Raw genomic sequence first — 461,373 nt, 5'->3', positions numbered from 1 at the left:
TTCTTCGATGCGGAGGGTGTGCAAGATGGTTTTTATGCTTGTCATGATGAGGTCGAGACGTGCGGCGTTATAAATCAAAGACACTAACTCTTCTCCACTTTCAGCAAATCGCGCGTAGAGGTCAGTGATTTCTTGCACAATGCTTTTATTCGCTTTAGAAAACAGCTTCTTTAATTTGACCCCATGTTTTTCGATTCTCATTTCCAGTTCCTCTTGGTAACGTTCCTCTCTGCTCATGCAGCGTCACCTTCTGAACTCTTTTCATCGTCAGGGGGCGTGTCATCATCTACCGGCTCCTTATCTTCCAATGCGTCCGGGTCAAGTATCTTCATTCTGCGTTCGGCCTCTTCGTCTTGTTCTTTCAGCAGTTTTTCACGAGATGCCCGCGGATCATCCACAAACGGTAGCAGCGCCAGCCTTTCCTCATGGGACAACTGACCAACCAGTTTCGTCACGATCTCCACCATTTCCACCACATTCACTGGCATGTTCTTACTGAATTTCACATCGACAGCTTGGTAATCCCACTGCTTTCTATATTTCTGATTCAGCATCCCAGTAAGGATACGAATTCGATTACGAAACCCTTTTCCGTACTGGCGCATCTTTATGCCCGCCTTAATGTCGGCATGGTAAAAGATGATCTTCAATGCAATTCCCGATGGAGCTGTCCCCACTTGGTCAGGTCGCAGGTGAGGTGTTCCAGTTTGGTCAAGAATCGTTTCGATCAGTCGGTTGATAGTGTTTTCTTCATGAGTGTCCTGTAGGTCCCACGTGACCGGAACGGCTTTTTTGCCTACAAGGATTTGAGAGGTTGACCACATCTTAGCGAGATACTGTTTTTTCTTCTCTACATCCGTGATAAGTTCTCCCTCTGTGTCATACAGGAGTAGATCATCCAGGTCCAAATCTTCAAAAATGACTTTCGGATTCTTGAAATATTCCTGCACATCTACCTTACCAGTGACAGCCTTGTTAATCGCGTCCATAAGCTGCTTCAGGTCTGAAAGATCGCCCATCCCCTCAACCATCCCATCATCGCGGTTTTGCTGATGTTTCCGACGCCGATTGACGTAGTGCGTCCAAGGGACAACGGGCTTCTGCTGAAACTTACCATCTTGGTCCTTTACGCGGACAGTGATGTTATGCGAGACGGGATTTTGTTCCCTGCTCATATCCAGAACAAAGTTAGTCCCTTCTTGTCGGAGGTAAGTAATCTCGTTTTCATCGTATACTTCAATCAGCAAAGTCTTGGTGTTTCTGCTAACATCCGTCATCGTATAGTACCGAATAACCGCAATCAGCTTAGCTTTAACCGTCGTGTCATACACAGCGATACACTCGTCTGCTTTGAACTCAGTAATGCAAATCTGTCCATCCTCATCAAAGTAGTAGTATTCGAATACCTCACCATCGATCGAACCGTCCTCGATAATATCGTAAGACAAGCTCTCTTCATCGTTATCCATCAGGACAGCCTGCAGCTTTTTAACGTACTCTTCCACGTCTGCTCCTGCCTCATTGGAAGAATAGCGAATAGGGTTACTGGCAATGTATGAGGTACCGAAGTCGATAATTTTCCGAGCAAAATTTAAGACGATTTTGTTATTCGGCTTGCCCTTTTCCTCTTGTTTGTGGAGAATGTCCTGGTCTCCATCGACATACCTTCGCATGAGCGAGTAATCTTTGGACTGATGCTTTTTTATCAGGTCTGATACCCAACGCCACGAATTGTTTGCTTTGTTCTCTCCGTAGAACTGCTCCAAGAGCATTGTTTGCATGATTTTTCACCCCCTTCACCCAGCCTTTTCGGCAATCTTCCAAGGAATGACCTTGAATCTACTGATAAGCAACTGATGGAACACCTTGCTGTTCCAAACCAGATACCGAAGACCATCCATAGAGTGATCATTTTCCTTCACTGGCACCTCAGCGCGGTCGCCTGTAACATCTTCCGGATATCTGTAGTTCGTCAATTCTTGGATGACCTCTTTCAAATGATCGGAAATGAAAATGTTTGGCCTACCGTTGTCACTCTTCACTTTGAACAGAGTAGAGACAGCCCGTATGCCTTCTTTCAAGTGCTTCTGAGCTGCTTTAGCTGGCAAACCATTAGTCAGATACGTCTTAATATTGCTGGCGTTCTCTGAGTCGCACCAAAACAACCTGATCTTCCATTTCTTCATGAGTTCCTTGTCTTGAGCCACCCAGCAATCTGAACTACCAGGGACAAGAATCTCCATCTGAGCCTTGTAGATGGCATCAACAATCCACAACTCGCCATTTGCAGTCATTGCCCCGACGAGAGTAACACCGGGGTTCGTAAAGCCCCAATCCTTGCCCGCCTCAATGTGAACAAAATGTCCGTCTTTGAACTTCTGCTCGCAAAGCTCGCGCGGTACGATATGTACTGATCGGTCAAACTCCTCGTAAACCTGCCCAAAAAACACATCGAACCGGGCGAAAATCTCCCGGTCCACATATCGTTTCGGCATGGTCTCGATCATGCGCTGAATATTCTTTTGTAATTCTGGCAGCGGATTATCCTTACTCGTCCAGTAAAAATTGCACCATTCAGGGTCATTACGATATTCGTCCAGTTGCCCGCCTGCTTGCGTGTGCTGCCCGTTCAATACAATGTCATGATAAAACCAGTTCATTCCCTCTGGCGTAGTCGTCCAAACGCTCCAGCCGCCTTTATCAGCGAGAGCATAAGAAAGATATCCGCTCCAAGTCTGCTCCTTCATCTTGGAAGCCTCATCAAGCCACACGCCGTCCAGTCCTTTACCGACTAGCGTCTTCGGGTTGTCGGCAGATTTAAACTGAATGAGAATGTACCCTTTCAGCCACACCCGATTCTTGGATAAATCCCAACTCTCGATCATTTCCTCTGGAATGACTGCTCCCAGCTCTTCCTGCTGAATCTCTGACATGGAATATGTCGGGGACACACACCAATATTCAAGCCTTGGTTTAGGCTTCTTCATCACTTTCAGATTGCGAGGGGGCTTGTATGGCAAGCCTTTGTCTGCCTCAATATCTGATAGGATTTTATCGAAAAACTTCCGCGCTCCCACGTTCGTTTTCCCACCGCGACGCCCGCAGTTCATGACCACGTTTCGGGCATCACATTCCATAACTTCAATTTGTTTTTCATGAGGTGTCCAATCCTCGAATGGATCGAGGTCAAGTTCCAGACTTGTCACGGGACCACCTCCGGACGGTGATCTGTTTCTCAGGACCGCCGCCATTGCTCAACAACTGAGCTTTGAGCTGTATTGCCTTCAATTTTTTGTCTTGGACCCTGGTCAGTGCTTCTTCAAGCGATAGAATATCTTCAATCGCTCGATACTCAGTCTCTTCGATTTCAGTAGTAACCAACTCATTACGAGACAGCACGACCGTCTTGGATTGCCCAGACTTTTCATCATGAACCTGTACAGGCTCTTTTATAGCGACTCTCTCTTGAAGGACCCGACGTTGCTTTTCGGTTAATCCTTCCTTCAAGTCACGAATGCGGAGCATCATTTCTCGCTCTCGCCATGTAAATAAACGAATTTCTTCATCGGCCTGTTGCACTGGATCAAGGTTGATCCTATCAAGCACCTCTGCTTGTTCTGGAGTCAAGGCGTCCATCCAAATCGACTGGAATTCGCCCGTCTTGACGGCGTTGGTATTACGCTGGGGTGCGCCGCCACCAGCACCGTGAAAGCGGCAAACGTCCCAGCCGGGTTTTGCCCAATTTTTGCATTGCTCGTCGCGCTGCTTACTCCTTGCCTTACATCTTTGTTTATCGGGATTCCTCGCCATATCTACATGACCACCACCTCACCACTTCATGGGGTTGTTTTTCAAATAAAAAAGACACTAATTATTTGGAGTCTTGTCTTTTTCGTTCTTCTATTCTCTCCTCTAGTTCTTGCTCAACCACTCTTAATGCACTTAACGTGATCTCTGACAAATATTTTGAATATGTTCTCCAGGTTCCTATTGTCATTATTCCAAAAATGAATACAGCTGCAATGATATAAGCTGCCTCATTAGCAAACTCCATTAAGTCTGCGTAAACAACCTGAGCAACGTCATATTTTTTACTATACAAATTATTTGAAAGTGCTCCAAAAAGTCCTCCTACGGTTGTAGAGATAGATGTACCAATCATGAGTGTAGTGAATGTGATAAATACAGAAACTAAAACGGCTCCATAAGGAAATGAGGTTGTAAATCGCTCCCGTTCAATTTGAATACATGTTCTCAACTTATTTAATTCATAGTCCGACAGATTTTTAGATTTGATAAAGTCTCTAGCATCATCAAAACGATCTGTCATTCCATACTCACGTGAGATTAAGATTCTTTTAAGGTCCCTGTAAAGTTGATGTATTTTTTCCTCAAATACAGAAGTGTTTGCGACAATCCTTGCAAAGATATAAAACAGAATTACTAGTATCACCAGAATCAAAAATTTCGACACTTCCATCCCTCCCTTTATATTTACGGATAAAGGAAGGAATAAATTTACATTAAAGTTCATCCTTCTGTAACTGAATATCTAGCTCTATAAGCTTCTTCAAATCATCAACCGTCTTAATCTCGATGTGGCCTGATTGGAAGTCCTTAACCCACTTTGCAATAGCTGCCTTTATGACTTTCCTGTATTGCTCCTTTGATTCGTTGATACTTTCGATGATGCCAATCTCGTATTGAAGAAGCAAGTCATCAGAAAAACAGGAACGTTTGTTTGTATTTTTCATTGTGATACCCTCGGCTTTCCTGTAAAATGGAAGTCGAGATAGCGAGTGATGATGACTACTGCGGCCGCAGGTATCGCTATCTCAGCCGGGGTGACTCGGTTGCTTAGGGGGACGTTGACGCGTCTCCCTTTTGCTATTTTAAGCGGCTTCTCCAAGTCTTCTTATGAGTACAGGTTCAAGGCCTGTTGCTTCGAAGAACCTCCTCTTGATGACATCACAGAATTTTGGATCAAGTTCCATGGTTCTACAGATACGCCCCATTTGTTCGCAAGTCATGAGTGTTGAGCCGCTTCCGCCGAAGAGATCTACAACGATGTCATCCTTTTGACTACTGTTACCGATCGGTATTGCCAACAATTCGAGTGGCTTTTGGGTTGGATGAACGTACTTGCTGACGTCACCACGTGAGACCTCCCAGACTGAATTTGGCTCTTGTTGCTCACCTAGTAGACCTGACCTCCACACAGTGGTCTGCTTGCGATCGCCATACCATGTCGGAGCTTGTCCTTTCAAATGCGCATAAAATACCGGTTCATGTTTGAACTTATACTGCGCAAATCCAAAGGTAGCTGCATTCTTTACCCAGATACATTGAGTACGGACCACTATGCCTGCTTCGTTCATTTTAGTTTCAAACTCACGTTGATAGCTGGACGGATGAAACACATATATTGCCGCTTTGTCATCCATTAGGTCCGAATAGTTTTGAAATGTGTACCCTAGAAACTCCTCAAATTGCTCCATTGGCATATCATCGTTCATGATGCTCGCCCTGCCATCTGCAGCAAGCTCTGAAGAATCACTCTTGAATGCAACGTTATAGGGCGGGTCAGTTACAACCAGGTCTGCCTTTACTCCATCCATGAGCTCTTGGACATCATGTCGACTGGTAGAATCTCCACACATGAGGAGATGCCTTCCTAGTCGCCATATATCTCCCTGCTTTGTCTCGGGCTCCTGGATCTCACCTAAAGTCTGTTGTACATCGAAATGATCATCAACGACTGGTTCCTCTACATGGATATCCAGGTATTCACTAAGTAGTTCCATGACTTCTTCATTGTCAAACCCAGATAGTGAGGTATCCAAATCACTTTCCTGTAGCTCAGCAAGTACATAGGCCAGTTTTTCCTCATCCCAGTCCCCGCTGATTTTGTTCAGCGCCAGATTGAGTGCTTTTTCCCGAGTATGATCCAGATCAACGACTGAGACCTCAACCTCTTTGGCCTGATGTTCGTTTATAAGAATTTTGAAACGCTGATGGCCACCAACGAGGTTTCCTGTTCGTTCATTCCAGACAAGAGGCTCAACATACCCAAATTCCTCGATGGACCGTTTCAGCTTTTCGTACTCAGGATCACCCGGCTTCAGGTCGATTCGTGGATTATATTCTGCAGCTCTGATCATAGAGACTGGAATTTTCCGTATGTCCATGCTATTCAGTCCTTTCCAAAGAGACACAGTATGAATAAAAAAGCCGCCTCAGCGAGCGACAACTTTCTGAGCCATCGTTTTGCCTTTGGCTAGCTTAATCTTCACGACTATATATTGAGCTGCGGCAAACTTGACGAAAAACTTTTAAAATCTCGTCCGACCGGCGCAGTACTTCCCCTAAGTAATAGATTTCTCCTGTCACTAAGTCAGCATACTGGCGAACTACATCTCACCCACCTCTATGAAAAAAGCACCGCGTGGGTGCTATAGTGAAACTTTTTGATTGTACACCTCAGGGATAGTCCAAAGTCCATAGGCAAAAAATGCATAAATGCAAATAAAAGAAATGAAACCCACCCCTAAGATGAACACCTTACCTTTTAATTTGATAAACCAAGCAATAACGCAAAAAATTAATATCGGGCCTATCACATACATAGCTAACACTTCGAATATTGTAGAAGCCCCAGCCTGCATTAAATTACGTATGTTTTCAAAAAAATCTTGTTCAGCCAAATATATTCCCTCCCTCTTTATAAAAAATTCAACAAAAAGAACTATTGCCCTACAACTTTCGACCGACATTTTCCGACAATTGGTAGGATTATACTCCTAAACGTTTAATTTCTAAGACATGGAGGGAGGTGATACGATGGCTAAATATGTGATTAACCATAATACAAAAGAGATTCACAGAACTGCTTACAAAACAAACAACTGTCAAATTCCTGAAATTACATCTACTCATCGGGAAGACACTGATAGTGACGGGCGTGTCGCTCAACTTATTCGTGACGGTTACAACGGTTGTTACTGGTGCTATCGCACACAACACACTGGCTAAAAAGTTTGAGAGGGGTGGCTGCCCCTCTCTTATTTTACAATGCCAATATCCTTTTCCAGGGGAACATCCATTATTTCATGCCACTTCTTAACTTCATCCGTGGTCAAGCATCCTGTCTTAAGTTGCATCTGCCATATCTTATTGTGAGTTCCATCAGCATAATAATACGGGAATGGAACATAGCCAAGTTCGCGAGCTAAAGCTATACTAGCCTCTCGAATGAGTGCGCTTGGAGGCGTTCCGTATCCTTTCCATCGCCCTGATTCATTTTCCCACTCCACAATTTCTCCGGCTTTGCCATGTCCGCAACAACAGCCAAGAGTAACCACGCCCCTATCATTCAGTTTTTGAATCTCATCTGCGATGCAAGCGTCCACTTTTACCACTCGATTTTGTTGCTCGTTAATTACATTTACCATTTTATAGACACCGTGCAAGCACATCCAAGATCACCTCATGCTAAACAGTATGGGCATGAATCATTGTCTTATCACCTTTATTAAAGAAAATCCTGCCATCTTCAAGGCGGTAAAGTAGGGTTTTGATTAGACAGGCAACGCCCACCAGCAGAGAGCGAGAGGCCGTAGCCGTATGCCTCGCATGGAATTTCCTGTCCGGTAAAACCCAGCAGAGTAATTCGCGATTTTCCAAAGCTCCGAGAGGGGTTCCCAAAACTTGAAAACCGCTGTAATGCATACAATGAAAAATAATTGCATGGTTCCCTGCTACGATCATCGCAAGACTAGCGCGTTCAGGCTCAAAATGTCCCCCTCTCGTAAGGTCACATTCGTCATCACCCATAGATTCGCTCAGGTACGCCTTTGATAAGGGATAGACGGTATCTCCCAAGAGCAAATGTCGCTTGCTCTTGACTCAAGATTACCGATTACCCAATTTCAAATCGTCCTGCCTTTTATCCCTGATTTTGTCTGCGTTTTGTCGGTATTTTGTTGGGACTTCTTTCATTCGCGTCTGTGACCAACTCTCAACAAAAAAACCACCTTAATGGTGGTTTCCGGCACTACTATCTTCAACTATCGAATCCAGTTAGCTCAAAGCACTGAAATGAGTTTTTTAACAAATACCTCTTCGATTTTCTTGATTTCTTTGTCAGCTTCATTATCGACAAGTCCATGAATTTCCTTAAGAATTGCATTTGGATCTTTCCTTTCTCGAATCATTATGTAACGGGTAATTAGCTCACTATCATCGCCCATGAGTTCATAGATTTCTTCATAGTTGAAAACAAAACTACTTTCTTTAATCACAATAAAGCCAAGATAGAGTCCAAGCAATTTTTCAAGAGGTACATTAAGAGCAACAAAGATCCTAGCAATCTCCGTCAAGGGCATACGTCTTATTTTTGATATATCTTTCGGACCATCGAATTCGTAGTTATCGTTTATTAGATCTGTTTTATCTTTTAAAGCCTCTTGAGACTGTCTTAAGGATAAAATATTTGCGCCCCCCTCAAAATCCGGGTCAAAGTACTGATGTAAATCATCCTGCCAATAACAAACTGGACAAATATCAACGGTTCCCGGGGGTTTAAAGTCAAATGTTTTATAACCGCAACAAGGACAAGTGTATTTCATGTATCCACCTCAAAAATTATCCTTATTTTCACTCGATTATCTTGCTCGTTAGCTAAACAAAAGCTGCCGTTAAAACCTTGGAGCCTTCTCAATTCATCTGTTTTTCTTTATTCTATTCAATTTTAGAAGGGAATGATATTTTCTCTTCAAAAACATCTTGATCATTTACGTTAAATAGAAAATTACGGATGATTTCCGGCTCTTTATAATCATCCAAAGTAACATATTGTTTTGCAATTTTTTTAGAATCCTTTAAATTCTCATTTGTTGGTTCTAGGAAACTACAATCAATATAAAAATCCCTAATCTCAAGTAGACACGAAAGTTCATAAGACTGGACTCCGTGTACTCCGTTCTCAAAATCCACTTCACATTTCATCGACATTCTTATGTAGCGTTCCGTTCTCTCACCAAACTCCATGTTAGAAATAAAGACTGGACTATAATAATAAGACAACAAAACTGATGCATCAGGCATTGGAACTTCGTAATCCTCGAAAGCTATGTCGGTAAACTCGTAAGCCTTATTCTCCAAATCCCTCCAGCTCCGAACACCTGGTAATTTAAGAAATGCAATATTGATCGTTGTATGTATTGGGTTCTCTATACATTCATTTCCTTCAAGTTCAAAGGGACTTAAATTCACATCGATTGAATGATAAAACTTCCCATCATATAAATATGAGGAATACTTACCGTCTAGTGCTACTAATTTTACAGGTTTCATGAATACCCCCAGCATTTTCACGATATTTTTTTGCAGTAATTAGTTGGATTTTACATCCAAAAGTTGGATTTTTCATCAGATATAAAACACTCATTCTGGCTAAAAAATGAAAGTTTAGCGCATAACTGCCTGTAGAGTAATATCGTTAGATAGCCGATGCACACTTGTTTAATAAAAAAAGCACTCAGATCATTCCGAGTGCCGTAGCAATTTGCATAATTGCCTCTTTCTTTTTTGTGTAGAATTGGTCTTTTGTCAGACCTAAGTCCAGATATACGTTGATGTCCTTCACCCTGGACGTGCTGAGATACTTCTCTTCGATGATTTGTCGCTCTACCTCATCGAGCGAATACTCGAGTGCTCTTTCGATCTGCTTCGCTTTCAACTCATTCTGTGTCTCTGAAAGCTGCAGCCGAGGGAATAATTGCTCGATGCCCTTCTCCTCTTGCTCCTTTTTGTTTTGAACAGCAACACGGAGGGCTTTATATGATTTCAATTCCTTCACAACAGCCTTCCTGACTTCTCTCTCATTTACTGGTTGCAGAAATGACAGTTGCTCTTGTACCTGTGCGCTCATCTTTCTATTTCCCCCTCGCGTCGAGCCCGTGATATAATTAGTTTAGGCGAACATATATACGGGCTCCCAATTGGGGGCTTATTTTTTTGTCTCTTTTTACTCCGGAAATATTATGTTAAAAGTCGTGTGGATCAGCCCACTCAAAGTCCTCTTCAGTCAGACTTTCATTTTCCGGGACACTGTTTAGAAAGTATTTAATTGCATCTTCTAAAGCTTCATTGGGAGTATTTCCAAACCCAACAATCCAATCTGGCGATTCGTCAGCACTTGATTTTAAAGCAACATTTACCTGACCCGTGAATCCGCCTCTGCTATTTTCTTTGATCTTTACCTTAAACTTGGGAAATGGAAGAAACACATGTGCCCAAACGTCATACTCTCCAACCACTTTATCAATCTGTGTTACTCTAAAATCACTCACACTCTTCCAATTCAACAATATCCCTCTTTTTTGTTAGATTTCTCAAATGTTTGGACTCGCATTCTTTCTACACTTTGATCTGCAATATTTTTCGATCATTGCTTTCGTCCGGATATCCGAGTGCAGCATTTACAAACCTACATCCATACGCTTCGTAATCATAGCGTTGATGAGTATGCCCAAAGCACCAAACTTTGCCGTTGAGTTTTGAAAAATAAGGACTTCCGTCAAAGTAATAGAATGAGTTGACCAGATCACGATCTGCATTGCTCCAATCACCACCAACATGTGTGATGATTACATCTGAGAACTCAATGATAGCATCAAGTTTCTTCTTCTCTTCGTCTGCAAATGTAAACGACTTGTCCAACAGACCCTTGATCAGTCTGGAGTCGTTCATTATATCCCACCATTTGGAATACAGGGCCTCTTCCGAGTATCCAAGTTCTTTTATCCCATAAGAGAAGTCGTACCACATTCCAACTCCACCATACGTAGTTCCATCGATCTCCACTTTGCCTCCATCAAGATAATGGACATTGGCATACGCATTGCAGATTTCTTTCATCTCGATAACACGATTAATAGATTTTCCTCGGTACTGTTTTTCTTGATTAGCACTAACCAGATAATAATCATGGTTTCCTGCAACTATCAGAATGTGTTCATATATCTGTTTCAACTCTTCAATCAGTATTTTATTTTGCCAATTGTAATGGCCCAGATCACCAGCAATGACAAGTGTTTTATGGTGAACATCAGGTAAGATTCCTTTAATAAAGTTCTTAATTTGAGGCACCATTTTGTGTAGAGGATTTTCAACTTTCACCCAAAAATCAAGATGTACGTCTGATATAAGATCAAATCTTGCGCTCAAGCCGCTCACCTGCTTTTTACTCGAAGTATTGTGTTAATACGATTCAACTATATGTAACAGTGCAAGCATGATTTTGGTAATAATCGTTATACTGTTCAAGGGTTTTCTCAAAAGTCGCAGTTACATCAGGGAGTAGTTCCTTTAATGAATCCCATCCTATGAAAGTAAGATTTATTGGCATTTCTACTAACCCAGTTATGGCATCCCAAAATGCAGACATATTCATACCATAAAAATCCGGAAAATTTAAAGAGCTCTTTAGCAATGAATGTAAATCCTCGTTACTTTTCACATTTGAAACATCTATCGTAATGTGGAATACCCTTTCATCTCTCACTTTTTCCCTCCCATTTCACTTCTCTAATTGTAGATAAAAGTATATTCATAATTTCTCTTTTGTTAAGTAACAATAGACTAACCATGTGTGGGACAGTCCTCGCAATCGAAGTTTTGATCGCACTGTTTCTTGCATATTATGCCAGTGGTTGGAACTTCCACAAAATCATTAACAAATTCAGCTATTCATTTCATCATCTGTAAAGCGAAATACCGACCGCTAAGTTGTACTACTCTTTGCTTCATTATTTTTCAAATACTCCTTTCAGACCGATAAGTGTTGCTATTTTGAAATCTGTCAATCTGGTACTTCCAGGGCGGATTTCAAGACTTATGAGCTTGAACATGAAATTGCCAAGTGCAAGATTTCGTTCGTGATATTGATATTGTATATACTCTTTTAAAGCGTCATAGATGCAACATATCAATATAGGAAACAATCGTTCCCACTCCGTATTTCCTTTCAAATCATCTTGAATCAATGCTTCATTCTTAAAGCCAATAAGACCTTGACATGGTTCGATTACGAAATCAACGATGGCAAAATGGTCTGGCCCTGCCTGTCTAATATATCTAGCTTGTTTTTTGACCGGTTCCATTACAGAAATAATAGCTACTTTGTCTTCTTCATAAGGTGGTTTAATCCAGATCATAACGAGCTCCTTTCTGTTTTATCATCTGAAATGATTGCTTCTATTAAATAACTCCTTAACCAGATATCTTATTTAAGCACATTCTGGAGATTTGTGATGAATTAGCTCTTGAATGTCGGCGTCGCAGGGCTTAATGGCGCTATACAACTAGTCGAACACTTCTACCAGTTCATCATGCACAATTCAACCCTCCTTTTAACAAATCGATTGTTTTGTTAAGACGTGTACTGCGAACAAAGTTCGTCTCATTCAGACACGCACTCTACATCACTCATTGAATCGACATCTTGAGCTTCATAACCACTACCCAGGAGTATTTCACGAATTTCATTCATCCTATTCTCTCCTCGTTTAACAAATCGTGAGTTGTGATAATTCGTTCATATTCCCTTGGATAATCTCTTGTTGTATAATTTTGTAAAACATTTTGATAACTAAGGGGTACACTATATGTTTCTACCGATTATCAGTATTTTGATGAGTATCTGGTTGTTTAGAGAAGCAAAACTACGCAATGAAAACAAGTTCTTATGGGCAATTCTCGGGCTTTTGTTCTCATTTTTAGCCATAGGAATTTTCCATTTAAAACACAGGAATCGAATTCAAGGAATCGTTGCTTTGATCTTTGGAGTGCTTATCTACTCGATTACCTTGAAAAATTACTTTTCTTAATTACCGTTGTGTTAAACACTATATCCGATATAATATTTTTGGAAGTAAATTACAACTAACGAGGTGATGCAATACAACCTGGAAGATAATACTTACGCCAAACCAAAATCTGTTAAAAAGTACTACTAATGACGAAATGGTGAAATAATATTGGAGGCCTTTCATGAATAAAATCCAACAAATAGCCTTAGTAATTGGTTTAATAATGTATCTTCTTACCCCGGTATTTTCCTATATGCAAAATGCTTCATCAATGACTGCCTATGAAAGATTCAAACCCCAAGAATCTCAATCTAACGCTCAAGAGTTTCTTACCCACATTCTAGAGACTATCCATGAAGGAAATTTAGGCGGTGATATCGCTTTTCATATAACAAAAGAAGAACTGCAATCAAAATTCGGGATAAGAGAGAATGACTTTGTTTCACCAAAATTGCATACCAGATATTTCGACCGAAACGGGTATAGATACATGTTTAATAAAATCAAAGGCGAGGAACGTCTGACTGTCATACAAACAAAATATGAATCATTAACTAAAGACCAGATTTTTAAAATTTTCGGTGAAGAAACATACGGGAATCATAAATATAGACATGAGATTTGGTATCAAGTTGGGGATTTTATGGTATTGTTCATGAATACTGACCCAGAAAATCAGATTGACTACAATAGCATCATGATTTCACCACGTACTTTCAAACAGTGATTGTACGTAATCAGCTTGAAGCATTTACATCATGAGGTACACGGCATTACATCGTTCAAACCTCTTTTCTTCACCCGATCCCTTGGATTGGGTTTTTATTTTCCCGTTCCACCTTATCTGCCTACACATCGTGTTAAGTGCCAAACTCGAAAATGTTCATTTGGGCCGTTTCCCGTTGGATTCGATGTTCAGCGATCCGGATGTAATCCGGGTTCAACTCTGTCCCAATAAATGCACGACCAAGATTTTTGGCAACTATAGCTGTGGTTCCGGATCCCATGAAAGGATCAAGCACTATGCATTTACCAATGCCAGTATTGTTTTGGCAATTGCAGGTAGGCTCCCAGCCTACTGTTTCAGCGCTGACAACAGGCCCACGCTTCAGGTTTTTATTTCCATGCAGATGTTCTTCTCGCCACTTCCCACTGGTGTTCAATTCATCTGGAGTACGGCCTGCTCTTCCTGATCCCCCATGAAACGTTGTTGCCTTTTCTACGATCCTTTTCCAAGGAGCACCGCAACATTCACAAGCACGCGAACTTGTCCCAGCGAGAATGCACGGTTCGATTAACTTCTGAGGGTATGTCGCAAAATGAGCTTCTGGTGTTTGCTCTGTGGCCACTATCCAAACACTCCGGCGATTTCTAAGCCCCGATTCATTAGGAACATTCCCTTTGCTCTCTCTTTCGACCAATTCAGAGTTATTAAAGCTGCGTCCCTGCGTATAGGCTCCTCCGCCGCGGAATGTCTTAGAATTGCCTTTCCGCCTTCTTGATTGTTCCGGTCCAAATGCACCAGCCGAACCTGCAGGAGCGATAAAGTTTGTACCAACAGCCGCCTCTTTGACAGCCTCCGAGTCATAGAAATATTTTTGGTTCTTTGTCAGGAGGAAGATATATTCATGCGCCTTGGTTGGGCGGTCGGACACGCTTTCTGGCATTGGGTTTGGCTTACTCCATATGATGTCTGATCGGAGATACCAGCCATCATCCTGGAGAGCCAGTGCTACACGCCAGGGAATACCAACAAGGTCCTTTGGCTTCAATCCGTCATAATCAAAGGCACTATAAGATAAGTTGCCACTGGTACGCGCGCTTGACTGCATCGGCTTCTTGCTGACTTTGCCGCTGCCATCGCCCCATCTCCCTTTGTTGCTCCCCGCGTAGCTGTCACCAAGATTTAGCCAGAGCGTTCCATCATCCCTCAACACCCGGTAAACTTCTCGAAAAACAGCTAACATATTGGATACAAATTCCTTAGGTGTACTTTCTAAACCTAGTTGCCCATCTACTCCGTAATCGCGCAGGCCCCAATATGGCGGAGAAGTCACGCAGCAATGGACACTCTTAGCAGGAAGAGTCTTTAGCATTTCCAAGCAGTTCCCCTGAATAATCCGATCTGTTTGCATCCTCGCTTGCTCCTTCCTTTGTTTATCTCCCTGAGCAATTTGTTAAATCACGATCTAGAATATTTGGAAAATTACTATTTTAATAGTTTCCTACATATGTTAAGGTGTATTGGATGGTAAAATTTCCCTTTTGATTGGAGGTGATTAACTATGTGGAAGAAACTCCTAAAAACAATCAGCTCAAAAGGTAACATTTTCCCTTGCGAAAAAACACCTGGCTGTATAACTTTGCCAAATTTGCCTTATTGCATCTGCACTTAGATGTAGCTAATCTCATAAAAGTTCCAAGAAGGCTGTCCCAAAGCTATGAAAGTGGCAAGGGATGGTCTTTTTTATCGCTTATCTTTATCAAAATTGAGCTTTTGTGCCCATCTTTTTTGTCCTTACTCCTCGTGGCATAATGATGACGAAGGAGTTGGTCACGTGGAAAAGTCGTTTTATTACTCGGTGTCTTGGTCCGAAGTTAGTTACTTGAAAGAAACATTGCAATCTATGGAGATACCGTTTGCTATCGAGCAGCCGTCGGATAAGCTGAAGCTTACTCCTGGAGACGTTGCTTTTGTTTTCCCTGATTTGCATGTTAGGGTTTATCGCCATATTCATGAGCTATTTGGCAGCCATGGGCGAGCTTACCCCAGATAATTCATTCGGTAAAACGCCCAGTCTGTCGTAACATTCAGCGGTCTAGCTACCTGTTGTCCTTGACCGTCTCATGCGGTCTAGCAATCCCATTAGTTCCGGATCATCACGTAATAAGCGCGGTGATTCCCGGGACTGGAACGCCCCTACCCTTTCTTGCTCCATTTGCCACTGAACAGATGCTGGGAGATTGTCCACTCTTAGCTTGTTATCTCGAATAGGAACAACCTTTTGCGATTGCTGTTGTTGGAACTCCTGATTAGCCTTCTCTGCTTGTTCAGCAGTCCGTACCCCTTGTACGAACATCTTCTCAAGGGTCCCTTTTGCATAATCCCAAGCCTTGCCTTTTTCTGCTGCATATCTCATTACCCAAGCCAACAAGTCCATCTGTAACCCATCATCCAAATAGCTATATAGTAACTGCATGATAGTTGGATTTGGGTCGAAGTTGAAATAATGCTTGTATTGATCAATTACGCTATTGAATACATGAAGGTTCCTACCACCGAGCACCACCACGCTTTTATGCTGTTCCATGGAATCAGTAGTAGTGGTATCAGGAATCAGAGAATCAGGAATCAGGTTAAGGGAATCAGGAATCAGAGAATCAGCAGGGCTTTTAGTAGGCTCGTCACTACCTAGGCACGAAATTTCCGAGGAAAGCCCTAGGCTGTTCTGAGGCTGTGCCTTACCTTGGTCGGTCACAGCCCTAGGCTTGTCCTTACCTACTTCGGGCTTCGGTATTTTGCTCGCTGCTTCTCTATGATGAGGATTTTGATGGTCCTTAAATTTTGGAATACTAATGAAACGCTCTCCATCCACTTCGTATCTGATGATAAAGCCAGCGTGATGTAATTCCTGCAAGCACTGGTCTACCTCGACATTCTCATAAGGGAAAAGCTCACCCTTTATTCGTTTTGGTCTATCCTCTAAAAACCCCTCACGATCAGCTAAGCACCACAAACCAATGAACAATAATCTTGTGTGGGGACTGAGATCAGACAGGTCCTCGTTTTTAAAAAATCCTGGCTTGATGTTCCTTGCTCTAGCCACTTCCTTCAACTCCTCCCGGCTATGATGCTCCTCCCTGATAGAAAGGAAGGAGAGTGTTTTGTTGGTATTCAATAAACGCTAAGCGACCCGCTCGCGTGTTATGAGCCTTCCAGTGGCACGTACCTGACTGAGTAACTGGACCGCATGCCAGTACAACGTTCCATGGTTCCCCAGTTCCTCCTTGGCTTCGGAAGATGATGTGGTGCCCTTCTAATGTCCATACTTGCTTACTACTTTTCTTGCAAAGCACGCAGCAGCCCTTATCCCGTTCCCACACCTCAGCGAGAACTTTGGAAGTAATCTTCCCGCGATCCTTTTGTTTCTTCACTCGACGCTTGAATGTGGGTTTAGGGACAGCTCGTAGCTCATTGAACATGCTCATTTTTATCACCATGCCTTTGTGCAAATACTCTGTACTGCTTTATCTTGATCGGTGTCCATTCCGGATAGTTCCGTCGCATATATGCTTTCGCAAACCGTTTTAGCGTCTCAGGATCGTTATACAACCGGTACAAGTCTGGGAGTAGAAACGATCGCTCTATCATTGCTCAGTTGCCTCTTTATCGGGTTCAGCTTGACCGTCTTCTACGACCTTGTAATCCACATCGAAAATGTTATCAGACTCAATTCCGTTATCTTTCCGAAGCTTCAAAACTGCTTCATCGGTCGATAGCTTCTCCTGTACCTCGATGCTGATCGGCATGTATTTCGCCATTTCCTTGATGCAGGTTTTCTTGCACATACTCTCAAAGTGGTCTTTCCATGGACCTACTAGCTTTCCGTCTTTTTTGGCTGCGGAATGCGTCATGGCATGCTTTTCGCATTGCTCAGCCGTCATCGTAACAAAATCGAAAGCTCCGTCTTTTAAGCGATATGCCGAGTAGTAACGAACTGGCTTTCCTTGTTCATTTGCTCCCCTAGACTTAATGGTCCCGATAGCTTGGGCCATCATAATGTCCATGAAATCATCCTTACTCGGAGTGAAGTTCTCTAGGTGGTGCAGCATATCAAAAGGAACATGGACTAGACGCTTGTCCTCACCTTTGATGTAAATGAACAAGTCGTTTTCGTAGACGGTCTCAGCATAAATCTTAGAAACATCACCAGTGCGCCGTATCAAATCAATCTGTCCTTTATATCCAATCTGAAACTGGCATTCCATTTGCTTAGTACGGTTGTTTTTGAACGGAACTAAATAGGCGTGTCCGATTAAATTAGGCTCCAGTCCCAACGTTGCGCAGTTCATAACAGCTCCCACGATTGATGCAGGTGTGCAATCAATAAGTGCTGGGGTCCTACTAATAGCTGTTAACGTGATTCGAGCTAAACGCTCAGGCGTCATGTGCTTGGGAACCAACGATTTAATAGCTTGAAAGTTGTCGGCAAGTTCTTTCTTGATCACTGCATTAAAGTTTTCAGCCTTAGTCATCGTTCGCTGTGCTAACTGCCCGGCTAAGGCTGATTGATTTACCGTCTTGGCTTCAGACATTACTCATCGCCTCCAATTACCCGAAATATACGGCCGCGCTTCCCTGTCTTCCAGGTAAACCGAAGATCCCCTTGAAAGTACGCTCTTTCGCTTGTTTGCATGTAGCCCTTAATCTGGTTCTTTGCTGCTTCCTCTCGCTGTTCAGCTTGGGTTTTAGCTACTCTTGCTAGATGCAACTCTTGGATAATCGGGTAAGCCTCCTCAGGTAGCTCAATCAAAGAATCCGAAACAGATTCAGGAAATGCATTCTTGAGATAGTCAGTATCTTGATGAGAGAAGACTGGCGGAATTTTTGCCACTACATGCTCTTCCCAGAATCCTTTTTCGATAGTAATCAGATTCTTAATCAGCTCTTCATCCCGTTCGATCACTCGCCATTGGAAATCCCAGCCCCCAATTAGCACCGCGATGTACCATCTATCTGCCCCAGTAACAGCCATGTAATGGTTGCATTGAAGAATATACTCCGTTGGAGCCTGCGTACCAGACCAGTCATCCTTGCAATATTCCGATGTGTTCTTGCATTCCAAGCCTGCATTCTGTCCAGGCAACCAGCGATCAATATTAGCTAGCATGAAGGGATGCTCCGGATGTTGAAATATCGCATTTTGCCGCCATACTTTGTACCCGGTATCCTCTGCAAACCAATCAGCAATAACAGGTTCCAGAATTCGCCCTGCCTTCATTTTTGGATTGTCCTCTACCGGTGGTAGCTCTCCCAGTTTCTCTAGATAAACTGCCATCGGTGATTTGTAGCGACTTAACCCACATATCGAGGCAGCATCGGAACCACCAATTCCAAGACGTCGATGTTCCAGCCAGTCTTCATGCTGCATATTTAGCGTATTCACCAAACGAATGGCTTGCATGCTCAGTCCCTCCCTCTTGTTTTTTAGAGGTAAACGCGTTACGCTAGAAATAACCAAGTTTTAGCCGTTAGACTCCGTTCCCGCGGGGTCTTTTTCATTGTGCAGCTCAACGTCTTCTAATGTGGTCCAGTATTCTTCCCCTCTGAAATCTCGTACCTTCACATCGACACCATGGAATTCTTCTTTTGCGTCAACTATGGTGACCTTGTGCTTCAGAGTCCCTGTTCTCCGGATCAAGTCCTCACGCTTCTTTACATTGACCGGCCTACTCCAAACCACGTCCATCCTCCTTTCCTATTTGGATACGAGGTGCCGCGTCCCAACCTCTACGCGGCCGTTGCAGCTCCCTTGACTGCGCCACGCTCTTTCTCCCTCGCTATGTAACCTGTCTCATCAGTGCCGGTAGGTTATTCCCGGCAGACTGAGGCAATGTTGCCCCAGTTTCGACTATTTGAGTAAGCGCCTTGCCTGCTCTCTTATTCCATCTACGAAATCCTCAAAGTCCATTGTTGCTTTCCCATCAACTAATAGCTCTAGCTCCTCGATAACATCCCGTACTGTCCATTCAATTCCACTGTTATCAATATCAAATGCCAAAGTTTCTATCGCACGCTGCCTGCTCGATTCCGTTTTCTCTACATATTCTTGAAAATCAAGCACTGGTGCGCTCATACTTAATCTCCTCCTCTAATGCTGCGATCTCCCGTACACGCCACTCTATCTCATGCGCCAAATCACGTTTATGAACATCTAGTTCCTCACGAAGACGTTTCATTTGAACGTATTGCACATCTATCGCTCGCCAATCATCATCAGCTTGTCGATATGCTTGTTCTGCGTTTTCAAGTTCACGCTGCAGTTCTGCTATTTGAGAAGTCACTGACTTTTTCAAAGGCTTGTCCTCCCCATCCAGGTATGGTACTCTTCGGTTAGTAATGTTTTTCTAAGCCGTCCGTTCGCCGCGGGCGGTTTTCTCTTTTTCTGCCATTCGCTCTAATTCAACCATCTCGCCTAAAGTAATCACCTTGCGTCCAACTGGATGATCTCCATCGCATACTAACTCGATTACACCTTGAGCAGTTGTTAGTTCCTTCATGCCTTCTCCTCCTCTAAATCTTCTTTAAATAGAAGCAACCGATCACGATAGTTTTCGTTTTGTTCGTCTGCTGTCGTGTATTGCTTTGCGACTTCTGGCATCAGAACCTCCGTCATAGCAGCGTCATACTGGTATGTTTTTTCGAGTACCTCGAGCATTCTCCGATTCCAGTCTTGATTTGTTTTCATTGAGCCCGCCCTCCCGCAAATAACATTTCTTGTCGCTCGCGGCGCATTAACTCGCGTGGATCAGTTATGACTATCTCCAGGTCTCTTGCTTCTAATAACCAGTTGTGTTGGTGAATGGCTGGATCAATACCGTAGCGTTCATCCATCAAGATATGTACGTCATCACACGCCTGGAATAGGTCTTCAATCTGCTTACCTGCTTCCTTCAAGAGACTTTCTTCATCTGTCGATAACGAATCCCATGGTCGCCTTTTACGCTCCCATTCAATCAATGCCTGTGCTTCATGGATTACATCCTGACACTGTTTGATCAGGTTATATAAAGTAGCTGTAAGATTAACCATCAAGCGCGGGTCAGTCGGCGGTGGTGCATCGCCAAAAAGATGTTTTATCATCCGAACTGATCGGTGATTGCCGCATTCCTTCACGAACGCTTCCGCATCCTCTCGGGATGGCGTCGCTCTACCATTAATCACATCCGATATCCAGCGTGCCGACCTTCCTAGCCTCTTCCCAAGTGATTCGTACGTCAGTTGTTCGCCTGTACGCTGATTTTGATAAGCATATTCACAGATGTCATGTATCCGAGAGCGAGAATATAGTGAAATCGTTGTACTGTTGTTCCCCATCTGTTCTCCTCTTTTCTATTTGGTTTTCGAATTACAATGAAACTGTGCTCATCTTTCAGACCCCCTCGTGGCTCACGATGGGGCTTTTTCTTATAAAAGCGAAACAAGAAGCGATTGGTAGGAATTTCCATAACCTCTGTTGAATCTATTGTCGGAAGAACGTGAACTTTGGCGAGTGGCGTTCTTCAGATGCCAGAAACGGAAGGTGGTGAAAACGTGAGTACTGCAGCTAACATACTTTGCAAAAATTGTGATAACCGATTTATTGTTTACTTTTCATCAATCAACTCAGGTGATAGACAATTCAAATGTCCACATTGTCTTGTTGAAATGGATGAGAAGATGTCTAAGGACGTAATACATGCATTAGCTACTGTTCATGATCTGAACTATCACTTCAAGAAGTATCACTCCGAACGACAAGAACATTTGTTCAGTGTTTCTATTGAGGAAACTTATGTTCCAGCGAATAAATTTCGGATATAAACTCCAATAAATCTCGTGCAATCGCTGGTGTAATCATGTTAGAACGCAGTTGTTCTAAAGTTGATTGAGTGATTTGATTGATTTTTTCCGCGCCGCAGAAGCTTTCCAAAAGTGCCCCTTTCTTTTTAAGTGCTTCTGCGGTTGCAATAATATTGGACAACTGTTGCATAGTTCTCACCTCACTTTCATCACACAACTGCATGCAGCGTCGAGTCTTGGCAGTGACCCCACCTGACCTTGTTATCACCCTTACCTGGTGAAATGGTGGAATGTATTATGGCGCGGCTCATATCTTCGCTCGCTCCCGCTCTTCGGCGCTCTATGCAGTTGTGTGAGTGTCGTCCAGCACTCCTTTAGGCTGTTTCCTCATTCGTGACCGGTTGATCCGGCTGAGTTACTTCCTTTGGTTCAGCTGGCTTTGACTTGAGCAAAACCTCCAATGCATGGACCATTCGTTTCATATCAGGTGCGAACTCACGATGGAATTCGATACCTTTAGGTGGTTTGATCATTGTGGGCCTCCTTTTAAGCTGTGTTCGTTTTTCGCACATCGTGGTTAAAAAAAAGAGTTTCCATATTGCTCTCAAGTACTAAAGAGATTTTATGTGCTACCTCTAATGAGGGAGTATGTTCGCCACGCTCGATATTAGCCAGAAAGGCACGGTTGATACCTACTGCATTTGCGACCTCCTGTTGAGTCATCTTTTTCTCCTTACGAGCCTTAATCAGCGTGGATCTGGCTTTGATATTTTTCATTGAATGCACCTCCTCACGTTCGTTATCCGCACCTATTACTCTTATAATACGTTCGTTTAACGCACTTGTCAACCTGTAAAGTTCGTAAAACGCACTGTTTTTTTAACGAACATTCTTTGGTATGATTTGTATGAAAGAGGTGACACGGAATGGGTTTCCCTGAAAGATTAAAAGAACTTAGAGAATCACGTGGGTTATCGCAAGAAACTTTAGCAGATACACTGGGAATACCTCGTTCCTCCATCACCCATTATGAAAAACCTGATCAGGGCGAGAAGGAAAGGCTTCCTAGAAGAGAACGCTTAGAAAAGATTGCTGACTATTTCGGTGTATCAGTCGACTACTTACTCGATCGTACAGACACACCCTCCCCTATAGCAAAAAACGACAAACCACTCTCCGAATATGAAAGCTTATTCTTTTATGAGCTGGACAAGCTAAGCGAGGAAGATAAAAAGAAGGCTTTAGAACATATAAGGTACTTGAGGTATCTGGCGGAGCAGGGCAATAAAGAATGACAACAAGACTCGCTAGCAATTTGCGGGTCTTTTGTGTCTAATCAATATTGGAGGGTACATTGAAGAAATTAAGGGGAAAGAAACGATATTACAGAAAGTTATTTGCACGTGCTGCAAATTATCCTCTAAAACTTACAGAAGACTCTTGGTTTGACATGTGGCATACGCACTTAGATTGGTTAGGTATTGGGGATCGAGGTATGAAGCCACGAAAACAGCACATTTTAGCGCTCTTTGAACTCCATACTAATTTATGTACTCAACTTCAATTATTTTCAAAGCCATATCAAATCTGGATAACTATTCATGAGAAAGATTCAGGACAAGATGCGGTCTACGTTCATTCTCCGAATGAAAATCGGAATGAATTCCCTTATAAATTTTCTCATGTAACTTGGAACTGCTCAGTTCCACAACTACTCGAAGGAATTTATAATGTAAACGAATTTGATATTGGATATTATGGATCAGCCGATAATGATGAAATGATTTATTTTCTTTGTTTGAAAAGCGATGGTACGTATTGCAAGAGAAGCAACATAAAAAGCTAGCTTTAGAGCATGTGAGGTATTTGAGGTATTTAGCGGACCAACAGAAATGACAACGAGACACGCAGAATATAAATTGCGTGTCTTTTTTGTTCGTTTTACATTATCCCTTATTAACAAAAAATACACACTCAATGGAGGGAACGTTTTGCGTTTGAAACTAAATTTACAAGATAATGCGTACGATTTTCTAAATTCATCTTTATTTTATTTTCAGTATGTTGAGAATGACATTCGCAAGTGGAAAATATGCTTTGTTAATCTTGTTCAGGCATTAGAATTAATGGTCAAAGAAAAGATTAGAAGAAGCAGCCACTACTTGATTTTTGAGAATATTGATAAGCCTAAGACAACGATTTCACTATCGCTTGCCTTAGATCGAATGGTTAACATACTAGAATTTCCGCTAGATAAGAAAGACATTGAAATAATAAAAAAAGCAATACGAATAAGAAATGCGATGATGCATTTTGAAGTTGATGAATCCGTATATGATCTAAAGTCGAAATACTCGATTTTGTTTGAGTTTATGACATCTTTTCACTATAAATTTTTTAATGAAGAACTACATAAGCATATTGACCCTGATTTTTGGGGTGTGGAAGCGCATTTAATTGAGTTTTTTAGAAACGAATTAGTTGTTTACAATAATGAAGAAGTTCATAAGAGCTTTCCAAAGGAGATACTAGAGGCACAATTCATAGAAGATTACTTAATTGGACATGAGGTTTATCCAAGAATTAGATTTGGAGATGAAAAGTATGGGGGTGCGAAATTTGACCATGATTTTACCAGATGTAATGATTGCTCTGTTCTAATTGGTCAATACCATGTTCCCGGCTGTGACATTGAACAATGTCCGAAGTGTTATGGTCAATCAATAAGCTGTATTTGTGATGATTCGTATCTTGATAATCTCGATGATACTGAATAATTGGTTTAATCTGCATTGGTAATGTTGAGGTTAATTACTTCTTTAACTTCGTTTCTAGATATTTAATCATAACTTAACTCTCAATGTTATCAGTTATCCAACGTTATAAATCTATTTAAACGGGTTCGATAGTTCATTGAGGAGTAACATCACCGAGTCATAAGACTAACCAAACTAAATTGGAGGAACAGGCGGTATAAGAAATGACAGCTAGACGAGCAGCTTTGTAGCCGTCTCGTTTTTATTAGAGATCAGGAGGCAATATTTGTGGGCAAATACGGAGAAACTGCACTGCTGGCAGTTAAACTGATTTAATCAAAGCAAGCTACTACTCCACAAGAAGCCTGGAGAAGGGGCAGCCAAGCTATTTGGCGGGAGTACACTACTTATTCAAAGCTTTATAATTGATTTAGCTTTTGGAGTTAAATATTAAGTGAGTAAAGCTAAACGTGATGATTAGCATTTACTCACTTAATATTTGTGCTTAAAGTTAGAGTTACTACACAGGAAAATAGTTAATTCGATGATTTTAATTCTAACAGTCGTAATCTGAGAGGTTTATTGAAATACCCTTTACATATATCATTTATTATATCAATTACAGAATCCAAACCATCTTGAACTAATTTCTGATATTGTTCTTTAGGTATGCTATCTTCTGAAGCCCTTGGGTGAACAATGGAATCACGCAGTTTTTTGAAGTCTTTAAAATTTGCCCAAGAATTAGTGTTAATTATATTCGTATTTTTTGCGTATTTTTTAATTAAATAACGAAGTTTTTCCTCAATTTTGTGATATTCACTTTTAGGGGTAATTTTAAATTCATCTTTTTCCAATCCGAATTTTCTATCGGTTAGAAAAGCTACTTCGAATTGTTGTGCTCCTCCCCCCTTCTCAATCGTATCACCAATATAGTTTACAAATGCTTCAATAGCACTAAAAATATAAAAGATCGAGGCACGATAATATTTCTTACTCTCTTGTTCGGATAGCGAATCTGCTTTTTGTAAGAATTCATTTGCATCAAACAAATACTCTTCAAACATTTCTTTGCCTCATCTCTAGCTTATATTTTTTTAACTGCCTTTTCTGCTTCGAAATTTTGTTTCTTTGCGTAATAAGTTTGTATAGCTGCATTGGCCAAATCTTTTGTTATTCCCCTTTTCTTAGCAGTTGTTGATTGTAGGATAAATACTTCTAACATTCTGCCGAACTCTTCTTGATTAATACGTGACCCTAATCCTCGATAAGTCTCTGGATCGACTCCTTTAAGACGAGCAGTCACCAAAGCTTTCGCGTTTAATGGATCCTTGGTATGAGAAGAAGCCTTAACCAGATCATAATGGTTTCTTAAATAATCATTATTACTTTGAAAGAGCCCTGCAGCATAGGCCCACGAAGCAACAACACTGGGATGGAGTGCTTTATTGGCAAATTCAGAGTGATTTTCATTGTTTCTTTCAGAAACGATTTTCTTTTGAGTTTTGTGTAATTTTGTAAACTCTTTCCCCATACCTTCGAGATCCTTATCTTTCCAATCAATTTGACTTCTTATTTTCTTGTATTCGGGATCGAGTCCTGACCCTGAAGTACAGACGACTGGTCTGTGGAAATCGTCTAGGTTTGCCACTTTACCTTTAAAGTAGTTAATTAACAACGTTCTAGCAATTCTTACTGTGGGAATGCCGTCCTGGCTTCTTTTGTCCGCAAAATTTTGTTTCTCATCAAGTAATCCAATTCTTTGGCACCAGTTCCTTAAATCTGATCCAAGTAGCTCTTCCTGCATTCGATCAAGTAAATCATTAGGGACTGTTATAGAGGTATTATTGACCATAGCGATATTTACTTTTTGTTCTAAACTCAAGTTGAAGTACACTCTAATACCATGTATTGAATTAACGTTTGATTTAACAGCTGAAGAAATAGCATTAATCCTATGTTGACCCCCAAAGACCTTTAAGGGCTTGGTCTTTCTATAAGTCCTATCATATTCCACGACAATATCTTCAAAGCTCCTCCCTTTAATTGCGTCCTCTTCCATTAATTGAAAAGCTTGCGTATCTGTATATAAATCCCTATTTAGTTTATAATCTTCACTATCCGATGGGTCTAAAACTGCTTGCAAATCGGAATAATTAACAATTGACAAGCCATCTATATGACAAACAATGTAAAATGCCTCACTTTTCTTGTCATACATTAATAAATTGGGGATATTATTTTGCGTTTCATAAGTCCTGAATTCTTGTAAAAATTCATTTGCACTTTTTGAAGCGTATCTAGCTTCATCTTTTCCGTAATCTGGAGTGACTAACAGAACATCATTGCTCCCTTTTTTTATCTTCATGTTGTTTTCACCTCTTCAACATATTTCTCCACATAGTTCCATTTTCCTACCATTATTATCCGACATAAAACGACAAAGCCTCCTGATCGGTGATCAAGAGGCTATTTACTGTCTTCTATTCAGAGTACGTTAAAATTCGTGACTATTGAGACTATATTCCCGCCTTCGTCAATTCCCCAATATGAAGCATAAAAACCATCCCCGTAACCAGAACGGAAAATCATAACATTTAGCCCCGTATCTTCACTAACGATGAGATTACACCATGTATCGTTGTTCTCGGTCAACAAATCATCTACAACGTCATCATAAAAGCTAATAAAATCTTCTCCACGTTCTCGCTGAATTTTGTTTTCTAGTTCATCCATTTTTTTGATCGCTTCAACGTCAGCAAAACAGCCTAGCCCTGTATCTACGGGATAGCCGTATATATGCCCTTCCTCTAGTTCTTCTATACGCTGCTCCTCTTTAGTTGCCATTTCCCAACGAACTGCCCGAGACTCAGAAAACTTCAGCTCAACAGCCGCTATACAATCTCCTTCGTCGTTCCACCAAGCAACAACTGGATACTCCCCAGGCGCTATTGATCGTTCGAATGGTACCGTATGGGAAATCATTGGATCGCAGGCAACAATTTTACCCGAATAAACTTTTAGCTTTTCCAGAATTTCTGGACGTAGTGCTCCACTGTATATTTCTTGCAGTAACTTTGACATAATACTCAAACCTTTCTATTCATGCCGTTAGTAATACCTAGTATCTTCTAACAAATCGCTGACTTGCCGGTACTTCTACATAGAATTGTCACTAGTAAGAAGGTAGGGTAAATGGTAGGATAATACAATAAGAACAAACGTTCCCAAGAGGTGATCTGATGAAATTGTCCTACTCTCCAACCTCACTTGAATCCTGGATAAGCCACTTTTACAGAAAACTTGGGATAAAAACACCTGACGAATTAGACGAGCAGCGTATTGCAAGATCACTAGGCATCCATCTCTTTTACAAAGAGATACCATCAATGGCATATGAATTCGGCCGCTTCAAAAGTATAACGATAGACAAACGACTCCCTTCGCTTGTGCAAAGAGAGCATTTTTATCATGAGCTATGCCATATCCTTCGTCATGCTGGCCGACAAATTATGATGCCAGCGGCATTCCGCGAGCTACAGGAATGGGATGCAAGAAATTTTACGAGGTATGCTGCTTTACCACTACATATGCTAACCAGTTATGATTTCCAGCAGGCAGATATACTGGATGTACTTTCTAATCAATTTAAGGTTACACCAGAATTATGTCAGGAGAGATTAAATAGGATTAAAATGAAGTTAACCGTAAATTTTTGAAATTACTTATCAAAACTTTTCATACTATAGCCTCTTACTTTAGAGGCTTTTTATTTTGCCTATATTTCACATGACATTTTTACTATTTACGACAAGAAACGACAGTATTTTTTTCCTATAACCACTATTATTTTATATAACGTATTCGTGACTCTTAATAGGGGGATCAGAAAATGAATCATAACGAAGAAGAAAATGAGTTTTTACTAGATGAAGAAGAAACGGTTGAAGAATCACACGAAGATACTAACCCGGACTCTATTATAGTCATCAGCAAAATGAAGGAATTAATTAAAGCTGTAGCTAGCCACGAGGAATTAGATATTCAATTTGGTGACGGAAGTATTGAGAAGCTTCAGGAAGCATTTAGGTTTATTTCTGTTAGCCTTACATATGAACTAATAGATATATTAAAGAAAAACAATCGTAAAAGATTAACTCCATTATCAGTAGATCAAGCCCTTACTAAACTATTGAAAAAAGCAGATGCATTAGTTGCAACCCTAAATGAATTAGAGGCACTAAGAGCAAAACTAGAAGCTCTAAATGATGATTCAACAATTTTAAAATCAATGGATTACGTTAACTTAATTGAAAAGGGGAAATAACGTGATAAAAGAACAGAAGCTTTTTTTTACTCGAAATGGGGAGTACTCTGCTTGGGAGATGCTTGCTCACTTAGATGATCAAGAACGATACGATCTACTGATTATGTGCCAGCGCAAAAGCTGGATTACTTCCTTTCCTTCAACAGTTGAAGCATACCCAATGTTTATTTATTCAACTATTGATGATCTTGAAGATGAAGATCAAGCTTATCTTTGTAATCATATCAAGAGTATTTTTAATACTAAAGAAGCTCCAAAAACTGATTTTAATGCTTTTATTTATCATTATCATGGTGTCTCTCTAGATTTACAGTCTGCAGAACTAAACTTAGAAAAATTAAAAACTGGACTTCATCATTATGGAATTAACGGTCTTTCTCTTAGCATTTTTCCACACACAAGAATAAATGGGTTAAATAATATAATTGATGTACGATTTACGAGTGATAAGGATTTTTATTACAAAAAAAACCAAATAACCCGTACTTTACATACAGAAATAAGAATATACTTGGACATGAATATTGCAATTATGACCAATTACTCAGACTATACCCACAAAGAAAATGAAAAAGCTGTTTTTGTGAATGAAGTCATTCAGCGTGTGTCTGATCATAGAGGATCTATAACTCCCCTACTTTTAAGCGATGAGTCCCTAAGAAACTTACTTACTATTAATAACAGAGTACCTACAAAATTAAAATTTGAAGTTGAGGGTCGAATGGTAGTTGGTGTTGATATTGTACAGCCTGGAAACATCAGCGAAATTATTCAACTTGATGAAGTTAAATACTTCTACGATAGATATTCACTATCCCACATTAAAGTAACCTTATCCGAAGAAGAGAATAAGCATTTGCTGATTGATGGAATCGAAGGTAAGTTAATGTCAAGAGCGAGTAATCTTGAAAGCTCAGATATTGACTCTTTTGTGAAAGATATTCATAACTTATTGAAATTTAATTATCTGTCAACCAATCACGATAAAGCCATTAGAAGGTTAGCATTGATAAATTTAGCTGGACCAATTACACAAAAAGAACATTATATAAATAGTTGCTATGCAGATGTTAAAATAAAAATATCTTCATTAGCAAATGATACACTTCATGTCTATGACAAAATTTTGTTAAATGCATTTTTTTATTGTATGAAGGAACCACAACTGTATTTAGAAAATGAACTAACAAATAGTCCACTTGATGAAAAACTTGTTAGCTATATGGCAAGGATATCTAATAAAAGTATTGAATCTATACATAAAACTTTTAATCAAATTATGTGTATTTATGAACAGAATAGAAATGATCTTGCAAGCTTAATGATCTCAATCGACCAAGCCATCACAAATCACAGAGGGGTGACCTAACTTGCTTATTGGTTCCGAGTACCTCCTCTTATCTGAGATAGCGTCAAGTTATGTCAGACACGGAGATAAAAAAATTCGTTTTAATATCGACCACTTTAAAAAGAAGTACACAGAATCAGACTTACTAAGAAACGTTATCAAACTAGAAGAACTTGATCTATTAACTATCAAAGATAGCTTTATTACTATTGATACAACAAAATGGTTAAATTATTTTGCACATGAAATAGAAAAACAAGTTAATATCCTCGGATTTAAGATTAATTGTTCATATGACGCCCAAAATGACCACTTTTCTTTTTATGAAAATGATGATCACAAAGTATTTTTTAAGGCTAACTTTAATCCATCTGCAGAGTTTGAAGACGATAAAGTAATTCATTTTTGTAACATACACACTTTTAGATTTCGGCTTTTTTGGCTTGACATATTAAATGATAGGTCATTGCTTGAAATGTTTTATTTATATATTAAGAATGAGATTAGCTATTTTACAGAAATATCGAGACCAAAATTTAAAGCATTTGAAGGTGTGGATGATGAACATATTAGCGAAATTTTCCACGTTAAAATCCCTAATTATTTCTCGGCAGGTGGGTTTATTGTTTCACGTTCATCTCCCCTCTTGGGTGACGCAATTAAAAAAGCTATCAAAGTAGATGAATACGATTACCTAGTGGCTGAAAAGGGTGATACCCAATTAGTGATTATTAAAGTTGGTAATCAACTCGAATTCTTATCATTTAAAGACTACGTTCTTTGCTTCGATGATCGTGTGAACAATGAAATTCAAAAACTACTAGACAAACTTAGAAGGAAGATCAGCCTTTATAGGGAACTTACCAAATTGAACAAAATTAAAGCAGTTAATAATACTCGGCAAATAATACAAAGCCTTGTTCTTCTATTAACTCCATTAAATGCGCTAATGTTATGGGGAACAGCAATTGGTGTGTCTTTAATAACTAATTTAAGCAAGAATCTTTTCATACTCTCTGGACTAGGGTTATTGTTATTAGCCTCTTTGTTGGGGACTATTTATTGGGTTGTTATACCAGCAATACGGTTATCTAAATTTGACTGGACTTTAAAATACTCTGATTAAGGAAAAAGTGTGGCTATACCAAAAAGCTATCAGTCACTCTTTTTCCTTCAACAGATAAGACTAATGCAGGACTCCTTAAATCTCATTTGAGGATTTTATTTTCGCCCCAAAACAGAACATACATTCCTATATATGAAGGGTGTTGTATTTATGCTACGACTAGCAGTATATGCACGTACAAGTTCTGATGATCAAGCTGAAAGAGGTACCATCGAGAATCAATTAGAGTTCGCTCGAAAGTACGCTGATCTCCATCAGTTAGAAATCGTTAAGTGGTACAAGGACGATGGCGTTACTGGAACAATCCCACTAGAAGCTCGTCCAGCCGGCCGTGAGCTGTTACAAGATGCTAAGAATGGAACGATTGATCTCCTTCTCATCTATCGCTTAGACCGGCTTGGACGATCAGCGAGGATTATCCTGAATTCCGTGCATGAGCTTGAAACTGACGGTGTAAAAATCCGTTCCATGACGGAACCCTTTGATACCGGTGACCCATCTGGACGCTTCCTCCTAACCATTCTGGCTGGAGTTGCTGACTTGGAACGGGAGACCATCCTGGAACGTCTGTGGTACGGCGCAAACCGCGCTGCACGGTCCGGTAAATGGCTTGGAGGTATTGTCCCGTATGGTTACCGCGTAGACAGTGATGGCTATCTGGAGATTTGTGAAGACCTACTCCCTAACTCCGATATGACAGAGGCAGGTGTTGTTCGACTGATCTTTCACATGTTAGCTAACCAAGGCCACTCATGCATAAAAGTCTCCGACTACTTAAATGCATTAGGTATCCCTACGTCATACGCAAAGGATGATCGAAAAATTACTCGTGGGAAACGTAAAGAGAATACGGCGGGTATCTGGCGCCCCTCAAGAATACGTGGAATCATTACGAACACCTCTTACAAGGGAGTGCATTTCTACGGAAAACGGAGCACACGAAAACGCGATGTAATTGAACGTGAAGTTCCAGCCATTGTTGATGTAGACACGTGGGAAAAAGCACAGAAAGTCCTTCGAAGTAATCAAATAGAAGCTATGCGTAACACCAAGAATCAGTATTTACTTCGAAGCCTACTAAAATGCCAGTGCTGCGGATTAACTTATGTTGGGATTCATTATCCTGGGAGTAAGCGTGCTTTGAAAGGATTCTATGTTTGTACGGGTAAACAAGCATATAAGGGCCCGATGCAAGGTAAGTGTACATCAAAGAATTTACCTCAGGATTGGATCGAGGACCTTGTGTGGAGAGATTGCTTGGCATTTATTAATCAGCCAGGGGAAGCCCTTCAGGAGATTGCTGCAGCTAGAGAAGTAAAGCAGAGTGAGAAGGTCGATTTGGAGTCCGAAATAGCACTTATTCAAAAGAGCATCGATGATAAAGATATTGAACGTCAAAGCATCCTGGACCTCTTCCGTAAAAGCATCATCACTTTTACCGATTTAGAGAAACAGATCCAAAAAATCAATCAGGAGAAAGAGCTCCTCGATCAACGCTTAAAAGAAATACGGACCTCGCTGCAAGTTGACCGCGATTATTCTACTAAGGTAATGAATGCTTTTCAATTACTCACATCACTGCGAGACAAACTAGATGACAATCCATCATTCGAAACAAGACGGGAGATTGTGAAAGCCTTGGTGCAACGGATTCAGGTACATTCTACCCCTAGTGAAGGTTCAAAACGCCCTCGTGCTTCAGTCACCGTTCAATATTGTTTTTCCAAGGATATTATCTACACGGACAAGGATTGCACGAACCAATTAACAGAAACCGAGCAGGAAAGGTAAAAACCTGCTTAGATCGTCCAATCGTAACAGCCCCTGATTCCAGCGGCTGGCGTAGTACCTCTAATACATGTCGAGAAAACTCGGGCATCTCATCAAGAAAGAGGATTCCGCCGTGAGACAAGCTACACTCTCCGGGACGCGGGATTTGCGCACCACCGCCAATCAGTGCAGTAGCGGTAATTGTATGGTGCGGAGCACGAAAAGGTCGCTCCTCGACGAGCCCACTCTCCCGCTTCAATTGACCAGCAATACTGTATATTTTCGTCACTTCGTAAGATTCATGAATGGTCATGTTCGGCATGATACCAGGCAGGCAAGTAGCTAAAAGGGTTTTCCCTGAACCTGGAGGCCCCACCAATATCACATTATGAAATCCAGCTGCTGCGATCTCCAAGCCACGTTTTACAAATTGCTGTCCGTAAACATTGGCAAAGTCGGGAGGCAGCTGGTTCGTATTCGTCTTGCCTGTTTCCGATTCGGAAAAAATCAAGTCTGAGTTCTTACTATGAAGTCCTTCTTTCCAGTAGTTCACGGCCTCTTCCAAATTACTCGCAGGCAATACGGTAATGTCGACGAGCTGTGCTTCCGCTGCATTTTGTTCGGGGAGAATCACGTGGGTAAATCCTACATTTTTAGCTTCTAGCAAAATGGGGAGTACACCCGTTACAGGGCGAAGAGAACCGTCTAATGCCAATTCTCCAAGAACGAGGATTCTCTCTGGTCTAGGGAGCATTTGCTTCGAGGCAAGTAAAATACCGAACGAAATAGCTAGATCGAAACCAGAACCTTCCTTGCGCTGGTCTGCTGGTGCTAGGTTAACGGTGATCCGCTGCATTGGGTAGTCGTATCCTGCGTTGCGCAGGGCAGCACGAACACGATCTCGCGCTTCTTTTACTGCTGAACCACCCAGTCCGACCAAATCGAATTGAGGCAAGCCATTTGCTATGTCTGTTTCGACAGTGACGACCATTCCATCTATGCCAAGCACCGTGCCTGAATAACTGCATGCGTACATGTTCTCTCCCCCTCTAGTTATAGGGTAGGAAAAGATAGAGGGGGTGGGCAAGTAAATTGGAGCTTTTGCCTAAACGTTTATACAAACTTGTCTAAAGTCATTAATTCTGGACTTCATAGAACAGTAGAACTTGAGCAGTTGAACATCGATTCAACTGTTACTTTTATGTTTTCGTTGCGAAAATGAATCTCTTCGCTTTTGTCATAACAATAATCCTTATATATTGGTCATTTTCTGTCTTGTATGCTTTTCCAAAGAAATCATTTTGGCAGTAACCCCACCTTGACCTTGTTATCACCCTTACCTGGTGAAATGGTGGAATGTCGTTAGGCGCAGATCCTAACTTCTCTCTCTCCCGCTCTTCGGCGCTCTATGCAGTTGTGTGAGTGTCGTCCAGTATTCCTTTAGGCTATTTCCCTTTACTGATTGATCTGTCTCAGTAGCTTCCTTTGGTTCTGCTGGCTTTGACTTAAATAGAACCTCCAATTCATGGACCATTCGTTTCATATCAGAAGCGAACTCACGATGGAATTCGATACCTTTAGGTGGTTTGATCATTGATGGCCTCCTTTCAGGCTGATATCTCTTTGTCACACATATGAGACACCTTATCCAAAAAAGATATCTTCAAATGTACGATTTTGAAAAGTTGCAGCACTTTGGCGATGAAATCGTTCCCCAGCGAAAAGCGTTTGTCAACATCAGGAAGCTTCGCCGTTAATAGTTGTCTTCTTGATACACCAATTATTCGGCGTTTTTTTGCTGGTATTAGAGAAAAAGTGGATACAGAAGCCAGTGGGAACTCGCGGATGTTTCAGGCGTGAGCCATTCGACAACTAATAGAATTGAAGGTGGTACCTATAAAACTAAACACGAGACCTTGAAAGTGCTTGCTGCTTTTCTAAATGGCGTTATATATGAGGAGCTTTTGGAGAAAGCCGGAATTTTGGAGGATACAGCTTCCCCTTCCTCCAAGAAAGACAAACCTCTTTCCGTATACGAAAGCTTATTCTTCTATGAATTAGAAAAGCTAAGCGAGGAAGATAAAAAGAAGGCTTTAGAGCACGTGAGATACTTGAGGTATCTTGCGGAGCAACAGAAATGACAACGAGACATCCTCACTTAGAAGATGTCTCGCTTTTTTGTTCATACTCTACTGTGAAAATTTCGTTAGTATAACGTAATGAATAGTCCTTAAGAAGTTCTTTTAAAGAATCTGCTTCTTTCGGAAGGCGTTCCTCTAATACTTCCCATCCAGTTATAGTTATTTTCATGGGTAGCTTTACCATACCGGTGATTGCGTCCCAAAATGCTTTCCAATTCATACCGTACATATCAGGGAAATCAAGTTGACGTTTCAAGATCATGTGAAGATCTGCTGGAGCCACTACACGAGAAACATCAAAAAGTATATGCTCCTTCCTCGGCTTAAACTCTGTAATTAGTGGTTGATTTGGAAGTAAACTCAGATCGAACAATTTGGAATATTTCTCGTGTTCAAGTAAAAACTCTTCTATTTCTTTCCTTGAAGTATCTACATCCCCATATCCATCCAGGGCACGCTCAAGGCTTTCCGTGATCGCATACAGATATCCATTCCATTCATGATCAGAATCAACGTAATTTGATAACCTATAGAGCATTTCACATGTCTCATAAAGAGTATAGTGTTTGTTTTTGTAACTGAGGTTAATCATTCCAACTATTGTTTTTAATGCTTTTTCCTCTTCTGTATTAGTGCAAAGCTCGATAAGTAAGCGAGGAATGTCCTCCTCTTTTTTTACCATTGAAAGCTCAAACCATATCAGGTATATCTGTTACCTCTAAAAGATCAATTACTTTATCTGCCCACACGTTTATATGATCTTTAGAAAAGAACCCTATAGATAATCCAATGTGGTATACTTTGGCTTCAAACCCAATTTCCATTTTCTTCACCACCAAGTTCCAGATAGTTAGTATCATAGTAACATGCTGGAAAAGTCAGGAGTAGTGTGCAAACGGACCTATAATGAATCTTTCCAACGCTTGATAACACCACTGCAGTCGACGGTGATCAGTGGATCTACTCTCCTAGCTTTGGAATCGAAGTTGAGATTTCTCATGACAGAGAGATTCCCCCTACTGTCAATTACAAATGCTTTGAGCATATACGGTAGCTAAGGATTCATGCCAGCAGGGGAATCAGAAATCACAACGAGATGAGCTAGACAATGCGTGTGTCTACTGTTACAAAGGAGGAGAATATCTTAACATGGACCTTTTTGATAAACGCGAGAATGTTGATTCAAAAGATGAACTCATTGAATTTATAAAGGCATTACGCCACGACCTTCAAGTGAACCCTGAGGAATGGGAAAACCTATCGCTGGCTGCCTTTCTGGAGGCAATGGAATCCTGGATGGAAGATACTATAGATATGGGGTATCTGTCAGATCAGCCTGAGTGGAAGTCACTCGCTGCCATCTTATACATGGGGAAGATTTATGAGTAGGTTTTGTAGCATGTGAGGTTTTTGGGATATCTTGCGGAGAAATAACAGCGAGACGAGCTACTTAATAGCCGTCTCATTTTTATTAGTAAGGAAAATCAGTAAAACTATTAAATTGCATTTTGAACACTCCCCCCGAAATTTCAATTAATTCAAATGTTCTTTTGTTTTGACTCTTCCCATCGTTTCCTGTAATTTATCAAATCATTATCAGCACATTCCTTTGAACAATAAACACCTTCAGATACCGCCACTGCACTAATTGTATACCATTTATCCATTTCTTCATCTGTATATTTGTTATTGCAGAAATCACAAATAAATGTCCAAGGTTTAGACCTGTTCTTGCTTTTCTTGAAGGTTCTCTCCTCTACAATAAATTTGGATATTGTATACTCGAAATGCAAATGTGTCAATTGTTCTTTTCGCTTACTTATAAGTTCAGCAATGTTATGACTCCCATAATGAGATAAAAAATTATTTAGTTTCTCTAAAACCTCATTATGTTCTTCTGGGCTTAGTATCTCACCTCGTCCATTCTCCAAATAAAAACCATCAGAACCTTCGTCGTATATTAATGTTAGATCATTATTGTTTTTAATCATGATAAAACCCTCATTTGATTAGAATTCCAACTTGTCAAAAATCTTAATAAAGATTTTAGCTATATTCCTTGCGTCATCAATTCCACGATGATGAGTCCCATCAAGAGGTATACTAAGCATCTTTAGTGCTCGTTCCATGCCTACTCCTCGTTCTACGCCAATCATCTTTCCATGCTGATGCTTGATACTAATATGATTTCGAATCCACCTTGTGGGTGTCTTATGTAGTTCGCAATCCATCTTGAATTGCTTCTTGTCATAAAAACCCCATGAGCATAGATAGTAGTCATTACCAATCCAGTTTTTAAAATTACTTATCGCTTTCCCAAAACTAGGAGCATTATCAACTTCTTCTTGTTTTATGGATGTAAGACTCTTACAGAAATCTGACAACATGGGATTTAATTTGGGTTTAATAAATGTCTGAAACTCTCCCACTACGTTTAAGTTCTCATCGAGCTTTACAGCTCCAATTTCAATGATTTCATTTTGTTTTGATCTGTCGTTTTCCCAACATGTCGCTTCTAAGTCTAGTATAATATAGTTCATTAGGCGCTCTCCTTTTCCCATTCAAATTAACATTTCATCCATTCCCAAATGTTGCTACCTGTCTTTTCTTCTTTCAATCTCCAACTATTCTTCTCATAATACTCATTCATTTTAGAAATAATCGGACATGTTACCTCAATTGGGTACTCCCCCAAGATCTGAAGCATTTTATCAATTAACCCCTGTCCTCGATGACTTGGGCGAATTGCAAACTGATATAGCGAAATAGTTTGATCAGACTTTCTAGGATAAAAGCGCAATGCTCCTACAATTTGGTTATCGTCTATTGCTACAATCACCTGCCTTCTTCGAACAGCCGCTAACGCTCCATCAGGACATAAAAATTCCCTATTAGAAATACCGTCATTATCCTCTTGAATGTTGTTCTGAAAGAAAAATACAATGTCATTCCCTAACCATGAATCTGCAATTGTTATCTTCATTGTTCAATCCTCATGAAATCCCCATTTTATTCCTTTTAGTTATAACTCTCGCACAACTCATCTTCTTCAACAGCCCTATTATGAATTACACACACCAAAACTTGTTCTCCATGTTTATCGTCACCACTCATAGAATTACTGCATCCAAAGCAGTCTAAAAATCGATGACTTTGAATTCTTTCTGTAGCTGTTTAACAATTTTATCTTTGCTCAATTTTATCTAACACCTTTGACAGTCCTTTAAAATACCAACTTCATTCAATTTGCTCCCATTCCCACTCTGAAATGGTATTAGCTATAGCTTCTTTACATTTCCTTTTAGCCCAAGTAAGTGATTTCGTCCATTTAGGTGGTCGTATGTAAGGCTCACTGTAGTTTCCTTTTGAATCAATGTCCTAAATCTGATAGGAGTACTGACCATCAAAGTACGTAAAAAAGGAAACTACAGGTATTTCTACTCTAGTATCAAATTTAACTTCCTGCTCTGCCCAAGTACGAAAAACTGTTCTTTTCCACTTCAAGCTTTCCCCCCATTTCCCTTAAAAACGATCTTTCACTCATTACTTTTGCATTAATCAATCGGAAATAGCTCTTTCAATTCATTTATGATCGTTTCAGTCTGTTCAGCTTTGACTCGATTTGTATCATATGCAGCACTATTGCCAATCTCTTTAGCAGCGTTACTAAGATAGGTGTAATTGTTTACATCGTTTTCAAGCTTTTCGATATATCTATGTAACTTTCCAACTCTAATCTGTTTTGTACCTCTTGTTTTCTTTGTGTTTTCCATCTTAAACTCCTTCGCTCACTGCTGTTTGAATCAAATCGCTGTTTTATTCTAATTTCAATAATATCTTTGAATTGTCTTCGATTTGATAACCAAGTTTTTCATAAATTGTTTTCAGTTCTTTTGAAGTAACATTTGCGTCTCTGGGAACGATTTCACCACGAATAAAAGATATAGATTTCTTATACCCTTGTGCAAGAATATCTTGTGTTATGGATGAAGCACTATCAACTAGAAGTTTATTCATGAGTCTTGCATGTCCACGTTTTTTATATTCTGATTTAATATCGTTTATATACAATCCGCCCTCAAGGATGTACTCAAAATTAAGAAAAGAAATCTGTTCTTCTTTGAAATTGTAACCCCTAACCCATCCAGAAATGCTTGAAAAATTACATTCTAACCTTATATAGTCCCTAAAATCGTCTGATGTTTCTACTGTTAGTCTCATTATTAATCACTCCTCACGAAATTACCTTTTCATTTGAACTCTTGGCGTAACATCCCGTACAATCCTAAAGCCGATTACCGCTGTCAGGATTAGAAAAAGCAATGCAGTTACTATACTACCTTCAATACCATACACTCCGCCATGTATCAAAGTTCCTTGGGAAGATTCTGTTATTAATACGAGCTGTTCACCTCGCCAAATTCCCAAAATTCCAGAAGTATAATTCCACGCAAAATGGAAACCCACTGGAAGCCAAAGTGCTCCAGATTTTTCTCTCATGAAGGCATACATGATTCCAGCAAAAAACAACGTAGTAAATGCAGTTAATGTGAATCCCGCTCTAAAGATATGTAAAGCAGCGAATAATCCAGAGCTGATTACTGAAGCTACTAATCCACTGAACAAATACCTTAGACGCCCATAAACGTATCCTCTAATAAATATCTCCTCAGACAAAGCTACTACAAGACATATAACGAACCAAATAAGAATTGCCTCTTTATCAAAAGCAACACCCACTAATTTATGTCCGCCAAACAAATAAACAATCGCATAAATGGTAATGAGTGTTAGAAAACCCGCAACCATCCCTTTTGAAAAATCAGAAGTCAACCTGTCCATAGTAAATCCTATTATCCAACGTTTTCTTTCAAACACAATGTAATCAACTAATGAAGCAATTGCCAAACCCACAGCCGTTGCGTAATCTTGACTTTGCAAGGTAAGTCCAACAATGAAGAATAAAAATATAAATAATACTAATCTCAATAGGATTTGTACTAGATTCTTTATCAACACTTCTCATCCGTTCTAATCAAATCACCGTTTTATTCACTTCTTTACTGCCCCTCTTAGTCACCTTTGAAGATAAACCAACTTTCAAACCTTTTCACCACATCATTGGCTAACTCAAGGTCAAACTCTAAAAATCTATTGAAGAGAGGCACTCTTGCAAATTCCATTAAGTTCGATTCAACCATTTCTAGCTTTGCAATAAACTCCACATAATCAAAATCAATACAGTACAGTTCATTCTTGTCTACATCTTCTTCATTAGAGTCATCCGACCAAACACGCACTATATTATCAGCGAATTCCATTCTTGGTGTTGGATTATGACCCATCCAAGGGCTTTTCCTGTTAATAACACTATCTAGCACATCTCTCCAAGCTTCTAGACCAGAACAACAACTCGGAGGAATTATCCTATCATTGCTTTCGAAATAGATTCCTCCTCCAATTACTACATCCGATTCATCAAATAATCGCTTTAACACTTCATGAGGTGTACCCTTAATGTCTATATTGTTGTATCCCAAAAGCATCGCAATAAACAAATCAACTTCATCACTAGTAGTTTGACCTGTTAACTTGACATATTCAGTATAAGTCACTTCTGTATTCAACCAATCAGGTATCTGATAATAAGGCTCTTTTATAACTGCAACAACTAAAGGGTAATGCATGCAACTCTCTCCCTAATTAAAATCTTCATTTTATCGTAATTCGCTTGGGTCGCTGATAAATTCAAGAAATTGAACTCCCATCCTACTCAATCTTGGTGCAACCATTCCACTGCCTGTCATCATAGTGTTTAACCCACTTGCTCCAGTTCCTGATAGCCCTTTATTGTATAGGTCATTAAAAATCTGCTTAGTAAATTCATCATTTGACCTTAATTCAGGGTATGCGAGATAAACTACATCACTGAGCCCACCCATAGAAAAATTAGAATTTAATCCCGCAGCTTCAAGGTATTGTTTAGGATCTTTTAATAAAACAAGAATCCGCAAGTGCCACTCATTAAATGTGTCGATAAAAGAAAGAAACATTTGTTGTAAATTCTCATCGACACTCGTAGACAGTGCAGAATTTGTTATAGCATTTAACAATGCCACTCTTTTATCATCTTGATGTGTTCTTAGAGACATCTGGGTTGCTTGTAGTGTTACCGAAAGAAAGTTTTCATTTGTAGACAATTGTTCAATATTGAACCTATCTACTTTAACTTCTAGTTCTTTAAGCCGCTCATCTATCATAATCAAAATGTTTTCTTTCCTTTTCTCAGAAGGCTGAGTCACGAGCAATGTAAATAGTTCAGAAAGTCCATTCCCAACAACGGGTACACTGCCCAAAGTTGCTTTTGCTAATCCGTGTGCATAATCGCCAATAGTGTTTTTCAGACCTTTCTTAACATCCACCAATAACCCCTCCAATGAAAACCATCTTGTATCGTTATTTCCTTTGCAATAATAAAAGCTCTAAGATATTTCATTCTAGCCCAACTATTTATGATCCACCTTCTTATAAATTCGAAATAATATTCTTATGACAATTATACCAAATATTTCTTGCGCCTTCGATTTAGCACTGGTAAATATTCCTTTTTTTGAATTCTACTCACTAGTGCAGTATTGTGACTATTTATCCGCTCAAATAAATACAAAAAGACACAAGCATTTGGTTGCTCATGTCCTTTCGCATTTACTTGACTTTGTTTCAGTTAACGATCACATTATGAAATCCAGCTGCTGCGATCTCCAAGCCACGTTTTACAAATTGCTGTCCGTAAACATTGGCAAAGTCGGGAGGCAGCTGGTTCGTATTCGTCTTGCCTGTTTCCGATTCGGAAAAAATCAAGTCTGAGTTCTTACTATGAAGTCCTTCTTTCTAGTAATTCACGGCCTCTTCCAAATTACTCGCAGGCAATACGGTAATGTCGACGAGCTGTGCTTCCGCTGCATTTTGTTCGGGGAGGATCACGTGGGTAAATCCTGCAATTTTAGCTTCTAGCAGAATGGGGAGTCCACCCGTTACAGGACGAAGAGAACCGTCTAATGCCAACTCTCCAAGAACGAGGATTTTCTCTGGTCTAGAGAGCATTTACTTCGAGGCGAGTAAAATACCAAACGCAATAGCTAGATCGAAACCTGAGCCTTCCTTGCGCTGGTCTGCCGGTGCCAGATTGACTGTGATCCGCTGCATTGGGTAGTCGTATCCTGCGTTACACAGGGCAGCACGAACACGATCTCTCGCTTCTTTTACAGCAGAACCACCCAGTCCGACCAAGTCGAATTGAGGTAAGCCTTTTACTATGTCTGTTTCTACAGTGACGACTATTCCATCTATGCCGAGCACCCTGCCTGAATAACTGCATGCGTACATGTTCTCTCCCCCTCTGGTTATAGGGTAGGAAAAGATAGAGGGGGTGGGCAAGTAAATTGATGCTTGTGGCTAATCGTTGATACCACTTTGTCAATACAGTTAGGAAAATAGTTCCAATTACCTACTGTTCATTCAATTTAAAACAACAAAACCTCTTGATCAATGATCAAGAGACATAGTAACCCATACATTTATGGAAAACTTTCACTCCAACAGGTATACTGCAAATAAACAGGTAAGGAGTTGGTTCGATTTGATTTTTACTGTTGATCATCATCAAATTTCCATCCACCACGAACATGCTGAACCTGTTCAGATCGACTGGGACGAAGTATACAGTGTCTCTTACTATAAGATCGATTGTATCGAGTACGAAATGGGTTACATCGTTTTTGACTTGGTATACGGTGAGTTCATTGAGATTAATGATAGTGATCAAGATTGGGAAAAAATCGTCAATGATCTCGAAAAATACTTACCCTCGCAAACAAGCGATTGGAGGCATTCATTACGTAGTTGGTCGATCGACGACGGTATTCTTTATCTTTATGAAAAAACGTAAGAACGAGGCGAACTGAACCTCCTCACTTTATCCAACGATTTAGAACTTGTATTATTGCTGAAACCATTTGAATATGATGGGGAAAACGATAATCGCTCGGCCATCTTTATCTTCACTGCTTTCTCTTCCATTCATTCAGTAGTTCAATGATTTGCTGGTTTTGATCCACTTGCTTTTTACCTCCTTACGATTAACGTTGATATAAAAAAAAGACCCGCGTTCCGAATGCGAGTCTTTTCTCATGCTGTGTTGTTTCTTCTTGAGCAATTCGAGCTACTTCTGATAGGCAGAGATATACTCTTTTTTCACGTGATCTGCTAACCAAACGAGCTCATTTCCATGGTAAAACTTCACACCATCTTGCCAAGCTTGCCTCGCATCGATTCGCAAAAGTACCGGATGGTCATCTCGTCTTTTCCCAACCTGCTGTGCTGTTTGGACGTCTTCAGACAGATGCACATACTGTCTTCCTTTTGGAACAAGCCCGCTAGTCAAAATAGAATCGAGGAATCTTTGCGGCGTGCCGTGAAAAAGAAACGCAGGTGGTTCTTTTTCTTCCTTTTGAATCTTTTGCGGCACTGAATGTCCATAGAGGGCGCGAATTTTGCCTTGATTGATCTCATGACGCTTTTTTTCTGATAACGTAATCATCGTATGTAAATCTTCTTCGGCAACCGCTCGCCACTTGCGCTGTTCATGAAGTGACAAAAGCAATTGCTTAATAGGTACCCATCCTTGTTCGTCTAACTCAAGCTCATATTCATGGGGGGCATGACGAAGCGCATAGGACAGTTCTTTACTCAATTTTTGATAATCCATACACTCATCTCCCATTACAACAGGTCATAGCCACTTCTTTTACGCAAAAAAGTAACCAAGACTCACGATTGCAGCAATAAATAGGTGAACGATGAAATTTCCTGTTAGTCGAACCCAGAGCAGTTGGCTTTTCATCGTCCAAAATCCATAAAGGAGAGCAACGATCAGGTAAGCCAGAACATAAATGAAAAACACAGGACTGCTCTCCTCTTTAGGACATTTCTTTTTTTATGTTAGCAATTAGCTTGTCAGCATTGTTTTCATCGTTATCAAACATAACCAGGTCTTGCAAAGCAATCCCTTCCACGGATTGAATTGCTGTGGACATAGAATCGGCCAGTTGCTGCATATCAGCTTTGTCTGCTACTTCAACATCTAGAACCAGTACAAGTTTTTTCTTCATGGTGATAATCCTCGCTTTACGATAAGTATGGATAATGCGATCGAGCCATATCATCCCCATTATACATAATAATCCGGTATACATCGACAACTGGTAATCACAGGTTTATTCCGGGATCTCTATATATGCGGAAACACTCGATTTTAATATCTCGATCAGCACCTCATCCATGTATATGTATTCATCAGGAATGCCCAAGCAAATGATCCTTTTATCCATCAGTTCCGAACTAAACTTTTCTCGTAACCGCCTTACATGTTTTTTCTCCATACAAAAAATGAGATCAGCCCAGCCGATAAGACCACTTGTTACTTTGATACGCGCCCCAGTTTCAGTACCTGCTGATCTTACTTCATAATCATTGATCCCGTGAAAAATCTTTTCTGCTGTCAAGCTCCTCCATTTATTTCTACTGCAAATGAACAGTAGCTTCATTCTTCCTCCTCATCTATATCTTCAAACTTCCATTCCTCTGGTACCGGATAATAAGCGTCATACTCTTTCTTGGCATCCTCGCTCATTTCCTCTAGCCATGGCCAATAATGCATGACATAGTCCTCACCAAATCCCATCCGCCAAAACAAACTATAAGGATGCTCTTCTGGAAACACAATCCATGGTGGCAAATAGAAATGCGGTTGATACCCCTCTAGGCTTTCACGTACTTCCATCCACAATCTTCCTAGTATGTTTCGTTCGTTACTCGTACGATCGATTAAGGCTGCATCCCCAGTAGAAAGCAGAATTTCACGAATGACAGGATACTGTTCTACTTTTGCTTGTAATACCTTGCGCATGATCTCTTTTTCAAGGATAGTTCCCGAAACTTTCTTGGCTTGCAGATAGTGTTCCGAAGTTGTCCATCGTTCCCCTTCCACCTCTATCGGATGACCAGAGAAATGGGAGAAGCAGCCGTAAGGTTTTTCTGGTTGATCGAAGTGAATTTCAAGAGGTTGCTGTATCTGTTTTCGGATATGATCCTGCATGAATATTTGTACCTCCCTATCTAGCGTAGCGTTTTCATAATGACTACCTGACATTCCACGCCTTCTGTAAATACTTCCGAAATATATCATCCAGCTTGTCTGTTGGGTCATCCAGCTCATTTGTATATTGGCTAGTCAGTGCAGTCAGACGCTCAATATGTTCCTCAATAAAATGGTGAAGCTCTTCTATTCTTGGCTCCCAGTTCAACTCATCCCCAGCTATTTTTCTTTGGAGCAGCTCAGAAATTTTACCTTTTAACCTAGAATCGGTTATCAGCTCTGAAACTAACTGATCAAATCCAATGGGGGGGTTCGTATGATACGTTTCGATCCAGATGCATGCGAGGATCGGGCGTAACACGTAAAAATACTTTTTGATTTTGACTTGCTCCCCTTGCAGATAGTCCCGAAAATTCCCCTTTGCCATACTGAGGTAATGATGCAAGGAAGCCTTTGGCCAAAATACTTCCCCTTGCAACCTTACCAGCTCATCTCGAAAGCCAAGTGTATCGAGATAGACAATGTCTGACACAAGCCATTCTTGTAGGGGCGGATTCGATTTTCGATATAGCTTGAGGGCTTTTCGAATATCCCAGCCATTTATATCTAAAAGGTCATTGATCGGTACTTCTACAACATCCCGTTTGTCGTCAATGGACAAATACCATTCTGGTTTCTTCACATAGACAAAACGTACATCATAATCGCTATCTTTGGACGGAAATCCCCATGCCCGGCTTCCTGATTCAACAGCGAACAATATTTTCAAGTCATGCTCTTGCTCGATTTCTTTTAACTTTTCCAAGATGATCTCTCTCAAGGTTAATTCCTCCTCCACAACAACTAACAGGGTTACCTTTCATTTTGAAAAAAACTCGCTGAACCAATTAAGATTCAGCGAGCTTTCTATCCTATCTTATTTTACGGTAACTTCAATTTCCACTGTAGAGCCTTTGTATTTTGCTGTAATCGTTGCCTTACCTTTCTTTTTCCCTTTTACAGTTCCATTGTCTGATACAGTGGCTACAGCAGACTTGGAGGACTTCCATGTAGCTTTGGTACCACTGATATCATCGCCATCATAGGTGAGTCTAATCTTTTCGGAGTCACCTTTTTTGAGCGAAATAGAGTCGTCATCTGCTTCCAACTTGCCTGAGCTTGAGCCGCCAACTTTTACCTCAATCTCCACTTTTTCGCCTTTATACGTAGCTGTAATCGTTGCCGTTCCTTTTCCTTTTGCAGTAATCGTACCACTGCTGCTGACAGTCGCTACAGAAGTTTTAGAGGATTTCCATGATGCTTTAGAACCACTGATGATGTCGCCATCATACTTCAATACAACGATTTCTCTGTCACCTTTATCCATGGTGAGGCTGGTATCATCAGCTTCCAGTGATGAGGAGGAACCATCAACAGTTACATCAATATCTACTGTTTCGCCTCTGTAACTAGCTGTAATCGTTGCCTTACCCTTACCTGTCGCTGTAATAGTACCGCTACTGCTGACAGTTGCTACGGAAGATTTAGAAGTTTTCCAGGAAGCTTGGGAATTACTGATCACAGCACCATCGTAAGTCAGAATAATGATTTCACGATTTCCTTTCTTCATGGAAAGTTTCGTGTCGTCCGCTACCAGCTTACCTGAGGTATTTGCATCAACTTTTACTTGGATCTCTACCTTGTCACCTTTGTATTGAGCTGTAATGTAAGCAGTTCCTTTACCTTTAGCTGTTACAACCCCGTCACTTACAGTTGCGACAGACGAATTGGATGTTTTCCAAGTTGCTTTGGAACCAGACAATCTTTCATCGTCATATCTTAACTGAATAGTCTCTTTTTGTCCGTCTTTCAAGGAAATACTAGTATAATCCGCTTCCAGTTTACCTGAAGCATCCGTATCGACGTAGACGTCAATTTCTACCTCGTCGCCCTTGTATTTAGCAGTAATCGTAGCTGTACCCTTGGCTCTAGCAGTAACGACCCCATCATCACTGACTCTAGCTACGGAAGTATCCGACGATTTCCAAGTTGCTTTGGAACCAGACAGTTTATCATCGTCATAAGTCAATTTAATTGTTTCTTTATCGCCTTTTTCCATCTTGAGTCGAGAGACGTCTGCTTCTAGTTTCCCATCTGAGTTGCTTTGGCCAACATTTACTTGAATTTCTACTTTTTGGCCTCTATATTCTGCAGTAATGATTGTGCTTCCAGAAGATACAGCCTTTATTTCACCATCATCTACAGTAGCAATGGATTTATCCTCAGAACGCCAATCTGCCTTTGATCCAGCTAGAGTTTTATCAGCATATTTCAAACTAATTGTCGATTTCTTACCTTTTTTAAGATTGATTTCAGAACGATTTGCTTCCAAAATCTCAGCTTTTGAAACGGTGACTCTGATTGTTACTTTATCTCCATTATATTTTGCTGTAACAAAAGTCGATCCTGCCTTCTTAGCTGTCACGACTCCATTGTAAACAGTAGCGATATCAGAAGTGCCTACTTCCCAGTTAACCAGTCCATTATCAATCGTGCTGCCATTATAAGTCAGGCGAATCGTTTCCGTTGAACCTACGGAGATATTCATTGAACTCGAGTTGGCTTTCAGGCCAGAAGTGCTTGCTACCACGCTATAGGCTTGTAAAGGTTGTGGTGTCGTGACTTGTGCAGAAGCAATACCTGTAACTGAAAACTGAACAGTACAAATAGTTGCAACCGCTAAGGAGACGTTTTTCATTAAGTTGCTTTTGATCTTTTTCATGTTTTTACCTCCAAATTATTTCCTATACTTGTATTGACGTATGAGATGGAAAAATGTCACACCAAATATGCTTTTTTTTTGAAAAATATTTGTTTTTATTTCAAACAATTGTTTGTAACCCAAATACAAAAGCAAAAAGTGACACTAGTTATGGGCTTGTCTGTACGAATAGATCCATTTCATCAAAAAAAATGCTTCCCAGCTTTTGAGCCGGAAAGCGGATATTGATGCTTGGAGGAGTTTCATCGCGTCGAGTACAGTACATAGTACGCTGGCTCTGCGACTGATGCTGTAGACGTATCCCCAATATATCCGTAGTCGAGAGCCCGTTTTTCCTAGAAAGCACTCTCATAATGCTCAATGACCGGCTTCATGAAGTCTCCACCTGGTGTTAATGTACCGGTGTAAATCGCGATGACATCAAACCGAAAGGCCGGGATTGGCTGTGAGTTTTTTTGCAGGTATTCGATGGCAAGCTTACGCAGCTTCTGTTTCTTCTTCCAAGTAATGGACTCGCCCGCTGTTCCAAAAAATTGGCTGCTCCTCGTTCTGACCTCAATGAAAACCAAGCAATTTCCGTCTAGCGCAATCAAATCCATTTCCCCACGTTTTGTTCGAACATTTCGATCGACAATACAAAAACCCTTGTTCACTAAATAGCTTTCAGCAAGCTGTTCTCCTTTTTGACCAAGAAGACGGCGGCGATCGCTCATTATTTGGTTCCTCCGCCTTTATCGATACGATAGACAAAAGCAAGGATTTCTGCCACAACTTGATACAACTCCGGAGGAATTTGTTGATCCAAATCCAGCTTGCCCAAAACCTCTACAAGTGATGGGTCCTCTTGTACCGGTATATCATGCTCCTTCGCTGTCTTCAGGATGTTGTCAGCTACGTACCCCTTGCCTTTTGCCACAACCTTTGGCGCTTCCATGGTACCCGCCTGGTATTTTAGCGCAACTGCCTGTTTGCGTTTTTGCTCTGAAGAGGATGGCGGCTTCATACGCGAAGGTCAACCCCTTTATAGTCAGCCAAGATGGGGCCTTTGGCTTGGATCGGACTTGTCGACTTCCCGCGCTCGGCCGGGACTGGCTGGACCCGCATAGCCGATAGATGGTAACCAACATCCTGTAATTGGTCAGCAAAACGATCCTTGGAGCCTTGAATCAGTGCTTCCACCCATGGCGTATCGTTAAAAATTTGCAGGTTAACGATTCGATTCACGATACTGACATCAATCATGGTTGTCCCCATACTTTGGAGTTCCAAATGAAAGAATAGACGGCAGTTCTCCGGATCAAGTTGTCCAGAGCCTTTCTTTTTTGACTCAATTTGGACGAAAGCCGTCTCATCCCCTTCAGCTTGGCGAATCGGAATTTGCATCACGATTTGAGACAAAGCTTGGTTAGAGGGCTGTACCATCATCAACTGTTGTCCGGTCACTTGTTGCAGCAGTTGATCAGCAGCTTCTCGCAAGGCGGTTGGTAGTGCCTGAGCTGGCGCTTGACTGATTTGCAACAAGAGGGATTTGACTGTATCCATCTGCTTTAATGAATGCGAATCGATTGCCCCCTGTGAAAATGCCTGGCCCATCAATTCTCTCTCGTGGGTTACGCCTAAATGACGAAACAATTCAGCAATCGGGTTAGCAGCTGTGGCTCCATTCACTGCACCAGATGCTTGAGACATCATCTGTGGAATGACCTTTTGCCCCGCATCTGTCACTACGGCCCTTTGCTCTGCCATCTGCTTGTTTTGGATCGGCTCCTGATTCATCTGTGCTGACTGAGGAATAGGCAACGGCTCAGTTCGAGCAATTTTTGACTCGACGCTTGGACCACTAGTCTGGTTAGGCAGCAACTGATTAGTCTTTCCGATCATCGCGTTTTGCTGCGATTCCACCTGCTTTGTTGCAGGGCTTGGTGCAGTTACTGCCTCAGTGGAAACAGATGACGAAACAGCTTGTGATGGCGATGGTATGTTACTGAAAGCCTTGGTTGATGGTTGGGGTGATGTCTGCACTTGCGCTGAAGGCTGACCGCTCTGCGCAGGCAGCGGCTGAGTCTGGCTTCCTCCAGACGCGTTCTGAGAAGCACCTTGATTGGGCTGATTCCCTTGTGGCATTTGTTTGACCGCCAGTCCCTCGTCTGTTGCATCGTTGCCCGCGATAAGTAAAGAGAGTCCTGCCAACTTTTCTTTTAACTGACTAACAAGCTGTTTGACATCTCCCGTTGCTGCATTAGCCTGTCCGGGGACTTGCTGTGATTGGCTTTGAGACATTTGACCTGTCGTCTGTGAAGGCTGGCCCTCTCCCTCTAAAAAGAGCGAGGCTTGCTGCAGCAGGTTTTGGATGAGCTGACCCATTGGCTTGTCCGATAAAAAAGCTTTGAGCCCTCCGATTGTATCAGGAGTCAGTGGCAAATTTCGTTTCATGGCAGTCATGAATGCCTCTATCGTGGCATTGTCTACGCCTAAGCGCCCAGCAACGGCTGAAAAAGCCTGTATCGTTTCCTTATTCACAGGAAGATTGGCACCAAGCAGAGCTTGCACGATCGCTTTGTTCTCTTTTGTATCGGCAATCCCTAGTGACCGCATTAGCCCTTCTAGAGATGCGTCTTTGCCAGCTCCTTCCCCGACGCTTTCCAAAACCTTCAACGTGACGACGCCTGTTGATGGTTGGACTTGCAGCCAAGCTTTCTGGCCCGGTTCCAGACTTGCTTCCATCTTAGCCTGAACCTGCATTCCCCCGACTTGTACGAGCGCCATATTGTCCGGGTAATGCTTGATTACCGTGCCTTTAAACACTTGTCCGGGAGTAAGCTCAACCGGCTTCGGAGCGGATATGGGTGCTTTTTGCACGAATGATTGAATAAGTTGCGACGGGGAAAACATGCAGATCCTCCTCCTCTAGGCAGTATGTTACTAGCTTCACTTTTTAGGCGTGTTCTTTTACACCAGTGAATGTCTTGCGATGGATCGGCGTAGGTCCAAATCGAGCGATTGCTGCCAGATGCTCAGGGGTGCCGTAGCCTGCGTGCTTGTCAAAGCCATAGGCTGGATATTGTTCGGCATACTGGGCCATCAATCGATCACGGGTAACCTTTGCTACGATCGATGCGGCTGCAATCGAGACACTCTTGGCATCCCCTCCGATAATCGGAACCTGCTCGCAATCCATTCCGGTTAGCTGCACGGCGTCAATCAGTAATGCATCTGGCACTTTACCTGCCTGTTGGATCGCCAGCTTCATCGCCTCTTTTGTAGCAGCCAATATATTGATCGCATCGATTCTTGCTGCATCGACAATTCCGATTCCCACAGCAAGTGCATCTCTTTGAATGATTTCGCAAAAAGCTTCCCGAGTGGATACAGGTATCTTCTTCGAGTCATTCAGTCCTGGCAAGTAAAAATCCTTGGGCAGGCATACGGCACACGCGACAACTGGACCAGCCAATGGTCCTCGTCCGACCTCATCTACCCCGAATATGTATTGATGCCCCTTATCAAACATGGCTTTCTCATAGACGGTCATGTCAGCCCACATCTGTGCGAGCTTTTCTTGACGTGCAATCGCTGCTTCCGCCTGCTTCGCCAGAGCCTGTACACCCGCTCTTTTATCTTCTTTCAGCAATTGTAAAAAATCTTTGGGTACCTCGTCCAACTTTTCCATCGTCACTCGTATTTCTTTTATCGACATATCCGCTAGATTCATTGACTCATTTCTCCTTACAGATCTCAAAGTACCCATTCAAAAAGACGACGTTTTGAACATCCTCTCATAGTAAAAAACCTGCCTACCGTATATGTCGATAGACAGGTTTTTGATGGCTGGAAAGCTTATTCGGGAAAAGAAACTGGCTTACCAATCGGTTCGTCCATTTCCCAGTCAATCGGGCGCTCGACAGAGATCGTTCCCAGCTTGCCGGAACGCAGCTCACGCAGGAAAATTTCCGCTGCCTTGTCGTAGTCGATATTTCCGCCAGAAACGAGACAACCGCGCTTCTTCCCGATTTCTTCGAGCATTTCTACTCGATCCTCAGGCAGTTCTTTTAGCTTGAAGCGTTCGATCAGGCGTTCCGGATAGTAGTGCATCATGTAGCTGATGACAAATAATGCTACCTCCGTAAAATCGATGAGCTCGTCTTTAATTGCCCCACTTGCCGCCAGTCGCAGACCTACCATCTGATCTTCAAATTTCGGCCAAAGAATACCAGGCGTATCGAGCAGCTCCAGTGTATCACCCATTTTTACCCATTGTTGCGCCTTGGTTACCGCCGGACGATCCCCTGTAGCCGCTACTGAGCGCTTGGACAAGCGGTTAATGAGGGAAGACTTGCCGACATTGGGGATTCCCAAGATCATGATGCGGATGGCACGACCTTGCATCCCCCGCTCACTGCGCTTTGCCAGCATGTCAGCAGCTAGCTCCTTACACATTTCTGGGAGCTTGCTGACACCTTTACCACTCAGGGCATCAATCGGCAATGTGCGAATGCCTTGTTTGCGAAAATAAGCAATCCACTCATCTGTTGCCCGTTCATCCGCCAAATCTGCTTTATTAAGTAATATCAAACGTGGTTTATCACTGACAATCTCGTCAATCATCGGATTACGGCTGGAAAGCGGCAGACGTGCATCGAGAAGCTCAATGACAACATCGATTAACTTCAGCTTTTCCGTTACTTGACGACGTGCTTTAGCCATATGGCCAGGAAACCATTGGATCGTCATGATGTCTCACCTACCTTGAAGCTTTGCATTATCTTGTCAAGCGAATTCCCGCAACCGGCCAAAAAGTAAATTCAGCTCTACCAACAACCGTACTGACGGCAACAGGACCGATCGCTCTGCTGTCATGACTGTTCAACCTGTTATCGCCCATCACAAAGATATGGTCTGCTGGTATTTGGACCGGGGGAAAATCGTGGGTAAAGAACGGCTCTCCCTGCTGCTTCGCTTGTTCTTTAAATTGTGCAAGATACGGTTCCTCTACCACTTTGCCATTGACCAGTAGCTGATCGCTTTTGACCTCTACTGTATCACCCTCAACAGCAATGACTCTCTTGATGTAATCTCGTTTCTTTTCAGCATGAAACACGATGATTTCACCAGGCTTCGGATCTTGCAAAAAGTAAATCGCCTTGTTTACAACTAATTTTTCACTGTTATGTAATGTACTTTCCATGGATTCGCCTTCTACAATAAACGGGGCGAACAAAAAGGTACGAATGAGAAACGCCAAGACTAAAGCGATCCCAAGTGCCTTTATCCATTCCCATAGTTCATTTTTCTTCTTATGACTGGAGGTAATTTCTTCGCTCATGACTTACGATCCTCCCATGAAAGCTCGTCCAACCTTAGCTGTAACATATGTCAAGATGAACTATTTTATTTCGAGATCGTTAAATGGAAAAAAGAGGCCTGGCAAGCAGGCCAGTCCTCTTTCTAAGCTTTACGCTTATCGACGAATTTCTTTAATACGAGCTGCTTTACCTACGCGATCGCGCAGATAGTACAGTTTCGCACGACGTACTTTACCATGACGCACGATTTCGATCTTGTCGATCTTAGGCGTGTGTACTGGGAATGTACGCTCAACACCTACGCCGTAAGAAATCTTACGAGCTGTAAATGTTTCGCTTACACCTGTACCGCGACGGCGAATGCATACGCCTTCGAACAGCTGGATACGCTCACGCTGACCCTCGATAACCTTAACGTGTACACGAACAGTGTCACCAGGTCGGAACGCAGGAATGTCCTGTTTCAATTGCGCTTTTTCCAGTTCACGGATAATTTGGTTCATTTGAATTTCCTCCTTCCGATAGACGTTCTTACTCGTCTAACCCATAGGTCCAGCCGCTTGGGCTGCGTTACGAGTAGCGGACCGCCTTAGTCAGCGGGCAAAATTGCCACAAGAAGTATATTAACACAGGGGGCACAAAACTACAAGACTCTTCTCCTATTTGTTCCCTACTTTTTTTCCTGCTCCAATTCAGCCAATAGCTTTTTCATTTCATTTGTCAGCGCAAGCTTTTCCAACAAATCTGGACGCCGTGCTTTTGTTCGACGCAGCGATTCTTTTAACCGCCAGCTTTCAATATTGGCGTGGTGGCCTGACAACAATACATCTGGCACTTTCCAGCCGCGAAACTCAGCTGGTCTTGTGTAATGAGGGTATTCGAGCAGTCCTGTTGAAAAGGAATCCTCAACAGCTGACGTCTGGTTTCCCAACGCCCCTGGTTGCAAACGAACGACACTGTCAATGACCACCATCGCCGCAAGCTCTCCCCCAGTCAGGACGTAGTCGCCAATCGAGATCTCATCCGTGACGAGATGCTCGCGAATTCGCTCGTCGTACCCTTCATAATGACCACAAATGAAGACAAGGTGCTCTTCTTGCGCCAACTCTTCTGCAAGCTTCTGATGATAAGGTACACCCTGTGGGCACATCAGAATCACTCGGGGTTTTTTCTCTCCTGCCAAGGCTTCTACGGCTCGGAATAACGGCTCAGGCTTTAAGACCATTCCTCCGCCACCGCCATAAGGGGTGTCGTCTACCGTACCGTGCTTGCTCTCAGAGAAATCGCGAAAATTGGTAACGTGAAAATCAACCAGTTCTTTTTCGCTTGCCTTTCCCAAAATGCTGCTGGATAAAACACCTGTAAACATTTCGGGAAAGAGCGTAAAAATATCGATCCGCATCTGAATTTCCTCCTACAGCAAGCCTTCCATCAGATGGCAGACCACACGTTTGTTCGCAATGTCCACTTCCTTGATGCAATCATCGATATACGGCAGCAAGATTTCTCCGCGTTTCCCCTTCACTACCCACACATCGTTTGCTCCTGGCTGCATAACATCCACGATTTTCCCCAGTTCTTCGCCCTCGTCAGTTACTACGACGCAGCCGACGAGCTGATGAATGTAGAACTCGTCCTCTTCTAATTCCATCAGCGCTTCCTCTGGAATTTTCAACTCTCCGCCCTTGTACTTTTCGATATCGTTAATATGCTCATAGCCTTGGAAGCTCACAATCTCAAAATTTTTATGCGAGCGACGAGAAACGATTTTCAATTTTAGCGGCTCACTGAGTGTCGGATGGAACAAGTACAGCTCATTTCCTTTGCGAAAACGCTGATCTGGAAAGTCAGTCGTAGGTGTTACACGTACCTCACCACGCAGGCCATGCGTATTAACCAGTTTGCCTACTCCGTAAAAACTATTTTGGCTCAACGTGTTCATTCCTCCTTTTTTTTGTTCCCATTTTTCGTTTGTAGCCGAATCTCATGTACCAGACCATCTTTTATCATGATTTCCGTTCCGGACATCATTTCATCCCAGACATCACCCTCTTGAATCGTGACAGGGCTTTGAACCGTCTGGTAATCGATCTCGCTTCCCTCTGGGAGATTTTCTACCTGCTGGAGGGTATATGTCAGGTGATCTATCTTTTCCTTGCGTCGGCGCTCTTCCTGCGCGATTTTTTCCTGCGCCAACGCATATGTATCCGTAGACTTTTTCTTCGCCTCGGTTAATAGCTTTTTCGATTGAAACTGCCACTGCTCCCACTCTTTACGCTGCAAACGAAGTCGTTGGCTATACTGATCAATGAGAGCAGCCCGTGATGCTTCCGTAATGATCAGTTTAACCTGTACCGTCCGAAATATAGTAAGCACCTTCGCCACTCCTTTCGGAAAAACCATCATGGTTTATACGCATCTTGGATACTAGAAAAAAGACTGGGAAAGCTCCCAGCCTTTTCTCATACAATTTCAACCGTGACACGCTTGTCCGTTTCCACGGATGCGGCGATCACGACCGTGCGCAGGGCTTTCGCGATTCGACCTTGCTTGCCAATAATCTTCCCCATATCATCAGGGTGTACCGACAATTCAAAGACGAGAGTTCGCTCTTTGTCCACTGCGTTAACACGAACCTCATTCGGATGATCGACGAGAGCTTTAGCGATCGTTTCGACCAGCGCTTTCATCATCAAACCTCCAGATGACCGACTTATTTGCCGTATTTGGTTTCGTGCACTTTAGCCATAACGCCTTCTTTGGAGAGAAGGTTACGAACGGTATCAGTTGGAGCTGCACCATTCAGGATCCATTGAACCGCTTTGTCGGTATCAATTTTCACCACTGCCGGTTGTGCAACCGGGTTATAGTAACCGATTTCTTCAATGAAACGGCCATCGCGAGGGGAACGGGAGTCAGCTACTACTACACGGTAGAAAGGAGCTTTCTTGGAACCCATACGCTTCAGACGGATTTTAACTGCCATGTTGTGTCACCTCCTGTATTAATCAACGCTAGAAGAGCATCTGCGTTGGTGCTACTATATCTGAACCATCGCGGCCAGCTGACAAGTCAGTGTCGCGAGAGATCATGCCTACTTACTTGAACGGTGGCTTGAAGTTAAAGGGGAAGTTCATCCCGCCCTGGTTGTTGCCTCCGCCTTTTCCCATGAAAGGTAATCCGAAGCCTTTTTTCTTCGACTTCTTGACCATCTTGTCAGCAGCGCCTGAGAATTGCTTCATCATCTTTTTCATTTCCTCGAACTGCTTGAGGAAGCGATTGACTTCTTGAATGCTCGTTCCACTTCCGCTTGCGATGCGCTTGCGACGGTTGGCATTCAATAAATCAGGATTAGCGCGCTCTTGTTTGGTCATGGATTTGGCGATCGCTTCAACGCGGGCAATCTGCTTCTCATCCACGTTCATTTTGCCCTTCATCTTGTTCATTCCTGGCAGCATGCCGAGAATGTCTTCAAAAGGACCCAGGTTGCGAAGCTGCTGCATGGAATCCAGGAACATGTCGAAGGTAAACTCACCTTGACGCATTTGGCGTTCCATATCGCGTGCTTTGTCTTCATCCACGGATGCCTGTGCTTTTTCAATCAGGCTGAGTACGTCCCCCATACCCAAAATACGGGAAGCCATACGATCCGGATGGAACGGTTCGAGCGCATCCAGCTTTTCACCCATCGCCGCGAATTTGATCGGCTTGCCAGTGACAGCTTTGACGGACAGTGCCGCACCGCCTCGGGTATCACCGTCGAGCTTCGTGAGAACCACACCAGTCAGTTCGAGCTGGCTGTTAAAGCTCTCTGCTACGTTGACGGCATCTTGACCTGTCATCGCGTCCACGACGAGCAAAATCTCATCGGGCTTGGTTACCTCGCGAATCTGCTTCAACTCGTCCATCAGCGCTTCGTCAATATGCAGGCGACCTGCGGTATCGATGAGGACTACGTCGAGATGATTCGTCTTCGCGTGTTCAATCGCTTGGCGAGCGATATCGACAGGACTGACTTGATCACCGAGAGTGAAGACGGGAACATTGAGCTGCTCCCCTAAAACCTGAAGCTGCTTAATCGCAGCAGGACGGTAAATGTCTCCCGCTACCAGAAGCGGCTTGCGGTTTTGCTTTTGCAAGTACTTGGCCAGCTTACCGGTTGTGGTCGTTTTACCTGCCCCTTGCAGACCTGCCATCATGATGACGGTCGGCGGGCGGTGCGCCATCGTGAGCTGAGCAACGTTGCCACCCATCAGGGCGACCAGTTCTTCATTCACGATCTTGATCACCATTTGACCAGGTGTCAGGCTTTTCATGACTTCCTGACCGACTGCGCGCTCCTTGACACGAGCAACGAAGTCTTTTACTACTTTAAAGTTAACGTCTGCTTCCAACAGGGCCAGACGAACTTCACGCATCGCTTCACTCACGATGGTTTCGTCTATTTTTCCTCTGCCGCGCAGTTTGTCAAACGCGTTTTGCAGCCGATTGGCTAAGCTCTCAAACGCCATGCGAGCCCTCCTAATCCATCTCTGACAGTTGGTGGAGCAAAGTGTTCAGCTCGTCTCTTGTCTCGCTCTCCGAAAGCTCATTTACAAGTTCATTCATGCGATTCAACACGTCCATGCGCTTTTCATGACGCTCAGCGAGGCGAAGCTTCTGATCGTATTCGAACAGTTGCTTCTCCGCCCGCTTAATATGATCATAAACAGCTTGGCGGCTGACCTCATGCATCTCGGCAATTTCTCCGAGCGATAAATCGTCCAGATAATACAGCTCAAGATATTCTTGCTGCTTGCCCTTGAGTAGCGGCGCGTAAAAGTCAAACAAGAGATTGACTTGATTGGTCTTTTCTAACATGAAACCAATCCTTTGCTATGAGGTACTCGTTTCAAACTGTAAAGACTTTTTCTTTACAGCACGTAGATTATAGTACCTAATTCCACACCTAGTGTCAAGGTTTTTTATTGACATCATTTTTTTATCTTCGAAACACTATGTTTTACGCGTTTTCCTGCTCTTCTGTTTCATCTTTTTGAATCAATCCAGCAAAAAGTGCATGAACAAATTGCTCGGGATCAAACTGCTGCAAGTCATCCATTCTTTCCCCCAAGCCAACGTATTTCACCGGAATGTTCAGCTCGTTGCGAATCGCAATGACGATACCACCCTTTGCTGTGCCATCCAGCTTGGTCAGGACTAAACCTGTTACACCAGCAGACTGTCCAAAGGTTTTCGCCTGCGAAAGCGCATTTTGCCCAGTCGTAGCGTCCAATACTAGCAAGACCTCATGTGGAGCTCCTGGCAATTCGCGTTGTAATACGCGGTGTACCTTCGCCAACTCTTCCATGAGATTGACTTTGTTTTGCAAGCGGCCTGCGGTATCGCACAACAGCACATCGACTTGGCGGGATTTCGCTGCCTGAATCGCATCGTAGATCACAGCAGCTGGATCAGAGCCTTGCTGCTGCTTGATTACGTCAACGCCTACACGCTCTCCCCAAACCTCCAGCTGTTCAATCGCTGCTGCACGGAACGTGTCACCTGCTGCCAGCAGCACTTTTTTATTTTGCTGCTTGAACATATGAGCCATTTTACCGATCGTGGTCGTTTTCCCTACTCCGTTTACCCCTACGAACAAAATGACATTCAGACGACCGTCCTCTACGTTCAGAGACGTATCCGCAGCAGCATCATTTTTCAAAAGGGCAACCAGTTTTTCTGAGAGAATGGGCTGCAGGTCGATCGCATTCTCGATTTTTTGCTTGCGCACTTCTGTCCGCAGGTCGTCAATGAGCTCCATTACGGTATTGACGCCCACATCGGACGTAATCAAAATTTCCTCTAATTCATCGAAAAAGTCATCGTCGATCTTTTTGTAGCGACGTACCAGATCCTCTACTTTTTCTACTAGCAGGTCTCTCGTTTTAGCCAAACCATCCGTAAACTTCTGGGTGACCTCTTCGGATTTTTGGACAATAGCATCACGAAGGCGCTTGAAAAAACTCATGTTCATCTTCCTTTGCGGGTAGTATCAATTGAATGGCAAATCCGTTTAAGAGGCTGATTCGATAAACTTGTCACTGTCCTCCAGCTTCACGGAGACGAGTTTGGACACGCCGCCCTCTTGCATCGTGATACCGTATAGCACGTCTGCGCTCTCCATTGTGCCTTTTCTGTGTGTGACGCAAATAAACTGCGTCTGGTTGCTAAAATGGTGCATGTACTCGGCGAAACGGTTAACGTTTGCCTCATCCAGCGCGGCTTCTACCTCATCCAATACACAGAATGGCACTGGCTTCACACGCAGGATGGCAAATAGCAAGGCCATCGCAGTCAAAGCACGTTCGCCTCCGGATAAGAGTGCGAGATTTTGCAGCTTCTTGCCAGGTGGCTGCGCCACGATATCGATACCCGTCTCAAGCAGATTATCTGGGTTAGAGAGTACAAGATCTGCGCGTCCTCCGCCAAACAGTTGGACAAACACGTCGCGGAACTGCTCTGAAATCGCATCAAATGTTTCTTTGAAGCGGCGCGACATCTCTGCGTTCATTTCTTGAATCACTTGATAGAGCATGTCTTTTGCTTCATTCAAATCAGCTTCCTGCGAGCTTAAGAACTGCTGACGCTCGGATAAGCGCTCATATTCCTCAATCGCGCCAAGATTCACAGTGCCAAGTGCCCCAATCTGCTTTTTGAGACGATTGACCACTTGTGTCTCTTCCTGAATCTCGCCACGTGCCGGATATTTTTGCTTTGCCAGGTCGTAGCTCATTTCGTATTCTTCGGAGAGTTTATTCAACAGATGGTCCAGCTCTACCTCGTTGCGGTTGACTTTTACTTCTTCCTGATGAAGCTTTTCCTCGAGCGATTTAACCTCGCGGCGGATTTCCTTCACCTGCTGTTCCACTTGCTCCTGCTTGTAAAAGAGAGTCGCCCTCTCACTTCGCCGCTCTTGAATCAAGCCAGCTACACGGTCTTTATCCTGACGCAATTCGCTAATGCGCTGATCCAGCTCAAGCCCGGATGATTCGTTCGTACGCTCCAGCTCATCAAGAGATGCCAAGTTCGCGTTTTGTTCTTCCCATTCGCGCTGCAATTGGCTTTTTTGCTCCAGCAAACGTTCTGTTTGCTCCAAGCGTGATTGATACTCTTGCTTGACCTGCGCATTCAGTACTTTGAGACTTGTTATTTTTTGATTCATTTCTTCTTTGGATTCGAGCTGCTCTTGACGTTTCGCCTCTGCTTCTGCGATCTGCGCACCGAGCTCTTTTTCCTCTTCCTCCATGGCAGCCAAGGAGGCTTGCAGCTGCTCTTGCTTTCGTTTGGCTTCTTCCATCTCGCGGCGATAGCCTTCTATATCTTGTTCAACAAGCTTTGCTCGCTCGCCCAAGGATCTGCCTTCCGATTCTTTTTGCTGCAAGAGTCCTTTTACTTCTTGTTCTTTCACTCTCAGACTTTCGCCTTCTGTACGCAGAGCTTCTTGCTCCTGCTGCATTTGCGCCAGTTCCTTCGTCAACTGCTCCATAAGGGTAGTATGCCCAGAAATTGCCTGGTCGATTTCTACTAGCTGCGCTTCCAGCTCTTCTGATTGACGGTTGCGTCCAAGCAGGTTCGTGCTGCTCTTTTTCAAGGCCCCCCCTGTCATAGAACCGCCAGCATTCACGATATCGCCTTCCAGCGTCACGACGCGATAGCGGTAGCCAAGCGTACGGGCCACACGGTTTGCTTGCTCCAGCTTTTCCGTAATAATGACGTTGCCCAATAAACTTTCGAGGATAGGTCTATACGCTTCATCAAAGGTCACGAGCTCACTCGCGATTCCGACGACTCCACTCTCCGCCTCCAGCTGGCGCTTATCGCTTGCCTGCAAGGTGCGAGGACGGATGACATCGAGCGGTAGAAATGTCGCCCTACCCGCATTGTGCTGCTTCAAGTGAGCAATGGCTGCACGACCAGATGCTTCGTCGTCCACGACGACGTTTTGCAGTGCGCCACCCAATGCTACTTCCATCGCCGTCTCGTATTGCTGTGGCACGACAACGAGCTCAGCCACCGCTCCATGAATTCCTTTAAAGCCACGCTCGCGTGCTTTCAAAATTTCTTTTACGCCTTGCTGAAACCCTGCGAACTCCGACTGCATTTCTTTTAACAGGTCAAAACGAGACTTCGCTGCTTCCCGCTTTTGTTCCCAGTGGCGCAGCTCTCGACGGGCTGTTTCAAGGCGGGCTTGTCCTTCGCGCATACCCTCAACCAGCTCTTTGTATCTGACACCAGTTTCTTGAATGGTAGAAACGATCTTCTCCAACTGATCTTGGAGCTGGCTCAACTGAGCTAGTCGCTGCTCTTCTTCTTCATCGAGCTGTTTTTTTCCAGACAATTGACGTTCGACTCTGGCCTCGCTTGTCTTGAGAAGCTGCTCTTGATGGCGATTTTCGTTGCGCAGATTCGCCATTTCGTTGAGCTTTTCGAAGTAATCGCTCTTCAAACGCTCGACATCATCTGTCAGTGATTGCACCATGGAAAAAAATTGACCTTCTGCTTCTTGTAGCGAAGCGTGGGCTTCGGTCATTCGGCGATCCGCTTCCTTGGCCCGCTCTTGTTCTTCAGCCAATTCTGCCTCAAGACCGTGCTGCTTCTCGGTAATCCGATGCATCTGCTCCATCGTCTGCTGACGATTGGCATTGAGATTGCGCATACGCTCCCGCAATACCTCACGTTGTCCTTCGACTTTCTCGGTCTCTTCACTGACTGTCAAAAGTACTTGTTGCAGTTCTTCGATGGATTGGTCGATTTGGGTGACATGAAAACGCGCTTGCTCCAAATCAGCTTCTTGCTTGGATGCTTCGGTCGTTTGTCCGATTAACAGATTCTTGAGTTCCTCTACGCGTCCTGTCGCTGCTTCCCACTTCGTATGAGCTGCTTCAATTTGCTGCACGTAAAGAGCTACTTCATGCTCAACCAACTGGCGATGAAGCTCCTTGTACGTCTTGGCTATTTCTGCCTGCTCCTGCAAAGGTCCGATCTGCTCCGTAATTTCACTGACGATATCGTGAATACGCACCAGATTTTGCTCGGTGTCATCGAGCTTTTTCTCAGCCTCGCGCTTACGTGTTTTGTATTTGACGATTCCGGCTGCTTCTTCAAATATTCCACGGCGATCCTCGGACTTGGTACTGAGGATTTCCTCAATTTTTCCTTGACCGATAATGGAATACGCTTCTTTACCCAGCCCGGTATCCATAAACAGCTCCATGATGTCTTTTAGACGGCAGGATCTGTTGTTTATGTAGTACTCACTGTCACCAGAACGATACACTCTGCGGGTAACGGATACCTCCGAATATTCCACATCGAGCGAACGGTCTGTATTGTCCAAGGTGAGTGTCACTTCTGCGAAATTCACTGGCTTGCGCTTGTCGCTACCCGCGAAAATAATGTCTTCCATTTTCGCTCCACGCAACGACTTCGCGCTCTGTTCCCCCAGCACCCAGCGGATCGAATCAGATACGTTACTTTTCCCACTTCCATTCGGTCCCACTACGGCTGTTACCCCTGGTACAAATTCCAATTCCGTGCGATCGGCAAAGGATTTGAATCCAGCCAGCTCCAGGCGTTTCAAATACATACGTACGGTCCTCCTTAAGAAACCATCCAAGACTGCCTGCCAAACTGACAGATTGAAAACATGCAAGGTTCGGATGGTACCCGAAAAGAAGCCCCTGCATCGAACAGGAGCTACCTACTACGAGCCTACATGGTCATCTGTAGGTAAGTGTATCATAGATAGCGGTCATCTCGCAGTATTTTCCCTATGTTTCCCACCCGAAAGAAAAAAGCTGCACCATCTTGTAGCAGATGATGCAGCCCTTCTCGCTGACGAGTGATTATTTATCCCCCAGCTTGACCAATGCTCGTGCAGCAGCTTGCTGTTCCGCTTCTTTTTTGGAGCGGCCAGAGCCGATGCCAAGCGAACGATTGTTCAAAAGCACCTCAGATACGAATTCTCGATTATGAGCTGGTCCTTTTTCTTCTACAATTCGGTAATGGATGTCTCCCAGATTGTCTTGTTGAACAAATTCCTGCAACTGGCTCTTGAAGTCGGTTACCTGGGCAAACTCTCCTTTGTCGATGCGCGGGTACACGTATTTTTCCATAAATGAAAAGACTGCGTCCAACCCCTGATCCAAGTAAAGCGCACCTACAAACGCCTCAAAAACGTCCGCTAGCAAGGCTGGTCGCTGACGTCCACCTGTCAGCTCTTCCCCTTTTCCCAGCAATACGAGATCGCCAAAATTCAACAGTTCAGCAAACTTGACGAGAGAAGGTTCACAGACAATGGCTGCACGCAGCTTCGTCATTTCCCCTTCGCTCATCTTCGGAAAAGTTTTATACAAAAACTGGGAGACAGTCAACTCCAACACAGCATCCCCCAAAAACTCTAGCCGCTCATTGTCTGATATTCGTTTGCCGCGTTGCTCGTTCACGTAGGAAGAATGGGTGAATGCCTGCCGCAAAACACTTTCATCGCGAAAGCGAAAGCCTATCATTTCTTGCAGCTGTGCAAAATTCATCACCCTCACCACCATTCCAGGAGACTGCCTACTTTTTCTATCAGTAGGGCTCATTTATGCTTCGTATCGCTTCAGGATTACCGTTGCGTTGTGACCGCCGAATCCAAATGTATTGGAAACAGCCACATTGACGGTCGCCTTGCGCGCATGGTTCGGAACATAGTCCAGATCACATTCTGGATCCGGGTTTTCCAAGTTGATTGTTGGAGGCAGTACTTGATCACGCAGCGCATATGCCGTCGCGATGGCCTCGACACCACCAGTAGCACCCAACAGATGGCCTGTCATCGATTTGGTCGAGCTGACAGCCAGTTTGTATGCGTGCTCGCCAAACACACTCTTGATCGCTTGTGTTTCTGCGATATCTCCTTGGTCAGTAGAAGTACCATGTGCATTAATATATTGAACTTCTGTTGGGTCAACGCCAGCGTCTTTCAGTGCGCTTGCCATGCAACGCGCTGCCCCTTCGCCACCAGGAGATGGAGAAGTAATATGATGAGCATCTGCACTCATCCCGTAGCCAATGACTTCCGCGATGATCGTTGCTCCACGTTTTTTCGCATGCTCAAGCTCTTCCAGGATCAGAACACCAGCACCTTCGCCCATTACGAAGCCATCGCGATCTTGGTCAAACGGACGGCTTGCTTTTTGCGGCTCATCGTTTCTGGTGGACATCGCTTTCGCTGAGCAAAAGCCTGCAAATGCCATTGGACGCACCGTTGCTTCTGCTCCACCTGCGATCATAACATCTGCGTGATCGAACTGGATCAGACGCAGTGCATCACCGATCGCATTGGTACCTGTCGCACAAGCAGTAATCGCGCTGGAAGTTGGTCCTTTTGCACCGTATTGAATGGATACTGCACCAGACGCCATGTTTGCAATCAGCATCGGAATGAAGAACGGACTCACGCGACGCGGTCCTTTTTCCAACAATACGGAATGCTGTTCTTCCCATGTAGTCAGACCACCGATTCCGGACCCGATGTATACACCCACTCGTTCCGCATTTTCTGGCGTGATCTCCAGTTTTGCATCTTCTACAGCCATTTTGGCAGCAGCTAATCCAAACTGAACGAATCGGTCTGTACGTCGGATATCTTTCTTGTCCATATACTGCTCAGGATCGAAGTTTTTCACTTCGCCTGCAATTTGTGTTGGATAATCAGAAGCGTCAAAGGCAGCCACACGGTCAATGCCTGATTTTCCTTCCAGCAAGCTGTTCCAGAAAGTCTGCGCGTCATTCCCTACTGGAGAAACGACACCAACGCCAGTAATCACCACTCTGCGTTTCATTGCAATCACCTCTATATGAAAGTCAGCAGTCAGCTTCTCACATTCACTGCATGCAAAACATGTATTTATTTGGATTATGTACAGGTGGCTATTGAAGGAGAAGTCCCGTATGGTACGGGACTTCCAACAGATCCAACTACTTGTGAGATTCTATGTATTTAACAACCTCACCAACAGAAGTGATCTTTTCAGCATCTTCGTCGGAAATCTCTAAATCAAACTCATCTTCGAGTTCCATTACGAGTTCAACCACATCCAGGGAGTCAGCGCCCAGGTCTTCTTTGAAAGAAGCTTCCAAAGTAATTTTGGACTCATCTACACCCAGACGATCGACGATGATTTTCTTTACACGCTCCAAAGTATCTGCCATCTTGCTTCACCCCCTCTCCCGTATTATAGTGGATGAGCTTTCAAAAAACCAGTTTTCGTAAAAACGCTCGATTGAGGTTTTCTAATTACATGTACATTCCGCCGTCTACATGCAGGGTCTGCCCTGTCATGTAGTTGGCCGCATCGGATGCCAGGAACAGCACCACAGCTGCGATATCATCAGTCTGTCCTAAGCGGGCAAGCGGAATTTGGCTTGTGAGTCCTGCTTTGACATCCTCAGGCAATACAGCAGTCATTTCTGTATCGATAAATCCTGGTGCAACAGCATTCACCGTGATGTTACGGCTAGCCAGCTCGCGAGCAGCCGTCTTCGTCAAGCCAATAACCCCAGCTTTTGCCGCCACGTAGTTTGCTTGTCCTGCGTTCCCCAAAACACCTACCACAGAGGTGATGTTGATGATTTTGCCTGAACGCTGCTTCATCATTGGGCGGGTCGCTGCCTTTACGCAGTTGAATACACCCTTTAAATTCGTTGCAATGACATCGTCCCACTCGTCTTCTTTCATGCGCATGATCAGGTTATCGCGAGTAATACCCGCATTGTTCACGAGAATATCGATCACACCAAAATGATCCAAAGCAGCTTTGAACATGTCGTTGACATCTTCTGTAGAAGAAACGTTCGCGCGAATCATGATGGCATCGCGGCCCATTTCTTTAATAAGCGCAACAGTCTCGCTCGCTGCCGCTTCACTACCTGCGTAATTGACAACCACATTAGCACCAGCTTCTGCTAGCTTCAATGCAATCGCACGCCCAATGCCACGGGAAGCCCCTGTGACCAGTGCTGTTTTTCCTGTTAGCATAGTACCCCTCCGTTCAATAGCTCAGTAAGCGAATCCATATCCTGTACAGAGATAATCGTCGTATCCGCTGGTGCGATTTTCTTGATCAATCCGGCCAAAACTTTTCCTGGACCGATCTCTACAAAGGTTGTCACGCCTGCTTCGACCATCCATTGTACAGAGTCCTCCCACAAAACTGGGGCGGAAACTTGTTGAACTAATTGATCTACAATAATAGTAGCCTCAGACACTGGTCTAGCCGTTACGTTTGCCACAACAGGCACAGTCGCTTCTTGTACCGTAACTCCAGCCAAAACTGCTTGCAGTTTATCTGCTGCGGGCTGCATCAAGCTCGAGTGGAACGGACCGCTTACATTCAACGGAAGGACACGCTTTGCGCCCGCTTCCTTCGCTTTTTCACCGGCCAGTTTCACACCTTCAGCAGAACCAGAGATGACAATTTGCCCCGGGCAGTTCATGTTCGCTAATTGAACAGGATGTCCAGATGCTGTTACTTCTTCGCAAACCGCATGCAGTGCCGCGCGATCCATGTTCAAGACAGCGGCCATTGCACCTTGTCCCGCTGGTACTGCCTCTTCCATGAACTGCCCACGAGCTCGCACTGTTTTAACTGCATCTGCAAAGGACAAGGCCCCAGCTGCAACCAGAGCAGAATACTCACCCAAGCTGTGACCCGCTACAAACGCCGGCTTATAGTCAGGCAACTTTTCGTTCAATGCTGCCATAACAGCGATGCTGGCTGTCAAAATAGCTGGCTGTGTGTTTGCTGTCAGCTTCAATTCCTCTTCTGGTCCTGCAAAACACAGTCCCGACAAGGAAAAGCCGAGCGCTTCATCAGCCTGCTCAAATATGTGACGGGCAGCTTCCGATTGTTCGGAGAGCGCTTGCCCCATTCCTACAAATTGCGAACCTTGCCCCGGAAAAACAAAGGCTACTTTTCCCATTCCTACTTGCTCCCTTCTGCCGGAGTCGTGCACCACTTCAAGAGCGTCGCTCCCCAAGTCAAGCCGCCACCAAACCCAACCAGAATCAGGTTATCGCCTTCTTTTACGCGACCAGCCTTTACTGCTTCATCCAACGCTACTGGAATGGAGGCAGAGGACATGTTTCCATAACGATCCAGGTTGATCGCAACTTTATCCTCAGACAGACCGAAACGCTGTACAGCAGAGTCGATGATGCGTTTGTTTGCCTGATGCGGCACCAACAGGTCGATCTCATCCTTCGATACGCCCGCTTTGGACAAGACAGCCTCTGTTGCAGAATTCATGACGCGAACGGCGAATTTGAAAACTTCTCCGCCTGCCATGTAGAGATAATGCAGTCCTTGTTCGACAGACTCAGTAGATGCAGGTGTTCTGGAACCGCCTGCTGGTATGCACAAGAGAGATCCGCCTGATCCATCTGCGCCGAGCTCAAAGGACTGGAAGCCGTAGCCCTCAGTAACTTCACCGATAACAGCTGCACCTGCGCCGTCTCCGAACAACACACATGTATTTCGATCTTTGTAATTCGTAATTTTGGACAAGGTCTCAACGCCTACGACCAACACTTTTTTATACAAACCGTTTTCGATGAACTGAGTCGCTGTCGTAATTCCATACAAAAAGCCTGTGCAAGCCGCGGAAAGATCCATAGCAGCCGCACGTGTAGCACCCAGCTTTTCTTGCAGCAAGCAAGCAGTAGACGGGAACGACATGTCAGGCGTTACGGTAGCGACAATGATCATATCCAACTGTTCCGCGCTGATGTTTGCTTTTTCGAGCGCTTCTTTGGCAGCCTCGTAAGCCAAGTCGGAGGAAGCTTGCTCCGGTGAGCTAATGCGGCGTTCTCTGATGCCAGTTCGGGAAACAATCCACTCATCAGAGGTTTCCACCATTTTCTCCAGATCAAAGTTCGTCAACACCCGCTCCGGGGTATAAGACCCTGTAGACAAAATTCCTACTGAACGCTTTGCACTCATCTGCCTCACTCGCTTTCTCCCAAAGTATTTTTCTGTAATGATTGCTGGATAACCTCGTTCACGTCCTGCTGAATAAATCGCGTAGCACTAACAATCGCGTTTTTCATCGCACGTTCATTTGAGGAACCGTGGGCCTTGATCACAGGGGATTTCAATCCCAGCAAGGGAGCACCACCGTATTCCGCATAATCCATTTTCTTTTTAAAGCGAACCAATCCAGGTTTCAGAATGGCCGCTCCTAGCTTATTAATCAGGCTGGAAGTAAACTCCTGCTTCAACTGCGAAAAGATTGTGGAGGCAGCACCCTCTACGGCCTTTAACAAAACATTTCCTACAAAGCCGTCGCATACGAGCACATCACAGGCTCCTTGCATAACATCGCGCGCTTCCACATTTCCTACAAAGTTCAAGTCAGCTTCTTGAAGGAGAGGAAAAACAGCTTTCGTTAATTCGTTCCCTTTTCCTTCTTCCGTCCCGACATTCAGCAAGCCTACTGTCGGCCGCTCGAAGCCCAACACTTTTTCAGCATACAAGCTCCCCATCACCGCGTATTGTACAAGCTGATGTGGCTTGGCATCCATATTGGCTCCGACGTCTAGCGTCAGTGTTACTCGGCCTTTTGTATTCGGGATATAGGCACAAAGCGCAGGGCGCTCGATTCCATCCATGCGACCAGCGTACAGCAAGCCTGCTGTCATTAAAGCGCCCGTATTCCCAGCCGAGATCATCGCGTCGACTTTTTTCTCGCGCGCCATCTCAACAGCTACGACCAGCGAAGAATTTTTCTTACGCCGAACAGCTCGAACCGGTTCATCATCTGGCAAAATCACTTCCGCTGCAGTAACGATCTCGATGTTTGCCGGAATATCCTGCGGCAAGTGGTTCCGAATAGCCTGTTCATCTCCCACCAATACAACTGTAATGGCTGGGTTTTCCTTGATGGCAGCAAGCGCCCCTAATACGGTACTCTTCGGTGCGTGATCGCCGCCCATCGCATCCACTGCAATTCGCAACCGTGACTCCTCCTTACTCCTCATCCATGCTGTTATGGTAGCTCGACATTTCAACTACACGGAAGGTTGCGGTAAAGACCAATTCACCTTGGACCTTTGTCTCTACGCGCACCTTGCATTCGTCGCCGTCTCGGCTTCTTACCACTGCTTTGGCCACCAGCTTTTCCCCTATTCGTACAGGACGCACAAAGCGGATTCTCGCCGTAGCTGTCAACGCTACGTCTGCGTTAATTACTGCTACTGCCAATGAGTTGGCCTGAGCAAATATATAATGCCCTCTGGCAATTTGTGTTTTCGAAAAAACGTGTTCTTCTTTGATTTCCAATACGGAAATGGCCTGTGAATCGAGCTGTAGATCAACAATTTCACCGATGATTTCATCGACACCCAATGATTTTACAGGATCAAGACTTTTCTCTGCGACTGTCTTGATACGTTCACGCAGCTCAGGTATTCCTAATTCCAGACGGTCTAAACGTATGGTTTGAATACTGACATGAAATAACTCAGCCAGATCTTCGTCCGTCGCAAATGGATTATCCGCCAGATACTGCACCAAGCGGGACTGGCGATCTTTTTTTGGCAAGCGGGCGATGCCGAACACCCCCATAAGCAGGATTCAATTGTACTATGTATGATTGCGATCTGTTTTTAATACCTGGTACCAAAACACAGTATAAGGGAGAAGATGTGGAATTACAAGTATCGTTCGCGAAATTAGGTAGCCGTCCCTAACGATAAATGAGCCGAATGATCTCCTCAATCCCCGGTTCTTTCATCTGAATATCCAGCGGCTCACCCCAGCCCGCTACTTCGGCAAGGATTCGCGGGGAAGAAATTTTTCCTTTGTCGAAGTAAATCGAAAGTACATTCTCTGCTAGCTCCATCCGCTCGATTCCCTCTAGGTCGTAAAGCTTTTCGGGCGGTTGTCGAAATTCGATTCGAATGAGGCTTGGTAGCCCTATCTGACGTCGCAAATCGACCAAGCTCGTATCCATCATCTTTTTGCCATGATTGATCACGATGATCCGGTTGCAGAGTTGCTCAATATCGTCCATATCATGCGTCGTCAATAGAATCGTCTTCTTCTGGGTCTGATTCACTTCTTTCAAAAACGCTCTGATGCGAGTCTTCGCGACCACATCCAACCCAATCGTAGGCTCGTCTAAAAACAGGACAGGCGGATCATGCAGCAGTGCCGCCGCTAAATCAGCTCTCATCCTCTGACCCAATGACAGCTTACGCACTGGCGTATCCAGGAATTCATGGAGATCCAGCAGTTCCTGATACGCCTCCATCGATCGCCGATATGCCTTGTCGCTAATTTTGTACATCGCTTGCAAAATTTCGAAGGAATCTCTGACTGGCAAATCCCACCACAGCTGTGTTCGCTGCCCGAACACCACACCGATTTGTGAGGCTACTTGAATTCGTTCCCGCTGCGGACTATATCCGCCAATTCGTATTTCCCCCTGACTGGGATGAAGAATTCCTGCGAGCATTTTGATTGTCGTCGATTTTCCTGCGCCATTCGGCCCGATATATCCAACGAACTCGCCTCTGTCAATGGAAAAAGAGATATCGTGGACGGCTTTGACCTCCCTTTGTTCACGAGAAAAGAGTGTTCGTAGAGAAGCAAAGCGCCCCTCTTTCGCTTTTGTCAGGAAAAATGATTTTTCGATGTGCTTTGCTTCAATCATGTTACCCCTCCTCAGCTCCCTGTACTATGGTAGTGTCGAATCCCGACATTCCACAGCATACGAGCGAAATAAAAAGCAATCGCTGCAGCTACCGGGGTGAGTATCGGGTAAAACCATTCGCCCCCTTTGCCCAACAGCGTCAACATTGGCAAATAATTCATATATGCGATCGGAATCGCTGAGAAAAACAGCCATTTGAGCCAGTTTGGATATAGCCCGATCGGATAATTGGAAGCATTGGCTGGCGCATAAATGGTAAAGGTCAGCATGTCTTTCATCTGATGCGTCCAAAAAGCGACCCCAGCCGTAGCAAGTCCAATGGAGAAATAGATGACTCCGCCAGACAAAATGGCAATCGGCGAGAATAACACCAACCCCATGATCGATTTCCCTTCCGCCGCAAGTCCCGACAATGAGACGACCAAAACAGACATCCCTTGCACCACTCCTCCCACTCTCGACAAATCAAGATTGCGTGTCAATAGCAGAAGCAAAGGCGAAACAGGTCGGATGAGCAATTGATCGAGCTCTCCTTGCACGATGTACTTCTCAAAGTCGTTGATTTCCGGGGCAAACAGTCGATACAAGGAGACAGATGCCGAGGAAATCCCGTAAAGCATCCCAACCTCGTATATATTCCACCCGACCACATCGTGAAATCGGTACAAAATCGCAGAGAGAATAATAAAATCAAGCACCATAATCATTCCGGTCGTGGCAGCGCTCGTGACAAAATTTATCTTGTATTGCATTTGCGAGCGAATGCTGGCCGCAATCAGTTTGCGATAGAGGGCAAACATATCGTTATCCTCCTTGAATTTCTAGCTTTCTTCTTGCCATGTTCGTCACCAATAAAGCAACTGCCGTTAAAACGAGCGCCCAACCAGCTTGTACGAGCATGCCATAAGGAGGAGCAAGCTCTAGCAAGGTCATGACTGGATAATAAATCATCGCGGAAAAGGGCAAATAAGGTGCTACCTCTCCAATCATCCCAGGCATCAAATCTATCGGAATCATTTGTCCACCTAACCCAAAGATCAATGACAAAAGGATTAGGTGTACCCAGCGTATTTCTGTCGTCCAGAAGGAGGAAATGCCCGCGAGATAAAAGAGCAACATACCTACGTAAGTTCCTAGCAGTAGCGAGAGGATAAACCAGAAGTAAGTGAACGGATCGGAGGGAAAAAAGAAGCCTACCGCTAATCCTAGCAGCAAGCCGATCGGAACACTTCGGTAGCAAGCGTTGTACAAAAGTCGTCCAAACTCCTGACTGAGCATGTACCAAAGATAATGAACAGGCTTGATCATATCCAGGCTGACAGCCCCGCTTCTTACCGCTATTTGGACGTTCAGACCCGGCGACATAAAGGTTGTCATCCAGAGAACACTCTGGCAAATCGCAATGTAATACCCCATCGTTTTGACATCATATGGGCCATATACTTGTTTTCCAGAAAGGACACCCGTCCAAATGGCAATAAAAACAAGCCCAAAAATCGAGCTTGCGACATTGTTGATGACATGCGATAAACGATACTGAAGATTTCGACGATAGCTCTTGCGAATAATCCGCCAATAGACCATAGAACCCTCCTCTTGGAAAAGTCAGGATTACTAGAATAGCAGGGGCTGTATACAAATGCAAGAAAAAAAGAAAGAGCCCTTCCCATTTGAAGGACTCTCTTTCGATAAATCCATTTGCTGTCACGCTGGTCACCCATTCACGCCAGCCAAATAGAACTTATCCTCTTTTTTATGGATCAATAGCTTCATGTGGAAGCTACAATCACCTCTACATCGTTAGCGTGCAAAGCTTCAACCATTTCCTTTTCAGGCAGCTTATCCGTCACGATAATATCGATCTGATCAAAACCGGCAACGCGATATAGCATGCTTTTTCCAAACTTGGTATGGTCAGTGAGGATGATCACTTGATCGGCGCGCTTGATCATTTCTTTGATCAGAAAGCCGTGATCTTCCTGCGTAGACATGAGCCCTTCCTTTGTAAGACCGCATGCACCAACCAGTACTTTGTCGACATGAAAATCAGCAAGGTTTTGAATCACGCGAGTACCGAGGACACATTGATCCTCTGCATGTACGTCTCCGCCCAAAAGCTTGACAAGAACGCCTTCTTTTCGGGACATACTGGAGGCAGTCGCTAATGAATTCGTGATGATGACATGATCGCGAGTCTGCAAGGATTCCACTGTGAGCTGAACGGTTGTGGAAGCATCGAGCAGCAAATAATCTCCATCTTTGATCAGACGGGCCGCTGCTGCTGCAATACTGCGCTTTCCTGTCAAATCAAGCTGCATTCGTTCCTGATGGGAGTAGTTCTTTTTGTTGAGGCTGGGCAATACTGCTCCTCCCCTAGTTCGCAGGATTTGACCCTGCTCCTCCAGCTTGACGATGTCACGCCTCGCTGTGTCACGGGAAACCCCAAACTGCTCAACTACCTCTTGCACACTGATTCGCTGGTGCTCCTGCAAATACGCAAGAATTGCAGCGAGCCTCTCCTCTTGAAACACGAAGCCTCAACCCCATCCTTATCCTGCCTTCATTATAAGTGATTTAAGTGATTTACGCAAGTGATAATAAGTGTTTGTAAGTAATAATAAGCAATAGAAAGAAACAAAAAAAGCAAGGCGATTTCTCACCTTGCTTTCTTAGCAGCGAATATTACTTCGCTACTTTCACGCCTTTGTAGTGACCGCAGCTTGGGCAAACACGATGCGCAAGCTTGTATTCGCTGCAATTATCGCATTTGATCATGCCTGGAATCTCTAATTTGAAGTGCGTACGACGCATTCTTTTACGGGTTTTGGAAGTTCTCCGTTGAGGTACTGCCATCTTCCTTACACCTCCTTCAAGTGACAAATGCTAAGAAGCTCTATTGGGTGGACAGTATAGGCAAAATGCTTATGCCATCCTTCAAAAATGAGACGCTGCCACGAATGGTCGGCGAATCATCTTGAATACAGTAAGAATACTTATTTGCTGTCTTTGAAAAAGTCAGCCAACCCAGCCAATCGCGGGTCAACACGCTCATTCTTGCAGCTGCATGCCTTTTCATTACGGTTCACACCGCAAGTCGGGCACAGACCTTTGCAATCCTCCTCGCAAAGCGGGAAGGTCGGCATTGCCAGTAAGAAATCCTCTTGCAGCAGCGAGTCCAGCTCGATTTCATCGCCTTCCAGAGGAAGGATATCGCTGTCCTCGTCATCTTGCAGGATCGGATCATCCGCAAGCGCAAATGTCTCAGAGAAATCTACTGTTGCCTGATCGACAAAAGGATTCAAACATCTCGCGCAGACAAAATTCACATCTGCCTTCATGCTTCCTTTTACGTAATAGAGATTGCCCAGCTGTACGGCTTCACCACTCGCATTCACAGGAGTAATCCCGCGAACCTCATGATGGCGCTTCTTCAGCTCATCTGCATCCAGAGTTACCTGGAATGGCAACGGCTCTCCTTTTCGGTGCTCTAACTCTGCCAACTTAATGTTCATAGCATTTCACCTCATGCACAACAAAGATGATTATAGACCCTGCCCAAAGCTTTGTCAACCATTTTTGCTTGACAGCTAGTTTGCTCAGGTAGATTTCGGTTTTTGTCCATTCAAGTACGTAATCGCTTCTTCTACCGTCTTGACTGGAACCACTTTCATTGAAGTTCCAATCCGCTTGGCAGTCGCTAACGCCTCCTCGTAATTGGAGTTCGTATCTGGCGTATCCTGCGGAGCAAAGAAGATCTCTGCACCCGCTTTGTCCGCTGCGATTACCTTTTGATTAATGCCACCGATCCTGCCTACTTTTCCGTCTAACGAAATCGTGCCTGTTCCTGCAATTTTATAGCCTTTTGTCAAATCCGTCTCCGTATTTAACTGGTCATAAATCTCCAGTGTCATCATTAATCCCGCAGAAGGACCACCAATCCCTTGAGAGGCAATGGTTACTTCTTTCGGTATGATGATTTCCTGTTTGTTGTCAGGGCGCACACCAATTCCAACTGACTTGGACTCAGGTAGTGGTTCCAAGGTTAACATCGTTTTGGCCTCTTGTCCATCTCTTGTGTACGTAATTTCGACTTGATCCCCTGCTTTTTTTGCAGAGAGGGCTGTCAGCAAATCTTTTGCCTCAGACGTGCGAACCCCGTCAACATACGTAATGACATCACCAATTCGCAATGCTTTATAGGCAGGGAACCCTTCTAGAGTCCCCATCACCCACACACCCTGCTTCTCAATTTTCACTTCAAAACCGGCAAGACGGAACGCGACTGCCTCCGCAATTTTTTGTGAATTGTCCATGATCGCTTGTTCTCTACGGATAAAATCTTCGCTGTTCTCGCCCTTGCTGACAACCAGCTCCTTGGGCATCAACTCAACATCCTGCGCCATTTTTGCATACCAATACCACGGCAAATTCGCTTCGCCCATTCTGACCGTCGTAAGCATGAAGGAGCCAGTCTCGTCTTTCTTGCCGCCTTCCACTTGAATCATCGGCCCCAACTCAATCGCTGAACCCGGACGACTCACGTAATAATTCGTCGGTACAAAAAAAGAAATACCCAACAAGACAAAAACCAAGGCAAGTATCCAGCTAAAGCCTCTGGTTCCTGTAGATCTGCGTCTATTGGCATAAAGCTGTTCCTCACTCATTCCTGCGCCTCCCAATCTGCAATAAGTTCCTGAATGCGTTCGATATGGTCAGTACCCGCACGTTCACCTAACTCGATAATTTCTTCGACACCCGTGTACGCGATACTGCTATAGTGTCCAACATCCGGCCTGATTACGATGTCTGCCGCAATGATTCGATGTCGCAGAATTTCCCTTTCCATCACATCAATCGTCTGGGCAATTACATCAAAAATACTTTTGACCTCCATCCGGGTATCGAATTGGGCGACATCTACCGCAATCACGATATCGGCACCCATTTCACGCAGCACCGTTACGGGCACACGATCAATAACTCCTCCGTCAACTAAAAGCCGCCCCCCTACCTTTTCAGGTACGAAGATGCCTGGAATGGATATGCTTGCCCTCACTGCTTGATCAATTGGACCTTCACGAAATACAACTCGTTCTCCTGATTCAATATCCGTCGCCACAATGGCAAGCGGCTTGTTCAGCTCTTCCAAGCGCTTTCCGTGCGTTAGCAGGCGAATCAATTGCTTGATCTTCTCCCCTGTAACAAAGCCCATGCTGGGTACTGTCAAATCGAGCCAATGCTTGCGTTTTAAATTAAGGGCAAGCTTTCCCATCATGTGCGGTTCAATTCCGTTGGCATAGACAGCCCCAATCAGACTGCCCATACTGGAGCCAGCCAGCATGTCAATCTGGATGCCATGTGCTTCTAACGCATTCAATACACCAATATGTGCAAAACCGCGAGCGCCCCCAGAACCTAGGGCTACACCCACGATAGGTTTACGCTTTGTCTGCATGGAAAAACCCCTCCCTGTAACCAGCCTATGTGGTAAATCGCTGTACCTTTCACACTTGGGAGATATTCGTCGACCAAGCTTACGCATAGTTCTCCCGCCAGCCACGTAGACATGTACTACTACTTTTCTTCGATTCAGGAGGAATCCATGTCACGCCACTCACCCGTACTTACTTTGTTGCTCGCCCTCTCGACAGTTTTCATTGTTATTTCGTTGATTGCTTACTCGCAGATTTCTTTTGAAGCTGCCGTACGCGGTCTGAAAATATGGTGGGAGGTAGTTTTCCCCTCTACGCTACCCTTTATTGTGCTGTCTGAGGTGTTGATGGGTCTGGGCGTCGTTCATTTCGTCGGTGTGTTACTGGAGCCATTAATGCGCCCACTGTTTAACGTTCCGGGCACTGGCGGGTTCGTACTGGCTATGGGCTTCTCATCCGGATATCCGGTAGCCGCAAAGCTGACAACTCGCCTGCGTCTGCAAGGTAATGTGACGAAGGCTGAGGGTGAACGTCTCGTCTCTTTTACAACGACGGGAGATCCCTTATTCGTCATGGGAGCAGTGGCAATCGGCTTTTTCCACAGTGAGCAAATGGGTATCATTTTAGCTCTGACTCATTATTTGTCAGCTGTACTCATGGGCGTGATTTATCGTTTTCATGCGCCTTTTGCCATTACGTCAGCCCCATTAGAGAAAAATTCACTACCGCTTCCTTTACGCGCCCTACAAGCGATGCATCGGGCACGTATCCGTGATGGGCGTCCGTTCGGAAAATTAATGGGAGAAGCGGTGCAATCCGCCCTGAATACCTTGCTCATGATCGGTGGCTTCATCATTGTTTTTTCGGTCTTAATTCAACTATTCTCCACGATTCATCTGACACAGATCATCAGTACGCTTCTCTCAATCATTCTCGGTCCCTTTGGTTTTCCACCAGCCTTTTCCCAAGCAATCGTGGCTGGTTTGTTCGAAGTAACCCTCGGCGCACAGGCTGCGAGCATTGTGCCTGATGAAGTTTCCTTGGTCTGGAAAGCAGCGATTGCCAGTGCTGTATTGTCCTGGGGCGGTTTGAGTGTTCACGCGCAGGTCGCGAGTATCTTGAGTGAAACGGATATTCGCGTCGCCCCTTACTTGATTGCCAGAGCGCTGCACGCTTTGCTAGCTGCGATTTTGACCTTTGTCTTTTGGGGACCTCTTGCCACAGTCAGTTCCTGGTTCATGGAGAAAGCCGTCCCTGTATTTGTACATGTGAAATCCGAGATTCCGGCGACGAGCTGGTGGGAGACCCTGCTACTATCAGGGGGAATCGCCATCGGCGTCGGTGCCATTCTGGTGTGTACCAGCCTGACTCTTTCGCGCATGAACCGCAGCAAGACGCGATAATCTACTCGGCCATTTTTCGCTTCAGTGCCTCTTCTACGACTGGCGGCACCAAATCGGCGACACTCGCCTTGTATTTCGCAACTTCTTTCACAATACTTGAGCTCAAGTACGAATATTGATTGTTCGTCATCATGAAAAACGTTTCAATATTTTCATCGAGCTTTTTATTAATCGAGGCGACTTGCATCTCATATTCAAAATCAGAAACAGCACGAAGGCCACGAATGATCACCTGTGCGCCCTTTTTGTTCATATAGTCAATTAACAAACCGTCAAAAGAGTCCACTTCTACATTTTTCATGTCAGCCGTTGCTTGACGAAGCAAATCGACGCGCTCTTCTACGCTGAACAATGAGTTTTTCTTCGAATTGATTAAGACGGCAACAATGACCTTATCAAAAACGTTGGCACCCCGCGCAATAATGTCGAGATGCCCATAAGTAACAGGGTCGAAGCTTCCTGAACATACGGCGATTGCCATAGCGGGTTATCCTCCCTTAGTGCTCTTTTGCACCTTGATTTGAAAGTTAGGCTTGTGGCTCCAAATCGTAATAATACACGGTAACGGCCGTATCCCCATACTTAGCCGCTCGGTCCTTCACACAATGACCAATCGCATCTGGAAAGGAGTCTGCGATATCATGCTCAGTCACGATCCACGCTCCGTCCGCCAACATTCCCAGCTCCTGCAACATCTCAATTTCTTCGACAATTTTCTGCTGGGCGTATGGCGGATCTAAAAAGACGAGATCAAATTTTTGATTGCGCGTACTCAGTGTGCGAATGGCGCGGTCCGCATCCATCCGATATAGTTCTGCATAATCGTCCAGCCTGCAAGTGCTGACGTTTTGTTTTACTACAGCAAATGCTTTTTGATCTCGCTCCACAAAAACAGCTCGATCTGCTCCCCTACTCAATGCCTCGATTCCGAGACCACCTGTTCCTGCGTATAGGTCCAATGCCCATCCGCCATCGAAATACGGACCAATCATATTAAAAATCGATTCTTTGACTTTATCGGTTGTCGGTCTCGTTCCTTTCCCCGGAACTGCTGCCAACCGTCTTCCTCTGTGTTCTCCAGCGATGACTCGCATACTCATTTCACCTGTCTGCTTTCCTATGTATGTTGTATGACGCGATTTTCTAAGACTGAGAATGATATCATACTATCACAACTGCATACACCCGTAAAATTAGCAACTGGAAAAATTTATGTACAAGAAAGGTATACAACCCCATTCGATTGGAAAAGATGTTGAATAGCGACGCAACGGTGTCGCTGACAACCGCGGAGAAGACTTACGTTTCCCCATAAGCTCTTCCTCCGGTTTCTCCTCTCCCATAATTGAAAGGCTGTTCACTTTGGCGCACGACGTGTCTGATAGGAGCATTTCGTGCCATCGCTCCCTTCATCGGGAGGAGTTGAACGGCTGCCCCTCGTCATTTGGCGATGGGGTATTTTTTTGTGTGCAGCGCATACTACATGTACCTGTAACACCCCCTACATGTAGATTGCCTGAAAGGAGTGAGTCGTTCATGGCAGAAAAACGACCGTCTGCACAAAAGTTGAAGGCGTCCAAAGCCCAATCCATTGCGGACCGTACTGGCAAAGATGTCGAGCTGGCGCGAGACATGCAATCGCGTGCAGATCAATCGGACATCGTCAAACATGGGCAGTAGCTATACAAGAAGTCAGCCGTATCAAATCGGCTGGCTTTTTACTTTTCCACCTTCAATTCCCTCGGCACTTCTTCTATGCGGTTACAGATACTATTCAAAAATAGCTGTGAAGGAGGTATCCGCATGCATACGGTGTGGAAGGGCTCGATCAGCTTCGGCCTTGTCAATATACCTGTCCGCATGTTTACTGCAACCGAAGAGCGCGATATTCGCTTTCGCCAACTGCATAAAGAGTGTAATACCCCGATCAAGTACACGAAAATGTGCCCGCACTGCCAGCGCGAGGTCGATACGAGCGAAATCGTCCGTGGCTTCGAATATGAAAAAGGACATTTTGTCATGATTGACGATGAGGATCTGGAAGCCATTACGCCAGAAACACGCAGAGCCATTGAAATACTCGACTTCGTAGACTTGTCGGAGATCGATCCCGTTTATTTTCATAAAAGCTATTTCCTTTCCCCACAAGACACTGGTGAAAAAGCATACGCCCTGCTGCGCTCCGCCATGGAACAGACAGGCAAGATCGGCGTTGCACAGGTGACGATGCGCAATCGGCAAAGCCTGGCCGTTATCCGACTGTATGAGCATTGCATCATGCTGGAGACGATCTTCTATCCGGATGAAGTACGTCCCGTCAGTCAAGTGCCTGCCTTGCCAGAAGCCACTGTTCCATTGGCCGAAAACGAACTAAAGATGGCAACTGAGCTCATTAGCAATATGACGATCCCTTTTGATCCGGCAAAATATACGGATGAATATCGATCTGACCTACAAAAACTGATTGAGAAAAAACTGGAGGGTCAGGAGATCGCTACTGCACCTACCGTTGCAAGAACCAATGTAATTGATCTCATGCAGGCCCTAAAAGAAAGCTTGGAGTCTACAGCTGGTCAAGCCGCAGTACCCATCAAAATCGAGCCTGAACTGACTCCGTCAAAGCCTGCGCGAAAACGCACCACTGCTGCCTCCTCGTCCGAAAAAGAGCAAGCATCGAAAAAGGAGACCGCAACCGGTCAAAAAAAGAAAACGACTACTTCTACAACCAAAACACTGCGCAAAAAGAAGGCAACCCCTGTTTAATCTGCACATAAAAAAACCTGCCCACTCTGGACAGGTTTTTTTGTATTCACATATAGACATCTAGCTTGGCGCCATCTTCCTGCATGGTTCAATATGGATATGAACAGCGTTAATGCGGTGAATCTTGCGCATCTGTTCTTCAATTTTCTCGGTGATGGTGTGGCTCTCCACCACATTCAGACCTGGATCTACATGGATGACAACATCAACCAGCACGCTGCTTCCGTGGTAGCGGGCTTTGATGTCACTGATATCCTTAACTCCCGAAATCGAGGAAATGGTAGCCCGCAGGTCCGCAAGCTCGCTCTCGTCAAAGCCATCTGTCAAACGGTGAGTTGCTTCCCTGAAAATGTCCCAAGCAGTTTTCAAGATGATGAGACCAACAACAAAAGCAGCTAAAGGATCGAGCCAGTGCAATTGAAATTGTGCGCCAGCTACCCCGATAAACGTCCCGATACTGACGAATGCGTCTGAACGGTTGTCAGCTGCCGCTGCATTTAGTGCTTGGCTGTTTGTTTTGATGGCGAGCTTTTTATTGTAGCGATAAACGCCAAGCATTATGACTGCAGTCGCAAGTGCTGTCCACCCTGCCAACAGGTCAGGAGCCGTATGATGTGGGTCCAACAAGGATGGTACGGCATTCGTAACGACTTGAACTCCGACAAATAGCATAATAAATGATGCGACAAGTGCTGAAATCGTCTCCGCCCGAAAATGACCATACGGGTGATCTTTATCAGGTGGTTTCCTTGCAATTCGCAGCCCGATCAAAACAGCAATCGATGCGACGACATCCGTTGAGTTGTTAAGACCGTCGGCCATTAAAGCTTCTGACGCAGTGACATACGCAACTCCTATTTTTAATACAGAGCAAAATATGTAGGCGAAAATACTCACCCACGCTCCACGTTCTCCTTGTTTTAGATCCGAATAGACATCCATACCTCATCACCTCAAAATACTTCTCCAGCCTGCTTCGACAACGCGGAAAATCAAAGCGCTGGAAGCAATTGCTTTTTTTCGAACTTCATCGTAACAGATAGGATTCATGTGGGTCTACAGAAACAGTTTTAGTCCGATTCATGAGAATAGGGGGGAGGAAAATGTGTTGCACACCCGCAATTTTTTCGCTGGAAAATTTCCCTTGAAATTAAATGGACTTCCCGTTATCCTATTCTTGCAATCCAAAATACAAAAAAGCACGGGAGCTTGGAAATCACCAGGCTGAGAGGATGGTACTGTGCCATCGACCGTTGAACCTGAACTGGGTAATGCCAGCGGAGGAATGTCATATACGACACGAAAAGATGCGTGTATCTTTTTAGGATACCCGTTTCTTCTCTACTCTCGCGTTGGCGTCGCATATTGTTTATGCGGCGCTTTTTCGCGGGCAGTTTCTTTCGCCTCCCTAAACGGTTCTCGCTTTCGTGCAACCAAATCAAGGAGGTTTTTTTTATGTCATTGGTGTCCTCTTTTCCAGGAAGTCGCAAAGTATACGAAACAGGTAGTCGTGCGGACATCCGCGTCCCGATGCGCGAGATTTCCCTTCATCCTACCGAAGGATTGTCTGGCTCCACACCCAATCCCCCTCTTCGCGTGTACGATACGAGTGGCGAGTACACCGCAACGGGTTACATTCCTGACATTCAAGTAGGACTGCCCTCCATCCGCCACGAGTGGATCGATGAGCGACATGATGCGGAAACGTATGTCGGTCGCGAACCACAACTAGTCGACGACGGCATCCGAAACGAAGAAAAGGCAGCCACCCTCCCCACTTTCCCTCGAGAGGGCTACAAACCAAAACGGGCAAAGTCAGGAAAAAATGTTACCCAGCTTCATTATGCCCGAAAAAATATCATCACACCGGAAATGGAATACGTTGCCATTCGCGAGGGAGTCTCCCCTGAATTTGTACGGGCAGAAATCGCCGCTGGACGTGCGATCCTCCCTTCTAACCTCAATCATCCTGAAAGCGAGCCGATGATCATTGGCCGTAACTTTCATGTCAAAATCAATGCCAACATCGGAACGTCAGCTGTCAGCTCTTCGATGGAAGAAGAAGTCGAAAAAATGATTTGGTCGGTCCGTTGGGGTGCCGACACCATCATGGACCTCTCGACGGGAAAACATATACACACCACGCGGGAGTGGATTATCCGCAATAGTCCTGTTCCAGTCGGTACTGTCCCGATATATCAAGCACTTGAAAAAGTAAATGGGAAAGCCGAGGATTTGACATGGGAGGTTTACCGAGACACCTTGATTGAGCAAGCAGAACAAGGCGTCGATTACTTCACGATTCATGCTGGTGTTCTATTGCGCTACATTCCTATGACAGCTAACCGTGTTACTGGTATCGTCTCTCGCGGTGGATCGATTTTAGCCGCATGGTGCCTGGCCCATCATGAGGAAAACTTTTTGTATACGCATTTTGCTGAAATTTGCGAAATTCTGAAGGCCTATGACATTTGTGTATCGCTCGGAGATGGACTACGTCCTGGCTCCATCGCGGATGCGAATGACGAGGCGCAGTTCGCGGAGCTTGAAACATTGGGAGAACTCACAAAAATTGCGTGGGAACACGACGTACAAGTCATGATTGAAGGTCCTGGTCACGTCCCCATGCATCTCATTCGCGAAAATATGGATAAACAGTTATCCATTTGCCATGAGGCTCCTTTTTACACGCTTGGGCCACTCACGACCGACATCGCTCCCGGCTATGATCACATTACTTCAGCGATTGGCGCCGCCATGATTGGATGGTTCGGAACAGCGATGCTCTGCTACGTAACACCCAAGGAGCACCTTGGCCTACCCAATAAAGAGGATGTACGCAATGGTTTAATCGCATACAAAATCGCAGCGCATGCCGCTGATCTCGCAAAAGGACATCCGCGGGCGAAACTGCGAGACGACGCCTTATCCAAAGCTCGCTTTGATTTTCGCTGGAACGATCAATTCAATTTGTCTCTGGACCCAGAGCGCGCCCGCGAATATCACGATGAAACGTTACCAGCAGAAGCCGCCAAATCCGCCCATTTTTGTTCCATGTGCGGACCTAAATTTTGCAGCATGAAAATATCGCACGACATTCGTCACATCGCCAATGAACAAGGCGCTACCCAAGATCCCGCCATTCTTTCCGGGATGCAGGAAAAATCGCGTGAGTTCCGCGAACAGGGAAGCCGCTTGTACCAGTCGTAATGAAGGGGGATGCCTATGGAGGAAGCCAGTCGTTTACGCGAAAAGATCATTCGACTAGAGGCTGAGCTAGAGCAATCTAAACAGCAATTGAGGCTGATTCAACAGGACTGCAGCCACGTCTATATCGAGACTCCACTTACGCGAACATGCTCCAAGTGCCTGCAAACCGAAAGCCTCTATTATTAATAGAAAAAGGTCGAAATCCCTTTGAAGGATCTCGACCTTTTTTCTTGCTTATTTCGTCATTCCAACTTGCAACGGAAGTCCTTCTTTATAATAGAGAGTGGGCGATAGCAGAATGAAGAAAATATGGATATGCAGAAAGCCTTGCTTCTTCAAAATGCCGTGTATGGCACTAGCAATCGCGTCATGTTGCTTTTGTTCACGGGGAAACATCATGATCTCTACAGACAAAGGACTGTTCGTCAATTGCTCTACAGAAAGCAGCTCCAATTTCACCTTTTCCTGAGCTACCTCAGCAATTTTAGAAAACTCTTCTATAAGAATCTGAGAAATGGGCTCTATGTCTTGCTTCGCAAAGCCTTTAAACCGAAGAAACGGCAAGTCAATTCCTTCTTTCGTAAATGAGTTCGCACAGTCATTATAAACAAGTCTCTAATTGTATATCAATGAAAAAAGGATTAAAGAAAGTGAACAACAAACATTCCCAACCCGAGTTAGACACAAAAAGGGCCATATCAGAGAACAGCTCCCTTCCCATGAGGTGTGGTGGACGTACCACGGAAGGAGGAAGCAGTTCAACCAGATACAGCCCAATCCGCTAACCCATCAGTTACTTAATACAAGTAGTATAGCTTGAATTCAATACTTAATCAATAAAAAAGTTTCGTAAAATTCTCACAAGAATGCATCCGCCATCACCACTCGTATAGATCATGCCCATCCGTGAAACTGTATTAGAAAACTGGGCAAGTCCCAACTAAACATAGAGGTGGCAGCCATGGAACTAACTCCGCTTTTTCCTTTTGAGCCTACCAGCACGGAAGCTATACCTATCGGACCACAATGGATAGGCCAAGTGAAATGGGATGGCGTTCGCATTCTTACCTACTACGATGGACACGAGGTCAAACTGTTCAACCGAAAATTAAATGAACGGACTTTCCATTATCCAGAAGTGACCGATATTCGCTCGTATTGTCGTGCCGATTCTGTGATTTTGGATGGCGAAATAATCGCTCTCGGCCCAGACGGAAAGCCTTCCTTTTACGAGGTCATGAGGAGAGACGGGCTCCGCCGTTTAGAGAAAGTCTCCCAGATACAAAAGCTTGTCCCTGTCACATACATGGTCTTCGATGTACTGTACTGGAATCATGAATGGGTAACTTCCTCCCCCCTATCAGAGCGACAACAAATACTGGGCAAAATCATCACTCCTACTCCTCATGTGCAGCTAGTTGAAAATTTTGCTGATGGGGACGCTCTTTACCGTGTCATTGAAGCGCAAGGCATGGAAGGAATCATTCTGAAGGATACGTCCAGCAGCTACTTGATCAATGGGAAAGATCAACGCTGGAGAAAGAAAAAGTACTACCGAGATCTCATTGCTGTCGTAGGCGGCGTTACGCTTCGGAATCATATTGTCAATTCGTTGCTTCTGGGCCTATTCGATCAACACGGTTCTCTTTGGTACATCGGTCATGCAGGTACTGGAAAATTGACGCAAACGGACTGGCGTGCTTTAACGGAGAGAATACAGCCCCTTGTCCAACAGAAGATGACTTTTGTTAACAAGCCACCACGCGCAGCCAATACCTTATGGATACAGCCGGAAATCACCGTCAAAATCAAATTTGCGGAGTGGAAGGAAGGGCATTCCTTGCGACAGCCAAGTATACAAGGCGTCGTGGATGTCCCGCCTCACCAGTGTGTTTTGGAGTAAGGAACCACTTGGCTTTCGATCTCATTGTCGAAACGATCCAGCCTGTTTTGCCCTCCCCAGCTTTTGCTTGCCATGATTAAGAGCCTGCATTTCCCCATAGCTCGTCAACAGGGCTATCAGTAAGAGGGCAATGTACACAATGGCTGTCGTGACCCCTCCTACCGCTGATTTATCCTTTAAAAAGTCCCCAATCAAAATCACGATCACACAGCCACTCAAACAGACTGTCGTGATCCACACCATCGACCGGTAAAATTGATAAAGCTTCGTTCCCTCGGGAATGAGGCTTTGCACTCTTCCTTTGTTCTTTCCCCTTACGTGAATGAGCAAAAAGATCGCCAACGGCAATTGAAAGACGAGCACGATCAACGGCAAGCTATAACTAATAAATTGATCGATATGCGCTACATTTGGAAACGCAAATATGGACGATACAACAATAAACCATCCACACGGAGCATTGAATGTATTGTAATGCCGCTGTCCCCCAAATGATCCCACCCCCACTAAAAATGCCAAGTAAGCGACAATGACTTTGATTGTGAAAGCGGGGAACCACACGCTAAAGAGGATCATTTCGACCCTGTCCAAGAAATCTGTGATGTGGATTTGCTGGACGAGAATATAGATGGGGAAATTCAGTCGACCAGCGATAGTGAAGCCCATCACCCCCAGCAAGACGAGCAACATAATCGTCGTTCCAAAGCCAACAATGATGACCCCGTGCTTCATCGCAGCATAAAATAGTCGCGGCTCTACAATGGCATGTAAGAATGCCCCCATGAGAAAAATATCACCATATACACCCACTGGTAAAAAGTTGCTGACCACGATCCTATTCAAGCTACTGGTCAAGATTGGTTCCAATCGCTCTACGTTGTATTCATTAACCAGCAGGAAATAGAGCGAAATGCACATGATGAAATAAAGGGGAAAATAAAACTCATTTACCCGTGCCGCCACCTCAAGACTCGTTTTGCCATAGTACATCATCAGTAAGACGAAGACGAGTAAGATGACCTCCAATGGCGTGGTTGGCAATAACAAGATATGTAAAAAATCAGCAGCCCCTTTAATATCGATCGCCAGGATGATCCAAATGTAAAACAAAATGAGTAGATTGATAGCTCCACCAATCCACTTCCCGCCAATGATAAACAAGATTTCAAAGATATTTTTCCCGGGGTATGCTTCAACCAGCCCACTCAAAACGTAGGAGATAAAAAGCGCATAAAAGATGGGTAAAATTTGAGAGAACCAAGCATCCATCCTTGCTACCTGAACGACAGACCGCAAGAAACTGATCATCATTCCTGTCATCAAGACACTGCCGACCAGCCAGGCAATTTGTCGATGATTGACAACTTGCTTGTGAATCATACTTGGGCCTCCTTATACGAACTGATCCACCCACCGCTTCACATGAGGAGATAGAAAGTTCATCAAATTACTCGTGGGTAACACTTGATAATACTGGAATTGCAAAGCAAACAGACAAAAAATGGTTAAAACGTAGAAAATAGCAATGACTCGCTGCTGTCTCCCGTCCATTCCTTTTCGCTTCATGATAAATTCTCCAAACGAAAGTAACAACATAGAGATAAAAAAGATCAAAAATATTCTATTCATAATCATCTTCACCCTGGGTAATATTTTTCGTTGTCTGCCCGAAATTGGCCATGTTCACTTTGGATCGGATTTCATATGTGATTTTCGGAAGCTCCTCATTCCACCTGTTCCGATATCGGTCTCGCCACTCTCGCGGATAATTCCTTGACAATGCGATTCCTAACCCGATGAAGTCTGATTGTTTCTGTTGGATCGTTTGCATCATATGTTTCACACCGCTATTGATTTGCTCGACGAGCTTCGCTTGCAGCATTCTAATATTTTTCTCTTCCTCGAGATCGAGGTTTGACTGATTCTCCACCACAACGGCAGAAGCGTAGAGGTCAATTTTGAAATGGATGTGGCCTTTCTTGATCACGGGCTTGATATTCGCCCTTCCTTTTGAAAGACTAATCGTAAGCCGTTCGTGCTTGTTAAGAGACACCACAACAGAAAACGGTGTAAAATCGCGTTGGAACAATCGCAAGCCGAGCAGTTCTTTGGGCTTCGCGATGGCTACGAGCTTGTCCTGTCGAAATAAGCCTACCCCCGTCGCCTCTATTTCTTTTGACTTTCCTTTCGGATGGGAATCCACTGCTGCCAGAACGGGTAAAATGGCATCAACCCCTGGTGTACCGAGCATTTGGGCAACATCCTTCAGCGATACTGTAATGCCCCCCATCTTGACCAACTCACGCATCGCTTCTCCTGAGAAACGTTCAAATTGCGGCTGTGCGGTTAGTAATTCGATTCCTTTGCCTTTTGTCATCACAATGTAAGCTGTCAGTCTGTTTTCCGGAAAGCGTGCCACAATATCCAGCACATCCGACATTCCGTCCTTCGCCAGTTCTTCGCCTATGACGATCATCCGGTGATGGGAGTAGTAAATTTCTCGAGACATTCTTGCTTGGATCAATCCATTCGCATCCCGAATTGTCCTGCCTACTGCGGAATCAACGTAATAACTCTTATCACCACTCGTCCCACCACCACCTCCGGACTGTGCGCCTAGGCTGCTGACCAGTGGGACCTGAATGGATAACCGATACCTTCCGTCTGGTTCCTTATCCATCGCCATTGCAATGACGATGGCCATATCATTTACTTCACGGCGATCCCAACATCCCGATACTAGGAACATACAGAGCGACACTACTACCAATATGCGGGTCACAGTCTTCACGATTGCCCCTCCTCGCTCTGATGACGATTGCCTGTAACCCCTGATTGCCCTCCTCTTTGCTGGATAGAATTCGCATAACCATCGTTCATACGCCTAGCATTTTGAACGCCCAAAAAGCTCGGGCGTTTTTCCATCATCGACCATGGTGCCCTCATCAATACGTCTTTGAGGTCGCCGATCGACAGTGGAGCTAGCGGCGATAAATACGGGACACCAAAAGAACGCAGGTTAGCCATATGACCGAGGATTAGCAACAAGGATACCAGCATCCCATAGATGCCGAGAATCGAAGCCGCAATCATGATCGGAAAGCGCAGCATTCGCAGTGAAATCGATGCATTAAAATGCGGGATGGTAAATGAAGCAATCCCTGTAAGCGATACGACGATAACCATGGGGGCAGAAACAATCCCTGCCTGCACAGCTGCCTGACCGACGACCAGCGCTCCTAAAATACTGACAGCTTGCCCGACTGTTTTCGGGAGACGAATCCCCGCTTCTCGCAAGGCTTCAAAAGAAATTTCCATGATAAAAGCCTCCACAATAGCAGGAAAAGGAATGGACTCGCGCGCAGCCGCAATACTTAAAAGGAGCGTGGTTGGCAGCATCTGTTGGTGATAAGTCGTAATGGCCACATATAAGGCAGGGGTAATGAGCGAAATGATGAGGAACACATAACGCAACAGTCGAACAAACGTAGCCATTTGAAATCGCTCGTAATAATCCTCACTCGCCTGCATCATCATCCAAAACGTAACAGGCGCTATCAAAACCATCGGTGTCCCATCCACAAATATCGCGACACGTCCCTCCAGCAATGCCGCAGCAACCGTGTCTGGGCGCTCTGAATACATAACCTGAGGGAAAGGCGAGTACGTGTTATCCTGGATCATCTCTTCGATATATCCACTTTCCAGCACCGCATCCATATTGATCTTGCTGATTCGACCAGTGACCTCCTGTACGATCTCTGGATCAGCAATCCCATCAAGAAAGGCAACCACCAGATTGGTGTTCGTCTCACGTCCAACTACCAAGGACTTCATTTTCAATCGGGGTGTTCGCAATTTGCGCCGCAGCATCGACGTGTTCGTGCGAATATTTTCGATAAAGCCTTCACGTGGCCCCCGTACGACAGCTTCTCCTTCTGGTTCGTTAACGGAGCGTTTTTCTGCTCCACGAATGCCAAGCGTGAGCGCTTCTGTGTTGCCCTCAACAAGAATGCCTGTATCACCTGAAAGCACAGCTTGTAGCAGCTTTTTATAATCGTCTACTCTTCCCATCTGGGAAACGGGCAAAAGTGACTCTTCTATCACTTTTATATCTTGATCGCCGTCTTCAAGCACCATTAACGATTTCAGCGCAGAATTGACCTCTTTGGTATCAATCAGCCCATCTACGAAGACAGCAATCGCACGGACACTGTTTTTTTGACGGAATTCTCGTATGACAAAATCGGAGCAATCAGAGAACATTTTTTTCAACAGATCTATGTTCTCTCCCAATTGAGGCGAAATCGGTATACCCTCCAACTCAATCAAGCTGCAGGCATTCATTGTCTCAATCAGTTCTTTCATTTTATCTTTCTTCTTGAATTTCATTTCATCACCAACCCAACCACTGGAAAGCTACCCGTATTATGGTTGATTGGCAGGAAATATATGCAAAGAGGAATTCCTTTTACATAGAGAAACTCGGATGGGAGATAGTAGGAACACCTATCCCTTTTAAAAAGAAGGTGAAAACATCATTGCGTCCTGCAACAAAAGAGTACGAGCTGACGATCGACACTCACACATTGTCCATTACAAATCCTGACAAGCCTCTATGGCCACTAGCCAAGGTAACCAAGCTAGATTACTTGCGCTATTTGCTGATTGTCTCAGCCCCACTCCTACGGTATAGCAAGGATCGGCTCTTAACCGTCATTCGCTACCCTCACGGAGTTGGCGACAAGCACTTCTATCAAAAAAACGCCCCTGACTATGCGCCTGACTGGATCCAAACGCACACGTGGGAAAATGTTCGTTACGTACTGTGCAATGACCGGGCGACACTCGTGTGGATGGCAAATCAAGCAGCATTGGAGTGGCACGTCTCCTTTCACCTCGCCACGGATGAGACTCCGACAGAGCTCGTATTTGACCTCGATCCTTCAACAGATGATTTTGCCGTTGTGATAGAGTCTGCCCTCTTGTTGAAACAGCTTCTCGATGAATTACAGCTGCCTTCCTGGGTCAAAACATCTGGTTCCAGCGGCTTGCAAGTATACGTTCCGATTGAACTCCGCTATACGTTTGAACAGACGCGCCAGGTCGGACATTTTATTGCATCCTATCTAGTCAGCAAGCATCCATCACTATTAACCATCGAGCGCTTGGTGAAGAATCGGGGAGATAAGCTGTACATTGACTATTTGCAACATTGGCGAGGAAAAACATTGCCAGCCCCTTATTCAACTCGTGCAAAAGAACAGGCAACCGTATCAACACCACTCCTGTGGGAGGAGGTTCCCCATTCTCATCCCACAGACTTCACCGTTTATACGGTACCCAAACGGCTGGAAACATTCGGAGATTTATTCTCATCCGTATCTACTCCGACGAAACGAGCCTCCCTTGATGCCATCCTCGGCTTTTTGCAGTCCCAGTAAGCCATTAGTTGGAATCCAGCAGCCCATTTGTGCTATACTTGGCACAGATGTTTTGAGGCAAGGAGGCACATTCATGATCGATCCGATCGCAATTGCAATCGGCCCCTTAAAGATTCACTGGTATGGCATTATTATGGGGCTGGCGTTTTTCTTGGGTACTTATCTCGCTCGCTACAATTCCAAACGTTCTGGCATTGATCCTGATCACGTCTTGAACATGGTGGTTCTGATCATTCCAGCAGCCATCGTTTGTGCAAGATTGTATTATGTTACGTTTGAATGGGAGCAGTACAAAGACAATCCACTGGACATCTTCGCAGTTTGGCAAGGCGGCTTGGCTATTCACGGTGGATTAATCGGTGGTGTTCTGGCAGGAAGCTGGTATATTCGAAAACATAATCTGCCGTTCCTACGTTTGGCTGACATTTTTATGCCAAGTGTTATCTTGGGTCAAGCCATCGGACGTTGGGGTAACTTTATCAACCAGGAAGCCCATGGTGGTCCCGTCTCTGCTGAGTTTATGGAAAAGTTCCCTGCATTCATCCGTGAGCAAATGTTTATCGGCGGACAATATTACCACCCTACGTTTTTGTATGAATCGATCTGGAACCTTTTCGTTTTCGCCGTTCTCATGTTCATGCTGTACCGATTCAAAAAATTCGATGGGCAGGTCTTGTTCAGCTACATGATCCTGTATTCACTCGGTCGCTTTTACATTGAGGGAATGCGTACAGACAGTCTGTTAATAGCAGATACTCTGCGTGTCGCTCAATTAGTCAGTCTGTGCTTAATTGCTGCCGGTGTCATCTTGATGCTCGTGTTTGCACGCAAAAGCAAGCAGACAGGACATTCCCAAAACTCGATTGAATAGTGTCAACATGCCATATCCATTACCACTCAGGTCAGTCCGACTGGGTGGTTTTTTCTTTACCTTGTCTGAATTGTCGCAATGCAGGCAATAACTAGGAGAAAGAATGAAAAAAGGAGGGGAATCAGATGGATGATGGCATTTTGGAAGAGTATCTCGATCGCTACGTACGTATACATTTTGCTCCTGATATGATCGGTCAAGGATTATCTTCATTTGCAGAAGGCAAATTGTATGATTACAGCCAAAATGGGATATTAATTGAAGAACGGGATGGCTCGCTGGACTATATCCCATTCTCTGCCGTACGCCTCGTGCAAATTAAACCCAAACCCGGTTTATGGGAGCGTTTAACTGGATCAAGTTAATGAAAAAGACACCTTCCCGCGTACTACACGGAAAGGTGTCTGTTGTATAAAGATGTAGCTCTACAGGAATACGTCAAATACGACGTAGCATGCAGCAGCCAAAAGTCCTGTAATCGGAAGGGTAATGACCCAAGTGACCAAGATTCGGCCAGCCAGGCCCCATTTTACTGCGTTCAGCTTTTGCGATGCCCCAACCCCCAAGATAGCGGATGTGATCACGTGCGTTGTGCTCACCGGCAGTTTCAAAGCTGTAAAGATTGTGATAATCAAGGCAGAAGACAAGTCTGCTGAGAAACCGGAAACTGGCTTGATTTTCATAATCTTACCACCCAAGGTCTTGATGATACGCCATCCACCAAAGGCTGTACCTAAAGCCATTGCAACAGCAGCTGATAGTTTTACCCACAGTGGAATGACGAATTCGCCCGGTGCTTGAATCAAGAATCCACCTGAAATCAGAGCAAGGGTGATTACGCCCATTGTTTTTTGCGCATCGTTGGCTCCATGGCTGAAGGCCTGCCAAGCTGCTGACACTACTTGCATCGAACGGAAACCTCGATTGGTTTTGTGGTACGCTGAGTTACGAACAAACCAAGAAACAAGCTTGATCACGACAAAACCAACAGCAAACGCAACAAGCGGGGATACGATCAACGCTTGGATAATGCTAATGAAGCCTGACCAGTTAATGGCACCACTTCCTGCGGCACCAAAAGCAGCACCTGCAACGCCTCCGATAATCGCATGCGAGGACGAGCTAGGAATTCCGAACCACCAGGTGATTAGGTTCCACAAAATCGCAGATGTCAACGCGGCCAAAACGACGACCAATCCATTTTCCAGCTTGAATGGATCGGTAATGCCTCCCCCGATTGTCTTCGCTACACCCGTATACGAGAGTGCCCCAAGCAAGTTACACACGGATGCAATAATAATCGCGGTTTTCGGACTTAATGCACGCGTCGAAACAGAAGTCGCAATCGCGTTCGCCGTATCATGAAAACCATTGATAAAGTCAAAAGCTAGCGCCATGATGACGACGAGTACGAGAATAATCACCTCTGGCGAAAGATCAGGCATTCTTTAACACGATCCCTTCTACCAGGTTGGAGACGTCCTCAGCGAAGTCAGCACAGTCTTCGAGTTTATCATAAATCTCTTTGAGTTTGATCGCTTCCATTGGGTTGGTATCAGGAGAATTCAACAAATCAGATACCATTTTACGGTAGTTGGAGTCAGATTCATGCTCTAAATCTTTGATTTCCCCAGCGATTTGTGTAACAACTTTATGATCCAGCTTGCGCAGTGTGCGAATCAGCTCGATCAGCTTAGCCGAGCATTTCACCAAAATATTGGCTTGTGCCAATACACGTGGATCTGGTTGAGTCACTTGGTACAGATACATACGATCAGCGACACCGTCAATGTAGTCGATCATCGAGTCCATCGTATGAGCGAGCTGGTGAATGTCTTCACGCTCAAGCGGAGTGATAAAAGTAGAGTTCAACTCGTTCATGATACGACGAACGATTTCGTCTCCTTCTTTCTCGACAGCCTTGATTGCCTTAACCTTTGTTTCTAGATCTTGATAGTTTCCTATCATTTCATAGAAAAGATGAGTTCCTTTGTGCACAGTGGCAATCTGCTGCTCGAACAGATCAAAGAAGATATACTTGTTTGATTTCAACATACGGGACTTCTTCACTCCTTTGAATAAATGACACCTAACAGATTATATCGAAAGTTATTGTTTCCGTAAATTTAAAATCAAGGTCAAATGTGTATATTTTTCTTTAAGGAATTATTAAGTTTTTGTAAATGCTCTTTACAATCAAAAAAACACCCGTGTCAAGAGAGCTGACGAGTGTTAGTTTTGCCAATATTTATCTTTTCATTCGAAGCGACCATCATGCAGTCTTTCCTTTTTTTCGCTTCATACATAAGCATATCTGCTTTTTTCGCTAACTCTTCCGCTGTTGAAGCATGGTGAGGATACGAGGCTACTCCGATACTGACCGTGACACCTGAAAGAGAGTGTCGGACTTGATTTTGAATTCGTTCTCCGATTGCGAGTCCTCTCATTGTGTCGGTATGCGTTAACAAAACGACGAATTCTTCCCCACCCCATCTTCCAACCGTATCTTGTTTTCGTACACTTGCCTGCAAAAGCCCTGCAAATTGGCAAAGGAGTCGGTCACCTTCCAAATGACCATATGAATCATTGAATATTTTGAAATTATCCAAATCGATAAACAATAGAGTAACAGATTGATGATTGCTTTTTGCCAACTCTACTTCTTCGACCAGCTTGTCCAGAAATCTACGATTGACGAGAACGCCTGTAAGTGAATCGTGATAAGCCATCTGCCGCAACTGATCTACATACTTCCCTATTTGATAGGCAGCAAGCGTCTGAATGACAGCCACAAGTAAAAGAAAGACAATCATACTCTCATCCGTCGGCAATCCGTATCCGATCAGCCAAACCGAGATGATCACACAGGACATTCCCAAGCTAATCCAGCGCGAGCCCAAAGTACACTACCCCCGATCTATCCGATGTAACCCTCTTTCGATTCGTACATTAGACCTATCTAACAAAATCTATAGTAGGTCTTTTTTCATATAATAAGGAATATTTTACCTATCTTTTTTTGTAAGTTCAAGCAAAACCGCGAAACTGCCGATGAATTGGAACCAATTGGAAGGGATAAGCTAATGGCTAATAAAAACAGACGGGAGTGAATGAATGTATGCCCCGTATTGAAGCAGTGGCTACAGCAGTACCTTCCCACGAGATTACACAAGAGGATTCCATGAAGCTGGCACGCCTATTTTTTCAAGATGCTTTTCCCGACATAGACCGTTTGTTACACGTCTTTGCACACAGTCACATTCAGAAGCGGCATTTTAGTATGCCAATGGATTGGTTTTTGGAGGACCGGCCGTTTGCAGAGAAAAATCAGCTGTATATCGAACATGCCGAAGCCTTGGCAGAGGAAGCAGCCCGAAAGTGTTTGACAAAAGCTGGTGTCGAGCCTTCTTCCATCGATTGTCTGATGTTTGTATCAAGCACTGGTATTGCTACTCCAAGCCTTGATTCCCGCTTGCTCCACCGTTTAGGACTCCGTCCACAAGCAACCCGTGTCCCGTTGTGGGGCCTGGGCTGTGCCGGTGGTGCAATGGGATTGTCGCGGGCATGTGAATACACCCAGGCTTTTCCCTCGCGGCGAGTATTGCTTGTGAGCGTAGAACTGTGCGGCTTGACCTTCATCCGACAAGATTTGTCCAAAAGCAATTTGGTCGCAACGTGCCTATTTGGAGATGGAGCTGCAGCCGTATTAATAGAAGGCGACCAAATCTTGTCTTCTTCTGACGCACCCAAGGTTCAATTTTGTGATGCACGAACAACAACATGGCCGGACACCGTAGATGTCATGGGATGGGAATTGACCGATCCGGGGTTAAAAGTCATTTTCTCTCGCGACATCCCTACTCTCATTCGTTCTTCGATGCGAGAAAACGTCGAGAGCTTTTTGTCACCGCATGGGATGTCTATCGATCATATGCGTCATTTCATTTTCCATCCAGGTGGAGCCAAGGTATTAACGGCTTACCAGCGATCTCTGGGCATTGGTACAGAAGCCACTCGTTTTTCTGAAGATGTCTTAACCAATTTTGGAAACATGTCTTCTCCTACGGTTCTGTTCGTCTTGGAAAAGAGCATGGAGAGGGCGTGGGAGCCGGGAGATCGCGGTTTGGTCGCTGCACTTGGACCTGGATTTAGCTCCGAGCTGTTACTTCTGGAGGCGAGATAGTCATGTTGCTCTTCTTTGGATTCGTTATGTGTGCAGTCGTGTTACAGCGACTGGTCGAGCTTCTCGTTGCCGTGAGGAATGCCCGCTTTATCCGGTCAAAAGGGGGTTACGAGGTTGGGGCGAGTCATTACAAATACATCGTCCTTCTTCATCTTCTCTTTTTTCTCTCGCTTATTTTCGAAGTGGTGAGCAAAAGCAGTGCCATGGTTCTCCCCTCTTGGTGGGCGGTTCCGTTCAGCCTGTTTTTAATCGCGCAAGGGCTTCGTTACTGGTGTATTCGTAGCCTAGGCAAGCGATGGAATACTCGCATCTTCATACTCCCGGGCGTGGCTCCGATCAAGCGAGGTCCGTATCGGTTCATTCGTCACCCCAACTACTTGGTCGTATCACTTGAGGTGCTCCTACTCCCCCTGACATTTTCCGCTGTGACTACTGCCCTGACGTTTTCTCTCTTGAATGCCTGGCTGCTCCTGCGTATACGGATTCCCCTGGAAGAAGCAAGCGTCTACGCTGGTCATCGTGAGTCATAAAAACGAAAAGTCTTTGGCACATGCATATGCCAAAGACTTTTTATCGTGCAAAAGGTTTATCACTTGTCATTCAGCGGGAAAAGAAAAGAAGCTGTTACTCTTTCCCGTGAGGTGGATCAAGTGAATCGTACAACCATAGTGGAGCCTCAGGAGACGAAGCGTATCATCGTCCGAGACTTTTTCGCTTTGATTGAAACGGTACCGAACAAGGATGACCAGGCTAGTATTCAAACCTTTCTTCGCTATTTGCAAAGTCTGCTAAGAATCAAGCAAGTCGTTCCTCCGGTTGTGGAAATCATGACGGTCATCAAACAAAACAAGCCACTTCTCTACCACGCGGCACGCAGAATTACCCTTCCTTCAAGCAATCTGCACATGCTATTTCAGCTAGAAATGGATATTATGCTTGCTCACGAAAGGCTCCGTCAGTACGACAAATGATTTGGGTAGGCTTTGCCTTACCCTTTCAAGTTTTCTGGATTCAGACATTCAAGCTCTGCAATGACAAAACGACCATCTTTGCGAATCAGAACGTCATCAAACCAGATTTCCCCTCCGCCCCAATCCGGACGTTGGATGGAAACCATGTCCCAGTGCACAGACGATTTGTTGCCATTGTATGCTTCGTCATAGCATTGACCAGGCGTGAAGTGGAAGCTTCCGTCTATTTTTTCGTCAAACAAGATATCTTTCATCGGGTTGCGAATGTAAGGATTCACACCGATAGCGAATTCCCCAACGAAGCGCGCTCCCTCGTCCGTATCTAAAATTTGATTCAAGCGATCGGTATCGTTCGCTGTTGCTTCGACAATTTTGCCGTCCTTGAAGGTCAGACGAACATTTTCGAAAGTGAAGCCGTGGTATGGTGTTGGCGCATTATGAGTGATAACGCCATTTACGGAGTCCTTCACAGGTGCTGTATACACTTCACCATCTGGAATATTGCGAAGGCCAGCGCATTTTACAGCAGGAATGTCCTTGATGGAGAAGATGAGATCCGTTTCAGGTCCTACCAAGCGTACCTTGTCTGTGCGATTCATCAAGTCAACCAGACTGTCCATTGCTTTGTCCATTTTCGCGTAATCCAGGTTACATACTTGGAAGTAAAAATCTTCAAAAGCTGCTGTAGACATGTTCGCAAGCTGTGCCATGGAAGGATTCGGATAACGAAGAACAACCCACTTCGTTTTAGGCACGCGTACGTTCATCACTGGCAGCTCATACAGGCGAGAATAGATGCTCAGCTTGTCACTTGGAACATCAGCCATCTCATTGATGTTATTCGCTGCACGAATCCCGATGTACCCTTGCATTTTCTCCATGAGTTCAACTTCATGTTGAGCCATGGTCTTCAACTGCTCTTCATTGCAATTCATTGCGATTTCTCGGCTTACGGCGGGATCAATCAATTGAACATAAGGACTGCCGCCTGCTTTGTAAATCTCACGCACGAGGGCTTGCACCAAATCCGGTGTGTCCCCTTTCGCGTTGATCAAAATGTTTTCCCCTGGCTGTACTCGTACAGAATAGTTAACCAGATTGTACGCTAATTGATCTAATCGTGAGTCTCTCATTCGTGGCACACCCTTTTTAAATTTTCTGATTCCTCTTGTATTTTTACCGATACAATCTACTAAGTCAATAAAAAATTTTTTATCAATGAAATAGAAAGCGGCCAGCCTCCTTGCATCCAGGCTGACCTTGCTCTTTTCCTGTGTTTTTACATCGTCTGTTCCTTGTCCTCAATGGTTCCCATCTTGTACATGTCACTGACCAACTCCTGCGTCGTAGCCAGACCAGCCGTATATTCGTCTGCCTCTTGATAATAGACGGCTCCTCCTGCATCCTCAGTGCTCAACTCTCTCGCCCTGGATCGAACCTGATCCTTATCATGACCTGCCATTTTCGTCCCTCCTTCCTTTTGGTTTCGATCGGCTATAGTTTGTACGGGAATCTCCAGATTTAGCCGAAAAAAAGACGCCTTGCCCAATTGAGGGACAAAGCGTCTTTTGTAAAGGAAATTATTTATTGTTATCGGATTCAGGTGCACTCATTGTCCAACCAGCAGCTGGAGCACTTACAGGAGTGATGCGATTAGTTGTAACAAATTGATCTGTTCCTGGCATCATTGTCCAGCCAGCTACAGTAGAGATTACTGGAACGTATTGGCCACTCACCAGTACGAACTCATCTTTACCTGGCATCATCATCCAGCCACCTTGTTGATTCAGCCCTTGAAGAGGGTTAACGGTTTGTGGAGCTACTGGTTTTGCTTCTGTTGTAGGTGCAGGTGTTGTTTCAGTTGCAGGTGTTGTTTCAGTTGCAGGTGTTGTTTCAGTTGCAGGCTTTTCTTCTGTAGTCGTTGTTGTTGCTTCTGTTGCAGTAGTCGTTTCAGTAGCTTTTACTGCCTCTTCTGCAAATGCAGCTTGTGTGAACAGAGCCGCTCCTAAGATACAAGAACTCATGATCAGTGTGCTTTTCTTTTTCATATGTGTACACTCCCATTCCCGCGGTACACACTTTTGTCTTGCAAGAATGTCCCCAGACCCGAACTTGATGGCCATGTCTATATGGACTGCTGCATTTTCCTGAGGAAATACGTAAACTGGTCTAACTCGTTATCATTCAGATTCTCCAGCAGCTTTCCTACGAGTGCTCTCCTGTCGCACAAAAGTCCTTCCAGAGTCGGAATCGCTTGTTGTGATAATGTGACCCACACTACACGTCGATCCTGTTCGTCTCGGACACGGTCGATAAAACCAGCCTTCACTAACCGATTGAGTGCAATGGTGGTGGCACTATTGGACAGTTTCAAAATGGTCGCCAGCTCAGAAACTGTGCTTCGTCCTTTTTGATGTAGCACACGCAGCAGGATAAACTGCTTCGGACTGATTGACTCTTCTTCTAGCCAATTGTTAATAAAGAAACGAGCAATTTCGACAAATACTCGATCCAGTTCCTCAAGTTTACTGGCACGGGACATATTGCTCACAACATCACCTATTTTCGGAAAATTAATAATATAAGTACTTTTACTATAAAACTATATAGCTTAAGTACTGGAAGATCAAGAGAACTCCCGAAATTATTTCTTTTCACGAAAGATATGTATGAGCCAGACAAAGTGTTTACCACTTAATATTTTTATTGTAAAACTTATTTCAAGAACATCTTAACTCAAACAGGAAAAACTGACAATAGGTAAGCTTGCAAAATAATGTTAAGACTTTTGCCTTCTTCACCCACGCAGCCAATTATTTCCTTGAATCATCTTTCGTATCCATTCGTAAAGCATGTATAATGGGAAGACAGCCTTATACACACGAGGCATTTGACTCAGGCATATTTGCCACAGAATCTACATACATAGGAGAATTTCAATGGAACAAACCAACCCTACCTCAAAATGGAAAGTGGAATTGCTCGATTGGTTAAAATCGTTTGTTTTGATTGGCGGATTGACTGCTTTTATCTACGTCTTTGTCATGGCTCCCTACGTTGTCCAAGGGCGTTCCATGGAAAGTACGCTGCATGACCGCGAGCGCGTCATCGTAAACAAAGCGATTTACTACCTCAAAGAACCGCAGCCTGGCGATATCGTCATCATTCATCCAGATGCAACTGGCGACAACTGGATCAAGCGCGTGGTCGCAGTAGCTGGCGACACCGTTGAAGCCAAAAATGATCAAGTGTATGTCAATGGCCAACCTCTCAGCGAAGAGTATCTGGTCGAAAACAAGCTCAAAACCTCTACAGCAGGTGTGACGTTAACCGAAGATTTTGATCCTGTGAAGATTCCTGAGGGCAGCGTGTTTGTCATGGGGGATAATCGCAACAACAGCATGGACAGCCGCGTCATTGGCCCTGTTCAACTGGATCATGTAGTAGGACGCGCAGAAGTCGTATACTGGCCGCTGTCCCAGGTCCGTCTCCCACGTTAGCATTTATCCAGGCTTCAAAAAGCCGCTCCTTATCGGGGCGGCTCTTTTCGTTTTCGATGGCGCTATTTGTGGGCAATTGCCGCTTCAGAAAAATAATCCTCCAAAGTAAGGCCACCTGCCATAATTTCTTTCGCCATTTCCTTCCCTACATAACGCAGATGCCAAGGCTCATACGCATATCCAGTCGTATCTTCCTTGCCCTTCAAATAACGAATGACGAACCCAAAGTCTGCACAGTTGGCTGCCAGCCATATTCCTTCAGGTGTCTCAGCAAAGGATTCTTCCAAGCGTGTACTTGCATCATATCCAGACACATCCATAGCTAAACCAGTCTGATGCTCGCTCTTTCCAGGTACGGCACTGTAGGCAGCAGCATGTTCAGCACCTTGCGTCCTTACATAAGTTTCGTACAGCGATTTTTGGGTCTTATACGAGCGGTAGCCAGAAACAGCATACAGTTCGATACCTTCTGTCTTTGCTTTGGCAAACAGCTCTTCTAATGCTTGAGCAGCTTCTGCTCTCAGCAATCGCTTCTCCACTTTTTCATCAAAAGGAAACGGCACATTCGGCTCCACCAAATCCGGTGGAATATAATCGGCAGGCAGTGCCCGCTGTTTATTTACGACAACCGAGAGCTCTGTTTCATTCGTAACGGTTGGCACTCCATCCACATCTTTTATCGTCTCTGCAAGAGATGCCCGTTGGGGACGTGCTGTCTCCTCGTTATTTGGCTCAACTGTCGTTGACTGCGTTCCCTCACCCGTGGACTGTCCATTCGACTCGCTGGATAACAATCCACTTAATGAGGGAGGTTCACATCCACTGAGTAGTGCTACTGATAGTGCTGCGACGATCGCAAGGCTGCTGGTGCGATTTTTGTTCATGATCGATCCTCCTGGTTCCTTACAGACACATACGTTCTGCTCTACCTTACCATGGAGTACTACGAAAGAAAAGGTAGATAGGTCACGCTTTTTCGAAAGGTCTATTCCTCGTTTAGTTTTTTGACAAGCGCTGGTAACCATTCATCCAACGACCAAAACGGGAAGCCCGCGGCCTTAGCCTTCCCGTTATCCATGTAAAAGGATGCTACAAATCCAAAGGGAGACGCATCAGAAGCATCTGTCGTTGGCTCGATTCGGGCAGGTTTTCCGACTGTTTGCCCAATCATCTCCATCAGCTCAGCAAGCGAAACAGTCCCATCCGAGCACGCATTCACTGGCCCTGTGATGGACGTTGTCGCCACCCATGCCAAAAATTGAGCTGCTTCCTGTGCATGTATGAAACACATCCGGGTAGTGGGATTCGTGATTCCAATCGGTTGCTCTTCTTGCACATGCTCAATATGAAACCATAGCCGACGTGTGTAATCGTCTTCCGCTAGCACAATTGGAAAACGAACAGCTACGACAGGGAAGGCCTTTTCCTGAAAAAAGACGGCTTCTGCTTGACGTTTCCCCTCTTGATAGGTTGTCTCGTCTCTCGTTTTCTGGTTGATTTCATACGTGTATGGATCAAATGCTTCTTCCTGTAATGGTTCCTCTGCATAATCATAGACGGACAAGGTAGAGGTCAAAACGTACGTACCCACTGTGCCCCGAAAAACTTTACACGCATCCATTGCATTTTGGGAGGAATAACAGATGTTATCATACACCACGTCCCATTGCTCTTCTCCTGCAACTGCTAGTGAATGGACGTTATCGCGATCAAGCGTCATTCTTTTGACAGAGGCAGGCAACTCCACTTGGGAAAGCCCCCTCGTTGCCACAGTAACGTCTGCCCCAGCTTCAACGAGAAGCTGGACTAATCGCTTTCCAAAAAATCGCGTTCCTCCGAGTACAAGTACTTTCTTCATTTTTGCTACATCCTTTCCTTGATCAGCCTACTTTTTGCTATTCAACTCGATGGACCGCTCTTCTTCCTTCCACATGACCGTATAGCCCAGCTTCTCGCCAACTTTTTTGACAGGCAAGTAAGGAATTCTCTGCACCATGACCACATCAGACTGGAAGGACGTCACTTTTTGTCCCAACCCTAACAGCAACTTTTTGGCGTGAACATACGCTACTCCATTTATCATCACTTTTTGCTCTGCTGTATATGGGTAGACATTGCCGTTTACTCGTAAATCAAAGGGGCCTTCTTTTTCTATTGGTGACTGGATTGGCTGAGCAGCCGTATACGCAATGGCATCGACCCCGAGTACAGTACCCTCGCGTGTGTTATCGGCTCCGCCGTACATTTTTCCTGTTTCAAAATCGTACACAATCGCTTGGACGTTGCCAATGTTCGACGGTTCCTCAGCAAAGACGTGACCTTTTGCCATCAATTGCAGGATGACATCTTGGTCAATTCCCGCTTCCCACGTCACATTCGGATAGCTGCTAGAAAAAATGCGTGGTGCACGGATCGCATCCTCAATTTCCATTCCATGATCGATCACATTGAGAATCGTCTGCGATACGGAGGCGATAATCGTGGAGCCACCAGGTGAGCCAATTGCTAAAAAAGGCTTCCCGTCTTTTAGCACCATAGTTGGTGTCATGCTCGAACGTGGACGCTTGCCGGGCTCGACCTGATTGACACCGCCAGGAATCGCGTCAAAATCTGTAAGCTCATTATTGAGCATGAAGCCATAACCAGGAACCATCACACCGCTGCCAAAAATATCTTCAATGGTGGTCGTATACGCAACGACATTCCCCCATTTGTCCATCACAGAGAAGTGTGTGGTCTGCTTGACCGGAGATTGATCTCTCAGTTTCATGGACACTTCTGGCTTTTTGCCAGGATCGTACTTCCAAGGATCTCCTGCCACTATATTGGCATTCCCGGTTTCTTCACGAATGAGCTGACGTCGTTCCTTGATATATTCGTCTGCAATCAGCCCCTTTTTCGGTACCGGATAAACGTCCTCGTCCGCCATATAAGCCGCCCGATCTGCGTAGGCGAGGTGGTTGGCTTCGATCAGATGATGCAAATAGGCCACCGACCCGATTCCGTCCTTTTTGTTATCGTAGCCTTCCATCAGCTTCAAAATCTGAATGAGTGTCAAGCCGCCAGAGCTGGGTGGTGCCATCGAAATCACTTCATATCCGCGATACATGCCCCGGACTGGTTCACGCTCTTTCACTTGATACGCCTGCAAATCATCGAGTGTCATGGTGCCACCTGTTCTTTGTACCTCCTCGACGAGGGCCTTGCCAATTTCCCCTTCATACAAGGCATCCGAGCCTTTGTCGCGGATGATCTTCAACGTTTTCGCCAATTGGGGCTGAACCAGCATCTCGCCTTCTTTGAGTGGAACTCCGTTTGGCGCAAACACCTGTGCAGCAGTACCGTGCTTTTTCAGCTTTTCCATGGAATTGGCAATAAATTGAGCGGACACCCAGTTGATGCGAACTCCTTTTTCCGCCAATTCAATCGACGGTTCTATCACTTTTCCCAAGTCCCATGTCCCATACGATTCCAGCGCCTGCTCTACACCCAGCAATGTCCCTGGGACACCTACGGCCTGACCGCTCGTATGTCTCTCCTCAAATGGGATCGGCGAACCATCTGCCCGCAAAAACATAGTGGGAGTCACCTTGGTAGGCGCCACTTCCCGACTATCTATCACCGTCACTTTGTTCTGATCCTTCACATAAATCATCATGAAACCACCGCCGCCGATACCGGACATATACGGTTCTGCCACATTCAGAGCAAATTGGATCCCAGCCGCAGCGTCAATCGCATTGCCGCCCTTTGCCAAGATATCTCTACCGACCTGCGCCGCTGCTGGATGAGAGACCGCGACAATTCCTTTTGTAGCTCCTTGCACACCTGCTGGCACACCTGGGACTTTTCCTACAGCAAAATGAGGAAACGAAAGCACGGAAACAATCGAGAGAGCAACCAACATCCCTTTTTTCATGCGATCCCTCCTATTCCATTTCATTACTTCTACCTATTATTATAATTTTCAGCATTTTTTAAGGTCAACCCACATTCACAGTTGCCTAGGCAAACTTTTCTCTACAGAAAAAAACACTCTTCTGCAGCAAGACTTGTCGTCTTCACAGAAGAGTGTTGCGATTTTTGCTTATGGCATGATGACCAAATTGCTCACCACGCGTCGTTCTTTGCCGCCAGAAGGCTTGTTCAGCAGCTTGCCATTGTAATAAAACGCACTGGAGCCGCCGCCGTCGAGGTTATACGCATCCACGACATGCCACTCTTGTAGCTTTCTTTGCGCTTCCTCCAGCGTAACACCATTACTCCAGCCATCTCGCCTTCCATCAATGACAATCAGCAGCAAATCGCCGTTGTCGAAATGGCCGATCAGTGTTCGCGGTTGACGCGCATTCGCCCATTCACGAGGGATAGGCAATCGCTTTCCGTCCTGCAAGAGACGCGGCAAAAAGCTCGCTCCCTGCAATATCCCTTGTTGCGTAATTTGCGCCTGCGTCTTGATGCTTGTTCCGACCAGATGACCTTTGTTGTTAAAGCCGACAAAGCTCAGCTTCGCATTATTGGAAAAGGTTCGAATCTTGCCGTCAACAACAGTAATACCTAACGGAGTCAGATTGCCCTGCTTGTCCGCCATAAAGCCGCCTGCATTGATCGCAAGAATGGCTCCTGTACGTTTACCAGCTTGACTCGTCGTTTCTCCCTTACTTTTCACGGAGTTGTTGGCCAGCACCATTTTCAACGCGTTCGGATCATTGAGGCGAACTTTGGCCATATAACCGCGGTATCCGCCTTCTTGCAGGGAATAGACTTTTACTGTCGAGTTTTTCCCGAAGTGTTGACCGATCGGCTTGCCAAGCATGTTGGACAAAATCGTGTCCAATACATCTGCAGATTTTTGCGTCTGGGATTTGCTCGCTTCAAGTGCGCTGCTGATGTTCTTGTTTTGTTGCTCGTATTCTTTCTGTTCCTTTTTCGAGCGATCCTGGATGTCTTCGATGACGACTTCTACATTCCGAAGCTGCACCTTGGTGTCGTTGAGCCGTTCCCCCAGCTCATCTGCTTGGCTCTTCGCTACGGCAGAAGGAAGCTTCAGGCCTTCTGTCTGGAGCTTGTCCACTGGATTATCCAGCCCAAAAGCGACCAAAAAACCGAGAGCAGGCGCCAACAGAAAGAGAAAGAAACGGTTGATCTTACCAAGCACGGGCTGCATCCTCCAATTTTTTCAGAGATGCTTTCAAATCAACCAGCTGTTTGTTGAGCTGGTCAACCCGATCCTGCAGAGCTTCTTTGGTCTTGTTCGTGCCACCAATGGTTTCACCCGTCAATGCCAGATCTTCTTCCAGATTTCCCAGACCCTTCTGGACATTTTGCATTTCTTCCTGCACCAGAGTCAATTGATCTCCCAATGCCTTCATCTGCTTTTGGTTATCTTCTTGAATTTGATCAATTCGTTGGTTCACAAATTGCTGTTGCTTGTCCAACGTATAAACAGCAAAGGCATATCCAGCGTAGGCGAGTCCTACCCAGACCAGAACGGCCAAAACGATCGGTAGTAAAGGACGCTTACCTTCTGTCTGGGAGGGAATCAATGCCTGAAAAAGGCTGCCTCTTCTGCGTCTTCCTTTTTGCTTCCCGTTTGCCGGGAGTGGCAGTGTGGGTGACGAAGTCGATGACGTTCCCATGTATTTGTCGTCCATCGGCTCCCTCCTCCTTTCTGTGACATAGAGTGAGGTTTCATTATAACATAGAAAGTTTTTGAATCAGCATTTTGCTGAATAATGGATAAATAAGTCGAGAAAAGAAAATACCGCCATTTATTTGGCGGTATCTCGCTTTATTTTCGGAGTTGAAATTCGCTTTGCAGCTGATTGTGCAGTCTTTGCAAAAACAGGATCGGGTCTTCCTTGGTGGTCTGTTCGTCAACAAGCTCTAATTTTTTGCGCATGATGCTGGCAATTTGATTCCCGAGTTCATATTTTTTCGCTTGAGATAAAGAGGATGATCTGCTGATGAAGGAGGAAAGCAGCTGCCAGTCCTCTCGGGTGATCGCCTGTTTTTGGCGCTCTTCAAGCACGAGTAGCGCATGATTCAAATCAAAGCCGTTTGGCTGTTTGTCTTTCTTTTTCTGAAAAAGAGTCGATCGCTGTCCAGACTCTACCACGACAATTGTGCCCGCTACCATATCGCCAATTCGCTTATCACGGGGGTGGAAAAAGCATACGAGCGCCCCGAGAAAATAACCAGTTGGCATTGCGTCAATGATGCGAAACAGATTCCGGATCGTCGAGGAAACAAACGTCGCAGGCTGTCCGTTTTCACGGATGACCCGGATTCCGACCAGCCTTTTGCCAACGGTCTGTCCGCCCCAGAGTGCTTCCTGTAACCAAAAGTAACCAAAATTCACTACGAAGATAACCAGCAGGACGATGGCCAACGCGTAGTTGCCAGAATCCAGGAAAAAATCATCTTCATTTCCAAATAAAACTATACCAAACAAAATAAATACAGTAAGATTAACCAGGAGCAAGATTCCTGTATCTATCAGCATCGCAGTGGCGCGGCTGCCTAGGCCTGCCGTCTGAAATCGCAGCATAACATGCTCGGGTGTCACGACAGAAGCTTCTCGATTTGACCCACTGACGTATGTCGGTTCATTCATGATGGTTTTCTTCCCCCCCTCGAAACTTTGAGGTTTTTTCTAGTTTTGAAACACGCGTTAATGTAAGGAGGCATTATACATGGATATTACCTCGTTTTGGCACAAGCATAAAGCCTCTTGGGCCGAACTGGAACAATTAGTGGAGCGTTTTACCCGACAACCTCGGCACATCAGTGCTACCGATATTGATCGTCTGACACAACTATATAAGAAAACATCTGCTCATTTGGCCTATGTGCGCTCCTACCATCCTGCAGACGAGATCACGCTCTACTTAAATCAACTCGTTTTACGTGCACATAATTTAGCTTACAAGCAGCGAATAGGCAGCTGGCAGCAGCTCAAGCATTTCTTTGGCAGCTACCTGATGGGTCTCGTACATAAGCGAATGAGCTTCATTGGTGTGGCAGCGCTTCTCTTCATCATTGGTGGTATTTCTGGCTTTGCTGCCGTTATGGTCGATCCACTCAACCTGTATTATGTATTGCCACAAGGGATGGCTGAGCAGATCGATCCATCCAGGTTAGGAGAAGGGCACGACTCTCTTGACAGTCCGGTCATCTCCACGATGATTATGACCAACAACATCAAAGTTGCGATGCTGGCCTTTGTCAGTGGAATTACATTTGGAATCGTCCCCATCTACCTTCTCTTGTTCAATGGCCTTCTGGTTGGCGCTTTGGCAGCCGTCTACTATCAGGCAGATAGCAGCTATGCGTTTTGGGCCTACATTTTGCCACACGGCGTGATCGAGCTGACTGCCATCTTCATTGCTGGCGGAGCAGGTCTTCACATGGGGTACCGCCTGCTTGTGCCCGGCCGCTACGCTCGAAAACATCAATTTTTGGAGGCGGCAAAAGAATCTGCGCATCTGCTATTGGCTACTATCCCACTCTTGTTCATTGCGGGAATCATCGAGGGCTACATCACTCCATCGAGCCTCTCACTCGAAGCCAAGTACATCGTAGCTGTCGGCACATTGCTTTTGCTAATTGCCTGGTACCTCCTCGGATACAGACCCGATTCTCACAAAGCTTCTCTTGATTTGATGTCCAAATAAGTATTGATAACCGTCAGCGTCAATTGATCGGCCGGAACGTCCAGTACCTGGATACCCGCGCCGATCATTTTTTGTTGAAACGCCCTGCGATCGAGCTGGAACCGCTGAGCTACCGCCTTCGTAAACGCCAAGCTGCTGTTGCTCGTGGCTATATGACTCCATTCATGCAGAAGCGGATCTGCCAAAGACAGCAGCAAGATCAAATGCGAACGGCGCATCCGCCACAAATAATTGCTCAACTGATCTTCGACAAGGTAATTTTCCATATCTGAAAAAAGTACCACCAAGCTCCTTCTCTTCTGCTGGCGATTCAAAAATTCAAGCGCCTTCGCCGGATCAGCCTCTACAAAATCACTCGTCAGGTTGTAGGTTGCCTCCAAAAGGGTGTGCAAGTGGCGCAGCCCTCTGCCTGGAGGTATGTACGTCTTGATCTCATGCGAATAGGCTAGTAACGCTACCTGATCTCCTTGACGCAATGCCACTGCCGCTAACGTGAGAGCAGACTCCAGCGATCGATCCAGTCTCGTCTGGTTATCCAGCTCGACACCCATCAACCTGCCGCAATCGATCAAAATGGTAATCACTTTGCCATGCTCTGGGCGATATTGGTTCGTCATCAGACGTCGGGAGCGTGCTGAAGCAGACCAGTTAATCATCCGAGGATCATCGTCAGGGACGTAATCGCGGATCGCATGGAATTCCGTACCCGCTTTCGCCCTGCGCATGATTTTTTTCCCGTCGACGATCAAGCTCTCCTGCAACGAAGCCAAATAGCCACGAACAGCTGAAAGGTCAGGGTATACCTTAATCGTTTGTTCACACGCAAAGCGGCTTTGGCGATACCACAAGCCGAGCTTGCCGTGCCACCGCATGTAAAGCCAGCGGAACACGTACTCTCCGCGTTCTTTTCCTCTTGTTTCAAAACTTAGGTTGGTTAAAGGTCGCTCCATCACACCTGTGATCGGTCCGGCTTCTTCAAATGACAGCGGAAGATCATCTACGATAGAGTACGCAACAGATTGCCCGCTTCTGTTCGCCAGTTCAAGCTCGATCGAAAACGATTGTCCGATATCCGTCTGCTCAGGCAAAATTCGCTGGATCGACAAGTCTCGGCGCTTGGGGATGGTAACCCAATCCAAGATGCTAGCGATCAGGAGTAAACCGTTGTACAAAAAGAATGTCGAATAGCCAATCTCCAGTAGAAATCCGACGATCGCGATGGGTGTGCCTAGCAAAACTGCCACAAGCAGTCGCTTGGATGGCAAGACAAAACGGTCTGCCAAAAAATCAGCGAGGAACTGGAATAGCCGCCAGCGTCTCTTCGATGATGTGGTCACTGGTACCCCCCTCCAATTCTACCTGCGGTGACAGAATGAGTCGGTGCCGCAATGCAGGGCGGGCCACCATCTTCACGTCATCAGGCGTCACAAACTTGCGATTGTCCAAAAGTGCCCAGGCTTTACTCGCCATCAACACGGCGATACCGGCACGAGAGCTGGCACCTAAGAGTAATCGTTTCGTTTCGCGTGTATTGCGAATCAGTGTCGTTATGTACTCCAGAATCGAATCATCCACAACCACTTCTTCTAATTGGCGTCGCTTCTCCAAAATCGCCTCCCATGTAAAGAGCGGCTCTTGATTACGCTCGTGGCTGCGCTTGTTGGGAATATGTTTGGCGAGGATTTGCTTTTCATTTTCATGAGAAGGATACGACATTGTTAGCTTGAACAAAAAGCGATCAAGTTGAGCCTCCGGCAACACATACGTCCCTTCGTACTCCACCGGGTTTTGCGTGGCGACGACGAAAAACGGATCTGGCAAAGGATAGGTGACACCATGAATCGTCACTTGCCCTTCCTCCATTGCTTCTAAAAGGGCGGCTTGGGTTTTCGGGGGAGTCCGGTTGATCTCGTCCGCCAGCAATAAGTTAGCGAAAACAGGACCTTTGATTGTCTCAAACTGGTTCTGCTGCATATTGAACACCACATGACCAATAATGTCCGATGGCATCATGTCAGGCGTGAACTGGACGCGCTTGCTCACGCCCCCCATCGATTCCGATAAGGTCCTTACCATTTTCGTCTTTCCGATACCGGGTACACCTTCTAGCAAAACGTGTCCGCCGGCAACCAAAGCTGTTAGCAGTAACCGAACATTTTGCCGCTGACCAACCAGCTCTTTTTCCATTTGTTGCAACAATTGCTCCACAGTAGTTGTCACTCCTTCTCCAGACGCTTCGTAATCTCATCCAACAAAAGACTGTCTGCAAGCAAGCTCTTCGGCGAGTATCGCCCTTCGTTTTTTGCCTGTTCCAGTCGTTCTAGCAGATGAGCGAATTTCTCTACCTCTTGATTTGTCCATCTTGTTTTGGCATATCGCATGATTTCCACACGATCAGCTCGTTGGTGCACTCCCCACCGATCGTACAACAGCTGTCGCATGTACGCTTCTCGATGGCGCAACGCATCCTGTGCCAGCCCTCTTCGCTCATACCAGCTAGACACGGCGAGCAACGTCTCATCACCACGGCGCACCGTCCATTCCCTAAGCGTATAGACCGGTCCGAAACGTTTTCCTCTCCACCACACATACAGCAAAAGCAGGATACCGAGTTGAATGCAGGCAGCTATGAGCCAGCCCGGGTAGATCGCCAGAAAACCTGGTTTTTCCTGCAAACCGTGATGGTATTCGTCTACCCAAAGGACGGACCATTCTCCTTGTACATACGGCCAGATCGCTTCAAAGTGGGACAGTCGATCAATTTTTTGATTGGTTAGCCATTCCGGTACGAGAAAAAACGTGACACTGCCATCTCCTACTTCTGTTCTTCCTCCGAGTATCCCCTGATCGTCGTAGAGCAGTGGCTCCATGTCCTCATCTTCTAAAAATCGAAATGAGGTCTCTGCTTTGCCCATGAACCTGCCCTGGACGAGAGGTCCCTGAATGTTTCGCTCCTGATTTTCTTTTTCCCGGATGTACTCCGTATAAAAGGGAAGATCTTCCCACTCTGGTCTCGACTGAAAGAGAATCAGGTCATTGCCTTCACTGACCCAATCCAGAATGTCTATCTGTTCCTCTGGCATCAGTTTTTCTGGTTCTACTACGAGCATGGCCTGCCCAGTTGCTGTTGGTAAAAAACGCATAGGCTGCCGCCATTCCTTTACCTGCTTGCCTTTTTCCTCCAGGAGTACGAGCACAGCCTTGAGTCCGCTCGGCTGTGCAGATGAAGCCAAGTACGGTGGGAGAGGCTCAGCTGTAGGCTTGACGATCAACCAGCCCACGATGACGAGCAACAAGGTAGCCACAACTATTCCGACACGATAGGTGCGCAAACTATCCATGCTGTCCCTCCTCGCGCCAGATGCCTTCCAGTTCGTTTACACGTTGCCAAAACGACCCTTCATCAACAAGTGCTTGCCCGTACCAAACAGCGTCGAATTCTCGTGCGAAGCTGCCGAACACATCGCGTAAGCTCGGTTGATTTGCCTCAATTTCTTCTGCGTATTCCCAATTCGTTTTCCATTTCTCCACACGAACCCATGACTTCATTTGCATATAAACCAACAACGCCAAAAACAACGAGCGTTCTCCTTCCCGCCATTCTCCTCGCGCTGCTTTTTCTTTCGCATCACGCAAATAGTCTGCATGAGAACGTATTTTTTCACCGTCCATAAACAGCGGTTGATGCTTCTTCTGCACCCAAATCATTCTGCGGAACAACCAGTAAATGATGCCGACCAGTCCCAGTACTGCCATAATGAGCACGAGTGTAGATACGGTATTAGCAGCACCAGTTGGAATATGAGTCCACTGAAAAAGATCGGCGAGCAACTCGATCACAAACTCCATCGCTCTTTGAATCCAGTTCTCGCCACTGCCTTGGGGCAAATTGAACTCGTCTCTGGCTAGAATCTTTTGTAAATGCTCCTTGTCATCTACCCAAGGACTCGTGCTAATCATGAGTAACTCCCGGCTCTTGTGCAGGGGTAGGAGTTGCTGGTTCTACTGGTGCAGATGTGGCAAGCTGACGGCTTACTAGCTCTTGTAAATCTGTCCCTTCTTTTCTCACGCGCAGATCAAAGTAAGCCAACGCGTAAACAATGGCCATCCAAGGGGTCAAGAGGCAGGTAAGTGCAACCAGAATAATTTGCGCGAGGATAGATGTACCTAAGACGCCAGTGAGTACTAATTGCATGCCGCTAGAGAACATCGAGTAGATCACACTGAGAACAACAAAAAGACCGAATAAACGCCAAAAGTTTCCTTTTGTCATATTCCAGCTCTGGCCGATTCCGACACCATCGCGTTCGAACAGAACGAGCGGCATATAAAAACCCCAACGAATTAAGAAATAGCCTGGTACGAGCATCATCCCAGCAATTAAGAATAAATAGCCAAATAAAACTAAAACGATCATAAGCACAATGCTGCCTTCATCTGACGGATCAAACATGGTTTCTAATGTCATTCCACCGGCGAACGCGATCATAACGAAAATCAATCCATATGCGATGACAAATGCTGTCGACACTGCAAACGCGATTATTCCATATAGGAAAGTACTACCCGCGAGCGGCCAAAATCGACGAAGTGCCCCCTTCAAGGCATCTTTTAAGCTCAAGGTCTCTCCCTCGAGAGCTGCCTTCGTCAGTAAAATCGAACCGGAAATCATTTGCGGATAGGCGATGATCAAAAGGATCGGTGCGACAAGGAATACGAATAGGAGCAACATGGGAAGGCTTTGTGTCATAAATTCTTCTTGTCCGGCAAATCTTGCGCCTAACGATTCCGCAAAGTCCATACCTTCTGTATCTTGTGCGAGCAAAGGCACTCTGGTCAGATCAACCAATAGCAGTTGCTGCAGGAGTAACAATGGACCGAACCAAATTAAAGCCAACAAAAAGAATGCTCCAAAATACTGGCGATACACAGAAAAGCTCTTGTCCAACAGCTTCCCCACTCCCATGGGGGCAATCGGCGTACGATTCATGAGAAACCTCCATCTTTCTTTTTGAGATTACCTGATAAGTATACACGATTTTCCTATTTTTTTAAAAAAATCATCTAATTTTGCTAATGTTTTCCTGCCTGATTTTGTCAAATCAGGTGTTAGTCCAATGCGGTCGCCACCCTGCTGAATATGATATTGCATGCATAGTAAGGAGGGTGTTGCCTTTGAAAGCATTGAGAAAGAAGAAACTAAAAGCAAAGCAAGCCCGCTGCTGCCCCTGCAAGAAGCGATCTACCAAACGCAAATCCAATAGTCTGCTCAGGCAACTACGCCGTTTTGCCCGTATCCACGTTCGCGCACCTCAAGTGAATGTGACCACCCCCATTCCACAAGTAGAAGCACCTGTTGTACAAGTAGACGCTCCTGTTGTACATGTAGAAGCGCCTGTTGTACAAGTAGAAGCGCCTGTTGTACAAGTAGAGGCACCTGTTGTACAAGTAGAAGCACCTGTTGTACAAGTAGAAGCACCTGTTGTACAAGTAGAAGCACCGAAGCCAATCGTCATCCCTGCACCATTAGTGAAGGTAGATGTCGAAACGGAAGAATCGGCTGATCAAGTATGTATTGAAGGGCTTCGTCAAGAACTCAGCAAATGCATGAGAAACGATCAACTTGTGGAGATCTTACTGACGACGGATTGGGGACCTGAGAGTCGTTCTTACCGAGTCGGCAAGCTTCTTAGAGTGGACGAAGGAATCATTGAATTACAGACCTTACCCTCCTCACGTACAAAGGGAGCCTCTATTCTTATTCCTATCACCCACATCGTCGCGATTATTCCAAATGCAGAACCTAATTGAACAAGCTGATATTCTAAGGAGCTTCAGGATTACCTGAAGATGCGGGGAGTCTGTGCGTAGTAGATTCCCCGCATCTTCCCCCATTTCGTACAATAGGCATGTGGGACGAGCCCTTTTGTTCAGACAAGCCTGTCCACTCTAGCAGGGCTTTGCACGACTCTTTCGTCCCGAAGGTATGAATAAACGCCCACTTCTCCGATCTCTCAGGGAAGTGGGCTGATAACATTCACTTTTTGGTTTTACCTACCCCTGTTGTTCCATACGTCCAACACATCTCTTGCGACTCGATCCCATGTAAATCTTTGTTCGGCAAGCTGGCGTCCGCTTCTCCCCATTTGACGTTGGAGATCGCGGCTGGACAATAGTTGTTTCAGTTGTACAGCAAACGCTTGAGGGTCCTCCGGCTGCTCGACCAACAGTCCATTGCCTCCGATGATCACCTCAGCATTTCCACCTCGCTTTGTTGTTACAAATGGCAGACCAGCAGCCATCGCTTCATAATGGACACGTGCCAGTGGTTCCTCCCATTGCGAAGGACAGACAAAAACGTCTCCCGCCCAGAACCAGTGGTGAATCTGATCTGCCGGAACAAATCCCGTAGTAATTACCGGAACAGGCGAACGATTCGCCAATGATCGTACATATGCTGCATAGTCACTGATTTTATTTTCACCGTACCAGGACCCTCCAACTAAGACGAGAGCGATGTTGGAATGGTAGGAGCGGAGTTCATTCATCGCACGAACCAGAATGTCGGCCCCTTTTTTCGGCGTCAATCGTCCTACAAACAAAATCACTTGTTTGTTGCCAAGATTGTGCGTCGACCGCAGTTCCTGACGAATCTTTTTCGCCGTATTGGATCCTTCCACCGGAACAAACGTTTCCAAGTTCACACCTGAATAAATCGTACGAAGCTTGTTTGTGGCTTCGGGATATAGCGAGGCAATGACCCGGCCGACATAATCGCTGATGGTGATGATGCGTTCTGTTTCAGCAACGGCTCTAGCAGCTTCTGCCTGCCCTATTTTTACCGGATCAAACATATCATTGTGCATACTTAAAATGATACGTGCGTTCGGGCATACTTCACGAATGATGGGAACCATCCGCGGTCGGTTAAAAACATGGATAACATCATAGTTGTTCGCACTCAGGAAAGCGGCTACTTCGCGTGCATAAATCTCGAACACCCCTTGACCATCTACCCGCACATAACGTGCATTGCGAACTTTTTCATCCTTCGGTAGTGTGGGATCCGACGTTCCCAGGATAGTCAGCTCGTGATGCCTCCCTAGAATATCTGCAATCCCTGCAATATAAGTCTGAATCGCTCCCCCTCGTATAGGAGGGACTGGCAATTTCTCTGTACAGACCATAATAACTTTCATCCGTATTCTCCTTTCCCGTTCCGACTTCTTACATTAGTTGCCTCTCGTCTTCTTTGATTTATGACGCTGTTTCTTCATCTGTTTGTTGATGAATTTACGGCTTGGTTTCGCCGCCTTGGCAACTTTCTTGCTCTTGTTGGAAGTGACGGTCCGGGACTGCTGTTTAGATGTCCACACAGTTCCTTTTTTGCTTTTCCCTGCTTGACTTGCGGGTTTTGCTTGTGGTGGTTTGGCTTTTACATTGATAGAGACCTTTACTCTTCTTTGAGGCTTGCTTGACTTATTGCTGCTTTTTGAGACAGCTGAGCTCATCCCCCGTTTTTTGTTTCGACGAACGAGGTTTCGTGCTTCGCTTGTAGCGAGTGGCGCTGATGGCGTAAAAGGAACATTTCCCGAAAATGAGATTCGAGTTCTGCGAGTAGTGCTTTGTTCTGCCTCTGCCCCTTCTTGCTGGCTTTCTTCCGGTATAACTGGCGTTTTGTCGCTTGCAGGCTGCTTGACTTTGGACTCTTTGTCTTTGGATACCTTCACCTTAGACTCTTTTACCTTAGACACCTTGCTCTTGGACTCTTCGTCTTTCAGCACCTCTACCAAAGACTCTGTCGGTGGAGTGGATACCGCAACAGGTATGAAGTCCTTGATACCTGACGCCAGCCTTTGCGGTTCAACTACTTCCGTTATTTGGTCATAGTTGCCCGGTTCGTATTTGCTGATATCTTTTGCAAGTTCTGCCAATGCCGCATCTTTCGTTTTATCCCCCGTCAACACTCGCTGCAAAATGCCTTCCGCTTCCGTCGACAGAAAGATTGCGGGATCATAAAACATCTCTTTGAGGTGCTTATAAAATTCGTTTGGCACTGCCATGTCATTCAAGAGCACTTCAAACGATTCGCGATCCAGTGGATTCGCCTTATGATAGGCTTCGATCATGCCGCGCATCCAGGTAACATCCCAGACGCCCATATCATCCATCGTACTGGTGATGAGCTTGCGCAAATCCCGAAATGGCAAATCGTACGACACGCCATCCAGGTCGATGACCCAAAGCCCTCCCGGACCATTTTGACCATTTGACCAGCCGTAATCTTGGTGCACCAATCCCCAGTGCGCCTCTCCCATTTTGATCATTTTCGGATAGGAAGAGGTTTTTAGTTTCTCTAAGGCTGCCCATGCTTGCTGTTCATAGTGATCAACGACGGCCAAAATGGATTTACTTGTTGGGGTTTCACTGTAGGCTTTTGCTACTTCCCGCATCCACCCGATTTTTTTGGCAATCTTTTGATAATGATTGGGCCAACGATATAAACGGGAAGAGTTTTTGGCTCCTGCGGGCGGAATATAGCCTTTCGAATGACGATGGAATTCACCAAGACCGTAGCAAAGTTCTTGCGCGCCTACCAAATCTACTTTTGTTGCCGGTTGCAAAGCAATCCAATCCGTAACAATCCAGAGTTTCCCGCCTTTTTCCACAAATAGACTGCCATTTCGGGCAGGAATCAATGCTGGTACCCTTGCCCCCTGTTTGACGACGTATTCTTGGAAAGCCACACTATAGAGACTGCGTTCAGGCGTACGGTGCAGTACCTTTAGACTGCGCGGACCTTTATCTGTTTCGATGCGCCAAATAGCCCCGCCTTTGTCTGGCTTGGAAGTAATGAGCGTACGACTCTTCACCGACATGTCGTACTCTTTGATCACTTGTTCTGCGATCGCATCTACTTCCGGTGGCACTGTCATATCCCAGTTAGCCGGCGTTTCCACATTCCCTTCTCGGGTATCCCATGGCTGAATCACATATTGTTCCATTCCATTCCCCCCACACTACTGTGGTGATGCCTTCGTCCTTCTCCATAAGCTATTCGCTATGTTCTTATCTCGAACCGGACAAATATCATTGGGAGTCTGCCAATTCGTTATTCGCACAGGGATAAAGTCTCGCAAAAAACAGCTTGACCCCTCGCATGGTAGCGACAGTCAAGCTGTTCATGTTAAATCATCAGCAATTCGCGTATTTCTTGCTCGGTTAAAGAAGAGATAGCCTCGTGCCCCGGTGTAATGATTTCCTCGATCAAGTTTTTCTTTTTTTGTTGCAGCTCGTACATCTTCTCTTCGACCGTCCCCTCTGCAACAAGCCTGATCACTTGAACGACGTTCTTTTGTCCGATACGATGGGCACGATCAGCTGCCTGTTGTTCCACAGCGGGATTCCACCACAGATCATACAAGATTACGGTGTCCGCACCCGTCACATTCAATCCTGTTCCCCCAGCTTTCAATGACATGAGAAACAGGTCCCGCTCTCCCTCGTTAAATCGGTTGCACAAATCTAGTCTCTCTGCCACTGGTGTCTGTCCGTCCAGATAGAAAAACGGGACACCGTGATACCCCAGCTCGCGTCCGATTATCCCTAGCATCTCCGTAAATTGAGAAAAGAGCAAAACGCGCTTCCCAGCGTTTTTGCATTCACCGATGATCTCGAATAGCTGTTCGAGCTTGGCTGACCCTCCATCATACTCTTTGACGAACAGCGCTGGATGACAACATATCTGACGCAGTCTCGTCAAGCCTGCGAGAATTTTGATCCGATTTTTTTGAAAGCCTTTATTGTACAGATGCTTCACTGTTTCCTGTTGGAGCTGCGCCAAATAGGCGACATACAGCTTTTTCTGTTCTGGCAACAGCCTTGCGCTTTGCAGTGTTTCAATTTTGGCTGGCAATTCCTTCAGTACCTCAGTCTTAAGCCTGCGTAGTAAAAATGGGCGCGTCCGCTTCGCAATCGTATCTCGCGGCAAGTCGAGGAATTCCTTTCTTGCCGGAAAAAGCTCAGGGAAAACAGCATCGTAGATGGACCACAGCTCCTCTATCCTGTTTTCCACAGGTGTTCCCGTAAGAGCAAAGCGATGCTTAGCTTTCAATCGTTTTACTGTCTGAGCTGTTTGGGTCACATAGTTTTTGAAGGTTTGCGCTTCATCCAAGATCAAGGTGTGGAAGGAATACTCCTCGAACTGGGCATGATCACGACGCAAGAGCGGATACGAAGTAATGAGCACATCGATTTCTGACAGCTCGTTTACGATTTGATTCCGCTCTTCCTTCGTTCCATCCACAATAACGCTACGGATATTTGGCGCAAACTTTTTAATTTCATTGTGCCAATTGTATAAAAGAGAGGCAGGAGCCACGATAATCGCCGGGAGCTTTTGTTCTCGGATTTCGGGTAGGACAGAGAGAAGAAAGGTAATACTTTGCAAGGTCTTCCCCAGTCCCATATCGTCTGCGAGAATTCCCCCAAAGCCGTAGTGTGCCAATGTTCTCATCCATTGATAGCCAAACTTCTGATAAACTCGAAGTGTCGCCTGCAAAGATTCGGGTACTGGAAAGTCCAGATTATCAGGGTTACGCATATTCTCCAAAAACTGGCGCAACGATTTGCCTAGCTGAACAGATTGTCCCTGCATGGGTATATCAAGCAAGCGCAGTCCCCGAAAAGCAGGCAGTTGAAAGCCACTCCCCATTTGCTCAGCATATTGCATGCCCATCTCGTCTAGGAAACGATTGATTTGCTCAAATTCCTTTGTTTCAAGTGGCAGAAGCGCTCCATTCGACAGCCGATGATATCTGCGCTTTTCTTCTACCGATTGGATAACACTTCGGATCTCGGACTCGGGTATCCCATCCATATCAAAGCGAAAATCCAGCCAATTTGTTCGCTCATCGACATCCACTTTTACTTTTGGTGGTAGGTGGAGAGGCTGAATCCTGATTTTTACGGAAGTTGTTGCGTATACCTTTAACAGTTTTTCCAGCTTAGGAACGAGGTGGTAAAGGAAGTCGTACTCAGCTTCCTCGTCATCTAGAAAATACCCGCCTTCCGTGCGGGTAAAGGCACTTTCCTCCATCAGCCCTAAAATCTGCCGCTCCTTCTCCCCATCACGCATCAAAATCAGCTCACTACCACGTTGCCCTCCTCCTTCATTCCCTTCCAGCGGATTGATGACGATATCGCCATATTGAAACTCAAGTCCCGCCAGCAGCCGGTCTCTTACCCTGTCCAAATACAGCTTGGCTTTTAACTGGAATTGCACGACTCGTTCCGAGACGGCCTTTGCAATTTGCACGTTCCCCAGTTTCATCAAGGCCGGGACAACCTGCACCATGAATGGCTCGATTTTTTCCGCGGGAATGTGAATTCGCTCACTGCTATGAGATTCTAACAGGTGCTTCAGCTCAGCCAAACTGTGGCATTGTTCCTTTGGTAGTCTGTGCCATATGCCATCTACGAGCAGCAATCCGTAAGCTTGCAAGACAGTAATTTGCTTGAATCCTTGGACTTCCAGCTGATATTGATCGGTTTTGGTCTGGTCGAATTCGAAGTGGAGTGGCGGCGGCTCATCTATACATGCAAACGTTGGATACATTTGGTCATGATGCTGAATGTGAACAGTCGGTGCGGTAAGTAGCAAAGCAAATAATCGCTCCCAGGTAAAGGGTGGAACAAGAAGAACCCGTTCCCCACCCACATGCTTCTGTTCCTGATAATGGTAGCTTGCTGTCTCTCGATATATTTTTTCCGTGCGGTAAATTTGCAGGAGTTCACGGAGAATGGCTTCATGCTCTGGCAAAAAGCGATGCAAATTCGGATCATAGGCAAATTGGCTAGAGAAACGATACACTTGCTGCTTATCCATCTGGTCTAAAAACGCGCGAATGTCCTTTACGATGTATAACCTCTTTGGCCCTAGCTTCAGCTCTATTCCGATCATGCTCTTGCGAAAGCCGTACGGTATGATTTTACATATGATTTCCAAGGCAAGCGTTGTTCGTGAATCCAGCAACACGCGATTATGGCTTGTCCGAATCGGCCGGTCCACGAACAAGCCGAACAGTCCCTCTGTTAGCTGGGAATCAGGCTGGGTTGTCCTGCCTGCTTGTCTCGTTGTAAAGGAAGTGGAATAACTGCCAGGATGCTCGTCTACTTGCAGATCACGCATGGTTAACAACGAAGCTGCGATATGTTGGCAGTAGTGATCATACGACGCTAAAGTAGGACAACTGCACACTGCTGCCATACCAGACTCGTCCAGTTCAATCGTGACCTGATAATTATTTTTTCCTGCGTTCACTGTGGTTTTGATCCAGGCAGGCTCCTGTTGAAAATGCTCCACAAGCACGTTCCCAGAACGGTAAAACGTCTTTCCTCTTTCATAGGAAAGGCGACCACACCATTCTTTTATCGTTTGATGACTCACTTGAAAGCTCATTTTCTGCTCCATCCTCATCATGAAATATGTTTAATATTACAGAATGCAACAGAAAAAAGATACGCATGTACGCGTATCTTTTTTCAACAAATACAAACGATTAGTCGTCGTCATCTTCGTCGTCATCTTCGTCGTCATCTTCTTCTTCGTCATCGGATTCCTCGTCTTCAGATTCCTCGTCTTCGGATTCCTCGTCTTCGGATTCTTCGTCTTCGGATTCTTCATCTTCGGATTCTTCGTCTTCGGATTCTTCGTCTTCGTCTTCATCTTCTTCATCATTACTGCCGAAGTACAATTTTTTCGTGGTACCATCTTCGTATTCGATTTTTACTTCCAATTCTTCTGCACCTTCACCGATGGCATCACGTAATTGCTCCAACCATTCTTCCATGTTAACCACACCTCCTGGCTATAGATGATTACTTGGTAGCATTTGCCAACAGTTTTCTGTCGACTTTGATACTATATGACGAGTTCCTTTTTCTTGTATGGACAGTTGTCTCCCTATCCAGAGAAGATTTTTACACAACTTGGAATACCACTTCACTTGCCCTTCTACCTAGCCGCTGTTGCAGATGTACGTTTACATATTTGGAAGTAGACTGGACAAACTTTTGATGGAATCGCCTTAAACACATCATGACTTCGCTACAGAAGGGAGAGCTCCTTATTGAAAAGACGATGGATCAAAAGCTTGTTGATCGGGATTAGCTTGTTGCTTACAAGTGCCTTGCCAGTTGACTCGATTATGGCCTCACCAGATCACCCGTACCATTTTGGATTTAAAAAGAGCAAGAATGGTCAGTTACCCTCTATTAACGAGGAAGGCTTTAAAGGCATTGTGGATCGTCACGGTGCGGTTTTTTTAGGGGATACCACGAAAAAAGAGCTTTACTTGACGTTTGATAACGGTTATGAAAACGGCTTTACACCAAAGATTTTAGATACACTTGTCGCGAAAAAAGTCCCTGCCATTTTCTTTGTGACAGGGCACTTTGTGAAGGAACAGCCCGAGTTGTTAAAGCGAATGGCGCAAGAGGGACATCTGATCGGCAACCATTCCTGGAGCCATCCCGATATGACAACCGTATCGAATCAGAAAATCAAAGACGAACTGACGAAAGTAAGCGATGCAGTCCAGCATGTGACCGGACAAGCTAACATGCGTTACTTGCGACCTCCTAGAGGAATTTTCAGCGATCGCACACTTGCTGTAACCAAAGATATGGGCTATACCAATGTTTTTTGGTCGGTCGCCTATAAAGATTGGGATACCAAAGTCCAGCGGGGGGCAAAATATGCCTATGATAGCGTGATGGCTCAATTGCATCCTGGCGCTGTCATTCTGCTCCATTCTGTCTCCAAAGACAATGCAGAGGCACTCGGGATGATGATCGATGAAGCACGCAAGCAAGGCTATGAATTCAAGAGCTTGGAGCAGCTTCCGAAAAAGTAGTGCAAGCCCTTCCTTTTGCAAGCAAAAACTCCCGCTGCTTCGCATGTGCAAAGCGCGGGAGTTTTTTGGTTTAGTCGCGATCCAGCAAGGATGCTCCAGCAATACCTGGATGAGTCATTTCAAATGGATCGAGAATCAGATCCAGCTCCTCTTCTGTCAGTACATTGTGTTGCAAGCACAGCTCACGTACAGACTTTCCTGTCAAAATGGCTTCGCGGGCAATGCGTGCAGCAGTCTCATATCCGAGATGAGGATTCACCGCAGTGATGACGCCTACGCTTTTTTCGACGTATTCTTTCATGCGCTCGCGGTTTGCTTCGATTCCTTCCAAGCAGTGACGCGTAAAGACATCGAATGCATTGTCCATAATGCTGATCGATTGCAGCAAGTTGAAGACAAGCACAGGCTCCATAACGTTCAATTCTAGCTGACCTGCCTCGGAAGCCAAACAAATCGTATGGTCATTTCCGATGACCTGAAACGCTACTTGGTTGATGAGTTCTGCCATGACAGGATTGACTTTTCCTGGCATAATCGAGGAGCCTGGCTGACGTGCTGGCAAGGAGATTTCTCCCAGTCCAGCTCGAGGTCCTGATGCCATCAAACGCAAGTCATTTGCGATTTTAGACATATTCATCATACAAACTTTCAGTGCTGCTGATACTTCTGTGTACGCATCTGTGTTTTGTGTCGCATCCACGAGATGCTCCGCACCTGTCAGCGGGAAGCCTGTGATATCGGCAAGATGCTTGACTACTGTTGTAATGTAACGAGGGTCAGCATTCAAACCCGTTCCTACCGCAGTCGCTCCCATATTCACTTCGTACAAATGCTGACGAGATTGCTTGATACGCTTGATGTCGCGCTCAAGCACTCGACGGTATGCTTCGAATTCTTGGCCCAAGCGAATCGGAACCGCATCCTGCAAATGCGTTCTGCCCATTTTAATGACATCATCGAATTCTTTTGCTTTTTGGCCAAATGCATCATGCATCTTATCCATCGTCACGAGCAGCTTTTCCAACAGAGTAAGTGTTGAAATATGAATCGCTGTCGGGAAAGCATCATTAGTAGACTGAGACATGTTGACATGTGTATTTGGGCTGAGGTGGAAATAATCTCCTTTTTTCTCACCTAGCATCTCAAGACCGCGGTTCGCGATCACTTCGTTGGCATTCATATTGATCGAAGTACCTGCTCCACCCTGGATCGGATCGACGATAAATTGATCATGCCATTTTCCTTGCATGATTTCTTCCGCCGCAGCGACAATTGCATTTCCTAGCCGCGGATTCAATCTGGAAACTTCCATATTTGCCATCGCAGCTGCTTTTTTTACCATTGCCATTGCATTGATGAGGGAAAAATGAAGACGATACCCGGTGATTGGGAAGTTTTCCGTTGCTCGCATCGTTTGCACGCCATAATAAGCATCTACTGGAATTTGCTTCTCGCCAAGAAAGTCTTTTTCCACTCGAAACGTCTGTTGTTCCATTCTTATCAGACCAGCCTTCTAGGAATAATGGTTGCTACTTCCTCTCCATTCTACCACAGTTTGATGCAGGAAGACTCATCCACCTGAAACACTATTATTTGTTTTTACGTCTTACTATTTGTAGGTACCATTTCATACCAGACAGAATCGAGGGATACCATGAAAAAACTGCTTTTGCTGCTGTTGACGATCGGCTTGCTGCAAGGATGCACGAGTGGCACAGATAGCCCTTCCACTCCAACAGAACAACAGAAGCCACCCGTTGCAGCCGAACCCGAGACACCTGCTTCTGAGCCACCCGCAACCACGCAACCACCTACAACGCCTGAGAAGCCACCAACGGAACAACCAACTCAACAAGAGGCTGTCTATGCCAATGACATTTTCCGCAATGTCACTGTGAAGAAAACCGCCCAAGACACGTTTGAAATCAAAGGACAGGCGAGCGTGTTCGAAGCAGTACTCAATTATGTCGTAGAAGATGGGCATAACGAGCTGACACAAGGTTCCGTGCAGGCTACGACCGCTGCTCCTGATTGGGGAGATTTTACCCATACACTGAAAGTGAAAAAAGCGGAGCCGAACAGCACACTGACACTGATCTTGTTTGAAACAAGCATGAAAGACGGTAGCCGAAGAATGGAACTCATCATTCCGCTCCCGGAATAAGGCCTGCAAAAAAATCAGACCCTCTCTATGAAAGAGAGGGCCTGATTGAAAGGGTCTATTATTAGATAGCAGTAGACAGTCAGTTGCCGTATGCCTTGCTGTTACTTTTACTCGCTTTTTTCTTCCTTGAAGCATTCCATGCAGAGCGCACCATTGTTCTCGATTTCATACTCGGTCAAGCGAACCTGGCAAGACTTGCATTGTTTTTCCGTGAGCACTAAGTTCAAGACTATAACTCCTCTCAATGATGTAACGTAGTCTATTTATATTATAACCAAAGATTTATATCAGACAAATAGCTATCTGTTAAAATTTCGTGAATTTTCAAATATAAAAAATAATAAACAAAGAGGAGATCATTATGACCTCACCCTATTTTTCACTTTTTCTGACAGGTGAGCCGTTTCGGCTGTTTTCTACTTCTCACGTTATCACCTTGATTCTAGTACTCTGTCTGGTCGTGTTCACCTATTTATTTCGGCAAAAGCTCCAAGTCCCGACAAATCGACTCGCCACACGTTACGTACTTGCGGGTGTCTTGCTCTTGTCAGAGGTTTGTTATCAGCTTTGGCATGTTTATACCGAGAGCTGGACGGCTGCTTACACATTGCCCTTGCAGCTGTGTAGCGTGACCCTCCTCCTTTCTGCCATGATGCTGATGACGAGAAGTTACGGGCTGTATGAGATTACGTTTTTTGCAGGAATTGGCGGAGCCATGCAGGCACTGCTTACCCCCGAGTTGTTTTATCCATTTCCGCATTTTCGCTTTGTGCATTTTTTTGTAGCCCACGCGGGAATCGTCCTTGCTTGCCTATACATGACGTGGATAGAAGGCTACCGTCCGACTGTCCGTTCGATTGGGAAAACGATGGGCTTTTTAAACCTGCTTTTGCTCGTCGCACTTTTCGTCAACCATTGGACCGGCGGAAATTACTTATTTGTCTCGCGCAAACCGGACAATCCCAGTCTGATCGACTTTTTGGGCCGGTATCCGTGGTACATCGTATCGTTGGAAGGAGTAGCTCTCGTGTTGTTTTTCTTGTTGTACCTGCCCTTTATCCGAAAGCAGCCGTTGGCGAAGGAAGTCAGGAGCGATTTGTCTGTCTGAATTACGCCTGCTGCTCGTTTACCCATTCGGTAACAAATTGCAAGAAGCGTTTGGCAGCCGGTGACTGCTTGGAAAAAGAGGTTGCTGCCACCCCGAGCGAACGGTAATGCTCCCCTTCAAGCGGGATCATCCGGATATTTGCAGGCAAGCGGAACAAAATCATTTCCGGAAGGATACTGATCCCGAGCCCATTTTGCACCATGGCAATAATCGCATGATCATCTCCTACTTCATATTTGATTCGCGGCTCGATCTGATACTGGGCCAGCAAGCGCTGTATATCATTGTCACAGCCCGTCTTCGGCATGATAAATGTCTCTTCGGCCAATCGGCTCACATGCACCCGCTCCTCTTTGTAGAGCGGGTGTTCCTCTGTCACCAATAAATACATCTGATCCTTTTTCAAAGGAATACATTCCAAATCCTCTGTTGTCGGCAAGGAGACGAAGCCGAAATCAATCTCTCCGGTTTGAATCCAGCTCTCAATTCCATCGTAATACCCTTCCATCAGCTTAATCTCGATCGCCGGATATTGATCTTGAAACCGTTTGAGAATACCGGGAAGCCATTGCGTGGATACACTCGTAAACGTTCCAATTCTCACCGTCCCGACCTCCAACCCATTGATGGCAAACACCTCTTGTTTCATCCGCTCATGACAGCGCAAGGTCTCGCGCATGTAGGGAAGCAGTCGCTCCCCATTACTCGTGAGGCTAATACCTGACCGTCCTCTGGTCAAAAGTGAAAACCCAAATTCCCGCTCCAGACTCGCAATCGCATGACTGATCGCTGATTGTGTCAGACCTAGTATTTCTCCAGCTTTGGTTAAGCTCCCCGACTCAATAACGGTGATCACTACCTCAAACTTGTTCAAGCTCACCCTTCTTCGTCCCCTTTACATGAATCCGATTCATGAAAATCATCACAAACATTCATTTTTCTTATTTAAACGATACTCGTATACTGTTTATGGCGCAACACTGATTAGGACCCGCTTTTTCCCGGGCAAGGAGGCTTATCCCAACATGAAACCGCAAGTGAAAGCCGATTTGGCTATGATTTTGGTCACCCTGTTTTGGGGAACCTCGTATGTGTTTATGCAAATGGGATTGAAGGATTTGGAGACTTTCAATCTGATCGGTGTCCGCTTTGGCATTGCTTTTATACTGGCAGCTGCCTTGTTCCATAAACGCTTGCGTAGCACGAATCTAAAAACATTGCTCCATGCATTCGTACTCGGTGCGCTCCTTTTCGGGGTTTTTGCCACCATCACGAACGGAGTGAAATCAACGACAGCTTCCCAGGCAGGCTTTCTCGTTAGCTTGACCGTTATCTTTGTTCCGCTCTTATCTATTCTTTTGAGAAACCGTCCCGAAAAAAGAGTCTTTGTCGGCGCTGGACTGGCCATGATCGGCATCGGCCTGCTCACACTAAGCGCTGAATTTCGCATCAGCCAAGGAGATCTGCTGTGCATCGCTGGTGCTCTCTTTTACGCTACACATATTACCGTAACAGGCCGATGGGCCAATCAATCGGATACGATCCAGTTGGGGATTTATCAGCTTGGTTTTACGGCACTGTTGGGCATTGTTTTTTCTTTTGCGTTGGAGACTCCCACATTGCCGCAGACGACAGAGGCTTGGATCGCCGTGCTCGCCCTTAGCGTATTGTGCAGTGCAATTGGCTTTGTCGTTCAAACGGTGGCCCAAAAATATACGACCCCCACGCACACGGGTGTTATTTTTTCCTTGGAGCCAGTCTTCGCTGCCCTGTTTGCCTTCTTGGTTACAGGCGAAACACTTTCTGTTCGCGGGTACATAGGTGCAGGTCTCGTTTTGATCAGTGTGCTGATTGCGGAAATCGATGTGAAGAGCTTGCTGCGCGGAAAGCAGCTGACAAAAAACCCGACTCACTCATCCTGAGCCGGGTTTTGCGTATGGGTTATGCAAGAGAGCAATCCGAAAGAAATCCAAACCTAATTTATTTGCTATGATTGAAAAAATGAGTGTATCCATGGCGAAGCTACTTAAGTATGGAGGGATGGATATGAACCAAAACAACGAATCAAACAAAATCGCAACGCAAGCAGGCGACTGCGAGATTGTGATCACCCGTGTATTTGATGCTCCACGCGATCTTGTGTTTGATGCTTGGACGAAAGAGGAGAACCTGTCGAAATGGTGGGGGCCTCGAGGTTTTACGACGACTTCTCAGAAGTTTGATTTAAAACCGGGCGGTACATGGCAGTTTGTCATGCACGGTCCTGATGGCGTTGATTTTCCCAACACCAACGTCTTTGTCGAGGTCGTTCAACTCGAGCGAATCGTCTTCAAACATACTGTGTTTCCGCATTTTTTTGCGACAGCCATCTTTGAGGATCTGGATGGCAAGACCAAACTGACTTATCGCACCGTTTTTGAAGAAACTGCCGCTGTATTCGATAAGGTGAAAACATATGCCGTCCCAGGTGCCGAACAGACCATGGATCGTCTTGAAGAGCATCTGTCAAGTATGTCTGCAAAGTAGATCGTTCCATAAAACAGCGGCAATCCAGGACTTTACTTTCTTGTCCAGGGCAGCCGCTGCTCTGATTTTCGGGTTATGTTTTCAAGACGTGTAGCAAACTGTTCCGCCAATGATGGTCATCATGACCTTTGTCGAAAACAGCTCGTCTGGATCGATGGCAAACAGGTCTTTGGAATAGACGGTCATATCCGCGTATTTTCCACGAGACAGCGTACCTTTGACATGATCTTCGTTCGTCACCTGTGCACTGCCCAATGTAAACAGATGAATCGCTTCCTCCATCGTCAGTTTTTCTTGCGGGAAGTACCCATCGTGTGTTTCCCCTGGTGCTTTGCGCGTGACCGCTGCGTGTATCCCCAACAGAGGATCGATTGGCTCTACCGGTGTATCCGAGCCCGCAGCGCAAATGATTCCGTAATCCATCATCGTTTTCCAGATGTACGAGTGTTGAATCCGCTCCTGCCCAACGCGATCCATCACCCAAGGGAAGTCTCCTGCAAGAAAACGCGGTTGGATATCTGCGATCCGATGCGGATGCTTCAAGCGGTCCAGCAGGTCCGGCCGCAAGATTTGTGTGTGTATGAGGCGGTCTCGATAGGCGACTGCCGGGAACTGATCCAAGCTGTCCAGCACCATTTCCAGTGCTTTGTCGCCAATGGTGTGTACGGCAATAGGCATCCCCAGTTCACGTGCTTGGCGAACCAGCTCTGTCAGCTCGTCTTGCTCATGCACAGGATAACCGCTGGTACTCGGATCATCAGCGTACGGAGCTGACAGGTAAGCCGTCCTGCGTCCTAATGCCCCATCTGCAAAAATTTTCACCGCACCGATTTGCACATGAGCGTTTCCATAACCTGCCGTCATGTTTAAGTCGCGCAGCTCATGCATATGCGGATAGAAGACCAGCAGGTTGCTGCGCAGCGCAAGCTCTTCGCCATTGATGAGCTCATCATAGAGCCGATACGTTTGCGCAAGTCCGCCCAATTCACGCAAATCCTCCGTATGTGCCCCTGTCAATCCATGCGCCATTGCATAGCGAATCGAGCTGCGCAGGCTTTGCTTCAACTGATCGTAGTCAGGTCTTGGAATATGCTTCGTAATCAGGTTGGAGGCAGTTTCTAATAGCATACCCGTTGGCTTTCCGCTCACAGGATCATGTACAATGACTCCCCCCGCAGGCACCTCCATGTCTCGATGATAGCCACATAGCTCCAATGCCTTGCTGTTGACCAGATTCGCATGTCCACATATTCGTGCCAGAAGAATCGGGCAATGCGGTGCAGCTTGATCAAGCTCTTCAATGGTAGGAATGCCGCCCCCATCCGCGAACAAATTCTCATCCCAGCCGTAGCCTTGTATCCACGTATTTTCAGATGTGGCTTGCGCTTTTTCTTTTAAGAGAAACAGCATCTCGTCCTTAGAGCGAGCTTTGCTCAAATCCAGCTGCAAAAAGGTGAGACCGAGCCATCCCAAGTGCAGGTGGCTGTCAATCAATCCCGGGGTAGCGGTACATCCTTGCAAATCAACGACCGTTGCATCACTGCCTCCGTATTGAAGAAGCATGTCCGCATCGCTGCCCAAGTCATGGACAATTCCATCCCGAACGACCAGTGCTTGTACGAACAAATGCTTGGAATCTCCTGTGTAAATGCGTCCATTTCTGAAAATGGTTGTCGCCATCTCGTGACCTCTTTTCTGTTCGCTTCTGTATTTTCGTATGCCTATCCTCTCTTAATTTGTTTGCTGCTAGTCGTTTTCCTCCCTGAAATGAAATAACGTTCGAAAAATTGCGATCTTCGCTTTTCATTTGGGAAAACATGGTGCTTACTCACTTTCCTGTTGAAAGCAGCAGCGGTAGGGCACGTTATGTTCATGTCCTATTTTTGCGCGGAGGGAACGTATGCACCAAAAAACAAAAAACCGCCTTCCATCCTTCCTTCAAATACAGGAGTCCACTGGTCTGAAAATGTCGCGCCACGAGCCTTCTCATCAAAAGCCATCAGGTCGGCTGGACAATCAAGCCAAGCTGCTGCTCCTGGTCAACGCTGTATTCATTGCCGCTGGCGCCCTTTCTGGCACGTTTGTAAACGTCTATTTGTGGAAGGTAAAAAGTCAGTTTGCACCGATCGCTTGGTTTACTTTTGCCGCCCACCTCGCGGGTGCTCTTACCTTCTGGCTTGCTGGCTGGTATGTTAAGCATTTGAACAAAATGAATATCCTGCGTGCCGGAATGGCGGTTTCTGCCCTTTTTTATTTGCTCGTTCTTCTGGCGGGTCCAAAAGCTGTCTCTTATGCCGTACCGCTTGGGCTCGTTCAAGGTATGGCGAGTGGCTTTTTCTGGCTTTCTTTTAATGTGGTGTACTTCGAAATCACGAATGCCGATAACCGCGACCTTTTCAACGGTTGGGCAGGGTTGCTTGCTTCCATTGGCGGCATGCTCGCTCCATGGATATCAGGGTTGCTCATTACGCGGCTCCCGGGAAATAGCGGCTACTCCCTTATTTTCGGGATCTCGCTTGCGCTATTTGTCGTCGGCGTGTTCATCAGCTTTTTTTTGAAAAAACGTCAATCGGAAGGGACGTATTCTTGGAGCTTTTCCTTCCGTTGCTTGCGAGAGGAGCCCGAGTGGCGCTGGGCGGCAGGCGCTTTAGCTGGTCAAGGACTGCGTGAAGGTGTATTCGGTTTTGTGATCGGTCTACTCGTCTACATTTCCACGAGAAGCGAGATGACTCTCGGCAACTACTGGTTGACTACATCTGCCGTCGGGCTTGTGAGCTACTTCTTGATCGCCAAATGGTTCGCTCCGCGCTATCGCAAGTGGGGAATGCTCACTGGTACTGTCATCATGTGGGGGATTCTGTTCGTATTTTTTTGGCAGGTGAGCTTTACGACACTGCTTATTTTCGGGATTGCCGTGTCCATCGCTTATCCGCTGTATTCTGTACCCATGCTCTCCACGATTTTTGATCTGATTGGCACGAACGAAGAGAGCGCACGCAATCGGGTCGAGTATGTCGTGCTCCGAGAGTTCGCTCTGGACGTTGGTCGGCTGGTGGGGATTCTGATCTTTCTGCTGGTAACCTCCTTGAGCGTCTCTTCTCTTACGCTGAACTGGTTGATTCTGTGCATCGGAATCGGCCCACTCATCGCATGGGCGTGCATGACCAAGCTATTCCGTCACGTCCCTGCGACTAAAAAAGCAGACAACGAAACGTAAGCGTGCGCCCATGACAAAACCCGCTTCGGCTGACTTGCCTAGCGGGTTTTGTCACCGATTTATGAAGACAGTCTCCAGCCGCCTGTCGTTTGCTGCAGCTTCCATAGCCGCGCATACAAACCGTTTTTCTTCACAAGCTCATCATGCTGTCCCTGTTCGATGACCGTGCCATTTTCCAACACGTAGATGTTGTCAGCATTACGGATGGTTTTCAGGCGATGAGCAATGGCAATAACCGTTCTTCCCTCGATAAGCGTATCGATCGCTTTCTGAATTTGCGCCTCATTTTCGGGGTCGAGTGAGGCTGTTGCTTCATCCAAGAGAATGATCGGCGCATTTTTCAGGATCGCTCGAGCAATGGAAATGCGCTGTTTCTCGCCGCCTGATAGCGTGCTCCCCCCTTCCCCTACGAGCGTATCGTAGCCATTGGGTAGCTGCATGATGAAATCATGGCAGCACGCTTGTTTGGCCGCCTCCTCGACCTCCGCTTGTGTCGCATCCCTTTTTCCGAAGCGAATGTTGTTTGCAATCGTGTCCTGGAATAAATACACGTCCTGGAACACCATTGACACGCGGGAGAGAAGTGCCTCCGGGTCCATGTCGACAAGTGGTTGATTGCCCAGCTGAACACTGCCTTGCGACGGGTCATAAAATCTGGCAATCAGCCGCATCACGGTGCTTTTTCCACTGCCGGATGGCCCGACCAACGCTGTAAACGAACCGACTGGCATATGCATGCTCACGTTGTTCAGGACGTTCTTTTCGATATAGCCAAAAGAGACGCCTGCAAGCTTCACGTCGTTTTCCGAAGGTGGTTGCTGCTTGCCTGTCATGATCGGCTCCGACAGCAACTGGACAATCCGCTCCCCCGCCTGTTCGTGGTAACGGAATTCTGCATAGTTGACGAGTGCAGCTGTCAACGGATCAAAGATACGTGTCCCAACCAGCAGGAACATGACAAACGTGATCAGATCTATGCTACCTGCTACGAGCAAATACACGCCGACCATGACCATGAGTGTGAGGCCCGCCCGAATAAAAGCGATGGCGGCGAGCACAATCGGTCCCAGTAAGCCTTCGATTCGTATGCTCTGCCGCATGAATTCGCGAAAGGATTGCTCCAGCCGTACAAAGCGCTCGCCAGTCAAATTGTACGCCTTGATGACGCGAATGCCGTTCAAATATTCCTGCAAGCGATTGGCGGCGTCAATTTTGGCACGCATATGCCTCGCTCCGAGCCTGCGTTGTAGTCCAGATGTCATCAGCACCAAGAGAATCGCTATGGGAAACGCAGCAAACAAGGCCAGTGCCATGCGCCAATCCGCGAAAGAAAGACCTACGATCGCCATGACAGGCATGATGATCGCCCCCAACATTTGCGGTACGAGATGGGAAATCCCGTGCTCCACCATCGTAAAATCTCCCATCATCATATTGGCCAAATCCCCTGGGTCTCTTTTGTTCAAGTAACCGAGTGACAGCTTGCGAAGGTGCTCTGCGAGCTTGGTTCGCCCTTCAGCAGCCGTGCTGTAGGCACCACGAAACTGTGTACGATACGCTGGAATTTCGCATAGAAACAAAAGGAGCAACGAGACTACCATCCATCCGCATACCCACCAGAGTCGCTCGATGTTCAATGGGGCACCCGGCTGGACAAACGGCTCAAAAATCAATCGGGCACCCTCCACGAGCAAGGCAAACGGCAATATTTGCGCAAGGTTGGCAAGTGTCGTGTACATAACGGGTTTGATCAGCGCCCTTGGTTTACCTGCTGTGATATTGTTCAGCATACTCATCTGCATCCACACTCCCCTTTCCTTCGCCCATTTGCCAGTCCTGCGCATCGGTGTAAGCCTTCCACATCCGGGCGTAGAGCCCATTCGCCTCTATCAATGATTGATGCCTGCCTTGTTCGATCAGTTTCCCTTTTTCCAGCACCAAAATTTGATCTGCATCCCGAATCGTTGACAGGCGATGCGCGATGACAATGACGGTTTTGCCCTTCATCAGCTCTGCCAGCGCCAGTTGCATCTCATACTCATTTTCAGGATCAGCAAAGGCAGTCGCCTCGTCGAGGACAAGAATCGGTGCGTTTTTCAGGATCGCCCGTGCGACCGCCACACGCTGCTCTTCTCCCCCAGACAAGTAGACTCCCCCTTCCCCGATCAGGGTGTCGTAGCCTTGCGGGAGCTTTTGAATAAAATCATGGCATTGGGCTGCCTTCGCCGCTGCATAGACCGCTTCTGGCGTTGCGTCTGGCAATCCAATCGCAATGTTGTTGTAAACCGTGTCGTAAAACAAAAACGTATCCTGAAAGACGAATGCTACGGTGTTCATCAAATCTATGCTCGACAGCTCCCGAACATCTACCTGGCCAATGCGAATCGCTCCCTCCGAAACATCCCAAAATCTCGGAATGAGATTCGCGACCGTAGATTTCCCTGCACCAGATGGTCCGACCAGAGCTGTCACCTGCCCGTGCTTCGCCAAAAAAGAGATGCGAGAAAGTGCCGCTCCTCCTGTTTTCCCCTCTGCTGCATAAGAAAAAGAGACGTTTTCAAATGCGACATCAAAGCTCTGCGGACGCTGGGAGCTAAGCGGTTCGGCAACGGGCTGCTCTGCCAAAATCCGATCCATGCGCTCCACCCCCTCGCCAATGTCACGCAGGGTAGAAGTCAAAAACAAGAGCTTAAACATCGGTGCAGATACACCTGGCGCCATTACGAGGAAAAAGAGCAGAACAGACGCAAACGCAACATTTTGCGGGTCTTTACTCAGCATGAACACCCCTACCGGGAGAATGAAGGCCGCAAATGAACTCAAAATCACCTTGAACACCAAGAATCCGTTTTGAAAATCATCCGTATGCTTGACGCAATAGTCCCGATAGGTGATCATATCCGCATAAAAGCGCCGGAAGGAATGAACCGTCTGCCCAAATACCTTGATCGCCGGCATTCCACGTACATACTGGACGGCAGATCCATTCATCCGTTCTAGCGAATCGTAGTACCTCTTGATATTTTCTTTTGTTTTCGTCCCGGAAAACGTAATGATCTGCACAATCAATCCCAGTATGATCGGCACGACGCAGGCCAGCGCCAGCCAGACGTTCAAGTAAAACATCACGCCAATCATGAGCACCGTTGTCACGACTACATGCACCAAATCCGGAAGCTGATGCGCGACAAACGTCTCGACCTTTTCCACATTTTGCTCCAATGTTTTTTTGACTGCACCGGTAGACGTCCCGTTGAGCCAGCCAAGCGGTAAACGGCCGATATGCGCAGCCAATTTGACTCGCATTCCGTACAAAATGCGAAACGCAGCGATATGAGACACCATCCCGCCTGCATACATCATGACCAGACTTCCCACGAGTCCCAAAAGCGCAATAACTCCCCACCGAATCATGTACGCCCCGTCCGCCATTGTGGGAGACGCTGCATGCGTTAACAGTTCGCGTAAAATAAAGTAGACCGATGCATAAGGCACCAGCATGCATATTGCGCTCAAGGAAGACAATATCGCCGAGACGACGAGCAAGCCGCGCTTCTCATCCGCAATCTCCAGCAAGCGACGCACGCCTTTTTTGGGCTGCATTCCCTCTTTGCTCTCCATTGTCGTCATTCCTGTTCTCCTCTCTCCTGCTTGCTTCTTTTGTCCTATCCCTTATCATAATGTGACCTTCTGCCCTCTACCGCCGATTGCCGGATAGATCTTACCCCTAGCCGGAGCATTCTTTTATTTGGGAACAACAACACGGTCATAACCGTTTTGTTTGACCGCAAGCGGTTGCATCCAGCTTTATGAAAAACGTCGAGATGTTTCGATCCCCCAATGAGAGGGGACGTTTTTCACACAAAAAAACCTTTCCCACTTGGAGGCTAGCTCCCACGGAAAGGTTGCGTTGGTTTTTTCGATTATGGTTGGACTACTTTTTCTTTCGCTTTCGTTACGATGTGGTGACCGAGCGGCAAGCCGCGCTGCTCCAGCTCATCAGCTGTCACAATATGGAGCGTCTCACTTTTACACGGCATGGGCATCAAGCCGCCCAATGGACTCATCACTCTTCCGATCGTGTCTGTCTCAATGAGCACGTACAGGCCTTTTTCCTCCAATTGTTGCATGAATTCTCCCCAACGCTTGGAAGTAATTTGATCGGCGTGCTTGGTGAATATGACACCCATTTCTTGTGCTAGCATGTTAAATCTCCTTTGTTCTATCCGTCAAATATATGCTTCAAAAGATAATCTAACAATACAGGGAAACCTCTCTTCTGGCAAAATCCGTGTAAGCCAAAAAAACACGAAAAACGGTTGTTTTTGACCGCTTTTCGTTTCAGGAATCTCGCATCTTCTTCGCACACACCGTTTCATCGCGGCACGCTGTTTTTTGCAGCTTGCTTTTGAAAAAGAGACCTATTTTTGTCTATTTACTGTGTTATTCTTGTGCACTCCCCATCATGTACCTATTTTCCTTTATTCAGAAATTCGTTGCCAGCTTCACATGCAGCAGTCGGGCAAAAGGAACCCAGTGGACCTCAGAGCCTGCCCGAAGCTTGAGGCGTCGCGCTACTTGGTCAATATGGATGGCCTGGGGGCATTTTTTGCATTCCAATTATTCTCATTGCATCACGAACATACATTCGGTATATAATAAGAATATACGTTCGCATCCATGACGTGTATGGACTTTGCAGTACATCTACGAATCACCAACTTTACAGGAGTGAAATGCCGTGCCTCAAGAGCGAACCATTATGTTAGTTGACGGACAATCATTCTATGCTTCGATTGAAAAAGCGGCCCGGCCAGACTTGAAAGATAAGCCAGTCGCTGTAGCTGATCCCTCTAGAAGATCTGGTATCATTCTGGCTGCTTGCCCCGTCGCCAAATCACGCGGTGTAACAACGGCCGAAAGAGTCGGCGAGGCGCTTGCGAAATGTTCCGATTTGGTCGTAATACGCCCCCGAATGCAAACATATATCACCGTATCCTTGCTTCTTACCGAGATCTTCGAGTCATTTACGGACCAAGTCGAACCTTATTCCATCGATGAACAGTTTCTTGATGTTACAGGTTCTATCAGTTATTTCGGGGCTCCGGAAGAGATTGCTCACCAGATTCAGACACACGTTCTGTTATCAACAGGAGTTTGGACGCGGTGCGGAATTGGACCAACGAAAGTGTTAGCGAAAATGGCTACTGATAATTTTGCTAAAAAAATGCCCGCAGGTATCTTTAAACTTGGTTTCGACAATTTAGAATCTGTATTATGGCCGTTACCGGTACATCAAATGTTTATGGTTGCCTCTCGAATGGCTCGTCATTTTACACGTATGGGTCTTTACACGATTGGCGACATTGCGCGTCTGGAACTGGGTGATTTTAAAAAGCGTATGCGAAAAGAGATGGGCAAGCAAAGTGATATACAGGCGGAATATTATTGGCAAACAGCACGTGGAATAGACCCTAGCCCTGTCGTGGCAAGTATTCGTAATAAATTAAAATCGGTTAGTCACGGCAAGGCGCTCAGAAGCAGCCTTTATCGGAAGATTGAAGATATCGAGGTCATACTGCTGGAATTGGTGGTGGAGGTCTGTCGTCGCAGCAGGAGACTGGGTTACATCGGGCGAGTTGTGTCCGTCGGAGCAACGGAAACAGATGGTCAACATTCGATATTGTCGTTTAATAGACAGGTAACACTTCCACAACCTACATCCCTTTCACATGAAGTCGCAGCAGCAGCTCTCGGAATTTTCCATAAACATTGGAGCGGTATGCCCGTTAACCACCTATCTGTTGCATTGACTGAGTTGACAGACGATAACGTCATTCAGCTTACTTTTTTCGACGACCGGATCAAAGCGTACAGCCTGGAGAGAGCGACTGATGAAATTAAGGATAGATACGGCAGCGCCGCTATTATGAGGGCATCATCATTATTACAGTCCGGAGTAGCCCGTGAGAGGGCAGAACAGATTGGAGGCCATTACAAATGAGCAAACTGGACGGTAATGAACGGTGGAAGTCCAAAATGCTGCTTACTGAGCATCAAGAACAATACGAAAATCGTCACGACACAAAGAACTCCCGTAAACGACCTACAGAAGATGAGTTCAAAATGATCCGAGACTGCATCTTGCTTCCTCACATGTTAAGCATGGTGCAAAAGAGCATCGAAGACATAGAGAACCATTCCAACCTTCTAAAGCAGCTTTATTTGACAGCAGGCCGAGCACTAATGAGCCAAATAAGTGCAGATTTGTACAGTCTGCGCCGCGAATTGTCGAAGCGTAATATTAAAATAATGAGTGATGAACAAGCAGATATGGTAATGTATCACCGTTTTATTTGTAGAGGATACGAGGATCGCTTTGGAATGGTCCGGGATGTTATGCGTTCGGAAATCAGTATTCGCCTGTCAATGTATATCAAAGAATTAGTTAGTCGAATGGGTGCAAACGACTATTAAACCTTGCATATCCGAATTTACCGTCATATAAGTTGGCGATTTTGTTGTTGTTCCCATTTTCATGGTTTTCTTCGTTTTTATCGGAGTGGATTGGGACATCAATGTAACGGCTTTACGTAGTGCTAGAGCGGTCTACCGGAAGCGGACGGTCTTGCCCATTCCCTTGATAAATTTAACAGAAAAAAGCCGACGACTCGGGCCGGCTTAAATGGTTCAAATTAGCTCTGGTCGGCAAACATTACCGTCTTTCGGATGACAGCAGACCTGCCCCCAGAAAGTAACAGGCTCACGCAATCTGAGCAGATGACCAGCCGACAGGTATTGCAGGATCGTCATCTTCTTTCAGGGACATGTGGACAAATACTTCTAAGGTATTGCAGCTGTTGCCAGGCAGCCGCATAGGCTTTGTTTAGCTGTGCTGCCTCCTCCGTCCTACCAGCCTTAATAGCCTCGAGCTGCTTGTTATATAATTCCTTCACTTGCCTGTCGACCTCCGCTACTTTGTCGCAGCCAGTACCGGGGGTCACCAGACCAGGACCCGGGGCTGAGGTCACTGGACCAGGACCGGGGGCTGAGGTCACCGGACCAGGACCGGGGGCTGAGGTCACTGGACCAGGATCGGGGGATGAGGTCACCGGACCGGGACCGGGGGATGAGGTCACTGGACCAGGACCGGGGGATGAGGTCACCGGACCGGGACCGGGCGTCGACGGCGATGCAAACGGCTCGCAGGCGCCCAACGGCAGGAACAGGAGGAGTAGGAACAAGACTAGGTGTTTACGCATCAGGGTTCCCTCCTTAATCGTGGTGTTGCCCTTAGAGTGCCCGAAAAGAGTCCTCAGTAGAGAAAGATTTCTTGGCATTAACGCTTGTCAGATGCTCGTGAGCACAGCAAGCGTAAAATAGCCCCACCTTGTCTTCAAGATGAGGCTAGGGTAATCTTGGTTAGGATTGAACTATGCGGACACGTCAGCGGGATCGACGGCGACGACAATCAGCTTGTTTCGCAGCTCTGGGTTGACCCCTTTCTCGATACTGGCATAAAAGCTCTGCATGTCGATCAAAAACACGATCCGTTATTTAAGCAAACAAACGTTCGCTTTTGTACCTGTCATATGCAAAAAAGTTGGTAATTATTTCTTCCCGGATATGCACACGCTGGTAGGTGTTCCGCAAACGAGAGCGAATGCAATATAGGGTTACTTTTTCACCACAGGAATCCAAATCTCGCTGCGAAAGGTCGGTGATGTTATCTCTTTATTTTCGTTCCACAAAATTTCTGGGCCCTGAGCCGCCTCATATCCAGAGGACACAAACCATTCAGCATAGATGCGACCCCAGATGTCTTGCAGCGTATCAGGGAATGGACCCACTGATTCGAATACGGCCCAGGTAAAAGCAGGAACTTCAAGCACTGCCAGATTGTCTGGACATTCCTTTGTAGTAGCCACCCCGATAAAGTGATCAACCTCACCATATTCCAGCCGACCTTCTGAAAAGTTCGTGGACGCACTGAGCAGTCCAAGTGGTTTGACATCGGATAGAGACTTCAGTTGCTGAATCGTCTCCATATCTAATGAAGCCCACATGGACGCAATCTCTGGATTGACTCCACGATAAATCAGCGGGACTCTTTTTTTCAGACCCACAATGCGAAATGCCTCTTTTTCTTCCATACGGTAGTTCATGGCACTGCCTCCTTTAATGGATAGATGAAAGGTCATTCGCGGATAAGCCTTCAAGGAATGGCCGATGTGTCTGGCTTCTGTCGGAGTGACGCCATGCACATTCTGAAAAGCTCTGGCAAAGGAATCAGCCGATCCGTATCCGTATTTGATCGCAATGTCAATGACCCGCTCGTTGCTGTCCGCAAGCTCAAAAGCTGCAAGCGTAATGCGCCGACGCCGGATGTACTCGGATAACGGAACTCCAGCGAGAAAAGAAAACATCCTTTTGAAGTGATACTCGGAGCAGCAAGCCACACGAGCGATTTCTTTGTAATCAATCTCGCTGGTCAAATTGTCTTCGATGTAGTCCAGAGCCTCATTCAGCTTTGCAAGCAAATCCATGGTAATGACCTCCCTTTCCCCCTCAGAATAGCAGAAGCAAAATCAGGCGATCCGACATTTCGTGCACGATTATGCCGGGTCGACCTTGTGAAAAACACCAATTGAAAGGAGCTCTATCACAATGACTACCACTTCCCCCCTGCTGCCCCAAATCGGAGCCATTTTTGTAGCCGTCAGCGACATCGAACGCGCACGCGACTGGTACTGCCGTCTCTTGGGCATTCCCGCAGACGGTGAGATTATGTTCGGACATATATACTGCATTCCCTTACAGAGCGGACTGACGCTCGTTCTGGACAGCAAAATCTTTCCGAAGCGCATCACAGATGATGCTCCCTTGTTTCATTTCAACACACAGGATATCGAAGCCTCTTATGCATTTCTCAAGGAGAACGGAGTAGAAGTCGTCGTTCCTATCCAGCATGGTCACTGGTTCAACTTCCGCGATCCCGACGGCAATCTGATCATGGTATGCAAATGTTAAGCTGAAAAGGAGATACACGCATGACCATCCACTTACGCCGCACTACACCAGCAGACATTTCATTCGTATGCGAAGTAGAAAATGCGCCAGAGAATACCCCGTTCATTATCCCGTGGAGCGAAGAGCGGCACCACCACGCACTTGGCAACCCGGACATCCTCCATATGATTGCCGAAAAAAAAGAAACAGGCCACCCCGTCGGCTACGTCATCATCGCCGGGCTGACCAATCCTCATCAAAGTATTGAGCTCATGCGTATTACAATCGCAGTGAAGGGCGAAGGCTACGGTCGCAACATCCTGCGTCAGATCAAGCATTGGGCATTCATCGAGCAAAAAGCCCATCGACTCTGGCTGGATGTAAAAGAAACGAACGACCGCGCCCGCACCCTTTACGTATCGGAAGGGTTTCACATAGAGGGCACCTTGCGCGATTGCCTAAAATCAGGCGATACTTACGAATCCTTGATCATTTTATCCATACTGGCATCGGAATATGACGCTAAGGGGCTAGTAGCTCCGGAGTCGTAACATACAGCCATTTGCCGTCGTTGCTAGCTCCCAAAATAGATACATTCGCTGGCAGTCCTTTCACCAGCACAGATTGTTGCTTACGATCAGCATCGAACAGGAAGAGCGACGACACGGACTCCGCTCCTTGTTCAGCTTTTTCCCAATCGATATAAACCAAATGGTGAGTGCCTGGAATCCATATCGCATCTGGTTTCATTTCCTTCAGTTTGACGTCGCCCTTAAACACCCCTGCATTCCAATACATTTGATAGGCGCCATCTGTCGACTGGATATAGCCAGACCAAGCTTCTTTTGGAACAGGTGGATTCCAGCTGATCACCTTGCCTGACTGCCAATCGTAGCGTTGACGAAGCTCCTCAAAGCTTTCTTCCTCTGTTATCATTTCAAACGTCGCGTAGCGTCCATCATCGATAAAACTGACGGGCTGGACTTGCCCATTCATCTCATCTGTTGGAATCCATCCTTTGATTACACCTGGGAGGCGCCGTTCTTTTGCAGTCGCCAGATCGTACACGACCAGATCGAGATCCTTTTTCTGTTCGGTCTTGCCTACTGCCATCAATACATGCTTGCGATCATGGCTAAAGCTGGCTCCATGTACGTATCCATCTACCTTGATACGAGTGGCAAACTCACTTTTCGGTACTTCTGTCCCTTTTGGTGGATGAGCGAAAAAGAAGCCGCGGCGATCTGCCATGAAGTCGCCTGCACCGCTATAGTTGTCAGTCAGCTCCACTGGATAAGCAGTCAGCTCTTTTGTCTGTATGTCATAAATCGAATACAGCATGGGGAAACGTGCATCGCACTCGCAATATTCTGTAAATCGCTCCAACAACACATACCGTTCCTCAGGGTCGATAAATTCCATGGGAGTCCTGACGGCAAAGTCCGTCATTTTTTCTTTCACCTTACCATGGACGGAGACTCGCCAAATCTGAGACGGAGCAAACACCACCGCCGAGAAATCATTCGTATCATCAAACGCGGTTCCCTTTACCGTCTTCGCTCCTGCTACATTTACAACATATTCTGTCCAGCTTCTGTCTTTGGCAAGCGTATCAGGAAGGGTAGCCAGCAATTGCAGTTGACGGTCGTGCACCCAGTGAAACGTAAAAATCGGCTCCACGTAGCCCAAGTCCTCTTTTTTGGTCTCTTCCTGAGCATTTTTGCGGATCGCTGCTTCGACTGTTCCACGGTTCACAGCTTCCTTAAAAAAGAGGGTGTATGCCTGTGGCGCAGGTCCTACGACCGTTCTTCGAGGAGAGCGGAGCTGTGGAGCCTCGTTCAACTGAATAACCACGTCTTCTTTCATCGATACGTAGTCATAAGGCAGTTCCTTTTGCTTCCATTCCTTTGTCGTTTGGCTGGTCGTATGGGAGGGGCCACTCTGAGCAATCCGACTGTCCGTGGAGGTTGCTTGCGCGAAGTCGGATCCTGTCATGATAAGCAATGCAAACACAATGGACATACTCATTCCCCGAATTTTTCGCAAAGACAAAAAACTCGCCTCGCTTCCTAGAAAAATTTACCTTACAGAGGATAGACGTCGATACCCTGCTTAAAGTTTCACTCCACAAAAGAAAAAGCCTCCTCACGCGCTTGAAGTGGGAAGGCTTCCTTTCCTAATCGAAGACGACACCGTCCAGCACGCCCTCATTCTTTAAATAGTCACGCAGCCAATGATACTTTTCGTCGCGCCAGAAAGAGTCCTCTGCTACCAGCTTGACAGTCTCCTGTCTAGCTACCTCCAGCGCTTTGTAATCACTTAATAAATCAGCGACTTTAAACTCCGGCAAGCCGCTCTGCTTTGTCCCGAAAAAATCACCCGGTCCGCGCAATTCTAAATCGCGCTGCGATAGCTCAAATCCATCCGTCGTCTCGCACATGACACGCATCCGCTCTTTTCCAATCTCGGATTTCGGATCGGCGATCAACACACAATACGACTGTTCAGAGCCACGTCCTACCCGCCCACGCAATTGGTGAAGCTGAGCAAGACCAAACCGCTCCGCATCATAAATGACCATATAGGTGGCATTCGGCACATTCACACCGACCTCTACGACCGTTGTACTGACCAGGACAGCATGCTCTGCCGCCAGAAAGGCTTGCATGACTGCATCCTTTTCCTTCGCTGGCAGTCGCCCATGCATCAGACCTACGCCGAATTCTGGGAAAATGTGTGTGAGCTGAGCATGTACATCAATCGCATTTTGCACATCGAGCTTTTCCGACTCCTCAATGAGCGGACAAATCACATACGCTTGTCGTCCTTTGCGCAGTTCATCCCGCATTTGCTCCAACACAGCCGGAAACTGATCGTGCTTTTTCCATGTCGTCTCAATCGGTTTGCGCCCCGCAGGCATTTGATCAATCGTCGAGACGTCCATGTCGCCAAATGCCGTAATTGCTAGTGTTCTCGGAATTGGTGTTGCAGTCATAAACAAGACATCAGGTGACAAGCCTTTATTCCGTAAAATTCGCCGTTGCTCCACGCCGAATCGGTGCTGCTCGTCCGTAATCACGAGACCTAGACGGGAGAAAAAGACATCCTCTTGAATGAGCGCATGGGTACCAACCACGACATCGATTAACCCCATTTGCAGAGAGCCGATGACTTCACGTCTACGTTTCGCCGTCAGCGAGCCAGACAAGAGCGCGACCTGAATGCCATAATCGGACAAAAGCTTCGTCAACGACTGCACATGCTGCTCGGCGAGAATCTCCGTCGGTACCATCAGCGCTCCCTGATAACCTGCTTTCACCGCAGCAATCAGCGCGATAGCAGCTACGACCGTTTTTCCCGAGCCTACGTCCCCTTGCAGCAGCCGATTCATCGCATGAGGTGCCCGCATGTCGTCCAATATTTCTTTTACCACTCTTTTCTGCGCATCCGTCAGCGGGAACGGTAGACCTTTGACAAATTCCCGTACCTCTTCCATCGGAATCGTCAAAGCAACGCCTTCCGTTTGCTGTCGATTAATCTTGCGCAGTGTTTGCATCTTTAGCTGGAATAAGAAAAGCTCCTCGAACATAATCCGTCGCCGCGCTTGACGACCATCTTCCGCATTTTCCGGAAAATGAATCGAATGAAAGGCATGCATCCGCGGCATCAGTCGGTAGCGCTCCACAATATCCGCAGGTAGGATCTCAGGAATCTCCTTGCCGTATTGACGCAACGCCAGTTGAATGGTTTTGCGCAGCAGTGTATGCGTCACATCGCCACCAAGTGGATAGACAGGGGCGAGCTCGCCTCGTTTTGTCGCACGTTCGGAGTCTACTTCTGTCATTTCGCTCACAGTGATTTGTAGCTTGTGCTTGTCCCATTTTCCTGTGACGAGTATTTCCTTGCCGGGCGACAGCCTGCTTTTGACAAACGTCTGATTGAACCAGACAGCCGTCACCACGACACGATCCATGACAACCTTGACCGAAAGTCGTGATTTTCTTTTTCCATAAAAACGAACAGAGGGTTCGCCGTACACCGTACCTGCCAGCGTGACCCTCTCTCCGTCTTTTACTTCTGTCAAATCGCGCACACGGTAATCTTCATAGCGAGACGGGAAATACTCCAGCAAATCACCAATGCTGTTGATTCCCAGTCCTGCAAATGCCTTCGCCCGCTCTTCCCCTACCCCGTGCAAAAGGGAGACGGGCGATTGATATCCACCAGCCATCTTACTTCTCCATCCGTACGCCGAACACTTTGGCTTCGATCATGCGGCCCGTTTGCGTGGCAGCAAGACCACCCTGTGCGGTTTCCTTCAGAGTAGTCGGCATGGCGCAACCGATTCGGTACATGGCATCGATGACTTCATCTGTCGGGATTACGCTCTTGATGCCTGCCATTGCCATATCTGCGGCTACCGTGGCAATCGCTGCTCCCATCGCATTTCGTTTGACACATGGTACTTCAACCAGTCCGGCTACGGGGTCACAGACCAGACCGAGCATATTTTTCAATGCGATCGCCACTGCTTGGGCAGATTCCTCAGGCGTACCGCCAGCCATTTCTACAATCGCCGCAGCAGCCATAGCCGTTGCAGAGCCCACCTCTGCCTGGCAACCACCTGCAGCACCCGAAATGAATGCATTATTGGCAATGCAATACCCGATAGCGCCTGCTGTGAACAAATAATTGACCATATCCTCACGGGTCGGCTGCAGCTTGTCAGATACGGCAAACAACGTCCCTGGTACAATGCCGCATGCTCCTGCTGTCGGTGTTGCGACAATCGTACCCATTGCAGCATTTACTTCGTTAACCGCCACAGACATCGAAACGGCATTCAAAAGTGTGGGTCCAGACAAAAACGTCTTGGTCTCCATATATGTTTGCAGCTTCTTCGCATCGCCGCCCGTCAACCCGCTATGCGAGCGAATATCTTCAGTAAGCCCGCGACGCACTGCTTTTTCCATCACATCGAGGTTGGCGTACATATCTTGCATAATGGCATCCCGACTGCGCTGGGAAACTTCCATTTCTGCTTCAATCATCACCTGGGAGATTTTCTTCCCCTGGGATTCGGCCAACTCAACTAGTTCAGCCACATTACGAAACATCTGGTTGTTCACTCCTCTAATCCTGCTCGTCCTTTTGCTTAGTTCAATGCGAGCAGGGATACGTCAAAGATATGGGGGATTTGACGGATTTCCTCTAGGACTTCCGGGGAGATCGTCGAATCCGTTTCGATTGCCATCAAAGCACGCGAACCGCGTGTGTGTCGAGACACTTCCATGAGCCCCACATTAATGTTGTGCTGGGTCAGCACCTTTGCCACAGCCGCAATCATCCCAAAGCGATCCTCATGCAAGACCAAGAGCGTCGGTGTATCGAAGCCCAACTGAAAGGAAAAGCCGTTCAATTCCAACACTTCGATCTTCCCGCCACCAATGGAAACACCAACGAGTTCAATCTGACGCTCATCATCAGACAGCTTGATCCGCGCCGTGTTCGGGTGCTCTGTCAAAACCTCAGAAGTGGACAACTCCACTTCCATGCCAGCTTTTTCTGCAATCACCAACGAATTTTTCAGACGCAAATCCGACGTGTCAAAGTCAAGAATTCCTGCAACGGTCGCCACATCAGAACCATGTCCTTGATACGTTTTTGCAAATGAGCCGTAAAACACAATTTCTGCTCGCAAAGGCATTCTGCCAAACAGCTTGCGAGCCACACGACCGATACGGGCTGCACCCGCCGTATGGGAGCTAGATGGCCCAACCATAATTGGACCGATAATATCAAATACGCTTTTGTACTTCAACCGGTTCTCCTCCTGAATCACAAGGGGTTCAACAAGATTCCCTCTCATTGTATCCTACAGCCTTTGAAAGCGCTACAGAGGAAACTGTACGTAAAGCAATCATAACCGATTTATGCTGACAACATGCGGTCAAATCAGGCTATATGAAAAAACTCCCTCTGAAAAGAAGGGGGCCATCAAGTATGGTCAAGCCGGTATCTTCTGGGGCCCACAGCCAGCATGTAAGCGTGCAAACTTCATGAATTTCATTTTATTTCTTTGGAAGTGAAATTAGGAATACCTTTACGGGATCTAGTTCTGGATCGAAATCTGCAAATCCATCATGATACGAAAAATGAAGAAACTCGTTAATGATTGGTTCAAGCTCATCAATGATTTCAATCTTTCCTCTAAAGGGGAGTCTTTCATGAATCTGAGATATAAGATTAAATCTCAGTTGCGAAGCCTGCCAATCGAACCAAACATATAACAGCATTCCATGATCACTATTTGATTTTAAAATTTGCTGCTTTCTATTCTCTATTACTTTATGGAAAAAGTTCATAAAATCAGAAACTGTGGATTGACTAGCTAACTGCTTACTTAAAGAAATAGACCACATATTAACAGAAATTTCTTTATTCAAATCATCTTTATGACCGCCAATAAATAGAGAGTCATACACAATATCCTCCAACTCGATAAGGAAATCATCCTTATTCACCAGAACCTCCCCCTTGTTTTTCACGTATAAAAAAGAAGCCCCCTACCTCAGGGAAGCTCCTCTCCATACCATATATGCCTTACTTATCTTTTACCATGACGATCCCAAGTAGACCTGGACCTGTATGCGTACCGATCACGGGACCAATCTGTTCCAACCAAGAGTCCGTTACCGAAAACTCTTGCTTGAGTCGCTCCAAGAGCTCAGCCGCTTGATCTGGAACACTGCTGTGCAGCACAGCGATTTTCACAGGCTCGCCTTTCGCGTACTCTTGCAAAGCTTCAAATACGCGATTCAGAGCTTTCTTCGTCCCTCGTACCTTGTCAAAAGCAGACACGTACCCAGCAGTATCCAGTGTCAAAATCGGCTTGATATTCAAGAGCGAACCGATGACAGCAGATGCTCTGCCAATCCGACCGCCTTTTTGCAGGAACTCCAGTGTATCCACAATAAAGTATACCTGCACCTCATCCAAATAACGATCAATCTGATCCAGAATTTGCTCTTTGTTGTTGCCTGCTTGTGCGGCTTTGGCAGCCTCCACGCAGATCATTCCATGAACAAACGAAGCTTTGCGAGAATCGATCACCGTAATGTCTATATTTTCATCCAACATCGACTTGGCGATCATCGCTGATTGATACGTACCCGATAAGGAACCCGATAAGAGTATGGCAATGATTTGCACGTCCTTGCCATAGTTCTCATAGATCGCTTTGTATGCTTCGGCAAATTCAAGCGGAGACGGCTGCGAGGTCGTCGGCATCACGCTCGATTGCTTCAGCTTATCGAAAAACTCCGAAGACGAGATAGTGACTGCGTCCACATACGTTTCCGCCCCAAACATGATTTTCAACGGGACGGCCACGATCCCCAATGACTGCCTCACAGACGCATCGATATCAGACGCGCTGTCGGTAAGAATCACAATTGGCATTCTCGATCGCTCCTCTCCCTATTCATTCGTGTTCAAAAGGTTGGCTTTTACTCGACAGAAAAAATGAATGGATACAACGGTTGACCGCCTGCCTGGATCTCTACTTCCACATCCGCGTACGCATCAGACAAAGCTTTTTCTAAAGCATGAGCCTGATCTTCTGTCGCATCTTCTCCTAAGAATATCGTAATGATTTCGGAGTCTTCATCCACCATTCCCAAGAGCAGCGTCGTTGCGCAAGCTAGCAAGTCGGGGCCTGCTGTGACGATTTCTTTCTCAGCCATGCCGATAAAATCGCCTTCTTTGATTTGTACCTCACCCATTTGCGTGTCGCGAACCGCGTGCGTCACCATACCTGTTTTCACCTGGGCAATTGCCTTGGTCATCGCTTGCACGTTCGTTTCCGATTCAACATCTGTACGGAAGCTGACCAGTGCTGCTAATCCCTGTGGAATGCTCTTCGTCGGTATGACAGATACAGGAACTTCAGCAAGCTCGGATGCCTGCTGTGCTGCCATGATGATATTGCTGTTGTTTGGCAGGATGATGATGTGCTGGGCATTCAGTCCTGCGATGGCCTTCATGAAGTCCTCTGTGCTCGGGTTCATCGTTTGACCGCCCTCTACTACCACATGCACACCCATGCTGCGCAAAATTGTAGCGATTCCCTCACCAGCAGCTACCGCGATCAATCCGTATGGAAGCAACTCTGTAGCAGGTTTAGCAACTGTTTCTGGCTTCGCCTGTCCTTTGTTCTCTTCCGCTTTTAGAATGTTCGCATGCTGCTCGCGCATGTTTTCTATCTTCAGTCGATGCAGGCTGCCGAATTGCTGAGCGTATTGCAATACGCTGCCCGGATGCTCTGCATGAATATGTACCTTGACGACTTCATCATCAGAGACGACCAGTAGTGAATCGCCCATCGTATCCAGATGGTTGCGGAACAGCGCTTCTGAGAACGACTTTTTGTTCGGCTCGGTGCTATGCGCGACATGAACCATAAACTCCGTACAGTACCCGTACGTGATGTCTTCTGTTTTCATGTGGATTTGTGCATTATGCTGATCAGAAATGAGCTTGTCCAGCTCTTCCTGACCGATTCTAAGTACCGAACGCTCACGATCGGCGGATAGCTCTTCCCCGCGCAATGCTCGCAAAAACCCTTCATAAATAAACAAGAGACCTTGTCCACCAGAGTCGACTACGCCCACTTCTTTTAGAACAGGTAGCATTTCCGGCGTACGCAACAGCGTAGCTTGCGCCTGCTCGTATGTTTTTTCCATGACAGAGATAATATCATCTGACGTGCGCGCTGCACGCACAGCCATCTCCGCCGCTTCACGGGCAACAGTCAAAATCGTGCCTTCTACTGGCTTCATCACTGCCTGATACGCAGAGTCAACACCAGCTTTCAAAGCATCGGCAAACTGACGGGCGTTAACCTCATCTTTTCCATTGACTGATTTGCTGAAGCCGCGGAATAACTGGGACAAAATCACGCCGGAGTTACCGCGCGCGCCCATTAACAGACCTTTTGCCAAAGCAGTTGCCGATTCAGTAATTCGGGGGGATTCTTTTCGAGTCAGCTCCTCCACACCGGAAGAGAAAGTCAAATTCATGTTTGTCCCCGTATCGCCATCCGGCACAGGAAAGACGTTTAATCCATCCACTACTCTGACGTTGTCGGATAAAAGGTTCGCCCCCAGGTAAACCATCCGGCTAAACAGCACGCCATCTAGACGCGTATGTACCAACTGATGTTCCTCCTTACATATCCCTGTCTGTACGAACTCCCTGCACAAAAATATTAACAGCAGTCACATCAATGCCTACTGTTTGCTCCAAGGTATATCGAACACGGCGTTGAACGTTGCCTGCCACCTCAGAAATTTTTACGCCATAGCTGACGATAATGTGCATGTCCAATACTACTTCGCCATTTGTGTTATGAACGACGACACCTTTGCTCAGGTTGTCTCTTCCTAACAGTTCAGCGATTCCATCTTTCAACGCTTTGCGAGAAGCCATGCCCACAAGTCCAAAAACTTCCATGGCCGCGCCGCCAGCGATCCGTGCGATCACGTCTTCTGTAACATCGATCTTTCCTAGCGATGTATTCATTTCCACTGTCATGCAAGGACTCCTCCTCTGTTAAACAGCTTGACCGTCATAGGTAAGCGTAACCATGCTTCCTTACAATTCTACACTAACACAAAAGAGAAATGAAGCGTTTTGTCGATCCTATCAACCCTACGAGAAAGACTAGGTAAATCATGTTGTCAAGTATTGCAATTGACAGCAATGTTGTGCTAATATAGTCGAGTATTTGTATTTCCCACAAAGGAAATCCCGTTTATATGTAACAAGGGAGGTGGATTGTAATGGCACGTCGTTGCTTTGTAACAGGTAAATCTGCTAAAGCTGGAAACGCTCGCTCCCACTCCATGCGCGCAACTCGCCGCACTTGGGGTGTCAACGTACAAAAAGTGCGCATTCTCGTAAATGGAAAACCGAAGCGCGTTTATGTAAGTACTCGAGCACTGAAATCCGGTCTCGTAACTCGCGTATAGTTGATCTCAGCTATGCGAAAAAAAGCACCCTCGAGGTGCTTTTTTGCATTTCTCCCGTTTCTCCACTCTTCTCCCTAAGGAGGCTCGGGGCCGAAAGTTCATTTTTTCTTGTTGAACGCCTCGATGATGCCCCGAATCATGCCACCCAGGAACTTCGGCAACTTGATGGTGTAAAACCGCATGCTACCCCTCCTCACCGAAATTACTACACACGATACAAATACACGCCGGCCCCTATGAGTGCTAATGCCAATAGGCTATACCAAACCCACGGAGGTGCCCAATACAGGAAAATGGTGATTCCCCCGACAGCCAACGCAACCCCGAGAACACGTCGCAAGGCGCCCCCCTGTCGCAGGCGATAGGAGCGCAATCCCATTTCGCGTAAGCACCTCCTTTAGGTGTTCTCAAAAACGTGCATATTACATCATATTCTGCTGTCGGATAAACATGTATCCTGCCACCTGAAAAAAGTATATGTCTAAGAAGTAAAAAATCAGGCAACGGAACTCGCTGCCTGATTACATTATGTGGATAGTTTGTACTTGATACCGATTTTTCCTGTTTCTTATGCGACTCGATCGCGTGCGGGGAACAGCAGCTGCGATGCGCTGCTAAGCACAACTGTCAAGACGACTCCCGCGATAATCATTTCTGGCAGCAGATACGTGATGTTATAAATGAGGGAATATTGCCAGACTGGTACACCTTCTGGCGCGTAGCTGCCAAACCAAATAATACCCGATAGAAAATGGCAGACAAATCGTCCAATCACGCCAATGAACAAGCCGCTCCACAGTACCATGATTCGTTGCTTCGTTCCTTCGTAGCCAGACAGGCGAACAAACCCAGCGAGACCCAGCGCTCCAAAAGCAAGCGGATAATCCAGCAACAGCTGAACTGGATGGACAACTGTACTGCCCAAGAGCAATTGAAGAAATCCGACAACAAGCCCTGTAATGACACCAGCAGCAAGTCCACGGCGAACAGCGATCAATGCGATTGGCACCATCACCAAAGATACAGAGCCGCCCTGTGGCATTTCGAAAACCTTGATCTGACTAAACACAATTGCAAGAGCCGCCATCATCGCCATTTCCAACAAAATGACCAACCGTTGACGATCCAAAATAGTCACTCCTCAAAATAGAATAAACAAAAAATTTTTTACACTGATAATGTTTCTGATTCTAGCCCAAGTCTATGCGCGTGTCAAAGAAAAAAGCCGCTGCCTCATCGGCACTGCGGCTAGTTGTATTACCGAACCTTCTCCAAAAACTGCTGGGCGCGTTCACTTCTTGGCTTTTGGAAAAACTCTTCTGGTGGCGTATCCTCCAAGAGACGACCATCATCGAGGAACAAAATACGATCTGACACCTCTTCGGCAAAGCGCATTTCATGCGTAACGATTGCCATGGTCATTCCGCTATCAGCCAGCCCTTTCATAACCTCCAAAACCTCCTTGACCATTTCTGGGTCGAGGGCAGAGGTCGGCTCGTCAAACAGCATGATTTGTGGCTCCATCACAAGCGAACGGGCAATGGCTACACGCTGCTTCTGACCGCCTGACAAGCGTGATGGAAAGACATCCGCTTTGTCCGCCAGCCCTACACGCGCCAATAGCTCTCTCGCCTTTTTTTCCGCCTCAGCCGCAGACATGCCTTTTACTTTCATCGGAGCATAGGTCAAGTTTTTTAATACCGTCATATGCGGAAACAGGTGAAAATGTTGGAAAACCATCCCGATTTGCTGACGAATACCCATCACGTCAGCTTTTGGAGCCGTGATTTCCTGTCCGTTGATCGTAATTGTCCCCGTCGTTGGTGTCTCCATCAGGTTGATGCAACGCAGTAGTGTTGACTTCCCCGATCCAGATGGACCGATGATGGCGACAACCTCCCCTTTACCGATGTTCGTCGTGATGCCCTTCAATACATTTAGTTGTCCAAATGACTTCGTAATGTTATCGATCTTAATCACTGAGTCTCATCCTCCGTTCCAGTACGCGAGCTACCCAAGTCAGGATCATAACCATGACATAGTACAGGATACCGGCGATCATGTATGGCTCAAAATAGCGGAAGATGGTGCCTTTGACCACATTCGCGTTCTGCATGATGTCTGCAAGACCAATCGTGGAAACGAGTGCAGATTCCTTCAAGAGCGCAATCGTTTCATTGACGAGTGCAGGCAAGATATTTTTGACAGCCTGCGGCAAAATAATATCTAGCATCATCCGGTGATAAGGTACACCGAGCGCTTTGGCCGCTTCCCACTGCCCTTTATCCACCGCCAATATTCCACCGCGAATCGTCTCAGAAATGTATGCACCTGAGTTTAGTGTAAATGTTAGTACTGCTGCTTCCAGTTGCGAAATGTTGTAACCAGTAAGCTGTGGCGTTGCAAAATAAACAAAGGTAAGCTGCAAAATCAAAGGTGTCCCGCGGAAAACAGAAGTATAAACAACCGCGAGCCAGTTTAGCACTTTCACATTCGAAATTTTAATAAGTGCGAGGATGGAGCCCCAGAAAAATCCCAATACAACCGAAATCAAAGTAACAAGTAGCGTGCCCTTTATCCCTTCCAATATGAAAGGAATATAGGGCACGATTTGTGCAAAATCCAAATTCATGCCCATTCTCCCCTCTTGCTGCTTATACAGTTATTCTTCGTTGCCTGGAGAGATTATTGACCGAACCATTTTTGAATCAGCTTGTCCATTTCTCCGTTGTCTTGCATCTTTTTAATGACTTCATTAAATTTCTCTACGTGCGGCGAGCCTTTTGGGAACGCAACAGCGGAGCCATTCTGTTCATTTTCTTCCAATGTGGTGAATTGCAAAGAGTCATTGTTTTCCACGAAGCCTTTCGCTACCGTGTCCTCGATAATAGCAGCATCTACACGGCCCGCTTTTACTTCTTCAACAATCTCAGGCAGCTTGTTCAGTGAAGTGATCTGCAAGCCGGAAACAGTCTTTGCAATCTCCTTTGCTGCCCCTTCCTGAATAGAACCGAGCTGTACCGCTACTTTTTTGCCAGCCAATTGCTCAGGCTTGGTCAGATTGCTGTCTTTCTTTGCTACGATCGTATTTTTCGCATCGTAATAGATGGTGGAGAAATCAGCGTTCTTCTCACGCTCAGGCGTTGCTGTCATGCCAGCCATAACGAAGTCCGCGCGATTCGTTTGCAGTGCCGGAATAAGCCCGTCAAAGTTCATGTCATTGATTTGCAGTTCGTAGCCAAGCTCTTTTGCAATGTATTTCGCGATATCAATGTCAAAGCCGACAATCTCATCTTTTCCGCTGCTCAGATCGTGATATTCATACGGCTTATAGTCAGCCGAAGTAGCCATGACCAATGTTTTCTTATCGCCAGCAGAAGGCGCAGGCGCTTGTCCTGTTGCTGTTTGATTGCCTGTACCGCATCCAGCGATCACGACTGCCGCAAGCATTGAAGTAAGTGCCAGAGAAATAAATGATTTTGTTTTCTTCATGATGAACCCCCATTGTTATGATTTTTACGCATAAAGCAGTCTATTCGTAGCATTAATTTGCATGAAAACTTATATTTATGCATCACAATGATTATTTTACTCATAATCTGAACAATTTCAATCATTTTTTACTTACATTTTAAATGCGGAATATACAGAATTTTATTCACAAATCTTTATTTTAGTGGCAGAAAAGCAAACAAGGCTTTATAGTGCTAGTAAAAGGAATTACAGGAGGCTGACATGGAGAAAAATTGGACGTCCTATTTTCAGCAGCAGCTCCCAGAAATTATCGAGGAACTGCGTACATATGTAGAGATGGAAACACCCACCCATAACAAGCAAGCTGTCGATCAATTAGGCAGCCTGATTGCAGAGCGCTTTCGCCAATTGGGGTGTCGGGTAGAGAGCTTGCCACAAGAGCAATACGGAAATCAGCTGCGAATGGAGTATGGAGATGGCGACGAACAAATCCTCATTCTCGGTCACTTCGATACCGTAAAAGAAATTGGTACATTAGCCGTTGAGCCTTGTCGCGAGGAAAATGGCCGACTCTATGGGCCTGGTACATACGACATGAAAGCGGGGATCGTTTTTAGCTATTTCGCCCTGCGCGCCATGATGGAACACAATCTTTCGCCTAAAAATAAGCTCGTCTTTTTTTGGAACACCGACGAAGAGATTGGCAGTGTTTCCTCCGAAATGCTTATTAGAGAGGAAGCAAAAAGAAGTAAATATGCATTGGTACTGGAGCCTGCCGCTGGAGATGGCTCTTTGAAAACAAGCCGCAAAGGCGGCGGAGACTTCCTTTTAAAAGTCACAGGCCGTGCTGCACATGCAGGCAATGATCACGCCAAGGGGATCAATGCGATCGCTGAACTGGCCCACCACGTCCTCGATATTCAATCGTTTACGAATTATGAGGCGGGCACTACCTTGTCTGTCGGTACCATTACAGGTGGAAGTGCATCGAACGTCGTACCTGACTTTGCCATGACAGAAATTGATGTGCGTATCCAAAGCCGCGAGGAAAGCGAGCGTATTACCCGATTGATGAGTCAACTGACCCCTGTCCATCCGGAAGCCAAGCTGTTCGTGGAAGGCGGAATCACCAAGCCTCCTATGGAACGAACTGCCGGTACCGAGCAACTGTTCTTGCATGCGCAGGAACAAGCGCGTCTGGAAGGTTTTGAATTGACGGAGCAAGGTGTCGGCGGAACAAGCGATGGAAACTTCGCCGCTGATGCAGGCACACCAACGCTTGACGGTTTGGGACCTGTTGGTGATGGAGCCCACGCCTCCCACGAGCATATCGTCATTGACGCCATTCCTGGCAGGATTGCCGTAATGCTTCGGATGTTTTTAACCTTGTCATAATAAATTTACAGGTGTATAATCTTATGGAAAATTAAGGCTCCGTCTCGTTAACGACGGAGCCTTATCTGCACTATTTTCGAATGGGCAGTCATATATATTCCTATTCGAATAACAAGGAGAGGGAAAACATGGAATCAATCACCACATCGCCAAGCAATCCCGTAGGATTTTGGCGCCGGCTCGGTGCCGGACTGCTAGATGCAATCATTATCGGACTACCGCTACTACTGATCACCTATATCATTACAGGCAGTACAGAAGACAATATTGTTACCAATCTCATCTCCTCGCTGTACAGCCTCCTCGTGCCTGTATTTTGGCATGGCTATACGGTGGGCAAACGAATTGCCGGGATTCGCATCGCCCGAATCGATGGAGAGCCTGTAGGAATCGGAACCATGCTGTTACGCAACCTCATCGGAGGAATCGTGTATGTCATTACACTCGGTCTTGGTATAATCGTCAGCGCCATCATGGTTGGTGTTCGTCAGGATAAACGCTCGATCCATGATTTGATCTCCGGTACGTATGTAACATCGAATCAGCCTTAATTTTCCACTCATCCGAAATAGAATAGCAACTCTGCGACGAGCCCTTAGAATCGTCATTGGAAAAACCACCCGGTTTCCCGATGAAATCTAAGGGGGCATTTTTATAAGATTGGCACCCAAAACAGCAAGTCTCGACTAAAAAAAGGCCGGATGATTATATCCGGCCTTTTTCCATTTCTATCTATCAAGCGGTTTATCGGAACAATACCTTATCTGTCGTTGCATCCATAAACACCATTGTTGTGTATGGCGGCAGGCTTGCCCGCACAATGATATAAGGGGTGTGCACCGCTGGCATTGTAATATCTTCTGGAGTAGGATTGGTCAGCTCTACATAAACCGTGAGCATTTCCCATCCTTGCTGAGTTCCAACAACCTTCAAACCATAACCAGAGGTAGGCATTTCACCACGGGAGACCACATACAGGTCGCCTTGACGATGTACACCCTTTTTCGATTTTACTTTTCCTACGAATGCTCGTTCAGCCGCTGACAATCTACCTTCTTTTTCAATAGACAATTTTTTCGTTTGCACGTCTACTTGAGAAGTCGAGATCGGCCCCGAATGCTTTTGTTCAGCATGCACGGCAGTTTGTGAAAATGGCAGAATGGAGAGAATGGTTAGAACCGCTACACTATTTTTCCATAACGATTTCATACATGATCAACTCCTGATTTTTTTAGAGGGCAAGAAACACTTCTTGATACTGGCCAGTATCTCTCAGATAGGAAATTTTTACCACTATCTGGATAATTTGATTTAATCATTATATTTATTAAAAAGCAATATTTTCCAAAATGTTTTATTTTTGTTAATTAACCTTTACCAGTTATCACCTATAATCCTTATAGGAGTAAGAATAATTCGATTTTATTCTATTTGTAGTATGAACTATAATTATACTTTTATTTTTATTATTAATTGATTTATCATGTAATTAGTTACAATATTCAGATGATTACAAACAGCATTAACAAGAGAAAACAAAAAAAAGCTGACGCCGATTGCCTATCGTCGTCAGCTTACAGCTACGTGTTATTCTTACTGTCCACGAATCGCAGCGATCGCTTGACCGCGATCTGCCTGATTGAATACCGCGCTGCCTGCAACGAGGACAGTCGCTCCTGCTTCCTCGCACAAACGCGCTGTTTGTGCATTGACACCACCATCGATTTCGATTTCCACATGCCCCAAGCCACGCTCGTTCAGCATTTGACGCAACTGGGCAACCTTTGGTACAACGCTGTGAATGAATTTTTGTCCACCAAAACCAGGGTTCACCGTCATGAGGAGAACCATATCCAAATCAGCAAGGACTGGCTCGATCGTAGAAATCGGTGTAGCCGGGTTCAATACCACTCCTGCTTTTACACCTTGCTCCTTGATCAAGTGCAGCGTGCGATGCAAATGACGGCATGCTTCCTGATGAACAGTAATCCAGTCTGCTCCACTTTTCGCGAATTGCGGAATGAAGCGATCTGGTTCCTCAATCATCAAGTGCACATCGAGAGGCAGCTTGGTCACTGGGCGAATCGCCTCCACAATCAGAGGGCCGATCGTAATGTTTGGAACGAAGTGTCCATCCATTACATCCACGTGAATCCAGTCCGCTCCTCCCTTCTCGACATCGAGAATTTCTTCACCCAGACGGGCAAAATCAGCAGATAGGATAGAAGGTGCGATTTTTACCATGGTTTGTTCCTCCGTTGGTATTCTTTTAGCTCTTCGCGGAATTGTTTGTAGTGTTCGTAGCGCTGTTTACTGATCTCACCAGCCTCCAGTGCGGCCTGCACGGCACAAGCTGGCTCGCTTACGTGAAGACAGCCACGGAACTTGCATTCCGAGCTGCGATCGGCAAAGTCCCGGAAGGATTCCGCCAGATCGAGCTCGGAGAAATCGATAAATTCCAGTGAACTAAAGCCCGGTGTGTCTGCCACATAGCCGCCGCCCGCAAGTGGAATCAGCTCGACATGACGCGTTGTATGCTTTCCGCGTCCGAGCTTTTGGCTGACATCTCCTGTCTGCAAGCTGACACCCGGAAACAGCATGTTGATCAGGGAGGATTTGCCTACACCTGACTGACCTGCAAAAACCGAAATACGGTCCCGCAAAACCTCAAGCACGTCCTCCACACCGCTTTCATCCGCTGTTGAGGTCGGAATCACGCGATACCCGATCGCTTCATACTTCTCCACGATTTCGGTTACCTCTTCTTCCGACACTTGATCGGCTTTGGATAGCACAATCACAGAATCAATCCCTGCACGCTCCGTGTGCGTTAGGAACTTGTCCAACAGCAACGGACTGAACATCGGCTTGTACATCGAAAAGACGAGTACCGCCTGATCCACATTGGAAACGGGCGGACGAACCAACTCATTCGTCCGTTCGCCCACCTCCATGATATAGCCTTCTTCCTCATTGATCGCATCGTAGACGACCCAATCCCCAACCAGTGGATTTACTTTTGCATCTTTTTTCTTGAAGAGCCCTCGTGCACGGCAACTGTAGATTCGCCCTTCGTCGGCTACATAATAGAAACCGCTGAGCGCTTTCACAATCCGTCCTTCTGGCATTCATGTCCCTCCACTACACTATGGCAAGCTGTTATACGAAACTGGAATTGTCTGGTATTCATTGAAGCCTTGATCAGTCGATCGTTTCACAAAGACCTTGACTACCGAGTCCTTCTGTGGCGCCAAGACAATTGGTACATCGTACTCTTTACTTTCGGTGATCGTTTCCGTGAGCGGAGCTTTTGCCTCTCCACGAGCATCTGTCACTTCAATCTTCACTTCCAGTGTTTCACCAGGCACAACCTCTACATAAACCGGAACGTTTGCCAGCTTGGCGTCCTGCGGATATTGGCCATTGCTGACCTCAAGCGGAACCGCTACATCCTTTTGCACATCCATTCCCGGATCGTAAGGGTGAGTGCTGAGAACAATACCTCGTTTGTCCGTCGTATAAGTAGGCACTTCGGTGATTTTCCCAACAGTCAGTCCTCTCTTGTACAATTCTACTTGTGCAGCTTCTACTGATATATTCCGCACATCCGGCATTTTCACGAAGGCTTTTCCTTTACTGATCGTGACCGTCACATTCGTTTTAGTAGGGAACACTTTTTCATTTGCGGCTGGAGACTGCTTGATAACCGTCCCTACCTCAGCCTTGTCGTCCTCTTCCTCTACGAAAGTGACATTCTCCAGTTTAAAACCATTGCTTTTCAATGCTTCTTCTGCGGTTGCTCGCGGTAGCGTAACCAGATTTGGCATGTTAATCTCTTGTTGTCCTTTGCTTACATACAAGGTTACAACGGAATTTTCCTTTAACCGCATGGGAGGTGCAGGGTCTTGGCGTATCACCATTCCCTTTTCTATCGTATCATTGGCTTCTTCCACGATACGGGCAACCAGTTTGGCATCCTGAATCTTCTTCTCAGCGAGCGTTACTTCGATCCCTTCCACATGAGGTACCTGTGCCTCTGGAACGGACGGGAACAGATTCAACAGTAAGTTAAATCCGAAGAATGCCAGTACGAAAAACAGACCGATACCGCCTACCCACAACAGAGCTTTGACCCACCATTGTTTCTTGGCTGGTTTGGCATCCTCTTCTTCCGTACGCTGCTCATAGCGGCTACGCCCCGCTCCTCCGGTTTTGCCATTGGTATGGCCTTCGAGCATGTCAGGTGTGATGATAGGCACCACACGCGTCATCTCTTCATCCACCGGGAACGTCAGCTTTTCTTCGTTTAATCGCTCTGGGAACAGGCAGGTCTCCAAATCTTCTAGCATTTCACTCGCGGACGCGTATCTGAGAAATGGATCCTTTACCAGCGCCTTCAAAATGACATTTTCTACACTCTGCGGGATAGCCGGATTGACTTGGCGCGGCTCTGGAAGCGGCTCCTGCAAATGCTTGAGCGCCACTGATATAGGCGAATCACCGGAAAACGGCAGTTCACCCGTCACCATTTCGTACAAGACGATCCCCAGCGAGTAAATATCGGATTTTTCCCCGGTAATCCCGCCGCGCGCCTGCTCTGGCGAAAAATAATGGACAGAGCCAAGCATCGCATTCGTATGCGTAATCGTTGCTGAAGTAACGGCTCTCGCAATCCCGAAGTCCGTAACCTTCACCCGACCATTTTTTCCAATCATAATGTTATGCGGCTTGATATCTCGATGAATGATCTGGTTTTGATGCGCATGATCGAGTGCATCGCAAATTTGCTCGGCGATCCGCACTGCCTCTTCTACCGGCAGCGCACCACGTTGAATGATGACCTCTTTCAACGTGTAGCCTTCTATGTACTCCATCACCATGTAATGGGTATCGCCTTCCTGACCGACATCATACACCCCAACCACATTGGGGTGAGATAAGCTCGCCACCGCCTGCGCTTCACGTCGGAAACGATTGACGAAATCTTCGTCCGTACCAAACTGTGAACGCAGCACTTTAACTGCCACTGGACGATTCAATATTAAATCTTTGGCCTTGTATACAATGGCCATACCGCCCCCACCGACGCGGGACTCTATTTGGTATCGTCCTCCCAGTCGTTGACCTTCCATCTCTCTCACCCCTCTTCCTGACCGGCATCAAGCGTATTTCGTACGGCAACCAGCGTTATGTTGTCTTCCCCACCAGCATCCAGTGCTTCTTGCACCAAACCGTCCACCTTCGCTTGTAACGATATCTGTTTCTGCAAATTTTCTTCTAAGGAAGGATGACTGACCTTGTTGCTCAGTCCATCTGAGCAAATCAAGACGATATCACCCTCTGACCATTCAAACTGCCCAAGATCAATGAGCACATCCGGTTCAGTCCCGACCGAACGCATAATGACGTTGCGATGAGGGTGGACAGACGCCTCCTCGGCTGTAATCTGTCCACTTTTCAACAGCTCATTTACAAGGGAATGGTCTTCTGTCTTCATGACCAGACCGTCTTGGTTGTAAAAATACAGACGGCTGTCGCCAATATGCGCAGTAATCACGGAGGATTGGTCGAACAAAGCAGCAACCACGGTTGTACCCATGCCACTGCACTCCGGATGTTCAATCGCATATTCATAGACTTCTTTATTCGCAAGCAGGATGGCGTTCATCAATTGCTCACGCACATCCTCTGCTTCGAGGTCCCCTTCTAGGTGACGCAGTTCTTTTACTATTCGCTCAACAGCAAGGCGACTGGCGATATCACCAGCCTGATGGCCACCCATACCATCTGCTACAATGGCGAGCACGCGTCCGTTTAAATCGGTCACACAGGCATAATAGTCCTCGTTAACCTGACGAACGCGGCCAACATGGGATTTCATCGCGATTTCCATGGCATCACCCCACGGTTTCTTTAGCGTGTTGTGCCCTCAATTGTCCGCATGCAGCAGCAATGTCACTGCCTTGCTCGCGTCTGATGGTCACATTGATTCCTTTTTCCTCTAAAATGCGTTTGAACTGAAAAATCTCATTGCGTGGCGTGCGCACATAATCACGCTCTGGTACGTAGTTCACCGGGATCAGATTCACGTGGCAAAGCATGTCGCCAATGAGTTCGGCCAGCTCCTCTGCATGCTCAGGCTGATCATTTTTCCCGCCGAACAGACCATACTCAAAACTGATACGACGCCCTGTCTTGTTAATGTAATGGTGGCATGCTTCCATCAGCGTAGCAAGCGGGAAGCCGCGGTTGATCGGCATCAGCTGGCTTCTCAACTCCGTGTTTGGAGCGTGCAGGGAAATCGCTAGGTTCACTTGTCCGCCTTGTTCAGCAAACTCGTAAATCTTCGGCACAATTCCACTGGTGGAAACTGTAATGTGACGAGCACCGATATTCAGTCCACGGTTATCGTTGATTACAGACAAGAACGCCATCAAGCTCTCGAAGTTCTCGAAAGGCTCCCCGATCCCCATGACGACAACGTGACTGACACGCTCACCTTCCGCATCCAATCTGCGTTGTGCCGTCAATACTTGAGAGACGATTTCACCTGCATCCAGGTTACGCTTTAGTCCACCTAATGTAGATGCACAAAACGTACATCCGATACGGCAGCCCACCTGTGTCGTAACACAAATGCTGTTTCCGTAGTTATGACGCATAATCACCGTCTCAATCGCATGTCCATCGACAAGCTGGAACAAAAACTTGATCGTTCCATCCTGCGATTCTTGATGCGTGATTTCCTTGAGCGGACCTATGCGGAATGTATCAGCCAGCTTTTCGCGCAGCTCCTTGGACAAATTGCTCATCTCTTCAAAAGAAGTGACACGCTTTACATATAACCAGTCAAAAATTTGTTGCGCACGAAATGCTTTGTCGCCGGCACTAACCAGCCATTCCTTCATTTCGTCTTGCGTCAAACTGTAAATAAGCGGCTTTGCGCCAGTAAATGTAGTTAACGGCATTCTATCTCCACATCCTCAAAATCATTGCTTGCCTAAATCCATTCTATCATTGTACCTCGTGGGGCGTCTCGCTTCAAACGGTTTTGACATCCAGATTCATAAATGCATCGCTTTTCCTAGTGTAAACCAATCTGAGCACTCGCAAACAAAGGCAAAGGAGTGGCATTTTCCACCTGTTGGTGCGCCACCCCTTGTTTGTACGTCCGTTCCCTTATCCTCTTCGTTTCAATCGTGCGATAAAGAATCCATCACTCTCGAAATGGTGAGGCAAAATTTGTACGCAGGCTCCTGTTTCATCGACATGCCCTCTGACAGCCTCAGGCAGGTCTTGTGCCAGTGTATCATCGAATACGAAATCAGGGTGTTCTTCGACAAAGCGGCGAACAATCTCCTGGTTTTCTGCTGGCTCGATCGTACATGTGCTGTAAACCATGACACCACCCTGAGCAAGCATCGGTGCCAACGTCTTGAGCAGTTCGTACTGTAGCTGAGCAATCGCACGGACATCTTCAGGCGTTTTGTTCCATTTCAGATCTGGCTTGCGACGAATCACGCCAAATCCGGTACACGGCGCATCCAGCAGGATTCGATCGAAAGTTCCCAGCGCTTTTTCAGGTAGGTCCAGCGCATCACTAACGATTGGCTCGATGATTGTAATCCCGAGTCTTTTCGCTGCACTCGCAATCAGATCGCGTTTGTGCGGATGCACATCACTTGCAATGATTTGCCCGCTGTTTTCCATCATTTCTGCTATGTGCGTTGTTTTTCCACCAGGAGCCGCGCAAGCATCCAGTACACGCATGCCTGGTTGGGCAGCAAGAGCTGGTGCTACGAGCATGGAGCTCTCATCCTGGATCGTGAAGTAGCCTTCCTTGAACAAGCGAGAACCTGCTGCATGTCCGCCTTCCATCAAAATAGCATGAGGACTGACAGACGATGTTTGGCCTTCCAGCCCTTCTTCCGCCAGCTTGTCCAGCACTTGATCCTTCGTCGTTTTCCATGCATTGACCCGGATAGAGCTATGCGGCGTTCTGTTGTTTGCTTCGCAAATCGCAATCGTCGTCTCTTCTCCATAGACAGTAAGCCACTGACGTACAAGCCATTCTGGATGAGAATAGGCTACGGCGATTTGCAAAGCACGGTCGCCTTTTGGCTGACGCTCCCACACATCCGGCTGGCGCAATACATTGCGCAAAACACCGTTGACCATCGAAGCAATCCCTTGGTGACCGCGTTTCTTGGCGATTTCAACCGCCTGGTGTACGGCAGCGCGCTCAGGAATACGGTCCAAAAAGTGAATTTGATATAAGCTGAGACGCAACAAATTACGAACCCAGGTCTGTACCTTTTTATTCCCGACAAAATGGGACAGGACATGATCCAGCGTCATCTTGCGCTGAATGGTACCGTACACAAGCTCCGTCACCAGCCCTGCATCTGCTGCACTGAGATTTTCACGATCTAAGACATTGCGCAGCTCAAGATTACTGTAGGACTTATGTTCTTCTACCCTGTTCAAAACATCGAGGGCGATATCGCGAGCTCCCTTTTTTGCCACGGACTATTCTCCTACCTTTGTGCCGATTTCAATGTTGCTGCCCGCTCCACGCAAAAAGTCGAGTGCACTCATACGTTTTTTGCCTTCTGGCTGCAATTCGGTTATTTTCACTGCACCGCTACCGCAAGCGACCACGATACCGTCTTCCTCACGGGCGATGATCGTTCCCGGCTCTTTGCCTTCGCCCGACGCAAGCATTTTTTCTACCCACCACAACTTCCAAATCTTGCCTTCACATGTAGTAAATGCGACCGGCCACGGATTCAAGCCGCGGACTTGGTTGTAAATCTGTTCCGCAGAACGGCTCCAGTCAATTTTTTCGTCAGTACGCTTAATATTCGGGGCAAAAGTCGCTGCCGAATGATCCTGTTGCTCTGCTACGAGCTCACCAGCCAACAGGCGTGGAACGGTAGCTAGCAACAGTTCAGAGCCTGCCGCAGCCAATTTGTCAAACATGGTCCCCACGGTATCGCGCTCCTCAATCGGAACGACTACCTTGGACAGCATATCTCCTGCATCGAGAGCTTCCACCATATACATGATAGTCACGCCTGTTTCCGCTTCTCCCTCGACAATTGATTTATGAATCGGGGCACCCCCACGATATTTCGGCAAAAGAGAAGCGTGCACATTGATGCAGCCATATTTCGGTGCATCGAGCAATTTCTTCGGCAAAATCTGTCCATACGCCGCGGTGATGATCAGATCAGGCTCGAGCGCTAACACTTCATCCAAGGCTTCTTCTGCCTTGATTTTCTCCGGTTGCAATACCAAAAGTCCATGACGCAAAGCCGCCTCCTTCACGGGGGGCGGCGTCAATACTTGCTTGCGTCCAACGGGACGATCGGATTTTGTTACCACTCCAACCACGTTGTAGCCTGCTTCGAGTACAGCCGTAAGACTCGATACAGCAAAGTCAGGCGTTCCCATAAACAGGATGCGAGCATCTTTCAAATGGTTATTCCCCTTCCTGGTTCGGGTTTACTTTGTACACCTTGTCAGCCACATCAATAAAGAGGACACCGTTCAAATGATCGATCTCGTGTTGAGCGCAACGGGACAACAGGTCGTCTGCCTCGAGCTCAACCACATTCCCGTTACGATCATGACCGCGCAGCTTGATCCACTTGTGACGACGAACGTCTCCTTGCAGGCCAGGAATGCTCAGGCAGCCTTCTGGATAATCGTATTGCTCTCCTTCATGCTCAACGATTTCTGGATTGATCATTTCAATCAGTCCATCACCGCAATCCATTACGATGACACGCTTGGAGATGCCCACTTGTGGAGCAGCCAAACCTACACCGTCTGCATCGTACATCGTATCTGCCATATCATCAAGCAGCTTGTGCAAGTTGGAATTAAATTTGGTTACGACCATTGCCTTTTCACGCAAAATCGGATCTGGATGTTTTACAATTGTGCGAATCGCCATGTGTTTCATATCCTCCCTAAAGCAGTACGTAAGGATCGACGTCAATCGTCATCAATACTTTCTGCTGTTTGTTCCATTCTTCAAACGCAGCCGTCGCCTGAGCGAGCAAGTCCGACAGTTGCGGTTCATCACGATATTTTAGCATGATCTGAAAACGAAATCTATCCTTCACCCTCGCAATGGGCGAAGCAACTGGGCCCAAGAGGACCGTTGTCTGTGCCAAACGCTGCCGTAAATAGTCAGCCATTGTATGCGCACCGCGGATAACAACAGGTACATCCTCGTGGCTGAACGTAATTAATACGAGCCGGAAATACGGAGGGTAGCCTGTTCGTCTGCGCTGCAACATTTCATCCTGATAAAATGCGGGATAATCATGCTTGGTCGCATGGACAATGCTGTAGTGTTCTGGCGTATACGTCTGAATCAAGACTTCTCCGTCCAGTTCATGCCGTCCTGCCCGTCCACCTACCTGCGTCAAGAGCTGAAATGTCTTTTCCGCTGCACGGAAGTCAGGCAGATGCAAGGAAGTATCCGCTGCAATGATTCCCGCTAGCGTCACTCGTGGAAAATCAAGGCCCTTGGCAATCATCTGCGTACCGAGCAAAACGTCGCCTTGACCCGTGCGGAATTTGTTTAGCAGCTCTTCGTGAGAGCCTTTACGCGAGGTCGTATCCACATCCATTCGGATGACCCGGATTCCAGGGAAAAGTTTAGCCAGCTCCGCTTCCACCTTTTGTGTTCCGGTACCAAAAAAGCGTATATGCTCACTCTGACACTCCGGACAATGCTTAGGCTGTGCGATGGTATATCCACAGTAATGGCAACGCGCCGTATGATTCGTTTTGTGATAAGTAAGCGAGATGTCGCAATGAATGCAGCGCATCGTATAGCCACAGGAGCGGCACATGACAAAGGTAGAGAAGCCCCTTCGGTTAAGGAAAATGACCATCTGCTCTTCTTTTGCCAATCGATCTGCAATCATCTCATGTAGCTTCCGGCTGAACATCGAACGATTCTGGGACTGAAGCTCCTCTCGCATATCCACGACATGTACCTGCGGCATCGGACGGTTCCCGACACGCTCTGGCATGCGCAACAGCTCGTAGCGGCCTCGGGTAGCCAGTGCATACGTCTCCAAGGCAGGAGTGGCGCTTCCCATGACGAGTACACCCTGATTCTCTTTCGCTCGCCACAGGGCTACTTCCCGTGCATGATAGCGAGGGGTCTCTTCTTGCTTATACGAGCTCTCATGCTCTTCATCAATCACAATCAAACCAACATTCCGAAACGGAGCAAAGATGGCAGATCGTGCACCTACCACTACTTTGACCTGTTTACGAATGATCTTGCGCCACTCGTCATAGCGCTCTCCTTGTGACAACGCACTGTGCAAAACAGCTACGTCTGCACCAAAACGGGCCTTGAAGCGCTCCACCATTTGCGGAGTCAGTGAAATTTCCGGAACGAGAAAGATCGCCTCGCGCCCTTTTTCCAACGTACGTTCGATCGCTTCGAGATACACTTCTGTCTTCCCGCTTCCGGTAACACCGTGCAGTAAGTAAGAAGCATACGTCCCCGAATCAATCGATTGCAAGATAGGTGTCAGTGCCGCTTCCTGTACCGAGGTAAAGACAGGCTTTTGCTTTTCCTGGAAACGTCGATTGGCGTACGGGTCCCGGTAAACCTCTACTTGCTCGATCGCGATCCAGCCTTTTGATTCCAGGCTTTTTAGCGGAGAACGCGTTATTCCGTATTCATCCCGCAGCATTTGTACAGATAAGGACTGCTCCTTGTGCATGAGCATCAGTTGAAGGACACGGCGCATCTGCTCCGCCCGCGCTGGCAACGAACTTATCGCTTCCTCCAGCTTACCCTCATCCAATAAACTCCGGACAAATGATTGCTGCTTGCGGGTAATTTTGTCCCTTACTTGATATTCGGTAGCAAGCAGACCACTCTGTATCCAACCCGGAACGAGCAAATACTCCTCCGCAAATTGTTTCTCTACTTCTGCTAGCGGTAGTTGCCGTTTGCGGAACAATTCCCACAGAAGCCCCGATCTCCCGCATGCCTCTTCGTCCAATGCGTCTGTCGCCGTCAGCCACTTCTCCGACTTCCCTTTGAGCACAGCCGGAAGCATCGCCTGTACAGCCGTTACCCACGGACACAAGTATTGCTTGGACATCCATTCGCTCATCTTTAGCAGCTCTGGCGTAAGAGGAGGAGTGTCGTCTTGTACCTGCACGACATCTTTTAGTCGCGAACGATCTGGTATGGCTTCGCCGTCCTCGACGATCCCGATGACATAGCCTTGCAGTTGACGGGGACCAAATGGGACAACCACACGGCTGCCAATGCGAATCAGTGGACGCAACCAAGGCGGAACATGGTAATCAAAAGGTCGATTCGTCCGATTGACCGGAACGTCCACGATAATTTGAGCAATCATGACAGGTCTCGGAGCGGCTTATGTTCTTGTACTGCAAGGACAGCATCAAACAGCCTGTCTGCCACAGCCCGCTTGCTCAACTTATCCAATGCCAGTTGCTCTCCGCCACGGGTTAGCAAGGTGACGATATTCGTATCGCTCCCCATACCTGCTCCCTCGAGCAATACGTTATTGGCTACGATCATATCGAGATTTTTTCGCTCCAGCTTGGACTGGGCATGCTGCAACACATTTTGGGTTTCTGCTGCAAAGCCCACGACGAATTGCTTCGTTTTCCGATCACCAATGGTCTTTAAAATATCGGGTGCTTTCTCCAGCTCCAGTTCGAGTGGACCATCACCCTTTTTCATCTTATGTTCAGATACATGCTTCGGTCGATAATCGGACACTGCTGCTGATTTGACGACGATGTCACAGTGAGGCAACTGCTCCATGACGGCATCAAACATTTCTTGTACCGATTCCACCGCAATGAATTCCACTCCATCAGGACGTGCCAAGGAAGTAGGCCCACTGATCAGTGTGACCTTCGCCCCTCTGTCTCGTGCCGCTTCCGCGATAGCGTAGCCCATTTTTCCTGAAGCATGATTGGTTATGTAACGAACTGGATCAATTTTTTCACGGGTCGGTCCAGCTGTGATCAGTACATGCTTGTCCTGCAAATCTTTTTCTCGGATCATTTGTCTAGTCTCATCGGAAGCAAACCATTGACGAACAGCTTCGACGATTTCCTCTGGCTCCGCCAAACGTCCTTTGCCAATCCATCCACATGCCAAGAGCCCGACACCCGGTTCAACAAACCGATAACCATAGGCCGTAAGCTTATCCATATTTGCAATAACTGCAGGGTGATTGTACATATTGACGTTCATGGCAGGCGCGACCATGACAGGCGCTTTCGTAGCCAGTACAGTCGTCGTCAGCATATCATCCGCTATGCCATTCGCCATTTTGCCAATCACGTTTGCCGTTGCTGGCGCGATCAATACGAGATCAGCTCGATCAGCCAGTTCAATATGGCTAATCACATGCGGGTCTGGCTCTGTAAATGTATCCGTATAAACAGGCAGGTGAGACAAGGCTTGAAACGTCAAAGGCTGAATAAACTGTAAGGCACCCTCTGTTAAAATGACATGCACCAATGCACCTGCCTGTGTCAGCTTGCTGGTCAATGCAGCAGCCTTGTAAGCAGCGATGCCGCCCGATACCCCAAGAACAATTCGTTTTCCTGCAAGCGAATGCATCTGCACTCTCTCCCTTCTCCCCTATCCGAAATCCGAAAAAAACAACCTCGTGAGGTTGTTTTTAAAGGTGACTGCTTATTTGCGACCGTCCAAAAACTCGTGAACGAGCTCGTCGGAGATGAACTCTTCCAGTGCCAAACCTACAAACTTTTTGGATTTTGGTCTCACCACTTGAATTTCGCTGTTTTCGCGAAGCTGACGCGCACGCTTGGATGCTACTGTCACCAGGATGTACTTGCTCTCTGCTTTTTCGGTCAATTCGTCAATAGATGGATACAACATAATTCTATTCAACCTCCTGTAACCATTTGCGATATTTGTGAACCTGACGATCTTTTTTCAGATGCTCCGCTGTAATAATCGCTTGAATTCGATCGCAAGCCGATTCGATGACGTCATTGACGACTACATAATCGTAGTGGTCCATGAGCTCGATTTCAGCACGCGCCACTTCCATGCGCTTGCGAATAATCTCTTGTGATTCTGTCCCGCGTCCCACGATCCGGTTTTCCAGTTCGTTTAAATCAGGAGGAGCCAGGAACAGGAATGTACCTTGCGGGAAGCTCTCTTTCACTTGAAGCGCACCCTGAACTTCGATCTCAAGAATAACATCGCGCCCCTCATTCAGCATATCGTCCACGAACTGACGAGGTGTTCCGTAGTAATTTCCTACGTATTCTGCCCATTCCAGAAGAGCATCTTCTTCAATCATCCGCTTGAACTCTTCCTGGCTTTTAAAAAAGTAATTAACTCCTTCTACCTCTCCAGGACGCGGCTGGCGTGTGGTAGCGGAAACAGAATACACCAGATCAGGCATCACTTCACGAAGTGCCTTGCATACTGTTCCTTTTCCCACACCAGCTGGTCCGGAAAGAACCAAAAGGAGACCACGATCAACCATACTCATTGTTTACACTCCTACTTTATTCGTCCGATTCGTCATCCTTCGTAGTCAAGCGCTGTGCCACTGTTTCTGGCTGTACCGCTGACAAAATCACGTGATCGCTGTCTGTAATAATGACCGCACGTGTACGTCTCCCATAAGTAGCGTCCACAAGCATGTTGCGATCGCGCGCTTCCTGGATGATCCGTTTGATAGGAGCGGACTCCGGACTTACAATTGAAATAATGCGGTTGGCATTGACAATGTTGCCAAAACCGATATTGATTAGCTTGATTGCCATGACGGCCCAGCCCATCCTTTCATGCTACTCAACATTCTGTATTTGCTCCCGCATCTTCTCCAGTTCTGTCTTGATCTCGACAGCCAGATGCTGAATGCGCAAATGATTCGCTTTGGAAGCAATCGTATTGGCTTCCCGATTCATTTCTTGGAGCAGAAAATCCAGTTTTCGACCAATTGCTTCTTCTTTGCCTAATTGAATGGCAAACTGTTGGCAATGACTATCTAAACGGGTCAACTCTTCACTAATATCACTTTTATCAGCGAAAAAGGCAACCTCTTGCGCTACACGAGCAGGGTCCAATTCAAAAGGTGTCAAACCGGCCCACTCACTTACGCGCTGCTCAAGTCGGCCCTTGTAATCTTCCCTACATAGAGGGGCCAACTGGGAGATCTCCCGCGTCCATGTGTTGACGGCAGTCAGGCGACTGGCTAGATCAGCGTGCAGCAGATTACCCTCGGTCTCTTTCATCGAAACGAGATCCATTGCCGCGCCCCTGACCAGGTCTTGGAGCCACTCTGTCAGCTCCTCCACATTGTCCTCTGACTCTTTGGTATGTATCACGCCAGGAAAGTGTAGCAGATCCTTGACGGTTAAAGGCGTCTCTAGCGAAAAACGCTGAGTCATCTCGCGGGAAATGGAGACTAGCTGTTCAGCCACATCCCAGTCAATGTCCATGACCGTAGCAGAAGAATTTTTCCCTTCCACTGAGACAGTGACATCGACACGCCCTCTTCTGACAAACTGCGCGACCAGCTTACGAATCGAATCCTCAAGCATATTCCATGCTTTGGGCAGGCGCACGACAATCTCAGAAAAGCGGTGATTCACTGCACGAATCTCGACTGTTGCTCGAATGGAGCCTTTGCTATCTTCTTTTCTACCGTAACCAGTCATGCTTCGAATCATAAGTTTTCACTTCCATAGACGCAAAATCGTTAATTTATTATAGGAGACAACTCTTGGCAGTGTCAACCGAAGCAACCCCACCACGATGAGATTCCTCCTTGCCCTGACTTATGCTACACTGTGACTGGCAGCTCTCTATCTATTATTCTAGCCATTTTTTTGATCTGAGGTGACTTTTGTGGCATTTGATGGCGTAGTAACCCGCTCCGTTACGCGGGAATTACATAAACTGGTAGGAGGACGCATCTCGAAGATCCACCAGCCCCACCATAGCGATATTGTTATGCAAGTACGGACACAAGGAGAAACGGTAAAGTTCCTCCTGTCTGCAAACCCGACTTATCCGAGACTTCATATCACGACAGAAGAATTCACGAATCCGCTGGAAGCTCCGATGTTTTGCATGCTATTGCGCAAGCATTGTGAGGGCGGCGTAATTGAATCTGTCCAGCAAATCGGGATGGAGCGAATCATTCACATCGACGTACGCACGCGGGACGAGCTGGGTGACACGGCTGTCCGCCGAATTATTGTCGAGATCATGGGCAAGCACAGTAACATCATCCTCATCGATCCTGCAACCGGAATGATTTTGGATAGCGCCATGCATGTGACGCTCGCCATTAGCCGGTATAGACAAGTTACGCCTGGCAGACCTTATGTTTCTCCTCCGAGCCAAGATAAGCGCGACCCTCTTACTGTAACCGAGCAAGCGTTTATTTCTTCCCTCGACTGGAACGGCGGTCGTTTGGACAAGCAAATCGTAGAAGGCTATACCGGGATCAGTCCGTTATTGGCAAAAGAAATTTTGCACAGAGCCGGCCTTGCGAATCGTGAAACACTGTGGGCTGCCTTTTCACAGGTGATGAAGGCAATCAACGCTCATGAGTATGTTCCATCCATTGTAGAGGCAAACGGCAAAGCGTATTTTCACGTCGTCGAGCTAACTCATCTCTCAAACGGGGTTACCACCCCCTATCCTTCCATTCAAGAATGCTTTCAGGCATTTTACGAAGGAAAGGCGCTCCGTGACACTGTCAAGCAGCGTGCGCACGATTTAATTCGTTTTGTCACTTCTGAGCGCAATAAAAATGAAAAGAAAATCGAGAAGCTCGAACAAACATTGCAAGATGCGCATGAAGCAGATCAGTTCCGCCTGTACGGTGAATTGATCACCGCCAATATGCACCAAATGAAGCGAGGGGATCGCGAGCTCGTCACAGTCAACTGGTATGATGAAGCGGGAGGTACCATCACGATTCCGCTCGATCCGTTGAAGACCCCTTCGGAAAATTTACAGTCGTATTACAAGCGGTATAACAAGGCCAAAAACAGCCTTTCCATCGTGAGTGAGCAGATTGAGCAAGCGCATGCTGAACTCTTGTATTTGGACGGCGTATTGGTTCAACTGGAACATGCCACCTTAAAAGATGCAGAAGAAATTCGCGAGGAGCTCGTTGAGCAAAGCTACATGCGAGATCGTAAAAAACGCGGTCCGCGCAAGAAAAAAGAGACCAGACCAGAGCTGGATACGTACCTTTCTTCGGACGGTATTGAAATTTTGGTCGGTAAAAACAATAAACAAAATGAATACTTGACCAACAAGCTCGCATCGTCGCAAGAAACATGGCTACACACCAAGGATATCCCTGGCTCCCATGTCGTCATTCGCGCTCGGGAATTTTCAGATGAAACGTTGCTTGAGGCAGCGAATCTGGCGGCTTATTTCAGTCGTGCCAAAGAAGGAAGTCAAATTCCCGTAGACTACACGCTCATCAAACACGTAAAAAAACCGAGCGGGGCCAAGCCTGGCTATGTGATCTACGAGCAGCAACGAACGCTGTATGTGACACCAGATGAAGCACTGATCCGCCGTTTGAAATCAAACACCTCTTCTACGAATAGTGCGACTACCTAAGTTCATACTAAGGGTATGAAAGGTGGTGTTCGCTCGTTGAACATCGTTCTCAAGCTCTTGTTTAACGGAATCATTGCCATTCCAGGGCTTTGGTGGTCGGGGACGTCCCTTATGTTTGCAGTGCTCGCAAGCGTGATTGTCAGTTTACTGGGGTATGTACTTGATTTGACAATCCTCCCGCGTACGAACAATACGTTTGCGAGCTCCGCTGATTTCTTGTTCGTGTTTGCCTCCTTGTGGCTTGGCTGTTACTTGTTTGGTCAGACCATATCCTTATCTGGTTTATTGTTGACGGCATTTGCCATTACGGTGGTCGAATACTTTTTCCATGGATACCTGCAACGGCACGGTGTCCATCATTCCAAACATCCGGGCTGAGGCATCATTTCTATTTTGGGAGGAGGATCAGGATGAACGTCATTGGTATCATCCAGACCGATCTTAACGAATTCAACGTGCTGTTTGAGCAGCAAGGCGGAAACGGACAAGGACAAGGACAGCAATCGCAAAACAGCGGACAAAACAACCAACAAGACCAAGACAGCGACTCGATGTTTCTCAGCTTTCTTGATGAGCAGCCGAGTTCCAATGAAAACAGCGGTCAAGGGAACAGCCAAGGTGGGCAACAGCAAAATGGCGGCGGCCCGCAAGAACTAACCGTTCGCATTAAAGGAATTCCTGAGGGACAAAAAGCAAACTTCCTGCAAATGTATCAAATTCTTCAAGACGCCCAAGACTCCCAAACACTTGAAAAGGACCTGACCATTGTCGATCATGGGGATCAAGACCAAGGCTCCCAAAAACAAGGGCAGGGCCAGGGCCACGGCTCGGGCAAACAAAACAAAACCACCCATTAATCAACGTATAGAAAAACAAAAACCACCTGGAAGCAGATTCCAAGTGGTTTTTTGTGCTATCGGCAATTCATTGCATTCATAAACGGCCAAGTCCCCGCTCTGCCGTTGACCTCATGTTTCTATAACCTGCGCTCACACAGGTGGGCGACCCTTCTGCACTTCAGCCTTCCCATGCATCCCAGAAGGAGGTGGGCCTGACATCCATCACAGTTTCCGTCTCCCAAAAAACACGTATAAGGTTAGAAACATTTACGGCCTATCGAACATCGCAGGATCTTGATGTCCCTACTTTATCACAGAATGGCCCTTTGCTCAACGGATAAAGTTCCCTTTGGACTTTTATCTCATCCATTTTCACGGAGTTGTCATACAATCCCGAGAATAGTTCTATTCCAATTTCGCCAACCTAGAGAGGAAGACGAATGAAAGGAAGGAAAAACATGCAATTTCGAACAAATATGCTTACAACCTGCTTACTCGCCATGAGCCTGACTGCTGTATCATTCCCCAGCTTCATTCCGCCCACAGCAGCTAGCACACATTCTCATCCTGTTGGCGAAGACAAGGGGCAATACGAGAATGAATCGTTTCGGAATATTACGATCACCAAAACAGGCGAAGGACAATATGCGATTAAGGGTGAAGCACGCGTGAACGAAGCCAACGTACGATTCGTCGTGACAGACGGAGACAAGACATTGGCCAATAGCTTTGTGACAGCAAGCACGGGTGCCCCCGAGTGGGGGAGCTTTTCTATCGATCTCAAGCTGGACCCGAGCGCAAAATCACCTGCGCTCTCTTTGTTCGAGGAAAGTGCAGCGACAGGACAGCGCATTCATGAACTAAACATCCCACTGCCAAAATAAATCAGCGCTACGTCCGCTTCAGCTTCGCTTGTACGAGCATCTGAAATTCAGGACGTGCGATCAGGGACGGCTGCTGTTGCTTTTCCCAGGCCAGTGCATATTCTAGGCCGTTTGCCTGGCAGCGTCCCAACCCTTCTTTTGTGACGGCATACGCTTGCTTCGGCAGGCGCCGTACCGCAGCAACCAATTTTTCAACCTCACTTTCGACTTGATTGGCTTCTACCGCTCGATAGATCAAGCCGATTTCCTCCGCTTTTTTCCCTGTAATCTTTTCTCCCAGCAGTGCGAGACGCTTCGCCCACGCCGTACCAACAAGCCTTGGCATAAGGTATGTCCCGCCAAAATCCGTTGTCAGACCAATCTGGACAAAAGGCTCCTGCAACAGGGCGTCTTCCGTCGCAATGACAAAATCAGCATGCAACGCGAGATTGAGTCCCGCTCCGACGGCTACTCCCTCGATGACTGCAATCACAGGCTTTGGCATTTGATGCAAGTTGGTGATGAAATCATTAATGATCGTCAATGATTGATCAGCGTCACTCTTATCCGTCAGCGCAGTCAACACGCCCAAATCAGCACCGGAGCAAAAGTTCCCCCCCGCTCCCCGCAAAATAAGCACATCGACCTCCTCATCTGCTGAAGCTTTTGAGATCGCGTCCTGCAAAAGGGAAAACATTTCAAGCGTCATCGCATTGAGGACGTGTGGCCTGTTGAGCGTAATCGTGCAGATTCCATCAACTTTTGTTACGATCAGTTGCGTATGATGATCCTGTTCCATCATTTTTCTCACCCTTTCCTATAAAGAAGCGGCAGGAATAATCCCCTGCCTTTGCAGCCTGCTCAAATCCTCCGCTGTGAGGTTCAGCTTGCGTTTGAGCAGCTCGTACGTGTAATCGGTGTGCCACGGGGGTGACAACCGCTCCGCCCTGTAACGATGCGCGAGACTCTCCTCATGATCGGGCGACTTTTTTTCAAAATAAGGCAGCGTATACGCTATCTCCCTGTTCGCAACGTATGAATTATCTACCCAGTTTTCCCAATCTTCAACGGCGGTCAGACAGCAATCCACTTCACTGCCCAGTTCACTCCACTCGGCTTGGGTTCTGGACAGAAACAGTGCTTTCATATCGTCAAACACCTCTGGATGCAGAGAAACGCTAGCTCGGTGGCATAGCTCCCAGTCTGCTCTTCCTACCGCGCGGCAAAAATTGAGCCAGAACTTTTCTTCCAACGCAGCAAGTGCGACATACTGGCCGTCTGCTGTCTCATACACCTGATACGCCAGCAAACTCCCTCTCCCGGTCTCCCGTCCAATCGAGGAGTTGTATGACATAAACAGTGCATGAAGGCCTGTCCAAGAACTAAACAAGTCAGCCGACGAAACATCCAAATATGCTCCTCGTCCTGTCCGCGCACGTTGAACAAGCGCCGCGCATATTTGCTCACTGGCATACAACCCGAGCGCATAATCAGAAAGCGGAATATCTGCAACGACTGGCTTGCCTTCCAGATCGCGAACCAGTGAGAGAAATCCGCTTACTGCCTGGACATTCAAGTCATGCCCCCCTATTTGGTATAGCTCGCCGCTTTGGCCATAGCCCGTCACGGAACAATAAATGACAGCAGGGTGCATCTCGAACAGGCGATCGTAATCCAGTCCCAAATGACGCATCACACCTGGTCGATAGCTCTCCACCACGACATCAGCCTGTCTGGCCAGAGCAAACGCGAGCGCTTTTCCCTCATTCGTCCGCAAATTCAATGAAATACTTTTATGATTGCGATGTGAACGCAGGTAAAACGCTCCCGTCTCTCTAGCTTCAGGATGAGAAGGCCTGATTAACGGTGAGTGAGTTTTGACGTGAAACGGTTCCACCTCGATGACCTCTGCCCCCAAATCAGCCAGGCGCATTGTACAAATCGGACCTGGAAGATGGCGAGAAAAATCAACTATCGTCACTCCCGTCAACATGATTTGACTCCCCCTTCACCGACTACACTCTTTTGTAATTCGAGATGAACGACTGTTCACCCTCTTTTTAAATAGAAAATTCAAACAAATATAAAAAGCCGTCCCAAGTGGAACGACTTTTCTAAGAATGGTTATTTAATAAACCGGAGAGTCAGCGGGTAACGGAATTCTTTTCCCTCATTCGCTTTCACCGCAGCGATAATAACGAAAATCGCCCAAAAAATAAAGAGGGCTCCTAATAATAGTGCGCCGATAAAAATGATGATCAACAAGCTTGAAATGGCCGCATAAATCGTTACCGAGATGCTAAAATTCAGGGCCTCTTTTCCATGCTGATAAAAAAAGGCTCCCTCTTCACGCTTGATCAACCATACGATTAAAGGTCCTAGTACATTGCCGAACGGAACGATAAAACCAAGGAAGGCAGATAGATGCACGATCATCGCCCACATTCGTTCTTCTTTCCCATTCAGGAATTGCATATCCATACCTCCATTAATCCTTTTCCTCTATTGTACGACAAATTGCGCAAAACTTGCGAAAAAACGAAAAAAGCGCCACCACGGCGCCTTTCTCTATTAATACTTGCTCTCGTGACTTCCACCGTACCCGCCACCGTAACCGCCGCCGTACCCGCCACCATGAGAGGAGCCGTAACCATCATAGCCGCCGCCAAAGTGGCCCCAACCACCAAAGTGGCCTCCACCTCCACAATGTCCGTGTCCCCAACTACGACCGTATGGTTTACAATGGGTTTTGTAGTGTGGCTTGTAGAAGCAATGCTTTCTGTACACTTTCTTTTCGCAGCATTTAAAGCATCTGCGACGAGATCTTCTGCATCCGCAACTCATTAACCTCACCCCTTCCTGTTCGTTACATCTACAAGGTATGTAGGTGAAGGCATATCGGCATGGACATCAGTCTATACACTAGTCAAAATCAGCGGATGTCTCGTAGGCTATTCAGTAGTAGGAGTGGTCAATGGGTAACGAGTTTGCGCAGTTCATTAATACCGTGGTGGTCAGGAATTTCTTGAAATTCCTTTACTTTTGGCAGCGTAAGCAAATGTGGTTTCACCATATAGCCAGGCTTGGAAATATACACGACGTCACAGGATGCAATCAAATCAAACACTTCTGCATGGTTCGCTTCTATCGTCCGAATATCCAAGTGCGTAATGCCTGCATTGTAGAGATCATTGATCATACCCGCACCACCTCGTATGGTCGCACAGATCAATCCGATTTTCGTATTTCGTGGGTAGGCCTCCATGGCAGGGATCACCGTCGTCGGGTCCGGGATAAAATCAAGGCTAACGATCGGAGGCGCATCCTTCGGGAGTTTCAGGTTAACGGAAGGTGGGATAACGATGGCTTTGTATTGCTGCAAAAAATTTGCATCGCATTCTACCTGCTGGGAAAAATCCTCGACGGTTCTCCCTTCAACCATCACACTCGGAAGATGGTACTGTACCAAACGCATATATTCAGTGACCTCCAGCTCTGTGAACCGCAAAAAAAGAACCGGAAACTGATTGATTTCTTGCAAAACAGAGGACAGAACGCGCGAGAATTCATCCATGGTATAGCCCATTGCTTTTACTTTATGAATGGTTTCTTTGGCGAGTAAAGCAAGATGGATCGGGTTACGTGACAAGAGCGTGTCACTTGCACTATTGGTTACAATCGTCCCCCTCCCTTGCCGACAATCAACCATCCCTTCTTGCTGGAGACGCAAATACACGCTGCGAACGGTGTTGTAATTGACTTTCAACTGTGCCGCCAACTCCCTTACCGTTGGCAGCTGCTCTTGGGAAGGAAGCTCACCGCTTCGAATCGAGGATGAAAATTGTTGATATAATTGCTCGTGATAAGATATATTGGATTCCTTTTTCAAGGTCAAAGGTAGCATGTATTCACCTCTCCAAAAGTAATTGAAATGATCGTAAAGGAATTCAAAATCTATCGTCAATAGAAGGGAAAGCATGAAGCCAGTGTACCGGGTCATACTAATTCAGATGACAATTCCTTAGGAAGAAGGTGCCTTCGTGGGAGAACACAGCCGTTTTCGTGAAGGAGAAAAGTCTCCGAAAAATGCCGTATACATGGAGATTGGTGAGTCTGGTGCAAGTGTGCAGAACCCGATGATCATCGAGCTTTCCAGAGGGGAAAAGTTCCCCGCTACACGAAATAAAAATCGCGTATGGACGCAAAAGTAAGGAATACAAAAACCAACCTGGCACCATGCACAAGGTTGGTTCTCTTTTTTACTACTTTTCGTCGTCTTCGTCGTCTTCTTCCTCTTCGTCTTCTTCATCGCCACTCAAGTAAATAATGGTGACACCCAGGCTCTCCAATAACGAAAGGACTTCTTTGTTCAACTCCTGATCCATGAGCAATCCCAGGCTTTCCACGAGCTCGAGCTCTTCCAGTTCTCCCTGTTCAGCATCCTCGATCAGTTCTATGATTTCGGTCATTCGCTTTTTTTCCAATACGGCTACGAGTTCATCTCTTGTCATAAATGGTTTTACACCTCATTTTCTACTCTCTATGCTTTATAATAGTACATAAACGATCCCTTGAAAACCAAGCAGTGAGGTGAAGATCACCATGTATCCGCAACCGTATCTGGATTATTTGATCCAATTTCATGTAGAACGCGATTATTTTGAGTGTCATGAGATTCTCGAGGAGTATTGGAAAAGCGCTCCTCCACATGAGCGACAGCCAGTGTGGGTTGGTTTGATTCAAATCTCCGTCGCTCTGTATCACCAGAGACGCGGGAATCAGTCAGGTGCAATCAAAATGCTCACAAGCGCCATATCCCTTGTCAAAAAGCATCAGCTTGACATCCAAAAGCTTGGGTTGGATAGTGACAGTCTGGCTAACCTGCTTGAAGAGCGCCTGACGGAAATCCAAAATGGTCAGCCCTATCGAAGCCTGTCCCTGCCCATGTCCGATGCTTTGAAACAGGCGTATCAGGAGGCTTGTACGATGCAAAATCACCCTGAACATCGGGATAGCGATATGCAAGACGCCTACTTGCTGAATAAGCATACCTTGAGGGATCGAAGCGATGTTTTGGCAGAACGCAAGCACCAGCTGCAAATGCGCGAAGCACGTCGAAACAACGAGTCAAACTAGTCTGCGTACAGCTGCAAATAACTGGCCGGGACAGCATCGCTCAAACAATAGCGCTCACCCACTCGGTAAAAGCAAATGCCGGCTTCATGGGCCCCCTTTGCATTCACAGTGACGAGGCGCAATGTGTCTGTCGGTTCTCCAATATGCTCCGGTCTTTCCGCAAGCTGCACATACTCACTGGCAATCGGCAACAGGCCGCCAGTGAGTGCTTGTTTCAATAACTTTCGATGTGTCCCGTAATAAAGAACGTCAGGTGGTACCATCTCGATGAGCTTGCTTTTTGCAATCGTGGGCAAAAATCCGTAAGTAGCTCGAATGAGTGCTCCACCGTCCCATTCGATACTCCGCTCCGGATCGAATTCCACGACTTGATGAAGATCTTGCCTAGCTATGTATGAGCACCCTTTCAGCGTATGAAGATAGTCCAGCAACGGCTCAATCGGGGTATAACCATACGTGTCATAGTAGAGTTGAAATGCTTCACTGTTTTGCCGAAGTATACTGAGCAATCGCTTGCGCAGTCTCGTTTCTTCATGAATCGCCAGCATCCGTTTCGCCCTCCTATCCGGTCAATAAATCCAGAGAACCACAGCTAGTGCGAGACCCAAATCCGCGAACAAATGACTAATCCAGTTTGGGTAAATCGAAGGAAACATTCCTTTCATCCATCCCCAAATCAGCCCTGCTCCAAAAACCATCGACGTAATGAACAAGCCGTTTCGAAAACCAAAGAGGATCGAAGAGATAATCAGGTGATATAAGGAATAAAAAAAGCTGGAAAGAAAAATGGACATCAAGCGGGATAAGGATGCGCGCAACCGCTGCAATACGAAGCCTCGCCAGAACAACTCTTCCAGCAGCGAGTTAATGAAAACGAGGTAGAACGAAAAACCCCAAATCCAGCGGCGTTCAATCCCCCATGTCTCCATACCTGTTCGAACGGCTTCAGGTCTTCCCGGTTCCTGCAGGAGCAACCAAAGCCCAGCCAGCACTCCTGTCAACATAAGAGCGCCAAATGCCAGTCCGTATAAAGTACCCTGCCATTCAAAACTTCCCCACGCTAAACGCCAGTGCCTTCGCAAATCTCCTTCCCACCATCCGTGAATGACGGGGATACAGATGCAAACGAGCACATGAAAAGAAAAGAACGTGACAATGACGCTATGCTTTTCCACCAATCCGTAAAAGATCGTGAGTGTCGCAGCAAATCCATACACGATCAACAGTAGCAACGTTCGTTTTCGCGCCATTTACGAATAGCTCCTTTTGGGCGTAATGGCCGCAGTATTGTGTTAGTTTGTCCGTTATGAATACGAAGAATACCCACAAAGACAATAAATATACAAGCGTTTGCATGAATGCTATACTTGAGAAATCGCTTTTTATCAAATGAATGGATCGGTTCAAATTTTTACCTATCTAACAAATGTTTGGAGTGGCTCTCATGTTATGGCGTAATCGTACCTTTCTGCTTTTAATGAGCGGAGAGATCGTCGCGGGAGCGGGCATGTGGATTTCGATTATTGCCAATCTTGCGTTCATGCAGAAACTCGTTCCTTCTGATACGGTGAAGGGCTTGATTCTGATGTGTGGGTTGGTGGTAAGCATCCTCCTCGCCCCTAAAGCGGGTGTGGTAATTGACATGTACGACAAAGGCAAGATCATGCTGTTTGCCAGCCTGGTCCGAACACTCAGCCCCGTCTTCATGTTCCCGGCTCTTGCAAACGATTCTCTTCTGTGGATGATCGTATCTTTGATCGTGATGCAATGCTCTGCTGCATTTTATTTTCCGACCGTGCAGGCTTCCTTGCCAGCCATCCTTTCCCAGGACGAGTTACTCAAGGCGAACAGCGCATATCTGAATATCTCTACCCTCTCGCGCATTGGAGGAACAGCAATCGGCGGTATACTCGTTGCCTCCATGGACCTGTCCATGCTGTATGTGTGCTCCATCATCGCGTACGCTGTACTCGCTGTCATCACACTCTTTCTCCGCATTCCGCAAGTGACTTCTCGGAAAATTCAGGAAAAAGTAGAGTTTCGCGAAGTACTGACGATCTCGCGACAGGACCCGGCCTTGTTTGTCGGCTTGATTAATAACGGGTTGATCACCTTGTTCCTTGGCGGTCTGAACCTGATGATCTTGAACTTTAGCGAGCTACAACAGGAACCTCAGCTCATGGGATGGATCTATGCAGCAGAAGGAATCAGCATTTTGATTGGGGGACTCTTGGCAAAACGTTGGATTGGCAGCAGAAACCTCGTGGCAGCGTCCACCATCATGCTCTTTTTCTTCGCGCTGTCCCAGTTTGGCATGTCATTCGCCGATAACAAATTCATGGTGCTCGCTTCTTTCTCCATGTTCGGCTTTGTCGTTGCTTTCTTCTTCCCGGTCACCGCAACGATTTTCCAGAAGCGTCTACCTCCACACCAGCAAGGGCGATTCTTTTCTTTTAAAAGCATGCTGGATCGTGGATTCTTCTTGTTGGCTCTCGCGATTACAGGAGTTGGGCTGGACCTTCTCGGCATTAGCGGCTACCTCCTCTTCATCGGCTCGGTGACAGTGCTCTTTGGCTTATTGACTTTCTTCTACAGTAAAAAGCATAAGCTGGATGTACGCTCCCACGATGAAGCAGCTGCCTAGAATCGGAATGTAACGGACATGACAAACGCTTTCCCACTGACCATGCTTTGGTGTACACTAGTGAAAGTATGTTGAACCTTATGGAGGCGTTTTTCCATGCAGATACTTTCCTCTCCCGTTTTGGGAATCCTGCTGCCTCTCGTGATGGCTATTGCAGTGATCTTTGTGAGAATGCGTCGGCAAAAAAAGCCGGCTTCTGCAAAAAGCATTATTTTGCCACCTTTCTTTATGGCGACAGGGTTTGCAATGTTTTTGTTCCCGGAGGCGCAATTACCGCCCAAGTTTGATATTGCAGCCTTTGTGGTTGGGCTTATCTTTTCGATTCCGTTGATTATGACGTCACGCTTCGAAATCATTGGGCAAGATGTGTATTTGAAACGGTCCCGTGCGTTTTTCTTCATTTTGTCTGGACTGTTGGTCATCCGACTGATTATTAAACTGATGATCAATGATAGCTTTACACCGATTCAGACGGGTGGGCTGTTCTTCTTGCTCGCATTCGGTATGCTCGTACCTTGGCGTATCGCGATGCTGGTGATGTACCGGAAATTAACTAAAAAGACGTTTGGCACCTAGTAAAAAAACCACCTCCAGTGCGAGGTGGTTTTTTTCTCAAAACGCTACATAAAACGGATGCTCTTCTTCTCGTAAACACAACTCAATCCGTTTGCAGAGGCTCTCTTCTAAACGACTATTCCAGCGCTGCTAGAAAGTAAGATCCTCCATCAATCTTATACTCGCTATTCTTGCTTGCTCCTTCCAGCCTCGCAAAAAACGGTCGTTGCCCGCGATTTTTCCATGCAGTCTGCGCCAATCCCTCTTCGGTCGGTTGGCAAAGCACTACATTTCCACCCGGAAGTTCAAATGCTTGGCAGATTGCCCCCAGTTCTTTATCGTGAAATTTTTCGCTCTTCTTCCATCCAAACCAGCTTTGCCAACGTGCTGTTGCTTCATCCAGATCGTTTACTGCATAGCCTACTGACTGGAGATGCGCTGCACCGTTCGGATGTGCGCCAATGATGCCACGATTTGTCAAATCTTCTATTCTCTCCTCATCCGTTTGCGACCATTCAATGAGAAATGGCGGTAGAAGAGCACTATCTGCATCTTCGAGGAACAGCATCCGCCACCGAAGCGTCGTGCCATCATCACGCGTACGACTTCCCGCAACTGGTCCAGTAACCTGCAAACCTTGGCCTCGCAGGCGCTCTGCCCACGCATCCATCTCGTTGGTCCGAAGCGCAATTTGACCAAATCCTTCTCCCTTCGCTTCATCCTCGATACATTGACGTACGAGCGGATTATCTGATTGTCGAGCAAGCTCCTTGTGTTCAACCGCCAAAAATTCAACATAAGAAAGCCCGAAATAACTAAGGCTATTCCATGTCCCCCAAGACGCGTGACGCCCTCCAGCTACCGCATGAAAACCCGCTTGGCAAAATTGTTCCGATGCTTCCTGTGGAGTTCGCTGTACAAAATGAACCAAATGATCAAAAGTTAATCGCACCTTTTTTCGCCTCTTTTCGTAATACTTATAGGATATCAAAATTCATTTATGTAAGGATAGAAGGACAAGGGGGAAAAATGAACGAGACCAGATCAAGCCGGGTAAAAGCTCGGCGCAAGAAATCACGTAAAACATGGGTACGTGTTGGAAAGAACACGCTCCTATTTAGCGTATTGGCCATCTTCGTCGTCGGAACCTACTACTTATTCCAAACTGCCATGGATGGAAAACATGCCAACCCGAACGAGCAGCCTGCTCCTGACAATACTGTGAACCAAAAGACCTCTGTGCAGCTCACCTTTGTCGGTGACATCATGATGTCAGGGAATGTAGAGAAAACCTTACTCGCAAACAGCTATGACTACCCATTCAAGCATGTAAGCTCACTCTTTTTGCAAGATGATATCACGATTGCCAATTTGGAGACGCCGATCACCGCCACAGGTGTTGCCGCACAGAACAAGGCGTATGTCTACAAGTCGTCGCCACTTGCTGTTCCTGCCATGAAAAACGCAGGGATTGATGTGGTGAATCTCGCCAATAATCACTCCATGGATCAAGGAGTTCCGGGATTGCTCGATACTTTTGACGCTTTGGACAAGAACCAGATTGAATACGTCGGCGCCGGAAAGGATGCCAAACGTGCCTATTCCCCTGTATTCATAGAAAAGAACGGCATCAAGATCGCGATTCTCGGCTTCAGCAGGGTCATTCCCGAAACAAGCTGGTTTGCAGGGGATTCCCAGCCAGGTATGGCCGCTTCCTATGATCCTACGCTAGCAGTGAAAGCGATCCAAGATGCGAACAACCAAGCGGATCTCGTCGTGGTGATTGCACACTGGGGCAAGGAACGCTCCGATTATCCTGTCGATCATCAAGAAGAGTTGTCTCGTGCCTACATCGATGCTGGTGCAGATTTGATTGTCGGCGGTCATCCACACGTACTTCAAGGCTTTGAACGATACAACGACAAATGGATTGCGTATAGTCTAGGCAATTTCATTTTCACACGATCAAGCGAACCCAAGACTTGGGAAACGATGGTTCTGCAAGCAAACTGTACGAAAAGCGGTGATTGTGAGCTGACGATGCTTCCGTTTCACGCAGAATTGGGACAAGCTGTACCCATGAATGAAAGCAACGGCGCTGCCCTGCTAAAACGTATTGAATCCATTTCTGAGAGTGTCGACATACAAAGTGACGGGCGTGTACAGCCGCGCGCAAAAGTGGTGGAGACTGCCCCCTGACAAAAGAAGCCGTGTTTCCAGGTAACTAGAAATACGGCTTTTCTTCTTATTTTTCCTCTTACTTACGCAGACTCGATAATGGGGAAGCAGCGCACTTCTAAGCCAAAATCATTTTTCAATAGGGACTCGTGCTCTTTACTGATTCCTGTCACGATCAGACCTGCACGCAATACGCCCCCCAAGTCGAATTGGACTTTTAGTTTATGCACGTTGACTCCTGCCTGCTGAAGGAAATGCAAGACACGATCTGGCGTAGCAGTATGACATGAGCCCTCTAGATAACACAGGACGCGTTCCTCCGAGTCCACCGTGACTCCTGCTTTGTCAGCCGTTTTTTCTTTCCAAGTAGGATGCGGTGTGAATGGCTGTGTCAATAAATAGGCCAAATCCTCTACGACTGCACTTGCTGTAGGGAGCTCTCCTGCCCCTCTTCCTGTAAACAACAAATCTCCCACGATGTTGCCCGATAGCTGCACAGCATTAAACGCGTCGTGGATTTGCGCCAACGGATGACTCAGCGGAAGCATGGTTGGTTCAACAGATAGGCGAATTCCTTGTTCAGCTTGATAGGCCTGCGCGATGAGCTTGATCCGGTACCCCAGCTCACTCGCAATCCGAATGTGACCCGCTGATAAATCTGAAATCCCTTTACGAACAACATCTGCTAGCGGCAGCGATTCTCCATAAACAAGCTGTGCCAGGATGTACAACTTGTACATAGCGTCAAAGCCTTCTACATCCGAACGAGGGTCTGCTTCCGCATAGCCCAACTCATGCGCTTGCTTGAGCACCTCCTGATAAGAGAGTTGTTCTGCCTCCATCTTCGTCAAAATGAAGTTCGTTGTTCCGTTGAGAATACCGCGAACACCTTGGATATCGTTCGTGCGAAGGAACTGCCGGAGCACGCTCAAGATCGGGATGCCCCCTGCCACACTCGCTTCATAGGCCAGATGAACTTGATGCTGATTTGCCAAATCGACTAGCTCCGTTCCTTTTTTCGCCAGTAGCTCTTTGTTGGCAGTTACTACATGGCAGCCCTTTTCGATCAAAGCACGGACGTAGTCATAGGTAGGTTCTACACCGCCCATGACCTCCACTACGATATCCACATCGCTTCTCAATACATCCTCAAAGTCAGTTGTCAGTAAAGCCGGGTCGACGTGAACCGCCCGCTCTTTTTCCGAGTCACGCACCAAGGCCTTGACGATCTCAATTCGTTTTCCCAGACGAGAAGCCAGCTTCTCCTGTTGCGAACGGATCGTTTTGATTACGCCTCCACCGACTGTTCCCAATCCCAATAATCCCACGCGTACCACTTCTGCACTCATCCTGACCACCCCATACCCCGAATTTTAGATAAAAAGAAAAGCCATCTTCGATAAGAAGAAGGCTTGTTAGCAGCTAATGCTCCCCCTCCTTATCTCCCAGGACGTATATGTCCTGCAGGAATTGGCACCTTGTCACAAAATATACGTGACGGTTGCCGGGCTTCATCGGGCCAGTCCCTCCACCTCTCTGGATAAAGAAAATATGAAATTAAAAAAACCTTCTTCGCTAAGAAGAAGGTTCATCTACTAATAGAGTAACCCGCTTCTTATCTTTCGAGACGAAACGTCTCGCAGGAATTGGCACCTTGTCGCAATATGCAACGGTTGCCGGGCTTCATAGGGCCAGACCCTCCACCTCTCTGGATAAGAACCATTTATGCTGTTGAGCTTTATTCTAAGAAATTCCAAGGCAAGCGTCAACAAAATTCTTTCTTTTCTGATTGTAAGCTGATTTGGCAAGGCTTTCAGTTGGGAGTGAACAGGCTCTCTACCTCTTCCATACTGCAGCAAGTGCAATGAAACACACCCTCCTGGCCTTCCTCAGGTAGCTCTTTTTCCTCGACATATCCGCACCATTGGCAAATGAAAAGTTGAATCATCGCACGCCCTCCTCTTCTTTTATCCTGCCCAAAATAAAAAGAACATTTTCCGCTCGACCGTGACGATCGTTAGAAAATGCCAGAAAAAGAGGGACGCACTTGTCCACGCGCTGTTTTTCGCAAGCCATCTCTAACACCTCCCTATCTCCCGTAGGTCTATCAGTGTTGTCGAAACAGGCAGGTCTCCTGACTATGGGTTCATCGTCTAGCGTCGCCTTCCCCGTCTATTTTGATAGACCAGTGGCTTGTTGGACGCTGACTCCCCTCTTACAGTGGCGGGACCGTGTCGGATTTGCACCGAGCTTCCCTATTATCCTTGTGGCGAATTGTTACGCCCGAAGGAACCTGTTTCCACCTATGAAATTGTCTTTTCTCACTACTCTCCTCAAATTTTACCTTATTCTTCCTTGTTTTGCGAACATTGTTCGTGGGTCAGTAGCCATTCCTTTCGCCACAAGCCACCCGAATAGCCTGTTAGACTCCCGTTTGATCCAATAATTCTATGGCATGGCACAATGATGTTCAGCCGATTTTTTCCGTTGGCATTCCCGACAGCCCTCACCGCATTTTCCTTCCCAATCAACGCGGCTAGCTCCGTATACGTAATCTTGTGCGCATAGGGAATAGTGGTCAATGTGTGCCAGACTGATTTCTGAAAGTCTGTCCCTTTCATCCACAGGGGAACAGAAAAGGACTGTCTCTTGCCGGAAAAATATTCGTCCAGCTGTTGCTGGCAAACGAGGAGAGGCTCGTGGCAATTGTCTTCTTGTTCAAGCAAAATGGGTTCGTCCCGATCTGTGAATAGGATAGAACATACCCCGTCTTCTGTCCCACTGATTTCCAAGACGCCGAGTGGCGATGCATAATCGATTGTCTGTATCCTTTCCATACGAGACCTACCCTAAATACCGCTCTCTCAAAATGGTACTGTGGTGAGCTTCATGTCCTGCAATCACATAAGCCAACGTCCTTGCAGATAGCTTGTTTCCGTTGGCAATTCCTGTACGCAACCACGCTTCTGGAGAGATTCCTCGGACTTGCGCGATGGTCGAAGCACGTACAGCCTTATACTCTTCCAATAAATCAGAGAGGTTTCTTAGCCGAAAACACCCGTGTTCGACAAAAGTATTCTCATCAAAACCGATGAGGGGTGTCTGGTCTCCTCTCGCGATTCTCAGTAAGCGATAGCTCATGATGCGTTCTGTATCGACGAGATGACCCAAAACCTCTTTTACCGTCCATTTGCCTGGTGCATACCGATAATCAATTTGCTCAGGCGCAAGTGACGAAAATAGCGCGACTTGCCTCTCTCCTTGTTGCGTAAGGATCGTTAGCGGCTCCCCCTCCGGTACAAGCCCAATATAATAGTCAAAATAAGCGGCGTATTCATCGCGCTCTGGTCGTCTGAGCATGTATTTCCCTCCCCTTCATTTTGGATAGACAAATGATGTCTCCATTATTCGTTATGTAATCCTTCAAACAATAGGACCCTTGCCGGGGCTGCATCCGTGCCGATCAGCTTGAGTGGTGCAGCTACCAAAAAATAATCGCCTGGGGGGACCTCCGCTAGCCGCAAGCCTTCCACGACAATGACGCCCGCTGCAAACAGTTTTTTATGGGTGGGGTGCCCTTCCTGACTGCGTTCGATTCCAAGTGCATCGGTACCAATGCCCCGTACCCCCAGCTCACTTACATATTCTGCACCTTCCTCTGACAGAAAGATGAATTCAAAAGAGAACGCCTCTTCAAAAGAGTTTTTCGTTTTAAATAGGACAAAATCTCCTCGCTCAAGATCGAAGCTCTCCAAGTCGGAGCGAGTGATCCTGTCCTCTACCGCTGTGAGATCGAGAACCTTGCAACTGCCCACTAGCTTCTCCAATGAAATACTCTCAAATGTATCGCCAGCATTCACCATGTGCAGGGGAGCATCTACATGGGTACCAGAATGAAGATCCATATCGATTCTCGATTCTGTTACATAGCCATTGGTAGCGGTACGTATTTTCGGCTGCTTTTCCTGCTTGTTTTTATACACCGTCATTCCTTCGTACACGTTGGCGGTTACATCATACATTTTCATCCCAAATGCCCTCCCCTTTACTTACCGTTTTTTATGATCCGCAGGAAAAACGATTCCCATCTGTCTTCTTACTTCATCCATGACCTGCATGGTCGTTTTGGAGACATCATGCGAATTCGTTGCAGATTGTCTTGCCCCTATCCTTGCCAAGTGTAGGAACTCCCTAATTTCATAATGCATGGTCTTCGGGGTCTGCGGCCTTGTCACTTGCTCGATTCGTCCGTCTCTATAACGAATGTCCACTTCTTTGAGATGGTTGATTCGATCGATCACCATCGTGGCGTCCTCCCCTTGGATTTCTGCTGGCTGATAGGAGGTCGTAATTTTCGAAAAGCTAATGATTGCATCCATCTCTCGATACTTCAAAAGAATGCTGCCTTCCCCGTCCACTCCAGAATCAAGCACAATTCCTTCTGCCTTGATGTCGTCTGGTCTGCCAAAAAGGATGAGTAACGGATAAAGACAATAGATTCCGATGTCCATCAAGGCTCCGTTTGAAAAAGCAGGATCAAAAGCACGTAAAACCTTCCCTTCGCGATAGGCGTCATAGCGCGAAGAATATTGGCAATTGCTAGCAATATAGCGTCGTACTTTTCCCAGCTTGTGCAGGTTGTCTTGTATCGCAAAAAAATTGGGCAACAGCGTAGATTTGACAGCCTCCATGAGCAGCACGTCATTTCTTTTCGCTGCTTCGATCATTTCTTCTACCTCAATCGCATTGGAAGCCAGTGGCTTTTCACACAATACGTGTAGCCCCGCGTCCATGCACTGGATCGCTTGTTCCGCGTGGCAGGAGTTGGGGCTCGCGATATAGACCGCGTCCATATTTTTGCTTGCAGCCATTTCTTCTAGGCTGTTATAGGCGAATGGTGCACGGTACTTGTCAGCGAATTCCTTGGCGCGTTCGATGGTACGTGAATAAACAGCCTGAAGAGAAAATCCTTCTACTTCTTGACCAGCCTGGATAAATTCCTCGGTGATCCAGTTCGTTCCGATTACGCCAAATCGCATCTCATCCGCTCCCTTTTCTTTTGGTCTATCTCGTTGCAGTGACCGGCACTCGTTCTTCGACCTTATCCAGCCACCACACGAATCCGTCCGCAGCCAGCAATTGCTCTGCGGCCTTCGGTCCGAATGAGCCAGCTTCGTACGTAAAGAGCGGCACCAAATTCTCAGCGAAGGCTTCCAAAATCGGTGTCACCCACTCCCACGACAGCCGGACCTCATCCCAATGCGCAAAGTAGGTGGAATCCCCTCGGAGTGCATCGAACAAGAGCAGCTCGTACGCTTCCGGCACGTCTTTTGTCCCTGCACTGAAATCTACCGTCACCGGCTCAATCTTACCGCTATTTGTCGGATTCTTACTATTTACCTGCAAGGCAATACCTTCGTTCGGATTCACGCTAATGATCAACAAATTTGGCGATGTCGTTTCATTTTGTTCCTGATATAGCTTTTCATGCGGATTTTTGAACTCAATGACGATCCTGGTTGATTTCTCTTGCAGTCTTTTTCCCGTACGAATATAAAAAGGTACCCCTTGCCAAAACGGGTCATCAATCCAGACACGACTGGCAATATACGTTTCTGTCATCGAAACTGGATCGACACCAGGCTCGTCCCTGTAGCCAGCCACAGGTGTTCCTTGAATATGTCCTGCGCTATACTGACCGCGAATCACGTGGGTGCGGACTTCTTCTTTCTTCATCGGACGCACGGCGGCCATCACCTTGCGCTTTTCTTCGCGGATATGGGCGGAAGTGATTCGCTTCGGAAGCTGCATGGCGATAATCATGAGCATTTGCAGCATGTGATTTTGGAGCATGTCACGCAGTGCTCCGGCTGGCTCGTAATATCCAGCCCGATCCTCGACGCCGACCGTTTCATTCGCCGTAATTTGCACGTTGGCGATGTACTGGTTGTTCCAAAGAGCCTGGAAGACCGGATTCGCAAATTCGAGAGCCTCAAGGTTTTGAACCATCGGTTTTCCCAAGTAATGGTCAATGCGATATATTTCTTCTTCCAAAAATGCTTTCCCCAGCTTTTCATTCAATTCTTCGGCAGATTGCAAATCATGTCCAAACGGTTTTTCAATGATCAGACGCTTCCAGCCTGTCGTTGAACCCAGTCCACTGGCCTTAACATTGGTTGCAATTCCCTCGAAATATTGCGGGGCTACTGACAAGTAAAACATCCGGTTTTGCGGAATCTGCAGCTCTTGCTCTCTTTGGAGGACCAGATCATGTAACGTTTCATAAGCACGCGGTTCCATGACATCTACTTCCGCATAGCGACAAGCAGACAAGAAAGCGTCTAGTTCGTGGGAAGCAATCTGAGCTCGACGGGAAAACTCATGGACAGACTGGCGAACAGATTCCTGAAATTCGTCACCAGACCAGGCCCTTCTCCCTACACCGATAATCGAAAAGGCAGCAGGCAACTTTTGATCTACATATAAGTTAAAGAGCGCAGGGAAAATTTTGCGTTTTGCTAAATCTCCTGTTGCGCCAAAAAGGACAAAGGTCATCGCTTCCATCTACTTTTTCATTCCCTTCATACGTACGCCGTGATGATGGTTTTTGTAGTTACCCTATTATTATTCGAGAAAATCACTGCTTTATCAATATGCAGCCTCACGAACGACGCAAGATTGCACGTACCGGACTCCCATCTGCTTCCATCAAAAGCAGCGGCAGTGCGATCAGTTCATAATCACCCGGTTCGACATGATCGAGCAGAAGCCCCTCCAAAATATGAATGTCATGCTGATGAAGCCCATGATGAGCAGCCAGTTCCTTGCTGTCCAATGGATCGACAGACGGGACATCTACTCCAATCAGCCGAATGCCTTTTTGGGCGAGGAACGCTGGTAAGTCCGCTCGCAGATGACAGATGGTTGACGGAAACTGATTGGGGTCGCTCCATGATAAGGTTTTGAGCAGCAAGCGTTCCACCCCGTCCAGATCTACCTGGGCAAAATCTTCTGGGCCAATGCTGGAACGTCCCGTAAGCTCTACCACTCTTGCCTCTCCAATATACAAGTCCAAAGGCAATTCAGCTATTTTTCGGCCATCGTCATCGAAATGGAACGGAGCATCCACATGGGTACCTGTGTGAATACTCATGGTTACTTTGCCGACATTGACTGAGCCACTCTCCGCTTTGGGCCAGTTTACGACATAGTGAAAGGGAGTGTCCCCTGGCCAGGTTGGCATACCTGCCATAAGCGGACGGGATATCTCTATTATTTTCATCGCGTATCCTCCACCTTCCAGCAACTGTTCGTGCCTATACTCAGCGTACAAAAAAGACTATATTGAGTCAATATTCTAACATTTATATCATGAAAAAAGACCGCAGCTTGATAGCGAGCCGACGGTCTTTTCGTTGATGTTAGATTCTGCTGTGAAGAGACAGGTAGTCCCACACCTCATCATAGATTCCGTTGTAATCCACTTGTTTCAAATGTTCTTTCAAAGTCCGCAACCACTCAATGGTTGTTGGATAGGTAGCTGCAATGGCCTCCCGTAGATCGCTCATTTGAATCGGGCGATCGACCCCTTTTGTTACGATATCATGCCAGACCTGCTCCGTTGCGAGCTCCACTACATACTCGATGTCTGCCCCCGAATAAAACTCTGTCCATCCTGCTAATTGCTCATAATCGAGCATCTCAGAAGGACGGCCCTCCAGCTTTAAGCGAAAAATATCCTCCCGTGCTTGCCGATCTGGCGGTCCGACAAAAATCCAGTGATCAAAACCAGCTGCTCGGAGCATGGAAGGCTCCAATTCCCATGGAACGTTGGTTGAACCCATCAGGACGAATCGTTCGTCGTATTCGCCTGCCTCCGCTATCTGCTGAAGCCATTTGGAATCGATCCCCTGTCTAGGATAGGAGTTCGGATGCTCTTCGTAATGGCTGGAAGCGTCTAGTTCATCTAAAAAGAACAGAAACGGTTTATTGGCAGGGACTGTTGCCAGTAAGTCCTGGATGTTGAACTGCCTGTTCGACGGCGCATACATACTTCGACCGCCTGTGATCGCCATGGAGAAAAAATGAGCCTGACATTCTTCTGCGGTTGCTTTTGCTAGCAAAGATTTTCCGCACCCCGATGGTCCGTAGAGTAAAATGGTACTTTTCTTTTGAGGCAACCGTTGCGAAATAGGATGTAGGAGTCTTTGAAAAATTGCCTCTTTTACTCGTCCAAGCCCGCCGACCATTCCAAAACCCGCCGTTTTCTCAACGAGTTGAACCGATTTCGCGGTGGTCTTCCCTTTGCCCCCTTCGATGACGCGTATCTTAGGTGGAAACATCGTATATGTAGAGGAATCCTTCTGATTGATCCCTTTTAACGTCCGCGAATATGGGGATTCCTTTTGTAGCTTGTTGAGTTCGATCACAATTTTTTCCTTCATCGCTTCATTTCCATAGGCAAGGGCCTGCGTAAACGCTTGTAAAGCCTCCGTACGATCCCCGTGCTCAGCATGCTCTAACCCTAATAACAGCCATACTGGGGCATTGCGTTGATCGCTCGTCAACATGCTTTTCAGTATTTCTATCTTCGTCATCTGCTTCATCCTCTGCGATCGTTCTGCTTCAAGCGATCGTTTAATATCACGGACATATCCATTATAATGCATACGTCTCGCAAGAAGAATACGAAAAGTAGGAAAAGATGGAAGAAGGGCTGTGACCGTCATCGTCATTCGAAAAAGACGCCTTCAGCTACACAGCTTCGGGCGTCCAAGATACAGTTCCTATTCTCTCGGTGGAAAAACTCCACCTTCCACACAAATGATGAACGAGAGTCCAAGATAAGGCTGCATATTATTATGAGGTTGAGTACCGCCTGTGGTGCCGATTGTTTGCGGGCTAAGCTGTGTCCCATCACTCGTTTTGGAGTAAGGAATGACACTTCCCCGACCAACAGTCGATGACCATTTCGCGCCTGTTGGTGTATCGACTGTTGGCGTTGAGCACACATTCGGAACATGAGTATGCGCCGGAATATCATTTTCCAGCAGAGTGATTTTGGCATCGCCACCTGTCTCTCCCACCGAACGCGGTGTCAAGCCAGGTCCTGCCCCCTGGTTCATCGGGGCTGTACCTCTTAAATTAGGAAGCGCAAATGTGGTCTTGCCATCTCCACCATACTTCGTGCCCAATATCGAATACAAGACAGGATTGGAAGAGATCGGGATCAATTGTCCATCACAAAAAGCCCAGTCCCTCGGTGCGAAATTGCCACCGAAGATACGAATTTCTCCAATATACGGATCCATATGATAGTGCCTCCTCTAGTTTCTTGACGGGTAAACCCCTTGAATTGCGATGCAAAAATTCCCGACCAAATACGGCTGCATATTAATATGAGGTGCACTATTCCCTACCATTTGCAACGCACTCTCGCTCATCGTCGTATCCGGGGTTGTCCCATAGGTTGTGGTGGAAGCTTGTGCCCAGTAGTTCCCCGCGCAGACTTTTTCATTGGCAGCTGCATTTGAGCCGGTTGCCGTATGGGTATGGGCGGGTATCTCGTTTGTCGTTAATACATGTGTTTCTTCGCCAGCTGACATACCAAGCGGTACGATTGGACGATCCTGTAGATTGTTTTTATGAACGGGGACACGCCCTCTTAAATCGGGTAAAGCAAACGTGGTTTTCCCGTTCCCCCCATAAGTAGTTCCTAACAAGGAATACAGTGCCTGGTTTACGTTGATAGGCAGCACGGCGCCATTACACAAAGCCCAACCCTTTGGCGCAAATGGAAATGGAAAAAATCGAATTTCTCCAAGAAATGGTTCCATGTAAAATCCTCCTGTTCGATTTGGCTGTTAATTTTGTGAAGGATAGATTCCGTACAGGGCGATGATGAAATTAATAACCGTAAACGGCATCAGGTTACTGTGTGGTTGATTCCCACCCACACTGCTCAAGCTGGACGGGTTCATTAATCCATCAGGTACATTCGCTGAATATTGCTGCGCATTTTTTGCCCATACAGCATTGGCAGGGCTGTTCTGCGTTCCTGGCTGCGATGATGCATGGACCGTATGCGTATGCGCGGGCAATTGTGAGACGGTTAAGGTGACTGATTCTACCCCGTTTTTTTCCCCTATCACGTAGGTAGTTCCTGTACTCGGATTTTTCCCTTGATTAAGCGGGATACGCCCCCGTAAATCAGGCAACGCAAAAGTCGTTTGTCCATCCCCGCCATATGTGGTTCCAATCAAACTAAACAGCGTGTCGTTTTCAGAAATAGATAAGATCTGTCCATTGCATAATGCCCATCCTTGTGGTGCATAATCTCCTCCAAACATCCTGATTTCTCCAAGAAATGGCTCTGCCATGTTGCTTCCTCCTTATGTAAAGTGGTTATTTCCGTTGTCGAACGAACAGATTGGTCATTTTTGCAAAAGGGACTGCCATTCCATTTGGATATACAGCCCCGTTGAGTCAGTTACGATGAAATGAAGTCGTTCATATAATCGAAAGGCGGGATTCCCTTGTACAACATGTAAACGGATTGGTAATTGGAAAGCTTGAGCCTCTTTTTGCAGATCGCCAATCATACCAGAACCAACACCCTGTCCCCGATAAGCAGGCAGCAAAGAAATATCTACGAGGTGCAGTGCATCTCCGCTCGCATCCGTGATCATCCGTCCGATAGGCTGCTCGGATCGAAGAATGATTTGATGCTTCTGAGCGGGAAACTGCATTTGGTAAGATTTCTGCTGCATGATAAACTGCGACTGTAAAAAAGCAAGCTTGTCCGCCTCACTCCAACCCCAAAGAGCCATTTCTTCGGTTCTCGTAGAACAGTACAATTCCCAAATAAATGCTTCGTCTTGCTCATATTCAAAAGGTCTGGTATGTACCATAATCCTCCTTGCATGCAATCGTTGTACTTTTCTGTCATTTGATCAGTTACCTGCTTGCATTCTTTCAGGCTGGATACGCTGACTTGTCTTTCCTATGTGTATCGCTCTTCCTCCTTCGAACTTTTTCTGATATCCCGGCTGATTAAATAGCAATCATCAATCATGATATCATTAGCTAAATTCCTTCTAACACTAACTAAAGTTAGCTCTTTTACATGAAAAACGCTTCGTCCCCATAAAAGAGGCGAAGCGTTTTATCTCCTGTGTACAGTTAGTCTTTTCCAGTACCTTCGTTATCCTCATTGTTCTTACCGTTGCCGCCTCCATTGCCATTGCTGCCACCGTTGCCGTTACCACCACCGTTGCCGTTACCACCACCGTTGCCATTGCTGCCACCGTTGCCGTTACCACCACCGTTGCCGTTGCCGCCTCCATTGCCTTTTCCACCACCGTTGCCGGTTCCGCCGCCGTTGCCTTTTCCACCACCGTTGCCGGTTCCGCCGCCGTTGCCGGTTCCACCGCCGTAGCCTTTACCTTGGCCTTCACCCGTTCCACCGCCGTAGCCTTTGCCTTGGCCCTCACCTGTTCCGCCACCGTAGCCTTTACCTTGGCCTTTACCTTGGCCTTCACCTGTTCCACCGCCGTAGCCTTTACCTTGGCCTTCACCTGTTCCACCGCCGTAGCCTTTACCTTGGCCTTCACCTGTTCCACCGCCGTAACCTTTGCCTTGACCTGCTCCGCCGCCCATTCCGCCACCTTGACCTGCTCCGCCGCCCATTCCGCCGCCCATGCCTCCGCCTTGACCTGCTCCGCCGCCCATGCCGCCACCTTGGCCTGCTCCGCCGCCCATTCCGCCGCCCATGCCTCCGCCTTGACCTGCTCCGCCGCCCATGCCGCCGCCTTGGCCTGCTCCACCACCGTGACCTTTGCCGCCACCTTGGCCTGCTCCGCCGCCCATTCCGCCACCTTGACCTGCTCCGCCGCCCATGCCGCCACCTTGGCCTGCTCCACCACCGTGACCTTTGCCGCCACCTTGACCGCGTTTTCCAGATTTGACACTATCATAGGAATAAACAATGCTTTGGAACGTACGATTATCTACATTTCCTGTAACCGGCAACCCGTGTTTTTTCTGATAATGCTTCACACCTCGTACGGTAACATCATCGTAGTATCCATTGATTTGACCCGAGTAACTACCTAATGATTTCAACATCCCCTGAATCACATAAATATCTGGCCCATGAGCACCTTTGCCCACAGCCTGTCCCGTATGAGGAAGGGAAAACATGAGTGTGGCAGACAAAAAAGCTGCACCGAGGATTTTCTTAACCTTCCCTGTTTTCATAAGAGAGCCCAAGCTCCCCGTTCCTTTTTTCATACGCAAGCACCTACCTTTACTTTTTTTGTAACCTCCCTTACTATTCCCTACTTTTCTTTCCTATTGCATCTGGCCAATCTCGCTTCCTCTTATTTTTTTGCTGATTGATCAACGTTTTTATGACTTGCAAAAATAAGGAAGAACCCATATACTTTGGTTTAAATGATTAAGTTTATTAACGGAGTGTGCAATGACGAATCCAACCTGCAATGAAAAAGCGGTTCAAATATTTATGGAGTTAAGTCCATACTTCCAAGGCTTGGGTGATCCGATTCGGCAGCAAATCGTAGCTCTTCTCATCGACAAGGAAAGCATGAACGTCACACAAATCGCCGAGCATATTCCCATGTCTAGACCTACGGTGTCTCATCACTTGAAAATATTAAAACAAGCGGGCCTAGTAAATGTTCAAAAGAAGGGAACAGAGATGTTTTATCGGCTTGAAATTACAGAAGCGATCAGGCTTTTTAAGCAATTGGTGACTTTCGTCGAAGAAGAGTGCAACTGAATTTGAACCGTCACGAAAAGGGACAGTGTGTCCCTGTTTTTCAAAACCATCCGTTAATAAACTTAAACGAATAAACATTTAATCAAAGGGGAAATCTAAATGAATATCACCAAAGTTTTAATTGTCGGCGGCTACGGAACGGTCGGGAGCCAAATTGCCAAGATCCTGCACGATCGCCACCCTACTCTCGAATTATTGCTGGGTGGAAGGTCTACGGGAAAGTCATTGCCTTTTACATCCGGTAGGCTAAAGCCTTTCCTCCTAGACATCTCCGAATCCGATCCTCTCGCCCATGCTCCTGATGATTTGACTTTGATTATTAGTGCAGTAAATGATCCTGATGACACTCTGCTTCTTGCCGCTGTTCGCCGACAGATTCCTCTGATTGACGTCACACGTTGGACAGAACGATTTACACGATCGATCGAACGCTTGAAGAATGAGAACATTGGCTCTCCAGTCATTCTCGCTTCAGGGTGGATGGGGGGAACTGTAGCACTTCTTGCAAGCATACATACAGCTTCCCTGCAAGATGTCCAGATACATCTTCACGCCCTTTATTCCCTTCAAGACAAAGCAGGTCCAGATTCCACCGACTATATGAATCGTATGACGATTCCTTTTGCCGTCACCACACCGACTGGCGTAAAAGAAGTGACACCCTTGTCAGATCCGTTACCCGTCACCTTTCCGAATGGGTACCATGCGAAATGCTATCGTCTTGACACACCCGATCACATGACGCTCGTGAAAGCCCAAAACGTAACTGCAGCTGATTTTCGTATCGCCTTCGACAATAAACTGTCTACTTTTGCCCTCGTTTCATTGGTGAAAAGCCGGATATGGAACCTGCTCAGCAAAAGCACACGTCAAAAAATACTGTACAATCCAGGTGCAGGGTCACCTCACCATGTTGTCATCCAATTAAATGGGCGCAATCAGCATGGCATGAACGTGAAACGCCAAATCGAGATCACTGATCCGAAAGGGCAGACTCACCTAACTGCTTTGGGAGCTGCCATTTTTGCACAACCAATCATTCGGCAAAACGAAAACTCAACTGTTACGCCCGGTATTCTTTTTCCAGAGGATTTCGGCCATTTCGAAATGACTGCCGATGATATACTCCAGTTCTATCGATCCGAAGGGGTCCAGATTGTGATCCACGACGAAACAAAAAAGAGTAGGACGGTTTGATCGCCGCCCTACTCTTCATCATGTATCCCTTCCTTATTCAAAAAAAGTACGCGGGGATTTCCGCCATTCGCCCAGTACTTTTTCCTGTTCACTTGTAATAACCCCTTGCTCTGAAGCTACTTCCAAAAGTGCTGTGTAATTCGATATGGTGGAGCAAGGAATGCCTGCATCCTCAAACAAGGCTTGGGCATCTGGGAATTGGTAGCTGAAAATGGCTACGACCCCCAGAACCTCTCCACCCTCAGCCTGCACAGCTTGCGCTGCTTTCAAGGAGCTGCCTCCTGTGGAAATCAGGTCTTCAATCACGACGACCTTTTGACCAGCCGCCAATGCGCCTTCAATCTGATTTTGGCGACCGTGGCCTTTTGCCTTGTCCCGTACGTAAATCATAGGCAGATCAAGCAGCTCTGCTACCCATGCAGCATGTGGAATACCCGCAGTTGCTGTTCCAGCAACAACTTGCGCATCTGGGTACTGCTCCTTGATCAAATCGGCAAATGCTCTCGCAATGGCACGGCGCACATCCGGATAGGACATCGTGATCCGGTTGTCGCAGTAGATCGGGGATTTGATCCCGGACGTCCATGTAAATGGTTGTTCCGGTCGCAAATGAACTGCCCCGATTTCGAGAAGGTTCGCTGCAATATGTTTAGCGGTTGTCATTGTCGTCATTTCACTTATTCCCTCCAGCTGGCTACTTTACGAACGATCTTTGTCCACTGCTGCGACGATACTTTTCCAGACACCTACCGGATCTTTTGCACCCGTAATCGCGCGTCCGATCACGAGGTAATCACTGCCCAAGCGAAATGCCTGTTCCGGCGTCGTGATGCGCGTCTGATCGCCTTGATCTGCTCCCAGTGGACGAATTCCTGGTGTTACGGTTACAAATGTGTCTCCAGCAGCTTTTTTGATCATCGGTACCTCTAGTGGAGAAGCAACTACCCCATCCAAACCAGCTTGCTTGGTCATCAGCGCATAGTGCACCACAACATCTTCTACATCACCTGGAATCGCCAATTCTTGATTCATCGTTTGCAAACCAGTAGATGTCAGCATCGTCACACCGATCAGGAGGGGACGAGCAGCACCTGCCGCTGTCCCTTGCTCCAAACCTTCTCTCGCTGCCGCCATCATGGCTACGCCGCCTGCCGCATGAACGTTTACCATGTCTGCTCCCAGACGCGCCAGGCTTCTCATCGCGCCTTTAGCTGTATTGGGAATATCGTGAACCTTCAAGTCGAGGAACACTTTGAGTCCTTTTTCCTTCAAGAAGGAAACGATCGCTGGACCTTCTGCGTAAGCGAGCTCCATCCCCACTTTTACATAGCGGATATGCCCCTGTAGCGGCTCGATGCACTTTTTGACTTCATCCAGTGTGGAAAAGTCGAGCGCAACAATCATGCGTTCGCGAATATCGGTTAGTTGTTGTTGCACGCTGCTCTCCCCTTTTTATACGGTTACTGCCACTTTGGCACCAGCACGCTGGGCTGGCATTGCTTCTGTAGAGAATGTGATCGTCTCCAGTACGTGCAGGAGAGCGGAAGCTGTATCGAGTGAAGTCAAGCATACGGCGCCGTTCTCTACTGCTTCCCGACGAATGCGGAAGCCGTCGCGTTGTGGCGTTTTGCCTTTTGTCAGTGTATTGAGTACGATGTTTGCTTCTCCTGTATGGATGACATCCAACAGGTTTGGCGTGCCCTCAGACAATTTGCTTACGCGTGTTACTTGCAGTCCCGCTTGCTCCAAATAATCGGCTGTGCCTGCGGTCGCCATCAGCTTGAAGCCGAGGTGGCGGAAGCGTTTCACGATGTCTAGCGCTTCTTCCTTGTCTTTATCAGCAACTGTCACGAGCAATGTGCCTTGTGTCGGGATATTCATGCCCGCTGCGACCAAGCCTTTGTACAATGCTTTTGCCAGTGTGCTCTCGCGTCCCATGACTTCTCCAGTCGATTTCATTTCAGGACCGAGCGTAATATCGACGCGACGCAGCTTTGCGAAGGAGAAGACTGGTACTTTGACAGAAACCATCGACTCCTCTGGATGGTAGCCTGGTGTAAAGCCTTGTTCGATGATCGAGTGACCAAGGATCGCTTTCGTTGCGATGTTTGCCATTGGAATCCCCGTTACTTTGGAGAGGAATGGCACCGTACGGGACGAACGCGGATTGACCTCGATTACGTATGGGCGGTCTTTATAGATGACGAACTGGATGTTGAGCAAGCCTTTGATTTGCAGGGCGCGCGCCAGCTTTGTCGTCATGTCAATCAGCTCTTCCTTGATCGCTTGGGACAAGGATTGCGGAGGATATACAGCGATAGAGTCACCGGAGTGCACCCCTGCGCGTTCGATATGCTCCATGATGCCTGGGATCAAAACATTTTCGCCGTCGCAGATCGCATCGACTTCCGCTTCTACCCCGACCATGTAACGGTCTACCAGTACAGGATGATCAGGATTTACCTTCACCGCTTTTTCCATGTACTCCAACAGTTCGGACTGGTTGTAGACGATTTCCATTGCACGCCCGCCAAGTACGTAGGATGGGCGAACCAGGACTGGGAAGCCAAGACCTTCAGCTGCCACTACTGCCTGCTCGACTGACGTAACCGTTTTGCCTGGTGGTTGGGCGATTTCCAGCTCGCGCAGCAGCGCTTCGAACTTCTCGCGGTTTTCCGCTGCGTCGATGTTTTCGAGACTCGTACCCAAGATTTTGATTCCACGTGCAGCCAGCTTGTCAGCCAGATTGATCGCGGTTTGTCCGCCGAATTGTACGATGACACCCTCTGGTTTTTCTACATCGAGAATGTTCATGACGTCTTCGATGTACAGCGGCTCGAAGTACAGGCGATCAGAAGTGTTGAAGTCTGTAGAAACGGTCTCCGGGTTGTTGTTGATGATCACTGCCTCATAGCCCGCTTCTCTCAGTGCCCAGACAGCGTGGACAGTCGCGTAGTCAAACTCGATTCCTTGACCGATGCGGATTGGTCCAGAACCCAGCACAACTACGCGCTTCTTGCCAGTCTCGATGCGCTCGTCTTCTACTTCATACGCGGAGTAGTAGTACGGTGTTTGCGCTTCGAATTCTGCCGCGCAAGTATCTACCATTTTATATACAGGTACAAAGCCTTTTTCTTTGCGCATCGCGTGTACCGCTTCTTCTGTCTCACCGCACAGCTCGGCAATTTTGCGGTCTGTGAAGCCCATGCGTTTTGCTTCGTACAGCTTCTCACTCGTCAAGCCTTTTGCCAGTTCCGCTTCAAAAGCAATCATTTTATGGAACTTATGCAGGAAGAACAAATCGATCTTGGTCAGGTTGTGCAGTTGTTCGATCGTCCAGCCACGACGCAGTGCTTCTGCCAGCAGGAAGAGGCGTTCGTCATCCGCGTGCACCAGTCGAGCTTTCAAATCTTCCTCGCTGATTTCGCCTGCTCCCTCGATCTCGATGTGATAGCTGCCGATTTCCAAGGAACGGATGGCTTTCATGATCGATTCTTCAAAAGTCCGACCGATCGCCATGACTTCTCCAGTCGCTTTCATTTGCGTACCGAGCTTGCGGTTTGCGGATTGGAACTTGTCGAATGGCCAGCGTGGGATTTTGCTGACGATGTAGTCCAGTGTTGGCTCGAAGCATGCGTATGTTTGGCCTGTCACCGGGTTTTTCAGTTCATCCAACGTGTAGCCGATTGCGATTTTGGCTGCCATCTTTGCGATTGGGTAGCCTGTTGCCTTGGAAGCCAGTGCAGAAGAGCGGCTCACACGCGGGTTCACTTCGATCACGTAGTATTGGAAGCTGTGCGGGTCGAGTGCGTATTGTACGTTGCAGCCACCCTCGATACCTAGTGCCCGGATGATGTTCAGTGCGGATGAGCGCAGCATTTGATATTCGCGATCAGCCAGTGTTTGGCTAGGTGCTACTACGATGGAGTCACCTGTATGCACGCCGACTGGGTCGATGTTTTCCATGTTGCAGACTACGATGCAGTTGTCGTTGGCATCGCGCATCACTTCGTACTCGATTTCTTTCATGCCGGCAATGCTTTTCTCGATCAAGCATTGCGTAATCGGGGAGTATTTCAATCCGCTTGCGACGATCTCGCGGAGGGTTTCTTCATCTTCACAAATTCCACCGCCTGTACCACCCAAGGTGTAGGCAGGACGAACGATGATGGGATAACCGATTTCGTTTGCAAAATCGACAGCTTCTACGACCGTGCTCACGATGACGGATTCAGGTACCGGCTCACCCAGTTCATTCATGAGAGAACGGAACAGGTCGCGGTCTTCTGCTTGTTTGATCGATTCCAGCTTGGTTCCGAGCAGCCTTACATTTTCTTGCTCGAGAACGCCTGCTTCTGAGAGGGCAACAGCCATGTTCAAGCCTGTTTGACCACCAAGTGTAGGCAACAGTCCATCCGGCTTCTCTTGACGAATGACGCGCGCTACGAATTCAGGTGTGATTGGCTCTATATATACTTTGTCCGCCATGTTTGTATCAGTCATGATGGTCGCCGGGTTGGAGTTGATCAGAACTACCTCCATGCCCTCTTCTTTTAACGCTTCGCATGCTTGCGTGCCCGCATAGTCAAACTCTGCAGCCTGCCCGATGACGATAGGTCCAGAGCCAATTACGAGGATTTTTTTCAGATTATCTTGTTTTGGCATGAGTTTTTTCCTCCTTAGCGGTTTCCATCATCGCAAGAAACTGGTCGAACAGGTAGCCGGAATCATACGGACCTGGAGCTGCTTCTGGATGGTACTGTACTGAGAATGCATTCTTCGCTGCATGACGTACGCCTTCGACGGTGCCATCATTGAGTGCGATATGTGTAACTTCCAGTTCCGTGCCTGCCAGTGAATCTTCTTTGACTGCATAGCTGTGGTTCTGGGATGTGATATATGTGCGTCCGGTTGGCAGCTCTTTTACTGGATGGTTGCCGCCACGGTGTCCGAATTTCATTTTCGTCGTGTCAGCGCCAGACGCTAGTGCGAACAGCTGGTGACCGAGGCAAATTCCGAACAGAGGATATTCACCCAAGATTTCGCGAATCATCTCTACAGCTTGCGGTACATCCTTCGGGTCCCCAGGGCCGTTGGACAAGAGAATCCCGTCTGGTTGAATGCGGCGAATCTCTTCTGCTGTCACATTGTAAGGCACGACTACTACGTCGCAATTGCGTTTGGTCAGCTCGCGCAAAATTCCGTGCTTCGCGCCGAAGTCTACCAGTGCTACCCGATGACCTGTACCTGGGCAGCTGAAGACGCTTTTCGTAGAAACACGTGATACTTGGTCTGTCATCAATGTCGTGCCGTTCAGGGCAGCAACCAATTCAGCCAACGGTGCTTCACTGGTTGTAATCATGCCCTTCATCGTGCCGTGGTAACGAATTTTTCTCGTCAGCATCCGGGTGTCGACTCCAGCAATACCTGGGATGTCGTATGTTTTCAGCAGTTCATCGAGTGTGTTCGTATTGCGCCAGTTGCTAGGCGCCTCGCAATGCTCGCGAACAACGAAGCCGTGAATGTATGGACGAACAGCTTCAAAGTCGTCTCGATTGATCCCGTAATTTCCGATTAGCGGGTATGTCATGGTGACGATCTGTCCGCAGTAGGATGGGTCGGACAAAACCTCCTGATAGCCAGTCAGCCCTGTATTGAAAACCACTTCCCCGTAGGACTCCTTTGTCGCTCCAAATGCTGTCCCGATAAATTCTGTTCCGTCTTCCAAGATCAATCTTGCACGCATCTATGCTCCTCCTCCATTGTCGTGTAAAAACTTGTGTCTCGTCTGTAAGTCGTTTTTACACGTTTTGATATACGATCTTCCCATCTACCAGCGTTAGGGTCGGCCAGCCTTTGCATGCCCAACCAGCAAATGGTGTGTTGATTCCTTTACTTGCGAATGTGCTTGGGTCGATTGTTTTTTCCGTTTCCAGATCAATCACAGTCAGGTCTGCTGGTGCGCCCACTTCCAGACGTCCGTATGGCAGTTTGAATGCTTCTGCTGGCTTCACGGTCAACAGCTCAACCAGCTTCTTCAAGGTCAGTTCTCCGTTTTGCACGAGATTTGTGTACAGGAGCGGGAATGCTGTCTCCAGTCCGACGATTCCGAATGGGGCTCGATTAATCCCGTTTGCTTTTTCCTCTTGGGTGTGTGGTGCATGGTCTGTGGCGATCATATCAATGGTGCCGTCTTTCAATCCCGCAATCAGTGCAGCACGATCCTCACGAGAGCGCAGCGGCGGGTTCATTTTCCAATTCGTATCCAGATTGTCCGGGATATCCTCATCGCACAGCAAGAGGTGATGCGGACTGACTTCACACGTTACATTTACGCCAGCTCGTTTCCCATCGCGTACCAGACGCACCGACTCTTTCGCGCTGATGTGGCATACGTGGTAGTGCACACCTGTCTGTTCTGCCAGCAAAATATCGCGACCAACGTGGATGGACTCTGACTCAGAAGGAATTCCAGGGAGTCCGTGGCGAGCTGCTACCACCCCGTCATGCAAGGCTGCTCCCGGGATCAACAGGTCTTCGTCCTCGCAGTGAGCGACGATTGCGATACCGAGCTCTGCTGCTTTTTGCATGGCCTTTTTCATCATCGCTGTTGATTGCACACCCACACCGTCATCCGTCAGCGCAAAGATCCCCGCTTCTTTTAACCCAGCGAAATCCGTCAGCTCTTTTCCCAATTGGCGAACGGTAATCGCACCATACGGGATCACGCGCGCCATACCAGCCTCGCTCGCTTTGTCCAAAATGTAGGTCACGGTCTCGACACTGTCGATGGATGGTCGTGTGTTCGGCATGCATGCTACTGTTGTAAATCCGCCTTGTACGGCTGCTTTTGCCCCTGTTTCGATCGTTTCTTTATGTTCGAAGCCTGGCTCACGCAGATGTACGTGCACATCGATGAGACCGGCGCTAATCATACCGCCGTGGCAATCGATCCATTCATGCCCCTCGCGATCGAGCGTTTCCCCCATCGCTGTGATTCTTCCCTTTTCCACCAATATTTCCATCGGGGTGAGTTCCCCCGCCTGATTTAGTACGTTGCCGTTGCCAAGGATGATTCCCATGTCATTTCGCTCCCTTTCAAAAGAGTTTCTAGAACTGCCATTCTTGCTGCGACTCCGTTGGTCACTTGGGTTTGAATCAAGGACGTTTCGCATTCTACCAAATCGGTATGAATCTCAACCCCGCGATTGACGGGTGCCGGATGCATGATAACTGCGCCGGACTTCATCATTTTGGCTCTTTCCAGAGTGAGCCCATGTGCCTTGTGATACTCTTCTTTCGATAGATAGAGGGATTCCGCATGGCGCTCCAGCTGAACGCGCAGCATCATGACCACATCTGCGGTTTGAACCGCTTCTTCCATTTCCACGATTTTGACACCTTGCGGGATATGCGCTGGCATCATCGTAGCAGGACCCGAGAGTAGCAGATTCACGCCGAGCTTCGGCAGCGCATGCAGGTGAGAACCGAGCACGCGGCTGTGGCGCAGGTCTCCCATGATCGCTACCGTGAGACCAGATAGCTTGCCAAACTGTCTTTTCATGGTCAAAAGATCGAGCAGGCATTGGGTCGGGTGCTCATTCGTTCCATCTCCCGCGTTGATCAGCTTCAGGTCTACGCTTTCTGCTAACTCTTGCAGCAGGCCTTCTTTCTTGGTGCGGATAACGGCTGCTTCCACGCCCATTGCTTCCAAGGTGCGGATCGTGTCATAGACCGTCTCGCCTTTTACGGTGGAGGAGGTTTCCGGAATGAAGTTCAAAACATGTGCGCCCAGTCGCTTTTGTGCTACTTCAAAAGAGAAGCGGGTTCTGGTACTGGCCTCGAAGAACAGATTCGCGACAAACCGTCCGTGCAGGATATCCGCTTGCTCAGTCGGTCTAGCAGCCCAATACTCTGCTCGCTCGAGGAGCTGGATGATCTGTTCTTTCGATAAGTCTTTGAGGCCAATCAGGTGCGCTACATTTTTCATCATGAATCCCTCCGGTTCATTTTGGTCAAAAGAAAAGCTTCTTTGCATCGCTTTGCATCTGGAGGCAAGCGAGACAAGAAGCTGGTTGGGTGCCTTTTTCGGGCAGCCTTAACAGCGTTCTATGCCTTGCCAGCCTCTCTGGACTGGATTTAAAGGATTGGGAACGTTTAGGCTATTTGTTTTTGTTCTTCCTGGTGCGCTTCGCCCATCGCGGACTCTTTTCCTGGAAGGATCAGGTGCAGAATAATTCCCAGGAAGGTAGAGAGAGCGATATTATCGATGGTCAGATCGTTCAGGAAAGCGATACCTGTACCTGCAAAACTGATTTTGTATCCGCCGATTCCCGTGACGAGGATGACCGCTGCGAGAATCATGTTGCGTTTGTCTGCAAAATTCACTTTGTGCTCGACGTACATCCGCAAGCCTTGTGCCGCGATGATACCGAACAGGATGATGGAGACACCACCAAGTACCGGCGTTGGAATCGTCATTAAAATGGCGCTAATCTTACCAGCGAAGGCGAACATGATTGCCAGTACAGCAGCCAGACCGATGACCACTCGGCTGTATACCTTAGTCATTGCAAGGACACCAATATTTTCTCCATACGTCGTTGCTGGCGGACCTCCCATGATGGCTGCCAGTGAGGTTGCCACCCCGTCTCCGAGCAAGCTGCGGTGCAGACCCGGATTTTTCATCAGATCGCGATCCATGACCTTGCTCGTTACCAGCAAGTGACCCAAATGCTCTGCCAGCGTGACAAAAGCGACTGGCGCGATGACCAGTGCTGCGATCCATGCAGAGCCGTCACCGATCACACTCATGACTTCGGTAAATTTGAAGTGCTCCGTAAACATTTTTTGTGGCGTGATGAACCAGTCTGCTTCTACTACTTTTTGAAAGTTAATCAGATCAGGGTGACGCAGCAGCGTGTATACATAACCAGAAACCATTCCGATCAAGATGGGGATAAGACCAAGGAAACCGCGTAGCATGACCGCTGCTAGAACTGTTATGACCACGGTAACGAGCGAGATTTCAATCGAAGTCAGTGACATTTGCGATTGACCGTCTACAGTGACTTTCGTCGCCATGTCTACTGCTACGCCAGCCAGGCTCAGACCGATCACAACGATGACGGATGCGATGACAACTGGTGGCAGTACCCGATCAAGCCATTTGACTCCTGCCTTCTTCACAATTCCGGCGACGATGATGTACACAATCCCGGAGAGGAAGCAGCCTAAGAGTGCCGTCCCTACACCATGCGATTGACTCACGACGATAATCGGACCGATGAAGGCGAAGGAAGAACCGAGATAGTTCGGAAGCTTTCCTTTGGTGATCCACAGAAACAGAAGTGTCCCGATCCCGCTCGCCAAGAGGGCCGTTGCAACATCCAGACCCGTCAAGATCGGTACGAGTACAGTCGAGCCGAACATCGCGAACAAGTGTTGAATACTAAGTGGCAGCAATCGCGAAATATGTGGTGTTTCGTCTACATCGATGTAATTTTTTTGGCTCATGCCTGTATGCCCCCTGTTTTGTCTTTCATTCAAAAAGCTTTTTTTATACAAAAAACCTCTTTGTGCGGACACAAAGAGGCTAGCTTCACCATGCTCATGGGAAGTTTCTTGCCTCTTGCCGACCTCACGGGATCGTTTTTAAAGAGGAGTTCTTTTATTTTTACAGTAGCTGTCGGATGGACACAATGTCCATAACGTCCACTTCTGCCAATTGTACATCGACAATTTCCGTTCGAGCAGTTGGGAGGTTTTTTCCGACGAAATCAGGGCGAATTGGTAGCTCGCGATGACCGCGATCAACCAGAACAGCCAGTTGAATCATCCGAGGGCGACCGTTGTCAATCAGTGCATCCAATGCGGCACGCACTGTTCTTCCCGTGTAGAGAACATCATCCACCAGAATCACAGTCTTGCCCGTGATTTGATCTGGGAGCTTGGAGCCTTGCAAAATGGCATCTTCGGACTTGTGTTGCAGATCGTCACGATAGAACGTAATGTCCAGCTCACCGACTGGGACTTTCACATTTTCAATCATTTCGATTCTTTCCACAAGACGCTGCGCGAGGTAGATCCCTCTGGTCTTGATGCCCACGATAATGAGATCTTCGACACCTTTGTTTCGCTCGATAATTTCATGTGCGATTCGAGTGAGCGCGCGGCGGATTGCGGCTTCATCCATAATGACGCTTTTGTTGATCATCTCAATATCCCCCTTCTCGACGGGAACAGTGGACCTTACGAAAAAAGGCTCCTTGTCAGGAGACAAGAAGCCCTCGGACAAACTGACCGGACTGTAAGAGTCCCGCCTGCTTGTCATTCCGTGCCCTTGCCAGCCTCACTGGACTGGATTAAAAGGTTCCATTCGTCATGTAGAATTATGTCACGATTCTGGACGGGTGTCAATGCAGCCCGGAAAAGTCTAACTATTCCCAATAGACGCTGACCCACGGTGGCAAATAGTTCGCATAATAACCAATGTCCCCTGTAATGTCTTTGATCAGCTCGACTTGTTTGTCCGCATCCTCACCTATTCCTTGGATAAACAGGGAGCCATGCTCCGCTCGATCCAAACGCAAGAAAAGGAGCTGTTTCCCATCTGGAGATGGCGCAGGATAGTAGTCGGCTGTATTCGCTGACCCTTTTGTCACCTGCTGCTCTGCTCCATCTGCGGATCGCCGCCAGATGCCTTGTTCCGGTACCATGACCTTCTTTGGATCGTATGAATACGCTGTAGCCAAGCCTCTGGTGAAAAGCAGTGTGTATGGAGCTTTTGGAATCCATACTGGATAAGTGTCTACCACCACTGGACCAGGGCTGACTGTTTTGACCTTTCCTGCTCGATCCGCCAGCTTCAACTGCTTGTTAGTCGTGGTGATCCGGTCAGTGCCATCGACAAAAGCGAGCTGGTCGCTATTTGGTGTCCAAGCAAGCCAATCATGATAAGCCAATCCTGTACCGAGTTCTATTGGCTTTTTGGCAGGCTGTGTCAAATCAAACCATTGAATAGGTACGCCATCAGCAGACAAGGACCCGGAGTTATACCTGACAAAGTAGGCAACAGCCTTCCCATCTGGGGATACTTTTAGGCCTGTCGCCGCCCATGGGTAGATACCTTCCTCCACTTTTGGCGGTTCCTCAATCGGGTAGGCAGCCAACGGTTTACCTGCAAGCGTGCGCAAGGCCAGCGTCATCGGCTTATTTTTTTCAGCGGGTAGCGAGACAAGCATGTTTTCCCCATCCGGCATCCAGGCAAAATCTGCGAAGTCAGCCTTCGTTGAACTTTGCAAGGCTACTTCTCCTTGATCATGAATTTCTTTTACAATCAGCAAAGGGCTTGGCGCTTCATTGCTGCCGATATTCACGGTGTATGCTAGCTTGTTCGCTTTCGGGGACCACTTTGGCATTTCAAAGACTGCTCGTTCGTCTACCTGCACTGTTTTGCTGCCATCCGCTCTGACGATCCACACGTAGCCTGGTGTCGAGTAATTGTCGTTGCCTTTGTATTTCACGAACAGGAGCCACTTGCCATCTGGCGACCAGCCTACGATCTGTGCATAGCCGTCCTTGGTGATTTGCTTTATTTTTCCTGATGCATCCCGTCCATCTACCAAAAACAAATGCTGGTTGCTCGTAAATGCAATTTTTGCCGGAACGCTTATTTCCTTGTTCACACGCTCTGGCTGTTGGTTTTGGGCTGACACCTTTACTTCACCGTTTGCCGTGACAAGTACAACCAAAAGGACAAAAAGACTGATCAGCTTCCCCCATTTTCCGATCACAAGCATTCACTCCTTACACGCTCTATTGAATGATGAAAAAAACGCCAGAAGAAAGTAATAAGCTCTCTACTAGCGTTTTCCAATCCAACTGCCATTATGTAAGTGTCATAGGAAGACTGGCTGCAACAACAAAAAACGATTGCCATACAGATCCTCGAAAATAACCTCAATGCCATACATCACTTCGTTTGGTTCACTCACAAAATTCACGCCGCGTTGGCGCAGTGTTTCGTATGTGGACCCAAAATCATCCGTCTCCCAAACCCACATTGGATTTTTGCCGACCTGACGAAGCATTTCCTGCGCAACTTCTTCCCGATGCCAATGGGTAGGGTCATGCAATACGATCTCTATCTCCTGCCCAGGAAGGCCGACGGTGAGCCAACGAGAACCATCATCCATCCGAGAATCCATGCGTTTTTCGAAACCGAGTTTTTCCGTGTAAAACCGCAATGCCTCTTCACAATCGTGAACGTACAGCGTCACATGCGCTAATCTTTTTAGCACGGCTATTCCTCCTGTTCGCTTACGCTTGTCTGAGAACCTCGATGGCGTCAAGCATTTCCTTCGGCATTGGCGCTTCGAATTCGAGCTGCTCTCCTGTACGGGGATGGATAAAGCCGAGTGTTTTCGCATGCAGAGCTTGTCCATCGAGCTCCAATGTATTTTTCGGACCGTATTTTGGATCGCCCGCCAGTGGATAGCCAATATACTTCATGTGTACGCGAATTTGATGGGTACGTCCTGTTTCGAGTTTCAATTCCACCAACGTGTACTCTTTGAAGCGCTCCAGCACGATAAAATGCGTCACAGCCGGCTTGCTGTTTTCAAAAACAACCGCCATTTGCTGGCGATTTTTCGGATCGCGCCCGATTGGTGCTTCAATCGTTCCCATTTCATGCGGGATGACACCATGAACAATCGCGACATACTTCCGATTGACCGTATGTGCTTTTAATTGTTCAGCCAAACCCATGTGTGCCTTGTCGTTTTTGGCTACCATCAACAGGCCGGATGTATCCTTGTCAATGCGATGAACAATTCCTGGACGCAAAACACCATTGATTCCGGACAAATCCTTGCAATGTGCCAAAAGCCCATTGACGAGTGTCCCACTGTAATGACCAGGAGCAGGATGCACGACGAGGCCACGTGGTTTAGTCACGACCACGACATCGCTATCCTCGTATACAATATCCAAGGACATTTCCTCTGGCTGGATTGCCATTTCCTTTGGCGGCGGAACACGGAGGGTTACTTCGTCCTCTGCCTGCAGCTTGTAGTTGTTTTTGATCGGTTCACCATTTACAGTGACACGGCCTTCCTTCACCCAAGCCTGCACCTGTGATCGGGACCAATCTTCATTTTGCAGCGTGATAAACTTGTCGATGCGCTCGCTCGTATCCGCTGGCTCTACCGTCCAATCGTAACGTTCAAACAATTGCGTGTCATTCATGTAATTTTCTCCACCTATCCGAGCTTTCCCACTATTATTCTCATAACTATCTGTTTTTCTTCCCATCCAGAAAAACATCGAGAAGCAAAATCCCCACACCAATCGTGATCGCCATATCAGCCACGTTAAAGATCGGGAAGTTAATCAACGTAAAATCGAGAAAATCTACAACTTGACCAGTCGTCGCACGATCAATGAAATTCCCGACGGCTCCACCCAAGACCAATGACAGCGCCAACGATGCACGAGGTTGGTTTTTTCTCAAGCGAATCAAGGAAATGACAATCCCAATCACAACGACAACGGTAATGACAATAAAAAACCAACGTCGATTTTGCAGGATGCCAAACGCCGCTCCCATGTTTCGATGGGAAGTGAGATGAAATACGTCCGCGATCAAAGGAATGGATTCTCCCAGTTCCATATACTTCACGACTAAATACTTTGTAAACTGATCAAGCGCAATAATTACTGCCGCAATGAGATAGTACAACAATGGAATGTCCTCCTTATTCTGCTTCGACCAGCAACTGAACAAACACAATATCAAATGATCATTTTACCAGAGACCGTCTACGTGAACAAGCGCTTTCCTTTTTTGTACAGTCGATAGCCTTTGCGTACAACTTCCAGCATCCACAATGGAATTTTCCATCCACGATCCTTGATAAATGGCAGGTACACCTTGTAATACGCCTTGCGTAAATCACGCCATTTTGTGTCTGTATCATTGACATAGTAATCGGATACGTCAATCAGATAACCTCGTCCCTGATCCATTAGTACGTTTTTCCCATGGACATCATGTGGAAACAAACCCTTCCTGCGCGCCTCTTCGAGTGCTTCCTCCACGTCTTCAATCACCTGCGGAGGAATCGGAATACCAAAGCGAACACAGTCAAACAGGGGTATGCCGTTCATCCGCGAAATGACCAAGTATCCTTCCCCATAATCATAACAGATAGGGAAAGAACGAGTCTCCCCAAGCTTGCGATAGACTTCGATTTCCTGTTCGGCTCCTGGTCTTCCAGGTGCGTACAGCTTGATCACTACCTTTGGATAGTCCGGGTGGGCAAATACGGCAGCATAATTGCCGGTACCGACCAACTCCCACGGGTACGGCGTGTGGTGTACGACGACTGGATCATCCGGCGACAGACTCTCCACTTGAACTTCCTGTAAAAATGCTAGCAATATATGCTGATCGATCCGCATCGTTTCTCATCATCTCTCATCAGTTACCGACTTCGAACTACGTTAAAACAAAATTAATGAAGGTCCATCTACTACGATCATTCAGACACTTCCTATTTAAGGGGCAAAAAATCCTTTACACTGGTGAGGCCAGGAAGTCCTGTCCGATTCCAATGAAAGGATTGCATATGGACAAGAATACCTCATTTTTTCGATTTGGTAAATGGGTAGTAGATATCCAGCAATAGCATCTGTTTTTTATGTAGTGTATAACGATTTTGTACGTTGCTGTCGTGGGGGGAGGAAACAGGAGAAAACGCTCAGATTCTAGGGCCACCCCCTGCGGGATTGACTGCACGTCTCCATGCAAAAAGCGAAACCGCGTCCAAAGTGGTCCTTTCAAGATGTGTTTCAGAGGTGGACGCTTAAGAGCGTGTTTCGCTTTTTGCATTGCGTCTCGGTCGGTGTCCCTAAGATCTTCGCTTTTTTCTCCTGTTTCCTCTACGAGCTTTCTGTATTAGACAAGTTTAAATGCCTTAAAAGATTGAAGAATCACATCTGTCACGCCAGAGAAGAATATTTCCACACGTAGCGACTTGTGGAGTCCTACCGAGCGGAGAAGGGATGAGCGGGCAAAAGAAACGCAACGTGCTCGCGCTACGTAGCGGCTACCACTTTTGCGTTTCCCCGCGAATCCCTTCGGAGCGGACAGTCTCAACCCCCAGCAGGACGGAGCCTAGAGCTAGACTGGAAATATTCTTCTCTTCCCCGCAGCCACATAACAGGAGCTTTCCGTGTTTCCCCCGCTATTTAAAGCTTTGAAAGAAGGAAGAAATGCCATCCGTTTCGCCAGAGAAGAATATTTCCAGACGTAGCGACTTGTGGAGTCCTACCCAGCGGAGAAGGAATGAGCGGGCAAAAGAAACGCAACGTGCCCACGCGACGAAGCGGCTACCACTTTTGCGTTTCCCCGCGAATCCCTTCGGAGCGGACAGTCTCAACCCCCAGCAGGACGGAGCCTAGAGCTAGACTGGAAATATTCTTCTCCCCACCGCAGCCACATAACAGGAGCTTTCCGTGTTTCCCCCGCTATTTAAAGCTTTGAAAGAAGGAAGAAATGCCATCCGTTTCGCCAGAGAAGAATATTTCCACACGTAGCGACTTGTGGAGTCCTACCCAGCGGAGAAGGAATGAGCGGGCAAAAGAAACGCAACGTGCCCACGCGACGAAGCGGCTACCACTTTTGCGTTTCCCCGCGAATCCCTTCGGAGCGGACAGTCTCAACCCCCAGCAGGACGGAGCCTGGAGCCTAGACTGGAAATATTCTTCTCTTCCCCGCAGCCACATAACAGAAGCCTTACGTTGTCGTCAAAAAAAGAAGAACCTAGCACATCCATGCAGGCTCTCCCCTTCAGCATTTACACATTAATCTCCAAAAACCATTCGCGAATCGCATCTTGCAACTTCTGCAAAGCCGTCGCATTCGTTGCTTCACAATAGATGCGTACCAACGGTTCTGTGCCAGACGGACGGATCAAGACCCAATGTCCTTCCTCGAGCAACAGCTTGACCCCATCCACTCGTTGAATCTCCAAAACCTGATAAGGACCAATTAGTGCAGGTGGATTGGCGATCATTTGCTGTATCCATTGATCTTTTTCCGGCAATTTCATATCAAGTCGCGTATGGAACAGCTCTCCGAACTGCTCGTATACGTCTCGCAGGATTTGATCAATTCCTTTGTTTTCGTACGCGCACATCTCAGCGAGCAACAAATTGATGAGTACGCCGTCTTTCTCCGGGATGTGACCGAGAATACTGGCCCCGCCACTTTCTTCTCCACCAATGAGCACGTCACCTTTGCGCATTTCCTCACCTACATACTTGAAGCCAACTGGCGTCTCTACCAGTTCAAGACCATAATGCTTAGCCATCCGATCCAATAGATGCGTAGTCGCTACTGTCCTGACAATCCGTCCGCTCAAGCCACGATTTTTTCGCAAATGATAGGTCAGCAGGACGAGTGCTTCATTTGGCGTGATGTACTGTCCGAAGCGGTCGACGACTCCGAAGCGATCCGCATCGCCGTCATTAGCAAGACCAAGAGATGCTTGGCGTTCTACTACTTCTTTTTTTAGCAAATGCAAATGCTTATCGTTTGGCTCAGGCAAATCTCCGCCAAAAGCCGCATCCGGGACTTCTCGGATTCCGACGTTTTTCACCCCCGCCTCAGACAAAAAGCCGCTCACGTAGCCCATACCCGCACCATGCATGGCATCGACAACAACGGACAAGGAAGAGTTTTTCAATACATCCATATTCACCATCCGTCTAAGATGCGCCTCGTAATGAGGACGCAGCACAATGACTTGCAGCAGCTTACAGGCCTTTGCTTCCGCGAGGGAAATCGTACGCACCGATTTCGCCTGGCAGGTTTCGCTGATCCACTCTTCCAATCTTTGCGTGATCACAGGCGTTGCAGGTCCGGCGTACTCCGGAATGTATTTGATGCCGTTATATTCGGGTGGATTGTGACTGGCCGTGATCATGATCGCGCCACTCGCTGCAAAATGCTTCACTCCAAAGGCTACGGCAGGCGTTGGCGCTGCTTCGTTCACCAAATAGGTTCGAATGTCATTCGCGGTCAGGACAGCTGCAACCTCCTCGGCGAAGCGTCTCCCCAAGAACCGTGTGTCGTGCCCGACCAGAACAGGCTGCTCCTGTTGTCCGATTTCTTTGGTATAGCTGGCGATAGCTTGTGCGACAATGCGGACATTCTCGACAGTAAAGCCATCTGCGATTATGTCGCGCCAACCGTCCGTACCGAAACGGATCGTTGTCATCCCCTCATCTCTCCCCTCGTTACCGCAACAACTCATTCACCTTCTCCAAATAACGCAAAACAGTGGCAACATAAGTAGCATGCGACCACGTCAACGGTGCAACGGATACGGGAGCACCTGTATACGGATCGAGCTGTTCGGATAGCACGCCGCTTTGTAGAGCATGACGTACGACCCAAGCCAATCTGTTCTTTGGCTCTTGGAGTTCATCGAGAGATTTCGCCTTGGCAATTTCCCAATCAGCGACCCATAAGGTGCAAATAATCCATGGATTGCCCGGTACCTTCGCCGTATCATGTGATTTTTTGAAATAGTAATCCCCTTGGTAGCGGGCAATTCCACCGATCGCTGTGTCTACCCGCAAACTCTTTTTGACAGCTTCCATCGTCCGCTCAACTCTCGGATCGTCTACGGAAAACACATCAAGCGCAAACAAGGCGAACAAGCTGCTCTCCACCGTGAAATCTTTTTCGACACTCCCATCTGCTCTTACATATATCCCACGCAAAAAACGCCCGATTTCAGAGTCGTAGAGATGTTTTTCCATTGCCCCACGAATGCGCTCTGCCCCTTCTGTGTAGCGTTTGTAGCGCCGATCATCCCCGAACAGCTGGGCAAAACGAGCCGCAGCCATTAAGCCTGCGAAAACAGTAGCACTGGTAAACGTAAAAATTCCCCGTCGCTCTTCCCATAAGTCGTAGCTTTGTTTTGGGAGTTGCAGCTCTGGATGGACATACTCCAACAAAAAGCGGGCCGCCGGACGAACCAGCGTGGGGTAGAGCGCTTGGCAGTCTTCAATTTGCTTGCCGCTCTTGTATTGCTCCCAGAGCGCATACAGCACGAGTGCCGTCTCATCTTCCTGAATCGGGAGCTGAATTTCTCCGTCAACCATATACGGATGCCAACTAGAGCCGACAGACCCATCTGGATTGTACTTGTGCAGCAAATATCCGTCCTTATTCAATGCGTCCGCGCAAAATCGGAAAAATGGTGCGACCACTCCCGTATAACCCGCTTTCGCCATCGCACTCGCAATCAACGCTCCGTCTCTGGGCCACATGTAGCTGTAATGGTCGCGATTGAATTGGAGAATATCCGAGTCATTCGCAGCGAGAATCGCTCCGTTCTGATCAATTTGCGTGCGCACGAGTAGCAAGCTGGTCTTGTACAGATTGACAACCTCTGCAGAAAGATCAGCAAAGTCCCGCTCTTCCTTATTGACCCAACGTTGCCAATACACCGCGACCCGACTGAGCAAATGTTCCGGATCGCTTTCGAGTACATACTGGTTCAATACTTTAACATCCTCATACGATTCACCAATGCACATCCAGTAAAAGAGCGCCTTCTCTTCTTGCGGTTGCAGTATGAGTGAAAAAGAAATCGTACTATCTACGGAGCCTTGTGCAATTGGATTGCCGGACAAAAGACCATCCTCAGCGTCCCTCCAGGTCCCCTCCGCATAGTTGAACCGCTTGATCCCGACACTATATTGATCGATCCCACCCGTATCCGTTTTTCCATTCGCCATGATGTACACATTGCGCTTGTAATGGTAAATGGTGCGCAGGATAGGATCAAAAACAGCGGTATCCCCTACCTCCGTCTCATTCAAGCTGAAATCGTGATTGAAAAACAGCCTGACCTCTCGCACTTCACTCGTCAAATTCTGAACGCACACCTTTTTCAAATAAATCGGGTCACGCTGATGCACCCCATCTGCAATTTGCAGGGCGATGCCCAGATGTTCATGATGCGCATGAACATCTGTCACCAAAGACTCCTGTCCGTATCCGAGCTTCCGCGTCCAGCCGTCTTCATCCAGCCAGGAAAAGTGACCTTGCACCCAAATACCCAGCTTGCTAAAGTGTCCCCCGACATGATTCAGTTGGCCGACATACGGAAAATAGAGATCTCGCATGTGCAGCTTGTCATCAAAATTAATCAGCAGTTTTCCGTTCCCGACGACGAGCGGTCTCGGCATGCCTTCACGTCCTTTTCGTTATAGGCTGTCGATCTCTCTCTTTTCGTGAAACTGATATTCGGCAATTCGCCTCGCGTAGGAAGAAGCAAGCGTAGCCGCGGTCTCTGCCGTCGCTCCTTGCGAAATCACTTTTACGTGCGAATCCTCTGAATCGGGTAAAATCAGCACCCAGCCGTTCGAATCGTATACTTTGATTCCATCGACGAGCTCCAGCAGCTTGCCTTTGTTTTCTTCCATCACTCTGCGCATGACCTTCCCTTTTGCTGTCCATGGGCAAAAGACAGTCTTTTTCTCCATATGGCACGCTGGCAACAGCTCCAGCAGAATGCTGAGCGGTTTTTCTTCGGAAGCGAGGTACGAAAGAATTCTCATGAGACTGTACACGGCGTCAAACATCGGATGAAAGCGCTGTTCGCTCGATACCTCCATCATGGAGCGCGGTGAGACCTTGGTGCGTACAACCTCCATTTGCAACAGCTGGGCCATATGCTCCAATTCGATCGGTGCACTCACAGGAAGCCCGATGCGCCGATGTTGACCACTGCAAGCCAGCAGTTGCAGAGCCGTGATCTGCTCGTTCGAGAGCTTCTCTCCATGCTCGGTAAACAAGGTAAATTGTTCGCCATTTTTATCGAGACGAACGCCTAAATCCGCTCCCTTTTTACGAATACCTTCTTGTATGGAGCTGTAATGTGCAGTGACTCCCAGTGCATGCAAGAGTGGCGCAAGAAAAGTCGGAAAAAATCGCTGTTCACAATCGATCAGCAGGTGGAAGCGCTGACGCTGGATGGACGATACATTCAACTGTTGGACCAAAGCGTGAAGATAAGCTTCTTGTACTTGATGCTCGACTTGCAATGCTCCCAATCGATGCAGGTTGCGAACATACGTCTCTTGCCAGTAAGCATTCTCAATTTTACGTTCCATATCACGAGAAATCGGCAACCCAGCATGATCGATGAATTGGATGACAATCTCTTTATCATCGACTGGCTCTGCCATATAAACATGAATGCCACCCTTGCAAGCCAGGGAGCGCACGCCGTATCGGATCAAGGGTGAATTGCCAATCCCGAGATCGACCGTATCAATTCCGGAAGAGCACAAGCTCGTCATGATGCTATGCTTCAATAACTGAGCAAATGGGTGTGAGCATGCCGAGAGCGCAATTTTATCCCCCGCTTGTAGTAAGTACGCGTAGGCAGCAGCAAGTCTAGTGACGAATTCGGGCGTGATGTCGACATTGCCAATGCCCTTGATTCCATGCGTCCCAAACAAATTTTTGGTTTGCTTGGCACCATAGATGAGCGAGGTGGTGACAGTCGCATTTTCACCGACTTCCTTGTCCGGCCAAATTTTGATGCCTGCCTTTACCACCGACTTCGCCCCAATGAAGCACTGGTCTCCAATGACCGCCCCTTCCCCGAGTTGTACGCAATCGCTAATTCGTGTGTTGCGGCAGAGCGTCGTTCCTGTGATCTCAGTTTTTTTCCCAATGACATTATTTTCCCAAACGATCGTCCTGGACAGCTTCGTACCGGAAGAAATCACCGTATTTTTCCCCAGAATGGAATAAGCACCAACGGCAACTCCAGCCTGCAAGTGTACATTTTCACCGATATAGACAGGGCCTTCCAAACGGACCGATGAATCGATGCGAACATCATTTTCCAAGAAAATGCGCGGCGCGATTTCCTGTGCTTTTATTTCGAGATGCACGCGTCCATCCAGCAAATCAAACTGGGCTTTCTGATAAACCTCCAAAGAACCAATATCAGACCAATAACCGCTTGCTTCATATCCGTATAGAGGCTTTGCTGCTTGTAAAAAAGATGGGAAAATTTCCTTACTGAAATCCACTTCCCGCTCTTCTTCTATATAAGACAAGACCTCTGGCTCGCAGACGTATATCCCCGTATTCACCGTATCGCTAAAAACCTCCGCCCAGCTCGGCTTTTCTAAAAAGCGTGTAATACGTCCGCCCTCATCTGTCATGACAACTCCGAATTCCAGCGGTGTTTCTACACGAGTCAAAACCAACGTAGCCAGTGCGTTATTTTGCTCATGGAAACGTATGGCTGCCGACAAATCGATGTCTGTCAACGTATCTCCACTGATCACGACAAAGCGCTCATCGAGAAAATCGGCGCAGTTTTTCACGCTGCCTGCCGTGCCCAAAGGAATCGTTTCTTCAAAATAGACGAGCGAAACACCGTAGCGAGATCCATCGCCAAACGTATCGCGGATGACATCAGGCAGATACTGGAGTGTCACTGCTATCTCTGTAATCCCATGCTTTTTCAATAGATCAATCGTGTACTCCATGCAAGGCCGGTTTAAGAGTGGCACCATTGGTTTTGGCGTGTGGCATGTTAACGGACGTAGTCGTGTACCTTTTCCCCCAGCCATGATTACTGCCTTCATCTTCTTTTCTTCCTCCTTCATCGTTGCAATCTATGTTGTCATGCCGCTTTCCGCGGATACGCCAAGTGAACGGTATAGATCGATGGTTTGAGTAGCGAGAATGGTCCAGTTATAAAACTGTTTCACATCTTGCATGGCCGTCTGGGCTAGTTGATGCCGCTGATCGGGGTCGCGCAGTAGCCAGCGGAGTTGATTCGTCAAGGATTCAGGGTCGCCTGTGAACATCATGGCGCCGTTTTCGCCATGGCGAACGATCTCTCGAAGCCCTCCCGTATCCGCAACAAGAACTGGCGTACCTAGCGCCATCGCTTCCAGTGCAACAATTCCAAAAGGTTCATACAAGCTCGGGAATACCGCCACATCAGCCAAGGCTAACAACTCATTTCGCCTAACATCTTCTACGAAGCCCAAGAAGCGGACTTGCTCAGAAAGTCCCATCTGATGAACCAACTGCTTCCACTCGTCTTGCATCGGCCCTCTGCCAGCTATAAGCAACTTCGCCCGCGGAAATTCAGCGCGCAGCCTTGCCATGGCTTCCAACAATAGGTGAACACCTTTTTCCTGGACCAAGCGCCCTACAAAAAAGAGGACAGGTCCATCGCCTATCGCCAACTCCTGCCGAAGCTGTTCACGATTGACATCCGGTAGAGGAATGAGATCGACACCGTTGTGAATGACACGTAATTGGGATGAAGGTGTTCCGAACAGGCGCATGACTTCCGACTCCATATACTTGCTGCAAACGATCATCGAGTCAGAGCTTTGTGTTAGTGTACGTTCACACTCATGAATCCTTTGCTGCAACGGTGTATGAATGCCTTGATGCCGTCCATGCTCCAAAGCGTGAATCGTGCTGACGAGCGGAAGAGAGTACCTCTGTTTCAGTTCGATCGCTGCCCAGCTGACAAGCCAATCATGAGCATGGATGACATCTGGTCGCACCCCGAGTGACCATAGCTTGAAGGTAGCATCGACCATCGCCAAATTCAGTTGAAACACCCATGCCAGAAAGTCAGCTTGTTCAGAAGGAAGGTACGTAGGCAAACGGTGTACGTGAACGCCTTCCATCGTCTCATCTATGGAGCATGAATCTGCCGAACCTGTCAGCACATGCACCACAATTCCTTGCTGGACAAGATGTCTGGCGAGATCGTAGACAGCCCGACCAAGCCCCCCTACCACATGAGGGGGAAATTCCCATGCAAGCATCAAAACTGTTTTTGTCGAAGACTGATCTTGCGTAGCCGCTACCAATTGACGCGATACGTTCACTCTATGCATTTGTTTAGGCAAATAGAACGTGATATCCAAGTCAGGAAAGATCGGAAAGTCAGCTTCTGCTTGCGTAATTGCCTCTTCATCCAGTTGATGCTCTCGATACATCGCCAAGAGAGCCCGCATGCGAACCAAATGATCATGAACGCGTTGCACCGCATACGGGGTGACCGTTTGACCGTCTAAAATAAACGCCCAATCACTGCTTTGGGCTAGCATCAATTCGCGTGCTGCCTGCTTGAGGCACCGTAAGGCAAGCGGATCTCCTTTCTTTTCAGAAAAGGTAGTAATCGCTCCAATCAGTTCCCGCTCTGCTTGATGCAAATGCCTGTATATCCAGCCATTGTTCTCGTTCAGCCAGACTTCTCCGTAGCCATTTCTCCCCCACGTAGACATAGGCAAGTGACCGCGATCCTGCTCTGGATACTCCTCCAAATATTCAGATGGTGTCATTAATTTCACGGCTTTTGAATCACAAACCGTTTTTCGCATGAGGTCATCTAGAAACTGTGGACCCTCGAACCACCAATGACCAAACAATTCCGCATCATAAGTGGCGACGACCAACGGCTTGCGATCCATCCAGTGACTGGCTTCCTCCACTTGACGCTCTCGGTGATACAGGAAATGTCCCGCATGAGACGCTGCTTTTTCCCGCGCCCAGCTTGGCTCATACCAGTCTTTATCCCCTGCTTTTCCGGTGATCCGATAGTATTTCAAACCGGTATGCACGCGAATGCCGTCAGGATGGATGTACGGTTCGATGTAGCTCATCTCCCTGTCAAATCCGATATCCCGGTAATATTCACGATAATCATAGTCCCCTGGATAACCATCGATTGAGCTCCATACCTGGCGGGAAGCCACTTCATCACGGGCAAAGGCAGCCACTTCATGCGGCGTGAACAAGGGAGCCAACACCCCTCTGCGAGGTAAAGGCGTCGCATGCTCTATCGTGTGACTGTCTACAAAGAAATACCGAAGCCCTGCCTCTTTCAGCAAACGATCCAATCCAGGTGTATACCCGCACTCTGGCAGCCAAATTCCCTTCGGACGTCTTCCCAGAATCCGCTCATGTGTATCGATGCCCACCTGAAGCTGAGCCCGAATCGCCTCTTCTGTTTCCACATAGGGCAAGAAGGAGTGCGTGGCTGCGCAAGTGATGAGTTCGAGGCATCCGCTATCCTCGATATGCCTAAAGGCCTTGATTAGTTGAAAATCCCACTTGCGGCAATAGGCAATGATGCTTCGAAAACGCTCCACGTACATTTTGGCGATACGGTGTTCTTCGGGTTGACCTGCGGTACGTTTGACTTCCTTCCCAGCCAATTCAACGGTCTTCGCTAGATGTGTGCGAAAGCGTGTCACGATCAGATCATCTTCTAGCATGGAAAGTAATGTCGGAGAAATAGCAAGGGTCATGCGAAAAGCGATGCCGTCTGAGAGGAGCCTGTCGAAAACCATGAGCAAGGGAAGATAGCATTCCAGCATGGCTTCATACACCCAGCGCTCTTCCAGGCGATCGTCCCGATCCCCGTGTCGGACATAAGGCAGATGGGCATGCAACACGAGGGAGAGATAACCTTTGTGCACAAATGACACCTCACTTATTTTGATGTTTTGGTATACAACGAGTAGGAGGAAAAGTTCTCAAACCAGGAAGGTGTAGCTGAATCGTGGACGGGCTCAACGAACGATTCCCCCCAGCTAGCTTTTGAGTTACGCGGGGTAATTGCCGTTTCCGAGCGTAAAATCGGACAAAACCGATTGTGTTCATATAAACCAAAATCAACAATGTATGTACGTCCTGGCTCTACATCATTCACGTACCAGGAATGAGCCTCTTCATGTACGAGCACATCTCGGACGGAATGTGCATTTTTTCCATCAAATAAGCGTTCCGTGACATCATACAGACGCAAGCCCTTCTGGATGTGACGATAATCGGCTTGCAGGTAGGATGCGACCATTCTCATGCGGGGCCAAGTGATTTCCCAATAGAAGAATAGCACAGTCGGTCCTTGTACCATGACTTTGACAATGTCCCGACCATAAAACGCAGGCAATTGCCATTCCAATTCCGTTCTAGCGGGAGGTGGTGTCACTGGCTTCGCACGGTCTTTTTGCAGGCGATACTTAACTTGACCAATCGTTAAGCCGCACTCTTTGGCAATTTGTGCAATGGGCATGGATCGTGAACGCAGTTCGAGAATTTTTTCCAGCATCTTCTAGCACTCCCCTCCGCCAACTTCACCTATCTGTGCTTTCCCAATGTCAATCATAGCCAATGCTGCTAACAAAGACTGTCGAATGCTGGATGCACATCCTTTCTTCTTTTGTCGATCAACAATCATGTTTTCGTCATAGGCAAACAAAAGTCGCTCTCCTTCCATTCTTACAAAGCTACTTCTCTAGACATTCTTTTCTTTTTACCAAATAGGAAGAAAGAGCTATATTCCGTCATCTTTTGTTTTATTTGTAAGGATTTTCATGTTGGATACCGATACTATAAAATATTCACTTCTACTTCCAAAAAGAATGAAAAAGGAGTCAACGAAAGAAATGAATCATTCATGGATTAGCATGGTAACAGCAGGATCAATTGCAATTTCAACGGTAGCGGCAGGCTTGCCACTAGCAGCTCAAGCCAAAAGCACGCCGCCAAGCCCATCCCAAGAGCGCAATGATTCGCAGATTGGTCATACACCCGTTCAAGAAAACATGTCGAAGAGTCAGTTACGCCAAGCAGCCAAACAGGAGAAGTACAGCATCTCCCACCTAAATACATTGGACAATTTAGAGCTTGTTGAATTGTTGAAGGAAATCAGTTGGACGCAAATCCCTGAGCTGTTTACTTACAACGACGACACCCAGGAATTTTATGAAGATCGGGAGCGGGTTCAAGCCATCATCGATGCCTTGCAAGAGAGTGGCAAGAACTTCACCAAGGATGACGAGCAAGGCATACATACATTTGTAGAAGTTTTGCGTTCGGGGTATTACTTGGGGTATTACAACGACGGCTTAAAGTATTTGATGGAGCCAAAGTATAAGCAAAAAATTATTCCAGCACTTCAAGCAATTACCTCCAATCAAAATTTCACCTTAGGTACAAAGACTCAAAATGAAATCATCAGTTCTACGGGAAAATTAATTAGCAACACGACTGTTGATTCTGAGACAATCGGTCTTCTGTCAAAAGTAATGGCGGACTTTAACGAGGATCGGGATAAATGGTCAGATGATCGCGAAGCAAGCGAGGCTTTTTACAGCGTCCTTCAAGGTGTTGGCTATGTTCTGATTTGGGGAGTAGATGATTCAGAAAGAGATGAGCTGGAAGGCAGCATCGATGCATTTCTCGACCCCATTTTTGACATGGCGGAAAATGGTGACACCTCCGCTGATCATGTATGGCTGACGAACAATGCCTTGTATTACACAGGGAAATTAGGTAGCTACTACAGTGATCCAGACAAAGCCAATGACATATTGACGAAAGCGATGAGAACTTATAAAAAGTGGAGCGAGCCATACTTCACAGCCGCGCAACAAATCGCGGAAACATATGGCGAGGATGCCAATGGAAAAAAAATCGACCTCGAGGAAATGAAAAAAGAAGGGAAAAAGCATTATCTTCCGCAGCAATTTACTTTTGATGACGGAGCGGTTGTGTTCAAAACGGGAGATAAACTAACAGAAGAACAGGTTGAGCGCTTGTATTGGGCATCCAAGGAAGTGAAGGCACAATTTCATCGTGTCATCGGCAATGACAAGGAGCTCGAGAGCGGTAATCCGGATGATGTACTGACCATTGTCATCTACAATACGCCTGATGAATATAAAATGAATCGCTTCCTGTACGGATACGACACAGATAATGGTGGTATCTACATTGAGGGTACTGGTACTTTCTTCACCTACGATCGGACAAAAGAACAAAGCATCTACAGTCTAGAAGAGCTGTTCCGTCATGAATTCGTCCACTATTTGCAAGGTAGATATGAAGTGCCGGGCATGTGGGGAAAGGGAGAAATTTATGAAAACAGCCGCTTGCCTTGGTATGAAGAAGGCGGAGCCGAGTTTTTCGCAGGTGCTACCCGAACGGAAGGAATCAAGCCTCGCCAATCCGTTGTAGGCAATATCCGAAATGCAGCGCCTTATCTCGATTACACTGCGGCAGATATGATGCGTGCCAAATACGGAACCATGGCATTCTACGACTACTCATTCGCGCTTCAGTACCATATGTTCAAGAATGATTTTGCTCGTCTGGATAAAATCAATGATACGATCCGTTCCAATGATGTATCTGCTTATGATGACTTAATCGAAGAATTCAGCCGTGATCGCGCTCTTGAACGTGGCTATCAAGAAACGTTAGAAGAATTGATCGACCAGTATGAAGAGTTGGATGTTCCTCTCGTTTCAGATGATTACTTACAAAAAGTGGACGTGACCAGCAAAGAAGTGGTTTATCGTCAAATCGCAGAAGCTGCCTCTCTGACTGATGTAAAAACAGATGAAAAAGACTCTGGAGATTTCCGCAGCTTCACGTTGCGTGGGGTTTATACGGGTGGAGCTTCCCAAGGAGAATTTCAGGATTGGCAAGAAATGAACCGCCTCACAGATGGATTCCTCAAGGAGTTATCGGATCTTTCCTGGAATGGCTATGACACGGTTACGAGCTACTTCACCAATTATCGTACGACAAAAGATGGACGCTTTGCCTATGATGTCGTGTTCCACGGGAAGCTGGCTCATGAAGATGGCACCGAGACAGAGAATCCAACGCCTAACCCTGACGAAACGTCTATTTCATTGGGTAAGCAGATTACAGGTATCGTCAATCTTCAAAAACCGAGCCAGGAGTTCCGTCTCGATGTGAAATCAGCCCAACAGCTTCAAGTAGAGATGGAAACAAAGCATGGGGATGGAGTGGCGTGGCTAGTATTCCACGAGTCTGATAAGCAGAACTACATCGCCTATCCCAACAAGCGCGAAGGCAACAAGCTGATCGGATCATTCGATGCGAAACCTGGGACTTACTATGTGACTGCTTATACGTATGGTACAGGGCAAGAGGACCAAACGTTTACCTTAGTGGTTAAGGGTGAAGATAGCCCACAAGAGCAACTCTATCAAGAAAGCGAGAGCAATGATTCTATCGAGCAAGCAAATGGTCCATTGCCGATAGGTACGACTGTTTCAGGCGACATGAAAGGAAACGACTGGCAAGATATTTTTGCCTTCCAAGTAGATAAACCAGAAGAAATACGTATTTCTCTGAACCCCGAGCAGGGACAAGGTGTGACTTGGATGCTATTCCACGAAGGAAATCCAGATCAGCCTGTATCGTACCCGCAAGAGGTGGAAGGAAATCTGCAAAGTGCCCATTATCAAGTAAAGCCAGGCCGCTACTACTTGTATGTGTACAAATATCAAAATGAAGATGTTGTGTATACGGTAGAGACCAAGCAGCGCTAATCCGAAGAACAAAAACACCCCCAAACGAGCTACAAGAATCGTTTGGGGGTGTTCGTTTCTGTCCTATTTTTTACAGTTATCGACGCTTTGTAATTCGCCCCGAGCCCCCTACCTTCGTTCGTGGGGGCGATTTACTTTTCGGCGGAGAAAAGCTCGAGCGCTTGGATGAGACAGAATCACTCGACTTCGACGAACTGCTGGAAGAACGAATAATTTTACCTGAACTACCGCTAGACGACTCCCCCTGCTTCTTGAAAAGGCTGCCGTCAGAACCTACCGTACCATCCGTGTTCTTCGCATTACCCCGTTTGAAAATACTTCCCGTACCCTCTTTGGTAATCGGCGGCGCTACTTTTTTGTCCTCGGTTGTAGGCACGCGATACGTTCCGGAAGGCTTGTATATATCCTTGCTATTGTAGCCACGATAACTGCCCTTTGTACTTTTCTTAAGCCCATCGAACAAATCATCCAGTACGCTGGCTACAATGTATCCCTGCAAAAACGAAGAATCGTAGTTTTGCCGGACGTACTCTTTGCTGTCGACCTCGATCAACGTATCCGTCGGCTTGGCAGCGTCTTGCTGCAAATGGTATACCTCATCCGAATAAATGAGGAACATATGCTGCGGATCTTCTTTGGAGATTTCATCTGGCGTATTCTGCTCCGCCAGCTCCAAGGCCACTTCCGGTACAGTCTTGTCTTCCGCACGATAGATGCGTGACGACTGTCCATTGTCTTTGGTAGAGACAGATTCAAGCGGATACGTCTCGCCAACCGCAGGACTGCCACAACCCGCTAGCGTAAGGAGGAACAAGGCCGGAATCAGCAGGAGCTTGATTGATTTCATCCATGGATTTGGCATGTACTTGTCCCTCCTCTCTATGCTCCGCGCAGTACCTGCACGTCCGCTGGCAGAACACTTTCTCCCTCATAGAGCATGAAACGGCCATCCTGCCACTCGATTCGCAGCAACTGGCGTTGATCCGATTGGAATTGCCAGATGTACTGCTCCCCTGACGTATGAAAAGGGGCTTTCCCCGCAACCTGAACGGAGCCATTATATTGCTCCTCCAAATGGTAGGTGACATCGTCCATCTCGATTGTGGTCGGCACTTCGTCTATTGAATCAAGTCGTCCATCAATCACGCTATACAGCTGATAGACAATCTTTTCCCGTTCCTCGATGTACAGGTAGCGAATAGTCGTTCCATCCTGTAACGTAAGCATCGTAGCTTTGCGACTCGCATTGCTCGCCTTCCCTATTACTTGATAGGTAACGAGCGATACATCGACTACATCCCCCGGTCCCACCGTCAGGATGCTCTTCTCCGGTGCAGGAGGCTCATGCTTGGCAAAAATATTTTGGATTCGCTTCATCAAACTCATGCTGTACTCCCTTCCCTTTCACGTCTTACAAACATGCAGCTATAATCAGTGCACCCACGAGATGGAATGAACCAGCCATCATGGCATATGCCACTTTTCCTTCCTGCGTCCCTTTTTCCAGGTCCAGTCCGGCCACTTGCTTTAACAGCCATTCCACGATTCTCTCCAAAAGGAACAGAATGATAAATGAGAGCACAGAAACGAGTAGTGCTGTCCACAATAAATTGGAGGTAATAATGGATTGCGATAAGATATATCCTTGCGCAAACAGCTTCATGACAAAACGAGTCGTGACCGCGATGTTTCCATTTTTGATTTCCGTGATGTCCTTGTATTTCGTAAACAACGAATCGATCCACATCAAAACAAAAAGTAAAATGCCACCGGCTCCTGTCCAAACCAGCATCCCTAGTATTTCTGTCCACGTCAAAGCGAATCACTCCACTTTCGTCAAGGTGTTTAAGGTCTGAAAAAAAGGGAAACCGCCTGAAGCGGTTTACCCCTCATATTTTTTCATCAGAGCAGCCAGTTCGTCCTCAACGGCCTGATCCTTATTCAGCTTTGCAATTTCATCATCTAAAGAGCTCTGTTTTTTGTAAATCTCGCCGCTGGCTTCTGCTTCTGCTTCCATTTGCAGTGCTTTTTCTTCCATGCGTTTCAAGCCAGACATAGCCGAGTTCGTGTCGAAGCCACCCATCGCCTGGTTGATCGTCTTTTGCGCTTTGGCTGCATTGACACGGGCAACTAATGTTTCGCGCCTGTTTTTCAGCTCGGTAATCTGTTTTTTCATTTCAGCCAGCTTCTCGCGCAATCCGTCAGCTGCCAGCTTGTTTTTCTCGTAGCTGTCCTTGTATTCGTTCATTTTTTGCTCGGCGGCTTTCTTTTCCTCCAAAGCTCGTCGAGCCAGATCAATGTTCTGCGCTTGTGCTGCGATGTGAGCTTGTTCTTCACGCTTTTTCACCAAGGCTTCCTGTTCTTCATACAGCACCTTGAATTTCTTTTCCAAAGCAATTTGGGCGGCAACCGCTTTCTCTGCTTCGTTCAAGTCTTCTTGCATATCACGCAAATACTGGTCTGTCATTTTAATTGGATCTTCTGCTTTCTCAATCAAAGCGTACAAATTGGACATGGTCAAATCACGGAGTCTTTTAAAAATGGACATGGATTTATTCCTCCTTGAGTACGTACCAGGTTGTTCGGCCTATGTTGCCGTCCCCGTTATACATGTATTTACGATAATTACGCAAGTAAGTTTCAACAATTTATTTTTTTATTGTTTTTCGTAGTGCGCGGCGATTTCGTCGTTACTCGAAAGTAAGTTCGCCCGATTCTACACTTTTCAAAATAAGTTTTGCTTGAAATTGTGTCCCATCCTGACGTTCCAGCTTCATTTTACCCGTTTTGCCTTTTTCAATGAGCGCTTTAATCTGTGTATCCGTCAGCATACGTCCATAGTTCTCTTTCCATATGACGAATTTACAGCCCACGTTGTAATTCGAACAACCGTAACCTTTGCGTCCCATGAAAATAGAGCCTCCGCAACTCGGTCGTGGACATTTGGTGATGATACTCGACGCTGTACTAGTGGTCTTTGCTACCGTTCGAGATGAGGATCTGCCTGTACTTCGCCCACCAGCTCGTCCTCTTGTTTTCGATGATCCTTTCTGAGTGGTTCTCTCACTCTCAAACAAGGTCTTCTCAGCACGAGATTGTACGCGAACCTTTTCTACGATCATCGTAGCGAATTTCTTCACATTCTCCATGAACTGCTTGTCGGAGGCGGTCCCTCGGGAAATCTCATTCAAGCGGCGCTCCCAATGCCCCGTCATTTCAGGAGAGGTTAATAGTTCGATCCCTGCTCCCCTAATCAATTCGATAACGGTACGGCCTTTTAGCGTAAGTTGAACCCTTTTCCCCTGCATTTCAACGTATCCGACCTTTTTCAGTCGTTCGATGGTAGCGGCACGAGTTGCTGGGGTTCCCAGACCAGATTCTTTCATCGCATCACGCAGTTCCTCGTCCTCGATTTGCTTGCCTGCGCTTTCCATGGCCTTGAGAAGCGTTCCTTCCGTAAAATGCTTGGGCGGCTGTGTTTCTTTCTCCTTTACCATAGCATCCGAGCATACTACGCTGGCATCAGGTTGAATGACAAAAGGCTCATTAACTTCAATCTCTTCTTTATCCTCTTCTTCTTTGGCCGCACCTTTCCCATTCTTGGGCTTTTCCTTCTGCTGATCAGCATAAATAATCTTCCAACCGAGACTTTTCCGTTCTTTCACCGACGTTTTGAATAATTCTTTTTCCACTTCGGTTATGACCGTATGCATCTTATATTCAGCTGGTGGATAAAACTGTGACAGAAAGCGGCGAACGATCAAATCGTATAACTTTTGCTCATCTGGCGTAAGCCCTGTAGCCTTACGATTTGTCGGCAGGATCGCATGGTGGTCGTCTACTTTTGCTGGATTACATATAAATTTGTTGCCTTTATGAACCAAACTACGGTTTGCACCCTTTACCAAATTGTCATATGCAGTGCCTTGCAAGGACGACAAGGTGTTGTGCATTTCAGGAATATTTTGCTCTGTCACATAGTTGGAATTCGTCCGCGGATATGAGATCACCTTGTGTTTTTCATAGAGTGCCTGTGCTAAATCCAAGGTTTTCTTGGCGGAAAAACCGTACTTGCCATTGGCCTCACGTTGCAGCAATGTCAGGTCATACAACTTGAATGGATACTCCTTGGTATCCTTTACTTCGTAGGATGTGATCCGCCCTTGTTTTCCTTTCACTTTACGAGCCAACATTTCTGCTTTAGATGGATCGGTTAAGCGATCACCTTGCCAAATACCCTTATACGCCCTTTCACCCTGCGAAAAATGCCCTTCCACTTGAAAAAACGTAACCGATGAGAAAGCCTCAATCTGTTTCTGTCGATCATAAATGAGAGCAAGGACAGGTGTCTGTACTCGTCCGACAGAAAGGAGCGCGTTATGTTTGGTCGTAAATGCACGTGAGCCATTCATGCCGATGAGCCAATCTGCTTCACTACGGGCTTTTGCTGCCCTCGTTAAGTTTTCATAGGCTGCGGCATCTTTCATCTCCGCAAATCCTTTCCTGATCGTTTCAGGGGTCAAGTCCGAGATCCAAAGCCTTTTAACGGGTTGACTCAATTTTAGATGTCGCTGGATGAGTGAAAATATGTGTTGACCTTCCCGCCCGGCATCGCATGCATTAATCAGCAGATTGCTTCGTTTGGCCAACTGCCCGATCATTTTTAGCTGATCGAATGTTTTCCGATTGGGCACTAGCTTAAATGGATCGGGAATAATAGGAAGATCATTGATGTTCCACTTTTTATATTTTTGGTCGTACGCCTCCGGTTCCGCTAGTTCAATTAAGTGCCCGATTGCCCACGTAATGATGTATTTTTCACCTTCTAAATAGGTGCGGTTATTTTTCGCTTTAGGATCTATTGCGGCGGCAATATTTCGTCCCATGTCAGGTTTCTCCGCAATAATTAGTGTCTTCAAATGATAATCGCTCCTTCTAAAACGCTCTAAGCAACCCGTCGAGGTTCAGTCTTACGTTCTGGATTCCTCTCTATTTTACTACAAGTTAGCCAAGTATTCTCGTTCTGGCTGCGACAGCCCACTCGATTTTTGCTAACGCCTGGCAATACGCCTCACTCATCTCTCCTGCATTTGTTGTCTCCTGTGTTCGAATCAGCAAACGCCATACGTCGCTCTTGTTTTGGTACCAATCTAACTCTTTTGGTGGCTCATGGTGGATAGGTCTCCAAACTTGACGCAGCGCTGGGGAAAACAGCCGCTTTGCCCCTGATCGCAGCTGACAGTTCATTAGTTTTACCTGATAAGGCTTGCCAGGAGCTATATCATTCACATCGTGAAAAAGACGGGGCCAATAATCTTTTCGCGAACCTGTGTGTGGCTGTTCCAATGCCCAAGCGTACGCTGCCTCCTGCCTATTTGTATCTCCAAACAGCAGACTGTACAGCCTTTTTCCCAAGCTGATTCTCTCTGGTAAGGAGGCAAAATGAAACACTCGCTCACCAGCGAGCTGCAAGGAGCTGCCCTGCTCATCAGCCACTTTCCGATGGGGAAGCAAGATCATATTCAGTTGCAAAAGCTCCTGCAGGGCAAACGGAATTGTGCGGACAACTGAATTTTGATAACCCGCCTCTTTCATGACCTGTTCTTCCAAGTAGTTTTGTTCATTGATAATCAAGCCAATGGTGAGCAGCTCTTTGTCAGTTGTCTTCCAATAATGATTCCAGATCGCCTGCATGAAAGTAGAGACGCCCAGATGAGGCAGTATATGAAAAAGGTTGGTCTGTCGCCTGACACTCTCTTCATACAGTAACAATTGAGGGTACGCATCGTGAAAAATCAGCCAGTTTCCCCGCTCCAAAAACAAAAAATAATCCTGCTGCTCTTTTATTCGAAGCAAGCGAGGCAATAATTCTCCCCGCAAATCGGTCATACACCATCCCGCATTGCGCGATACGAGATGTGCCAATAGCACCCAATGAATTTGTGGATGCTTTTGATAAAACGACAAATAGGCGCGCGTTCTGTCTATGTTGTCACGGTTGTGGGCGAGCGTCTCCTGTCTAATCCTCTCTACCGTCTTTTGATCTTGCGCTGGCAATGGTGCTGTCGCCGTACGGACTCTCCCCAAATTCATGGCAAGCGGCAGACGCGATGCATATTGGTACCACGACAAACCCATCGATGCTCTTCCCCCTCTCTTCCTTAGGCGATGTATTTTATCGGGAGGTGAATGAGTTGCGCGAAGTCCAGCAAGAAATTAATCGCATTCAAGCCTTTTTGTTACAGCGCCAACAAGCGGATGGCACTTGGCGCTTTTGTTTGGAAAGCTCACCGATGACAGATTCTCACATGATCATCCTATTGCGCACGCTAGGTATTCATGATGAGCGTTTGATGGAGAAGCTCACTGCTCACATCACGTCTCTCCAACACGATAATGGGGCATGGAAGCTGTACCCTGACGAGCATGAAGGCAATCTGTCTACCACCATTGATTCGTATTACGCCCTTCTGCTATCTGGCAAATACACGAAGGACGAACCGAGAATGGCTCTGGCTCGCTCGTTTATTTTGGAAAAGGGTGGGCTGACACACGCGAACATGCTGACCAAATTCTCTACAGCCTTGACAGGCCAATACCAGTGGCCCTCGCACTTTCTCGTTCCCGTCGAGATTGCTCTATTTCCCCCGAGCTTCCCTGTCAGCTTTTACGATTTTGTCGGGTACGCACGTGTCCATCTTGCCCCCATGATGATTGTGGCTGATCGCAAATATGTAAAAAAGCCTGACAATGCGCCAGACTTGTCCGATCTATACGCAGATACACCTATCTCTCGCGGTCTATATCCGCATCGATTCCTAGAGAATTTCCTCAAAGAGGGGCAATCGATCCTCGCCACTATCCATGATTCCTTGCAGCGTCTCCCCTTTTTACCCAGTCAACTACACAAGCTCGCCCTACGGCGCCTAGAACAATACATCCTGGCGCGAATCGAGCCGGACGGTACTCTGTACAATTATTCGACCTCTACCTTTTTCATGATTTTTGCGCTGCTCGCTCGAGGGTTTTCTCCGAAAGATCCACTCATCCAACAAGCGATGCAGGGGCTTACAGATAGTGTCTACGTTTATGAAAACGGCGCACACTTGCAGCTGGCTACCTCAGCCGTCTGGGACACCGCGCTCTTGACTTCTTCTCTGCAAAAAAGCGGACTTTCTACCACACACCCCGCCATTCAAAAAGCAAACCGTTACCTTCTCCAAAAGCAGCAGCATACGTACGGTGACTGGAAAATTCGCAATCCAAAAGGAAAGCCTGGCGGTTGGGGCTTTTCTGACTACAACACCATGAACCCCGATATTGATGATACGACGGCAGCTCTGCGCTCTCTGCGCCTGCTCTCCCGTACGGATATAACAACAGCAGCCGCTTGGAAGCGCGGTCTCGAATGGCTCTTGTCCATGCAAAACGACGATGGGGGCTGGCCTGCTTTTGAACGAAACACAGACGCTGATTTCATTCGCCAGCTGCCGATCGAAGGAGCCGATACCGTCAGTACAGATCCGTCCTCTGCCGATTTGACAGGGAGAACCTTAGAATTCCTCGGAAACTATGCCGGGCGTACACTGACTGACCCCCATGTAGAAAAAGGAGTCCGCTGGCTTCTCAACCATCAAGAAGCAAACGGCTCCTGGTATGGACGTTGGGGAATTGCTTACCTATACGGTACATGGGCTGCAATTACCGGGTTGATGGCGGTTGGCTTTTCCCCTACTGATCCCGCCATCCAAAAAGCGGTTGCGTGGCTGGTTGCCAACCAGAATCCCGACGGCGGCTGGGGTGAATCTTGCCAAAGCGACCAGAAAAAAACGTACGTCCCCCTCGGAGCAAGTACTCCCTCGCAGACGGCATGGGCAACCGATGCACTGATAGCCGTGTCGTCAAAGCCGACAGCAGAGCTACAACGCGGGATTCGCCATTTGCTCACTCACAATCAAGCAAGTGACTGGACGACTCGCTACCCGACTGGCGGGGGACGTCCTGGCGGTACTTACTTTGCTTATCACAGCTATCGTTGGATTTGGCCGTTGCTGGCTCTCAGCCACTACCAGACGAAATACGCGAACACGTAAAAAACACTACTACCCTCTTCGCAAACCAAGGTCTAACGGCTGGAGAGGAACCTGGGGTGATAAAATTACGGCATGTGGAGGCGTATCAAAAATGGAGTAGCAGGAAAGGACATCGGTGTCCCCAATCAGCACAATCGACGACTTAGTTACTCCACCAAAACTGAAATCACCGACGTCTATTTTTTTATTTGTCACCTTCATATTCATGGAATTTTTTCTCCTTTTCCTAAACTCGCGCCTATCCAAATATCGTATGCTGCTCGCACTGGTTCGGTCGCAAAAACAGGTATGAACACCCACTGGCCTACGACATACAATACAGAGAGGATCTCTCCCAAAAGGATGTGCCGAACATGCCAGCATTCGTTGGAGTCATTAATGTAAACAACGTGGGCGGCGTTTTCAATGTCGGAGACGTCCGTAAAATCGCACCTACCACTTACGCCAAAACCTTCGCGGGTGGAGGATCATTCAATTCTGGTACCAATCTGTCCTTTAAAATTCCACGTAGCGTCGTCTACGTCAATGAACAATCCGATAATGATATCCCGCTTTTTGTAGAAGAAACGAACGATTTCAGGGCAAAGGGACGCGATTTCGCATGAATTTTTTTGTGACGCAACATATCGTAATCAATTCGCTCAAAATCGAAGGCATTAGCAACTCTTCGGTGTGCCAAATAGGAAGCGCCGGGATTATTAAGCCCGTATCCAAGCTGTACAACACCGGCGGATTCACAGAGCCAGCTCCACAGGTGGGGCCGCTACCCACAACCGGTTCGGAAGAATTCGTGCCCCTCATTCCATTGGTTCAGCCTTCGCTCATACGCCCTGGTATTCTTTCAAGACTTGGCTAATTCGTTGTATGCTAGATGAAGAAGGATGGTCGTCATGTACATGGATCCCGAAATGATGAAGTATTTGCAACAGTTACATGACTATATACAATTGCAAAGCAATAAGATCGAGAAATTGAAGGAAATGATTGAACAGCTGCAGCAAGATGTAAATGATCTCAAGGAAAAACAGATTCCTTCCGTCATCAAAAACGAGTACAAATTCGATCTGCTTAAGGTTGAGCGACTGGAAGGGACTCTCAATATCGGCTTAAACCCGAAAGGAAATGATGCAGGAATCGGTGATTTTTCCATCAATCAATCGATGGATGTCCCTAATCCGCACCAAAGCAATGCCCCACTTTTTGACCGTGTCCAGAAAGAAATTTATCAATATTTGGAGACAGATGCCTACCTCGTTCTTGAAAGAATCGAAACAGAGTGCAACTATCCACTGGATAACAATTATCGAGCCTTTATCTTGGATGACATTAAAAAGCAGATCGATCAACGGATTAAGTATTACCTGAGCGAGCTCCCTACCGATGAACTAGAACCAGAACAGCTCGATGTTTTCGTGCAAAATACCGTCCAAAAAGTGAAACGGGATATCGACAAGACCTGCGAAACATTCCTGAAAAATTTGCCTCGTGAGGTGAACGAACCATGATGAGGTATCAAGTGATAAACGAAGCCATTTGTGTAAAGAAGGTCTCCGTCAGTGCCCTCACTTCTGCCGCTTCCTTGTTTATTGGGGACACACAGACAGTAGACCTCAGAGCGATTTATGAAACGCCACCCGAAAAAATGATTCTCGGAGCCACGATCCCGATTGATACTGCTATACCTGCTTCATAAGGAGGTTTGTCACCATGTACCGAAGGACCAGTCATGTCCGTAAGCTGGATGTTCTCTCGGTCGATACCTCATCTGTTCTGCAAATAGGTGATTCCCGGCAGATTGATGCTGTCGCGAACATATTAGCCGTCCAACGTGAACAGGCCATCTTCTATGAAAATGAATTTATGTTCGAGAATTACTCAGCCTTTTCCGTTCCGTTAACTCCTCCTATTCTCTCCGATCCGATTTGCATCGATACGTTCCACGACTGTCCGTACATTTTCATTCGAAAAGTGGAAGTCCCTTTCTTAGCAGGATCGTCCGTCGTCCATGTTGGTTCGAACGAATCCATTACACTCGAAACGCGAGTCGTAAATATTCGTCACATTTTCCAAGACGAGCAAAAAACTAGAGGGAGGGGGTAGGCTGTGCCTTCTGTCATTGGAGCTGTCAATATCAATAGTAATTCGGGTACCGTTAACTTCGGAGATACGCTCAACATATCACCCAAAACAGCCGCCAAGACATTCTCCGGTTCAGGGGGCGGCAACACAGGTAACGTCGTCAATACGCTCAATGGTGTCAACGCAACGAATACACTGGACCCCAATGTCGTCGATCAACCGATGTTTGGGAACATCTAATCCCCGCAGTGTTAATGTCTTCTCATTGACACTGTTTTTATTTTGGCTGAAAAACGAAACAAAAAAAGGAGGCACGAGGCCCCCTTACTACAATATTTCAATATACCCTTCTGTTCCATGCACGCGAATACGTTGCCCGTCTTTTATCAGCGTGGTAGCATTTTCCACGCCGACAACTGCTGGTAAGCCATATTCACGCGCAATAACTGCTCCATGAGTCATCAGTCCACCCACCTCAGTGACAAGACCTTTTATGGATACAAACAACGGTGTCCAGCCAGGGTCAGTATAGGAGGTGACTAATATATCTCCGTCTTCTAGATCAGCATCTTCCATGTTTAAGATGACACGCGCTCGCCCCTCTATAATCCCGGAAGAAACAGGAAGACCTACGATCGCATTGGCGGGCAGATTTTCTCGTTTGTACTCACCTGCAATGATTTCACCATCAGACGTGATGACACGTGGAGGAGTCAGTTTTTCAAAAAACTTGTAATCTTCTTTTCGTTTGCTGATGATCTCATCATCCAATTTGTGTGTGCATACGGCCTCTTGAAGCTCTTCAAAAGTGAGATAGTAGATATCTTCTTTTTCATGAATAACGCGAGCTTGTATAAGTTGCTCGGCTTCTTTTACTAAAGCCTGCTTATAAACGAAGTAGCGATTAACCATACCGTATTTTGGATATTCCCTAAACCCACTGAAATTCCGGATGAGGTCGATCATTTGTTTGGTTTCTTTTGCTTTTTGTTCACCATCCGGTAATTGCTTCAATCGCGCTAATAGCTCTTGCTCTTTTTCCAAAGCTTCCTGTCGCCCTTGTTCGAATTTCCGCTTGCCAGCATTCGGCTCAAAGTTTTTGATGTTACCTAGAATCATGGGGACAAGCGTCATTGGTTTTTCACTCCAACGCGTTTTCGTAATATCGATTTCTCCGGCACATCTCATTCCGTATTTCGTGAGATAAGCATAGATGGCGTCTTTCGTTTCCTGTCCACCTTCAAACTGAACCAGTTCATCCAAAAAGTTATCTTCTTTTACATGCTGTAAAAATTCAATGACTTCTGGATAAGGACGAACCACATCTGCAACATCCATTAGCGCCAGTCCCATTTCCGAAGTAATATTATTTGGCACAGACTGAGAAAGCGTGTCTGCTACGTTTTTTTCCCCCAACCACTCGTTCATTTTTTCATTGATCCATTTTGAAGCATTCATAGCAGCCGTAATCACACCGATGGTTTGTGGATCAAATAACATCTTCTTTAATTGCTGGATGTCTTCTCGAATAAATTCAAACAAATCTGGTCCTGATTTCTTTTGGATGTTGTGCTTTAACTCTTCGATCGATGTTTGACTACGCTTTATCAAATCAGAAACAATGCTCGGATCGTTTTCGAATTGTTCTTGAAAACCCAAAGACGACATACCTTTATTGCTTTTACCCGGACTCCGCTCTTTTTTACTTACTGGTAACGATTGTATAAAATCTCCTCGCTCGATTACGGTCATAAGCGCATCTTTTATAAGCGGATCGGATTGTCCCAGGGTATCTACTATGATTTGTCTGCTGTCAGGTGAAGCTAGCATATTTGTCACATCAACAAACAACCTTCCACCCGCTTTGCGCATAGGTGCAGGAGTCGTTAACAGGAAAAAAGACAGTCCCAATGGTTTCATGGAGTCGGTCATCATTTGTTGATGACCAACAGATACATAGACATGATTTTCTTGATCATTTGCTTCAGGAATGGGATATAAAGTCGTGATTGGACGACTCTGGACGATAGAAAAAGTATGATCAACCAAACACCATTCGATATCTTGTGGACAACCAAAATAAGCTTCGATCTGTCTTCCAATGCGCGCCAGTTGTAAAATTTGTTGTTCCGTAAGTGTTTGGGTCTTTTGCTGATCAGGATCAATCTGCTGTGTCTTCGTTCCTCCTTCTTTTCGTCCATAGATAGCCAATTTTTTGGTCGCTATCCTCTTATCGACAATTTCCCCTTCCTGCACTTTATAACAATCAGCAGATACCAAACCAGAGACCAGTGCTTCTCCAAGTCCATAGCTGGCATCGATGGATAGCAACTTCCGGTTGGATGTAATTGGATCAGCGGTAAATAAAATTCCGGAAGCCTGTGGGAAAACCATTCTTTGAACGATAACGGATAAATAAACGTGACTGTGGTCAAATCCATTTTGCATACGGTAAATTACCGCGCGATCCGTAAATAGGGAAGCCCAACATTTGCTGATATGCTGCAAGATTGCTTCTTTGCCGATGATATTTAAATAGGTGTCCTGTTGACCTGCAAAAGAGGCATGTGGTAAATCTTCAGCAGTCGCACTAGAACGCACTGCATAAGCATGTTCCTCTCCGAATTGGGAGAGATAGTGAGTAACGGCTTTCACAACATCGGAAGGAATTTCTACTTCCATAATGATTTGGCGAATCTTCCTGCTGATTTCACCAATTTGATCTCGATCTTGTACTTTTAACATGGTTAGTCGAGCCAACAAAGCATGATACGTTTCGTTTTGTTCGATGGCCTTTTGATACCCTACTGTTGTCACACAAAATCCTTCTGGTACTTGTATTCCTTGAATTTTTGATAATTCCCCTAAATGTAACCCTTTTCCGCCAACGAGCAAAAGCTGTGTTTTTTCCATTTCCTGAAAACCGAGAACCAAAGAACTCATTCAATATCTCTCCTAACCATTAAATTGAGAAAAAGCATTTGACAAGAGTTCACCAGCATGGTACGATTAAAGTGTAAGATGCAATAATTATGTATACATAAACAAAACAGTCGTGAACTGATTATATCATCGCGTCTGTTTTTGTGCAATAAAAAAGAACCCGGAAGAAATATCCAGGTTCTTTTTTGATTTTCCATGAATGCAACTGTCCTGCAGATCCAATTTTTACAAGCTCGCTTTAAATGTTGTTTTTCGTTCGTTCGCAGCTCCATCACGCATCAAATAGATTTCTAACACCCCATCCTGATACTGGGCCCTCATCCCTTTTGAACTAACGAAAACCGGTAGAGCCAGCTTGCGATAAAAGGGGCCGTAGCTTCTTTCCCCTTGTGTACGAAGCCCCTGATGCTCACTTTCTTTGATGATCCCCCTGACCTCCAGCAACCGTTGGTCGGAGAGGGTAATCTCCAGACTATCGCGATCGAAGCCCGGGAGTTCACAGGAAACAATGACCATTTGCTCTGATTGGAAGATATCCGAGACGGGGGAAAAATGCGAATCGTCTACCTGCCCGAAACGCATCGATTTTTCCTTTGTCTTTTTTTTTCCCTTTTTCACGGGTGGTACATTTGGCGCGGCGGCGGTGGCCGTCTTTTGTGCTGCTTGCTTATTGAGCGTCGCGATATTCTCCCAAAAGTTCGTGTCCAGCATCTGTCCCATCTGGCTCAATGCTTTCCATGGATGATCTGGGTCAAAGCCGAGCTTGGACAAACTTTCGGATGCTTTTTGCAACTGCTTCATGGTCTCTTGCAGGTTTTTCATAACTTCCGCACTCCCTTCCCAGCACAGGCAAGACTGTCTATGTACGATAGAATATGTGCTTTTGCCTGGGGGGTGTGCTCAAGATCAACCAGTTTGCCCGATGTCAGCACTATCTGTCGCCGGTGCAGGCGGGGCCAAAATATCGGGTGGTGGCATATTACTATCCGTCGGCTCAGGATTGCGTTCGCCGCCATTTCCATCTGGTGTTACAGGCTCCTGTGTTGGTTCTGGAGCCGTATTTGGTGGTGGTGTTGCTGGTTTTTGTGTTTTGGGCTGCTCTTTTGTACCTGTCGTGGGCTTGGGGTTCGGAGCTGGTGTTCTCTTCTCCGCTTTCATTTCGACCTTGGCTACTTCCGCTACCGCTGCATCACTGAGCTGTTCGCCAGATCCAGCTGCTCCCACTTCTGTTTGCAGGGCAGTACGAACAGCTTGCATGTTCTCCCTCGGCCATAAGGAATACGGAGAGCTCCAGATCGCCCCATTATCCAAAGTAACCATGTTGCTTGACGAAAAGCTGGCAAAATCGAGTGCCAAACCTTTTATTTGGTCTTTCGACAGATCGGTTTTGATATGCTGACCAACGGTATCTAGTACGGCTGTCAAACTCGATAATCCATCCATAGACATGCTCTTTTCTGCTACAGCACGAATCACCTGCTGCTGTCTGCGATTGCGATCGAAGTCGCTCGAGTTGTAAGCGTCTCCACGTCTGTCGATGCGATGACGGACGAAGCCAAGTGCCTGCTCTCCGTTCAATACTTGTTTCCCTTTTTTCAAACTACGGTATACACCTTGCTTCGGCAATTCGTATACGAGATCGCGATCTACGTCAACCGTAATCCCGCCCAGCTTGTCAATGACCGCTGTGAAGCCCTCAAAGTCAAGCTGCACGTAATGCTCAACCGAGATCCCCAGCATATGATTCAATGTTTTTTTGAGCATGGTCATGCCATTTTCTGTAACAGGCTTCCCTTTGATTTCCGAATCTTTCCTGATATTTTCCCCTAATGCAAATACTTCATTAACCTTGTGATAGCCTGGATATCCTGGGATTTGAACGCGGGTATCACGGGGCAACGATACCATGCTCAGCTTTTGCGTAACAGGATTGGCGACTGCGACGACCAGAACATCCGTGTTTAACATACCGATGTTTTTGCGCGTGTCCACCCCGACGATGGCGAAGGCGATTGATTTCTTTTGTTCGTACGGCTTTTCCACCACGGGTTGATCCGGTAGCTTGTACGGGTCTACCGTTACAACGTCTAGTGTCTTGTCTAACTGGTTGAGGGCGAAGCCTGCTCCTACGGCCAACAAACAGAGGAATAAGCAACCCGCCAAGAGCAGATACATCCGCTTGCTTCGCTGACCACGCTTGATCCGTTTACGCGGCTGTTTTGCAGGAGCTTGAGGCTTGTCATTCTTGGCTTGCACGTTCGGTTCACTCCTTTTTAAAATCACGGGGTCCATAGTGCTTTGGGCTTTTCATTTTTCAATATATTCTGGAAAACTTTCGTCCCATTTTACCACAATTTGCTGTCAAAATGTAGAATTCTGCCGATTCAACTCGATCGGTTTTCCCTGAGAGTTCTTGCACTTGCGAATCGAAACAGGTAGTCTAAAACTGAGGAAAATCGGATAGATGAATAAGGGAATCGGAGGGACTTGAGAGTGGAACACATACAGGTGCTGATCGCAGGTGGCGGCATCGCAGGGTTGTCCGCAGCAATATGGTGCCACCGATTAGGTCTTTCTTGTCTTCTTATCGAAAAAACGGATAGACTCGGCGGCCAATTGCATCACATTTACAACGAGATTACCGACTTTCCGCCCCTTGTATATGACCAGGGAGCTGCCCTTGTAAAGGTACTGATCGCACATCCTTTCATCCAGCAGCCAAACATACGATTGAACGAAGCCATTCTTTCCATTGATCGGGAAACGAAACAGGTAATTACTTCGAAATCCGTTTATCGTGTCGACTATCTACTCATCGCCACAGGAGTTGGCTGGAACGAAATACCAGCTCTAGCTGATTGTCCGAGCGTCCTGTCGCCTTGGTTTTCTACAACTGCCCAAGCGCACACCATCGCCGGGCAAGATATCGCCGTCATTGGCGGAGGAGATCGTGCATTAGAGAGTGCAGCAAATTTGAGCTTCCATGCCCGACAAGTTTATCTGTTGGTTCGGAGCAATGAGTGGCGTGCTCGTCCCGAATGGCAAAAGAAAATCACTGGCCTCCCCAACATCCAAGTCCTGTGGGAAACACAAGTAAGTGATTATCAGCACGAAGAGGCACGGACGGTTCTGACACTCACCTCTACACGCACAGGCAATCCAGAGACGATCGTAGTCGATTGGATTCTGCCACGAATTGGTGTTCATGGAAACACAGCTGGTTTCGATGGCTTGGACATGTTTGGCGATGACTATTTGCAAACAGATTCGTCTCAACGAGTCAACTCTCCATGGATATACGCAGTCGGAGACGTGAACAACGGAGCCGCTTATGCGAGTTTATCACTGGCAGTTGGTCAAGCGATGAAGGCGGTCAAGCATATTTCCTTGCAAATTCAAAACAACAGATCAATGAGCCTGTAGAAGGAGAGCTTTGCATGTACGCTTTTTACGACGATTTCGGCTTACCTGTCAAGCTAACCTTTTCCCCCGAAGAGTATCGTAACCACCAAGCAGGTCACGTGCTGATCTTCGCTTTTTATCAAGGAAAGCTGTTATTTACTCGCCATCGTACACGGGGTGTGGAGCTACCAGGGGGAAAAGTAGAAGCAGGTGAAAACAGCCTGGCAGCAGCAGTTCGTGAAGTCTATGAAGAAACCGGTGCCATTCTGGAAGGGATTGAGCGCATCGGACAGTACACCATCGACGACTCGATGCGAAAAGACATTTATATCGCAAAGGTAGCGCATTATACAAACCAGCCAAGCGGCTCAGACGTGCTTGCCACCATTGTGTTTGCGGATATTCCGCGAGATGTAAAAGGCAATCAGGAGTTTAGTCGCATTCTGCAAGATGATGTGTATCCACTCACACTCGATCGAGCCCTACTTCATCCCTTCGCGGAGTCCTAGCCATCATAAACAGGCTCGTCCCTGTCGCTCCTCGGCATTGTATCCGGTGAGAATGACCGACAGAGACAGCCTGTTTATTGTTTTTCCTTTTCCTTCTTTCCCGACAACACACGCTTGACGAGCTCATTTGGATCAAAGCCATACTTTTCGATAGCTCTCTCACGTTGTACCTCGTGTACCGTTTCAGGTTCAATTCCCAATACCTCTGATATTTGCCGCCACCCTTTCGTCTCGCTGTCTTTTGTCCCTTGTCCTTGCTGCTCGACCTGCTTGGGCTTCAAGAAAAAGATCGCAAGCACAGCGAAAACGAGCGATAAACCTGCGATTGATAGAAACATGACCGTCCGAGAAATCCCGAGCAACCAAGTAAAAATAGGTGGGCCGATCGCAACACCGATAAAACGGACTCCGCTATACAAAGAAGTAATCATGCCCCGCTCTGTTTTTTGCACGGCCCCAACGATCATGGAGTTCAAGCAAGGTAAAATCATCCCCGTCCCCATGCTGCCGATGACCAAAATACCAATCAGGACATAAGCCCCTTTGACAAAGCTAGCCAGAATGTAAGACGTGGCCAGCAAAAACATGCCGATAATCACAAACAGACGCATCAGCTTCAGCTTCTTTTTGATGATGATTCCTGTTACATACGCCGCTATACTCATCACGAGCAAGGGAATCGCCAAAAAGAAGCCTTTGATGACACCATCAATCTTGTATTTTTCTTCCAATAAATCAGACAGGTAAAACAGTACACCAAACAACGTGAACAAGCAGATACTCCCAATAAAAAATGCAGGGACAAGCCATTTTCCATGCTGTTTAAACACTTGCGCGATCGAATGCATGTACTGCTTGACGGGGAGCGGCTTCTTATCCTGTTTCTTTTCCTTGGTCAGAAATAAAAACATCAGGAGAACGACACCGCAAATAATCGGAAAAGCTAAAAAGACCATGTACCAAGAAATGAGAGCAAGCAAGGAGCCAAAAATCGGACTTAATACTTTTCCCATCCCGTTTGATGTCTCCAAAAGCCCCAATGCCCTACTCTCCGAAGCGCCATCGAACAGATCCCCTACCAATGCCATCGCGATGGGGGCTGTCCCGGCTGCCCCGATCCCCTGCAAGACACGCCCTCCCATGATAGCCATATAGGGTTGATCCAGCCACAGCGCAGCAAGCCCTGCGACCAAACCACCCAGACCGTACAGGGCAAGGGAGATGATAATGACAATTTTTCTCCCAAATCGATCTGACAAATAGCCGGCAAAAGGGATAACCATACCTGCTGCAATCGAAAAAGCAGTGATTAACAAGCTCGTCTGTAAGGCCGTGAGCTTCATTTCCGTCTTCATTGTAGGTAGTACAGGAATCAGCATCGAGTTGCCCAGCACCATCACTAATGGAACCCCGACAAGCCCAATCAGGTTTTTCGCATTTTGTGCCATACGAAACTCCTTGTCTTACGCATAAGCGCTACCGTCCCAGCGCAACGCGTTAATAATCTCCCACTCAGGCTCGACGCCAATTCCAACGCCAGCTGGTAGCGTCACTTCGCCATTTATGGGTCGTAGCGGAAACAATTGTGTAAACGGGTTCTCCATGACATCCCATTCGACAGGCTCAATCGGATGGCTATCCATCTTGGTCCATGCCAGCAAGCAAGCTTGTGCAAATAACGTATACACTCGTGCCAGCGAACCGTCAAAGGAATGTGGAGACACGCGATAGCCAAACTGACGGGCCATTTGTAGATGCGTTCGATAATCGTCAATGCCCCCTGTATGCATCAAGTCAGGCTGAGCAATATCGATGGCGCCACCCTCATACAAGGGCAAAAACTGTGCGCAACGAATCAAGTTTTCTCCACCAGCAAGTGGAATGGATATTGACGAACGAAGCTTAACATACTCGTTTGTACGATCCATGGGCATCGGCTCCTCCAGCCAAAGCCAATTGCCATAACGGGAAAAAAGCCCTTCCCACTTCCTTGCAGTCGCACAGTCGTAGCTCTGATTGGCATCTACCGCTACTTGAACTTGTTCAGGAAGCAAATTCATCAGTTTTTCGATGTGCGTTTGATCCTCTTGAACAGAGCGCCCGCCAATCTTTACTTTCACCATCTTGAAGCCATCGTCGACTTGCTGGATGGCTTGCTTCCATGACTGTTGCTTCCAGTCTTCTGTTTCACGGTAGGATTGGAGGGAGGCATATACCGGGATGCCCGAATGTATCTGGCCTCCCCATAGTTGACACACAGATAGCCCCGCCGCTTTCGCCAAAATTTCCGTAAGTGCCATACTGACACCTGAAGCCGAACGCTGATGCCACTTTCCTACGACATCGACAATGGCTACTCTGTTATCCACCTGCTTACCCAGCAAGTACGGAATGATGCGCTCACAAAAGCCCTTATGAAGCGTCGGCAGCCAATCGATAATTTCTCCCCAGCCATCTATACCAGCCCGTGTGATAATCCGAATGAGATAACTGCTTCGATAACGCTTATACCCATTCGCATCACCGTAAGCTTGCGATAGACGATGAAGTAGTGGATACGTTTCCACGCGCTCAATTTGTAGGTCCAAGACCGCTACCTGCTCATGAGTAGTCATCCATGCCCTCTCGTTCTGCTTGCTCTCCCTCGTAATCATCATAGGAGAGGAAGTTTCCTTTCCCTTCTCCTTTTCTCATGTACTCCTCATACGTCCCGCTTCTCATAAAATGCACACTGTCCGGTCCGTGATAGCCTTCAATATCGGTATAACCGATTTCCTCTACGGCTTCTACAAAGCCATCCGGCTCATTGCTCTCGATATACATTTCATCATAATCCGTTTTGTCGGGTTCCTGGTACGAGAAAGGCGTGCTGGATGTCCCCCAAGACTCGACAATTTGCCAAGCATCCTCACCGTCAAATCCGTTCTGTCCTTCTTTTTCATCCAAAGATGTACGTCCGAACGGCGGCTGCAAAAACTGTTCCTCAATCGGACGTGACTCGTTGACTGAGGGCGCTGGTGCATGCTCCTTGCACGTTTGTGCCTGAGGCAGTGCTTCCAGTCGCTCCACAGGTATTTGCTCTCCACAGACCGTACACAGTCCGTAGGTGCCTTCCTCCATACGCAGTAGCGCCTGATCAATCTCTTTCAATGTCTCACGATCGAGACTATCTAGGGCCAAATCTTTTTCCCGTTCAAACATCTCACTGCCGATATCTGCCGGATGATTATCGTACATGGCAAACTCCTGCAAAGAGGTTGTCATCGGTTCTCTCATGCCATAATGGTCCTGTACGCGGTCTTCCAGTTCCTTTTTCTGTTCCAGCAGCTTTTCCCGGAAGCTGGCCACCATCTTTTGGTCCACGCTGTACACCACCTTTGTTTGGTTTCCTCAACAGGTAGTATGTCTTGGTCGCGAAGGAAATATGACCAACAAAACGGCCATGACCGTTTTGTTGGTCCGCATGCGCTCATATCCACCTTTATGAAAAATATCGAGATGTTTTTCACAGCAAAAAACCTGCCATCCCCAAAGGGAATGACAGGTTGATCGACCGATTTTTATTCTGCTACATGTGCGTAGTGTTGTTCTACGATATCCGCGCAACGTACGCAGAGTGACGCGTGCGACTCGCGAGTACCAACATCAGGTTTCACTACGCGGCAACGCTCGCATTTTCCACCGTCTGCTGCTGAGACCACAGCAGCAATGCCTTCGAGTTGTACTGCTTCTGCTGGAGCAGACCCGCTGTGTACATCCACGTGAGCCACGATGAACAGGTCAGCCAGATCGTCCATTGCTGCCAATGTTTTCGCAACTTCTTCCGTTTGTGGGTACAGAGCTAGCTTCGCATCAACGGAATTACCGAACACCTTGTTGCGGCGCGCTTCTTCCATGGCTTTGAGTACCTCGTCTCGGATCGCCAGGAACGCATCCCACTTGCTCTCTGCTTCTGCTGCAAAGCTGAGATGTTGTTCGTCGCCTTCTGGCATATCCGTCAACTGCACACTCTTCTCTTCCACGCCTGGAATGAACGCCCACACCTCATCAGCTGTATGCGGCAACAGTGGAGCAACCAGCTTCACCAGACTGAGCAAGCAATCGTACATCACTGTCTGTGCAGCGCGTCGTTTCAAACTATCTGGCGCTTCTACATACAAACGATCCTTGCAAATGTCCAGATAGAACGCGGACAAGTCAATGACGCAGAAGTTGTGCACCGCATGGAAAACGGTATGGAACTGATATTCATCATACGCTTTGCGCGTACGCTTCGCGACTTTTGCTGCTTTCGCCAGAACATAACGATCCAGCTCGCCCAGCTCTTCATATGCTACGCGGTCTGTTGCAGGATTGAATCCATCCAGGTTGCCCAACAGGAAGCGGAACGTATTGCGGATTTTGCGATATACCTCAGCGATCTGATTCAGAATCGCATCGGAAATGCGCACATCTGCCTGATAGTCAACAGAAGCTACCCACAGACGCAAGATATCTGCGCCCATCTTGTCAATAACTTGTTGAGGCACAATGACGTTACCGAGGGATTTGGACATTTTGCGTCCTTCTCCATCCAATGCAAAGCCGTGGCTCAAGACGGATTTGTAAGGAGCTGTGCCATACACGGCAACACCCGTCGAGAGAGAAGAGTTGAACCAGCCACGATACTGGTCAGAGCCTTCCAGATACATGTCAGCCGGCCAAGCAATGCCTCTTTCGCGCAAAACAGCCTGGTGGCTGGAACCGGAGTCGAACCAAACGTCCATAATATCCGTTTCTTTGCGGAATTCCTTGCAATCGCACTTGGTGCAAGAAAGCCCTTCTGGAACCAGCTCATTTGCTTCACGGGAGAACCATACTTTCGATCCTTCTTTGCGGAACAGATCAGCAACATGGGTGATCGTCGTGTCGTTAATGATCGGTTCGTTACACGATTTGCAATAGAAGATTGGAATCGGTACACCCCATACACGCTGACGGGAAATGCACCAGTCGCCACGATCCGCGATCATGTTTGCCAGACGAGTTTCTCCCCAATGAGGAATCCATTTTACATTTTTAATCGCTTCGAGCATTTGCTCACGGAATCCGTCGATAGACGCGAACCATTGCTCTGTCGCCCGATAGATAACCGGTTTTTTCGTACGCCAGTCATGTGGGTAGGAGTGCGTGAAGAAATTGAGCTTCAAGAGTGCTCCGGTTTCTTTCAGCTTTTCTGTAATCACTTTGTTGGCATCTTCGTAGAACAGACCTTCAAAGCCTGGAGCCTCATTGGTCATTTTACCTTCGTGATCCACTGGGCAAAGGACGCCCAAATTGTATTTTTGACCAATGTTAAAGTCATCTTCCCCGTGTCCTGGAGCAGTATGAACGCAACCAGTACCTGCATCTAAGGTTACATGCTCACCCAGGATGAGTGGAGACTTGCGATCGTAGAATGGATGCTGAGTTTCTACGCCTTCCAGTTCTTGACCTTTAAAGGTCGCGAGAATCTCTACGCCTTCCCAGCCAATTTCTTTGCTCGCGGCTTCAATCAGACCGTTGGCTACCAGGAATTTGCGGCCATCTACCTTCACTACGTTGTACTCGAGTTCAGGATGCAGGCTGATTGCAAGGTTTGCTGGCAATGTCCACGGAGTCGTTGTCCAGATAACAACGCCTGTTTCTGTGTCCAACTTGCCTTTTCCATCTGCTACCTGGAAGCTGACGTAAATAGAAGGAGAGCGCTTATCTTTGTATTCGATTTCTGCGTCAGCCAGAGCCGTCTCAGAAGACGGAGACCAGTACACGCAGCGCAGTCCTTTGTAAATATACCCCTTTTTCGCCATTTCGCCGAATACGCGAATTTGGTTGGCTTCATACTCAGGCAGGAGTGTCACATATGGGTTTTCCCAATCTCCGCGAACACCCAGACGCTTGAATTGGTCGCGTTGCTTGTCGATATAGGACCACGCATACTCTTCACAGCGCTGACGGAAATCGTTCACTTCGATGCTACGACGATCCAACCCTTGTGCATTGATGATCGCTTGCTCAATCGGCAAACCATGTGTATCCCAACCTGGGATGTACGGCGCATAAAATCCTGCCATGGATTTGTAGCGAACGATGAAGTCCTTGAGGATTTTGTTCAGTGCGTGACCGATATGGATATCTCCATTCGCATACGGAGGGCCATCATGCAAGACAAAAGACGGGCGGTCTTTTGTACGATCTAGCACTTGTTGATAAATATTTTGCTCTTCCCATACCGCTTGCATCTGTGGCTCGCGGCTTGGTAAATTTCCGCGCATGGGGAAATCTGTTTTTGGTAGCGCTAAGGTTTTGCTGTAATCCATGGCCTGATTCACTCCTTAAATAAATAAAAGCTTTCACTCATCCCCAAAAAGGGACGAGAGAAAGCTCCCGTGGTACCACCCTGATTGAACAAACCCGTACGACAAAAAAACCTGCATCGGATTCGTTCCACTTCACTCATTCGTAACGGGAATGACGCGCTCACTTACTCACCTGTTTAACCATCAAGGTTTTCTGGGCTTTCGGATATTGAACTCCCGGGTGATTTTCTGTGAAAGCAACTGGCCGGGTTTTCACCTTTTCCCGACTCTCTAGGCAGTGCTGGCTCACGTACTCTTCCCGTTCATCGTCTATGATTTGTATAAGCCTGTTCAACTACTATAAGTGCTTTATTTCGAAAAAGTTGTCTTTCATTATAATACCATCATTGCTCGAACGTCAATGATTTATTCAACTGTTACAGGAGAATCAACTTGTGGCTGTTCAATGTTATCCCAATCGCCATTCTCCAGCATTTCCAACTGTGCTTCCAAAAGCGTCCGAAAGCGCATTCGGTAAACCGAAGCACGTTTTTTTAATTCTTCGATTTCGATTGCGATTTTGCGCGACTTCGCCAATGCTTCATTGACGATTCGGTCTGCATTTTTCTCGGATTCCTTTAAGATGAGCTGCGCTTCCTTGCGGGCATTCGACTTCACGTCTTCCGCTGTCTCCTGCGCGACCAGAATCGACTTGCTCAAATTTTCTTCCAAGCTCTTATAGTAATCTACGCGCTCATTCAAAATGGCTACGCGCTCTTCCTGTTCTTTTTTCTCTTTTATCAAGAGCTCAAAATCTTTGATCACCTGATCGAGAAACTCGTTCACTTCGTCAATGTTATACCCACGAAAGCCTGTGCTGAATTCCTTATTGTGTATATCCAACGGCGTTAATGGCACATGAACCCCCCACTTTTCCCGATAATTCGTCTTCAATCATTTCGACAGGATTAGCTGTGTTTCCTGCCGTATTTTACAATTTTTTGCGCCTTGGTCCATCTTATGTAACCAGTCCGACAATCATGCGAAGTCTTCCGCTGCGTGTTGGACCTGCTACCTCAAGAACTTTGAACCGACCATAACCTGCAAGAGATACCATATCACCCATCTCGAGTTGATAAGATGGGTCTTCGATTACTTTCCAGTTGATTTTTACTTTTCCTGCTCGAATTGGCACCAGTGCTTTTGCGCGAGACATATTGTGTACTTCTCCGATGATCGCGTCAATTCGCGGTGATGGCACGGTGATCGTTTTCTCTACAAACTTGGGTGCTGGTGGTGTAAACGCCTCCCATGCTACCCGCTCAAATTGAACAGATGTCCGATGAATTTGCGTCACCTGCCCACAGACAAAATCAGCGACTTCCTCTGCTACAATCGCGTAGCTGCCAGCTGAATCTGTCAGCATATCTCCGAATTTCTCCCGCTTCATCCCGACGCCCAGCATCGCCCCCATCACATCTCGATGCTCCAGCACATGAAAGCGCTGATCAACCTTGATTGCCAATAAGGTAAGGCGATAATCCTCAAGCTCGACTGGGAGGTACTCCGGATGGATGATGATACGTACACGCTCGGCACCCTCGTAGCCTCCATAAGGAGAAACCTTTACATCGCTTACTTGTGAAGATAGACTCTGAAAAATCATCAACTGCCTAGGGTCTACAAAATCAGTAAGGCGCATGGCCTGCTTCCGCTCTACTTGCGTCAGCATTTCCAGCGCCCGTTCAACAAAGGGACGTTCTTCTTTTGAAAAATGGTCAAATATGCTCATCGTTTCACTCGCCTACAGAATTTGTCGCAAAATGGCGTATAGGCCAGATTGGGCAAAGTGCAGTGCCATCAATGCGACAATCGGGGAGATATCGATGAACCCGAGCGGTGGAATAAACCGGCGAAATGGTGCCAAATAAGGCTCAACCAGTCTTTCCAGTAACTGACCGATGCCTGTACCTCTCATTTGAGGAACCCAAGACATCAAAATGTAAGCAATAATCATGTATTGATATACCGTAAAGGCAAAATCTAAAATATCCACGACAACTTTCATTAGCTCACCCTTTTATATTCGTCTTAATTGGCTACTCTTCCAACACACTGGAAATCGTACCCTGAATATCTACATGGTCAGGCGTGCACACGAAGATCGTGTCTCCGACCTTTTGGATATCGCCGTTTAATGCGTAGACCGTCCCGCTCAAAAAGTCGATAATTCTCTTGGCTTGGTCTTTTTCCACGCGATGGAGGTTGACCACAACGGGTCTACGATGACGCAGGTTGTCTGCGATATCCTGTGCGTCACTGTAATGACGGGGTTCACAGAGAATCAAACGGATTCCCTCCTTTTCCCGTGCTTGAAACGGTACCACGTTATTAGCTCGACCCGTCGGCTGGCGTTTGTGCGAGGATTCTTGCTCTTCTCTTTCCTCTTCCACCGTTGTTGTCTCTTCGATGTATTCCTCGTTTTCTAACCCCAGAAACCCCATCAATTTATTCATAACACCCATACTCTTCCTCCTCTCTTACTCCGTGGTTTGGTCTGTTTTCCTTTACTCCGGCTTGACCAATACCGACCCCAACCGAATATATGTAGCTCCTTCTTCAATGGCCACTTCAAAATCACTAGACATGCCCATAGACAGCTCTTCCACCTGTGCGTGCGGGAACGCCATTTCGTTAATCCGTTGCTTCCACTCATAGAGGCCACGAAACACCTGTCTGGCTTCTTCTTGGGTTTCGACAACAGGCGCCATCGTCATTAATCCGACGATACTTATATGTTTCATATTACTGGTTTCGCGCAAAAAAGCCAATACGTCATTGGGACTAAGCCCAAATTTTGTCTCTTCGCCGGATATATTGATCTGCAAAAAGCATTTTACGACATGATCCAACGCTTCACCGCGTCGATTCAGCTCTTGTGCCAAAGAAAACCGATCCAGAGAATGGATGTACGGGAATCGTCCTACGACTTCTTTTGCCTTGTTTGTCTGGAGGTGCCCAATAAAATGCCAGATCCCTTTATCGCCGTGTAGCTGGTGCTTGGGCAAGGCATCCTGCACGCGATTTTCCCCGATATTCTCTACGCCTACAGCGAGCAAGTCCCCAATGGCATCTGCGTCGACATACTTGGTCACAGCAATAATTTTTACTTCCTCACGTTTGCGGTTCGCCCGATCGCAAGCAGCCTGAATTCTTGCTTCAATGGATTGCAGTCGTTCTTTTAACAGTTCTTGTTCCTTGGTCATAACGAACCCTTCCCTTTCTTCTACAGGTTTTCCTTCCAGCCGATATAGGAAGCCATGCGTCCGGTAGTTCCTTGTATCCCAGCTTCCTTGCGATGTGAGAAAAACAAGTCTGTTCTGCAGCTTGTACACCAATCCGTGGATAAAATATTCCCTGAAGAAATTCCTGCTTCGAGCAATATCTCTGTGTTCAGCTGACGAAGGTCCAGCATATACCGCTCTCCTGTCGAGGAGATTACTGCTTTTTCCCAATCGGCTGCACAAGTGCGTACTTGCGTCATGATTCGCTCATCAACTTCATAGCAACAGCCGCCAATGGATGGGCCAATTGCGACGCGGATACCCTCTGGCTTTGCTTGATAGTGCTTCGTCATTGCCTTCACCATTTCCTCGGCAATACGGCCCACTGTCCCCTTCCAGCCTGCGTGCGCAAGTCCGATTGCTCCCAATTGGGGATCTAGAAAATAGAGAGGAACGCAATCTGCATAAAACGAGGTCAGCATGACTCCTTTTTCAAGGGTAAACAATCCATCCGTTGCAGATATGACGTCCTCCAGACTTTCTTTTCCCGCACCGCCTGCTGTGACCTGGCATACCCGATTCCCGTGCACTTGGTCGGCGCATGTCCACGCTGTAAAAGACATCCCGACTTGTTCTGCTAGCTTGCGTCTATTGGCTACTACGTTCGCAGATTCATCACCCACATGCAACCCCATATTAAAAGACCCGTACGGTAGTTCACTTTCCCCGCCTGAGCGAATAGTAAACCCCGCCACTAAGCCAGGAAATTGTTGCTCCCACTCTGTTACCGATAAGATTGACTTATCCTCTACCCTGACAAATGGTTCTCTCATGTTGTCACCTTCCTCATATGGCTAATCATACCATAGCCGAAAAGAAAAGAAAGGCTATCCGTGCCTTTCTCCCTTTACGCATTAGTATTCTTCTCCACCTGAAGTTTTCACTTCAACTTTAAGTGCTTCTTCCATCCGAACAAGCACCACATCTTTCCCGATCTTCACAATATTGCGCCAGGGTATGACATAATCGTTCCCGGCAGAAAAGAAGCCGAGAAACTTGCCTGGTCCCGGTACGACGATAGCCTCTACACGACCGTGACGCAGATCGATCTCCAAATCTGAAATTTGCCCAAGCCGTTTCCCATCGAGAATATTTACCACTTCTTTGGTCTGGAAGTCAGAGATTTTTACCATTCTTCCTCACCTTCTTTTCTCCGTTACTTTCAGTATATGAGTCCACCGAGGAATATGTCCGCTTCTTTGCCAAAAAGTAAGGCGATTGAAAACTAACTTTTCCGCTCGTACAAAAAACCCGAACGGTACAAGACCGCCGGGTCACCTATTTGGTTTCTCCTTACGATTGAACGTGCTTTTGCATATGGGCAATTGCCGCTTTTTCTAATCGAGAGACCTGTGCCTGTGAGATACCGATTTCCTCTGCTACTTCCATTTGCGTTTTTCCTTCGTAAAAGCGCATGGATAATATCATTTTTTCTCGGTCACCTAGCCGCTGCATTCCCTCACGAAGCGCAATTTCTTCGACCCACGTGACATCTTTGTTCTTCTCGTCGCTAATCTGATCCATGACGTAAATCGGATCGCCGCCATCCTGATAAATCGGTTCAAACAAAGAAACCGGATCTTGGATCGCATCGAGTGCAAACACGACGTCTTCTTTGGCTACGTTCAATTCCTGAGAAATCTCGATAATGGTAGGCTCTCTCGAATGTTTGTTGGTCAGATTATCACGCACCTGCAAGGCCTTGTACGCGATGTCTCGCAAAGAACGGGAAACGCGAATCGGATTGTTGTCCCGTAAATAGCGTCGAATTTCTCCAATGATCATCGGTACGGCATACGTGGAAAACTTCACATTTTGTCCGAGATCAAAGTTGTCGATCGCTTTCATCAATCCGATGCAGCCCACTTGAAACAAGTCATCCACGAATTCTCCGCGATTGTTGAACCGTTGAATTACGCTAAGCACCAGTCGCAAATTGCCGTTGACCAGCTTCTCGCGGGCAGCCAGCTCCCCACTTTGCAGGCGCTCAAACAATTCCCGCATCTCTTTGTTTGTCAACACCGGAAGCTTGGAGGTATCTACCCCGCATATCTCTACCTTATTGCGCGTCACGTCTTTCCCTCCTCGAAGCAAGAAAAAAGTCCCTAACCCGGTTGTCTTGAAAGGCCGCGTAACTGACGCGTAGCCGACCAAGAAGGTGGCAAAAACCACCATCTGTTTCGGTTTAGGAACAGTATCCCCCCAAGCTGGGAAAATATGCGTTAGACCATCTTGTTGAATTCTTTTCGCAACCGTTTTATAATTCGCTTTTCCAAACGCGAAATATACGACTGTGAGATTCCTAACAAATCCGCTACATCCTTTTGTGTCTTTTCCTCTTCTCCTGCTAAGCCGAAGCGCAGCTCCATGATAATTCTCTCGCGGTCAGACAGCTTATCCAGTGCTTTTTTCAGAAGCTTTCGATCCACTTGGTCCTCGATGTTTTTATAGATCGTGTCATTCTCCGTACCCAAAACATCTGAGAGCAACAGCTCATTGCCATCCCAATCAATGTTAAGCGGTTCATCAAAAGATACCTCTGAACGAATTTTATTATTGCGGCGAAGATACATGAGGATTTCATTTTCGATACAACGAGAAGCATACGTTGCCAGCTTGATGTTCTTGTCTGGATCAAAGGTGTTCACAGCCTTGATCAAGCCGATAGTGCCAATGCTGACCAAGTCCTCAATATTAATTCCCGTATTCTCAAACTTGCGGGCGATGTATACGACCAGACGAAGATTGCGTTCAATGAGCATACCGCGAACAGCCGGATCACCAGACGGCAGTCGTCCGAGCAGCAGCTCCTCTTCTTCTCTGGTCAACGGTGGAGGCAATGCTTCACTCCCGCCAATATAATAGACTTCTTCGGCGCGTACACCAAGCCAGAGCAAGATTCGGTACCAGGTCAATTGGAGTTGTAGGCGAAGTTTTACATACATGATTAGCCCTCCTGTTTGAGAATAAAGGTTGTTTCTTCGTGATCAAAAGATGACTTTTTGAACATCCGCTTCATAGGTTTCCATCATGGCTGGGTGCACGATGGCCTGATACTTGCCGTCAGCGGCCAATGGGATCGGGTTAAGCCCGATTAACACCCGTTCTGTTTCAAAACGAATCCCGTCTTGCACGACCATGACATGGTCTGGTTTGATTGCGAGTAAAAAATCCATACCTCTTGACACGCTGCGATACGGGATCAAGCGTACCCGAGACTGCCATTCCAGCGGCAGATGGTCCCAAGATCCGTCCAGCTTCTCCCACACTCCACCGTTTTCATCGGCTTGTCGGAGAAGCGACGGCGGAAGCAAATGTGCGAACATGCGATTCTCTATAATCATGACGGGTATGCGTGTAATTGGCTCGTGGAGCTGGTTTCCAGTATCCACAAGTCCACGGCAAATGACTTTTTCCCCTGCCACCGTAACGACGACATCGACAAGAAAGGTTTCGATTCTTCGCGGCTCCTGAATCGCGCGGTAGCTCTTTTTCCCGAGAAAAAAGATCAGGATAAAACCGATCAGAACAATCCCCAAGGTTGGCTTGAAACCTACGCCAAACCCATCATTATGCGTGACAACCAGTCCATTTACAATTTCACTCTGCGGTGCCAAAAAATACTGTAGCCCAAGCACTCCCCCTCCGAACACAAATGCGACAAAGTAAAAAATGATTAAGTTTTGCGCAAAGGACAACAACCTCCTGTTCCCAAAAGCAATCCACAGCATGATGACAGAAAAGAGCAGTTTGACCCACCATTGATACATCGGAGAAAATACAGGAAAAAAGAAAAAGATCAGATACACGGAGCCAAACAGGGACGCAAGTATCATTCTCCACCACACCATGCGCTCTTTGCGAAAATAAGCAGTAAACCAGAGTAACAAGGTATCAATAGCCACATTCAGGAGTAGAATGATATCAAGATACACAACCACTTGCTTTCCTCCTCATCTTTTGACCGACTTGGCAGCAAGCATGTGTCCTAGCAAAAATGGTAAATAGTAGGACGACTTCTATCAGTAAAAGCAGTATATATCAATGTGTATGTAAAGTCTGTCAATTCTTGACGGTGTTTTTTTGGTTTTTTTGTCTAACATTTTTTCATCCAATCAACGAAAAAAAGCCTTGTCCCCACTGACGGGAACAAGGCTTTTGACAGTCGTTTATCGCTTTAGTTTTTGTTGCGGCGGCGATTGCGCAGGAATGCTGGAATATCCAGATTATCCAGGTTGCCCATGGAGAAGAAGGACTTGTCTTCCTCTTCTTCCTTCGCACGGCTGTTATTCGTATTGGAAACTGGTGTCGGACGATTGCCAGGCGTGTTGATCGGCTGTTGTTGACGACGTGGAGCTTCCGCCGCGCGTTGACTATGCTCGAAGCCTGTTGCAATTACGGTCACTACCAATTCATTTTTCAAATCCTCGTTAATTACCGCACCGAAAATCATGTTAACATCTGGGTCCGATGCAGAAGATACGATATCAGCTGCTTCGTTTACTTCGTACAAGCTCAGGTTCGTACCACCTGTGATGTTCATGAGAACACCGCGTGCACCATCAATCGCAGTTTCGAGCAGTGGGCTGGAAATAGCGCGACGAGCTGCTTCAGCCGCACGATTTTCGCCGCTACTTACACCGATACCCATGAGAGCAGAACCACGCTCAGTCATGATCGTCTTCACGTCAGCGAAGTCCAAGTTGATCAGTCCAGGTACCGCAATCAGGTCGGAAATACCTTGAACCCCTTGTCGCAGTACGTTGTCAACTTCGCGGAACGCTTCGAGCATTGGTGTATTTTTGTCAACGATTTCCAAAAGTCGGTCATTAGGAATCACGATCAGTGTGTCTACTTTTTCTTTCAGAGCAGCAATACCGATCTCACCGTGCTGGGAGCGTCTGCGACCCTCGAAGGAGAACGGACGGGTTACTACACCAACGGTAAGAGCACCCATTTCCTTAGCGATCTCTGCAACAACAGGTGCTGCACCTGTACCCGTACCACCACCCATACCGGCAGTTACGAATACCATGTCAGCTCCACGCAGAGCGTTTTCAATCAAATCACGGCTTTCTTCCGCTGCTTTTTTACCGATCTCAGGATTTGCACCCGCTCCAAGTCCACGTGTCAGCTTTTCCCCGATTTGCAGCTTGATATCTGCACTAGAGAGCTGAAGTGCTTGCGCGTCGGTGTTCAAGGTGATGAATTCTACACCCTTTACTCCACCTGCGATCATGCGGTTTACTGCGTTGCTACCTCCGCCCCCGCAACCAATGACTTTAATTCGTGCAAAAGATTCCAAGTCCATATCAAATTCCAGCATATTGCTAGTCCTCCCCAATTCAACATAAGAAAAACTCGTGGCTACAGAAGCCTGTCAACTAAACACAATGGAACGAAACGATCCCCGACTTCGTCATTGTAGTTAAGCTCGGTAAAGCGAACTCCCTTAAATAAATTCGCTAAACCAGTTTTTTACTTTTTCCATCAAACCGCCGCCTTCTTTTGGCTTAGACGAGACGGTTTGCTTCTGAGTGCCCTTGAATGAGGGGGTGACGCGAATGCTGCGGCGCTCCATCAACTGCAAGGCATATTGAATCAAACCTACCCCGGTGGTGTAGGCAGGATCTCGCACTCCGATGTAATCAGGAATCGCAATTCGAACAGGTGCGTCCAATTCTTCTTTTGCCAATTCCAACATGCCCGGCATGGCTACGGTACCACCCGTAAGAACATAGCCCCCTGCAATTTCGTCGCGGTAGCCCAATTTGTATACAGCATCCTCGACTAATTGGAATATTTCCGCAGCGCGCGGCTCGATAATATTGGCCAAATCCACTTGCGTAAATTGTTTTTCGACTTCGCTACCAATCCGGTTCACCTTGAACTTCACATCTTCAGATGCTTCGTCAATAAGGGCACAGCCGTTTTTGGTTTTCACACGATCTGCCACATCTGTATGCGTGCGTAGTCCCAGTGAAATATCGCTAGTAATGTGGTCGCCACCGATGCCGATCACGGTGGTCGCTGCCAGTTTCCCTTGTTCGAATACACCGATCGTGGTAGAACCCGCACCGATGTCGACAAGAACGACACCCATATTTTTGTCATCTTTGGATAGAGCAACAGTGCTAGCCGCAAGCGGTTGCAAGAATATTCCAGCTACACGCAGATTGGTTCGTTGAGCACAGCGAACGATGTTATGTACGACCGTTTTCAACCCGGTCACAATAGTCCCTTCCATTTCCAGTCGGACACCAATCATCCCACGAGGGTCCTTAATGCTCCCTTGTCCATCAACGATGTACTCCTTTGGGACTACCTCGATGATTTCACGGTCTGGAGGAATAGCCACAACCTTCGCTGCCTGAATTACGCGTTGAATATCTTCTTCTCGTATCTCACGGTCTTCGCTGGATACAGCGACAACCCCTTGGGTTTCATGCAGATCGATATGGTTTCCAGTGATCCCCACATACACTTCTTCGATTGAAACGCCAACCATGCGCTCCGCATGATCAACCGCTTCTCGGATGGCATGCACGGTTTGGTCGATGTCTACAATCACGCCCTTCTTGATGCCTTCTGAGTGTGATTGTCCGACGCCGATGATGTTGATGGAACCATTGTTGATCTCGCCGATCATGACGCGTACTTTGGATGTTCCAATGTCTAGGCTGACTATGAGTTCATTGCTTACCAAACCTGTGACACCTCCCCTGCTACGTCTTTTTTCTTGCTAAAATGAGAACACCTGCATAAATTATTCCACACAGGACAACCATTCCCTTTTTTTCTTATTGATTTTTTGTAAAAAAATGACCATCTTCCCATTTTCCTTCGCGTTATTCTTGCTGATTGATCCATTTGGATAGAACAATTCTCCTAATGACAGCGAGATTGTTGAACAAGCGGACGCCGAAAGCCACGATCGCAGCCAAATATAGATCAATCCCCAAGAACCCTCCGATGAAGGCCAAGCCTGCTGCAAAAAGTGTGTTGAAAAAGAATCCAGACATGAAAATACGAACGTTAAAAGTACGTTCTAAAAACGAACGAATCCCCCCAAAGATCGTATCCAATCCCGCCAGGAGGGCTATTGATAGATAGCTGCTATACTCCTGGGGCACACGCCAATCCAGCAGGAAGCCGACAACAAGACCGACAATCAGTCCGATAAGCGGGAGCCACATGGTTACGAATCTCCTTTTTCTTTCACAGGTTTCATAAATTGAATGACACGTGTTTCGTTATTCGCTGAAATCATCAGCTTGTCCCGTTTTTCTGCCAGCACCTTTTTATTCGCCAGTTGAAAGTTCTCCTCTACGCCCTCCAGCTTCAATGCGGACAACAATACTTCAGGTTCCCCCAATGCTTTTATCTCATACGGAGCCCTAATCGTCCTGGTATCGATTTGGATGACGTCTCCCACATTGCGGATTGCAGTGGTAGCAATCAGTCGATGGCCATTAATGGATACAGCTTGTGCTCCGTTTGCAAACAGGATATTTACCAACCAGCGCAAATCTTCATCGTCAATCGTATAGTCTCCTACAACAGGCACAGTCATATGTTCATCCATAGCTGGTTGTTCAGGCGTATGGGCATCGACAACATCAATAACGATGCCTTCTCCCTCCATCCCTACCATACCAGCCATTCGGCGAGTCCGTGCCAACTCCTCTTTCATAACGGAGATACTTTCATCTTCACTGAGTGAGGTTTCGTATTGGTAGTACAGCTGATTATACTTTGAAATGTCTGCGAGCAGGTTTTTGTGTTTCTCCAGTTCTTTTTGCAACGTGGTCCGAAGTTCCGCGATGCTGCGAGACTCTTTATGAACAGGATGAAGACTGCTTCGTAATTGCACAGTCAACATCACACCTATGATAGCACTAATAATGGCAAGAATAAATGTGATTTTACGGCTTTTTTGTAACATAGGTAAACGCATCCTTTTATTTAGGAGTGTTTCGTTTTCGCGTCACCAACAAAGGCAGGCAGCTCGACCCGCTCTTTTTTGGCTACGCTTATTTGGACAAAATCTTGCAAGGAGTGCAAAACACCACCCGGCAAGTTCAAAGCACTGTCTAGTGTATCGGGATTTCCAATCGCTGTTACGACAAACGGAGCGGCCGACTTGATGCCGTTTACGATAATCGTTGGTCCAATACAACGGATCTCGGAATTGCTCACCACTCGCTGTCCGTTAATGCTGATGGCCTCTGCTCCTGCTGCACGCAGTTCATTGACGACCAGGCGCACATCCTGCTCATGCACGATGTAGTTCGCGATGTCTGCGCTGTTCGCTGCATTCTGGCTATCCTGCATCGTTATGACAATACCCGGCCCTGCAACAGCGACTACCCCTGCCAGCATCCGCGCTGCATCCAGTTGACTGAGTGTCTCTGCAGCCTCCGATTTACGCTCTGCCATCGCTTCTTCCACTTTTCCCACCTGACGCTGCAAATCGAGCAGTTGATTTTCCAGATGCCGATTTTGCTCCTTCTCAGCCAAAATTCGGTCATTCAATTGCGTTTCCTGTTGGAACAGCTGATCATTCATCCGTTCTTTGCGCGTAAGCTTGTTCGTTTCGAAGGAAGTGGCCACTAGAAAGCCGGTAGATAACGTCACGATGGTTAAATACAAATGAAATTTGCGACGACGACTCATTGTCTACTTTCCCCTTTTTCATTTACTGCTGTGGTTGCTCTTGCCCTTCCTGTATAGGAATAGCCCCTTGAGCACCGTACGGAATAAACCACGGCTGCTCAAACAAAGAGAGCACCCCTTTTGTATTTGACGGCAATTCTTTCACGATCGTCGGGTACCAGTTCATCATCTTGTCGAGCTTGTAGATGACACTTCTTACTTCATTCCCGTCTCGCATGTACAGCGTGACGCGTTGCTTGTCGTAAACCGTTGGCGTCAGCGTAATATCCGAAATTTCCGCGAGTACATCTGGCGATAATTTCGATAGCGACTTCGCAAGATGGGGAAGGAGCTCAGGTGAAGCCCACGAGCTAATCAATGGCCTGTCCACTACGCGCTTGGCGAAATTAACCTGTTTGAGCACATAGCCATTGTCCAGTAAGGCATAACGGCTTCCGTCCTGCCCACTCCAAAAAGCGACGCGCTTTTGTTCGGTTATATGTAGCGTGATCAATCCAGGGAAAGAGCGGCTCACCGTCACATCTTTAATGGCCTCTAATGGTTTCATGTTAGTTCGTACACTGTTCTCCCATACGTTTAGAAACTGCATGTCCTTTTTTAAGCCAGATTGTGTAATGATTTGCTCCGTCGTATAAATATCATTACCAATCACTCGAATCTCTTGCACCTTACTGTAAGGGGAACGGATAAAAACGATGATGAGAATGGTAAGAAAAAATAGTACCAGTAGAATGACCAGCTTGCGGTTGCCCCTTCTTCTGGGGCGTTGTTGCTTAACTTGCGGAATGCGTTCCTCATATACCGCCATGGCCGTACCCTTCCTCATGTTTTTTAGGCTCATTGCCCAGAGCAAAGTAAATTACTGGATGTCTTTCGAATATATGTCATTAAACAAAACAGGGAAAGCGGCATAACATTATGCCGCCCACTCTCCCTCGGTTAAATCGATACGCGTGATATATCGGCTCCTAATTGAAGCAACTGCTCTTCCAGCCGATCGTATCCGCGATCGATATGATGGATCTGGTTCACCGTGGTAATACCTTCTGCAGCAAGCCCTGCGAGGACTAAGGCAGCACCTGCTCGAAGATCGGTAGCTTCGACATTCGTAGCGGTCAATTTGTTGACACCCCGAATGATTGCGGAGCCAAGATCTACGTATATAGAGGCGCCCATTCGCGCCAATTCATTCACATGTTTGAATCTTCCTTCAAAAATGGTCTCTTTGATGACACTCGTTCCCCTAGCCTGTGACAGAAACACCATCAGCTGCGCCTGCAAATCGGTTGGAAACCCTGGATATGGCGAGGTGATGATCCGGTCGTAGGCACGTGGACGGGAGGTGCTTTTGATTTCCATTATATCATGGCGGGTCTTGATTTCAACACCGCAGCTACGGGCGACCTCAATCAATGCCATCAATTGCTCAGGCAGTGTATTGGTCAATTCGATATGTCCCTGTGAAATACCGACAGCCAGCAGATAGGTTCCTGTCACAATCCTGTCCGGTATGATCCGGTAACTGACGGAACGCAAGCGAGGTACACCACTGATCTCAATCGTATCGGTGCCTGCCCCTCTGATCCGCGCCCCCATTGCATTCAGGAAATTTTGGAGGTCGATGATTTCCGGTTCTCGTGCTGCATTACAAATTCGGGTCGTGCCTTTTGCCAGCACAGCCGCCATCATGATATTTTCCGTCGCGCCCACACTAGGGAAGGAAAGAAAGATATTGGACCCACGCAATTGTTTGGCCCGAAATGTAATGTAGCCTTCCGATTCTTCGATCTTGGCTCCTAGCGCAGTCAATCCAGCCAAGTGTAAGTCAATCCTGCGCTCTCCAATGTCACATCCACCTGGCCTAGAAATCGTGACCTCACCCAGACGTGCCAGGAGTGGTCCCGCCAAAAAAATCGAAGATCGCATTTGGCTCATTAAATCATCCGGCACCTGCGGGACACAGACAGATGTTGTATCCAGATCGACACATCCGTCCTCATGCTTCGTATTCGCCCCAAGCAGCGTCAAGATTTCGAGCATGACTTTAATGTCTTTTAGATGGGGGACGTCATAGATATAGAATTGCCCTTCCGCGAGCACAGCAGCGGCAAGAATGGGAAGAGCAGCGTTCTTAGCACCTTGGATCCGAAGCGAACCGGACAGAGGTCTTCCGCCTTCGATCGCAAAAGTCTCCAAACTTTCACCTCCGTGTTACCCCTCGCCCACCACCAGGACTTCCGGATGCAGGTCAATCCCATTTTTCTCGAGAATGGTGCTCCGCACGTGATCAATCAAGGTGAGGACGTCGGCAGCCGTTGCACCTCCGCAATTCACGATGAAGTTGGAGTGTTTTTCTGAAACCTGAGCTCCTCCGACCCGATAGCCCTTCAGCCCAGCCGCCTCAATCAGGCGACCTGCGTGGTCATTTGGCGGATTTCGGAACACGCTGCCGGCACACGGCATCTGCAGTGGCTGCGTATTGCGCCGTCGTTCCTTATTGGCAGCGAGCGTGGCCGCAATCTCCTTGCGGTCGCCCTTCCTCAATTGAAAACGGGCTTCTAACACGATCCCTTTTTGCTTTTGCAAAAGAGACGTCCGATAACTAAAGCTCAGTTCCTCGTTACTCAACACTTTACTTTCGCCGTTGTCGAAAAGGATCTCGGCATCAATAAGAATACGTGAAAGATCAGATCCGTGTGCCCCCGCATTCATATAGACGGCGCCGCCTACCGTACCAGGAATCCCTCCTGCAAACTCCATACCTGTTAATCCCATCTTGCCTGTCTCCACCGCCAGGCGGATCATGGAATATCCGGCACCCACACACACCTCTTCGCCCCTGAACTCACAGTGGCTTAAACCCTCGGCCACTTTAAGCACGGCTCCACGTATCCCTCTGTCCCTCACCAGAAGGTTTGAGCCGCGCCCGATTACACTCCAAGGAATTTCATGACGATGGATGATCTGCAAGGCTTTTTGCAAGGATGCTTTATCCTTTGGTTGGATTAACAAATCAGCAGGACCCCCGATCCGCCACGTTGTATGATTAGCAAGGGGTTCATCGGTCCACACTTTTTCGATTCCTGCTTGCATGAGTTCATCTGCGATCTTTTTCATTTGTGAACCTCCTGATACGTTTGCTAGGTCGGACCTAGTCTTCTCACGTGTTTGCTCCATACTATGCGTTCGCCCAGATCGGCGTGACAATCGCCCATCCGATCATTTTTTTCATGTAATCGCCTCTAATTGACGGACAATCTCCGTCGCTGCTTGCGGCATCCCCAAGGAAAGAGCACTGTTTTTCATTTCTTCCCATTTCGCTGGATTGGCAAGGATATTTTCCAAGGAAAGTAGCAAGCTCTCTCCGGTAAGCTCCCGCTCTACGATAACATGAGCTGCCCCTGCGCGCTCCAATCCTCTTGCATTTTTCTCTTGATGGTTGTTCGTGACATACGGGGACGGAATCAAGATCGAAGGCACACCTAGTGCCGTTATTTCAGCCAAGGTAGATGCCCCTGCACGACCAACCAATACATGCGTCGCCGCCAAAACATCCGGCATATTATGGACGAAAGGAAGCACAGAAATGTTACTTGGAAGTGTTCCCAGTTCACGAAGCTGTGCCGAAATCGTTTCAAAATGAACGTCGCCTGTCACATATACAAAATGGGTATCGGCATATTTGCCCAACTGCGTAACAACTGAAAGCACCGCCTCATTTATTGCGCGCGCTCCCCTGCTACCGCCAAAGATCAGCACGATTTTTTTGTTGTTGTCCACGCCCAAAAAGCTACGACCCGCCTCTGCATTACCGTGCATAACTTCCGTTGCACGCGGATTTCCGGTCAGTACCGTTTTGGACGGGGGAAAATGGGCAAGCGATTCTTTGAACGAAACGGCCACCCGAGTTGCTGAACGAGAAAGAAACTTGTTGGTCAAGCCTGGCACTACGTTTTGCTCATGGATGAGAGTCGGAATCCCCAATCGCGAAGCTGCATATACGACTGGACCACATACGTAGCCACCCGTCCCAATTACGACATCCGGTTTGAATTCGCGCAACATTTTCTTCGCATCCCCAACTGCCCGGACGAATTTCCACAAGGTCTTCAGGTTGTCCAACGACAGCTTGCGTTTCAACCCGCTAATTTCCACGGATTGGAAAGGTATATTTGATCTCGGAACCAAACCTGCTTCCAAGCCTTTTTTACTACCAATATACAAAAAGGCAGCCTGCGGATTTTGGCGGGAAACTTCCCTCGCCACCGCAAGCGCCGGATAAATATGTCCACCTGTGCCACCGCCTGTTAAGACGACACGCATACGATCACACCCTTTTTTGAGAAGGAGTAGCAATAGACTGATTACTTGCTGATTGCGTACTCCCCGTTGAGGTTTCTATTATCGAGAAAAACGAGAGATGTTCAATAAGACACCTACACCAGTGAGCATCAGTGTCAATGATGAACCACCGTAGCTTAAGAACGGCAACGTGATCCCTGTCACCGGAAACATCCCTGTCACAACACCAATATTGATGACCACCTGGATGGCAATCATGCCAATGATCCCTAGTGCAAGCAAGCTTCCGAACAAATCTGGAGCCGTAATCGCCGTTCGCATTCCCCTCCACAACAAGAGGAGGAAAAGCAGGAGAATGAGCGTGCCTCCGATAAAGCCAAGCTCCTCCGCGACAATCGAGAAAATAAAATCATTGTAAGGCTCAGGTAAGTACAAATGCTTCTGTCTGCTTTGCCCTAGACCAAGACCCAACAAACCGCCGGGACCGATCGCGTAAAGGGATTGGATGATTTGATAGCCGGTATTGAGCGGGTCAGACCACGGATCGAGGAAGGACGTAATCCTTTTGATTCGGTAAGGGGCTGACAAAACTAAGCCGATGAAGCCAACAACTCCGATCATTCCCAGTCCGACAAAATGACTGATCCGCGCACCTGAAGCAAAAATCATGACAACTGCTGTTCCCATCAAAACCGTCCCTGTGCCCAAATCCGGTTGCAGCATGATCAAGCCAAAACACAGAACCGGGATTCCCAAGGCAGGCATAAGACCTTTTCGGAACAACACAATTTGCTTCTGATTATCGGAGAGCCATCTAGCCAGGAACGCAACGACGCCCAGCTTCGCAAATTCACCTGGTTGAATTCCAAAGGCTCCAAAACCAAGCCAGCTTTTCGAACCATTTACTTCAATCCCGATGATCAGAACCAAAATCAGCAAACCGATGCTCACCAAATACCCTGGCTTGGCCCATTGCTTCCACACCCAGTAGTCGATATTCATCGTAATGTACATGGATGTAATCCCTAACAGAGCGAAGATCAGTTGCCGCTTGGCGAAAAAATACGGATCAGAAAACGGCGGCTTTTGCGCCACGATCGCGCTGGCGCTGTACACCATCACGATGCCAATTCCCAATAAAAAAAGTGTTGCAAAAATAATTACGAAGTCGGGGGCAGAGCGTACCTTGCTCATTGTGCCAGGTCATCCTTTCTCATGCCGTCCCGCTTTTGTCATATTCTTGATGGTACAGTGGGACGTTATGCTAGGCTTGTTTTAAGTCTATGCACGCCGTCCTTAAACATGCTCCCCCTTGTCTCAAACGAAGGAAACATGTCCCAACTCGCACAAGCAGGGCTCAGTAAAACCACATCACCTGATTCGGCCAACTGGGAAGCAGCAAGAACGGCTTTTTCCACAGTATCGACATGGATACGCTCATTAATCCCTGCTTCCTGAGCACGTTCCAATAAAATCGGAGCCGTTTGCCCGAGAGCGATAACTGCTTTTACCCGACCTTGGATCACAGGCAGCAGTTCCCGAAAATCAACACCACGATCCAGCCCGCCGCAAATCCATACGACCGGCTCCTTACATGCTTGCAAGGCACGCGATGCCGCTTCCGGGTTGGTTGCTTTTGAATCATTGAAGTATTTGACACCGCGAATCGAATCCACGAACTCCATCCGGTGCTCTACCCCTGGGAAGGTAGTAAGAACTTGTATAATCGATTGCTTGTCCGCGCCTGCGAGCTTCGCAACAAGAATTGCTGCCAGAGCGTTGTCCAGATGAGGAACGGTAATGTCCGCTATCGAAACGATTGGCTCTGTATTCCCATTCCCATCCGCAAACAGGATCAAACCATCCTTGACAAAAGCTCCCTTTGGCACCTCTTGACTCTTGCTAAAGTAGTAGATGGTTGCAGGGAGGTCTTTGCATTTTTCTACGATCTCTGGTTGGTCATATGGCAAAATAGCTGCGTCATCTGCCGTTTGGTTGGCAAACATTTTTAGTTTGGCTGCCAAATACTCTTCCATGTTGTGATGGTAATCGAGATGTGCAGGATACAGATTGAGCAAAACACCGATATGCGGGCGGAATTCCCTCGTCCCCATCAGTTGGAAGCTACTCAATTCGGCAACGAGCCATTCGTCAGGACCAGCTTCCTCCGCCAGGCCGCACAACACGGTACCAATGTTGCCTCCTACCTTCGCATCCAGACCCGCTTCTTTGAAAATCAGTCCGACGAGCGTAGTGGTAGTGGTCTTGCCATTGGAGCCTGTAATGCCGATAATCGGTGCCTTGGCAATCTGGGAGGCCAGCTCCACCTCCGTCACAACAGGAATGCCTAGTGCCTGCGCCTGCTTGACAGGTGCTGCTTCATACGGAATCCCCGGATTTTTGACCACAAGGGATACACCTTCATGAATCAGATCATCTGGGTGATAGCCGCAAATGACCGGAATCCCCAACGATTCCAGCTCTTCTATCCCCACCGCTTCTTCACGTGGCTTTTTATCATTTACGACGACATGAGCACCAAAGCGGTGTAGCAGTTTTGCCACTGCCACACCGCTCTTTGCCATACCAATAACGACGACATGCTTATCTTGAAAACGCATCATCTGATTGTCACCACCTCAAGGTATACACCCAATCCAGCAAAGAACATACCGACGAGCCAGAACGTGACAACCACGCGCCACTCTGACCAGCCTGTTAATTCAAAATGATGATGCAGGGGACTCATACGGAAAATACGCTTTCCACGTGTCTTAAAGGAGACTACCTGCATAATAACAGAGAGCGTCTCGACAACAAATACCCCACCGATAATAGCCAAGAGCAATTCCGTCTTGGTCATGATTGCAATTCCCGCAAGTGCTCCACCCAGTCCGAGTGAACCGGTATCACCCATGAACACACGTGCCGGATGTGCATTGAAAACGAGGAAGCCAAGTACCGCACCTACAACAGCCGCACTAAAAATAGCGGTGTCATAATCTTGACCAAACCATGCGATGATCGCATAAGCACCAAAAGCAATTGCTCCCGTCCCTGCCAATAGTCCATCCAATCCATCTGTGATGTTAACGGCATTCGTTGTACCTACCAACAGGAACAACAGGAATGGGAAGTAAAAATAGCCAAGCTCGAGCTTCCACGGTGTACCTGGCAGATGGATTGACGTGTCATGCCCCATCATGAGCAGCAAAATATAAGCGCCGATTGCCAAGACAATCTGACCAGCAAACTTCTGTTTGGCGGTCAACCCGAGGTTGCGTTTTTTCTTGATTTTGATGAAATCATCCAGAAACCCGATTAAACCGTATCCGAGAGTCACCAATAACAGGAAGTAAATTTCCATTTTCGCATTGGCAAACTTCAACACGGTAAATATGAGTGCCAAAAGAATGATGGTGCCTCCCATCGTGGGAGTTCCAGCCTTCTTAAAATGGGATTGCGGTCCTTCCTCACGAATTGCCTGCCCAAATTTCAGGCGGCGAAGGAAGGGAATAAACAATGGGCCAATGAGTACAGCGATGAGAAACGCAGCGACGATCGTGACGATTAGGACGTTGTCAACGAACATGCCCGAGCCCCCTTTCTTTCGATGCAGTGTGTGGCATCTGTTCTATTCTTGGTTGTACCGGGCAATCGCTTCGCGCGCAACTTCACGGTCATCGAAGGGCAACACCTGGTCTTTAATAATTTGATACGTTTCGTGTCCTTTTCCGGCGATCAAGATCACATCGTCCGGCTTTGCAAGCGAAACGGCATGCGCAATTGCTTCGCGTCGGTCTGTCAGCGCCGTATAACGATCAGCTGCCACTTCCGACAAGCCAGCCAGCATGTCATCGAGAATCGCTTGCGGCTCCTCTGAACGCGGATTATCTGATGTTAAGACGGTCAGATCAGCATATTTCGTTGCAATTTGCGCCATGATTGGGCGTTTGGTTCGATCTCTGTCGCCTCCGCAACCAACAATGCAAAATACGTTGCCACGGGCAAATTCCTTGACGGTCATTAATGCATTTTCCAAGCTGTCTGGCGTGTGGGAGTAGTCGACGAGCACCGCAAACGGCTGACCAGCATCTACTGCTTCAAATCGCCCATTTACGCCCGCTACCTCTTCCAGGCTCGCTTTGATTTCCTCTAGTGGAATCCCTTCTGCGAGTGTAACCGCGATGGCTGCCAAAGCGTTATACACATTGAACTTTCCCATCAGCTTCAAGTTCAGACGCGCACTACCAGCGAAGCTTTCGACTGTAAAAGAAGTTCCTTTACTGGTGATTTCGATTTGTTTTGCCCTTACATCTGCTGGTTGATCAATGCCGTATGTAATGACTCGCGCCGGTGTAACGGCAGCATATAATTCGGACGCCTCGTCATCCGCATTCAGTACAGCCGTTTTTAGACGGTCTGTGTCATAGCTGTTGCCCAGCTGGGAAAACAACAATGATTTGGCGTAGCGATAGTTTTCCATCGTTTTATGATAGTCGAGGTGATCCTGCGTCAGGTTGGTGAAAACCGCTGTATGAATTTCACAACCGCGGACTCTTCCCAGCTCCAGTGCATGAGAGGAAACCTCAATAATCGCATAGTCTGTGTTTACATCGCACATACGGCGAAAGCTTCTTTGTAAATCTATGGCATCCGGAGTCGTATTCTTGACTTCTTCCGTTACGTCTCCAATTCTCATATGGATCGTTCCGATTAAGCCTGTTTGCTTGCTTTGATCGCATAATATTTTGTCGATCAGATGTGTAGTGGTCGTCTTGCCATTTGTCCCCGTTACGCCAATGACTTTTACTTCTTTCGTAGGAGATCCGAAAATACGATCAGCCAGCATAGCCATTGCCCGCCGGGTATCCGGTACTTTGACAATAGTCGCTGGCACGTCCAGATCTTGTTCGGATAACACGGCAACGGCACCATCCTTCACCGCCTGGGCCGCGAACGTATGTCCATCCACGGTATATCCAGTCAGACAGACAAACAAGTAGCCGGGCTTTACCTGGCGCGAGTCTGCTGTCAAACCCGTAATCTCCATGCTGTCATACCCCGAAACCGTTACTGGCAACAAAGGCATGAGCAGATCCCGTAGAAACATGAAACAGGCACCCCATTCTCCAACTAGTATAGACAGAAATTTGAACATTTGTACTTGGCTACGCCGTTCATTTAGGCGCAGTCTTGACGAACAAAGGCAGAGCGAACGTAGACAAGCCTACTCCCCTCCGCCTTCGAAATCTCATTTTATAGCTAATTGGTCGATTTGTCACCAAGGTATATGCGAATTTTTCCGCCCTCATCAATTTTTACTCCAGGTGCAGGGGACTGCTGGATGACGTACTGTCCTTTACCTGAAACGACTAGCGGCAGAGTATCATACGTTGTCACTACGTCTCTCATGGACTGTCCGACCATGTTTGGCACTTCAATTGGCGCCCTTTCTCCAAGTGCTTTGTTAATTTCCTTGGGGATGCCATCTTTTCGTTTGGGTACATTCAAATGTTGAAGGGAGGATTCCATGATACTTTTTACACTCGGGGCGGCAATCAATCCACCAAACGCCAGTGCTTTCGGATTGTCCACGGCGAAATATACGACAATCTGTGGATCATCCGCCGGCGCAAAGCCGATAAACGACACGATGTATTCCCCATCTACGTAACGGCCATTTTTTACTTTTTGCGCGGTTCCCGTCTTTCCTCCTACCCGATATCCTTCAATATATGCCTTATTACCCGTTCCTTGAGCGACCACACTTTCCAACGCATGCCGAACTTTGGCTGAGGTCTCCGCAGTAATCACCTGTCGAACTTCCGTCGGCAAGGTCCTTGCTACGACATCGTGTGTCACACTATCCCGCCATTCTTTGGCAACAAACGGCTTCATAAGTTTGCCACCATTGATAGCAGCTGAGACTGCCGCCATTTGTTGAATCGGTGTTACCGATACCCCTTGACCGAAAGAAGTCGTACCCAGCTCTACCGGTCCCACTTTATTCAAGTTGAATAACAGCCCGTTTTCTTCGCCGATCAAATCGATCCCTGTCTTTTGTCCGAAGCCAAATTTTTTGATGTAGTCAAAAAGTCGTTCTTTTTGCAGCCGCTGGCCCATCGTAACAAAGCCAGGGTTACAAGAATTCTCTACCACTTCCAGCATCGTTTCCTGTCCATGCCCCTGCCGCTTCCAGCATCGCAATCGCTTACCTGCCACATTAATGAAACCCGGATCGTAAAATCCCTCGTTCAAATTGATGACACCTTCATTCAAAGCCGCTGCAAGGGTCACGATCTTGAAAGTGGAACCAGGCTCGTATGTTTTCCAGATAGGGAGATTTCTATTGTACACCTCTGAAGGATAGTCCCTGTACGCATCCGGTTGAAAAGTCGGGCGACTTCCCATCCCCAATATTTCTCCTGTCTTTGGATTCATGGCGATCGCCAGCACATCATCAGGCTGATAAGCGACCACCGCCTGATCCAGCTCGCGTTCGATAAACGATTGGATGGTATTGTCGAGTGTTAAATACATGTCCATGCCATTTACGGGTGCTACGTAGTCTTCTGTTCCACCTGGCAGTACACGCCCTTTGGCATCAGACGGAAATGAAATATGCCCCTCGGTCCCCATCAAGAAGGGATCGTAAATTTTTTCAAGCCCTGTCAACCCTTGATTGTCAATGCCTGTGAAACCAAGAATATGGGCTGCCATATTTCCGTTCGGGTAAAAACGCTTCGTATCTCCTGCCAAGTATATACCTGGCAAATTCAATTCTTGTATTTTTCTCGCCTTTTCAATAGACAGTTTTCTTCCACCTGGAATCTGGTTGTTACTCATTTCTTTTTTCGTAATGGCACGAAATACATCTTCTTCTTTTTGCTCCAAAATGACGGCGAGCTGTCTCGCTGTTTCTTTAGGGTCTTTGATTTGCGCCCCTACCGATACCAGTGTAGGGACGGTCATATTCGTCACGAGCTCATTGCCGCTTCTGTCTAGAATGCGACCGCGATTGGGTTGAAATTTAATTTCCCGCTTGAGCAGTTCATCTGACATTTGCGAGAGTTTCGGTCCTTCTATCAATTGAACATACCCCAAACGGGTGACAAGTGCCGAATACAAAACGACTCCTACAATCAAGATGATAAAAATGCGTCGGCGTACAGTAGCATTGGATACCCGCAAAGCGAGTCCCCCCTCAAATAGGTTGTCTCTTCTTAACCTTATTCGCAGGGGGGACTAGTTAGAACTATGGAGTTGTCGGTGTTTGCGTCGTTTGGTCTCCTGGTTTGTCAGGAGGAGGTGCCTGTCCAGATGCTGGCGGCTGTGCTTCACCACCTTGCCCAGTTTGCTGACCGGAAGATGGCGGAGCCGGATTATTTCCACCTGTTGGATTTGTAGTAGGATTCGACCCTTGATTGTTTGGAGTCGTTGTAGCAGGCACTGTGCCGCCCTCCTGACCTGGAGGTGGTGTAGTCGGTGCAGGTGGTTCGGACACGGATTGCAGCGTCACCTGAAGCAGCTCTGTACCCTGGAGCACCGTTCCCGGAGGAATACTTTGTTGGGTGACGAATCCAGTTCCAGTCGATTTCATTTCGAGATTGATCAAAGAGCTGAACTCCATGACGTCACGCAATGATTTTCCTTTGAAATCAGGCATCTTTGTTCCTTTGACCCTATCTGTTACGAGGATGATCTGTTCACCCGGAACGACCTGTTCATAGGCTTCCGGATACTGTTTGACGATTTTCGTACCTGTCCCGGCTACCGTGACAGTCAAACTGTCCTGCTTTGCCCGCAATTGCGCGGCTGTCGTGGACATCCCTTCAAACTTAGGCAATGTCTTCAATGTCGCAGGTGAAGATGCAAGTGCTGCCTGCGCTTCTTTTTTCGTCGTCGGCTTTTCAGTCTGTTTATCCTTGACTACCGACAGATCAGGCTGCTGCTGCAAATATTGCAGGCTGCGTTCCATAATGGATGTAAACATTGGAGCGAGCATCATTTTACCCCACAATGCATACCAAGCATCTGTTTGCGGATCATCAATAACGACATAGACCAACAGCTTTGGATTGTCTTTTGGCGCAAAACCGATGAATGATACTACATAACGTCCATCCATAATTTTTCCTGTGTTGGGATCATATTTTTGTGCAGTTCCCGTTTTTCCCGCCACTTGGTACCCTTCGATCTGATATTGCAAACCGGTCCCGGGCTTCTCTGAGACAACCTTACCCAAAATGTCTCGTGTCTGTTTCGCAGTCGCTTCACTTACAACCCTCTCCACAGCTTCACGTTGCGTCCGACTGACGACTGCTCCCGTGTGAGGATCGCGCATTTCTTTTACAATATGAGGTTTTAGAAGCTCTCCTCCATTCGCGATCGCCCCTACAGCGGCAACCTGCTGGATCGCCGTAACCGTCGCTGCTTGTCCATACGTTGTTGCAGCCCAGTCACGTGGTGACCGAGGTTTTTCCAGGTTGATCAGACTTCCTTTTTTCTCGTAGGGAAGCTCAATTCCGGTTACTTCACCCATCCCGAATTTTTTGAAGTATTTCTTCAAACCCTCCAGCTTCAACCGTTCATACCCCAACTTCGCAAACAATACGTTACTGGATCGCTGAACCCCTTCCAAAAAGGTGATAGTTCCCCAACCGGCACCATTGTTGTGGTCACGGATCGGAATCTGCCCCTTGATGGTATAAGCACCTGATTGATAGGTTTCATTCTGATTAAACATTTTTTCTTCAATCGCTGCCGCAAGAGTAATAATCTTAAACGTAGAGCCCGGCTCAAACATTGTGGTGACAGCATGGTTATTGTAATTCTCAATCCCGTTGTAGTACGTATTCGGATTGAACTGTGAGCGGTTGCCCATGGCCAGAACCTCACCGCTTTGTGGGTCGGCTACAATCACCGTCATGCCCTGTGGCTTGTACTGCTGCTCCACCTTGTCAAGCGCTTGTTCTACATAATTCTGGATTTGCCGGTCAATTGTCAGGTAAACATCTAAACCATCCTTTGCCGGAATGTACTCCCCTTCTCCGTCTGGCAGCTGGTAGCCTGCGCGATCCTTTTGGTAGGCAATATTTCCCTTTTTTCCAGCCAATTCTTCGTTCAATTTCAGCTCAATCCCCATTTTCGGTTCATCATACAAATCAAGATAACCGATCACATGGGAAGCGAAGGCGTTATTCGGATAAACCCGGCGAGTCGTTTCAGTCAAATAGATTCCTGGGAGCTGATTCTTTTTGAGCTTCTCACCGCTTGGCAGTGTCGGATATTGCAAATTCAGAATGCGGTTTCTCTGCTCTTCACTGATCTTTAGCCCGTAGCGTCCCAATTCCACTACTTTACTTGATTTGGTCAAATTCTTCACCAATTCTGGAACAGGCGCATTCAAAATAGGAGCCAGCATATTCGCTGTGTAGTAAGGGTCTTTCACCACATCTTCGTCTCTCGCATCAAGTGGCTTCAGCCTTGCATTTACTGTATAGGCCTTCCCATCATACGCCAAAATCTCTCCGTTTCGATCATAGATCGCTCCACGCTTTGGCTTCAAGACATGCGCCCTATCCCACTGTTTCTGTGCAGTCTGCATGATTGTGGCGGAGTTTGCTGTTTGGATCCAATAAATTCGAAAGCTCAACGTCGAAAAGGTCAAGATCAGGCATAAGGCTACCACGAGAATCCGCCAATTTACTTTTCGTTTCCATTCCATCTCCATTCAACTCCGTCGCATCAAAGATCGCCCGCCTCCCAACAAAGGCAGATGGGGGAGACGAACGCAACCTAGCCGAGTCAGGAGCAGACTCGGGCCCAGCTAAGAAAAAATGTTACCGCACGTGAGAGCAGTAACATTTAAGGTTTTTTGGGTTGTGTTTGCGGCAGAGAACTCGCCTGTACTTCTGGTTTCCCAATCGTATGTACAGCTGCTGGATTGTATACCATCCCCTGCTTCTCTGCTTCTTTTTGCAGGCGATCCCGGTTGGTCATTTGCTCAATTTGCAATTTCACTGTTGCATTTTTTTCTGTCGTCACACGGTTTTCATGTTTGGTGCTTTGAATTTCGTAATTCAACTGGGAAATTTGCGAGTAGCGGACACCCACTAGACCCAAACCGACGACGGTTAACGAGATAAATAAGAGATACAGCAATTTTTCTCCGGTCGGAATCGTTGGCTTGATTCGAACCGTGCGCTTTGTTGTTTTCGTTACAGAGCGGGATTGTTGTTCCAACTCCATAGCTAGATTTCCTCGGTAGTAATAACTCATCGCTTCTCCCTCCCCTTTCTCGTCGATCCCGGTCTATAGCTTCTCCGCTACCCGTAGTTTAGCTGATCGTGCACGTTTGTTTGCTTCCAATTCTTCTTCTGATGGCAAAATCGGCTTCTTTGTAATGACTTTTACAACCGCTTTATTTCCGCATGTGCAAATCGGAAAGGCTGGCGGGCACGTGCACCCTTTTGAAAAGTCTTGATAAATTTGCTTGCAAATTCTGTCCTCTAAGGAATGAAACGTGATGACGCTTACGCGACCTTCTGGATTCAAGACAGTAATAGCATCGACGACGGCCTCTTTGAATGCATCCAATTCATCATTGACTGCGATCCGAATTGCCTGAAAGGTACGCTTCGCCGGATGGGGTCCGGTACGGCGCGCAGCGGCAGGAATTCCTTCCTTAATCAACTCAACGAGTTCACCTGTTGTTTGGATCGGCTGCTTCTTCCTTTGTTGAACGATTTGCCGGGCAATTCTCCGGGAAAATTTCTCTTCTCCGTACAGCCAAATGATCTTAGCAATCTCTTCTTCATCCCACTCATTGATAATGTCATAGGCGGACAGTGGCGCTTGTTGGTCCATTCTCATATCCAAGGGTGCATCGGCATTGTAACTGAAGCCGCGCTCTCCCTCGTCCAATTGCGGAGAGGATACCCCGAGGTCAAACAACACCCCGTCTACGCCATCCAAACCTAAATCTCTCACAATGTCTTTGATATGGCGAAAGTTGCTCTTTACCAGCGTGACTCTGTCCATATAGGAAGCGAGTCTTTCGCGGGCATTATCCAGTGCCCAGTCGTCCTGATCGATGGCGATAAGGCGACCGCCCTCCGTCAGCTTGGAAGCAATCAAGCTGCTATGCCCAGCTCCACCAAGTGTACAGTCTACATAAATGCCTCCAGGACGAATGTTTAGCCCTGCGACAGCCTCATCCATCAAAACGGTTACGTGATGAAACGACAATGTCGTCACTCCTGTTCTTCTCGCTGCTACAAATTAAAATCAACCAGTTTTTCGGCAATTTCTCCAAAAGAGCCTTCTGACTGAGCAAAATAATCTTCCCAGCGTTCCTTGCTCCATACCTCTACACGGTTTGACACCCCAATGATCACACATTCTTTTTGCATGCCTGCATGCTCACGTAAATTGGGTGGTATGTTTACCCTTCCCTGCTTGTCCCACTCGCATTCGGTGGCACCTGAAAAGAAAAATCGTGTAAATGCGCGAGCATCTGCTTTTGTAAATGGGAGAGACTTGAGTCTTTCCTCTAGTTGTTTCCACTCATCTTGCGGATAAGCAAACAAACATTGGTCCAGCCCGCGGGTAATAACAAAGGAAGCGCCTAGCCCTTCACGGAATTTGGCTGGGATCGTCAGGCGGCCTTTTTCGTCGATGCTGTGCTGATATTCCCCCATGAACACGCCCTGGTCCCCCACTTTCCTGTCGGTTGGCTCCACTTTCCCCCACTTTTCCCCACCTGGTACCTATTTGTTATTATAAAAAAAAATCCTGCGTTTGTATGCAGGATTTTTTCGCATATTTTTTTGCCGGGAAAAGACGGGATTCGAGTGACTATTCGACCCAGCTTTCCAGGTAGGATTTTTGCTCATTTGTCAATTTGTCGATTCCGATGTTCAGAGCTTCCAACTTGTACTGTGCCACCATTTGATCCAATTCGAATGGTACGTTCAGCACTTTTTTGCCAATGTTTTGGTACTGTTCATTGACATAAGCCAAGGATACTGCTTGCAGTGCAAAGGTCATATCCATGATTTCAGCCGGATGTCCGTCGCCAGCAGCCAAGTTCACGAGGCGGCCTTCTGCGAGCAGATACACTTTTCGACCATCAGCCAAGACAAATTCTTCAATATCTTTACGCACAATACGGGAAGAAGTCGACATTGCATTCAGATCGACCTTGTTTACTTCGACATCGAAGTGACCCGCGTTGGACAAGATTGCGCCATCTTTCATCACAGCAAAATGCTCTTTGCTGATGATATCGCGGTTACCTGTCACTGTTACGAAGTAGTCACCATGCTTCGCAGCTTCAAGCATTGGCATTACTTCAAATCCATCCATGTAAGCTTCTACCGCTTTGATTGGGTCGATTTCGGTTACGATTACTTTTGCGCCCAAACCTTTTGCGCGCATCGCTACACCTTTACCGCACCAGCCATAGCCTGCTACAACAACAGTTTTACCCGCAACTACAAGGTTCGTTGTACGGTTGATCCCATCCCATACGGATTGACCAGTACCATAGCGGTTGTCGAACAAGTATTTGCAGAATGCATCGTTTACGGCAACCATTGGGAATTCGAGCTTGCCTTCTTTTTCTAGCGCTTTCAGACGCAGAATACCTGTTGTGGTTTCTTCTGCACCACCACGTACTTGAGACAGCAGATCACGGCGCTCGCTGTGCAAAATGGTGATCAGGTCGCCACCGTCATCAATGATCAAGTCAGGACGAGTTTCCAGTGTTTTGATCAGGTGCTCTTTGTACTCAGCAGGATCTGGATTGTATTTCGCAAATACGCGAATGCCGTCTTCCACCAACGCTGCGCAAATGTCATCTTGCGTAGACAGCGGGTTGGAACCGGTAATGGTTACTTCAGCGCCACCAGCTTGAACTACTTTTGCCAGATAAGCTGTTTTCGCTTCCAAGTGCAAGGAGATCGCAACTTTCAGTCCTGCAAACGGCTTCTCTTTTTCAAAGCGCTCGCGAATGCGGTTCAGGACAGGCATGTGTTCTTTTACCCAATCAATCTTCAGATGGCCGTTGTGCGCCAACGCCATATCTTTTACGATGCTTTCAGATACTGTGTTCATGTACGGATGGACCTCCTTTTATCTCATAAAGCAACCTTGTCTATCATATCATACGCAAGTTCAACCATCATCAGTTTTTCCAATTACCTTCCTATTATCGGCACTTTACACTCTGCAGTTTCTACCGTAAGTAACTCCAAAAAGCGTAACAAAGCCTGTGGCATCCATTTCTTTTTATGGTAGACCAACTGTCGGAAAACACGGATATCCGGATGGGAAAACGAGAGTATTACAAGTGTACCATTTTTTACTTCTTCTTGTACGACAATTTTCGGAAGTAACGCAATTCCTAAATCATATGCGACACATTGTTTTATCGCTTCCAGACTGCCAAATTCAAAAGAAGATTCCACGGTGGCTCCTGCTTCACGCAACACCGATTCCATCATCCCTCGGTAACTGCATCCCTTTTCTGTAAAAATCCAGGTTTCCCCGCTAAAATCGTGCGTTTCTACCTGCTCTTTTTTCACAAGCGGGTGTGTAGGCGCAGCCACAACAACTAGTTTTTCCTCACCTAAAACGACATTTGTCAGCTCAGATTGATCGTGGAGCCAATCGAGCACAAAGGCGAAATCGAACTTCCCTTCCTTTACCCCTTGCCTCAAGTCTTGACAGATGCCCGGTGCAAGCATGATTCGCATACGTGGCTGCTCCAAGCGAAATTTTTGCAAATAGGGTGGTAAATAAAAGGCTGCTAGTGACTCCACCGTTCCGATACTCAACGTTCCCGCCAGATGTGCTTGCTCTGACAGATTCGCTTTTGCTTCATCTAATACAGCTTGCAGCTGTTCGCTGTAGCCGAGAAGCACTTCGCCTGCATGAGTAAGCCTGATTTTTTTGCCCCAACGCTCGAATAGACTGACACCGAACTCCGATTCCAGATTTTGAATTTGGGTCGTTACACTCGACTGCGCGTATCCTAAAATTTCTGCTGCACGAGTAAAACTTTGGCATTTTGCTACTTCACGGAATGTTTGCAAATAACGAGTATCCAGATTTCTCCCTCTTTTCATCGAAAAAATCGATTTGAATTATCTAATATTATAGATAACTCCGATGATTAAGTCTATGCTACACTTCAGTTACCAACGACAAGGTAAGTAAAAAAAGTGAGGGATCTACCTATGGGGAAATCATCGACGCAAGCCCCCAGTCTAGCCAAAACACTGCGACTTCCGCAGATCGTCGCCTTATACATCGGAGCTGTGATCGGTTCCGGCGTCCTGCTCATCCCCGGACTCGCAGCGCAGAAGGCTGGTCCTGCTTCCATTTTAGCTTGGCTCGTCATGTCTATTCTCGTCCTGCCCATGGCCATTACGATGGGGCTGTTATCTGCTCGTTATCCGAGCTCAGGTGGAGTCTCTACATTTGTACGGACAGCGTACGGAGATCGATTCGGAAACATGGTAGGCTGGTTCTTTCTCTTGTCTGTCCCGATTGGCGCACCGATTCTAAGTGTTACAGGGGCCAACTACATTGCGATCCTGCTGAACTGGAGTGAGTCGCAAGTTTATGCGGCTGCTGCTCTGCTTCTTCTCGCTGTCCTTATGATGAATGTTATAGGCTTACATGTAGCTGCACGTGTCCAAACGATTGTTGTCTCGCTGATTATTACGATTTTGATTTTAGCCATTGTCGCAAGCATTCCGCATGCATCAGTCACGCACTTTACCCCTTTTATGCCAAACGGTTGGTTGAGTGTCGTGCAAGCAGCAGGTCTGATGTTCTGGTGCTTCATTGGGTGGGAAGCCGTGACGCATCTCTCAGAGGAATTCGTCGATCCTGCGAAAAACGCGATTCGCGGTGTTTTGTGGAGCGCGGGAATCGTCGCTCTCTTGTATTTTGCCGTGGCCTTTATGACTGTGGCTACGCATAGCTACGGGGTCGGCATCTCCGCTGCCTCACTCAGTGTCATGGTTCAACTCTCCCTGGGTCCGATCGGCGGATGGATCGTAGCCGTAACCGCACTGTTCATTTGTATCGCAACAGCCAACGCTTACATTGGTGCTGCTTCACGCATCGCCTATTCGCTGGCGCAAGAAAAGATCGCTCCTCGCTGGTTTGGCACCCTCCATGCCAAGTACCGGACACCAACCGGCGGACTTCTGTTTCTCTCTCTTTGTTTTGTCCTCGTTCTCGGTGTACTCTATTTCGACGTGATCGACTTGTCCAGACTCATCGAGCTGCCTAATGCAACCTTTTTTGCGACTTACATCGGCGGGTGTCTGGCTGGTGTCCGACTCTTGCATAATAGTCGCGTAGGCCGAATCGCTTCCTGGACTTCTCTCGTCTGTACAGTGGGACTCTATCCTTTTTTGGGATGGTCCGCCCTCTATCCCCTCGTGATTGCATTCGTCCTTTTTATCTGGCAAAAACGGCATCCCTGACACGAAAAAAGGCTGGGGTCATATCCCAGCCTTCTTTTCTTATTCATCTTTTCCAATCAGTCGAAACGTTTTGCCATCGCTCGAGGAAAGGTAAAACGTGCGATCGACACTTCCACCCAAATCCCCTGCGTAATATTGAACCGTCATTCTGTATTTATTCATTCCGATTTTTGCAAAGTACATCAGCTCATTAAATTGCGGAAACCGGACATAATCATACACTTCATACTGCATAAACGAAAAATGCTCACGTAAAAACGATTCGCTGACAGGCAGATTGTTTTTCTTTACATACGCGGACAAGTCATCAAAGCGACGAATCTTTTGCTTATCCATCACGTCTCCCACAAATGACGAGACGGCTTGTGTCATTGCCTTTTTCTCGCTCTCTGCTACATTGCCAGGATACAGCTCGTCGATTTTTGTTTCCAAACGATTTAACAGGACGACTGCCTGTGCTCTGTTGATTTTGTCATCAGGACGAAAGCTTCCATCTGGAAAGCCAGCCAAAATCCCCATTTTGTAGGCAGGGTAGACCGTCATCACCTGTGTTTCATTTTCGACTGAAAGATCCGTGAAAAATTTCGCTGTCGTTCCCCGATATTTTTCCCCTTCTGATTGATGCCCGATGGCTGCCAGCAAGGTTCTTGCCGCTTCCAACCGTGTCATGCTATGCGTCGGCTTCCCGGATGGCATGATACCCGCTGAAGCCAAATGGTGATAGGTTTTTTCCGACCAGCGTCCCGCAGCAGCCTGCAAGTAGGTCTCTTTGATAAAGCTGTCAGGCTCATGACCTGTAAAGGAAGGAATAACGCGTTCAATTAGGGATAAAAACTGTTCTTGCGTCACTGTTTGTTCTGGCTTAAAGGTCCCGTCGGGAAATCCTTTAATCAATCCTTTTTTGGTAGCGATCCCTATTTCTTTTGCTGCCCAATGTCCATTTGTGTCGATAAATGCAGGTGAATTGGCCACGTATTCTTCCCGTGCGTCGGCCTTTTTCAATCCTGCGGTTGCAATACCCGTCAATAAAACCGACAAGCTAACAACTAGTAGAGTGGCTTTTTTCCCGATTTGTTGTAATGTAATCTGCATCCCGAGTACCACCTTTCCCCAAAAACAATCCATTACTACTAATACGCAGAATTTGTCGGAAAAGTTTCAGCATAATTAGAAGAAAAGTTTTCCATCAACTTAAACAACAAAAAATAGCCGGGTCCACTTCTAGGACGATCCGACTATTTTGCACTGCCTTTTACAGGTAATAAAGTTGATGAGTACCATCATGCGCGAATGGCGCATCTACTAAACGGTCAACCAAGCCAAGACCATACTTATTTGCAAATGGGAAAAACGAATGCTTTCTTTCTTGCAGAGCACCTTCGGGCAACAAAGCGGTCTCAATTCGTTGGACGCGCACATGCTCCACGTCATCTTTTTGCTGTAGCGAACGAATCAGACGCTCTTCCAAAAAGGATACTTGCTCTAATAGCAGCTTACTATTTTTCTCAGCCAGACCACGCAATCCGCCATCCAAAGAAACGACCTCTTCTACCAGCGGACGATAGATCGACATGATCAACTCCCTTGCCGATGCGAATTGCTGCTCCAACGGATGCGGTACCTGGTTTTTGGACCACTCGGTTTTCCAAGCGGTGAAATCAGTCAAGACTTGTTCAATAGAAAGCCCCAAGCTATCCAGCAGTCTCTGTTGAGTACCTTCCACAAGGGTAATAGACATACGAGGCAATACGATCGGCATCTGCATCCCGAACAGCTCGAATACCTCCCGATAAAACGCCCAATAAGCAATCTCGCCAGGACCTCCAATGAAGGCAAGCGTAGGAAACAGATGCTCCTGCATCAACCCACGAGTAACGACATTTGTGCTAAAACGCTCCGGGGAATCTGCAACCTGCTTGAGCAATTCATCGCGACTGTAAGAGCGTCTCCGATTGATAAAGCGCTCCCCGTGACGTTCTAGCAGCAATCGATCATTGCCCTCATAGACGAACAAATTAGCTTGATGCTCTTCCACTTGCAATTGAAGCGGATAGCCAGCTGTTGAAATCCGATCCGCCGCCCGTAGCATCACCTTCGTCAATTGCTCATTGTTCTCAATGATCTGTGAAAAAATGGGTTGCTGCAGTTCACGAACAAATGGCAACGAGGATTCAACCAGAACTAGACCGTGCTTGCCAAACAGTTTTGCCATCAAGCGGGCAAACCACTCTGCGACTGTACGCGAATCTGCCGCAGTCTGCGTCAGCAACTCACGAATCTTCTTGGTTTCGGCAGTCTCTGTTTGTCCCTGGAAAAACTTTTCCAGGAACTGTGTACACAGTTCAGGGTCCAAGGGTAGCGTACTTGCAGATTGGCGGCCCTTTTTGTTCAGAGGCAGCCGCTCTTTATGCAGGCGCTTTCCATCGTCCGCTCCCCAGTACACATGATCGATCTCATCGATGTCATGGTCTTCCCCAGCAATCCAAAACACCGGAATGACGTTCGCCTGAAGCTCGGCAGACAGCCTTTTCGCTGCCTGGATCAGGTGAACAGCTTTGTTGACTGTATAGAGTGGTCCACCCAGAACTCCTGCTTGCTGACCGCCGATGACCACATATGTGTCTGGCTGTTTGAGCAACTCGATATTTTTCAGTACTTCAGGGTGAGTACCCATCTCTTTATTAAAACGATATAAACCTTCCACGAGCTGGTTCCGGTGAGGATAGGATTGACTTTGAAGCCATTCCACGCGTTCTCGGTAGGACTGTTCTCGGTAGGGATTATGCGCAAAAAACTGTAATGCAGAGGCATTTTGCTGCTGGTACTCCTGTGCCAGCGGATTCGCCAATGGAAGCGCGAGACATTCAACATTCATGCTAGCTCACCTTTCTTAGGGCCATGGTCAATCAAAATTATAACATGCTCCACAGCCACAAAAAACAAGACAACCCACTTTAATGGGTTGTCAAAGTGTAATACAGGCTCGTTCGCGCTTGTATTAAAATTGTGGAGGTGTGACGGACCAAATTAACAAAGCTTCCGTTTCTCCTGTATTTTCGATTGAGTGTGTTTTGCTACTGTCAAATGAAATACTGTCTCCTGCTTCCAATACATGCTCTTCATCGTTGAAGCGCGCTGTCACACTACCAGTAATGACCGTGAAGCACTCTTCTCCCTCAGACTGTACGAATTTGTCGACAGCCATTTCTCCAGGCATCAGTCGCACTTCCAGCATCCCCAGCTTGGCACTGCCTCCCATCGAGAGCAGCGAATAAGTGCCCGTCGATTCAGGAAAGACTAGTTGTCTGCGTTTTTGCAAGCGAGTCACATGCACCTGCTTCTGATCAATATCCTCGAAAAAATGAATGATGGGTGACTCCAGAGCTTTGGTGATTTTCCACAGCGAATCAAGCGACGGCTGCGAAATTCCACGCTCTACTTGGCTCAGCAAACCTTTGCTTAACCCTGTCTTGCCTGCCATAATTTCCAAGGTAAAGCCGCGTTCTTTCCGAATCATTCGAATCTTGTGACCGATGGTCTCGATGGGAAGTCGCATAGTTCCAACCTTCTTTCTTATCGGAATAAATACGATATGTATCAACAGTGCTTTACACGACACCCATCGTTTTGATAATTCCGGTCGTAAACAGCACTATGTAGACGATTCCAAACCAGAGAAACGACAAACGCCAGGCCGAAAATCCTACCTTTTTGAGGGAGAGCCGCCCCTTCCACTTCATCTGTACCCACCCAAGTAGCACGGTTACCACTAGGTAAAAGCAGAATACCCACCACCAAGCGGACAAAGCCTCGGGCCAAATCAGTTCGTAAGCGGAAACGGCAGAACGAATCACCAAAAGATTCGTGATATTTATCGCGAAGCGGCCTGCCAATTTCTTATTCCGCGTCGTCACATACAAGATGAAATAAACGAGCGGAAATCCGAGAAACGGCACAACCGTCAGCGTACCCCACAAATAGGCCCAGACATTCGCCAAAAAGGTCATCTACTGTCGCCTCCCTCCTTCCGTATTCCCATGTCTGACTTCAGAAGGATAACGCGAAGCAAGGTTTCGTGCAGCGGAGTCGGAATCCCGGCCTTTTGTCCTACTTGGACGAGATAGCCATTGATAGACTGCACTTCCGTCGGTCTGCGCTTCTTTATATCCTGCAACATGGAGGAAAGGTTACGGGAAGTATTTCGGCAAATGGAGACAATTTCCTGCAAGTCTGCATCCTCGATTTTTTGTCCGGCATAGGCAGCCACTGCAGCTGCTTCCACAAATAAAGCACGCATGAGCTGTTGCGTATGTGAATTTTCGAGGAGAGCACCATTTGGGATTTCAAAAAGCGCGGTTAACGGATTGATCAGTGCATTTGCGATGAGCTTGCGCCAAGCGAAGGGCTGTATTGCCTTTTCATAGACAGCCTCCATGCCTGTTGATATTGCCCACTCAACAAATGTGCGAATCAGTGGATCATTGCAATCAGAAGTCTCCCAAGAACCTACGCGCAAAGTACCTGTACCGGTATGCACGACTTCTGTAGGCGACAATCTCCTTGCTCCTTCCGTATTAATCGCAAAGAAACACTGTGTCTCCGTTAAAATGGTTCGAAGCAATTCGTAATGCCCCATGCCATTTTGCAAAGCGATCACTCTTGCCTCAAGGTCTACCCCTTTTAAGGCTGGAAGCACGCTGTGCAAATCTGGCTGCTTTACTGTTAACAGATACAGATTCCCTTCAGGCAATCCTTCTTCAATGGGGCTGGCGGTGACAGGAATAGTGACTGTTTCGCCATTTAGCTTTTGAAAGCTGAGCCCGCGTTCATTTAGCTGATTCGCCTGGAGTGAACTGCGTGTAACAATCGTAACAGGTTGTCCAGCGAGTGCGAGCCTTGCTGCATACAGCAGCCCGACAGACCCTCCACCTATGACTACCACCTGACACGCCCTTGATTTTAGCAGCATTTGTTCACCCACATTAATCAATGCTTATTTTTCAAGAATAACAGAGTTTTCGGGATTGTTCAATTGATTGACACAAAAAAAGATCGAAATTATCGAAATATTCCTAGGTTGTCACACATTTTCTGTAAAAAAAATCAGGCCATCGCCTTTTGACGACAGCCTGAACCCTGAATTATACGGGATAAACCGCATGCTTTCTGTCCGAAAAAACGTGACGCTTTTCCTTGTAAACCTCGTAGCGCTGGATTAATTCTCGTCTTAGTTCGCTTGGAGGCACAACAGCATCTACAATCAAGTTGGATGCCAGTAAGTACAGATCGATGTCCTCCTGATACTCTCTGCGTTTTTCATGAATAAACGCTTGACGCTCTGCCGGGTCCTCAATCGCCTGAATTTTGTTACTGTAGACGGCATTGACCGCTGCTTCTGGACCCATTACGGCGATTTGGGCACCAGGCAGTGCGAGGCAAGCATCTGGCTCAAATGCAGAGCTGGCCATTGCATACAAGCCAGCACCATATGCTTTGCGTACAATGACGGAGATTTTCGGTACGGTAGCTTCCGCCATGGCGGAGATCATTTTGGCCCCGTGTCTGATAATGCCTGCCCGCTCTACTGCTGTCCCGATCATAAAGCCAGGAACATCCGCCAAGAACAGGAGTGGGATCGAAAACGCATCGCACAACGTGATGAATCGAGCCGCCTTGTCAGCCGAATCTACAAACAAGACTCCTCCCTTCACACGCGGCTGGTTGGCAATGATACCGACAGGCTTGCCATCCAAACGTGCCAATCCGGTAATCAGCTCTTGGGCAAATAATTTTTTGATTTCAAAGAACGAATCCTCGTCGACCAATGCTGTAATGACATCATGCATATTGAAAGCTGCATTTTGGTTCTCCGGTACGATGCTCGTGATTTCCTTCGCTGTAGACACAGGGGCCTTCGCCAGTACAGTCGGTGGCGTCAACGTATAGTTCGCCGGGAAGAAACGGAGATAGCTGCGCGCTGCTTGAATCGCTTCTTCTTCATTGGCAGCCAGTACGTCGCCGCATCCGCTGACGGAGCAATGCATCCGTGCGCCGCCCAACTCTTCCAAGCTCACTTTTTCTCCAATCACCATTTCCGCCATACGCGGAGAGCCCAAGTACATGCTCGCGTTTTTGTCGACCATGATGACAATGTCACAAAAAGCTGGGATATAAGCGCCACCAGCAGCAGAAGGTCCAAACAAAATGCACACTTGTGGAATTTTGCCGGAAAGCTTCACTTGGTTGTAAAAAATTCGCCCAGCACCCCGTCGGCCTGGGAACATCTCCAATTGGTCAGTGATACGCGCTCCTGCTGAGTCCACTAGATAGAGAAGAGGAACACGCATTTTTTCAGCGGTCTCTTGAATGCGAATAATTTTTTCGACGGTCCGCGATCCCCAAGACCCGGCTTTCACTGTCGAATCATTAGCCATCACGCAGACAGTTTGACCATTTACCTTGCCGATTGCGGTCACAACTCCATCCGCCGGCAGATCGCCTGCGATGACATTCGCGAACAGCCCATCCTCGACCATGAACTCGTCATCGAACAATAGCTTGAGACGATCTCGGACGAACAGCTTGTTTTGCTCCTTGAGCTTGTCATGATACTTGGCATCGCCCCCTTGCACTACTTGGGCGATTTTTTCGTGCAATGTGTCTTCCAAATGTTTGGTCATCAGCGTAATCCCCCTCGTCACTCTCCGCGGTATATCGGTTTTCGTTTTTCTTGAAAGGCTGCGAGTCCTTCTAGGCGGTCTTTCGTCGGGACGAGCAGCTTATACGCATTGCTCTCAATCTGAAGTCCGCTAGCTAGCTCGACTTCCACTCCACAATCGATAGCAAACTTGGCTTGGGCTAGGGCAAGTGGAGCATTCGCTGATATTTGCTCAGCCACAGCAATCGCTGTAGCCATAAGTTGATCAGCGGAAACAATCCGATTGATCAACCCAATGGACAGTGCCTCCTCCGGATATACTCGCCTTGCCGTAAAAATCAGTTCCTTGGCGACGCCTTTTCCAACCAGCCGAGGCAAACGCTGTGTTCCGCCAGCACCCGGGATGATCCCGAGCGATGTCTCCGTTAAACCCATCTGGGCATGCTCACTCATGATCCGCAGATCGCACGCCAACGCCAATTCTGTACCGCCCCCCAGCGCCAGCCCGTTAATCGCCGCGATGACTGGTTTCGGTAGCTTTTCCAGCTCTGTGAACGTATCTCGAATCGTTTGGATATAGACATCGACCTGTTGTGGTGACATGGAGCGCCGCTCTCTTAAATCCGCACCAGAGCAAAACGCCTTGTCGCCAGCACCTGTCACAATGACCGTTCGGATGTCACGATCATGGCTGATTTCACTGATCAAGCCGCGCAATGTCACGAGCGTTTCAAGATTGAGGCAGTTAAAAACTTCTGGCCGTTGCAGCGTTAGTACGCCGATTGCGCCCTCTCTTTGCAGGGAAACCGTCATATTCTATCCCCTCTTTGCGAATGTGTAGAACATACAGATCATCCAGCTGGTTTGCTTGCGAGCGATGCCCGCAGCACTTTTGAGGGGAGCTCTTTGTCCAATTGCTGCCCAATATACGCACCAGCCTCAATCAACTTCTGGAGATCGACGCCCGTTTCATAGTCCATTCCATGCAGCATGTAAACCAAATCTTCAGTCGAAATGTTGCCGGCAGCTCCTGGGGCATACGGGCATCCACCGAGTCCGCCGATTGAGCTGTCAAAGATCCGGATTCCTTCCGCTAACGCTGCTGCTACGTTCGCCAATCCAGTTCCTCTTGTATCGTGGAAATGGGCGGCTAAGCGCTCGTTCGTAACATCTTTCACAAGTTCTCCAAAAACCTCATGAACCTGCTTCGGTGTGGCAACCCCTATCGTATCCCCTAGAGAAATCTCGTACACTCCCATTTCCAAAAGAGCCTCTGTCACCCTGCGGCTATTGGCCAGTGGAACATTTCCCTCGTACGGACAACCGAACACCGTTGAGATATATCCGCGAACTTTCATCCCGAGAGCTAGCGCTTCCTGGGCAACCTCCCGCAGGATCGGAAACGTGTCTTCTATCCGTTTATTGATGTTTTTTTGATTATGCGTTTCAGAGGCAGACATGAACAGGGCAATCTCTGTCAGTCCACATTGGCGCGCCCGCTCCAGACCGCGAATATTTGGAACCAATGCACTAAGCGTTACCTCTTGGCTGCGATTGATTCCCTGCAAGACCTCATCTGCATCCGCCAATTGCGGTATCCATTTTGGATTCACAAACGAACTTGCTTCGATCCGCTTCAAGCCTGCTTCCATCAGCTTATGAATCAGCGTGATTTTTGCTGCCGCCGGAACGATCGCGCTCTCATTTTGCAGCCCGTCACGAGGGCCGACCTCCACGATTTGCACACGCACTATAAGCCCACCTCCTCGCCTAGCGGTCGCTCAGTTTAGGAGTATTCTAATCCTATTCCAAAACGACAATGATATCGCCATCGTTGACAAAATCGCCAATGTTCGCTTTTACTTCCACAACCTTGCCTGAGGCTTGAGCCTGTACAGGAACTTCCATTTTCATCGATTCCAGTACAAGGACGTCTTGTCCTTCATTGATCTCGTCACCTGGCTGAACCAGGACATTAATAACAGTTCCTGCCATATTGGCTGCTACTTGTTTCATGGATGGTCCTCTCCCTTACCTATCATTTTTATTAGCTTAGCGTTTTTCCTTGCTTGATGCCGCTCCACGCTCAGTAACGAACCATGTCGTATAGTTACCTGCTCGGAATTGGTCGTCCTGTAATACTTCTTGCAAAAACGGAATGTTCGTTTTAATGCCAGTAATCAGAAAATGATCCATGGCCTTCTGCGCCTGTTGCACAGCCTCTTGTCTTGTCGCCCCAGATACAATGACCTTTGCAATCATCGGGTCGTAAAAAGGAGTCACCTGTGTACCTGTCTCTACCCCATCATCAATTCGTACATGTTCAAATGCAGGTGGCTGGTATAACGTAATCGTCCCTGGCGATGGAAGGAAGGTGACAGGGTCTTCCGCATAGACACGCAGCTCAATCGCGTGGCGCAGAGCCTTGACGTCCTCTTGCTCGATCGACAACGGGTGACCATCGGCAATGTCCAGTTGGAGCGATACGAGGTCAATGCCCGTCATTTCTTCCGTCACGGGATGCTCCACTTGCAAGCGTGTATTCATTTCCAAGAAGTAAAAGTTTTTCTGTTCATCTACGATAAATTCAACTGTTCCAACACCCGAATAGCTCACTGCTTTCGCGGCTGTAACCGCTGCATCGCACAGAAGCTCTCTCGTTGCTATGTCCAAAAAGGGCGAAGGGCTTTCTTCGAGTACCTTTTGATGTCTGCGCTGTATAGAGCATTCCCGTTCTAATAAGTGGATGACGTTTCCATGCTGATCGGCAACGACCTGCACTTCGATGTGGCGCGGACGTTCCACGTACTTCTCCATGTACATCGCATCGTTACCAAAATACGCTTTTGCACGACCTTTCGCCGATTGGTAGGCTTGACGCAGCTCAGCCTCGTCTCGACAAATGTGCATCCCGATTCCTCCGCCGCCAGCACTGGCCTTTAGCATCACAGGATATCCGATGGACATCGCGATGACAGCTGCTTCATCTGGTGAATCGATAGCCTGTTCGCACCCTGGAACGACTGGTACTCCCGCAGTCTCCATAATATGACGAGCAGTCAGCTTGTCACCCATTTGACCGATGACCTCCGGGGTTGGACCAATGAAAAGAAGACCTTCCTCCAGAACACGGCGGGCAAAAGCTTCGTTTTCTGACAAAAGACCGTATCCCGGATGAATGGCATCGGCACCGGTGCTTTTCGCTGCTGCAAGAATGGCCTCTACGTTCAGGTAGCTGTGTGGAACAGGCGGTGGACCAATATGGACTGACTCATCTGCTTCACGAACAAACGGCAGATCCTTGTCTGCATCCGAATAGACAGCAACCGTAGCCACTCCTCTTGCCTTGCATGTACGGATAATTCGTCTGGCAATCTCACCACGGTTTGCGATTAATACCTTGCGCATGGCAACGCTCCCCTCTTTGACAAACCGACTACAACCGTAAGCGCTTCCAAATTGTTTGCCTGGTTTGTATCATGTGATGCTACTTTCTATTTTGCCACGAGAATGATCATAGTTCTAGGATGAAATTTTAAATTTTTCCAAGGAAGCGAAATCATTTCCTGACAATCCCTCCAATAAAAAAAGAAAAACACTTCGGAAAAGCCCATCATCGTGTATAATAAAGGGGCGGGGCCAAAAGGTGGCCAAGGCAAAGAGCTGTGAGAGGAGTGGCTAACCATGTTTGAAGTAAGACGTTTGCAAATCAACTATAAGACACTGGAGGAATTCCAGAAGTTTCGCGAATTTGGCCTGGAGGAGCTTTCTATGAAGGAAGACCTGGAGGCGAACATCGTGGAAAACGATTCGGAATCTCCATTTTACGGTATTTATGACAACGATCTTATGGTAGCACGTATGAGCCTCTACAAAATTGACGGGAAATACGACCGTTACTTCCAACCTGCGCAAGACTATTATGAGCTGTGGAAGCTCGAAGTCCTGCCTGACTACCGTCACAAAGACTACGGAACTGCTTTGGTCAACCACGCGAAGAGCTTTGGAGCTCCTATTAAAACCAACTCACGCTGTCGCGCAGACGATTTTTGGTTGAAAATGGGCTTCACGCCTGTGAAATACAACCTCATGCGTGATCGTGGTGAAAACCCATACGTATGGTTGCCAGAGAGCGTAGAGCTGCAAGACTAGCTCTTCCTTTTCCAACATGAATGACAAATGAATGCGCAAACAAAAAGAAGCGGATCAATGCCCGCTTCTTTTTTCATCCCTAATTTCTACGCTTATTTTTCTACGCGCTCCAAATTTCCGTTTTCATCCATTTTGAAGATCGCTTTGTTGGAATCCTCTTCCTGTAAAAAAGCAAGCTTGCGTGCACGTTCCATGATCTGTACCAACGCACGGTAGTCATCATTGACCCCCTGAACCTGATCCAGTTCTTTTCTAGCGCGTTCGTGGGCTTCTTTCAATTCTTTTAACTCCAACTCTTTTCCTTCCAACTCTTGTTCCAATTGTCGCAAACGACGAGTCATTTCTTTTTGATTGACGAGCATGCGAATGACTGCTTCAATCTGCTGCTCCTCTACATCCGCGTACTTTTGTACCTCTGCTACTGGTGTTTCAGATCGTTTTGTGTGCAACGCGACGACCTCGACCTCAGCCACCACAGGGGACGGTACTTGAATCCTCCCGAGCTTTTTCAGCTGCTGTCTTTGGCTTTTCGCAATCGAAATAGCCGCATCGTACCGTTTGCGCACGCAACTGTTCCAGCGGAAGCCGCACGCAGCTGCTGTCCTTCCTAACCTTTGACCCACTTCTTCAAATGCAGCAAGCTGTGTGCCGCCTTCGCGTATGTGGCGCAAGGTGACTTCCGCCAGCACTAGATCGTCATCTTCGGTCCATGCGTCTTGTCTGGAAGCTACCATATGAGTCCCTCCCGTTACCTTTAAAAAGGATGATGTAATTCATCCTATGCTTTTCCCTACTCTTGTAGAATCGCTTTCTACTAGAAAAAGTATGTCCAAGCAAATAAATGTTTAAACGAAATGGACTACATCGATCAGGACGTTGGGCGCTTAGTCAGGAAGCTTTCCACTACGGCGACGTGTTCAGGGCTACCCCAAAGATGCGCACATTGACTCACTTCGCGCCGGATTCGTTCTTCTTGCGGAATGCCCATACGCTTCCACTGCAAAATCTTCATGTACGCCTCAATGCCAGCTAGCGGCTGGGCAGCGATTTTTCGAGCGAAACGATATACTTCCTCATGCAGCTTCTCTTCTGTGTATACCTCGTCAACAAAACCATAGGACTTAGCTTCCTCTGCACGCAATCTGTCACCAGTCAACAGAAGAGCGAGTGCTTTTGACTCTGGCAACAAGTCCAACAGCCGACTTCCTCCACCCCAGCCTGTCGTAATATGCATGCTGATTTGTACAAACCCGAAGGTCGCCCGGTCACTGGCAAAACGAAAATGACACGCGCCCGCAAACTCACAGCCACCTCCGACCGCTGCACCGTTAATCATGGCAATCACCGGTTTGGAATTCTGATCAATGGCGGACAAAAGCCCTGTCACTTTACTGAGCAAAGGATGCGCCTGTTCATAGCCGCGCGCTGCAATAAACTGATTCAAATCGCCTCCGGAAACAAAGCTTCTGCCTGTCCCCGTCACAATCAGAACCTTTACCTCTGGATCGGCTTGGCAGTCTCGCAAGACCTGATGCAGTTCATCAACCAACTCCACGCTAATGGCATTATGTACATGCGGTCGATTTAATGTGATTGTGGCGATACCGTCCTGTTTTTGCAAAAGCAAGGTCTCCATAAGAACTCCCACCTTTTATCAGCTTGTGGCTTTATTTTACCTTTCGATGGACAAACAAAAAAGAGGAGGTCTTTACCCCCTCTTTATTAGGACAACAGATTTTTCATGGCGGATGAATTGAATCCGACGATCAGGTTTTCACCGTCAGTCAGGATCGGACGCTTCAAAAGCTGAGGCTCTTCACTAAGCATTTCGAGCAGTTCCTTCACTGACATATCATTAATATCGACATCCAGGTTTTTAAAACGCTGACTTCTCGTCGACAAGATTTCATCCAAGCCATTTGAAGTCATTTTAATAATATCAAGCAGTTCTTCTGCTGTCGGTGGATTTTTGAACAAGTGACGCTCTTCGTAATTCACTCCGTTTTCTGCCAGCCATGCCTTCGCTTTGCGACAGGATGTGCAGCTAGGATAAGTGAAAAACGTTAATTTTTGTGTTTGTGTACGTTCAGCAACGGCCATTGGTTACCCCTCCATCTCATCTATCACGTATGATTTCATCTATAAAAGTCTTACGATTTGCAGTTCGTGATGTTTGGTTCAAGCTCTTACAAAAAGTTAGCCAATAAAATTTCTTTCCTTACTTTGGATTTTAATGCTTGATTAACACTATGTCAATAGTAGTTAATCTAAAAACTAGACGAAAATTTATGCGATATGCTGTTGTAGCACACTGCTACCTTAACAAGTAACACAAAATGGGATACACTTATGAAGATTGTTCAAAAAGTCGTCTTTTGATCACGAAGGAGTCCTGAAAGCTTGGACAACATCGAAAGAGGCGTTCACCTTCAAAGTCCGGTGCTCATGTAGGTCCCCTACACTCCGCTCCTCCTTTTTCAGGTTCTCACCACTTTCTCGGTGCTGAAAAGACGACTTTTTGAATTTGATCTTATGGAGATTGTTTTGAGAAAGGGGTATCGGCATGGACCACGATGCGCAAAAGTTAACCAGTGCTTTAGCTGACCCCACCCGTTTTTCCATTTACCAATTTGTCGCCTACAGTAAAGATCCCATCACGGTTCAGGATATAGCTGATCACTTCTCTATCCACCCTAATGTGGCACGCTTGCACTTGACGAAGTTGGAGGACGTGAATTTACTCACTGCTGTTACAGACAAAAGTGGTAAGGGAGGACGTCCCAGTCGGTTGTACTCACTGTCTGAACAGGTTGTGAGTCTGCAATTCCCTCCTCGTGACTATCAGCTGTTAGCCGATATCGCGATTGAAAGCCTGCTCTCGCTCGGCGAAGCTGGCGAAGCCGCTCTAATTAAAATGGGACATCGCATTGGAACTGAGATGGCAAAACGGGCGGTTGTCCAAAGCGGAATCAATTTAGAAATAGCCTCTATGGAAGAAAAATTGGACCTGATCCATCGGATTGTCGTGGCTCAGGGATTGAAACCAGACATCGAAGCAATGGATGAAGGAAAGCTGCGTTTTCGCGTAAATAATTGCACCTTCTCTGACAGCGCAAAAAAATATCCGAATGCCGTATGCCAGATGCACAACGCTCTGTTGATGGGAATATTCGAAACGTACTTGGGGAACATTGAATTACGTGAGGATGATTCCAAAATTCGCGGATGCCAATCCTGCAACTATACGCTGATTCAGTATTAGCACCGCAAGTCCAGTCTTTCCTCCCCGGGTGACAACAATCCGTCATACCTTTATCGTTTACACGTGTTCACCTGTCCTATATAATGGGGGAGGAATCTTGTAAATCTTACCGATCGAGGCAAAAAGGGGGGACAAAAATGGATCGTATGTATCGCGTTCTTGGTTTCTGGACCATCGTGATCGCGTTGATGGCGTTTTGGGCAGAGTTGTACCCGATGGCGCTCATCTTCTTCAGTTTGACTGCATTCTTCGTAGCGTTGAGCTACATGAATCTGACTGAACGAGTATACCTAAACATTTTCTTCGGCTTCATGTTCCTGTCTTTTGTTGGATTCACGTATTACACGTTCTTCGTGATGCCTGTAGGACCACAAGAACACGCTTTTCTACAATTGATCATGTAAGAAAAAAGATGCTCGCCATGAGCATCTTTTTTTATGTTTTCCTCTTCTTTTACTCCCAGGTGCCTTTCTCTTGGACCATGACCCAAAAACGCCCACCTAAGCCAGCAGGATCAATCAACTGCTGGATCGCCCGATTCCGTTTCATCGCAACGCTCGTGAAAGGGTCTGTATCCATATGCGCGACCGCTTTATGAAGCAAGCCATTCCGCATCAAAAACCGATCCTGTCTCATATAGTCTATTTCCCGTAAACCAACCTTTTCTCCATACTCTTGCCACGCAGAAAAATTCACATGTGTCGTCAAGTCTTGTTCGCCTATGTTGATATACGGATTCGTATGAGCCTGATGACGATGGTAGCACATCAATGTTCCGTTTTTTCGACTAGGGTGGTAAAGCTCTTCTTGCAGATCACCGTAATCAATCGTGATGACGAACCCTTTTTTCAATAGGCTGGAAACTTCTTGTGCGGTTTGCTCCATCGCCATATTTATCTCGATCCGCATGCCGATTGGCAGCTTCAAGTTCAGCTCGCGCAAATATTCCCCAAGCGCTGGTGTCATATCCCCCAGACACTCTTCCAACCCATCCTCGCCAACTCGCACCCATACTTCCTGCCAGCCGGATCTGGTTTTCTCCACAATATGTACTGGAAATGCGTCCAGCCATTCATTCGAGAAAAGAACCCCTTCTATTTTTTCATGCTTGGCAGCTTCATTCACAGAAGAATACCAGCGCTTTGGACCCTCGTGCCACTGGAGCGCCTCCTGCTGCATTTTCCGGTGATAAGGACTCGCCTCTATCAAAATGATCGTCAGCTCTTTGTATACCTCTGGCTTGCTCTCACGGATGTGCTCCAGCATGTGTCGGCAAACAGCCCCGGTGCCACCACCGATCTCAACGAGCACAGGCGAAGTAATATCCGCCTTCTCCCACAATGCCAAGATTACATCTGCGATTGTTTCCGCAAAGACAGGATGCACCGATGCACTCGTATAAAAATCTCCCGCTTTGCCTACTTTGGGTTGTTCGACCATATAATATCCATACGTGTCATGATAGAGGGCCAACTCCATAAAGCGCGCGAACGTAATCGCTTTCCCTGGTTGGCTTGCTATTTCCTCGCGAATCAGTTCGATCATCGTCATAAGCTCTTCTCCTGCTATCCAAATTCAACTAGATAAGGCTATAATACGAAAAGAAGCATACAATATGGAAAGGCAAAAGCAAAAGGTGAAATCATGCGCAAATTTCTTCTCGTCTTGTTCCTACTTGTATGTCCACTGACGGTATTCGCCCAGGAAGAGCCCTCTACTCCTTTGGAGCAGCTCATCCTGCAACAGCATTTTACACAAAAAGAGCTGGAGCGAACCCTCACCTTACTCAAGGAAGAAGAGACGCGGACATACGGGGAAATCGCTCAAATGGATCTCGATTTGCAACGACAAAAGCTGGTGATGGAAGCGACACAACGCCGGGCCGGTGAGGTAGCGCGGGCCTATTACATGGGCGAGCGTACTAATCTTCTGACGTTACTATTAAATGCGGAAAATTTCAATCAGTTCTTATTGATGTACGACTTCTACGAGATCTTGTACGAGCGTGACATGTCTCGACTAGAGTCCTATCATACTGAGCGCACGAAGCTCACTGCGATGCAAACCGACAAAAAGAATCGATTGGACCAACTTCAAACGCTGCGAAAAAAATACGAGCTTCAATTAGCAGAAATGCTCGCTGTTGCCGCTGAAAAAGAAAAAAACGTACAAAAACTGGATAATCCGACAGTTGTGGAATCCATGATGAATCACTTGATTTTAGACTGGGAAAAACGTGGTTTGCCCGCATTCCAGACCTTCTTCGGAATGCTCGCGCAGGTTATGGTTCAAGTTCCCGAGTTGGCGACGCCGGATCGAATTCAGTCGGAAGGTCTCCTCAAGCATACACTAACCATCAACCAGACTGACTTCAACAATTTTCTGATAGAGAAAGACGCCTTGTTTAAACAATCCCATTTCGCCTTTGAGGATAACAAGCTGACCGTGGAAGGCACGTATGATCAGATGGAGCTAAAGCTCGTTGGTAACTATGAGCTCGTCTCACCTACCCATCTCAAATTCCACATTACCGAGCTGTACTTTGACGGCTTTGCCTTGCCTCAATCGACCGTGGAGGAAATGGAGGAAGCGTACGATCTCGGATTTTATCCGGAGCTGATCTCCCCCAACATCCAAGTGCAAGGCATCACGCTGATGGACGAAGAATTAAAACTTCAGCTACAATTCAATCTTCCATTTGGATTCGGAAAGAAGTAAAGCCAGCTATTTATTAGCTGGCTTTTTTCTTGGAGACAACCTTATTGACATGAACCGGCATTTCCTTCTGCAATTGTGTCATGTACTGGATCGCTTCTTTCGTCAGCGTAGGGTATTTCTGCCCCTGCTTCAGCTTCTCCAATGTTTCTGACACCGGGTAAATGACATAGTTGCGCTTATTATTTTTCCGATAAAAATGAACGTAGGTCGGAATCATTTCAGCACTTTCGATGCTGGCCTCTCCTGACTCATTCTTGTACAGCACAAGCTTCAGGATTGCGCCAACATCCTTGTAGTCCCAACGCTGCGCAGAGATGAAATTGCCCAACGAATAGGCGATCAGTCCTTTGTGTTGACGTCCATCTTCGAGGGTAACCGTCTTCCATTCATAAGGTTGTACCACATGTGGATGCGCCCCCAAAATCAAATCCGCTCCAAATGTTAGAGCTTGCTCGGCGGTCTTGATTTGTTCAGGACTAGGCATGCGTTGATACTCATTTCCGAAATGAAGCGCCACTGCAACCAGATCGGCTCCTTTTTCTCTTGCCCGTGCGATGTCTTTTTTCATCAGCGCAGGCGAAATCAGATTGACCAGATACGGCTTGCCTTCTGGAATCGCGATTCCATTCGTTCCGTACGTATACGATAGCAAGGCTAATGTGAATCCGTCCTTGGTCAACAACAAGGGCTCATCTCGATCCTCGGGACTGGCAAACGTTCCCGTGTGCGGAAGACCGGCTTCATCGAGATATTTGATGGTTTGCAGAACCCCTTGTTCTTTGCGGTCCATCGAATGGTTATTCGCTGTCGATACCGCAGTAAATCCAATTTCCTTCAACGAATGTGCAAGCGACTCAGGAGAATTAAACATCGGATAGCCTGAGTATTTGGCCTTGCTACCGCTCATCGTTGTCTCAAGATTGCCGATGACCCAGTCTGCCTCGCGGAACATCGGGATGACATTCGGGAAGAATCGTTGAAAATCATAGCTTTTCGTCGCTGGGTCCCAGACGGCATCCAACTGCTCCTGATGCATCATGATATCCCCAACAGCAAGAAGGGAGATACGCTGTTCCGGGAATCTTGATGGCAAAGTCGGAGGTTGTGTCTCCTGATGATTGGGCGCTGTCTGCGGTGGTGTTGCGGGATCAGGCGCTTTCACGTTGGGAGCTTGGTTGGTCTTATCTGCTTGGGCGATGGGTGCTGCACACCCAACCAGACTCGTGCAGGCGATAACGAGAATGAGTGCCCATTTCCTTGTTCGCTTCATAATGAATAGCTCCTTTAGTAAATGGTGACCCCTTCCTTTTCTCCACCACCTGACAAAATCCTCTCCCATATTTTATAAAGAATGATGAAGTGACTTAACGAAGCATGCCTGTGACAAACGGATTGTACGTTTTCTCGTAGTCGATCGTCGTCTTTGGTCCATGCCCTGGATACACAATGGTTTCATCATCAAGCTCAAATAGCTTGTCTTGGATACTGATCATCAGCGTTTCGTAATCTCCTCCGAAGAGATCCGTACGCCCGATGCTTTGGTTAAACAGAACGTCGCCACCGAAGCAGTGCTGGCCAATGACAAATGAACAGCTGCCTGGTGAATGCCCTGGCGTATGCAGCACCTGAATGTGAAAACCTGCCAGTTCCAGAGTCTGACCATCCTCCAGTTCGTGCTCGGCCCGCTCACATACGATGAGTTCAGGCAGATTCCAGCGTCGAGATCCGTTGAGATCAGGGTTTGTGAGCCATTCCTGCTCCAGTGGATGAATGTAAACCGGTGCTTTTGTCAATTCTCTTACTTGGTTGAGACCACCAATATGATCCAAGTGGGCATGCGTCAAAAGAATGGCAACGACGTTTTTATTTGCGAGAGCGTGAAGCAACTGATCTGGCTCCATGCCCGGGTCAATCGCAATGGTTTGGTTGGTATCGGTGTTTGTCACCACATACGCATTGGTTTGAAATGCTCCCAACGCATAGGATTCAATGGCAAGATTTTGATTCGTCATAGGAAACCTCCTTGATTTTTTGATACGATAGAAAAAACACGCTTGCAAACATGGGGGTATGACATGCGCCATATGTACGGAATTGAACTGAATGTACCAGCCGGGAAGCTCCCTGGCTTCTATGCTCAAGTCATACATAAAATCGGAGATCATGTCAATGTCTTTGATCGGGACAAACTGCTTTTTATTGTAGAGAATCAAGCCGAACTGGAGAAGCTGGAAACCATTTTGGAGAAGTCCAACATGTTAGGCGATGCCTTTTCCCTATTGCTGCTCCCGTCAGCAACCACAATCGATCAACTCGATGATATCGGTTTTGTCTCCCAAAATGAACATTTGTATGTATATGCAGATCAAGTTGCCATCGGAACGCTCGGGGCTCCATCCCACTCAGAAGATCAGTGGGCTGCTACGGAGCAACTCCGTGAACACATTTTAGGCGTAATACCCGAAAATACACAACAACCCGAAGCCTACCTGATCGATCAAAGCTTGATTCCACTGACAGAGGGAATCGCGAACGCTTATCAAGTGAAGCTCGTTTGGCACCATCCGACTAAATGAATCCTTTACACGCAAAAAAGGGAGTTCCTCATAAGCGAACTCCCATCTCCTTTTTACGATGATTTACGATCAAATCGGAACCACGCTACTTGATTGTCCACAAGACCAAAATTGGCGGTGTATTTACTGCCCTCATATACCACTTCTTGTTCGCCTTTTCCTTTTCCGTACAGCTTCTCTAGCTGTTCAGCACTGTCAAACATAGCGAGTCCTCGGTATGTTTTGAATTTTTGCCCGTCCTCACGGGGAACTCCTCCCAGCATGATTGATGTCAATTCACCTTTGTGGACTTTGATCATCATCTGGGTCTGATCAACCAGCAGCATCCCCATCACAGCATCTCCCGCACCCTGCGACATCTGCTCTACCGTGTAACTTTGCCTTGTCACCATATCCATAAAATCAGCTTGTGTCGGCTTCAAAATATCCATCGCTTCTTTTATGTTCTGCCCGAGATACATGCCGTTTACTCCGTATTCCTTTTGATTTTCAGGGTCAAATCTAGCAGTTGGTTCCGACTGGGCCGAACACGCCGCCAAGACAACAACTGTTAATACCCAAAACGTAGTCATTCGCAAGCATTTCCACATCATTCACCTGTGCCCACCTTTGCTACCACTCTTTTGGTTATCTTAGCTTATCCGGCAAGCATCGGGCAACCATAGGGAGACGAGCTTATTCTCGTGTTCCGCTGACTTTGCGGCGCGGTCGATTAGGCGGCAGATTATTGTCCACCGATTGTTTGAAGCTCTCTAGTATTTTGAGGAGTGATGCGAAAAAAGGTGAGCCAAACACCGCTACAATTCCCCACATCCAGGTTCCTAGCTGCCACGAATTTTTTACATAAGCGGATTCAGCACCAGTTAAAATGAGAGCCGGGTCCAGACCAAGCATGCCAAAAATGACACCAGCAGCCAATACGGAAATAAGCAGATTGAAAAAGCGTTTGTAGTGCATCAGTCTAGCAGCGTGATACTGATCCTCCCAGCAATTTTCTTTCGCCTCATAGTCCGTCGCCAAAAAGGGAACGACTGATTTAAAAGCTTCCGTGACACCTGCTGCCGCGCTGGACACCGCTGTTATATAAATCAAAAAAGAAATAGATGAATCCAACGTAACCATCATGCTTCCCCCCTTTGTACATATGTATGGAGATGGAGGGACAACTTGCAAATTTTTTACAGTTTGTATATTTCCCCTTTTCTGTTTATACGGTAACATGTTGGTGCATGTAAATATGAGGAAGGGCAGGGATTGCTATGCAGGACTTTTCTTTTGTATGGAATCAGTACGACTTGATTCGCGGAATGTTTTTGGCTAGATTGACGGAAATAACCGAGGAAGAAGCAGACGTGGTTCCAGATGGCTTTAAAAACAACATTCGCTGGAATATTGGTCATCTTCTCCTGACACAAGATTACTTGCTCTTCGGACCAGAAGGAATGAAATGTCCTCCGTATTACGCAGCCATGTTTGCTCCAGGAACCAAGCCTGCTGATTGGCAAAAAGAAGGACCTTCCCTCGAGACCTTAGCTGCAGAGCTAAAAGAACAACATGTGCGTATTAAAGAAGAATTGCATTCCCGATTGAATGATCCATTGCCAAAACCGTTTCAGCTAGGAGACAAAGGCACTATGCATACTTATGGGGAAATGATGGTCTTCACTCTTTTCCATGAAGGGATGCACATCGGATGTATTTCGTCATTGCGAACAGCGATCGCAGCTGCTAAATAAGGAAAATCGGACAAAAACGCGGGAATTTATTATCCGCGTTTTTCTTTTTGCCTCCGAATCTGCAAAAAATGAAAACCGCTCCAATGAGGAGCGGTCCTTGTCGAGCCCGAATTGCTTATGGGGTTCTACCGGTTATTCTCTTTGGCTCTTCAACCTCCATCGTAGAGAAAAGTAGCTAAAGGAATCGGTTAATCTCCATACGACTTTCGTCGATTGCTTGATCATGATTATCCACGGATCTTCGCCTCCTGCAAGGCATTTCGCCGTTTACTTACATGAATCATCGGGCTCGACAAAAATAGTATGACCTTCTCGCTGTTTTTCATACATCCTCTTTACAATAAATCTGCGGCCAGCTGTGCAAGCACACTCCGTTCGCCTTTTTCCAACTGGATATGTCCAGCCAGCTTTTGGTCTTTAAATACTTCTACCACGTAGGTTAAACCGTTGTTGCTCTCATCCAAGTATGGATGATCAATCTGCTCAGGATCACCCATTAGTACAATTTTCGAGCCGTCCCCTACCCTCGTCAGGATCGTCTTCACTTCATGCTTTGTCAAGTTTTGGGCTTCATCAATGATAATAAATTGTTCGGGGATGGAGCGCCCACGAATATATGTCAAAGCTTCCACCTGCAAACTACCCATGCCTGCCAAAATTTTATCCAGATCACCTGGGCGCTTTGTGTTAAACAAATATTCCAAATTATCATAAATCGGTTGCATCCACGGTCGAAGCTTTTCTTCTTTTTCGCCGGGCAAATAACCGATGTCTTTTCCAAGCGGAACGATAGGTCTTGCCACTAACAGTTTTTTGTATTTTTGCTGGTCCTCGATTTGCAGCAGGCCCGCTGCTAATGCCAGCAAGGTTTTTCCTGTACCGGCCTTACCGGTCATAGTTACTAAAGGAATATCATCTCGTAACAGCAATTCGGTTGCCATCCGTTGCTGTACGTTACGGGCTCGGATGCCCCAAATCGGATCATCATCTGACACAAGCATTTCTAACGTTTTTCCGTCCGGGTCGACCTTTCCAATCGCTGAAATAGATGGGTTGCATTCGTCCTTCAGCACTAAAAATTGATGAGGGTAAAAGCGATAGCGTGGAAAACAGGAGGCCAGCTGCAGTTTTCTTGTCGCGTAGTAGTTCTTGATGATATCGGACGCTACCATCATCTTCTGATACCCCGGGTAAATACTGGAGAACTCCCCCACAACTCGATCCGAAAGAAAATCCTCTGCGGAAATATTCAATGCATCAGCCTTGACTCTCATGAGAGCATCCTTACTTACCAAAATGACCGGTCTTGGCTGTGGTTTTCCGTTTTCCTCCTCCTGTAAGTTTAGTGCGACCGCCAAAATGCGGTTGTCATTACTCATTTCTGTGAATTGTTTCTGAAGGCGGTGGAAAGAGGAATGATTCAGTTCCACCCGAAACAACCCGCCTGTTTCGAGAGTAATGCCAGTGTGCAATTGCCCCAGCTCACGAAAACTGTCAAAGAGCCGAGATACGTACCGAGCATTGCGGCCAATTTCATCCATGTACCGCTTTTTGGAATCGATTTCTTCTAATACGACAGCTGGTATGACTATTTCGTTGTCAGCGAAAGAAAACATCGCCCTTGGATCTTGCAGGAGTACGTTGGTGTCCAGTACGTAGATTTTCTTCAAAATCTCGCCTCCTATTCCCCTTCTTATATACCCTATGCAATTTTTGGAGGGATGCTCAAGTGCGGCGACGTGATGTACTACAGTCTATGTTCAGGTAGACAGAGATAGACGACCCATTGGCAGAATGAAAATCGGCAGCCCAGAACAAAATACTTGTAACCCTGCCCTCCTCCAGAAGGAAGGCAATACTGGGAAAGGGAGAATGCCTGTGAAACGGATCATGATCTGCTGCCTCGGTTTTAGCTTGTTGCTTACAGCATGCATGTCGGGCAAAAATCCACCAGCCAATCAGGCTGCACAGCCGAAGCATGCCACTCATACGCAACGCGTTCAGCAAACAGCTCCTGAGCCTGCTTATAATCAATCTTCTCAAGCCACCGCTGATCGTCTGGCCCAACTGGCAACACGTGTGAAAAGGGTACACAGCGCGACTGCTGTGGTCTTGGGTAAATATGCTGTAGTCGGTATTACTGTAGACCCGAATTTGGATCGCCCAGAAGTCGGCGTCATTAAGTATACAGTTGCGGAAGCACTGAAAGAAGACCCTCAAGGAGCGAACGCTGTCGTAACCGCAGACCCTGCCGTCGTACAGCGGTTACGGGAAATGAGAGATGATATTCGTCGCGGCCATCCTGTTGCCGGTATTACGGAAGAGTTGGCGGATATCGTAGGTCGGATCATTCCCCAACTGCCGCGCAGTGTGCAGCCTCGCGAAGAAACCCCTTCTCAAGTAAAAGAAAAACGCATGCACAAAGAGCCGCAAGGACAAAACAAAATCAACGCAAATCGTACAGGAACCTCCTTAAAAGAAAAAGAGGTATCCCCCGGATTCAAGCCCGGGAGAATACCTCTTTTTCTTTATGGACTGGTGCTTCAGATGGCAAATGATCCAAAGCTTGCTTCAAATCTGCCACCAAGTCATCGAAATCCTCTAAGCCAGCTGACAACCTGATCAAGCCATCTGTGATTCCCCTTGCAGCTCTTTCCTCAGCAGGCATCGCTGCATGTGACATCGTAGCTGGGTACGAGAGAATCGTTTCCACTGCCCCGAGGCTGACAGCCACAATCGGCAATTTTACGCGATCAAACAATGCTTTTGCTCGCTCCCGACTCCCTACATCAAAAGAAAGAACAGCCCCATGACCAGTCGCTTGTTGTGTTTGAATCAGATGACCGGGATGATCCTCCAGTCCTGTATAGTAAACGCGGCTTACTTGTGGATGCGATGACAACCAGTCAGCCAAGCTCGCGGCTGTTTTCGTGCTGACATCTAGTCGGGCTTTCAATGTTTTGAGCCCACGCATCACCAGCCAGCAGTCCTGCACACCCAAAATCGCTCCCATGCCATTCTGGATAAAGTAGAGCTGCTCCCCTAACGCAGCCTCCCTGGTAACGGCCAGGCCTGCCACGACGTCGCTATGCCCTCCAATAAACTTCGTTGCACTATGAATGACCACATCTGCGCCAAGTTCTAATGGCCGCTGGTAATACGGGGTAAGGAACGTATTATCGACAATGACGAGCAAGCCGTGCTCCTTCGCAATACGAGAAACCGCTGCAATATCTGTCACCTTTAAGGTGGGATTGGAGGGGGTCTCCAGGTAAATCCCTTTCGTTGCCGATGTAATGGCCGCACGAACGGAATCTGTATCTGTTGCATCCACGAACGTAACGGAGATGCCCATTCTCGATAATACCTTGGTCAAAAACCGAAACGTGCCACCGTATACATCTTCCGCCACTACAACATGGTCTCCAGCTGAAAACAGCATAAATACGCTGGAAATGGCAGCCATGCCAGATGAGAACGCGAAACCGCGTGCGCCTCCCTCCAGAGACGCAATAGCTTCCTCCAAAGCCTGCCTGGTCGGATTGCCTGATCTGGCATAATCGAATGTACCTGGCTGATCGATATCAGCCTGATGAAACGTCGAAGCTTGATAAATCGGAACCGACGACGCACCTGTGAACGGGTCAATGCAAGTCGAACCGTGGAGGATCTTGGTTGCAAAATTCATCGTACACTCCCCCCTACGACCAAACTAGCATTCAATGCCTGAAACAAATCGGCTACGACATCATCTGGATGCTCGATGCCAACCGACAGTCGCAACAATCGATCACAAACACCGACATGTTCTCTGACTTCTTGCGGGATATCGGCGTGAGTCTGCGTCGCCGGATACGTACACAATGACTCGACACCACCCAGACTTTCCGCAAAGGACACGATTTGCAGATTTTGCAGGAACAATCCCACCTGTTCTGTATCGCGTACGCGGAACGATACCATCCCACTATGCCCAGTTGCTTGTTGCACCTGTATCTCATGCCCCGGATGCTCTGGCAGACCTGGATAAAATACCTCCGCCACTGCCGGATGCTCACGCAGCTTTTTCGCTACAATCAAGGCATTGGATTGATGACGATCCATCCGCAATGCCAATGTTTTCATCCCGCGAACGAGAAGCCAGCAATCTTGTGGTCCAAGTACAGCACCGATTGAATTGTGCAAAAACCGGATTTTTTCCGACAACTCTCCCCCTTTTGTTACGATGAGTCCAGCCAGTACATCGTTATGTCCTGCCAAATACTTGGTTGCACTATGTAGAACGATATCTGCACCAAGCTCCAATGGGCGTTGACAATACGGGGTTAAGAATGTGTTGTCTACAATCGTAAGGAGACCATGCTGTTTCGCCAATTGCGTTACTGCTCGAATATCGGTAATCTGCATGAGCGGATTGGTAGGTGTCTCGACGAAGATCGCCTTTGTCTCAGGGCGAATCGTATTTTTGAGTGCACCAATGTCACGCAAATCCACATACGAAAACGTCAGACCATAGCGAGAGAGCACTTGCTCGAACAATCGATAGGTTCCCCCGTACAGATCGAGTGAAACGATCAGATGATCCCCTTGGGAAAACAAGCCCATGACGGTATGAACAGCAGCCATTCCTGAGGCGCAAGCGAAACCTGCATCTCCTGATTCCGCTTCAGCGATGGTCTCCTCCAAAATAGTGCGAGTAGGATTAGCTGTGCGTGTATAATCGTATCCAGTGCTCTGGCCCAAGGCCGGATGGCGATAAGCCGTAGCATAGTAAACAGGAAAGCTCACCGCCCCTGTTTTTTCATCTCTGCCTACTCCCGCCTGAATCAATTTCGTTTCCAAATTCATGTCTGTTTCTCTCCCTCCAATAGTGTACGAGGGCATCAAAAAAGCCCTCTTTCCTCTGAAAGAAGGCTTTGTTTACGTCACCGTAAGCAAATCCTTCTCATCTTTCAGAGTTTGATAACTCTGCAGGAATTAGCACCATTATCTCCCTGTTAAAATACAGGTGATTGGTTGCCGGGCATCATCGGGCCAGTCCCTCCGCCGCTCTGGATAAGAAGATTGCTATTCAATTTGATTGACCCTAATACTAAAGGATCGGCAGGATTCTTGTCAACAATTTATTTCCACCCGTTAATTTGCATCTTTCAAGGCGGTCATCACTTGATTGTCCAGCTTCGCTGCCGCGTTTTTGTCATACGTCTTTTCATATTGTGGTTCTACGGAAATACGGGAACCGTAAAACATAATATCACGAACAGCCTCAATTTTGATTTCTGCCATGGCCAGCTTGAGCGGAACGCCTTCCAGTCGGTCTGTTTTGACGGAAGCACGACCATTTATGGCGAAAGACGAGCCGGCACCGATCAAATGCAAGACAACTTGCGGTTCCTTCGCAATATTAGCCAAAATACGTGAGCGATTATCCACGGCAAAACGAATCGTATCGGCGCTGACAGCATACGTCCAGGACAAGGAGCTGAGCGATGGTGCCCCTGACTCATGGTCTACTGTGCCCAAGGTAACAAAACGCTCCTTTTGCAAGAGCTTGAATAAATCTTCGGAAAGAGATTGGGAAACAGTTTCAGCCATTTCAAAGCCTCCTAACAAACGTTTTGTACGTTCATTTTACCCTTCGCCTAGCTGATAGGCAAACGTTTCCTCTCCACCTTGATTCTGGTTGTCTTTTTCCCTAGACTGGTAAGTAACGATACCGAATGATGGAAGGGGATGGACAGCTTGTCGCCTACAGACCGCCTCATGCAGCAAATTGATCAAGTCCTTGAAGAGCTTCAGGAAGTTCGGAAGGTAAATGAGCGGATGCATAAAATTGCGATGTTCTTGGAAGATATCCGACTAGCAGATGTGATCCAAAATTACACAGCCCCGCGCAAGCTGCTCTGGATCAATTTCCTCGCAGGTCTTGCCCGGGGTCTGGGGTTGACAATTGGTACTGCTATCGTTTTGGCTTTCCTCGGCTCCCTCTTGACGCAATTTCTTTCCATCCCCATTCTGGGGGATTACATCAGACAATTGGTGGAGTACGTCGAGACTTACAAGCAGCGGCCTTAACGATAGAGACTAGTCTCTGTCGTCGTCATGATCATCATCGTCATCATGATGTTTGTCGTGCTTTTTCCAATAGCCATACGCGTTGCCGTTGGGATGCTTATCTTTCTGCTTCCCTTTTTCTTTTTTCTTTTTGTCATCATCATCGTCTTTATCCTCATCTGTTGGCTTCACAGGCTCGACAATGACTTTTGTGCTTAATGCAACGTCAGCTTTCTTAACCAGCTTATCATCTTCATACAATGCGAATTGAATTGTTTTGGCACTAAAGGAATGATTCTTGTACGACAATGTCAGCGAAAACTCGCCTTTGTCATTTGGCTTAATCTCTTTTTTCTTCCCGTCAGGAGCGATCACATACAATTCAGTGTCGTCCTTTTTATTCCAGCCGCTTACTGTCCCCTTCACTTGAATGGACTTGGCGGCAGGATTGTTTACAGCAGTCGCCTTAATGGCATATACGGTCGCTTGATCCTTGTCAGGAGCGTTAACGATTTCTACCTGAACGGATTCGGAATCAACCTTCTTGCCATCCTCGTAAATCTCGATCAAGGCTTTTTGATCTTTTGCTGCTTGTACATCCTTTACTGAGACTGTGAAGCTGCCTACGCCGTCCCACAGCTTCTTCACGTTTGCGTCTTTTTTCACGCCATTATAGGTGACAGTTACTTTGTCTGCCCCTTGCTTGACAATTCCTTTTACTTTTAATTCCTTTTTCTTCGCATCCAATACAGACATAGTATGGATGATCATTTCCTTATCTTCTTCTGCTTTTGGTACGATCTTTACTTTCTCGCTATCAACCAGCTTGCTGCCTTCATAGGCACTCACAGTTACATACGGTTCATAGGATGCATCTGGAGCTTCAAAGCTGACCGTAAAAGAGTGCTCCTTGGTCGGAACGACTTCAATAATGTCGGAATTCGGCTTTTTCACAACCACCTTGGTGACATCCGAAGTCACAATCCCCTTTATGTACACCTTGTTATTTTCAGTCTTGGCATTTACGCTCACGATTTCTTCATCATTGTCTGTCAAGCGCACTTCCAGCCAAATATCGCTGTAGTACTCGTTGTAAATACGCTCCCACTCCGCTTTGTTTTCTTCCATATAGGTTTGCAGTTTCGTATTCAAGTTGATTTCTTCTACAATGATGTACAAGTGATCCGCTTGATTCTTCAAGAGCATGTTCAACGTGGTTGGATCATTTTGGGCAAGTTCTTTCAGATTGTAGCGCGTTACTTGTTTCCCTTCGTCATTCATGACTACCTTTGTGGCACTTGGACTAGCAATCGAGCTTGCATCGGCAAAAATTGGCGTCAAACAGCCAAGAATACCTGCAGCTGTCACCACTGCTAATACGGGCTTGGTCATGTACTTTTTCAATGGTAGTTCCCCCTTCTAGTCTGGCAAAATCCCCCTGGTTGCTTGGGGCATGAATATTGACGGGAAATCATTTTCAAAAGTTGCATCCTCCAAGAAACCGCGTCTTATTACCTACAAAAAGTGCTCGATACAAAAAAACTCCACCCAACTTCCGAATCATTTCGGCAAGTGGAGGGGAGTCTTTGTCCCTTTAGTTGCAGTTGTACTTGGGTTCGCCTTCAATCGCGGCCAATAAAGCTTCGACCGATTCAGCAGGGTATCGCACTTCCAAGGCTTGAGATTCAGCGTTTCCAAAGAGCACGTACCAGTTGCCTTCCTGACGATAGCCGATATCGCTCATTTGATGATCCTCTTGCAGCAATTGCAAGAAAAAAGCAGCTGTATCCAAAGCAGAGCGGTCTTCTGGTCGCGCATCGGCAACCACTTGAATTTGGAGCCAGTTAAAAAGTGCATCTTCACGCTTCACACGGTTCTCCTCACTTTCGCCCAGTTTGCTCCGGCTTGATCCGTACCTTAACAATCACGAGAATCGCAATCGCTACGAACATTGCACTTTTCACAGGAAGCTGCACATCCAAAATAGCGAAAATGAGAGCTCCAGCAAACAAAAGGATGTACAAGAGCACGTTTTTCAAAATAGGCATACGGATACGGGTAGCAAAGCCAAGATAATAGACGATAATTAATTCCACAAACAAAATCCAAGCCCGATATTTATCAGCCCATATGCGAAAGCTGTCATATGCGGTGAGCTGATCTGGATTCGTTGGCACATAGGTTGATGCGATTTGTATCCAGTCCATCACTTATCTCTCCTGTCTTCAAGCGGTGAAACTCCTACCGCTTCACATGCCACCTCATAGGCGGAATGAAACGAATAGTCACTCCTTTTTTCTTAGGAAAACGCTATCTTTCTTACTTTATCAGGTGGTGGATTCTGTGTCAAAAAACGGTAGGCTCTTCCATGTTGCTGGCATGAATTTCGCCGTACATGCTATGATGAAGATATGTCAGTAGAAAAAGGTGGGAATAAGATGAGCTTGTATGATATTGCCGTCAAAACCATTTCCGGTGAAGAAAAGACGTTAGCCGCCTTCAAAGGGCATGTCCTGCTAATCGTGAACGTCGCCAGCCAATGCGGCCTTACTCCTCAATACAAAGGGCTACAGAAGCTGTATGAGCGTTATCAGGATAAAGGTCTTGTTGTTCTCGGCTTCCCTTGCAACCAGTTCGCTGGACAAGAGCCAGGAACAGAAGAAGAAATCGCAACGTTCTGCGATCGAAATTACGGCGTGACGTTCCCGCTGTTTGCAAAGATCGATGTCAATGGTCCTGATACTCACCCGTTGTATCAGTACTTGAAGGAACATGCCCCGAGCGAAGAAAATCCAGATATCGAATGGAACTTCGCCAAATTCCTCGTGGATAAAGACGGTCAGGTTGTAAAACGCATCAGTGCTCGTACTCAACCTGAAGAGCTCATCTCTGATATTGAAAGTCTGTTGTAAGGACAGCCCAAACAAAAACGCCACTTCATCCCAAACAGGATAAAGTGGCGTTCTTTTCTTTTCTATCTTACGCTTGCGGTTGTGCTTCATAGCGTCTTTGCTTCTCATAGCGCTCACGATCTGATTTGTTCAGATATTTTTTGCGCAGACGAACGGATTGAGGTGTTACTTCGCACAGCTCATCGTCGTTCAGATATTCCAATGCCTCTTCCAAAGACAACATGCGAGGAGCCTTCATTTTGACAGTCTCATCCTTGGTCGCAGAACGTACGTTGGTCGCATGCTTTTCTTTACATACGTTAACAACAAGATCGTTGTCACGGTTATGCTCGCCCACGATCATGCCCTCGTATACTTCTGTACCTGGGTGAATGAACATCGTTCCGCGATCCTCTACGGACATCAAGCCGTACGTGGTAGCTGTTCCTGTCTCGTGGGAAATAAGTACCCCTGCGTGACGTCCTCCTACCGCTCCTGGTACAAGTGGACGATAGCTGTCAAAAGAGTGGTTGAGAATACCGTAACCGCGTGTAATCGTCAAGAACTCTGTACGATATCCGATCAAACCACGGGATGGAATAATGAATTCCAGACGAACTTGTCCGAAGCCGTTGTTGATCATGTTAACCATCTCGGCTTTACGTTGACCCAATGTCTCCATAACCGGCCCTGTGTATTCCTCAGGTACATCAATGATCAACAGCTCAGCCGGTTCCATTTTTTGTCCATCGATCATACGAATGATAACCTCAGGCTTGGACACACCCAGTTCAAAGCCTTCACGACGCATGTTCTCTACCAAGATGGACAAGTGTAATTCACCACGTCCAGAAACCACATACGCATCTGGCGAATCTGTTTCATCTACACGCAGAGATACATCTGTCTCCAACTCAGACATCAGACGATCACGCAGCTTGCGGGAAGTCACGTGCTTACCTTCGCGACCAGCAAACGGGCTGTTGTTCACGAGGAATGTCATTTGCAGGGTAGGCTCGTCAATTTTCAAGAGTGGCAATGCCTCAGGATGATCAACGTGGCAAACCGTTTCCCCTACGTTAATATCATCAATACCAGAAATCGCTACGATATCTCCCGCTCTTGCTGTTTTTTGCTCAACACGTTGCAGACCGGAGAAACCGAACAGCTTTTGAATCCGCGCTTTTTTCACTTCGCCTTCGCGCGTAGTCACGGATACCATTTCATTCAAATTCATAGTACCGCGATAGATGCGGCCAATCCCGATACGACCCAAAAAGTCGTTGTAATCCAGCATGGTTACTTGCATTTGGAGCGGAGCAGATTCGTCTGCGTCAGGAGCAGGCATATGCTCTACGATGGTGTCAAACAGTGGGCGAAGGTCGCCTTCCAGCTTATCTGGCTCAAGTCCTGCAATCCCTTGCAGACCGGAAGCATATACGATTGGGAATTCCAGCTGGTCTTCCGTCGCATCCAGATCAATGAACAGGTCGTACACTTCGTTGATAACTTCTTGAGGACGTGCATTGTCGCGGTCTACTTTGTTCACGACAACGATAGGGGTAACTTTTGCTTCCAGCGCTTTTTTCAATACAAAGCGTGTTTGTGGCATACAGCCTTCGAAGGCGTCGACGATCAACAGAACGCCATCCACCATGCTCATGATACGCTCAACCTCGCCACCGAAGTCAGCATGGCCTGGTGTATCCAAGATGTTAATCGTGAAATCATTGTATTTGACAGAAGTGGTTTTCGCCAGGATCGTAATTCCACGCTCGCGCTCCAGGTCGTTAGAGTCCATCATTCTCTCTTCTACCTGTTGGTTCGAGCGGAATGTGCCCGATTGGATCAAAAGTTTGTCAACCAGCGTGGTTTTTCCGTGGTCAACGTGGGCAATAATTGCAATGTTGCGTATGTCAAGACGCTTCATGTGAACCTCCTCTATTATGCATACCTTCCATATTAACAGGTAGTGAAACGCGGCACAATGGGCAGTTTTTTACGGGAGCCACTTCCAGAGTAAGGGACTTTATTTTCGTCATACTAAGAAAAACGGAGGTGGCATACGTATGAAACGGTACGGCCCGAAATATTTGGTTGGCTTGCTTATGATCGCAACCATGATGACTGGATGCGCAAGCTCGAACAGCCATCCCAAAAATCAAACGCACACACAAAGTACCACCTATCAGCAAGCCCCAGGTGCACGGACAAGCCTCGCTCATGATTATCATGCCTACACTGGCGGAATCAATGCCCGCAATTATCGAAACGGATATACGGTAAATGGTTTTAATCAGGATTTAGCTGAACAGCTCACCACAGTCGCAGATGATGTGCCTGGTGTGGAACGTGCTACTGTTCTCGTGAGCGGCACAGATGCCGTTATCGGAATTCGTGTTCGGAAAAATTTTGGCCCTGAGCAAACGCGTATAATTGAACAGCAAGTCCACTCAGCCGTTCGTTCACGTGTTCCCAACTTCTCGATCCAAGTAGCCTCCGACGCAGGGACATTTGACCGGATTCGTGCCATCCATGCAGATATTTATGAAGAAGCGACGCATCGGACCAATCAAGTCGATGTGAGACCCGACATGAAAAGCCAGATCTCCAATACATCCACGGAATTTCGTTCTCTGCTCCACGATATTGGCCGCAGAATTCCTACTGTCACTCCATGATGACAAATAGGAATCGAAGCTCCATATAAAAGAGGTGCGGAATGAGCCCGCACCTCTTGAAAACTTTTCCATTTGTTACTTACTTTGCCGCTTCAACCAGCTTCATTTCTGGCTCAACAACTTGCAGTTCACCCAAACCACGAACTAATTTCTTCGCGTAAGTTTTTTCCGGCTTCAGCACGGATACCAAGTAGTCGATGGCGATTTGCGGATCAACGGTTTCCCCACACGTGTAGCAATCCAGAGCAGCAAAGCCGCGCTCAGGATACGTGTGAATGGACAGGTGGCTTTCCGAGAGAAGAACCAGTACGGTAGCACCCTGAGGAGAAAACTGCTTCGCTTGCACACTCAGTACCGTAGCACCGCATGCCTCAGCAGCCTCAATCATTTCCTTTTTCAAAAATTCTGCGTCGTTCAACAAATCAAACTGAACTCCCCATGTGTCAACAGCAACGTGTCTTCCGAAAGTCGAATATTCCATCTTTCGGTTCCCCCTTCCTAACGAGTGTAATGTTAAACATCGCTAGGACCTGCGTCATTCACTAACGGGGGCGGTTTCCGTTGTTATCCACCCTTTAAAGTGAATCCTGGTTCCTAATCCTGTTTCCAACGAAAACAACAATACCATGCATCGGCCTAGTTTGACAATACCCTTTTTCAAGATTAAACAAGAACTATAAAAATAAATTGATCAAACGCTCGACAGAATGAAGGCGCCCCCTTGCTACAAGCCGCTCTCGTTGACATCAAACAGGTAAGATTCTAAACTTTTCGAGAAAGGAAAACGAACAAGAATGGAGAGAATCGGAACACATGATCACTATCCGCAATGCCAAAGCAGAAGATTTGCCAGCACTGATCGCCATCGAGCAGCTTTGCTTTTCACCAGAAGAGGCTGCGACACAGGAAGCATTTGAGAAACGCATTCGATTGATTCCAGACAGTTTTTTTGTAGCGGAAGAGGATGGCGTTATTGCGGGGTTGGTGAATGGACCCGTTATCGAAACCCCCTTCATTACGGATGATTTGTTTCAAACGATTAAAGAAAATCCGGCATCGGGCGGGCATCAAACCATCCTAGGACTAGCGGTTTCTCCCGCTTTTCAAAAACGAGGCATTGCTTCCATGCTCCTCACACACCTGGAAGCATCAGCAAGAGTGGCCGGTCGTGAGACGATCACGCTGACGTGTAAGGAAAATTTGATTGGCTACTATGAAAGTCATGGATACTTCAACAACGGTGTTTCCAGCTCAGATCATGCTGGAGCTATTTGGTACAATATGAGCAAACCATTACAATTGCGCTAAGTGAAGGGCAAAAAAGCAAAAGCGGGCACCTCTGGTCAGGAGGAAACCCGCTTTTTGTTATTCGCTGTGTGATCACATACATAAAAAAGGGCGCCTCAGGCACCCTTTTTTCTAAACTTCTAATTCAAATAGACGTCGCGATAACGTTGCTAATCGAACATCAATTGCTGGAAGTTTTTCCGGGGCAGTTCTCTTTGCCCAATTACGCAAATCCAGCCATCGGTCCGTTTCTTGACGTAAGGACTCAATCTCCTGCTCGCTGCCATCCTGCTGGAACAAAGCCTCTAGCTCATTGGCCATATGCAGAGAGTTATTTTCAAAGATGGACACTTCTTCGTCTCCGGTTAGCTCCTGAATACTCACAACCGATCCTTGATCGTAGTGATACACCATAGTGAAGCCGTCATAAATCCGGTGGACAATTCCATAGCCTCGGAACGCTTTCATTGCTTTTCTCATGGCATTTGCCAGCTGCCTATCTCGGATCAGATACGAGCTGTCGCATGAGTAGCGGCTGCCAACCCGACAGAAACTCAATTGAATTTCGCCGTTCTTGTCATTCAGGATTACGTCACGATCGCCATTGTCACACACTTTGACTTGGACTGAAATGTGTTCATTGGTGAAAAGCGAAACGAACTGGTTCAGCTCTTCTTCATTCACCGTGAAATAGGCCTTGGCGTAATTAGTTGCTAAACGCTGTGCCATAAATATCTCCTCAATTCTTTTGGTTTGCATGGGCCGAATACGACCGAACAGTTATCCAAATCAGAGGAGATACGCTAAGTGTCAACAAAAGAACGCTGTAGAACCTGGCCTTGCCCCGCGAATCGAAAATCGATTTGGGTAATGAAGGCGGATCACCTACTTTTTGTTTTTCGCAAAAAAGCCATTTTTGACATCTTTATTATACCTCAGGTACCTTCAAAAGTCTTGAGCAAAATGACGATGAATTTTAGCAAAAAACCGGAATATCCGCAATCAGACGCAGGGAAATGAAAAGAACTCCCTGATTCATTCATATGCTTACTGTTTCATTGAAATTCAGAGGGACTTATATCCCTGCAGTTGAGGTCATCGCTTTTTTGATCGCAGCCTGTTCTTCTTCAGACAAATGGTAGCTCGATGTCCCTTGCTCAAGCGGCTTGGCGTACACGCGAGATTCTTCTCGTCCAAAAATGCTGGTGATCACGACACCGTTCCCAGCGTCATCTGTTACCGCCAGCGAAAAGCTAAGATCACTGCCGACATCCCCGAAGGCATTGTAACGGATAATCGCTACTTTGCCACATTGCGCTGCCATTCGCTGTGACAGACGATTGATGGCAAACTGCTGATCGCTATGCTGCTTTTTCATTTCCTCTACCTGATCCAGCAGTCTGTGCAAGCCTTCCTCGAGATTGGCTCCTCCCGTCCCTGTCATGATCCGGTTGATTGATTTCCTCAATCGACTAATCCGGACAGACTGCATAATCACGATCCATAACAGGATCAGTGTCAATGCGATGACGGCTAAAAGCAGGATCGCTACATTGGGGATTTGTGATAGGAATGCTTCCAAAACTTTTCTTCCTTTCCGGCGCGTGCGTAAATATGCTGTCAAAAACCTTCTTTATTGTACAACCGCCAGGCCTCCCATTCAAACAAGTCTTTCATAAAAACAACAATTACTAAATAAGCGACGTTCACACCAAAAAAAGCGACACCCTCATTTGTTTGAGATGTCGCTTTTTCATTCCGTATTAGTTTGTGTCAAACTCATCGTCCTTTGGCTATCCTCCAGTCTGCCTACGCTTCCAAAAGCAACATTTCCCGACGGAGCTGTTTTAATCGCTCTGTGGACTGTTTCATTTGACTTTGATCTTTGGCTTGCATTGCGTCATACAACGTCGCCAGTTCATAATCCAACTCCAGACGCAGCACCGGGATGCGTTCTTCCGAGTCACGTCGTTTCATCGCGGCAATTACCTGATCCATCGTTACATTACAAAATTTTTCATAGATCACTTTTTTCTCAGCTCCTTTTAATTCCACTATTCTGATAACTTCTCCGTACTGGATTTGCTTTAGCAAGACGCACTCTTCAAAAGTGACCTTGATCATGGCATGCCCTTTTGCCCGCTCTACGAAGTGGTAAAGTACAAGTGCCACCCGCGAATCATTGACAGGAATGCCGGTAATGTGCAGCTTATAGGACCCGTTTAAACGCTGCATTTTCCAGTCGGATCGGCCATCTGTGGTGTTCACGAGGAGGTGAAACTGCTCGGGAGATTCTTTCCACGTGACGCTCACCCCTGCTTCCACCAGGGCCTGCACCATCGCGTGCAATGTTTTGCGGTCAAACCAAACTGCCAAATGAAAATACTCCAACTCCATGCCGAGATTCATCTTCTACAGGCCCCTCCCGTTGACAGAATACTCAGATATCAAAATAACCGCAAGGGAGTGAGTGGTATATCATATTATTCAGGCTTTGGTTTTGCTATTCATAAAACTCGGCATGTATTTTTTTCCTGGATGGTATGATATCATATGGAGGATTCCAAGCTCCCTTGACGGGGACGATCGCCCTTTTCTTTCCAGTGGGGTTCGATGATGCTTAAAAGAGGTGTTTGTTACATGCTAACGTTTCCAGGCTTTCGTCAAGAAGATTTTGATGTTTTTGCCATTGATGGACTGGATGCTCGGATGGACGCGATCAAAACCAATATCCGTCCTAAATTCGAAGTACTCAGCCAACATTTTGCGCCTTTTCTCTCTGTAGCAACCGGAGATGAAATGTTTACTCACATAGCAAAGCATGCACGCCGTACGGTGAACCCACCAGCTGATACGTGGGTTGCCTGGGCTAATGATAAACGCGGTTACAAAAAACATCCGCACTTTCAAATCGGCTTGTGGGGAACACATTTGTTTGTTTGGTACGCGGTAATTTACGAGTCTCCTTCCAAAGAGATCATCAGTCATGCGTTTAATAAGCGTCTAGATGAGGTCATCGCGATGGTTCCGGAGCATTTTCACTGGTCTCCAGATCATATGCAACCAGCAAGCACTTCTCAAAAAGAGCTGGGCACTTCTGGCGTGAAAAAGCTGGTGGACAGGCTGGCACAGGTAAAAAAAGCGGAGTTGCTCTGTGGAATTACCATTGACCGTCATGATCCAATCCTAGCAGACGGAGAAGCATTGGTGAGTCGTCTCGAAGAAACATTTGGCGTGTTGAGTAAGCTCTATACCTTAGGAAATTCTCGTGGATAGACCGCCTCCCGCTTTCTTTAGTTAAGTTATATGCAAAAGAACAGGTCCGCTTTCATTTGAAAAACGCAGGCCTGTTCTTTTGTTTTAGGAAAAAGACCGCAGTCGATCCAACGACTTGTTCACATCGCTAAACAAGCGGTCAAACAATTGCTGGACACTTGGTACATCATCAATCAATCCAATAACCTGACCTGCCCAACCAAAGCCACACTGGCTGTCGCCCTCATAAATAAATGTGCAATTGTTCTCTCCACTGATGAAGCTCTTTAACTGCTCGTAGCCTGCCCCTTCTTTTTCCAATTGGAGAATATGATCAGAGCCGGGTGTACGAACGACCCTGGCAGGTGTCCCCAGTGTGCGCTTGATAACTGCGGTATCATGCTCGGTTCCAGCAACCAACGCCTCTTTGTAGGCAGAATGCGCATGGACACATTCTTGCGTCGCAATAAATCGCGTCCCCATCTCCACACCTTCTGCACCAAGTGAAAGCGCTGCCAAAATCCCCCGACCATCGCCGATACCACCACTAGCCAATACCGGAATTTTCACAGAATCCACCACACGCGGAATTAAAACGAACGTCCCAATATCATCTCGTCCCAGATGCCCCCCACCTTCTTGACCAACAGCCATCACAGCATCCGCGCCAATCGATTCTGCTTTTTGTGCTTGACGGGCAGACGCAACCAAAACAAGCTTTTTGATGGGATGACCATCCAGTCTGCGCAGCAGCGGCTCTGGATTGCCTCCTGTTACCGAAACAGCTGCCACTTTTTCTTCAATCGCCACATCCAGCATTGCTTCATACGGCCGACCGTGTTGACCAATTGCATAATTCACACCAAATGGTTTATCCGTCAATGCACGGACCTTGCGAATCTCCTCCCGCAGTGCTTCCGCCGATGGCAAGGACATAGCCGTAATTTGACCGAGTCCCCCGGCATTTGACACAGCCGCAGCCAAGTCTGCGTAAGCCAAATAAGCCAAGCCACCTTGAACTACCGGATATGTAATTTGAAGTAGCTCCGTTACTCTCGTTTTCATCCAATTATCACCCCGTGTAAATGACCTTCTCGGCTTACAGGCCAAACTCCTGCCACCACTCGTAAACATGAATAAAAATTCGCTTGCTTTCCCCCCCTATTTTGCTATACTCAATTTGTTTGTTTTTCCCCTTATTATTCTTGATTAGTAAAGTGAGGCGATCGTAGTGAGACAAATGAAAACTCCTTTGTTCAGCGGGTTGTTGGAGCACGCCAACCGGAACCCGATTCAATTTCACATTCCGGGCCATAAGAAGGGTATGGGTATGCATCCGGCATTTCGCGAGTTCATCGGGGACAACGCTCTTTCGATAGACCTCATCAACATTGCGCCATTGGATGACTTGCATCACCCAAAGGCAATGATTAAAGAAGCACAAGATTTGGCAGCCGAGGCATTCGGCGCTGACCATACATTTTTTTCCGTGCAAGGTACAAGCGGCGCCATCATGGCGATGATTATGGCGACATGCAGTCCTGGCGACAAAATTATCGTACCGCGCAACGTACACAAATCGATTATGTCGGCGGTTATTTTCGCTGGAGCAATCCCAATCTTTATTCACCCTGCAATGGACGAGCGTCTGGGTATTTCTCACGGGATCACAGTGAAGGCTGTGCAAAAAGCACTGGAAGCCCATCCTGATGCTGCTGCCCTGTTGGTGATTAACCCAACGTACTTCGGTATTGCAGGTGACCTGCGTGAGATCGTGCGGGCTGCGCATAACTATGAAATTCCGGTATTGGTAGACGAGGCTCATGGTGTGCATATTCATTTTCATGAGGAACTGCCGATTTCGGCCATGCAAGCAGGTGCCGACATGGCAGCAACCAGCGTACACAAATTGGGTGGCTCTTTGACCCAAACATCGATCTTGAATGTACGGGAAGGCCTCGTTGATGTCGATCGGGTGAAAACGGTCATGAGTATGCTCACGACGACTTCGACTTCTTACATCTTCCTCGCGTCGTTAGACATGGCGCGTCAGCATTTAGCCCTCAACGGGAAAATGCTCGCGGACCAAGCGATGGAACTGGCAGCAAAAGCACGCGATATGATTAACGAAATCCCGCGCATCTACTGCGTTGGCAAAGAGATTCTTGGAAAGCCTGCGACTTTTGCGATGGACCCAACCAAGCTCCTCATCCACGTACGCGATCTCGGAATCACTGGATGGGAAGTCGAGAACTGGCTACGTGACAAGTACAACATTGAAGTAGAGATGAGCGATTTGTACAACATCCTCTGCTTCGTTACTGCGGGCGATACGGAAGAATCCATCCGCACGCTGGTAAATGGATTGCGTGATCTGTCCGTTGAATTTTCGCACGTACAAGCAGAAGAGAAGCCGACCATCTCACTGCCGAATATCCCTGTGCTTTCCACCACCCCTCGAGAAGCATTCTATGCAGAAACAGAGACGATTCCGTTGGCGGAAGCAGCAGGTCGAGTCATCACTGAGTTCATCATGGTCTATCCTCCAGGTATCCCGATCTTCCTTCCTGGGGAGGTAATCACCGAGGAAAATATCGCGTACATTCAGGAAAACATCCGAGTCGGATTACCCGTACAAGGTCCTGAAGATGAGACATTGAAAACGATCAAAGTCGTAAAAAGACAAACCGCCATTTCTGGCTAAAGCGATCCGAACCAAAAAACGCTGCCTCTTTCACGAGAGAGCAGCTTTTTTTATTTTTTATACAAACACTTTAAGATAAGATGGAATTGGGAAAAATCAGGAAAGGTGGGCTATGCTGCCATGCCAGACTGGTCGTATCAAACGATGTTTCGGCCACTTCTCTTTCTCATGCCACCCGAACGGGCCCGTTCTATTACCTTGAAGTCAATCGGCACTTTGGCAAAAATTCCGGGTGGTCCGTACATCATCGAATGGATGGGACATATGGAGCCTCCCTCACAGCTCTCCAAAACAATTGGTCCAGTCACGTTCCCTACTCCAGTCGGGTTGGGTGCCGGATTGGACACGGAATGCATCGCCATTCAGGCGCTGTCCAAATTCGGCTTCGGGTTTCTAGAGCTGGGACCTGTGTCCAAAGAACCGATTGATTCTGACGGCACCGTTCAACGTGACATTGCCGCGATGAATATCCACTATTCCAGTCCATTGGAAAATAATGGTATATATGCCCTTGAGAGGCGCCTGGAGGTGGCTTCTGGCATCCAAATTCCTATCGGAGTCAGATTGGCCTGCCGACCAGAAGCCGGCCTGAGAGAAGCCACAGAAGAGCTTCAGGAGCTGATCGCCAGATTGGAGCGTTTTTGTTCATTTTTCACAATAGATACGCGGGCGAATATGGGACAACCAGAATGGAGCCATACAGCGTGGAAGGAACATTTCTCCTGTTTGCGTTACAAGACGGATATGCCACTCTTGCTGGCGATCCCACCGAGTCTTACAGAAGCGGAAGCACTCCCGATTCTTACCTCGGCAAAAGAAGCAGGACTCAACGGCTTCGTTGTCGCTGGAGGCACGATTCAGGAAAATTCACCATGCGCGAACAACTCTGTTTACATCACAGGGAGGAGTTCACACGAGCAAGCCGTCAAATTTGTCTCCTGGGCACGGGAACAGTGGTCAGATGCCCTTATCATTGGATCAGGTGGTATTCTGGAGCCACAAAATGCTCTGACTCTTCTGGCAGCGGGTGCCAATTTTGTGCAGTTGCACAGTGGTTTGGTCTATTCTGGCCCTGGCTTGCCAAAACGAATTAACGAAGCCATCTTGCAAACACAACCAGACACTAACCCTCCTCAAGAAAAGCGACCTGCTTTTTTATTTCCTTCTTGGATATGGGGACTCTTGTTGGGCGTGGGCATGATTATCGGTGGGGCACTTGCTTGGCTAGTCGCCGCAACAACCGTCGTCCTCCCCTACGACGAACGCTTTCTCGGGATGTCAGCCGACCAGCTTGCACTCTTAAATGCGCAAATCCTCTCTTTTATGTCACACGATCGGATTAGTCTGGCAGGAACGATGATATCCATCGGAATTTTGTATAGTCAACTGGCTTACCATGGCCTACGCAAAGACATTCACTGGACGCGAACCATCTTGCTCGTCTCCGGTGCTGTTGGATTTTCCAGCTTCTTTTTATTTATTGGATACGGGTACTTCGATTACTTGCACGCGATTTTAGCGCTCGTGTTGTTCCCCATGTTTTTGCTCGCATTACGAACACCTGCAAAGGTTCATTTGACTCGCCTACCGCCTCAGCTTCACAATGATCAGGATTGGCGAATGGCTCTATGGGGACAATTGCTCTTTGTCATCATCGGATTTGGTTTGACAGGGGCTGGTATCATCATTTCGATCATCGGCGTCACAGGTGTCTTCGTTCCTTCCGACCTCGTCTTTCTCTGTGTGTCAGCTGATACCATGCAGTCTTACAATGAGCGATTAATTCCGGTGATTGCTCATGACCGTGCTGGCTTTGGCGGAGCCTTAGTTTCGAATGGCCTGGCTGTCTTACTGATTAGCCTTTGGGGTATCAGGCGAGGAGAAGCGTGGATTTGGTGGACATTGTTTTTAGCAGGCATTCCAGGCTTTATTTCTGGCATAGGCATACATTTTACTGTTGGCTATGTCGATTTTATTCATCTCTTGCCTGCTTATGTCGCAGTCATTTTATTTTTCGTAGCACTTGTACTTTTGAAGCCATATTTATGCCGGACATAAAAGAAAACAGACGAAAGAATTCCTTTCGTCTGTTTTTCTTTATAAAAGCCTGACTACTATTGTGCAGAATCAGTCTTCGTCATCTTCGTCATCATCATTGCCTGGAGCGAATGCCACCGTGTATACATATGGGTCTTTATCACGCTCATCGACCCAGACAACGCGATTTCCACCGATGCGGGCATTTTCCATCTCCGCATCATCATCCCACTCAATATTGCTATAGGAATCCTCTTCGAAATCATACAGCTCATAGTAGAATTCCTTGCTTTTTGCGGACAGACGATTGTCTTCATACAAAATCATATTGCGTGAAGCCTGTGGATTTTTCTGGTCACCATCCATATAACGTAGCAACGGATTGACTCTTTGACGGTCGATGTTGTAATAGTACAAATCCCAACCGGTTTTGGAATTGCCTGTATCTTCGCTCCAAACAACGAAGTTATCGCCGATTTCTGCTTTCTCTACTTTTACATTATCGCGGATTTCTGTCTCGTCATCTTCTTCGATATCGTAGAGTACGATGCTTGCACTCTTTGAGCCTTCTTCCACTACCCAGGTAGCGTAGTTTTTGTAAATATCAACACTTAATGGTTCATTTCTCACCGTCGTAACTTCCGTATGCTTTCCAGTCGTTAGATCTGTGATGATCACTTCTGTTTTGCCATCGATATTTACCCATAACAGACGCTCTCCCTCAATCTCATAAAGCTTCTCACTCGGTTTTTGATCATCATCTTCATGTGTAATCTGCTTTTGAGTGTCTTTACGAATATCGTAGGAGAAGAGTGCATCTTCATGCTCGTCATACCAGACAACATAACGCGAGCTTACAACAGGGCGAACAGAATCATGTTCTGGATTACTGATGACTTTACTTTTTTTATTTTCGACATCGTAGAAAACGATCGTATTATTTTTTTTAGACTCGGTTACGTACGCTACATAACGATCATGAGCACTTGGCTCCTTTGGTTTCCCGCCTGCATTACCTATCGGAACTAATTCCTTTTCGTCCAGGTCATACAGGTGGAGTTGGAGCTTTTTGTTGCTATCTTTTTTCGCGAATAAGATGAAATCGCCATAAATTTTCGGTCCGGTCTCACCGTACAGATTGCTTGCGATCTTTTTACCAGACGTTTTGCCAAGCTCACGATATTTCAAGTCATTATTGTCAGAATAGACATAATCCTCTTGATACAAATGTACATTTTGCTGTTCGTTTGCATCATCAGTCAATTCCTTAATTCTACCGTTACTGATGGAATAGGAATAGAGGTCGCCAGCCGATTGATGCTCATACACGATTTGATTGGAGAAAATGCTTGGACGCCCTTGATCCCCTTTAGCAGTAACGGCAGCCTTTTCCTGCTTTGCTTTGATGTCATAGTAATAAATGTCATCATTGCCATTACGATCATCTTCCCAAGCAACATAACCACTGCTTACCACCGGGTTGCTTGCTTTTCCACTCTCTGATACGATCTCTGTATCTCCAGTAGAAATTTTATGTAGATAAACATCGCCGTTTTCTGTCCAAACAACATTTTTATCGGCAATCTCCAAGCCATCGACCGAAGCAGAACCACTTGTCAAACGGATTTCTTTTTCTTTCACAATGTCATACAAATAGACATCTGAACCGCCATCTCGGGAATCAATCCATACGACGTAATCTCCATCGACCTTTGGATTCGTCTTTTCTGATTCCTTGTCACCTATTTCGCTCTGGTTACCTTTATCAAGGTTGTAGAGTGTTACTCTTTGCCCACCTTCAACCATCCATACCGCATATTTTTTTGATATATCATATCCTGCTGAGGATATTGATGGCTGGCTACCGTCTATTTTTTCTTCATCACCAATACTGTAAGCAAGCGCTGGTGTCCCGCTCCACAGAGATGTGACCAAAAGTGCAGCGGCCAGCATTCCCTGTATCGGTTTTCGCTTCATGACACAATTCCTCCTTTTGCAGCGATTTTCACACTTCTCCATTATCCTCCATGCGGAAAAGGTTGTCAAAAAAACAGGCCTCAACATAGGCCTGTTGACTATTTATTCTTTTTCCTGTCTTTCACCAGGTCGGCAGTCACAGTTGCACACCGCATAAAGCGTTTTCACTGAATTACATTCAAAATGCTCGATGATGGTTCCGCAAGTCTGACATACGATAGTTCCCATCTATGTCCCCTCCGCATTCAATTGATTCACATATTACTACAAATATTATGTTACATTCATCTTAATATGCCACTTCATTCGGAGTCAAGATGCATTTGTTGATAATTAGTATGTCACATTAATTCGGAATATTGTCATTCAACCAGATTCAACCAGTTCACGATTTTTTGCAAGACTTCTTCCTTTTCAGGCTCATTCAAAATTTCGTGCCGCAAGCCCGCGAATCGTTCAAAAGTCTGTCTATCTGGAAGGCCCGCTGTAAACTGCTCCACTGCATCCGCATCAACCAATGTATCAGCACCAGCCTGCAAAACAAGGACAGGATGCTTGATTTGGTTTCTTTCCTCCCACGCCTTTTCCATAGAGCGGTTCAATTCCGTAAACCATCTGACACTTACCTTGGAATAATTGAGCGGATCGTTCTGATAAGCAGCCTGAACAGCTTCGTCACGCGATACCATGTCGGGAGTGATTCCATTAGGCATGACAAGTGTTGGCCAGACCCGATCGAGAAACTGTGCCAATTGCTCCTTCCACGCCGGTACAGTCAGTTTCAGTTTCAAGCATGGAGATGTGAGAATTAACCCTGCCAACTCTTTACTCCGCTCATCCGTCTGAATAAAGCGAGTCGCGATGAGACCACCCAGACTATGCCCCATTAAAAATACAGGCTTCTCTCCTGACGCATCGGCAAGCGCGGTACTCGTCCACTCCCGTACACGGGACAAATAGTCTTCGAATGATTGAATATGCCCCCGTCTCCCAGGAGAGCGCCCCCATCCCGGCAAATCTTCCGCATATACGTCCCAGCCTGCCTGATTGAAATAAGCCGCTACATGCTCATAGCGCCCATGATGCTCTCCCGTTCCATGGACGAGAACAATCGCTCCCAGAGAATCTTTGGCCGACCATTTATGTACACCCATTCCCACTGTTCCTCCTACTGCTTGATTTCTTTCGATTATACTAAAAAACGGAAGGCCGTATTTTACTGAAAAACCAAAACGAGCAGAAGATAAACTTCTGCTCGTTACCTAATACTGATTTTCTTCAAATGGAATGGATGGTAAATGCTCCTGGAAAAACTCAGCAAGCGCGACTGCCTCGTTCTCTGAATCCAGTCTGAAAATTTTTTGCAGGTATCCTGGATTCACCGCATCTTCAGAACTGAGAAGAGTCGATTGCCCTGTCTGCATACAGATCACCAACGGCTTCCCATAAAACTTGTGTGTAAATACCATGCCAAAGTCGTAGCGAGTTCCCTCTGAAATAAAACCGAGGAAACGTACATTAGCGTTCTCCGAAACGTCGTATAAGTGGTCGTAGTGCTCCATCAGCAATCCCTCCTCAACAGTATTTTGGCCTCCGAATTTCGTGAAATATTCGGATTATTAACTAGTATAAGCGAAAAATCACGTTTTTGCCACCCAAACAGCATCATTTACCAGACGCGTCGGGTTAATGACCCTGTCTTCCCCTTCTTGAATCCATCTCACTTTTTCTGCACCATGCAACGATTGCGCGACAAAGGAGAGACATTCAAAGAACAATTCAACTACTGCTGTACTGTATCGTTCCTCCATTTTCTCCAATGCATACGTCAATCTAAAAATATCTGGTACACTTCTTCGACTGGCTTCTAATACTTCTTTTCCTTTTTCAGTCGGGTATACGTGAACTACACGCCCATCCAACTCCGACTTTTCGATGGTCACCATGCCTTTCTCCATTAATTTCTTGATATGAATGACAATCGATGAGGGATGCCAGAAGGTCCAATCTGCAATTTGCGTGACGCGTACACCTTCATAACAGTAGATGATCCAGAGAATGTTTAACTGTACGGAGGAATCCAATTCAGCTTCCTTCGCTGCCCGCTCCCAGTCTTCTTTGTTCACCACATCGATGGCGCGCATGGTGTTTAAAGCTTCGAATACGTGTCTAATTGAGGCCTCCTGCATGCGTATATTCCTCCATGATCCTTTATCGTTCATCTAACGGCATATAAATATGATATATATTTTACACTTTTCAGAAAAAACGCGCAATTGTTTTTGGTCGCCAACTGCCTCATTGCCAAAGAGTGGAAGACAATGCTACACTTAACGCACAGAATACCGGTACTAGGAGTGAGTGCAGTCGTGAAACTTCAATCGGCCTACATCTATTTCGTTGATGGTTCTACCGCAGCATCTGTAAGTATTGACGACGTGAAAGCCAAGTTTACGCGATACGTTGACATGACCTCAAAAACAGGAAAGCAGTTGGGCTGGACCTATGCTGACGCCGCTTTCCCTTACAACCTAGAAGAACGCCCTGAAGGAAAGGACTCGTGGTTCCTTCTCAAAGGAAAAGACCCAAACATGTACAAAGCCATCGTTGTTGGAGTCGGGAGCAAAAATGAAAACGGTTCCGAAAAGCACTACATACAGGTGTCCCTCCCTGAATCGGCCACGCATGGCGATAAAAACAAGGCGAATGAGTACTGTCGATACTTGGCACGTGATTATAAAGCAGAGCTCCATCTCTTCAATAATCGCATTCAATACTTCCAACCTCGAAAGCCATAAAGAAAAAACGGAGAAACAGTCGAGAAATCTCGACTGTTTTTTCATGTCCAGGCCTATTCCCCCTGACCTCTTTTTTTCATACGAATAACAAAGAGTGGAAAGGGGTCTGCTTATGGAGGCGCAAGCATTTGTTCAGTTGGTTGCTGACCACGCCAGAAAGTCTTATCTGAACCATCGTTTATTCCCCTCCATTATCATAGCGCAAGCCATACTCGAGTCAGGTTGGGGTAAAAAAGTACCTGTTGACCCTGCCACTGGGACATCCTCATACAATCTCTTTGGAATAAAGGGAACGGGACCTGCCGGCTCTGTCACCATCGAAAGCAAAGAGGTGGAAAACGGAAAAACGGTCACACGTACCTCCCAGTTCCGCGCTTATGAAAATTACCAGCAATCCATGGAAGACCATACCCAGTTTTTACGTAGGCCCGCATATAAAAACGTGCTGGCAGCCGCGACTCCCGCACAAGCCGCACAGGCTTTAGAAGAAGCCGGCTACGCTACCGACCCTGCGTACGCTGAAAAGCTGACGGGCCTCATTCAGACGTACAACTTGTCTCAGTACGATTCATTCACCTCAGAAGGGCCACAAACGTTTCCTCCCTGGAAATTGGAGCTGGGCAATCGCGCATTACTGGAGGGCTTGCTGACCTCGCCTGAATGGTTAAACAAGTTAGACGAACCAATGCCAGTATGGGCTGTTTTGCGGTTGCCCTGCGACTGCTGGACAGACAGCGAGAGAAGCCATGAGTCCATGAATAAAAAACAAAAGCCCCATTGCCACAAGTAAATCTCGTGGATAATGGGGCTGTTTCGTATAAAAATGCAGTTGCCTCAGTCGTACGTTGCTTGAGCACGTTGATCAAATCATTTGAGACCTGGACAGCGAATAAAACCTTCCGTCCACCATCCGAATTCCCAGATCGACGCAATATTCCAATCCTTGCGTCACTCCGTACAAAATCCATTCGGAAGAGAGGTGGTTGATATCAAAATCAGTGTAAAGGTCAGTGCCATCATTTCGGATCTCTTTGCGGTACGTCACATCAAAAAGGCGTAGGACAAAAGGCAGTTCAGCAAAAGGAATAGCAAACTTTCGCTCTATTTCTTGCTCGAACTCCTTCGTCATGCTCCACTCTGCCTGAATGGATTGCTCATCTTTCCAGGCAATGCGTATACTCGGGCCTTCTAGATCTGTGGACGATCGCGGGGGATTTGTCTCCATTCGCTCCCATCGTTCCTTTCTTTCATGTACTTGCTATTACCAAGTATATTGGCTTTTCCGTATATTATAGCACGGGGACATGCAAAGTGGAAACGCATCCAAGCCATAATTTTTAACGCCCAACTGTAAATGTATTTTCACCGACGGATACATAAGAAGTGAATTTCTCGGATTTCATTTGAACTTGTACTTTATAAGTGCCGTATGCTTCGAGTTTCGTAGATACAAAAGGCTCAGAAAAATAGAAGCTGTTTGCATTTTGTGTGGAGTATTTCCATTCCTTCCCTTTAGACACTTCTTTGCCGTCCGGTCCGATCAACACAAGTTGCATGCGCAAGTCTTTAGCTACAGGCGCGTCATCAACCTCTACGAACACGTTAAACGTACGAGGCACATTTTTGTCGCTGTATCCTTTGACAGGGTTGCTGAAAACGACATTTTTATTGCGGGTCTGCTGAATTCCTTCGACCACAATAATATTTACGTTTGGCTTAATCACTTGCAATTTGCCAGATTGCTGATCGTAATCGGCGAAACCACCGAGCTTGTTCACTATTGATTCTATCGATTCGGCCTTGGATGCTGGCATTTCACTCGCTACGGTTTCCGCACCGAAAAATACGCGCATTGCACCCTCTCCCAGCGCAGTAGTGCTCCCTACCCCTGCTGCTACAGTCAACGCCAACAAGGCCGATAACCATGCTTTTTTCATGTCAATAATCCTCCTGTATGTGTGCGCGGCAGCGCTTGTTTTTCCGAAATTTCTTCTCTCTAGTTTATACGTTTGGAAAAGGAAATAGTTGTGCTGCCCTGATAAGTTTTTTCAACAATATCCACATTATCCACAAGCACAAAAACCTTAGGAAGAAAGACTTATGCACAGAGATGTTAGTAACTACTTCTTACTCTTGACGAAAATACGGCTGGGAATGACACAGAAAAAAGAGCGGCTATCCAGCCACTCTTTTTTGTTCCTGACACCTGCTACTCCTGTTGCGAAAGCCATGTAAAATACCGGGAGACCAGTCGAATGGCAACTTCGATCGCGTCTTCGTTCGGCTCAATTTTAGAATGATGCAAGCCGTACGGCGTTTGCACACCCAGCCAGAACAAAAAGCCGGGAATTTCTTTCAAAAAGTAACCGAAGTCTTCTCCGGTCATGGCTTCCTTGCAGGTGATAAGAGTTACTTCTTCACATTGTTCCTGTACCCATTGCATGAAGTCTGTCGTTAACTGCTCCTCGTTGTAAACCTGGCAGTAGCCAACCCCATAGTCAATTGTTGCCTGGCAATCGAAGCCTATTTCCACTCCCTTTACGAGAGATTCAATGCGGCTCTTGACGATTGCCATCGATTCCATCGAAAAGGTTCGGATGGTCCCTTCTAGCCTGGACTTCTCTGCGATGATGTTCTGCTTCGTCCCGCTCTCCAGCTTGCCAATCGTTACGACAGCCGAATCCAATGGATCCATATTGCGCGAAATAATCGATTGAAGCTGTGTCACAAGATGGCTTCCTGCAACCACCATGTCATTCGCCTTGTGCGGGAAGGCTGCATGCCCCCCTTTGCCAACCAAATCAATGTACAACTCAGAAGTGTTGGCAAACAAAATTCCTGGCTTCGTCGCAATATGACCGACCGGATATTCTGGCGCGATATGCAGGGCAAAAATGCAGTCCGGTCGCCACCCCGCAAACTCTTCACTTTCCATCATCGGCTCCGCACCGCCAGGACCTTCTTCTGCCGGCTGGAAGAGGAACAGCAAATCATCTGCCATCGGATGCTCGGTAAAATGCGTCAGGAGGCCAAGAGCAATTGCCATATGCATGTCATGACCGCATGCATGCATGAATCCTTCATGAAGCGAGCGAAACGGATAGGACGTTTCCTCTACGATCGGCAGGCCATCCATATCCGTACGCCAGGCAATTAATCGTTTTGGCTTTGTTCCTGCCAGCTTGACCAAAATGCCTGTCCGCCACGTTTTGATCTCGATTCGCTCCTGGGGCAGCTTTTTCAAATAATCGAGCAAGTATTGTTGCGTCTTCACTTCAGCGAAGCCTGGCTCCGGTATTTGGTGCAAGTCTCGGCGAATTTGTGAAAACAAGGAAGTCGTCATGGTCTACGCCTCCTTTTTCGTACCTGTTCTTGCTGTTAATTGCTCCTCAAACACAGCAAGGAAACGGTCCACATCGGCTTTTGTCAACGTCAGTGGCGGAAGCAGACGAACAATCGTTTTCTGCGTCACGTCAACGAGAATTCCTTCGTCAAGCAATGCTTGCTGCAAGTGGCTTACCTCTTCCGGGGTGGAAGAGAGCGGAATTCCAACCATTAAGCCTTTTCCGCGAAGGGATTGCAGCTGATCTGGAAGACGCGTTCGCAGCGCTTCCAAGCCCGACCACAGGTACGCAATCACTTCTTCTACGTGAGCGCTGAAGGCTGGATCAAGCAATTCGTCCAACACGACATTCCCTAGGGCAGCAGACAGTGGCGATGGTGCAAAAGTCGTTCCGTGATCCCCCGGTTTGAACTGGTTCATCAGCCTTGGGCCAGCGATGACACCGCCGAGGGGAAGCCCTCCCCCTATGCCTTTGGCAAAAAGGATCAGGTCTGGCGTTACGCCTGCATGCTCATAAGCAAACAGCTTTCCTGTTCTGCCCATTCCTGTCTGGATCTCGTCCATGACAAAGAGCATGCCTTCATGTTCACAGATCGCAGCTACCTCTCGCAAGAACGCTTCCGTTAACGGCACGACACCGCCAGAACCCAAGACTGGCTCCATGAGGACCGCAGCGGGTCTTGCTTCCTGGCAAATCGCTCGCAATCCTTCCGTGTCTTCCACATCCAGTTCATAAACAGGAAAAGCCGGCTGAGGAAAGTCTTGATAGACGTGAGCCTGCCTCGTCAGACGCACTGCTCCGAGTGTTCGCCCGTGAAAACTGTTGCGTAAGACAACGATGCCTTCACGACCTGCTCCCTCGTTCTTCGTCCATTTGTGAATCAGCTTGATCGCAGACTCTGTAGCCTCTGCACCAGAGTTGGTGAAAAACACTTTTCCACTAATGCTGTTCGCAACCAAACGCTCGGCCAAACGAATAGCTGGCTTATTTAAAAATACATTGGAAATATGCAAGAAGCGCTCTCCCTGCTCACGCAGAGCCTGTACAATGCGCGGATGAGAATGCCCCAAAACGTTTACCGCGAGTCCGGTAAACAAGTCGAGGTAGCTCTTTCCATTCGTATCGTACAAGTAATTTCCTTCGCCTTTTTCTATGGCAATCGGAAGTCTTTTGTAAGAGGAGACGATATATTGTTCATCGAGCGAACGCCAGTCCATGTGCACTCTCTCCCTTACAGCTGACGTAGCTCCTGCTTGATCTCTGTCTTGGAACGAGTTTTTTCATCGATTTGCTTGATCACACGTGCAGGCGTTCCCGCAACTACTACGTATGGGGGTACATCTTCAATCACGACAGCACCCGCTGCAACGACAGCACCTTTTCCTACGCGAACACCTTCCAGAATGACAGCATTTGCTCCGATGACAACATCGTCCTCGACAACAACTGGCTGTGCAGATGGTGGCTCGATAACGCCTGCGATAACCGATCCAGCGCCGATGTGGCAGTTTTTCCCGATGGTTCCACGTCCACCTACAACAACATTCATGTCGATCATCGTACCTTCACCGATAACTGCGCCGATGTTAATGGAAGCACCCATCATGATGACCGCATTGTTACCGATTGTCACTTGGTCACGGATAATTGCGCCTGGTTCAATACGTGCTTGAATTCCTTTTGTATCCAGCAATGGAATGGCGGAGTTGCGGCGGTCGCTTTCTACCACATAATCTTCAATTTTGTCTGCGTTAGCAGCGAGCACTGGCTCAATCTCTTTCCACTCACCAAAAACAACACCAGTAGGACCAGTAATGAAAGCTTTGGAGCTCGCACCAAAGTCGATTCCCTCCAGGTTCCCTTTCACATATACCTTCACTGGTGTTTTCTTTTCGCTTTTTTGAATAAACGCGATAATTTCGTTGGCATCCATCATGTTCATGGTTACATCCTCCTCAAAATAACAGCATAGTAAATCAAAAAAAGCAATGAGTGCATTCGCTATCTCATTGCTCTTACTACTACAGAAGCAAATCATAAATAGCGCTCCACAAAAAGACTTTAGGTCCCTTGTGACAGGATGATCATTTTTCATGAGACACCCCAGCCTGTGCTACGTAGGGGCATAGCATAAGCTTCGGCGCTTTAGCCTTTCTTCCTTCTCCTGCCCCCTGGCAGATTGCGAAAAGACTTACTCTTCTTCGGCGCACCTCTATTTAGAGTACATTATTATAATTTTATTTAACTCTACCAAAATCAATGAAACGTGGCAATAAGAAAAAAGTTATTGACAACGATTCTCATTTTCATTATTTTTATTGATGAGAATGATACTCATTATCTGAATTGGAGGTTTTACGTTTTATGAGCATTTTGATGGTATACGCGAGCATGACAGGGAATACTCAGGAAATTGCTGAAGCAATTGCAGAAGGTATTCGTTCAACTGGTGCTGAGCTGGAGATAAAAGAAGTGATGGATGCGAACGCAAAAGAACTCGAAGCTTACGACGGAATCTTGCTTGGTGCCTACACATGGGGCGACGGTGAACTGCCAGACGAATGCCTGGATTTTTATGAGGAAATGGACAATATTGACCTCAGCGGGAAAAAGGTTGTTGCTTTTGGCTCTTGCGACTCCGCTTACGAGCATGTCGGTGCAGCTGTTGATATTTTGCTGAAAAAGGCGAGCGAGCGTGGTGCGGAAACTCCTTTGGAAGGTTTGAAAATCGAGCTTTCTCCTACTGCAAAAGAAGTGGAAACGTGCAAAGCATTTGGGGTGTCATTTGCTGAATTGCTCGGCTAATTGATGTTTCCCAAATACTCTGGCACATGCTATACTATCAATCCAACTTTTTAAGGAGGATTGATCTCATGTCACTACATACGGACGAGATTCTCTTACGGCCTCTCCAACAACAAGACGCAGCCGAGCTCCTAGAGCTTCGGCTGCGTAATCATGACTTTCTCCAACCATTTGAACCAATCCGCCCCGCTTCATTTCTGACACTCACAGGACAGCAAGAACAAATTTCACAAGCGCAGATTGATTTTGAACGTGGTACTGCCTATGCTTTCGGCGTATTCTCCCGAGAATCCGGAAAGATGATTGGACGTGTAGCGTTGTCGAATGTCGCACGTGGCGCATGGCAAAATGCGACGATTGGCTACTTTATGGATCAGGCGTGCAATGGCAAAGGTTATACGACATCAGCAGTAAATCTCGCCCTCCGCTTTGCTTTAACGGATGCTGGGCTGCACAGAGTACAAGCTGCTGTTATGCCTCGCAATCAAGCTTCCATTCGCGTCTTGGAAAAAAACCGTTTTCGCCAGGAAGGGCTTTCGTTACGCTATTTGCAAATTAACGGTGTATGGGAGGACCATCTCCTCTACGCTCTTACTGCTGAGGAGTGGGCTCAGTAATTTCCTCGCTCTTTTCGCCCTCTCGCAGCCGCTCCAGGATACGCCGTTTGCGGTACAGCATCATCCCCGCTTCGGCGACATCCTGTACGGTTGAACGGTTCAAATACGCCCCGAACAAAATACCTGCAATCGGCACCATTTGAAACAATTTTTTCCACCCAAAGTTTTCTGTGTACGTTACCACGACTTCACGCCATCCCTGCAATTGCGCCATAACCTCTCTCTGCGCATTTGGATCATCAAAGCGGGAGAGCTCAGCGAGTATCGCTTTTTTCCCTACAATGTCTGATGAAGCAAACTGCAAGCATTTGACGACAAACAGCCGCTCTCTTTTCTCTTCAGGTCGATAGCCATAGGCAAGAGCCATCTCTTGTAATACTTTAAGGGATGTCCCCATCAATAAAGGGATATCGATCGCGAGGGTAAAAATCCCTCCGAAGCCAGTCGTGGCACCTTGTACCGTGGCAAAATTCGCACGTGAATCCTTTAGCTCCATTGCGACATCATTCATGATCGTAAGCGGTACAGCGGCAATCTCTTCTTTGTCAACAACAGACGCCCCCTGTCCCTCTAACCGTTTGCCAAACCGCTTGTAAATCGGTTCATCCTGCACCAAATAAGTTCCACCTGTCTCAAGAAAGGCTGCCATTTCATCTACGGCTTTTCCCAGCTTCTCTTGAACGAATGCAGGCGTAATCCGATCCAACAGAACAAACGGAAGTCTGCCAAGCTTTTCCCAGAACCACAAGTCGTTCTGGTCCCTCTCCCAATCCTCCACTTCACGTAATGCCGTAACCAATGACTCCCTAGACTCACTCAACCCCAACAACCTCCCTGGCTGCTCACTCAGATTCTCCTCGCCTCCACTGACATTGGTTGCGCAAGATGGACTTGATGTAGTCCTGCAACTCTTCTGACGTGGCGTGACAGACGAATTCTTTTTTACTTCTTACGATTCCCAGCTTTAAATGTTTCACTTCCTCTCCTTCGATTCGAAACCCGAACTTTTCCAAGATCGTCTTCTGCTCATTTGTCATTGGACTTCCTCCCCATGTAGTCGAAAACCCCCATGCCAAAAAGTGCAAGGGGGTCAATCGTTATTTCACTTCGATTGTGAATGCGATCGTTTCTTTTCGTTCATCAACGTCTGTTTTTTTGACTGATCTTTTTTGTCTTGTAACGAGTTGGCAAGTCTTGTTGCTAAGGATGTTGGTTATTTTGATCTCGTATTTGCCGGGCTTCTGCCGATTAATGTATTTGCTAATATCAAGTGATTCCATTCCGTTTTCAGTGCCGTCATCTCGATTTGAAGGCTTAATGGTAGTGATTTCTTTTCCTTCGTAGGAGATCTCGATCCGGTTTTCTGAAGATATCGTAGCACTGCTGTGCTCTTGTCTAGCACCAATGGCGTTCTCTCCATATATCCACTCATACTTGGGCATATGGTAAGAGGAAGCCTTCCTACTCTCTCTAATTTTCTTCGTCCCAGTCCGCTCTGCATACGTGGAGATGAGTTGTAGGTTTTCCAATTCAGCAAGATCGCTATCAGATTCCACAGTCACAATATCTCCATCTCGATATTCCTTGCCCTCTTTTCCTCTCATGAACATTGGGGCTTGTGGTGGAGCTATACCTGAATCACCTGGATCACAACTTTGGGACGCTGGGATTGGTGGCGTGTCCTCAATGACCTGTATGTAACCACACCATGACTTGGCAGGGTCTCTTTTGCTGTAATAGTTTACCTTGTAACGCCCTGGCTTATAGCCAGACAGTAACAAGCCTGTATGATCCCAATTCAATTTATCACTATCGACCACGACGTTATCGACTGCCCATACGCCTGGTCCTTCATCGTCATCAGCTTCACTACCGAATTCGATATGCTCTGCTGCTGTAGTCAGCCATATCACATGTACCGGGTTTTGATAGAGCCTCACTGTATTGTCTGATGAATACACGTTTGCTTTCTCGACCATGAGTGTAGATTTTTCGTTTGGTTGCATCAACACATCCAACGTGACATCTCCGCTTGTGGGACCACAAGCATTCGGTGCACCTGGAATTTGTATGTGAATCGTAGTCGACGTAGAACTACCCCATAAGGAATCCGTTTTGTTTTCCTTGGAATCTGGCTCAAAAGTGACAGAAATCGTCATACCCGCCAGCATTTTCGGGATATCAACTTCAAAATGTTGCGCATTTGTCAACGTTTGTCCAGTTCCGTTCACCGACCATCGACCTAGGTATGCCGAATACAAAGAAATCTTACCTGGTGGCTCCGGGGCAGTAATGGTCTGATCCGGTGCCAGTTTTTGACCACTTGCATCTGTACCCATATATAGCTCCGCCATGCCAATCTGAACTGTCGTCGTCCAAGGCGACATCGAGGTATCATCAGGTAGAAAAAGGAGTTGGTATTGACCAGTCAGCAACGTACCTGTTGAAAACACAGTAGCAGGAACAGATCTCATTTCTTGGTTCGTAGACTTGTTTGTTAGCTTCCACGTACCAGGTACAGAACTGTTAAAATCAGTTGACCCCATATTTCCGAAAATGGTCGTCTGCTCACCTGTCGACAAAGGCTCTCCCTCTGCTTTTTCTCCCTTATAAATACGTGGGTAATTTTGTGCTTCTACCTGAAAGCTTACGTGTAACGTACTGCTCTTTGCATTGGCATCAGTCACCACAAAGGTCAACGTATGAGAGCCAGCAGACAATTTCGCTGCGGGAATTGTAAAGCGAGGTACCTGCCATTTGAACACAGCTTGATTTGAGGTTTGCTCCATTTGTAACTCCGTTAATTCTACACCATCCAAATATACTTGCTTCCGACTTAGGTTTGTTCCATTTCCATAAGTAGTCTGTATCACGTCAATATCGAGTGGTGTCTCCGGAGGTAGAATAAACTCATCATTCTTCACCCAGTTCCAACCTTTTGAATCCAGTCCCGCAACCTGATAATCGTTAAAGATAACCATATCGTGAACAGGCTGCTTCCGGATCGGCTTAGATACTTGGCTGTTTTTTTTCATGGATGCTGTTGCCCCGGCTCCCATGGCTGGCGGTACTGACAAACCTGACAAAAAGGTACCAGTTGCCAAACACACGAGAAGTGCTTTTACAACCCATTTTTTCACGAACTGTCCTCCTACTTTTTGTCTTACGTATTTGTATGTGAACAACTGATTTTATTCGACAATAACCGTGTTATATCCTTTATGTTCTCACGCTTTTTCCTAAGCTCGATATAGTTAAAAACTATCTATTTAATAATTTATATAGATTTGACTTATGTCTTTTCAGTCGGTAAAAAGGAAGGTAGGGAGGGATACAGATGATTCAAACCAATCAATGGAATGCCGGGCTATACGACGGCAAAATGAATTTCGTTTCTGAATACGGCAAAGGATTAGTGGACTGGCTACAGCCGGCTCCTGGAGAAAGCATTCTTGACCTAGGCTGTGGAACAGGCGACCTGTGTGCTCAACTATCGCTTTCCGGAGCAAATGTGGCAGGAATCGACTTTTCTGCCGCCATGATTGAGGCTGCTCGCCATAAATATCCGCAGTTTGCTTTTGAAGTAGCCGATGCTCATACGTATCGTACAGATATCTGTTACGACGCTGTCTTTTCCAATGCCGCACTCCACTGGATGAAACGTCCTGCTGAAGTCGTTGAGACCATTTGGTTGGCTCTTGCTCCCGGTGGACGCTTTGTCGCGGAATTCGGAGGACACGGCAATTGCGGTCAAATCACAAAGGCATTACGGACTATTTTGGCACAAAAAGGAATATCCGCGGATGAGCGATCACCTTGGTATTTTCCCAGCATTGGAGAGTACACGACTCTTTTGGAGAAGCAAGGCTTCCACGTTGTACTTGCCTCCCATTTTGATCGTCCCACAGTCATGGCTGATGGGGAACTGGGGCTTTCGCATTGGTTGAATTCTTTTTGCAGTCCTTTTTTTGCGGGGCTGTCCGCAGATGAAATCCAGCAAGTATGTAGGGAAGTCACTGGCTTACTTCGTCCTGCTCTGTTTCAAGATGGTCAATGGGTGCTCGATTACAAACGCATTCGTGTCCTTGCCCATAAGAAATCAGAGACTGATGCTGTACATGGGGGAGCTGCACAATGACTCGTATTGCCTGTCTCCATGGACATGATTCGAATATTTCCCTCATATCAGATGCGTTCGCAGCCTTTGACGTAGAGCTCATTCATTTTGTTGATCCAAGTTTACTCCTGCAAAACGAGGGAACTCCTGTGCATACCAAGGAACAATCGCATGCCAAATTACGTGAGCAACTAAGCTGGATGCAGAGCTTGGCGGTCGATGCAATCGTGATCACTTGCACGCAGTATGCCGCACTGGTAACACTAGAGGATGAGGCAACTACTACTGTCCCCATCTTCACAATCGATGGACCTTTTTTTCATGAGCTTGCACGATATACAGAGCCACAAGTTCTTCTGTTCTCCAATCCCGCTACTGTCCAACCTACGATGGAGCGTCTCGTGCAACACGCCCATTCTCACAACCTTTATCCAGAGATACGAGTAAGCATCATTGAAAATGCTTTTGCCCTGCTCATGGAAAACAAGCAGGAATCATACAGAGAAGCGATAAAAGACGCCCTGCACCAGCTCCACCAAACATTTCCAGACCAACCTATTGCAGTGGCACAGCTCTCCATGGCACCTGTTGCCGATCAGTTTGCAAAGGAAAACGGCTGTACAATCTCCCATCCTCTACATAGTTTGACGGCCGAAATGACAAAAACGCTACAATTACAAACAAAATGTTAAGATCTTTTGGTGAAAAAAGAATAGCCCCGTTGCTTGGTCTATGGCCATTTGCAACAGGGCTATTCTTAATCAAATGAACCAAGAAAGACTAATTTACATCCCTTCGTTGGTCAAGAGAACTTCTTCTCCTTCATTCAAGCCGCCTTTGATTTCAATAAAATCAGTTCCTTCGACACCAATTTGTACTTCTTTTGGTGTTGGATCACCTGTGCTCGGGTCCTTTACCATGACGGTGCCTTGACCCGCCTCTAAAACCTCAACAGCATTAATCGGCAAGCGCAAAACATTGTCCACTTGTGCTACATAAATATCGCAGTCACCTGTCATTCCATGCTTCATATCAGTCGTATCGCTCAATTCAATTTTCACAGCAAAACGGACATTTTTCTCTTCTTTTTTCCCCTCTTTTGGAAGCTCTATAACTTTTCCGTTAAAGGGTTTATTGCCAAATGCTGATACGTAGACATCGACACTCTGACCGAGCTTCACTGCTGGAATATCCAACTCGTCAACCGCTGCGATAAAGTACACAGACGTAGTGTCCATGATAATAACCGCTGGATCGGAGCCTGGTGTTTCACCTTCTTTAATATTTACTTTTGTGATCACTCCATTTATTGGAGCCGTCACTTGATTTTTCGCAATTTCACGTTTTTTCTGTTCCATGGTCAAAATGGACTCTTTCAAAGAAAGCTCTTTTTCCTGCAGTTCGAGACCTGCCGATGTCATATCCATCTTGAACAATTGCTGCCCTACCTTGATGATGGAGTCTTTTTTTACGTCTACTCTTCCGACTTTGCCATGCGTACCTGCCAAAATTTCCATATCATCTGGCAGTTCAAACGCCGTCGCCTTTTGGCTGGCGTAAAGCACGCCCTTTTCATCTGTGAATTGGACTTCACCCATGTCTCCCACATAAAGCGCGCCTGGTTTTTTTACCAAAACTTCGACGTCGTGAACACCACCGGTGCCTTGTTCTTTTTTTCCAACTCGGTCTACATTCGTTACAATCCCATCCACATAGTACATGGAGGCACTAATGAAGACCTTCACTTTTTGTCCTGTTGAGAATCGTTCTGACTCAAATGCTGTGAACTTGCCGGTAATTTTCAAATAGTCGGTGTTAGCCAACTTGACGACAGGTGTTTCAGGCGTAACCGTGTCGCCTTCTTTTGCGAGCACTTCGATTACTTTGCCTTCCTTATCTGCATTGATTTTGTCTCTTTTGTCTTTGATTTCATTCAGTTCTTTTTTTGCACGGATAATCGCAAGCTCTTGCTTCTGCACCTCAAACTGGGCATCTGTACTGTCTATCGTAAACAATACGTCACCCTTTTTTATTGACTGTCCTTCCTTCACTAGAAGACGCTGAATTTTTCCACTGAGTTCCGGCTTCACTTCTTCACGTGCCTTTGCTTCTATCGTACCGGATGAGAAAATCGTTTTCTTTACCTCTCCTTTTTCAACGATCGCTGTCGGGAAGGTCGGCTTCTCTTCAGGTACTTCTTCGGTAACTGCATTCTTGCTCTGGAAGTACGAATAGCCGAAGTAGCCGCCTCCACCGAGGAGAACCACAACTGTGGCTAGAATAATCCACTTTTTCTTGTTCATCTTATGTTCCTCACATTCCATCACTTATTCAGATCGAATCGCTTGCAGTGCGCTTAAACGGGAAGCACGGATGGCTGGGAAAATTCCCGCCAACACCCCGATAACAAAGGAAAAACCGATTGCGAACAGTGCCAGCCAGCCTGGAATAACCGCGAGCTTGGATGGTTCCCCCTCCGGATTACCACCGCCGTAGCCCATATTCAGGCTATCCAACAGCCCGCCAGACGCTCCGAAGTAGTTGACGAGCTCAACTGCTCCCCACGCCATCCCGAGACCAGCCAATCCTCCAATTAATCCAATAAAGCCTGATTCCATTAAAAACAGCCAACGAATATTCAGCACCGTAGCACCAATTACTTTCATGATCCCAATCTCTTTGGTTCGTTCCAAAATCGACATGATCATCGTATTGACGATTCCAATGGTTGCAACGAGCAAGGAAATGGCAGCAATTCCACCGAGAACCATCTGAATCACAAAGAAAAAGTTATTGATGGTTTCCAACTCACGTGCAGGAGACCACACTTCAAAGCCCTTTTCCTTCAGTGCAGCAACGACGCCCTCGACCTTTTCGCGTGATTCTACCTTCACCGTGATCCGATCAAATTCAAAGGTATCCTTCTTAGCTTGTTCACGGGTGCGCCGTGTCGATCCCTCGTTGTTCTCCTCTTCCCTCCCGCGAGTTACCCAGTCGTTCAACTCTTTCACGACGTTAATGGGCACGTAAACGGCAGAAGAAGATCCGCGCTCTTCAGTCTTTTTCAATTGACCGACAACCCGAACGCGCAGTTCCTTTTTCTCGTATTTCGGTTCATCGTCGATTCTGTATTCCCGTGACAAAATGAGTGTCGCTGCTCTGTCCACGATGTTGAACCCGATTGATTCTCCACCGCCCATATCAGGTGGCATAGTGGACTGTCCAGCTTGTCCACCCCCCGTCCTTCTTCGCCGTTCCTCCCGCTTTTCTTTTTCCACATCCCGCAATTCTCGAGAGACATCGAAAGCGACTACCACTTCTTGCGGTGAGCCTGTCAGATAGTCTCCTTTTTCAATATCGTTTTTTCGATAGGCAGCCGACTCATTCACGTCCACCCCAATAAGCTGTACGTAACCTTCACGTCTACCTACCTTAAGCTTCGCTTGCTCTCGTAATTCTTTTATCGGCATAACTGCCTGAATGCCAGGAATCTTTTTTAATTCCTGCACCGCTTGCATATTGAGCTTCTTGACTTTATCCTCTGGAACATCAATCCATTCGCCTTTTTCCTCGTACCAACGCAATGGCTCGACGTCCATTTCTGTCAAGTTTCCGAAGTTCTCCAAGCTTTTTACCGCACTTTCCTTAAGCCCTAAACTAAGTGCCATCATCGCGACGATTGCAGCCGTTCCGATCATAACACCAACCGATGTGAGGGCTGTCCGCAGCTTCATTCGCCACAGATTCCTCCAGACGATGCGAAAAGAATCTATTACCTTCACTGTTTGTTCACCTCATACCCTCGCCTACGCTGGTCTTGTCCTTTTTTGTACAACCCGTCCGTCCTGGAGATAAATGACGCGGTCGGACTGTTCTGCTACTTCCTGCTCATGGGTAACGATGATGAACGTAGTCCCATTTTCCTTGTTCATTTCTCTCATTAATAGGAGAATCTCTTGTTCCGTCTTCGAGTCCAGGTTCCCCGTCGGCTCATCCGCCAAGATGATGCCAGGCTGATTGACGAGCGCTCTCGCAATACTCACACGCTGCTGCTGTCCACCACTAAGCTCATTGGGTCTGTGGTCGATACGACCTTCCAGCCCTACGCGGTGTAGGATTTCCGTTGCTTTAGCCCGACGTTTTTTCTTGCTTTCGCCTGCAAAAATCAAGGGAAGCTCTACGTTTTCCAGCGCTGTCAGATTGGGGAGCAGATTGTATGACTGGAAGATAAATCCCATATTTTTACGGCGAAACATGCATAGTTCGTTTTCGCTGTAGCTGGAAATCTGTGCTCCGCTAACCGTGACACTCCCTTCCTCCGGCTTGGTCAAACCTGCAAGCAAATTCAAGAGCGTAGACTTACCGGAACCCGACGAGCCGCACAGAGCCACGAATTCACCCTTGTTGATATGAAGGTTGATATCATACAGCACGGGAACTTTGATTTTCCCTGTTCCGTAGCTGTGATTGACCCCTGTCACCGTCAGCTCTCCTGTTGAATTGACCATCGTTTGTCGCACCTCATTCGTTCTTTCAAAATGGAAGCTTTCGTAAACATCACATACTAAAGACGTAACATTTCGCAAAACGTAACGCTACTTTCGGAAACAATTTACGATTTACAGAATAACCATATTTTCTTCAAAAATATGTAACAGCTACGTAACCTTTTTCAGGCTGTTACGTAATACAATGTAGATGTCAACAAACCATGGAGGGTCGAAGAAGATGACTATCTATCGCTTTTTATTTGAAACAGCAACACGCAGATGGGTTGAAATCATCAAGGCACCTAGTATGTTTGAGGCAGCAAAGCAAGCCAAACAGCTTGCAACCAAGCGTTCCAAGTCCATGTCCACTACCATCAGCTTCTCTTTTCACCACGCTGCTTCTCAAGCATAAATACACACATACATAAACCGCTTGCCCGCTAAGGGAGGCGGTTTTTATATTTTGGGGATATTATTGACAGCACCGATTTCTTCCTCTTTAATATAGAGAGAGGCATTACAGTGCATGACAGTATAGATCCGCTTCGATTGTGCAGCGGTATACAAAGGGAGATAATCACAATGACCATGAAGAAAGCACTCACCATTGCAGGTTCCGACACCAGCGGCGGAGCTGGTCAGCAAGCAGACCTCAAAACGTTTCAGGAGCTTGGTGTTTTCGGGATGACCGCCCTCACCGTTATCGTAGCCCAAGATCCACATAACGAATGGTTTCACGAAGTGTTTCCGATCGATGTCGCGATCCTGGAAAAACAAATCGAAACCGTACTCGCTGGAATTGGCGTAGATGCTGTAAAAACAGGGATGCTCGGAACCACTGAATTGGTTGACCTCGCTACCCGTAAAATAAAACAATACGATTTGAAAAATGTTGTTGTTGACCCTGTGATGATCTGTAAAGGTGCAGATGAAGCACTTCATCCAGAAATTGCCGTTAGCCTGCGTGAAGTCTTGCTCCCGCACGCAACAGTTGCGACTCCTAACCTGTTCGAAGCTGGTATTCTCAGCCAAATGGGCGCGCTGAAAAGTGTCGATGACATGAAGGAAGCGGCAAAACGTATCCACGACTTCGGCACCTCTTATGTCGTTGTTAAAGGCGGCAGCAAGCTTCAAAGCGGCAATGCCGTAGATGTTTTCTATGACGGGAAAACACTCGAGGTATTGGAATCAGAGCGCTTTGAAACGAGCTTTACTCATGGTGCAGGCTGCACGTTCTCAGCTGCAATCTGTGCTGAATTGGCAAAAGGAAGCTCTGTACACAACGCAGTAGCTGTTGCCAAAGAATTTATTACCGAAGCGATTCGCCACTCGTTTGCACTCAATAAATATGTGGGACCTACTAATCACGGTGCGTACCGCATGAAAAAGCACGGCGAAGCGATTTGCTAATTACGTCCTTGTAAATAAAAACTCCTGACCATATCCGAGTCTTCCTCGGTGGGCAGGAGTTTTCTTATGTTTACGCTTGTTTTTTGATAGCGACCTCGGGATTGATTCGAGTAGCTTTTCGTTTCATGCGTACGGAGGACACCGTAAATACGATGAGCGCAGACCAGATGAATCCAAAGCTGATGAGATGTGTTTGGGTGAAAGGCTCTCCAAACAAGAAAACAGCTGATAGGAGCGATATCGTAGGCGCCACGTATTGAATGAAGCCCACAACGGAAAGTGGGAGTCTAGTCGTTGCTTGGGCGAACCAGTAGAGCGGCATGGCAGTAGCTACCCCCGCCAGCGTCAGCAATAAAAGTTGCCACCACGCTAAGGATGTCATCGTCGCCGTCCCATTGACCTGTAGCATCAACAGATAACCGAAAGCAATAGGGGCCACAAACAACGTCTCCCACGCCAGTCCGATCATCGCCTCCATTCGGACGAGCTTTTTCGCCAAGCTGTAAAAAGCAAAGGTCAGGGCAAGTGATAGAGAGACCCAAGGAATCTCACCGTACTGGAAGGTGATGAACATGACTCCGAAAGCCGCGAGTATAAGCGCGAGCCATTGCCCAGTATGCATTTTTTCTTTTAAGAAAATGACTCCCAGCAGTACGGTGATGAGAGGATTCATGTAATAGCCAAGACTCGTCTGCATGACTTGATCGTTATTCACTGCCCAGATAAAAATGAGCCAGTTTGCGCTGATTAGCAGTGAACATATCGCTAATGCTCCGAACATTTTAAAACCAGTAACCGCTCCCCACATACTGCGCCAGCGTTTCGTTACCTGAATAATGATTGCGACAAAAATAACCGACCAGACGATTCGATGAGCGAGTATCTCCCATGCCCCCATTGCCTGAAACAGCTTCCAATAGAGCGGGAGTAACCCCCACGCCAAATACGCCATAATTGCGTAAATAATCCCCTGTCTCATCCTTGCTCCTCCATGTTGTTTTGCCTTCTCTTTGTCTATAGACGACTTTTTGAACTTCTTCTCTATGGAGTAGTGTAACGGAAATATGAAAAAACAGCTATGTATTCTCACGCAGAATAAGGAGTCCCCTACACTTTCATTCGTTACCATATTACCAATGCATGCAGCTAGCTAATTACCTTAGTAGCATGGTAAAGGATGGACAAAAATTTTATTGTACCACTTTTAGACCTGTAGTACAATAGTCATTATTCTTCCGAGTTTAGTCATACGAAAGGAACTTTTACTTATGACATACTGGCGATCTATCTTTTTAGTTTTACTCGGCGCGTGCAGCTACGGTGTCCTCTCGATCTTCATGAAGCATGCTTTTCAACTCGGCTTTACGCCATTTGAAATGAGCGGAAGCCAATTGATTTTTGGCGGCCTGATTATGACGCTCATGGCCCTCTTTTTCTCCAAGCAACGGTTTTCGTTCAAGTATATGTTGCTTTTGGCACCAGCCAGCCTCATGATGGCCTCAACCAGTCTTTTTTACCATCAGGCTGTTAGCCGGGTCTCTGCTTCGCTCGCAATCGTTCTCCTCTTTCAGTTTACCTGGATCGGGGTCTTGCTTGAGGCGATTGTGGATCGCAAATGGCCGACGGCTGAAAAATGGGTGTCTCTGGTTATGCTTGGAGCAGGGACGGTTCTTGCAAGCGGACTTGGCGAAAGCGGCATTCAGAGTGTAGACATGGTCGGACTGATCTTCGGTCTGATGTCTGGCGCGACCTTTGCCCTGGTTATTTTCTTCAGCGGGCGAATTCTCCCTGGAATGGATCCATACTTGCGAAGCGCGATTTCGATTGGTATCGCTGCCCTGATGCTCTCGATCATTTATCCACCGACTTTCCTGATAAATGGTCAGCTTCTGCAAGGTTTGCTGCCGCTCGGTCTTTTGGTTGCGATCTTCGGTTCGGTCATCCCGATCTTCTGTTTGGCTGTTGGTGTGCCACGGATCGGTAATGGACTGGCTACCATTTTAAGTGCAGTGGAGCTGCCCACAGTCGTACTCTTGTCGAGTTTCGTGCTTCAAGAGACTGTCTCTCTCCCTCAATGGGGTGGCGTATTTATGATCCTCGCTGCCATTTGCGTACCGCAAGTAAAATGGCGGAAACTATTCTCCCCTTCTCATGCCCTCGAGCAGGAAAGAATGTAGCGCCGTTTCCTATACACAACATACAAAAAAGCGTGCAGACGAGTTGTTCTGCACGCTTTTTTGTTAGTACTTCCCCTTCTTATAGAAGGAAGTAGATTCTCTGACTCGAATTTATTTGCGAAGACTGCCACTCAAGGGGGAAAAAGTATGGAAAAGCGGCACAAGGTGCTATTCCAGCAGCTAGAGGATTATCGACAGGAGACGTTAAAAGCTATCGATGGTTTGACGGATGAAGATGTGAACATCATTCCCGATGGTTTCTCCAACAATATCTTGTGGAATCTGGGGCACATCTATCTCGATCAGTATTTATGGATCGCTCACCTTACAAAAGAAACGATCCCAATCCCCCCTGGCTTCAACGAATGGTTTAACTTCGGTACAAAACCTGCTGACTGGGATACACCACCACCGAAACTCGAAGTACTCGTCTCCTTATTACAAGAACAACCTCAGACGATACAAGCTACTTACAAGGATCGATTAGAAGAAGAGTTTCCCGCAACTGAATCCGGCATGCATACGATTGCACAAGTGCTTGTCCGAACGATCTTTCACGAAGGGGTGCACCTCGCCTCCCTCAATACAATCCGGAGGTTTCTGGGCAAATGAATCAGATCATAACGCCTATTTTTCGCATGTTTGACGTTGAGAAGGCAAGAGAATTTTATGTAGAGTTTCTAGGGTTTCAGATTGATTGGGAGCATCGTTACGAGGAGCATTTTCCTTTGTACATGCAAATTTCCTCTCCATCGTGCACGATTCATCTATCTGAGCATCACGGGGATGCTTGTCCTGGCTCAGCGATTCGCGTACAGGTAGAGGACATTGAACTTTTTCATCAGTCACTGTTGCGTCAAGGATACAAGTACGCTTGTCCCGGTTTAGAGGAGACGCCGTGGGGAACACGCGAAGTGAGCGTGACCGATCCTTTTGGCAATCGCCTTCACTTTTATCAGCCTGTTGCTCATTCGTAGACAGATACAAAGAAAGCCCAGCCGGAGTTCCTCTACAGGAGCCACCGCTGGGCTGTTTCATTTTACATTTTGAACATATATGGGGCGATCGATGGGACTTGAACCCACGAGTGCCGGAGCCACAATCCGGTGCGTTAACCCCTTCGCCACGACCGCCATGTATAGGGTTTGCTTGGTGCGGTCGAGAGGACTTGAACCTCCACGGTGTTGCCACCACTAGAACCTGAATCTAGCGCGTCTGCCAATTCCGCCACGACCGCATATAAAAATGGTGGAGGCTGACGGGATCGAACCGCCGACCCTCTGCTTGTAAGGCAGATGCTCTCCCAGCTGAGCTAAGCCTCCAGATAACCCCACAAAGTGACGCCAATACAATGAAGCATATTCCGAGTACTTTGCGGGGGCCCCGGATTACTATACGGGATGTTTAAGTGACCCGTAGGGGATTCGAACCCCTGTATGACAGCGTGAAAGGCTGCTGTGTTAAACCGCTTCACCAACGGGCCATGTATGATGGCGGATGGAGTGGGATTTGAACCCACGAGACGGTTCGACACCGCCTACACGATTTCCAATCGTGCTCCTTCGGCCGCTCGGACATCCATCCATCGAGCCTGCAAGCGTTCGCTTCGGCAAGAATTAATCTATCATATTCCCAATATGATTTCAAGTGATATTTTGAAAGTTTATCCCTTGGTAGACCTCCGTGTAATTCATATCAGGCGAATATCTATCGAAACGAAAAAAGGGAGATTGCCTAAAGCAAGTTCACTTTCTGTTCAATATGATACAAGTAGTATCCCTTTACAAGACGGAGTGATGCCAGTTGTCAAAAAGAAAACGCCGATCAGTAGGCTTACCCTGTTTGTACGGAAACTGGTGTGGGCCTGGATGCTCCGGGCCGGATGCGCCGATTGATGACGTCGACAGATGCTGCAAGAGGCATGATGATTGCTATCGAAAGCACGGCTATTTTTCTTGTCATTGCGATCAGGAGCTCGTACGCTGCCTTCGAAATAAAGTAAATAACTCAACGGAAAAAGGGAGAATGGCCGGTCTCATCTCGAATTTTTTCTCTCGAACAGGGTGCTTTCCCAGCAACCCCCGCTAGTCTTTTCTGAATCGTTCTCCTTGTCAGTTTTCATACGAAAATTGGTAACAACTTGGACATGAATCAGACATAATTCCCTTGTTTTTCCTTGTATTTTTTTGGTACTCTATTGAATGTCCAAGGAGGGTACGCAGCGTGGAATTGCACATACGAACAGACGCCAGTGTGGCGCTGACGTTAAAGAGAGAAATTATTTGTCATGGTATTTCCCGTTTTTATGTCCGTCCATACGATGATGATCAAGTAGAATTTATATTCCTAGCACTATCCGAGCACCAGAAGAAGCTGCTGTCTTATTCACTACGAAATTACAGCTACTGTCTAACATATCTAGCTTAATCGTTCTACGGCCATTTTTCTCCCCTTTTTTAAAGGGGAATTTTTATTCTCTTTTTTCGATATACCCAAAACGGCGAACATCGTCTGCGGTCACGTTATGCAAGGCATTCAAAAATTCGACTTGGAAACTGCCTGGACCTACTCCTGCTGCTTTCTCTGCTGCCAGCTGCGCAGCAACACCGTAGCATACCAATGCAGCAGCTCCTGCGATCAGCTTGTCATTTGCAATGGCTGCAAACGCTCCCATAACAGACGTTAACAAACAGCCAGTTCCGGTCACCTTCGTTAAGATGGGATGACCATTCCGGATCGAGTAAGTCGTTTCTCCATCCGAAATCACATCGACCTTGCCTGTAATCGCAACGATTGTCTTGAGCTTTTTCGCTGCTGCTCTCGCTAGGTCCTCGACATCTCCGCCCGCTTCCTTCGCATCTACACCTTTAATCTCCCAGCGCTCCCCGATGACATTGGCAATCTCGGCAGCATTTCCTCTTATGAGGGTAAGGTCGAGTTCCTGCGCAAGATGTTGACTTGTCTCGGTTCGGTACGATGTTGCTCCCGCTCCCACTGGATCAAACAAAACAGGCACGCCATGCTGATTCGCCGATTTTCCTGCGATCAGCATCGCTTCGATCTCATGCTCATTCAATGTCCCTATATTTAATACAAGGGCTCCTGCGATTTTTGCCATGTCTGCCACCTCTTGCTTGGCGTACGCCATGACAGGTGATGCACCAAGGGCTAACAAGCCGTTCGCTGTAAAGTTCGTGACAACTACGTTCGTCATGTTATGTACAAGTGGATTTTCCTCGCGCACTTTAATTAGTAATTGCCCGATTGTCTCCAGAATCATGATCGTTACCCCTTTCGTCTTGAACAGCGACTCGTGGAATCATCTTGTACACCTCAATGACTTCCCCTAATATAGAATGCTCTTGCATGACGCCAATGATGATATACGAATGTTTTAAAATGGGTAATTCGCGCATATCAGCAACGATTTTCCACACCTTCCCATCCTCATCCGTCACGCTAGCACTGAAGGAGACTCTACCCGCCCCTTCTTTCAAGATGTCCACTGCATCAAGAACTCCGCATATTTTCATCCGATCATCTGGATGCATAATCCGGTTTTCCTCGACCCATTTTAGCTTCATTTCTTCTACTTTTAATGTTTTCCATCGATCAAGGAACTCCCAATCTTTGGAATGCGGAAATATATGCTTCGTTTGCTCAAGGAAGGTGTTGTACTCTCCGTGCAGCTGATCTACATAATCATCTACATCCTCAGAAATCACGCGAATCGAATCTTCTCCGCATGTACGGATGTGGTGAGCCAGGTATTTGAAGGACTCGATCATGTCAAAGTTCCCCCAGCCCCAGGCCTGTTCGCCGAAAACTCCCCCCCGGGTTCGGCATTTTAGGCAGGTGAAGTAATAGTATGTAGGCATATCTGTTCCCCTATCTCCCCTATTTTGTCTCTCTTTTGGTATCGGTTGAGGAAGCGAAGCAATTTATGTTACATTCGAACCTATTTTTTGAAACTTCTCACGCAATTTGTTCACAATTTAATTTCTATTATTTAGTGTAAGTTAAATCACAAAAGGTGGCTCCCCCTAAAACTTTTCAGGAAGCCACTCTTCATTATACTCCTTTTATGGCAATAAGAGGGTTACATTTTGCGACGACAGATGCAAGATTTGCTCCCACAACCGAATCGATGATTTGATCTACATCTTTATAGGCTTGCGGGCATTCATCAAGGATGGAAGCGAGCGAACGGTGATTCACCATGATCTCGTCTTCCTGTCCTACGCGCATTGCCTGCTCGAATTGATCGATGGTCACAAGCTCCTTCGTTGCTTTGCGGGAACGAACACGCCCTGCGCCATGGCAGATCGAATAAAAGTTTTTGGCTCCGGCGTCCGATCCGACCATGATATAGGACGATGTTCCCATAGAACCTGGGATCAAAGCTGGATGTCCCGTTTCACGGTAAGCCTTCGGATTTTGGAAATGGCCTGCTGGCAACGCCTTCGTCGCTCCTTTGCGATGAACGAGCATCGGTGTGTTGCGATGGAATTCTTTCAAGGCGTAATTATGCATCAAATCATACAGGACTGGCGTACGCATCTCGTTACCGAAAACATCGCGAAACGCCTGCTCAACAGAAAATCCGATCATATGCCGATTCGTTACCGCAAAGTTCAGCGCGGAGTACATCAAATTCAAATACTGTTGCCCTTCCTCGCTTTGAATCGGAGCATATACCAGGCTCGGCTCGGGATTATGAATCCCCCATTTGTACATGGCTTCCTTGAAGCTTTTGGTATAATCACGTCCTAGCATTGCCCCCCACGCCCGCGAACCGGAATGAATCATGATGACGACCTGACCATCGAACAGTCCCCACGCTTTCGCAATCTCCCTGTTCTCCTCCGCGATCTCGATATGCTGGATTTCAATAAAGTGGTTACCGCCCCCCAATGTTCCCAACTGGCCCCACCCGCGACTCCAAGATTTTTGCGGTATTTGCTCCAGGAAGGAATGGTCGAATTCAAATGTGTACTTTTCCACATGCGAGAAAGAACGGCTTAGCATGTCGGGCGCTTCTTCTGTATCCGGAATGTAGTTGCTAGGGAGTCCTTTTAAGCCATGCTTCACTACTTCCTCCAAGCGAATATCTGTAAAATGCGTATTTCCCCGTTCGTTTGTCGGGACGTACGCTTCGATCGCTTCAATCAATGCACGTTTTAGGCTCTTGTCTTTGAGGTCGTCTCGATGCAACGGAGTCAGATGCACACGCATTCCGCATCCAATGTCTGATCCGACGATGGAAGGCGAGACAAATCCATCGGCAAGATTCCAAACCGCTGTCGTCCCAATGCAGGTCCCAACGCCCACATGCGCATCGGGCGTATACGAAAAATAAACATTTCGCGGAATACGCAAATTATTGTCTGCCATTTGATATACGCGTTCACCGAAGCTCGCAAAGACTTCGTCATTCGCAAAAACGTGCACATCTCCATTCTCCAGCTTTACTTCACGATGGTTGTTTCCATGCAAGATTGTTTTCATCATCCATTTCTCCTGTCTCTCACAGCCTGCGCTGTTTTTCATACCCTTATTTTCCATCCGTGCATGTGGTTTGAACATGGTAAAAGTATTACGAACCTCTTTTTATCATTGACTTCTCTTCAGCCTCTTCGTAATATGAGGACTAATTTGGAAATAAATGACGAATGAATAAGGATGAATGTAATGGCACGCGAAAGCTTTGACAAAGAGCTGCAATTGCTCCGTCTCCTGTTTTTGACCGCTGGTGCCTACAATCGGCAGCAGTTAGCCGAGCGGCTCGGGATCTCCGTTCATACGCTTGATAAAACGATAAAAAAGCTGAAGGACATCCAATCGACCTTTTATCAGCATGTCGGCGATGAGGAGAAAAAAGAGTATTACGCGCAGCTTCGTTACAACTATTTTGAGGTGACGGACAATTTCTTGATGTTTTTGTATCATGCAAAATCATTGAAGGATTCGGAAGTAGAGCGACTGTCGCACATCTTGGAAAAGCTCAGACAACAGCCTCTCTCCATTAAAGACTTGCTGGATACGTTTGTGGATACAGAGCCCGATGAAAAAACGATTCGCCAGGACATGAAATACCTCGAAGAAATTGGCGTGATAAAAAATAGTAGTGAAGTCAGACCGTACGTTTATCAATTCGATGGTGAGCTACTAGACTCGCTGACGGACGACGAGCTATTAGATCTGTATGATTTCATCGACTTCATGGCCAATACACAGCTACCGGCCGTCCCTGGTTATCTCCTGCAAGAAAAAGTGAAGCGTTATCTCAAATATCGCTTGAAGATAACCGATGCATCTGCGTTTTTATACAAATATCATTTTGTCTCACGTATTCTCGATGAATATCAAGCTTTGCTACTCACGGAAGCTATTCGTCAGCGAAAAATCGTTGAATTTCACTACTACACGCCCAAACGTCGAAAGTTTTACGATTCCCAAAATACAAATCCGGCCTTCCAACGGGATTCATCCGGGCGACATCAAAAGGTGATTCCACTCCGGGTTATTTTTGATCATCAATACGGCAGATGGTACTTGCTGGCACAAGGGTGCGGCAATGGTCCGCTGCGCAAATACCGTGTGGAAGGTATGACCAAGCTCGTAACAGGCAATTCCGTTACGCCGGAAATCTTCTCTTCCTTACAAGCAAGTGCGGATGAGCGCATTGCCCATAGTTGGCTGATTGATACCGGAAAACTCGTAACCGTACGCCTTCGCTTTTTTCAGCCTCGCAACATGCCTCATTCCTTTATCCAAGAGCGAGTGGAGGCACAAGGACAATGGGGGATTGTGACAGAAGAATCACGGGAGAACTTTGTGTACGAGATAAACGTGAACAGCACGATGGAAATTACCCCGTGGATTCGCAGCTTCGGTTCAAGCGTCGAAGTACTTGAACCGCTGTTTCTTCGCAAGCAATTCCAAAAAGAATGGGAGGAGCTGCTCGCCTACTATGAATCTGTTTGATAAGATACATAATTACCAGCTAGTGACGCGGCTGGATGAAGCAGGTGTTTATCCGGTAACTTCACACGAAAAAGCGTGGCTCGCCCTGATGTTGGCGAATCCGTCTGCGGCAGAAATTTTCGAGCCCGCTACACTCGATAAGCTTCGCCGTTTGACACACATACCAGAAAGTGAATCGACCGAACAAGAACGAGTCGTGGAAAAAGCGCAAACACAGGCCAAACAACTCTGGAGTCCATTCGTGCGCACCCTGCGACGAATCATACTTGGCAAGAATCACATAAAAATAACCGCAGCCACGAACAAAGGCCCGGTTTTTCGCAATCAACGAGGGGTTCCCTACAAGCTGGAATATTCACTTGCCAAGAAGGCCTGGTACCTGATCTGGCTGAACATGTCTTCCAATCGCCTGATCACGACTCCGCTGCATCTCATTCGCTCCGTCGATGAGCTTCACATAGAAGATGTATGGTATGACAGTTTTTTACCGACCATTTCGGAACAGATCCAACAGCGCAAGCAGATGGCAAAAATTGTGATCATCCGTCGTTACAACGCTGAGCTCCAACGCATCTTGTACGCCTTCTCCTGCTTTGACAAAGAGGTCGCTTTTGATCCAGAATCGCAGGTGTATACGATCACCCTGCACTTTCTATCTGACGAACAGGAGTTTATTTTATCGCGCATTCGTTTTCTCGGCCTGCGGGTAAAAGTAGTAGAAAACGATCAACTCAAACAGCGAATGGCAGAGTCGGCAATGAACGCCTTGGCAAGATATACTGAATCTCCACTTTGATTGTCCCAAAAAATCAGGAAATCATACCCTATTCGATTTCCTGCATTTCCCTTATTATAGTTCAGGTGAGATAGTAGCTAATCCAAGTCAGAGGTAGAAATGATGAAAACAACATGTAAAAAAGCGTCTCTCATATGTGGGCTATGGCTTAGTCTGTCATGGCCGTTTATTACGGAGCCGACGCAAGCAGCAAGTGTCATCCAGGCAAAAGTGATCGCAACCTCTCTGAACGTTCGCAGTGAACCAGCCCCCAATGCTTCTGTTGTCGCTACCGTGCCATATGGAGCGGTCGTGACGATTACCGATGAAGCATACGGTTGGGCAAAAATTAGATACAATCAAAAGGTAGGCTGGGTCGCGGGATATTACTTGCAAAAAGGTGCGGTAACGAGTGCGGGTTCAGCTTCTTCCCCAGCCAATACAACCACTGTCAAAAGCAAGCAAGGCACAGTTTTGGCCGATTCGCTTCGAATGCGAAAAGGACCAAGCACGAGCCATGAGATTATCCTTTCGCTGCCCAGAGGAACCCGTGTAGACATTTTGCAAAAGCAAGCAGACTGGATCCAAGCGAGAACTTCCAACGGACAAACAGGCTGGGTGTCTGCGACGTATATTGGCGATGCCAAGTCCAGCGCTCCGGTGTCCAAAAGCTCCAAAACGCCTGGCTTAAAAGGGAAAGTCATCGTCATCGACCCGGGACATGGTGGTTCTGATATCGGGACACAGGGTACGAAGTGGAATAGTATGGAAAAAACGTTGAATTACAAAACGTCCATGCTGCTCGCCAGCAAACTGCGACAACGCGGTGCGCAAGTCTTCATGACGAGGACCAGTGACACAGAAAAGCCTTCGCTATCGCAGCGTGTCGCTTTTAGCGAATCCAAGGCGGCAGATGCCTTCATCAGCATCCATTACAATTCTTCTCCGAAGCCAAATAGCGGGACACTTACGTTTTATTATTCGCAAGACAAAGATGAGCCGTTAGCTCGAGCGATTGAGACTCGCTTGGGTGGTGGCATCGGATTAAGAAGCAACGGCATTTCATTCGGCAATTATCACGTCCTGCGCGAAAATAGTGATCCATCCGTCTTAATTGAGCTTGGCTTCCTATCGAATCCAAAGGATGAAGGCATTGTTCGTACATCGTCCTATCAGGACAAAGCTGCGCAGGCGATTACGGAAGCACTAGCTGATTACTTCGGTCGATAATCGTACGGCTGGACACTGTAGGAGAACAGCTTCCGCTCGAATTTTCCTTTGGCACCAATGATCTGATACCAGGTCTCTCCGATCAACAGGTCGGTTGCGAAATCTTTCTCCAGCAGATTGGTGATCATCTCCATGACCACTTTCTCATTTTCCTTTTGGATTTTCAACGACAAGGCCAGGACGAAATACGCCTGGTCTTCTTCCATTTCCAACAAATGCAGACGGGCTGTACCACGGCGTTTGGCGTTGAAACCATCGATCACATTCAACAGGCCCTTTTTTGCCTGCACTTTATACTTTGTCGCTTCCCTCCAGGAGGAAATAACTGCATCGTACAACGAAAACGTCAGGATGAAATGGCTGGCGTAATCCTTCGGGTCAAAAGGCTCCGGTCCCATTTGCTTCTCATCCGCTGGTATGACAACGAATGCTTTGTAGTTGCTAAAAAACGGATCGCTCATGGCAGGTCCTTTCCATCGATAGTATCTGTGTTGGTTAGTATCCACTAGGAAAGCAGGATATTATGTACAAAAACGGTCATAAACGTTCAAAAGGCCAAGTCGACATGAAAACCGACTTGGCCTTTTGCTTGCTTTTGTATAGGCATGTTTTTCAACTGAATATCTACTCATTACCGGTGGGTCATCGAGACACTTCCATGCCCGTGCTCCTCTTCCATGACCTCCATTCCTGCACCATGATTGACGGTCCAGGTGATGACTTGGCTGGAAATGACAACGGCCAAAATGGTATACATCATCTCTTTCATTGGTACGAACCAGAACGACATGCAAAGCACAATAACGTCCAGTAAAAGAAAGACCGTACCAATGGACAATCCCGTGTACTTACTGATCAACAGGGAGAAAATATCATCTCCACCTGTCGCAGCTCCATAGCGCAGAACCAATCCGGTACCCAGTCCAGTCAGTACACCGGCCAAGACAGACGCCAGCGGCATCATTCTGCTCATATCCATGACAATCGGTGAAAATCGTTCAAACAAATCGTAAAATACGGTAAAAGCAAGTGATGCAAAAATCGTGTCCCAAATGAACTGGCGGCCTCTTACTAACCAGGCAACCAAAAACAGTGGGATATCCAGCAAAAGCATCACCATCGCTGGCGACAAGTCAAAGGCGTATTTCGCCAATAACCCCAAGCCAACAAACCCACCTTCAGACAAATGGTTCTGAAAGTTAATGTGATAATACGCAAAAGCAAGTAAACAAGCTCCAAACAAAATCATACTGTAACGCTTAGATAACTGCAGCGCTCTCCTCATCACGGTTTCCTCGCATTTTTGTCGGTTTAGGCACAGACGACCAACCGACTACCGAGGAACATCGAAAGTATAAGTCGCTACTCATACAAAGGGCCTCGCTTTCGTAGTAGGTTAGTCGCCTTCAGTGACGATCGACTACTACGAAGCTAGATGTAGGAGAGGTCAAAACGTTTCCAGATCGTCCTATGGGGACGCATGGTATCCTGATCCCTTCCATGGCTTTTCTTGTATTATATCACAAAAAAGGTGAAAAGACGATTCGAAACCGTCTTTTCACCGAGTTAAAATCGGAAAGCTTGTCCTTTTAGCTCAAGTGGAATTCCTGCTGTGACAAGAAAAACTTGATCGGCAACGGCTGCGACACGTTGATTCATCAAGCCCGCCAAGTCACGGAACTTACGGCCCAACGGGTTTTGCGGGACGAGTCCATCGCCTACTTCGTTTGTCACCAGTAAAACTGTCCCTGGGTAGTCTTTTAGCTTTTTGACCAGCCTATCCACCTGCTGGAGCACTTGCTCAAACGTCTGCTCCACTCCATCATGCAGCAGCCAATTGGACAGCCAAAGGATCAAGCAATCAATCAAAATCACTGTCTGCTGTTCTTGATTTTTTTTTTGTGCCCCGAGCTTCGCGAGCCACTCTGTCAATGCGTACGGCTCCTCGATCGTTTGCCAAGGGAAGCCAGACTGCAAGCGGCGGTCTCGATGGTGCAAGATCCGCTCTTCCATTTCCTCATCCGTGATTTGTGCGGTCGCGATGTAAACACCCGAGGAGCCCAAATGAGCCGCGTATTTTTCGGCAAACGTGCTTTTTCCGCTGCGTGCTCCGCCTGTAATCAGTACGATCATGCTTCTTTCTCCTTAAACAACCTCTTATACTTGCGATTGCAAAATAATTTGCGGCAAATGATGAACAGGATGCTCCATGACAATCGGTCTGGTTCCGTATACAGCCTCTATTCTGTCACTTTGCAAGATGTCTTTTGGTGCGCCAACGCTTATCTGCTTTCCTCTGTGCAGCATCAAAATACGATCGCAGTATAGGGAGGCCAGATTCAGATCGTGCAGCACAGCGATGACCGTCACCTGCGTCGTCTTTTGCCATTTTCGCACGATGTCCATGAGTTGAATCTGGTACCCGATATCAAGGTAGGTCGTGGGTTCATCGAGCAACAGCACCTGAGGTCTTTGGATCAATGCCTTCCCCAAAGCTACGCGCTGCTTTTCCCCACCACTCAACTGATCCAGTGTGCGCTCTTCCAAATGTTCAAGACCGAGCATCTGTACGATTTCATCAATGAGCGATGCGACATCCTGCTTCTCTTCCCCTAGCCAATTTTGGTAAGGAAAGCGACCCATTTCCAACACCTCTCGGACACGAAAGCCGACTGGCGGCAGACCCTCTTGCTCCAGAACTGCCAGTATTTTGGCAAGCTCTTTGCGTGGATAGGAATGAAGCTTTTTCTCTTGAAGCAAAATGTCTCCTGCATCTGCCTTAATGACACCTGAAATTATTTTTAGCAAGGTAGATTTTCCGCTTCCATTTGGTCCGATGATGCCAAAAAATTCTCCCTTGTCCACGCAAAAATCGATGCCGTGCAAAACAGGCGTATCCTGATACGATTTTTGCAAGTTGCGCACATTGATCATTGCAAACGTTACCTCTTCCTAAAGCGTTTATTTTGCTTCAATAAATAGGCGAAAAACGGTGCTCCCAGAAATGCTGTCACGACACCGAGCGGGATTTCTGTTGGACTCAGCAGCATTCTGGCAAGAGTGTCGGCCCACAGCACGTAAATACCACCGCAGATCGCAGACATCGGCAGTAAAATACGATGGTCAGGACCAACCAGCAATCGGACGAGATGCGGTACCACCAGGCCAACGAACCCGATAATTCCCGCGATAGAAACCGCCGCTGCAGTCAGGAGGGTCGAAACGACCAGAACCACTAACTTCGTTCCATCCACATGGACGCCGAGATGCGCAGCCTGCCGCTCCCCCAACGCAAATAGGTTCAAGGAACGCGCATAGCTCACAAGTACCATTCCACCTATGACCAAGTACGGAATCAAGACGTACGTAAAGGCCCACCCTCGAAATGACAGGCTGCCCATAAGCCAGAACACGATCTCATTCACCGTCTGGTCGGATAGCGACACCATAAACGAAACGAGTGAGCCGAGAAAAGCCTGCACCACGACACCAGACAAAATCAGGGTCTCTGTTTGCAGCTTTCCTTGCGTATTCGCGAGTCCGAGTACGATCCATAAACTGAGCAATCCTGTAAGAAAAGCGACGACAGGCGTGCTCCATGCACCCAAAAAGGTGATTTGCAAGCCAAAAAGGATCAAGAAGGCTGCTCCGACAGCAGAACCCGATGCCACGCCCATCGTAAACGGATCTGCAAGCGGATTGCGCAATACTCCCTGAAAGCCCGCTCCCGCAAGTGACAAGCAGGCGCCAATCAAGACAGCCAATACAACGCGTGGAAAACGAACCTTCATGACAATTTGCTCAGATGACTCCGGCCATGCTACGGTGATCCACTCAGACAAGCCAGGGATTTGATGGAGCAGGATGAGCCATACTTGCGAAATGGGGAGTTGTGCCGCCCCCATCGAGATGCTGATAACTATTGATGCCAGAAGGACGAGACAACTAACTCCTCCCCATATGAACAATCGTTTCTTCATTTTATTTCACCAAGTCAGGGTAAATCGCCTTGGCTACTTCGATTAAGCCTTGTGTAATACGCGGACCAGGGCGAGACAAAATATTTTGGTCCATGCCAAAGATTTGTTTTTCACGGATCGCCTTCATTTTATCCCAGCCATTGCGATTCGCGATCATATCCTCTAGCTTGATGCCAGTCTTTTCATCGGTAATTCCGCTCGCATACAAAATGACGTCTGGATCGTTTTGCAAAATCTTTTCTTCACTGATCGGATTCCACCCTTCGGTGTCGGAAGCAATGTTTGTTGCTCCAGCCAGGGTGATGAGTTCATCCATGAATTCGCCTTTTCCGACTGTCCAGCCTGGGGAAAATTCCAGATATACCTTTTTCTTCTCTTCCGGTTTTACATTTTTCACTGCTTCTTGAACGTACGCGATGTCTTTCTTCATTTGCGCGACGACTTTTTCGGCTTGTTCCTGTGTGTTCGTGATAACTCCCATCGCCAAAACATTGTTTAGGATGTCATCCATCTTTGTCGGATGGGCAATATAGACTGGCATTCCGAGAGATTTGAGCTTGTCAGCCACTGGCTTTTCCATCGAAATCCCACCGACGACCATATCCGGCGTTTGAGCGAGAATGGCTTCTTCATTTGGTTTGACGACTCCGCCAATTTTCGGTTTTGCCTTCGCCGCATCTGGATAATCATCATAGTCTGAGACAGCTACGATCCGATCTTCCAAGCCTAATGCGAACAAAATCTCTGTCTCGGCAGGTGATGTAGAGACGATTCGCTCAGGAGCTTTTGCAAAGGTTACTTCTTTTCCTGTTGCATCCTTGACGGTCAATGGATACGTTGTTTGTTTTGCAGGTTGCTCGGCCGCATTCTCTTGCGGTGCTGTCTGCGGTGCGCTTGTTTGTCCCCCTGGTGCTGGCTGGCTGTTATCGTTACCCGCACAACCTGCGAGGCTAGCCGCAACTAGTAGTGGGATCATGAATCGCAATGAACGTTTCATATGTAGAACTTCCTTTCTGCATGTCTGATTGACTGTTCCTTTCCAATAAAAAAATCGACCCTTGCTTCCATTCGGAAATCAAAGGGTCGGCACCTCAGGGCAAACAGACAGGATGGTCTGCTTCCTGAAATAGGCCGATCCTTTCCGCGAAGGCAACAGGCACTAAAACAAACAGGCAGGTCTCCTGGCTTACGGCTGAGGAACGAGCCGATTTACAGTGGCGGGACCGCGTCGGATTTTCACCGACTTCCCTTTTCACCCGATCTTTTCGTTAAAAAGACGAGGCACCTATTTGCTGTTACGTTTGAAATTGTCACAGTCCATGACTCATCCTACATCATAGCATTCCTTGATTAAAAAAAGAATGACAAACACATAAGCCAATACTTTCTTGCCTGGCTATTTCCCTCGTTTGTCCAAATAATCGAGAATGCCCATGGAGCATACTTGTAAATCGAGCTTGAGTACTTCGAATACTTCGTGGTCACTGCTGATTCCTTGTGACTGTAGATGATCCGAGACTCGTTCAAATAACGTAAGAGACAGCTCATTGTATGATTGTCCAGCAACAAGCGCTGTCTCTCCTTCCGCCACAAACATGGGGAGCCACTCGCGTATTTGGCGGTACACGTCATCTACCTGCTCTGTCATCCCAAAATGACCAAAGTAAATGCGACTCAGTTTGCGCGCTTCAAAACGGCTTAGAGACGCTAACATGGCATCCGGGTCAAACTGATTCGGCGAAGTAGATGGCAGCACGAGGTGTATGCCATCCTTTTTAAGCTGTGGATAGAGCACACCTGCCGTATCACCTGTGAACATGCCGCGGCTTACTGGATCGTAGATGCTGAAGTGATGATTGGCATGCCCTGGCGAATCCAGAAACTCCAATACGCAATTCTCTCCGATCTTTAGTGTATCTCCGTCCCCACGAATCAAAATCTGTTCCTCGAGAACAGCCTCAATCGGATCAAACAATCGATCAAAATCATCATGATACACCGCTCTCGCGCCTGCGATCAGTCGGCTCGGATCTATGAGATGACGTGCACCTTTCGGGTGGACAACGACCTTTGCGTTCGGACAATCCTTCAGAAACAGTCCTACTCCTCCTGCATGATCCAAGTGAATGTGCGTCACGATGATGTATTTGACTTGTTCCGGCTTATAACCGAGCTTGGCGAGACCGGCCTTGATGTATGGGACGGAGGGGCTTGGTCCTGTTTCTACCAATGTGAGCTCCTCTTCCGCGATCACATACGTCCCCGTACGTTCCGCCCAGCCCATATCGAAACCGTCTATTAAATGGATGCGTTCCCCTAAGTAAATTGGCTCTGTTGCTTGCATGTAAATACTCCTCCTTTTCAAAAGTCTCGCGTTGCCATTGTGTTGGAATATTTACACTTTACCATCTATACTGTAGGGATTGGGGATGAATCACACAAAATCTTCATATTTTCATGATAATATGAGGGCAACAAAATCGATTCCATTATCTGGAGGGGTGCAAAAATGGGTCAACTTTTTTCTGAATTACGACCTGAGCATGAGAAGTTTATCAAGAAGCAACGGATGTTCTTTGTTGCCTCTGCTCCTATGGACACAAATGGTCACGTGAATCTTTCACCGAAAGGGTACGATTCTTTTCGCATAGTATCGCCTACCGAGGTCGCCTATTTAGACCTGACTGGAAGTGGAAACGAAACCAGCGCTCATCTGCAGGAAAATGGCAGGATTACTCTCATGTTCTGTGCGTTTGAAGGCCCCCCTCTCATCATGCGACTATTCGGCAAAGGAACGGTTATTCTCCCAGATACGCCTCGGTGGGATGAGCTCGTAAAAGAATTCCCGCTTCTGCCCGGTGCTCGTCAAATCATTACCGTCAACATACAGGAAGTAAAGACCTCTTGCGGCTGGGCTATCCCCTTCTATTCCTATTCAAAAGAACGCGACACCCTTCAGAAATGGACCTTGGCTAAAGACGAGCAAGAACTGCTTGATTATCAAAAGGAAAACAACGTAGTAAGCATGGATGGATTGCCAACCCCATTGGGGCAAAAACTTTTTCCCGCAGTAGGTGGGGATAACTAAAAGTAAAACGAAAAGAAGCTGCCCTACTCGCAGCTTCTTTTTTGAAATCTCTTTACTTGCTCGTATAAATGACCACTGCATCTTTGAGAAACTCGGCAACACCAGGCTGTTCCTTGTCGTAATAGGCCGTGAAGCGCGGGTCTTCGACGTACATCTGGGCAACACCTGCGTGCGCATCTTTGCTGTAGCTGTCCCAATAAAAGCTCAGCCATTGACGGTGAAGATCCGCTGCTTTTTGCGCCAATTCATGAGCAGGATCACCTGTCGAAAAAGCCTGCGCCAACGTCTCGTGCAGCTCTGCATTCAATTTCTCCAGCACGGCATACTGTTCTTCTGTCATGCCTTTGACCTTCTGATTGGATTTGTCAACCTGGTCACTTCCATATTTTGAGCGGATTTCTTCTCCGTACTGGGCCTCGTTGTCGTCAATCAACTTTTGTTTGAAGCCTTCAAATTTTTGTTTGTCACTCATCGTTTTGGTCCCCTCTCTTTGTGCTAATGTCAAATCGACATTGGCGATTAACGCATCCAATTGCGTTCGCCTTTCCAGGAGCTTCTCGCGGTGCTCCCGCAGTGCCCGGTCAGCATCAAAGGTTGGTGAATCCAGGATCTCCTTGATCTCCTCCAAGCTCACACCCAGCTCGCGGTAAAAAAGGATTTGCTGCAATCGATCAACCTCTTGCTGTCCGTAAATGCGATACCCTGACGAATTGACTCTCGCCGGCTTGAGAAGGTCAATTTCATCGTAGTATCGGAGCGTCCGGGTGCTGACACCCGCCAGGAGTCCTAGCTTTTGCACCGTATATTCCATGTTCATTCCTCCTGACAAATTGATCGTACACATTTACGGACCGTCAATGTCAAACACATTTTCATCAAAAAATTAGCGTTACTCTATTTTCATAATTTGCTAAAATATAGAGAAAGCCATACAAGGGGGGATTTCAATGCTCTATGTCTTCGGCTTCATTGTAGCGGTACTCGGTGCCGGATGGGGATTAACAGGTCTGCTTAGTCTCAAAGCGAGAGATAAACATGCCATCACCCATTACAGTGACGATGCTTATAACCAGCAAACCTTGTTCCAGATGCACAACAACCCTGACCAAGGCATGTAAAATAAAAAATGGCTGCCCGCAACTTGTGCATGGGCAGCCATCTTTGTTTCTTACAGAGCTTGGAATGTATCAGTCAATACCGGTACGATTTGCTTCTTACGGGAGACAACGCCCTTCAGAACAGCTTTGTTGTCCACCAATGTTACTTGGTACGCTTTTTCTACTGCTTGAGTTGCGCTGCCGAGTGCGATCGCAACAGAATCGTTATTCAAGATATCCGTTACAACAAACACGAACAAATCCAAACCTTTTTCAGCGATGTTTGCATTCATAGCTGCTTCCAGTTCGCTTTGGCGTGCAAGTACATCATTTACGTCCACCGCATTTACTTGTGCGATTTCTACCTTCGCATTGCCCATTTGGAACTCTTTTGCATCCAACGTGAGCAGTTGTGCGATTGTTTTGTCGCTCAGGTCTGCTCCCGCTTTGAGCATGTCCAGACCGTATGCTTGCAAATCAACACCCGCGATTTCAGCCAGCTCGTGTGCAGCAGCTACATCTTGCTCCGTGCAAGTTGGAGATTTCAACAGCAACGTATCCGAAATGATAGCAGAAAGCATCAAGCCCGCCATCTCTTTTGGAATGTCTACGCCGTTTTCTTTGTACATCTTCTTCAAAATGGTTGTGGTGCATCCAACAGGCTCTGCACGGAAGTAGAGAGGATTGCTCGTCTCAAAGTTCGCAATACGGTGATGGTCGATCACTTCTACCACTTGCACTTGCTCAATATCATTCGCGCTTTGTTGGCGCTCGTTGTGGTCTACAAGGATGACTTCATTTACTTCATTCGCCACTGTTTCTACGAGGCGTGGTTCTTTTACTTGGAAGTAATTCAACACAAATGCTGTTTCGCTGCTGATTACACCCAGTCGTACAGGCTCTACATTCGCACCCAATTTTGTTTTCAAGTCAGCATACACAAGTGCTGAACAAATGGAATCTGTGTCTGGATTTTTATGACCGAAGATTAATTTTTTTTCCATCATCCATACTCCTTAATCGTAATTTGGCGTCAAAATTATACCATAGCTTAGAGGATATGCCCAAGATACATTATAGGTTCAAATTGGATCGTTGGAAATAAGGTTTTGAAGATCATTCGGAAATAAATGGGAGGCGAAGTGAAATGAGAGTGATTGGATACACCTGTGCAATTCATCCGAGGTAATGGTGATCGTGAAGTCGTACTCACTTTTGACGGTGAGGCTCTGGCCATGGAAATATCCGATTCTGTGCGGGAAATCACGTCATGGGTTGCGGAGCAATTGAGCCGCTCTCATCGTGACTTTCTGGTGCAACTCCCACTTACCTACACGTTAATACGAGAGGATTACGAGGACGTACTTTTCTGCCACGCCATTCCCACCAATGATGAAGATATTTTCACTCCCCGTACATCAGATGCAGTCGTTGCCACTTACTTTGAGGGGACACAGCAGCGAACAGTCATCTGTGGTCATACACATGTCCAATTTGAACGTCGCCTTGGCGATTTACGTATTCTCAATGCTGGAAGTGTGGGCATGCCGTTTGCCGACAAACCAGGTGCATACTGGTTACTGCTTGATGGTGACAGCTACGAACATCGCTTTACACCCTATGACGTAGAGGCAGCCGCAAAACAAATCGCTTCCACGAACTATCCGCAAGCCCAGCAATTTTCCGAAGAGAATGTCCGCAAAATACCTACGGCTCAAGAAGCAATGGAATTTGTAGAGACTCTGGCACAAAAAAACCGACCCTCTACAGATTAAAGGGTCGGTTGAGAAAGATAGCGGGATCGATTAATCGTCCCAGTCTACATCCAGTACAGCACCTGTTGTAGCGGAAATCTCCAAATCTACTTCCTGTCCTTTAGCCGTTTTCACTTCCACTTCATACACATAGTGGTTATCGTCTTCATCCAGCTTGATGGATTTGATGGTGCCGCTCACTTTAGCCAAAGCGATCTTTTTCGCTTGCTCTACACTGATTTTCACTTGTTGTTTGTTCCACTGATCGTCGTTGTCGTCGTCATGATCATCGTCGTCATCGTGGTCAACTGTTTGCCACACCTCACCAGTCATCGCATCGACGTATACGTCAAATTCTTGATGCTTGTTTTTGATCTCTGCTTTGTATACGAGAAAACCATCCTCGTCATCCAATTTCCATTCAGTAATAACGCCAGACTGTGCCTCCCGAACTTTTTTCAGTGCTTTTTCAGGCGTGATGCGCACGAGCTTCGCCCAGTTGTGTTTCACGTCATCGTCGATTTGCAGGTAGACGGTAGAAGTGTTCTTTTGCGGTACGCTGTAATATTGGTTGCTATTTGCAAAGGCTGTTACGCTGAGGCTCCCTACAATCAGTGCTCCTACCATGGTCATGACTACTTTTTTCATATGATCTCGCTCCTTTTTTCGACTGGTTTTGTTTGATCTCTTTTATCATAAAAAGGACAGATGAAGGAAAAAAAAGAGAGAGATTAGAAATTGATGAGAAAATAGATGAGACCTCTCACAGAATTCATGATTGCCGGTGAGCCACAGCGATTAACAAGAAGAGCGAGTGTTTTCTACTGGCAAAAACGATCTATTTCGGCTGTAAATCGACGCAGATGGAACACCCGCGCTTTTGCGTGCTTTCCGCTTTTATCCGTATAATAAAAGCAATCGAGAGGACAACAGCCGACTCGATGACATACGAAAGAGAGCGTGAATGGCAGTGTAATACATATCGTTTCTAACTACTTTCAATTTTTCTTACATGAGAAGGAGAAACGATTTTTCCGTGGAATCACCACTTTTGAAAAACATCTTTTTTTGAATCTATTTTATCGTCACCATGCAAACGGTCGTCATGTCCGTTATGACCTTGGAAGTGAAAAACCCAGCACGTATCCAATTGACTACACAAGCAACCCAAGCTATCTCTTATGCCTATACGGAATCAGACAATCGGAAATGAAAAAAAGCACTCTACTAATCTTGTAGAGTGCTTCTTATATTGTTCAGAGAAAATAAAGTATTAGACTGGCCTGGTTTATTGAGCTATCGTATCCATTAGCTTAAAGCGTTATCACAAACCTTTAATACCACCAAAATACAATAAATCGTTTATTGATGACTGATACATCATTTCAGGCCTCTTATTCACGAACCAAAATTATTATTCATTCTGAAGAATCTTTCTGTATTCAACACCGTGAATATGTATAAGTATTTTTCGCTTTTCTAATACTTCAAAAAAATTCAACATATCACCAAATGGATTTTCAAAATATTGAATTAAGTGTTTAAAATTCTCAGTTGTTTTCAAGAAGTCATAAAAAAAGGAGGGATCCACATTTCCAATATCGTTTGTATTCCCGAGGGAAACCTCCAGTTTTTGTCCAGTATCTAAGTTTTCAAACATGCAATGCTCTCCATGAACATCAAAGTACCAATTACCGGTTAAATGTTCTTCATCGTTTAGTAATTCCGCATTTGAAATTAAATAGTAACTTCCTTTTATTATCTCTGATTTTTCAGGCTGGTTCGTTTCCAATATTAATTTGTCAATGAGTTCTTGCGCAATTACTTTATAAGCGTCCATTGCTGCCAATAATTCATCCACCGTTTCTTTAGTTAGCGAGTTCATAAATTACCGCCTTCTATGCTATTTATATTTTTCAGTTAAAGTTTTCTTTAAAGCGTTTCTTAACTACTCACCCTGCAAATATGCTTCCTTGCAATTTCGTAGAACATTCTGTTATTCAGGACGTCCGACGTACAAAAGATATATCCAACTTGATCCGCACCTTTGCCAAAAACTCTGCCAGTCCCAAGGTCTGCAAGCCTGCATTGTGAACTTAGTGTTATGTGAGGTTTCGTGCCTTTTTTCACTTTTCAAACTGGCGTAGTGGTTGTCCGACTATCTCTGAGTATTACTTCAAGAACATGCATTCAGGAAATTTCTGATAACGTCTTATTCACGAACTTCGAAAATAATTCCATACGTAGAGTATTCGCAAAATTATTGAGCTATCCTGCTCGTGAGCAAAGGCTGCCGATCGTTCGCGGGTGTTACTACTATCGAAGGTGGTAAGCCTTATGTGTACTTTAAAGAAAAAGAGTTTTGATAAAATTTTGCACCCTCATCAGCATGTTCTCCTGCTTCATTTTTACGGAACATATATGTTTACGATAAACCATTTATTGAAAAAGGAGTAAAAGGGAAAGATTCACTTGCAAAAGCACTGGAGCAAAAGGCGCTTGTATGGAATGATTCTCAGAATGAGCAGTAGTAAATTTCTATTTTCCGAGGTTGTTCTTAATGGCTTCCAATCCAGCGATTTCTCCCAGGAAGAACGTATCGCCCGCGAGTGTATCCATCGTGTAAACATGGTTGTTTTTCACTGCTTTGAGGTTTTTCCAGACAGGATGATCCTTCCAGATATGAATCAACCCTTCCGGCTCCTCTGCTTTCGCCGAACGACGGTTCTCAGCAATAAAGATATGATCAGGAGCGAGCTCACTCAACGCCTCAATTCCGATACGCCCCCCAATCTTGCCATCCTCGGGCAATCCTGCTATCGGTGTTAGTCCCACTTCCTCATAGTAAATCGGAAAGTTTTTGGGATGCATCACTGTAAAATCCTTACCATTGGAAACGAGGAATAGCGCTGTTTCTCCTTTATGCTTGTCTGCTGCTGCTTTTGCTTCGTTTTTCAGCTTATCAAAATCGGCCAATACTTGCTTCGCCTTTTCTTCTTTGCCAATCACTTCAGCTATTTTCATGAGCCGGGTGGCTGCATCCACTGAGAAATCAATGACGATGGAATCAGCCATTTTGTTGAATTCCTCATATCTGGAGCCTTTTCCGGTGCTTGTCATGACAATAACCTCTGGGTCCATCTCCAACAAGGTCTCCAAATTCGTTTTTCCACCCAAATCCTTCACCGTTTTCCCTTCTGCATACTTCGCAAAAATGGGTGACTTACTTTTCGTCGACTCAAAGCCTTCCGATACAATCGGAGCAAAATCTAGCACGAGGAAGTAATCTGTTCCCATGATATCGACAGAAGCGACACGCTCCGGCTTCTTCTCCAGTGTGACTTCCCCCATCGCATGCTTGATGGTTCTCGGATATACAGGCTCCCCTGTCCCTTTTGTATCGGGCTGTGCTGCTCCCGCCTTAGCCGTTTGCGCTTTATTATTAGCGTTTGTGTCTGTAGTCACCTGTCCTGCTCCGCACCCCGCCACGACGGCTGTGGCTATGATTACGGACAGAATACCTGATAATTTCTTTTTCATATCGATTGAACTCCTTTTTTCATCTCCTGATTTCAAACGTGTCTTACCCTTTTGTCCGGATCAACAAATACAGAAAATAAGGCCCCCCAATGAGGGAAATGACAATACCCGCTGGTACTTCCGTAGCCGGTATGATGCTTCGCCCTATCGTATCCCCGGCCAATACGAGCAATGAACCGACGAGCGCCGTAATGGGCAGCATGTATTGATGCTGGGGTCCTACCAATCTGCGCGCGATATGCGGACCAAGCAAGCCGATAAACCCTATGCCTCCGCCTGTCGCTACACTCGACGCAGCCAGACCAACCGCTCCCGCCATCAAGGCCAGTCGCTCCCGTTGAAGAGATACGCCCAGACTTGCTGCAATTTGTTCGTTCATACTGAGCAGGTTCAGCACCTTTGCCTTCCGATACACGTACGGCAGCAGGATCACCATCCATGGCATAAGTGCCAGCACGAACTTCCAATTGGAACCCCACAATGATCCCATTTGCCAAGTGACGACAAACTCGAGGTTTCGCGGATTCAACTGAAGTGTCAAAATTATGCTGATGGCACTAAGTCCCGCCCCTACTGCAATCCCTGTAAGCAAGAGACGGGTAGGAGATATGCCGCACCCCTTCTTGTATGCAAGCATATAGATGATGGCTGCTGTGACAGTGGCACCGATGAGTGCGAGAAACGGCATCAAAAAAGGCGGAGCCATGTTCGTCGCAGGATAAAGAGAGACGAACAACAAGACGGCCAGTCCAGCACCTGAACTGATTCCAAGAATGCCGGGGTCAGACAGACCATTGCGAGAGATTCCTTGCAAAATCGCTCCCGATACAGCCAGCCCAGCCCCAATCATGACCGCAATCACCATGCGAGGAAGCCGCAGCTCAAACAACACGAGATTCTGCTTTTTCGAACCCTCCCCCAGCAACGTCTGCAACACCTCGATCGGCCCAATACTGTACGGTCCCGTGTTCAAACTCAAGACAAACCCGACAATCAAAAGTACCGCGAAAAGAAGGATCAGTCGGAGACTACGGCTTTTTCTTTTTTGGGAAAATAGATCAATGTCCACTACCACTCCCTCCTTTCCTTACGGGCCATGTACAGGAAGAAAGGAACTCCGATAACAGCGATAATGGCGCCAAGCGGTGTCTCGTAGGGCATCGCTATCATTTTGGCTCCAATGTCTGCAAAAACAACCAAAACGCCTCCCATGACTGCCGAGCAAGGAATAATCCAGCGGTAATCAACTCCCACCAAAAAACGGACGATATGTGGGACGACGAGACCGACAAACCCAACACCGCCAACCGTTGAGACCGAAGCACCTGCCAGCACCATGACGACAACCGCCGCCAAACCCTTCACCAGCTTAGTCTTTTGTCCGAGACCCGCTGCGATCTCTTCTCCCAGACTCAAAATCGTGATGGAGCGAGAAAGGATCATTGCGATAATGATTCCTCCCACAATCCATGGCATCATGACGGATACTTGAAACCACTCCGCTGTTGAGATCCCCCCTGCTGACCAGAATGCCAGATCGTAGTTGATCTGAAAGAGGAGGGAAATCGCCTGACTAATACCAGATAGGAGTGAGCTAACGACTGCTCCCGCCAACGCGAGTCGTAAAGGTGTCAAACCGTTTTTGGAAAAATAGGCCAATCCATAAACAAGCCCTACCCCAAGACCCGCTCCCATAAAAGAAAAGAGAATAATAGACTCAAAAGGGAGTCCTGGTGAAAAAGCAAAAACGAGTACGAGCACGAATCCAGCCCCTGCATTAATGCCCATCAAGCCCGTATCGGCAATCGGATTTCTCGTGACTCCTTGCATAATGGCTCCCGCTACGGCAAAAGCAGCTCCTACCAGCGCTCCTGCCAAGGCACGGGGCATTCGCAGTGTTTGAATAATGACGTGATGCTCGTTGCTAGAATCATAGTGAAAAATCGAGTTCCAAACGGTGGAAAACGAGATGTTAGCCACTCCCGTGATAATGGATGAACCTAGTCCGAACAAGATGGCGCAAATCCCCGCAACAATCAACACGGTCGCCATCCACGGCCTAGTTCGAAGCGAAGCATTTTTAGTGATCGGCTGTGACAGTGACATTTCCCTTCTTATCCTCCAGAGCAACGTTCGAATGAATCACGGTCAGCTTGTCGTTTGCAGCCGTTCTCGCTCGTGCTTCTGGGATGACCTCCGGAAAGCCAAGCTGAAGCATTCCTACGAGTTTTTCCTCCGCACGTACCCCTACCGCTTGCAAAAATCCTGCTTGGTACGTGAACGGTTCCGTTTTCCAAACGACGCCCAGTCCCCGCTCCCACGCCGCCAGTTGAAAGTTTTGAATCAAGGTGCAGGCTGCCGCATAGTCCTCTTCCCGTTCTCTTTGCCGAGAGTCTTCATTTACGATAACGAATAGATAAGCCGGGACGCGTAAGAGTAATTCCGGATCTCTTTTTTTCATGGCGTTTTGAAGAATGGCATCGACGACAATCCGCTTGCCTTCCTCCATATACAGAACGAATCGCCAAGGCTCGCGCAGTCCGTGGTTAGGTGCCCAGATAGCTACATCCAGCAACTCACGAATCAGTTCCAGTGGAATCGGGTCTGGCTTGAATTTCTTTATGGTTCTGCGGTCACGGATCGCTTGTGCAATCGGATACAATGGTGACTTCATCTCGTTCCCTCCAATAATAGTGATACTCATTCTCAATCATTATCACAAACTTGTGGCCGCAAGAAAATTGAAGAACCTGATTCCTTTTTTGTACATTCCTGTGACTCTGCAAGATGCGTGAGCGCCTCTGATATGGCTTGCTCATGGCCGAGTGCCGAATAATGCAGCCAAGGATATACCCCAGCTCGATGTACATTCCCTTTCAAACGATGCTTGCGTACATCTGTTCGAATTTTCCTTTCATCAAAAAGCAGAATATGATCAGCCTGAAAATCATGAAGCTCATCTAGGCTCACGATATCCAGAAAGGCAAAATGATCGGTTCCCACTGGGGGTCTTACCTGGAGGTCTCCGTACAAAATATCGGAAATTTTCCGCCTTCTCGCACCAAAGATACGGGCTCCACCATCCCAAGCCCTCACTGCCATAACGGTTTCATTCCCAATTTTTTTGCGGATACGCTCGCGGGCTGCAACTGCTTTTTGATCATAATAATAGAGCCAACTCGTCGCCACTTCTGCAATTCCCAGCATGGCAGCTACCTGCTGCAAATGATCCCGCCAGGTCGTTGTTTTGAAAGGAATGAGCAAGGTCGGTGCAATGGCTTCCAATTGTTCAAACCAAGGTGCAACCTGATCTGTACCCACAATCAAATCCGGCTCCATCTGGTGTAGACGGTACAAGTCAAATTCCAGCGTGGCTGCTTCCATCTGGGAGTACGGCCTCTTTTGCCGATGCTTTTCCCAAACAGGGATTAGTTGTTGGATCGAGACCCCCAATGCGAGCAGATCACCGATGATTGCTGGATGGAGTACGGCGATTTTCTTTTGTAACGATTTCTTGAAGCGATAAGGAGGAACGCCAACTATCTTTTTAAACATCCGACTGAAATAGTACACATCCCGATAGCCCACTTCATTAGCTACCTCAGGAATCATCACGTCCTCCGCCACCAGAAGCTGACAGGCCTTCTCCATTCGTTTCCGATTGATGAATTGCAAGGGAGTGAGCGAGGTGTACTCCTTAAACTGCTGATAGAAAAGGGTCGGCGTCATTCCTGAGTAGCGAGCCATCTCCTCGATCTGAAAAGTCTCCTCACAATGTTGCTCCATATGTTCAGCGATCCCTTGAAGAAGTTGCTGACGATCTGTTTTTTTCTCTTGCAGCGTGACTCCAGCCATAATAGCTTGCCATAGCTTCAAAAAAAGAATTTGCATGGTTGGCTGATCGAAGTGATCTTTTCGCCATGCCAGATGCAATTGTTCGATATGATGGTGAATCAAGGAGATTGTTTCGATATGGTGCTTTCCCTGAATCGGAAGCATCACTTCGTTTATGAGCCAGCCATCCCTTTCTTTTCTGGCATGAGCAGCAAAAAGCGCCACGTAACAAACATAGATGTTCTCCGTAATGGGCAAAAGGGCGAGCCCTTCCTGCATATCCTCTGGAGATATGACCATGAAATCTCCCTGGTTAAGCATCCCTCCTGTCTGATCCAACCGAAACGACGCCCTGCCCTCTATTACCAAAATGATGAATTGTTCGCTTCTATCTCTCGCTTCTACAAGCTTCCATTCTTTTGAAATGGACAAAACTTGCACATCGTTTACAGTGATGACATTCGGATCACGATAGGTGTCTGTTTTTCCCATAACTAACTCCTCTTACATCATGATGTAGCAATCTATTGATAACAATTCTCACCAATTGTACGAGAGACCTGACAAAACTGCAATTGCACTTGATTGAGAAAAAGCAAAAAAACGCCTAACGATCATCAAGATGACCACTCGACGTTTTCTCTTTCCACTAAAGCGATTCACATGACGCAAGCACTAATCTGCGGTAATAGCAAAGGGGCGTTTAATGCCCTACCATCCAAGGGCGTTTACCTCCACGGCTGTGGGTATGTCCCCGATGTGCCTGACTACCGTGGCTGTGGCTACACCCTGCTCCTTCATGGGAATGCGATTGTTTCCGTACCATTTTCGGTTCCACACCACGCTCGATCCGTTGGCGCAGCGCTTGCGGTGTCATGATCAATCCTGGTGCAGCATACAAACGCTTGGACGGTTGCTGGCAATCGGGGCAAGCAACGCTCTCTGTCAACTCGCTCATCTTCAACCACTGAACAAATGGACCACATTCCTCGCACATGAAATCGTATCTCGGCATCGTATTTGGCTCCTTCTTCGCGGTCTTTTTCTTGGCTACTTCGGCAAAATATCTCGATCAAAAATACTTGTCGGGATAGACAAGGTGCAGCACGCGTTCGGAATATCGACGATCCCCGCAATTCTTCCCTCCACCGGTGCCGTTCCCAGCAGCATGTACGCCTGCTCCCCCGTGAAACCCATCGCTGTTTTCAAATACTCGATGGCATTCAGGCAGGCATTGCGATAAGCGACATGCGCATCCATGTACAGCTGCTGCCCTGTCGTCTCATGGACGGAAATCCCTTCGAAAACGAGGTATTCCGTATAGCGAGGCTCTACTGGACCGGGCTTGAATACAGGGTTGTTCACGATGTTATACTTCGCCATCCCGCCCTTGATTACGTCCACATGAAGATCTAGCCAACCAGCCATTTCAATTCCGCCGCAGAAGGTCACTTCTCCGTCTCCTTGCGAAAAATGTAAATCGCCCATGGACAGCTTCGCTCCATTTACATAAACCGGGAAGTAGATGCGAGTGCCTTTGGACAAGTTTTTAATATCGCAGTTTCCGCCATGCTCGCGAGGGGGGACCGTTCGAGCCGCTTCTCTGGCAATCCGATCAAACTCTGCGCCTTTTAGACTGCCCAACACGGCACTGTGCGGGGTCGGCAAATTCGCGAGTGGCGGCATTCGTTCAGGATTTGTCGCTACGAGGTCGCTCTCTCTTCGGTTCCAGCGATCCAATAGCTGGTGGGAAGGTGCCGTACCGATCAAGCCTGGATGAAGAATGCCAGCAAATTTGACTCCTGGCAAATGGCGAGAGGTCGTGTAAATGCCGTGGAAGTCCCAGATCGACTTGGCCGCTTGTGAGTAATGATCGACGAGGAAGCTCCCGCCGTTTTCTTTGGCAAAAATCCCATTAAAGCCCCATTCCGATTGGGGGAGTGCCCCGATATCGAGAATATCGACAACCAAGAGGTCGCCTGGTTCTACTCCATTCACCCAGACAGGTCCACTCAGCACATGGACTCGATTGAGATTGACATCCCGAATGTCGGAAGGGTCATCGTTGTTAGCGACCTGCCCATCCGTCCAGTCCTTACATTCCATGCGGAAAACAGCTCTTGGATTCACGGAAACTGTAGCTGGAATGTCTGGGTGCCATCTGTTGTGACCAGGTGTATCCTGCTCCTCCATCGGTTTGTTCAAGTCAACTCGAAATAAAACTTCTGGCATGCTGCTTCCCCCTCACTTGTTCAAAATTGCGTATGCCGTACATACACAAAAAGAAGCAAATGACATGCCAATGCTTGCAAGTCCCGATAAAAATTTGATGATACCGATTCTTTTGGCTATTTTCTCCTGTATACTTATTACAAAGAGCTTGTCGCAAAACAGGTCATGCAGTTGATCTGTCTTTGACCGGAAAAGTCCCTCATCTCTTGTATCGCTTTCGTCATTGTGTGTCGTTTGTTTCCCTGCTTCCTTGTCGGACACCTGTCCCACGATCGAACAAACAAACTATAACCAAGAAAGGATGCGAGAACGATTTTTGAAGCCGGCATGCTGCTCTCGTCTTTCGATTCTTCCTCCGTTATCGAGCGTTCCCATCATCGTGCGATCTCTCATGCTCTCTTTCATTCTCTCTATCAGCAATTACAGGCCTCTGCGAATCTTTCATCCTACGAATTTTCTCTGATTAGGGATGCGCTTATCCATTTGCTACAAAATGGCTCTTTGCCACTTTTCCCGCTATCCCTTGCCACTACGCGACGTTCTTCCGCTCTTCAGACTGATCCTATGATTCCAGCTCTCAGGCATGCCTCTCATTCTGTTCCCAATTGGAAGAGTCTGCTTTTCGCATGGGCCGAAAACAGCCAAGAATGCCTAATCGCACTCAGTGACGAGCGCATCGTACTTTTTGCTAACAAGCGGGCACAAGAACGATTTTCATTATTTGAAGGCCTTGTTCTCGAGGTGGATTGGGAACAAGAACGCTTAACCAATTGGTCCTTAGAGGAACTCGATCTGGGGGAAAAGACGTGGTATCGTCTCTTTCTTATTCGCCCATGCACGTCAGCCTTGTCAAAGACTGCTAGCAGTTACTCGTTTTCAGAGATTCATACAAATAGTCCCCTCTATCAAGCCCAACTACATACAGCACGTATCGCTGCACAATCTCTATCCAATACGTTATTGCTCGGAGAAACAGGCTGTGGCAAAGAGGTCCTGGCACGTGCCATCCACTCCTCCAGTTCGCGAAAAGACGGCCCTTTTCTTGCAGTCAATATCGCAGCACTTCCGCGTGAACTGATCGCAAGTGAGCTATTTGGATATACAGACGGAGCTTTTACTGGAGCAAAAAAAGGAGGGCAATCGGGAAAATTTGAAGCAGCAAATGGAGGAACGCTCTTTCTCGATGAAATCGGGGAAATGAGCATGGAGCTTCAAGTGCTATTGCTTCGCGTCCTCGAAGAACGCAAAGTGACGAGATTGGGCTCTCACGAAGAAAAGCCATTGGACATTCGGATTATCGCTGCCACCAATCGTTCCATTGAAGAAGAGGTACGGAATGGACAGTTTCGTACAGACCTTTACTACAGGCTCAATGTCTTGCAAATACGCATCCCTTCCCTGCGCGAACGCAAGGAAGACATTGCAACCTTGGCTGACGAGTTCCTCCAGCAGCTCCATACCCAATACGCTGGCGGTCCGACAAGTATCTGTGAATCTGCCCTGGCGATCTTGCAGCAGCATTCATGGCCCGGAAATATTCGTGAGCTGCGCAATATCGTGGAGAGAGCCTTTTTACATGCGTACAGTGATTCGTGGGTCACCTCTCACCATCTTCCGAGCGAATGGCAGCAGCAGTATGGATTGCAAGAAGCATCCGGTGAACCTTTGCCATTATTGCGCGAATTAGAGCGACAGACGATCCAGCAAGCCATCACACAAGCTCCGTCCATCAGCGCCGCTGCCAAAAAGCTAGGAATTGCGCGAAGCACCCTGTATCGAAAAATGGAAGAGTTAGGAATTGGATAAGAAAATCGGGGGATGAGCGTAAGCAGCTTGTCCCCCGAAACATTTTACCGATGCCCTATTCGTCAGCGAGTGCTCGCCTTATCGTCATTCTTGCTTCCTCTGCCACTTCTTCGTCATGGTTATCAATGGCTTGCATCCAGAGCAGCATCGGAATGTACACCGCCATCATCCTGGCCAATATGTTTGTCTCTTCATCCACTTCTCCATACGCATGAAAAAATGGCTGGCGAGCTTGTGGCGGTAAAAAGCTGTAGGCCACATTTAAATCCGCTCCCGGGTGACCCACATTGAGATCCCCCCAGTCAATGATGCCTGATATATGCCCAGCTTCATCTACCAGCATATTTTTCACATGCAAGTCTCCATGCAGGAGCACGTCACGCGGACTGATTCGGTCTATCACGACTTGCCCTAAATAATTCGCGATCGTATCCCGATCCTCTGCAGAAATATGTACAGCTAAGGTAGACAAGAACGTCTGCATCTTTTCTTTTCTCTGTGCAATGTCCAGGAGGTTCCTGTGATCATGTTCGATCCCGTTTTCACGGGCACGCTGGGGCGGAAACGCGTGCAATTCTTTTAAAAACGTCGCAAGTGCCACTGCTGATGAAGCACGCTGCTCGTCGGTCAAGCCTTTTGGAAACGTACCCGGTACATACGTGTACCCCAAAAAGGGGTATGGATAGTCGTCGTTTGGTTCCCCATAAAAAACTGGCTTCGGATATGGTATCGTCAGGAATGCCGCAAGCATTGGCAGCAGCACCCCTTCCTTTTTGATCAGTTCAACAGCGACATTCCGCCTGGGAAAACGGAAAACATATTCGTCCCCCACTCGAAAGACCACGTTATCCCAACCACAGCCGATAAGATTGATGGGCATAGAAGATAGCTGCGGAAACTGACGGAAGATGAGTGCGCGTGCCAATGGTTCAGATACTTCCCAGTCAGCATCCCATGGATTAGAGTTGGTCATTGCTTTCGTTCCCTCCCATTTGTCATTTCATCTGCCGTGATGATGCTTTGCAGCTACGATTACGTAGAACGGATCTGATAGACACATTTCTTTCCGCCGATTGCCACGCATTCCGTCCGTTCTACGCTCGTCTGGAGTAACGCTCGGTAACAATTAAGCTCTCTTGCACAGATCATCTGATATCGATCTGCTACTTTAAAATATGGACAATTGTACTGCGTGATCACAAATTCCTCATCATTTACCTGCTCCCATCTCGCCATAAATCCGTTGTCATCTTGGATGCGTGCCATCTCTGCCACCTTTTCAGATAGCTCTTTTCCTTCCATTTGTCCCTCATATTTCTGGATAATCTTCTCTTGCTGCCTTGCGAAAAATTGATCCACTCGGTCTTCCCCGTCTGCCAGCACGATATGCTCCATCAAATCCACGGCTAATTGCCCGTAATCATTCGGAAATTGTTCGTTACCTTGCTGTGTTAACGAATAGTAGTGCATCGGTCTGCCTGCTTTTTGACGACCTACTCTGCACACAACAAAACCGTCTTTTTCCAAGTAGATCATTTGCCTGCTGACAGCTACCTTTGTGAGCTCCAGCCTGTTTTGCAAATCCTTTGTGCTGAGCTCCCCTTCCCTTTTCAGCAACAATAGAATGTATTCACGTGTTGATAGATGTCTATATCTCTCCATTTTCTCTTCGCCCCTTTATTGGAAAAGAACGATACGCTCACAGTATATGTCCTTTGTATAACTAATTCAACAAACATGTTTATAAAGTGACATTCTTTGCTCATCGTGAGATCTACGAAACCACAATTTATTAAACATTTTAGTTGAATATATATAAAATAGTGCATATACTGTAATTGCAGTGCAAGGTGTTTTTTTCCAAGAAGGATAGGTGAAACGTATGAAACCTGTATTCTCGCTTCTCCGTGAACGACAGGTCGAAGTGACTTATCAAGAGCCTTTGGCGGCACATACTACCTGGAAAATTGGCGGACCTGCGGATTTACTGATTACACCGAGCAGTAAATCCCAACTGATCATGGTCCTGCAAATACTGAATGAACATCATGTCCCATGGTTGGTGATGGGAAAGGGCTCCAACCTTTTAGTCACAGACAAGGGGTATCGTGGCGCAGTCATAAAATTAAACAAGGCTTTGGACTATGCCCGAATCGTGGACAATCGGATTTACGCAGGGGCTGCCTACTCCTTGATCAAGCTTGCAGCATTGGCAAACAAGCACAGGCTAAGTGGATTGGAGTTCGCAGGCGGAATACCCGGGTCTGTCGGCGGCGCTGTGTATATGAATGCAGGCGCGAACGGATCGGATATATCGGACATTTTCCATTCAGCTGAAGTGATCACACAAACGGGAACCATTCGCTCCTTGCGTGCTGTAGATTTGGATTTTTCTTATCGCCACTCTTCCTTACAAGATACTGATGTCATGATCACGGAAGCTATTTTTGAGCTGACCCCGCGCGACAGCGAAAGCATCAAGCTCCAGTGGAACCACTATAAAGAAAAACGTTTAAAAACACAGCCTCTGCCTTTTGACTGTGCAGGTAGTGTATTCAGAAATCCCCCAGGCCATTTTGCTGCAAAGCTCATTGAAGATGCTGGCCTAAAGGGCATGCGGTACGGAGGCGCGGAAGTATCGAGCAAGCATGCCAATTTTATTATGAATACCGGTAATGCCACCGCACTTGATGTATGGACACTCATGAGGCAGATTCAGGAAAAAGTTCACAGCCAATCAGGTATTCACCTTGTTCCTGAAGTTGTGATCGTAGGTGAACAGTAAGCATAAAAAAGGAGGTCTCACGATGATTCAAATGAGCGAAACTGCTGTAACTCGCCTTCAAAATATGCTTGAACAAGAAAGCTCTACTCTCTTCATTCGTTTTGGCGTAAAGGACGGAGGGTGCTCTGGGATGACCTATGGACTCGGTTTTGATGATACCTATCAAGAAGGCGACACCACAATCGATATTGATGGCGTGCAGCTGGTCGTCAATCCGGAAAGCTATCCGTATGTCGATGGCGTCGAAATCGATTACAAAGAAACAGGGATGATGGGTGGATTTACGATCCAAAACCCGAATGCAGTCGCAACCTGCGGCTGTGGCAGCAGCTTCCGTACAGCCCTACATCGAGGGAAAAGAGAAAAGTGTGAGTAATCCGCCAGACGAAAATGACTTGTCACCGATTCTAAACAAATGCTATTCTATTGAAAAAATTCCCCCTATAACTTATGTAAGGTGACAATATGCTTTCATTTTCAAGACTAAGTAAATGTAAACCCCCAATTCCGTAATCTCTCCTCCTACGCTGTTTGAGATTTTCGGAATATAGGGGGAATGTACAAGTGAATAGAAAAATCTCAACACCATCTTTGTTACTGTTGATCATCCTGATTGGTTTTCCGCAAATTAGTGAAACGATCTATACACCTTCGTTACCTGATATCGCCAATAGTCTCCATGCCAGTAACAATACGATCCAACTGACACTCAGTATTTACTTCCTCGGTTTTGCCTTTGGTGTATTTTGCTGGGGAAGACTCTCTGACTCTATCGGTCGACGCCCTGCCATGCTCTGGGGAATATTTGTTTATGGTTTGGGGAGCTTTGGTTGCTATCTCTCCGATTCGGCTGATTGGTTGTTATGGAGCCGCTTCATTCAAGCCTTCGGTGCGAGTGCAGGATCGGTGGTAACCCAAACCATCTTACGAGAGAGTACTGACACGACCAAGCGCCATGCTGTTTTTGCTCAGATTTCAGCTGCTCTCGCTTTTACGCCTGCAATTGGCCCCTTAATCGGTGGTTGGGTGGATCAATCGTTTGGATATCAGGCGGTTTTCTTCACACTGATTGCGATGAGCGTAGCGATCTTTGCTTACGCGTTTGTCTCGTTACCTGAGACCAAAACGTCTACAGCTTTAAGCATAAATACGCTAGCTGTAGCCAAACGACTTGTTTCGGACAAAAGGATATGGGCTTTTGGTTTCTTAATTGGAGCGACAAATGGCATGTTGTTCAGTTACTATGCCGAAGCTCCATTTATTTTCATTGCGTTTTTCGATATGACACCTAGTGTGTTTGGGTTTTTGGGGATTTTCGTAGCGTTAGCTTCTGTGATCGGAGCCATGCTCTCGAAAAAAATGCTAACCAAATACCCTGCTGAGAACATTATCCTGATCGGCTCACTGGTGACGACGTTAGGAGCAGTATGCCTCACAAGCTTCACTTTGTATGGAGTGAGTCCGTCCGTTGTCTCGATGGCGATCATGGTAGCCTCTATCTTTACTCTTCTGCTAGGGATTGGGATCATGATTCCAAACTGCCTGAGTTTAGCTCTTGTCCACTACAGCGATGTACTCGGAACTGCTGGCGCTATTTTTGGTTTGGGTTACTACATCGTCGTCAGTCTTATCACCAGCGGCATGAGTTATTTTCATAATGGCTCGCTCGTCACCATGCCAATCTACTTCTTGCTATTGGCGATCATCATGGTGCTTGTTAGTAAACAAATAACGGTTAGCCCTACAGCCAACTAGCCTATTCATCCTGTCAACATCAAAAAGCCGATTCTCTTAGAGAAAATCGGCTTTTTGCCCGTACTCGTCACCCCTCCCGTTTCGTCTCGATCGATAATCCTTCGACATGCTTGCGACTCATCATTTTGCGCTTCTTCCGGTTCTCTTTTGTCTCGAACACGATGTCCATGTCATAATCGGCCGGATACAGTTCTTTGCCCTCAATATGCAAGACGAGGCGCTTTTTGTTGATTTTATATTTCTGATTTTGAATCATGACGCCAACGATGCCTTTGGAGTCCTCCGCAGCAAATACGATGCCAGTTCTCCCCAGATAGGAAATGAATACACAATCACCAACAGCAAATGGCTTGTCACGCTCAGGTTTGGCTGGTGTATCTGCTGCTTTTTCGGAAATCTCCTGTGGAAGATGCTCTCGTCTTTCCTCTTCCACCTCTACTTCCACTTCTTCTGGCATTTCTATTATTCGTGTCTCCACATAACGGGGAGCCTCATACTCTTCCTGCTCAATGTCTTGGTATTGTTCCAGCCTTTCCGTAGTCGTAGTCGTGAATCCATTCCGAGTAATTTCCCGAGAACGCTGAATCATCTCAGACGGGATACCCAGCTTCAGTGCGATCAGAAATGCGTAGCTCTGGCCTGCTTCTCCGATTCGCAAGCGATACAGTGGCTGCAAGGTCTCCTCGTCAAATTCCATTCGTGCATTTTGGAACCCGGCAGTTGCGGAGGCAAAATTTTTGATTTCGTTAAAATGTGTATTCACAATCACCGTCGCACCTCTTCGGTGCAGCTCCTCTAAAATCGCAATCGACAAGGCGACACCTTCTCCTGGATCTGTACCGGTAGCCATCTCATCAATCAGAACGAGGGTCGAAGCGTCCGTAATCTGCAAGATTTCCAGCACATTATGAATATGCGCGGAAAACGTACTTAACGCTTGCTCAATGCTTTGCCCATCCCCAATATCTACTGCGATGTTGCGGAAAATGGCGAAGCGACTGCCTTCCTGTACTGGTACGAGCAAACCCGACTGCACCATCATGGTTAAGAGCCCGATGGTTTTTAACGTCAATGTTTTCCCACCTGTATTGGGACCTGTAATAATAAGCGATTTGTATTCTCGACCAATCCTCATATGCAACGGCACCATTTTCGGACCGAGTAGCGGATGCCGTGCTTCCTTGACATCGATGATCCCTTTTTCATTTAGTTCGACATTCGCGCCTCCGATTGCCAATGCGTACTTCGCTTTTGCGAAAAGAAAGTCATACATGCCAACAGTCTCGACATTCACGGTGATTTCATACGTATATTCTTCTGCGAATGCGGACAATTGCATCAGTACTTTTGTTACTTCGCGTTCTTCCTCTGCCTTGAGTGCGGTGAGCTCGAACTGTACGGTGCTGATCTCCGTCGGTTCCATATAGACGGTTTGACCGCTCGCCGATTCATCTAAAACACTGCCAGCCACTTGCTTGCGATGTTCTTTTTTGATGGGAATGACATAACGTCCATTGCGTGTACTAATGACATTTTCTTGCATGATCGAACGATATTTGTTCATGATGGAATCCAGTTGTCTTTTCAAGCGCTCTTCAAATACGACAATGCGTTTACGCACCTTCAACAAGTCTTTGCTGGCGGAATCGACAACTTGCCCATGACGGATGCATTGTTCGATTTCATTTTTCAATTTGGTGGCGTCGTACATCGATGCTGCATAAGAACTTACGCGTGGCGCCAATTGTGCTTTTGTCGCCATGTATTTTATTAGTTGTGAGCAACTCGTTAGGAACAGGTACAGATTGGTAAAATCATTTAAGCCAAATACATATCCTGTCCCCAGAAGAGAAAGGATCTTCTCCATCCCCTCCAGTGCAGGAATCGGTACACTTGCTCCATTTTGCAGGATGTTCTTTGCTTCTGCTGTTTCGTCCAACCTACTTCGCACTACTTTGACAGAGTCCATCGGCATCATTTGTTCTACATGCTTTTTCCCTACGTACGATAAAGCGTAATCCATTACCTTTTCTTTGATTTTGTCGTATTCGAGACGCTGCAATGCTTTTTCATTCATGACTCATTTCTCCTTTTTTATGAAAAATAAAAAAGGGCGAAGAATGAACAAATGTCATTCTCCGCCCTTTTTTTGGGATACCTAAACAAAACGCAACCAAATAAAAAACCGCGCTGAACACAGCACGGATTTTGGGCGCAATGATAGGGTTTTCACCTAAGGCATTGTATGATATCCGTTGTTCTTAACTAATTCCAAGGCCGATAATCATCCAGCACAAAGAAACTTTGCTACATGGCAAAATTTCGAATGATGAATCAAGACCTTTTGTATGGAATTGCTTTAGTTAAGAACGACCGCCGACATCAACATCTCTCCCTAGATAAGGTTCTTTTCACTATAGCGCATGTGATCCTCTGCCGTCAATCCGCTTCGAATTTGTACACCTTTACACCATAGCCTTCAAAAATTTTGACAAGCTGTTCGCTTACCACCTCCCAGTCCCCCGGTGGTTGTTGATACTGAATTTCTTTCAAAATATCTCTATTACGTTGAATAAAAGTTGATATACTGTTGATGATTGATGTACTGTGTTGTACGATGTATATACAGGAGGTAGGCGTGAAAGGCGGAACAGATATGACGTATATATGAAAAACAAACCCGTTTACAAGAGTGTTTCAAGGAAAAGAAGGCATTTAGGGGGGAACATACATGTGAAAAAAGAGGAATTTACCGATTGTTAGGACAGAATGGCGTTGGTAAAACAATTATGAAGATGATTACACACTTAATGATGAGATTTTGTCATTGGTGGAGATGATAGCTGTGTGATTAATAGGGAACAACAAGCAACCACTTATACAATATGAATAGAGAAGAGGAATGTCTTATGAAAATACATAGTCAAATTATATTTGCAAGTATGGCCCTTGTAATAACTGGAAGTTCCCTGCTATACACATCGCCAACCTCAATTGTAAAAGCAGAGCCCACTCAAAATGTATCTAGTTCATTACAAACAAGCACTCAACGAGATCATAATTCCGTCGAGCAAGCAATGCGGGAAACATTGCTACTGGGATTCCCGGGGATACTTGCTAAAACTTCTGAGGGTGGAAAAACGTGGGGTTATGCGGCTGGGGTAGCGGATCTGAGCACAAAGAAACCAATGGAAACAGATTTTCGCTTTCGCATTGGTAGCGTGACGAAGACGTTCACCGCAACGGTTGTACTTCAATTAGCTGGAGAGAACCGCTTGAATCTAGACGACTCCATCGAAAAATGGTTGCCTGGTGTCATTCAAGGAAACGGATATAATGGTAAACAGATTACCATCCGGCAAATATTGAATCATACAAGTGGGATCGCTGAATACTCAAGATCAAAAGACGCTGATTTTATGGATACAAAAAAATCGTATACGGCTGAAGAAATAGTGAAGATGGGGATTTCTCTGCCCCCAGACTTTGCCCCAGGAAAGAGATGGTCTTATTCAAACACAGGATACGTATTACTGGGGATTCTTATTGAAAAAGTAACCGGAAACAGCTACGCGGAAGAGATTGAAAATCGGATTATTGAACCGCTTGAATTGTCGGATACATTCCTACCTGGCAATTCAAGCGTTATTCCAGGCACCAAGCATGCTCGGGGATATTCTCAACCAGACGAAGCAAGTGAGATAAAAGACGTTACTTTTTATAACCCAAGTGCAGGTAGCTCGGCTGGAGATATGATTTCTACTGCTGACGACATAAATAAATTCTTCTCTTCCTTGCTCGGTGGCAAATTACTAAAGGAACAGCAACTAAAAGAAATGCTTACTACAGTTCCTACAGGAAAAGCAGGAATGGATGGATATGGTCTTGGAATCATTGAATTTAAGCTTCCAAACGGTGTCTCGATATGGGGACACACAGGTGGCATTCTAGGGTTTTCTACTTTTGCTGGAGGTACACTTGGAGGCAAGCATACGTTGGTCGTCAGTTTGAACAGTTTAGGTAGAGATAACAGTCCTAATCCTTTTACAAATATTTTACTTGCTGAATTTAGCAAGTAGAAAAAAGGGAAATCTTGTCATAGTTTTTATAGTTAAAAATATACCTTTCTGGTTCAAAATCCCCAACTTACTTTTAAAAAAGGATTTGGGGATTTTTGGGATTTCGTCGGCAACTTTTTAAACCTTGCCCCTCTCAAAACGCGCCCGGAAAACCCGCGCTATACAAGGGCTTATGCGCCACTAATGCGTAACATTGCCCGCTGTTTCTGCTTGTGTTCGGCGGTTGTTGGTACTGTATTTCTTTCAAAATATCTCTATTACGTTGAATAAAAAAATTCTGATATACTATTGATTAACGAAGTACTGTGTTGTACGATGTATATGCAGGAGGTACAATACATGAATGTAGAAGATTGGAAATCACAAATTAAGCGAGGAACACTCGATTTTTGTATTCTATTGCTAATAAAGCAACGACCATATTATGGGTATGAAATCATAAGTAAATTAGAGCAGTATCCTATTATTGCTGCAAAAGAAAATACAATTTATCCCTTGCTTAGAAGATTATTGAAAGAAGAATATATTTCTTCATCTTGGCAAGATAGTACAGAGGGCTTGCCACCGAGAAAATATTATACCATTACAGAAAAAGGAAACGAATATTTAAACGCTATGTCCTTAGAATGGGATAATTTATTAACAGCTATATCAGAAATTAAGGGGAGTTAAATTATGGATAAAATTATGAATGACTATCTTGAAAAAATCGGAAAACATTTGAAGCCTATGTCCACTCCCGAGCGTATTGACATTGTAAAAGAAATCAAAAGTGTAATGCTTGAATTGCAACATAATGGTGTATCTTCTGAGCAAATCATCGAACGGTTAGGAAACCCAAAAGAATTAGCGAAAGCATACTTAGGTGAAGCCATTTCAAAGAACAGTACATTTAGTTGGCGTAAATTCGGCGCTGTATTTGCATTTTGTAGCAGCTTTGCAGGCGTAAGCGGTATTTTTGTTTTGCCGATTATCAGTACTCTTGCCATTGCTTTAATGATTAGTGGAGTTATTACACCAATAGGCGGAATTATTAAATTTATCGGGTATCTTATGGGACATGATATTGCCGGAATAACATTCGAATTTGGAGCATTTACAGCAACCCGCCCAATGCAGTACTTGCCAATTTCTATTGTGAGTGGTGTGTTGATGTTTTTGTTGGGGAAAGTGTTATGGAAACTTACAATGAAATATATACACGCAATTAGTCAGAAAAAGATAAAATTGTAATAATAAAAAGAACGGGGCGCGGCGGTCATTCATAGACCAACCGCACCCCGTTTTTACTATGGGTGTGTCACGCAGTAGAACGCTGATTTTGAGGGAAAAGGTATAAAACCCTTACCCCTTTCCTTTGCTTCCAAAATGTTGCCTGAGACGACTTGAACCCATTCAGTTATAACGATCACTTCTTGTCTCGTTACAACTGCTCACGCAAAAACAGTTCGGGATAGATCAGAACAAGTCCGTTCGAATCTACTGTAATGTTCTCCATGAATGTTCCTGCCCGGTATTGATAGACAGAAGAGTCCCCTTTGCTTTCTAGCAACGTATATTGCTGCTGCACTTGTCTGTACGTCAGCTCATGGGCTGAGAAATAGGCTACTTGTATATACTGAGGTTCTAATTGGGTATACGACAACCGGCGGATCGGCAGTGTATTCGTGAAAGGTGTACAAGAAATATCAATATCGATACAGCCAAAGAGCTCAGGAATGGGCTCACCCACCTCGTTTGTCCAATTTCCCTCGCCATCCGATGAGAGATGCAAAGCTCCTTCTTCGCCCATGATTGCCAGTGAAACCTCTCGCGTGACCCAATTTGAGTCAAGGACAATTTCATACTGGATTCTTGTTAGGCTGGCGTCATCCAGCCTCCCGATCACTATGCTATTTACGTGGATTCTGTTCGAGCCCTCCCGTATTCTCAAGTACTCATATCCGACTCCTGTCGTTGGTTTCCAGATAACATTTGTTGGTAACATGCGGACTCCTCCGATCATTTGTTCCCCTTTTCTCCATCCTATCATTTCTTGGATGAAAATGGTAGAGTCCTGTAGCATCGGCTTACACAACGCATACCTAAGTCATCCATGGAATAGGATCATAGTACCGGAAAAGAATGGAAAGGAGACAATCGATGGATAATCCCTCCTTCTCCTTAACACAACCTGACATGCTGTCCATTATTCGCAATGGACTCCCACGAACGCACTCCCCCCTCAATATCATCATCGTCGGGGCTGGAATGGCTGGTCTTGTTTCTGGCTCGTTGCTAAAAACAGCGGGACACAACGTAACGATTTTGGAAGCAGCGGACCGGATAGGCGGCAGAGTTTACACATTGCGCTCTCCTTTTACCCATGGCCATTATCTAGATGCTGGCGCTATGCGTATTCCTCACACGCACGAACTTACCCTAGCATACGTGACGAAATTCGCTCTTCCCCTTCATCCGTTTTTCAACAACTCTCCGAACGACATCATCTCAGTAAATGGCATCAAAACAAGACGCTGGATCTATCAACGCGATCCCGACATCCTCCGCTTCCCTGTAGCGCTACATGAAAAAGGCCGTACTTTCAATGAATTAGCCGGGCAAGCCATTAAACCTGTCATCGACTTCATCAAACTCAATCCAGCGACGAATTGGCCCATCGTCGTCAAAAAATACGATCGTTTTTCCATGGATCAATTCTTGCGCTTCAATCCTGTTGGCCCTTCCTTATCCTCCCCCGCTATCGATATGATCAAGGTCATGACTGGCTTCGAAGGATTCCCTGAGCTCGCCTTTCCCGAAATTTTACGAGACTTCATCTTGTTCGATCCTTCTACACGCTTTTACGAAATAGCAGGGGGATTTGACCAGCTACCACAGGCATTTCTCCCCCAATTACAGGAGAATATCTACTTCCAGCATAAAATGACGCGAATCGTCGAGACGGGGAATCAAATTACGATTTCTGGCGTGCGTACCGACACAGGCGAACTGTTTCAGATGACCGGTGATATCGCGATTATTACCATCCCTTTTACCGTATTGCAGTTTGTTCGGGTTGAACCGTACGATCTGTTTTCCTATCAAAAATGGAAAGCTATTCGTCAACTCCACTACGTTTCCTCATCCAAAATAGGCATCCAGTTTTCGCAGCGATTCTGGGAAGCACAGGGAATAAGGAGCGGACAAACCGTAACAGATTCGCCTATTCGCCTCTCCTACTTTCCCAACCACGGTTTTGATCAGCCTGGGGGTGTCGTATTAGTCAGTTACACATGGGAGGATGACGACCTTCCGTGGCTCAGCATGTCGAAAGAAAAACAAGTGATGCAAGCGGTAAAGCATCTGGCTGACATTCATGGGGAGCAGGTGTACACTACCTTCGTTACGGGGGTCACACATAATTGGGCGTTGCAGCCTTATGCTGCTGGTGCCTTTGCCTTGTTCAAACCGTTGCAAGAGACGGAATTAACTCCCTACATTGGTGCGCCTGAAGGAAGAATTTATTTTGCGGGGGAGCACACCTCGAATGAACATCACGGCTGGGTTCAAGGGGCGATTGAGTCTGCTTTGCGCGTGGCAGTAGAAGTTGGAAAAAAATGAGCGGGAGTCTGTACGATGAAAGATTCCGTACATTCCCCCGCCGTTTATCGACTACGATTCTTTTACGAATTCAATTCATATTCTTTTCGAAGCAACGCCAGCTTCACAAGATCAATGTACATCCCATTTTCAAATTCCGTTTCTCGATGGATTCCTTCTACTTGAAAGCCAAATTTTTGGAGCAAATGGATGGATGCCGTATTTCGCGTATCTGCTTCTGCTTCTATTCTGTTTAGATGCATATGCGTAAACCCGTACGCGATAATGGGCCGCAATGCTTCCGACATGATCCCCTTATTCCACCACGAAAAATTCAGATCATACCCAATCTCCGCTTTGTTATGTACAGCATGATAATGTTTGTAGCCACAGCTGCCAAGAAATTTTCCAGTGGAACGATCCGTAACCGCCCACCTGAGTCCCTGTTTTTGTTCAAATAAGTCTCGGTACCATCGAAGTTCATTTTCAGCCTCTGCTATTGATTGAAACCTCGCTATCCCTACATATCTCGCCACATCTTCATGTGACAACACTTCAAAAATATCTTCAATGTCTTGTTGATTAGGTTGTCGAAGGATCAATCTGTCTGTTTCGATGACAGGGAATTGATCGGACATAGTCGGGTTACTCATGATAAGAACCTCCTTGTAAACGTAGGATGGAAGATTTTTGATGCCTACTCCCTTCCATCATCTAGTGAATGATATGGTTTATTATAGGAAGGACAAGAAGCAGAAGCAATGTATAGATTCGTTTGTACTCTTTGTAACCTTTCCGTCCCATCAGCATACCTGGTCAATTCTGGCCTGTCGTGACAACATTGTTCTACTGATGGAAGGAAAGCAGAGTGAAGTGAACAATGAAAAGCCTCATTCCCTCTTGCTGCCTGTGGAAATGAGGCAAACCGACGCGGCCTACTCTTTTTCTATCTGAATAGGAATTTCCCACTTTTGATCCGTATCCTCGATCAACGCCTACCAAAAAGAAAAAACCTTGATTTACCAAGGTTTTTTAACGTACATCATGCGTTCGTACTACAGAGTCTTACGAAATTGATAGTCCATCTCACCAGCCAATGCTGCCGGAGTATCACCTGTTTCGCGGAAATCATGGGTATAAATCGTTTCAAACGGCCCAAAATCCGCTTGCTTATAAAATTCAAAGCAAGGGAAGCCATCATGTGCTCCTTCGATCTGTACAAGCCCATCCCTTTTCGCAGTCACCAATAATAAGTAGTCCACCGGAGGCGCATGCTCATTCAGGGGATTACTCGCACTTGCGCTCATTTCAAAGCTCACTTCATCATCCGATTTCCATACCATATTCCTGCACAAAATTCCCTCTGTACTCGCTTTTCCTTTTCGCAGCTGAATCGAGCCATCAGGATTCGTGATTTTCTCCGTTGTGATTCCCGTGTTCTGATAAGAAAAAATTTCTTTTTTCATGAAGTCTACGACGACCTCTTGCTCCACTCTGGAACGCATGGCATTTACGGCATAGGGGGTAAATTCGCGCGAATCGCCTTCAAATTGAATGACTTTTCCTGTTTGCGGATCCGTTCTGGGCTCCGTCCATGACTGGGGGATAAATACACTCGCTCTGATTTTAATCAGGTTCACCATACATTGGCACCTCCATGTGTGATTGTTCTTCTAAGACAAATATGTGATGTTTTGGTGAGGAATGAACTCCATGCAGATCGCTTCAAAATCTTTGCAATCAGCCAAATGGGACAGATTCATAGGGGCTTGTATCCTTTCTACGCCCATCTTCGGATTCACTAATAAATAATACGCCATAAGCAACGCTTTTCTACAATGATCCTGGTTTGGTTCACGCACGAGTAGCTCGCAGATGATAGCTGTTCTCTTATCCTCGTCATATTGCAAGGCGAGATGATAGTCCCAAAATGGTATGGTGCTTTTACTCCCAGCAGAACAAACAATAGGGAAACGAGCATGTACAAAATGCTTGATGATCTCACTTACATCATCCGTGCTTACCTTCTTCCTTTCGTTGTCAACGCAGCTAATTCCTTGATGAATCATCTGATAATAAGGCATGTTCAATAGATGCTCCTGAAATCTCTCTATTAATTCCCCTCGCAAAAAAATAGGACCTATCACGATAAAGTCCCCCTCATTTTGGTGTTACTGTACTTCCATTTTCGACACGTAGAAATATTATCCTATTTGTGCTTCATTTTCTAAATCGCGTTTTCATGACCGCCATGTTATGATTCAAAAAGCTAAGGATTATCCAATGATTACCATATAGACTCACATGACATCGAATAAGCAAGGTGGGATGATGATGTTGCAAGAGAATGCCAATCTTCACACTCCAGACAGATGTATTTTTCTCGTTACAGGGATTATGGCTTCTGGAAAATCAACAGTCGCTCAGTTACTTGCTGAAAAGCTAAATCGAGGCGTTCATCTGCGAGGTGATTCGTTCCGACGAATGATTGTAAATGGCAGAGAGGAATTTATGCCTGAACCGTCAGAAGAAGCCATTCGTCAGTTGCAGTTGCGCTACAAAATAGCAGCCTCTACGGCAGACACTTTTTTTGAAGAAGGATTTAATGTCGTTGTACAGGATGTTGTGATCGGCCCCCTTTTGAGCGAATTTGTTGAAATGATTCGGAACCGTCCGTTGTATGTTGTCGTACTCACGCCAAATGAAAAAGTGATTGAAGAGAGAGAGGCATCCCGTTCCAAAACAGGGTATGGTGCTTGGACGATTCCCCACCTCAATCAAATCTTGCAGACCGAAACACCAAAGCTCGGCATGTGGATCGATTCTTCCGAGCAGACACCACAGGAAACTGTCCAGGAAATCTTGCGGTTGGTTGATCTCCCGCTCTCCATGAAAAAACCTGAGTCCGATGAAATACCGAACTCAGGCAACCAGATCGTCTAACTGCTTACACTGCGTACATCGTTGGCCAGAAGTACTCTACGCCTTCCGCGTACAAGAACGCTTGGAACTTTTTCAGTTCATCAGGAGTATTTCGGACAGCGCGAGGAGTCAGGCCATATTGTAAGCAATACGCTGTCAAATAGCCAGCTACTTCACCGACGTTCCACTCTACTGGGTGGAGACGGAAGCATCCATTTGTAATATGCGTAACCCCGAGGTTTTTGCCTGCTGGCAACAGGTTATTTACACGCACAGGGATTAAGCTGCCCAACGGAATTTGGAACGGATAAGTCGACACATCGACGTAATTGCGGTTCGCAGTGCTCGGATGCAGGTCAATTCGATAGCTGCCGACCCCAACGGAATCATGGAAGGCTTCTGCCTTGCCTGTATTGCGAACAAATGCACTCACATGTTGCTCCAATACAGTGAATTCGGCTTTGATCCGGCGGGATTCACGTATATACGGATACATCGCCAGTCCATCCTCTGTTCCCATGACATCCTTGCGCAGTCGCAGCCCTGGATACCCTTGTCCACCATCTGGGCGAGGAGCCTCTGTTTGCATCCAATACAGAAGGGAGAGACTCAGTTGTTTACCGCCGTAAAGGTGACGCTGACGCTCTTCCTCTGGCACATCAATGATCGAGCCGAGCCAGTAATCATTTTGCGGCCAGTTAACGGTTGTTACGCCACTCTTGTACAATCCGGTTTGGAAGTTTTTCGGGTCAGCAATCTGGCGATACGTGAAGAGCGGAAAATATTTAGTTCCCGGGAACAGCTCATATCGTACAGATTCAGCAGTATTTCGCGGATTGGAGCCTGTCCAGCTAAGCAGCTTGTCCGGCCAGAAATCTGCTTTGTAGTTGCGCCAGAAGTCATACATTTCCGGCTTGGCAATCGTATGATTTTCTCCCTCCAAATAATCCATCGCGAAGCAATACGTAAATGCCTGAATATCATTTGGCTGCGGCGGCCCGACAACAGCATTTGGCTCTCCCGTTTGATCGACTGATTCAGCGCCAAGTACGTATTCTACGCCAGCCTGTGGGAGTACATCTCCACATTCTGTCGCGTCCAAGAAATACGGTGCTACCAGTTCATGAAAATCATGATGCTTCTGATCTTCTACTGTGATCGACAGTACGTTATCGCCAGCCATGCGAACGGCATGCAGCTTATGATTCGTCAGAATAGTAAGTCTACCACTGTTAATATAAGGAGCAAGCATCTGATAAAACACAGCTAGTGCTACTTTCGGTTCGTGGCAAAGGCGGCTTACCGAACCGTTACCAGGGTCAAGATTCGGGGTGACGCGTGCTTCTGCCGTCATTGGATAATGGTTGCGGTAATAGTCACGCACGCTGTCACGGAATGTGCGATAGCTCCGCGTGCAACCAAACTGTTCAATCCATGGATGCTCGTCTGGCGGTACCGCTTGGCTCGTAAATTGACCGCCAATCCAATCGGTCTCTTCCGTCATAATGACTGATTTTCCTGATTTCGCTGCTGCCAGTGCTGCTGCGCAGCCACCAGTACCTCCCCCAATGATTACCACATCAGCATGAAGTTCTCTCATTCTTTTCCCCTCCACATTTTCTACTTTTTGGTTGTTTCTGCCAATTAATACGCAAAAAATGACAATAGGTTACAAATTTCGCAGAAAAAACTAAATATTTTTTCCTTTAGCTTCTGCTTGTGCAAACTTTGACTCAGCATCAGTGCCTCAAATTTGCCTAGGAGTTGATGCCCCTTTCCAGCCCCTTCCTGCTGTCTTTTACCAAACCAGAAATCCACTTTTCCACCCTAAAACTTGTGTTTTTAGGAGAGTTTGTCTTTGCAAAGGCTCTAAAAACAAGAACATATGTTCTTAATTAAATATACACGAACAAGATGCGAACGGTCAAGAAATTATTTCCTTTTCTTTCTATTATTTGTAATCAATCAAACGATTGAGAGTTGGCTAAAGTGAATATAAGCACAAAAAATCCCTCCAGCTAGACTATCTCCAGCATGAAGGGATTTTTGAATCGTCTTTATTTAAACAAATTAATCGTGGTAATAATGATCGGCATCGCGAACACATCAATCAGGAAGGCACCTACGATTGGAACGACCAGGTATGCTTTTCGCGAAGGACCAAATCTTCCCGTTACTGCCGCCATATTCGCCATTGCGTTTGGTGTAGCACCCAGACCATGTCCTGTAAAGCCTGCGACCATGACTGCGGCGTCGTAGTTTTTGCCAAGCAAACGGAACAAGACGAAAATCCCAAACAAAACGATGAATACTACTTGAACAAATACGATCACGAGCATTGGAAGCGCAAGGTCTGCAACTTCCCACAGCTTGATGCTCATCAGTGCCATGGACAGGAAGATTCCAAGCGTCACATCACTGATCAGGTTGATGCTCTTCATGTCGATTGCCTTTGGATTAAGCTTGTCTACAGTGTTACGGACAATTACCGCTACAAACATCGCTCCCACATAACCCGGCAGAACAAATCCGGTTGCAGTCGAGAACAGCTCTCCCAGATACGTTCCCACTGCCATACAGAATGTAATCAATAGCACTTGGATGAAGAAGGTATTCGACGTAATCGCTTGTCCTTTTTCTTCTACTGTCTCTACTACTTCTTCCGTTTCTGTCGGCTTCAGATCGTATTTCGTAATCAAATATTTCACAGTCGGTCCGCCAACCAAGCCCCCTGCTACGAGACCAAAGGTAGCTGCTGCGATCCCAACCGCCAAAGCAGATTGAATGCCCATGTCCTCAAGTGTTTGTCCAAAAGCTCCAGCCGCTCCATGTCCACCTTCCATGGAAACAGCTCCGGCCATCATCCCGATCAGTGGATGAATGCCGAACACGGAAGCCAAAGACACGCCAATTACGTTTTGTGCCAAAGCCAGAAATCCACAGGCGATCCAGTAAATAACGAGCAACTTACCACCAAGCTTGATCAGCTTAAAGCTCGCTCCCAATCCAACGGTAGTAAAGAACGTGAGCATGAACAAGCTTTGCAAGGAAGTATCCAATGTAATTTGTAAAATTCCGGTCGCTTTCAAAACAGTTGCAACGACAGCGAACAACAAGCCCCCAACCACTGGTGCCGGGATACAAAACTTTTGCAAGAAACTAGCCTTTTTTACGAGGAATGTACCTAATACGAGAAGTGCTACTGCGAGAAAAATCGTCGTTACTTGATTAAGTGCTAACGTCATAGTTGTCTCCCCTTAGTTGTTCTCTAGTAATCCCATGATGGCTTCATTCGTCAAGTAAGCACCTAACTTTACTGTTCTTCCGTTTTCATCTAATATCGGATTCACTTCACAAATATCAAAAGAAAGCGTTTTCTTATGAGCGGCAACGGTACGGATCAAAGTGCGGACAACCATTGGTGTTAATCCAAAAGGAGATGGAGCACTTACCCCCGGTGCAAAAGCTGCGTTTAAAACATCTGTACATAGCGTCAGCATGACATGATCGTGTTTTCCGATGAATTCGCTTACAGATAAAGTAATTTCATCCATTCGTGCGTCTATCATCTCTTCTTCATACACATAACGAACACCGAGCTCATCTGCTTTATCAAATAGCTCCTGCGTATTTCCGAAACGCTGAATCCCTAACACAAAATAGCTGCTATTTTTGTCATGCTCTAGTATTTGCCGAAACATCGTCCCAGATGAAGGCTGAACTTCATAGGAACGCAAATCGAAATGAGCGTCAATATTGATAATGCCCAGAGAAGCCTCTTTACCAATATGCTTTCGGACACCTACGTAATGTCCATACAATGTCTCATGGCCTCCGCCTAAAATAATGGGCGTCATGGCTTTGGAAAAGATTGCTGAGACGGCGTTCCCCAATTCTTCCTGGGCAGCTTCTAGCTCTTCGTTTGGACAAGCAACATTCCCCACATCAACAATCCGTTTCCCTTCCTCCACCTTCCAAGGAAGACTTGCAAGCGCTTGCCGAATTGCGTTTGGAGCTTTGGCGGCACCTAATCGTCCTTGATTGCGCCTCACTCCCTCTTCACATTCAAACCCAATGATAGCGACTGTGCGATCCTTGGCCGCTTGCAATGTATCCAAGTCCGTTATTTCTACAATCTGATGGTAGCGAAAACTGCTTCTTCTCTCCGTATGGTCAGTCCGGCCGGTCCACAAATCTGCTGATACATTCTTTGGCAAGCTATTCATCCTTTCTGAACCTTTTGTTTATTGATTATATAATGACAAACTTATTATTTCTAATATATAATTTAAATAAATTGATAGCTTAAAGCTATAAATGAAGGTAGGCGATCCAGTTGGACATCAAACATTTGCACTATTTTGTGACAGTTTGCGATCAGTTGAGCTACTCCAAAGCCGCACAAAAACTGCATATTTCACAGCCTTCCTTAAGTAACGCGATCAAAAATTTGGAGCAAGAAGTCGGCTCTCCACTGCTCGAGAGAAACACGAGAAAAATGGAAATGACGGACGCTGGTAAAATTTTGTATCAGAAATCGTTGCTGCTTCTTTCCCAAATGAACATGCTGAAAAAAGAGATGGAAGAAGTAAAGCTAACCGGAAGCGGCGATCTCATCATCGGCATCATTGAGTCCGTGAAGCATTGGATTCCAAAAGTCATTCGCGAATATCAGAGGCGTTTTCCCTCTATTAACATCAAGCTAATCGAGGTGCTGAGCGGGAAAGCTGTCAAGGAATCACTGCGGAAGTATCATACGCATTTACTCATAACCAACCAATTCATCGATGAAGAAGATATCGAATCCTTTCCCTTGTATGATGAGCGCTTAATGATGGTGTTGCACAAGGATCATCCTCTGGCGGAAAAGGAATTGATTCGATTGAAAGACTTGGCTAGTGAGCCATTCATCATTAGTACAGAGGGATTTCAGACGCGGGAGGATATTTTAACGGCCTTTTCGTTTGAACAAGTCAACCCGCAAATCAAATTTGAGATTGAGCGATTTGAAACCGCGTTAACGTTAGTGAGGGAGAATTTGGGGGTTACCATCATTCCTGAGAACTATTTGTCTGGATCAACAGATGCTTCGCTTGTTCGGAAAACGATTGATTCGCCTGCGTTGGAGCGGACGGTTTATTTAGCGTATTTGAAAAATCGTTATTTGGCCCCGGCGGTGCAGGCTTTTTTAGAGGAGGTTCGGGGGAAGTTTCCTTCCAAAACATAGCCAATGGGGCCCATCGGCTTGAAGAAGCTTCTTCTGCTTCCCTGTAGATAATTCATACAACCAAATGTCTTCGGTCTCTTCATCTTCCATCCCGTATTTTTCTTTCGAGATTATCCCACTTAATTGAGAAAATGCTGCCCTTTTCGAATCTGGTGAGAATCGGAATTGGGAAATATACGAGAAAGGCTCACTCATTCTATCGTTTGCTACCTGATAGATTTGTCCGCCGCGATGTCTGCTCGTTCCCGTATCCAATAAGAGATACTCAGAATCGGGAGACCATGTAAAGAAATAGCGGTCGATGACAGCCTCTTTTATTGGGGAGGGTGAATCGTTGCCAACCTTCCAAATGTATGCCTGACCATCTTCGGTAGTCCCCTTATAATAGGCAACTGCTTGAAAGTTCGGCGACCATTCGGCGTGAAATGTGTATTCATCCTCTTTCCACTCCCCCTGATATGTTCCCCCTTTCACTTTTTCTATTTCACGGATTTTATTGAGTCCTTGATAGGGTGACAGGGATTCTTTTTGTTGTTCTTCCACTGGTTGATTGGTAGGTGCTGTAGAGACTGGGCTAGAGGTAGGAAGTGGAGCGGGGATTGGTTTTGCTGTGGCCTCTGTTGTTTTCCCGGCGTTCTCCGATGTTATTGGCTTGTTCGGTTCATGTTGACACCCGGTTACCAATGCGATCGTACAGATCATCGAAAGCCATCTAATTTTGTTCAAAGCTTTTCTCAATGGTTAAGCGCCTCCAGGAGTGGTAAAAAGTAGAAAAATTACATTTCGATTATACCAATTTTTACATACTCTTTCGACTCGGCTATTCTTCTACGAGATAACCCAGTCTACTCATAGAATAAATAAATTTCACAATTCCCATATCCTTTTATATAATTGGGAAAGTCTTGAAAAAATTCTAAAGCAGGTGATCCTTTGGTTCAAGTAAGCGATGCTCCCTCTAACTTTATTGTGTTCCTCCCGTTACTAATAATCTTATTTTTAAACATCATTAACATTGTCATCAGTATCTGGGTATACCGCGATGCAAGGAGACGAGGGAATAGCAAGGAATTCGCTATCATCGGGCTTGTTGCATCCTTGTTTTTTCCGGTTATTGGGTTGATTGTTTATTTGGTGATTCGGAAAGATAAGTATTGAAAAATAAGGAATTCTCTTTTCCTTCTCTCCAAATAAAAAAAGCAGTTGAACAGGGATAACCTTCCTGCTCAACTGCTTTTTTAGAAACGAAAACGGGCAAACGATAGGATTAGCCTCTCGTTACATTGAGGATCAGATCGTTTTCAAATCCACCGATTGAGATGTCAGAATAGCACTTGATCATTTCTGTTAGCATCACCTTTGCTTCCAGTCTGGATAGTGGTGCGCCCAAGCATAAGTGGCAGCCTTTTCCAAAGGATAGATGCTTATTGCTATTAGGTCGATGGATATCGAATTGGTCTCCCTGCGCAAAAGTATTTTCATCACGATTGGCAGAACCGAGCCATGCCATGACGATTTCACCTTTTTTCATCATACTTCCGAACATATCCGTATCTTCTTGAACCTTGCGCATCAAAACCTGTGCTGGCGGACGGAAGCGCAATACTTCCTCGATCGCTTGATCTACCAGCTGCGGATTCTCTCTTAATTCACGATAGACACCTGGTCGATCTAGTAAAAAGCAGTAGAAAACACTGAACAAGAGCGTACTTGTCGTGACATTTCCGGCAAGCAGCAAGCTGATTGCAATATCAATAATCTCGCGGTCAGATAGTTTTTGTCCTTTGTATTCTGTTTGCGTTAAATCGGAAAGAAAATCTTTTGCCGGATTCTCTCTTTTTTCTTGAATGATCGGAGAGAGATAAACGGCCATTTCCTTCATGATTTCTTCCTTTTTGAGGTTAATATCCTCATACGTTTCGCGGGTTCCCGAAGAGATGAGCACATCGGACCATTGTTTGAACAGCATCCAATCACTGGACGGTACACCGAGCAAATCGGCAATGACAATCACTGGCATCGGAGTTGCCAGATCACCTAAAATTCTGATGCTTTGCTTTTCTTTTACTTCCTCTAGCAAATGACGTGAAATTTCTTGAATACGCGGTTCCCACTCCTGGAGTGTTCTGGTTGAAAATGCCTTTGTATAGAGAGCTCTCCTTTTTCCATGATCAGGCGGGTCCATCTCTGTGATCCCCTTTTCTTTCAATGCGAGGGAACCAGCGATTCGTTTGCCTGTATCGCTTGAAAAGAGGTGATAATCGGTCAGCACACGCTCTACATCCGCATACAGAAATACGTTCCAAACCTGTTGCTTTTCATCGTAATGTACCGGGCTATTTTTTCTCATTTCTGCATACCAGCCGTAGGGTTCAAACTGTTGTTGCAGGTTCTCGGCACCTGATATTTCATTAGGGAATACTATTTTATTCATTTCATTCACTCCTTATCTAAATGGGTAGGGTATTGCTGCAAGCGGCTACTCTTTATATGACTTGATTTCCTCTAACATGGTATCCAGGAGTTTCTCTATTACCCCAATGTCTGTATTCGATTCAAAGAAGGAAATAGTGAGGGTTATGCAATCTTGATACGTACTGACTCCAAGCATCAGCCCTGGTGCGTAATAGGCTGGCGAGACGATATACGCACCTGCGACTTTCACATCATCGAATGATATCTGACTTGTACTAATCATACCAAAATTTGATAATATTGGCGTGCTGTTTCCATCTGCTACAATTTGTTTTCTTACATCCTGTATGATCTTCAATGTGTGATGGAACTCTAAATTTTCCACAAAGGCAAAAGTGTTTACCGCATCATGCAGAATCTCTTTATTATCGCGTTGATTTTTCATGAATTCGGCCACTTCTTTCACCTTATCTGCAAATGACCCTGTTGCTTGATTCATGGAGGCGTGAACAACGCCAGACAGGTTGTAAATGGCGTCTGCCTTGCCTGTGGGTAAAAATTTTCTTACATTAACAGTGACCATGACCTTGATTTGCTCTTCCGGAATGTTCTCCATCTGTTGAGATAAAGCGCGCATGTAGGCAGCCAATAACACATCATTTACCGTGAACCCTTTTTGTTTAAATCCTTGCGCCAGCTCCAGCCACTCTTCGCGCGGTATTCTGCGAATGGCTTGTCTCCTTTTCGCTGGTTCTCCAGGCGTAAAAGGAAGTGTTGGTCCCTGCGGTTCTGGAGCTTGCGGCATCCCGCCATTTGGGATACCCATCTCCTTGAACAAACGGCTCTGATCCCTGCCCTCAGGGTTTGACTTGGGGACGTAGCGAGGGTTTTGGGCGAGCTCACTATATAACGAAGCTAGCAGGTGAACATACTCTATCAACCCTGCACCATCGCTGCATAGATGATTTAATTTGATGCACACGATATCTTTGGTCGAGGTCCGTAGAATGCGAACTTTGACCATCGCATCAGCATCGATGTCTATTGGGCTCGACAGCCACTCCTGTACGGCTTTCTCTTCGGAATCGGACTCACTGAGAAGTTGCAAGGAACACCAACCGCTTGACGCCAAATCGCTGCGTCGCTCCCAATAGGGGCGGACTGAATCTTTTATAAAGCGGCAACCCATGATAGGTTCAGCAATGGTGCTTGCCTCCATCGCATGAAGCAATCGCTGTTGATTCACATGTCCGTCCATTTCCAGCACCATTTGAAGTTGGCAATCGGAAAGATAGCTGACCATGTAATTAAATCTGTCACTTCCGTTTGCAGGCAGTCGCTGTGGGATTGCCATATTCTGATTTACCTCGCTGACATTCATTTCCTACACACCCCTTCAAACTAAAATTTTGGAAAGAAAAACAGTCAGGAAAAATCCTGACTGTCCTTTTTATCTTCAAATCTAAGGGCTTCTATCGAATGGAAATCTTGTATTCCTCTAACCACATATTTATTTGAACGAGGTATTCGATCAGCTTCGTTGATTGAGCTAGATTCATAGGTGCTTTTCCATCCAGTACAAATTGGATCACAGATTTATTAATCAATGGTAATAGAGGTGAATTAGGGTTCGCTAAAATTTGTTTCATATGGTCCAAAATCGCATGGTAATACTCTGGATGATAGGTCATCGGATATGCGCTTTTGTTGCGGTACAATACTTCTTGCGGCAAATATCCTTTGTACGCTCTGCGAAGCAAGCCTTTTTCGATTTGATCAATATTTTTTACTTTCCATGGGACATTCCATAAATATTCAACCAGACGGTAATCACAATAAGGAACACGTACTTCAAACCCCGTATACATGCTCATTCGATCCTTGCGATCCAATAGCAGCGGAAGAAAGCGTGTGATAAAGAGGTACGACATTTTGCGCTGTTGCGCTTCCAATGCTGTCTCCCCTTCCAAAGGATGTACCTCTGCAATCCCTTCTTCATACCGCCTGCGAAGATATTCTTGTGGGCGGATTTTTTCGATGGCTTCTTCATTTAAAAATGAACTCCACCCGTCATGCTCCATCCAAGGGAATTTGCCTGAATTCAAGAATTTCTCCTTCTGAAACCAAGGATACCCGTTAAACACTTCGTCTGCCGATTCACCTGATAGCGAGACGGTCGCGTTTTTCTTCATTTCACGACAAAACAAATAGAGCGACGTATCCGTCTCCCCTAATCCCGGGAGATCACGCGCTCTTAACGGCATATGAAAATGAGTAATCAGATCTTGAGCGTTGAAGGTAATCTCTTGATGCTTCGTTTGTACATGCTCTGAAACTGATTTCGCCCATGGTGCATCCAAGCTAATGTGCAACAAACCTTCTTCAAAATGCTGATCATTGTCAACAAAATCAACCGAATAGGTGTGCAACGTCTTCCCTTTTTTACGAAGCTCTTCAGCGGCTAAAGCTACCAAGCCACTCGAGTCCAAACCGCCAGACAGCATACTAACCAATGGCAGGTCAGAGATTAACTGACGTTGAACCGTGTCTTGTAACAGAGCTCGTATCCTTTCTGTCGTTGTATCCATATCGTCAGTATGCACTTTACTTTCCAGTTTCCAATAGGGCCTTGTTCTGATTTGATCCTTCGTGACTGTTACACAATGTCCAGCTCGAACCTCATTGACATTGCGGAAAATTCCAAATCCAGGTGTTCTCGCCGGACCGAGTCCGATAATATCTGCTAACCCATCCGCTTCTACTTCAGGCTTCACTTTTGGATGGGCAAGCAAAGCTTTCAGTTCGGAGCCGAACAAGAACGAGCTCCCTCGTTGGCAATAAAACAATGGTTTCACACCTAAGTGGTCACGCGCTAAAAACAATCGATGATTTTTTTCGTCCCAAATGGCGAATGCAAAAATTCCATTGAGATGACGGACACATTCCTCTCTCCACTCCAAAAAAGCGTGCAGTAATACTTCCGTGTCAGAATTGGTTTGAAAGGAGTGTCCGAGCAGCTCTAACTGGCGGCGCAGTTCCAAATAATTATAGATTTCGCCATTAAACGATAGGACACACGTCTGATCTCCTTCTCGGTAGATCATTGGCTGCTTGCCGCCTTCTGGGTCGATCACGATCAGGCGCCGATGCGCAATCGCTGCCCGAGGAGACAACCAATATCCCTCTTCGTCTGGCCCGCGATGCTGGATCGCTTGAGCCATTTTGTGCAAAATAGCATGCTGGGATGACAAATCGTCATCCCAATCAAGCCATCCCACAATTCCACACATAGTAACCTCTCCTCTTGTTCGCCAATTTAGTGTTGGGGATGATACGTTATCATATTGATTAACTCGCTTACCTTTTGCTCTGGGTTCGCTACCAATCCTTCTAAAAGAGTATTCAAATGCTGCAGCATACTGCTAATCTCTTTATCGTTAAAGAATCGTCGATAGTAGTTGATATGCAGGACTAGCACTTGTTCATAGAAAAGGATTTCCACTCGTAACGGATGCTCCGTCTGCGCGATAGAATCATAGATGGTAGCGCCGAGGACATCATTAAATCCTCTAAACACAGAAGAGAAATCAGGGAGCTGTTCGCTTACCAGATAACTGTCAAACAAAAGCCGATCTCGTGGGATATCACACCACTCGTATATTTTTTTCAGCGGCGTGTATTCGTACTGACTCGTCTCTACTACCTTGGACTGCATGTTTTGGAGCCAAGACAAGAACCTCATGTTTTGCTCAATACTTACGCGAATGGGCAGAATATTGAAGAAAAGCCCGACAGAATGCTCGACCTCCATCATCGCTATGCTGCGGCCGGAGAAGATCGTACCAAAAACAACGTCTTCCTTACCGCTGTAATGATGGAGCAGTAATGCCCAAGCCCCCTGCACCAATGTATATGGCGTCAGATGATACTTCTTAGACAAGGATATTAGCGCCGAGGAGACTTCTGGCGATACGATGAACCTTTCTTGAGAATAGGGAGGCTCCTCGGCAGAAAGATTCTTCCTGCTCGCTTGCGCCCATTCAAGAGTAGAGCTGGTCATTCCTTTCAGATTTTTCTTCCAAAACAACTCGGCATCCGTTAAGTCCTGCCCTTTTTGTAGTGCAACATAATCCCGATAAGGATAGACAGGCACAATATCAATCGGCTTCCCTTGGGAAAACGCTTGATAATATTCGAATAATCTCTTAACGATCAACGTATAGCTCCAGCCATCCTGCAACATCAGGTTGAAGACATAAATAAAGTAGTAGACATCCTCTCCTACTTGAAGCAGAGCAAGATGCGCATGTGGTGCATGGCCCATCTCAAATCCTTGTTGTCTAAGCTTTTGAATGTAGGATTGCAATTGTTCATGTTGATTATCTTCCGGAACGTCACGCCAATCTTCCTGTTTGATGTGGATATCCACTTTCTCATGTACGATCTGCATCGGTTCATCCAGCTCTTCCCAGATGAAGGATGTTCGCAATGCAGGGAATTGTTGGATGAGATTCTTCCATGCCTGCTCAAAAGCAGATACATGGAAAGGGCCACCCTCTATGCGAAAAGCATGATGAACCACATTCAAACCAGGCTCTGGATGATGCTTGTATCGATAAAGCATATTCTCTTGCATGATCGTCAGCGGATAAACATCCTCCATGTATGGGTTATCTACTTTTATCCGATCCAGCTGATGCTTATCCAGTGTTGGAAGCTCTACTGCGTTTGGAGTTCGCTTCGCGCTTTGGGTGGAAGCCCCACCTACAACCTCTGCTAGTTCAGCTATCGTCTGGAATTGGAAAATTTGCTGTGGAGTCAGTTCTAGACCGAATTGTTTTGCTCTCGCAACCACTCGAATGGTATGAATGGAGTCGCCACCCAATCCGAAGAAGTTATTATGTATGCCAACCTTATCCAAGCCCAATATTTCAGCCCAGACATTGGCAAGAATGTTTTCCGTCTCGGTTATCGGTGGTACAAAATCTCCCTCCATCTCTGGCACTTCCATAAGCGGCGCAGGAAGCGCTTTGCGATCCAATTTTCCATTCATGTTCACTGGCATTTCCTTGATAAACTCGAAGATAGACGGAACCATGTAATCTGGCAGCTTATCCCGTAAATAACTGCGCAGCTCTGGAATGAACTGGCGAGCAACTCTGTCTGTCAAAGGATCATTCGCATACGTTTCGATCGGCTGGTAGTGTTTCGCTGGACGGTGCCAAGCGGTGACCACTGTGTTACGCTGTCTTTTTTCTAGTAAATGCTCAGGTCGGAGCACAGCTTCATAGCTGCCATCCTCTCTATCACCCATCCAAGCAATATCCACGCTGTATCGAAGCTCAGCGCCCAACTGCCAAAGCTCCTCTGGGTCAATTCCACTGTAAGGATCGTTTTGATCTGTTCTCAGTTCTTCTACCGTTTTGAGAACATCTCCGTCAACAAGCAATGACTGGTATCGATTCGCCCTGTCCAACCGCAAATTTGGGATATTCGTAAGCCCTAAGATTTGCGGTTTATACTTGGTCATGATTTGACGAAGTCCATCAATATTTTGGAATCCCTCCTCATGCCAATCCAGCCAGGAAAAGTCCTCAATCGGCTGCACTTTTTTGCCGAGATGAAGAACCACATCATAGCGATAGCGAGTTAATTCGTTATGATGACTGCCTCGCTTCAACTTGATTTCTACATGGCTGATCTGATGCAGCTGCGCTTGAAGCGCATAGAAAAATACAGGATCGATAACCAGCTCCTGCTCTTGTCTCATTCGCTTCTGTACGCGGCGCTGCAATTGATCGATGGTCAACGTCGCCGGTGACTTTTCCATCTCAACCTCAGTGAGGAAGGTTTGCAGTAAAGAAAGATTACGAACATCACCGACAAAGATTGCTCCTTTGTCATTCATGGCGTGTATGGCCTTTTTCAGCACATCCAACAGGTAGCTCGCATCCGGGAAATACTGCACCACAGAGTTGAGCACGATCACATCGAACTTCTGTCCCTTTAGTCCACGAAAATCATCCGCATAGCTCTTACGCAGTGTGACATTGGATAAATCCTCTCTTTGGTTGATCAGATTCGCAGTAATATAATCCAACGCCATTGACGAAAAATCTGTTCCCCAATACTGCTCACAATGAGGCGCTATCCGGGATAATAACAGCCCTGTACCGCACCCGATTTCGAGTACCTTTTTCGGTTGCAAGGCAAGGATACGATCGACCGTCGAATTGACCCATTCACGCATTTCTTCCGCTAAAAGGGGCTGGCCCGTATAGCTGCTGTTCCAGCTGGTAATGTTGAAATCCGCCTCATATTTATTTACATCATCATAGGCTTTATCAAAGACATCCTGCCATTCTGATACCTGTTCCACAGGAAGTGCTTCTTCTGTTGCCTTTTTCAGTTTTTCCTTGGTCTGTGAATCTGGCACGATATAAGATATCAACTGCTTATGCCCTGGTCTCTGCTCGGATTCATGAACGATCACAGCCGCTTTTTGTACATGTGGATGTTCATCCAATACAGCTTCAATCTCACCCAGCTCGATACGGAACCCTCTTAATTTGACCATAAAATCAATTCGACCCAGATACTCGATCGTTCCATCCGGCATGTAACGTGCCAAGTCACCTGTTTTATAAAGGCGTGCTCCCTCTTTCTTGCTGAATGGATCAGGGATAAATTTCTCTTCTGTCAGCTCAGGTCGGTTATAGTATCCGCGAGCCAGCTGTACACCACCGATGTGCAGCTCGCCGGCAACACCCACGGGAACAGGATTCAGGTGCTCGTCTAACAGGTAGATTTGGGTGTTTGCCACAGGACGTCCAATCGGCACGGATCTAAGCTTGCTTCCTTTTTGACATGCCCAGTACGTGACATCAATCGCCGCTTCTGTAGGACCATAGAGGTTGTGCAATTCCGCATCGAGACACTCGAAAAAGCGCTCCTGCGTTGCATAAGATAAGGCTTCGCCACTGCAAATGACTCGTCGTAGCGTATCGCAGCCGCTAATTTCCGTCTCCTCAAGGAACACCTGAAGCATCGAAGGAACGAAGTGCATGGTAGTGATTTTCTCTTTTTTGATCAAACGTGCCAAATAAGTCGTATCTTTATGACCTTCTGGACGAGCTACTACCATGCAAGCGCCCGTCATTAACGGCCAGAAAAATTCCCAAACCGACACATCAAAGCTGAAAGGCGTCTTTTGCATGACCCGATCGGTTTCATTCAGTTGATATTGTTCCTGCATCCATAAAAGCCGGTTGACGATACCGCGATGAGCATTCATCGCGCCTTTTGGCTTACCAGTAGAACCTGAGGTGTAAATCATGTACGCCAAATTGTCGCTGTTGACTCCGCTTGCAGGTGCCATATGGCTCTCCATGCTAATTGTCTCCCAATCTGAATCGAGGCAAATGAGTTGTCCACCGTATTCAGGGAGCGTGTTCTTCAGCTCCTCCGCAGTCAAGAGGAAAGAAGGATTCGCATCCGTGATCATGAAGGCAACCCGATCTTGCGGATAGCTTGGATCTAGGGGAACGTAGGCTCCACCTGCTTTGAGGATACCTAACAGCCCAATGACCATCTCAAATGAGCGCTCCATATAAATGCCCACAAGCGTTTCCGCGCTTACACCCTGTTTTACGAGATGGTTAGCCAGCTGATTCGCCCGTTGATCCAATTCACGGTAAGTGAGTTGCTCCTCTTCAAAAATAACGGCTGGGGCATCTGGTGTTTTGGCAGCCTGCGCTTCGATCATTTCATGAAGGCACCTATCTTGCTGTGGGTAGTACGTCTTCGTATCGTTCCATTCAATCAACAGCTTTTGCTCTTCCGCAGCGGTCAAAATCGGCAAATCTGAAATCGGCTGGTTCGGATTCGCGACAATGCCTGCCAGCACGATTGTAAAGCTTTCTAACAAGCGACTAATTGTCGATTCATTAAAAATATCGGAATTGAACTCGACGTCTAGGTCAAGGATATCGCCTTTTTCTACAACCTGAATCCAGAGGTCAAACTTGGATGTGTTGTTACGGAACTCTTCAAATTTGACCAAGGAAAAGCCTAATGCAGACATGTCCGATTTTTTCGGCATAGGAAAGTTCTGCAACACAAAGCAAACTTCAAACAGTGGATTTTGACTCATATTACGCTCAGGCTGCAATTCGTCCACTAATCGTTCAAATGGTACGTCTTGATGTCTGTATGCGCTGTTCGCTGTTTCTCTCACACGTGACAACAGTTCTCTAAAGCTTTGATTGCCGGAAACATCTGTTTTGAGAACCAACGTATTTACAAAAAAGCCGACCAGATTCTCCATTTCCACTCGGTTACGATTCGCTACGGGCACTCCCACCCGGATATCATTTTGCCCGCTGTAACGGTGCAACAATATCTTTAACGCGGTGATCAAAACCATATACAGCGTGGCATTTTCTTGCTCGCTCAGCGCTTTCATGGCATGTGAAAGGGAAGAGGGAATTTGTAGTTTTAGGCTCCCTCCTTGAAACGTTTGGATAGGAGGTCTTGTACGGTCTACTGGCAGCTCTAACGCGCTACTTTCTTTTCCAAGGGTTTCTCTCCAGTAAGAAAGCTGTTTCTCCAGAACTTCTCCTTGAAGCCACTCCCGCTGCCAGCTTGAAAAATCAGCATACTGGATCGGAAGCTCAGGCAATGGGGAAGGCTTGTCCGCAAGATATGCCTGATAAAGTAGAACCATTTCTCTGAAGAAAACTCCGACTGACCATCCGTCTATGATGATATGGTGAACGTTCAAAAGTAGAATATTCAAGTCTTCGCCGAGTTTGAATAAAGTAACACGCAACAAGGGTCCTTTGGTTAGATCGAAAACATACATGCTTTCTTTTTTCGCGAGTCGGCGAAACTCATCTTCCCTCTTTGCCTCGGGATGTCCTGTAAGGTCGACAATGGGAAAAGGAATTTGCAAGGCAGGAGCAATTAGCTGATACGGCTCTCCGTTTGCGACTTGAAAGGTAGTTCGCAGGGCTTCATGGCGTTCCACTATCTCATTAACGCACTGCTCCATGATGTTTGTGTGAAGCTCACCCGATAGATGGAAGGCGGCAACCACATTATAAGCAGGACTGTTAGGTACCAACTGGTCTAAAAACCATAGTCTCTGCTGGGCAAAAGAGAGGGGCACGAAGCCCTCTCTTGAACGCCGCGGAATCCCAGTCTTTTTCGTCTCCAGTTTTGAGCCTTTCAGCTTCTCCAGCAAGGCCAGTTTCTTCTCGGAAAGCTTCGATCTGCTCTCGGCAAGTATCTCATCTCTTGATTTAGCTGATTCCTTCTCATTGATCATCGGATTGCTCCTTCCCACATGGTGATTCTGCTGCCTTTTTTATAGATGAATTCATCAGCTTAATAGCTCCAAAATTGCCTCTTCTGGAAGCTCATCAATAGCAGCAATCAGTTCCTCTTCAATCAGCTCCGCCATTCCTGCAACAGTTGGCGCGGAAAAGAGATTGTCTAAATCCAAATCAACCGGGAAGCTATTCTTCAATCTGGAAATAATCTGAGTGGCCATGATTGAATCGCCGCCAAGGTCTTGGAAGTTTTTGTGGATGTCAACCTTTTTCACGCCAAGTACCTCTTCCCACGCAGCGGCAATTTTTCTCACGAGTTCGTTACGTGGTGTATCATCATCGTCAGCAGGTATGACATCATGATGGATCACCGAGTTTTGGATTTCTGTCTTGCTCCCCTCTGCTTCTTCCACCTGAACACGAGGTAGCTCAGTTGAGTTGGCTATGTCTGCTGCTCTGTGTTCGTGTTTTTCTGCTGTCCGTTCGGAGGTGGCGGCTGCTTCTGGATGGGTTCGGTTGCCTACGACAACTTTGGGTAAACGGTATCGTTCCTTGGCAAAAGGATAGCTTGGCAGGCCTGATAGACGGCTTACCATTCCTTTTGGATAGAGAGCTCCCCACTCTATTTCGTTACCATGAACCCATAGCTCAGCCAGTTTTTTGATCTTCTTGTTCAGAGCGAGATTGCGGATAAAATCCCGTCCCTCTTCCGTATCGCCGATCTTGATTCCGCCCGTTTTGTTTATTTCTCCGATAAACAGATTCGCCGTTTTCGCCCCATTACTTTGTATGAATTGCTCTAACTGCGCAATCAGCTGTTCCTTACTGTCTACCACGATTGCTACTCGATGAGACATCGATTCCCTTGCAGTCTGATAGGTATAAAGGAAATCTGCCAGTTTCACATCATGATGATTCTCTACAAATGCCTTTGTTTTCATGGCATAAGCCACCAATTGTTCACGTGATTCTGCTGACAGTACGAAGACTCCCGTCGCTATCTCTTGACCCACAACAGGAGCAGAGGCTCTTACCTTGCTTCTATCAAACTCTTCGATCACCAGATGAGCATTGGTCCCGCTGAAGCCAAAAGAGCTGACCGCTGCCAATCGAGAGCCTTTGGAATTGGTCTGCCAATCTTGCAGCTTCGTATTCACGTAAACAGGGCTGTTTTCAAAATCAATGTGTTCATTCTCTTTGACAAAATGGATCGAAGGGGCCATCTTCTTGTTTTTCATGCTGAGTAAAACCTTGATGACACTCAACACCCCAGCCGCCGCTGTGGTATGGCCGATGTTGGCTTTCAAAGAACCAATGGCGCAGAATCGTTTCTTCGGTGTGAATTGGCGGAAGGATTCACTCAGCGCATGAATCTCTACAGGGTCCCCTAATTTGGTTGCGGTTCCGTGTGCCTCGATATATTGAATGTCTTCCACATCCATCTGTTTTTTCGCGTAAATGGATTTTTGCAGGTCGCTTTGCGCTTGGAAGCTAGGCACAGTAATGCCCAATGTCCGTCCATCCTGATTCGTTCCACTGCCACGGATGACACCATAGATGCTATCGTTATCTCGTAATGCATCTTGCAATCTTTTTAAAATCACAACGCCAACGCCATCCCCAACGACAATGCCATTGGCTCCATTGTCAAACGGACGGCACTCCCCTGTAGGAGATAGCATCCTTGCGTTACTCATCGAAATAAACGGGGCAGGATGGGAATAAATCGTAATTCCTCCTGCGATGGCCAGATTGACCTCTTCCGTCTTCAGCTTTTGGCAAGCAATATCGATCGCAACCAAAGAGGATGAGCAAGCTGTGTTCACAGCCAGAGCGGGTCCTTTCAGGTCAAGGAAATAAGCGATGCGCGAGGCGAGTATACTCGTATCCGATCCGAGCATGCCAAAATGAGAGAAATCTTGTTCTACTGTCATTCCCGCCATTGCGCCAATGACGGTTCCAACGGGTTGTCCTCTCAGCATGGACGGGGTATAACCTGCGTCCTCTAATGCTTTATAGCTCTCTTGTAAAAGGATGCGCTGCGTGACATCCATTGATTGGGCTTCGGTAGGAGAAATTTTGAAAAACGCTGGATCAAAATATTCAATATCCTCCATCGCCCCGTATTTCATCGGAATATCTACTAATGCATTTTCTTTGAAAAAGGCACGCCAGTCTGGATTGGTCACTTCTCTGATGCAATCTTTGCCCTGACTGACAAGCTCCCAGAATTCATCTTGCCCCTTTGCACCTGCTGTACGGCAGGAAATCCCGATGATCGCAATATCATCGGAAGCAGCTTTAGGCGGTTCGTAGGCAATATTCCTCGTTGAGACTCTCTCTGTATAAGCAGGCTTCTCGTCAAGATTTCCATGACTTTGGTTAAACGATTCTGCCTGCGCTGATAGGCGCTCTGGTAGATGAGTCGCGATGTAGCTCGCCAATGCATCTAGCGTATTATGCTCAAACACAACACTCGTTGGTAGTTTCAGATGAAACTTGCTATTGATGGCTTCGGATAATGGAACGGCATTGAGCGAGCCGATTCCCAATTCCTTTAGGGATTCCACTTCTTCCAGCTCTTCTTGTCTCAAGCCTAAAACGGTCGAAAAGACCTGGATCAGGCTCGCTTTGATTTTTGTCCGATCCGGAATGGACTGATCTGCCGCAAAATCACGTTTTCGTTCAGAATATTCAGATGTAATTGGTTGATTTTGAGCATCCGACACGAATGGTTTACTTGCATGGAGCTTGCTAGGCTCGTCTTGCTGCAAATGGCTGGCTATATAGCTTGCCAATGCATCTAGCGTATTATGTTCAAACACGATGCTGGTCGGTAGTTTCAGATTGAATTTGCTATTAATCATTTCGGATAAGGCAACGGCGTTAAGAGACCCAATTCCTATATCCTTCAAGGTCTCTACTTCTTCCAGCTCTCCTGGTTGAAGACCTAAAACGGCAGCAAAAGCCTCTACCAAGGATTCTTTGATGGTTTCCCTATTCCAATGAAAGCTGTGACCATGCTGATTTGGATTCGGGAGCGTTCTCGTTTGCTTTTTCGGATAAGGAATAGAACCACTGTTTACCATTTCCGCTAATGCTTCTGGATACGGTCTTTTCTTCGATATTTTGCTGGCATTCCATTCACAACGCTTCGTGTACGCAAGATACGGAGCCTTCTTCAACTTAAACAAGCAATAGCTGATCCACCCTCGTTCGAGAGAGATAGATTGATTCACTGTGTTGATATACAAATCTTGAACAGCTTTAGGCAGATGCTTGATGTATTGTTCCACATCAGGATCATGCAAGGCGTTAGCAATCTGCGGCGATACGTCAATGATTTCATCAATCACCAACTGATGCTCCGCTAAAAGCTCAATCCATTCTTGCACGGTGGGAATGCTGACTTCTACGTTCTGGTCTACGATTGGTCCTCGCGTATTCGCTATGTAATCGATCAACAGAACGGTTCCCTCTTCGTTCAGAGAAGAAGAGATATTTTGAAATAATCCATGTTTATTTCGAATATGGAAGCTCACTTCAATCCCGACGATCATGTCGTAGAGATCGGGAAAGGCATCCTTGGAGCTGTCTTTGTTGAAAATTTTCGCACGAGCACCCAGATTTTTCTGCGCGATTCGTTGATTGCCAAGCTCTGCTTGCGCCTTGGTAATCGTAAATCCGTGGGTTTCCATATGCGGATAGAGCTCTGCTATTTGAATCACATCTGTCCCATGACCGCATCCAAAGTCCAACACTTTTTGCACGCGCGAAAAATTTTCTTTGCAAAAAAGTACTTGTCGCATCTCTACTTGCTTCTCTCTTACCATTTCTCTTTCCAACGGATATTTTTCCGGATTCAAAATGACGCGACTCATTGAAAAGCCTGGAATCTTCCTTTCAAATGGACATACGGTCAAGTAATCCTCCGAAAACTCCGCTTCGCTGCTGTTGGCGCTATAGGTGTAAATCTCAACGGCCTTGTTTTCGAATTCTGGATGAGCGGATGTCATGCTCGTCTCCCTCCTAGAGTGATTCGTTTGATTGCGTTCTATCCAGCATGTTCTCCTCTTAAATGGATAGGTTGGGAGCTTAGCTACTCGGGATAACTCCTTCCCTTCATGCAGCTTCTGCCAAGGGATGGGATTGCCTAGAACCCACCATTTTGCCAGTTCCCCTACATCTCTTAGTTCGATTGCCTGAGCAACTCGGTCTGGCATCCATTCTTTGTTTTCCTTGAGATCCCCAAAAAAGCAATGATCCGTCTCTGCTTGATGTTCCAACCAACGTTCTAATTTCTGGTAAAGTTCTGTTTGACTATTGGTGATGATAGCTAAACGGCAAGGCATTTCTTCTCTTCCGATTTGAAGGGTATAAGCTGTATTCGCTAGATCGATATGTTGGTGCTTTTGCAAATAACCAATCCAGCGATGAATGTACGCTTGCAATCTCTCTTTCGTCTTAGCCGAAAAAACTAACAGCTGAGGCTCTGAATCATTTACTCTACTTGGTGAATTTCGGTTGTATTCCTCAACGATAAGATGGGCATTCACTCCACCGCCGCCAAAGCTGGTAATGCCTGCTCGTCGGGGGACTGTCTGCCCATCTACAGTGACCTGCTTCCATTCCGATACCACTCGCTGCAATTGAAAGGGGAGTTGATCAAAAGGAATATTTGGATTCAATTCGTCAGGAACCAGGGTTGGAACTAGCGTCTGATGCTGTAACGACAGAATCACTTTCATCAGCTGCGACATTCCCGAAGCTGATTCACAATGTCCGATATTCGGTTTGACCGAACCGAGTCGATAGTCCCCTTCTGTTCCTTGACGATTGTGAAAAGCTTTCGTCACCGCTGTCATTTCTACGGCATCGACGATGTCTGATCCATAGGCAGACGCTTCTAGATAACTAATGGATCGAGGGTCCAGTCCGCCTTCTTCCAATGCTTCTTCCATCACATCTGCAATTGGGTTGGGGCTTGGTGTCATGTAGCTATTGGCTTTGCCCTTATGGTTGACGGCGGTTCCTCGTATCACGGCATATATATGGTCCAGGTCCTGTACAGCCTGATCGTAATCCTTGAGAACAACAGCACCTACTCCCTCGCCCGGCACAAAACCTATTCCGCCGTTCCCAAAGGCAGCACTGTCAGATGTATGGGAGATGAGCTGTCCCACTGTCAGACCGAAGTAGGTATGTGGATGGGTGTACAGATTCACCCCACCAGCAATCGCCATGCTTCCCTTCCCGTTTCGGATGTATTCACATGCTTCATGAATCGCTACTAAAGCTGAGGAACACATCGTATCGATCGGCATACTCGGACCCTGTAAGTTTAGATAGTAGGATGCCCGATTTACCATCGATGAATATGAGGTTGTCGGAAAGTGATGAGTGGTTTCCGTGCTATACAGATGAAAACCTTGTTTCGTAATGCCACCAAATACCCCTGTTCGCTTGCGCAGCTCCGTAGACATCTTCGATGAGGCATAGCCTGCATCTTCTAACGCCTTCCAACACTCTTCTACATAGAGGCGCTCTTGAGGGTCAATATTTTCTGCTTCTCGCGGAGTCATATTGAAAAATAACGGATCAAACTGATCAAATTCTTCTAAGAAGGCCCCCCATTTGCTATAGCTTTTTCCTTGGGAAATGGCTTCCTCTCGATTTGGATGATAATACTCTGTCCAATCCCAACGCTCGGCTGGAATTTCTGAAATAGACTTTTTACCCTGTACTAAATTCTCCCAAAACTCATCCAAGGTGTTAGCTTGAGCAAAGCGCCCACTCATGCCAATAATCGCTATTTTACCGGAGGACGCAGGCTTGGACGCTGTCATTTGCGAATGAGCAGATGACGCAAATGCTCTCGCTTTTCCTGGGATTCGTTTCCCTTCGATTTTCGGCAATGGAGAAAACTCAACATGATCTTCCGTTCGATTTGGCTCCTGCTTGTGATCATCCAATCCTGTGAGTGAAATCAGCGCTTCCCTTTGTGTCTCTAGTAAATGCTCGACTAAGTCATCTACTGTCTGATATTCAAAAAACAACGTACCGCTGATCGTTTCTCCGAAAATTTTCCGAAATTGATTGATCAGTTGTACAGATAAAATGGAATCCATCCCATATGCCTCTAAAGACTCTGAAGTATCCATTCGGTTACTCGGCATTTTCAGCGTTTCAGCGATCAGCTGTTTGATGTATTCCGTACTTTTTTCGCGCAGGACTTCCTCGATTGCCTTTCCTTCAGGAGCGGAAGGTATGTTCACTCTCTTTGGTTTTGGTTGTTCCGCATTTATGCTCGTTGCAGGTTTAGGCTGTTGTTTTTGCTGTTGGCGAATCACGCCGTCGCTTTCGGTAACTATAATCTGCTGCCCCATCACGTGCGCCTCTTCTGTCGGGAAAAAGACCGACTGAAATCCTTCTTCCTCCAATACTCTCTGCCACTTTGACGAAGATAGCCCAGGGCAGCCTGAAAGGCGCAGCTCTGGGTCTTCGTACAGCCACCATCCCTCCAGCAAACCAAAGGTAAGATGGAGGAAGATGGTGTTTTTACTCATTTCATTTAGCAGTAGCAAGCCGTTCTTTTTTAAAACAGCTTTCGCATTACGCAGCGTTTGGCGAATATTTTTAGTGGCGTGCAGGACATTGGCTGCAATGACAATATCATACCCGCCTAGATCAATTCCTTGTCCCGTCACCGACTGTTCTACGTTAAAAATCTGATAGGTCAAATAAGGATTGCTTGGGCCATACTCTTTTTCTGCATGCATGAAAAAAGCTTTGGAGAGGTCTGTGTAGCAATATTCCTGGATATGCTCTTCATACGCCTTTAGTTTTTGGAAAACGACGGCACTCGTTCCTCCCGTACCTGCACCAATCTCGAGAATGCGAATGCGGGCCGCAGAATCTTGGTTCAGCCGTTCCTCAACAAAAGCAACCACTGTATCAGCGAGCACTTCATTGAAGTAGTCGGAAACCGTGTTATTTTTGTATACCTTCTCGACTAATTCCATCGTCGAATTGGGAAAGATGACTTCTGTGGCCCGCACTTTTCCAGTGAGAATTTGCGGTAAAGCACGCAGGGTTGCCTCGACTAGCTTGACTTGCACATTCGTATCCGAATTTTTTAGCCAGACTTCTTTTTCTTGCTCCCATTCTTGCCAGACAGCGGCACTAGAAATGGGAGCCGTATCGATCACGGTAGATGTCGCGCTATCGTAAATGAGATAATCATTCCGGGCCAAAACAGAAGCCGTTTCTTCGAGCCACAGGTCATATAAGTCAAGCAGACCGCTTTTTCTTTTGAGATCGCTGAGCGCTTGATTCTTTTCCGTAAAGCAGCCAAGCGACTGCATTTGACCCCACAGTAACTTTAAGAGAAGCTCGTCCATTTTGTTCATTCTAGGCACTCCTTCGGCTTACACGTATAGAACCGGTTTGTCCTGTTCTCTTTCTGATTGAGATTTCAGGGTGGTATTGACTAGAAATTCAGTGATGTGCTTAAGCGTTGGATAGTCCATCATCACAGCAGGTGTCAGTTCAAGCATGTACGTCTGATTGATTTTGGTAGAAAATTCGGTGAGCTTGACTGGATCGAAACCGTACTCCTTTAGTTCAATATCCGTATCTATTTCTTCGCTCTCTACCTTCAGGATTAGAGAGGCGAGTTGAATGAGCGTTGCTAGTACGTTATCAAACAAGCTGTTCCTGTCCATATCTGCTTCTGATGCAAAATAGGCTGCTGTGGGCATCTCTTTTACTTTTAACTTGTTTTTAATGCTTGCCATGCTGGAGGAAATTTTGGTTGAAACGACTGTAACAGATTCGCTTGTATGGATTCCTTCCATATCGAGTGGCTTGGTTGTTTTCATCAGCGCCAATTGATTCATCGGACCTGATAGCAAAGCTTCCAATGCCTCCATCCCTTCTGAAGGTTCAATCGAGCCAATGCCGATCTGTTCCATTCGTTCCTGATAGCCCTTGGACGCAACGATTCCAACACTGCCCCAGTATCCCCAGTTCATTACTTTCACCGCACACGTCCATTCCTCGGCAAGCTGATGGGCGAAAGCATCTTTAAAGGCGCAGCCTGAAGCATAATTGCTTTGTCCAGGCGATTTGGTAAACGAGTTAATCGAGGAGAAAAACAGGACAAAATCCAATGGCTCCTCGCCAAATACTTGACTCATCCGCACACTTACCTCTACTTTTGGTACCAGTCCGGCTCGGAAGGCTGTCTCGTCCATATTCGCCAGACTTCTATCAAGGAGAACAATAGCGGAATGAATCACTCCGTTAATCATGCCAAATCGTTTCTTGCTCTCTTCGTAAGCAGCTTGCAGCGACTCGCGATCCGTAGCATCGGCTTCGAAATAGAGCGGAGCAGGTCCTAGGGCAGCAAGTTGATTTATTTTGTTCTGAATCGACTCATCTTTCTTACGGCGACCAATCCAAATGATTTGTGCCTGATAGGTGCGGATCATGTATTCGCTCCACGCTTTTCCAATACCACCCGCGCCTCCAATCACAACATAGACTCCATGCTGTTTGTAGACGGTTTGGTTAATGGAAGGACTCTGCACGGGCATTAGCTGCTGTCGATACCACGCATGTCCACGATATACCCAAGCGTTTCCATGAGCGTCGGCAGGTAAAGCAAAAATATCGCGTAGCGGCCAATCGGCATGCGCGTCCAAATCGACGAGTCTTACCTTCCAGTTCGGATATTCCTTCGCCATCGATCCGATCAACCCGTGGATGCTGGCATGCGTTGGATGAACCGTATCTTTTTTGTAGATAGCCTGCGCCTGAACAGTAATGATCGTCCAGCCCAAGTCTCTCGTCTGATACTCCAACGCAAGTAAAGCCTTGATCAAGCGGAAAACTTGAATAACGCCCCGCTCCTGCCCAATCATCAAGGACTCCTCTTTTACAGATTCCACTGGGCTGTTAGGAGCCACCCACATGATATGATCGATCACACCCCGCTCTTGCAGCTTACTTGCGATAGCCTCAATAGAGTCATCTGACTGAAGCGGTAAAACAGTAGCTTGAGGGTAATGACGTTGAAGGAGACTTCTGTCCTTTTCTTCGGCGCAAACGATGACTACTTGATCACTTGTTGCTGGAATGACTTCCCCTTTTTCTACAGACACGGCGTTCCATACTGGCGTGAGCATCGTGGTTCCCATCAGCGCTGGAGCGGAAGTCACTGTTTCTTGAGTCTCTCTCTCCGTCGTATCCCGTTTTTCACTTCCAACTGCAAAACCTTTTATCCTCACGCCAATTCTGCCTGACTCATCACATATATCGATATCTATTTTCTTGTTCTCCGATTCATCACTGGATCGAATGAGAGCATACATGACAGCAGGATGATTCTCGAAGATCTCCAGCTCTTCAAGGGTAAACGTATCATTTGGTTGGATGGAGCTGATGTTGTCAGATGATGTAGACTCCGTGATGAGATAACGAGATGACTGCAACAGAGACTCCAGCTGGCTAGGATGGAGAACGAATTGTCCTGCTGGCTCCATGGCAATCGAAGGCAAGGAGAGTTTTACCAATACTTGTCCTCGTGTCCTGTATACTTGGTCAATCCCTTGAAACAGCTCGTAGCATTTTTGGGCAGTAAGCACCTCACTACTCTCGGCTTGCAAGGCAGGTATATCCAACATTGGTGCTTCAACGAGCGAAGTGAATTCGAGCATACCTTGGCTATGTACCACAGACCTGGTCTCCTCTTCTTTCGATTCGCTGTAGATTGCATAAGCAAGCACTCCAGTGTCCTCTGGATAGATACCCAGGTGTACCTGAACCAGATCATCGCCCACCAATAGCGGAACATCTGTAGCAACATGAGTCATTCGGATTCCAGATAAAGTCCCCTCTCGATCTCCTGCTGCCTGTTTCACTGCCGCCCGTGCCATTTCCAGATAAGCAGTGAGTGGAAAGAGGCGCTGCCCGTTTCCAAGATGATCTGCCAAGAACGACTCCTGCCCTGTAAAGCTGGAACTGTATCTCAGCTCATAGAGGTCAGAAGTGTTCTTATGAAGCAATGGATGGAGGATATCCCCGTTAACGGAAGAAGCTTTAGTCCTACCTGTTGCCATTGGTTTTTGAACGTCTATCCAATAACGCTCCCTGGCAAAAGGATAGGTAGGCAAACTGACGCGGCGCGGCTTATCTTCGCTATATAGCTTATTCCAGTCAAAAGTGACGCCCTTGACCCAAAGATTCAGCAGTTTAGCATATTTCCCCTTGGCAATCCATGTCTCCACTGTTTGCTTCATATCCTCATCAGCAAAAAGAGCTACCGTGTCATGATTGCGCTTCACTCGCCCACGATACAGCTCGGCAATGTTCTCTGCGCCTTCTGCAAACTGCGTTAGTTTTTCCGCAAGCTCACCCACTGATCGGACGATAACAGCCAAGCGTTCTTCCAGCGCTTCCCGCCCTACTTGAAGTGTAAAAGCGACGTCAGTCAATTGGGCATCGGTGAATGCTTCTTCTTTGATCGCCTTCAATAATCGATTCACTTGAGCGAACAGTCTCTCTTCGTTCTTCGCTGAGAGAACGATCATGTTTGGTTGCTGTGGCTGAATGCTACTCTCGGGCTGTCTATCTTTTTCGAGATACTCTTCGATGACAATATGGACATTGGCTCCTCCCGCGCCAAATGACGATAGCCCAGCGATTCTCGGATACTCTTTGGTTACTCCGTTGATCTCCATGATGGGTCGTTTCCATTCAGCCAGCTGTTGCTGAACCATAAATGGCGTTTGACTGAAATCAATGTTCGGATTCATTACCTCAGCGTGCAGGGATGGTGCTATTTGACCGTACTTCATCTGAAGCAATATTTTGGTCAATCCCGCAATTCCTGCCGCGCTCTCCGTATGCCCAATGTTCGACTTGGCCGAGCCGATGGCGCAGAATTGCTTGTCTTTCGTATCTTGTCCAAATGCGCGAGTCAGTCCCGCAATCTCGATTGGATCTCCCAAAGCGGTCCCTGTACCGTGCGCTTCGATATAGCTGACGGCACGAGCATCCACTCCTGCCCGCTGCAATGCGTCGTGGATTACCTGCGACTGCGCGATTGGGTTGGGAACCGTATATCCATTTGTTTTGCCGCCTGCATTGAGCATGCTTCCCTTGATTACGCCGTATATGTGGTCACCGTCGGCAATCGCCTTTTGCAGAGGCTTCAATACGATAGCTCCCACACCTTCTCCATCTACGAAGCCATCCGCTTGGTCACCAAACGACTTGCAGCAGTCACCAGCAGATAGCATAGTCGCTCCAGACAGTCGAATATAGTGGAACGGATCGACAATTAAATTGACCCCGCCTGCGATGGCACATTCACTTGTTCCGCTATACAGGCTTTCCAAGGCTAAATGGATCGCCGTCAAAGAAGAGGAGCATGCCGTATCCACTGCTAGACTTGGTCCTTGGAAATTGAACAAGTAGGAAAGGCGATTGGCAATTGACCAGTAGCTCGTTCCTGCTGGGTAATTTCCATTCATGACACCAACAAACACACCAATTTTTCTGCTTTCTCCTAATGTCGCAGGAGTATAACCCGCATCCTCCATACATGCGTATGCCGTTTCTAAAAATAAGCGCTCCTGAGGGTCCATCTGCTCCGCTTCGTTAGGCGAAATTTGGAAAAATAACGGGTCGAATTTATCCATATCCTCGATGAAACCGCCCCATTTGGTGTACATGTATCCTCTTCTTCCTTTTTCTTCGCTGAAATATTCTTGCCAGCTCCAACGATCCTCCGGTACTTCTGTGATACAATTCTTCCCTTCTTTCAGGCGAGACCAAAACTCCCAGACATCTTCCGCTTGCGGATAACGACCTGAAAGACCAATGATCGCCACATCCTGTCTGGACGGCGCTGCTGGTTTTTCCGGTTGCGTATCAAGAGCTTGCAGGAAACGGCGAGACTTTGCCTTTCGAAATACCGAGCCAGCTTGCTCTCTGGTTGGCTTTGCAGTAGCTGCTGAGTTGGTTACTTGCTTTTGAACAGGCTGCTGTTCATCTATTCCTACTAAAGCTAGTAGTTCATCCGTTTGTGTTGTCATGAAATGCTCGACCAGCGCATCAATCGTTTGATATTCAAAAAAGAGGGTCGTGCTGATCTGATGCAATTTTTTGCGTAAGACATTCGTCATTTGCACAATCATAATCGAATCAATGCCATACTCCTCCAGGGCGGCAGAAGAGTCGATCTGGTCAAATGGAATTTTCAGTGTTTCTCCGACCAATTGCTTGAAATAGGCGATGCTTTTCTCATGAAGCATATCCTCCGTGCTTGTTCCTCTGCCTGTAGCTGGAGGACTTGGCTGAGTAGAAGCTGAGGTCCCCATTGATTTCTGCTGTTGTTTGGACTTGCGAACAACGCCGTCACTTTCAGCAATTATCAACTGTGGATAGGAGACAACTCGGTAGCCCTCATCTCGCAATACTTTCTGCCAAGCTTCCATAGGCAATGAAAGTTCTAGTAGAAGCAGACCATTCCTTTTTAAGAGATACTTGCAGTTACGCAGGGTTTGGCGAATTTGTTGAGCTGCGTGCAGTTTATCAGCTGTGATAATCAGGTCGTATTCACCAGCGTGCATTCCTAGTTCACTTAACGCCGCTTCTGGATCAAAAACTTGGAAGCTCATAAGCTCTTGATAGGCATCTAATTTTTGTGAAATCAAGGAACTGGTAGATTCTGAACCTGCTCCGATCTCGAGAATCCAAATTCTTGCAGATTGCTCCTGCTTCAACCGCTCCTCGATAAAGGCAGCCGCTACATCAGCAAGCCCTTCATTTTCATGGGCAGACAACTGTAGCATGGATGGATAAAGTTCAGGGTGAACATCCACCCACTCTTCTACCTTCATCCCTTCAATGACAATAGGCTTCGTTATCTTCATGAAAGCAATTTGATTCATGGCTCCTGCGAGAAGTGTCTCTACAGCTTGCATAGCTTCTGGAGGCTGAATAAGACCAATGCCGATTTGCTCCAAACGACGATAGGTTTCTACCATCTCTTGATGAGACTCTTCCACTTGCCCACTGCTCCAATATCCCCAATTGATCAGTTTCACCGCACATGGCCATGCTTGGGTCAATTGATGAGCATATGCATCCTTAAAGGTACATCCGGCAGCGTAGTTGCTTTGCTTCGGAGCTTTCGTAACTGCCATGAGCGAAGAGAAGAATAATACGAAATCCAAAGGTTCCTTCTTAAACACCAACGCGATGTTCACACTCACATCAACCTTAGATGAAAGCACTGCTCGGAAACCTTCCTCTTGCATAGTCTCCAAGCTCTCCTCAACCAAGACCATGGCAGAATGAACAACTCCGTCAATCCGTCTATACGTTTGCTTTATTTGTTCATAAGCTTGTTGCAAAGCGTTCTGCTGCGTTGCATCCGCTGTTATATAGTCTGGTGCTGGTCCAAAAGCGGCAAGTCTATCCATCTTCGCTTGAATCTCTTCATTTTTTTGACGACGACCCATCCATATGATCTGGGCTTGATAGGTACGAATCATATATTCGGTCCATGCTTCGCCGATGCCACCAGCACCGCCAATCACCAAATAAATGCCACCTTGCTTCAACCGTGTCTGATCGATCGGAGGATGGTCGATGGTAAGCAACTGTTGGCGATACCATTCTCCCTGACGATACACCCACGGACGACCCTGACGATCTCTTGGCAGCCTCAACATATCATCCAACGGCCATTCAGATTCGGCCTCTACATCCATGAGTCGAATCTTCCAGTTTGGATATTCCTTCGCCATCGAACCAATTAACCCGTGAATACTGGCGTGACAAGGATTCACAACATCTGTATTCCGAATGGGCTGGGATTGAACCGTGATGACGCTCCACCCTAACTCCTTACTTCCGTATCCCAAGCGAAGCAAGGCTTTAATCGTTCGGAAGCATAGAATCACTCCCTGATCCTGCCCCGCGATTAATCGATGATCCGCCAAGGAATCTATCGCATCAAAAGGAGCGATCCACACCATATGATCAATGGAACCAACCTCTTCTAGTCGGTGTACGATTTCCTCAATCGTATTCTCAGCCTTAATGGACAACACTTTTGCTCGTGGATAGTACGGTTGAATCGCGCTCCCATTCTCTTCATTTCCCCCCACAATGACAACCTGTTCATCAGCAGTAGGGAAAAGCTGCCCCTTCTCAACGGGAGTCACATCCCACACAGCGGACAGCATGAGATTCCCCACCGGAGGCTCCAGTGAGGGTACAGAAGAAGCGCTGCTCGAAGAAACGTGATTCGCTGGCTTCCCGTCCTCCAGCACTCGCATGGAATATCCCTTTATTCGTACACAAACGGTTCCTTGGTCATCGCACAAATCAATATCTAGCTTCTGTACCTTGTCATCTGCGCTGCTGTTAGCACTGTAACGAACGTACGCCCACATTGAGGATGTGCACTTGTTGTGAATTTCAATTTCCTCCATGGCAAAAGGCAAGGAGGGCTTGCGACTGGAATCGCCATCCGCTGATGGGGTATCTTCCTCACCCATCATAAGCCCTATAGATGCCTGCAAGGCAGAATCCATTAAGCTTGGATGCAGGACAAAAGGGTTCTCCATTTCGGAGACGGAGGCAGGCAAGGTTAGCTTGGCTAATACTTTGCCCTCCCCTACATACAAGGTGTCAATTCCTTGATGTGCCGAACCATAATCCATTCCTATTGAATGAAAAATGCTGTAGCATTGATCGGATGAAAACTCACGATGACCGCACTCCGCTTGTAAGGACGACAGATTCAAGGCATGTTTCTCAACAACGGAATGAAGTATGACGCTGCCCTGACTGTGTACGACTGGTTCTGCATCCATAGCCTCCGACTCGCTATAGATTTCAAAACTAATTTCACCATTCTCTTCGGGAACAAGACCGATATGGATCTGTGCAGGTTGGTCCCCCACAACAATTGGTCGTGTCCAAACCACGTTTTTCATTTGAATCTTGGCTGGTTCTTCGGTCAAGGCAGCCGTTGCTTGCTCTGCTGCTGCTCTCGCCATCTCCAGATAGGCAACTCCCGGCAAGATTCTCTGATTCTTCACGACATGATCCGATAGGAAAAACTCCTGACCTGTAAAAGTGGAGCTAAACCTCTGTTCAGAAAAATCAGAAGTATTCCGTTGCAGCAGTGGATGAATCACAGTTTCACTCGTGAATGGAGCTGCTGTCTTGCCGCTTACAGATTTCATTTTGCTCTCTGGAATCCAATAACGATTCTTCGCAAATGGGTACGTCGGCAAGGGAACACGTCTAGGTTTGTTATTCAAATAAAGCTGTTCCCAATCCACTTCATAGCCTGTCACCCAACATTCAGCCATTTTTCTGATGTTGCCTTCTGCAATCCAGCTTTGGAATCCGGATGACTCGTTGTTAGGCTTCAAACTCCCTTCCCAACAAGTATCGATCGTATTCTCGCCTCTCGAATAAGCTTCCAATTTTCCGATCAACTCAGGTATATCCTCGACAACAAAGGCTACTCGTTCCCTCATCCCTTCTCGTCCAACTTGCAAAGTATACGCCACATTTTCCAGATCGATTTGCGCTGCTGGATCAGCAAAAGACTGACCTTCTCCCTCTATATCGTCTCGATGGTTATCTAGGAGAGAAGCGATGACGGAAGCAATGGAGCTGCTTTGATCGAACTCCTTGATATCTAGCTGAATATGCAGCTCCTCTTGCAGTTTTTGCGTTAGCTGTGTGATTTGAACGAGGTCTACTCCGTATTCATGCCACTCTTGTTCCATCTCAATGCTGTTTTCTCCCACGTGAATAATACTGGATAAAATCCCGCGAAGCTTCTTCTCCAGCATTTCTTGAAGCTGATTTCGCTTCTCTTCCGTGCGTAGTTGAGGGTGATTGTCTGATGATGCCCCTTTTAGAAACTCCGCTACTTTTTGCGCATAGGCTTGCAATCGTTCCTTATTCTTGGCAGATAGCGGAATCATCACTGAGTGATTTTTATGGCCAATGGATCGCGCTTTCGGCTTTGTTTCCGCTGGAATGTATTCTTCCAAAATAATATGGGCATTGGACCCCGAAGCTCCAAACGAACTTACCCCTGATCGCCTCGGAACGGTGACTTCTTGACCGTTTTTCATGCTCTCCGATTTCCATTCTTCTGTCCGTTGCTGTACATAAAAAGGAGATTGCGCAAAATCAATAAACGGATTCACTTCCTTGGCATGTAAGGAAGCAACGAGCGTTTTATGGTGGAGTTGAAGAACAGCTTTTTGCAGACCGCTGATACCCGCAGCAGATTCTGCATGTCCGATATTTGATTTCACCGAGCCAATAGCGCAAAACTGCTGATCCTCTGTATATTGACGGAACGCTTTCACCAATCCTTGAATTTCAATGGGATCACCTAAAGAAGTTCCGGTCCCGTGCGCTTCCACATACCGAATCGTTCGCGCGTCCACACCGCTCTTTTCCAGGCATGCTGTAATCACTTCTGCTTGAGCAACAGGGCTTGGTACGGAAGGCCCGCTCACCGATCCGACGTGATTCACACTGCTTCCTTTTACCACGGCATAAATATGATCTCCATCCTCAATCGCTTGGCGCAATGGCTTTAACACGACGGTACCGACGCCTTCTCCAGAAACATATCCATCGCCATCCTTGCCAAAGGTATGACAATAGCCATCACTAGCGTGCATATCCATCATGCCATAGGACAAGTATTTGCCAGGATGCAAGGATAAATTGACGCCACCCGCCAATGCTACCTCACATTCTCCGCGCTTGATGCTCTCCAGCGCCAAATGAACAGCCGTCAGCGAGGATGAGCATACGGTGTCAATCGCCATGCTCGGACCATGAAAATTGCAGAAATAAGAAACGCGATTGGCAATCGGTGCATAGTTCAACGATAACGGGAACATTTCTCCCCGAGATATCGCTTCCGCTCCGATTAGGGAATAATCCTTGTGCATCACGCCAACAAAGACACCAACCTGCCGCCTGTTACTGCTCCCCCGAGGCGGAACAATCGTCTTCGGCGTATAACCCGCGTCTTCCATTGCTTCCCAGCATGTCTCCAAAAACAACCGCTCTTGGGGGTCCATCGTTTCTGCTTCCCGCGGGGATATTCTGAAAAATGGAGAATCAAAGCAATCAGGGTCTTCAATAAACCCTCCCCATTTGGACATCTGCTTTCCAGAAGGGGATTTGAGTTCTCCAAACTGCTGCCAATCCCAGCGAGATTTCGGGACTTCTTTGATGCAGTCTTTGCCCTCTTTTAAATTTATCCAGAATTCATGGAGATTTTTGGCCTCTGGATAACGACCTGCCATCCCGATGATCGCAATTTCTTCATTGGCATTCGCTGCATGATTCTCAGAGGGTGCTGTTGAATGTACGACCGTTGCAGGTTGCGGCAACTCTTGGCTACCTTCCTGTTTCATCAAATCAAGCCCACTGAATACGGAAGCATGATTCTCGGCAAGATAGGCGGCCAACTCAGCGATATTCGTATATTCAAACAATAAAGTAGGAGCCAGCGGCATTCCTACTTTCGCTTCGACAGCCTTCACAACTTCCAACATGCCCGGCGAATTAAGCCCCATTTCATAATAACCAATCTGGGTATCAATCGACGCGGCTGTAACTTGTAATCGATCTGCCAGCAGTTGTTGCAAAAAAGTTTGTGCTTTACTCACGAAGGCAGACTGCGGCTCATTCGATTCATGAAGGGGTTCTTTGATATCCGCTCGCAGCTGAGGTACTTCGTTTTTATTGGGATTGATCAGACCAGGATCACGAACTAACTTGCCCGCAAAATTTTGCAAATGCGCAATTTTTTTGCCTGATCGATCAAAGAACTCCATCGTCATATACATCAGTTCATTTTTTCGCTGGATGGATGAGGTTTGTACTCTGGCAAAGCAATGTTGCTGTAAAAGAGCTGTGGCCCGAAAAGATTCATAAAAAAGCGGCAAAAATAGCCGTTGTTCTTCTTGGATTACCGAGGTGAACAATACCATCGAGGCGATAGCGGACCCATCGATCAACGTCGGGTGAAACATGAACCCTTCCGCACTGGGAAGGGCATGTTTACCGAGAGATATATCCATTACCGCCGCTGAATCTGTTTCATATATCGTTCCTTCTGCCTTCATAAAACCTGTATGCACCAATTCCTGACGACGGCATTGTTCATATACGTCATGCAGATTGACTTTTTTGTTTGCAGCTTGCTCTAGGATGGGAAGATCCAGCGTTTCATCGAACTGCGCAGGAGCACTTTGATGCATGTCAGCAGTGACATATAGCTTTTTCTCCGAGTCTAACATGCCGTTGCGCTGTGTCTGACCCTCCATCCGAATCTGCCACTGTCCTGCTTTGCCTTGCGTGCACCAAATGCTCAGCATGACATCATAATCTTGTCCCACCATGATCGGATGATAGATCGTTAGATTACGAAGCTCAAGCTCGCTGTAATCATGACCATTTTCTCGAAACATTTGATACAACAGATCAATATGGGCTAATCCGGGCAACAGTTCCTGACCGTGCGCTTTATGATTTTTGAGGATTGGATGGTTGATCGTTATGAGAAACTGATCATGCACTTTTATCCCTCCACTATTTGTCGCTTCCAGATACTGGTCGTATGGTTTGGTTTCTGGCTCAGATATGTCAGTGTTTTTGTTGAACGACCTGCCTCTTCACGGTAGACGTCAAATCGGTTTAACGTCGGAGGTGCAATCGACTGTCGTTTGTTCGGACGTGAGACTGCCTCCTCCCAGGATTGTAAAACGACGTTGGCGTTGGTTCCCCCATCTGCAAAACAATTCATCGCTGCTATTCTGTGCGAATCGTTCCATTCAGAAAGCTGTCGCTGAAAATAAAAAGGCGTTGACTCCATATGGAAATGGGTCATCGGCTCTTGCCCCGACAGGAACGGAACCAATTGTTGGTTTTTGAGCATCAGCACGACTTTTATCAAACTGGCAATCCCTTCTGCACATAATGGATGACCGATATTGGGCTTGATCGATCCTAATCCGCAAGCAGCCGTATGAGATGAGCGGTACACAGACTGAATCGCTTTGAGTTCAAGTAAATCTGTCACCTCTGAACCCGAGCCATTCGCTTCTATATAGCTGATTTGTTCCGGCCCCACACCAGCTTTAGTCAGTGCCAACTGCATAACCTCTTTTTGGGCTTGCATATTCGGGGTGGCAGGACCTGCCGTTCGTCCATCATTGTTGACCGCTACTCCCTTGATGACGGCATGTATTTCATCACCATCTGCAAGTGCTTGCTCCACGGTCTTCAATAAAACCATTCCTACGCCTTCTCCCAATACGAGTCCGCCCGCACGTTTGTCAAAAATATGAAAGGCTGGCTCTTGGCTTAAAATTCCTCTTTGGTGGAACATCCGATGTGCTTCATCACCGCTTAACACGTTAACCCCACCGACGATAGCAGCCTCAATCTCTCCACTCCGAAGGGACTGAATCGCCATATTCATCCCGACCAGCGCCGATGAGCATGCGGTATCGATGACCATACTCGGACCTCTAAGATCGAAGTACTGGGAAATATTTGTAGCCAAATAGTTTTGTCCCACGGTCATAATCGGGTTTTGTGTTTGATGAAGACGATCTTCACTTGGGCGATGATTACTTCTTGCCCCGATGTAGACGCCTACCGATTTTCCCTTGATGTCCTTCGTTGTGTATCCAGCCTGATGCCATAGATGAAGACTTTCCTCCAATACCAATAAGGCTTGCGGGTCCATGGCCTTCGCATCTTCTTTTGCTATCAAGAAGAAAGAAGGATCAAAAGCAGTAATGTTGTCCAGAAGTCCTGCATGATAGGAATTTTCATAGCCCCAGCGTTCCTTGGGTACAACACCAATGGCTGAACGGCCCTCCGCTAACAAATTCCAGTATTCTTCCACATTACGAGCACCCGGAAAACGGCACGAAAGCCCCACTACTGCAATGTCAGATGGATTTGCCTCCCTATATGCAGTAGCCTGACTACCCACCCTCTGGCTTTTCACAGTCTCACTCTGGACGGGCTGACTCTTCGGATCGTCGTTCCATTCAGGAGAAGTCAGCGTCTGATCGTCAGTGATGGAAGCGCCGTGATTGCTAGACAGCCATTCTGCAAGCGTTTCTATAGTGGGATATTCATATAAAATCGTCGGGTCCAATTCCTTGCCTAACCATTTACTGATCTCATTCATGACTTGAGCCAGTAACACTGAATCGATCCCATAGTCTGGAAACTCTTTATCTATCTCCAATCTGGCAGGCTCTATTTTCAGTTCCTTCGCAAACAGGTCAATCAGTCTTGTTTGTGCTGTCTTCACAAGATCCACTACGCTTTGCGTCGGCTTGCCTGCTGTTGGACGACGAGAAGACAGGCTCGCAGCAGAAGCTTCTTGCTTTTTGTGTCGCATCAACTGATGAGGTTCCCACAGCTCTTGGTTAATGACTGCCGGGAAAACAACGGGACCCATCTTTTTCAATAGAATATGATCCAACAATCGCAGTCCTTGCTCGTCAGTGATGTGTTCCAGCCCTGTTTGTTGATAGGCTTTGGTCGTGACTGCACCGATTCCTGTTTCCTTCCAACTTGGCCACTGAATGCTCATGATCGGGCAAGAATCTGCATGTACCTCTGCAAAATAATCCATATAGGCATTGGCTAACGCATAATCACTCTGGCCCGAAGCCAAGGACGGAATGATTGCCGAAACAGATGAAAAGAGAACGAAGAACTGTAAAGGCTCGTCCTTGCAGTTATGGAAAACCGTATGCAGCCCAGCCACTTTCGGTTGTAATACCTGCTGAATTCCATCCGTCGATTTCCGAATAAACGCAGGATTTTGGTCATCGCTAAAACCAGCGCAATGAATCACCCCGCCAATCGGACCCATCGTCTGTTTCAAATCCTGCAAATGCTGTTGCCAAGCCCCTTCATCGGTTAAAGATACAGATAAGACTCGAACCTGCACGCCTTGTGCTTCCAAAGCTTGTATCGCCTGAATTTTCTTTGCTACAGAATTGCTTTGCTGCTGATAGGCTCCCCATTGCTCGCGTGGCGGCAGACTTTCTCGCCCTGTGAGCACCAGTTTTTTGACACCATAACGCTCTACAAAATGCTTGGCACATAAATATCCAAGCCCTCGTGTACCTCCTGTGATCAATAAAACATGGTTCTCAGGGAAAACAAGCGCTGGCTCCTGACTTTCTGCTACCATCTCTTCCTGCAGATAAGCGCTATAACGCTCACCTGATCGATAGCAAACCTCTGTTTCCTGATCATCGATGAGAAACTCTGCTACAATCTGTTGCGCCAGTTCTTCTCCATCAGCCAATGGATCTAAATCCACATGGCGTGATTGCAGATGCTTATATTCACTTTGCAGCATGCGGTACAAACCAACACGTGAGGCACCCGCCAAATTGACCGAGTCATTCTGGAAAGACTCCAAGCCTTTTGTCACACCCAATAGCTTCAAGCCTTCCTTATGACCATTCTCAATGAGTTGTTGCAGCCATGGAATCCAAGCCAGCGTATCGGTCTGCTGCTGATGTCCACAACCGATCAAATCTACGATGCCATCATAGTTTTTCCACTCCATCCCATCCTGATGGAATCGTGATTCGAGCTCGTTCAGCTCCATGATTTCACTCTTAGCGAAATGGTTGGACAGTTGAATCGCCAAATGCTTCGTTTCATCCGTTGTGAAAATACCTATCGTCCGATGAGCTACCTTGGTTGGCATCACTGGGCAAGCCTTCCATTGCTTTTTCACAATGCGCATGTCTGGGTGAACGGGATGTTGCTCATATGTGGATAGGGATGTTGCACCTGTAAATGACGTATATCCACCAGGCACCCAATAAGCTTCTCTGCTAAAGGGATAGGTTGGAAGACTGATCCGGCGAGGCTTTCTCTCCCCATACAAGCTGCTCCAGTCCAAGTTCAGCCCTTTCACCCAAACGTCCAGCAATTTGCCGTATTTGCCTTTGATCATCCAGGAATTAATCATTTGCGGCATATCATCATCTGCTGCAAAAATTGCCAAGGTCTCTTTATGACGTTTTACCTGTCCGTGGTACAGGTCTTCAATGTCCTTCTGCCTTCCTATGAATTGCTTTAATTTCTCTTCAAGTTCCATCATCGAGCCCGCAATCACAGCCAAACGTTCTTCCATCGCTTCTCGTCCCACTTGAAGGGTATATGCCATTTCAGCTAAATTCGCATCAGACAATCCCTGTTCCGCCATGGCTCCGAGCAGTCGTTGTACCCGTTGATGAAGCTGTTCTTCATTTTTGGCTGATAAGAGAATCAAAGCAGGATTTTGCGGACTTACCCGTACAGTAGGCTGCTCTTGCATTTTGGGAAGATATTCTTCAATCACCACATGAGCATTCGATCCTCCCGCACCAAAACTGCTCACACCAGCACGTCGTGGAACTTCCCGTCCGTCAATGACAGGGCGTTTCCACTCCGCCAGCTCTTGCTGAACAACAAACGGCGTCAAGCTGAAATCTATATTCGGATTGAGTACTTCAGCATGCAGAGATGGTGCTAATTGTCCATGCCTGAGCTGCAATAAGACCTTTGTCACCCCAGCAATACCCGCTGCACTCTCGCAATGCCCGATGTTGGACTTCGCTGATCCAATGGCACAAAACTGTTTGTCATTTGTATGCGTTTCGAAAGCCTTCGTTAAGCCCGTAATTTCAATGGGATCGCCTAAAGAGGTTCCCGTACCATGTGCTTCCAGATAGCTGATCGTCCGCGGATCGATTCCGGCTTTTTGGAAAGCACGTCCAATAACCCGAGCTTGGGCATTCGGGCTAGGTACATTGTATCCATTCGTTTTTCCTCCATGGTTAACCGCTGTTCCTTTTATCACACCATAAATTTGATCTCCATCGGCAATCGCTTTCGCCAGAGGTTTGAGCAGGACTGCTCCCACACCCTCGCCAGGTACATACCCGTCACCGCCGATACCAAAGCTCTCGCATCGTCCCTTGCTGGATGCGAATTTTCCCTGTCCAAGCATCAAGTATTTATTCGGGTGAATCGATACATTGACTCCACCTGCAATAGCAGCCTCACATTCCCCTTGCTGTAGACTTTGGCAAGCCAAATGAATGGTTGTCAGGGAAGAGGAACACATCGTATCGACCGCCATGCTAGGTCCATGGAAGTTGCAGAAATAAGAAACCCGATTCGCAATGGAGGCTGGACTTCCTGCCAGTGCCATCGGTCTGCCGAGCATCGTTTCCTGGGCTCCGTAGAGCTGGTATTCTTCGTACATGACTCCTACATAAACCCCGACATTACCGCCTAGACCCATGCCAAGTGTTGAGCCGAGAGATTCACGAGTATACCCGGCATCCTCTAACGTTTCATAGACGCATTCCAAGAACAAGCGCTCTTGCGGGTCCATGATCTCAGCCTCTCTTGGTGTGATATTGAAAAATAACGGGTCAAATTGATCTACACCGTCCAGGAAGCCTCCCCACTTGCTGTAAGTTTTTCCTTGCTTTTTCTTATCTGCATCAAAAAACAGGCTGTGATCCCAACGCTCTTCAGGAATTTCTGTGACACAATCGTTGCCATCACGCAGGTTACGCCAGAACTCATTCATATTTCCAGCTTTCGGATAACGACCGGAGACCCCAATAATCGCAATGTCTAAGGCGTCGTTTGCTGGTTTGGTTTCTCTCGCCATTTCTATCAATGCGTTACCTCTGCTCCTGCGGTTGTTAATGATCGGTTTTGCCGTTGCAGCAACCATCGCTGGTACAACGCTCGACTTTTTAACAGGGGATGCCGTTGGTGCTTCTTTCTCGTCCATACCAAAGATACTCATCATTTGCTCTCGATGCGATGCTAGGAAGTATTTCGCAATTTCTTCGATGGTTTGATATTCGAAAAATAATGTTTTCGACAACGAACCAAACGTTTTTTCTAGTTCATTGGTTAATTGCATGACCATAATCGAGTCAATTCCGTACTTTTCCAACAAGGCGTCTGCTTCGATGCGGTCTATTGGCAGCTTGATGACGGAAGAGACCAGCTTTTTGAAATAATAAATCGCTTTTTCCTTTGGCAAATGATGACTTGTTGGTTGTATGACGGTAGAAGCTTTGACGTCTTGTTCTGTTGTCTTCGGTCTTCCCACCACTGCTGCGTGGAGGCGTTGCAGGTCTCCTTCCATTACCATCACCTGATCTTTTCGAGAAGCTACGGCTTCATAAAATGCACGAATACCCGTCGCGGTCTGCAAAGCGATCATTCCAACCCTTTGTTTCACCATCTCCTCAACAGCTTCGTCTACTTGCATCCCGCCCTCTTTCCAGAGCGGCCAGTTGATGGAGACTGTTTGACCTTGACGTTGCTTTGCCTGCACCCGTTCATTCCGATATTTCGCATAGCCATCCATAAAGGCATTCGCGCAAGCATAGTCTGCCTGACCAACATTTCCTATACTTCCTGCTATCGAAGAAAAGAGGACGAAGAAATCGAGAGACTGATCTTTACTTGCCTCATCCAAATTCGTAAGGCCGGCAACTTTTGGGGCTACTACTTGGTTCCATTCTTCTGTCGTTTTCTTGAGGATGAAGTTATCTCGAACGACACCCGCGCTATGGATAATGCCGTGAAGACCTCCGAATTCCTGTTGAATACTTTGGATGAGCTGGACGACTTCCTGCTTGTCCGTCACATCAACTTGACGATAGATAACACTTGCCCCTGACCTTTGCAAATCATGGAGCATCGCTTGTTTATCTTCGAGAAGAGGAGAACGTCCTGTGAGTATTAAGGTTGCCTGTTTCGCTTGATTTGCGATTTCCCTTGCGAAAATCAACCCTAAACCACCTGCACCACCCGTAATCAGATAGGTTCCTTGATCTCTCCATGGAATAGTGACTTCATCATGCAATAGCTTGGTTTCGCACCAGCCCAGTACATAGCGGTTACCCGCTTGATAGCGAATTCGGTCGTCCATAGGGTGGCAGGCATTCTCTTGCAGCTTGTTTACGATTACTGCCGCATGTTCACCTGGGTTTATTTCCATGAATTGACCGACTACATTTGGATTCTCCTGCTGAGCTGTTTTCAGCAAGCCAGAAAGTCCGCTTACGTACGATTGCTCCGCTTCGTCGGGAACGACGACCTGCAATAACACTTTGCCAAGTATCTTTTGTTGAAAGATGCTTTGGATTTCCAAAAATACTTGGGAAGCATAGGTCTCGAACTTGTCCGCAATGCCATCCTGTTGGGATTGCAAAGGTATCAAGCGCACTTCGTCCATCTGTGCTGCTATACTTGCGAGCGACGATTCAAAGCCTTCCGCCATCATCACGATATGCTGTGCATAGGTAGGAGTCTCCGTTTCCTGAACACCTGCCTGTTCCTTCCAGCAAGGATGAACCATCAGCATCTCTTGTGCCCCTGTAGTTTCGAAGTCTTCCACTTTGCCGTCCAGTTTACGAGATGAAAATCGCTTCATTCTGACGCAAACATTTCCTTGCTCGTCACATAAATCAATATCCAGCTTCTGCACAGGATCAGAAGCGCTGCTGCCATCACTGTAGCGAATATACACCCACATCTTCGTCGTGCATGGACTGAAGATTTCCAGCTCATCCAGCGCAAAAGGCAAGATTGGCTTTAGCGAATTAGGCTGGTGAGAGAAGCTCCTGTCATCTGCCTCCATAAATAAACCAATCGCCGCCTGCAAAGCAGAATCCATCATACTTGGATGCAGCACAAACTGTTCTTCTGTCCCCAAAACAGCGAAAGGTAAAGACAGCTTTGCCAACACCTGCTCCGTGCCCTTATACACTTGCTCAATTCCTTGCAGCGCCGGACCATAATGGATTCCCATTGCTTTATAACCGTCATAGCATTGGCTGCCACTCAAGATGCCATGGCTGCACGCGGCTTGTAACATAGCGAGATCAAGCGTTGGCGTCTCGGCAACCGTATGGAATACGGCACTTCCCTGACTGTGCACAATCTCTTCTGCTTCCTTTCCTGTATGCTCACTGTAGATTCGATAGCCAATCTCTCCACTGTCTTCCAGCTGAAGACCAATGTGAACATCGAAAGGCTGATCATCGACAGCAATCGGCTTGGCCCACACCATATTTTTGAGCGTCAGGCCATTCTGCCCCGCCCTCAAGGCTCCCGCTGATTGATCCATTGCCTCGCGTGCCATTTCGAGAAAAGCAACACCCGGTAAGAGCTGCTGTCCATTCACAACATGATCCGCCAAGAAAAATTCCTGTCCACGGAACGTAGAACTATACCGTTGTTCCAACAATTCAGACGTGTTTTTCTGGAGCATTGGGTGAAGGAAGAGCGTCTCTTCTGATGCTGCTGCAACTTCTCTCACAAATTGCGTATCCATCTGAGGAATCCAATAACGTTCTCTTGCAAACGGATACGTAGGCATGCTAATGCGACGAGGTTTCTTCTCAACGTAGAGCTTGTGCCAATCAACCACGCCTCCACTTACCCACAGATCAAGTAGCTTGGCGTATTTTCTTTTGCTTATCCAAGCATCGATTGCCTGTTTCAAATCTTCATCCGCTTCGAACACCGCAATCGTCTTTTTGTTGCCTTTCACCTGTCCACGGAATACGTCTGCGATGCCTTCCTGTCCATCTACAAATTGCGTCAGCTTTTCCTGAAGCTCTTGAATGGAGCTGACCATCACAGCCAGGCGCTCTTCCATGGCTTCTCGTCCAATTTGAAGCGTGTAGGCAATATCCGCTACATCCAGGTCAGAAATGGACTGATCCTGGATCACGGTTAACAAACGCTGTGCCTGTTCGTGGAGCTGTCTTTCATTCTTCGCTGACAGGAGAACGATCGCTGGATTCGTGTGACTTACTTGGCTAGCTGGACGTTGCTCATATTCTGGAATGAATTCTTCGATGACGATATGAGCATTCGAGCCACCCGCACCAAAGCTGCTCACCCCCGAGCGCCTTGGAATTTCCTGACCGTCAATAACAGGACGTTTCCACTCTGCCAGCTCATGCTGTACGACAAACGGAGTCGTGCTGAAATCAATATTCGGATTTAGCACCTCCGCATGCAAGGATGGTGCTAGTTGTCCATGTTTGAGCTGCAGAAGGATTTTCGTTATCCCGGCAATTCCCGCTGCACTCTCACAATGCCCGATATTGGACTTCGCTGATCCGATTGAGCAGAATTGCTTGTCTGTGGTGTACGCTTGGAAGGCTTTTGTCAATCCTGCGATCTCAATTGGATCTCCTAAAGAAGTACCTGTGCCGTGAGCTTCCAAATAACTAATCGTCCGTGGATCAATTCCTGCCTCCTTCAAGGCACGTCCAATTACACTCGCTTGTGCATTCGGATTAGGTACGGTATAACCATTTGTTTTGCCGCCATGGTTAATGGCACTTCCTTTTATCACACCGTAAATTTGATCTCCATCGGCGATTGCTTTCGCCAGAGGTTTAAGTAGTACCGCTCCGACACCCTCACCAGGTACATAGCCGTCACCGCCAAGCCCAAAGCTTTCGCATCGTCCCTTACTGGAAGCAAATTTCCCCTGTCCGAGCATCAAATATTTATTCGGGTGAATGGAAACATTGACACCACCCGCAATCGCAACCTCGCATTCACCACGCTGCAAGCTTTGGCAAGCAAAATGGATGCCGGTTAGAGACGAGGAACACATGGTGTCTACAGCAACGCTAGGACCATGGAAATGAAAGAAATAAGAAACACGGTTCGCTACCGATGAGAAGCTTCCGCCAAGGGCCATCGGTCTACCCATCATGGTTTCTTGTGCACCATACAGTTGATACTCTTCATACATAATGCCTACATAAACACCGACATTACCGCCAAGTCCGAAGCCTTGAGACGAGCCAAGAGATTCGCGAGTATAACCTGCATCCTCTAAGGTTTCATACACACACTCCAGGAATAAACGTTCCTGCGGGTCCATGATTTCTGCTTCCAGAGGCGAGATGTTGAAGAAAAGCGGATCGAATTGGTCAACACCGTCTATGAATCCGCCCCATTTGCTGTAAGTTTTCCCTCGTTTGTTCTTATCCTCATCAAAATACAGGCTGTGGTTCCAGCGCTCTTTGGGGATCTCCGTAATGCAATCCTTGCCATCGCGCAGATTGTTCCAGAACTCTTGTGTATTCCGAGCTTTCGGATAACGTCCAGAAACCCCAATGATCGCAATGTCCAAAGCGCCTTTGGCTGGTTGGGTTTCCTTTTGTGTCGTAATGAACCGCGAGCCTTCGCGACTTCTTACGCGATGGCTGTTCCTTTGCCTTTTCGACGTGTTTTCTTCTTTTGTCACGGATGCTGTTTCTTGGATAACAACGGTTTCCTGCTGTTCCGTAAGACCCAAGATTTCCATGAATTTGTCTCGATAGGTGTCCAAGAAATATCCAATCAATTCTTGAATCGTTTGATATTCAAAAAATAACGTTTTCGGCAGCGAGCCAAAGCTTTTCTCTAATTGGTTGGTTAATTTCATGGATAGAATCGAATCAATTCCGTATGTCTCCATCGCGACATCTTCTTCGATTCGATTCACAGGCAGTTGCAGAACCTCGGCAAATTCCTTTTTAACAAAATGAGTTGCTTTCTCTTGAAGGACATTTGGTTCCACAGTGGTGATCGTTTGTTTTTCATTTGGCTCTACCTTCGTTGGTGTGATCGATACCACTGGCTGCATCTGTTTGACCAGCATCTCTTCAAATTCTTCAAGTAAATAGGATGCAAGCTGCTGTAGCGTCGGACACTCTACGAATACAGTCGGAATCAGCCCAATGTGATAGTGCTGATTAAGCTTGTTGGCGAATTCAGTCAGTAGTACCTGATTAAATCCGAGTTCAGACAGCTCCACTTTGACATCGATATCTATGGGTTGAACCTGAAGCAGCTCCGACACGATGTGCATCAAAGCAAGTTCCACTTTTTGCAACAGACTGCTGGTATCCACCGTGACCGAAGCTTCGGATCGGGCAAGAGCATGCTTCGATTGAGAACTGCTGACTGGTGTTTGCAAAAGCAGTGTTTGCTTGAGCTTTGCCAGATCACCTTCCATCACCATGACCTGAGCTTTTCCGGAGGCTAAGCCTTGGTACATCGCTGCAATACCCGTCGAAGTCTGCATAGCAACTACTCCCATGCTTTGCTTCAACATGTCACCAGCCTCTACGTCTGCCTGCATTCCGCCCTCTTTCCACAATGGCCAATTCATGGACAATGTCTGTCCGTGACGTTGCTGTAATGCAACCAATCCATTGCGATAGTGCGCGAATCTGTCCATAAAGGCGTTGGCGCAAGCATAGTCAGCTTGTCCGATATTCCCCAAGCTGCCTGCCACCGAGGAAAACAGCACCAGAAAATCCAGTTCTACATCTTTGCTGGCTTCATCCAGATTGATGAGACCCGTAACCTTCGGACCCAGAACCGATTGGACTTCCTCCCTGTTTTTCTTGAGGATATAGCTGTCACGAAGCACGCCAGCACTATGAATAATGCCATGAAGACGCCCATAGTCCTGTTGAATCGTGCGAATCAATTCTGCCATTTCCTGTTTGTGCGTCACATCAACTTGGCGGTATTCAACTCTTGCTCCCGATCTTCTCCATGTCTGGAGTTTCCCTTGCTTCTCTTCATCCAATGGGGAACGTCCAGTCAGAATCAGGTTCGCATGTTGAACCTTTTGTACAATTTCGTTGGCAAAAAGATAACCCAGTCCGCCTGCCCCGCCAGTGATGAGATAAACCCCACCGTCTTTCCACGGAATACTCGCCTCTTGTGGAGCATCCAGTTCTACCCACTCTGATACATATCTCTTTCCAGATTGATATCGAATCTGAACATCCAATGGGCGGCGTACATTCTCCTTTATTTTTTCAGCAATCTCGAATTCGCTGTCGCCCGATTCTACCTCTATTACCTGTCCAATCAAGTTGGGATTCTCCAATTTTGCCGTTTTCAGCAACCCAGAGAACGCAGTGAAAAACGGCTGTTCTGCTCGCAAAGGAACGACAAGCTGAACCAATACCTTGCCGCGTACTTTTTGCTTGAAAATCTCTTGAATTTCCTCTAATACCTGCGTCGTATAATCAATAAAACGCTCGGCAATGCCTTCGTGTGAGGATCGCAAAGGAATGCAACGGACTCCATTCAAGTAGGATTGGAGATTGTTCCAAGAAACGCGATCAGGTTCAACCATCATCACGACTCGCTGTGTATAGTCAGCGGCTTCGGCGTTGCTCACAACCGCTTGTTCCTTCCACTCAGGATGAACCAGCAGTGTTCCGAGTTTCCCTTTGGAATCCACCGTCTCTCCTTCGCCTTCCAGCACTCGTGCGGAGAATCCCTGCATACGCACGCAAACCGTTCCTTGGTCGTCACACAAATCAATGTCTACTTTCTGTACCTTGTCTCCCGTCCTACTGCCATCAGCCTGTCGAATCCATACCCACATCTGGGAGGTAGTCTGGCTAAAAATGCTCAGCTTCTCCAGTGCAAAAGGCAGGAGTGGCTTCAGAATCGCTGTATCGCCTGTGCCAAGTAATAATCCGATAGAGGATTGTAAGGCCGAATCCAGCATGCTCGGATGCAAGACGTATTCTCCTTGCGTCTCGGCAACCTTGGAAGGCATGGCTAACTTGGCCAATACTTGTCCTTCTCCCACGTACACTTGCTCGATTCCTTGCTGGGCTTGCCCATAGACAAGTCCCATTGTTTGAAAGGCTTCATAACACTCACTTGCATGAAGCGTGCGATAGCTGCATTGGGCTTTGATCCCATCGAGATTATGCGTCGGAGCAGCAGTAATCGCTGCAAACACCATACTTCCTTGACTGTGTACTACCGATTCAGCCTGTTCGTTCTTCGGTTCGCTGTATATTTCATAACGAAGGTCTCCGTTATCCTCAGGATAAATGCCGATGTGCACCTGAACAGGCTTGTCTTCCACCACAATTGGTTGCGCCCACCCTACATTTTTAAGCTCTATCGTGAATTGCTCTTCTTCCAGCACTCCCGTTGCCAGCTCCGTAGCAGCACGAGCCATCTCAAGATAAGCAACCCCTGGCAGGATTCTCTTTCCTTTTACAACATGATCCCATAAAAAGAATTCCTGACCATCAAAAGTAGAGCTGAATCTTTGCTCACTAAGATCCGAAGTATTTTGGTGCAGCAAAGGATGTAGGGAAGCAGTCAGACCACGCGTACCTTTTGTGTTAGTTGACGGTTGTGTCTTTGGTTCTGGCAGCCAGTAATGCTCTCTGGCAAAAGGATACGCTGGCAAGCTAATCCGACGAGGCTTTTCATCGTCATAAAGTTTATTCCAATCGAAATGCAAACCCTTCACCCAGAAATCGAGAAGCTTCGAGAATTTTTTGCGTTGCATCCATTTTTCAATCGCTTCTTGCAATTCCTCATCGCCTGCGAAGATGTCTGCTGTTTCTTTACCGCGTTTTACCTGACCGCGATAGAGGTCGACAATGCTTTCATTACCTGCAAGAAAGCTACGCAACTTCTCTACCAACTCTGTAAGCGAGCTCGTCATCAGGGCCAGGCGTTCTTCCATTGCCTCGCGTCCCACTTGAAGCGTATACGCAATATCTGCCAGATCCACATCTGTAAAGGATTGCTCCTCAATCGACGCTAACAGTCTTTGAGCCTGTTCGACGAGACGCTCCTTATTCTTTGCCGACAGGACGATGATCGCCGGATTTTGCGGACTGATCGTAATCGAAGGCCGTTCCTTGACCTGAGGAATATATTCCTCAATCACGACATGTGCATTGGACCCTCCTGCACCAAAAGAAGAAATCCCGGCAATTCTCGGGAATTCTCTCCTTTCTCCATCCACTTCCATGATCGGTCGTTTCCATTCAGCCAAGTCCTGCTGAACGACAAAAGGCGTTTTCGAAAAAGGAATATTCGGATTCAACTCTTGCGCATGCAGGCTTGGGACCAGCTGTTGATGCTTCATTTGCAGCAAAATTTTTGCCACTCCTGCTATTCCAGCCGCCGCTTCCAAGTGACCAATATTGGATTTAACGGAACCAATCGCACAATATCCCGTATCCTGCGTATCCTTGCGGAAGGCTTGGATGAGACCCGTAATTTCAATCGGATCACCTAGCTCCGTGCCTGTTCCGTGCGCTTCTATATAGCTTACGGTTTTGGCATGAACGCCTGCCTTATCCAACGCCTGGCGAATCAGCTCTCCTTGAGCAGTTGGATTCGGTACGGTATAGCCATTGGTTTTTCCACCGTGATTCACACTGGTTCCACGAATCAATCCATAAATATGGTCGCCATCTGCCATTGCTTTTGACAGTGGTTTGAGCAGTACTGTACCTACGCCTTCTCCCGGTACAAAACCGTTTCCGCCTTGCCCAAAGCTTTTGCATTGTCCATCTACGGAAAGCATATGCAGCGCTGACAAAAAGACATAGCTGGAAGGATGCAGATACAGGTTGACTCCGCCAGCAATCGCTAGCTCACAATCCCCGTTATACAGATGCTCGCACGCTTCATGAATCGCTGTGAGCGAAGCGGAGCACATCGTATCAATCGGCATACTCGGACCTTGGAGATTGAGGAAATAGGAAACACGATTCGTCAGTGAGCTAAACGAAGTGTGCGGGTAAATCAATTCACCCTGCTTCCATAAATCAGGTCCGTACAAGCTGAACCCTGTTTTTGTGATCCCTCCAAACACTCCGACTCGTCGATTGTACTTTTCTGCAAGCAGTTGTCTCGTATAACCTGCGTCCTCCAGCACTTCCCAGCACGACTCCATAAACAACCGTTCCTGCGGATCGAAATGCATCGCTTCCCACGGGGACATATTGAAAAAGAGAGGGTCAAAGTCAGCGAATCCGTCTACAAAGCCGCCCCATTTTCCGTAGCTTTTTCCTTCTGCCACAGCTTTGTCTGGGTCAGGTTCGAAAAAGCCATCCAATGACCAACGTTCCGCTGGAATTTCCGTAATGCAATCCTTTCCGGATTTCAGATTCTCCCAATACTCGTTCAACGATCGCGCTTTTGGATAACGTCCGCTCATGCCGATAATGGCAATCGGCTCCCGCGCTATCTGATTTCCTGATGGCACGGCTACACTGCCAGTCGGTTCATGGTTGGCTGTATCACGTTCGTTATGCGCCTGTAGTGTTGGAGTTCCACGATTGACCGCACCCTGACGATCAAGCCCCGTCCACTTCATGCATTCCTGATAATGATCAGCGACGAGATAATCTGCAAGGGTGTTAAGAGTCTGATATTCATACAGGATGGTCTTGGACAATTCGCTAAAGATATCACCTAGCTTTTTATTCAGCTGGATCACCATAATCGAATCGATTCCGTATGTTTCGAACGGTTCGTCGACAGCGATTTTACCTGCCCCAAGCCTCGTCTCTTGACCGAACATCACTTTTAGCTGATAGAGCGTTTTATCTTTTAACACGCCTGTATCGACCGATAGCTTCGCATCCTGCATCGGTGTCGAATCGAGTTGTGACACGACAGGATTACCTAGCAAGTGTTCCTTGAGTGTTGGCAAATTGCCTTCGATAACCAACATCTGCACAGAGCTAGAAGCCACCCCTTGATACAGTGCCTGAATGCCACTTGCAGTCGGCATCGCTACCATGCCTCTTGCCTCCATGATCTTCTCTGTCGCTTCATCAACACGCATACCGCCATCTTTCCACAACGGCCAATTGATAGAGAGTGTTTGACCCTGTCGTTCGCCTGCTTTCATCAATCCACGACGATACTTGGCGTATTGATCCATAAAGGCATTGGCAGCAGCATAATCGGCTTGCCCCGCATTCCCGAAGCACCCCACCCCAGAGGAGAAGAGAATAAAGAAATCGAGCGCCATATCCTTGCTTGCCTCATCGAGATGCACAAGTCCAGAAACTTTTGGCGCCAACACTTGCTCCAGTTCATCCGTTGTTTTTCTAATGATGAAACTGTCACGAATGACTCCCGCACCATGAATGATGCCAGTGAGGCTACCAAACTCTTGCTTGATAGATTGGAACAAGTCTTCTACCGCCTGCTTTTGTGTGATATCAGCCTGACGATATTGAATATTGGCTCCTAGTGCTTTCCATTCCTTGCATTTGGCTTTCTTATCTTCATCCAAGGAAGAACGACCCGTGATAATCACAGTCGCTCCCTTCGTTCGCTCGGCGATTTCCTTGGCAAAAATCAAGCCTAATCCGCCTGCCCCACCCGTAATCAGATAAACCCCATCCTCTTTCCATACATGCGCCGCTTGGCCAGAAGAATTCATTTCTGTCCAGCCGCTCACCCAGCGCTTACCATCCTGATAACGAATGTGCTTACTTTTCTCATCATTGCTGTTTTGTTTCAGCTTCTGGACCAAATCTGCTGGATTCACCTCTGCCATCACTTCAATAAGCTGTCCAATCAGCTTGGGATTCTCCAATTGAGCCGTTTTCAGCAAACCAGAGAGAGCGGAGAAGCATTGCTGTTCCTCTTTGTCAGGTACAACAAGCTGAACTAGAACTTTTCCCTTTGGTTTATTGGCAAGGATTCGCTGGATTTCCGTGAATACCTGGACGGTGTAGGCATGGAACCGTTCTGCGATACTTTCCTGCTGTGCTTGTGGTTGTAAGACCAGGCAGTGCACTCCGTTCATTTCGGATTCGATACGCTCTCTGAATTCCTCTGCCCATTCACAAAGGATCACGAGATGCTCTGCAAAAGTAGGCGAACCAACTTTTTGGCTGATCTCCTGTTCGTTCCAGCACGGTTGGAGAAGCAGCGTTTCTGGCGTTGGAGTTGCTGAAGAGATTGGCGAAATCTGTACAGAAGCCGGTCCCGACTCCGTGCGCACATTCATGTTCGTTTTCGTATCCATCTCGGGAACCCCATAGGACTCCTCCGCAAAAGGATAGGTAGGAAGGCTGATGCGACGCGGTTTTGCGTCTTTATACAGGACTTCCCACTCGATATCCAGACCCTTGCTCCACAATTCGGCTGCTTTTTCTCCTTTGCCTTCTGCAAACAGCTTGGAAATCAACTCACGATTCGTCTCATTCTTTTTCAATAGGGAGACTTCATGGTTTGCTTGTTTTACGTTTCCGCTAAAGCTACCTGCTGCTTGTTCCTCTCCACTCAAAAAGTCACTCAGCTTTTGAATGAGTTCCGCTGTATCTTTGACAATAAAAATAGCCCTGCTCTCCATCGCTTCTCTTCCCACTTGGAGTGTATAGGCCAAATCTGCAATATGGACTTGTTCATAATTCCCGCTAAGGAAATCAACGAGTTGCTGGGCATACGCGAGAACACGATCATCGTTTTTGGCAGATAACGGCACGAAATAAACGTGCTGGTTGTTATCATCGCTTACGCTGACACGCTTAGTTTCTGTCCCATTCTTCCATTGTTCAAAAATCGCATGAGCATTCGTCCCGCCAAGTCCAAATGAACTTAACGCCGCTCTATGGGGAACAGGCGCATCCTCCCATTTTTTGAGCGTATCAACTACATAAAAAGGTGATTGATCCAAATTGATATTCGGATTCGGCTTTTCATAGTTTAGTGATGGAGGAATTTCATTATGGTATAAGCTTAATGCTACTTTAATGCAACCCGCTAACCCTGCGGCTGTATCGAGATGTCCAATATTGGTCTTCACCGATCCAAGTCCGCAGTACTGTTTATTGGTTGTGTATTTTGTATACACTTCATTGAGCGCCGCAAATTCTATCGGATCTCCCAAATAAGTGCCCGTTCCATGCGCTTCGATATAGCTAACTGTTTCAGGATGAACCTTGGTGTCATCTAATACTTGCTGAATCACCTCAGCCTGACCTTTTATACTTGGCGCATAAAATCCGACTTTATCTGCCCCATCATTGTTGATGCGAATTCCTCTCATGAGGGCATAAATATGATCGCCGTCCTTGATCGCATCGGAAGCTTTTTTGAGGACAACTACGCCGACTCCTTCTCCACCGATCATGCCGTCTGCTGACGCGTCGAATGTCTTGCAGTGACCATCACTGGAAAAGTTCAATCCAGCTTGATAGACATACCCTGTATAAGTCGTAGGGAAAATCGTCGCGCCCCCTACCAAAGCTACCTTTGATTCTCCCGCTTGCAGGCTGCGATAAGCCAGATGCAAACCAACCAGCGAGGAAGAACAATTGGAATGGACGGCAAAGCTCGGTCCCTTCAGCCCCATTTTATGAGAAATCATCGTCGGTATGGTTCCACCTTGCGCCAAAACCCACGAGACATATTCATTCGGGTCCTTCATGACATTCGGTGATTCCTTGGTGAAATGCGGCAAGAGTGCTTGATAATAGCTATTGCTCGCCGACATAAAAACACCCGTCTGCGGAACCTGTTTAGGTGTATACCCTGCATCCTCCAATGCTTTCCATGAATGGGTTAATAACAGACGAAACTGCGGGTCCATAAATTCTGCGTCTCTAGCTGAAAGGTGAAAGAATCCTGGATCGAAGTGATCTTTTCCTTCGATGGTGGACTGCACCGGAATAAAGTTCGGATTCTGTAAGTATTCATCAGGCAGGTGTAATTGATCGATCTCCTCATCAGAGAAGAAACGTACACTTTCTACGCCGTTCCGTAAATTCTCCCAAAACTCTCTATGATTTTTCGCTCCCGGGAAGTGGCAGGAGATTCCAATAATCGCGATGCTATCCTCATAGTATGCAGGATAAGTCTCCTCCACTTGTCCTTCGCTATACGCCATTGCCTGGTTCGGATTGACAAAATCCGCTTGCTCATCTGATTCATTCTCTTTCCTTGTTGCGATATATTCGCTAATTTCTCTAATATTGACGTACTTAAACAACGTGGTCACATTTAGATCGCACTGAAACTCTTCCGTCATTTTGGCTACAACCATGGTAGCGAGAATGGAGTCTCCACCCACATCGAAAAAGCCATCTTCTGTACTGATCCCCTCTACATTCAGGACATCCTGCCAAATTTTCAAAGTCCTTTGCTCAATATCAGATTGAGGCAGACTCTGCTTCTTCGCCTGTGTTACCACAAGCTTTTGATTTAGCAGCTCTGTGCGATCCACTTTTCCATTAGCGGTTAACGGGATTTTATCCATAGAAACAAAAAATGCCGGAAGCATATACTCTGGCAAATTCATTCTCAAATAATCCCGTAATTTTGAGGGCTCAAACCGTTCATGGTTCGCACCTGCTTTCGGAACATAATAAGCAACCAACCGCTTATGATCTCCCTCTTCTTTTACCAACACCACAACGCTTTGAATCTGTGGATGAGCCATTAGTTGGCTCTCGATCTCACCCAATTCAATTCGAAAACCACGAATTTTTACTTGATGATCGATTCGGCCTAAATACTCAATCGTTCCATCAGGGAGCCAACGCGTTAAATCCCCTGTTTTGTACAACTTGGTTCCCGGTGTAAACGGGTTATCTACAAACTTCTCTGCGGTAAGCTCTGGGCGATTCAAATAGCCGCGAGCCAAGCCTTTTCCTGCAATACAAAGCTCCCCTGGAACACCAACTGGGACGGGATTCATATGGCGATCAACGATGTAGAGTTGTGTATTTGCGACAGGTCTACCAATCGGTGTATTGTTGCTAACCAGTTCATTTTCAGAGCAGGAGAACCATGCCGCATAAATAGAGGCTTCTGTTGGTCCGTAAATGTTTTCAATCTTCGCCTTTTGAAAAGTAGCAACCGTCTTTTTCACCAACTCTTTTGGAAAGGCTTCTCCTGCAACCATTACATATTTGAGAGGACAATGCTGCAAGAATGGCTGATTCTCTCCAACGCCGTTCACGAAGACATTCAGCATCGCCGGAACAAAATTGATATGTGTCACGCGATGCTTCACGATAGATTCGGCTAACATTTCTGGAGACTTCTCCCCATGTGGCGGAAGAATGACCAGACGTCCTCTACCAATGAACCAACCAAACAGCTCGGACAAAGAAACATCAAACACATAGTTGGTTTTGAGCAGAAAAACGTCGTTCTCCATAACGGGATAACGGGATTCAAGGAAAAAGAGGGTATTGATGATACTTTCATGACTCACCATGACCCCTTTGGGTTTCCCTGTGCTTCCAGATGTATAAATCACATAGGCTAGATTGGTTGGGTTTACTACCCTGTTGAGTGTTTTTTGTCGCTGGGCTGTCTGCTCAACCTCTTCCCAATCCCTGTCTAACACGATGCATTTCGTATTTCCTCCTGCCGCTGAAGATACCTTGTCCAAAAGGCGAGCTTGGGTAAGCACCAAACGGCTCTTACTGTCTTCCACCATGTATGCCAACCGCTCTGTGGAATAGGTTGGGTCCAATGGAACATAAGCTGCGCCAGCTTTCAGAATACCGAAAATGCCGATGACCATTTCCAAAGAGCGTTCGACACAAATCCCCACTGTAGCTTCAGGACCTGCTCCCTCGGCTTGCAAATAGATAGCCAGCTTAGTAATTTGTTCATCCAGTTCACGGTAGGTCAACGATTGATTGTCATAAACAACAGCCACAGCATCTGGTGTTTGCTGGACTCGCTTCTCGAACAAATCATGGATGCATAAAGCCTGTGGGAATGCCGCTTCAGTCGCATTCCACTCAGCGAGCAGCATGTTTCGTTCTTCCACAGAAATAAGGCGTATCTCATCCAAAGCGATGTCAGGATTTTGGATGACTTCGTTTGCGATATTGTGATAATGCTCTGCCATCCGCTGTATCGTCGCTTGGTCAAATACATGAGGATTGTATTTCAGATTCAATACAAACTCGGCTTCCTGCTCAAACACCTCTAACTCAAATTCATACTCACCCTCTTGATGAACACCCTCCATCAATTCGATGGCAAGCTTGTTTTGACATTCATCATAAAATCGCTGCAAGTTTTGCGATTGCAGAAAATTTTGGTACGTAAAGATGATATCGAATACGGGTGAATTCCCATGAAGTCGAGGAATATTTGCCTCTCGTACCATCGCTGGGAAAGGATAGACAGCGTGATCCATCCCGTCAATCAGCGTAAGCTGCAATTCCCGAATGAACTGAGAGAAAGACTTTTCCCCCGTTACCTGACTGCGAATGGGGATCATATTGACAAAATAACCGATCAGAGAATCGAATCTTTCTTCTGGACGTCCCATTGTCGGCATGCCGACAATCACATCTGTTTGACCTGTATAGCGATACAATAAGGCTTTAAAAATCCCTAACAAGAGAACAGATGCGTTCATTCGGTAATGCTTGGAGAGCTTCTTCACCTGCTGACTCAACTCTCGTGAAAATACGTGCGTAAAAACCTGCCCCTCAAAGCTTGGTGCAGAAGAACGCGGGCGATCGGCAGGAAGCTCCAGTTGTGGAAGCGTCCCGGACAATTGCTCCAGCCAGTAAGAACGATGTTCCCTACCTTCCCCGCTCGCCATCATGTCCTGTTCCCACTTTACGAAGTCAGCGTAACTGGTTGAATTCGGTGTTACTTTTATCTGCTTTCCTTCAACCAGCTCGATATAGATATGGACCAATGCTTGTAGTAATAACAAGGAGGAATGTCCATCAAATATCATATGATGAATCGTAATCAGGACAAAATGCTCTTCTTCCGAACGCGACAATAGATGAATGCGAAGTAAAGAACCCTTTTCCAATGAAAAGGGCTCTTTTACTTTTTGCCTAAGATACGGCAATACATCCCGAGACGTTAGGCTTGAGATGTCCTCCTGCTCAATGGGAAGCGATTGCTCCAAACGTTGAAGCAGATACGGAACACCATTCTTTTCCATACTCGAACTCTGTAAAATCGGATGCTGTTTGAAAACAAGGTGGCAAGCCTGTTTAAATAAGGCAACGTCCCATTTCTGACGGATGCAAAAGCATAACGGAACATTATAAGCACTCATCGTAGGAGACATTTTTTGCAACATCCACAATCCTTGCTGCCCGACGGACAGAGGACTTGTAAACGATGGGTTTTCCAGCTCCAGAAGCTTCTCTTGGACTTCCGCAGCAGACAGCTTACCTTCTTTGTAAGCCATGAGGATTTCCCGTCGCATCATATCATCCCTCCTTTGTCGATTACCTGTTCGATCTCTTCTAAACTTAGCAGGCCTTCTTTGAATTTTTGCAACAGATTCTCTGTCCGTTCACTGCGAATCTGAGACGTTCCTTCTAAATCTGTAGTGGAAGCAATCTCTTTATGACTCAACTCTCTTATTTTTAATGCAAGTAGATGAGCTAAAGACTTCATCGTCGGGTTCTCCAGCACTTCCCGCCCTTTGATTTTGATATTCCAGCGCTGCTCTAAATGACGAATCAGTTTGGTAACCATGATCGAATCCATGCCATAGTCCAAGAAATATTTGTTTATCTTAATTTGCCCTTCCGAAAGATGTAACTCCCGAGAGAGAAATTGTGCCATATCCCGCTGAATGTTTTCCTCTGTTGGGCTGTCAGGGTTGATATCAATCGCGAACGTCGCTTTTTCCATAGGTTGACGGATCGTTTCAGTCCCAAGCTGCTCCCCCTCACCCTCTGAAGCGGAGAGCCAATAGCGTTCTCTAGCAAAAGGATAAGTAGGCAGAGAGAGTGTGCGACGCTCTTGTGGATACAAGGATTCCCAAGGAATTTTACCTCCCTGCGTCCAATGAAGGGCAAGCTTTTCCAGATTATTTTCTGCTAAAAGAACCTGCAACACCGTATCTCCTACCTTGCCTGAAAGAAGATTTCGCACGCCTGCCTGCTCTTCTTCGAGATCTCCTGTATAGATTGGAATCAATGCCGTTGGCTCGCTGCCTTGTTCGACCGCTTCCAAATACGCCTGTAATCCTTGAATCAATTCCTCTCGATTTTGAGCCAGCATAGCCAACCTGCATTCCATGGCTTCTCGTTTCACTTGAAGCGTATAGGCAAAATCCGCCAAGGAAAACGCTTGCTGCTTGGCAAATGCAAGCATCTGCTGGGCAACGGCACGCAATCGCTCTGCATTTTTTGCCGAGAAAACCACGATCTGGGGTGAAGTGGCAGAAGAAATGGATTTCATCTCTGTCTGCGGCGCAATATATTCTTCGAGAATCAAATGAGCATTTGACCCGCCTGCTCCAAACGAACTGATCGTAGCCCGGCGTGGAACCTCTCGATCTTCTCCATTGATGCTTACCAGTGGTCGCTCCCACTTTTGTCGATCTTTTTGCAGATAAAAAGGCGTTTCTGCAAAATTGACATGCGGGTTCAACGGCTCCGCTTTTATAGATGGAACCAACTCCTGATGCTGTAGCTGCAAGATCACCTTTGTCAGCTGAGAAATACCTGAAGCTGCTTCGGCGTGACCGATATTCGATTTGACCGACCCGATTCCACAAAACTGAACATCATCCGTCTGCTTCGAAAAAGCATTTGTTAACGCCTTCAACTCAATCTGATCTCCCAGCAGCGAACCATTAGCAGCGGCTTCCACATAACTGATCGTCCGTGGATCTATGCCCGCTCTAGCAAAATTATCTTCCATCAACTGTGCTTGTGCATGGGGATTCGGCACCGAAAATCCATTGGTACGTCCGCCATGATTGGTCGCAGCTGATTTGATGACGGCTAAGATGGAATCCCCATCTTCCATCGCTTTGGCTAAAGGCTTCAATAGTACAGCCCCTACGCCTTCTGCTGGTAAATATCCGTCTCCATCTCCAAAGCTTCTGCTGTCTGCGTGGCTTCCAATCATTTGAGCCTGACTTAATCCTAGGTATTTCTTAGGATGGATCGAAACATTCACGCCCCCTGCGATAGCAAGCGTGCTTTCTCCCTTTATCAAGCTTTCACAGGCATGATAAATGGCAATGGCAGATGAAGAGCACGCTGTATCAATCGCCATGCTCGGACCTTGCAGATTAAAGAAGTAAGAGACTCGGTTGGCAATCGAATGGTAGGAAGAGAGGGAAATGATAGAGCCCTTTTCCATATCCGTATCAAATGCGTGATACGGCTGATACATCGCCCCTACATAGACGCCGACTCTATTATCATATTGACGTTGTAACACCTCTCGCGTGTGTCCTGTGTCTTCGAGCAGATTCCACACGGTTTCCAGGAAAAGGCGTTCTTGAGGGTCCATCATTTCCGCTTCTCTCGGAGAAATATGGAAGAACAGCGGATCAAATTGATCGACACCGTCTATGAAGCCGCCCCATTTGCTGTATGCTTTTCCTTGTCTGTTCCGAGCCTCGTCAAAGTACAAGCTGTGATCCCAGCGCTCTTGCGGAATCTCTGTAATACAATCCTTGCCATCCCGCAAATTGTTCCAGAACTCTTGTACATTGGCAGCCTGCGGATAGCGACCCGAAATACCAATAATGGCAATGTCCAGGTCAGATGTGGTTTGATTATTTGCATGCTCACGTGCAACAAACCGTGAGAAACGACGACGATGCTCTGTTATGGAGTCAGTAGGGGCAAGCACGTTAGCAATATTCTCTACTGTGCTTGTCTCTGCTGTTTTCCCAGCTCCCATAATCGCGATGATTTTGTCTCCATGATGCGCCAAAAGATAGCCTGTCAAATCCTCTATGTTTTGGTATTCATAGAGCAGCGTTTTTGACAGCGAACCGAATGCTTTTTCCAATTGATTCGTCAATTGCATCGCCATAACCGAGTCGATCCCGTATTTCTCCAACGGAGCATCCTCATCGATTTTATAAGCTGGGAGCTTGATAACAGCAGAAATTTCCTTTTTCAGATACTCCCTTACTTTTGCCCGAAGCACATCTTGTTGCCCAACAGAAACAAGATGTGCGTTATCCGTTTTTGCAGAGATATTTGCGCTCTCTATTGGTTGGAACTGTTGGATGAACCGATCCTGGTAGGCATCCATCAAGTGTTGCGAGACAGCAAAAAGCGTCGGGTACTCTACCAATACAGTTGGCGTAAGTTCAAGCTCATAGAATTGATTCAGTTTGTTTGTCAATTCGGTCAGCTTAATCTGGTCAAAGCCGTACTCATGGAGCTCAGCGTGGATTTCAATATCCTCTCTATCAACCTTGAGCAAATCAGCAACTATTTTCAGCAAAGACGCTTGAACTTCACTTTGCAAGCTGTTCGAATGAGCTGTTGGTGTCGACGAGGTCACAGAGACCCCCATCAGCCTTTGCTTCATTCGTACAAGATCGCCTTCAATTACCATCAACTGATCTTGTCCCGAAGCTAACCCCCGGTACAAGCAGTTGATACCCGAAGCCGTCTGCATAGCAACCATGCCAAGGTCGTCCCACAATCTCTTTTCTGTCTCTTCGTCTACCTGCATTCCGCCCTCTTTCCACAGAGGCCAATTGATGGAGATCGTCTGACCCTGCCGTTCACCTAACGCGATCTGTTCGTTTCGGTATGCGGAGTAGGTATCCATAAAGGCGTTGGCAGTCGCATAATCTGCTTGTCCCATATTGCCCAAGCTTCCAGCCGCTGAAGAAAAGAGCACAAAGAAATCCAGATTCAGCCCCTTAGTCGCTTCGTCTAAATGAACGAGTCCCGCAACTTTTGGCGCGAGAACTGCTTGTACTTCTTCTTTGGTTTTCTTTAGGATAAAATTGTCGCGAGTCACACCCGCACTGTGAATGATGCCGTGAAGATCGCCAAACTCTGATCGAATGCTTTGGACCAAATCCTCCACTGCCTGTTTCTGCGTGACATCCACTTGGCGATACTCGACTTTTGTCCCGGTGTTCGCAAGCATACGAAGCTTTGCTTGCTTCTCATCAGTCAGCGCAGAGCGTCCCGTCAGAATCAAGGTGATGCCACGGGCTTTCTCCGCCATCTCTTCGGCAAAAATAAGTCCCAAGCCACCTGCTCCGCCCGTAATCAGATAAATTCCGTTGTCTTTCCACGGCATGCTTGCTTCATGCTGTGGAGCTGCCACTTCACTCCATCCCGCCATATATCGTTTGCCTAATTGATAGCGAATCTGGCTATCTGTTGGGCACAAGCTGTTTGCTCTCAGCTTCTCTGCCAATCTCGCTGAATCTTCTGTTGAATCGATTTCGATCAACTGTCCGATTACTTTCGGGTTCTCGATCTGTGCCGTTTTTAATAGGCCAGCAATTCCAGCAAACAGTCGTTGTTCTGATCGGAGAGGAGCAACGATCTGAATCAGCACCTTCCCCTTTGGTTTTGCTTGAAGAAGGGCTTTGATTTCTTCGAAAACCTGAACAGCATACGCTTGGAATCGTTCCGCTATGCCTTGCTGATCGGATTGCAACAAAAGGAATCTCACACCGTTTATCTGAGAGGAAGTGCTTTCCCAAGAAATCTTCTCTGGTTCGCAGAGCATCACTACATGCTGTTCATATTCAGGAGCTTTGGCTTCCATAGGAATGGCTTTTTCGATCCAAGCAGGCTGAAGCATCAGCGTACTCGTGATTTTATCTGACTCCCCTGCACCTTTGCTGCCTTGTACAACTCCGGCAGCTATTTCACCTTCGAGGCTCCTCGTTGTGAACCCCTTCATCCTTACACAAACCTTGCCTTGCGCATCACACAAATCAATGTCGAGCTTCTGCACTTTTTGGGTAGCTGCATTGCCGTCACTGTATCGAACCAACGCCCATACAGCAGCTGTAGAAGCACTGTAAATATTCAATTGCTCCAAGGCAAAAGGCAAGGACGGCTGAAGGTCGGTAGTGCCCATCATGAAACCGAGCGATGCCTGTAATGCGGCGTCCATGATACTCGGATGGAGGACAAATTTTCCTGCTGTATCCGTAACAGAGGAAGGCAAGATCAGCTTCGCCAGCACTTGGTCTGACCCGACAAACAGCTTCTCAATCCCTTGATGTGATGGACCGTATGCCAGTCCTATCCCATGGAACGTTTCGTAGCATTGGCCAAAACTATAACTACTCACTGTGCACTGTGCTTGAATGGCAGAAAGGTCGAGCGTTGGCGCTTCCATAGCTGATCGTAGTACTGCTCTTCCCTGGCTATGTACTACTAGATTCTCCTCGGCTTCCCTTGGCTGGCTGTAGATTTCAAAAGTAATTTCACCATTCTCTTCCGGGTATAGTCCCGTGTGTACTTGGATGGGTACATCTTCCACAATAACTGGTTTCGCCCACACGATATTTTTCAATTGAATCGCCGACTGGTTATCAGATCGGACACCTGCTGCCAAATCCACAGCCACTCGTGCCATCTCCAGATAAGCTACCCCAGGTAAGACCTTTTGCCCCTTCACGACATGATCGTTAAGGAAAAACTCCTGCCCTGTAAAAGTAGAACTATGCCGTTGTTCCGAAAGTGTCGACGTATTTTGATGCAGCATGGGATGTAGGGTAGCCAGCGCTCCTGCGGTAAAACCAGCTGCTTGTGAATCCACCTTTGGCAGCCAATAGCGCTCTCTTGCAAAAGGATAAGCAGGTAAGCTGATTCGACGAGGCTTCGTATCCCCGTAGAGTTTGTTCCAGTCAAAAATCAGTCCCTGTACCCACATCTGCAAAATCTTTGCGTATTTCCCTTTTGCGATCCATGTATCGATTGTCTGTTGTAAATCTTCATCTGCGGCGAAAACATCCATCGTTTCTTTATTCCGCTTTACCTGACCCATGAACAGGTCTTGTATGTCATCCTCCTCTTCCAGATAACCCGTTAGCTTTGCTTCCAGCTCGGAGATCGACTTGACGATCACAGCGAACCGCTCTTCCATCGCCTCACGTCCTACCTGTAGCGTGTAGGCAATGTCTGCTAGATCGTTGTCCGTCAGCACTTGCTCCCGAATAGCAGATAACATCCGCTGCATCTGCTCTAGGAGACGGTCTTTATTCTTGGCTGACAATACGATGACAGCTGGATTTTTTGCCGAGATGCTGAATTGTGGGCGGTGTTCCTCTTCGATGTATTCTTCCATGACGAGATGAGCATTTGCCCCTCCCGCCCCAAAGGAGGATATCCCCGCAATCCTTGCATATTCTCTCGTTACCCCATTGATTTCAATCACCGGTCGCTTCCATTCCGCCAGCTCTTGCTGCACGACAAATGGAGTCTTGCTGAAATCAATATTCGGATTCAGTGTGCGGGAGTGAAGGGACGGAACTAGCCTCTTGTATTTCATTTGCAGCAATATCTTGGTCAACCCTGCTATCCCTGCCGCACTCTCAGCATGCCCGATATTTGACTTGGCCGAACCAATCGCGCAGAACTGATTCTCCTTCGTGTATTCCTGAAAGATCTTCGTCAATCCGGCAATTTCAATCGGGTCCCCCAATGAAGTCCCTGTACCGTGTGCCTCTATGTAGCTGACCGTTCGCGGGTGAATTCCTGCCTCTTCGAAAGCACGGCGAATCACTCTTGATTGAGAATGAGGATTGGGAACCGTATAGCCGTTCGTTTTTCCACCATGATTAATGGCGCTTCCTTTGATCACACCATAGATGTGGTCTCCATCTGCGATTGCTCTCGCCAGAGGCTTGAGCAATACCGCTCCGACTCCTTCGCCAGGTACATATCCGTCTCCGCCTTCCCCAAAGCTTTCGCATCGTCCTTTGCTGGAAGCGAATTTGCCCTGCGACAAATACAAATATTTGTTTGGATGAATAGAAACATTCACACCACCTGCAATCGCAACCTCACATTCACCGCGTTGCAGGCTGTGACACGCTAAATGAATTCCCGTCAACGATGAAGAACACATCGTATCGACCGCCATGCTCGGACCGTGGAAATTGCAAAAATAGGAGACGCGGTTAGCGATGGAAGCTGGACTTCCCGCAATCGTAAGCGCTCTGCCCAACGCCTGTTCAGCGGACGCATAGAGCTGATATTCCTCGTACATAACCCCTACGTAAACCCCTACATTGCCTCCCAAGCCATCGTGCTTGCCAAGAGCATCGCGCGTATACCCTGCATCTTCTATCGTTTCATAGACACACTGTAAAAATAACCGCTCCTGTGGGTCCATCAGCTCTGCTTCCCGCGGGGAAATATGGAAGAACAGCGGATCAAATTGATCGACACCGTCTATAAAGCCGCCCCATTTGGAATACGACTTACCGCCCTTGTTCTTTGCTTCATCAAAGTACAGACTGTGATCCCAACGGTCTTTTGGGATTTCGGTAATACAATCTTTGCCGTCACGCAGATTTTTCCAATAGTCATGTATGTTCCAAGCTTGCGGATAGCGTCCAGAAATACCAATAATGGCAATGTCCAACGCTCCTTTTGCTCGTTGGGTTTCCATGCGCAGGGACGCGAAACGCTGAGACTTGCGTTTTTTGCTCCTGCGCTCTGTCTGTGCTGTCCTCTCATCCACAATCGTTGTTTTTGGCTCTTGCGTGAGGGGAGCTTCCGCATTTTCCCCCATCCCCAGGATGTGCATCAGATTTTCACGGTAGTTTTCAACGAAATAACCTGTTAATTCTTTAATCGTTTGGTATTCAAAAAATAGCGTTTTTGGTAACGAGCCAAATCGCTTTTCCAACTCCTTGGTCATCTGCATGGCCACAATGGAATCGACACCGTATGTTTCCAACGAGGCGTCTGCTTCCATTTTCGTTGCTGGTAATTTGATGACGGAGGAAAGCAGCTTTTTTAAATAATGGGTTGCCTGTTCCATTAGTGAGGAGAAATCCAAGGCATTCTCCTCTTCGAAAGAAACTGAAGCTTTTGACGCTTCTACTCCTGATCCAACAGATTCATTTGCGATCTTGCGCGTAGAAAAGCCCTTCATCCGCAGCTGGATATTTCCGTTCTCGTCACACAAGTCGATATCAAACTTCTCCACTATATCTCCAGCTTTACTGCCCTCACTATAACGAATGAGTGCCCACATGGAAGCGGAGCAAGTACCTACGATCTCCAATTCCTCAAGAGCAAAGGGAAGAATCAGCGAAAAATCACTGGTTGCCATCATCAAGCCAAGCGACGACTGTAGGGCTGCGTCGAGCAAACTCGGATGCAGACCAAATTGTCCTTGGGTCTTCATCACGGACGAAGGCAGAGACAGCTTCGCCAGCACCTGCCCCTGACCGATCAAAATTTGCTCTATCCCACGATGTGCAAGCCCATAGTCGACTCCCATCTTTTTGAAAGCTTCATAGCATTGTTCCGCGCTGAGTGTGCTTAGGTTACACTGTTCCCACAATGCGGTGAGATCGAAAGGTAGAATATCTGGAATGGAGCACAACACGGCACTTCCCTGACTGTGTACAATCTCCGCTCTTTGCTCCTGGTCTTGCCTGCTATCGCTGTAAATTTCAAAAACAATCTCACCATTCGCCTCAGGATAGAGTTCGATATGAGCCTGAACGGGCTCTGACCCGACAACCAAAGGTTGAGTCCAGACCACATTTTTGAAACGAAGTCCTTCCTGTTCTTGCTCCGAACCCAGACCTCCCGTCGCCAATTGTATCGCTGCCCGTGCCATCTCCAGATAAGCCGCACTTGGCAAGACACGTTGACCCTTGATGACATGGTCACTCAGGAAAAACTCCTGTCCCGTAAACGTGGAGCTAAACCGCTGCTCCATGAAGTCTGATGTATTTTTGTGTAACAAAGGATGAATCGAACCTACCCCTGCGCTACTGCTAACAGGCTTGGCTTCGATCCAATAAGCTTCCTTGGCAAAAGGATACGTCGGCAAACTGATACGACTCGGTTGCTCTTCCTGATAAAGCTTGTTCCAATCAATAGGTAAGCCCTTCACCCACAGGTCGAGAAGCTTGCTGTATTTCCCTCGTTCCATCCATCTCGAAATCGTTTCTTCCCATTCATCATCGGACGTTAAAATATCCAGCATTTCCTGATTTCGGTTTACCTGACCCCGATACAAATCAGCAATATGCTCTTGTCCTTCTACATAAGCTGTTAGTTTTTGTTGCAACTCCTTCACAGAGCCAATAAGGACAGCAAGACGCTCTTCCATGGCGACACGTCCTACCTGAAGCGTGTACGCCATGTCGGCTAAGTTCGCATCAGATAAGGAGTGTTCTTGGATAAAGGCTAACAACTGCTGAGCTTTCTCATACAACCTCTCCGCATTCTTTGCTGACAAAACAAGAATAGCCGGGTTCTGAGGTGTGATTTTTATACTGGATGGCTGTTGCTCTTCCGGAATATATTCTTCAATAATCACATGGGCATTGCTTCCCCCCGCACCAAACGAGGAAATCCCTGCAATTCGTGGATATTCATTGGTTGTGCCATTGATCTCAACGATTGGGCGTTTCCATTCCGCCAACTCTTGCTGCACCACAAACGGAGTCTTGGTGAAATCAATATTGGGATTGAGTGTGCTGGAATGTAAGGATGGCACTAATTGCGCGTGCTTCAGCTGCAATAATATTTTCGTTACTCCAGCAATCCCTGCCGCACTTTCACAATGTCCAATATTCGACTTCGCTGATCCCAATGCACAAAACTGTTTGTCCTGGGTGTCTTTTTCAAAGGCGCGAGTAAGTCCAGCAACCTCGATCGGGTCTCCCAGCTCCGTCCCTGTTCCGTGTGCTTCCAGATAACTGACCGTTCTTGCATGTACCTTGGCACGTTGTAAGGCATCTGCCACTAACTGCGCCTGCGCCTGCGGATTTGGGACGGTATAACCATTCGTTTTCCCACCGGCATTCATCATACTTCCTTTGATGACTCCGTAAATATGGTCGCCATCGGCTATCGCCTTATCCAAAGGCTTCAAGACGATTGCGCCCACACCCTCTCCATCCACAAAACCGTCCGCTTGATCGCCGAAGGACTTGCATTGATCCGAAGGAGAGAGCATCGTCAAAGCTGACAATTTCATATAGTGCACGGGATCGACAATGAGATTGACTCCCCCTGCGATTGCACACTCGCTTGTACCGCTGTACAAGCTTTCCAAGGCGAAATGAATCGCTGTAAGAGAAGCGGAGCATGCGGTATCCACCGCCACACTTGGACCTTGAAAGTTTAAGAGATAGGAGAGTCGATTCGCGATCGACCAATAAGTGGCTCCCGTCGGATAATTTCCATTCATCACGCCGACAAAAACGCCTACTTTTCTGCTTTCACACAGAGTGGTAGGCGTATATCCAGCATCCTCGATACTCGCATAGGCTTCTTGTAAAAATAACCGTTCCTGCGGGTCCATCTCTTCGGCATCTTTTGGAGAGATTTGAAAAAATAAGGGATCGAATTTATCCATATCATCGATAAATCCGCCCCATTTTGAATACATAGATTCCTTTTTGCCTTTTTCTTCGTCAAAATAATTCTTCCAATCCCAGCGATCCTTAGGGATTTCAGAAATGCAGTTTTTCCCCTCTTTTAAACGGTTCCAGAATTCATCCACATTTTTCGCCTGCGGATAACGCCCGGAAAGACCGATGATCGCCACATCCCGCACCACAGATGAAGGCGAAATGGATTCCTTGCTTTCTTGTTCTCGAACGGATAAAAAGCGTCTCGTTTTTCTCACAGGAAGATTGGTGTACGCCGTTGAAGCAGCGACGGTCATTTCCTCATTCTCTATCTCGCTCTGGTATGTTTCTTCAATTGCTTCCTGTGCTTCT

The 461,373-nt window shown here is 46.8% G+C and carries 428 protein-coding genes, 5 tRNA genes, 1 other RNA gene, 7 pseudogenes, 7 riboswitches and 1 other annotated feature (2 of these 449 only partly in view); of the genes and pseudogenes, 107 read left to right on the top strand and 334 right to left on the bottom strand.

From position 1 onward, the window contains the following. The 8 genes from POF51_RS07905 to POF51_RS07870 form a co-directional block, all read right to left on the bottom strand. Positions 1-237 carry the start of a minor capsid protein gene (locus POF51_RS07905; RefSeq protein WP_271754844.1) on the bottom strand. Its footprint begins 672 nt before the window's first position, so the window shows 237 of its 909 coding nt (coding positions 1-237); it begins with the start codon at positions 235-237; its stop codon lies beyond the left edge, outside the window. Beyond that, positions 234-1,781 carry a phage portal protein gene (locus POF51_RS07900; protein ID WP_271754842.1) on the bottom strand — a complete coding sequence of 516 codons (1,548 nt, stop codon included), beginning with the start codon at positions 1,779-1,781 and terminating at the stop codon, positions 234-236. Before POF51_RS07900 ends, POF51_RS07905 begins: the two co-directional genes overlap by 4 nt. A 15-nt stretch (positions 1,782-1,796) precedes the next feature. Further along, positions 1,797-3,206 carry a terminase large subunit domain-containing protein gene (locus POF51_RS07895; RefSeq protein ID WP_271754840.1) on the bottom strand — a complete coding sequence of 470 codons (1,410 nt, stop codon included), beginning with the start codon at positions 3,204-3,206 and terminating at the stop codon, positions 1,797-1,799. After that, positions 3,187-3,810: a hypothetical protein gene (locus POF51_RS07890; protein ID WP_271754838.1), complete on the bottom strand. Its 624-nt coding sequence runs from the start codon at positions 3,808-3,810 to the stop codon at positions 3,187-3,189. The genes POF51_RS07895 and POF51_RS07890 overlap by 20 nt, the downstream gene beginning before the upstream one ends. Positions 3,811-3,871: 61 nt before the next feature. Continuing rightward, positions 3,872-4,474: a hypothetical protein gene (locus POF51_RS07885; RefSeq protein WP_271754836.1), complete on the bottom strand. Its 603-nt coding sequence runs from the start codon at positions 4,472-4,474 to the stop codon at positions 3,872-3,874. Between the two features lie 49 nt (positions 4,475-4,523). Further along, positions 4,524-4,754 carry a hypothetical protein gene (locus tag POF51_RS07880; RefSeq protein ID WP_271754833.1) on the bottom strand — a complete coding sequence of 77 codons (231 nt, stop codon included), beginning with the start codon at positions 4,752-4,754 and terminating at the stop codon, positions 4,524-4,526. Positions 4,755-4,892: 138 nt separating this feature from the next. Beyond that, complete coding sequence (locus POF51_RS07875; RefSeq protein ID WP_271754831.1) at positions 4,893-6,188, bottom strand: site-specific DNA-methyltransferase; 1,296 nt, start codon at positions 6,186-6,188, stop codon at positions 4,893-4,895. A 264-nt stretch (positions 6,189-6,452) separates the two neighbouring features. Continuing rightward, a complete protein-coding gene (locus POF51_RS07870) occupies positions 6,453-6,704 on the bottom strand; it encodes a hypothetical protein (protein ID WP_271754829.1) in 252 nt (83 codons plus the stop codon). Positions 6,705-6,840: 136 nt separating this feature from the next. Between POF51_RS07870 and POF51_RS07865 the strand changes: the two genes are divergently transcribed. Next, a complete protein-coding gene (locus tag POF51_RS07865) occupies positions 6,841-7,032 on the top strand; it encodes a hypothetical protein (protein WP_271754827.1) in 192 nt (63 codons plus the stop codon). 29 nt (positions 7,033-7,061) lie between these two features. Here the strand turns inward: POF51_RS07865 and POF51_RS07860 are convergent, their stop codons facing one another. The 8 genes and pseudogenes from POF51_RS07860 to POF51_RS07825 form a co-directional block, all read right to left on the bottom strand. Next, positions 7,062-7,475 (bottom strand): hypothetical protein, encoded by a 414-nt coding sequence (locus POF51_RS07860; RefSeq protein ID WP_271754825.1) that lies wholly within the window; start codon positions 7,473-7,475, stop codon positions 7,062-7,064. Between the two features lie 987 nt (positions 7,476-8,462). Continuing rightward, positions 8,463-8,627 (bottom strand): annotated as a pseudogene (locus POF51_RS07855) (CPCC family cysteine-rich protein); the annotation flags it as partial. Positions 8,628-8,739: 112 nt separating this feature from the next. After that, the gene (locus tag POF51_RS07850; protein WP_271754823.1) at positions 8,740-9,354 is read right to left on the bottom strand and encodes a hypothetical protein; all 615 of its coding nucleotides are present in this window, start codon (positions 9,352-9,354) and stop codon (positions 8,740-8,742) included. Positions 9,355-9,538: 184 nt separating this feature from the next. After that, entirely contained in the window at positions 9,539-9,931 is a 393-nt protein-coding gene (locus POF51_RS07845; RefSeq protein WP_271754821.1) for an ArpU family phage packaging/lysis transcriptional regulator, read from the bottom strand. A gap of 115 nt (positions 9,932-10,046) precedes the next feature. Further along, the gene (locus tag POF51_RS07840) at positions 10,047-10,367 is read right to left on the bottom strand and encodes a hypothetical protein (RefSeq protein ID WP_271754819.1); all 321 of its coding nucleotides are present in this window, start codon (positions 10,365-10,367) and stop codon (positions 10,047-10,049) included. A gap of 52 nt (positions 10,368-10,419) precedes the next feature. After that, positions 10,420-11,238, bottom strand: a complete 819-nt coding sequence (locus POF51_RS07835; protein WP_442869505.1) for a metallophosphoesterase family protein — start codon at positions 11,236-11,238, stop codon at positions 10,420-10,422. A gap of 34 nt (positions 11,239-11,272) precedes the next feature. Further along, complete coding sequence (locus POF51_RS07830) at positions 11,273-11,566, bottom strand: barstar family protein (protein ID WP_271754816.1); 294 nt, start codon at positions 11,564-11,566, stop codon at positions 11,273-11,275. Positions 11,567-11,810: 244 nt separating this feature from the next. Continuing rightward, the gene (locus POF51_RS07825; RefSeq protein ID WP_271754814.1) at positions 11,811-12,218 is read right to left on the bottom strand and encodes a hypothetical protein; all 408 of its coding nucleotides are present in this window, start codon (positions 12,216-12,218) and stop codon (positions 11,811-11,813) included. An 835-nt stretch (positions 12,219-13,053) separates the two neighbouring features. On the opposite strand from POF51_RS07825, the gene POF51_RS07820 reads away from it, so the two are divergent. Beyond that, entirely contained in the window at positions 13,054-13,599 is a 546-nt protein-coding gene (locus POF51_RS07820; protein WP_271754812.1) for a hypothetical protein, read from the top strand. Positions 13,600-13,732: 133 nt separating this feature from the next. On the opposite strand, the gene POF51_RS32170 is transcribed toward POF51_RS07820, so the two are convergent. Then, positions 13,733-13,894, bottom strand: a complete 162-nt coding sequence (locus POF51_RS32170; RefSeq protein ID WP_442869511.1) for a DNA methyltransferase — start codon at positions 13,892-13,894, stop codon at positions 13,733-13,735. Positions 13,895-14,143: 249 nt separating this feature from the next. After that, positions 14,144-14,968: pseudogene (locus POF51_RS32165) on the bottom strand (DNA-methyltransferase); the annotation flags it as partial. Between the two features lie 462 nt (positions 14,969-15,430). Between POF51_RS32165 and POF51_RS07810 the strand changes: the two are divergent. Next, positions 15,431-15,649, top strand: a complete 219-nt coding sequence (locus POF51_RS07810) for a hypothetical protein (RefSeq protein ID WP_271754808.1) — start codon at positions 15,431-15,433, stop codon at positions 15,647-15,649. A 42-nt stretch (positions 15,650-15,691) separates the two neighbouring features. Here the strand turns inward: POF51_RS07810 and POF51_RS07805 are convergent, their stop codons facing one another. The 13 genes from POF51_RS07805 to POF51_RS07745 form a co-directional block, all read right to left on the bottom strand. Beyond that, on the bottom strand, positions 15,692-16,699 hold the full coding sequence (locus tag POF51_RS07805; protein ID WP_271754806.1) for a DnaD domain-containing protein: 1,008 nt from the start codon (positions 16,697-16,699) through the stop codon (positions 15,692-15,694). 19 nt (positions 16,700-16,718) lie between these two features. Beyond that, positions 16,719-17,075, bottom strand: a complete 357-nt coding sequence (locus tag POF51_RS07800) for an HNH endonuclease (protein WP_271755088.1) — start codon at positions 17,073-17,075, stop codon at positions 16,719-16,721. Positions 17,076-17,240: 165 nt separating this feature from the next. Continuing rightward, entirely contained in the window at positions 17,241-18,188 is a 948-nt protein-coding gene (locus POF51_RS07795) for a recombinase RecT (protein ID WP_271754804.1), read from the bottom strand. Beyond that, the gene (locus POF51_RS07790) at positions 18,188-19,057 is read right to left on the bottom strand and encodes a YqaJ viral recombinase family nuclease (RefSeq protein WP_271754802.1); all 870 of its coding nucleotides are present in this window, start codon (positions 19,055-19,057) and stop codon (positions 18,188-18,190) included. The genes POF51_RS07795 and POF51_RS07790 overlap by 1 nt, the downstream gene beginning before the upstream one ends. A 60-nt stretch (positions 19,058-19,117) precedes the next feature. After that, entirely contained in the window at positions 19,118-19,336 is a 219-nt protein-coding gene (locus POF51_RS07785) for a hypothetical protein (protein ID WP_271754800.1), read from the bottom strand. A gap of 168 nt (positions 19,337-19,504) precedes the next feature. Then, positions 19,505-19,729 carry a hypothetical protein gene (locus POF51_RS07780; protein ID WP_271754798.1) on the bottom strand — a complete coding sequence of 75 codons (225 nt, stop codon included), beginning with the start codon at positions 19,727-19,729 and terminating at the stop codon, positions 19,505-19,507. Beyond that, entirely contained in the window at positions 19,710-19,949 is a 240-nt protein-coding gene (locus POF51_RS07775) for a hypothetical protein (RefSeq protein WP_271754796.1), read from the bottom strand. The genes POF51_RS07780 and POF51_RS07775 overlap by 20 nt, the downstream gene beginning before the upstream one ends. Positions 19,950-20,000: 51 nt before the next feature. After that, positions 20,001-20,153, bottom strand: a complete 153-nt coding sequence (locus POF51_RS07770) for a hypothetical protein (RefSeq protein WP_162630260.1) — start codon at positions 20,151-20,153, stop codon at positions 20,001-20,003. Next, complete coding sequence (locus POF51_RS07765; protein WP_048033536.1) at positions 20,150-20,341, bottom strand: hypothetical protein; 192 nt, start codon at positions 20,339-20,341, stop codon at positions 20,150-20,152. The genes POF51_RS07770 and POF51_RS07765 overlap by 4 nt, the downstream gene beginning before the upstream one ends. Next, positions 20,338-20,970, bottom strand: a complete 633-nt coding sequence (locus tag POF51_RS07760; protein WP_271754792.1) for a helix-turn-helix domain-containing protein — start codon at positions 20,968-20,970, stop codon at positions 20,338-20,340. The genes POF51_RS07765 and POF51_RS07760 overlap by 4 nt, the downstream gene beginning before the upstream one ends. A 442-nt stretch (positions 20,971-21,412) precedes the next feature. Beyond that, positions 21,413-21,625, bottom strand: a complete 213-nt coding sequence (locus POF51_RS07755) for a hypothetical protein (RefSeq protein WP_056486535.1) — start codon at positions 21,623-21,625, stop codon at positions 21,413-21,415. A gap of 184 nt (positions 21,626-21,809) precedes the next feature. Then, the gene (locus POF51_RS07750; protein ID WP_271754787.1) at positions 21,810-21,968 is read right to left on the bottom strand and encodes a hypothetical protein; all 159 of its coding nucleotides are present in this window, start codon (positions 21,966-21,968) and stop codon (positions 21,810-21,812) included. A 13-nt stretch (positions 21,969-21,981) separates the two neighbouring features. Then, complete coding sequence (locus POF51_RS07745; protein WP_271754785.1) at positions 21,982-22,212, bottom strand: helix-turn-helix transcriptional regulator; 231 nt, start codon at positions 22,210-22,212, stop codon at positions 21,982-21,984. Positions 22,213-22,361: 149 nt separating this feature from the next. Here POF51_RS07745 and POF51_RS07740 point away from each other — a divergent pair, with 149 nt between their 5' ends. The 3 genes from POF51_RS07740 (at position 22,362) to POF51_RS07730 (ending at position 24,212) form a co-directional block, all read left to right on the top strand. Beyond that, the gene (locus tag POF51_RS07740; protein ID WP_271754783.1) at positions 22,362-22,730 is read left to right on the top strand and encodes a helix-turn-helix domain-containing protein; all 369 of its coding nucleotides are present in this window, start codon (positions 22,362-22,364) and stop codon (positions 22,728-22,730) included. 59 nt (positions 22,731-22,789) lie between these two features. After that, positions 22,790-23,281, top strand: a complete 492-nt coding sequence (locus POF51_RS07735; protein ID WP_271754781.1) for a hypothetical protein — start codon at positions 22,790-22,792, stop codon at positions 23,279-23,281. Positions 23,282-23,426: 145 nt separating this feature from the next. Next, positions 23,427-24,212 carry a hypothetical protein gene (locus tag POF51_RS07730; protein WP_271754779.1) on the top strand — a complete coding sequence of 262 codons (786 nt, stop codon included), beginning with the start codon at positions 23,427-23,429 and terminating at the stop codon, positions 24,210-24,212. A 515-nt stretch (positions 24,213-24,727) separates the two neighbouring features. Here the strand turns inward: POF51_RS07730 and POF51_RS07725 are convergent. The 3 genes from POF51_RS07725 to POF51_RS07715 all read right to left on the bottom strand — a co-directional run bounded on the left by POF51_RS07725 (position 24,728) and on the right by POF51_RS07715 (position 27,275). Beyond that, positions 24,728-25,258: a hypothetical protein gene (locus POF51_RS07725; RefSeq protein WP_271754777.1), complete on the bottom strand. Its 531-nt coding sequence runs from the start codon at positions 25,256-25,258 to the stop codon at positions 24,728-24,730. A 20-nt stretch (positions 25,259-25,278) separates the two neighbouring features. After that, positions 25,279-26,559 carry a hypothetical protein gene (locus POF51_RS07720; protein WP_271754775.1) on the bottom strand — a complete coding sequence of 427 codons (1,281 nt, stop codon included), beginning with the start codon at positions 26,557-26,559 and terminating at the stop codon, positions 25,279-25,281. 119 nt (positions 26,560-26,678) lie between these two features. Further along, positions 26,679-27,275 carry a DUF4241 domain-containing protein gene (locus POF51_RS07715; RefSeq protein ID WP_271754773.1) on the bottom strand — a complete coding sequence of 199 codons (597 nt, stop codon included), beginning with the start codon at positions 27,273-27,275 and terminating at the stop codon, positions 26,679-26,681. A 158-nt stretch (positions 27,276-27,433) separates the two neighbouring features. Between POF51_RS07715 and POF51_RS07710 the strand changes: the two genes are divergently transcribed. The 5 genes from POF51_RS07710 to POF51_RS07690 all read left to right on the top strand — a co-directional run bounded on the left by POF51_RS07710 (position 27,434) and on the right by POF51_RS07690 (position 32,783). Further along, a complete protein-coding gene (locus POF51_RS07710; RefSeq protein ID WP_271754771.1) occupies positions 27,434-27,910 on the top strand; it encodes an ImmA/IrrE family metallo-endopeptidase in 477 nt (158 codons plus the stop codon). 173 nt (positions 27,911-28,083) lie between these two features. Continuing rightward, positions 28,084-28,518 (top strand): hypothetical protein, encoded by a 435-nt coding sequence (locus POF51_RS07705; RefSeq protein ID WP_271754769.1) that lies wholly within the window; start codon positions 28,084-28,086, stop codon positions 28,516-28,518. A 1-nt stretch (position 28,519) separates the two neighbouring features. Then, complete coding sequence (locus POF51_RS07700) at positions 28,520-29,887, top strand: hypothetical protein (RefSeq protein WP_271754767.1); 1,368 nt, start codon at positions 28,520-28,522, stop codon at positions 29,885-29,887. Between the two features lies 1 nt (position 29,888). Beyond that, complete coding sequence (locus POF51_RS07695) at positions 29,889-30,992, top strand: hypothetical protein (RefSeq protein ID WP_271754765.1); 1,104 nt, start codon at positions 29,889-29,891, stop codon at positions 30,990-30,992. A gap of 150 nt (positions 30,993-31,142) precedes the next feature. After that, entirely contained in the window at positions 31,143-32,783 is a 1,641-nt protein-coding gene (locus tag POF51_RS07690; RefSeq protein WP_271754762.1) for a recombinase family protein, read from the top strand. Here POF51_RS07690 and POF51_RS07685 read toward each other — a convergent pair. Continuing rightward, a pseudogene (locus POF51_RS07685) lies at positions 32,731-33,798 on the bottom strand (YifB family Mg chelatase-like AAA ATPase); the annotation flags it as partial. The gene POF51_RS07690 and the pseudogene POF51_RS07685 sit on opposite strands and share 53 nt — an antisense overlap. Positions 33,799-34,137: 339 nt before the next feature. Further along, on the bottom strand, positions 34,138-34,356 hold the full coding sequence (locus tag POF51_RS07680; RefSeq protein WP_069849299.1) for a hypothetical protein: 219 nt from the start codon (positions 34,354-34,356) through the stop codon (positions 34,138-34,140). 262 nt (positions 34,357-34,618) lie between these two features. On the opposite strand from POF51_RS07680, the gene POF51_RS07675 reads away from it, so the two are divergent. After that, positions 34,619-34,903, top strand: a complete 285-nt coding sequence (locus tag POF51_RS07675; RefSeq protein WP_244521784.1) for an XRE family transcriptional regulator — start codon at positions 34,619-34,621, stop codon at positions 34,901-34,903. 13 nt (positions 34,904-34,916) lie between these two features. Here POF51_RS07675 and POF51_RS07670 read toward each other — a convergent pair whose 3' ends face one another. Next, positions 34,917-35,585, bottom strand: coding sequence for a barstar family protein (locus POF51_RS07670; protein ID WP_244521785.1), 669 nt, complete (start codon positions 35,583-35,585; stop codon positions 34,917-34,919). 467 nt (positions 35,586-36,052) lie between these two features. Here POF51_RS07670 and POF51_RS07665 point away from each other — a divergent pair, with 467 nt between their 5' ends. After that, a complete protein-coding gene (locus POF51_RS07665) occupies positions 36,053-36,292 on the top strand; it encodes a DUF7660 family protein (protein WP_069849301.1) in 240 nt (79 codons plus the stop codon). 149 nt (positions 36,293-36,441) lie between these two features. On the opposite strand, the gene POF51_RS07660 is transcribed toward POF51_RS07665, so the two are convergent. The 10 genes and pseudogenes from POF51_RS07660 to POF51_RS07615 form a co-directional block, all read right to left on the bottom strand. Further along, complete coding sequence (locus tag POF51_RS07660) at positions 36,442-36,894, bottom strand: hypothetical protein (RefSeq protein WP_069849303.1); 453 nt, start codon at positions 36,892-36,894, stop codon at positions 36,442-36,444. Positions 36,895-36,912: 18 nt separating this feature from the next. Next, positions 36,913-37,443, bottom strand: a complete 531-nt coding sequence (locus tag POF51_RS07655) for a 3'-5' exonuclease (RefSeq protein WP_069849305.1) — start codon at positions 37,441-37,443, stop codon at positions 36,913-36,915. A 26-nt stretch (positions 37,444-37,469) separates the two neighbouring features. Beyond that, a complete protein-coding gene (locus POF51_RS07650; protein ID WP_069849308.1) occupies positions 37,470-37,886 on the bottom strand; it encodes a GNAT family N-acetyltransferase in 417 nt (138 codons plus the stop codon). Positions 37,887-38,457: 571 nt separating this feature from the next. After that, positions 38,458-38,676, bottom strand: coding sequence for a hypothetical protein (locus POF51_RS07645; RefSeq protein ID WP_069849310.1), 219 nt, complete (start codon positions 38,674-38,676; stop codon positions 38,458-38,460). A 43-nt stretch (positions 38,677-38,719) separates the two neighbouring features. After that, positions 38,720-39,124, bottom strand: coding sequence for a hypothetical protein (locus POF51_RS07640; RefSeq protein ID WP_069849312.1), 405 nt, complete (start codon positions 39,122-39,124; stop codon positions 38,720-38,722). A gap of 21 nt (positions 39,125-39,145) precedes the next feature. Further along, positions 39,146-39,919 carry a CPBP family intramembrane glutamic endopeptidase gene (locus POF51_RS07635; RefSeq protein ID WP_069849314.1) on the bottom strand — a complete coding sequence of 258 codons (774 nt, stop codon included), beginning with the start codon at positions 39,917-39,919 and terminating at the stop codon, positions 39,146-39,148. A gap of 56 nt (positions 39,920-39,975) precedes the next feature. Continuing rightward, complete coding sequence (locus POF51_RS07630; RefSeq protein ID WP_069849316.1) at positions 39,976-40,590, bottom strand: hypothetical protein; 615 nt, start codon at positions 40,588-40,590, stop codon at positions 39,976-39,978. Positions 40,591-40,620: 30 nt separating this feature from the next. Beyond that, on the bottom strand, positions 40,621-41,325 hold the full coding sequence (locus POF51_RS07625) for a hypothetical protein (protein ID WP_083261675.1): 705 nt from the start codon (positions 41,323-41,325) through the stop codon (positions 40,621-40,623). 298 nt (positions 41,326-41,623) lie between these two features. Beyond that, positions 41,624-41,764 carry an ATP-binding protein gene (locus tag POF51_RS07620; RefSeq protein WP_271754751.1) on the bottom strand — a complete coding sequence of 47 codons (141 nt, stop codon included), beginning with the start codon at positions 41,762-41,764 and terminating at the stop codon, positions 41,624-41,626. Positions 41,765-41,794: 30 nt separating this feature from the next. Beyond that, a pseudogene (locus tag POF51_RS07615) lies at positions 41,795-42,289 on the bottom strand (magnesium chelatase domain-containing protein). A gap of 253 nt (positions 42,290-42,542) precedes the next feature. Between POF51_RS07615 and POF51_RS07610 the strand changes: the two are divergent. Beyond that, positions 42,543-42,851 (top strand): hypothetical protein, encoded by a 309-nt coding sequence (locus tag POF51_RS07610; RefSeq protein WP_069849317.1) that lies wholly within the window; start codon positions 42,543-42,545, stop codon positions 42,849-42,851. 273 nt (positions 42,852-43,124) lie between these two features. Here POF51_RS07610 and POF51_RS07605 read toward each other — a convergent pair whose 3' ends face one another. The 39 genes from POF51_RS07605 to POF51_RS07415 all read right to left on the bottom strand — a co-directional run bounded on the left by POF51_RS07605 (position 43,125) and on the right by POF51_RS07415 (position 76,320). Then, a complete protein-coding gene (locus POF51_RS07605; protein WP_069849319.1) occupies positions 43,125-43,670 on the bottom strand; it encodes an RNA 2'-phosphotransferase in 546 nt (181 codons plus the stop codon). 39 nt (positions 43,671-43,709) lie between these two features. Next, complete coding sequence (locus POF51_RS07600; RefSeq protein ID WP_017249354.1) at positions 43,710-43,865, bottom strand: hypothetical protein; 156 nt, start codon at positions 43,863-43,865, stop codon at positions 43,710-43,712. Between the two features lie 16 nt (positions 43,866-43,881). Continuing rightward, entirely contained in the window at positions 43,882-44,073 is a 192-nt protein-coding gene (locus POF51_RS07595; RefSeq protein ID WP_007719678.1) for a hypothetical protein, read from the bottom strand. 105 nt (positions 44,074-44,178) lie between these two features. Next, entirely contained in the window at positions 44,179-44,508 is a 330-nt protein-coding gene (locus POF51_RS07590) for a low molecular weight protein tyrosine phosphatase family protein (protein ID WP_069849321.1), read from the bottom strand. Then, positions 44,505-45,059, bottom strand: coding sequence for an NADAR family protein (locus POF51_RS07585; protein WP_069849323.1), 555 nt, complete (start codon positions 45,057-45,059; stop codon positions 44,505-44,507). Before POF51_RS07585 ends, POF51_RS07590 begins: the two co-directional genes overlap by 4 nt. A gap of 43 nt (positions 45,060-45,102) precedes the next feature. Further along, a complete protein-coding gene (locus POF51_RS07580; RefSeq protein WP_069849325.1) occupies positions 45,103-45,879 on the bottom strand; it encodes a nucleotidyltransferase domain-containing protein in 777 nt (258 codons plus the stop codon). 96 nt (positions 45,880-45,975) lie between these two features. Continuing rightward, the gene (locus tag POF51_RS07575; RefSeq protein WP_069849327.1) at positions 45,976-47,820 is read right to left on the bottom strand and encodes an Ig-like domain-containing protein; all 1,845 of its coding nucleotides are present in this window, start codon (positions 47,818-47,820) and stop codon (positions 45,976-45,978) included. A 335-nt stretch (positions 47,821-48,155) separates the two neighbouring features. Next, a complete protein-coding gene (locus POF51_RS07570; protein ID WP_069849329.1) occupies positions 48,156-48,533 on the bottom strand; it encodes a YraN family protein in 378 nt (125 codons plus the stop codon). After that, positions 48,533-48,823 (bottom strand): EscU/YscU/HrcU family type III secretion system export apparatus switch protein, encoded by a 291-nt coding sequence (locus tag POF51_RS07565; RefSeq protein ID WP_017249360.1) that lies wholly within the window; start codon positions 48,821-48,823, stop codon positions 48,533-48,535. The genes POF51_RS07570 and POF51_RS07565 overlap by 1 nt, the downstream gene beginning before the upstream one ends. Continuing rightward, positions 48,820-50,712: a hypothetical protein gene (locus POF51_RS07560; RefSeq protein ID WP_271754741.1), complete on the bottom strand. Its 1,893-nt coding sequence runs from the start codon at positions 50,710-50,712 to the stop codon at positions 48,820-48,822. Before POF51_RS07560 ends, POF51_RS07565 begins: the two co-directional genes overlap by 4 nt. 43 nt (positions 50,713-50,755) lie before the next feature. Beyond that, a complete protein-coding gene (locus POF51_RS07555) occupies positions 50,756-51,532 on the bottom strand; it encodes a ribonuclease HII (RefSeq protein ID WP_173622096.1) in 777 nt (258 codons plus the stop codon). 125 nt (positions 51,533-51,657) lie between these two features. Continuing rightward, positions 51,658-52,551, bottom strand: a complete 894-nt coding sequence (gene ylqF / locus POF51_RS07550; RefSeq protein WP_007719698.1) for a ribosome biogenesis GTPase YlqF — start codon at positions 52,549-52,551, stop codon at positions 51,658-51,660. 28 nt (positions 52,552-52,579) lie between these two features. Then, complete coding sequence (gene lepB, locus POF51_RS07545) at positions 52,580-53,143, bottom strand: signal peptidase I (protein ID WP_271754736.1); 564 nt, start codon at positions 53,141-53,143, stop codon at positions 52,580-52,582. 135 nt (positions 53,144-53,278) lie between these two features. Continuing rightward, positions 53,279-53,626 carry a 50S ribosomal protein L19 gene (rplS, locus tag POF51_RS07540; protein WP_007719703.1) on the bottom strand — a complete coding sequence of 116 codons (348 nt, stop codon included), beginning with the start codon at positions 53,624-53,626 and terminating at the stop codon, positions 53,279-53,281. A 167-nt stretch (positions 53,627-53,793) separates the two neighbouring features. Continuing rightward, the gene (gene trmD, locus POF51_RS07535) at positions 53,794-54,525 is read right to left on the bottom strand and encodes a tRNA (guanosine(37)-N1)-methyltransferase TrmD (RefSeq protein WP_069849335.1); all 732 of its coding nucleotides are present in this window, start codon (positions 54,523-54,525) and stop codon (positions 53,794-53,796) included. Between the two features lie 12 nt (positions 54,526-54,537). Further along, a complete protein-coding gene (gene rimM / locus POF51_RS07530; RefSeq protein WP_069849337.1) occupies positions 54,538-55,065 on the bottom strand; it encodes a ribosome maturation factor RimM in 528 nt (175 codons plus the stop codon). Continuing rightward, positions 55,062-55,499, bottom strand: a complete 438-nt coding sequence (locus POF51_RS07525) for a YlqD family protein (protein WP_026043145.1) — start codon at positions 55,497-55,499, stop codon at positions 55,062-55,064. The genes rimM and POF51_RS07525 overlap by 4 nt, the downstream gene beginning before the upstream one ends. Positions 55,500-55,585: 86 nt before the next feature. After that, entirely contained in the window at positions 55,586-55,813 is a 228-nt protein-coding gene (locus tag POF51_RS07520; protein ID WP_007719711.1) for a KH domain-containing protein, read from the bottom strand. 23 nt (positions 55,814-55,836) lie between these two features. Further along, positions 55,837-56,109, bottom strand: a complete 273-nt coding sequence (rpsP, locus tag POF51_RS07515) for a 30S ribosomal protein S16 (RefSeq protein ID WP_007719713.1) — start codon at positions 56,107-56,109, stop codon at positions 55,837-55,839. 112 nt (positions 56,110-56,221) lie between these two features. Beyond that, positions 56,222-57,634, bottom strand: a complete 1,413-nt coding sequence (ffh, locus tag POF51_RS07510) for a signal recognition particle protein (RefSeq protein WP_017249367.1) — start codon at positions 57,632-57,634, stop codon at positions 56,222-56,224. 10 nt (positions 57,635-57,644) lie between these two features. Next, positions 57,645-57,983 (bottom strand): putative DNA-binding protein, encoded by a 339-nt coding sequence (locus tag POF51_RS07505; RefSeq protein ID WP_017249368.1) that lies wholly within the window; start codon positions 57,981-57,983, stop codon positions 57,645-57,647. Between the two features lie 142 nt (positions 57,984-58,125). Then, positions 58,126-59,133, bottom strand: coding sequence for a signal recognition particle-docking protein FtsY (gene ftsY, locus POF51_RS07500; RefSeq protein ID WP_017249369.1), 1,008 nt, complete (start codon positions 59,131-59,133; stop codon positions 58,126-58,128). A 45-nt stretch (positions 59,134-59,178) separates the two neighbouring features. After that, positions 59,179-62,751, bottom strand: coding sequence for a chromosome segregation protein SMC (smc, locus tag POF51_RS07495; RefSeq protein ID WP_271754726.1), 3,573 nt, complete (start codon positions 62,749-62,751; stop codon positions 59,179-59,181). 259 nt (positions 62,752-63,010) lie between these two features. Next, positions 63,011-63,697, bottom strand: a complete 687-nt coding sequence (rnc, locus tag POF51_RS07490) for a ribonuclease III (RefSeq protein WP_232030391.1) — start codon at positions 63,695-63,697, stop codon at positions 63,011-63,013. Between the two features lie 54 nt (positions 63,698-63,751). Next, a complete protein-coding gene (fabF, locus tag POF51_RS07485; RefSeq protein ID WP_017249371.1) occupies positions 63,752-64,993 on the bottom strand; it encodes a beta-ketoacyl-ACP synthase II in 1,242 nt (413 codons plus the stop codon). 136 nt (positions 64,994-65,129) lie between these two features. Continuing rightward, positions 65,130-65,363, bottom strand: a complete 234-nt coding sequence (gene acpP / locus POF51_RS07480; protein ID WP_005834336.1) for an acyl carrier protein — start codon at positions 65,361-65,363, stop codon at positions 65,130-65,132. Between the two features lie 85 nt (positions 65,364-65,448). Then, positions 65,449-66,189 carry a 3-oxoacyl-[acyl-carrier-protein] reductase gene (gene fabG, locus POF51_RS07475; protein ID WP_017249372.1) on the bottom strand — a complete coding sequence of 247 codons (741 nt, stop codon included), beginning with the start codon at positions 66,187-66,189 and terminating at the stop codon, positions 65,449-65,451. Next, entirely contained in the window at positions 66,183-67,133 is a 951-nt protein-coding gene (gene fabD / locus POF51_RS07470; RefSeq protein ID WP_064200679.1) for an ACP S-malonyltransferase, read from the bottom strand. Before fabD ends, fabG begins: the two co-directional genes overlap by 7 nt. Before the next feature lie 2 nt (positions 67,134-67,135). Further along, positions 67,136-68,152 carry a beta-ketoacyl-ACP synthase III gene (locus POF51_RS07465; protein WP_026043147.1) on the bottom strand — a complete coding sequence of 339 codons (1,017 nt, stop codon included), beginning with the start codon at positions 68,150-68,152 and terminating at the stop codon, positions 67,136-67,138. A 5-nt stretch (positions 68,153-68,157) separates the two neighbouring features. After that, complete coding sequence (gene plsX / locus POF51_RS07460) at positions 68,158-69,165, bottom strand: phosphate acyltransferase PlsX (protein ID WP_069849341.1); 1,008 nt, start codon at positions 69,163-69,165, stop codon at positions 68,158-68,160. A gap of 13 nt (positions 69,166-69,178) precedes the next feature. After that, positions 69,179-69,775 carry a transcription factor FapR gene (gene fapR / locus POF51_RS07455; protein ID WP_412678981.1) on the bottom strand — a complete coding sequence of 199 codons (597 nt, stop codon included), beginning with the start codon at positions 69,773-69,775 and terminating at the stop codon, positions 69,179-69,181. Between the two features lie 121 nt (positions 69,776-69,896). Further along, positions 69,897-70,865, bottom strand: coding sequence for an ABC transporter ATP-binding protein (locus POF51_RS07450; protein ID WP_069849343.1), 969 nt, complete (start codon positions 70,863-70,865; stop codon positions 69,897-69,899). Between the two features lie 11 nt (positions 70,866-70,876). Continuing rightward, positions 70,877-71,665, bottom strand: a complete 789-nt coding sequence (locus POF51_RS07445; RefSeq protein WP_017249378.1) for an ABC transporter permease — start codon at positions 71,663-71,665, stop codon at positions 70,877-70,879. Positions 71,666-71,669: 4 nt separating this feature from the next. Further along, complete coding sequence (locus POF51_RS07440; RefSeq protein ID WP_017249379.1) at positions 71,670-72,449, bottom strand: ABC transporter permease; 780 nt, start codon at positions 72,447-72,449, stop codon at positions 71,670-71,672. A gap of 185 nt (positions 72,450-72,634) precedes the next feature. Further along, a complete protein-coding gene (locus POF51_RS07435; protein WP_017249380.1) occupies positions 72,635-73,396 on the bottom strand; it encodes a DeoR/GlpR family DNA-binding transcription regulator in 762 nt (253 codons plus the stop codon). Between the two features lie 151 nt (positions 73,397-73,547). Then, positions 73,548-73,718 carry a 50S ribosomal protein L32 gene (gene rpmF / locus POF51_RS07430; RefSeq protein ID WP_005834357.1) on the bottom strand — a complete coding sequence of 57 codons (171 nt, stop codon included), beginning with the start codon at positions 73,716-73,718 and terminating at the stop codon, positions 73,548-73,550. Between the two features lie 140 nt (positions 73,719-73,858). Beyond that, positions 73,859-74,377: a YceD family protein gene (locus tag POF51_RS07425; protein ID WP_069849346.1), complete on the bottom strand. Its 519-nt coding sequence runs from the start codon at positions 74,375-74,377 to the stop codon at positions 73,859-73,861. An 84-nt stretch (positions 74,378-74,461) separates the two neighbouring features. Further along, positions 74,462-75,529: a SepM family pheromone-processing serine protease gene (locus POF51_RS07420; RefSeq protein WP_017249382.1), complete on the bottom strand. Its 1,068-nt coding sequence runs from the start codon at positions 75,527-75,529 to the stop codon at positions 74,462-74,464. After that, positions 75,526-76,320 carry a patatin-like phospholipase family protein gene (locus POF51_RS07415; protein WP_069849348.1) on the bottom strand — a complete coding sequence of 265 codons (795 nt, stop codon included), beginning with the start codon at positions 76,318-76,320 and terminating at the stop codon, positions 75,526-75,528. The genes POF51_RS07420 and POF51_RS07415 overlap by 4 nt, the downstream gene beginning before the upstream one ends. A gap of 147 nt (positions 76,321-76,467) precedes the next feature. Here POF51_RS07415 and ylbJ point away from each other — a divergent pair, with 147 nt between their 5' ends. After that, on the top strand, positions 76,468-77,700 hold the full coding sequence (gene ylbJ / locus POF51_RS07410; protein ID WP_271754706.1) for a sporulation integral membrane protein YlbJ: 1,233 nt from the start codon (positions 76,468-76,470) through the stop codon (positions 77,698-77,700). A gap of 1 nt (position 77,701) precedes the next feature. Here the strand turns inward: ylbJ and coaD are convergent, their stop codons facing one another. Both coaD and rsmD read right to left on the bottom strand, forming a co-directional pair. Continuing rightward, positions 77,702-78,181: a pantetheine-phosphate adenylyltransferase gene (gene coaD / locus POF51_RS07405; RefSeq protein ID WP_007728199.1), complete on the bottom strand. Its 480-nt coding sequence runs from the start codon at positions 78,179-78,181 to the stop codon at positions 77,702-77,704. Positions 78,182-78,227: 46 nt separating this feature from the next. Next, positions 78,228-78,794 carry a 16S rRNA (guanine(966)-N(2))-methyltransferase RsmD gene (gene rsmD, locus POF51_RS07400; protein WP_069849354.1) on the bottom strand — a complete coding sequence of 189 codons (567 nt, stop codon included), beginning with the start codon at positions 78,792-78,794 and terminating at the stop codon, positions 78,228-78,230. Between the two features lie 442 nt (positions 78,795-79,236). Between rsmD and POF51_RS07395 the strand changes: the two genes are divergently transcribed. Together POF51_RS07395 and ku are read left to right on the top strand one after the other, a co-directional pair. After that, positions 79,237-79,380 (top strand): hypothetical protein, encoded by a 144-nt coding sequence (locus tag POF51_RS07395; RefSeq protein ID WP_016743266.1) that lies wholly within the window; start codon positions 79,237-79,239, stop codon positions 79,378-79,380. 123 nt (positions 79,381-79,503) lie between these two features. Further along, complete coding sequence (gene ku / locus POF51_RS07390) at positions 79,504-80,463, top strand: non-homologous end joining protein Ku (protein ID WP_069849356.1); 960 nt, start codon at positions 79,504-79,506, stop codon at positions 80,461-80,463. 60 nt (positions 80,464-80,523) lie between these two features. Here ku and POF51_RS07385 read toward each other — a convergent pair whose 3' ends face one another. Beyond that, positions 80,524-81,405: a cation diffusion facilitator family transporter gene (locus POF51_RS07385; protein ID WP_069849358.1), complete on the bottom strand. Its 882-nt coding sequence runs from the start codon at positions 81,403-81,405 to the stop codon at positions 80,524-80,526. Positions 81,406-81,654: 249 nt separating this feature from the next. Further along, positions 81,655-81,767, top strand: a riboswitch (TPP riboswitch). A gap of 151 nt (positions 81,768-81,918) precedes the next feature. On the opposite strand from POF51_RS07385, the gene thiC reads away from it, so the two are divergent. Both thiC and POF51_RS07375 read left to right on the top strand, forming a co-directional pair. After that, positions 81,919-83,673 (top strand): phosphomethylpyrimidine synthase ThiC, encoded by a 1,755-nt coding sequence (gene thiC / locus POF51_RS07380; protein ID WP_069849359.1) that lies wholly within the window; start codon positions 81,919-81,921, stop codon positions 83,671-83,673. 15 nt (positions 83,674-83,688) lie between these two features. Continuing rightward, the gene (locus POF51_RS07375) at positions 83,689-83,859 is read left to right on the top strand and encodes a hypothetical protein (protein WP_016743262.1); all 171 of its coding nucleotides are present in this window, start codon (positions 83,689-83,691) and stop codon (positions 83,857-83,859) included. A 48-nt stretch (positions 83,860-83,907) separates the two neighbouring features. Here the strand turns inward: POF51_RS07375 and POF51_RS07370 are convergent, their stop codons facing one another. Next, positions 83,908-84,237 carry a DUF1904 family protein gene (locus POF51_RS07370; RefSeq protein WP_069849361.1) on the bottom strand — a complete coding sequence of 110 codons (330 nt, stop codon included), beginning with the start codon at positions 84,235-84,237 and terminating at the stop codon, positions 83,908-83,910. Between the two features lie 397 nt (positions 84,238-84,634). Between POF51_RS07370 and POF51_RS07365 the strand changes: the two genes are divergently transcribed. Next, positions 84,635-85,576 carry an ATP-dependent DNA ligase gene (locus POF51_RS07365; protein ID WP_017249391.1) on the top strand — a complete coding sequence of 314 codons (942 nt, stop codon included), beginning with the start codon at positions 84,635-84,637 and terminating at the stop codon, positions 85,574-85,576. Between the two features lie 21 nt (positions 85,577-85,597). On the opposite strand, the gene POF51_RS07360 is transcribed toward POF51_RS07365, so the two are convergent. From POF51_RS07360 to POF51_RS07345, 4 genes are read right to left on the bottom strand one after another with little or no spacing between them, the layout of a single operon-like run. Further along, positions 85,598-86,956, bottom strand: coding sequence for a GerAB/ArcD/ProY family transporter (locus tag POF51_RS07360; protein ID WP_069849371.1), 1,359 nt, complete (start codon positions 86,954-86,956; stop codon positions 85,598-85,600). Between the two features lie 12 nt (positions 86,957-86,968). After that, positions 86,969-87,142: a hypothetical protein gene (locus POF51_RS07355; RefSeq protein ID WP_244195659.1), complete on the bottom strand. Its 174-nt coding sequence runs from the start codon at positions 87,140-87,142 to the stop codon at positions 86,969-86,971. A 55-nt stretch (positions 87,143-87,197) separates the two neighbouring features. Then, positions 87,198-88,367 (bottom strand): Ger(x)C family spore germination protein, encoded by a 1,170-nt coding sequence (locus POF51_RS07350; protein WP_069849374.1) that lies wholly within the window; start codon positions 88,365-88,367, stop codon positions 87,198-87,200. Next, positions 88,364-89,968, bottom strand: coding sequence for a spore germination protein (locus tag POF51_RS07345; protein ID WP_069849376.1), 1,605 nt, complete (start codon positions 89,966-89,968; stop codon positions 88,364-88,366). The genes POF51_RS07350 and POF51_RS07345 overlap by 4 nt, the downstream gene beginning before the upstream one ends. Before the next feature lie 149 nt (positions 89,969-90,117). On the opposite strand from POF51_RS07345, the gene ligD reads away from it, so the two are divergent. From ligD to POF51_RS07330, 3 genes are all read left to right on the top strand, one after another. Further along, the gene (ligD, locus tag POF51_RS07340; protein ID WP_069849378.1) at positions 90,118-91,020 is read left to right on the top strand and encodes a non-homologous end-joining DNA ligase; all 903 of its coding nucleotides are present in this window, start codon (positions 90,118-90,120) and stop codon (positions 91,018-91,020) included. A 73-nt stretch (positions 91,021-91,093) separates the two neighbouring features. Then, a complete protein-coding gene (lgt, locus tag POF51_RS07335) occupies positions 91,094-91,891 on the top strand; it encodes a prolipoprotein diacylglyceryl transferase (protein WP_017249397.1) in 798 nt (265 codons plus the stop codon). Between the two features lie 125 nt (positions 91,892-92,016). Continuing rightward, complete coding sequence (locus tag POF51_RS07330; RefSeq protein WP_069849380.1) at positions 92,017-92,256, top strand: hypothetical protein; 240 nt, start codon at positions 92,017-92,019, stop codon at positions 92,254-92,256. Between the two features lie 60 nt (positions 92,257-92,316). On the opposite strand, the gene POF51_RS07325 is transcribed toward POF51_RS07330, so the two are convergent. The 3 genes from POF51_RS07325 to POF51_RS07315 all read right to left on the bottom strand — a co-directional run bounded on the left by POF51_RS07325 (position 92,317) and on the right by POF51_RS07315 (position 94,791). Further along, a complete protein-coding gene (locus tag POF51_RS07325; protein WP_017249399.1) occupies positions 92,317-93,336 on the bottom strand; it encodes an inorganic phosphate transporter in 1,020 nt (339 codons plus the stop codon). Further along, positions 93,329-93,946 (bottom strand): DUF47 domain-containing protein, encoded by a 618-nt coding sequence (locus tag POF51_RS07320; protein ID WP_007728239.1) that lies wholly within the window; start codon positions 93,944-93,946, stop codon positions 93,329-93,331. Before POF51_RS07320 ends, POF51_RS07325 begins: the two co-directional genes overlap by 8 nt. Before the next feature lie 158 nt (positions 93,947-94,104). Next, a complete protein-coding gene (locus POF51_RS07315) occupies positions 94,105-94,791 on the bottom strand; it encodes a GGDEF domain-containing protein (protein WP_069849382.1) in 687 nt (228 codons plus the stop codon). Positions 94,792-95,009: 218 nt separating this feature from the next. Between POF51_RS07315 and POF51_RS07310 the strand changes: the two genes are divergently transcribed. The 3 genes from POF51_RS07310 to POF51_RS07300 all read left to right on the top strand — a co-directional run bounded on the left by POF51_RS07310 (position 95,010) and on the right by POF51_RS07300 (position 97,045). Next, positions 95,010-96,074, top strand: a complete 1,065-nt coding sequence (locus tag POF51_RS07310) for a type III polyketide synthase (protein WP_069849384.1) — start codon at positions 95,010-95,012, stop codon at positions 96,072-96,074. A gap of 2 nt (positions 96,075-96,076) precedes the next feature. After that, entirely contained in the window at positions 96,077-96,604 is a 528-nt protein-coding gene (locus POF51_RS07305) for an isoprenylcysteine carboxyl methyltransferase family protein (protein WP_069849387.1), read from the top strand. A 120-nt stretch (positions 96,605-96,724) separates the two neighbouring features. Further along, entirely contained in the window at positions 96,725-97,045 is a 321-nt protein-coding gene (locus POF51_RS07300; protein ID WP_026043151.1) for a hypothetical protein, read from the top strand. A gap of 17 nt (positions 97,046-97,062) precedes the next feature. On the opposite strand, the gene POF51_RS07295 is transcribed toward POF51_RS07300, so the two are convergent. The 4 genes from POF51_RS07295 to POF51_RS07280 all read right to left on the bottom strand — a co-directional run bounded on the left by POF51_RS07295 (position 97,063) and on the right by POF51_RS07280 (position 99,596). Beyond that, positions 97,063-98,178 (bottom strand): aminopeptidase, encoded by a 1,116-nt coding sequence (locus tag POF51_RS07295; protein ID WP_069849389.1) that lies wholly within the window; start codon positions 98,176-98,178, stop codon positions 97,063-97,065. A gap of 146 nt (positions 98,179-98,324) precedes the next feature. Beyond that, positions 98,325-98,507: a DUF4025 domain-containing protein gene (locus POF51_RS07290; RefSeq protein ID WP_069849392.1), complete on the bottom strand. Its 183-nt coding sequence runs from the start codon at positions 98,505-98,507 to the stop codon at positions 98,325-98,327. Between the two features lie 118 nt (positions 98,508-98,625). After that, on the bottom strand, positions 98,626-99,093 hold the full coding sequence (locus POF51_RS07285) for a hypothetical protein (protein ID WP_271754686.1): 468 nt from the start codon (positions 99,091-99,093) through the stop codon (positions 98,626-98,628). A gap of 77 nt (positions 99,094-99,170) precedes the next feature. Continuing rightward, positions 99,171-99,596, bottom strand: a complete 426-nt coding sequence (locus tag POF51_RS07280) for a MarR family winged helix-turn-helix transcriptional regulator (protein ID WP_017249407.1) — start codon at positions 99,594-99,596, stop codon at positions 99,171-99,173. Between the two features lie 388 nt (positions 99,597-99,984). Between POF51_RS07280 and lepB (POF51_RS07275) the strand changes: the two genes are divergently transcribed. Further along, positions 99,985-100,545: a signal peptidase I gene (gene lepB / locus POF51_RS07275; RefSeq protein WP_069849397.1), complete on the top strand. Its 561-nt coding sequence runs from the start codon at positions 99,985-99,987 to the stop codon at positions 100,543-100,545. A 62-nt stretch (positions 100,546-100,607) separates the two neighbouring features. Here the strand turns inward: lepB (POF51_RS07275) and POF51_RS07270 are convergent, their stop codons facing one another. The 6 genes from POF51_RS07270 to POF51_RS07245 all read right to left on the bottom strand — a co-directional run bounded on the left by POF51_RS07270 (position 100,608) and on the right by POF51_RS07245 (position 107,161). Then, entirely contained in the window at positions 100,608-101,429 is an 822-nt protein-coding gene (locus POF51_RS07270) for a M15 family metallopeptidase (protein WP_069849399.1), read from the bottom strand. A 101-nt stretch (positions 101,430-101,530) separates the two neighbouring features. Continuing rightward, a complete protein-coding gene (locus POF51_RS07265) occupies positions 101,531-102,403 on the bottom strand; it encodes an NAD-dependent epimerase/dehydratase family protein (RefSeq protein ID WP_069849400.1) in 873 nt (290 codons plus the stop codon). A gap of 27 nt (positions 102,404-102,430) precedes the next feature. After that, a complete protein-coding gene (gene ggt, locus POF51_RS07260; RefSeq protein WP_069849402.1) occupies positions 102,431-104,464 on the bottom strand; it encodes a gamma-glutamyltransferase in 2,034 nt (677 codons plus the stop codon). A gap of 168 nt (positions 104,465-104,632) precedes the next feature. Further along, positions 104,633-105,712, bottom strand: coding sequence for a phosphodiester glycosidase family protein (locus tag POF51_RS07255; protein WP_083261677.1), 1,080 nt, complete (start codon positions 105,710-105,712; stop codon positions 104,633-104,635). Next, positions 105,693-106,199 (bottom strand): hypothetical protein, encoded by a 507-nt coding sequence (locus tag POF51_RS07250; RefSeq protein WP_017249413.1) that lies wholly within the window; start codon positions 106,197-106,199, stop codon positions 105,693-105,695. Before POF51_RS07250 ends, POF51_RS07255 begins: the two co-directional genes overlap by 20 nt. 137 nt (positions 106,200-106,336) lie before the next feature. Then, positions 106,337-107,161: an RDD family protein gene (locus POF51_RS07245; protein ID WP_017249414.1), complete on the bottom strand. Its 825-nt coding sequence runs from the start codon at positions 107,159-107,161 to the stop codon at positions 106,337-106,339. Positions 107,162-107,240: 79 nt separating this feature from the next. Between POF51_RS07245 and POF51_RS07240 the strand changes: the two genes are divergently transcribed. Further along, positions 107,241-108,221 carry a stage II sporulation protein M gene (locus tag POF51_RS07240; protein ID WP_017249415.1) on the top strand — a complete coding sequence of 327 codons (981 nt, stop codon included), beginning with the start codon at positions 107,241-107,243 and terminating at the stop codon, positions 108,219-108,221. Here the strand turns inward: POF51_RS07240 and POF51_RS07235 are convergent. The 5 genes from POF51_RS07235 to POF51_RS07215 are packed head-to-tail and all read right to left on the bottom strand — an operon-like array spanning position 108,188 to position 113,211. Then, positions 108,188-109,558 (bottom strand): DUF58 domain-containing protein, encoded by a 1,371-nt coding sequence (locus POF51_RS07235; RefSeq protein ID WP_271754678.1) that lies wholly within the window; start codon positions 109,556-109,558, stop codon positions 108,188-108,190. The genes POF51_RS07240 and POF51_RS07235 overlap by 34 nt on opposite strands. Beyond that, a complete protein-coding gene (locus POF51_RS07230; RefSeq protein WP_069849408.1) occupies positions 109,509-110,429 on the bottom strand; it encodes an AAA family ATPase in 921 nt (306 codons plus the stop codon). The genes POF51_RS07235 and POF51_RS07230 overlap by 50 nt, the downstream gene beginning before the upstream one ends. Before the next feature lie 8 nt (positions 110,430-110,437). Beyond that, positions 110,438-111,562 carry a DUF4350 domain-containing protein gene (locus tag POF51_RS07225; protein ID WP_069849410.1) on the bottom strand — a complete coding sequence of 375 codons (1,125 nt, stop codon included), beginning with the start codon at positions 111,560-111,562 and terminating at the stop codon, positions 110,438-110,440. After that, positions 111,555-112,181 carry a DUF4129 domain-containing protein gene (locus POF51_RS07220; RefSeq protein ID WP_069849412.1) on the bottom strand — a complete coding sequence of 209 codons (627 nt, stop codon included), beginning with the start codon at positions 112,179-112,181 and terminating at the stop codon, positions 111,555-111,557. The genes POF51_RS07225 and POF51_RS07220 overlap by 8 nt, the downstream gene beginning before the upstream one ends. Beyond that, on the bottom strand, positions 112,174-113,211 hold the full coding sequence (locus POF51_RS07215) for a glycerophosphoryl diester phosphodiesterase membrane domain-containing protein (protein WP_069849414.1): 1,038 nt from the start codon (positions 113,209-113,211) through the stop codon (positions 112,174-112,176). Before POF51_RS07215 ends, POF51_RS07220 begins: the two co-directional genes overlap by 8 nt. 176 nt (positions 113,212-113,387) lie before the next feature. Here POF51_RS07215 and POF51_RS07210 point away from each other — a divergent pair, with 176 nt between their 5' ends. Beyond that, the gene (locus POF51_RS07210; RefSeq protein WP_244521786.1) at positions 113,388-114,032 is read left to right on the top strand and encodes a hypothetical protein; all 645 of its coding nucleotides are present in this window, start codon (positions 113,388-113,390) and stop codon (positions 114,030-114,032) included. Positions 114,033-114,271: 239 nt separating this feature from the next. On the opposite strand, the gene POF51_RS07205 is transcribed toward POF51_RS07210, so the two are convergent. The 4 genes from POF51_RS07205 to POF51_RS07190 all read right to left on the bottom strand — a co-directional run bounded on the left by POF51_RS07205 (position 114,272) and on the right by POF51_RS07190 (position 121,072). Beyond that, entirely contained in the window at positions 114,272-115,420 is a 1,149-nt protein-coding gene (locus tag POF51_RS07205; protein ID WP_069849418.1) for a glycosyltransferase family 4 protein, read from the bottom strand. A gap of 33 nt (positions 115,421-115,453) precedes the next feature. Then, the gene (locus POF51_RS07200; RefSeq protein ID WP_069849420.1) at positions 115,454-117,226 is read right to left on the bottom strand and encodes a CotS family spore coat protein; all 1,773 of its coding nucleotides are present in this window, start codon (positions 117,224-117,226) and stop codon (positions 115,454-115,456) included. 182 nt (positions 117,227-117,408) lie between these two features. Further along, positions 117,409-120,681 (bottom strand): DEAD/DEAH box helicase, encoded by a 3,273-nt coding sequence (locus POF51_RS07195; protein WP_069849422.1) that lies wholly within the window; start codon positions 120,679-120,681, stop codon positions 117,409-117,411. Between the two features lie 100 nt (positions 120,682-120,781). Next, positions 120,782-121,072, bottom strand: coding sequence for a DNA primase (locus tag POF51_RS07190; RefSeq protein WP_069849424.1), 291 nt, complete (start codon positions 121,070-121,072; stop codon positions 120,782-120,784). A gap of 279 nt (positions 121,073-121,351) precedes the next feature. Between POF51_RS07190 and pdaA the strand changes: the two genes are divergently transcribed. Further along, positions 121,352-122,137: a delta-lactam-biosynthetic de-N-acetylase gene (gene pdaA / locus POF51_RS07185; RefSeq protein ID WP_069849427.1), complete on the top strand. Its 786-nt coding sequence runs from the start codon at positions 121,352-121,354 to the stop codon at positions 122,135-122,137. Between the two features lie 70 nt (positions 122,138-122,207). Here pdaA and aspA read toward each other — a convergent pair whose 3' ends face one another. Beyond that, positions 122,208-123,632: an aspartate ammonia-lyase gene (aspA, locus tag POF51_RS07180; RefSeq protein ID WP_017249427.1), complete on the bottom strand. Its 1,425-nt coding sequence runs from the start codon at positions 123,630-123,632 to the stop codon at positions 122,208-122,210. A 159-nt stretch (positions 123,633-123,791) separates the two neighbouring features. On the opposite strand from aspA, the gene POF51_RS07175 reads away from it, so the two are divergent. Both POF51_RS07175 and POF51_RS07170 read left to right on the top strand, forming a co-directional pair. Beyond that, entirely contained in the window at positions 123,792-124,301 is a 510-nt protein-coding gene (locus POF51_RS07175) for a Gmad2 immunoglobulin-like domain-containing protein (RefSeq protein WP_069849429.1), read from the top strand. A gap of 361 nt (positions 124,302-124,662) precedes the next feature. Then, positions 124,663-125,409 (top strand): YwaF family protein, encoded by a 747-nt coding sequence (locus tag POF51_RS07170; RefSeq protein WP_069849431.1) that lies wholly within the window; start codon positions 124,663-124,665, stop codon positions 125,407-125,409. Between the two features lies 1 nt (position 125,410). Here the strand turns inward: POF51_RS07170 and POF51_RS07165 are convergent, their stop codons facing one another. Beyond that, on the bottom strand, positions 125,411-126,289 hold the full coding sequence (locus tag POF51_RS07165; RefSeq protein ID WP_069849433.1) for a LysR family transcriptional regulator: 879 nt from the start codon (positions 126,287-126,289) through the stop codon (positions 125,411-125,413). A 145-nt stretch (positions 126,290-126,434) separates the two neighbouring features. On the opposite strand from POF51_RS07165, the gene POF51_RS07160 reads away from it, so the two are divergent. Next, positions 126,435-127,331, top strand: a complete 897-nt coding sequence (locus tag POF51_RS07160; RefSeq protein WP_069849435.1) for a DMT family transporter — start codon at positions 126,435-126,437, stop codon at positions 127,329-127,331. A 124-nt stretch (positions 127,332-127,455) separates the two neighbouring features. Further along, positions 127,456-127,935 carry an SRPBCC family protein gene (locus POF51_RS07155; protein WP_069849437.1) on the top strand — a complete coding sequence of 160 codons (480 nt, stop codon included), beginning with the start codon at positions 127,456-127,458 and terminating at the stop codon, positions 127,933-127,935. 81 nt (positions 127,936-128,016) lie between these two features. On the opposite strand, the gene POF51_RS07150 is transcribed toward POF51_RS07155, so the two are convergent. Further along, positions 128,017-129,615 (bottom strand): amidohydrolase, encoded by a 1,599-nt coding sequence (locus tag POF51_RS07150; protein WP_069849439.1) that lies wholly within the window; start codon positions 129,613-129,615, stop codon positions 128,017-128,019. A gap of 220 nt (positions 129,616-129,835) precedes the next feature. Between POF51_RS07150 and POF51_RS07145 the strand changes: the two genes are divergently transcribed. Continuing rightward, positions 129,836-131,152 carry an MFS transporter gene (locus POF51_RS07145; RefSeq protein ID WP_069849441.1) on the top strand — a complete coding sequence of 439 codons (1,317 nt, stop codon included), beginning with the start codon at positions 129,836-129,838 and terminating at the stop codon, positions 131,150-131,152. Positions 131,153-131,211: 59 nt separating this feature from the next. On the opposite strand, the gene POF51_RS07140 is transcribed toward POF51_RS07145, so the two are convergent. The 3 genes from POF51_RS07140 to POF51_RS07130 form a co-directional block, all read right to left on the bottom strand. Further along, complete coding sequence (locus POF51_RS07140; protein WP_069849704.1) at positions 131,212-132,948, bottom strand: ABC transporter ATP-binding protein; 1,737 nt, start codon at positions 132,946-132,948, stop codon at positions 131,212-131,214. After that, positions 132,917-134,755 (bottom strand): ABC transporter ATP-binding protein, encoded by a 1,839-nt coding sequence (locus POF51_RS07135; RefSeq protein ID WP_069849702.1) that lies wholly within the window; start codon positions 134,753-134,755, stop codon positions 132,917-132,919. The genes POF51_RS07140 and POF51_RS07135 overlap by 32 nt, the downstream gene beginning before the upstream one ends. A gap of 320 nt (positions 134,756-135,075) precedes the next feature. After that, positions 135,076-135,357, bottom strand: coding sequence for a hypothetical protein (locus POF51_RS07130; RefSeq protein WP_007728325.1), 282 nt, complete (start codon positions 135,355-135,357; stop codon positions 135,076-135,078). A 536-nt stretch (positions 135,358-135,893) separates the two neighbouring features. Here POF51_RS07130 and POF51_RS07125 point away from each other — a divergent pair. Next, a complete protein-coding gene (locus tag POF51_RS07125) occupies positions 135,894-137,156 on the top strand; it encodes a DNA polymerase IV (RefSeq protein ID WP_170831606.1) in 1,263 nt (420 codons plus the stop codon). Continuing rightward, the gene (locus tag POF51_RS07120; RefSeq protein ID WP_069849443.1) at positions 137,153-137,629 is read left to right on the top strand and encodes a hypothetical protein; all 477 of its coding nucleotides are present in this window, start codon (positions 137,153-137,155) and stop codon (positions 137,627-137,629) included. Before POF51_RS07125 ends, POF51_RS07120 begins: the two co-directional genes overlap by 4 nt. Before the next feature lie 332 nt (positions 137,630-137,961). On the opposite strand, the gene POF51_RS07115 is transcribed toward POF51_RS07120, so the two are convergent. The 3 genes and pseudogenes from POF51_RS07115 to POF51_RS07110 form a co-directional block, all read right to left on the bottom strand. After that, positions 137,962-138,414 carry a hypothetical protein gene (locus tag POF51_RS07115; protein WP_069849445.1) on the bottom strand — a complete coding sequence of 151 codons (453 nt, stop codon included), beginning with the start codon at positions 138,412-138,414 and terminating at the stop codon, positions 137,962-137,964. Positions 138,415-138,603: 189 nt separating this feature from the next. Further along, positions 138,604-138,684: pseudogene (locus tag POF51_RS32095) on the bottom strand (hypothetical protein); the annotation flags it as partial. 144 nt (positions 138,685-138,828) lie between these two features. Continuing rightward, the gene (locus POF51_RS07110) at positions 138,829-139,698 is read right to left on the bottom strand and encodes an AraC family transcriptional regulator (RefSeq protein WP_069849449.1); all 870 of its coding nucleotides are present in this window, start codon (positions 139,696-139,698) and stop codon (positions 138,829-138,831) included. Positions 139,699-139,819: 121 nt separating this feature from the next. Here POF51_RS07110 and POF51_RS07105 point away from each other — a divergent pair, with 121 nt between their 5' ends. Further along, a complete protein-coding gene (locus tag POF51_RS07105) occupies positions 139,820-140,182 on the top strand; it encodes a VOC family protein (protein ID WP_069849451.1) in 363 nt (120 codons plus the stop codon). A gap of 20 nt (positions 140,183-140,202) precedes the next feature. Then, a complete protein-coding gene (locus tag POF51_RS07100) occupies positions 140,203-140,712 on the top strand; it encodes a GNAT family N-acetyltransferase (protein WP_017249443.1) in 510 nt (169 codons plus the stop codon). On the opposite strand, the gene POF51_RS07095 is transcribed toward POF51_RS07100, so the two are convergent. From POF51_RS07095 to POF51_RS07060, 8 genes are all read right to left on the bottom strand, one after another. Next, entirely contained in the window at positions 140,684-142,183 is a 1,500-nt protein-coding gene (locus POF51_RS07095; protein WP_069849453.1) for a hypothetical protein, read from the bottom strand. The two genes, POF51_RS07100 and POF51_RS07095, sit on opposite strands and share 29 nt — an antisense overlap. Before the next feature lie 154 nt (positions 142,184-142,337). Continuing rightward, a complete protein-coding gene (gene recG, locus POF51_RS07090; RefSeq protein ID WP_017249445.1) occupies positions 142,338-144,392 on the bottom strand; it encodes an ATP-dependent DNA helicase RecG in 2,055 nt (684 codons plus the stop codon). Between the two features lies 1 nt (position 144,393). Continuing rightward, positions 144,394-145,278 carry an L-serine ammonia-lyase, iron-sulfur-dependent, subunit alpha gene (gene sdaAA / locus POF51_RS07085; RefSeq protein ID WP_017249446.1) on the bottom strand — a complete coding sequence of 295 codons (885 nt, stop codon included), beginning with the start codon at positions 145,276-145,278 and terminating at the stop codon, positions 144,394-144,396. Positions 145,279-145,316: 38 nt separating this feature from the next. Then, positions 145,317-145,982 (bottom strand): L-serine ammonia-lyase, iron-sulfur-dependent subunit beta, encoded by a 666-nt coding sequence (gene sdaAB / locus POF51_RS07080; RefSeq protein ID WP_069849455.1) that lies wholly within the window; start codon positions 145,980-145,982, stop codon positions 145,317-145,319. 250 nt (positions 145,983-146,232) lie between these two features. Further along, positions 146,233-146,685: a hypothetical protein gene (locus POF51_RS07075; RefSeq protein ID WP_271754649.1), complete on the bottom strand. Its 453-nt coding sequence runs from the start codon at positions 146,683-146,685 to the stop codon at positions 146,233-146,235. A gap of 79 nt (positions 146,686-146,764) precedes the next feature. Then, positions 146,765-147,622, bottom strand: coding sequence for a DegV family protein (locus POF51_RS07070; RefSeq protein WP_069849460.1), 858 nt, complete (start codon positions 147,620-147,622; stop codon positions 146,765-146,767). A gap of 47 nt (positions 147,623-147,669) precedes the next feature. Then, positions 147,670-149,376: a DAK2 domain-containing protein gene (locus tag POF51_RS07065; RefSeq protein ID WP_069849462.1), complete on the bottom strand. Its 1,707-nt coding sequence runs from the start codon at positions 149,374-149,376 to the stop codon at positions 147,670-147,672. 13 nt (positions 149,377-149,389) lie between these two features. After that, entirely contained in the window at positions 149,390-149,755 is a 366-nt protein-coding gene (locus POF51_RS07060) for an Asp23/Gls24 family envelope stress response protein (protein ID WP_007728362.1), read from the bottom strand. Positions 149,756-150,003: 248 nt separating this feature from the next. Between POF51_RS07060 and rpmB the strand changes: the two genes are divergently transcribed. Further along, on the top strand, positions 150,004-150,192 hold the full coding sequence (gene rpmB / locus POF51_RS07055; RefSeq protein ID WP_005831020.1) for a 50S ribosomal protein L28: 189 nt from the start codon (positions 150,004-150,006) through the stop codon (positions 150,190-150,192). 98 nt (positions 150,193-150,290) lie between these two features. Here rpmB and spoVM read toward each other — a convergent pair whose 3' ends face one another. The 6 genes from spoVM to POF51_RS07025 all read right to left on the bottom strand — a co-directional run bounded on the left by spoVM (position 150,291) and on the right by POF51_RS07025 (position 153,684). Further along, entirely contained in the window at positions 150,291-150,374 is an 84-nt protein-coding gene (spoVM, locus tag POF51_RS07050; protein WP_005831022.1) for a stage V sporulation protein SpoVM, read from the bottom strand. A 23-nt stretch (positions 150,375-150,397) separates the two neighbouring features. Beyond that, the gene (locus tag POF51_RS07045) at positions 150,398-150,571 is read right to left on the bottom strand and encodes a hypothetical protein (protein WP_007728365.1); all 174 of its coding nucleotides are present in this window, start codon (positions 150,569-150,571) and stop codon (positions 150,398-150,400) included. A 189-nt stretch (positions 150,572-150,760) separates the two neighbouring features. After that, complete coding sequence (gene thiT, locus POF51_RS07040) at positions 150,761-151,321, bottom strand: energy-coupled thiamine transporter ThiT (protein ID WP_017249451.1); 561 nt, start codon at positions 151,319-151,321, stop codon at positions 150,761-150,763. A gap of 128 nt (positions 151,322-151,449) precedes the next feature. Further along, complete coding sequence (locus POF51_RS07035; protein ID WP_069849464.1) at positions 151,450-152,172, bottom strand: amino acid ABC transporter ATP-binding protein; 723 nt, start codon at positions 152,170-152,172, stop codon at positions 151,450-151,452. Then, positions 152,165-152,824 (bottom strand): amino acid ABC transporter permease, encoded by a 660-nt coding sequence (locus tag POF51_RS07030; protein ID WP_069849708.1) that lies wholly within the window; start codon positions 152,822-152,824, stop codon positions 152,165-152,167. The genes POF51_RS07035 and POF51_RS07030 overlap by 8 nt, the downstream gene beginning before the upstream one ends. A gap of 53 nt (positions 152,825-152,877) precedes the next feature. Beyond that, positions 152,878-153,684: a transporter substrate-binding domain-containing protein gene (locus POF51_RS07025; protein ID WP_069849466.1), complete on the bottom strand. Its 807-nt coding sequence runs from the start codon at positions 153,682-153,684 to the stop codon at positions 152,878-152,880. A gap of 243 nt (positions 153,685-153,927) precedes the next feature. Between POF51_RS07025 and POF51_RS07020 the strand changes: the two genes are divergently transcribed. Then, positions 153,928-155,061 carry a M20 family metallopeptidase gene (locus POF51_RS07020; protein ID WP_069849467.1) on the top strand — a complete coding sequence of 378 codons (1,134 nt, stop codon included), beginning with the start codon at positions 153,928-153,930 and terminating at the stop codon, positions 155,059-155,061. 128 nt (positions 155,062-155,189) lie between these two features. Then, positions 155,190-155,612, top strand: coding sequence for an RDD family protein (locus POF51_RS07015; protein WP_069849469.1), 423 nt, complete (start codon positions 155,190-155,192; stop codon positions 155,610-155,612). 193 nt (positions 155,613-155,805) lie between these two features. Here the strand turns inward: POF51_RS07015 and POF51_RS07010 are convergent, their stop codons facing one another. The 15 genes from POF51_RS07010 to POF51_RS06940 form a co-directional block, all read right to left on the bottom strand. After that, positions 155,806-156,270: a protease complex subunit PrcB family protein gene (locus POF51_RS07010; RefSeq protein WP_271754627.1), complete on the bottom strand. Its 465-nt coding sequence runs from the start codon at positions 156,268-156,270 to the stop codon at positions 155,806-155,808. Positions 156,271-156,654: 384 nt separating this feature from the next. After that, positions 156,655-157,305, bottom strand: coding sequence for a ribulose-phosphate 3-epimerase (rpe, locus tag POF51_RS07005; RefSeq protein WP_069849473.1), 651 nt, complete (start codon positions 157,303-157,305; stop codon positions 156,655-156,657). Further along, entirely contained in the window at positions 157,299-158,189 is an 891-nt protein-coding gene (gene rsgA, locus POF51_RS07000) for a ribosome small subunit-dependent GTPase A (RefSeq protein ID WP_271754624.1), read from the bottom strand. Before rsgA ends, rpe begins: the two co-directional genes overlap by 7 nt. Before the next feature lie 18 nt (positions 158,190-158,207). Further along, a complete protein-coding gene (pknB, locus tag POF51_RS06995) occupies positions 158,208-160,193 on the bottom strand; it encodes a Stk1 family PASTA domain-containing Ser/Thr kinase (RefSeq protein WP_271754622.1) in 1,986 nt (661 codons plus the stop codon). A 5-nt stretch (positions 160,194-160,198) separates the two neighbouring features. Then, a complete protein-coding gene (locus tag POF51_RS06990) occupies positions 160,199-160,954 on the bottom strand; it encodes a Stp1/IreP family PP2C-type Ser/Thr phosphatase (RefSeq protein WP_069849479.1) in 756 nt (251 codons plus the stop codon). Positions 160,955-160,958: 4 nt separating this feature from the next. Then, complete coding sequence (rlmN, locus tag POF51_RS06985) at positions 160,959-162,029, bottom strand: 23S rRNA (adenine(2503)-C(2))-methyltransferase RlmN (RefSeq protein ID WP_069849481.1); 1,071 nt, start codon at positions 162,027-162,029, stop codon at positions 160,959-160,961. Positions 162,030-162,240: 211 nt separating this feature from the next. Further along, positions 162,241-163,587, bottom strand: coding sequence for a 16S rRNA (cytosine(967)-C(5))-methyltransferase RsmB (rsmB, locus tag POF51_RS06980; RefSeq protein WP_069849483.1), 1,347 nt, complete (start codon positions 163,585-163,587; stop codon positions 162,241-162,243). A gap of 3 nt (positions 163,588-163,590) precedes the next feature. Then, complete coding sequence (gene fmt / locus POF51_RS06975; RefSeq protein WP_017249464.1) at positions 163,591-164,541, bottom strand: methionyl-tRNA formyltransferase; 951 nt, start codon at positions 164,539-164,541, stop codon at positions 163,591-163,593. 4 nt (positions 164,542-164,545) lie between these two features. Then, the gene (gene def / locus POF51_RS06970; protein ID WP_007728382.1) at positions 164,546-165,022 is read right to left on the bottom strand and encodes a peptide deformylase; all 477 of its coding nucleotides are present in this window, start codon (positions 165,020-165,022) and stop codon (positions 164,546-164,548) included. Between the two features lie 16 nt (positions 165,023-165,038). After that, positions 165,039-167,474: a primosomal protein N' gene (gene priA, locus POF51_RS06965; protein WP_069849485.1), complete on the bottom strand. Its 2,436-nt coding sequence runs from the start codon at positions 167,472-167,474 to the stop codon at positions 165,039-165,041. Then, positions 167,471-168,718, bottom strand: a complete 1,248-nt coding sequence (coaBC, locus tag POF51_RS06960; RefSeq protein ID WP_069849487.1) for a bifunctional phosphopantothenoylcysteine decarboxylase/phosphopantothenate--cysteine ligase CoaBC — start codon at positions 168,716-168,718, stop codon at positions 167,471-167,473. The genes priA and coaBC overlap by 4 nt, the downstream gene beginning before the upstream one ends. A 75-nt stretch (positions 168,719-168,793) precedes the next feature. Beyond that, complete coding sequence (gene rpoZ, locus POF51_RS06955; protein ID WP_016742004.1) at positions 168,794-169,000, bottom strand: DNA-directed RNA polymerase subunit omega; 207 nt, start codon at positions 168,998-169,000, stop codon at positions 168,794-168,796. Positions 169,001-169,004: 4 nt separating this feature from the next. After that, positions 169,005-169,625: a guanylate kinase gene (gmk, locus tag POF51_RS06950; RefSeq protein WP_173604713.1), complete on the bottom strand. Its 621-nt coding sequence runs from the start codon at positions 169,623-169,625 to the stop codon at positions 169,005-169,007. Between the two features lie 16 nt (positions 169,626-169,641). Next, entirely contained in the window at positions 169,642-169,902 is a 261-nt protein-coding gene (remA, locus tag POF51_RS06945) for an extracellular matrix/biofilm regulator RemA (protein ID WP_015891999.1), read from the bottom strand. Between the two features lie 24 nt (positions 169,903-169,926). Further along, the gene (locus POF51_RS06940; RefSeq protein WP_069849491.1) at positions 169,927-170,811 is read right to left on the bottom strand and encodes a YicC/YloC family endoribonuclease; all 885 of its coding nucleotides are present in this window, start codon (positions 170,809-170,811) and stop codon (positions 169,927-169,929) included. Between the two features lie 178 nt (positions 170,812-170,989). On the opposite strand from POF51_RS06940, the gene POF51_RS06935 reads away from it, so the two are divergent. From POF51_RS06935 to POF51_RS06925, 3 genes are read left to right on the top strand one after another with little or no spacing between them, the layout of a single operon-like run. Continuing rightward, entirely contained in the window at positions 170,990-172,729 is a 1,740-nt protein-coding gene (locus POF51_RS06935; protein WP_271754604.1) for an Rqc2 family fibronectin-binding protein, read from the top strand. A 36-nt stretch (positions 172,730-172,765) separates the two neighbouring features. Next, positions 172,766-173,107, top strand: a complete 342-nt coding sequence (locus tag POF51_RS06930; RefSeq protein ID WP_007728396.1) for a DUF2512 family protein — start codon at positions 172,766-172,768, stop codon at positions 173,105-173,107. 32 nt (positions 173,108-173,139) lie between these two features. Next, positions 173,140-173,586: a hypothetical protein gene (locus POF51_RS06925; RefSeq protein ID WP_017249471.1), complete on the top strand. Its 447-nt coding sequence runs from the start codon at positions 173,140-173,142 to the stop codon at positions 173,584-173,586. An 87-nt stretch (positions 173,587-173,673) separates the two neighbouring features. Here the strand turns inward: POF51_RS06925 and ssrS are convergent. After that, a non-coding RNA gene (gene ssrS / locus POF51_RS06920) (6S RNA) lies at positions 173,674-173,864 on the bottom strand. A gap of 162 nt (positions 173,865-174,026) precedes the next feature. Here ssrS and POF51_RS06915 point away from each other — a divergent pair. Beyond that, on the top strand, positions 174,027-174,452 hold the full coding sequence (locus tag POF51_RS06915) for a Gmad2 immunoglobulin-like domain-containing protein (protein WP_069849710.1): 426 nt from the start codon (positions 174,027-174,029) through the stop codon (positions 174,450-174,452). Positions 174,453-174,459: 7 nt separating this feature from the next. On the opposite strand, the gene POF51_RS06910 is transcribed toward POF51_RS06915, so the two are convergent. The 5 genes from POF51_RS06910 to POF51_RS06890 form a co-directional block, all read right to left on the bottom strand. After that, on the bottom strand, positions 174,460-175,230 hold the full coding sequence (locus tag POF51_RS06910; RefSeq protein WP_026043158.1) for an enoyl-CoA hydratase/isomerase family protein: 771 nt from the start codon (positions 175,228-175,230) through the stop codon (positions 174,460-174,462). Positions 175,231-175,248: 18 nt separating this feature from the next. After that, positions 175,249-176,424, bottom strand: coding sequence for a CaiB/BaiF CoA transferase family protein (locus POF51_RS06905; RefSeq protein ID WP_271754598.1), 1,176 nt, complete (start codon positions 176,422-176,424; stop codon positions 175,249-175,251). A gap of 131 nt (positions 176,425-176,555) precedes the next feature. Further along, complete coding sequence (locus POF51_RS06900; RefSeq protein ID WP_017249475.1) at positions 176,556-176,906, bottom strand: DUF4870 domain-containing protein; 351 nt, start codon at positions 176,904-176,906, stop codon at positions 176,556-176,558. Further along, entirely contained in the window at positions 176,894-177,115 is a 222-nt protein-coding gene (locus POF51_RS06895; RefSeq protein ID WP_170831607.1) for a hypothetical protein, read from the bottom strand. Before POF51_RS06895 ends, POF51_RS06900 begins: the two co-directional genes overlap by 13 nt. Positions 177,116-177,402: 287 nt before the next feature. Further along, positions 177,403-178,335 carry a GntR family transcriptional regulator gene (locus POF51_RS06890; RefSeq protein ID WP_069849499.1) on the bottom strand — a complete coding sequence of 311 codons (933 nt, stop codon included), beginning with the start codon at positions 178,333-178,335 and terminating at the stop codon, positions 177,403-177,405. A 136-nt stretch (positions 178,336-178,471) separates the two neighbouring features. Between POF51_RS06890 and POF51_RS06885 the strand changes: the two genes are divergently transcribed. Continuing rightward, a complete protein-coding gene (locus POF51_RS06885) occupies positions 178,472-178,642 on the top strand; it encodes a YjzC family protein (protein WP_017249478.1) in 171 nt (56 codons plus the stop codon). A gap of 51 nt (positions 178,643-178,693) precedes the next feature. Here the strand turns inward: POF51_RS06885 and POF51_RS06880 are convergent, their stop codons facing one another. Continuing rightward, positions 178,694-178,942, bottom strand: a complete 249-nt coding sequence (locus tag POF51_RS06880) for a hypothetical protein (RefSeq protein ID WP_069849501.1) — start codon at positions 178,940-178,942, stop codon at positions 178,694-178,696. A gap of 91 nt (positions 178,943-179,033) precedes the next feature. Here POF51_RS06880 and POF51_RS06875 point away from each other — a divergent pair, with 91 nt between their 5' ends. Beyond that, complete coding sequence (locus POF51_RS06875) at positions 179,034-179,567, top strand: DUF309 domain-containing protein (RefSeq protein WP_069849503.1); 534 nt, start codon at positions 179,034-179,036, stop codon at positions 179,565-179,567. On the opposite strand, the gene POF51_RS06870 is transcribed toward POF51_RS06875, so the two are convergent. Both POF51_RS06870 and POF51_RS06865 read right to left on the bottom strand, forming a co-directional pair. Continuing rightward, complete coding sequence (locus POF51_RS06870) at positions 179,564-180,115, bottom strand: RNA 2'-phosphotransferase (protein ID WP_069849506.1); 552 nt, start codon at positions 180,113-180,115, stop codon at positions 179,564-179,566. The two genes, POF51_RS06875 and POF51_RS06870, sit on opposite strands and share 4 nt — an antisense overlap. A gap of 21 nt (positions 180,116-180,136) precedes the next feature. Further along, complete coding sequence (locus tag POF51_RS06865) at positions 180,137-180,817, bottom strand: CPBP family intramembrane glutamic endopeptidase (RefSeq protein ID WP_069849508.1); 681 nt, start codon at positions 180,815-180,817, stop codon at positions 180,137-180,139. Positions 180,818-181,011: 194 nt separating this feature from the next. On the opposite strand from POF51_RS06865, the gene POF51_RS06860 reads away from it, so the two are divergent. Further along, positions 181,012-182,211, top strand: a complete 1,200-nt coding sequence (locus tag POF51_RS06860) for an MFS transporter (RefSeq protein ID WP_069849510.1) — start codon at positions 181,012-181,014, stop codon at positions 182,209-182,211. Between the two features lie 96 nt (positions 182,212-182,307). Then, the gene (locus POF51_RS06855) at positions 182,308-182,787 is read left to right on the top strand and encodes a CcdC family protein (RefSeq protein ID WP_069849512.1); all 480 of its coding nucleotides are present in this window, start codon (positions 182,308-182,310) and stop codon (positions 182,785-182,787) included. A 115-nt stretch (positions 182,788-182,902) separates the two neighbouring features. Here the strand turns inward: POF51_RS06855 and POF51_RS06850 are convergent, their stop codons facing one another. Beyond that, positions 182,903-183,718: a VOC family protein gene (locus tag POF51_RS06850; protein WP_069849514.1), complete on the bottom strand. Its 816-nt coding sequence runs from the start codon at positions 183,716-183,718 to the stop codon at positions 182,903-182,905. Between the two features lie 77 nt (positions 183,719-183,795). Here POF51_RS06850 and POF51_RS06845 point away from each other — a divergent pair, with 77 nt between their 5' ends. Then, complete coding sequence (locus tag POF51_RS06845; RefSeq protein WP_069849516.1) at positions 183,796-184,965, top strand: CapA family protein; 1,170 nt, start codon at positions 183,796-183,798, stop codon at positions 184,963-184,965. Positions 184,966-185,027: 62 nt separating this feature from the next. Here POF51_RS06845 and POF51_RS06840 read toward each other — a convergent pair whose 3' ends face one another. The 14 genes from POF51_RS06840 to POF51_RS06775 all read right to left on the bottom strand — a co-directional run bounded on the left by POF51_RS06840 (position 185,028) and on the right by POF51_RS06775 (position 197,235). Beyond that, entirely contained in the window at positions 185,028-186,293 is a 1,266-nt protein-coding gene (locus POF51_RS06840) for a homoserine dehydrogenase (protein WP_069849518.1), read from the bottom strand. A gap of 86 nt (positions 186,294-186,379) precedes the next feature. Further along, a riboswitch (SAM riboswitch) is annotated at positions 186,380-186,491 on the bottom strand. A gap of 65 nt (positions 186,492-186,556) precedes the next feature. Beyond that, a riboswitch (SAM riboswitch) is annotated at positions 186,557-186,663 on the bottom strand. A 94-nt stretch (positions 186,664-186,757) separates the two neighbouring features. Then, complete coding sequence (locus POF51_RS06835) at positions 186,758-186,892, bottom strand: hypothetical protein (RefSeq protein WP_017249489.1); 135 nt, start codon at positions 186,890-186,892, stop codon at positions 186,758-186,760. A gap of 159 nt (positions 186,893-187,051) precedes the next feature. Beyond that, positions 187,052-187,256, bottom strand: a riboswitch (cobalamin riboswitch). Positions 187,257-187,289: 33 nt separating this feature from the next. Then, positions 187,290-187,781, bottom strand: a complete 492-nt coding sequence (locus POF51_RS06830) for a methylated-DNA--[protein]-cysteine S-methyltransferase (RefSeq protein WP_069849520.1) — start codon at positions 187,779-187,781, stop codon at positions 187,290-187,292. 7 nt (positions 187,782-187,788) lie between these two features. Continuing rightward, positions 187,789-188,304, bottom strand: coding sequence for a DinB family protein (locus POF51_RS06825; protein WP_069849522.1), 516 nt, complete (start codon positions 188,302-188,304; stop codon positions 187,789-187,791). A gap of 44 nt (positions 188,305-188,348) precedes the next feature. After that, complete coding sequence (locus POF51_RS06820) at positions 188,349-188,972, bottom strand: cyclase family protein (protein WP_069849524.1); 624 nt, start codon at positions 188,970-188,972, stop codon at positions 188,349-188,351. A gap of 21 nt (positions 188,973-188,993) precedes the next feature. Then, on the bottom strand, positions 188,994-189,983 hold the full coding sequence (locus POF51_RS06815; protein WP_069849526.1) for a Gfo/Idh/MocA family protein: 990 nt from the start codon (positions 189,981-189,983) through the stop codon (positions 188,994-188,996). Between the two features lie 25 nt (positions 189,984-190,008). After that, on the bottom strand, positions 190,009-191,508 hold the full coding sequence (gene zwf, locus POF51_RS06810; RefSeq protein WP_069849528.1) for a glucose-6-phosphate dehydrogenase: 1,500 nt from the start codon (positions 191,506-191,508) through the stop codon (positions 190,009-190,011). 97 nt (positions 191,509-191,605) lie between these two features. Continuing rightward, positions 191,606-192,226 carry an arylformamidase gene (kynB, locus tag POF51_RS06805; RefSeq protein ID WP_069849530.1) on the bottom strand — a complete coding sequence of 207 codons (621 nt, stop codon included), beginning with the start codon at positions 192,224-192,226 and terminating at the stop codon, positions 191,606-191,608. A 139-nt stretch (positions 192,227-192,365) separates the two neighbouring features. After that, a complete protein-coding gene (locus tag POF51_RS06800; RefSeq protein WP_069849532.1) occupies positions 192,366-193,541 on the bottom strand; it encodes an ATP-binding protein in 1,176 nt (391 codons plus the stop codon). Between the two features lie 189 nt (positions 193,542-193,730). Further along, on the bottom strand, positions 193,731-194,255 hold the full coding sequence (locus tag POF51_RS06795) for a phage tail protein (protein WP_069849534.1): 525 nt from the start codon (positions 194,253-194,255) through the stop codon (positions 193,731-193,733). 15 nt (positions 194,256-194,270) lie between these two features. Further along, positions 194,271-194,780 (bottom strand): phage tail protein, encoded by a 510-nt coding sequence (locus POF51_RS06790; protein ID WP_069849536.1) that lies wholly within the window; start codon positions 194,778-194,780, stop codon positions 194,271-194,273. 27 nt (positions 194,781-194,807) lie between these two features. Then, positions 194,808-195,323 carry a phage tail protein gene (locus POF51_RS06785; RefSeq protein WP_069849538.1) on the bottom strand — a complete coding sequence of 172 codons (516 nt, stop codon included), beginning with the start codon at positions 195,321-195,323 and terminating at the stop codon, positions 194,808-194,810. Between the two features lie 54 nt (positions 195,324-195,377). After that, a complete protein-coding gene (locus POF51_RS06780; RefSeq protein WP_069849540.1) occupies positions 195,378-195,854 on the bottom strand; it encodes a GNAT family N-acetyltransferase in 477 nt (158 codons plus the stop codon). A gap of 271 nt (positions 195,855-196,125) precedes the next feature. Then, positions 196,126-197,235 (bottom strand): peptidoglycan-binding domain-containing protein, encoded by a 1,110-nt coding sequence (locus POF51_RS06775; RefSeq protein ID WP_271754579.1) that lies wholly within the window; start codon positions 197,233-197,235, stop codon positions 196,126-196,128. Between the two features lie 190 nt (positions 197,236-197,425). Here POF51_RS06775 and POF51_RS06770 point away from each other — a divergent pair, with 190 nt between their 5' ends. Further along, on the top strand, positions 197,426-197,743 hold the full coding sequence (locus tag POF51_RS06770) for an ArsR/SmtB family transcription factor (RefSeq protein WP_069849542.1): 318 nt from the start codon (positions 197,426-197,428) through the stop codon (positions 197,741-197,743). A 99-nt stretch (positions 197,744-197,842) separates the two neighbouring features. Further along, positions 197,843-198,940 (top strand): saccharopine dehydrogenase, encoded by a 1,098-nt coding sequence (locus POF51_RS06765; protein WP_069849544.1) that lies wholly within the window; start codon positions 197,843-197,845, stop codon positions 198,938-198,940. A gap of 33 nt (positions 198,941-198,973) precedes the next feature. On the opposite strand, the gene pyrE is transcribed toward POF51_RS06765, so the two are convergent. The 19 genes from pyrE to POF51_RS06670 form a co-directional block, all read right to left on the bottom strand. Next, positions 198,974-199,612 carry an orotate phosphoribosyltransferase gene (gene pyrE, locus POF51_RS06760; protein WP_069849546.1) on the bottom strand — a complete coding sequence of 213 codons (639 nt, stop codon included), beginning with the start codon at positions 199,610-199,612 and terminating at the stop codon, positions 198,974-198,976. A 27-nt stretch (positions 199,613-199,639) separates the two neighbouring features. After that, on the bottom strand, positions 199,640-200,377 hold the full coding sequence (gene pyrF, locus POF51_RS06755) for an orotidine-5'-phosphate decarboxylase (RefSeq protein WP_069849548.1): 738 nt from the start codon (positions 200,375-200,377) through the stop codon (positions 199,640-199,642). Between the two features lie 15 nt (positions 200,378-200,392). After that, positions 200,393-203,605: a carbamoyl-phosphate synthase large subunit gene (gene carB / locus POF51_RS06750; protein ID WP_069849550.1), complete on the bottom strand. Its 3,213-nt coding sequence runs from the start codon at positions 203,603-203,605 to the stop codon at positions 200,393-200,395. Then, positions 203,589-204,686, bottom strand: coding sequence for a carbamoyl phosphate synthase small subunit (locus POF51_RS06745; protein ID WP_017249508.1), 1,098 nt, complete (start codon positions 204,684-204,686; stop codon positions 203,589-203,591). The genes carB and POF51_RS06745 overlap by 17 nt, the downstream gene beginning before the upstream one ends. A 55-nt stretch (positions 204,687-204,741) precedes the next feature. Further along, positions 204,742-206,022 carry a dihydroorotase gene (locus POF51_RS06740; protein ID WP_069849552.1) on the bottom strand — a complete coding sequence of 427 codons (1,281 nt, stop codon included), beginning with the start codon at positions 206,020-206,022 and terminating at the stop codon, positions 204,742-204,744. Further along, positions 205,989-206,930 (bottom strand): aspartate carbamoyltransferase catalytic subunit, encoded by a 942-nt coding sequence (locus POF51_RS06735; protein ID WP_069849554.1) that lies wholly within the window; start codon positions 206,928-206,930, stop codon positions 205,989-205,991. The genes POF51_RS06740 and POF51_RS06735 overlap by 34 nt, the downstream gene beginning before the upstream one ends. A 167-nt stretch (positions 206,931-207,097) precedes the next feature. Next, positions 207,098-208,456, bottom strand: coding sequence for a solute carrier family 23 protein (locus POF51_RS06730; RefSeq protein WP_069849556.1), 1,359 nt, complete (start codon positions 208,454-208,456; stop codon positions 207,098-207,100). A gap of 160 nt (positions 208,457-208,616) precedes the next feature. Beyond that, positions 208,617-209,156, bottom strand: coding sequence for a bifunctional pyr operon transcriptional regulator/uracil phosphoribosyltransferase PyrR (pyrR, locus tag POF51_RS06725; protein WP_007728461.1), 540 nt, complete (start codon positions 209,154-209,156; stop codon positions 208,617-208,619). A 223-nt stretch (positions 209,157-209,379) separates the two neighbouring features. Further along, a complete protein-coding gene (locus POF51_RS06720) occupies positions 209,380-210,741 on the bottom strand; it encodes a hypothetical protein (protein ID WP_271754569.1) in 1,362 nt (453 codons plus the stop codon). 99 nt (positions 210,742-210,840) lie between these two features. Beyond that, positions 210,841-211,242 (bottom strand): VOC family protein, encoded by a 402-nt coding sequence (locus POF51_RS06715; protein ID WP_271754567.1) that lies wholly within the window; start codon positions 211,240-211,242, stop codon positions 210,841-210,843. A gap of 19 nt (positions 211,243-211,261) precedes the next feature. Beyond that, complete coding sequence (locus POF51_RS06710) at positions 211,262-212,191, bottom strand: RluA family pseudouridine synthase (RefSeq protein WP_017249514.1); 930 nt, start codon at positions 212,189-212,191, stop codon at positions 211,262-211,264. A 46-nt stretch (positions 212,192-212,237) separates the two neighbouring features. Further along, positions 212,238-212,687 carry a signal peptidase II gene (lspA, locus tag POF51_RS06705; RefSeq protein WP_069849562.1) on the bottom strand — a complete coding sequence of 150 codons (450 nt, stop codon included), beginning with the start codon at positions 212,685-212,687 and terminating at the stop codon, positions 212,238-212,240. Between the two features lie 77 nt (positions 212,688-212,764). Further along, positions 212,765-213,406, bottom strand: a complete 642-nt coding sequence (locus tag POF51_RS06700) for a serine/threonine-protein kinase (protein WP_069849564.1) — start codon at positions 213,404-213,406, stop codon at positions 212,765-212,767. Positions 213,407-214,803: 1,397 nt separating this feature from the next. Further along, positions 214,804-216,228 carry a phosphoglucomutase/phosphomannomutase family protein gene (locus POF51_RS06695; RefSeq protein WP_271754562.1) on the bottom strand — a complete coding sequence of 475 codons (1,425 nt, stop codon included), beginning with the start codon at positions 216,226-216,228 and terminating at the stop codon, positions 214,804-214,806. 19 nt (positions 216,229-216,247) lie between these two features. Continuing rightward, entirely contained in the window at positions 216,248-218,212 is a 1,965-nt protein-coding gene (locus tag POF51_RS06690; protein WP_069849567.1) for a glycoside hydrolase family 15 protein, read from the bottom strand. 18 nt (positions 218,213-218,230) lie between these two features. Further along, a complete protein-coding gene (locus tag POF51_RS06685) occupies positions 218,231-220,636 on the bottom strand; it encodes a sugar phosphate nucleotidyltransferase (RefSeq protein ID WP_069849569.1) in 2,406 nt (801 codons plus the stop codon). Between the two features lie 30 nt (positions 220,637-220,666). Further along, a complete protein-coding gene (locus POF51_RS06680) occupies positions 220,667-223,504 on the bottom strand; it encodes a 1,4-alpha-glucan branching protein domain-containing protein (RefSeq protein WP_271754559.1) in 2,838 nt (945 codons plus the stop codon). A 14-nt stretch (positions 223,505-223,518) separates the two neighbouring features. Beyond that, the gene (locus POF51_RS06675) at positions 223,519-224,136 is read right to left on the bottom strand and encodes a DUF4912 domain-containing protein (RefSeq protein ID WP_271754557.1); all 618 of its coding nucleotides are present in this window, start codon (positions 224,134-224,136) and stop codon (positions 223,519-223,521) included. 3 nt (positions 224,137-224,139) lie between these two features. Further along, positions 224,140-224,286, bottom strand: a complete 147-nt coding sequence (locus POF51_RS06670) for a hypothetical protein (protein ID WP_017249523.1) — start codon at positions 224,284-224,286, stop codon at positions 224,140-224,142. 187 nt (positions 224,287-224,473) lie between these two features. Between POF51_RS06670 and POF51_RS06665 the strand changes: the two genes are divergently transcribed. After that, positions 224,474-227,395 (top strand): collagenase, encoded by a 2,922-nt coding sequence (locus tag POF51_RS06665; protein WP_271754554.1) that lies wholly within the window; start codon positions 224,474-224,476, stop codon positions 227,393-227,395. 76 nt (positions 227,396-227,471) lie between these two features. Here POF51_RS06665 and POF51_RS06660 read toward each other — a convergent pair whose 3' ends face one another. From POF51_RS06660 to POF51_RS06635, 6 genes are all read right to left on the bottom strand, one after another. Continuing rightward, positions 227,472-228,257, bottom strand: a complete 786-nt coding sequence (locus POF51_RS06660) for a DUF4247 domain-containing protein (RefSeq protein WP_069849577.1) — start codon at positions 228,255-228,257, stop codon at positions 227,472-227,474. A 17-nt stretch (positions 228,258-228,274) separates the two neighbouring features. Then, complete coding sequence (locus tag POF51_RS06655) at positions 228,275-228,781, bottom strand: DUF4178 domain-containing protein (RefSeq protein WP_017249525.1); 507 nt, start codon at positions 228,779-228,781, stop codon at positions 228,275-228,277. A gap of 25 nt (positions 228,782-228,806) precedes the next feature. Then, positions 228,807-229,211: a DUF350 domain-containing protein gene (locus tag POF51_RS06650; protein WP_017249526.1), complete on the bottom strand. Its 405-nt coding sequence runs from the start codon at positions 229,209-229,211 to the stop codon at positions 228,807-228,809. A gap of 66 nt (positions 229,212-229,277) precedes the next feature. Next, the gene (locus POF51_RS06645) at positions 229,278-229,943 is read right to left on the bottom strand and encodes a PspA/IM30 family protein (protein WP_069849579.1); all 666 of its coding nucleotides are present in this window, start codon (positions 229,941-229,943) and stop codon (positions 229,278-229,280) included. A gap of 142 nt (positions 229,944-230,085) precedes the next feature. Beyond that, complete coding sequence (locus tag POF51_RS06640; protein ID WP_106835712.1) at positions 230,086-232,314, bottom strand: type IA DNA topoisomerase; 2,229 nt, start codon at positions 232,312-232,314, stop codon at positions 230,086-230,088. Positions 232,315-232,399: 85 nt separating this feature from the next. After that, a complete protein-coding gene (locus POF51_RS06635) occupies positions 232,400-233,533 on the bottom strand; it encodes a DUF2515 domain-containing protein (RefSeq protein ID WP_271754550.1) in 1,134 nt (377 codons plus the stop codon). Here POF51_RS06635 and shc point away from each other — a divergent pair. Then, on the top strand, positions 233,506-235,488 hold the full coding sequence (gene shc, locus POF51_RS06630) for a squalene--hopene cyclase (protein WP_069849583.1): 1,983 nt from the start codon (positions 233,506-233,508) through the stop codon (positions 235,486-235,488). The genes POF51_RS06635 and shc overlap by 28 nt on opposite strands. Before the next feature lie 9 nt (positions 235,489-235,497). Here the strand turns inward: shc and POF51_RS06625 are convergent, their stop codons facing one another. Further along, on the bottom strand, positions 235,498-235,695 hold the full coding sequence (locus POF51_RS06625) for a hypothetical protein (protein ID WP_017249530.1): 198 nt from the start codon (positions 235,693-235,695) through the stop codon (positions 235,498-235,500). 146 nt (positions 235,696-235,841) lie between these two features. Between POF51_RS06625 and POF51_RS06620 the strand changes: the two genes are divergently transcribed. The 6 genes from POF51_RS06620 to POF51_RS06595 are packed head-to-tail and all read left to right on the top strand — an operon-like array spanning position 235,842 to position 237,807. Then, positions 235,842-236,093 carry a spore germination protein gene (locus tag POF51_RS06620; RefSeq protein WP_016740748.1) on the top strand — a complete coding sequence of 84 codons (252 nt, stop codon included), beginning with the start codon at positions 235,842-235,844 and terminating at the stop codon, positions 236,091-236,093. Next, the gene (locus POF51_RS06615) at positions 236,090-236,344 is read left to right on the top strand and encodes a spore germination protein GerPB (RefSeq protein ID WP_017249531.1); all 255 of its coding nucleotides are present in this window, start codon (positions 236,090-236,092) and stop codon (positions 236,342-236,344) included. Before POF51_RS06620 ends, POF51_RS06615 begins: the two co-directional genes overlap by 4 nt. A gap of 34 nt (positions 236,345-236,378) precedes the next feature. After that, positions 236,379-236,993, top strand: a complete 615-nt coding sequence (locus tag POF51_RS06610; protein WP_069849585.1) for a spore germination protein GerPC — start codon at positions 236,379-236,381, stop codon at positions 236,991-236,993. Continuing rightward, complete coding sequence (locus tag POF51_RS06605; protein WP_083261681.1) at positions 236,990-237,181, top strand: spore gernimation protein; 192 nt, start codon at positions 236,990-236,992, stop codon at positions 237,179-237,181. Before POF51_RS06610 ends, POF51_RS06605 begins: the two co-directional genes overlap by 4 nt. A 14-nt stretch (positions 237,182-237,195) precedes the next feature. Continuing rightward, the gene (locus POF51_RS06600) at positions 237,196-237,588 is read left to right on the top strand and encodes a spore germination protein GerPE (RefSeq protein WP_069849587.1); all 393 of its coding nucleotides are present in this window, start codon (positions 237,196-237,198) and stop codon (positions 237,586-237,588) included. A 3-nt stretch (positions 237,589-237,591) separates the two neighbouring features. Then, positions 237,592-237,807, top strand: coding sequence for a spore germination protein (locus POF51_RS06595; protein WP_017249535.1), 216 nt, complete (start codon positions 237,592-237,594; stop codon positions 237,805-237,807). A gap of 87 nt (positions 237,808-237,894) precedes the next feature. Here POF51_RS06595 and ppsA read toward each other — a convergent pair whose 3' ends face one another. The 3 genes from ppsA to POF51_RS06580 form a co-directional block, all read right to left on the bottom strand. Beyond that, complete coding sequence (gene ppsA, locus POF51_RS06590; RefSeq protein WP_271754540.1) at positions 237,895-240,510, bottom strand: phosphoenolpyruvate synthase; 2,616 nt, start codon at positions 240,508-240,510, stop codon at positions 237,895-237,897. 225 nt (positions 240,511-240,735) lie between these two features. After that, on the bottom strand, positions 240,736-241,332 hold the full coding sequence (locus tag POF51_RS06585; protein ID WP_069849592.1) for an Hsp20/alpha crystallin family protein: 597 nt from the start codon (positions 241,330-241,332) through the stop codon (positions 240,736-240,738). An 84-nt stretch (positions 241,333-241,416) separates the two neighbouring features. Beyond that, positions 241,417-242,766: an LCP family protein gene (locus tag POF51_RS06580; protein WP_271754538.1), complete on the bottom strand. Its 1,350-nt coding sequence runs from the start codon at positions 242,764-242,766 to the stop codon at positions 241,417-241,419. Positions 242,767-243,003: 237 nt separating this feature from the next. Between POF51_RS06580 and POF51_RS06575 the strand changes: the two genes are divergently transcribed. Then, complete coding sequence (locus POF51_RS06575) at positions 243,004-243,933, top strand: NAD(P)/FAD-dependent oxidoreductase (protein ID WP_069849596.1); 930 nt, start codon at positions 243,004-243,006, stop codon at positions 243,931-243,933. Between the two features lie 14 nt (positions 243,934-243,947). Further along, entirely contained in the window at positions 243,948-244,421 is a 474-nt protein-coding gene (locus POF51_RS06570; RefSeq protein ID WP_069849598.1) for an NUDIX domain-containing protein, read from the top strand. 74 nt (positions 244,422-244,495) lie between these two features. Here the strand turns inward: POF51_RS06570 and POF51_RS06565 are convergent, their stop codons facing one another. From POF51_RS06565 to POF51_RS06400, 34 genes are all read right to left on the bottom strand, one after another. After that, on the bottom strand, positions 244,496-245,869 hold the full coding sequence (locus tag POF51_RS06565) for an MFS transporter (RefSeq protein WP_069849600.1): 1,374 nt from the start codon (positions 245,867-245,869) through the stop codon (positions 244,496-244,498). Between the two features lie 15 nt (positions 245,870-245,884). After that, positions 245,885-247,036 carry a mandelate racemase/muconate lactonizing enzyme family protein gene (locus tag POF51_RS06560; protein WP_069849602.1) on the bottom strand — a complete coding sequence of 384 codons (1,152 nt, stop codon included), beginning with the start codon at positions 247,034-247,036 and terminating at the stop codon, positions 245,885-245,887. Continuing rightward, positions 247,023-247,796 carry a TraR/DksA C4-type zinc finger protein gene (locus POF51_RS06555; RefSeq protein WP_069849604.1) on the bottom strand — a complete coding sequence of 258 codons (774 nt, stop codon included), beginning with the start codon at positions 247,794-247,796 and terminating at the stop codon, positions 247,023-247,025. The genes POF51_RS06560 and POF51_RS06555 overlap by 14 nt, the downstream gene beginning before the upstream one ends. Before the next feature lie 185 nt (positions 247,797-247,981). Further along, positions 247,982-250,759: an isoleucine--tRNA ligase gene (gene ileS / locus POF51_RS06550; protein WP_069849606.1), complete on the bottom strand. Its 2,778-nt coding sequence runs from the start codon at positions 250,757-250,759 to the stop codon at positions 247,982-247,984. Between the two features lie 46 nt (positions 250,760-250,805). After that, positions 250,806-251,074 (bottom strand) — a binding site (T-box leader). A 90-nt stretch (positions 251,075-251,164) separates the two neighbouring features. Beyond that, the gene (locus POF51_RS06545) at positions 251,165-251,656 is read right to left on the bottom strand and encodes a DivIVA domain-containing protein (protein ID WP_017249545.1); all 492 of its coding nucleotides are present in this window, start codon (positions 251,654-251,656) and stop codon (positions 251,165-251,167) included. A 100-nt stretch (positions 251,657-251,756) separates the two neighbouring features. Then, on the bottom strand, positions 251,757-252,530 hold the full coding sequence (locus POF51_RS06540) for a YlmH family RNA-binding protein (protein WP_069849608.1): 774 nt from the start codon (positions 252,528-252,530) through the stop codon (positions 251,757-251,759). 12 nt (positions 252,531-252,542) lie between these two features. Beyond that, complete coding sequence (locus tag POF51_RS06535) at positions 252,543-252,806, bottom strand: YggT family protein (RefSeq protein ID WP_017249547.1); 264 nt, start codon at positions 252,804-252,806, stop codon at positions 252,543-252,545. Positions 252,807-252,837: 31 nt separating this feature from the next. Beyond that, entirely contained in the window at positions 252,838-253,263 is a 426-nt protein-coding gene (locus POF51_RS06530; RefSeq protein ID WP_017249548.1) for a cell division protein SepF, read from the bottom strand. A 42-nt stretch (positions 253,264-253,305) separates the two neighbouring features. Continuing rightward, the gene (locus POF51_RS06525; protein WP_069849610.1) at positions 253,306-254,004 is read right to left on the bottom strand and encodes a YggS family pyridoxal phosphate-dependent enzyme; all 699 of its coding nucleotides are present in this window, start codon (positions 254,002-254,004) and stop codon (positions 253,306-253,308) included. Between the two features lie 20 nt (positions 254,005-254,024). Further along, positions 254,025-254,855, bottom strand: coding sequence for a peptidoglycan editing factor PgeF (gene pgeF, locus POF51_RS06520; RefSeq protein ID WP_069849612.1), 831 nt, complete (start codon positions 254,853-254,855; stop codon positions 254,025-254,027). 81 nt (positions 254,856-254,936) lie between these two features. Continuing rightward, positions 254,937-255,215, bottom strand: a complete 279-nt coding sequence (locus POF51_RS06515) for a YlmC/YmxH family sporulation protein (protein ID WP_017249551.1) — start codon at positions 255,213-255,215, stop codon at positions 254,937-254,939. A gap of 160 nt (positions 255,216-255,375) precedes the next feature. Next, a complete protein-coding gene (gene sigG / locus POF51_RS06510) occupies positions 255,376-256,155 on the bottom strand; it encodes an RNA polymerase sporulation sigma factor SigG (RefSeq protein WP_007717728.1) in 780 nt (259 codons plus the stop codon). A gap of 149 nt (positions 256,156-256,304) precedes the next feature. Next, a complete protein-coding gene (sigE, locus tag POF51_RS06505) occupies positions 256,305-257,027 on the bottom strand; it encodes an RNA polymerase sporulation sigma factor SigE (RefSeq protein ID WP_007717727.1) in 723 nt (240 codons plus the stop codon). 42 nt (positions 257,028-257,069) lie between these two features. Beyond that, on the bottom strand, positions 257,070-258,023 hold the full coding sequence (gene spoIIGA / locus POF51_RS06500; protein WP_271754521.1) for a sigma-E processing peptidase SpoIIGA: 954 nt from the start codon (positions 258,021-258,023) through the stop codon (positions 257,070-257,072). A 236-nt stretch (positions 258,024-258,259) separates the two neighbouring features. Beyond that, a complete protein-coding gene (gene ftsZ / locus POF51_RS06495) occupies positions 258,260-259,408 on the bottom strand; it encodes a cell division protein FtsZ (RefSeq protein WP_015892088.1) in 1,149 nt (382 codons plus the stop codon). 126 nt (positions 259,409-259,534) lie between these two features. Then, complete coding sequence (gene ftsA / locus POF51_RS06490; protein ID WP_015892089.1) at positions 259,535-260,788, bottom strand: cell division protein FtsA; 1,254 nt, start codon at positions 260,786-260,788, stop codon at positions 259,535-259,537. A 142-nt stretch (positions 260,789-260,930) separates the two neighbouring features. Then, positions 260,931-261,278: a small basic family protein gene (locus tag POF51_RS06485; RefSeq protein ID WP_007717721.1), complete on the bottom strand. Its 348-nt coding sequence runs from the start codon at positions 261,276-261,278 to the stop codon at positions 260,931-260,933. A gap of 2 nt (positions 261,279-261,280) precedes the next feature. Next, entirely contained in the window at positions 261,281-262,027 is a 747-nt protein-coding gene (locus POF51_RS06480) for a DUF881 domain-containing protein (protein ID WP_069849616.1), read from the bottom strand. Positions 262,028-262,047: 20 nt separating this feature from the next. Continuing rightward, the gene (locus POF51_RS06475; protein WP_017249555.1) at positions 262,048-262,758 is read right to left on the bottom strand and encodes a DUF881 domain-containing protein; all 711 of its coding nucleotides are present in this window, start codon (positions 262,756-262,758) and stop codon (positions 262,048-262,050) included. 22 nt (positions 262,759-262,780) lie between these two features. Further along, the gene (locus POF51_RS06470) at positions 262,781-263,566 is read right to left on the bottom strand and encodes a cell division protein FtsQ/DivIB (protein ID WP_069849618.1); all 786 of its coding nucleotides are present in this window, start codon (positions 263,564-263,566) and stop codon (positions 262,781-262,783) included. A gap of 131 nt (positions 263,567-263,697) precedes the next feature. Next, positions 263,698-264,954, bottom strand: coding sequence for a UDP-N-acetylglucosamine 1-carboxyvinyltransferase (murA, locus tag POF51_RS06465; protein ID WP_017249557.1), 1,257 nt, complete (start codon positions 264,952-264,954; stop codon positions 263,698-263,700). 15 nt (positions 264,955-264,969) lie between these two features. Next, positions 264,970-265,875 carry a UDP-N-acetylmuramate dehydrogenase gene (murB, locus tag POF51_RS06460; protein ID WP_017249558.1) on the bottom strand — a complete coding sequence of 302 codons (906 nt, stop codon included), beginning with the start codon at positions 265,873-265,875 and terminating at the stop codon, positions 264,970-264,972. A gap of 111 nt (positions 265,876-265,986) precedes the next feature. Next, on the bottom strand, positions 265,987-267,081 hold the full coding sequence (murG, locus tag POF51_RS06455) for an undecaprenyldiphospho-muramoylpentapeptide beta-N-acetylglucosaminyltransferase (RefSeq protein WP_271754512.1): 1,095 nt from the start codon (positions 267,079-267,081) through the stop codon (positions 265,987-265,989). A 78-nt stretch (positions 267,082-267,159) separates the two neighbouring features. Continuing rightward, the gene (gene spoVE / locus POF51_RS06450) at positions 267,160-268,254 is read right to left on the bottom strand and encodes a stage V sporulation protein E (RefSeq protein ID WP_017249560.1); all 1,095 of its coding nucleotides are present in this window, start codon (positions 268,252-268,254) and stop codon (positions 267,160-267,162) included. Positions 268,255-268,319: 65 nt separating this feature from the next. Beyond that, positions 268,320-269,684: a UDP-N-acetylmuramoyl-L-alanine--D-glutamate ligase gene (murD, locus tag POF51_RS06445; RefSeq protein WP_069849620.1), complete on the bottom strand. Its 1,365-nt coding sequence runs from the start codon at positions 269,682-269,684 to the stop codon at positions 268,320-268,322. Beyond that, on the bottom strand, positions 269,681-270,652 hold the full coding sequence (gene mraY, locus POF51_RS06440) for a phospho-N-acetylmuramoyl-pentapeptide-transferase (RefSeq protein ID WP_015892099.1): 972 nt from the start codon (positions 270,650-270,652) through the stop codon (positions 269,681-269,683). Before mraY ends, murD begins: the two co-directional genes overlap by 4 nt. Positions 270,653-270,694: 42 nt before the next feature. After that, positions 270,695-272,173 carry a UDP-N-acetylmuramoyl-L-alanyl-D-glutamate--2,6-diaminopimelate ligase gene (locus tag POF51_RS06435; RefSeq protein WP_271754507.1) on the bottom strand — a complete coding sequence of 493 codons (1,479 nt, stop codon included), beginning with the start codon at positions 272,171-272,173 and terminating at the stop codon, positions 270,695-270,697. Positions 272,174-272,325: 152 nt separating this feature from the next. Next, entirely contained in the window at positions 272,326-274,254 is a 1,929-nt protein-coding gene (locus tag POF51_RS06430; RefSeq protein WP_069849624.1) for a stage V sporulation protein D, read from the bottom strand. A gap of 64 nt (positions 274,255-274,318) precedes the next feature. Further along, positions 274,319-276,790: a penicillin-binding protein gene (locus POF51_RS06425; protein ID WP_271754504.1), complete on the bottom strand. Its 2,472-nt coding sequence runs from the start codon at positions 276,788-276,790 to the stop codon at positions 274,319-274,321. A 140-nt stretch (positions 276,791-276,930) separates the two neighbouring features. Then, on the bottom strand, positions 276,931-277,344 hold the full coding sequence (gene ftsL2 / locus POF51_RS06420) for a cell division protein FtsL (RefSeq protein ID WP_069849626.1): 414 nt from the start codon (positions 277,342-277,344) through the stop codon (positions 276,931-276,933). 33 nt (positions 277,345-277,377) lie between these two features. Next, positions 277,378-278,322 (bottom strand): 16S rRNA (cytosine(1402)-N(4))-methyltransferase RsmH, encoded by a 945-nt coding sequence (gene rsmH / locus POF51_RS06415; protein ID WP_017249566.1) that lies wholly within the window; start codon positions 278,320-278,322, stop codon positions 277,378-277,380. A gap of 17 nt (positions 278,323-278,339) precedes the next feature. Continuing rightward, a complete protein-coding gene (mraZ, locus tag POF51_RS06410; protein WP_017249567.1) occupies positions 278,340-278,771 on the bottom strand; it encodes a division/cell wall cluster transcriptional repressor MraZ in 432 nt (143 codons plus the stop codon). A gap of 151 nt (positions 278,772-278,922) precedes the next feature. Continuing rightward, positions 278,923-280,182, bottom strand: a complete 1,260-nt coding sequence (locus tag POF51_RS06405) for an adenosylhomocysteinase (RefSeq protein WP_069849628.1) — start codon at positions 280,180-280,182, stop codon at positions 278,923-278,925. 83 nt (positions 280,183-280,265) lie between these two features. Continuing rightward, positions 280,266-281,195: a LysR family transcriptional regulator gene (locus POF51_RS06400; protein WP_069849630.1), complete on the bottom strand. Its 930-nt coding sequence runs from the start codon at positions 281,193-281,195 to the stop codon at positions 280,266-280,268. A 111-nt stretch (positions 281,196-281,306) separates the two neighbouring features. Here POF51_RS06400 and POF51_RS06395 point away from each other — a divergent pair, with 111 nt between their 5' ends. Next, positions 281,307-282,569, top strand: a complete 1,263-nt coding sequence (locus POF51_RS06395) for an APC family permease (RefSeq protein ID WP_271754498.1) — start codon at positions 281,307-281,309, stop codon at positions 282,567-282,569. Positions 282,570-282,608: 39 nt separating this feature from the next. Here the strand turns inward: POF51_RS06395 and POF51_RS06390 are convergent, their stop codons facing one another. From POF51_RS06390 to POF51_RS06345, 10 genes are all read right to left on the bottom strand, one after another. After that, complete coding sequence (locus POF51_RS06390) at positions 282,609-283,661, bottom strand: S-layer homology domain-containing protein (RefSeq protein WP_017249571.1); 1,053 nt, start codon at positions 283,659-283,661, stop codon at positions 282,609-282,611. 160 nt (positions 283,662-283,821) lie between these two features. Continuing rightward, positions 283,822-285,444: a bacillithiol biosynthesis cysteine-adding enzyme BshC gene (gene bshC, locus POF51_RS06385; protein ID WP_271754495.1), complete on the bottom strand. Its 1,623-nt coding sequence runs from the start codon at positions 285,442-285,444 to the stop codon at positions 283,822-283,824. Positions 285,445-285,567: 123 nt separating this feature from the next. Next, positions 285,568-286,125 (bottom strand): helix-turn-helix domain-containing protein, encoded by a 558-nt coding sequence (locus tag POF51_RS06380; RefSeq protein ID WP_007717657.1) that lies wholly within the window; start codon positions 286,123-286,125, stop codon positions 285,568-285,570. 52 nt (positions 286,126-286,177) lie between these two features. Beyond that, positions 286,178-286,576 carry a DUF3397 domain-containing protein gene (locus tag POF51_RS06375; RefSeq protein ID WP_017249573.1) on the bottom strand — a complete coding sequence of 133 codons (399 nt, stop codon included), beginning with the start codon at positions 286,574-286,576 and terminating at the stop codon, positions 286,178-286,180. Next, entirely contained in the window at positions 286,573-287,538 is a 966-nt protein-coding gene (locus POF51_RS06370) for a ketopantoate reductase family protein (protein WP_271754490.1), read from the bottom strand. Before POF51_RS06370 ends, POF51_RS06375 begins: the two co-directional genes overlap by 4 nt. A gap of 172 nt (positions 287,539-287,710) precedes the next feature. Next, complete coding sequence (locus POF51_RS06365; protein ID WP_271754487.1) at positions 287,711-289,249, bottom strand: acyl-CoA carboxylase subunit beta; 1,539 nt, start codon at positions 289,247-289,249, stop codon at positions 287,711-287,713. Positions 289,250-289,266: 17 nt separating this feature from the next. Continuing rightward, on the bottom strand, positions 289,267-290,040 hold the full coding sequence (locus tag POF51_RS06360; RefSeq protein WP_069849639.1) for an enoyl-CoA hydratase-related protein: 774 nt from the start codon (positions 290,038-290,040) through the stop codon (positions 289,267-289,269). A 38-nt stretch (positions 290,041-290,078) separates the two neighbouring features. Continuing rightward, positions 290,079-290,978 (bottom strand): hydroxymethylglutaryl-CoA lyase, encoded by a 900-nt coding sequence (locus tag POF51_RS06355; protein ID WP_271754484.1) that lies wholly within the window; start codon positions 290,976-290,978, stop codon positions 290,079-290,081. Positions 290,979-291,030: 52 nt separating this feature from the next. Further along, a complete protein-coding gene (locus POF51_RS06350; RefSeq protein ID WP_015892116.1) occupies positions 291,031-291,243 on the bottom strand; it encodes a biotin/lipoyl-containing protein in 213 nt (70 codons plus the stop codon). A gap of 36 nt (positions 291,244-291,279) precedes the next feature. Beyond that, positions 291,280-292,635 carry an acetyl-CoA carboxylase biotin carboxylase subunit gene (locus tag POF51_RS06345; protein ID WP_069849643.1) on the bottom strand — a complete coding sequence of 452 codons (1,356 nt, stop codon included), beginning with the start codon at positions 292,633-292,635 and terminating at the stop codon, positions 291,280-291,282. Between the two features lie 276 nt (positions 292,636-292,911). Here POF51_RS06345 and POF51_RS06340 point away from each other — a divergent pair, with 276 nt between their 5' ends. Further along, the gene (locus tag POF51_RS06340; protein ID WP_007723302.1) at positions 292,912-293,379 is read left to right on the top strand and encodes an N-acetyltransferase; all 468 of its coding nucleotides are present in this window, start codon (positions 292,912-292,914) and stop codon (positions 293,377-293,379) included. A 92-nt stretch (positions 293,380-293,471) separates the two neighbouring features. Here POF51_RS06340 and POF51_RS06335 read toward each other — a convergent pair whose 3' ends face one another. The 3 genes from POF51_RS06335 to POF51_RS06325 all read right to left on the bottom strand — a co-directional run bounded on the left by POF51_RS06335 (position 293,472) and on the right by POF51_RS06325 (position 295,479). Then, the gene (locus tag POF51_RS06335) at positions 293,472-294,113 is read right to left on the bottom strand and encodes an RsfA family transcriptional regulator (protein WP_069849646.1); all 642 of its coding nucleotides are present in this window, start codon (positions 294,111-294,113) and stop codon (positions 293,472-293,474) included. 134 nt (positions 294,114-294,247) lie between these two features. Beyond that, positions 294,248-295,015, bottom strand: a complete 768-nt coding sequence (locus POF51_RS06330) for an enoyl-CoA hydratase/isomerase family protein (RefSeq protein WP_017249580.1) — start codon at positions 295,013-295,015, stop codon at positions 294,248-294,250. 86 nt (positions 295,016-295,101) lie between these two features. Then, positions 295,102-295,479 (bottom strand): Spx/MgsR family RNA polymerase-binding regulatory protein, encoded by a 378-nt coding sequence (locus POF51_RS06325; RefSeq protein WP_016740704.1) that lies wholly within the window; start codon positions 295,477-295,479, stop codon positions 295,102-295,104. Positions 295,480-295,942: 463 nt separating this feature from the next. Here POF51_RS06325 and POF51_RS06320 point away from each other — a divergent pair, with 463 nt between their 5' ends. Together POF51_RS06320 and POF51_RS06315 are read left to right on the top strand one after the other, a co-directional pair. Further along, on the top strand, positions 295,943-296,641 hold the full coding sequence (locus POF51_RS06320; protein WP_017249581.1) for a helix-turn-helix transcriptional regulator: 699 nt from the start codon (positions 295,943-295,945) through the stop codon (positions 296,639-296,641). A 137-nt stretch (positions 296,642-296,778) separates the two neighbouring features. Continuing rightward, on the top strand, positions 296,779-297,045 hold the full coding sequence (locus POF51_RS06315) for a DUF2626 domain-containing protein (protein WP_017249582.1): 267 nt from the start codon (positions 296,779-296,781) through the stop codon (positions 297,043-297,045). Between the two features lie 49 nt (positions 297,046-297,094). Here POF51_RS06315 and POF51_RS06310 read toward each other — a convergent pair whose 3' ends face one another. After that, a complete protein-coding gene (locus POF51_RS06310) occupies positions 297,095-298,192 on the bottom strand; it encodes a class I SAM-dependent methyltransferase (protein WP_069849648.1) in 1,098 nt (365 codons plus the stop codon). A 93-nt stretch (positions 298,193-298,285) separates the two neighbouring features. Between POF51_RS06310 and POF51_RS06305 the strand changes: the two genes are divergently transcribed. Continuing rightward, positions 298,286-299,359 (top strand): hypothetical protein, encoded by a 1,074-nt coding sequence (locus POF51_RS06305; RefSeq protein ID WP_017249584.1) that lies wholly within the window; start codon positions 298,286-298,288, stop codon positions 299,357-299,359. Between the two features lie 13 nt (positions 299,360-299,372). Here POF51_RS06305 and POF51_RS06300 read toward each other — a convergent pair whose 3' ends face one another. Both POF51_RS06300 and POF51_RS06295 read right to left on the bottom strand, forming a co-directional pair. Continuing rightward, the gene (locus tag POF51_RS06300) at positions 299,373-300,629 is read right to left on the bottom strand and encodes a CapA family protein (protein WP_271754472.1); all 1,257 of its coding nucleotides are present in this window, start codon (positions 300,627-300,629) and stop codon (positions 299,373-299,375) included. A 94-nt stretch (positions 300,630-300,723) separates the two neighbouring features. Next, positions 300,724-301,371 (bottom strand): MBL fold metallo-hydrolase, encoded by a 648-nt coding sequence (locus POF51_RS06295; RefSeq protein ID WP_271754470.1) that lies wholly within the window; start codon positions 301,369-301,371, stop codon positions 300,724-300,726. Positions 301,372-301,434: 63 nt separating this feature from the next. On the opposite strand from POF51_RS06295, the gene POF51_RS06290 reads away from it, so the two are divergent. Then, the gene (locus tag POF51_RS06290; RefSeq protein WP_271754468.1) at positions 301,435-301,935 is read left to right on the top strand and encodes a hypothetical protein; all 501 of its coding nucleotides are present in this window, start codon (positions 301,435-301,437) and stop codon (positions 301,933-301,935) included. Positions 301,936-301,988: 53 nt separating this feature from the next. Here the strand turns inward: POF51_RS06290 and POF51_RS06285 are convergent, their stop codons facing one another. Both POF51_RS06285 and POF51_RS06280 read right to left on the bottom strand, forming a co-directional pair. Continuing rightward, entirely contained in the window at positions 301,989-302,528 is a 540-nt protein-coding gene (locus tag POF51_RS06285) for a hypothetical protein (protein ID WP_069849654.1), read from the bottom strand. A gap of 82 nt (positions 302,529-302,610) precedes the next feature. Beyond that, on the bottom strand, positions 302,611-303,057 hold the full coding sequence (locus POF51_RS06280) for a hypothetical protein (protein WP_106835675.1): 447 nt from the start codon (positions 303,055-303,057) through the stop codon (positions 302,611-302,613). A gap of 137 nt (positions 303,058-303,194) precedes the next feature. Between POF51_RS06280 and POF51_RS06275 the strand changes: the two genes are divergently transcribed. Continuing rightward, complete coding sequence (locus POF51_RS06275; RefSeq protein ID WP_271754465.1) at positions 303,195-303,671, top strand: DinB family protein; 477 nt, start codon at positions 303,195-303,197, stop codon at positions 303,669-303,671. A gap of 335 nt (positions 303,672-304,006) precedes the next feature. On the opposite strand, the gene POF51_RS06270 is transcribed toward POF51_RS06275, so the two are convergent. Then, positions 304,007-305,341: a PhoH family protein gene (locus tag POF51_RS06270; RefSeq protein WP_069849661.1), complete on the bottom strand. Its 1,335-nt coding sequence runs from the start codon at positions 305,339-305,341 to the stop codon at positions 304,007-304,009. Positions 305,342-305,543: 202 nt separating this feature from the next. On the opposite strand from POF51_RS06270, the pseudogene POF51_RS06265 reads away from it, so the two are divergent. Beyond that, positions 305,544-306,140: pseudogene (locus POF51_RS06265) on the top strand (YhcN/YlaJ family sporulation lipoprotein); the annotation flags it as partial. Between the two features lie 31 nt (positions 306,141-306,171). On the opposite strand, the gene POF51_RS06260 reads toward POF51_RS06265, so the two are convergent. The 3 genes from POF51_RS06260 to POF51_RS06250 form a co-directional block, all read right to left on the bottom strand. Continuing rightward, positions 306,172-307,359: a trans-sulfuration enzyme family protein gene (locus tag POF51_RS06260; protein WP_069849663.1), complete on the bottom strand. Its 1,188-nt coding sequence runs from the start codon at positions 307,357-307,359 to the stop codon at positions 306,172-306,174. Further along, the gene (locus POF51_RS06255; protein WP_069849666.1) at positions 307,356-308,519 is read right to left on the bottom strand and encodes an aminotransferase class I/II-fold pyridoxal phosphate-dependent enzyme; all 1,164 of its coding nucleotides are present in this window, start codon (positions 308,517-308,519) and stop codon (positions 307,356-307,358) included. The genes POF51_RS06260 and POF51_RS06255 overlap by 4 nt, the downstream gene beginning before the upstream one ends. Before the next feature lie 94 nt (positions 308,520-308,613). Then, positions 308,614-308,733, bottom strand: a riboswitch (SAM riboswitch). Positions 308,734-308,807: 74 nt separating this feature from the next. Beyond that, positions 308,808-309,266, bottom strand: a complete 459-nt coding sequence (locus POF51_RS06250; protein ID WP_017249595.1) for a pyridoxamine 5'-phosphate oxidase family protein — start codon at positions 309,264-309,266, stop codon at positions 308,808-308,810. A gap of 138 nt (positions 309,267-309,404) precedes the next feature. Between POF51_RS06250 and POF51_RS06245 the strand changes: the two genes are divergently transcribed. After that, positions 309,405-309,746 (top strand): DUF5665 domain-containing protein, encoded by a 342-nt coding sequence (locus POF51_RS06245; protein ID WP_007723262.1) that lies wholly within the window; start codon positions 309,405-309,407, stop codon positions 309,744-309,746. 9 nt (positions 309,747-309,755) lie between these two features. Here the strand turns inward: POF51_RS06245 and POF51_RS06240 are convergent, their stop codons facing one another. The 3 genes from POF51_RS06240 to POF51_RS06230 form a co-directional block, all read right to left on the bottom strand. Next, positions 309,756-311,129: a hypothetical protein gene (locus POF51_RS06240; protein WP_069849668.1), complete on the bottom strand. Its 1,374-nt coding sequence runs from the start codon at positions 311,127-311,129 to the stop codon at positions 309,756-309,758. Between the two features lie 190 nt (positions 311,130-311,319). Continuing rightward, positions 311,320-311,595 (bottom strand): hypothetical protein, encoded by a 276-nt coding sequence (locus POF51_RS06235; protein WP_069849670.1) that lies wholly within the window; start codon positions 311,593-311,595, stop codon positions 311,320-311,322. Between the two features lie 10 nt (positions 311,596-311,605). Next, complete coding sequence (locus POF51_RS06230) at positions 311,606-311,932, bottom strand: YlaH-like family protein (RefSeq protein WP_017249598.1); 327 nt, start codon at positions 311,930-311,932, stop codon at positions 311,606-311,608. A gap of 231 nt (positions 311,933-312,163) precedes the next feature. On the opposite strand from POF51_RS06230, the gene POF51_RS06225 reads away from it, so the two are divergent. Then, entirely contained in the window at positions 312,164-312,637 is a 474-nt protein-coding gene (locus POF51_RS06225; RefSeq protein ID WP_271754457.1) for a glutathione peroxidase, read from the top strand. 67 nt (positions 312,638-312,704) lie between these two features. Here POF51_RS06225 and typA read toward each other — a convergent pair whose 3' ends face one another. Further along, the gene (gene typA, locus POF51_RS06220; protein ID WP_017249600.1) at positions 312,705-314,546 is read right to left on the bottom strand and encodes a translational GTPase TypA; all 1,842 of its coding nucleotides are present in this window, start codon (positions 314,544-314,546) and stop codon (positions 312,705-312,707) included. 139 nt (positions 314,547-314,685) lie between these two features. On the opposite strand from typA, the gene POF51_RS06215 reads away from it, so the two are divergent. Continuing rightward, entirely contained in the window at positions 314,686-315,297 is a 612-nt protein-coding gene (locus POF51_RS06215; protein ID WP_069849674.1) for a YhcN/YlaJ family sporulation lipoprotein, read from the top strand. A 79-nt stretch (positions 315,298-315,376) separates the two neighbouring features. Here POF51_RS06215 and speD read toward each other — a convergent pair whose 3' ends face one another. Beyond that, complete coding sequence (gene speD / locus POF51_RS06210) at positions 315,377-315,778, bottom strand: adenosylmethionine decarboxylase (RefSeq protein WP_007723244.1); 402 nt, start codon at positions 315,776-315,778, stop codon at positions 315,377-315,379. 332 nt (positions 315,779-316,110) lie between these two features. Between speD and POF51_RS06205 the strand changes: the two genes are divergently transcribed. After that, positions 316,111-316,605: a GNAT family N-acetyltransferase gene (locus POF51_RS06205; RefSeq protein WP_069849676.1), complete on the top strand. Its 495-nt coding sequence runs from the start codon at positions 316,111-316,113 to the stop codon at positions 316,603-316,605. Positions 316,606-316,716: 111 nt separating this feature from the next. Here the strand turns inward: POF51_RS06205 and POF51_RS06200 are convergent, their stop codons facing one another. The 3 genes from POF51_RS06200 to POF51_RS06190 form a co-directional block, all read right to left on the bottom strand. Beyond that, positions 316,717-317,313: a hypothetical protein gene (locus POF51_RS06200; RefSeq protein ID WP_069849678.1), complete on the bottom strand. Its 597-nt coding sequence runs from the start codon at positions 317,311-317,313 to the stop codon at positions 316,717-316,719. Between the two features lie 346 nt (positions 317,314-317,659). Then, the gene (locus POF51_RS06195) at positions 317,660-318,166 is read right to left on the bottom strand and encodes a DUF4446 family protein (protein ID WP_069849680.1); all 507 of its coding nucleotides are present in this window, start codon (positions 318,164-318,166) and stop codon (positions 317,660-317,662) included. 227 nt (positions 318,167-318,393) lie between these two features. Then, the gene (locus POF51_RS06190) at positions 318,394-318,993 is read right to left on the bottom strand and encodes a hypothetical protein (protein WP_017249605.1); all 600 of its coding nucleotides are present in this window, start codon (positions 318,991-318,993) and stop codon (positions 318,394-318,396) included. A 231-nt stretch (positions 318,994-319,224) separates the two neighbouring features. Here POF51_RS06190 and POF51_RS06185 point away from each other — a divergent pair, with 231 nt between their 5' ends. Continuing rightward, complete coding sequence (locus POF51_RS06185; RefSeq protein WP_271754447.1) at positions 319,225-319,860, top strand: YktB family protein; 636 nt, start codon at positions 319,225-319,227, stop codon at positions 319,858-319,860. A gap of 84 nt (positions 319,861-319,944) precedes the next feature. Here the strand turns inward: POF51_RS06185 and POF51_RS06180 are convergent, their stop codons facing one another. Beyond that, positions 319,945-320,904 carry an NAD(P)H-dependent flavin oxidoreductase gene (locus tag POF51_RS06180; protein ID WP_271754445.1) on the bottom strand — a complete coding sequence of 320 codons (960 nt, stop codon included), beginning with the start codon at positions 320,902-320,904 and terminating at the stop codon, positions 319,945-319,947. A 166-nt stretch (positions 320,905-321,070) separates the two neighbouring features. On the opposite strand from POF51_RS06180, the gene POF51_RS06175 reads away from it, so the two are divergent. Together POF51_RS06175 and POF51_RS06170 are read left to right on the top strand one after the other, a co-directional pair. After that, positions 321,071-322,543 carry an aminotransferase class I/II-fold pyridoxal phosphate-dependent enzyme gene (locus tag POF51_RS06175; RefSeq protein ID WP_069849688.1) on the top strand — a complete coding sequence of 491 codons (1,473 nt, stop codon included), beginning with the start codon at positions 321,071-321,073 and terminating at the stop codon, positions 322,541-322,543. A gap of 120 nt (positions 322,544-322,663) precedes the next feature. Next, a complete protein-coding gene (locus POF51_RS06170; RefSeq protein WP_271754441.1) occupies positions 322,664-324,601 on the top strand; it encodes a dihydroorotate dehydrogenase in 1,938 nt (645 codons plus the stop codon). 69 nt (positions 324,602-324,670) lie between these two features. Here POF51_RS06170 and POF51_RS06165 read toward each other — a convergent pair whose 3' ends face one another. From POF51_RS06165 to POF51_RS06145, 5 genes are all read right to left on the bottom strand, one after another. After that, on the bottom strand, positions 324,671-326,557 hold the full coding sequence (locus POF51_RS06165) for a hypothetical protein (RefSeq protein ID WP_271754439.1): 1,887 nt from the start codon (positions 326,555-326,557) through the stop codon (positions 324,671-324,673). Between the two features lie 102 nt (positions 326,558-326,659). Beyond that, positions 326,660-326,785: a GapA-binding peptide SR1P gene (locus tag POF51_RS06160; protein WP_007723214.1), complete on the bottom strand. Its 126-nt coding sequence runs from the start codon at positions 326,783-326,785 to the stop codon at positions 326,660-326,662. A 134-nt stretch (positions 326,786-326,919) separates the two neighbouring features. Further along, positions 326,920-327,711, bottom strand: coding sequence for an alpha/beta hydrolase (locus tag POF51_RS06155; RefSeq protein WP_069853130.1), 792 nt, complete (start codon positions 327,709-327,711; stop codon positions 326,920-326,922). A 108-nt stretch (positions 327,712-327,819) separates the two neighbouring features. Next, positions 327,820-328,119 carry a DUF3055 domain-containing protein gene (locus POF51_RS06150; RefSeq protein ID WP_015892160.1) on the bottom strand — a complete coding sequence of 100 codons (300 nt, stop codon included), beginning with the start codon at positions 328,117-328,119 and terminating at the stop codon, positions 327,820-327,822. 78 nt (positions 328,120-328,197) lie between these two features. Continuing rightward, positions 328,198-328,746 carry a MarR family winged helix-turn-helix transcriptional regulator gene (locus POF51_RS06145; protein ID WP_007723208.1) on the bottom strand — a complete coding sequence of 183 codons (549 nt, stop codon included), beginning with the start codon at positions 328,744-328,746 and terminating at the stop codon, positions 328,198-328,200. A 180-nt stretch (positions 328,747-328,926) separates the two neighbouring features. On the opposite strand from POF51_RS06145, the gene POF51_RS06140 reads away from it, so the two are divergent. Both POF51_RS06140 and POF51_RS06135 read left to right on the top strand, forming a co-directional pair. Beyond that, entirely contained in the window at positions 328,927-329,355 is a 429-nt protein-coding gene (locus tag POF51_RS06140) for a DUF1885 family protein (protein WP_017249614.1), read from the top strand. Positions 329,356-329,467: 112 nt separating this feature from the next. After that, positions 329,468-330,105 (top strand): annotated as a pseudogene (locus POF51_RS06135) (glycoside hydrolase family 73 protein). A 112-nt stretch (positions 330,106-330,217) separates the two neighbouring features. Here the strand turns inward: POF51_RS06135 and POF51_RS06130 are convergent. Next, positions 330,218-330,580, bottom strand: coding sequence for a DUF4912 domain-containing protein (locus POF51_RS06130; protein WP_017249616.1), 363 nt, complete (start codon positions 330,578-330,580; stop codon positions 330,218-330,220). 112 nt (positions 330,581-330,692) lie between these two features. Then, positions 330,693-331,292 (bottom strand): hypothetical protein, encoded by a 600-nt coding sequence (locus tag POF51_RS06125; RefSeq protein ID WP_069851222.1) that lies wholly within the window; start codon positions 331,290-331,292, stop codon positions 330,693-330,695. A gap of 163 nt (positions 331,293-331,455) precedes the next feature. Here POF51_RS06125 and POF51_RS06120 point away from each other — a divergent pair, with 163 nt between their 5' ends. Then, positions 331,456-331,590, top strand: coding sequence for a hypothetical protein (locus POF51_RS06120; protein ID WP_256436311.1), 135 nt, complete (start codon positions 331,456-331,458; stop codon positions 331,588-331,590). Here the strand turns inward: POF51_RS06120 and POF51_RS06115 are convergent. Genes POF51_RS06115 through dapD form a run of 3 tightly spaced genes read right to left on the bottom strand, consistent with a single transcriptional unit; the run spans position 331,565 to position 334,641 of the window. Next, complete coding sequence (locus tag POF51_RS06115) at positions 331,565-332,698, bottom strand: N-acetyldiaminopimelate deacetylase (protein ID WP_106836857.1); 1,134 nt, start codon at positions 332,696-332,698, stop codon at positions 331,565-331,567. The genes POF51_RS06120 and POF51_RS06115 overlap by 26 nt on opposite strands. A gap of 3 nt (positions 332,699-332,701) precedes the next feature. Then, entirely contained in the window at positions 332,702-333,916 is a 1,215-nt protein-coding gene (locus POF51_RS06110; RefSeq protein WP_069851226.1) for an aspartate aminotransferase family protein, read from the bottom strand. A gap of 14 nt (positions 333,917-333,930) precedes the next feature. Then, positions 333,931-334,641, bottom strand: coding sequence for a 2,3,4,5-tetrahydropyridine-2,6-dicarboxylate N-acetyltransferase (gene dapD / locus POF51_RS06105; RefSeq protein WP_007723196.1), 711 nt, complete (start codon positions 334,639-334,641; stop codon positions 333,931-333,933). Between the two features lie 91 nt (positions 334,642-334,732). After that, a riboswitch (Lysine riboswitch) is annotated at positions 334,733-334,922 on the bottom strand. A 141-nt stretch (positions 334,923-335,063) separates the two neighbouring features. On the opposite strand from dapD, the gene POF51_RS06100 reads away from it, so the two are divergent. Next, positions 335,064-335,504 (top strand): flavodoxin, encoded by a 441-nt coding sequence (locus tag POF51_RS06100; protein WP_017249620.1) that lies wholly within the window; start codon positions 335,064-335,066, stop codon positions 335,502-335,504. A gap of 68 nt (positions 335,505-335,572) precedes the next feature. Then, positions 335,573-336,121, top strand: coding sequence for a GNAT family N-acetyltransferase (locus tag POF51_RS06095; RefSeq protein ID WP_069851228.1), 549 nt, complete (start codon positions 335,573-335,575; stop codon positions 336,119-336,121). Here POF51_RS06095 and POF51_RS06090 read toward each other — a convergent pair. The 3 genes from POF51_RS06090 to POF51_RS06080 are packed head-to-tail and all read right to left on the bottom strand — an operon-like array spanning position 336,096 to position 339,261. After that, entirely contained in the window at positions 336,096-336,950 is an 855-nt protein-coding gene (locus POF51_RS06090; RefSeq protein WP_069851230.1) for an EcsC family protein, read from the bottom strand. The two genes, POF51_RS06095 and POF51_RS06090, sit on opposite strands and share 26 nt — an antisense overlap. Before the next feature lie 13 nt (positions 336,951-336,963). Then, positions 336,964-337,158 carry a hypothetical protein gene (locus tag POF51_RS06085; RefSeq protein ID WP_170831631.1) on the bottom strand — a complete coding sequence of 65 codons (195 nt, stop codon included), beginning with the start codon at positions 337,156-337,158 and terminating at the stop codon, positions 336,964-336,966. 60 nt (positions 337,159-337,218) lie between these two features. After that, positions 337,219-339,261: a hypothetical protein gene (locus tag POF51_RS06080; RefSeq protein WP_069851232.1), complete on the bottom strand. Its 2,043-nt coding sequence runs from the start codon at positions 339,259-339,261 to the stop codon at positions 337,219-337,221. 197 nt (positions 339,262-339,458) lie between these two features. Here POF51_RS06080 and POF51_RS06075 point away from each other — a divergent pair, with 197 nt between their 5' ends. Together POF51_RS06075 and POF51_RS06070 are read left to right on the top strand one after the other, a co-directional pair. Beyond that, positions 339,459-340,259: a class I SAM-dependent methyltransferase gene (locus POF51_RS06075; protein WP_083261715.1), complete on the top strand. Its 801-nt coding sequence runs from the start codon at positions 339,459-339,461 to the stop codon at positions 340,257-340,259. Next, positions 340,256-340,930, top strand: a complete 675-nt coding sequence (locus POF51_RS06070) for a hypothetical protein (RefSeq protein WP_069851236.1) — start codon at positions 340,256-340,258, stop codon at positions 340,928-340,930. The genes POF51_RS06075 and POF51_RS06070 overlap by 4 nt, the downstream gene beginning before the upstream one ends. Before the next feature lie 93 nt (positions 340,931-341,023). Here POF51_RS06070 and POF51_RS06065 read toward each other — a convergent pair whose 3' ends face one another. From POF51_RS06065 to POF51_RS06055, 3 genes are read right to left on the bottom strand one after another with little or no spacing between them, the layout of a single operon-like run. Beyond that, positions 341,024-342,541: an efflux RND transporter periplasmic adaptor subunit gene (locus POF51_RS06065; protein WP_017249627.1), complete on the bottom strand. Its 1,518-nt coding sequence runs from the start codon at positions 342,539-342,541 to the stop codon at positions 341,024-341,026. 24 nt (positions 342,542-342,565) lie between these two features. Continuing rightward, complete coding sequence (locus tag POF51_RS06060) at positions 342,566-344,020, bottom strand: ABC transporter permease (RefSeq protein ID WP_017249628.1); 1,455 nt, start codon at positions 344,018-344,020, stop codon at positions 342,566-342,568. A gap of 24 nt (positions 344,021-344,044) precedes the next feature. Next, positions 344,045-344,746, bottom strand: a complete 702-nt coding sequence (locus POF51_RS06055; RefSeq protein ID WP_017249629.1) for an ABC transporter ATP-binding protein — start codon at positions 344,744-344,746, stop codon at positions 344,045-344,047. Positions 344,747-344,966: 220 nt separating this feature from the next. Between POF51_RS06055 and POF51_RS06050 the strand changes: the two genes are divergently transcribed. Then, entirely contained in the window at positions 344,967-345,140 is a 174-nt protein-coding gene (locus POF51_RS06050; RefSeq protein ID WP_007723176.1) for a hypothetical protein, read from the top strand. A gap of 170 nt (positions 345,141-345,310) precedes the next feature. Continuing rightward, on the top strand, positions 345,311-346,138 hold the full coding sequence (gene pdxK / locus POF51_RS06045; protein ID WP_017249630.1) for a pyridoxine/pyridoxal/pyridoxamine kinase: 828 nt from the start codon (positions 345,311-345,313) through the stop codon (positions 346,136-346,138). Between the two features lie 70 nt (positions 346,139-346,208). Here the strand turns inward: pdxK and rarD are convergent, their stop codons facing one another. Further along, entirely contained in the window at positions 346,209-347,117 is a 909-nt protein-coding gene (gene rarD / locus POF51_RS06040) for an EamA family transporter RarD (RefSeq protein WP_069851238.1), read from the bottom strand. 289 nt (positions 347,118-347,406) lie between these two features. On the opposite strand from rarD, the gene POF51_RS06035 reads away from it, so the two are divergent. The 3 genes from POF51_RS06035 to POF51_RS06025 all read left to right on the top strand — a co-directional run bounded on the left by POF51_RS06035 (position 347,407) and on the right by POF51_RS06025 (position 349,292). Continuing rightward, positions 347,407-348,315 carry an EamA family transporter gene (locus POF51_RS06035; RefSeq protein WP_069851240.1) on the top strand — a complete coding sequence of 303 codons (909 nt, stop codon included), beginning with the start codon at positions 347,407-347,409 and terminating at the stop codon, positions 348,313-348,315. A 147-nt stretch (positions 348,316-348,462) separates the two neighbouring features. Further along, positions 348,463-348,927 carry a DinB family protein gene (locus POF51_RS06030; RefSeq protein ID WP_271754407.1) on the top strand — a complete coding sequence of 155 codons (465 nt, stop codon included), beginning with the start codon at positions 348,463-348,465 and terminating at the stop codon, positions 348,925-348,927. Further along, complete coding sequence (locus tag POF51_RS06025) at positions 348,924-349,292, top strand: glyoxalase superfamily protein (RefSeq protein ID WP_069851242.1); 369 nt, start codon at positions 348,924-348,926, stop codon at positions 349,290-349,292. Before POF51_RS06030 ends, POF51_RS06025 begins: the two co-directional genes overlap by 4 nt. A gap of 80 nt (positions 349,293-349,372) precedes the next feature. Here POF51_RS06025 and POF51_RS06020 read toward each other — a convergent pair. The 8 genes from POF51_RS06020 to POF51_RS05980 all read right to left on the bottom strand — a co-directional run bounded on the left by POF51_RS06020 (position 349,373) and on the right by POF51_RS05980 (position 353,823). Further along, positions 349,373-349,448: transfer RNA gene (locus POF51_RS06020), tRNA-His, on the bottom strand. Between the two features lie 17 nt (positions 349,449-349,465). After that, positions 349,466-349,552: transfer RNA gene (locus tag POF51_RS06015), tRNA-Leu, on the bottom strand. A 9-nt stretch (positions 349,553-349,561) separates the two neighbouring features. Further along, a tRNA-Val gene (locus POF51_RS06010) sits at positions 349,562-349,637 on the bottom strand. Positions 349,638-349,724: 87 nt separating this feature from the next. Beyond that, positions 349,725-349,798 (bottom strand) — tRNA-Glu (locus POF51_RS06005). Positions 349,799-349,806: 8 nt separating this feature from the next. Continuing rightward, positions 349,807-349,899 (bottom strand) — tRNA-Ser (locus POF51_RS06000). 886 nt (positions 349,900-350,785) lie between these two features. After that, entirely contained in the window at positions 350,786-351,595 is an 810-nt protein-coding gene (thiM, locus tag POF51_RS05990) for a hydroxyethylthiazole kinase (RefSeq protein ID WP_069851245.1), read from the bottom strand. Then, the gene (locus POF51_RS05985; protein ID WP_244521818.1) at positions 351,561-352,103 is read right to left on the bottom strand and encodes a hypothetical protein; all 543 of its coding nucleotides are present in this window, start codon (positions 352,101-352,103) and stop codon (positions 351,561-351,563) included. The genes thiM and POF51_RS05985 overlap by 35 nt, the downstream gene beginning before the upstream one ends. Before the next feature lie 283 nt (positions 352,104-352,386). Continuing rightward, positions 352,387-353,823, bottom strand: coding sequence for an RtcB family protein (locus POF51_RS05980; protein ID WP_069851496.1), 1,437 nt, complete (start codon positions 353,821-353,823; stop codon positions 352,387-352,389). 183 nt (positions 353,824-354,006) lie between these two features. On the opposite strand from POF51_RS05980, the gene POF51_RS05975 reads away from it, so the two are divergent. The 3 genes from POF51_RS05975 to POF51_RS05965 all read left to right on the top strand — a co-directional run bounded on the left by POF51_RS05975 (position 354,007) and on the right by POF51_RS05965 (position 357,307). Beyond that, on the top strand, positions 354,007-355,302 hold the full coding sequence (locus POF51_RS05975; RefSeq protein WP_271754401.1) for a helix-turn-helix transcriptional regulator: 1,296 nt from the start codon (positions 354,007-354,009) through the stop codon (positions 355,300-355,302). Beyond that, positions 355,289-356,098: a WYL domain-containing protein gene (locus POF51_RS05970; RefSeq protein ID WP_069851251.1), complete on the top strand. Its 810-nt coding sequence runs from the start codon at positions 355,289-355,291 to the stop codon at positions 356,096-356,098. Before POF51_RS05975 ends, POF51_RS05970 begins: the two co-directional genes overlap by 14 nt. Positions 356,099-356,200: 102 nt before the next feature. Next, positions 356,201-357,307: an N-acetylmuramoyl-L-alanine amidase gene (locus tag POF51_RS05965; RefSeq protein WP_017252018.1), complete on the top strand. Its 1,107-nt coding sequence runs from the start codon at positions 356,201-356,203 to the stop codon at positions 357,305-357,307. Here the strand turns inward: POF51_RS05965 and POF51_RS05960 are convergent. The 7 genes from POF51_RS05960 to POF51_RS05930 all read right to left on the bottom strand — a co-directional run bounded on the left by POF51_RS05960 (position 357,292) and on the right by POF51_RS05930 (position 363,631). Then, entirely contained in the window at positions 357,292-357,768 is a 477-nt protein-coding gene (locus POF51_RS05960; protein ID WP_069851253.1) for a hypothetical protein, read from the bottom strand. The two genes, POF51_RS05965 and POF51_RS05960, sit on opposite strands and share 16 nt — an antisense overlap. A 170-nt stretch (positions 357,769-357,938) precedes the next feature. Continuing rightward, positions 357,939-358,595, bottom strand: coding sequence for a YitT family protein (locus POF51_RS05955; RefSeq protein ID WP_017250233.1), 657 nt, complete (start codon positions 358,593-358,595; stop codon positions 357,939-357,941). Between the two features lie 278 nt (positions 358,596-358,873). Further along, positions 358,874-359,440 (bottom strand): bifunctional adenosylcobinamide kinase/adenosylcobinamide-phosphate guanylyltransferase, encoded by a 567-nt coding sequence (gene cobU / locus POF51_RS05950; RefSeq protein WP_069851255.1) that lies wholly within the window; start codon positions 359,438-359,440, stop codon positions 358,874-358,876. Between the two features lie 24 nt (positions 359,441-359,464). Continuing rightward, positions 359,465-360,241, bottom strand: a complete 777-nt coding sequence (locus POF51_RS05945) for an ABC transporter ATP-binding protein (protein WP_017250235.1) — start codon at positions 360,239-360,241, stop codon at positions 359,465-359,467. An 8-nt stretch (positions 360,242-360,249) separates the two neighbouring features. Continuing rightward, positions 360,250-361,287 carry a FecCD family ABC transporter permease gene (locus tag POF51_RS05940; protein WP_069851256.1) on the bottom strand — a complete coding sequence of 346 codons (1,038 nt, stop codon included), beginning with the start codon at positions 361,285-361,287 and terminating at the stop codon, positions 360,250-360,252. A gap of 1 nt (position 361,288) precedes the next feature. After that, the gene (locus POF51_RS05935; protein WP_069851259.1) at positions 361,289-362,284 is read right to left on the bottom strand and encodes an ABC transporter substrate-binding protein; all 996 of its coding nucleotides are present in this window, start codon (positions 362,282-362,284) and stop codon (positions 361,289-361,291) included. Positions 362,285-362,441: 157 nt separating this feature from the next. Further along, a riboswitch (cobalamin riboswitch) is annotated at positions 362,442-362,591 on the bottom strand. A 92-nt stretch (positions 362,592-362,683) separates the two neighbouring features. Then, on the bottom strand, positions 362,684-363,631 hold the full coding sequence (locus POF51_RS05930) for an MBL fold metallo-hydrolase (protein WP_069851261.1): 948 nt from the start codon (positions 363,629-363,631) through the stop codon (positions 362,684-362,686). Between the two features lie 165 nt (positions 363,632-363,796). Here POF51_RS05930 and POF51_RS05925 point away from each other — a divergent pair, with 165 nt between their 5' ends. Next, a complete protein-coding gene (locus POF51_RS05925; protein ID WP_069851263.1) occupies positions 363,797-364,375 on the top strand; it encodes a pyridoxamine 5'-phosphate oxidase family protein in 579 nt (192 codons plus the stop codon). Between the two features lie 52 nt (positions 364,376-364,427). Here POF51_RS05925 and POF51_RS05920 read toward each other — a convergent pair whose 3' ends face one another. Next, positions 364,428-365,186 (bottom strand): MerR family transcriptional regulator, encoded by a 759-nt coding sequence (locus POF51_RS05920; protein ID WP_069851264.1) that lies wholly within the window; start codon positions 365,184-365,186, stop codon positions 364,428-364,430. 136 nt (positions 365,187-365,322) lie between these two features. Here POF51_RS05920 and POF51_RS05915 point away from each other — a divergent pair, with 136 nt between their 5' ends. Beyond that, positions 365,323-365,493 carry a hypothetical protein gene (locus POF51_RS05915; protein WP_017250241.1) on the top strand — a complete coding sequence of 57 codons (171 nt, stop codon included), beginning with the start codon at positions 365,323-365,325 and terminating at the stop codon, positions 365,491-365,493. A gap of 50 nt (positions 365,494-365,543) precedes the next feature. On the opposite strand, the gene POF51_RS05910 is transcribed toward POF51_RS05915, so the two are convergent. Next, a complete protein-coding gene (locus POF51_RS05910) occupies positions 365,544-366,476 on the bottom strand; it encodes a manganese-dependent inorganic pyrophosphatase (RefSeq protein ID WP_069851266.1) in 933 nt (310 codons plus the stop codon). Positions 366,477-366,641: 165 nt separating this feature from the next. Between POF51_RS05910 and POF51_RS05905 the strand changes: the two genes are divergently transcribed. After that, the gene (locus tag POF51_RS05905; RefSeq protein ID WP_244521819.1) at positions 366,642-367,247 is read left to right on the top strand and encodes a metallophosphoesterase family protein; all 606 of its coding nucleotides are present in this window, start codon (positions 366,642-366,644) and stop codon (positions 367,245-367,247) included. A 30-nt stretch (positions 367,248-367,277) separates the two neighbouring features. Here the strand turns inward: POF51_RS05905 and POF51_RS05900 are convergent, their stop codons facing one another. The 9 genes from POF51_RS05900 to fmdA form a co-directional block, all read right to left on the bottom strand. Beyond that, positions 367,278-367,874 carry a PepSY domain-containing protein gene (locus tag POF51_RS05900; RefSeq protein WP_069851270.1) on the bottom strand — a complete coding sequence of 199 codons (597 nt, stop codon included), beginning with the start codon at positions 367,872-367,874 and terminating at the stop codon, positions 367,278-367,280. Between the two features lie 766 nt (positions 367,875-368,640). Continuing rightward, positions 368,641-369,111 carry a DUF6896 domain-containing protein gene (locus POF51_RS05895; protein WP_069851272.1) on the bottom strand — a complete coding sequence of 157 codons (471 nt, stop codon included), beginning with the start codon at positions 369,109-369,111 and terminating at the stop codon, positions 368,641-368,643. A 653-nt stretch (positions 369,112-369,764) separates the two neighbouring features. Then, positions 369,765-370,766: an ABC transporter substrate-binding protein gene (locus tag POF51_RS05890; protein ID WP_069851274.1), complete on the bottom strand. Its 1,002-nt coding sequence runs from the start codon at positions 370,764-370,766 to the stop codon at positions 369,765-369,767. Positions 370,767-370,809: 43 nt separating this feature from the next. Then, complete coding sequence (locus POF51_RS05885; RefSeq protein WP_069851276.1) at positions 370,810-371,835, bottom strand: FecCD family ABC transporter permease; 1,026 nt, start codon at positions 371,833-371,835, stop codon at positions 370,810-370,812. Then, the gene (locus POF51_RS05880) at positions 371,835-372,872 is read right to left on the bottom strand and encodes a FecCD family ABC transporter permease (RefSeq protein WP_069851278.1); all 1,038 of its coding nucleotides are present in this window, start codon (positions 372,870-372,872) and stop codon (positions 371,835-371,837) included. The genes POF51_RS05885 and POF51_RS05880 overlap by 1 nt, the downstream gene beginning before the upstream one ends. Continuing rightward, a complete protein-coding gene (locus POF51_RS05875; RefSeq protein WP_069851280.1) occupies positions 372,847-373,440 on the bottom strand; it encodes a nitroreductase family protein in 594 nt (197 codons plus the stop codon). Before POF51_RS05875 ends, POF51_RS05880 begins: the two co-directional genes overlap by 26 nt. Positions 373,441-373,472: 32 nt before the next feature. After that, positions 373,473-375,092, bottom strand: coding sequence for an AraC family transcriptional regulator (locus POF51_RS05870; protein ID WP_069851282.1), 1,620 nt, complete (start codon positions 375,090-375,092; stop codon positions 373,473-373,475). Between the two features lie 211 nt (positions 375,093-375,303). Continuing rightward, positions 375,304-375,615, bottom strand: a complete 312-nt coding sequence (locus tag POF51_RS05865; protein WP_069851285.1) for an FmdB family zinc ribbon protein — start codon at positions 375,613-375,615, stop codon at positions 375,304-375,306. 35 nt (positions 375,616-375,650) lie between these two features. Further along, the gene (gene fmdA, locus POF51_RS05860; protein ID WP_069851287.1) at positions 375,651-376,832 is read right to left on the bottom strand and encodes a formamidase; all 1,182 of its coding nucleotides are present in this window, start codon (positions 376,830-376,832) and stop codon (positions 375,651-375,653) included. Positions 376,833-377,159: 327 nt separating this feature from the next. Here fmdA and POF51_RS05855 point away from each other — a divergent pair, with 327 nt between their 5' ends. After that, a complete protein-coding gene (locus tag POF51_RS05855; RefSeq protein ID WP_244521820.1) occupies positions 377,160-378,638 on the top strand; it encodes a sigma-54 interaction domain-containing protein in 1,479 nt (492 codons plus the stop codon). Positions 378,639-378,693: 55 nt separating this feature from the next. Here the strand turns inward: POF51_RS05855 and POF51_RS05850 are convergent, their stop codons facing one another. Together POF51_RS05850 and POF51_RS05845 are read right to left on the bottom strand one after the other, a co-directional pair. Beyond that, complete coding sequence (locus POF51_RS05850) at positions 378,694-379,611, bottom strand: phosphotransferase (RefSeq protein ID WP_069851289.1); 918 nt, start codon at positions 379,609-379,611, stop codon at positions 378,694-378,696. A gap of 59 nt (positions 379,612-379,670) precedes the next feature. Further along, positions 379,671-380,300 carry a helix-turn-helix transcriptional regulator gene (locus tag POF51_RS05845; protein ID WP_069851291.1) on the bottom strand — a complete coding sequence of 210 codons (630 nt, stop codon included), beginning with the start codon at positions 380,298-380,300 and terminating at the stop codon, positions 379,671-379,673. A 220-nt stretch (positions 380,301-380,520) separates the two neighbouring features. Here POF51_RS05845 and murB (POF51_RS05840) point away from each other — a divergent pair, with 220 nt between their 5' ends. The 3 genes from murB (POF51_RS05840) (at position 380,521) to POF51_RS05830 (ending at position 383,178) form a co-directional block, all read left to right on the top strand. Continuing rightward, positions 380,521-381,423: a UDP-N-acetylmuramate dehydrogenase gene (gene murB, locus POF51_RS05840; RefSeq protein WP_069851293.1), complete on the top strand. Its 903-nt coding sequence runs from the start codon at positions 380,521-380,523 to the stop codon at positions 381,421-381,423. Between the two features lie 22 nt (positions 381,424-381,445). Then, positions 381,446-381,799, top strand: coding sequence for a HesB/IscA family protein (locus POF51_RS05835; RefSeq protein WP_069851295.1), 354 nt, complete (start codon positions 381,446-381,448; stop codon positions 381,797-381,799). Positions 381,800-381,987: 188 nt separating this feature from the next. Beyond that, positions 381,988-383,178, top strand: coding sequence for a multidrug effflux MFS transporter (locus POF51_RS05830; protein WP_069851297.1), 1,191 nt, complete (start codon positions 381,988-381,990; stop codon positions 383,176-383,178). A gap of 67 nt (positions 383,179-383,245) precedes the next feature. On the opposite strand, the gene POF51_RS05825 is transcribed toward POF51_RS05830, so the two are convergent. Further along, complete coding sequence (locus POF51_RS05825) at positions 383,246-385,255, bottom strand: endonuclease MutS2 (RefSeq protein ID WP_069851299.1); 2,010 nt, start codon at positions 385,253-385,255, stop codon at positions 383,246-383,248. 832 nt (positions 385,256-386,087) lie between these two features. Here POF51_RS05825 and POF51_RS05820 point away from each other — a divergent pair. The 3 genes from POF51_RS05820 (at position 386,088) to POF51_RS05810 (ending at position 388,490) form a co-directional block, all read left to right on the top strand. Beyond that, positions 386,088-387,257, top strand: a complete 1,170-nt coding sequence (locus POF51_RS05820) for a serine hydrolase domain-containing protein (RefSeq protein WP_026043227.1) — start codon at positions 386,088-386,090, stop codon at positions 387,255-387,257. 339 nt (positions 387,258-387,596) lie between these two features. Continuing rightward, positions 387,597-387,929: a PadR family transcriptional regulator gene (locus tag POF51_RS05815; RefSeq protein WP_007716392.1), complete on the top strand. Its 333-nt coding sequence runs from the start codon at positions 387,597-387,599 to the stop codon at positions 387,927-387,929. A 3-nt stretch (positions 387,930-387,932) separates the two neighbouring features. Next, positions 387,933-388,490: a DUF1700 domain-containing protein gene (locus POF51_RS05810; protein ID WP_069851301.1), complete on the top strand. Its 558-nt coding sequence runs from the start codon at positions 387,933-387,935 to the stop codon at positions 388,488-388,490. A gap of 190 nt (positions 388,491-388,680) precedes the next feature. Here POF51_RS05810 and POF51_RS05805 read toward each other — a convergent pair whose 3' ends face one another. Then, the gene (locus tag POF51_RS05805) at positions 388,681-389,244 is read right to left on the bottom strand and encodes a putative glycolipid-binding domain-containing protein (protein ID WP_069851303.1); all 564 of its coding nucleotides are present in this window, start codon (positions 389,242-389,244) and stop codon (positions 388,681-388,683) included. Between the two features lie 155 nt (positions 389,245-389,399). On the opposite strand from POF51_RS05805, the gene POF51_RS05800 reads away from it, so the two are divergent. Beyond that, complete coding sequence (locus POF51_RS05800) at positions 389,400-390,860, top strand: flavin monoamine oxidase family protein (RefSeq protein WP_069851305.1); 1,461 nt, start codon at positions 389,400-389,402, stop codon at positions 390,858-390,860. A gap of 62 nt (positions 390,861-390,922) precedes the next feature. On the opposite strand, the gene POF51_RS05795 is transcribed toward POF51_RS05800, so the two are convergent. The 3 genes from POF51_RS05795 to POF51_RS05785 all read right to left on the bottom strand — a co-directional run bounded on the left by POF51_RS05795 (position 390,923) and on the right by POF51_RS05785 (position 392,986). Then, positions 390,923-391,492, bottom strand: a complete 570-nt coding sequence (locus POF51_RS05795) for a GNAT family N-acetyltransferase (protein WP_017250265.1) — start codon at positions 391,490-391,492, stop codon at positions 390,923-390,925. 402 nt (positions 391,493-391,894) lie between these two features. Next, positions 391,895-392,482 carry a DUF3238 domain-containing protein gene (locus POF51_RS05790; RefSeq protein WP_069851311.1) on the bottom strand — a complete coding sequence of 196 codons (588 nt, stop codon included), beginning with the start codon at positions 392,480-392,482 and terminating at the stop codon, positions 391,895-391,897. A gap of 30 nt (positions 392,483-392,512) precedes the next feature. Continuing rightward, on the bottom strand, positions 392,513-392,986 hold the full coding sequence (locus POF51_RS05785) for a hypothetical protein (RefSeq protein WP_069851313.1): 474 nt from the start codon (positions 392,984-392,986) through the stop codon (positions 392,513-392,515). Positions 392,987-393,170: 184 nt separating this feature from the next. Between POF51_RS05785 and POF51_RS05780 the strand changes: the two genes are divergently transcribed. Further along, positions 393,171-393,782 (top strand): AAA family ATPase, encoded by a 612-nt coding sequence (locus POF51_RS05780; protein ID WP_069851315.1) that lies wholly within the window; start codon positions 393,171-393,173, stop codon positions 393,780-393,782. A gap of 4 nt (positions 393,783-393,786) precedes the next feature. Here POF51_RS05780 and POF51_RS05775 read toward each other — a convergent pair whose 3' ends face one another. From POF51_RS05775 to hutG, 3 genes are all read right to left on the bottom strand, one after another. Further along, complete coding sequence (locus tag POF51_RS05775) at positions 393,787-395,361, bottom strand: FAD-dependent oxidoreductase (protein ID WP_069851317.1); 1,575 nt, start codon at positions 395,359-395,361, stop codon at positions 393,787-393,789. A 457-nt stretch (positions 395,362-395,818) separates the two neighbouring features. Further along, positions 395,819-397,006: a sodium/glutamate symporter gene (gene gltS, locus POF51_RS05770; RefSeq protein ID WP_069851319.1), complete on the bottom strand. Its 1,188-nt coding sequence runs from the start codon at positions 397,004-397,006 to the stop codon at positions 395,819-395,821. 12 nt (positions 397,007-397,018) lie between these two features. Next, entirely contained in the window at positions 397,019-397,987 is a 969-nt protein-coding gene (hutG, locus tag POF51_RS05765) for a formimidoylglutamase (RefSeq protein ID WP_069851321.1), read from the bottom strand. 110 nt (positions 397,988-398,097) lie between these two features. Between hutG and POF51_RS05760 the strand changes: the two genes are divergently transcribed. Then, a complete protein-coding gene (locus tag POF51_RS05760; protein WP_069851323.1) occupies positions 398,098-398,988 on the top strand; it encodes a LysR family transcriptional regulator in 891 nt (296 codons plus the stop codon). Here POF51_RS05760 and POF51_RS05755 read toward each other — a convergent pair. Further along, the gene (locus POF51_RS05755; RefSeq protein WP_244521821.1) at positions 398,950-399,726 is read right to left on the bottom strand and encodes a hypothetical protein; all 777 of its coding nucleotides are present in this window, start codon (positions 399,724-399,726) and stop codon (positions 398,950-398,952) included. The two genes, POF51_RS05760 and POF51_RS05755, sit on opposite strands and share 39 nt — an antisense overlap. Before the next feature lie 195 nt (positions 399,727-399,921). On the opposite strand from POF51_RS05755, the gene POF51_RS05750 reads away from it, so the two are divergent. Then, positions 399,922-400,146, top strand: a complete 225-nt coding sequence (locus tag POF51_RS05750) for a hypothetical protein (protein WP_017250275.1) — start codon at positions 399,922-399,924, stop codon at positions 400,144-400,146. A gap of 109 nt (positions 400,147-400,255) precedes the next feature. Here the strand turns inward: POF51_RS05750 and POF51_RS05745 are convergent, their stop codons facing one another. From POF51_RS05745 to POF51_RS05710, 8 genes are all read right to left on the bottom strand, one after another. After that, positions 400,256-401,422: a cytochrome P450 gene (locus tag POF51_RS05745; RefSeq protein ID WP_069851325.1), complete on the bottom strand. Its 1,167-nt coding sequence runs from the start codon at positions 401,420-401,422 to the stop codon at positions 400,256-400,258. Between the two features lie 45 nt (positions 401,423-401,467). Then, on the bottom strand, positions 401,468-402,784 hold the full coding sequence (locus tag POF51_RS05740) for a condensation domain-containing protein (RefSeq protein WP_069851327.1): 1,317 nt from the start codon (positions 402,782-402,784) through the stop codon (positions 401,468-401,470). 91 nt (positions 402,785-402,875) lie between these two features. After that, positions 402,876-404,693 carry an asparagine synthase (glutamine-hydrolyzing) gene (asnB, locus tag POF51_RS05735; RefSeq protein WP_069851329.1) on the bottom strand — a complete coding sequence of 606 codons (1,818 nt, stop codon included), beginning with the start codon at positions 404,691-404,693 and terminating at the stop codon, positions 402,876-402,878. 26 nt (positions 404,694-404,719) lie between these two features. After that, positions 404,720-410,731, bottom strand: a complete 6,012-nt coding sequence (locus tag POF51_RS05730) for a non-ribosomal peptide synthetase (protein ID WP_271754360.1) — start codon at positions 410,729-410,731, stop codon at positions 404,720-404,722. A 54-nt stretch (positions 410,732-410,785) separates the two neighbouring features. Beyond that, the gene (locus tag POF51_RS05725) at positions 410,786-418,144 is read right to left on the bottom strand and encodes a beta-ketoacyl synthase N-terminal-like domain-containing protein (RefSeq protein WP_069851333.1); all 7,359 of its coding nucleotides are present in this window, start codon (positions 418,142-418,144) and stop codon (positions 410,786-410,788) included. An 18-nt stretch (positions 418,145-418,162) separates the two neighbouring features. Then, entirely contained in the window at positions 418,163-429,388 is an 11,226-nt protein-coding gene (locus POF51_RS05720) for an SDR family NAD(P)-dependent oxidoreductase (RefSeq protein ID WP_069851336.1), read from the bottom strand. Between the two features lie 2 nt (positions 429,389-429,390). Further along, positions 429,391-450,915 carry a non-ribosomal peptide synthetase gene (locus POF51_RS05715; RefSeq protein WP_069851338.1) on the bottom strand — a complete coding sequence of 7,175 codons (21,525 nt, stop codon included), beginning with the start codon at positions 450,913-450,915 and terminating at the stop codon, positions 429,391-429,393. Beyond that, positions 450,912-461,373 carry the 3' portion of an SDR family NAD(P)-dependent oxidoreductase gene (locus POF51_RS05710; protein ID WP_069851340.1) on the bottom strand. It continues 1,469 nt past the right edge of the window, so the window shows 10,462 of its 11,931 coding nt (coding positions 1,470-11,931); its start codon lies off the right edge, out of view; the stop codon is at positions 450,912-450,914. The genes POF51_RS05715 and POF51_RS05710 overlap by 4 nt, the downstream gene beginning before the upstream one ends.

It is taken from the genome of Brevibacillus sp. AG (assembly GCF_028369215.1).
GTDB lineage: Bacteria > Bacillota > Bacilli > Brevibacillales > Brevibacillaceae > Brevibacillus > Brevibacillus porteri.
Note: the sequence above shows the minus strand (reverse complement) of the source record. Positions and strands in the feature narration are given on the sequence as shown.

Excerpts from the sequence above, each read along its gene's own strand:
- POF51_RS07900 (WP_271754842.1), bottom strand. The coding sequence starts at position 1,781 with ATGCAAACAATGCTCTTGGAGCAGTTCTACGGAGAGAACAAAGCAAAC.
- POF51_RS07890 (WP_271754838.1), bottom strand. The coding sequence starts at position 3,810 with ATGGCGAGGAATCCCGATAAACAAAGATGTAAGGCAAGGAGTAAGCAG.
- POF51_RS07880 (WP_271754833.1), bottom strand. The coding sequence starts at position 4,754 with ATGAAAAATACAAACAAACGTTCCTGTTTTTCTGATGACTTGCTTCTT.
- POF51_RS07875 (WP_271754831.1), bottom strand. The coding sequence starts at position 6,188 with ATGGACATACGGAAAATTCCAGTCTCTATGATCAGAGCTGCAGAATAT.
- POF51_RS07865 (WP_271754827.1), top strand. The coding sequence starts at position 6,841 with ATGGCTAAATATGTGATTAACCATAATACAAAAGAGATTCACAGAACT.
- POF51_RS07860 (WP_271754825.1), bottom strand. The coding sequence starts at position 7,475 with ATGTGCTTGCACGGTGTCTATAAAATGGTAAATGTAATTAACGAGCAA.
- POF51_RS07850 (WP_271754823.1), bottom strand. The coding sequence starts at position 9,354 with ATGAAACCTGTAAAATTAGTAGCACTAGACGGTAAGTATTCCTCATAT.
- POF51_RS07845 (WP_271754821.1), bottom strand. The coding sequence starts at position 9,931 with ATGAGCGCACAGGTACAAGAGCAACTGTCATTTCTGCAACCAGTAAAT.
- POF51_RS07825 (WP_271754814.1), bottom strand. The coding sequence starts at position 12,218 with ATGATCTGGATTAAACCACCTTATGAAGAAGACAAAGTAGCTATTATT.
- POF51_RS07820 (WP_271754812.1), top strand. The coding sequence starts at position 13,054 with ATGAATAAAATCCAACAAATAGCCTTAGTAATTGGTTTAATAATGTAT.
- POF51_RS07800 (WP_271755088.1), bottom strand. The coding sequence starts at position 17,075 with ATGTTCAATGAGCTACGAGCTGTCCCTAAACCCACATTCAAGCGTCGA.
- POF51_RS07795 (WP_271754804.1), bottom strand. The coding sequence starts at position 18,188 with ATGTCTGAAGCCAAGACGGTAAATCAATCAGCCTTAGCCGGGCAGTTA.
- POF51_RS07790 (WP_271754802.1), bottom strand. The coding sequence starts at position 19,057 with ATGCAAGCCATTCGTTTGGTGAATACGCTAAATATGCAGCATGAAGAC.
- POF51_RS07780 (WP_271754798.1), bottom strand. The coding sequence starts at position 19,729 with ATGAGCGCACCAGTGCTTGATTTTCAAGAATATGTAGAGAAAACGGAA.
- POF51_RS07770 (WP_162630260.1), bottom strand. The coding sequence starts at position 20,153 with ATGAAGGAACTAACAACTGCTCAAGGTGTAATCGAGTTAGTATGCGAT.
- POF51_RS07765 (WP_048033536.1), bottom strand. The coding sequence starts at position 20,341 with ATGAAAACAAATCAAGACTGGAATCGGAGAATGCTCGAGGTACTCGAA.
- POF51_RS07760 (WP_271754792.1), bottom strand. The coding sequence starts at position 20,970 with ATGGGGAACAACAGTACAACGATTTCACTATATTCTCGCTCTCGGATA.
- POF51_RS07755 (WP_056486535.1), bottom strand. The coding sequence starts at position 21,625 with ATGCAACAGTTGTCCAATATTATTGCAACCGCAGAAGCACTTAAAAAG.
- POF51_RS07750 (WP_271754787.1), bottom strand. The coding sequence starts at position 21,968 with ATGATCAAACCACCTAAAGGTATCGAATTCCATCGTGAGTTCGCACCT.
- POF51_RS07745 (WP_271754785.1), bottom strand. The coding sequence starts at position 22,212 with ATGAAAAATATCAAAGCCAGATCCACGCTGATTAAGGCTCGTAAGGAG.
- POF51_RS07740 (WP_271754783.1), top strand. The coding sequence starts at position 22,362 with ATGGGTTTCCCTGAAAGATTAAAAGAACTTAGAGAATCACGTGGGTTA.
- POF51_RS07725 (WP_271754777.1), bottom strand. The coding sequence starts at position 25,258 with ATGTTTGAAGAGTATTTGTTTGATGCAAATGAATTCTTACAAAAAGCA.
- POF51_RS07720 (WP_271754775.1), bottom strand. The coding sequence starts at position 26,559 with ATGAAGATAAAAAAAGGGAGCAATGATGTTCTGTTAGTCACTCCAGAT.
- POF51_RS07715 (WP_271754773.1), bottom strand. The coding sequence starts at position 27,275 with ATGTCAAAGTTACTGCAAGAAATATACAGTGGAGCACTACGTCCAGAA.
- POF51_RS07710 (WP_271754771.1), top strand. The coding sequence starts at position 27,434 with ATGAAATTGTCCTACTCTCCAACCTCACTTGAATCCTGGATAAGCCAC.
- POF51_RS07705 (WP_271754769.1), top strand. The coding sequence starts at position 28,084 with ATGAATCATAACGAAGAAGAAAATGAGTTTTTACTAGATGAAGAAGAA.
- POF51_RS07690 (WP_271754762.1), top strand. The coding sequence starts at position 31,143 with ATGCTACGACTAGCAGTATATGCACGTACAAGTTCTGATGATCAAGCT.
- POF51_RS07680 (WP_069849299.1), bottom strand. The coding sequence starts at position 34,356 with ATGATCAAACCACCTAAAGGTATCGAATTCCATCGTGAGTTCGCTTCT.
- POF51_RS07670 (WP_244521785.1), bottom strand. The coding sequence starts at position 35,585 with ATGGTAAAAAAAGAGGAGGACATTCCTCGCTTACTTATCGAGCTTTGC.
- POF51_RS07665 (WP_069849301.1), top strand. The coding sequence starts at position 36,053 with ATGGACCTTTTTGATAAACGCGAGAATGTTGATTCAAAAGATGAACTC.
- POF51_RS07660 (WP_069849303.1), bottom strand. The coding sequence starts at position 36,894 with ATGATTAAAAACAATAATGATCTAACATTAATATACGACGAAGGTTCT.
- POF51_RS07655 (WP_069849305.1), bottom strand. The coding sequence starts at position 37,443 with ATGAACTATATTATACTAGACTTAGAAGCGACATGTTGGGAAAACGAC.
- POF51_RS07650 (WP_069849308.1), bottom strand. The coding sequence starts at position 37,886 with ATGAAGATAACAATTGCAGATTCATGGTTAGGGAATGACATTGTATTT.
- POF51_RS07645 (WP_069849310.1), bottom strand. The coding sequence starts at position 38,676 with ATGGAAAACACAAAGAAAACAAGAGGTACAAAACAGATTAGAGTTGGA.
- POF51_RS07640 (WP_069849312.1), bottom strand. The coding sequence starts at position 39,124 with ATGAGACTAACAGTAGAAACATCAGACGATTTTAGGGACTATATAAGG.
- POF51_RS07630 (WP_069849316.1), bottom strand. The coding sequence starts at position 40,590 with ATGCATTACCCTTTAGTTGTTGCAGTTATAAAAGAGCCTTATTATCAG.
- POF51_RS07605 (WP_069849319.1), bottom strand. The coding sequence starts at position 43,670 with ATGGATTATCAAAAATTGAGTAAAGAACTGTCCTATGCGCTTCGTCAT.
- POF51_RS07595 (WP_007719678.1), bottom strand. The coding sequence starts at position 44,073 with ATGAAGAAAAAACTTGTACTGGTTCTAGATGTTGAAGTAGCAGACAAA.
- POF51_RS07590 (WP_069849321.1), bottom strand. The coding sequence starts at position 44,508 with ATGAAGCTACTGTTCATTTGCAGTAGAAATAAATGGAGGAGCTTGACA.
- POF51_RS07585 (WP_069849323.1), bottom strand. The coding sequence starts at position 45,059 with ATGCAGGATCATATCCGAAAACAGATACAGCAACCTCTTGAAATTCAC.
- POF51_RS07575 (WP_069849327.1), bottom strand. The coding sequence starts at position 47,820 with ATGAAAAAGATCAAAAGCAACTTAATGAAAAACGTCTCCTTAGCGGTT.
- POF51_RS07570 (WP_069849329.1), bottom strand. The coding sequence starts at position 48,533 with ATGAGCGATCGCCGCCGTCTTCTTGGTCAAAAAGGAGAACAGCTTGCT.
- POF51_RS07565 (WP_017249360.1), bottom strand. The coding sequence starts at position 48,823 with ATGAAGCCGCCATCCTCTTCAGAGCAAAAACGCAAACAGGCAGTTGCG.
- POF51_RS07560 (WP_271754741.1), bottom strand. The coding sequence starts at position 50,712 with ATGTTTTCCCCGTCGCAACTTATTCAATCATTCGTGCAAAAAGCACCC.
- POF51_RS07555 (WP_173622096.1), bottom strand. The coding sequence starts at position 51,532 with ATGAATCTAGCGGATATGTCGATAAAAGAAATACGAGTGACGATGGAA.
- ylqF (WP_007719698.1), bottom strand. The coding sequence starts at position 52,551 with ATGACGATCCAATGGTTTCCTGGCCATATGGCTAAAGCACGTCGTCAA.
- lepB (WP_271754736.1), bottom strand. The coding sequence starts at position 53,143 with ATGAGCGAAGAAATTACCTCCAGTCATAAGAAGAAAAATGAACTATGG.
- rplS (WP_007719703.1), bottom strand. The coding sequence starts at position 53,626 with ATGAACCAAATTATCCGTGAACTGGAAAAAGCGCAATTGAAACAGGAC.
- trmD (WP_069849335.1), bottom strand. The coding sequence starts at position 54,525 with ATGCGGATCGATATTTTTACGCTCTTTCCCGAAATGTTTACAGGTGTT.
- rimM (WP_069849337.1), bottom strand. The coding sequence starts at position 55,065 with ATGAACACGTTGAGCCAAAATAGTTTTTACGGAGTAGGCAAACTGGTT.
- POF51_RS07520 (WP_007719711.1), bottom strand. The coding sequence starts at position 55,813 with ATGAAAGCGCTGGTCGAAACGATCGCTAAAGCTCTCGTCGATCATCCG.
- rpsP (WP_007719713.1), bottom strand. The coding sequence starts at position 56,109 with ATGGCAGTTAAAATCCGTCTGAAGCGTATGGGTTCCAAGAAAGCTCCT.
- ffh (WP_017249367.1), bottom strand. The coding sequence starts at position 57,634 with ATGGCGTTTGAGAGCTTAGCCAATCGGCTGCAAAACGCGTTTGACAAA.
- POF51_RS07505 (WP_017249368.1), bottom strand. The coding sequence starts at position 57,983 with ATGTTAGAAAAGACCAATCAAGTCAATCTCTTGTTTGACTTTTACGCG.
- ftsY (WP_017249369.1), bottom strand. The coding sequence starts at position 59,133 with ATGAGTTTTTTCAAGCGCCTTCGTGATGCTATTGTCCAAAAATCCGAA.
- smc (WP_271754726.1), bottom strand. The coding sequence starts at position 62,751 with ATGTATTTGAAACGCCTGGAGCTGGCTGGATTCAAATCCTTTGCCGAT.
- rnc (WP_232030391.1), bottom strand. The coding sequence starts at position 63,697 with ATGAATTTTGCACAGCTGCAAGAAATGATAGGCTTTCGCTTTCGCGAT.
- fabF (WP_017249371.1), bottom strand. The coding sequence starts at position 64,993 with ATGAAACGCAGAGTGGTGATTACTGGCGTTGGTGTCGTTTCTCCAGTA.
- acpP (WP_005834336.1), bottom strand. The coding sequence starts at position 65,363 with ATGGCAGATACTTTGGAGCGTGTAAAGAAAATCATCGTCGATCGTCTG.
- fabG (WP_017249372.1), bottom strand. The coding sequence starts at position 66,189 with ATGCTAACAGGAAAAACAGCACTGGTCACAGGGGCTTCCCGTGGCATT.
- fabD (WP_064200679.1), bottom strand. The coding sequence starts at position 67,133 with ATGGGAAAAGTAGCCTTTGTTTTTCCGGGGCAAGGTTCGCAATTTGTA.
- POF51_RS07465 (WP_026043147.1), bottom strand. The coding sequence starts at position 68,152 with ATGAGTGCAAAGCGTTCAGTAGGAATTTTGTCTACAGGGTCTTATACC.
- fapR (WP_412678981.1), bottom strand. The coding sequence starts at position 69,775 with ATGGGGGTGTTCGGCATCGCCCGCTTGCCAAAAAAAGATCGCCAGTCC.
- POF51_RS07450 (WP_069849343.1), bottom strand. The coding sequence starts at position 70,865 with ATGATTGAAGCAAAGCACATCGAAAAATCATTTTTCCTGACAAAAGCG.
- POF51_RS07445 (WP_017249378.1), bottom strand. The coding sequence starts at position 71,665 with ATGTTTGCCCTCTATCGCAAACTGATTGCGGCCAGCATTCGCTCGCAA.
- POF51_RS07440 (WP_017249379.1), bottom strand. The coding sequence starts at position 72,449 with ATGGTCTATTGGCGGATTATTCGCAAGAGCTATCGTCGAAATCTTCAG.
- rpmF (WP_005834357.1), bottom strand. The coding sequence starts at position 73,718 with ATGGCAGTACCTCAACGGAGAACTTCCAAAACCCGTAAAAGAATGCGT.
- POF51_RS07425 (WP_069849346.1), bottom strand. The coding sequence starts at position 74,377 with ATGAACATTAAGTTGGCAGAGTTAGAGCACCGAAAAGGAGAGCCGTTG.
- POF51_RS07420 (WP_017249382.1), bottom strand. The coding sequence starts at position 75,529 with ATGAGTGAGGAACAGCTTTATGCCAATAGACGCAGATCTACAGGAACC.
- POF51_RS07415 (WP_069849348.1), bottom strand. The coding sequence starts at position 76,320 with ATGCAGACAAAGCGTAAACCTATCGTGGGTGTAGCCCTAGGTTCTGGG.
- ylbJ (WP_271754706.1), top strand. The coding sequence starts at position 76,468 with ATGTCACGCCACTCACCCGTACTTACTTTGTTGCTCGCCCTCTCGACA.
- coaD (WP_007728199.1), bottom strand. The coding sequence starts at position 78,181 with ATGGCAATCGCCGTATGTTCAGGAAGCTTCGACCCTGTTACTTATGGG.
- rsmD (WP_069849354.1), bottom strand. The coding sequence starts at position 78,794 with ATGCGAGTCATCGCTGGAGAACACAGAGGAAGACGGTTGGCAGCAGTT.
- POF51_RS07395 (WP_016743266.1), top strand. The coding sequence starts at position 79,237 with ATGGCAGAAAAACGACCGTCTGCACAAAAGTTGAAGGCGTCCAAAGCC.
- ku (WP_069849356.1), top strand. The coding sequence starts at position 79,504 with ATGCATACGGTGTGGAAGGGCTCGATCAGCTTCGGCCTTGTCAATATA.
- POF51_RS07385 (WP_069849358.1), bottom strand. The coding sequence starts at position 81,405 with ATGGATGTCTATTCGGATCTAAAACAAGGAGAACGTGGAGCGTGGGTG.
- thiC (WP_069849359.1), top strand. The coding sequence starts at position 81,919 with ATGTCATTGGTGTCCTCTTTTCCAGGAAGTCGCAAAGTATACGAAACA.
- POF51_RS07375 (WP_016743262.1), top strand. The coding sequence starts at position 83,689 with ATGGAGGAAGCCAGTCGTTTACGCGAAAAGATCATTCGACTAGAGGCT.
- POF51_RS07365 (WP_017249391.1), top strand. The coding sequence starts at position 84,635 with ATGGAACTAACTCCGCTTTTTCCTTTTGAGCCTACCAGCACGGAAGCT.
- POF51_RS07360 (WP_069849371.1), bottom strand. The coding sequence starts at position 86,956 with ATGATTCACAAGCAAGTTGTCAATCATCGACAAATTGCCTGGCTGGTC.
- POF51_RS07355 (WP_244195659.1), bottom strand. The coding sequence starts at position 87,142 with ATGAAGCGAAAAGGAATGGACGGGAGACAGCAGCGAGTCATTGCTATT.
- POF51_RS07345 (WP_069849376.1), bottom strand. The coding sequence starts at position 89,968 with ATGAAATTCAAGAAGAAAGATAAAATGAAAGAACTGATTGAGACAATG.
- lgt (WP_017249397.1), top strand. The coding sequence starts at position 91,094 with ATGATCGATCCGATCGCAATTGCAATCGGCCCCTTAAAGATTCACTGG.
- POF51_RS07330 (WP_069849380.1), top strand. The coding sequence starts at position 92,017 with ATGGATGATGGCATTTTGGAAGAGTATCTCGATCGCTACGTACGTATA.
- POF51_RS07325 (WP_017249399.1), bottom strand. The coding sequence starts at position 93,336 with ATGCCTGATCTTTCGCCAGAGGTGATTATTCTCGTACTCGTCGTCATC.
- POF51_RS07320 (WP_007728239.1), bottom strand. The coding sequence starts at position 93,946 with ATGTTGAAATCAAACAAGTATATCTTCTTTGATCTGTTCGAGCAGCAG.
- POF51_RS07310 (WP_069849384.1), top strand. The coding sequence starts at position 95,010 with ATGCCCCGTATTGAAGCAGTGGCTACAGCAGTACCTTCCCACGAGATT.
- POF51_RS07305 (WP_069849387.1), top strand. The coding sequence starts at position 96,077 with ATGTTGCTCTTCTTTGGATTCGTTATGTGTGCAGTCGTGTTACAGCGA.
- POF51_RS07295 (WP_069849389.1), bottom strand. The coding sequence starts at position 98,178 with ATGAGAGACTCACGATTAGATCAATTAGCGTACAATCTGGTTAACTAT.
- POF51_RS07290 (WP_069849392.1), bottom strand. The coding sequence starts at position 98,507 with ATGGCAGGTCATGATAAGGATCAGGTTCGATCCAGGGCGAGAGAGTTG.
- POF51_RS07285 (WP_271754686.1), bottom strand. The coding sequence starts at position 99,093 with ATGAAAAAGAAAAGCACACTGATCATGAGTTCTTGTATCTTAGGAGCG.
- lepB (WP_069849397.1), top strand. The coding sequence starts at position 99,985 with ATGGAACAAACCAACCCTACCTCAAAATGGAAAGTGGAATTGCTCGAT.
- POF51_RS07270 (WP_069849399.1), bottom strand. The coding sequence starts at position 101,429 with ATGAACAAAAATCGCACCAGCAGCCTTGCGATCGTCGCAGCACTATCA.
- POF51_RS07265 (WP_069849400.1), bottom strand. The coding sequence starts at position 102,403 with ATGAAGAAAGTACTTGTACTCGGAGGAACGCGATTTTTTGGAAAGCGA.
- ggt (WP_069849402.1), bottom strand. The coding sequence starts at position 104,464 with ATGAAAAAAGGGATGTTGGTTGCTCTCTCGATTGTTTCCGTGCTTTCG.
- POF51_RS07255 (WP_083261677.1), bottom strand. The coding sequence starts at position 105,712 with ATGCAGCCCGTGCTTGGTAAGATCAACCGTTTCTTTCTCTTTCTGTTG.
- POF51_RS07250 (WP_017249413.1), bottom strand. The coding sequence starts at position 106,199 with ATGGACGACAAATACATGGGAACGTCATCGACTTCGTCACCCACACTG.
- POF51_RS07245 (WP_017249414.1), bottom strand. The coding sequence starts at position 107,161 with ATGAATGAACCGACATACGTCAGTGGGTCAAATCGAGAAGCTTCTGTC.
- POF51_RS07240 (WP_017249415.1), top strand. The coding sequence starts at position 107,241 with ATGGATATTACCTCGTTTTGGCACAAGCATAAAGCCTCTTGGGCCGAA.
- POF51_RS07225 (WP_069849410.1), bottom strand. The coding sequence starts at position 111,562 with ATGGATAGTTTGCGCACCTATCGTGTCGGAATAGTTGTGGCTACCTTG.
- POF51_RS07220 (WP_069849412.1), bottom strand. The coding sequence starts at position 112,181 with ATGATTAGCACGAGTCCTTGGGTAGATGACAAGGAGCATTTACAAAAG.
- POF51_RS07215 (WP_069849414.1), bottom strand. The coding sequence starts at position 113,211 with ATGAATCGTACGCCGATTGCCCCCATGGGAGTGGGGAAGCTGTTGGAC.
- POF51_RS07205 (WP_069849418.1), bottom strand. The coding sequence starts at position 115,420 with ATGAAAGTTATTATGGTCTGTACAGAGAAATTGCCAGTCCCTCCTATA.
- POF51_RS07200 (WP_069849420.1), bottom strand. The coding sequence starts at position 117,226 with ATGGAACAATATGTGATTCAGCCATGGGATACCCGAGAAGGGAATGTG.
- POF51_RS07195 (WP_069849422.1), bottom strand. The coding sequence starts at position 120,681 with ATGAGCTTTCAAGTGAGTCATCAAACGATAAAAGAATGGTGTGGTCGC.
- POF51_RS07190 (WP_069849424.1), bottom strand. The coding sequence starts at position 121,072 with ATGGAAGAATGGTTGGAGCAATTACGTGATGCCATCGGTGAAGGTGCA.
- aspA (WP_017249427.1), bottom strand. The coding sequence starts at position 123,632 with ATGGAACAACAGACGTTTCGAGTGGAAAAAGACTTTCTTGGCGAGAAG.
- POF51_RS07175 (WP_069849429.1), top strand. The coding sequence starts at position 123,792 with ATGAAAAAACTGCTTTTGCTGCTGTTGACGATCGGCTTGCTGCAAGGA.
- POF51_RS07170 (WP_069849431.1), top strand. The coding sequence starts at position 124,663 with ATGACCTCACCCTATTTTTCACTTTTTCTGACAGGTGAGCCGTTTCGG.
- POF51_RS07160 (WP_069849435.1), top strand. The coding sequence starts at position 126,435 with ATGAAACCGCAAGTGAAAGCCGATTTGGCTATGATTTTGGTCACCCTG.
- POF51_RS07155 (WP_069849437.1), top strand. The coding sequence starts at position 127,456 with ATGAACCAAAACAACGAATCAAACAAAATCGCAACGCAAGCAGGCGAC.
- POF51_RS07150 (WP_069849439.1), bottom strand. The coding sequence starts at position 129,615 with ATGGCGACAACCATTTTCAGAAATGGACGCATTTACACAGGAGATTCC.
- POF51_RS07145 (WP_069849441.1), top strand. The coding sequence starts at position 129,836 with ATGCACCAAAAAACAAAAAACCGCCTTCCATCCTTCCTTCAAATACAG.
- POF51_RS07140 (WP_069849704.1), bottom strand. The coding sequence starts at position 132,948 with ATGAGTATGCTGAACAATATCACAGCAGGTAAACCAAGGGCGCTGATC.
- POF51_RS07135 (WP_069849702.1), bottom strand. The coding sequence starts at position 134,755 with ATGCAGCCCAAAAAAGGCGTGCGTCGCTTGCTGGAGATTGCGGATGAG.
- POF51_RS07130 (WP_007728325.1), bottom strand. The coding sequence starts at position 135,357 with ATGCTAGCACAAGAAATGGGTGTCATATTCACCAAGCACGCCGATCAA.
- POF51_RS07120 (WP_069849443.1), top strand. The coding sequence starts at position 137,153 with ATGAGCAAACTGGACGGTAATGAACGGTGGAAGTCCAAAATGCTGCTT.
- POF51_RS07115 (WP_069849445.1), bottom strand. The coding sequence starts at position 138,414 with ATGCGTAAACACCTAGTCTTGTTCCTACTCCTCCTGTTCCTGCCGTTG.
- POF51_RS07110 (WP_069849449.1), bottom strand. The coding sequence starts at position 139,698 with ATGGATTTGCTTGCAAAGCTGAATGAGGCTCTGGACTACATCGAAGAC.
- POF51_RS07105 (WP_069849451.1), top strand. The coding sequence starts at position 139,820 with ATGACTACCACTTCCCCCCTGCTGCCCCAAATCGGAGCCATTTTTGTA.
- POF51_RS07100 (WP_017249443.1), top strand. The coding sequence starts at position 140,203 with ATGACCATCCACTTACGCCGCACTACACCAGCAGACATTTCATTCGTA.
- POF51_RS07095 (WP_069849453.1), bottom strand. The coding sequence starts at position 142,183 with ATGTCCATTGTGTTTGCATTGCTTATCATGACAGGATCCGACTTCGCG.
- recG (WP_017249445.1), bottom strand. The coding sequence starts at position 144,392 with ATGGCTGGTGGATATCAATCGCCCGTCTCCCTTTTGCACGGGGTAGGG.
- sdaAA (WP_017249446.1), bottom strand. The coding sequence starts at position 145,278 with ATGTTTCGTAATGTGGCTGAACTAGTTGAGTTGGCCGAATCCCAGGGG.
- POF51_RS07070 (WP_069849460.1), bottom strand. The coding sequence starts at position 147,622 with ATGCCAATTGTGATTCTTACCGACAGCGCGTCTGATATCGATGCGTCT.
- POF51_RS07060 (WP_007728362.1), bottom strand. The coding sequence starts at position 149,755 with ATGACAGTGGAAATGAATACATCGCTAGGAAAGATCGATGTTACAGAA.
- rpmB (WP_005831020.1), top strand. The coding sequence starts at position 150,004 with ATGGCACGTCGTTGCTTTGTAACAGGTAAATCTGCTAAAGCTGGAAAC.
- spoVM (WP_005831022.1), bottom strand. The coding sequence starts at position 150,374 with ATGCGGTTTTACACCATCAAGTTGCCGAAGTTCCTGGGTGGCATGATT.
- POF51_RS07045 (WP_007728365.1), bottom strand. The coding sequence starts at position 150,571 with ATGGGATTGCGCTCCTATCGCCTGCGACAGGGGGGCGCCTTGCGACGT.
- POF51_RS07030 (WP_069849708.1), bottom strand. The coding sequence starts at position 152,824 with ATGAATTTGGATTTTGCACAAATCGTGCCCTATATTCCTTTCATATTG.
- POF51_RS07025 (WP_069849466.1), bottom strand. The coding sequence starts at position 153,684 with ATGAAGAAAACAAAATCATTTATTTCTCTGGCACTTACTTCAATGCTT.
- POF51_RS07020 (WP_069849467.1), top strand. The coding sequence starts at position 153,928 with ATGGAGAAAAATTGGACGTCCTATTTTCAGCAGCAGCTCCCAGAAATT.
- POF51_RS07015 (WP_069849469.1), top strand. The coding sequence starts at position 155,190 with ATGGAATCAATCACCACATCGCCAAGCAATCCCGTAGGATTTTGGCGC.
- POF51_RS07010 (WP_271754627.1), bottom strand. The coding sequence starts at position 156,270 with ATGAAATCGTTATGGAAAAATAGTGTAGCGGTTCTAACCATTCTCTCC.
- rpe (WP_069849473.1), bottom strand. The coding sequence starts at position 157,305 with ATGGTAAAAATCGCACCTTCTATCCTATCTGCTGATTTTGCCCGTCTG.
- rsgA (WP_271754624.1), bottom strand. The coding sequence starts at position 158,189 with ATGCCAGAAGGACGGATTGTGAAAGCGCTCAGCGGTTTCTATTATGTA.
- pknB (WP_271754622.1), bottom strand. The coding sequence starts at position 160,193 with ATGGAAGGTCAACGACTGGGAGGACGATACCAAATAGAGTCCCGCGTC.
- POF51_RS06990 (WP_069849479.1), bottom strand. The coding sequence starts at position 160,954 with ATGGAAATCGCGATGAAATCCCATGTTGGCCGCGTTCGTCAGGTTAAC.
- rlmN (WP_069849481.1), bottom strand. The coding sequence starts at position 162,029 with ATGCCGTTAACTACATTTACTGGCGCAAAGCCGCTTATTTACAGTTTG.
- def (WP_007728382.1), bottom strand. The coding sequence starts at position 165,022 with ATGGCGATTCGCACAATTGTAAAACATCCAGATCCGATTTTGCGTGAA.
- priA (WP_069849485.1), bottom strand. The coding sequence starts at position 167,474 with ATGATTGCTCAAATTATCGTGGACGTTCCGGTCAATCGGACGAATCGA.
- coaBC (WP_069849487.1), bottom strand. The coding sequence starts at position 168,718 with ATGCATTCGCTTGCAGGAAAACGAATTGTTCTTGGGGTATCGGGCGGC.
- rpoZ (WP_016742004.1), bottom strand. The coding sequence starts at position 169,000 with ATGTTGTATCCATCTATTGACGAATTGACCGAAAAAGCAGAGAGCAAG.
- gmk (WP_173604713.1), bottom strand. The coding sequence starts at position 169,625 with ATGAGTATGGTTGATCGTGGTCTCCTTTTGGTTCTTTCCGGACCAGCT.
- remA (WP_015891999.1), bottom strand. The coding sequence starts at position 169,902 with ATGGCAATCAAGCTAATCAATATCGGTTTTGGCAACATTGTCAATGCC.
- POF51_RS06940 (WP_069849491.1), bottom strand. The coding sequence starts at position 170,811 with ATGATTCGAAGCATGACTGGTTACGGTAGAAAAGAAGATAGCAAAGGC.
- POF51_RS06925 (WP_017249471.1), top strand. The coding sequence starts at position 173,140 with ATGAACGTCATTGGTATCATCCAGACCGATCTTAACGAATTCAACGTG.
- POF51_RS06915 (WP_069849710.1), top strand. The coding sequence starts at position 174,027 with ATGCAATTTCGAACAAATATGCTTACAACCTGCTTACTCGCCATGAGC.
- POF51_RS06910 (WP_026043158.1), bottom strand. The coding sequence starts at position 175,230 with ATGGAACAGGATCATCATACGCAACTGATCGTAACAAAAGTTGATGGA.
- POF51_RS06905 (WP_271754598.1), bottom strand. The coding sequence starts at position 176,424 with ATGTTGACGGGAGTGACGATAGTTGATTTTTCTCGCCATCTTCCAGGT.
- POF51_RS06900 (WP_017249475.1), bottom strand. The coding sequence starts at position 176,906 with ATGCAATTCCTGAATGGGAAAGAAGAACGAATGTGGGCGATGATCGTG.
- POF51_RS06890 (WP_069849499.1), bottom strand. The coding sequence starts at position 178,335 with ATGCTACCTTTGACCTTGAAAAAGGAATCCAATATATCTTATCACGAG.
- POF51_RS06880 (WP_069849501.1), bottom strand. The coding sequence starts at position 178,942 with ATGACAAGAGATGAACTCGTAGCCGTATTGGAAAAAAAGCGAATGACC.
- POF51_RS06875 (WP_069849503.1), top strand. The coding sequence starts at position 179,034 with ATGTATCCGCAACCGTATCTGGATTATTTGATCCAATTTCATGTAGAA.
- POF51_RS06870 (WP_069849506.1), bottom strand. The coding sequence starts at position 180,115 with ATGCTGGCGATTCATGAAGAAACGAGACTGCGCAAGCGATTGCTCAGT.
- POF51_RS06865 (WP_069849508.1), bottom strand. The coding sequence starts at position 180,817 with ATGGCGCGAAAACGAACGTTGCTACTGTTGATCGTGTATGGATTTGCT.
- POF51_RS06860 (WP_069849510.1), top strand. The coding sequence starts at position 181,012 with ATGTTATGGCGTAATCGTACCTTTCTGCTTTTAATGAGCGGAGAGATC.
- POF51_RS06855 (WP_069849512.1), top strand. The coding sequence starts at position 182,308 with ATGCAGATACTTTCCTCTCCCGTTTTGGGAATCCTGCTGCCTCTCGTG.
- POF51_RS06845 (WP_069849516.1), top strand. The coding sequence starts at position 183,796 with ATGAACGAGACCAGATCAAGCCGGGTAAAAGCTCGGCGCAAGAAATCA.
- POF51_RS06840 (WP_069849518.1), bottom strand. The coding sequence starts at position 186,293 with ATGAGTGCAGAAGTGGTACGCGTGGGATTATTGGGATTGGGAACAGTC.
- POF51_RS06835 (WP_017249489.1), bottom strand. The coding sequence starts at position 186,892 with ATGATTCAACTTTTCATTTGCCAATGGTGCGGATATGTCGAGGAAAAA.
- POF51_RS06830 (WP_069849520.1), bottom strand. The coding sequence starts at position 187,781 with ATGGAAAGGATACAGACAATCGATTATGCATCGCCACTCGGCGTCTTG.
- POF51_RS06825 (WP_069849522.1), bottom strand. The coding sequence starts at position 188,304 with ATGCTCAGACGACCAGAGCGCGATGAATACGCCGCTTATTTTGACTAT.
- POF51_RS06820 (WP_069849524.1), bottom strand. The coding sequence starts at position 188,972 with ATGAAAATGTATGATGTAACCGCCAACGTGTACGAAGGAATGACGGTG.
- POF51_RS06815 (WP_069849526.1), bottom strand. The coding sequence starts at position 189,983 with ATGCGATTTGGCGTAATCGGAACGAACTGGATCACCGAGGAATTTATC.
- zwf (WP_069849528.1), bottom strand. The coding sequence starts at position 191,508 with ATGGAAGCGATGACCTTTGTCCTTTTTGGCGCAACAGGAGATTTAGCA.
- kynB (WP_069849530.1), bottom strand. The coding sequence starts at position 192,226 with ATGAAAATAATAGAGATATCCCGTCCGCTTATGGCAGGTATGCCAACC.
- POF51_RS06800 (WP_069849532.1), bottom strand. The coding sequence starts at position 193,541 with ATGACGAAGATAGAAATACTGAAAAGCATGTTGACGAGCGATCAACGC.
- POF51_RS06795 (WP_069849534.1), bottom strand. The coding sequence starts at position 194,255 with ATGGATCCGTATATTGGAGAAATTCGTATCTTCGGTGGCAATTTCGCA.
- POF51_RS06790 (WP_069849536.1), bottom strand. The coding sequence starts at position 194,780 with ATGGAACCATTTCTTGGAGAAATTCGATTTTTTCCATTTCCATTTGCG.
- POF51_RS06785 (WP_069849538.1), bottom strand. The coding sequence starts at position 195,323 with ATGGCAGAGCCATTTCTTGGAGAAATCAGGATGTTTGGAGGAGATTAT.
- POF51_RS06780 (WP_069849540.1), bottom strand. The coding sequence starts at position 195,854 with ATGGTACATACCAGACCTTTTGAATATGAGCAAGACGAAGCATTTATT.
- POF51_RS06775 (WP_271754579.1), bottom strand. The coding sequence starts at position 197,235 with ATGAAAAAAGGAACGGGGAGCTTGGGCTCTCTTATGAAAACAGGGAAG.
- POF51_RS06770 (WP_069849542.1), top strand. The coding sequence starts at position 197,426 with ATGACGAATCCAACCTGCAATGAAAAAGCGGTTCAAATATTTATGGAG.
- POF51_RS06765 (WP_069849544.1), top strand. The coding sequence starts at position 197,843 with ATGAATATCACCAAAGTTTTAATTGTCGGCGGCTACGGAACGGTCGGG.
- pyrE (WP_069849546.1), bottom strand. The coding sequence starts at position 199,612 with ATGACGACAATGACAACCGCTAAACATATTGCAGCGAACCTTCTCGAA.
- carB (WP_069849550.1), bottom strand. The coding sequence starts at position 203,605 with ATGCCAAAACAAGATAATCTGAAAAAAATCCTCGTAATTGGCTCTGGA.
- POF51_RS06745 (WP_017249508.1), bottom strand. The coding sequence starts at position 204,686 with ATGCGTGCAAGATTGATCTTGGAAGACGGAACAGAATTTATCGGGACA.
- POF51_RS06740 (WP_069849552.1), bottom strand. The coding sequence starts at position 206,022 with ATGGGAATCATCCTTGGCAACGGCAACGTACTAAATCAGGCGGGGGAA.
- POF51_RS06735 (WP_069849554.1), bottom strand. The coding sequence starts at position 206,930 with ATGAAAAATGTAGCGCACCTGATTGGCCTCAAAGACTTATCGAAAGAA.
- POF51_RS06730 (WP_069849556.1), bottom strand. The coding sequence starts at position 208,456 with ATGAGCCAAAAAAATTACATCGATGTAGACGAAACACCACATATTTCG.
- pyrR (WP_007728461.1), bottom strand. The coding sequence starts at position 209,156 with ATGATCAACAAAAGCGTCATTATGGATGAAGCCGCAATCCGCCGCGCG.
- POF51_RS06720 (WP_271754569.1), bottom strand. The coding sequence starts at position 210,741 with ATGCTTGTGATCGGAAAATGGGGGAAGCTGATCAGTCTTTTTGTCCTT.
- POF51_RS06710 (WP_017249514.1), bottom strand. The coding sequence starts at position 212,191 with ATGAATGACACGCAATTGTTTGAACGTTACGATTGGACGGTAGAGCCA.
- POF51_RS06700 (WP_069849564.1), bottom strand. The coding sequence starts at position 213,406 with ATGCGGATCGATCAGCATATATTGCTAGCATTTTTACAGGAAGTTCAA.
- POF51_RS06695 (WP_271754562.1), bottom strand. The coding sequence starts at position 216,228 with ATGACAACGATCCGTTTCGGTACGGACGGTTGGCGCGACATAATCGCA.
- POF51_RS06690 (WP_069849567.1), bottom strand. The coding sequence starts at position 218,212 with ATGCCGAGACCGCTCGTCGTCGGGAACGGAAAACTGCTGATTAATTTT.
- POF51_RS06685 (WP_069849569.1), bottom strand. The coding sequence starts at position 220,636 with ATGAAGGCAGTAATCATGGCTGGGGGAAAAGGTACACGACTACGTCCG.
- POF51_RS06675 (WP_271754557.1), bottom strand. The coding sequence starts at position 224,136 with ATGCTGGAAAAAATTCTCGAACTGCGTTCACGATCCATGCCCATTGCA.
- POF51_RS06665 (WP_271754554.1), top strand. The coding sequence starts at position 224,474 with ATGAATCATTCATGGATTAGCATGGTAACAGCAGGATCAATTGCAATT.
- POF51_RS06660 (WP_069849577.1), bottom strand. The coding sequence starts at position 228,257 with ATGCCAAATCCATGGATGAAATCAATCAAGCTCCTGCTGATTCCGGCC.
- POF51_RS06655 (WP_017249525.1), bottom strand. The coding sequence starts at position 228,781 with ATGAGTTTGATGAAGCGAATCCAAAATATTTTTGCCAAGCATGAGCCT.
- POF51_RS06645 (WP_069849579.1), bottom strand. The coding sequence starts at position 229,943 with ATGTCCATTTTTAAAAGACTCCGTGATTTGACCATGTCCAATTTGTAC.
- shc (WP_069849583.1), top strand. The coding sequence starts at position 233,506 with ATGCATATTGGTACCACGACAAACCCATCGATGCTCTTCCCCCTCTCT.
- POF51_RS06635 (WP_271754550.1), bottom strand. The coding sequence starts at position 233,533 with ATGGGTTTGTCGTGGTACCAATATGCATCGCGTCTGCCGCTTGCCATG.
- POF51_RS06625 (WP_017249530.1), bottom strand. The coding sequence starts at position 235,695 with ATGAATATGAAGGTGACAAATAAAAAAATAGACGTCGGTGATTTCAGT.
- POF51_RS06620 (WP_016740748.1), top strand. The coding sequence starts at position 235,842 with ATGCCAGCATTCGTTGGAGTCATTAATGTAAACAACGTGGGCGGCGTT.
- POF51_RS06615 (WP_017249531.1), top strand. The coding sequence starts at position 236,090 with ATGAATTTTTTTGTGACGCAACATATCGTAATCAATTCGCTCAAAATC.
- POF51_RS06610 (WP_069849585.1), top strand. The coding sequence starts at position 236,379 with ATGTACATGGATCCCGAAATGATGAAGTATTTGCAACAGTTACATGAC.
- POF51_RS06605 (WP_083261681.1), top strand. The coding sequence starts at position 236,990 with ATGATGAGGTATCAAGTGATAAACGAAGCCATTTGTGTAAAGAAGGTC.
- POF51_RS06600 (WP_069849587.1), top strand. The coding sequence starts at position 237,196 with ATGTACCGAAGGACCAGTCATGTCCGTAAGCTGGATGTTCTCTCGGTC.
- ppsA (WP_271754540.1), bottom strand. The coding sequence starts at position 240,510 with ATGAGTTCTTTGGTTCTCGGTTTTCAGGAAATGGAAAAAACACAGCTT.
- POF51_RS06585 (WP_069849592.1), bottom strand. The coding sequence starts at position 241,332 with ATGAAAAACCTGCAAGAGACCATGAAGCAGTTGCAAAAAGCATCCGAA.
- POF51_RS06570 (WP_069849598.1), top strand. The coding sequence starts at position 243,948 with ATGTACGCTTTTTACGACGATTTCGGCTTACCTGTCAAGCTAACCTTT.
- POF51_RS06565 (WP_069849600.1), bottom strand. The coding sequence starts at position 245,869 with ATGGCACAAAATGCGAAAAACCTGATTGGGCTTGTCGGGGTTCCATTA.
- POF51_RS06560 (WP_069849602.1), bottom strand. The coding sequence starts at position 247,036 with ATGACTACTCATGAGCAGGTAGCGGTCTTGGACCTACAAATTGAGCGC.
- ileS (WP_069849606.1), bottom strand. The coding sequence starts at position 250,759 with ATGGATTACAGCAAAACCTTAGCGCTACCAAAAACAGATTTCCCCATG.
- POF51_RS06540 (WP_069849608.1), bottom strand. The coding sequence starts at position 252,530 with ATGAGCATATTTGACCATTTTTCAAAAGAAGAACGTCCCTTTGTTGAA.
- POF51_RS06535 (WP_017249547.1), bottom strand. The coding sequence starts at position 252,806 with ATGAAAGTTGTCGTGGATATTTTAGATTTTGCCTTTACGGTATATCAA.
- POF51_RS06530 (WP_017249548.1), bottom strand. The coding sequence starts at position 253,263 with ATGGGTGTTATGAATAAATTGATGGGGTTTCTGGGGTTAGAAAACGAG.
- POF51_RS06525 (WP_069849610.1), bottom strand. The coding sequence starts at position 254,004 with ATGACCAAGGAACAAGAACTGTTAAAAGAACGACTGCAATCCATTGAA.
- pgeF (WP_069849612.1), bottom strand. The coding sequence starts at position 254,855 with ATGAGAGAACCATTTGTCAGGGTAGAGGATAAGTCAATCTTATCGGTA.
- POF51_RS06515 (WP_017249551.1), bottom strand. The coding sequence starts at position 255,215 with ATGGTAAAAATCTCTGACTTCCAGACCAAAGAAGTGGTAAATATTCTC.
- sigE (WP_007717727.1), bottom strand. The coding sequence starts at position 257,027 with ATGTATGTAAAACTTCGCCTACAACTCCAATTGACCTGGTACCGAATC.
- ftsZ (WP_015892088.1), bottom strand. The coding sequence starts at position 259,408 with ATGCTGGAATTTGATATGGACTTGGAATCTTTTGCACGAATTAAAGTC.
- POF51_RS06485 (WP_007717721.1), bottom strand. The coding sequence starts at position 261,278 with ATGTGGCTCCCGCTTATCGGACTGATTGTCGGTCTTGTTGTCGGCTTC.
- POF51_RS06480 (WP_069849616.1), bottom strand. The coding sequence starts at position 262,027 with ATGTTACAAAAAAGCCGTAAAATCACATTTATTCTTGCCATTATTAGT.
- POF51_RS06475 (WP_017249555.1), bottom strand. The coding sequence starts at position 262,758 with ATGAGTCGTCGTCGCAAATTTCATTTGTATTTAACCATCGTGACGTTA.
- POF51_RS06470 (WP_069849618.1), bottom strand. The coding sequence starts at position 263,566 with ATGGCGGTATATGAGGAACGCATTCCGCAAGTTAAGCAACAACGCCCC.
- murB (WP_017249558.1), bottom strand. The coding sequence starts at position 265,875 with ATGAAAAAGATCGCAGATGAACTCATGCAAGCAGGAATCGAAAAAGTG.
- murG (WP_271754512.1), bottom strand. The coding sequence starts at position 267,081 with ATGCGTGTCGTCTTAACAGGCGGTGGCACAGGTGGACATATTTATCCG.
- spoVE (WP_017249560.1), bottom strand. The coding sequence starts at position 268,254 with ATGAGCAAGGTACGCTCTGCCCCCGACTTCGTAATTATTTTTGCAACA.
- murD (WP_069849620.1), bottom strand. The coding sequence starts at position 269,684 with ATGATGCGTTTTCAAGATAAGCATGTCGTCGTTATTGGTATGGCAAAG.
- mraY (WP_015892099.1), bottom strand. The coding sequence starts at position 270,652 with ATGTTCGTTGACAACGTCCTAATCGTCACGATCGTCGCTGCGTTTCTC.
- POF51_RS06435 (WP_271754507.1), bottom strand. The coding sequence starts at position 272,173 with ATGTTTCTACGGGATCTGCTCATGCCTTTGTTGCCAGTAACGGTTTCG.
- POF51_RS06425 (WP_271754504.1), bottom strand. The coding sequence starts at position 276,790 with ATGGAATGGAAACGAAAAGTAAATTGGCGGATTCTCGTGGTAGCCTTA.
- ftsL2 (WP_069849626.1), bottom strand. The coding sequence starts at position 277,344 with ATGAGTTATTACTACCGAGGAAATCTAGCTATGGAGTTGGAACAACAA.
- POF51_RS06405 (WP_069849628.1), bottom strand. The coding sequence starts at position 280,182 with ATGAACACAGTATCTGAAAGCATCGTAAAAGATATGGCGTTGGCGCAC.
- POF51_RS06400 (WP_069849630.1), bottom strand. The coding sequence starts at position 281,195 with ATGAAAAGAGGGAGAAATCTGGATACTCGTTATTTGCAAACATTCCGT.
- POF51_RS06395 (WP_271754498.1), top strand. The coding sequence starts at position 281,307 with ATGGGGAAATCATCGACGCAAGCCCCCAGTCTAGCCAAAACACTGCGA.
- POF51_RS06390 (WP_017249571.1), bottom strand. The coding sequence starts at position 283,661 with ATGCAGATTACATTACAACAAATCGGGAAAAAAGCCACTCTACTAGTT.
- bshC (WP_271754495.1), bottom strand. The coding sequence starts at position 285,444 with ATGAATGTTGAATGTCTCGCGCTTCCATTGGCGAATCCGCTGGCACAG.
- POF51_RS06380 (WP_007717657.1), bottom strand. The coding sequence starts at position 286,125 with ATGCGACTTCCCATCGAGACCATCGGTCACAAGATTCGAATGATTCGG.
- POF51_RS06375 (WP_017249573.1), bottom strand. The coding sequence starts at position 286,576 with ATGACCTTTTTGGCGAATGTCTGGGCCTATTTGTGGGGTACGCTGACG.
- POF51_RS06370 (WP_271754490.1), bottom strand. The coding sequence starts at position 287,538 with ATGCTGCTAAAATCAAGGGCGTGTCAGGTGGTAGTCATAGGTGGAGGG.
- POF51_RS06365 (WP_271754487.1), bottom strand. The coding sequence starts at position 289,249 with ATGACCAAACATTTGGAAGACACATTGCACGAAAAAATCGCCCAAGTA.
- POF51_RS06360 (WP_069849639.1), bottom strand. The coding sequence starts at position 290,040 with ATGACGGTTTCCCTGCAAAGAGAGGGCGCAATCGGCGTACTAACGCTG.
- POF51_RS06350 (WP_015892116.1), bottom strand. The coding sequence starts at position 291,243 with ATGAAACAAGTAGCAGCCAATATGGCAGGAACTGTTATTAATGTCCTG.
- POF51_RS06345 (WP_069849643.1), bottom strand. The coding sequence starts at position 292,635 with ATGCGCAAGGTATTAATCGCAAACCGTGGTGAGATTGCCAGACGAATT.
- POF51_RS06340 (WP_007723302.1), top strand. The coding sequence starts at position 292,912 with ATGTTTGAAGTAAGACGTTTGCAAATCAACTATAAGACACTGGAGGAA.
- POF51_RS06335 (WP_069849646.1), bottom strand. The coding sequence starts at position 294,113 with ATGGTAGCTTCCAGACAAGACGCATGGACCGAAGATGACGATCTAGTG.
- POF51_RS06330 (WP_017249580.1), bottom strand. The coding sequence starts at position 295,015 with ATGGAGACCTTGCTTTTGCAAAAACAGGACGGTATCGCCACAATCACA.
- POF51_RS06325 (WP_016740704.1), bottom strand. The coding sequence starts at position 295,479 with ATGGCCGTTGCTGAACGTACACAAACACAAAAATTAACGTTTTTCACT.
- POF51_RS06320 (WP_017249581.1), top strand. The coding sequence starts at position 295,943 with ATGGACCACGATGCGCAAAAGTTAACCAGTGCTTTAGCTGACCCCACC.
- POF51_RS06315 (WP_017249582.1), top strand. The coding sequence starts at position 296,779 with ATGGATCGTATGTATCGCGTTCTTGGTTTCTGGACCATCGTGATCGCG.
- POF51_RS06310 (WP_069849648.1), bottom strand. The coding sequence starts at position 298,192 with ATGACGATGATCGAACTGATTCGCGAGGAAATAGCAAGCCAACCAGGG.
- POF51_RS06305 (WP_017249584.1), top strand. The coding sequence starts at position 298,286 with ATGCGCAAATTTCTTCTCGTCTTGTTCCTACTTGTATGTCCACTGACG.
- POF51_RS06300 (WP_271754472.1), bottom strand. The coding sequence starts at position 300,629 with ATGAAGCGAACAAGGAAATGGGCACTCATTCTCGTTATCGCCTGCACG.
- POF51_RS06295 (WP_271754470.1), bottom strand. The coding sequence starts at position 301,371 with ATGACGAATCAAAATCTTGCCATTGAATCCTATGCGTTGGGAGCATTT.
- POF51_RS06290 (WP_271754468.1), top strand. The coding sequence starts at position 301,435 with ATGCGCCATATGTACGGAATTGAACTGAATGTACCAGCCGGGAAGCTC.
- POF51_RS06285 (WP_069849654.1), bottom strand. The coding sequence starts at position 302,528 with ATGATGTGGAAATGCTTGCGAATGACTACGTTTTGGGTATTAACAGTT.
- POF51_RS06280 (WP_106835675.1), bottom strand. The coding sequence starts at position 303,057 with ATGGTTACGTTGGATTCATCTATTTCTTTTTTGATTTATATAACAGCG.
- POF51_RS06275 (WP_271754465.1), top strand. The coding sequence starts at position 303,195 with ATGCAGGACTTTTCTTTTGTATGGAATCAGTACGACTTGATTCGCGGA.
- POF51_RS06260 (WP_069849663.1), bottom strand. The coding sequence starts at position 307,359 with ATGAATTTTGCAACCAAGATCCTCCACGGTTCGACTTGCATTGACCCG.
- POF51_RS06255 (WP_069849666.1), bottom strand. The coding sequence starts at position 308,519 with ATGAATTTGGAAACGAAATTGATTCAGGCGGGAGTAGGCAGAGATGAA.
- POF51_RS06250 (WP_017249595.1), bottom strand. The coding sequence starts at position 309,266 with ATGGCTGAAACTGTTTCCCAATCTCTTTCCGAAGATTTATTCAAGCTC.
- POF51_RS06245 (WP_007723262.1), top strand. The coding sequence starts at position 309,405 with ATGGACAGCTTGTCGCCTACAGACCGCCTCATGCAGCAAATTGATCAA.
- POF51_RS06230 (WP_017249598.1), bottom strand. The coding sequence starts at position 311,932 with ATGGACTGGATACAAATCGCATCAACCTATGTGCCAACGAATCCAGAT.
- POF51_RS06225 (WP_271754457.1), top strand. The coding sequence starts at position 312,164 with ATGAGCTTGTATGATATTGCCGTCAAAACCATTTCCGGTGAAGAAAAG.
- typA (WP_017249600.1), bottom strand. The coding sequence starts at position 314,546 with ATGAAGCGTCTTGACATACGCAACATTGCAATTATTGCCCACGTTGAC.
- POF51_RS06215 (WP_069849674.1), top strand. The coding sequence starts at position 314,686 with ATGAAACGGTACGGCCCGAAATATTTGGTTGGCTTGCTTATGATCGCA.
- speD (WP_007723244.1), bottom strand. The coding sequence starts at position 315,778 with ATGGAATATTCGACTTTCGGAAGACACGTTGCTGTTGACACATGGGGA.
- POF51_RS06205 (WP_069849676.1), top strand. The coding sequence starts at position 316,111 with ATGATCACTATCCGCAATGCCAAAGCAGAAGATTTGCCAGCACTGATC.
- POF51_RS06200 (WP_069849678.1), bottom strand. The coding sequence starts at position 317,313 with ATGGCACAGCGTTTAGCAACTAATTACGCCAAGGCCTATTTCACGGTG.
- POF51_RS06190 (WP_017249605.1), bottom strand. The coding sequence starts at position 318,993 with ATGAATCTCGGCATGGAGTTGGAGTATTTTCATTTGGCAGTTTGGTTT.
- POF51_RS06185 (WP_271754447.1), top strand. The coding sequence starts at position 319,225 with ATGCTAACGTTTCCAGGCTTTCGTCAAGAAGATTTTGATGTTTTTGCC.
- POF51_RS06180 (WP_271754445.1), bottom strand. The coding sequence starts at position 320,904 with ATGAAAACGAGAGTAACGGAGCTACTTCAAATTACATATCCGGTAGTT.
- POF51_RS06170 (WP_271754441.1), top strand. The coding sequence starts at position 322,664 with ATGCCAGACTGGTCGTATCAAACGATGTTTCGGCCACTTCTCTTTCTC.
- POF51_RS06165 (WP_271754439.1), bottom strand. The coding sequence starts at position 326,557 with ATGAAGCGAAAACCGATACAGGGAATGCTGGCCGCTGCACTTTTGGTC.
- POF51_RS06160 (WP_007723214.1), bottom strand. The coding sequence starts at position 326,785 with ATGGGAACTATCGTATGTCAGACTTGCGGAACCATCATCGAGCATTTT.
- POF51_RS06155 (WP_069853130.1), bottom strand. The coding sequence starts at position 327,711 with ATGGGTGTACATAAATGGTCGGCCAAAGATTCTCTGGGAGCGATTGTT.
- POF51_RS06150 (WP_015892160.1), bottom strand. The coding sequence starts at position 328,119 with ATGGAGCACTACGACCACTTATACGACGTTTCGGAGAACGCTAATGTA.
- POF51_RS06145 (WP_007723208.1), bottom strand. The coding sequence starts at position 328,746 with ATGCAGGAGGCCTCAATTAGACACGTATTCGAAGCTTTAAACACCATG.
- POF51_RS06130 (WP_017249616.1), bottom strand. The coding sequence starts at position 330,580 with ATGGAGACAAATCCCCCGCGATCGTCCACAGATCTAGAAGGCCCGAGT.
- POF51_RS06125 (WP_069851222.1), bottom strand. The coding sequence starts at position 331,292 with ATGAAAAAAGCATGGTTATCGGCCTTGTTGGCGTTGACTGTAGCAGCA.
- POF51_RS06120 (WP_256436311.1), top strand. The coding sequence starts at position 331,456 with ATGCACAGAGATGTTAGTAACTACTTCTTACTCTTGACGAAAATACGG.
- POF51_RS06115 (WP_106836857.1), bottom strand. The coding sequence starts at position 332,698 with ATGACGACTTCCTTGTTTTCACAAATTCGCCGAGACTTGCACCAAATA.
- POF51_RS06110 (WP_069851226.1), bottom strand. The coding sequence starts at position 333,916 with ATGGACTGGCGTTCGCTCGATGAACAATATATCGTCTCCTCTTACAAA.
- dapD (WP_007723196.1), bottom strand. The coding sequence starts at position 334,641 with ATGAACATGATGGATGCCAACGAAATTATCGCGTTTATTCAAAAAAGC.
- POF51_RS06100 (WP_017249620.1), top strand. The coding sequence starts at position 335,064 with ATGAGCATTTTGATGGTATACGCGAGCATGACAGGGAATACTCAGGAA.
- POF51_RS06095 (WP_069851228.1), top strand. The coding sequence starts at position 335,573 with ATGTCACTACATACGGACGAGATTCTCTTACGGCCTCTCCAACAACAA.
- POF51_RS06085 (WP_170831631.1), bottom strand. The coding sequence starts at position 337,158 with ATGACAAATGAGCAGAAGACGATCTTGGAAAAGTTCGGGTTTCGAATC.
- POF51_RS06075 (WP_083261715.1), top strand. The coding sequence starts at position 339,459 with ATGATTCAAACCAATCAATGGAATGCCGGGCTATACGACGGCAAAATG.
- POF51_RS06070 (WP_069851236.1), top strand. The coding sequence starts at position 340,256 with ATGACTCGTATTGCCTGTCTCCATGGACATGATTCGAATATTTCCCTC.
- POF51_RS06065 (WP_017249627.1), bottom strand. The coding sequence starts at position 342,541 with ATGAACAAGAAAAAGTGGATTATTCTAGCCACAGTTGTGGTTCTCCTC.
- POF51_RS06055 (WP_017249629.1), bottom strand. The coding sequence starts at position 344,746 with ATGGTCAATTCAACAGGAGAGCTGACGGTGACAGGGGTCAATCACAGC.
- POF51_RS06050 (WP_007723176.1), top strand. The coding sequence starts at position 344,967 with ATGACTATCTATCGCTTTTTATTTGAAACAGCAACACGCAGATGGGTT.
- pdxK (WP_017249630.1), top strand. The coding sequence starts at position 345,311 with ATGACCATGAAGAAAGCACTCACCATTGCAGGTTCCGACACCAGCGGC.
- rarD (WP_069851238.1), bottom strand. The coding sequence starts at position 347,117 with ATGAGACAGGGGATTATTTACGCAATTATGGCGTATTTGGCGTGGGGG.
- POF51_RS06035 (WP_069851240.1), top strand. The coding sequence starts at position 347,407 with ATGACATACTGGCGATCTATCTTTTTAGTTTTACTCGGCGCGTGCAGC.
- POF51_RS06030 (WP_271754407.1), top strand. The coding sequence starts at position 348,463 with ATGGAAAAGCGGCACAAGGTGCTATTCCAGCAGCTAGAGGATTATCGA.
- POF51_RS06025 (WP_069851242.1), top strand. The coding sequence starts at position 348,924 with ATGAATCAGATCATAACGCCTATTTTTCGCATGTTTGACGTTGAGAAG.
- thiM (WP_069851245.1), bottom strand. The coding sequence starts at position 351,595 with ATGATTCTGGAGACAATCGGGCAATTACTAATTAAAGTGCGCGAGGAA.
- POF51_RS05985 (WP_244521818.1), bottom strand. The coding sequence starts at position 352,103 with ATGATCGAGTCCTTCAAATACCTGGCTCACCACATCCGTACATGCGGA.
- POF51_RS05980 (WP_069851496.1), bottom strand. The coding sequence starts at position 353,823 with ATGAAAACAATCTTGCATGGAAACAACCATCGTGAAGTAAAGCTGGAG.
- POF51_RS05975 (WP_271754401.1), top strand. The coding sequence starts at position 354,007 with ATGGCACGCGAAAGCTTTGACAAAGAGCTGCAATTGCTCCGTCTCCTG.
- POF51_RS05970 (WP_069851251.1), top strand. The coding sequence starts at position 355,289 with ATGAATCTGTTTGATAAGATACATAATTACCAGCTAGTGACGCGGCTG.
- POF51_RS05965 (WP_017252018.1), top strand. The coding sequence starts at position 356,201 with ATGAAAACAACATGTAAAAAAGCGTCTCTCATATGTGGGCTATGGCTT.
- POF51_RS05960 (WP_069851253.1), bottom strand. The coding sequence starts at position 357,768 with ATGAGCGATCCGTTTTTTAGCAACTACAAAGCATTCGTTGTCATACCA.
- cobU (WP_069851255.1), bottom strand. The coding sequence starts at position 359,440 with ATGATCGTACTGATTACAGGCGGAGCACGCAGCGGAAAAAGCACGTTT.
- POF51_RS05945 (WP_017250235.1), bottom strand. The coding sequence starts at position 360,241 with ATGATCAATGTGCGCAACTTGCAAAAATCGTATCAGGATACGCCTGTT.
- POF51_RS05940 (WP_069851256.1), bottom strand. The coding sequence starts at position 361,287 with ATGAAGAAACGATTGTTCATATGGGGAGGAGTTAGTTGTCTCGTCCTT.
- POF51_RS05935 (WP_069851259.1), bottom strand. The coding sequence starts at position 362,284 with ATGAAACGTTCATTGCGATTCATGATCCCACTACTAGTTGCGGCTAGC.
- POF51_RS05930 (WP_069851261.1), bottom strand. The coding sequence starts at position 363,631 with ATGCAAGCAACAGAGCCAATTTACTTAGGGGAACGCATCCATTTAATA.
- POF51_RS05925 (WP_069851263.1), top strand. The coding sequence starts at position 363,797 with ATGGGTCAACTTTTTTCTGAATTACGACCTGAGCATGAGAAGTTTATC.
- POF51_RS05920 (WP_069851264.1), bottom strand. The coding sequence starts at position 365,186 with ATGGAATATACGGTGCAAAAGCTAGGACTCCTGGCGGGTGTCAGCACC.
- POF51_RS05915 (WP_017250241.1), top strand. The coding sequence starts at position 365,323 with ATGCTCTATGTCTTCGGCTTCATTGTAGCGGTACTCGGTGCCGGATGG.
- POF51_RS05910 (WP_069851266.1), bottom strand. The coding sequence starts at position 366,476 with ATGGAAAAAAAATTAATCTTCGGTCATAAAAATCCAGACACAGATTCC.
- POF51_RS05900 (WP_069851270.1), bottom strand. The coding sequence starts at position 367,874 with ATGAAAAAAGTAGTCATGACCATGGTAGGAGCACTGATTGTAGGGAGC.
- POF51_RS05895 (WP_069851272.1), bottom strand. The coding sequence starts at position 369,111 with ATGAACTCGCTAACTAAAGAAACGGTGGATGAATTATTGGCAGCAATG.
- POF51_RS05890 (WP_069851274.1), bottom strand. The coding sequence starts at position 370,766 with ATGAAAAAGAAATTATCAGGTATTCTGTCCGTAATCATAGCCACAGCC.
- POF51_RS05880 (WP_069851278.1), bottom strand. The coding sequence starts at position 372,872 with ATGTCACTGTCACAGCCGATCACTAAAAATGCTTCGCTTCGAACTAGG.
- POF51_RS05875 (WP_069851280.1), bottom strand. The coding sequence starts at position 373,440 with ATGAAGTCACCATTGTATCCGATTGCACAAGCGATCCGTGACCGCAGA.
- POF51_RS05870 (WP_069851282.1), bottom strand. The coding sequence starts at position 375,092 with ATGGGAAAAACAGACACCTATCGTGATCCGAATGTCATCACTGTAAAC.
- POF51_RS05865 (WP_069851285.1), bottom strand. The coding sequence starts at position 375,615 with ATGCCGAGATACGATTTCATGTGCGAGGAATGTGGTCCATTTGTTCAG.
- fmdA (WP_069851287.1), bottom strand. The coding sequence starts at position 376,832 with ATGCCAGAAGTTTTATTTCGAGTTGACTTGAACAAACCGATGGAGGAG.
- POF51_RS05855 (WP_244521820.1), top strand. The coding sequence starts at position 377,160 with ATGCTGCTCTCGTCTTTCGATTCTTCCTCCGTTATCGAGCGTTCCCAT.
- POF51_RS05850 (WP_069851289.1), bottom strand. The coding sequence starts at position 379,611 with ATGACCAACTCTAATCCATGGGATGCTGACTGGGAAGTATCTGAACCA.
- POF51_RS05845 (WP_069851291.1), bottom strand. The coding sequence starts at position 380,300 with ATGGAGAGATATAGACATCTATCAACACGTGAATACATTCTATTGTTG.
- murB (WP_069851293.1), top strand. The coding sequence starts at position 380,521 with ATGAAACCTGTATTCTCGCTTCTCCGTGAACGACAGGTCGAAGTGACT.
- POF51_RS05835 (WP_069851295.1), top strand. The coding sequence starts at position 381,446 with ATGATTCAAATGAGCGAAACTGCTGTAACTCGCCTTCAAAATATGCTT.
- POF51_RS05825 (WP_069851299.1), bottom strand. The coding sequence starts at position 385,255 with ATGAATGAAAAAGCATTGCAGCGTCTCGAATACGACAAAATCAAAGAA.
- POF51_RS05820 (WP_026043227.1), top strand. The coding sequence starts at position 386,088 with ATGAAAATACATAGTCAAATTATATTTGCAAGTATGGCCCTTGTAATA.
- POF51_RS05815 (WP_007716392.1), top strand. The coding sequence starts at position 387,597 with ATGAATGTAGAAGATTGGAAATCACAAATTAAGCGAGGAACACTCGAT.
- POF51_RS05810 (WP_069851301.1), top strand. The coding sequence starts at position 387,933 with ATGGATAAAATTATGAATGACTATCTTGAAAAAATCGGAAAACATTTG.
- POF51_RS05805 (WP_069851303.1), bottom strand. The coding sequence starts at position 389,244 with ATGTTACCAACAAATGTTATCTGGAAACCAACGACAGGAGTCGGATAT.
- POF51_RS05800 (WP_069851305.1), top strand. The coding sequence starts at position 389,400 with ATGGATAATCCCTCCTTCTCCTTAACACAACCTGACATGCTGTCCATT.
- POF51_RS05795 (WP_017250265.1), bottom strand. The coding sequence starts at position 391,492 with ATGAGTAACCCGACTATGTCCGATCAATTCCCTGTCATCGAAACAGAC.
- POF51_RS05790 (WP_069851311.1), bottom strand. The coding sequence starts at position 392,482 with ATGGTGAACCTGATTAAAATCAGAGCGAGTGTATTTATCCCCCAGTCA.
- POF51_RS05780 (WP_069851315.1), top strand. The coding sequence starts at position 393,171 with ATGATGTTGCAAGAGAATGCCAATCTTCACACTCCAGACAGATGTATT.
- POF51_RS05775 (WP_069851317.1), bottom strand. The coding sequence starts at position 395,361 with ATGAGAGAACTTCATGCTGATGTGGTAATCATTGGGGGAGGTACTGGT.
- gltS (WP_069851319.1), bottom strand. The coding sequence starts at position 397,006 with ATGACGTTAGCACTTAATCAAGTAACGACGATTTTTCTCGCAGTAGCA.
- hutG (WP_069851321.1), bottom strand. The coding sequence starts at position 397,987 with ATGAATAGCTTGCCAAAGAATGTATCAGCAGATTTGTGGACCGGCCGG.
- POF51_RS05745 (WP_069851325.1), bottom strand. The coding sequence starts at position 401,422 with ATGAATAAAATAGTATTCCCTAATGAAATATCAGGTGCCGAGAACCTG.
- POF51_RS05740 (WP_069851327.1), bottom strand. The coding sequence starts at position 402,784 with ATGAATGTCAGCGAGGTAAATCAGAATATGGCAATCCCACAGCGACTG.
- asnB (WP_069851329.1), bottom strand. The coding sequence starts at position 404,693 with ATGTGTGGAATTGTGGGATGGCTTGATTGGGATGACGATTTGTCATCC.
- POF51_RS05730 (WP_271754360.1), bottom strand. The coding sequence starts at position 410,731 with ATGATCAATGAGAAGGAATCAGCTAAATCAAGAGATGAGATACTTGCC.
- POF51_RS05725 (WP_069851333.1), bottom strand. The coding sequence starts at position 418,144 with ATGAACAAAATGGACGAGCTTCTCTTAAAGTTACTGTGGGGTCAAATG.
- POF51_RS05715 (WP_069851338.1), bottom strand. The coding sequence starts at position 450,915 with ATGATGCGACGGGAAATCCTCATGGCTTACAAAGAAGGTAAGCTGTCT.